General features: G+C 52.2%; 318 protein-coding genes, 2 tRNA genes, 1 other RNA gene and 4 pseudogenes (1 of these 325 only partly in view). 151 read left to right on the top strand and 174 right to left on the bottom strand.

Features of this window, described 5'->3' with window-relative positions; all coding sequences use genetic code 11:
- Nucleotides 1-2: 2 nt before the first annotated feature.
- From tuf to fkpA, 9 genes are all read right to left on the bottom strand, one after another.
- Entirely contained in the window at nt 3-1,187 is a 1,185-nt protein-coding gene (gene tuf / locus OGY08_RS11780; RefSeq protein WP_003031109.1) for an elongation factor Tu, read from the bottom strand.
- A gap of 69 nt (nt 1,188-1,256) precedes the next feature.
- A complete protein-coding gene (gene fusA / locus OGY08_RS11775; RefSeq protein ID WP_003023659.1) occupies nt 1,257-3,371 on the bottom strand; it encodes an elongation factor G in 2,115 nt (704 codons plus the stop codon).
- 96 nt (nt 3,372-3,467) lie between these two features.
- Complete coding sequence (gene rpsG / locus OGY08_RS11770; RefSeq protein ID WP_003023657.1) at nt 3,468-3,938, bottom strand: 30S ribosomal protein S7; 471 nt, start codon at nt 3,936-3,938, stop codon at nt 3,468-3,470.
- A 95-nt stretch (nt 3,939-4,033) separates the two neighbouring features.
- Complete coding sequence (gene rpsL, locus OGY08_RS11765; protein WP_003023654.1) at nt 4,034-4,408, bottom strand: 30S ribosomal protein S12; 375 nt, start codon at nt 4,406-4,408, stop codon at nt 4,034-4,036.
- A gap of 125 nt (nt 4,409-4,533) precedes the next feature.
- Nucleotides 4,534-4,821 (bottom strand): sulfurtransferase complex subunit TusB, encoded by a 288-nt coding sequence (gene tusB / locus OGY08_RS11760; RefSeq protein WP_008786292.1) that lies wholly within the window; start codon nt 4,819-4,821, stop codon nt 4,534-4,536.
- A gap of 7 nt (nt 4,822-4,828) precedes the next feature.
- On the bottom strand, nt 4,829-5,188 hold the full coding sequence (gene tusC / locus OGY08_RS11755) for a sulfurtransferase complex subunit TusC (RefSeq protein ID WP_032945176.1): 360 nt from the start codon (nt 5,186-5,188) through the stop codon (nt 4,829-4,831).
- Nucleotides 5,188-5,574, bottom strand: a complete 387-nt coding sequence (tusD, locus tag OGY08_RS11750) for a sulfurtransferase complex subunit TusD (protein WP_057067137.1) — start codon at nt 5,572-5,574, stop codon at nt 5,188-5,190. Before tusD ends, tusC begins: the two co-directional genes overlap by 1 nt.
- Nucleotides 5,574-6,296, bottom strand: a complete 723-nt coding sequence (locus OGY08_RS11745; RefSeq protein WP_003023643.1) for a helix-turn-helix transcriptional regulator — start codon at nt 6,294-6,296, stop codon at nt 5,574-5,576. Before OGY08_RS11745 ends, tusD begins: the two co-directional genes overlap by 1 nt.
- A gap of 167 nt (nt 6,297-6,463) precedes the next feature.
- The gene (gene fkpA, locus OGY08_RS11740; RefSeq protein ID WP_003827768.1) at nt 6,464-7,282 is read right to left on the bottom strand and encodes an FKBP-type peptidyl-prolyl cis-trans isomerase; all 819 of its coding nucleotides are present in this window, start codon (nt 7,280-7,282) and stop codon (nt 6,464-6,466) included.
- Between the two features lie 232 nt (nt 7,283-7,514).
- Between fkpA and OGY08_RS11735 the strand changes: the two genes are divergently transcribed.
- Nucleotides 7,515-7,733, top strand: a complete 219-nt coding sequence (locus OGY08_RS11735) for a protein SlyX (protein ID WP_003023639.1) — start codon at nt 7,515-7,517, stop codon at nt 7,731-7,733.
- A gap of 113 nt (nt 7,734-7,846) precedes the next feature.
- Here OGY08_RS11735 and slyD read toward each other — a convergent pair whose 3' ends face one another.
- From slyD to kefG, 4 genes are all read right to left on the bottom strand, one after another.
- The gene (slyD, locus tag OGY08_RS11730) at nt 7,847-8,458 is read right to left on the bottom strand and encodes a peptidylprolyl isomerase (protein ID WP_008786294.1); all 612 of its coding nucleotides are present in this window, start codon (nt 8,456-8,458) and stop codon (nt 7,847-7,849) included.
- Nucleotides 8,459-8,552: 94 nt separating this feature from the next.
- A complete protein-coding gene (locus OGY08_RS11725; RefSeq protein ID WP_003023632.1) occupies nt 8,553-8,753 on the bottom strand; it encodes a YheV family putative zinc ribbon protein in 201 nt (66 codons plus the stop codon).
- 9 nt (nt 8,754-8,762) lie between these two features.
- Nucleotides 8,763-10,568 carry a glutathione-regulated potassium-efflux system protein KefB gene (gene kefB / locus OGY08_RS11720; RefSeq protein WP_003827759.1) on the bottom strand — a complete coding sequence of 602 codons (1,806 nt, stop codon included), beginning with the start codon at nt 10,566-10,568 and terminating at the stop codon, nt 8,763-8,765.
- Nucleotides 10,568-11,119 (bottom strand): glutathione-regulated potassium-efflux system ancillary protein KefG, encoded by a 552-nt coding sequence (gene kefG, locus OGY08_RS11715; protein WP_003023629.1) that lies wholly within the window; start codon nt 11,117-11,119, stop codon nt 10,568-10,570. Before kefG ends, kefB begins: the two co-directional genes overlap by 1 nt.
- Nucleotides 11,120-11,251: 132 nt before the next feature.
- On the opposite strand from kefG, the gene OGY08_RS11710 reads away from it, so the two are divergent.
- Both OGY08_RS11710 and OGY08_RS11705 read left to right on the top strand, forming a co-directional pair.
- Nucleotides 11,252-13,153 (top strand): ABC transporter ATP-binding protein, encoded by a 1,902-nt coding sequence (locus OGY08_RS11710; RefSeq protein WP_125362822.1) that lies wholly within the window; start codon nt 11,252-11,254, stop codon nt 13,151-13,153.
- A gap of 16 nt (nt 13,154-13,169) precedes the next feature.
- Nucleotides 13,170-14,102, top strand: a complete 933-nt coding sequence (locus tag OGY08_RS11705; protein ID WP_057067186.1) for a LysR family transcriptional regulator — start codon at nt 13,170-13,172, stop codon at nt 14,100-14,102.
- Nucleotides 14,103-14,195: 93 nt separating this feature from the next.
- On the opposite strand, the gene mdcH is transcribed toward OGY08_RS11705, so the two are convergent.
- The 10 genes from mdcH to prs form a co-directional block, all read right to left on the bottom strand.
- On the bottom strand, nt 14,196-15,092 hold the full coding sequence (gene mdcH / locus OGY08_RS11700; protein ID WP_032945181.1) for a malonate decarboxylase subunit epsilon: 897 nt from the start codon (nt 15,090-15,092) through the stop codon (nt 14,196-14,198).
- On the bottom strand, nt 15,092-15,709 hold the full coding sequence (locus OGY08_RS11695) for a malonate decarboxylase holo-ACP synthase (RefSeq protein ID WP_032945182.1): 618 nt from the start codon (nt 15,707-15,709) through the stop codon (nt 15,092-15,094). Before OGY08_RS11695 ends, mdcH begins: the two co-directional genes overlap by 1 nt.
- Nucleotides 15,710-15,712: 3 nt before the next feature.
- Complete coding sequence (locus OGY08_RS11690) at nt 15,713-16,672, bottom strand: AEC family transporter (protein ID WP_032945183.1); 960 nt, start codon at nt 16,670-16,672, stop codon at nt 15,713-15,715.
- Nucleotides 16,673-16,796: 124 nt separating this feature from the next.
- Nucleotides 16,797-17,597, bottom strand: coding sequence for a biotin-independent malonate decarboxylase subunit gamma (mdcE, locus tag OGY08_RS11685; protein WP_032945185.1), 801 nt, complete (start codon nt 17,595-17,597; stop codon nt 16,797-16,799).
- Nucleotides 17,597-18,430 carry a biotin-independent malonate decarboxylase subunit beta gene (locus OGY08_RS11680; protein ID WP_032945186.1) on the bottom strand — a complete coding sequence of 278 codons (834 nt, stop codon included), beginning with the start codon at nt 18,428-18,430 and terminating at the stop codon, nt 17,597-17,599. The genes mdcE and OGY08_RS11680 overlap by 1 nt, the downstream gene beginning before the upstream one ends.
- The gene (gene mdcC / locus OGY08_RS11675) at nt 18,423-18,722 is read right to left on the bottom strand and encodes a malonate decarboxylase acyl carrier protein (protein ID WP_032945188.1); all 300 of its coding nucleotides are present in this window, start codon (nt 18,720-18,722) and stop codon (nt 18,423-18,425) included. Before mdcC ends, OGY08_RS11680 begins: the two co-directional genes overlap by 8 nt.
- Nucleotides 18,723-18,739: 17 nt before the next feature.
- Nucleotides 18,740-19,600, bottom strand: coding sequence for a triphosphoribosyl-dephospho-CoA synthase (locus tag OGY08_RS11670; RefSeq protein WP_286565889.1), 861 nt, complete (start codon nt 19,598-19,600; stop codon nt 18,740-18,742).
- A complete protein-coding gene (mdcA, locus tag OGY08_RS11665; protein ID WP_057067141.1) occupies nt 19,600-21,255 on the bottom strand; it encodes a malonate decarboxylase subunit alpha in 1,656 nt (551 codons plus the stop codon). Before mdcA ends, OGY08_RS11670 begins: the two co-directional genes overlap by 1 nt.
- 197 nt (nt 21,256-21,452) lie before the next feature.
- Nucleotides 21,453-22,943, bottom strand: a complete 1,491-nt coding sequence (locus OGY08_RS11660; RefSeq protein WP_057067142.1) for a nicotinate phosphoribosyltransferase — start codon at nt 22,941-22,943, stop codon at nt 21,453-21,455.
- A gap of 14 nt (nt 22,944-22,957) precedes the next feature.
- Nucleotides 22,958-23,818 carry a ribose-phosphate diphosphokinase gene (prs, locus tag OGY08_RS11655; protein WP_111464673.1) on the bottom strand — a complete coding sequence of 287 codons (861 nt, stop codon included), beginning with the start codon at nt 23,816-23,818 and terminating at the stop codon, nt 22,958-22,960.
- Nucleotides 23,819-24,009: 191 nt separating this feature from the next.
- On the opposite strand from prs, the gene OGY08_RS11650 reads away from it, so the two are divergent.
- The 4 genes and pseudogenes from OGY08_RS11650 to OGY08_RS11635 all read left to right on the top strand — a co-directional run bounded on the left by OGY08_RS11650 (nt 24,010) and on the right by OGY08_RS11635 (nt 26,971).
- Nucleotides 24,010-24,729, top strand: coding sequence for an NUDIX domain-containing protein (locus OGY08_RS11650; protein WP_008786298.1), 720 nt, complete (start codon nt 24,010-24,012; stop codon nt 24,727-24,729).
- Between the two features lie 35 nt (nt 24,730-24,764).
- Nucleotides 24,765-25,833, top strand: a pseudogene (locus tag OGY08_RS11645) (hydrolase).
- Entirely contained in the window at nt 25,830-26,048 is a 219-nt protein-coding gene (locus tag OGY08_RS11640) for a YheU family protein (RefSeq protein WP_003023615.1), read from the top strand. The pseudogene OGY08_RS11645 and the gene OGY08_RS11640 overlap by 4 nt, the downstream one beginning before the upstream one ends.
- Before the next feature lie 53 nt (nt 26,049-26,101).
- Nucleotides 26,102-26,971, top strand: a complete 870-nt coding sequence (locus tag OGY08_RS11635; RefSeq protein ID WP_008786301.1) for a phosphoribulokinase — start codon at nt 26,102-26,104, stop codon at nt 26,969-26,971.
- A gap of 93 nt (nt 26,972-27,064) precedes the next feature.
- On the opposite strand, the gene OGY08_RS11630 is transcribed toward OGY08_RS11635, so the two are convergent.
- On the bottom strand, nt 27,065-27,472 hold the full coding sequence (locus OGY08_RS11630; protein WP_003827750.1) for an OsmC family protein: 408 nt from the start codon (nt 27,470-27,472) through the stop codon (nt 27,065-27,067).
- Between the two features lie 308 nt (nt 27,473-27,780).
- Between OGY08_RS11630 and crp the strand changes: the two genes are divergently transcribed.
- Together crp and OGY08_RS11620 are read left to right on the top strand one after the other, a co-directional pair.
- Complete coding sequence (gene crp / locus OGY08_RS11625) at nt 27,781-28,413, top strand: cAMP-activated global transcriptional regulator CRP (protein WP_000242758.1); 633 nt, start codon at nt 27,781-27,783, stop codon at nt 28,411-28,413.
- A gap of 51 nt (nt 28,414-28,464) precedes the next feature.
- Nucleotides 28,465-30,552, top strand: coding sequence for a YccS/YhfK family putative transporter (locus OGY08_RS11620; RefSeq protein ID WP_008786302.1), 2,088 nt, complete (start codon nt 28,465-28,467; stop codon nt 30,550-30,552).
- A 90-nt stretch (nt 30,553-30,642) separates the two neighbouring features.
- Here the strand turns inward: OGY08_RS11620 and argD are convergent, their stop codons facing one another.
- The 5 genes from argD to ppiA form a co-directional block, all read right to left on the bottom strand.
- Nucleotides 30,643-31,860, bottom strand: a complete 1,218-nt coding sequence (argD, locus tag OGY08_RS11615; RefSeq protein WP_008786303.1) for a bifunctional acetylornithine/succinyldiaminopimelate transaminase — start codon at nt 31,858-31,860, stop codon at nt 30,643-30,645.
- A gap of 85 nt (nt 31,861-31,945) precedes the next feature.
- On the bottom strand, nt 31,946-32,509 hold the full coding sequence (pabA, locus tag OGY08_RS11610; RefSeq protein ID WP_032945196.1) for an aminodeoxychorismate synthase component 2: 564 nt from the start codon (nt 32,507-32,509) through the stop codon (nt 31,946-31,948).
- Between the two features lie 31 nt (nt 32,510-32,540).
- Nucleotides 32,541-33,143, bottom strand: a complete 603-nt coding sequence (locus tag OGY08_RS11605; RefSeq protein WP_005121664.1) for a putative adenosine monophosphate-protein transferase Fic — start codon at nt 33,141-33,143, stop codon at nt 32,541-32,543.
- Nucleotides 33,133-33,300 (bottom strand): FicA/YhfG family antitoxin, encoded by a 168-nt coding sequence (gene ficA / locus OGY08_RS11600; protein ID WP_003827708.1) that lies wholly within the window; start codon nt 33,298-33,300, stop codon nt 33,133-33,135. Before ficA ends, OGY08_RS11605 begins: the two co-directional genes overlap by 11 nt.
- A gap of 106 nt (nt 33,301-33,406) precedes the next feature.
- Nucleotides 33,407-33,979: a peptidylprolyl isomerase A gene (ppiA, locus tag OGY08_RS11595; RefSeq protein ID WP_003023595.1), complete on the bottom strand. Its 573-nt coding sequence runs from the start codon at nt 33,977-33,979 to the stop codon at nt 33,407-33,409.
- A 264-nt stretch (nt 33,980-34,243) separates the two neighbouring features.
- On the opposite strand from ppiA, the gene tsgA reads away from it, so the two are divergent.
- From tsgA to OGY08_RS11560, 7 genes are all read left to right on the top strand, one after another.
- On the top strand, nt 34,244-35,425 hold the full coding sequence (tsgA, locus tag OGY08_RS11590; protein ID WP_032945197.1) for an MFS transporter TsgA: 1,182 nt from the start codon (nt 34,244-34,246) through the stop codon (nt 35,423-35,425).
- A 271-nt stretch (nt 35,426-35,696) separates the two neighbouring features.
- Complete coding sequence (gene nirB / locus OGY08_RS11585; protein ID WP_008786307.1) at nt 35,697-38,240, top strand: NADPH-nitrite reductase large subunit; 2,544 nt, start codon at nt 35,697-35,699, stop codon at nt 38,238-38,240.
- The gene (gene nirD / locus OGY08_RS11580; protein WP_003023590.1) at nt 38,237-38,563 is read left to right on the top strand and encodes a nitrite reductase small subunit NirD; all 327 of its coding nucleotides are present in this window, start codon (nt 38,237-38,239) and stop codon (nt 38,561-38,563) included. Before nirB ends, nirD begins: the two co-directional genes overlap by 4 nt.
- Before the next feature lie 186 nt (nt 38,564-38,749).
- On the top strand, nt 38,750-39,559 hold the full coding sequence (gene nirC, locus OGY08_RS11575; protein ID WP_008786308.1) for a nitrite transporter NirC: 810 nt from the start codon (nt 38,750-38,752) through the stop codon (nt 39,557-39,559).
- 11 nt (nt 39,560-39,570) lie between these two features.
- On the top strand, nt 39,571-40,944 hold the full coding sequence (gene cysG / locus OGY08_RS11570) for a siroheme synthase CysG (RefSeq protein WP_008786309.1): 1,374 nt from the start codon (nt 39,571-39,573) through the stop codon (nt 40,942-40,944).
- 319 nt (nt 40,945-41,263) lie between these two features.
- A complete protein-coding gene (locus OGY08_RS11565; protein ID WP_286565888.1) occupies nt 41,264-47,212 on the top strand; it encodes a pectate lyase-fold domain-containing protein in 5,949 nt (1,982 codons plus the stop codon).
- Between the two features lie 196 nt (nt 47,213-47,408).
- On the top strand, nt 47,409-47,579 hold the full coding sequence (locus OGY08_RS11560) for a YhfL family protein (RefSeq protein ID WP_125362819.1): 171 nt from the start codon (nt 47,409-47,411) through the stop codon (nt 47,577-47,579).
- Between the two features lie 66 nt (nt 47,580-47,645).
- On the opposite strand, the gene trpS is transcribed toward OGY08_RS11560, so the two are convergent.
- From trpS to OGY08_RS11500, 12 genes are all read right to left on the bottom strand, one after another.
- A complete protein-coding gene (gene trpS, locus OGY08_RS11555; RefSeq protein WP_003827687.1) occupies nt 47,646-48,650 on the bottom strand; it encodes a tryptophan--tRNA ligase in 1,005 nt (334 codons plus the stop codon).
- Nucleotides 48,643-49,401 (bottom strand): phosphoglycolate phosphatase, encoded by a 759-nt coding sequence (gene gph, locus OGY08_RS11550; RefSeq protein WP_103284641.1) that lies wholly within the window; start codon nt 49,399-49,401, stop codon nt 48,643-48,645. The genes trpS and gph overlap by 8 nt, the downstream gene beginning before the upstream one ends.
- On the bottom strand, nt 49,394-50,071 hold the full coding sequence (rpe, locus tag OGY08_RS11545) for a ribulose-phosphate 3-epimerase (protein ID WP_003023561.1): 678 nt from the start codon (nt 50,069-50,071) through the stop codon (nt 49,394-49,396). Before rpe ends, gph begins: the two co-directional genes overlap by 8 nt.
- Before the next feature lie 17 nt (nt 50,072-50,088).
- Nucleotides 50,089-50,925, bottom strand: a complete 837-nt coding sequence (dam, locus tag OGY08_RS11540) for an adenine-specific DNA-methyltransferase (protein ID WP_003827684.1) — start codon at nt 50,923-50,925, stop codon at nt 50,089-50,091.
- Nucleotides 50,926-51,042: 117 nt separating this feature from the next.
- A complete protein-coding gene (damX, locus tag OGY08_RS11535) occupies nt 51,043-52,347 on the bottom strand; it encodes a cell division protein DamX (RefSeq protein ID WP_071446675.1) in 1,305 nt (434 codons plus the stop codon).
- Nucleotides 52,348-52,443: 96 nt separating this feature from the next.
- Nucleotides 52,444-53,532: a 3-dehydroquinate synthase gene (gene aroB, locus OGY08_RS11530; RefSeq protein ID WP_003827681.1), complete on the bottom strand. Its 1,089-nt coding sequence runs from the start codon at nt 53,530-53,532 to the stop codon at nt 52,444-52,446.
- Between the two features lie 57 nt (nt 53,533-53,589).
- Nucleotides 53,590-54,111, bottom strand: a complete 522-nt coding sequence (aroK, locus tag OGY08_RS11525) for a shikimate kinase AroK (RefSeq protein WP_003023552.1) — start codon at nt 54,109-54,111, stop codon at nt 53,590-53,592.
- Between the two features lie 404 nt (nt 54,112-54,515).
- Nucleotides 54,516-55,763 (bottom strand): DNA uptake porin HofQ, encoded by a 1,248-nt coding sequence (gene hofQ / locus OGY08_RS11520; RefSeq protein WP_125362818.1) that lies wholly within the window; start codon nt 55,761-55,763, stop codon nt 54,516-54,518.
- The gene (locus OGY08_RS11515; RefSeq protein WP_125362817.1) at nt 55,666-56,079 is read right to left on the bottom strand and encodes a HofP DNA utilization family protein; all 414 of its coding nucleotides are present in this window, start codon (nt 56,077-56,079) and stop codon (nt 55,666-55,668) included. Before OGY08_RS11515 ends, hofQ begins: the two co-directional genes overlap by 98 nt.
- Nucleotides 56,069-56,524, bottom strand: coding sequence for a HofO family protein (locus OGY08_RS11510; RefSeq protein ID WP_125362816.1), 456 nt, complete (start codon nt 56,522-56,524; stop codon nt 56,069-56,071). Before OGY08_RS11510 ends, OGY08_RS11515 begins: the two co-directional genes overlap by 11 nt.
- The gene (locus tag OGY08_RS11505) at nt 56,508-57,047 is read right to left on the bottom strand and encodes a PilN domain-containing protein (protein ID WP_125362815.1); all 540 of its coding nucleotides are present in this window, start codon (nt 57,045-57,047) and stop codon (nt 56,508-56,510) included. Before OGY08_RS11505 ends, OGY08_RS11510 begins: the two co-directional genes overlap by 17 nt.
- The gene (locus OGY08_RS11500) at nt 57,044-57,826 is read right to left on the bottom strand and encodes a type IV pilus biogenesis protein PilM (RefSeq protein WP_125362814.1); all 783 of its coding nucleotides are present in this window, start codon (nt 57,824-57,826) and stop codon (nt 57,044-57,046) included. The genes OGY08_RS11505 and OGY08_RS11500 overlap by 4 nt, the downstream gene beginning before the upstream one ends.
- Before the next feature lie 120 nt (nt 57,827-57,946).
- On the opposite strand from OGY08_RS11500, the gene mrcA reads away from it, so the two are divergent.
- Complete coding sequence (gene mrcA / locus OGY08_RS11495) at nt 57,947-60,499, top strand: peptidoglycan glycosyltransferase/peptidoglycan DD-transpeptidase MrcA (RefSeq protein WP_003827669.1); 2,553 nt, start codon at nt 57,947-57,949, stop codon at nt 60,497-60,499.
- Nucleotides 60,500-60,604: 105 nt separating this feature from the next.
- Here the strand turns inward: mrcA and nudE are convergent, their stop codons facing one another.
- On the bottom strand, nt 60,605-61,165 hold the full coding sequence (gene nudE, locus OGY08_RS11490; protein WP_003827667.1) for an ADP compounds hydrolase NudE: 561 nt from the start codon (nt 61,163-61,165) through the stop codon (nt 60,605-60,607).
- A 322-nt stretch (nt 61,166-61,487) separates the two neighbouring features.
- Here nudE and igaA point away from each other — a divergent pair, with 322 nt between their 5' ends.
- The 4 genes from igaA to hslO all read left to right on the top strand — a co-directional run bounded on the left by igaA (nt 61,488) and on the right by hslO (nt 65,669).
- Complete coding sequence (gene igaA / locus OGY08_RS11485; RefSeq protein ID WP_125362813.1) at nt 61,488-63,623, top strand: intracellular growth attenuator protein IgaA; 2,136 nt, start codon at nt 61,488-61,490, stop codon at nt 63,621-63,623.
- A gap of 62 nt (nt 63,624-63,685) precedes the next feature.
- Entirely contained in the window at nt 63,686-64,354 is a 669-nt protein-coding gene (gene yrfG / locus OGY08_RS11480) for a GMP/IMP nucleotidase (RefSeq protein ID WP_125362812.1), read from the top strand.
- Between the two features lie 10 nt (nt 64,355-64,364).
- Entirely contained in the window at nt 64,365-64,766 is a 402-nt protein-coding gene (gene hslR / locus OGY08_RS11475; protein WP_003837900.1) for a ribosome-associated heat shock protein Hsp15, read from the top strand.
- A gap of 24 nt (nt 64,767-64,790) precedes the next feature.
- The gene (gene hslO, locus OGY08_RS11470) at nt 64,791-65,669 is read left to right on the top strand and encodes an Hsp33 family molecular chaperone HslO (protein WP_003023531.1); all 879 of its coding nucleotides are present in this window, start codon (nt 64,791-64,793) and stop codon (nt 65,667-65,669) included.
- A gap of 109 nt (nt 65,670-65,778) precedes the next feature.
- On the opposite strand, the gene OGY08_RS11465 is transcribed toward hslO, so the two are convergent.
- A complete protein-coding gene (locus OGY08_RS11465) occupies nt 65,779-67,497 on the bottom strand; it encodes a DUF4153 domain-containing protein (RefSeq protein WP_125362810.1) in 1,719 nt (572 codons plus the stop codon).
- Between the two features lie 378 nt (nt 67,498-67,875).
- Between OGY08_RS11465 and pckA the strand changes: the two genes are divergently transcribed.
- Nucleotides 67,876-69,498, top strand: coding sequence for a phosphoenolpyruvate carboxykinase (ATP) (gene pckA / locus OGY08_RS11460; protein WP_125362809.1), 1,623 nt, complete (start codon nt 67,876-67,878; stop codon nt 69,496-69,498).
- A gap of 74 nt (nt 69,499-69,572) precedes the next feature.
- Here pckA and envZ read toward each other — a convergent pair whose 3' ends face one another.
- Both envZ and ompR read right to left on the bottom strand, forming a co-directional pair.
- The gene (gene envZ, locus OGY08_RS11455) at nt 69,573-70,925 is read right to left on the bottom strand and encodes a two-component system sensor histidine kinase EnvZ (RefSeq protein WP_003827658.1); all 1,353 of its coding nucleotides are present in this window, start codon (nt 70,923-70,925) and stop codon (nt 69,573-69,575) included.
- The gene (gene ompR, locus OGY08_RS11450) at nt 70,922-71,641 is read right to left on the bottom strand and encodes an osmolarity response regulator transcription factor OmpR (RefSeq protein ID WP_001157751.1); all 720 of its coding nucleotides are present in this window, start codon (nt 71,639-71,641) and stop codon (nt 70,922-70,924) included. The genes envZ and ompR overlap by 4 nt, the downstream gene beginning before the upstream one ends.
- A 225-nt stretch (nt 71,642-71,866) precedes the next feature.
- Here ompR and greB point away from each other — a divergent pair, with 225 nt between their 5' ends.
- The 6 genes and pseudogenes from greB to OGY08_RS11420 form a co-directional block, all read left to right on the top strand.
- Nucleotides 71,867-72,340, top strand: coding sequence for a transcription elongation factor GreB (greB, locus tag OGY08_RS11445; RefSeq protein ID WP_003023524.1), 474 nt, complete (start codon nt 71,867-71,869; stop codon nt 72,338-72,340).
- A gap of 98 nt (nt 72,341-72,438) precedes the next feature.
- Entirely contained in the window at nt 72,439-74,772 is a 2,334-nt protein-coding gene (locus OGY08_RS11440) for a Tex family protein (RefSeq protein ID WP_286565887.1), read from the top strand.
- A 432-nt stretch (nt 74,773-75,204) separates the two neighbouring features.
- Nucleotides 75,205-75,432: a ferrous iron transporter A gene (gene feoA / locus OGY08_RS11435; protein ID WP_003023519.1), complete on the top strand. Its 228-nt coding sequence runs from the start codon at nt 75,205-75,207 to the stop codon at nt 75,430-75,432.
- Between the two features lie 18 nt (nt 75,433-75,450).
- On the top strand, nt 75,451-77,769 hold the full coding sequence (gene feoB / locus OGY08_RS11430; RefSeq protein ID WP_003827652.1) for a Fe(2+) transporter permease subunit FeoB: 2,319 nt from the start codon (nt 75,451-75,453) through the stop codon (nt 77,767-77,769).
- An 11-nt stretch (nt 77,770-77,780) separates the two neighbouring features.
- Nucleotides 77,781-78,017, top strand: a complete 237-nt coding sequence (gene feoC, locus OGY08_RS11425) for a [Fe-S]-dependent transcriptional repressor FeoC (RefSeq protein WP_003023516.1) — start codon at nt 77,781-77,783, stop codon at nt 78,015-78,017.
- Between the two features lie 233 nt (nt 78,018-78,250).
- Nucleotides 78,251-78,754 (top strand): annotated as a pseudogene (locus OGY08_RS11420) (Rpn family recombination-promoting nuclease/putative transposase); the annotation flags it as partial.
- 44 nt (nt 78,755-78,798) lie between these two features.
- Here the strand turns inward: OGY08_RS11420 and bioH are convergent.
- The gene (gene bioH, locus OGY08_RS11415) at nt 78,799-79,569 is read right to left on the bottom strand and encodes a pimeloyl-ACP methyl ester esterase BioH (RefSeq protein ID WP_125362807.1); all 771 of its coding nucleotides are present in this window, start codon (nt 79,567-79,569) and stop codon (nt 78,799-78,801) included.
- 37 nt (nt 79,570-79,606) lie between these two features.
- On the opposite strand from bioH, the gene gntX reads away from it, so the two are divergent.
- The 3 genes from gntX to gntT all read left to right on the top strand — a co-directional run bounded on the left by gntX (nt 79,607) and on the right by gntT (nt 82,610).
- Complete coding sequence (gntX, locus tag OGY08_RS11410; protein WP_125362806.1) at nt 79,607-80,290, top strand: DNA utilization protein GntX; 684 nt, start codon at nt 79,607-79,609, stop codon at nt 80,288-80,290.
- Between the two features lie 58 nt (nt 80,291-80,348).
- The gene (nfuA, locus tag OGY08_RS11405; protein ID WP_003023509.1) at nt 80,349-80,924 is read left to right on the top strand and encodes a Fe-S biogenesis protein NfuA; all 576 of its coding nucleotides are present in this window, start codon (nt 80,349-80,351) and stop codon (nt 80,922-80,924) included.
- A 369-nt stretch (nt 80,925-81,293) separates the two neighbouring features.
- Entirely contained in the window at nt 81,294-82,610 is a 1,317-nt protein-coding gene (gntT, locus tag OGY08_RS11400; protein ID WP_003023507.1) for a gluconate transporter, read from the top strand.
- A gap of 87 nt (nt 82,611-82,697) precedes the next feature.
- Here gntT and malQ read toward each other — a convergent pair whose 3' ends face one another.
- Nucleotides 82,698-84,785, bottom strand: coding sequence for a 4-alpha-glucanotransferase (gene malQ, locus OGY08_RS11395; protein ID WP_032945226.1), 2,088 nt, complete (start codon nt 84,783-84,785; stop codon nt 82,698-82,700).
- A gap of 9 nt (nt 84,786-84,794) precedes the next feature.
- Nucleotides 84,795-87,188, bottom strand: coding sequence for a maltodextrin phosphorylase (malP, locus tag OGY08_RS11390; protein ID WP_286565886.1), 2,394 nt, complete (start codon nt 87,186-87,188; stop codon nt 84,795-84,797).
- Between the two features lie 393 nt (nt 87,189-87,581).
- Between malP and OGY08_RS11385 the strand changes: the two genes are divergently transcribed.
- The 4 genes from OGY08_RS11385 (at nt 87,582) to malT (ending at nt 92,499) form a co-directional block, all read left to right on the top strand.
- Nucleotides 87,582-88,061: an Hcp family type VI secretion system effector gene (locus OGY08_RS11385; RefSeq protein ID WP_103014726.1), complete on the top strand. Its 480-nt coding sequence runs from the start codon at nt 87,582-87,584 to the stop codon at nt 88,059-88,061.
- A 29-nt stretch (nt 88,062-88,090) separates the two neighbouring features.
- Entirely contained in the window at nt 88,091-88,957 is an 867-nt protein-coding gene (locus OGY08_RS11380) for a hypothetical protein (protein ID WP_125362804.1), read from the top strand.
- Complete coding sequence (locus OGY08_RS11375; RefSeq protein WP_125362803.1) at nt 88,923-89,399, top strand: DUF1240 domain-containing protein; 477 nt, start codon at nt 88,923-88,925, stop codon at nt 89,397-89,399. The genes OGY08_RS11380 and OGY08_RS11375 overlap by 35 nt, the downstream gene beginning before the upstream one ends.
- Nucleotides 89,400-89,793: 394 nt before the next feature.
- Nucleotides 89,794-92,499 carry an HTH-type transcriptional regulator MalT gene (gene malT / locus OGY08_RS11370; protein ID WP_008786340.1) on the top strand — a complete coding sequence of 902 codons (2,706 nt, stop codon included), beginning with the start codon at nt 89,794-89,796 and terminating at the stop codon, nt 92,497-92,499.
- A 41-nt stretch (nt 92,500-92,540) separates the two neighbouring features.
- On the opposite strand, the gene OGY08_RS11365 is transcribed toward malT, so the two are convergent.
- The 3 genes from OGY08_RS11365 to glpE all read right to left on the bottom strand — a co-directional run bounded on the left by OGY08_RS11365 (nt 92,541) and on the right by glpE (nt 94,580).
- The gene (locus tag OGY08_RS11365; protein WP_003023499.1) at nt 92,541-93,299 is read right to left on the bottom strand and encodes a DeoR/GlpR family transcriptional regulator; all 759 of its coding nucleotides are present in this window, start codon (nt 93,297-93,299) and stop codon (nt 92,541-92,543) included.
- A gap of 45 nt (nt 93,300-93,344) precedes the next feature.
- Nucleotides 93,345-94,178 (bottom strand): rhomboid family intramembrane serine protease GlpG, encoded by an 834-nt coding sequence (gene glpG / locus OGY08_RS11360; protein WP_032945236.1) that lies wholly within the window; start codon nt 94,176-94,178, stop codon nt 93,345-93,347.
- Nucleotides 94,179-94,253: 75 nt separating this feature from the next.
- Nucleotides 94,254-94,580 (bottom strand): thiosulfate sulfurtransferase GlpE, encoded by a 327-nt coding sequence (glpE, locus tag OGY08_RS11355; RefSeq protein ID WP_003827629.1) that lies wholly within the window; start codon nt 94,578-94,580, stop codon nt 94,254-94,256.
- Nucleotides 94,581-94,778: 198 nt separating this feature from the next.
- Here glpE and glpD point away from each other — a divergent pair, with 198 nt between their 5' ends.
- On the top strand, nt 94,779-96,287 hold the full coding sequence (glpD, locus tag OGY08_RS11350) for a glycerol-3-phosphate dehydrogenase (RefSeq protein WP_008786343.1): 1,509 nt from the start codon (nt 94,779-94,781) through the stop codon (nt 96,285-96,287).
- Nucleotides 96,288-96,377: 90 nt separating this feature from the next.
- On the opposite strand, the gene glgP is transcribed toward glpD, so the two are convergent.
- From glgP to asd, 6 genes are all read right to left on the bottom strand, one after another.
- Nucleotides 96,378-98,825, bottom strand: a complete 2,448-nt coding sequence (glgP, locus tag OGY08_RS11345; protein WP_125362802.1) for a glycogen phosphorylase — start codon at nt 98,823-98,825, stop codon at nt 96,378-96,380.
- Nucleotides 98,826-98,844: 19 nt separating this feature from the next.
- Complete coding sequence (gene glgA, locus OGY08_RS11340) at nt 98,845-100,278, bottom strand: glycogen synthase GlgA (protein WP_003827622.1); 1,434 nt, start codon at nt 100,276-100,278, stop codon at nt 98,845-98,847.
- Nucleotides 100,278-101,573, bottom strand: coding sequence for a glucose-1-phosphate adenylyltransferase (gene glgC, locus OGY08_RS11335; RefSeq protein ID WP_003827621.1), 1,296 nt, complete (start codon nt 101,571-101,573; stop codon nt 100,278-100,280). The genes glgA and glgC overlap by 1 nt, the downstream gene beginning before the upstream one ends.
- Before the next feature lie 14 nt (nt 101,574-101,587).
- A complete protein-coding gene (gene glgX, locus OGY08_RS11330; protein ID WP_153687786.1) occupies nt 101,588-103,564 on the bottom strand; it encodes a glycogen debranching protein GlgX in 1,977 nt (658 codons plus the stop codon).
- The gene (gene glgB / locus OGY08_RS11325; protein ID WP_219013508.1) at nt 103,564-105,747 is read right to left on the bottom strand and encodes a 1,4-alpha-glucan branching enzyme; all 2,184 of its coding nucleotides are present in this window, start codon (nt 105,745-105,747) and stop codon (nt 103,564-103,566) included. Before glgB ends, glgX begins: the two co-directional genes overlap by 1 nt.
- 273 nt (nt 105,748-106,020) lie before the next feature.
- Complete coding sequence (gene asd / locus OGY08_RS11320) at nt 106,021-107,127, bottom strand: aspartate-semialdehyde dehydrogenase (RefSeq protein WP_003827614.1); 1,107 nt, start codon at nt 107,125-107,127, stop codon at nt 106,021-106,023.
- 190 nt (nt 107,128-107,317) lie between these two features.
- On the opposite strand from asd, the gene yhgN reads away from it, so the two are divergent.
- Nucleotides 107,318-107,911, top strand: a complete 594-nt coding sequence (gene yhgN / locus OGY08_RS11315; protein ID WP_003023480.1) for an NAAT family transporter YhgN — start codon at nt 107,318-107,320, stop codon at nt 107,909-107,911.
- Nucleotides 107,912-108,370: 459 nt separating this feature from the next.
- Nucleotides 108,371-108,817, top strand: a complete 447-nt coding sequence (locus OGY08_RS11310) for a hypothetical protein (RefSeq protein ID WP_008786350.1) — start codon at nt 108,371-108,373, stop codon at nt 108,815-108,817.
- Between the two features lie 95 nt (nt 108,818-108,912).
- On the opposite strand, the gene gntU is transcribed toward OGY08_RS11310, so the two are convergent.
- From gntU to OGY08_RS11285, 5 genes are all read right to left on the bottom strand, one after another.
- Nucleotides 108,913-110,253, bottom strand: a complete 1,341-nt coding sequence (gntU, locus tag OGY08_RS11305; RefSeq protein WP_003827609.1) for a gluconate transporter — start codon at nt 110,251-110,253, stop codon at nt 108,913-108,915.
- Entirely contained in the window at nt 110,253-110,783 is a 531-nt protein-coding gene (gene gntK, locus OGY08_RS11300; RefSeq protein WP_003023475.1) for a gluconokinase, read from the bottom strand. Before gntK ends, gntU begins: the two co-directional genes overlap by 1 nt.
- 141 nt (nt 110,784-110,924) lie before the next feature.
- Nucleotides 110,925-111,920 (bottom strand): gluconate operon transcriptional repressor GntR, encoded by a 996-nt coding sequence (gene gntR, locus OGY08_RS11295; RefSeq protein WP_008786351.1) that lies wholly within the window; start codon nt 111,918-111,920, stop codon nt 110,925-110,927.
- Between the two features lie 368 nt (nt 111,921-112,288).
- The gene (yhhW, locus tag OGY08_RS11290) at nt 112,289-112,984 is read right to left on the bottom strand and encodes a quercetin 2,3-dioxygenase (protein WP_003023472.1); all 696 of its coding nucleotides are present in this window, start codon (nt 112,982-112,984) and stop codon (nt 112,289-112,291) included.
- 123 nt (nt 112,985-113,107) lie between these two features.
- Complete coding sequence (locus OGY08_RS11285; protein ID WP_125362799.1) at nt 113,108-114,145, bottom strand: oxidoreductase; 1,038 nt, start codon at nt 114,143-114,145, stop codon at nt 113,108-113,110.
- A gap of 470 nt (nt 114,146-114,615) precedes the next feature.
- Here OGY08_RS11285 and yhhY point away from each other — a divergent pair, with 470 nt between their 5' ends.
- From yhhY to OGY08_RS11245, 8 genes and pseudogenes are all read left to right on the top strand, one after another.
- Nucleotides 114,616-115,104: an N-acetyltransferase gene (gene yhhY, locus OGY08_RS11280; RefSeq protein ID WP_008786353.1), complete on the top strand. Its 489-nt coding sequence runs from the start codon at nt 114,616-114,618 to the stop codon at nt 115,102-115,104.
- 46 nt (nt 115,105-115,150) lie between these two features.
- Nucleotides 115,151-116,035: a hypothetical protein gene (locus OGY08_RS11275; RefSeq protein ID WP_048236954.1), complete on the top strand. Its 885-nt coding sequence runs from the start codon at nt 115,151-115,153 to the stop codon at nt 116,033-116,035.
- A 269-nt stretch (nt 116,036-116,304) separates the two neighbouring features.
- Nucleotides 116,305-117,458 (top strand): annotated as a pseudogene (gene tssD / locus OGY08_RS11270) (type VI secretion system tube protein TssD).
- 21 nt (nt 117,459-117,479) lie between these two features.
- A complete protein-coding gene (locus OGY08_RS11265) occupies nt 117,480-117,974 on the top strand; it encodes a YrhA family protein (protein ID WP_125362798.1) in 495 nt (164 codons plus the stop codon).
- 315 nt (nt 117,975-118,289) lie between these two features.
- On the top strand, nt 118,290-118,568 hold the full coding sequence (locus tag OGY08_RS11260; protein WP_125362797.1) for a YrhB domain-containing protein: 279 nt from the start codon (nt 118,290-118,292) through the stop codon (nt 118,566-118,568).
- Nucleotides 118,569-118,590: 22 nt separating this feature from the next.
- The gene (locus tag OGY08_RS11255; protein ID WP_185757610.1) at nt 118,591-118,854 is read left to right on the top strand and encodes a MarR family transcriptional regulator; all 264 of its coding nucleotides are present in this window, start codon (nt 118,591-118,593) and stop codon (nt 118,852-118,854) included.
- 340 nt (nt 118,855-119,194) lie between these two features.
- Nucleotides 119,195-120,343 carry a type VI secretion system tube protein TssD gene (gene tssD, locus OGY08_RS11250; RefSeq protein WP_219013507.1) on the top strand — a complete coding sequence of 383 codons (1,149 nt, stop codon included), beginning with the start codon at nt 119,195-119,197 and terminating at the stop codon, nt 120,341-120,343.
- Nucleotides 120,333-120,593, top strand: a complete 261-nt coding sequence (locus OGY08_RS11245; RefSeq protein ID WP_008786356.1) for a hypothetical protein — start codon at nt 120,333-120,335, stop codon at nt 120,591-120,593. Before tssD (OGY08_RS11250) ends, OGY08_RS11245 begins: the two co-directional genes overlap by 11 nt.
- 62 nt (nt 120,594-120,655) lie before the next feature.
- On the opposite strand, the gene ggt is transcribed toward OGY08_RS11245, so the two are convergent.
- Nucleotides 120,656-122,401 (bottom strand): gamma-glutamyltransferase, encoded by a 1,746-nt coding sequence (gene ggt / locus OGY08_RS11240; RefSeq protein ID WP_032945242.1) that lies wholly within the window; start codon nt 122,399-122,401, stop codon nt 120,656-120,658.
- Between the two features lie 118 nt (nt 122,402-122,519).
- On the opposite strand from ggt, the gene OGY08_RS11235 reads away from it, so the two are divergent.
- Nucleotides 122,520-122,960, top strand: a complete 441-nt coding sequence (locus OGY08_RS11235) for a DUF2756 family protein (protein ID WP_048215386.1) — start codon at nt 122,520-122,522, stop codon at nt 122,958-122,960.
- On the opposite strand, the gene ugpQ is transcribed toward OGY08_RS11235, so the two are convergent.
- The 11 genes from ugpQ to livK all read right to left on the bottom strand — a co-directional run bounded on the left by ugpQ (nt 122,957) and on the right by livK (nt 133,423).
- Nucleotides 122,957-123,700 carry a glycerophosphodiester phosphodiesterase gene (gene ugpQ, locus OGY08_RS11230; protein ID WP_057067171.1) on the bottom strand — a complete coding sequence of 248 codons (744 nt, stop codon included), beginning with the start codon at nt 123,698-123,700 and terminating at the stop codon, nt 122,957-122,959. The genes OGY08_RS11235 and ugpQ overlap by 4 nt on opposite strands.
- Entirely contained in the window at nt 123,697-124,767 is a 1,071-nt protein-coding gene (locus tag OGY08_RS11225; protein ID WP_125362795.1) for a sn-glycerol-3-phosphate import ATP-binding protein UgpC, read from the bottom strand. The genes ugpQ and OGY08_RS11225 overlap by 4 nt, the downstream gene beginning before the upstream one ends.
- Nucleotides 124,768-124,769: 2 nt before the next feature.
- Nucleotides 124,770-125,615 carry a sn-glycerol-3-phosphate ABC transporter permease UgpE gene (gene ugpE, locus OGY08_RS11220; RefSeq protein ID WP_003023450.1) on the bottom strand — a complete coding sequence of 282 codons (846 nt, stop codon included), beginning with the start codon at nt 125,613-125,615 and terminating at the stop codon, nt 124,770-124,772.
- The gene (gene ugpA, locus OGY08_RS11215) at nt 125,612-126,499 is read right to left on the bottom strand and encodes a sn-glycerol-3-phosphate ABC transporter permease UgpA (protein WP_003837841.1); all 888 of its coding nucleotides are present in this window, start codon (nt 126,497-126,499) and stop codon (nt 125,612-125,614) included. The genes ugpE and ugpA overlap by 4 nt, the downstream gene beginning before the upstream one ends.
- A gap of 110 nt (nt 126,500-126,609) precedes the next feature.
- The gene (gene ugpB / locus OGY08_RS11210) at nt 126,610-127,926 is read right to left on the bottom strand and encodes a sn-glycerol-3-phosphate ABC transporter substrate-binding protein UgpB (protein ID WP_003827583.1); all 1,317 of its coding nucleotides are present in this window, start codon (nt 127,924-127,926) and stop codon (nt 126,610-126,612) included.
- 247 nt (nt 127,927-128,173) lie between these two features.
- On the bottom strand, nt 128,174-128,455 hold the full coding sequence (locus OGY08_RS11205) for a hypothetical protein (RefSeq protein WP_286565885.1): 282 nt from the start codon (nt 128,453-128,455) through the stop codon (nt 128,174-128,176).
- A gap of 101 nt (nt 128,456-128,556) precedes the next feature.
- On the bottom strand, nt 128,557-129,270 hold the full coding sequence (gene livF / locus OGY08_RS11200) for a high-affinity branched-chain amino acid ABC transporter ATP-binding protein LivF (RefSeq protein ID WP_003827581.1): 714 nt from the start codon (nt 129,268-129,270) through the stop codon (nt 128,557-128,559).
- Between the two features lie 17 nt (nt 129,271-129,287).
- Complete coding sequence (gene livG / locus OGY08_RS11195) at nt 129,288-130,055, bottom strand: high-affinity branched-chain amino acid ABC transporter ATP-binding protein LivG (RefSeq protein WP_003023438.1); 768 nt, start codon at nt 130,053-130,055, stop codon at nt 129,288-129,290.
- Entirely contained in the window at nt 130,052-131,329 is a 1,278-nt protein-coding gene (livM, locus tag OGY08_RS11190; protein WP_048215381.1) for a branched chain amino acid ABC transporter permease LivM, read from the bottom strand. Before livM ends, livG begins: the two co-directional genes overlap by 4 nt.
- Nucleotides 131,326-132,252, bottom strand: coding sequence for a high-affinity branched-chain amino acid ABC transporter permease LivH (gene livH, locus OGY08_RS11185; RefSeq protein ID WP_003827575.1), 927 nt, complete (start codon nt 132,250-132,252; stop codon nt 131,326-131,328). The genes livM and livH overlap by 4 nt, the downstream gene beginning before the upstream one ends.
- 61 nt (nt 132,253-132,313) lie before the next feature.
- The gene (gene livK, locus OGY08_RS11180) at nt 132,314-133,423 is read right to left on the bottom strand and encodes a high-affinity branched-chain amino acid ABC transporter substrate-binding protein LivK (RefSeq protein ID WP_003023433.1); all 1,110 of its coding nucleotides are present in this window, start codon (nt 133,421-133,423) and stop codon (nt 132,314-132,316) included.
- Between the two features lie 423 nt (nt 133,424-133,846).
- Between livK and panM the strand changes: the two genes are divergently transcribed.
- Nucleotides 133,847-134,230 carry an aspartate 1-decarboxylase autocleavage activator PanM gene (gene panM, locus OGY08_RS11175; protein ID WP_125362793.1) on the top strand — a complete coding sequence of 128 codons (384 nt, stop codon included), beginning with the start codon at nt 133,847-133,849 and terminating at the stop codon, nt 134,228-134,230.
- Nucleotides 134,215-134,342, top strand: a pseudogene (locus OGY08_RS25295) (hypothetical protein). Before panM ends, OGY08_RS25295 begins: the two are co-directional and overlap by 16 nt.
- 83 nt (nt 134,343-134,425) lie before the next feature.
- Here OGY08_RS25295 and OGY08_RS11170 read toward each other — a convergent pair.
- From OGY08_RS11170 to ftsY, 5 genes are all read right to left on the bottom strand, one after another.
- Nucleotides 134,426-135,529, bottom strand: coding sequence for a branched-chain amino acid ABC transporter substrate-binding protein (locus OGY08_RS11170; RefSeq protein ID WP_139157946.1), 1,104 nt, complete (start codon nt 135,527-135,529; stop codon nt 134,426-134,428).
- 320 nt (nt 135,530-135,849) lie between these two features.
- Complete coding sequence (gene rpoH / locus OGY08_RS11165; RefSeq protein WP_003023425.1) at nt 135,850-136,704, bottom strand: RNA polymerase sigma factor RpoH; 855 nt, start codon at nt 136,702-136,704, stop codon at nt 135,850-135,852.
- A 270-nt stretch (nt 136,705-136,974) separates the two neighbouring features.
- Nucleotides 136,975-138,033, bottom strand: coding sequence for a permease-like cell division protein FtsX (ftsX, locus tag OGY08_RS11160; protein ID WP_003837835.1), 1,059 nt, complete (start codon nt 138,031-138,033; stop codon nt 136,975-136,977).
- Nucleotides 138,026-138,694 (bottom strand): cell division ATP-binding protein FtsE, encoded by a 669-nt coding sequence (gene ftsE / locus OGY08_RS11155; RefSeq protein ID WP_003023420.1) that lies wholly within the window; start codon nt 138,692-138,694, stop codon nt 138,026-138,028. The genes ftsX and ftsE overlap by 8 nt, the downstream gene beginning before the upstream one ends.
- A gap of 2 nt (nt 138,695-138,696) precedes the next feature.
- Entirely contained in the window at nt 138,697-140,223 is a 1,527-nt protein-coding gene (ftsY, locus tag OGY08_RS11150; protein ID WP_008786366.1) for a signal recognition particle-docking protein FtsY, read from the bottom strand.
- Between the two features lie 151 nt (nt 140,224-140,374).
- On the opposite strand from ftsY, the gene rsmD reads away from it, so the two are divergent.
- Nucleotides 140,375-140,971, top strand: a complete 597-nt coding sequence (gene rsmD, locus OGY08_RS11145) for a 16S rRNA (guanine(966)-N(2))-methyltransferase (protein WP_003827565.1) — start codon at nt 140,375-140,377, stop codon at nt 140,969-140,971.
- On the top strand, nt 140,961-141,236 hold the full coding sequence (locus tag OGY08_RS11140; protein WP_003023415.1) for a DUF1145 family protein: 276 nt from the start codon (nt 140,961-140,963) through the stop codon (nt 141,234-141,236). Before rsmD ends, OGY08_RS11140 begins: the two co-directional genes overlap by 11 nt.
- A gap of 99 nt (nt 141,237-141,335) precedes the next feature.
- Here the strand turns inward: OGY08_RS11140 and OGY08_RS11135 are convergent, their stop codons facing one another.
- A complete protein-coding gene (locus OGY08_RS11135) occupies nt 141,336-141,695 on the bottom strand; it encodes a DUF2500 domain-containing protein (protein WP_048236961.1) in 360 nt (119 codons plus the stop codon).
- 141 nt (nt 141,696-141,836) lie between these two features.
- Here OGY08_RS11135 and OGY08_RS11130 point away from each other — a divergent pair, with 141 nt between their 5' ends.
- The gene (locus tag OGY08_RS11130; RefSeq protein WP_003827558.1) at nt 141,837-142,463 is read left to right on the top strand and encodes a lysoplasmalogenase; all 627 of its coding nucleotides are present in this window, start codon (nt 141,837-141,839) and stop codon (nt 142,461-142,463) included.
- 74 nt (nt 142,464-142,537) lie between these two features.
- Nucleotides 142,538-144,736: a Zn(II)/Cd(II)/Pb(II) translocating P-type ATPase ZntA gene (zntA, locus tag OGY08_RS11125; protein ID WP_060682898.1), complete on the top strand. Its 2,199-nt coding sequence runs from the start codon at nt 142,538-142,540 to the stop codon at nt 144,734-144,736.
- Between the two features lie 98 nt (nt 144,737-144,834).
- Here zntA and tusA read toward each other — a convergent pair whose 3' ends face one another.
- A complete protein-coding gene (gene tusA / locus OGY08_RS11120) occupies nt 144,835-145,080 on the bottom strand; it encodes a sulfurtransferase TusA (protein WP_003827551.1) in 246 nt (81 codons plus the stop codon).
- Nucleotides 145,081-145,248: 168 nt separating this feature from the next.
- Here tusA and OGY08_RS11115 point away from each other — a divergent pair, with 168 nt between their 5' ends.
- Entirely contained in the window at nt 145,249-145,914 is a 666-nt protein-coding gene (locus tag OGY08_RS11115; RefSeq protein WP_125362792.1) for a 7-cyano-7-deazaguanine/7-aminomethyl-7-deazaguanine transporter, read from the top strand.
- A gap of 72 nt (nt 145,915-145,986) precedes the next feature.
- Entirely contained in the window at nt 145,987-146,544 is a 558-nt protein-coding gene (locus tag OGY08_RS11110; protein ID WP_003827547.1) for a DcrB family lipoprotein, read from the top strand.
- A gap of 3 nt (nt 146,545-146,547) precedes the next feature.
- Here the strand turns inward: OGY08_RS11110 and OGY08_RS11105 are convergent, their stop codons facing one another.
- Nucleotides 146,548-147,765 (bottom strand): MFS transporter, encoded by a 1,218-nt coding sequence (locus OGY08_RS11105; protein ID WP_125362791.1) that lies wholly within the window; start codon nt 147,763-147,765, stop codon nt 146,548-146,550.
- Between the two features lie 133 nt (nt 147,766-147,898).
- On the opposite strand from OGY08_RS11105, the gene OGY08_RS11100 reads away from it, so the two are divergent.
- The 20 genes from OGY08_RS11100 (at nt 147,899) to acpT (ending at nt 165,055) form a co-directional block, all read left to right on the top strand.
- Nucleotides 147,899-148,945, top strand: coding sequence for an AI-2E family transporter (locus tag OGY08_RS11100; protein ID WP_008786374.1), 1,047 nt, complete (start codon nt 147,899-147,901; stop codon nt 148,943-148,945).
- A gap of 471 nt (nt 148,946-149,416) precedes the next feature.
- Nucleotides 149,417-149,794, top strand: coding sequence for a hypothetical protein (locus tag OGY08_RS11095; protein WP_122973818.1), 378 nt, complete (start codon nt 149,417-149,419; stop codon nt 149,792-149,794).
- Nucleotides 149,795-149,862: 68 nt separating this feature from the next.
- Nucleotides 149,863-150,924, top strand: a complete 1,062-nt coding sequence (locus OGY08_RS11090; protein WP_003827540.1) for a class I SAM-dependent methyltransferase — start codon at nt 149,863-149,865, stop codon at nt 150,922-150,924.
- Nucleotides 150,925-150,964: 40 nt separating this feature from the next.
- Nucleotides 150,965-151,684, top strand: coding sequence for a beta-ketoacyl synthase chain length factor (locus tag OGY08_RS11085; protein ID WP_057067180.1), 720 nt, complete (start codon nt 150,965-150,967; stop codon nt 151,682-151,684).
- A complete protein-coding gene (locus tag OGY08_RS11080) occupies nt 151,684-152,499 on the top strand; it encodes a lysophospholipid acyltransferase family protein (protein ID WP_125362790.1) in 816 nt (271 codons plus the stop codon). Before OGY08_RS11085 ends, OGY08_RS11080 begins: the two co-directional genes overlap by 1 nt.
- The gene (locus tag OGY08_RS11075) at nt 152,480-152,737 is read left to right on the top strand and encodes a phosphopantetheine-binding protein (RefSeq protein WP_003827537.1); all 258 of its coding nucleotides are present in this window, start codon (nt 152,480-152,482) and stop codon (nt 152,735-152,737) included. The genes OGY08_RS11080 and OGY08_RS11075 overlap by 20 nt, the downstream gene beginning before the upstream one ends.
- 12 nt (nt 152,738-152,749) lie before the next feature.
- A complete protein-coding gene (locus tag OGY08_RS11070; protein ID WP_003827536.1) occupies nt 152,750-153,001 on the top strand; it encodes an acyl carrier protein in 252 nt (83 codons plus the stop codon).
- A 6-nt stretch (nt 153,002-153,007) separates the two neighbouring features.
- Nucleotides 153,008-153,589, top strand: a complete 582-nt coding sequence (locus OGY08_RS11065; protein ID WP_003827535.1) for a COG4648 family protein — start codon at nt 153,008-153,010, stop codon at nt 153,587-153,589.
- Nucleotides 153,586-154,947 (top strand): AMP-binding protein, encoded by a 1,362-nt coding sequence (locus OGY08_RS11060; RefSeq protein WP_008786378.1) that lies wholly within the window; start codon nt 153,586-153,588, stop codon nt 154,945-154,947. The genes OGY08_RS11065 and OGY08_RS11060 overlap by 4 nt, the downstream gene beginning before the upstream one ends.
- Nucleotides 154,934-155,287 (top strand): ApeI family dehydratase, encoded by a 354-nt coding sequence (locus tag OGY08_RS11055; RefSeq protein WP_125362789.1) that lies wholly within the window; start codon nt 154,934-154,936, stop codon nt 155,285-155,287. The genes OGY08_RS11060 and OGY08_RS11055 overlap by 14 nt, the downstream gene beginning before the upstream one ends.
- Entirely contained in the window at nt 155,278-156,969 is a 1,692-nt protein-coding gene (locus OGY08_RS11050; protein WP_048215370.1) for a glycosyltransferase family 2 protein, read from the top strand. Before OGY08_RS11055 ends, OGY08_RS11050 begins: the two co-directional genes overlap by 10 nt.
- Nucleotides 156,970-156,972: 3 nt before the next feature.
- Nucleotides 156,973-157,395, top strand: a complete 423-nt coding sequence (locus OGY08_RS11045; RefSeq protein ID WP_008786381.1) for an acyl-CoA thioesterase — start codon at nt 156,973-156,975, stop codon at nt 157,393-157,395.
- Complete coding sequence (locus OGY08_RS11040) at nt 157,392-157,997, top strand: LolA family protein (protein ID WP_003827526.1); 606 nt, start codon at nt 157,392-157,394, stop codon at nt 157,995-157,997. Before OGY08_RS11045 ends, OGY08_RS11040 begins: the two co-directional genes overlap by 4 nt.
- Nucleotides 157,966-160,284, top strand: a complete 2,319-nt coding sequence (locus tag OGY08_RS11035; protein ID WP_032945281.1) for an MMPL family transporter — start codon at nt 157,966-157,968, stop codon at nt 160,282-160,284. Before OGY08_RS11040 ends, OGY08_RS11035 begins: the two co-directional genes overlap by 32 nt.
- Nucleotides 160,281-160,865: a DUF3261 domain-containing protein gene (locus tag OGY08_RS11030; RefSeq protein ID WP_008786383.1), complete on the top strand. Its 585-nt coding sequence runs from the start codon at nt 160,281-160,283 to the stop codon at nt 160,863-160,865. The genes OGY08_RS11035 and OGY08_RS11030 overlap by 4 nt, the downstream gene beginning before the upstream one ends.
- 1 nt (nt 160,866) lies before the next feature.
- Nucleotides 160,867-162,036, top strand: a complete 1,170-nt coding sequence (locus OGY08_RS11025) for a beta-ketoacyl-[acyl-carrier-protein] synthase family protein (protein WP_032945283.1) — start codon at nt 160,867-160,869, stop codon at nt 162,034-162,036.
- Nucleotides 162,033-162,509, top strand: a complete 477-nt coding sequence (locus tag OGY08_RS11020) for a hotdog family protein (protein ID WP_125362788.1) — start codon at nt 162,033-162,035, stop codon at nt 162,507-162,509. Before OGY08_RS11025 ends, OGY08_RS11020 begins: the two co-directional genes overlap by 4 nt.
- Nucleotides 162,506-163,237 carry a 3-ketoacyl-ACP reductase FabG2 gene (locus OGY08_RS11015; RefSeq protein WP_125362787.1) on the top strand — a complete coding sequence of 244 codons (732 nt, stop codon included), beginning with the start codon at nt 162,506-162,508 and terminating at the stop codon, nt 163,235-163,237. Before OGY08_RS11020 ends, OGY08_RS11015 begins: the two co-directional genes overlap by 4 nt.
- Complete coding sequence (locus OGY08_RS11010; protein WP_003827516.1) at nt 163,234-164,463, top strand: beta-ketoacyl-ACP synthase; 1,230 nt, start codon at nt 163,234-163,236, stop codon at nt 164,461-164,463. The genes OGY08_RS11015 and OGY08_RS11010 overlap by 4 nt, the downstream gene beginning before the upstream one ends.
- Before the next feature lies 1 nt (nt 164,464).
- The gene (acpT, locus tag OGY08_RS11005) at nt 164,465-165,055 is read left to right on the top strand and encodes a 4'-phosphopantetheinyl transferase AcpT (protein WP_003827514.1); all 591 of its coding nucleotides are present in this window, start codon (nt 164,465-164,467) and stop codon (nt 165,053-165,055) included.
- On the opposite strand, the gene OGY08_RS11000 is transcribed toward acpT, so the two are convergent.
- Nucleotides 165,047-165,553, bottom strand: a complete 507-nt coding sequence (locus OGY08_RS11000; RefSeq protein WP_008786388.1) for a phenolic acid decarboxylase — start codon at nt 165,551-165,553, stop codon at nt 165,047-165,049. The genes acpT and OGY08_RS11000 overlap by 9 nt on opposite strands.
- A gap of 99 nt (nt 165,554-165,652) precedes the next feature.
- Here OGY08_RS11000 and OGY08_RS10995 point away from each other — a divergent pair, with 99 nt between their 5' ends.
- Both OGY08_RS10995 and nikR read left to right on the top strand, forming a co-directional pair.
- Nucleotides 165,653-166,513 (top strand): LysR family transcriptional regulator, encoded by an 861-nt coding sequence (locus OGY08_RS10995; RefSeq protein WP_125362786.1) that lies wholly within the window; start codon nt 165,653-165,655, stop codon nt 166,511-166,513.
- A 91-nt stretch (nt 166,514-166,604) separates the two neighbouring features.
- Nucleotides 166,605-167,006, top strand: a complete 402-nt coding sequence (gene nikR / locus OGY08_RS10985; RefSeq protein WP_003827507.1) for a nickel-responsive transcriptional regulator NikR — start codon at nt 166,605-166,607, stop codon at nt 167,004-167,006.
- A gap of 104 nt (nt 167,007-167,110) precedes the next feature.
- On the opposite strand, the gene OGY08_RS10980 is transcribed toward nikR, so the two are convergent.
- The 4 genes from OGY08_RS10980 to OGY08_RS10965 all read right to left on the bottom strand — a co-directional run bounded on the left by OGY08_RS10980 (nt 167,111) and on the right by OGY08_RS10965 (nt 173,643).
- Entirely contained in the window at nt 167,111-168,235 is a 1,125-nt protein-coding gene (locus OGY08_RS10980) for an ABC transporter permease (RefSeq protein ID WP_020996068.1), read from the bottom strand.
- Entirely contained in the window at nt 168,235-170,982 is a 2,748-nt protein-coding gene (gene rbbA / locus OGY08_RS10975; RefSeq protein WP_125362785.1) for a ribosome-associated ATPase/putative transporter RbbA, read from the bottom strand. Before rbbA ends, OGY08_RS10980 begins: the two co-directional genes overlap by 1 nt.
- The gene (locus OGY08_RS10970) at nt 170,979-172,046 is read right to left on the bottom strand and encodes an HlyD family secretion protein (RefSeq protein ID WP_003827499.1); all 1,068 of its coding nucleotides are present in this window, start codon (nt 172,044-172,046) and stop codon (nt 170,979-170,981) included. The genes rbbA and OGY08_RS10970 overlap by 4 nt, the downstream gene beginning before the upstream one ends.
- Before the next feature lie 403 nt (nt 172,047-172,449).
- On the bottom strand, nt 172,450-173,643 hold the full coding sequence (locus OGY08_RS10965; protein WP_125362784.1) for a BaiN/RdsA family NAD(P)/FAD-dependent oxidoreductase: 1,194 nt from the start codon (nt 173,641-173,643) through the stop codon (nt 172,450-172,452).
- A 229-nt stretch (nt 173,644-173,872) separates the two neighbouring features.
- On the opposite strand from OGY08_RS10965, the gene pitA reads away from it, so the two are divergent.
- Nucleotides 173,873-175,372 carry an inorganic phosphate transporter PitA gene (pitA, locus tag OGY08_RS10960; RefSeq protein WP_003827471.1) on the top strand — a complete coding sequence of 500 codons (1,500 nt, stop codon included), beginning with the start codon at nt 173,873-173,875 and terminating at the stop codon, nt 175,370-175,372.
- 64 nt (nt 175,373-175,436) lie between these two features.
- Here pitA and uspB read toward each other — a convergent pair whose 3' ends face one another.
- Nucleotides 175,437-175,772 carry a universal stress protein UspB gene (gene uspB / locus OGY08_RS10955; RefSeq protein ID WP_003023371.1) on the bottom strand — a complete coding sequence of 112 codons (336 nt, stop codon included), beginning with the start codon at nt 175,770-175,772 and terminating at the stop codon, nt 175,437-175,439.
- 393 nt (nt 175,773-176,165) lie between these two features.
- Here uspB and uspA point away from each other — a divergent pair, with 393 nt between their 5' ends.
- Complete coding sequence (gene uspA, locus OGY08_RS10950) at nt 176,166-176,603, top strand: universal stress protein UspA (protein WP_003023368.1); 438 nt, start codon at nt 176,166-176,168, stop codon at nt 176,601-176,603.
- A 281-nt stretch (nt 176,604-176,884) separates the two neighbouring features.
- Complete coding sequence (gene dtpB / locus OGY08_RS10945) at nt 176,885-178,357, top strand: dipeptide/tripeptide permease DtpB (protein ID WP_048215357.1); 1,473 nt, start codon at nt 176,885-176,887, stop codon at nt 178,355-178,357.
- 87 nt (nt 178,358-178,444) lie between these two features.
- Here dtpB and OGY08_RS10940 read toward each other — a convergent pair whose 3' ends face one another.
- Nucleotides 178,445-178,948, bottom strand: coding sequence for an RrF2 family transcriptional regulator (locus OGY08_RS10940; protein ID WP_003023361.1), 504 nt, complete (start codon nt 178,946-178,948; stop codon nt 178,445-178,447).
- 232 nt (nt 178,949-179,180) lie between these two features.
- On the opposite strand from OGY08_RS10940, the gene OGY08_RS10935 reads away from it, so the two are divergent.
- Entirely contained in the window at nt 179,181-180,380 is a 1,200-nt protein-coding gene (locus OGY08_RS10935) for an NAD(P)/FAD-dependent oxidoreductase (RefSeq protein ID WP_125362783.1), read from the top strand.
- A 286-nt stretch (nt 180,381-180,666) separates the two neighbouring features.
- Here the strand turns inward: OGY08_RS10935 and rsmJ are convergent, their stop codons facing one another.
- Nucleotides 180,667-181,416 (bottom strand): 16S rRNA (guanine(1516)-N(2))-methyltransferase RsmJ, encoded by a 750-nt coding sequence (gene rsmJ / locus OGY08_RS10930; RefSeq protein WP_048236969.1) that lies wholly within the window; start codon nt 181,414-181,416, stop codon nt 180,667-180,669.
- Nucleotides 181,417-181,424: 8 nt separating this feature from the next.
- Nucleotides 181,425-183,467 carry an oligopeptidase A gene (gene prlC, locus OGY08_RS10925; RefSeq protein WP_286565884.1) on the bottom strand — a complete coding sequence of 681 codons (2,043 nt, stop codon included), beginning with the start codon at nt 183,465-183,467 and terminating at the stop codon, nt 181,425-181,427.
- A 208-nt stretch (nt 183,468-183,675) separates the two neighbouring features.
- On the opposite strand from prlC, the gene OGY08_RS10920 reads away from it, so the two are divergent.
- Together OGY08_RS10920 and gorA are read left to right on the top strand one after the other, a co-directional pair.
- Nucleotides 183,676-184,518, top strand: a complete 843-nt coding sequence (locus tag OGY08_RS10920; protein ID WP_003827459.1) for a 23S rRNA (adenine(2030)-N(6))-methyltransferase RlmJ — start codon at nt 183,676-183,678, stop codon at nt 184,516-184,518.
- A gap of 104 nt (nt 184,519-184,622) precedes the next feature.
- Nucleotides 184,623-185,975: a glutathione-disulfide reductase gene (gene gorA, locus OGY08_RS10915; RefSeq protein ID WP_008786397.1), complete on the top strand. Its 1,353-nt coding sequence runs from the start codon at nt 184,623-184,625 to the stop codon at nt 185,973-185,975.
- Between the two features lie 15 nt (nt 185,976-185,990).
- Here the strand turns inward: gorA and OGY08_RS10910 are convergent, their stop codons facing one another.
- On the bottom strand, nt 185,991-186,419 hold the full coding sequence (locus OGY08_RS10910) for a hypothetical protein (RefSeq protein ID WP_032945301.1): 429 nt from the start codon (nt 186,417-186,419) through the stop codon (nt 185,991-185,993).
- A 191-nt stretch (nt 186,420-186,610) separates the two neighbouring features.
- On the opposite strand from OGY08_RS10910, the gene OGY08_RS10905 reads away from it, so the two are divergent.
- On the top strand, nt 186,611-187,333 hold the full coding sequence (locus tag OGY08_RS10905; protein WP_048215350.1) for a hypothetical protein: 723 nt from the start codon (nt 186,611-186,613) through the stop codon (nt 187,331-187,333).
- 110 nt (nt 187,334-187,443) lie between these two features.
- Here the strand turns inward: OGY08_RS10905 and OGY08_RS10900 are convergent, their stop codons facing one another.
- Entirely contained in the window at nt 187,444-188,838 is a 1,395-nt protein-coding gene (locus tag OGY08_RS10900; protein ID WP_003837773.1) for a cytochrome-c peroxidase, read from the bottom strand.
- 427 nt (nt 188,839-189,265) lie between these two features.
- Here OGY08_RS10900 and OGY08_RS10895 point away from each other — a divergent pair, with 427 nt between their 5' ends.
- Complete coding sequence (locus OGY08_RS10895) at nt 189,266-190,915, top strand: alpha,alpha-trehalase (RefSeq protein ID WP_125362782.1); 1,650 nt, start codon at nt 189,266-189,268, stop codon at nt 190,913-190,915.
- Between the two features lie 27 nt (nt 190,916-190,942).
- On the opposite strand, the gene OGY08_RS10890 is transcribed toward OGY08_RS10895, so the two are convergent.
- Nucleotides 190,943-192,532 carry an STY4199 family HEPN domain-containing protein gene (locus OGY08_RS10890; RefSeq protein ID WP_125362823.1) on the bottom strand — a complete coding sequence of 530 codons (1,590 nt, stop codon included), beginning with the start codon at nt 192,530-192,532 and terminating at the stop codon, nt 190,943-190,945.
- A 167-nt stretch (nt 192,533-192,699) separates the two neighbouring features.
- Between OGY08_RS10890 and OGY08_RS10885 the strand changes: the two genes are divergently transcribed.
- Both OGY08_RS10885 and OGY08_RS10880 read left to right on the top strand, forming a co-directional pair.
- Nucleotides 192,700-193,239 carry a GNAT family N-acetyltransferase gene (locus tag OGY08_RS10885; RefSeq protein WP_048215348.1) on the top strand — a complete coding sequence of 180 codons (540 nt, stop codon included), beginning with the start codon at nt 192,700-192,702 and terminating at the stop codon, nt 193,237-193,239.
- Nucleotides 193,240-193,325: 86 nt separating this feature from the next.
- A complete protein-coding gene (locus OGY08_RS10880) occupies nt 193,326-193,676 on the top strand; it encodes a glycoside hydrolase family protein (protein WP_048215347.1) in 351 nt (116 codons plus the stop codon).
- 15 nt (nt 193,677-193,691) lie between these two features.
- Here the strand turns inward: OGY08_RS10880 and OGY08_RS10875 are convergent, their stop codons facing one another.
- Together OGY08_RS10875 and OGY08_RS10870 are read right to left on the bottom strand one after the other, a co-directional pair.
- Nucleotides 193,692-194,297 (bottom strand): helix-turn-helix transcriptional regulator, encoded by a 606-nt coding sequence (locus OGY08_RS10875; protein ID WP_125362781.1) that lies wholly within the window; start codon nt 194,295-194,297, stop codon nt 193,692-193,694.
- Between the two features lie 371 nt (nt 194,298-194,668).
- Nucleotides 194,669-195,427 (bottom strand): SDR family NAD(P)-dependent oxidoreductase, encoded by a 759-nt coding sequence (locus OGY08_RS10870; protein ID WP_125362780.1) that lies wholly within the window; start codon nt 195,425-195,427, stop codon nt 194,669-194,671.
- A gap of 119 nt (nt 195,428-195,546) precedes the next feature.
- On the opposite strand from OGY08_RS10870, the gene OGY08_RS10865 reads away from it, so the two are divergent.
- From OGY08_RS10865 to OGY08_RS10855, 3 genes are all read left to right on the top strand, one after another.
- Nucleotides 195,547-196,446 (top strand): LysR family transcriptional regulator, encoded by a 900-nt coding sequence (locus OGY08_RS10865; RefSeq protein ID WP_048227285.1) that lies wholly within the window; start codon nt 195,547-195,549, stop codon nt 196,444-196,446.
- A 71-nt stretch (nt 196,447-196,517) separates the two neighbouring features.
- The gene (gene yhjD / locus OGY08_RS10860) at nt 196,518-197,519 is read left to right on the top strand and encodes an inner membrane protein YhjD (RefSeq protein ID WP_125362779.1); all 1,002 of its coding nucleotides are present in this window, start codon (nt 196,518-196,520) and stop codon (nt 197,517-197,519) included.
- A gap of 289 nt (nt 197,520-197,808) precedes the next feature.
- Nucleotides 197,809-199,131 (top strand): MFS transporter, encoded by a 1,323-nt coding sequence (locus OGY08_RS10855; protein ID WP_003023312.1) that lies wholly within the window; start codon nt 197,809-197,811, stop codon nt 199,129-199,131.
- Nucleotides 199,132-199,214: 83 nt separating this feature from the next.
- Here OGY08_RS10855 and OGY08_RS10850 read toward each other — a convergent pair whose 3' ends face one another.
- Nucleotides 199,215-201,275 carry an AsmA family protein gene (locus OGY08_RS10850; protein ID WP_125362778.1) on the bottom strand — a complete coding sequence of 687 codons (2,061 nt, stop codon included), beginning with the start codon at nt 201,273-201,275 and terminating at the stop codon, nt 199,215-199,217.
- Nucleotides 201,276-201,353: 78 nt separating this feature from the next.
- Nucleotides 201,354-202,121 carry a cyclic-guanylate-specific phosphodiesterase gene (gene pdeH / locus OGY08_RS10845; protein ID WP_008786408.1) on the bottom strand — a complete coding sequence of 256 codons (768 nt, stop codon included), beginning with the start codon at nt 202,119-202,121 and terminating at the stop codon, nt 201,354-201,356.
- A gap of 230 nt (nt 202,122-202,351) precedes the next feature.
- On the opposite strand from pdeH, the gene kdgK reads away from it, so the two are divergent.
- Nucleotides 202,352-203,281 carry a 2-dehydro-3-deoxygluconokinase gene (kdgK, locus tag OGY08_RS10840; protein WP_008786409.1) on the top strand — a complete coding sequence of 310 codons (930 nt, stop codon included), beginning with the start codon at nt 202,352-202,354 and terminating at the stop codon, nt 203,279-203,281.
- A gap of 99 nt (nt 203,282-203,380) precedes the next feature.
- On the opposite strand, the gene OGY08_RS10835 is transcribed toward kdgK, so the two are convergent.
- The 4 genes from OGY08_RS10835 to OGY08_RS10820 all read right to left on the bottom strand — a co-directional run bounded on the left by OGY08_RS10835 (nt 203,381) and on the right by OGY08_RS10820 (nt 208,880).
- Nucleotides 203,381-204,874, bottom strand: a complete 1,494-nt coding sequence (locus OGY08_RS10835) for a M16 family metallopeptidase (RefSeq protein WP_032945317.1) — start codon at nt 204,872-204,874, stop codon at nt 203,381-203,383.
- Nucleotides 204,875-205,095: 221 nt separating this feature from the next.
- A complete protein-coding gene (gene dctA, locus OGY08_RS10830) occupies nt 205,096-206,382 on the bottom strand; it encodes a C4-dicarboxylate transporter DctC (protein WP_008786411.1) in 1,287 nt (428 codons plus the stop codon).
- A 157-nt stretch (nt 206,383-206,539) separates the two neighbouring features.
- The gene (gene hmsP / locus OGY08_RS10825; protein ID WP_020996063.1) at nt 206,540-208,546 is read right to left on the bottom strand and encodes a biofilm formation regulator HmsP; all 2,007 of its coding nucleotides are present in this window, start codon (nt 208,544-208,546) and stop codon (nt 206,540-206,542) included.
- Between the two features lie 226 nt (nt 208,547-208,772).
- Nucleotides 208,773-208,880: a type I toxin-antitoxin system toxin Ldr family protein gene (locus tag OGY08_RS10820; RefSeq protein WP_003827426.1), complete on the bottom strand. Its 108-nt coding sequence runs from the start codon at nt 208,878-208,880 to the stop codon at nt 208,773-208,775.
- 425 nt (nt 208,881-209,305) lie between these two features.
- Between OGY08_RS10820 and megL the strand changes: the two genes are divergently transcribed.
- The gene (gene megL, locus OGY08_RS10815) at nt 209,306-210,502 is read left to right on the top strand and encodes a methionine gamma-lyase (protein ID WP_008786414.1); all 1,197 of its coding nucleotides are present in this window, start codon (nt 209,306-209,308) and stop codon (nt 210,500-210,502) included.
- A gap of 117 nt (nt 210,503-210,619) precedes the next feature.
- A complete protein-coding gene (locus tag OGY08_RS10810; RefSeq protein WP_043018665.1) occupies nt 210,620-211,918 on the top strand; it encodes an aromatic amino acid transport family protein in 1,299 nt (432 codons plus the stop codon).
- 35 nt (nt 211,919-211,953) lie between these two features.
- On the opposite strand, the gene OGY08_RS10805 is transcribed toward OGY08_RS10810, so the two are convergent.
- The 6 genes from OGY08_RS10805 to dppA form a co-directional block, all read right to left on the bottom strand.
- The gene (locus OGY08_RS10805; RefSeq protein WP_048227290.1) at nt 211,954-213,156 is read right to left on the bottom strand and encodes a sigma-54 interaction domain-containing protein; all 1,203 of its coding nucleotides are present in this window, start codon (nt 213,154-213,156) and stop codon (nt 211,954-211,956) included.
- Between the two features lie 176 nt (nt 213,157-213,332).
- A complete protein-coding gene (gene dppF, locus OGY08_RS10800; RefSeq protein ID WP_008786417.1) occupies nt 213,333-214,337 on the bottom strand; it encodes a dipeptide ABC transporter ATP-binding subunit DppF in 1,005 nt (334 codons plus the stop codon).
- Complete coding sequence (dppD, locus tag OGY08_RS10795; protein WP_003024317.1) at nt 214,334-215,317, bottom strand: dipeptide ABC transporter ATP-binding protein; 984 nt, start codon at nt 215,315-215,317, stop codon at nt 214,334-214,336. The genes dppF and dppD overlap by 4 nt, the downstream gene beginning before the upstream one ends.
- A 10-nt stretch (nt 215,318-215,327) precedes the next feature.
- Complete coding sequence (gene dppC / locus OGY08_RS10790; protein WP_003024315.1) at nt 215,328-216,230, bottom strand: dipeptide ABC transporter permease DppC; 903 nt, start codon at nt 216,228-216,230, stop codon at nt 215,328-215,330.
- Between the two features lie 9 nt (nt 216,231-216,239).
- Nucleotides 216,240-217,259, bottom strand: coding sequence for a dipeptide ABC transporter permease DppB (gene dppB, locus OGY08_RS10785; protein ID WP_032945322.1), 1,020 nt, complete (start codon nt 217,257-217,259; stop codon nt 216,240-216,242).
- 166 nt (nt 217,260-217,425) lie between these two features.
- A complete protein-coding gene (gene dppA, locus OGY08_RS10780; protein WP_003827414.1) occupies nt 217,426-219,033 on the bottom strand; it encodes a dipeptide ABC transporter periplasmic-binding protein DppA in 1,608 nt (535 codons plus the stop codon).
- Nucleotides 219,034-219,525: 492 nt separating this feature from the next.
- On the opposite strand from dppA, the gene OGY08_RS10775 reads away from it, so the two are divergent.
- Nucleotides 219,526-219,783, top strand: coding sequence for a hypothetical protein (locus OGY08_RS10775; RefSeq protein WP_125362777.1), 258 nt, complete (start codon nt 219,526-219,528; stop codon nt 219,781-219,783).
- A 2-nt stretch (nt 219,784-219,785) separates the two neighbouring features.
- Here the strand turns inward: OGY08_RS10775 and OGY08_RS10770 are convergent.
- From OGY08_RS10770 to OGY08_RS10750, 5 genes are all read right to left on the bottom strand, one after another.
- Nucleotides 219,786-219,918: non-coding RNA, RtT sRNA (locus OGY08_RS10770), on the bottom strand.
- Between the two features lie 34 nt (nt 219,919-219,952).
- A tRNA-Pro gene (locus tag OGY08_RS10765) sits at nt 219,953-220,029 on the bottom strand.
- Nucleotides 220,030-220,120: 91 nt separating this feature from the next.
- Nucleotides 220,121-221,815 carry a kdo(2)-lipid A phosphoethanolamine 7''-transferase gene (eptB, locus tag OGY08_RS10760; protein WP_008786420.1) on the bottom strand — a complete coding sequence of 565 codons (1,695 nt, stop codon included), beginning with the start codon at nt 221,813-221,815 and terminating at the stop codon, nt 220,121-220,123.
- 210 nt (nt 221,816-222,025) lie between these two features.
- Nucleotides 222,026-223,228 carry an L-lactate MFS transporter gene (locus tag OGY08_RS10755; RefSeq protein WP_020996062.1) on the bottom strand — a complete coding sequence of 401 codons (1,203 nt, stop codon included), beginning with the start codon at nt 223,226-223,228 and terminating at the stop codon, nt 222,026-222,028.
- Nucleotides 223,229-223,479: 251 nt separating this feature from the next.
- On the bottom strand, nt 223,480-224,181 hold the full coding sequence (locus tag OGY08_RS10750) for an autotransporter outer membrane beta-barrel domain-containing protein (protein ID WP_003827405.1): 702 nt from the start codon (nt 224,179-224,181) through the stop codon (nt 223,480-223,482).
- A gap of 159 nt (nt 224,182-224,340) precedes the next feature.
- On the opposite strand from OGY08_RS10750, the gene tag reads away from it, so the two are divergent.
- Both tag and OGY08_RS10740 read left to right on the top strand, forming a co-directional pair.
- Nucleotides 224,341-224,910, top strand: a complete 570-nt coding sequence (gene tag / locus OGY08_RS10745; RefSeq protein ID WP_003846107.1) for a DNA-3-methyladenine glycosylase I — start codon at nt 224,341-224,343, stop codon at nt 224,908-224,910.
- Complete coding sequence (locus OGY08_RS10740) at nt 224,900-225,340, top strand: N-acetyltransferase (RefSeq protein WP_008786424.1); 441 nt, start codon at nt 224,900-224,902, stop codon at nt 225,338-225,340. The genes tag and OGY08_RS10740 overlap by 11 nt, the downstream gene beginning before the upstream one ends.
- Here OGY08_RS10740 and OGY08_RS10735 read toward each other — a convergent pair.
- A complete protein-coding gene (locus OGY08_RS10735; RefSeq protein ID WP_125362776.1) occupies nt 225,309-227,642 on the bottom strand; it encodes a molybdopterin guanine dinucleotide-containing S/N-oxide reductase in 2,334 nt (777 codons plus the stop codon). The two genes, OGY08_RS10740 and OGY08_RS10735, sit on opposite strands and share 32 nt — an antisense overlap.
- Before the next feature lie 159 nt (nt 227,643-227,801).
- Between OGY08_RS10735 and OGY08_RS10730 the strand changes: the two genes are divergently transcribed.
- From OGY08_RS10730 to ghrB, 6 genes are all read left to right on the top strand, one after another.
- Nucleotides 227,802-228,464 carry an OmpA family lipoprotein gene (locus OGY08_RS10730; RefSeq protein ID WP_003827397.1) on the top strand — a complete coding sequence of 221 codons (663 nt, stop codon included), beginning with the start codon at nt 227,802-227,804 and terminating at the stop codon, nt 228,462-228,464.
- 104 nt (nt 228,465-228,568) lie between these two features.
- A complete protein-coding gene (locus OGY08_RS10725) occupies nt 228,569-229,585 on the top strand; it encodes a LacI family DNA-binding transcriptional regulator (RefSeq protein WP_125362775.1) in 1,017 nt (338 codons plus the stop codon).
- Between the two features lie 99 nt (nt 229,586-229,684).
- Nucleotides 229,685-230,434 carry a sugar phosphate isomerase/epimerase family protein gene (locus OGY08_RS10720; RefSeq protein WP_286565883.1) on the top strand — a complete coding sequence of 250 codons (750 nt, stop codon included), beginning with the start codon at nt 229,685-229,687 and terminating at the stop codon, nt 230,432-230,434.
- A gap of 3 nt (nt 230,435-230,437) precedes the next feature.
- The gene (locus OGY08_RS10715) at nt 230,438-231,376 is read left to right on the top strand and encodes a sugar kinase (RefSeq protein WP_071446719.1); all 939 of its coding nucleotides are present in this window, start codon (nt 230,438-230,440) and stop codon (nt 231,374-231,376) included.
- 64 nt (nt 231,377-231,440) lie between these two features.
- Nucleotides 231,441-232,721: an MFS transporter gene (locus tag OGY08_RS10710; protein WP_003827389.1), complete on the top strand. Its 1,281-nt coding sequence runs from the start codon at nt 231,441-231,443 to the stop codon at nt 232,719-232,721.
- A gap of 22 nt (nt 232,722-232,743) precedes the next feature.
- Nucleotides 232,744-233,718: a glyoxylate/hydroxypyruvate reductase GhrB gene (gene ghrB, locus OGY08_RS10705; protein ID WP_125362773.1), complete on the top strand. Its 975-nt coding sequence runs from the start codon at nt 232,744-232,746 to the stop codon at nt 233,716-233,718.
- A gap of 58 nt (nt 233,719-233,776) precedes the next feature.
- Here ghrB and OGY08_RS10700 read toward each other — a convergent pair whose 3' ends face one another.
- Nucleotides 233,777-234,487 carry a DUF3053 domain-containing protein gene (locus OGY08_RS10700; RefSeq protein WP_003827386.1) on the bottom strand — a complete coding sequence of 237 codons (711 nt, stop codon included), beginning with the start codon at nt 234,485-234,487 and terminating at the stop codon, nt 233,777-233,779.
- Between the two features lie 380 nt (nt 234,488-234,867).
- Here OGY08_RS10700 and OGY08_RS10695 point away from each other — a divergent pair, with 380 nt between their 5' ends.
- The 3 genes from OGY08_RS10695 (at nt 234,868) to cueP (ending at nt 236,377) form a co-directional block, all read left to right on the top strand.
- Nucleotides 234,868-235,158: an HTH-type transcriptional regulator gene (locus OGY08_RS10695; protein ID WP_003827383.1), complete on the top strand. Its 291-nt coding sequence runs from the start codon at nt 234,868-234,870 to the stop codon at nt 235,156-235,158.
- 279 nt (nt 235,159-235,437) lie between these two features.
- Entirely contained in the window at nt 235,438-235,650 is a 213-nt protein-coding gene (gene cspE / locus OGY08_RS10690) for a transcription antiterminator/RNA stability regulator CspE (protein ID WP_000014594.1), read from the top strand.
- A gap of 187 nt (nt 235,651-235,837) precedes the next feature.
- Nucleotides 235,838-236,377, top strand: a complete 540-nt coding sequence (cueP, locus tag OGY08_RS10685) for a copper-binding periplasmic metallochaperone CueP (protein WP_032945331.1) — start codon at nt 235,838-235,840, stop codon at nt 236,375-236,377.
- Between the two features lie 113 nt (nt 236,378-236,490).
- Here cueP and glyS read toward each other — a convergent pair whose 3' ends face one another.
- The 3 genes from glyS to OGY08_RS10670 form a co-directional block, all read right to left on the bottom strand.
- Nucleotides 236,491-238,560 carry a glycine--tRNA ligase subunit beta gene (glyS, locus tag OGY08_RS10680; protein ID WP_008786433.1) on the bottom strand — a complete coding sequence of 690 codons (2,070 nt, stop codon included), beginning with the start codon at nt 238,558-238,560 and terminating at the stop codon, nt 236,491-236,493.
- Between the two features lie 9 nt (nt 238,561-238,569).
- On the bottom strand, nt 238,570-239,481 hold the full coding sequence (glyQ, locus tag OGY08_RS10675) for a glycine--tRNA ligase subunit alpha (protein WP_001168551.1): 912 nt from the start codon (nt 239,479-239,481) through the stop codon (nt 238,570-238,572).
- A 95-nt stretch (nt 239,482-239,576) separates the two neighbouring features.
- Nucleotides 239,577-239,885: a YsaB family lipoprotein gene (locus tag OGY08_RS10670; RefSeq protein ID WP_286565882.1), complete on the bottom strand. Its 309-nt coding sequence runs from the start codon at nt 239,883-239,885 to the stop codon at nt 239,577-239,579.
- A 172-nt stretch (nt 239,886-240,057) separates the two neighbouring features.
- Between OGY08_RS10670 and OGY08_RS10665 the strand changes: the two genes are divergently transcribed.
- Nucleotides 240,058-241,053, top strand: coding sequence for an acyltransferase (locus tag OGY08_RS10665; RefSeq protein WP_125362771.1), 996 nt, complete (start codon nt 240,058-240,060; stop codon nt 241,051-241,053).
- Here the strand turns inward: OGY08_RS10665 and yiaB are convergent.
- From yiaB to xylA, 3 genes are all read right to left on the bottom strand, one after another.
- Complete coding sequence (gene yiaB, locus OGY08_RS10660) at nt 241,050-241,415, bottom strand: inner membrane protein YiaB (RefSeq protein WP_111464537.1); 366 nt, start codon at nt 241,413-241,415, stop codon at nt 241,050-241,052. The two genes, OGY08_RS10665 and yiaB, sit on opposite strands and share 4 nt — an antisense overlap.
- 167 nt (nt 241,416-241,582) lie before the next feature.
- Entirely contained in the window at nt 241,583-243,037 is a 1,455-nt protein-coding gene (gene xylB, locus OGY08_RS10655) for a xylulokinase (protein ID WP_079934334.1), read from the bottom strand.
- A 71-nt stretch (nt 243,038-243,108) separates the two neighbouring features.
- Nucleotides 243,109-244,431, bottom strand: coding sequence for a xylose isomerase (gene xylA, locus OGY08_RS10650; protein ID WP_048236992.1), 1,323 nt, complete (start codon nt 244,429-244,431; stop codon nt 243,109-243,111).
- A 361-nt stretch (nt 244,432-244,792) separates the two neighbouring features.
- Between xylA and xylR the strand changes: the two genes are divergently transcribed.
- Nucleotides 244,793-245,971: a D-xylose utilization transcriptional activator XylR gene (xylR, locus tag OGY08_RS10645; RefSeq protein WP_125362770.1), complete on the top strand. Its 1,179-nt coding sequence runs from the start codon at nt 244,793-244,795 to the stop codon at nt 245,969-245,971.
- A 44-nt stretch (nt 245,972-246,015) separates the two neighbouring features.
- Here the strand turns inward: xylR and OGY08_RS10640 are convergent, their stop codons facing one another.
- The gene (locus OGY08_RS10640) at nt 246,016-246,840 is read right to left on the bottom strand and encodes a protein bax (RefSeq protein ID WP_008786441.1); all 825 of its coding nucleotides are present in this window, start codon (nt 246,838-246,840) and stop codon (nt 246,016-246,018) included.
- 316 nt (nt 246,841-247,156) lie between these two features.
- On the opposite strand from OGY08_RS10640, the gene malS reads away from it, so the two are divergent.
- Nucleotides 247,157-249,187 (top strand): alpha-amylase, encoded by a 2,031-nt coding sequence (gene malS / locus OGY08_RS10635; protein WP_032945335.1) that lies wholly within the window; start codon nt 247,157-247,159, stop codon nt 249,185-249,187.
- Between the two features lie 176 nt (nt 249,188-249,363).
- Nucleotides 249,364-250,614: a valine--pyruvate transaminase gene (avtA, locus tag OGY08_RS10630; protein ID WP_003837697.1), complete on the top strand. Its 1,251-nt coding sequence runs from the start codon at nt 249,364-249,366 to the stop codon at nt 250,612-250,614.
- A gap of 34 nt (nt 250,615-250,648) precedes the next feature.
- Here the strand turns inward: avtA and OGY08_RS10625 are convergent, their stop codons facing one another.
- Both OGY08_RS10625 and OGY08_RS10620 read right to left on the bottom strand, forming a co-directional pair.
- A complete protein-coding gene (locus tag OGY08_RS10625) occupies nt 250,649-251,122 on the bottom strand; it encodes a 4Fe-4S dicluster domain-containing protein (protein WP_008786443.1) in 474 nt (157 codons plus the stop codon).
- A gap of 166 nt (nt 251,123-251,288) precedes the next feature.
- Entirely contained in the window at nt 251,289-252,104 is an 816-nt protein-coding gene (locus OGY08_RS10620; RefSeq protein WP_103014688.1) for a helix-turn-helix domain-containing protein, read from the bottom strand.
- 252 nt (nt 252,105-252,356) lie between these two features.
- Here OGY08_RS10620 and OGY08_RS10615 point away from each other — a divergent pair, with 252 nt between their 5' ends.
- Nucleotides 252,357-253,757 carry an MFS transporter gene (locus OGY08_RS10615; RefSeq protein WP_008786444.1) on the top strand — a complete coding sequence of 467 codons (1,401 nt, stop codon included), beginning with the start codon at nt 252,357-252,359 and terminating at the stop codon, nt 253,755-253,757.
- A 10-nt stretch (nt 253,758-253,767) separates the two neighbouring features.
- Nucleotides 253,768-255,723 carry a glycoside hydrolase family 127 protein gene (locus tag OGY08_RS10610; protein WP_048215322.1) on the top strand — a complete coding sequence of 652 codons (1,956 nt, stop codon included), beginning with the start codon at nt 253,768-253,770 and terminating at the stop codon, nt 255,721-255,723.
- A gap of 87 nt (nt 255,724-255,810) precedes the next feature.
- Here OGY08_RS10610 and OGY08_RS10605 read toward each other — a convergent pair whose 3' ends face one another.
- On the bottom strand, nt 255,811-256,551 hold the full coding sequence (locus OGY08_RS10605) for a MipA/OmpV family protein (protein ID WP_048215321.1): 741 nt from the start codon (nt 256,549-256,551) through the stop codon (nt 255,811-255,813).
- Nucleotides 256,552-256,672: 121 nt separating this feature from the next.
- On the opposite strand from OGY08_RS10605, the gene OGY08_RS10600 reads away from it, so the two are divergent.
- Nucleotides 256,673-257,623 carry a LysR family transcriptional regulator gene (locus tag OGY08_RS10600; protein ID WP_048215320.1) on the top strand — a complete coding sequence of 317 codons (951 nt, stop codon included), beginning with the start codon at nt 256,673-256,675 and terminating at the stop codon, nt 257,621-257,623.
- 16 nt (nt 257,624-257,639) lie between these two features.
- Here the strand turns inward: OGY08_RS10600 and OGY08_RS10595 are convergent, their stop codons facing one another.
- The 9 genes from OGY08_RS10595 to OGY08_RS10555 all read right to left on the bottom strand — a co-directional run bounded on the left by OGY08_RS10595 (nt 257,640) and on the right by OGY08_RS10555 (nt 267,865).
- On the bottom strand, nt 257,640-258,776 hold the full coding sequence (locus OGY08_RS10595; protein ID WP_003827345.1) for an HlyD family secretion protein: 1,137 nt from the start codon (nt 258,774-258,776) through the stop codon (nt 257,640-257,642).
- A 5-nt stretch (nt 258,777-258,781) separates the two neighbouring features.
- The gene (locus OGY08_RS10590; protein ID WP_003024200.1) at nt 258,782-259,105 is read right to left on the bottom strand and encodes a DUF3302 domain-containing protein; all 324 of its coding nucleotides are present in this window, start codon (nt 259,103-259,105) and stop codon (nt 258,782-258,784) included.
- Between the two features lie 250 nt (nt 259,106-259,355).
- Nucleotides 259,356-260,894, bottom strand: a complete 1,539-nt coding sequence (gene aldB, locus OGY08_RS10585; protein ID WP_008786449.1) for an aldehyde dehydrogenase AldB — start codon at nt 260,892-260,894, stop codon at nt 259,356-259,358.
- A 92-nt stretch (nt 260,895-260,986) separates the two neighbouring features.
- Nucleotides 260,987-262,138 carry an L-threonine dehydrogenase gene (gene yiaY / locus OGY08_RS10580; protein ID WP_008786450.1) on the bottom strand — a complete coding sequence of 384 codons (1,152 nt, stop codon included), beginning with the start codon at nt 262,136-262,138 and terminating at the stop codon, nt 260,987-260,989.
- Between the two features lie 188 nt (nt 262,139-262,326).
- A complete protein-coding gene (gene selB / locus OGY08_RS10575) occupies nt 262,327-264,171 on the bottom strand; it encodes a selenocysteine-specific translation elongation factor (protein WP_125362768.1) in 1,845 nt (614 codons plus the stop codon).
- On the bottom strand, nt 264,168-265,559 hold the full coding sequence (selA, locus tag OGY08_RS10570) for an L-seryl-tRNA(Sec) selenium transferase (protein WP_125362767.1): 1,392 nt from the start codon (nt 265,557-265,559) through the stop codon (nt 264,168-264,170). Before selA ends, selB begins: the two co-directional genes overlap by 4 nt.
- A gap of 98 nt (nt 265,560-265,657) precedes the next feature.
- Complete coding sequence (locus OGY08_RS10565; protein WP_008786453.1) at nt 265,658-266,266, bottom strand: glutathione S-transferase; 609 nt, start codon at nt 266,264-266,266, stop codon at nt 265,658-265,660.
- A 97-nt stretch (nt 266,267-266,363) separates the two neighbouring features.
- Complete coding sequence (locus OGY08_RS10560; protein WP_003827339.1) at nt 266,364-267,500, bottom strand: HlyD family secretion protein; 1,137 nt, start codon at nt 267,498-267,500, stop codon at nt 266,364-266,366.
- A 2-nt stretch (nt 267,501-267,502) separates the two neighbouring features.
- Complete coding sequence (locus tag OGY08_RS10555; RefSeq protein WP_003827338.1) at nt 267,503-267,865, bottom strand: DUF3302 domain-containing protein; 363 nt, start codon at nt 267,863-267,865, stop codon at nt 267,503-267,505.
- Between the two features lie 531 nt (nt 267,866-268,396).
- On the opposite strand from OGY08_RS10555, the gene mtlA reads away from it, so the two are divergent.
- The 3 genes from mtlA to mtlR all read left to right on the top strand — a co-directional run bounded on the left by mtlA (nt 268,397) and on the right by mtlR (nt 272,184).
- A complete protein-coding gene (gene mtlA, locus OGY08_RS10550; RefSeq protein WP_125362766.1) occupies nt 268,397-270,310 on the top strand; it encodes a PTS mannitol transporter subunit IICBA in 1,914 nt (637 codons plus the stop codon).
- A gap of 138 nt (nt 270,311-270,448) precedes the next feature.
- Entirely contained in the window at nt 270,449-271,597 is a 1,149-nt protein-coding gene (gene mtlD, locus OGY08_RS10545) for a mannitol-1-phosphate 5-dehydrogenase (protein WP_125362765.1), read from the top strand.
- Complete coding sequence (gene mtlR / locus OGY08_RS10540) at nt 271,597-272,184, top strand: mannitol operon repressor MtlR (protein WP_003024179.1); 588 nt, start codon at nt 271,597-271,599, stop codon at nt 272,182-272,184. The genes mtlD and mtlR overlap by 1 nt, the downstream gene beginning before the upstream one ends.
- Before the next feature lie 12 nt (nt 272,185-272,196).
- Here mtlR and OGY08_RS10535 read toward each other — a convergent pair whose 3' ends face one another.
- A complete protein-coding gene (locus OGY08_RS10535; RefSeq protein ID WP_032945348.1) occupies nt 272,197-272,403 on the bottom strand; it encodes a hypothetical protein in 207 nt (68 codons plus the stop codon).
- A gap of 291 nt (nt 272,404-272,694) precedes the next feature.
- On the opposite strand from OGY08_RS10535, the gene OGY08_RS10530 reads away from it, so the two are divergent.
- The 5 genes from OGY08_RS10530 (at nt 272,695) to trmL (ending at nt 277,455) form a co-directional block, all read left to right on the top strand.
- Complete coding sequence (locus OGY08_RS10530; RefSeq protein ID WP_008786458.1) at nt 272,695-273,057, top strand: YibL family ribosome-associated protein; 363 nt, start codon at nt 272,695-272,697, stop codon at nt 273,055-273,057.
- A 268-nt stretch (nt 273,058-273,325) separates the two neighbouring features.
- Nucleotides 273,326-274,981 carry an L-lactate permease gene (lldP, locus tag OGY08_RS10525; RefSeq protein WP_032945350.1) on the top strand — a complete coding sequence of 552 codons (1,656 nt, stop codon included), beginning with the start codon at nt 273,326-273,328 and terminating at the stop codon, nt 274,979-274,981.
- On the top strand, nt 274,978-275,754 hold the full coding sequence (lldR, locus tag OGY08_RS10520; protein WP_125363603.1) for a transcriptional regulator LldR: 777 nt from the start codon (nt 274,978-274,980) through the stop codon (nt 275,752-275,754). The genes lldP and lldR overlap by 4 nt, the downstream gene beginning before the upstream one ends.
- Entirely contained in the window at nt 275,751-276,941 is a 1,191-nt protein-coding gene (gene lldD, locus OGY08_RS10515) for an FMN-dependent L-lactate dehydrogenase LldD (RefSeq protein WP_125363604.1), read from the top strand. The genes lldR and lldD overlap by 4 nt, the downstream gene beginning before the upstream one ends.
- A 40-nt stretch (nt 276,942-276,981) precedes the next feature.
- Nucleotides 276,982-277,455 (top strand): tRNA (uridine(34)/cytosine(34)/5-carboxymethylaminomethyluridine(34)-2'-O)-methyltransferase TrmL, encoded by a 474-nt coding sequence (gene trmL, locus OGY08_RS10510; RefSeq protein WP_003827329.1) that lies wholly within the window; start codon nt 276,982-276,984, stop codon nt 277,453-277,455.
- Between the two features lie 181 nt (nt 277,456-277,636).
- Here trmL and cysE read toward each other — a convergent pair whose 3' ends face one another.
- The 5 genes from cysE to OGY08_RS10485 all read right to left on the bottom strand — a co-directional run bounded on the left by cysE (nt 277,637) and on the right by OGY08_RS10485 (nt 280,804).
- Nucleotides 277,637-278,458, bottom strand: a complete 822-nt coding sequence (cysE, locus tag OGY08_RS10505) for a serine O-acetyltransferase (RefSeq protein ID WP_003024160.1) — start codon at nt 278,456-278,458, stop codon at nt 277,637-277,639.
- A gap of 77 nt (nt 278,459-278,535) precedes the next feature.
- Nucleotides 278,536-279,555, bottom strand: coding sequence for an NAD(P)H-dependent glycerol-3-phosphate dehydrogenase (gpsA, locus tag OGY08_RS10500; protein WP_008786462.1), 1,020 nt, complete (start codon nt 279,553-279,555; stop codon nt 278,536-278,538).
- Nucleotides 279,555-280,022: a protein-export chaperone SecB gene (gene secB, locus OGY08_RS10495; RefSeq protein WP_003024155.1), complete on the bottom strand. Its 468-nt coding sequence runs from the start codon at nt 280,020-280,022 to the stop codon at nt 279,555-279,557. The genes gpsA and secB overlap by 1 nt, the downstream gene beginning before the upstream one ends.
- 46 nt (nt 280,023-280,068) lie before the next feature.
- On the bottom strand, nt 280,069-280,320 hold the full coding sequence (gene grxC / locus OGY08_RS10490; protein ID WP_003024152.1) for a glutaredoxin 3: 252 nt from the start codon (nt 280,318-280,320) through the stop codon (nt 280,069-280,071).
- 52 nt (nt 280,321-280,372) lie between these two features.
- Complete coding sequence (locus OGY08_RS10485) at nt 280,373-280,804, bottom strand: rhodanese-like domain-containing protein (RefSeq protein WP_003024148.1); 432 nt, start codon at nt 280,802-280,804, stop codon at nt 280,373-280,375.
- Between the two features lie 249 nt (nt 280,805-281,053).
- Here OGY08_RS10485 and gpmM point away from each other — a divergent pair, with 249 nt between their 5' ends.
- Genes gpmM through OGY08_RS10470 form a run of 3 tightly spaced genes read left to right on the top strand, consistent with a single transcriptional unit; the run spans nt 281,054 to nt 284,830 of the window.
- Nucleotides 281,054-282,598, top strand: a complete 1,545-nt coding sequence (gene gpmM / locus OGY08_RS10480; RefSeq protein ID WP_003827325.1) for a 2,3-bisphosphoglycerate-independent phosphoglycerate mutase — start codon at nt 281,054-281,056, stop codon at nt 282,596-282,598.
- Between the two features lie 33 nt (nt 282,599-282,631).
- Entirely contained in the window at nt 282,632-283,891 is a 1,260-nt protein-coding gene (gene envC, locus OGY08_RS10475; protein ID WP_231587333.1) for a murein hydrolase activator EnvC, read from the top strand.
- A 3-nt stretch (nt 283,892-283,894) separates the two neighbouring features.
- Nucleotides 283,895-284,830, top strand: a complete 936-nt coding sequence (locus OGY08_RS10470) for a divergent polysaccharide deacetylase family protein (protein ID WP_003024138.1) — start codon at nt 283,895-283,897, stop codon at nt 284,828-284,830.
- Here OGY08_RS10470 and OGY08_RS10465 read toward each other — a convergent pair whose 3' ends face one another.
- Nucleotides 284,831-285,865: a glycosyltransferase gene (locus OGY08_RS10465; protein WP_032945363.1), complete on the bottom strand. Its 1,035-nt coding sequence runs from the start codon at nt 285,863-285,865 to the stop codon at nt 284,831-284,833.
- A 484-nt stretch (nt 285,866-286,349) separates the two neighbouring features.
- On the opposite strand from OGY08_RS10465, the gene OGY08_RS10460 reads away from it, so the two are divergent.
- The gene (locus OGY08_RS10460; RefSeq protein ID WP_008786466.1) at nt 286,350-287,036 is read left to right on the top strand and encodes a lipopolysaccharide core heptose(II) kinase RfaY; all 687 of its coding nucleotides are present in this window, start codon (nt 286,350-286,352) and stop codon (nt 287,034-287,036) included.
- Nucleotides 287,037-287,088: 52 nt separating this feature from the next.
- Here the strand turns inward: OGY08_RS10460 and tdh are convergent, their stop codons facing one another.
- A complete protein-coding gene (tdh, locus tag OGY08_RS10455; RefSeq protein ID WP_032945365.1) occupies nt 287,089-288,114 on the bottom strand; it encodes an L-threonine 3-dehydrogenase in 1,026 nt (341 codons plus the stop codon).
- Between the two features lie 9 nt (nt 288,115-288,123).
- Nucleotides 288,124-289,320, bottom strand: coding sequence for a glycine C-acetyltransferase (gene kbl, locus OGY08_RS10450; protein ID WP_003827313.1), 1,197 nt, complete (start codon nt 289,318-289,320; stop codon nt 288,124-288,126).
- A gap of 214 nt (nt 289,321-289,534) precedes the next feature.
- Here kbl and rfaD point away from each other — a divergent pair, with 214 nt between their 5' ends.
- From rfaD to rfaC, 3 genes are read left to right on the top strand one after another with little or no spacing between them, the layout of a single operon-like run.
- Nucleotides 289,535-290,467, top strand: a complete 933-nt coding sequence (rfaD, locus tag OGY08_RS10445; RefSeq protein WP_032945367.1) for an ADP-glyceromanno-heptose 6-epimerase — start codon at nt 289,535-289,537, stop codon at nt 290,465-290,467.
- Nucleotides 290,468-290,469: 2 nt separating this feature from the next.
- Nucleotides 290,470-291,516, top strand: coding sequence for an ADP-heptose--LPS heptosyltransferase RfaF (rfaF, locus tag OGY08_RS10440; RefSeq protein WP_032945368.1), 1,047 nt, complete (start codon nt 290,470-290,472; stop codon nt 291,514-291,516).
- A gap of 3 nt (nt 291,517-291,519) precedes the next feature.
- Entirely contained in the window at nt 291,520-292,482 is a 963-nt protein-coding gene (gene rfaC / locus OGY08_RS10435) for a lipopolysaccharide heptosyltransferase RfaC (RefSeq protein ID WP_008786470.1), read from the top strand.
- A gap of 60 nt (nt 292,483-292,542) precedes the next feature.
- On the opposite strand, the gene OGY08_RS10430 is transcribed toward rfaC, so the two are convergent.
- From OGY08_RS10430 to rfaQ, 6 genes are all read right to left on the bottom strand, one after another.
- Entirely contained in the window at nt 292,543-293,649 is a 1,107-nt protein-coding gene (locus OGY08_RS10430) for a glycosyltransferase family 9 protein (protein ID WP_057066870.1), read from the bottom strand.
- 71 nt (nt 293,650-293,720) lie between these two features.
- The gene (locus tag OGY08_RS10425) at nt 293,721-294,758 is read right to left on the bottom strand and encodes a glycosyltransferase family 9 protein (protein WP_003827303.1); all 1,038 of its coding nucleotides are present in this window, start codon (nt 294,756-294,758) and stop codon (nt 293,721-293,723) included.
- Complete coding sequence (locus OGY08_RS10420; RefSeq protein ID WP_125363607.1) at nt 294,755-296,140, bottom strand: O-antigen ligase family protein; 1,386 nt, start codon at nt 296,138-296,140, stop codon at nt 294,755-294,757. The genes OGY08_RS10425 and OGY08_RS10420 overlap by 4 nt, the downstream gene beginning before the upstream one ends.
- Before the next feature lie 121 nt (nt 296,141-296,261).
- Nucleotides 296,262-297,062 (bottom strand): lipopolysaccharide core heptose(I) kinase RfaP, encoded by an 801-nt coding sequence (rfaP, locus tag OGY08_RS10415; RefSeq protein WP_008786473.1) that lies wholly within the window; start codon nt 297,060-297,062, stop codon nt 296,262-296,264.
- Nucleotides 297,055-298,179, bottom strand: coding sequence for a glycosyltransferase family 4 protein (locus OGY08_RS10410; RefSeq protein WP_057066874.1), 1,125 nt, complete (start codon nt 298,177-298,179; stop codon nt 297,055-297,057). Before OGY08_RS10410 ends, rfaP begins: the two co-directional genes overlap by 8 nt.
- On the bottom strand, nt 298,176-299,243 hold the full coding sequence (gene rfaQ / locus OGY08_RS10405) for a lipopolysaccharide core heptosyltransferase RfaQ (protein ID WP_020996054.1): 1,068 nt from the start codon (nt 299,241-299,243) through the stop codon (nt 298,176-298,178). Before rfaQ ends, OGY08_RS10410 begins: the two co-directional genes overlap by 4 nt.
- A 408-nt stretch (nt 299,244-299,651) precedes the next feature.
- Here rfaQ and waaA point away from each other — a divergent pair, with 408 nt between their 5' ends.
- Nucleotides 299,652-300,929 carry a lipid IV(A) 3-deoxy-D-manno-octulosonic acid transferase gene (waaA, locus tag OGY08_RS10400; RefSeq protein WP_003827291.1) on the top strand — a complete coding sequence of 426 codons (1,278 nt, stop codon included), beginning with the start codon at nt 299,652-299,654 and terminating at the stop codon, nt 300,927-300,929.
- An 8-nt stretch (nt 300,930-300,937) separates the two neighbouring features.
- The gene (gene coaD, locus OGY08_RS10395) at nt 300,938-301,417 is read left to right on the top strand and encodes a pantetheine-phosphate adenylyltransferase (RefSeq protein WP_003024099.1); all 480 of its coding nucleotides are present in this window, start codon (nt 300,938-300,940) and stop codon (nt 301,415-301,417) included.
- Nucleotides 301,418-301,455: 38 nt separating this feature from the next.
- On the opposite strand, the gene mutM is transcribed toward coaD, so the two are convergent.
- From mutM to radC, 4 genes are all read right to left on the bottom strand, one after another.
- Nucleotides 301,456-302,265 carry a bifunctional DNA-formamidopyrimidine glycosylase/DNA-(apurinic or apyrimidinic site) lyase gene (gene mutM, locus OGY08_RS10390; RefSeq protein ID WP_125363608.1) on the bottom strand — a complete coding sequence of 270 codons (810 nt, stop codon included), beginning with the start codon at nt 302,263-302,265 and terminating at the stop codon, nt 301,456-301,458.
- 98 nt (nt 302,266-302,363) lie between these two features.
- On the bottom strand, nt 302,364-302,531 hold the full coding sequence (gene rpmG, locus OGY08_RS10385) for a 50S ribosomal protein L33 (protein WP_003024094.1): 168 nt from the start codon (nt 302,529-302,531) through the stop codon (nt 302,364-302,366).
- Between the two features lie 20 nt (nt 302,532-302,551).
- Entirely contained in the window at nt 302,552-302,788 is a 237-nt protein-coding gene (gene rpmB, locus OGY08_RS10380; RefSeq protein WP_003024071.1) for a 50S ribosomal protein L28, read from the bottom strand.
- A gap of 276 nt (nt 302,789-303,064) precedes the next feature.
- Nucleotides 303,065-303,730, bottom strand: a complete 666-nt coding sequence (gene radC / locus OGY08_RS10375; RefSeq protein ID WP_032945377.1) for a RadC family protein — start codon at nt 303,728-303,730, stop codon at nt 303,065-303,067.
- Between the two features lie 171 nt (nt 303,731-303,901).
- On the opposite strand from radC, the gene coaBC reads away from it, so the two are divergent.
- The 3 genes from coaBC (at nt 303,902) to slmA (ending at nt 306,271) form a co-directional block, all read left to right on the top strand.
- A complete protein-coding gene (gene coaBC / locus OGY08_RS10370) occupies nt 303,902-305,122 on the top strand; it encodes a bifunctional phosphopantothenoylcysteine decarboxylase/phosphopantothenate--cysteine ligase CoaBC (RefSeq protein WP_108912454.1) in 1,221 nt (406 codons plus the stop codon).
- On the top strand, nt 305,100-305,558 hold the full coding sequence (gene dut / locus OGY08_RS10365; RefSeq protein WP_003827259.1) for a dUTP diphosphatase: 459 nt from the start codon (nt 305,100-305,102) through the stop codon (nt 305,556-305,558). The genes coaBC and dut overlap by 23 nt, the downstream gene beginning before the upstream one ends.
- Nucleotides 305,559-305,674: 116 nt before the next feature.
- Nucleotides 305,675-306,271 carry a nucleoid occlusion factor SlmA gene (gene slmA, locus OGY08_RS10360; protein ID WP_003827257.1) on the top strand — a complete coding sequence of 199 codons (597 nt, stop codon included), beginning with the start codon at nt 305,675-305,677 and terminating at the stop codon, nt 306,269-306,271.
- A 66-nt stretch (nt 306,272-306,337) separates the two neighbouring features.
- On the opposite strand, the gene pyrE is transcribed toward slmA, so the two are convergent.
- On the bottom strand, nt 306,338-306,979 hold the full coding sequence (gene pyrE / locus OGY08_RS10355) for an orotate phosphoribosyltransferase (protein WP_003837602.1): 642 nt from the start codon (nt 306,977-306,979) through the stop codon (nt 306,338-306,340).
- A gap of 65 nt (nt 306,980-307,044) precedes the next feature.
- Nucleotides 307,045-307,761 carry a ribonuclease PH gene (rph, locus tag OGY08_RS10350; protein ID WP_003024054.1) on the bottom strand — a complete coding sequence of 239 codons (717 nt, stop codon included), beginning with the start codon at nt 307,759-307,761 and terminating at the stop codon, nt 307,045-307,047.
- Nucleotides 307,762-307,886: 125 nt separating this feature from the next.
- Between rph and OGY08_RS10345 the strand changes: the two genes are divergently transcribed.
- The 6 genes from OGY08_RS10345 to OGY08_RS10320 all read left to right on the top strand — a co-directional run bounded on the left by OGY08_RS10345 (nt 307,887) and on the right by OGY08_RS10320 (nt 316,301).
- On the top strand, nt 307,887-308,750 hold the full coding sequence (locus OGY08_RS10345; RefSeq protein ID WP_003024052.1) for a YicC/YloC family endoribonuclease: 864 nt from the start codon (nt 307,887-307,889) through the stop codon (nt 308,748-308,750).
- Nucleotides 308,751-308,943: 193 nt separating this feature from the next.
- A complete protein-coding gene (locus OGY08_RS10340) occupies nt 308,944-310,206 on the top strand; it encodes a tyrosine-type recombinase/integrase (protein ID WP_125363609.1) in 1,263 nt (420 codons plus the stop codon).
- Nucleotides 310,207-310,444: 238 nt separating this feature from the next.
- Nucleotides 310,445-312,034, top strand: a complete 1,590-nt coding sequence (locus tag OGY08_RS10335; protein WP_125363610.1) for a class I SAM-dependent DNA methyltransferase — start codon at nt 310,445-310,447, stop codon at nt 312,032-312,034.
- A gap of 25 nt (nt 312,035-312,059) precedes the next feature.
- Complete coding sequence (locus OGY08_RS10330; protein WP_286565881.1) at nt 312,060-313,601, top strand: restriction endonuclease subunit S; 1,542 nt, start codon at nt 312,060-312,062, stop codon at nt 313,599-313,601.
- Nucleotides 313,598-315,235 carry a restriction system-associated AAA family ATPase gene (locus OGY08_RS10325; protein ID WP_286565880.1) on the top strand — a complete coding sequence of 546 codons (1,638 nt, stop codon included), beginning with the start codon at nt 313,598-313,600 and terminating at the stop codon, nt 315,233-315,235. The genes OGY08_RS10330 and OGY08_RS10325 overlap by 4 nt, the downstream gene beginning before the upstream one ends.
- A gap of 1 nt (nt 315,236) precedes the next feature.
- Nucleotides 315,237-316,301, top strand: a complete 1,065-nt coding sequence (locus OGY08_RS10320) for a hypothetical protein (protein ID WP_286565879.1) — start codon at nt 315,237-315,239, stop codon at nt 316,299-316,301.
- Between the two features lie 340 nt (nt 316,302-316,641).
- On the opposite strand, the gene OGY08_RS10315 is transcribed toward OGY08_RS10320, so the two are convergent.
- Together OGY08_RS10315 and OGY08_RS10310 are read right to left on the bottom strand one after the other, a co-directional pair.
- Nucleotides 316,642-317,475, bottom strand: coding sequence for a lysozyme inhibitor LprI family protein (locus OGY08_RS10315; protein WP_286565878.1), 834 nt, complete (start codon nt 317,473-317,475; stop codon nt 316,642-316,644).
- 22 nt (nt 317,476-317,497) lie between these two features.
- Complete coding sequence (locus tag OGY08_RS10310) at nt 317,498-318,082, bottom strand: hypothetical protein (RefSeq protein ID WP_286565877.1); 585 nt, start codon at nt 318,080-318,082, stop codon at nt 317,498-317,500.
- Nucleotides 318,083-318,316: 234 nt separating this feature from the next.
- Between OGY08_RS10310 and OGY08_RS10305 the strand changes: the two genes are divergently transcribed.
- The gene (locus OGY08_RS10305; RefSeq protein ID WP_038635399.1) at nt 318,317-318,694 is read left to right on the top strand and encodes a helix-turn-helix domain-containing protein; all 378 of its coding nucleotides are present in this window, start codon (nt 318,317-318,319) and stop codon (nt 318,692-318,694) included.
- Nucleotides 318,695-318,729: 35 nt separating this feature from the next.
- Here the strand turns inward: OGY08_RS10305 and OGY08_RS10300 are convergent, their stop codons facing one another.
- The gene (locus OGY08_RS10300) at nt 318,730-319,305 is read right to left on the bottom strand and encodes a hypothetical protein (RefSeq protein WP_286565876.1); all 576 of its coding nucleotides are present in this window, start codon (nt 319,303-319,305) and stop codon (nt 318,730-318,732) included.
- Between the two features lie 221 nt (nt 319,306-319,526).
- Between OGY08_RS10300 and OGY08_RS10295 the strand changes: the two genes are divergently transcribed.
- The 3 genes from OGY08_RS10295 to OGY08_RS10285 all read left to right on the top strand — a co-directional run bounded on the left by OGY08_RS10295 (nt 319,527) and on the right by OGY08_RS10285 (nt 321,915).
- Entirely contained in the window at nt 319,527-319,757 is a 231-nt protein-coding gene (locus OGY08_RS10295; RefSeq protein WP_286565875.1) for a helix-turn-helix transcriptional regulator, read from the top strand.
- A 150-nt stretch (nt 319,758-319,907) separates the two neighbouring features.
- The gene (locus OGY08_RS10290; RefSeq protein ID WP_286565874.1) at nt 319,908-320,975 is read left to right on the top strand and encodes a hypothetical protein; all 1,068 of its coding nucleotides are present in this window, start codon (nt 319,908-319,910) and stop codon (nt 320,973-320,975) included.
- A gap of 322 nt (nt 320,976-321,297) precedes the next feature.
- Nucleotides 321,298-321,915, top strand: a complete 618-nt coding sequence (locus tag OGY08_RS10285; RefSeq protein ID WP_003024049.1) for a trimeric intracellular cation channel family protein — start codon at nt 321,298-321,300, stop codon at nt 321,913-321,915.
- On the opposite strand, the gene ligB is transcribed toward OGY08_RS10285, so the two are convergent.
- Nucleotides 321,912-323,591, bottom strand: a complete 1,680-nt coding sequence (gene ligB, locus OGY08_RS10280; RefSeq protein ID WP_219013502.1) for an NAD-dependent DNA ligase LigB — start codon at nt 323,589-323,591, stop codon at nt 321,912-321,914. The genes OGY08_RS10285 and ligB overlap by 4 nt on opposite strands.
- A 261-nt stretch (nt 323,592-323,852) precedes the next feature.
- Between ligB and gmk the strand changes: the two genes are divergently transcribed.
- Genes gmk through recG form a run of 5 tightly spaced genes read left to right on the top strand, consistent with a single transcriptional unit; the run spans nt 323,853 to nt 329,720 of the window.
- On the top strand, nt 323,853-324,476 hold the full coding sequence (gene gmk / locus OGY08_RS10275; protein WP_003024042.1) for a guanylate kinase: 624 nt from the start codon (nt 323,853-323,855) through the stop codon (nt 324,474-324,476).
- A gap of 54 nt (nt 324,477-324,530) precedes the next feature.
- Nucleotides 324,531-324,806: a DNA-directed RNA polymerase subunit omega gene (gene rpoZ / locus OGY08_RS10270; protein ID WP_000135058.1), complete on the top strand. Its 276-nt coding sequence runs from the start codon at nt 324,531-324,533 to the stop codon at nt 324,804-324,806.
- A gap of 18 nt (nt 324,807-324,824) precedes the next feature.
- Nucleotides 324,825-326,939 (top strand): bifunctional GTP diphosphokinase/guanosine-3',5'-bis pyrophosphate 3'-pyrophosphohydrolase, encoded by a 2,115-nt coding sequence (gene spoT / locus OGY08_RS10265; protein WP_003024038.1) that lies wholly within the window; start codon nt 324,825-324,827, stop codon nt 326,937-326,939.
- A 4-nt stretch (nt 326,940-326,943) separates the two neighbouring features.
- On the top strand, nt 326,944-327,633 hold the full coding sequence (trmH, locus tag OGY08_RS10260; protein ID WP_032945382.1) for a tRNA (guanosine(18)-2'-O)-methyltransferase TrmH: 690 nt from the start codon (nt 326,944-326,946) through the stop codon (nt 327,631-327,633).
- A gap of 5 nt (nt 327,634-327,638) precedes the next feature.
- The gene (gene recG / locus OGY08_RS10255; protein WP_125363673.1) at nt 327,639-329,720 is read left to right on the top strand and encodes an ATP-dependent DNA helicase RecG; all 2,082 of its coding nucleotides are present in this window, start codon (nt 327,639-327,641) and stop codon (nt 329,718-329,720) included.
- A 42-nt stretch (nt 329,721-329,762) separates the two neighbouring features.
- Here the strand turns inward: recG and gltS are convergent, their stop codons facing one another.
- A complete protein-coding gene (gltS, locus tag OGY08_RS10250; protein ID WP_003024029.1) occupies nt 329,763-330,968 on the bottom strand; it encodes a sodium/glutamate symporter in 1,206 nt (401 codons plus the stop codon).
- Between the two features lie 225 nt (nt 330,969-331,193).
- Between gltS and xanP the strand changes: the two genes are divergently transcribed.
- Nucleotides 331,194-332,585 (top strand): xanthine/proton symporter XanP, encoded by a 1,392-nt coding sequence (xanP, locus tag OGY08_RS10245; RefSeq protein ID WP_003024026.1) that lies wholly within the window; start codon nt 331,194-331,196, stop codon nt 332,583-332,585.
- Between the two features lie 121 nt (nt 332,586-332,706).
- A complete protein-coding gene (locus tag OGY08_RS10240; RefSeq protein ID WP_125363674.1) occupies nt 332,707-334,416 on the top strand; it encodes an AsmA family protein in 1,710 nt (569 codons plus the stop codon).
- 42 nt (nt 334,417-334,458) lie between these two features.
- Here the strand turns inward: OGY08_RS10240 and OGY08_RS10235 are convergent, their stop codons facing one another.
- From OGY08_RS10235 to OGY08_RS10195, 9 genes are all read right to left on the bottom strand, one after another.
- Entirely contained in the window at nt 334,459-335,136 is a 678-nt protein-coding gene (locus tag OGY08_RS10235) for a D-lyxose/D-mannose family sugar isomerase (RefSeq protein ID WP_125363675.1), read from the bottom strand.
- 49 nt (nt 335,137-335,185) lie between these two features.
- Nucleotides 335,186-336,046, bottom strand: a complete 861-nt coding sequence (locus tag OGY08_RS10230; RefSeq protein ID WP_286565873.1) for a ketose-bisphosphate aldolase — start codon at nt 336,044-336,046, stop codon at nt 335,186-335,188.
- An 80-nt stretch (nt 336,047-336,126) separates the two neighbouring features.
- Nucleotides 336,127-336,978 carry a class II fructose-bisphosphate aldolase gene (locus OGY08_RS10225; RefSeq protein ID WP_032945395.1) on the bottom strand — a complete coding sequence of 284 codons (852 nt, stop codon included), beginning with the start codon at nt 336,976-336,978 and terminating at the stop codon, nt 336,127-336,129.
- 11 nt (nt 336,979-336,989) lie between these two features.
- The gene (locus OGY08_RS10220; protein WP_003827232.1) at nt 336,990-338,081 is read right to left on the bottom strand and encodes a PTS fructose transporter subunit IIC; all 1,092 of its coding nucleotides are present in this window, start codon (nt 338,079-338,081) and stop codon (nt 336,990-336,992) included.
- A 26-nt stretch (nt 338,082-338,107) separates the two neighbouring features.
- The gene (locus OGY08_RS10215) at nt 338,108-338,428 is read right to left on the bottom strand and encodes a PTS fructose transporter subunit IIB (protein ID WP_103284560.1); all 321 of its coding nucleotides are present in this window, start codon (nt 338,426-338,428) and stop codon (nt 338,108-338,110) included.
- A 19-nt stretch (nt 338,429-338,447) separates the two neighbouring features.
- Nucleotides 338,448-338,918, bottom strand: coding sequence for a PTS sugar transporter subunit IIA (locus tag OGY08_RS10210; protein ID WP_008786490.1), 471 nt, complete (start codon nt 338,916-338,918; stop codon nt 338,448-338,450).
- A gap of 26 nt (nt 338,919-338,944) precedes the next feature.
- The gene (locus tag OGY08_RS10205) at nt 338,945-340,498 is read right to left on the bottom strand and encodes a BglG family transcription antiterminator (protein ID WP_125363676.1); all 1,554 of its coding nucleotides are present in this window, start codon (nt 340,496-340,498) and stop codon (nt 338,945-338,947) included.
- Between the two features lie 456 nt (nt 340,499-340,954).
- Nucleotides 340,955-343,273 carry an alpha-xylosidase gene (gene yicI, locus OGY08_RS10200; protein WP_125363677.1) on the bottom strand — a complete coding sequence of 773 codons (2,319 nt, stop codon included), beginning with the start codon at nt 343,271-343,273 and terminating at the stop codon, nt 340,955-340,957.
- Between the two features lie 10 nt (nt 343,274-343,283).
- Nucleotides 343,284-344,666: a glycoside-pentoside-hexuronide family transporter gene (locus OGY08_RS10195; RefSeq protein ID WP_079934359.1), complete on the bottom strand. Its 1,383-nt coding sequence runs from the start codon at nt 344,664-344,666 to the stop codon at nt 343,284-343,286.
- A 290-nt stretch (nt 344,667-344,956) separates the two neighbouring features.
- Between OGY08_RS10195 and OGY08_RS10190 the strand changes: the two genes are divergently transcribed.
- Nucleotides 344,957-345,051 (top strand) — tRNA-Sec (locus OGY08_RS10190).
- A 69-nt stretch (nt 345,052-345,120) separates the two neighbouring features.
- On the opposite strand, the gene OGY08_RS10185 is transcribed toward OGY08_RS10190, so the two are convergent.
- The 4 genes from OGY08_RS10185 to OGY08_RS10170 all read right to left on the bottom strand — a co-directional run bounded on the left by OGY08_RS10185 (nt 345,121) and on the right by OGY08_RS10170 (nt 348,640).
- Entirely contained in the window at nt 345,121-346,017 is an 897-nt protein-coding gene (locus tag OGY08_RS10185) for a type II toxin-antitoxin system RelE/ParE family toxin (protein ID WP_125363056.1), read from the bottom strand.
- A gap of 1 nt (nt 346,018) precedes the next feature.
- Nucleotides 346,019-347,095 (bottom strand): AAA family ATPase, encoded by a 1,077-nt coding sequence (locus OGY08_RS10180; RefSeq protein WP_197964486.1) that lies wholly within the window; start codon nt 347,093-347,095, stop codon nt 346,019-346,021.
- Nucleotides 347,092-348,324 (bottom strand): DUF262 domain-containing protein, encoded by a 1,233-nt coding sequence (locus OGY08_RS10175; RefSeq protein ID WP_125363058.1) that lies wholly within the window; start codon nt 348,322-348,324, stop codon nt 347,092-347,094. The genes OGY08_RS10180 and OGY08_RS10175 overlap by 4 nt, the downstream gene beginning before the upstream one ends.
- Nucleotides 348,325-348,448: 124 nt before the next feature.
- Nucleotides 348,449-348,640, bottom strand: coding sequence for a toxin-antitoxin system HicB family antitoxin (locus OGY08_RS10170; RefSeq protein WP_125363059.1), 192 nt, complete (start codon nt 348,638-348,640; stop codon nt 348,449-348,451).
- A gap of 126 nt (nt 348,641-348,766) precedes the next feature.
- On the opposite strand from OGY08_RS10170, the gene OGY08_RS10165 reads away from it, so the two are divergent.
- The gene (locus OGY08_RS10165; protein ID WP_125363060.1) at nt 348,767-349,057 is read left to right on the top strand and encodes a SymE family type I addiction module toxin; all 291 of its coding nucleotides are present in this window, start codon (nt 348,767-348,769) and stop codon (nt 349,055-349,057) included.
- 303 nt (nt 349,058-349,360) lie between these two features.
- Here the strand turns inward: OGY08_RS10165 and misL are convergent, their stop codons facing one another.
- Nucleotides 349,361-349,589, bottom strand: partial view of an intestinal colonization autotransporter adhesin MisL gene (misL, locus tag OGY08_RS10160; protein ID WP_125363061.1) — the final stretch only. 2,576 nt of this gene lie beyond the right edge of the window; only the last 229 of its 2,805 coding nucleotides appear in the window; its start codon lies beyond the right edge, outside the window — the gene reads right to left on this strand; the stop codon is at nt 349,361-349,363.

Genomic DNA, 349,589 nt, shown 5'->3' with positions numbered 1-349,589 from the left:
AATTAGCTCATTACTTTAGCAACAACGCCCGCACCAACAGTACGGCCGCCTTCACGGATTGCGAAACGCAGACCGTCGTCCATCGCGATCGGGTGGATCAGGGTAACAACCATTTTGATGTTGTCGCCCGGCATTACCATCTCTACGCCTTCCGGCAGTTCGATGGTACCAGTCACGTCAGTAGTACGGAAGTAGAACTGCGGACGGTAGCCTTTGAAGAACGGAGTATGACGGCCGCCTTCGTCTTTGGACAGAATGTACACTTCAGATTCGAACTTGGTGTGCGGCTTGATAGAGCCCGGCTTAGCCAGTACCTGACCACGTTCGATTTCTTCACGTTTGATACCACGCAGCAGAACACCAACGTTCTCACCAGCACGGCCTTCGTCCAGCAGTTTGCGGAACATTTCAACGCCAGTACAGGTAGACTTAGCAGTCTCTTTGATACCAACGATTTCAACTTCTTCACCAACTTTGATGATACCGCGCTCTACACGACCGGTAACAACGGTACCACGACCGGAGATGGAGAATACGTCTTCGATAGGCAGCAGGAACGGCTTGTCAATCGCACGCTCTGGTTCTGGGATGTAAGAATCCAGGAAGCCAGCCAGTTCGATGATTTTCGCTTCCCACTCTGCTTCGCCTTCCAGCGCTTTCAGAGCAGAACCACGAACAATCGGAGTGTCGTCGCCCGGGAAATCGTACTGAGACAGAAGTTCACGAACTTCCATTTCTACCAGTTCCAGCAGCTCTTCGTCATCAACCATGTCGCATTTGTTCAGGAACACGATGATGTACGGAACGCCTACCTGACGACCCAGCAGGATGTGCTCACGAGTCTGCGGCATCGGGCCGTCAGTCGCAGCAACAACCAGGATCGCGCCGTCCATCTGCGCAGCACCGGTGATCATGTTTTTAACATAGTCGGCGTGGCCCGGGCAGTCTACGTGTGCGTAGTGGCGAGTCGGGGTGTCATATTCAACGTGAGAAGTGTTGATGGTGATACCACGAGCTTTTTCTTCCGGCGCGTTATCGATCTGGTCGAATGCACGAGCAGCACCGCCGTAGGTTTTAGCCAGTACGGTAGTGATTGCAGCGGTCAGGGTAGTTTTACCGTGGTCAACGTGGCCGATGGTGCCGACGTTAACGTGCGGTTTTGTACGTTCAAATTTTTCTTTAGACACGGCTATATTCCTTACTATAGTGCTCTCCCCTATGGAGAGAGCACGGGACTTAGGTTTTAATCCTGTGGATTATTTACCACGGGCTTCAATAACGGCCTGAGCAACGTTGTTCGGCGCATCGTCGTACTTCAGGAACTCCATGGAGTAAGAAGCACGGCCTTTGGTCAGAGAACGCAGCTGGGTTGCATATCCGAACATTTCAGACAGCGGAACTTCAGCATGGATAACAACGCCAGTGACGTTGGATTCCTGACCACGAAGCATACCACGACGGCGGCTCAAGTCACCGATTACGTCACCGGTGTTCTCTTCCGGAGTCTCTACTTCAACCTTCATGATAGGCTCAAGCAGAACTGGTTTCGCTTTCTTAAAGCCATCTTTGAAGGCGATAGAAGCGGCCAGTTTAAACGCCAGCTCAGAGGAGTCAACGTCATGGTAAGAACCGAAGTGCAGACGCACGCCCAGATCAACAACCGGGTAACCAGCCAGCGGGCCAGATTTCAGCTGTTCCTGGATGCCTTTATCAACGGCCGGGATGTATTCGCCAGGAATTACACCACCTTTGATGTCGTTGATGAACTCGTAGCCTTTCGGGTTTGAACCCGGCTCCAGCGGGTACATGTCGATAACAACATGACCGTACTGACCGCGACCACCAGACTGCTTAGCGTGTTTACCTTCGATATCGGTAACTTTCGCGCGAATCGCTTCGCGGTAAGCAACCTGAGGTTTACCGACGTTCGCTTCAACGTTGAATTCACGCTTCATACGGTCAACGATGATGTCGAGGTGCAGCTCACCCATACCAGCGATAATGGTCTGGTTAGATTCTTCGTCAGTCCATACGCGGAATGACGGGTCTTCTTTAGCCAGACGGCCCAGAGCCAGACCCATTTTTTCCTGGTCAGCTTTGGTTTTCGGTTCTACCGCGATGGAAATTACCGGCTCAGGGAATTCCATACGTTCCAGAATGATCGGGTGATCCGGGTCACACAGAGTGTCACCAGTGGTCACGTCTTTCAGACCGATTGCAGCAGCGATATCGCCCGCGCGAACTTCTTTGATCTCTTCACGTTTGTTAGCGTGCATCTGTACGATACGGCCGAAACGTTCACGTGCAGTTTTCACGGAGTTCAGGATGGTGTCACCGGAGTTAACCACACCAGAGTACACGCGGAAGAAGGTCAGGTTACCCACGAACGGGTCAGTAGCGATTTTGAATGCCAGAGCAGCAAACGGCTCGTCATCGCTAGCATGACGCTCAGCAGGAGTATCTTTACCGTCGTCCAGAATACCGTTGATCGCAGGTACGTCTACTGGGGATGGCAGGTAATCAATTACCGCATCCAGCATCGCCTGAACACCTTTGTTCTTGAACGCAGAACCACAGGTTACCAGGATGATTTCGTTGTTCAGAACGCGCTGACGCAGAGCTTTTTTGATCTCTTCTTCAGTCAGTTCTTCACCACCCAGGTATTTCTCCATCAGCTCTTCTGAAGCTTCTGCAGCGGACTCGATCAGGTTCTGGTGCCATTCTTCAGCCAGTTCCTGCATGTCAGCCGGGATATCTTCATAAGTGAAGGTTACGCCTGCATCTTCTTCGTTCCAGTTGATGGCTTTCATTTTCACCAGGTCAACAACACCGGTGAACGCTTCTTCAGCGCCAATTGCCAGCTGCAGCGGAACAGGGTTCGCGCCCAGACGGGTTTTGATCTGACCAACAACTTTCAGGAAGTTCGCACCCATACGGTCCATTTTGTTAACGAACGCAATGCGCGGAACTTTATATTTGTTTGCCTGACGCCATACGGTTTCAGACTGAGGCTGAACACCACCAACTGCGCAGTAAACCATTACTGCACCATCAAGCACACGCATGGAACGTTCTACTTCGATAGTGAAGTCAACGTGCCCCGGGGTGTCGATGATGTTTACGCGATGCGGTTCATACTGCTTAGCCATACCAGACCAGAATGCAGTAGTCGCTGCGGAGGTGATAGTAATACCACGTTCCTGCTCCTGCTCCATCCAGTCCATGGTGGCTGCGCCGTCATGAACTTCACCGATTTTATGGTTTACACCGGTGTAGAACAGAATACGTTCGGTAGTAGTGGTTTTACCGGCGTCGATGTGCGCACTGATACCGATGTTACGGTAGCGCGCGATGGGTGTTGTACGAGCCATTTGATTCCTCGTTTATCTTTTAGGCGTTCAATTTAAGTAGCCCAAAGCGGGCTGCTTACTAGAAGCGCCCGCCTGGTGACTAAAACTCCGAAGGGATTACCAACGGTAGTGTGCGAACGCCTTGTTGGCTTCTGCCATACGGTGAACGTCTTCACGTTTCTTAACTGCAGTACCTTTGTTTTCTGCAGCATCAGAAAGTTCGTTCGCCAGGCGCAGAGCCATGGATTTATCACCGCGTTTACGAGCAGCTTCAACGATCCAACGCATTGCCAGAGCATTACGACGGACCGGACGGACTTCAACTGGTACCTGATAAGTAGAACCACCAACGCGGCGAGACTTAACTTCGACAGTCGGGCGCACGTTTTCGAGAGCTACTTCGAAAGCTTCCAGTTCGTTTTTACCAGAACGCTGAGCCAGGGTCTCCAGCGCGCTGTATACGATAGTTTCGGCAGTAGATTTTTTACCATCTACCATCAGGATATTTACAAATTTAGCCAGCAGTTCTGATCCGAACTTCGGATCCGGCAGAATTTTACGCTGACCAATGACGCGACGACGTGGCATGGAAATACTCCGTTGTTAATTCAGGATTGTCCAAAACTCTAAGAGTTTAGTTTGACATTAATATAAAACGTTTGGCCTTACTTAACGGAGAACCATTAAGCCTTAGGACGTTTCACGCCATACTTGGAGCGTGATTGCTTACGGTCTTTAACGCCGGAGCAGTCAAGCGCACCACGAACGGTGTGGTAACGAACACCCGGGAGGTCTTTTACACGACCGCCACGGATCAGGATCACGGAGTGCTCCTGCAGGTTGTGACCTTCACCACCGATGTAGGAAGTCACTTCAAAACCGTTAGTCAGACGAACACGGCAAACTTTACGCAGTGCGGAGTTCGGTTTTTTAGGAGTGGTAGTATATACACGAGTACATACGCCACGTTTCTGCGGGCATGCTTCCAGCGCAGGCACGTTGCTTTTTGCAACTTTGCGTGCACGTGGTTTGCGTACCAGCTGGTTAACTGTTGCCATTAAATAGCTCCTGGTTTTAGCTTTTGCTTCGTAAACACGTAATAAAACGACCTCATACAATATGAGGACGCAGAATTTTAGGTCGGTGTCGAAAAGGTGTCAAGAAATATACAACGATCCCACAATTACCAGGACATCTGGCTGGGATGCTTCACCGTAAGTCTGACGAAGTCAGTATAGCTAACCCTGACGACACTGTCTGAAATTTGACCACTCAAACCGCGAGCCTTAATGTCTTCTTCCAGTACATAGACCTTAATGGAGGCATTTTGCAGACTTTCAAGGAAACGGCTGCCTTCGATTGCCGCCGTCACACCATCCTGGAGCAATAAAAGCTCATCGTCTTTATCTACCAGGCGAAGAAGAGAGGAGAAATCGGTAAGCCACGCGGAACGATGTAGTGTGTGCAGCATGAGAGTCTCAAAACCTTAAAATGACGTCAAAGTTGCCTAACTCACGGCGTAAATCTTCCGGTTCAAGCGCTGTCGCATCGACCACAAAATTACCCCCCTGCTGAAGGCCCCGCTCGCGTAATGAAGCGGCGCACAGCCAACATTGATCGATATCGTACAACCCTAACAGCTTGAAGGTTGCGATATAGTCTCGCGCCAGCACGGCATCCGGTTGTTGTCCCTGGAGGATTTGAAAGACGCCATCGCCGATAAAAAACACGCCGAGGTCTTCCGTTAATGCAGATGTCGCCAGCAATGCATCTAACCCTTCACGGCCAGATGCGCTGCCGTGCGGCACGGTAGAAAAGACAAAAGCAACACGTTTCATCAGAACTGCACCACGCGATCGCAGGTCAGGGATGCCTCAGCCAGCGATCCAAGCCCGCTGAGGTTAAAACCTGATTGTAAATTAGCCCCTGCCAGTCCCAGCCGCTTTGCCTCAGTTTCATCAACAATGCCGCGACGCAACGCCGCCGCCACGCAGATATTCAGCGTTACACCATGTTGTTGGTTCAGCTGTTGCCAGGCCCGCACCAGATCATATTCATCACTGGCGGGTGAAGTCAGTAAGTTGGCGTTATATACACCTTCTCGATAGAAAAAGACGCTGCATAACTCATGCCCTTCTTCGAGTAGCGCGTGTGCAAATTGCAACGCGCTGCTCGCCTGCTGCGTGCCATAAGCAGGCCCTGTCACCATGATGGCAAAACGCATTACTTGTCTTGCCCCTGGAAATCGCCGCTTTTGAACTGACGAATATAGAGGTAGACCGTATGTTTGGAGATGTTCAGCCGATCGGCGACCTGATTGATGGCATCTTTAATATCGAAGATGCCTTTCTCATATAAATTCAGGACGATCTGGCGGTTCTTCGCGTTGTTGGAAACATTGCGATCGGCATTCACTTCTTCGATCGTGAATTCCAGCGTCTGGGTAACCAGATCTTCCACCGAAGAAGCGAAGTTGACGGCAGAGCCCACTTCCGGGGTTTCCGGTGGGATAAAGGTATTCATTATCTGCGAGAAAGGAACATCAAGGTTCATGTTGATGCACAGCAGACCAATCACGCGATGCTCACGGTTGCGAATGGCAATCGTCACCGACTTCATCAAGACACCGCTTTTCGCACGTGTGAAGTAACACTTCGACACGCTGCTATCCGCACCCGTCATATCATGCAGCATACGCAACGCAAGGTCAGTAATCGGTGAGCCAATTTTACGGCCCGTGTGTTCACCGTTAGCAATGCGGATGGCCGAGCATTTCAAATCCTGCAAAGAGTGCAATACGATTTCACAATGGGAACCAATGAGCATCGCCAACCCGTCCACTACCGCTTCGTAGGATTTGAGGATATCGAAGTCGGTTTGATCGAAAGGACGTTGATCCAGCAAATCTAGCTCACTGGTTTCGTTGGTTAAAAGCGACCTGGACATGAAAAAAAGCACTCCTTTTCAGGAGCCTGTCGTTATGTTGTCAGGGCAGGCTCATCACTATTATAGGGGCATCTAAAGTAATACAGCGCACAAGGCGCTTTCCAGTATTAATTATATCCTGTCGATAATAAAAAACCGCCGCCCTGTGGGCGGCGGTTTCTGTTAGCTTATTTTTTGCTGCTGTCTGCAGCTTTATCTGCCGGTGCAGCATCTGGCTGCGCGTCAGCTTTCGGTGCCGGTTTGATGTCTAACAGTTCAACATCAAAGACCAGCGTAGAGTTGGCCGGAATACCCGGGACGCCCGTTTTGCCGTAAGCCAGATCCGGTGGGATAACCAGCTGGATTTTTCCGCCTTTCTTGATGTTTTTCAGGCCTTCAGTCCAGCCAGGGATGACACCGTCAAGACGGAAAGACAGCGGCTCACCACGGGTGTAGGAGTTATCAAACTCTTTACCATCGATCAGCGTACCTTTGTAGTTGACTACCACGGTATCGCTGTCTTTCGGTGCAGCGCCAGTACCTTCTTTCTCTACTTTGTAGACCAGGCCAGTAGAAGAGGTTTTAACGCCTTTCTCTTTAGCAAATTTCTCGCGGTAAACTTTACCTTTGGCTTCGTTGTCAGCCGCGTCTTTTTCCATTTTCGCCTGAGCGGAGCTCTTCACGCGCGCTTCAAACGCCTGCAGAGTTTGTTCGATTTCCTGGTCAGACAGTTTGCTCTTGTCTGCAAATGCATCCTGAACACCAGCGATCAGCTGATCTTTATCCAGTTTGATGCCCAGTTTTTCCTGCTCTTTCAGAGAGTTTTCCATATAACGACCCAGGGACGCGCCCAGCGCGTAAGCGGCTTTTTGGTCGTCATTCTTGAATGCTGCTTTGCTGTCAGCAGTAGCGGCTGGTTTCGCAGCATCAGCAGCGAAGGTGATCGGGGCATGCAGAGCAACAGCCATTGTGGTCGCCAGCAGCGTTACTTTAAACAGTGATTTCATCCATATCTCCAGGGCCGGGGCATCTCACCCCAGGGTTAGCTAACATAAAAATGTACTATAAAGCGTTGCAGAACAAATCAACATACAGGCACGCCCTATTATCACCACTTTTCAGACTCTTTTTGTTTAAATTAGTTTCGTTACCGAAGATTGAGTGCTGTGCAAACAGGCAAAGTTAAGTAGAATTCGCCGCAGTCCGCGATCTGCCGGAGAAAAAAGAAAGAGGTGAATCATGCAGGATACAACAATGGAAACTCGCCTGGCTGAACTGGAAAGTCGCCTGGCATTTCAGGAGATCACCATTGAAGAGCTCAACGTGACGGTGACCGCGCATGAACTGGAAATGGCCAAACTGCGCGACCATCTGCGTCTGCTGACGGAAAAGCTCAAAGCAACGCAGCCGTCCCACATTGCATCGCAGTCTGAAGAGACCCCGCCGCCACATTATTGAGACGTAAAAAAAGCGGGGATATCCCCGCTTTTTTGTGCCGGATGACGACGTAAACGTCTTATCCGGCCTACGGTAGGCCTGATAAGCGTAGCGCCATCAGGCAATCATACCGATCAGTGGCAACCGCAGCCGCCGCCGTTACCTTTACCGCCACCGCCGCAGCAGCCTTCGCCGCCGTGCTCGTGACCATGGTCGTGACCGTGGCCGTGGCCACCGCAGCAACCGTCATGACCGTGGTCATGATCGTGGTCGTGACCGTGCGCACCGTGAACGTGGCCGTGAGCCAGTTCTTCTTCGGTCGCTTCGCGGATAGCAACAACTTCTACGTTGAATTTCAGATTCTGGCCAGCCAGCATGTGGTTACCGTCAACCACAACGTGGTCGTCTTCCACTTCGGTAATTTCTACCGGTACTGGACCCTGGTCAGTTTCAGCCAGGAAACGCATGCCAACCTGCAGTTCGTCAACGCCCATGAAGACGTCTTTAGGAACGCGCTGCACCAGGTTTTCGTCGTACTGACCGTATGCGTCGTTTGCGCCAACAGCAACATCGAATTTGTCGCCAACTTCATGACCGTCCAGCGCTGTTTCCAGGCCAGAAATCAGGGAACCGTGACCATGCAGGTAGTCCAGCGGTGCACTCACCGGAGACTCATCAACCAACACACCGTCTTCTGTACGTACCTGATAGGCCAGGCTGACCACCAGGTCCTTTGCTACTTTCATGATATCTCCTGAGCATGGAAAGAATAGTGGCGCAGATTGTAGCGGAATTCTGCACCCGTGTACCCTCTAGCTTAAAAAAAGCTGCGCCATATCGCTAGTCCGGATGAAAAATCCCGATCACTTGCTCTTCTTTGCGAACGTGCTCGCGCGCCTCTTTATCGGCTTCCCGCATCTGATGACCGCACTTAACACACTCAACAATATCGATATTATTTTCGCGCCACATCGCCAGCGTATCCTGCGACTGGCAGGACGGACATTTTGCACCTGCGATAAAACGTTTACGAATTGCCATGGTTATCCTCTACTCAAATTCATCCCAGCCATCCAGCTGACGTCGCTCTTGCTGCATCTCTCGTTGGAAAATTTCCTCCAGCTCGCGCCGGGCTTCCCTGGCTCGAGAGATTTGTACCGTATCTGTATGCATGGGGATCAGTTCCCGCAGCATGCGCATATCCAGCCGCCGAAAATGCAGCTGAGCGCGCTGAGCCTGGTGCGGATGCATTCCCAGTGTAACCAGCGTTTTACGCCCCAACTCCAGCGCACTGGAGAACGTTTCGCGAGAAAACTGCGTCACACCAGCCTGTAATAACTCATGCGCCTCTACACGTCCGCGCGCTCGCGCAAGAATATGCAAATGCGGAAAATACTGTTGGCACAGTTCCACCAGTTTCATGGTGTCTTCAGGCTCATTACAGGTAATAACAATAGATTGCGCCGCCTCTGCCCCTGCGGAGCGCAACAGTTCCACCTGCGTGGCATCACCGTAATAAACCTTATAGCCATATTTACGCATCAGATTCACCGCGCTGATATCCCGCTCCAAAACGGTAATGCGCATTTTATTGGCCATCAACAGGCGACCAATAACCTGACCAAAACGCCCAAACCCCACCACAATCACCTGCGGTTTATCATCTTCCACCCAGGGTTTTTCATCTTCCTCATCCGTGCCGTTAAACTGGCGGGAGAGCCATTTATCAATCAGCTTCATCACCAGCGGTGTGGTCATCATCGACAGCGTGACGGTCACCAGCAGCAACGCCATTTGGTCGCCCTGAAACAGCCGTTGCGAGGATGCCGTTGAAAACAGCACGAAAGCGAATTCACCACCCTGACTTAAAACCCCGGCAAATTGCATCCGTTCAGAGCTTCTCATGCCGTTAAGACGCGCCAGCACATATAGCACCAGCATTTTTACGACCACCAGCACGATCACGCTCGCTGCCACCCACAGAATATGGGTGTAGAGCACGCCAAGATTGAGCGACATGCCAACGGAGATAAAAAACAGCCCGAGTAACAGGCCTTTAAACGGATCGATTGCCGTTTCCAACTCATGTCGGTATTCGCTTTCCGCCAGCAGCACGCCCGCGATAAACGTTCCCAGCGCCATTGACAGCCCCAGCGCATCCATAAATAAAGCAGAACCCAGCACCAACAGCAGCGTGGCAGCGGTGAACACTTCCCGCACGCCAGAATCCGCAATAAAGCGGAAAACCGGACGCAGCAAATAGCGACCGCCAATCAGCATGCCGGCAAAGGCCAGCACCTTCATCCCCACTTTGATCCAGTCAAAATGTTCGTCAGCAGAACCCGCCAGTAGCGGAACCAGTGCCAGCGCGGGGATCACCGCCAGATCCTGAAACAGCAGTACCGAAAAACCCAGTTGTCCGGATTCACTGCGGTTCATGCCTTTTTCGCGCATTAACTGTAGCGCCATAGCGGTCGATGACATCGCCAGACCAATGCCGCCAACCACTGCCGCCTGCCAGGAGAACGCAGTGAGCATCAATAATCCGGCCAGCACCACCGCGCTCAGCATCACCTGCGCGGCACCGACGCCAAAAATTGAACGCCGCAGTTGCCACAGTTTGGCGGGATTAAGTTCCAGCCCAATGATGAACATAAGAAAGACTACGCCCAGCTCGGAAAAGTGCAGAATTTCATCCACATCGCTGATGAATCCTAATCCCCACGGGCCGATAGCAATACCCGCCAGCAAGTAACCCAGCACCGGACCGATACCCAGCTTTGAGGCCAGGGGAACTGCAGCCACCGCCGCGAAGAGGAACAACACTCCCGCTGTCAATAAATCAGAACCTTCCATCAGCGGCCTCCCACAGGGATCGGATTCGCCAGCCAGTCACCATACGCTTTCGCATGGCTGTCCAGCTCCTGCTTCGTTTGCCGTCTGGCCCAGTAAACGATAATTGGGCTCATCCAGTGCATACGGCACATACCGGCCGTTAGCTCGAAAGGGCGCAGCACATCGCTCATTGGATAACGGTTTAGCGCGTCATAGCGGTAGGCACTTTCCGGTTCTCCGGTAGTGATAACGCTACGCCAGTACTTTCCCGCCAGTTGATTCCCTCCGGGGCCGCTGGCAAATCCGCGGCTCAGTACGCGGTCAAGCCATTCCTTTAACAGCGCCGGACAGCTATAGGTGTAGAGCGGATGCTGAAAAACAATCACATCATGCTCACGCAGTAGCGCCTGCTCATGCGGAATATCGATAAAAAAATCAGGATAGTGTGCGTAAAGGTCGTGCACGGTAACATTGCTAAGCTGCATGGCCGGTTTAAGCAGGACTCGGTTCGCGACCGAGTCCTGAGATTCCGGATGGGCATACAGCAGCAAGACTTTCGCTGGCTGGAACATCATCCCCCTCCCGGTTTTGTCTTTTGTCTATTTTCGATGTTTTGGGCTACCATTGCGCCTCGGTGCGGCAAATGGCCCACACATTACATTATCATAATGATAAATTAACATAGTCTGAACATACGGCGCCTTATGATTGTTTTCTCATCGTTACAAATTCGTCGCGGCGTGCGCGTCTTGCTGGACAATGCCACGGCCACCATTAATCCTGGGCAGAAGGTTGGCCTGGTGGGTAAAAATGGCTGCGGTAAATCTACCCTGCTGGCATTGCTGAAAAATGAACTCAGCGCCGACGCTGGAGGATTTACCTATCCGGGAAACTGGCAGCTTGCGTGGGTGAATCAGGAAACGCCAGCATTGCCGCAGCCCGCGCTGGAGTACGTCATTGACGGCGACCGCGAGTATCGTCAACTGGAAGCGCAGTTGAACGATGCCAACGAACGTAACGATGGACATGCCATTGCCACTGTCCATGGCAAGCTGGATGCCATCGACGCCTGGACCGTGCGCTCACGCGCCGCCAGCCTGCTGCATGGCCTCGGTTTCTCCAACGAGCAGCTTGAACGTCCGGTCAGCGACTTCTCCGGTGGCTGGCGTATGCGTCTCAACCTGGCCCAGGCGCTGATCTGCCGTTCAGACCTGCTGCTGCTCGATGAACCCACCAACCACCTCGATCTCGACGCGGTGATCTGGCTGGAAAGATGGCTGAAAAGCTATCAGGGCACGCTGATTTTGATCTCCCACGATCGCGACTTCCTCGATCCGGTGGTGGATAAAATTATTCATATCGAACAGCAAACCATGTTCGAGTACACCGGCAACTACAGTGCGTTTGAAATCCAGCGTGCGACCCGCCTCGCACAGCAACAGGCAATGTACGAAAGCCAGCAGGAGCGCGTGGCGCATCTGCAAAGCTATATCGATCGTTTCCGCGCTAAAGCAACGAAAGCGAAGCAGGCACAGAGCCGTATCAAAATGCTGGAACGCATGGAGCTGATTGCCCCAGCGCACGTGGACAACCCGTTCCACTTCAGCTTCCGTGAGCCGGAAAGCCTACCAAACCCGCTGCTGAAGATGGAAAAGGTTAGCGCTGGCTACGGCGAACGCGTCATTCTCGATTCGATCAAACTGAATCTGGTGCCGGGTTCCCGCATCGGCCTGCTCGGTCGCAACGGCGCGGGTAAATCGACACTGATTAAGCTGCTGGCCGGCGAACTGGCCCCAATCAGCGGTGAGATTGGCCTGGCGAAAGGCATCAAACTGGGCTACTTCGCGCAGCACCAGCTGGAGTTTTTACGCGCCGATGAATCACCCATTCAGCATCTGGCACGCATGGCGCCGCAGGAACTGGAGCAGAAACTGCGTGACTACCTGGGTGGATTCGGCTTCCAGGGCGACAAAGTCAGCGAAGAGACACGCCGCTTCTCCGGTGGCGAAAAAGCGCGTCTGGTACTGGCATTGATCGTCTGGCAGCGCCCTAACCTGCTGCTGCTCGATGAACCAACCAACCACCTGGACTTGGATATGCGTCAGGCGCTGACCGAGGCGCTGATCGATTTTGAAGGCGCGCTGGTTGTCGTCTCGCACGACCGTCACCTGATCCGCTCCACCACCGACGACCTCTATCTGGTACACGACAAGAAAGTCGAGCCGTTTGATGGCGATCTGGAGGATTATCAGCAGTGGCTGAGCGATGTCCAGAAACAGGAAAACCAGGGCGACGAACCGGCGAAAGAGAGCGTTAACAGCGCCCAGGCGCGTAAAGACCAGAAGCGCCGTGAAGCGGAACTGCGCTCCCTGACGCAGCCGCTGCGTAAAGAGATTACCCGTCTGGAAAAAGAGATGGAGAAACTGCACGCACAGCTGGCGCAGGCGGAAGAAAAACTCGGCGACAGCGAACTGTACGACCAAAGTCGCAAAGCCGAACTTACCGCCTGTTTGCAGCAGCAGGCCAGTGCGAAATCCGGGCTGGAAGAGTGTGAAATGGCCTGGCTGGATGCGCAGGAACAGCTCGAACAGATGCTGGCCGACTAACTTTGGGAAGACGATGATGAATCAGCTGACGACCAACGATATTACCTTCCGCAAGCTGACCATCTTCATGACCTTTATGGAGAAGGGTAACATCGCCCGCACCGCCGAGGCGCTGAACATCAGCGGCGTTAGCGTTCACCGGGCGTTGCACACGCTGGAAGAGAACGTTCGTTGCCCGCTGTTCGTTCACAAAGGACGTAATCTTATCGCCCAACCCGCAGCGTGGACGCTGCTGGAGTACTGCCAGGAAGTCATCCAACTGATGGAGCGCGGGCTGGAAGAGACGCGCAAAACGGCAGGTGTGGGTCAGGGTCGTTTACGCGTTGGCACGCTCTACTCGCTGACGCTGGAGACGGTGCCGCACCTGATTATGGGCATGAAGCTGCGCCGCCCGGATCTGGAGCTGGATCTCACCATGGGCTCCAACGAAGCGCTGCTGAAGATGCTGGAAAACGGTACGCTGGACGCGATCCTGATTTCCATTTCAGAAAGCGAAATCGACCGCAACAGCCTCGAAGTGCTGCCCCTGTTCCACGACGATATCTACCTCGCCGCGCCGATGTCCGCTACGCTGGACGCCACCATGAAGGCGGACCTGCGTCACTATCGCAATGAGAAGTTTGTCTCACTGGCGGAAGGCTTCGCCACCTATGCCGGTTTTCAGGAAGCGTTTCATATCGCCGGGTTTGAGCCGGAAATCGTTACCCGCGTAAACGACATCTTCTCGATGCTCAGTCTGGTACAGGCAGGGGTTGGTTTCTGTTTGATGCCGGGGCGAATGAAGAAAATGTATGAGAATACCGTGAAGCTGCAAAAATTGGCTGAGCCCTATCAGATGCAGCAGCTTATCGCGATTGTCTTTGCCCGCAACCGCGAGCGTGACCCAAGCCTGTTGGCGCTGGCCGCCGAAGGGCGGATGTATGCGCGCAGCCTTAAGCCAAACGACTGATTGCCGGATGGCGACGCTTTGCGTCTTATCCGGCCTACGCGTTTCGAGCCGGTTTTGTAGGCCCGATAAGCGCAACGTCATCGGGCAATCACATCACGCACGAAGGCGTTTCGCCAGATGCACAGCAACATCCACGCCGCTGCGCTCCAGAGAAACAGACTCCCCTTCCCACGCCGCCTGACGCGTTAAGCAGGTCAGCACGCCACCGGGCGGCATTTCAATCGCCAGCCGCGCTTCACGTTCGTTAGCGGAGATAACCGCCTCCTGCCAGCGCACGGTACGCGCCATATTCATCGCCAGGTCGTCAGCAATCCGCTCCGGCTGCCACAGTACGCGCCCGGTGCTGCCGCTGAGGTAGGCGTAGCGTGGGCGAGAAAGCGTCACCTTACTGAAAGCCTCAACCAGCTTTTGTGCCGGTTCCGCCAGTAGTTCACAGTGAGAAGGCACGCTCACCGCCAGCCGGTGCGCCTTGCTGGCGCCTTTCTCCAGCGCGCGTTTTGCCACATCGGCCATCGCTTCATCGCTACCCGCAATCACAATCTGCGTTTCGGCATTCAGGTTGGCGATATAGGTTCCGCTGCCTGCCACCAGACTTTCCACCTGACTTAACGTTAGCCCCATAATCGCCGTCAGGCCGTAGCCATGCGGATACGCCTGCTCCATTAAGTCACCGCGCAGCGCCACGAGCCGCAGCGCGTCGGCAAAATCCAGCGCCCCGGCGAGCACCGCTGCCGGGTAAGCGCCGATAGACAAACCGCTGACGATATCCGGCGACACGCCGCGACGCTCCAGCTCATGCGACCACGCAACGCCCGCAATCAACAGTGACAGCTGCACCGCGCGGGTATGCTGTAGCGCCATCGGCGTGTCGAGTGTATCGGCCTCTGCGCCCAGCACCTCCCGTGCCTGCGCCAGCTCTGTTCCCGGCAGGTTTTGCAGCATCCCCGGATGCTGAGTTCCTTGCCCCGGAAAGGTAAACAGAATTTTCATTACTCCTCCCTGCTCCACGGGTCGCTCACCAGACGCGGCCCCTGCGCGGTTTTTAACAGTGCTTTACCGTCGCGCAGCCATTCGTTAAGGGCAAATGCGCCACAGGGCGTCTCAACCTGGGTATCGGCACGGCAAAGCCCTCCCGCCACCTGCTGTTGCCATTTGACCAACAGCTCGCGTGATAACGGCTGAGGCGCGCGGATCAGCAGATCCAGATCGCTTGCCGCGTGGATCACCGGGATCCCGGTAGCCAGCGCATAGCCGGTACTGCCGGTGATGCCCCACGTCCACGGCCACGCCTGCTGCGTCAATAACAACGCCACCTGAAGCGGTGGCTGAGAGATAAAAGGCGAACGCAGCAGCGACAGCGGATCCACCAGCAATTCCGGCGAGCAGACGCGAACGACCGCCTCCGCTTTCACCCAACCGGCGGCGCGCTGGTCGCGCTTCATCCCGCGGACGCCCACGGGAATACGCCCCTGCGCATCAACATCACGCCGTACGACCACCGGCAGGCCGCTATGCCAGACGGTATCCACCCAGGATTCCGTGACATCTTCGAGCGCGTCGCGCGCGTTCAGCCAGATAAGGTCGTGTGGGCGTAATGTTGTGCTCATGATTTAGATTCCTGAAGTCAGCGAGATAAACAGCGGCAGCGACAGGATACACAGTACGGAGCTCAACAGCAGCACGGCTTCTGCATCAGGCGACTGCACGCCAAAGCGGTTACCGAACACCACGCCGAAGAAACCCGCGGACAGCGCAATCATCAGGATAGCGGTAATCGCCACGGAACCATGCAGGCCGAAAATCAGCACGATACCCCAGGCAATAGCCGGTTGAATCAGCAGCTTAGTGATGGTGGAGGTAATCACCACGGTGTTGATCTGCAGTTTACGCGCAGAAAGAATGACGCCGGTCAGGAATAGCGCCGCCGCAGTAGCAGACAGACCCAACGGTTTGATCGCCGCCAGCACCAGCTCCGGCATTTTAATACCAATCGCGGAGAGGATGACCCCCAGCAGCGGGCCCATGACGATCGGTTTTTTGATCGAGCGCCACATCAGCACCGGCAGCATGGAGAGTGTAGAACCGGAGTTTCCACCTTCCGCGCGCGCTTTCTCACGTTCGAGGATCAGCAGGCAGAACGGCGTCATCAATACGGAACCGCAGGCAATGGAAACGGCAACGGACAGCGAGGTGGAAGAGGTTTCACCCAGCACGCTACCCAAAATCGGCAAGCCCAGCGCGGCGTAGTTTGGCAGCGCAACGGTCAGGGTCAGCACGGCGGCGTCCTGTGGAGATTTCTTGAAAACTTTGGTCGCCATAAAGTAGATGGCGGCATAGGTAATCCACATCGCCAGCGTCAGTACCACAATCAGCGGTGACTGCGCGACGATACCCGCCCACGGCGTTTGTACCGTGGCGCTAAACAGCGCTGCGGGTAACGCAAAGTCCATCACGAAGATATTGAGCAGGGAGACATTTTTGTTGTCCACCATTTTGGCCTTCCCGGCCCAGAATCCCAGCAGCATGATGACGAAAATCGGAGCAAGAGCATGAACAATTACGTAAGTCATATTTCACCTGTAATGAAAAAAGTTAGCACTGGCGCGATGATTATTATTTTTTCAGATGCAGTGACCCACGCGGGCGCAGCGTATGCGCCCACGGAGCCGTACATCCTGCAGGTCTCTTTTTTACTTACCAGCTAGCCCGCATACGTTCGCGTACGAGGGCAGAGCTGCGGCGGTTGTCAGCGCCCAGACGGCTTTTCAGCGTCGGGTCCTGACGAGCGTCATTGATGGCCTGTTGCAGCGTGGTTTTCACCAGCGCCAGATCTTGTGCAGATGGGGCATCCGGATTGCTGATATCCAGCAGATTCTCCAGCAGCCCCAGGGTGGCGTAGTTGCTGATGTCATACGCCATTGGCGGAATGGTCGCCGCCAGTTTTTCCAGCGCCTCAACGGTACGCAGGGTGATGCGCGCCGCCGACTCTTTACCCATCGCATGGATCAATACGCCTTTATCGTTGAAGGCTATCAGACGGTTTGCCTGGTAGCCGTGCGCCAGAAACGCGCCGGACATTGCTTTACCAACGATAAGACCAATCACCGGGTGACCCGCCAGACGCGCATTGGCATATGCCGCCGCCGCGCCGGCCAGCGCCTGGTGAATGCCGAAACCTTCTTCACGGCGACCGTAGGCCTGGCTCGGCACGTCAATCACCGCCACAATCGGGCGCTTGACGGCTTTATCGGCATCGGCGGCGATGGTTTCGCTCACCACTTTCGCCAGCGTCCAGCCTTCCAGCAGACCGACTTCGCCTTTGGCTGCGCGTGGATAATGGTTATTGGCATCGGGAACGACCGCGATAAAACGCGCGGTTTCACCGTTCAATTCACCGTCTGCCGCCTGTACGGACGGGCACAGCCCCTCGATACGTTTAGCGTTTGGCACCAGCGTTTCCAGCCATAATTCGCCACGGCTAATTACGTTACTCATCATTTCACCTCCCGGGCGAAGAGCGCTCTAATCTGTTCTGAATCGGCCTGTTTGCGGGTGTCGAAGTTGCTCAGGCGATCGAGATACCAGTCGTAGTTATCGGTGCGATGTTTTGCCGGAACGCCTTTGGCCAGCGCCTCGTTCATGGCGGCTTTCACCGCTTTCACACCGTCGTTGACCAGTGCTTCTACCAGCCCGCTTTGGTAGCGAACTTCCCCCCCTGTCATGCTCCAGATGAACGGACGGTCGCGGGAGTCATACTCTTCAATCCCGGCTTCCTGCTCGATAACCTGCGGGCCGTTGAGGCCGAGGCGCGCTTCACGGGTGACAATCAGATAGCTACACAGCGCCGCCGCAATAGACATCCCACCGAAGCAGCCGACTGTACCGGCCACAATGCCCACCACCGGGGTATAACGACGCAGGTCAACAATCGCCGCATGGATATCGGCAATCGCCGCCAGACCGAGGTTCGCTTCTTGTAAACGCACGCCGCCGGTTTCCAGGCTCAGGACCGCCTGAGTCGGGATGCCGTTGCGGTTATCTTCCGCCGCCAGCTCCAGCGCCGCCGCCATTTTGGCGCCGGACACTTCGCCCATGCTGCCGCCCTGGAACGCGCCTTCAATCGCCACCACCACTGCCGGTTTGCCGTTAATGGTGCCTTTCGCCACCACCATGCCGTCATCAGACTGCGGGACAATGCCCTGTGCGCCGAGCCACGGCGACATCACGCCTTCAAACGGGTCAAGCAGTTCACGGTAGCTGCCTTCGTCCAGCAGCGCATGCGCACGCTGGCGCGCTTTTAATTCGATAAAACTGCGATCATCACGCATAGCTCACCTCTTCAAAAACCTGTTCGATACGGATGCGCGCCACGCCCGGCGTCGCGCCGAAGTCATGGATCGTCAGTTTGCCCGCAGGCAGGCTGCTGACCGTTTGCAGACGGTTGAACAGCGCTTCCCAGCGGCGGGTGCTGTTATCGACAGAAGTGGTGATATCAATGGTTAACGTCTGGCCCTGGTCGGCGGTGAATAACACCTCCATATCCCCAGAGCCCACAACGCCTGCCAGCGCTTTGCCGCTTAAGGTGCGGCTGGCCGGTACGGTTAACGTAATGTGTTCCATAACATCCTCTTAATGCTTTAAATACGGCGATTCGACGTAATTTCGACGCGATCGAGAAACAGCGTGGCGGCGAGCAGGTCAGCGGCACCGCCCGGCGAAGCGTTCAGCGCCAGCATCTGACTATCCAGTTCCGCTAATGCCGCCTGACCTGCTAGATGAGCGCTGCCGCCAGCATTCAGCACGGCTCGCGCGCCGTTCTGCATGGCATCAAGCCCTTCCAGCCCTGCGCGAGACAGCACACAGGTATCGGTCAGTGAGGTCATGATCGCCATCAGCGCATCCAGCCTCGCGTGCGTTTCGCTGCTGCCGCTCAGGCGGCTTAAACGCAGCTGCGGCAGCGCACGTTGCATCACATGCGGAAACGCCTGCTGCGCTTCTTCACGTGCGCCGGGTACGCGGTAACGGTGCGTCGCACGAAGCCCCTTACTGAAGACTTTTGGCACCGCATCGTCCGGCAGCTTCGCCAGCTCTGCGGCGGTAGCCGCAACCTGTTGGGCGCTACCTCCGCCACCGAGCATCGCCACGGCGCTCACCAGCAGCCCCAGCGCCCAAATCGCGCCGCGGTGGGTATTCACGCCGTGGGTCGCGGCCATCATCTGCTGCTCGCCTTCACGGCCGAGTCGCCCTATGGTTTGTCTGAGCGCAATATCCGCTGGACGCTGCCAGCTTTGCTGCGCCAGCGCCTGAAACGTAGGGGTCAGGCTGTACGCGGAGCGCTCCATTAGCGAAAGCGTAAGATCGTGGTGCGCGCCGTTCCCCCGACTGTCCACCAGACCGGGTTTCGGGCTTAATTGTGCTTCGTCAATCAGACACTGCGTGGCGGTTCGCGCCAGCCATTCGGCACCGCCTTCAACCTGAATCTGGGGCAGAAGTTTCATTACCAGCTCCGGAATTTCGCAGGTGGGTTGTAAAGACCGCCGGACCATTCCACCAGGTCAGCGACACTACCGGCTGCCAGCAGCGAACGGGTGGCATCGGTACGACGAATGCCCATATCTTCCGGATAGACCACCTTGCCGCTCTGACGCAGTTCGGCAACGCGTTTAGCGTCAACGCCCAGACCGATATCGGTGATCCCGGCGACCGCAGCCACCATCGCGCGGCGCTCTTCGAGATCTTTGGCGCGGTAGAGGTAGGCAATACCTTCTTCAGTCAGCACATGAGTCACGTCATCGCCGTAAATCATTACCGGCGCCAGCGGCATGCCGGAGGCTTTCGCCACCTCTACCGCGTCCAGTTTTTCGACGAAGGTTGGCTTCACGCCCGCCTGGAAGGTTTCCACCATCTGCACGACCAGTTTTTTACCGCGCTGCATCGGATCCGGTTCGGTGATCATATTCAGCCAGGCTGGCGTTGCATGACGACGACCGTGCGGGTCATGGCCCATGTTCGGCGCGCCGCCGAAGCCGGAAAGACGGCCGCGGGTTACGGTGGATGAGTTGGCGTAGCCATCAACCTGCAAGGTGGAGCCGATAAACATATCCACCGCGTACTGCCCTGCCAACTGGCAGAAGGCGCGGTTAGAACGCATAGAGCCGTCAGAGCCAGTGAAGAAGATGTCCGGACGGGCGCGGATGTACTCTTCCATCCCCAGCTCGCCGCCGAAGCAGTGCACGCTTTCTACCCAGCCGCTTTCAATCGCCGGGATCAGCGTCGGATGCGGGTTCAAAGTCCAGTGTTTACAGATTTTGCCGCGCAGCCCCAGCTGTTCGCCGTAGGTTGGCAGCAGCAGTTCGATAGCGGCAGTGTTGAAGCCGATACCGTGGTTCAGCGACTGCACCTGGTGTTCCGCGTAGATGCCTTTAATCGCCATCATCGCCATCAGGATGTGTTCCTGTTTAATCAGGCGCGGGTCGCGGGTAAACAGCGGTTCAATAAAGAATGGTTTGTCGGCGACAACTACGTAGTCAATCCAGGATCCCGGAATATCCACGCGCGGCAGGTCGCATTCATCATCTACCAGCTCGTTCACCTGCGCGATAACGATACCGTCATGGAAGGCGGCGGCTTCCACCAACGCCGGAGTATCTTCGGTGCTCGGCCCGGTGTAGAGGTTACCTTTACGGTCAGCTTTATAACCGGCAATCAGCGCCACGTTCGGGGCCAGGTCAACATAAAGACGGGAATAGAGTTCGATGTAGGTGTGGATGGCGCCGATTTCCAGTTGGCCATCTTCCAGTAGCTGCGAAATACGCAGGCTCTGGGTACCAGAGAAGGAGAAGTCCAGCTTGCGGGCGATGCCTTTTTCAAAGATATCCAGGTGCTCGCTGCGCCCGACGCTTGGCATAATCATATGCAGGTCGTGGACAATCTGCGGATTGACTTCAGCCAGCATGCGGGACAGGAAATCTGCCTGCTTCTGGTTATTACCTTCTAATACCACGCGGTCACCCGGCGCGATCAGTTTTTCCAGCATCGCGGTCAGGTCTGCGGTCGGCAGCACCTTGCCCTGCACCGGAACGGAAGCCAGGCGGCGCTGTTTTTCCGTACGACGGGTGTTCCAGACTCGTGCTGGCGTTTGCCCAGATAACATTATTAACCTCCTGATTCAGCTAATCATTTTGATTGCTTAACACTGGAAAGAGTGTGCACCCTGGTGAGAAAGTCATCAATTAAGCGTAGGAAAAAATCATTAGCTTGAGAGTAATAATTGAAGTAACCATTTGTGACGATGATCAATTCACGCCGGGAGGGAGGAGGAAGCGGGTAAAGCTACCCGCTTGCGGAAAACTAGCTTTGTGCCGCCAGACGCTGGCGGATATCTTCAAAATGTTCACGGTTAAACAGCTTGCCGTTGAGAAAACGAGTTTTCAGCTCCCCTTCCTGCTCTTGCTCCCAGGTCTGTTCGTCATGCAGACGCAGTTCCCCTTGCTCATCACGTGTGACGCGAAGCAGACCACGGGCTGAACGTTTCAGACCATTATCAGTTTTCGGTTCTTTAAAAATCGTCCGGCCTTTACCGTCGACTTCTCCCCACGTCGCTTTCATCGCAAAACCAAAGGTGTCACGTGTGTTGTATTGATAAGTAAAAGAACCAACGCCAAACACGACGTTTGAACTGGCAAATCCTTTCGCTTCCAGACGACGCAGGATCTCATTCGCTCGCTCAAGGGTGATGGAGTCGCCATAAATCAGTCCGACATGCGGGTCGAGCACCTTGTAACCTTTGGCGTTAATCGTGCCGCCAAAAATCTCCCACAGCACTTCCACGGACCCTTTCTCCTGAGCGGTACGATCGCTGCGGGTATCCTCATCTGCGCCAGTACCACACAGGATCTCCACCGGGTTGCCGCTATCCGGACGGAATACCACCCGACCTTCACGCGCCAGAATGATGCTTTTCAGTTCGCGGGTATATTCCGTCAGCACCTGCCAGTAGTCCCAGGTATCAGAGACTATCGATACAAATCCTTGCGGGTAGAGATCGGCAATCAGGCGGCGGAAGGTTTCAATCTCATGTTCGCGCTCACCCATACACATCACGCTGTGTTCGGTAGCCGGAATGCTGGCGCCGATAAAATAGGGCTCGCCGTCGGTGTAGTAATCGCGGGCGTACAGCAGAGATGGAATACTGTCGGTCCCTTTAAAGCTCAACAAATGCCCACTGCCCGCCTGCATGGTGTCCTGTAATCCGGACATACCGCGAAATGAAAAGTCATGGCACTGGAAGTCAAGGTGCGTCAGGTCGCTACAGGTTTGCTCTGCCCAGCGAGCGCAGATTTTGCGGTAGTGGTGAGCTATCGTGGCATTTGTTGACGCCTTCCACAGCTCCGCCGACAGCACGGTCTCCAGGTAATTCACCAGCCAGAAAAACTCGGGTTGGGTGTTGATGATAGTTAAAACCGGTACCGCCATCGGGACTTTGCTGCCTTCATCCAGCGCCTTGATGTGCAGCGGCAGATAGCCCAACTGATGCAGTGCACGAATATGGTCCACCGCCACCGCATCTTTGCCCAGATAGCTGTCCATGACCTGTTTGTATTCGCTGACCACCTCGTCTTCCGGGCGGGCAAAGAACGCCTCATTAAACAGGTCGACTAAAAACCACTGCATAAAACCCTGCAGGCCGAAGAATACCAGTTTGCCATCCGCCAACGGCGAGGAGAAAAAGCGATCGCTGCGCGGGGTAAAGTTGGAATACACGCGATGGGTACCCTGCGGATACTGTACGCGATGAGAAACTTTGTAGCCGTCGATAGCCAGAATCGGATTCATTTTCATAATCAGTCTCTCCCTCAGGCGCGGTAAATCGCGTCAATATCGATAAGCTCAAGCTGCGGATGTACCAACGCTGGGGCAGCTAAAGAGGTGGTGGTGTAGATAGCGTCAATACCGTTTGCAAACAGGTGATCAACGCCCTTAGAAAAGATACCGTGGGTGACATACAGGCTGACACTGCAGGCGCCAGCATCACGTAACACCTGTGCAGAGCCTATAAACGTACCGCCTGCGTCACACAGATCGTCAACAATCAGCAGATCCCTACCCCTGACGTCTCCGGCCAATAACGCAAATCCCGTCAGGCTGCCGCTTGCCACATCACGTTTTTTACTCAGGATGGCGTACTGCTCCACACCGGCTACTCTGGCTACAGCATCAATCTTCTTCAGCGATCCCGCATCGGGAGCAACCAGCATCAGCGCGTGTTGCTGAAACAGCCGCGATAATGACGCGCTTTGCATCAGGCAGACCTCCTGGGGGATCGCCACGAAGTTGTCGATTGCAGCCGCCGCCGCATCGCTGTGCGGGTCGAGCACGTTGACCTTGTCAAATTTCAACGTATTGAGCTGACTGGCGAAGACTTTCAGCGCAAAGCTGTCACCCGATACCATATGTCTGTCCTGACGCGCCCACGGCAGCCAGGGAAGGTCGAGATGGCTGACCAGTACATCGGTCTGATGACGTACCGCCTCAACCAGTTGCGCCAGCAGCATAAAATCGTTCATATCGCGCATAGCCGTGGCACGGATGCGCATCAGGCGAGCAAAGGTTGGCAACGCATCGGTGACTTTTAACCAGACAGCACCATCAGGAAAAACACCGCTGGCAACGGCATAGGTCTGGTCGTCCAAAGTTAGTGTCAATTTTATGTTCATCGCGCTCACCCCTTAATTGTGTCCCTTCGACACAATTAATAATGTCCCTGTGACACATATTAAGCAAGCATAAAATGAATTATTTTTAAGCCGTGAGCTAATCCACTGATAAGCAATGAGAAAAAACGAACCTTGCCCCCCGGTGTCGGGCTGGTACACTTGTCAGCGTTACAAATCATCGTGAGTACCTTATGACCACCGAAGCCGACTACCTGAACCAGTACGATGCCAGCCGCTTCCCTTCACCTCTGGTGACGGTAGATAGCGTGTTATTTACCCTGCATCAGCAGGCGCTGTGCGTATTACTGGTCGAGCGGGCAAATCAGCCGCAAAAAGGGCGTTGGGGATTACCCGGCGGCTTTATTGATATCGAAAACGATGATTCAACCCGCGCCACCGCGCTGCGCAAACTCACCGAAAAAACAGGCGTTTCGCCTTCGTGGCTGGAACAACTGGATACCTTTTCCGGCCCTGATCGTGACCCGCGCGGCTGGAGCCTGACGGTCACCTGGTTTGCACTAATCGCCTGGGTAGACTGCGCGCCCCATATCGCCAGCGTCAGCAATGCCCGTTGGGTGCCGGTTGATGAACTGAAAAACTATTCACTCGCGTTTGATCACGAGAAAATCATTACCGCGGCGCTACACCGCTTACGGCAAAAAACGATGTACTCGCTCCTGCCCGTATACTGCTTGCCGGAAACATTTACCCATGGGCAACTGCTCGAAGCCACTGAGGTGATCCTCGGCCAGTCGATCCAGCGTAAAAGTCTGATTCGTCGCTTTGAAGCGTCAGGAATGTTTGAAGATACCGGAGAAAGCGTGGCGACAGGGACGCGTAAAGCCCGCCTGTGGCGACGTAAACCCAACGTCGATTTTCATCTTTTCTCGCGTAACCTGCTGACTGACTAGCGACAAAATCACATATTGGCTAACCCGCACGCGCTGTGCGCGGTATAGTTATTCTTTCCGATTATTAATTGCTCCGGTGTTATGGTTGAAATCACGTCCACAGAAATGACCCCACCTACCGACGATTCGCGAGAATTCCGCCCGATGCGCGGTATCAGTAACCGCCATCTGCAGACGATGCTGCCGCGTTTAATTCGCCGCAAGGTGAAGTTCGACGCCCACTGGCAGCGTCTGGAATTGCCTGACGGTGATTTCGTCGATCTGGCGTGGAGCGAAGATCCGCAACAGGCGAAACACAAACCGCGCCTGGTGGTTTTTCACGGTCTGGAAGGCAGTCTGAACAGCCCCTACGCACATGGCCTGATTGAAGCAGCACAAAAGCGCGGCTGGCTGGGTGTGGTAATGCATTTTCGCGGTTGCAGCGGCGAACCCAATCGTCTGAACCGTATTTATCACTCCGGTGAAACAGAAGATGGCACCTGGTTTTTACACTGGCTGGAGCGTGAGTTCGGTCGCGTACCGACCGCGGCGGTAGGTTATTCACTCGGTGGAAATATGCTGGCTTGCCTGCTGGCAAAAGAAGGCAACGATATTCCGATAGATGCGGCGGTTATCGTTTCTGCACCTTTCGTGCTGGAAGCCTGTAGTTACCATATGGACAAGGGCTTCTCCCGGGTCTACCAGCGCTACCTGCTCAATCTGTTGAAAGCCAATGCCTCACGGAAGCTTGAAGCTTATCCAGGTTCGCTGCCGGTGAGTCTGGCCCAGTTGAAATCTTTGCGCCGCATTCGCGATTTTGACGATCTAATCACCGCCAAAATTCACGGTTTCGCCGATGCTATAGACTATTACCACCAGTGCAGCGCCATGCCGTTGCTCAATCAGATCGCCAAACCAACGCTGATTATCCATGCGAAAGACGATCCGTTTATGGATCATCATGTGATCCCGAAACCGGAAAATCTGCCCTCACAGGTGGAGTACCAGCTTACTGAACACGGCGGCCACGTCGGATTTATAGGTGGCACGGTGCGCCGTCCTGAGATGTGGCTGGAGTCAAGAATCCCGGACTGGCTGACAACGTATCTGGAGACGTCATCATGATTATCCCCTGGCAAGATATCTCCCCGGACGCGCTGGACAATTTGATTGAAAGCTTTGTCTTGCGCGAAGGCACCGATTATGGTGAACATGAACGCTCGCTCGAACAAAAAGTCGCCGACGTCAAACGCCAACTACAATCAGGTGAAGCCGTGCTGGTGTGGTCTGAACTGCATGAAACGGTCAACATTATGCCGAGGAAGCAGATTCACGAGTAATCCGTAGCCGCCGGCCGACTTTACTATAATTACAACCATTTCATGGAGTTGTTATGTCTGCCAAACATCCGGTGATTGCGGTAACAGGATCCAGCGGCGCGGGGACCACCACCACCAGCCTCGCGTTTCGTAAAATTTTCGCGCAGTTAAATCTGCGCGCCGCCGAGGTGGAAGGTGACAGTTTTCATCGCTATACCCGTCCGGAAATGGACATGGCGATTCGCAAAGCGCGCGATGCCGGGCGGCATATCAGCTATTTTGGCCCCGAAGCTAATGACTTCGGCTTGCTGGAACAAACCTTCATCGAATACGGTCAGACGGGCAAAGGCCAGTCGCGAAAATATCTGCACACTTACGATGAGGCCGTACCATGGAACCAGGTTCCGGGGACATTCACGCCCTGGCAGCCGCTACCTGAACCGACGGATGTACTGTTCTACGAAGGGCTGCACGGCGGTGTCGTCACCCCGCAGCAAAACGTGGCCCGGCATGTCGATCTGCTGGTTGGCGTGGTACCTATCGTAAACCTGGAATGGATCCAGAAGCTGACCCGCGATACCAGCGAGCGTGGACACTCGCGTGAAGCGGTGATGGACTCGGTGGTACGTTCAATGGACGATTACATCAATTACATCACGCCGCAGTTTTCCCGGACGCATATTAACTTCCAGCGCGTACCGACCGTCGATACCTCCAACCCCTTTGCCGCTAAGAGCATTCCATCACTGGATGAAAGCTTTGTCGTGATTCATTTTCGTAACCTGGAAGGGATCGATTATCCCTGGTTACTGGCCATGCTGCAGGGCTCATTCATTTCCCATATCAATACGTTAGTCGTACCTGGCGGCAAGATGGGTCTGGCGATGGAATTGATTATGCTGCCGCTGGTACAGCGACTGATGGAAGGTAAGAAGATCGAGTGATGTGGTCTTTTGCCGGATGGCGGTTGATGCCTTATCCGGCCTACGCGTTTATATCCTGTAGGCCTGATAAGTGTAACGCCATCAGGCATGGCATCACGCAGCAGCAACCACTTCATAGGAATGGGTAATATTCACTGCCTTTTCCAACATCAACGCCACGGAGCAGTATTTTTCCGCTGAAAGATCGACGGCGCGGGAGACAGACGCATCTTTCAGATCGTTACCCGTTACGATGAAATGCAGGTTGATGTGGGTAAACAGGCGCGGCGCTTCATCACGACGCTCTGAAGTCAGCTTCACTTCGCAGTTGGTCACATCCTGACGACCCTTCTGCAGGATCGATACCACATCAATTGCGCTACAACCGCCAGCAGCCATTAATACCATTTCCATCGGGCTCGGCGCTTTATCACCGGAGTTACCGTCCATCAAAATTTGGTGGCCAGAGGCGGACTCACCGAGGAAGGTTAACCCTTCAACCCACTTTACACGCGCTTGCATATTTCGTAACTCCAATGTTTCAATTTTCCTGACAGATTACGCGCACATAACAATTCTCGCAACGGAAGGCGACCTGCGTCATGCTGAAGCGAGACACCAGGAGACACACGGCGAAAGCTATGCTAAAACAGACGGGATGCTACAGTAATACATTGACGTACTGCATGTATGCAGAGGACATCACATTACAGGCTGCAGTATATTTTTGACAGCCCCTTTCCCAGGTAGCGGGAAGCATATTTTTGCAAACCCAGAGGCAGCGTCGTTTTCTGGCTCTGGAGACAGCTTATAACAGAGGATAACCGCGCATGGTGCTTGGCAAACCGCAAACAGACCCGACTCTCGAATGGTTCTTGTCTCATTGCCATATTCATAAGTACCCATCGAAGAGCACGCTGATTCACCAGGGTGAAAAAGCGGAAACGTTGTATTACATCGTTAAAGGCTCCGTGGCAGTGCTGATCAAAGATGAAGAAGGGAAAGAAATGATCCTTTCTTATCTGAATCAGGGCGATTTTATTGGTGAATTAGGCCTCTTCGAAGAAGGTCAGGAACGTAGCGCCTGGGTACGTGCCAAAACCGCATGTGAAGTCGCTGAAATTTCCTACAAAAAATTTCGCCAATTAATCCAGGTTAACCCGGATATTCTGATGCGCCTGTCTTCTCAGATGGCTCGTCGTCTGCAGGTCACGTCTGAAAAAGTGGGCAACCTTGCCTTCCTCGACGTAACCGGTCGTATCGCGCAGACTCTGCTGAATCTGGCGAAACAGCCTGATGCGATGACCCACCCGGACGGCATGCAGATTAAAATCACCCGTCAGGAAATCGGACAGATCGTTGGCTGCTCCCGTGAGACCGTCGGTCGTATTCTGAAGATGCTGGAAGATCAGAACCTGATCTCCGCACACGGTAAGACCATCGTCGTCTACGGCACGCGTTAACCCCATCGAAGTGGCGCGTTACCCAGTAATGCGCCACTTTTGTTTACTCCGATGTGGCGAAGACTGATATACCACCCAGAGATCAACTACGCACTACGACAAACGCTGGTGCTATGTTTACCTGTGGCTGTTGGTCTGATCATCGGTCAGCTTCATTTGGGGCTTCTCTTTTCCCTCGTCCCTGCCTGCTGCAACATTGCCGGTCTTGATACCCCGCACAAGCGCTTTTTCAAACGCTTAGTCATTGGTGCATCGCTGTTTGCCGGGTGCAGTTTGATCATGCAGCTACTGCTTGCGCAAACTATACCGCTACCATTGATCCTCACCGGCCTGACGCTGATTCTTGGCGTAACCGCCGAGCTAAGCCCCTTGCATGCGCGATTACTGCCAGCCTCGCTTATCGCGGCGATTTTCACGCTCAGCCTGGCCGGGAATATGCCCGTCTGGGAGCCGCTGCTGATCTATGCGCTGGGTACGTTATGGTACGGCCTGTTCAACTGGTTCTGGTTCTGGATGTGGCGCGAGCAACCGCTCCGCGAATCGCTCAGCTTGCTGTACCGTGAATTAGCCGATTACTGTGAAGCCAAGTACAGCATGCTGACCCAGCATGCCGACCCAGAAAAAGCGCTGCCTCCCCTGCTGGTTCGCCAACAAAAGGCGGTGGATCTGATTACCCAGTGCTATCAGCAAATGCATATGCTGTCGGCACATCACAACAATGAATACAAACGCCTGCTGCGTGCCTTTCAGGAGGCGCTGGATTTACAGGAGCATATTTCCGTTAGCCTCCACCAGCCAGAAGAAGTGCAAAAACTGGTTGAGCGTAGCCACGCGGAGCAGGTAATTCGCTGGAACGCGCGAACCGTCGCCGAACGCCTTCGGGTACTGGCCGATGATATTTTGTATCACCGCTTGCCGACCCGTTTCTCGATGGAAAAGCAGATTGGCACGCTGGAGAAAATCGCCAGGCAGCATCCGGACAATCCGGTGGGGCAATTTTGCTACTGGCACTTCAGCCGTATTGCCCGCGTGCTACGGACCCAGCGTCCGCTGTATGCCCGTGACTTAATGGCTGACAAGCAGCGTCGGTTGCCGCTGATCCCTGCCCTGAAAAACTACCTGTCGTTGAAATCCCCAGCGCTGCGCAATGCCGGACGCATCAGCGTTATGTTGAGTATCGCCAGCCTGATGGGCAGCGCCTTACACCTGCCAAAGCCTTACTGGATTTTGATGACAGTCCTGTTTGTTACGCAAAATGGCTACGGGGCGACCCGGGTGCGCATCTTACACCGTTCCGTAGGTACGCTCGTTGGACTGGTTATTGCCGGCGTCACGTTGCACTTTCATATTCCCGAAGGTTTCACGCTGGCGGCCATGCTGCTGATCACCCTGGTGAGCTATCTGATCATCCGTAAAAACTACGGCTGGGCTACCGTCGGTTTTACGGTAACGGCGGTATACACCCTGCAACTGCTGACGCTGAACGGGGAAGAGTTTATCGTGCCGCGGTTTGTCGATACGGTCATTGGCTGCTTAATCGCCTTTGGCGGCACGCTCTGGCTGTGGCCACAGTGGCAGAGCGGTCTGCTGCGTAAGAACGCCCACGATGCGTTAGAAGCCGACCAGGAGGCCATTCGTCTGATCCTCAGCAACGATCCACAGGCCACGCCGCTGGCGTATCAACGCATGCGCGTCAACCAGACACAAAACACGCTGTTCAACTCGCTGAACCAGGCAATGCAGGAGCCAGGATTTAACTCGCACTACCTTGCAGATATGAAACTGTGGGTCACGCACAGCCAGTTCATCGTCGAACACATCAACGCGATGACCACGCTGGCAAGGGAACATACGATGCTGACGCCGGATTTGGCACAGCGGTATCTGGAGTCCTGTGAAATTGCACTCCAGCGCTGTCAGCAGCGGCTGGAATATGATGGGCCGGGAAGCTCGGGAGATGTGAATATTCTCGAAGCGCCAGAGATGCTGTCCCATGGTCCGTTAAGCACCCTTGAGCAGCATCTGCAGCGGGTTCTTGGGCATCTGAACACCATGCATACCATTTCGTCGGTAGCATGGCGTCAGCGACCGCACCACGGGATCTGGCTGAGCCGCCGACTACGGGACATGAAGGGTTAAGAGATTTGCCGGATGCGCTACGCTTATCCGGCCAACGAATCACACCTTACCCTGTAGGCCGGATAAGGCGCGCGCGCCGCCATCCGGCAATCAGCCCACCACCTTCGCTACCGCCTGCGCGAAACGCTGCATCCCTTCATCGATATCCGCCTGCTCCACCACCAGCGACGGCGCGAAACGCATCACGTCCGGCCCGGCGTTCAGCACCATCACCCCTTCGTGTGCGGCGGCATAGAGGAAATCGCGCGCCCGGCCTTTAAACTGCGGCTTCAGCTCGGCGCCAATCAGCAGCCCCATCCCGCGAATATCGCTGAAAATATCGAACTGTTGATCAATCTTGTGCAAATGCTGGACAAACGCCTGACGCCGGGCCTGAATGCCTCCCAGCACGTCCGGCGTGTTGATGATATCAAACGCTGCCCCCGCTACCGCGCAGGCCAGCGGGTTACCGCCGTAGGTGGAGCCGTGCGAACCCACGTGGAACGCGGAGGCAATCTCCTGAGTGGTCAACACCGCACTTACCGGGAAGCCGCCACCGAGCGCCTTCGCGCTGGTGAGGATATCCGGCGTCACGCCGTAGTGCATATAGGCAAACAAATCGCCGGTACGCCCCATCCCGCTCTGCACTTCATCAAATACCAACAGCGCCTGGTGCTGGTCACAAAGTTCACGCAAACCTTGCAGGAATTCCGGCGTTGCCGCAGTGACGCCGCCCTCTCCCTGAATAGGCTCAACCACCACCGCGCAGGTGTGATCGTCCATCACCGCTTTGACCGCATGCAGATCGTTAAACGGGACATGGATGATATCCGCCGGTTTTGGCCCAAAGCCGTCGGAGTATTTCGGCTGCCCACCAACGGATACGGTAAACAGCGAACGGCCGTGAAACGCATTATGGAAGGCAATGATTTTGGTTTTGAACGGGCTATGACGCACGCAGGCATAGTGGCGCGCCAGCTTAAAGGCGGTTTCGTTGGCTTCAGTACCGGAGTTCATGAACAGCACGCGCTCGGCAAAGGTCGCATCAATGATTTTACGGCCTAAGCGCAACGCCGGTTCGTTGGTAAAAACGTTGCTGGTATGCCACAGGGTTTCACCCTGGGTTTTTAACGCCTCAACCAATGCCGGATGGCAATGCCCTAACGCGGTCACTGCAATGCCGCCCGCGAAATCAACATACTCTTTGCCCTGTTGATCCCACACTCGACTCCCTTTTCCTTTTACCGGGATAAACTCAGCCGGTGCATAAATCGGCAGAATCACTTCATCGAATGTCGCGCGCGTAATTGCAGTTTGTTCAGTTGCCATGTCATTACCACCCTGTTAAGCAGAAACGCCAGTGAAATTATAATCACAAAATATGAATAAAAAATCACTGAATAGCAACTACAAATCAGCGATTGAGAAAATTAGCCAGCAGCTGATGCCCCTGTTCGCTGAGAATACTCTCCGGGTGAAACTGTACGCCTTCCATATCCCACTCGCGGTGACGAATGCCCATAATCTCCTGCGTTTCACTCCAGGCTGTCACCTCAAAGCACTCGGGAAGCGTCTCAGGGGCAACCACCAGAGAGTGGTAGCGCGTCACCGTTAATGGGTTAGCGAGTCCCTGAAAAACACCCTGCCCGGTATGGGTAATCGGCGAGGTTTTACCGTGCATCACTTTAGCCGCCCGAACTACGCTCGCGCCAAAGGCCTGCGCCATCGCCTGGTGGCCAAGACAAACACCCAACAAGGGGAGCTTACCGGCGAAATGACGAATAACCTCCAGTGAGATACCGGCGTCATCCGGCGTGCATGGCCCAGGGGAAATCACGATTTTTTGCGGGTTCAGCGCGTCGATTTGCGCCAGCGTCAGCTCGTCGTTGCGCCGGACAAGGACATCAGCGCCCAGTTCGCAGAAGTATTGGTACAGGTTCCAGGTAAAAGAATCATAGTTATCAATAAGCAGGATCATGGCGGCTCCGGTACATAAGAACCGCGCTATTCTACTCAGTTTCCGGGGCTTCGCTTACCACTTTACGAAATATCGCCCGCAGTGCAGACAGGTCACCCATCGCCCCGCTCTGATTAGCCTGATTCCACTCCTCAACCGGAATGCCATCCCAGCTCAGCATATACCCGGCATGAATCGCTAACTGTTCGAAGAAAATACGCTGCGCCAGGCCACTGCCAATGCGAAACGGATGCAGCACATTGATTTCGCAATAATAGTGGGCAAGACGATCGACAAACTTGTCTTCCGGTAATCCCACCAGCCAGGACTCATCTTCCAGGTCCTGCATCAGCGCATTGCCCTCTTTCTCGATATAGGCGAAATGGCAAAAGCGAGTATCGCCCTGGTAAATATCGACTTCACGCAGGTGTCCCGCCCAGTCAAAAATATCCCGATACAGCTGACGATGAATGGCGCACAGGTGCGGTAAGCCCCGTTTAAGCGGCCCCAATTCGATAGTTGCCGCACGCAGCGCTGTCAGTTCATAAGCAGCCTGCGCCAAACGCTGCGCCTGATGAATCCCCAGACGGTTACGCATGACATTCAGGCCCGGATATAAATACGGGTCGCGACCATCACCGAATTTATCGCTCATAGTGCCTCCTCAGCTCTTCAAGACGCGCCAGGGCGTCTTCAGCACTCAGAGTAACCCGTGGAATATCTACGCCTTCCAGCCGTCGGCTGGCCTGGAAATTGGCGTTTCGCCGTTGTTCCCACAGCCTGGACTTTTGTTTATCGGTGAGTTTTTTCACGTGACCTCCCTGAATGAGCCGACACTTGCCACAAGTATAAGCAGCAATTTCGGGTTACGCAGAGAGAGGGGTGAACGCGGGCAAGAACTACCCGCGCAAGATACGATTACGGCAGGACTTTAGCAGAAAGGATAACAATCGGTTTTGACGGGACATTCTGGTATGGACCGACATCATGGGTCTGTACCTGAGAGATCTTATCCGCGACATCCATACCTTTCACAACTTTACCGAAAACAGCGTAGCCAAAGTCACGCTGGCCGTGATCGAGGAAAGCGTTATCTGCAATATTGATAAAGAACTGGCTGGTCGCGCTGTCTTTATCCGCTGTACGCGCCATAGCAATCGTGCCGCGAGTGTTACGCAGTCCGTTATCGGCTTCATTCTTGATTGGCGGGTTAGGTTTCTTCTGCTGCATCTGCTCGGTAAAACCGCCGCCCTGCACCATGAAGCCTGGGATCACACGGTGGAACGTGGTGTTGTTATAGAAACCACTGTTGACATAATCGACAAAGTTTTGCACTGAAACCGGGGCTTTCTGACTGTTCAGCTCCAGCTCAATGTTACCAGCAGAGGTTGTCAGCAGAACATGTGGATCACCTTTTGCTGCCAGTGCTGCGGGGGAGAGAGCAGAAAGAGCGAGAACAGCTGCAACAGCCGCCAGAGTCGATTTGAGCATGAGAATTCCTTAACAAGAGCAGAAATGAAGCAAGTGAATTGATTCTAAAGAGCCTTCAAGGACAAGGCCATCCCTTTACTTAATTTTACGTACCTGAAACAAATGTAACCTCATGGCTGCAAGTATCAATGTGATCAAGATCACATAGAAAAATGTAACGCGCCAAGTTATTACCAATAAATATTTAAATGCGTCACTAAAACGCCTAAAATCTGCCCGCTCACGGCGCAGTCAATGCGCCTTACACTTCTATACAGGCCAGTCATGACTAACAGCAATCGCATCAAGCTCACATGGATTAGCTTTCTCTCCTACGCCCTGACAGGTGCGTTGGTAATTGTCACCGGGATGGTGATGGGAAACATAGCAGATTACTTCCATTTGCCCGTTTCCAGCATGAGTAACACCTTCACCTTCCTGAATGCCGGCATTCTGATCTCTATCTTTCTGAATGCATGGTTAATGGAAATCGTGCCACTGAAAACCCAGTTGCGCTTCGGCTTTATCCTGATGGTACTGGCCGTTGCCGGACTGATGTTCAGCCATAGCCTGGCCTTGTTCTCCGCCGCCATGTTTGTATTGGGCCTGGTAAGCGGTATCACCATGTCGATTGGTACGTTCCTGGTAACTCAAATGTACGAAGGTCGCCAGCGCGGTTCCCGCCTGCTGTTTACTGACTCCTTCTTCAGCATGGCCGGTATGATTTTCCCAATGGTTGCCGCGTTCCTGTTAGCGCGCAGCATCGAATGGTATTGGGTCTATGCCTGCATCGGCCTCGTATACGTCGCCATTTTCCTGCTGACCTTCGGTTGTGAATTCCCGGCACTGGGTAAACACGCTCAGCAGTCAGACGCGCCGGTAGTAAAAGAAAAATGGGGGATTGGCGTGCTGTTTCTGGCGATCGCTGCACTGTGCTACATCCTTGGTCAGCTGGGTTTTATCTCTTGGGTCCCGGAGTACGCCAAAAGCCTGGGCATGAGCCTGAACGATGCGGGTAAACTGGTCAGCGACTTCTGGATGTCTTACATGGTTGGCATGTGGGCATTTAGCTTTATTCTGCGTTTCTTCGATTTGCAGCGCATCCTGACCGTACTGGCGGGTCTGGCTACCGTCCTGATGTATCTGTTTATCACCGGTACGCCAGAGCATATGCCGTGGTTTATTATGACGCTGGGCTTCTTCTCCAGTGCGATTTATACCACCATCATTACCCTTGGCTCCCAGCAGACGAAGGTCGCCTCACCCAAACTGGTTAACTTCGTTCTGACCTGCGGCACCATCGGCACCATGCTCACTTTCGTCGTCACCGGCCCTATCGTGGCACACAGCGGCCCGCAGGCGGCATTGCAAACAGCTAACGGCTTGTATGCGGTTGTATTCGTGATGTGCTTTATTCTTGGGTTTGTCACGCGCCATCGCCAGCATAACGCCCCAGCAACGCATTAATCTCACTGCCGGATGGTATCCACATCATCCGGCACATTCTCACCCTCCTCTTCTTTCATTGGTCATGTAGGCCAATTCTTACAAAAACCCCTTAATTTGTACGCTATTTATACAAACACGAAAACCCAAATAATTCCGTCACTTATAAAAATGCTGACAAATCAGTTATATACCTCTTAAGGAGTATATAAGGGCGAATTTGATTTGCATCAATAAGCGCGGTTGCTGAATCGTTAAGGTAGGCAGTAATAGAAAAGAAATCGAGGCAAAAATGAGCAAAGTCAGACTCGCTATTATCGGTAATGGTATGGTCGGCCATCGCTTTATTGAGGATCTTCTTGATAAATCCGACGCTGCCAATTTTGATATTACCGTCTTCTGTGAAGAACCCCGCAAAGCGTACGACCGTGTACACCTGTCTTCCTACTTCTCCCACCACACCGCCGAAGAGCTTTCTCTGGTGCGTGAAGGATTCTACGAGAAGCACGGCGTTAAGGTGTTAGTGGGCGAGCGCGCAATTACCATTAACCGCCAGGAGAAGGTAATCCACTCCAGCGCAGGTCGTACGGTTTACTACGATAAGCTGATCATGGCGACGGGCTCTTACCCGTGGATCCCACCGATTAAAGGTTCGGAAACCCAGGACTGCTTCGTTTACCGCACCATCGAAGACCTCAACGCCATTGAGTCTTGCGCGCGCCGCAGCAAACGCGGTGCTGTTGTCGGCGGTGGTCTACTGGGCCTGGAAGCCGCCGGTGCGCTGAAAAGCCTCGGCGTTGAAACCCACGTGATTGAATTCGCCCCAATGCTGATGGCTGAACAGCTGGATCATATGGGTGGCGAACAGTTACGTCGCAAAATTGAAAGCATGGGCGTGCGTGTGCACACCAGCAAAAACACCAAAGAGATCGTTCAGGAAGGCACCGAAGCGCGCAAAACCATGCGTTTTGCCGACGGTAGCGAACTGGAAGTCGATTTCATCGTCTTCTCTACCGGTATTCGTCCACGCGACAAACTGGCCACCCAGTGCGGTCTGGACGTCGCGCCACGCGGCGGTATCGTCATTAACGACACTTGCCAGACATCTGACCCGGACATCTATGCCATCGGCGAATGCGCCAGCTGGAACAACCGCGTGTATGGTCTGGTCGCTCCAGGCTATAAAATGGCGCAGGTTGCCGTTGACCATATTCTCGAAACTGAAAACGCCTTTGAAGGCGCGGACCTGAGCGCCAAGCTGAAGCTGCTCGGCGTTGACGTCGGCGGTATTGGCGACGCGCATGCGCGCACGCCGGGCGCCCGTAGCTACGTCTATCTCGACGAAAGCAAAGAAGTCTACAAACGCCTGATCGTTAGCGAAGATAACAAAACCCTGCTCGGCGCGGTTCTGGTAGGCGACACCAGCGATTACGGCAATCTGCTGCAACTGGTGCTGAACGCCATCGAACTGCCGGAAAACCCGGATTCACTGATTCTGCCAGCGCACGCGGGCAGCGGTAAGCCGTCTATCGGTGTCGATAAACTGCCGGACAGCGCGCAGATTTGCTCCTGTTTTGACGTCACCAAAGGCATGCTGGTTGCCGCTATCAACAAGGGCTGCCATACCGTTGCGGCGCTGAAAGCGGAAACCAAAGCCGGGACCGGCTGCGGCGGGTGTATCCCGCTGGTAACGCAGGTCCTGAACGCCGAACTGGCGAAACAGGGTATCGAAGTTAACAACAACCTGTGTGAACACTTCCCGTACTCACGTCAGGAACTGTTCCATCTCATCCGCGTAGAAGGCATCAAAACCTTCGAAGAGCTGCTGGCAAAACACGGGAAAGGTTACGGCTGCGAAGTGTGTAAACCTACCGTAGGTTCCCTGCTGGCTTCCTGCTGGAATGAGTACATCCTCAAACCGCAGCACACGCCGTTGCAGGACACCAACGACAACTTCCTGGCGAACATCCAGAAAGACGGTACTTATTCCGTGATCCCGCGCTCTGCGGGTGGCGAAATTACCCCTGAAGGCCTGGTAGCTGTGGGCCGTATCGCGCGTGAATTTAACCTGTACACCAAAATTACCGGTTCTCAGCGTATCGGCCTGTTCGGCGCGCAGAAAGATGACCTGCCGGAAATCTGGCGTCAGCTGATTGAAGCCGGTTTTGAAACCGGTCACGCGTATGCCAAAGCGCTGCGTATGGCAAAAACCTGCGTAGGCAGCACCTGGTGCCGTTACGGCGTCGGCGATAGCGTGGGCTTCGGCGTGGAGCTGGAAAATCGCTACAAAGGCATTCGTACCCCGCACAAAATGAAATTCGGCGTCTCCGGCTGTACCCGTGAATGTGCGGAAGCTCAGGGTAAAGACGTGGGTATCATCGCCACTGAGAAAGGCTGGAACCTGTACGTTTGCGGTAACGGCGGGATGAAACCTCGTCATGCAGACCTGCTGGCAGCGGATATCGATCGCGAAACGCTGCTCAAGTACCTTGACCGTTTCATGATGTTCTACATCCGTACTGCCGACAAACTGACCCGTACCGCACCGTGGTTAGACAATCTGGAAGGCGGTATCGAGTATCTGAAGTCCGTCATCATCGACGACAAGTTGGGCCTGAACCAGCATCTTGAAGAAGAGATGGCCCGTCTGCGTGAAGCTGTGGTGTGTGAGTGGACAGAAACCGTTAACACCCCGTCCGCGCAGGTTCGCTTCAAACACTTTATCAACAGCGAAAAACGCGATCCGAATGTCCAGGTTGTGCCTGAACGTGAACAACATCGTCCGGCCACGCCTTATGAGCGTATCCCGGTGACTCTGGTGGAGGAAAACGCATGAGCCAGTGGAAAAACATCTGCAAAATCGATGACATTCTGCCTGCAACAGGCGTCTGCGCCCTGTTAGGTAACGAGCAGGTTGCGATTTTCCGCCCGTATCACAGCGACCAGGTGTTTGCGATCAGCAACATCGACCCGTTCTTTGAGTCCAGCGTGCTTTCTCGTGGGCTGATTGCTGAACATCAGGGCGAATTGTGGGTTGCCAGCCCGCTGAAAAAACAGCGTTTTCGCTTAAGCGACGGTCTGTGCATGGAAGACGAACAGTTCTCCGTGAAACATTACGAAGCGCGAGTGAAAGACGGCACGGTGCAACTGCGCGGTTAATTAATTTTGGGAGGCGCAACGCCTCCCCTTTTTTGACGTATTTGTAGGTCTTTTATTAGTAGGCCTGATAAGCGTAGCGCCATCAGGCAATTGCACAAGCACATTGCCGGATGGCGGCATAAATGCCTTATCCGGCCTACGGTTACGATTTCTTTTTATTGTTTGTACTTCAAGGATAATCAACACATGTTCACAGACACTATCAATAAGTGTGCGGCTAACGCTGCGCGCATCGCACGCCTGTCGGCTAATAACCCGCTCGGATTCTGGATCAGTTCGGCAATGGCGGGAGCCTATGTGGGTCTCGGCATCATTCTTATTTTCACCCTCGGTAATCTGCTCGACCCGTCCGTTCGTCCTCTTGTGATGGGTGCAACCTTTGGTATCGCCTTAACGCTGGTCATTATTGCCGGTTCGGAACTGTTTACCGGTCACACCATGTTTCTGACACTCGGCGTCAAAGCAGGCACCATCAGCCACGGTCAGATGTGGGCAATCCTGCCAAAAACCTGGCTGGGTAACCTGGTCGGTTCCGTGTTTGTCGCTCTGCTTTACAGCTGGGGTGGCGGTAGCCTGCTGCCGGTCGATACCAGCATCGTCCATTCGGTTGCTCTGGCGAAAACGACCGCGCCTGCAATGGTTTTGTTCTTTAAAGGCGCACTGTGTAACTGGTTGGTTTGTCTGGCAATCTGGATGGCAATCCGTACCGAAGGCGCGGCAAAATTCCTCGCTATCTGGTGGTGTCTGCTGGCGTTTATCGCTTCCGGCTACGAGCACTCCGTTGCCAACATGACGCTGTTTGCCCTCTCCTGGTTCGGCCACCACAGCGAAGCCTATACCCTGTCAGGAATTGGTCATAACCTGCTGTGGGTGACACTCGGTAATACTTTGTCCGGTGTCGTATTCATGGGATTGGGTTATTGGTATGCTACGCCAAAATCGGAGCGTCCGGCTCCGGCAAAAATCAATCAGCCAGAGGCTGCTGCCAATAATTAAGGGGTAATGTCGTGGATCATTTGCCTATATTTTGTCAACTACGTGACCGCGACTGCTTGATCGTCGGCGGTGGTGATGTCGCAGAACGCAAAGCGCGGTTACTGCTGGAAGCGGGCGCCCGTTTAACGGTTAATGCGCTGGCGTTTATTCCGCAGTTCAAAGTATGGGCAGATGAAAACATGCTGACGCTGGTTGAGGGGCCGTTCGATGAGTCCCTGCTCGACACCTGCTGGTTGGCTATTGCCGCCACCGATGACGATGCCGTCAACCAAAGCGTCAGCACCGCCGCAGAATCACGTCGTATCTTCTGCAACGTGGTCGATGCGCCAAAAGCAGCCAGTTTTATCATGCCCTCCATTATCGACCGCTCACCGCTGATGGTGGCGGTCTCCTCCGGCGGGACATCGCCAGTGCTGGCCCGTCTGCTGCGTGAAAGGCTTGAATCCGTACTGCCTCAGCATCTGGGCCAGGTCGCGCAGTATGCCGGCAAGTTGCGCTCCCGAGTGAAGCAACAGTTTGCCAGCATGGGTGAACGTCGCCGCTTCTGGGAAAAATTGTTCGTGAATGACCGCCTGGCGCAGTCGTTGGCGAACAATGACCTGAAAGCCGTCGAGGAAACCACTGAGCAAATGCTCAGCGAACCGCTGGATCACCGTGGTGAAGTGGTGCTGGTTGGCGCCGGTCCTGGCGATGCCGGCCTGCTGACGCTGAAAGGGCTACAGCAGATCCAGCAAGCGGATGTCGTGGTCTATGACCGTCTGGTTTCCGACGATATCATGAACCTTGTACGCCGCGATGCAGACCGAGTGTTCGTCGGTAAACGTGCGGGCTATCACTGCGTACCGCAGGAAGAGATCAACCAGATCCTGCTGCGTGAAGCACAACAGGGCAAGCGCGTGGTACGACTGAAAGGTGGCGACCCGTTCATCTTTGGCCGCGGTGGCGAAGAGCTGGAAACGCTGTGCCATGCCGGTATCCCATTCTCTGTAGTGCCGGGTATTACCGCAGCCTCCGGTTGTTCTGCCTATTCCGGCATTCCACTGACCCATCGTGATTACGCTCAGAGCGTGCGTCTGGTTACCGGACACCTGAAAACCGGCGGTGAGCTGGACTGGGAAAACCTGGCAGCAGAGAAACAAACGCTGGTGTTCTACATGGGGCTGAACCAGGCGGCCACGATTCAGGAAAAATTGATCGAATTTGGCATGCAGCCCGATATGCCCGTCGCCCTGGTAGAAAACGGTACCTCCGTGAAACAGCGTGTCGTCAATGGCGAGCTGACTCAGCTAGGAGAGTTGGCGCAACAGGTTGAAAGCCCAGCGTTAATTATTGTTGGTCGTGTGGTAGGCCTTCGCGATAAGCTGAACTGGTTCTCAAACCATTAATTGAATGCAAATAAATGCCCTGACTCTCAGGGCATTTATTTTCTCGTTTATTATTCATGATTTATTCTCAAACCTGAATTAAGAAAGACTAAACTCATTCACCAACAAAATGAATCTGCGCTCTAATTTATAAAAAACACGTAAAATACCCTATTTATATCCGTACAACCCATAAATCTAATTCACATCCTAAATAATACATGACCATTGAGTAATTTGACGAAGCACGGTCATTCAGTGGCAAAATAATAAATTACCTCGAAATAAATTTATGCCTTCAATGGCATATTTTGTGCGTATTTATTTAAGGATGTCGATTATGCAAAGGAAAAAACTCATTGCTGTGGGTATTGCTCTTGCGTTGCAAACTTACTATCTCCCGGCGATAGCCGCAGATAGTAGCGACGATGACAATGATTGCCCTACTGATATATCCGTATTATCAAAAGCCGAACGTAACAAACTCTCCGCACGCTGCCTGGCAGATTATACAGAACAAGACAATCACTGGGGATGGGTCGCGGGTGGTGTCGCTGCGCTAACAGCTGGTGTAGCGATAGGTATCGATAACAATGGCGGCGGCCATTCCCACCATAATGATACTCCGGCAACCCCATCAGATAATGGCGATGTAACGCCCACGCCTCCTGACGACGATAGCGGCGATGTAACGCCCACACCTCCCGACGACGATGGCGGCGATGTAACGCCCACACCTCCCGACGACGATGGCGGCGATGTAACGCCCACACCTCCCGATGACGATGGCGGTGATGTAACGCCCACGCCTCCCGACGACGATGGCGGCGATGTAACACCTACACCACCTGATGATACCTCTGTTATTACCTTCAGTAACGGCGTCACCATCGATAAAGGCCTGAACACACTGACATTTGACGGCATCAAGCTGGATAGCGGCACGGACCTCGGCGGCGCCGTATGGAATTACGTCGAACAGGATGATCGGTGGCAGATCGCATTACAAGACGGTAAAACGCTGCTGGTTTCCGACTGGAAAGTGACCGATGAGAATGCCGCCGTCATTGAAGGTACGGTACAAGGAAGCGGCCTGTACTGGAAATATGACAACCAGGGATACCTGATCGTTGCCGATGACCAGACAACCGTCGTCGCTGGCGATGACGCTTCAAATACTGCCGATCGCGGGGTTGATACCCGTGGTGAAGGTAAAACTGGCGTCATCATCTCCGGCGATCGGACAAGCAACGCGTTAAGCGGTGATTCCTCCGTCAGCGATGGTGCGGTCGGCATCGTCATTACCGGTGACAACACCACCAATACGATTTCAGGACAAAGCACCGTCGACGGCGCAACCGGCGCGCTGATTTCAGGTAACGGCACCACCACCCGCATTTCCGGTGGCATTGACGTCACAGGTGGCGGCACCGGCATGGTGATCGATGGCAACGAAACCACGGTGGCGAATACCGGCACCTCTAACATCAGCGGTCAAGGTTCAACCGGCTCCATCGTCAATGGCGACAACTCGCACGTTATCAACGATGGTGAACTCTATGTGGCCGACGGCGCTACCGGGGCAAAGATTACCGGTGATGATGTCCTCATCGACAATAAAGGCGATACCACCGCCAGCGGCGCAGGTTCTACCGGGCTATTTATTGACGGCGACAACGCAACCATTAACAGCGAAGGGAAGCAGGATATTTCCGGCGGCGCAACGGGCATCCTGATTAACGGCAACAGCGCCACCTTCGATAATATCGGCACCACCGATGTCAGCGGCGCAGGCTCTATCGGTATCAGCATCACCGGCGACAAAACGCGCATTACTAACGATGGCGAACTAAACGTTACCGACGGCGCGACCGGAGCCAAAATGACCGGTGATGGTGCGGTGATTGATAACACCGGCGACTCAACGGTATCCGGCGCGGGGTCTACCGGACTGTACATTGCAGGTAATAAGGCGCTGGTTATTGGCGAAGGAGATCAAACCATTGCGCAGGGCGCAACGGGTACCGTCATTGCGGGCGATAATTCCCGAATCGCGAATACGGGTGATATCACCGTGGATGGCGCGGGCTCGATCGCTGCAGTCATTGATGGAAATAATAATAGCCTGACTCAGGCAGGTGACATACTAGTCACCAACGGCGCGACGGGTATCGTCACTGACGGGTCGGGTAACGAAATCAAAAACACCGGCAACGCGACCGTGCGCGATGCAAACTCCGTGGGTTTTGTGATCGATGGTGAAAGAAATGTCTTTAATAATAAAGGGAATATCGACGTCAGCCTGAATGGTACTGGCGCAAAAATGAGTGGCGACTCGTCACAGGCGACGCTGGATGGTGATATCAATGTGACCGCTGTCGAGGACAGCAACGGCCTATACCGTGGTGCACAGGGCCTCGATATGGCGGGTGATAACAATACGCTGAATATTACCGGCAACGTCACAATCAGCGGTGACTATGACGCAGATAGCCAGATGGCCAGCAACAGCGATACCCTCCAGGGAATCACCGTCAGCGGCACGAACAATCAGGTGGATCTAACCGGCTCGCTTAACATCAATGTTAGCGATGTGAGCACGGTAAGTGGACAGTGGCTGGATACATACGGCCTCACGGTCAAAGGTGATGGCAATACCGTCAATCTGATGGGCGGTATTGATATCAACTACGCCGAAAATGGCGATGGCGAAGTATCGTCTGTTACAGGCATAAATATAGACGGAGCTAGCAGTGTCACATTAAGCGGTGAGTCCACATTGAATATCACCACCCTCCCCGGCGGCTCAGTGACACTGGCCAATGTACAAAACGGCGGCAGCTTAACGTTAGACCAAAACTCTGTAATTAAAATCACAGAAACAGTTTTGCCCAGTGAGCATTACACCTACAACGCAATATTAACCGCAAAAGGCCAGGGTTCATCGATCGATAATCAGGGAGCCATCGTTGATGACGGCGCTGTCGCCCTATTATTCGCCCGCAGCGGCGCACAGGCAAAAAACAGTGGCGATATTAGCGCCTATGCCACAAGCGGTCATGACAACCGTAATGCAATCACTGCGGCTACCGATCAAGGATCGATAGTTAGCAACGCAGCGGGAGGATCAATCACGCTGGTATCGTCACTAACCCCTGGCAGCGATGGAGGAATAGGAACCTTCCCGCTGATTTGGTACAGCAATACGCTGTACGCCATGCTGGCGGAAAACTACGGCGAAGTGAGCAACGAGGCAGGCGCCACAATAAATCTCCAGGGGGCGGGGGTCTATGGCGTATCCGCCAGTAAAGGGACGGCCCTCAATGCCGGAGATATTTACCTGGACGGCTTCGTCCCGACGCTGAACGACGATAATACCGTCGCCAGCAAAAGCTACTGGTCACCATCACAACTCTATCTGACCAGCTCGGCAATGGTGGCAGGCACCACCGACGGTGGTTATGGCGATGCAACCGCCACCAATACAGGCACCATTACCGTCAATAATGCGGGCTTCGGTATGATGGCACTTAACGGCGGCACAGCCATTAACCAGGGCACTATTAACCTGACCGCCGATGCAGGCGTCACCAAAACCGATGATAACCAACTGGTGGGCATGGCGGCGCTGAATGGTGGCATCGTGATTAACGACACCACAGGGACCATCAATATTGATGCCAATTACGGCAAGCCTTTCCTGACTGACAGCAAAAGTACCGTGGTTAACTACGGTACGGTCTGTTATGACAGCAACTGCCAGGGCAGCGACGACTACAACCCAACCGACAGCAACGTTTCCCTTACTTTTGCTGATGGCGATGTCATTACCGCCGCAGGCGAAACGCTTACCGGCGAAACCATCATTACCAATCCGATAGCAACGGAAACCGTACACATTAGCAACGCGGGCACCGTCAGCGGCGGCAAGGTCATCGTTAAAAATTACGGCGATTTAACCAATGCCGACACCGGCAGCATCAGCAGCGTCAGTATTGCAACAGGCGGCACCTATACCAACGAAGGTACAACAGCGGCAGTCTCCGTTGACGGCGGTATCTTCAACAATACAGGCACCGTGACCGGGAAAACCGGCACCACCGTCGCAGGTTCCATTATCAACAACAGCGGGTCCATGAACACGGTTGAGCAATGGTCCAGCACCATGAACAATACCGGCATCGTGACGGACTGGACCGGCGCATCGGGTGGTGCGGTACTGAACAACAACGCTGGCGGCGAAGTCGATAAACTCAAATTTACCGCTGCCGCAACCGTCAATAACGCGGGTGCCATTAATAACGGCACCGTCGATAAAAACGGTACGCTCAATAATCTTGAAGGCGGCGTGATGACGCTGGCAGATAACGCCCTGTGGTCCGGTGCCTTCAATAACTGGGGGACAGTGAACAGCGATGCCGATATCGCCACCGGCGGGAGCGGGCACACGCTGTACAACGGCAGCACTGGCGTCATTAACGGGCAGGTCACTACCTCGAAAAATAATGGCGGCAGTAAAGCCATTAACGACGGCACCATCAACATTGATAAAACTAACAATGTGGCGATGTCCGCGCACGGCAGCGCGAAGATGGTCAATAATGGCACTATCAATGTAGGTACAGTAGGCACCACGCAAACCGGCATGGTCGGGATGCAACTGGAATCAGATGCCAAATCCGATGCGGTGATCGAAAATAACGGCACCATCAATATTTACGCCAGCAACTCCTACGCCTTCAGCCAGTTGGGCAGTAACGGCCATATCGTCAACAACGGCACGGTCTACATTGATGACAACGTGACTGGCTCCGGCTTTATCAAGCAGGATGGTAAAACCATTGAAGGCAGCGGCGAAAACGGTGATGGTACGGAAGTGCATTATGTTGACTTCACGGCCCCCACGGAACCTGCTATTACCGATGGCACGACAACCGTTACCACCAGCGACAGTGCAGATTCATCGGCCACCAACAACCTGTCGGGCTATGTGGTCGGAACCAGCGCTGATGGCAGCGCCGGTAAGTTGATGGTCAGCAATGCCAGCATGAACGGCGTGGAGATTAACACCGGTTTTACCGCAGGTACTGCCGACACCACCGTCAGCTTTGACAACGTGGTCGAGGGCAGCAACCTGTCCGACGCAGGTGCCATTCAGTCCACCTCCGTGGTGTGGAATGCACAGGGCAGCACCGATGCCAGCGGCAACGTTGACGTCACCATGACCAAAAACGCCTATGCCGATGTGGCGACCGATAGTTCCGTCAGTGACGTGGCGCAGGCGCTCGACGCCGGTTACACCAACAACGAGCTGTACACCAGCCTCAACGTTGGCTCCACCGCTGAACTGAACAACGCGCTTAAGCAGGTGAGCGGCAGTCAGGCAATCACCGCATTCCGTGAAGCCCGCGTGCTAAGCAACCGCTTTACCATGCTGGCCGATGCCGCGCCGCAAATTAAAGATGACCTGGCGTTCAACGTCGTAGCGAAAGGCGACCCGCGCGCTGAGTTGGGCAACGATACCCAGTACGACATGCTGGCATTACGTCAGTCGTTGGATCTCACCGCCAGCCAGAATCTGACGCTGGAGTATGGTATCGCGCGCCTGGACGGTGACGGTTCGAAGACCGCGGGCGACAATGGCCTGACCGGCGGCTACAGCCAGTTCTTTGGTCTGAAGCACAGCATGGCGTTTGATGAAGGTCTGGCGTGGAAGAACAGCCTGCGTTATGACGTACACAACCTCGACAGCAGCCGTTCTGTCTCTTATGGCGACACCAACAAGGTGGCGGATTCCAACGCACGTCAGCAGTATCTTGAGTTCCGCAGCGAAGGGGCGAAAACCTTCACCATGCTCAACGATACGTTGAAAGTCACGCCGTACGCCGGGGTGAAATTCCGTCATACGCTGGAAGGCAGCTATAAAGAGCGTAGTGCGGGTGATTTCAACCTGTCGATGAACTCTGGCAGCGAAACCGCTGTGGATTCCATTGTCGGAATGAAGTTCGACTATACCGGTGAAAATGGCTGGAGCGCCAGCGCCACGCTGGAAGGCGGTCCGAACCTGAGCTACAGCAAGAGCCAGCGTACTGCGTCACTGCAAGGTGCCGCAGGCCAGTCCTTTGGCGTAGACGACGACCAAAAAGGCGGAGGCGTCAACGGCCTGGCGACGGTCGGCGTGAAATACAGCGCCGAAGACGCCAGCCTGAATCTGGACGCTTACCAGTGGAAAGAGGACAACATCAGCGATAAAGGCTTTATGTTGAATTTCAGAAAAACATTTCGCTAATTAATTAAATCCGCAGCCTGGTATTATTTATTAATACCAGGCTTTTTTATTTAAATTCAATTCACTAATCGTATGTTTTATATATAAATCGACATGTCCTTTTCTGGACTACTTAAATTTTATGTTAGTTGATATCTTATCCGGCGAAAAATGGACTTCATCCATTTATAAATAGATATCTAACAAGGATTTTGACATGTTTAAATTTGCAAAAATCACCTTAGTTGCTGGTGTTCTGGCTACGCTGACCGCGTGCACTGGTCATATCGAAAACACAAAAAATAACTGCAGCTACAATTATTTCCTGCATCCAGCAATTTCGATTTCAAAAATTATTGGTGGCTGTGGCCCGGCTGCGAATCAGTAATAGAAGCGATTGCGCAGATACAAAAAAACCGGGAACTTCCCGGTTTTTTTAACAACACAGAGCGCATTACGGCTTGGCGACAAAACCAATCGCTTCGTAAACGGCTTTCAGCGTAACAGATGCGCGGGCGCTGGCTTTTTCCGCACCTTCTTTCATCACTTTCTGCAGGAAAGCTTCATCGTTACGGAAACGGTGATAGCGTTCCTGAAGCTCGGTCAGCATACCGGAAACGGCCTCTGCGACTTCACCTTTCAGATGACCATACATTTTGCCTTCGAAGTGCTGTTCCAGCTCCGGAATGCTCTTACCGGTGACGGCGGAGAGAATATCCAGCAGGTTGGAAACACCCGCTTTGTTCTGCACGTCGTAGCGTACAACCGGCGGCTCTTCGGAGTCGGTCATCGCACGTTTGATTTTTTTAACCACAGATTTCGGATCTTCCAGCAGACCGATCACGTTGTTACGGTTGTCATCCGACTTGGACATTTTCTTCGTCGGCTCCAGCAGCGACATCACGCGCGCGCCGGATTTAGGAATGAACGGCTCAGGCACTTTGAAGATGTCGCCATACAGGGCATTAAAGCGCTGGGCGATATCGCGGCTCAGTTCCAGATGCTGTTTCTGATCTTCGCCAACCGGTACCTGGTTGGTCTGATACAACAGGATGTCTGCCGCCATCAGTACCGGATAATCAAACAGACCGGCGTTGATGTTCTCCGCATAGCGCGCGGATTTGTCTTTGAACTGGGTCATACGGCTCAGTTCGCCGAAGTAGGTGTAGCAGTTCAGCGCCCAACCTAACTGTGCATGCTCCGGTACGTGAGACTGCACGAAAATGGTGCTTTTTTCAGGATCGATACCGCATGCCAGATACAGCGCCAGCGTATCGAGCGTTGCTTTACGCAGCTGCTGAGCATCCTGACGAACGGTGATGGCATGTTGGTCAACGATGCAGTAGATGCAATGGTAGTCATCCTGCATGCTCACCCACTGACGCAGCGCACCCATATAGTTGCCAATGGTCAATTCACCTGAGGGCTGTGCGCCACTAAAAACGATGGGCTTAGTCATTTTTTGATTCCTGATTTTCGCTATGCGGAAGCCCGAGAGCGGGCAGTAGTTCATTAATACGGTCGTAAATAACGTCGGGCTGACTCAGCGCGATCGACTCGCCGTAGTTGTAGCCATAGGTCAGGCCAACGGACGGACAGCCAGCAGCTTTTGCCGCCTGAATATCATTGCGTGAATCCCCTACGAAGAGCATTTGCTCAGGCTTGATGCCAAGCTTACTTGCCACCAGCAGCAGCGGATCCGGATGCGGTTTTTTATTCTGCACGTCGTCACCACCGATGACCACGCTAAAGTACCTGGCGATATCTAATGCTTCGAGCAATGGCGCGACAAACGGGGTCGGTTTGTTGGTCACCAGACCCAGCGGCAATCCTTTCGCATGCAGCGCGCCCAGCGTGTCGGCAACATCAGGGAACAGGAATGTCCCCTCTTCTGCGACATCGCCGTAGTATCTGTCGAACAGCTTACGCAAAATACGTACCTGCTCCTCGGCGGGAATATCATCATCAACGGGCGGTTTACCCATCGTTTTACGTAATGTTGCGCGCTCCTGACGGGACCACGCCAGCGCGCGCTCCATCAGTACATCTGCACCGTTACCAATCCAGGTGATAACGCGTTCTTCTCCGGCAACCGGCAGTTCCAGCGCATACAGCGCCATGTCCACCGCTGCGGCTAATCCCGGCGCACTGTCGACCAGCGTGCCGTCGAGGTCAAATGCAGCGCCCCGAATATCCTGAAACTTATCCATGACTTACCTTCGCCAGTTCATTGCGCATTTCATCAATGACTTTTTTGTAGTCTGGTTGGTCGAAAATGGCGGAGCCTGCAACAAACATATCTGCGCCTGCCGCGGCAATTTCACCAATGTTATTCACTTTGACGCCACCGTCCACTTCGAGGCGGATATCGTAGCCAGATTCATCAATACGACGACGCACTTCGCGCAGCTTATCCAGCGTTTGTGGGATGAAGGACTGTCCGCCAAAGCCTGGGTTAACGGACATCAGCAGGATCACATCGAGCTTATCCATGACGTAGTCCAGATAGCTCAGCGGTGTTGCCGGGTTGAACACCAGGCCCGCTTTACAGCCATGCTCTTTGATCAGCTGTAAAGTGCGATCGACATGCTCGGAGGCTTCCGGATGAAAAGTAATGATGCTGGCGCCAGCGGCGGCGAAGTCCGGGACAATCCGATCGACCGGTTTCACCATCAGGTGAACATCAATCGGGGCGGTGATGCCATATTTACGCAGCGATTTCAGTACCATCGGTCCGATGGTCAGGTTCGGTACATAGTGATTGTCCATGACGTCGAAGTGCACGACATCGGCACCGGCAGTCAGCGCTCTCGCGGTGTCCTCACCCAGGCGGGCAAAATCAGCCGACAGAATTGAGGGGGCGATCAAATACTGTTTCATCCGCTTCTCCTTGAGATTTATTTCTTCGCAGGCGTTACGACTCCTGGTTTATACAGTGCCAGCAGTTCGTTCACCTTTTTACGCGTGCCGCCATTGCTGCTTATGCTGCGCCGCACTTTGACCTGAAAATGTTTCGCCGCTCGGTACCATTCACGGGTATCGGGCGTATCGTGGTTCGAAATTAACACCGGGATCTGCTTACTGACCAGCTTTTCTGCCATCTCGGCCAAATGCGCCTGCTCTTTCGGGCTAAAGCTGTTGGTGTGATACGCAGTGAAATTTGCCGTCGCCGAAAGCGGTGCATAAGGCGGGTCACAATAGACCACAGAGTTGCTATCCGCACGGTTCATGCACTCTTCATAGGAGAGGCAATGGAACTCCGCATTCTGCGCTTTCTCAGCAAAATGGTACAACTCAGCTTCCGGGAAGTAAGGTTTTTTATAACGCCCAAACGGGACGTTAAACTCGCCGCGCAGGTTATAACGGCACAATCCGTTGTAACCAAAGCGGTTCAGATACAAGAACAGCACTGCTCTGCGGAACGGATCCTCGCTGGCATTAAATTCTTCTCTGAACCGATAGTACACCTCAGCCTGATTGGTTTCAGGCATAAACAGCTCACGCGAAGCCTGCACATACTCATCGGTACGCGTCTTCACGATGTTATAGAGACTGATAAGGTCGCTGTTGATATCGGCAAGAATATAACGAGAAAAGTCGGTGTTGAGAAACACCGACCCGGCACCCACGAAAGGTTCAATCAGGCACTCACCCTGAGGTAAATGCCGTTTGATATCATCAAGCAGGGGGTATTTCCCCCCTGCCCATTTCAAAAAAGCGCGATTTTTTTTCATGCTGACTAACTAATTACACCTTCTCCGGCTGTGGAGAAAGCTCCGACAGCATCCTGCGCTTTAGTCTTTGTCCCGCAATTGGGCGAAACATCAAACCATTGCAGAACATATCCTATCTTACTTCAAATCGGCCTGAACCTGATGCAGCGGTTTTGCCCACGGGTTTTTCGCCTGAATATCAGCGGGTAACGTAGACACTGCACGCTTCGCATCTTCTTTAGACGCATACACGCCTGTCACCAGAACATACCACGGTTGACCGTTACGCGTCGTCTGGTACACCACGTAGTTCTTCAGGTTTTCTTTCTTCGCCCAACCGTTCAGGTTGTCGTAGTTAGAAGAACTGCTGAGCTGCAGCGTGTAATGGCTGGACGGCGCAGATTTTAACGCTCCAACATTACCTGCACTTTTCGCTCCGCCAGCAACAGGCGTTGTCGTTGTTGCTGTCGCCGTTGGCGCAGGCGTTGCGGTCTGCGTTGGCGTCGCAGTTGCTTTCGGCTCAGCGGTCGCTTTCGGCGTAGCGGTTACCACAGGTGCTTTAGTTGTGGTGGTCGGCGCGGTAGCAGTTACGGTTGGTTTTGCCTGAGCAACAGGTTTCGGCTCTGTCGGCGTCGCTTTCACCGTAGTTTGCGGTTTGCTCTTCGGCTCAATAACGGCCTGTTTACGTTCCTGGCGCGTAGCAGCAGGACGCTCAGTCGTTTCCGTTTTCGCCGTCTGGCGCGCAGCATTACCATTACGCATCGGCGCAACGGTCGCAGGTTCGGTCGGCAGCGTAGAGTTAACCACGGCGTTGTTAACCTGCTCCTGACCCTGCGGTTGTGTCAGAGCATTGTTCAAATCGCCCTGCACTTCAACACGCTGCTGGCCTTCGGTTGCCGCAGGTGCCTGACCTTGAGTCGGGGTAGAGGAAATCGGTGGCAGGGAAACATCCTGCTGAGTATTGCCAGCGGTCTGCTCAGTGCCCGTTGCAGGAGCCGTTGCGCTCGCCTGATCCGTTGCATTGCTGCCAGAAAGATCGATGCTCTTCTCACCAGATGCTGCCTGCTCATTGGAAGAAGATGAGGGGGCTTTCAGCGCAGAACCAATGCCGATAATCAGCAGCAGCAGTACCAGAACACCCACACCCATCATCATATATTGGCGGGAGGCAGGTTTGCTGGCGGCTTTCTTACGCTTGCGCGGACGACGTTCTACACGCTCTTCATCCACGGCATCGTCATCAGATTCATACTCTTCTTCAATGTCCTGCTCTTCTTCACGCTCTTTGCGTGCACGTGCAGGACGGCGATCGTCAGCATCCAGATCAACATCATCAAAATTGATTTGCGGCTCATTATCGCGTTCAGACGATTGACGAGAACGACCAGTACGACGATCGCTGGGATCGGGTTTCAGCTCGTCTTCTGGTTTGAATTCATCCATTTAACACCCCACTCAAAGGTTAATGCTTACGACTTTGCACATAACCTGAAGCTAAAAGACCTACGTTTCGCAACGTAAGCCTGACCTTTCTTGTTGTTACGCCTGCTGGCAATCAGCAATAGCGTTAAGAACCACCTCGTGCGACACTCCGCCGCGCACTTCACTCTTCCCTATCGCTCGCGGAAGCACCAAACGAATCTCTCCCGCTAACACTTTTTTATCTCGCAGCATGTGCGGCAGATAAGCCTCGGTGGACATTTCACGCGGCCCATTCACCGGTAAGCCAGCTCGCTGTAACAGCGTAATGATTCGCTGCGTATCAGCGGAGGTGAACTGACCCAAACGTTCTGACGTACGGGCAGCCATTACCATACCTGCTGCGACTGCTTCACCATGTAACCAATTGCCATAACCCATTTCAGCTTCGATCGCATGGCCAAACGTGTGTCCCAGATTCAGTAAAGCACGTAAGCCCATTTCACGCTCGTCTGCTGCGACAACTTCTGCTTTCAGCTCACAACAACGACGGATACAGTACGCCATTGCCGGACCATCCAGACGCAGTAACGCATCCAGATTGTCTTCCAGCCAGCTGAAAAATTCGCCGTCAAGAATGATGCCGTATTTGATCACTTCCGCCAGCCCCGATGCCAGCTCACGCGCAGGAAGCGTTTTCAGACAATCGAGATCCACCACCACGGAGGCCGGTTGGTAAAACGCGCCAATCATGTTTTTACCGAGGGGATGGTTTACGGCGGTTTTGCCGCCAACGGAGGAGTCGACCTGCGACAACAGAGTTGTCGGGACTTGAATAAAACGAACACCACGTTGATAGCTGGCTGCCGCAAAACCGGTCAGATCGCCAATCACGCCGCCGCCAAGGGCAACTAACGTGGTATCACGACCGTGCGGTTTTTGCAGTAACGCGGTGAAAACCGTATCCAGAACCGTCAGGCTTTTATACTGCTCGCCATCGGGAAGGATAACGCTATCAACGTTAACACCCGCCTGTTCAAGTACGCCGCGAACCTTATCGAGATAAAGGGGAGCCAGGGTTTCGTTGGTCACCAACATAACCTGATCGCCCGATTTCAGCGGTAAGAATGAAGCTGGCTCATTGAACAAACCAGCCGCGATGGTGATAGGGTAACTACGTTCCCCGAGAGTGACTGTGATCCTCTCCATTACGCGACATCCACCTTAGTTACTTGTACCCGCAGACGAGTGTGTATTCAGCCAGAATTAGTTGCTTTCCAACATATGAATAATCTGGTTTGCTACGACTTTTGCGCTCTGATCGTCGGTGCGAATGGTCACGTCAGCAATCTCTTCGTACAGAGGATTGCGTTCGTCAGCCAACGCTTCCAGAACTTCACGAGGCGGTGATTCTACCTGCAGCAGCGGGCGTTTCTTGTCACGTTGAGTACGTGCAAGTTGTTTTTCAATTGTCGTTTCAAGATAGACCACGACGCCACGCGCGGAAAGACGGTTACGTGTTTCACGTGATTTTACAGAGCCACCGCCAGTTGCCAGCACAATACCCTGTTTTTCCGTCAACTCGTTGATGACTTTTTCTTCGCGATCACGGAAGCCGTCTTCACCTTCTACATCGAAGACCCAGCCCACATCAGCTCCGGTTCGTTTCTCAATCTCTTGATCAGAATCGTAAAATTCCATATTGAGTTGTTGAGCTAACTGGCGCCCAATAGTGCTTTTTCCGGCACCCATAGGCCCAACCAGAAAGATATTGCGTTTCTCTGCCATTTTTTCGGTACTACTAAGACTATTCGTTAATGGTAAACCCGCTTCGCAGACACCCAGCGCAGCAGGACATGAACTGAAACCTCATAAGATATTGCGAGAGTCAGACTGAAAATTATCTCAATACTCAAGCGGGTTTGGCAACTGAATAAATCACCAAACCTAACGCATTTCTGGTCGTGGCAGGCATGCTACCCTGCAAACATCAGACCTGGCGACGTATCGCGCAGTCAAATGACACCCAATAAGCCTATGGCACACCACCGGAAAGGCAAAGCGTATTCACTGCCGCATAAGTAAAGAAAAGTACCGACGCTCAAATCGGTACTCCTTGTATGCTAAATACACCCTCACGTCAAATCCCTGAAACGTGTTCAGTGCAAAAACAACGGCTTTTCATGCATAAGTTATTCCGTTGAAACCAGTCTGGGCGTAATAAAGACCACTAATTCGCGCCGTTCGTCTTCTTTACCATCATGGCGAAAAAGAGAGCCAAGCCAGGGAATGTCGCCTAATAGCGGCACGCTGTCGGCTGCGGATTTATTCTTATGTGAAAAAATCCCGCCAAGCGCAATCGTCTCGCCGCTTTTTACCTCGACCTGAGTTTCAATCTCCTGCTTGTCGATAGCCAGCACTTCGCCATCTGCCTGCTGTAGAACCTGTCCGGGAACATTCTGGCTGATATGCAGTTTCAGCCTGATTCTCCCTTTCTGCAACACCGTTGGTGTTACCTCCATCCCCAGTACCGCTTCCTTGAACTCGACGGATGTCGCACCGCTTTCACCGCTGGAGACCTGATAAGGGATCTCACTGCCCTGCTTAATACTGGCAGGTTGCAGGTGAGATGCCAGTAATCGTGGGCTGGCGATGATATCCAACTGCTGTTTTTGCTCTAGCGCAGACAACTCCAGTTCCAGTAAACGACCGTTAATGCGGCCAATATTAAATCCCACACGGGATGTGGCGGTGGCTACAGAAAGGTCGCTGGCGAGCGTCGTGACATTCCCAACCGCCCCCGATTGTTGTGCGTCAGCCAGCGACCACTTCACCCCCAGCTCGCGCAAACTTTTTTCATTAATAGTCACGATATGCGCCGCCAGTTCGACCTGGGCAACCGGAAAATCCATTTCCGATACCCACTTTTCCAGGGTGTTAAGCGCAACGCTATTATCACGCAGCAGTAAGCGGTTGGTCCGTTTATCCACCGTCATGCTTCCTTTGGCACTGAGCAGCTTTTCTCCTGCTTTTGCCAGCTCGGCAGCATCGGCATAGTGCAAAATAATGCTGCGCTGCTCCAGCGGCATACTGGCCTGAATCCGCGCCTGTTCATTGTCCTGGCGGGCCGCATTTTCACTCTGCCATTGAACAGAATGTACATGCAGGATGTTTCCCTCCTGGCGTAATACCAGTCCGGCACTTTTTACCACCGTCTGCAATGCCTGCTTCCAGGGGACATCCGTCAAATGCAGCGACAGCACACCGCTGACATCTGGCGAAACTACCAGGTTTTTCTGTTCCTGTTCAGCCAGCGCCTGCAATACTTGCGTAACCGGCACATCATCGACCACCAGCGTCACGTTTTGCGGTTTCGTCGCCAGTGCGCTCGTTATCCCGACCGCCAGCGCTATTACTATCCACGCTATCCATCGCTTCATTTACCGCTCCTTGTCGTTGCCACTGCCACCGCGGCGGTTCGCAGTTTTTTTCTGTGCCGAGGGTTATGTTCTGGGCCGTTATCTGCGTAATCGTCCAACCGTTTTTCAGGACGTCATTTGGCTTAACCCGCCGCCATTTTTTCTGGCTATCCTGAACGATGCCAATGGGTCGCGTGCCCTGGCTCACCATGCCCTGAAAACGCCATGTCGACAGCTCAGCAATTTGGCAGAGGTCCTCCGGCGGCAGGAAGGGATTACGCATACCGGTGAGCATCAGTACGCTCATACATGCCAACAGCCAGCGTTCAACCGTCATTCAGGCGCTCCAGCTGTAGCGTTAGCAGCAGCTCCGTGTCTTCTGCGCTAAGCGAAAATCGGCTGACGTTCATCCCCTGATCCGCCAACTGGACAAACGTCTGCGGGATAGCATCCCAGGCCGATATCAGCGCCATCTCTCCGCCTTGCGCAGAGGGTTGCCAGTGGATAAGACGAGTAAGTGAAGTCTGAAACAGTAGTGGAGAGAACAGGGTCAGTTTCTCTTCCGGCTCTGCTGGTGATGCCGCCAGCAGATAGACATCTCGCCATTGCATCTGAATAGCTGCACGTTGCTGGACCAGCGTCTCGCGTTGCATCGTCCGCTCCCGCGCTACGGGATAAAGACATAACGTCACCAGTATGAGTAGCCCCAACATCCAGCCGCACCAGCAGATGAGTCGAAAGCGCGGCGACTGCGCTAACCAGGCATCACAGAGCGTTATCATGCGCACCGCTCCGTGTCAGTCGATAGTGGAATTGCCAGCGTCCCTGCGCATCCTGCTGCGTTTCACCGGGGCAGCTCAACTGAAACAATGGTTGCTGGCGTAATTGCGCTTCCAGCGCCTTCAGCGCGGCAAAGTTCAGCGTGTTTCCCGTCAGTTCCAGCGTGTCCTGTTGCCAGGTCATTTTTGTTAACCACGCCTGCTCAGGCAGTAATTCCGCCAGCTCTTGCAAAACCGACTGCCAGCTTCGGGTCTGCTCACGCTGTTTGTTCCGTGCCTGCACCTGTTGCCATCGTTGCTGGCGCTGCTGCATACGCGGCTTTAGCGCCATTAAGGCCTCGACACGTGTCTTTTCGGCATCTGCCAGCAACAATTCAGCCCGATTTTCTACACTCAACACGCTGTAATAGCGCAACAACACGCCAATACTAAGCAGTAGCGAAGCGCTAAATAAGATGCCCCAGAAGCGCAGGCAAGCGTAACGCCGAGTCTGACGCCAGGGCAGAAGATTAATGGTCGCTATCATCGGTACGCGCCTCCCATAGCGAGTCCCAGCGCAATGGCGAAGTGATGACTTTGCGTTGGAATGGGCGGCTGGCGTACAGACAAGGCGCTCAAAGGATCGAAGCCGCCAGGGGAGCATTGCGCAATGGCTGTCGTGGGCAGAGATAATGTCGTGGCAAGCTCATCGATACTGCCAATATCGCCCGTTGATTTACGTCCCCATGCCGAACGGGTCGCCCATAACCACTGGGCGTCATCACGCCATACCAGACACTGCTGATGCTCTGGCAAGAAGGGAATAAATCGCTGTAACGCGCTGGCATCCGGTGTAATCGCCGTAACCTGCACCTTCAGGGTTTGGATAAGCGTCAGAAGCGCTGAAATCTCTTTGCTTTGCGCAGCAGTGACGTTAAACGCCGGGCTCAACGTGTCTTCGCTATAATCAAAATGCAGCGCATCCGGCGCCATATCCAGTTCACGCGCCATCGAACCAGACAACCATGCGGTTTGCTCTGGCTCGCGTAACGTCATTGTCGGACGAGGAAACTTTTTTTGTAACGTCCTGTTGGCGGGAAAAGAGAGATGAATATGGTGTCGGCGAGGAAGCTCCCGGCTCCACGGCAGCAGCGCGGCGACCAGCTGTTCAGGCTCGCGAATGTGGCCATCGACGATAGCCTGAGGCGTCAGCGGTATACGCCACCAGCGTTGCAGATACCAACCTGATGCTTCGCGAACGATAGCGACAGCCAGCGCTTCATGTTGCTGAATATGCAGACCAATTTTCCAGATATTGAAAGCCATTGCTGATGATCTCCTTATCACCCGTCGCTTTAACGGGTATATCAATGCGTCTGGCTTGCCTTTATACTACCGCGCGTTTGTTTATAAACTGCCCAAATGCCACTAAATGGGAAATCTCCAGTGAAGTTCGTAAAGTATTTATTAATCCTTGCAGTATGTTGCATCCTGCTGGGAGCAGGCTCGATTTATGGCCTTTATCGCTATATCGAGCCGCAATTACCTGACGTCGCGACGCTCAAAGATGTGCGTTTACAGATCCCGATGCAGGTTTACAGCGCTGACGGCGAGCTAATCGCGCAATATGGCGAGAAACGTCGAATCCCGGTCACGCTGGATCAGATGCCGCCGGTAATGGTTAAAGCCTTTATCGCCACAGAAGACAGCCGCTTTTATGAGCACCATGGGGTAGACCCGGTGGGGATCTTCCGTGCGGCCAGCGTCGCATTGTTCTCAGGTCACGCATCGCAAGGGGCGAGTACCATTACCCAACAGTTGGCGAGAAACTTCTTCCTGAGCCCGGAACGTACGCTGATGCGTAAGATCAAAGAAGTGTTTCTGGCGATCCGCATTGAACAACTGCTGAGTAAAGATGAGATCCTCGAACTGTATCTGAACAAGATCTATCTGGGGTATCGCGCCTATGGCGTGGGTGCTGCCGCGCAGGTCTATTTCGGTAAGACGGTGGATCAACTCAGCTTAAGTGAAATTGCGGTGATTGCCGGTCTGCCAAAAGCGCCGTCAACCTTCAACCCGCTCTATTCGATGGACCGTGCAACCGCGCGACGTAACGTTGTACTATCGCGTATGTTGAGCGAAAACTACATCACGCAAGCCCAGTACGATCAGGCGCGCGGCGAGGCCATTGACGCTAACTACCACGCGCCGGAAATCGCTTTCTCTGCACCGTATCTGTCTGAAATGGTGCGCCAGGAGATGTATAACCGTTATGGCGAGAAAGCCTATGAAGACGGGTATCGCATCACCACCACCATTACGCGCAAAGTACAGCAGGCAGCTCAGCAGGCAGTACGTAACAACGTGATGGATTACGACATGCGCCACGGCTACCGCGGCCCGTCGAACGTGCTGTGGAAAGTGGGTGAAAGCAGTTGGGACAGCAAGAAAATTACCGATACGCTGAAAGCGCTGCCGACTTATGGCCCCCTGCTGCCGGCGGTTGTTACCAGCGCCAATCCACAGGAAGCCATTGCCGCGCTGGCGGATGGTACATCAGTGTCATTACGGATGGATGGTATGCGCTGGGCGCGTCCTTACCGTTCGGATACTCAACAAGGCCCAACGCCGCGTAAAGTGACCGACGTAGTACAGACTGGCCAGCAAATCTGGGTACGCCAGGTGGGAGATGCCTGGTGGCTGGCGCAAGTGCCGGACGTCAACTCCGCCCTGGTCTCCATCAATCCGCAAAACGGCGCGGTGCTGGCGCTGGTTGGTGGTTTTGACTTCAACCAGAGCAAGTTTAACCGTGCAACCCAGGCGTTACGCCAGGTGGGCTCCAACATCAAGCCATTCCTGTATACCGCCGCAATGGATAAAGGTCTGACGCTGGCGAGCATGCTCAACGACGTGCCGATCTCCCGCTGGGATGCCGGTGCTGGTTCCGACTGGCAGCCGAAGAACTCCCCACCGCAGTACGCCGGTCCTATCCGCTTACGTCAGGGGCTGGGTCAGTCGAAAAACGTAGTGATGGTACGCGCCATGCGCGCTATGGGCGTGGATTACGCGGCAGAGTATCTGCAACGTTTCGGTTTCCCGGCACAGAACATTGTGCATACCGAGTCACTGGCGCTGGGTTCGGCTTCGTTCACGCCGTTGCAGGTGGCGCGCGGTTACGCGGTGATGTCTAATGGCGGCTTCCTGGTCGATCCGTATTTCATCAGTAAGATCGAAAGCGATATGGGCGGCGTTATCTTCGAAGCGAAGCCGAAAATTGCCTGCCCGGAATGCGATATTCCGGTGATTTACGGCGATACCCAGAAATCTAATGTGCTGGAAAACAGTAACGTAGAAGATGTCGCCGTCTCGCAAGAACAGCAGAATGCCGCCGTGCCTATGCCGCAACTTGAGCAGGCAAACCAGGCTCTGGTCGCGCAAAGCGGCACACAGGAGTACGCTCCGCACGTGATCAACACGCCGCTGGCCTTCCTGATTAAAAGCGCGCTGAACACCAATATCTTTGGTGAACCAGGCTGGATGGGAACCGGTTGGCGCGCAGGTCGCGATTTACAGCGTCATGATATCGGTGGGAAAACCGGGACCACCAACAGCTCTAAAGATGCGTGGTTCTCCGGTTACGGACCAGGGGTAGTAACGTCGGTATGGATCGGCTTTGATGACCATCGCCGCAACCTTGGTCATACAACGGCTTCCGGCGCGATCAAAGACCAAATCTCCGGCTACGAAGGCGGTGCGAAGAGTGCGCAGCCTGCATGGGATGCTTACATGAAATCCGTGCTGGAAGGTGTGCCTGAACAGCCGCTGACGCCACCGCCGGGTATCGTGACGGTCAATATCGATCGCAGCACAGGACAACTGGCGAGCGGTGGCAATAGCCGCGCAGAGTACTTCATTGAAGGCACTCAGCCGACGCAACAGGCGGTGCATGAGGTGGGGACAACCATTATCGATAATGGTGAGACACACGAACTGTTCTGATCGATTGCCGGATGGCGCTTCGCTTATCCGGCCTACAATTTCGGTACAATTATTTGATCTTCCGGAATTTTGTAGGCTGGATAAGGTATCAGTTGGTAATCGTAATTAAAGCCGTCCCTGCCCTTTCAGCCATTCACGGACGAGGAACAGCGCACTGACATTACGTGCTTCATGAAAATCAGGGTCTTCCAGCAGGTCCATCAAATGCGCCAGCGGCCAGCGCACCTGCGGTAATGGCTCGGGTTCATCACCCTCCAGCGATTCAGGATATAAGTCCTCTGCCACCACGATGTTCATCTTGCTGGAGAAATAAGATGGCGCCATGCTGAGTTTCTTTAAAAACGTCAGATCTTTTGCGCCAAACCCCACCTCTTCTTTCAGCTCCCGATTCGCCGCCTCAAACACGCTTTCGCCAGGATCGATTAATCCCTTGGAAAAACCCAGTTCGTAGGACTCGGTCCCGACCGCGTATTCGCGAATAAGGATCAGATGGTCGTCAACAATCGGCACAATCATTACCGCTTCACGCGTGGATGGACGCATACGTTCATAAACGCGGCGTACGCCATTGCTGAACTCAAGGTCCACGCTTTCGACCTTAAACAGCCGGGATTGGGCGACGGTTTCCACTTTCAAAATCGTGGGTTTCTGTAATGATTTGCTCATTGTGAGGATCTTTGCTGTGAAATCTGGGGTTATTGTGCGATATACCGCACGGTTTCGGCAATGTGAATTGCCGTTTATTTACATTTATGTAACGTACTAAAAGTTAATCCCTATTTCAAATTAAAAGTCAATAGGTTGAAATAACTCCAGGAATTTGCTGATATTCCATTTTTGGTGATTTTGCTATGATTCGCATTTACTGGGCTGTACTTAAAGATGCTCAAGTTCGACTCCACACTTGCCGATAGCCAACCACAGAATCACGAATATTGAACAGGGTGCGACTGACCACGCCTGACAGACTAAGTAAGATGGGGAAAGCATGAGCACCATTCTGATTTTTTTAGCTGCTTTGCTGGCCTGCTCATTGCTTGCAGGATGGCTACTCAAATCAAAATCCAGGCAGAAAAATTTACCCTTGAGCAGCGTCTTCTCAGACGCCTCGAAACGTAAACTCACACCTGAAGAACGCAGCGCAGTCGAAAACTATCTCGAAAGCCTTAGTCAAATTCAGCAAGTACCCGGTCCAACGGGAGCCAGTGCTGCACCGGTCTCATTAACGTTGAATGCCCAAAGTAATAGCGTCATCGTGCTTACTCGTTCGATTACACGTTACGGCATTACCACCGACGATCCTAACAAATGGCGCTACTATCTTGATTCCGTTGAGGTACATCTTCCCCCTTTCTGGGAACAATACATCAACGACGAAAACAGCGTTGAGATAATCCACACCAATACGATACCGCTGGTTATCTCGTTGAACGGCCATACGCTGCAGGAATATATGCAGGAAGCGCGTGGTTATGCGTTACAGCACACCGCTTCTACCCAGGCGTCCATTCGTGGTGAAGAAAGTGAGCAGATTGAACTGCTGAATATTCGCCAGGAAACCCATGAAGAATATGCGCTCAGCCGCCCTTCGGGATTGCGCGAGGCGTTGCTGATAACCGCCTCATTCCTGCTGTTCTTTTTCTGTTTGGTTATCCCGAACACGTTTGTTCCGTGGGCAGTTGGTGGCGCGGTGTTGCTGTTAGCTGCGGGTCTGTGGGGATTGTTCGCCCCGCCGTCTAAAAGCGCTCTGCGGGAAATTCATTGTCTGCGCGGTACGCCGCGTCGCTGGGGGTTGTTTGGCGAAAACGACCAGGAACAAATTAATAATATCTCACTGGGTATTATTGATCTGATCTACCCACCTCACTGGCAACCCTACATTGCCCAAGACCTTGGCCAGCAAACGGATATCGATATTTATCTCGATCGCCACGTTGCCCGCCAGGGGCGTTTTTTATCTCTGCACGATGAAGTGAAAAACTTCCCGTTACAGCACTGGCTGCGCAACGCCGTCATCGCAGGCGGCTCATTGCTGGTACTGCTGATGCTGCTGTTTTGGATCCCGCTGGATATGCCATTAAAGGTCACGCTCTCCTGGATGAAGGGCGCGCAAACTATCGAAGCCACCAGCGTTAAACAGCTCGAAAACGCGGGCGTTCGCGTGGGTGACACGCTGCACCTGAGTGGTACGGGTATGTGTAACATTCATACCCAAGGAAGCTGGAATGCGCAGCCTGCCACGCCGTTTATGCCTTTCGATTGCTCGCAAATTATCTGGAATGACGCGCGCGCATTGCCGCTGCCTGAGTCTGACCTGGTGAATAAGGCTACCGCCCTCACGCAGGCAGTGAGCCGTCAGCTGCATCCCAAACCTGACGATGACTCTCGCGTCAGCGCATCGCTACGCTCGGCAATCCAAAAGTCCGGCATGGTGTTACTGGACGATTTTGGTGAGATTGTCCTGAAAACGGCCGATCTGTGTGCAGCCAAAGATGAATGTGTGCGCTTAAAAAATGCACTGGTTAACCTCGGTAACAGTAAAGACTGGGCCGCGCTGGTGAAGCGAGCAAACGCAGGCAAACTGGATGGCGTGAACGTGCTGCTGCGTCCGGTAAGCGCAGAGTCACTGGATAATCTGGTAAATACCTCTACGGCACCGTTTATTTCACGCGAGACTGCGCGAGCAGCCCAGGCGCTGAATAGCCCTGCCCCTGGCGGTTTCCTGATTATCAGTGATGAAGGCAGCGATCTGGTCGATCAGCCGTGGCCGACGACCTCGCTATATGACTATCCTCCCCAGGAACAGTGGAACGCCTTCCAGCGCCTGGCACAGATGCTAATGCAGACGCCGTTTCGCGCGGAGGGGATCGTCACCAATATTTCGACTGACGCCAATGGCACCCAGCACATTGGACTGCACCGTATCCCGGATCGTTCAGGATTATGGCGCTACCTTGGCACGACGCTGCTGATGTTCTCCATGCTCGGATGCGCTATCTACAACAGCATACAGGCATTCAGACGCTACCAGCGTCACCGCACCCGCATCGCGGAAATTCAGAGCTACTATGAAAGTTGTCTGAATCCAACACTGATTGACAACCCGGAAAGCCTGATTCGATAACACGCTCGCGCGACAGGATATGCTACCCTGTCGCGCATCATGTTTTCTTCTGGGGAGTTTCCATGCAGATCAATATTGCCTGGCAGGATGTCGACACCGTGTTGTTAGATATGGACGGCACGCTGCTCGACCTGGCATTCGATAACTATTTCTGGCAAAAACTGGTGCCGGAAACCTATGGCGCGAAGCAGGGTATCTCTCCTCAGGAAGCTCAGGACTATATTCGTCAGCAGTATCATGCCGTGCAGCATACGCTAAACTGGTACTGCCTGGACTACTGGAGCGAGTGCCTGGATCTGGATATTTGCGCCATGACCACGGAACAGGGACCGCGCGCCGTTTTGCGCGAAGATACCATACCGTTTCTTGATGCCTTAAAAGCCAGCGGCAAGCGCCGTATTTTGCTCACCAACGCGCATCCGCATAATCTGGCGGTGAAGCTTGAGCATACCGGTCTGGCCTCACACCTTGATTTATTACTTTCCACCCACACATTTGGTTATCCCAAAGAGGATCAGCGGTTATGGCACGCTGTGGCTGAAGAAACGGGAATGAGTGCAGAGAAGACGCTGTTTATTGACGACAGCGAACCCATTCTCGACGCCGCTGCTCTGTACGGTATTCGTTACTGCCTCGGCGTGACCAATCCCGACTCCGGCATCGCCGAAAAACAGTACGCACGCCATCCGTCACTGAATGACTACCGCCGACTGATCCCCTCACTGATGTGAAGGAGACGCCATGAAAGAAAAGCCCTCTGCTGAAGTCAGGCTGGATAAATGGCTGTGGGCTGCACGCTTTTACAAAACGCGTGCGCTAGCCCGCGAAATGGTTGAAGGCGGTAAGGTGCACTACAACGGCCAGCGCAGTAAGCCAAGCAAGATTGTCGAGCTGAACGCCACCCTCACCCTTCGCCAGGGAAATGACGAACGAACAGTCATTATCAAGGCCATCACCGAGCAGCGTCGCCCGGCAACGGAAGCCGTTACGCTGTATGAAGAAACCGCGGAAAGCGTGGAAAAACGCGAAAAAATGGCGCTGGCGCGTAAACTTAACGCGTTAACCATGCCGCACCCGGACAGACGACCGGACAAGAAAGAGCGCCGCGACCTGTTACGATTTAAACACGGCGACAGCGAGTGACTGTCACCTGCAAGAGAGATGATTATGCCGCAACATGACCAATTACATCGTTATCTGTTTGAAAACTTTGCCGTGCGCGGCGAGCTGGTGACCGTTTCGGAAACCCTGCAACAGATCCTCGAAAATCATACTTACCCGCAGCCGGTCAAAAACGTACTGGCTGAGCTGCTGGTTGCCACCAGCCTGCTCACCGCCACGCTGAAATTTGCCGGTGATATCACTGTGCAGTTGCAGGGTGATGGTCCGCTGAGCCTGGCCGTCATCAACGGCAACAACAATCAGCAGATGCGCGGTGTGGCCCGCATGCAGGGTGATATTCCTGAAGATGCCGATCTGAAAACGCTGGTGGGCAACGGTTACCTGGTGATCACCATTACCCCGGAAGAAGGCGAGCGTTATCAAGGCGTGGTCGGTCTGGAAGGTGACACGCTGGCAGCGTGTCTGGAAGATTACTTCATGCGTTCTGAACAGCTGCCGACACGCCTGTTCATCCGCACTGGCGACGTTGATGGCAAACCCGCTGCTGGCGGAATGCTGCTGCAGGTAATGCCGGCGCAAAACGCGCAGGCAGATGATTTCGATCACCTGACAGCCCTGACCGAAACCATCAAAGCCGAAGAGCTGCTGACGCTGCCGGCCAACGAAGTGCTGTGGCGCCTGTACCACGAAGAAGAGGTTACTCTCTACGATCCGCAGGACGTTGAGTTCAAATGCACCTGTTCACGCGAACGCTGCGCGGGCGCACTGAAAACGTTGCCGGACGAAGAAGTGGATAGCATTCTGGCGGAAGAAGGCGAGATCGATATGCACTGCGATTACTGCGGTAGCCACTATCTGTTTAACGCCATGGATATTGCTGAGATCCGCAGTAATGCCTCCCCTGCCGATCCCCAGGTGCATTAATCACTGTCTTGCCTGATGGCACGGCGCTTATCAGGCCTACGGAAAATCTGTCGTAGGCCTGATAAGACGTTCGCGCTGCCATCCGGCAAAAACGATGTCGGCAACACACTCATTCGGTGTAATAAGTCATCGGCAGTCTTTTGCCATCAATAGTGATATCCCGCCAGATTCTGGGGGCTGAGCCCAGTTGCTGATTCGCCACCGCCTGCAGCAATTTATCCTTAGTGAATCCTTCAGGTAGCCTGGCAACAGCTAACAAATCCCATTTGTTTTTTTGCATGCCGAAGACCAGACTCTCCCCATCGCCAAAGGCATATAACACCTGCTCAGGATGACCATCCGCATTGAGGTCCTGACTCACCAGTACGCACGCATTCTGCTCAGCACAAGAGGTGATGCGATACCCCTGTGTTTTGACAAACGCCCAGAACGCATCGTCTGGCTTCTGGCTCCCCGGAGCCATCACAACCTTCGATACTAACTGTGTTGCGGTTAGCTCTTTAACCGGATCCCGGCGCCCTTGCAGCAGAGAATTCAAGTCGCGTCTGCGTTTACTATCTTGATTAAACGCCACATCTTTTTGTAATGCTTCCAACGCTGCGCGCCCCGGTTTTCCGCTGTGATCCAACATATACAGGCTGACTTGATCCGGTTTAATTTTCCCGCTGTTATACAGCCCCATATGGCTGTTAACGCTGATGCGCCAGGCATCAATAACCGGCGATGACAGCAGAACCAACAGCCCCAATGCCAGCAACGAAACGCCAAGAATGACCGGCCCCTGAAGCTCAAGCGGATTGCGCCCGCGGCGCAAAATGCTGGCCAGATAGCCAAACGACCATACCAGAAGCACCACGACCACCAGCACGCCATACAAACGCTCAGGCGTCCAACCGTACTGCTGTATTCGGACCCACAGTGACCAACCGCCAATCAGCATATAGATGGGCGCGACAATCAGAGAGCATTTGATCAGGTAGCGTAACGCGCCAGGATAGGGTAACGCCTCTTTTTGCGGTTCACGCACGATAGCCATCAACAGCAACAGGAGCAGCGTCAGCGTTGACATCAACCCAGCCGCAGACACGCGTTGCGAAATAGCCTCCAGCCCGGTGAAGGGTAAGGTCAGTATGAACATCAGCGCCAACAGCGCGACCAGAGGTAACAGACCGGTGGCGATAAACGTCAGTAATTTTTGTACCGCCGTGACCAGACGCGACTGTGTGCGGGCCAGTACCACTGCCAGTGCGGTAATCAGACCAAAGGCCACATAGCCAAACCAGTCGGTATCAAAGAAGAGCGTGCTGAAGAAGGGAATACCGACCAGCTTAAACATCTCGCTCCATAGCAGGAGCACCAGCCAGAACAAACCGTTGGCGACAAAGACAATCAGCAACGTCAACGCATTAAGCCACAATTGCCGATAAAAATGCGGGTAACGCGCCTGCTCACGAGAGACATGAAGCGAGTACTGAATCCAGGGCAAAGCAAGCATCGCCATCAGCAGTAAGCGCCAACCGTAGAACATAAAAACTTCATGTTGCCGCCACTTATCACTGTCCTCGACTTGCCACTTTAGCCAGACGCTCATCGCCAGCACCACAACAAAGATCAGCGCCATCCAGTACCACAACGCGCGTTGTTTGAAAGAAACAACAGTAAGCAAAAGTGCCGAGGTGATCGCAATCGTCGCAGGCATGCCATAAAACAGCCAGCCGTCATTATGGGGCGCCAGATATGTCATCAGCAGATAGCATAATGTCCCCTGCAACAGGCCGATGAATATCATGCCCCAACGCGTCGTACGTGAAATTTCAGCACTATCCATGTCAGTATCCAGAATGAAGGGAAAAGCTAATTATCGCATCAACTTCACAATTTTGAGCATTGATAGAGCGATTTCAGACCACGACGACGGGAAGTGAATCGATATTGTTTATGTATAGCCCACATTCATTTCTTACGTGAATGCGATTACACTCACAAGATTCCCGCCAAAAACACTCTCCATTAACGTTTTAAGAACATTTTCCACAACAAAAAAGGGTTTCCTGCCATAATATCTGCCTCTTTGTGACAGGAGTCGCAGCGCATTCGGTCGCCCGTGATTTTCCCGGATGCGTAAATCTATGAGCCTTGTCGCGGTTAACAATCCCTAAAAAACCTTACTATTCCAGGTAATACATATTGGCTAAGGAGCAGTGAAATGCGTGTGAACAACAGTTTAACCCCGCAAGATCTCAAGGCTTATGGTATCAATGACGTTCAGGATATCGTTTACAATCCAGACTACGACACGCTTTTCCAGGAAGAACTTGATCCAAACCTGGAAGGTTATGAACGTGGCGTGTTAACGAATCTGGGCGCCGTTGCCGTTGATACCGGTATCTTTACCGGACGTTCGCCAAAGGATAAGTACATTGTCCGTGACGACACCACGCGCGACACGCTGTGGTGGTCCGACAAAGGTAAAGGTAAGAACGACAACAAACCGCTCTCCCCGGAAACCTGGCAGCATCTGAAAGGATTAGTCACCCAGCAACTTTCCGGCAAGCGCCTGTTTATCATTGATGCTTTCTGCGGCGCTAACGCCGATACCCGTCTTTCCGTGCGCTTCATTACCGAAGTTGCCTGGCAGGCGCATTTTGTCAAAAACATGTTCATCCGCCCAAGCGACGAAGAGCTGGTTGATTTCAAACCTGATTTCATCGTGATGAACGGCGCTAAATGCACCAACCCACAGTGGAAAGAGCAGGGTCTGAACTCAGAAAACTTCGTGGCTTTCAACCTGACTGAGCGTATCCAGTTGATTGGTGGTACCTGGTACGGCGGCGAAATGAAGAAAGGTATGTTCTCCGTAATGAACTACCTGCTGCCGCTGAAAGGCATTGCCTCCATGCACTGCTCAGCAAACGTTGGGGAAAAAGGCGATGTGGCAGTCTTCTTTGGCCTGTCCGGCACCGGTAAAACCACGCTGTCCACCGACCCGAAACGTCGCCTGATTGGCGATGACGAACACGGCTGGGATGACGACGGCGTGTTTAACTTCGAAGGCGGTTGCTACGCGAAGACCATCAAATTGTCTAAAGATGCCGAGCCGGAAATCTACAACGCGATCCGTCGTGACGCGCTGCTGGAAAACGTCACCGTGCGCGAAGATGGTTCCATCGATTTCGATGATGGTTCAAAAACTGAGAACACCCGCGTTTCCTACCCGATTTATCACATCGATAATATCGTTAAGCCGGTGTCAAAAGCGGGTCATGCTACCAAAGTGATCTTCCTGACCGCCGACGCATTTGGCGTGCTGCCGCCGGTTTCTCGCCTGACGGCAGACCAAACGCAGTACCACTTCCTGTCTGGCTTCACCGCCAAACTGGCCGGTACCGAACGCGGCGTCACCGAACCGACCCCAACCTTCTCTGCCTGCTTCGGCGCAGCATTCCTGACTCTGCACCCAACGCAGTACGCAGAAGTGCTGGTGAAACGTATGCAGGCGGCAGGTGCACAGGCGTATCTGGTTAACACAGGCTGGAACGGTACCGGCAAGCGTATCTCTATCAAAGATACCCGTGCGATTATCGACGCCATCCTGAACGGTTCGCTGGATGACGCGGAAACGTTCCGTCTGCCGATGTTTGACCTGGCTATCCCGACCGAGCTGCCGGGCGTGGACACCCGCATTCTCGATCCGCGTAATACCTACGCATCTCCGGAGCAGTGGCAGGAAAAAGCCAATGCACTGGCGAAACTGTTTATCGAGAACTTCGAGAAATATACCGATACCCCTGCGGGTGAAGCGCTGGTTAGCGCCGGACCGAAGCTGTAACGAAAAGTGCCGGATGGCAGTTTCGCCTTATCCGGCCTACAGCAACAAAAAGGGAGGCATTTTGCCTCCCTTTGTTATGCGTCTTTCGTGTTGCCCGGCGCGCGAGTGAAGGGAACCGGAAGCCATGCACGAATCGACAGCCCACCGCGTTCACTGGTACCAATCTCCAGCATACCGTTATGGTTATCAATAATACGCTGCACAATCGCCAGCCCCAGGCCCGTGCCGCTGGTACTGCGCGCGCTGTCGCCGCGGACAAACGGCTGGAACAGGTGCTTACGCTGCTCCGGCTTGATGCCCGGACCATCATCTTCTACCTGGAACCAGGCGCGATGCTGCTCCATTCCGCTACTGACCTTAATCCAGCCGTTGCCGTAGCGGGCGGCGTTAACCACCATATTGGCAACCGCACGCTTGATCGACAGCGGGTGCATCTTCACCTGAATGCTGCCCGGCAGCAGCGCAGTTTCGATTTCACGTTCGTAGCCGCTTTCTGCCGCCACCACTTCACCCAGCACCGAGTTCAGATCTGCCATCTCCATTGGCATCTCCTGACCGGTACGCAGGTAATCGATGAACTGCTCGATGATGGCGTTACACTCTTCGATGTCCTTATTGATGGACTCCGCAAGATAACCGTCCTCTTCGCCCATCATTTCCGTCGCCAGACGAATACGCGTCAGCGGGGTACGTAAATCGTGGCTCACGCCCGCCATTAACAGCGTACGGTCATCGGCCAGCTGCTTCACGCCCGCGGCCATATGGTTAAAGGCTCGGGTTACGGAGCGCACCTCTGAAGCGCCATACTCACGCAACGGCGGCGGAATGATACCTTTCCCCACCTGCAGCGCCGCATGTTCAAGATCCACCAATGGCCGGTTCTGGATACGGATAAACAGCCACGCCCCACCGATAGCCAGCAGCATAATCGCTAGCGTATAGCGGAACAGCGGCGAGAAGTCACCCTGATGAATTTCTGTAAGCGGCACGCGTACCCAGATATTGGGCGACAGCCAGGTTTTCAGCCACACGACCGGCGAGCTTTTGTTGACCTCAACGCGGACTTCCGTTGGGCCACCCAACTGCTGCGCCATCTGATGGCTTAAGAATTCATAGTGTTGTGCCCAACGCAGTCCGGCCTCTTCAGCAGCCTCGTTGGAATAGAGGGAAATACCCAGCTCACGATAAATTTCCCGGCGGAATGCGGGCGGCACCACCAGTTGCGTACCGTCCTCCAGTTGCAGTTTATCGGTCATCAGCATACGAACTTCGTACGCCAGGACCTTATTAAACTGCTGGAGGCTCGGCAGAATCGCGAAGTTCAGCACTACCAGGTATGTCGTCACCAGGCTGGCAAACAGCAAGGTGACGATGAGCAACAACGTGCGGGCAAACGAACTTCGTGGTGAGAAGCGCATTCGCCTCATGCTTTAGAACCGTCCGGAACAAAGACGTAGCCCAGACCCCATACGGTCTGAATGTAGCGTGGATGAGCCGGATCTTCTTCCACCATGCGGCGCAGACGGGAGATCTGGACGTCGATAGAACGTTCCATCGCAGAATATTCACGACCACGGGCGAGGTTCATCAGCTTGTCTCGCGACAGCGGCTCGCGCGGGTGGCTTACCAGCGCTTTCAGTACCGCAAATTCCCCGCTGGTGAGCGGCATCGGCTCATCTTCGCGGAACATTTCACGCGTACCGAGGTTCAGCTTGAACTTACCAAAAGCGATAACCGCTTCTTCCTGAGAAGGTGCGCCCGGCAGTTCATTCGCCTGACGACGCAGGACTGCGCGAATACGTGCCAGCAGCTCACGCGGGTTAAACGGTTTCGGGATGTAATCGTCGGCGCCGATTTCCAGCCCTACGATACGGTCAACTTCTTCACCCTTCGCTGTGACCATAATGATCGGCATCGGGTTGCTCTGGCTGCGCAGGCGACGGCAAATAGACAGGCCATCTTCTCCCGGCAGCATTAAATCCAGCACCATCAGGTGAAAGGACTCACGGGTCAGCAGACGATCCATCTGCTCAGCGTTTGCGACGCTTCGAACCTGGAAGCCCTGCTCGGTCAGATAACGCTCCAGAAGCGCACGCAAGCGCATGTCGTCATCGACCACCAGAATCTTATAGTTCTCTTGCATTGTTATTACTCCCAAAGGTTCGCAACAATTAAGTGTATATTCTTAAGAAAGCTAACGTGAGTCACCAGCGAATTCTGGTATGAATTCCAGGCTAAATTGTTACAAAGCATATTAAACAGCAGCTTAAGTATACAATGTTTCTCGCAATACATTATTTATTCTGTTGATATGCTCACGTAATACTAATTGTGCGCATCATCACAGAGTCGAAGGTAAAACAATAAGATGAAAACGCCCCTGATAACCCGTGAAGGGTATGAAAAACTTAAACAAGAGCTGAATTATCTCTGGCGTGAAGAGCGCCCGGAAGTCACCAAAAAAGTTACCTGGGCCGCAAGTCTGGGTGACCGCAGCGAAAATGCCGACTACCAGTATAATAAAAAGCGCCTGCGTGAGATCGACCGCCGCGTCCGTTATTTGACCAAGTGCATGGAGAATCTAAAAATCGTCGATTACTCCCCACAGCAGGAAGGCAAAGTCTTCTTTGGCGCATGGGTTGAGATTGAAAATGACGATGGCGACATCCGCAAATTCCGTATTGTTGGCTACGATGAGATCTTCGGTCGTAAAGATTACATCTCAATCGACTCACCAATGGCGCGGGCGCTATTGAAAAAAGAGGTCGGCGATCTCGCAGTAGTAAACACCCCAGGCGGCGAAGCCAGCTGGTACGTGAATGAGATTGAATACGTGAAGTGAGACCGGAACAATCCGAAGCCCCGGCAGATGGCTGGCATTTTTGCCAGTCAATCCGTATAACTATCCCCTGATTTTTTATCCTATAGACGAAGCTATCCATGATGAATGATTCTTTCTGCCGCATTATCGCAGGTGAAATTCAGGCTCGTGCTGAACAGGTAGAAGCTGCCGTTCGCCTGCTTGACGAAGGGAACACCGTGCCGTTTATCGCACGATATCGTAAGGAAATCACCGGCGGTCTGGACGATACGCAACTGCGTAATCTGGAAACCCGTCTGGGATATCTGCGTGAACTGGAAGACCGCCGTCAGGCAATCCTGAAATCTATCGGCGAGCAAGGCAAACTGACCGACGATCTGGCGAAAGCGATCAACGGCACGTTAAGTAAGACCGAACTCGAAGACCTCTATCTGCCGTACAAACCTAAGCGCCGCACCCGTGGGCAGATCGCCATTGAGGCCGGACTGGAGCCGCTGGCAGACCTGCTGTGGAACGAACCGTCTCACGACCCGGAAACGGAAGCCGCAAAATATCTCAACGCCGAAAACGGCGTGGCGGATACCAAAGCCGCCCTCGACGGCACGCGCTACATTCTAATGGAGCGCTTCGCTGAAGACGCTGCTCTGCTGGCGAAAGTACGTGATTATTTGTGGAAAAACGCCCACCTGGTCGCCACCGTGGTAAGCGGTAAAGAAGAGGAAGGCGCTAAGTTCCGCGACTACTTTGATCACCACGAACCGATTTCTACCGTGCCATCCCACCGTGCGCTGGCCATGTTCCGTGGCCGTAACGAAGGCGTGTTGCAACTTTCACTGAATGCCGATCCGCAATTCGATGAGCCACCAAAAGAGAGCCATGGCGAGCAGATTATCCGGGATCACCTGGGACTACGCCTGAACAATGCCCCAGCAGACAGCTGGCGTAAAGGCGTGGTTAGCTGGACCTGGCGCATCAAGGTGCTGATGCACCTCGAAACGGAGCTGATGGGTACCGTGCGCGAACGTGCGGAAGATGAAGCTATCAACGTCTTTGCCCGTAACCTGCATGACCTGCTGATGGCCGCTCCGGCCGGGCTGCGCGCCACCATGGGCCTCGATCCAGGTCTGCGTACCGGTGTAAAAGTGGCAGTGGTTGACGGTACCGGCAAGCTGGTCGCGACCGACACCATTTATCCGCATACCGGTCAGGCCGCCAAAGCCGCCGTTGCCGTTGCGGCGCTGTGTGAAAAACACAACGTTGAACTGGTGGCGATTGGTAACGGTACGGCGTCGCGCGAAACCGAGCGTTTCTTCCTCGACGTACAGAAGCAATTCCCGCAAGTGACCGCGCAGAAAGTGATCGTCAGTGAAGCCGGCGCGTCGGTTTACTCCGCATCCGAACTGGCGGCGCTGGAGTTCCCGGACCTCGACGTATCTCTGCGCGGTGCGGTGTCTATCGCCCGTCGTCTGCAGGATCCGCTGGCTGAGCTGGTGAAAATCGATCCGAAATCTATCGGCGTGGGCCAGTATCAGCACGACGTAAGCCAGACTCAGTTGGCGCGTAAGCTGGATGCGGTGGTGGAAGACTGCGTGAACGCCGTCGGCGTCGATCTGAATACCGCCTCCGTACCGCTGCTGACCCGTGTTGCTGGTCTGACGCGCATGATGGCGCAGAATATCGTTGCCTGGCGTGATGAGAACGGTCAATTCCAGAACCGTCAGCAACTGTTAAAAGTCAGCCGTCTTGGGCCTAAAGCCTTTGAACAGTGCGCGGGCTTCCTGCGTATCAACCACGGCGATAACCCGCTGGATGCCTCAACCGTTCACCCGGAAGCTTATCCGGTTGTGGAACGCATTCTGGCCGCCACCGAGCAATCGTTGCGTGACCTAATGGGTAACAGCAGCGAACTGCGTAATCTGAAAGCCGCTGATTTTACCGACGAACGCTTCGGGGTGCCGACCGTCACCGACATCATCAAAGAGCTGGAAAAACCGGGCCGCGATCCGCGTCCTGAATTTAAAACCGCGCAGTTTGCCGATGGTGTAGAAACCATGAACGATCTGCTGCCGGGAATGATTCTGGAAGGGGCAGTCACCAACGTCACCAACTTCGGCGCGTTTGTTGATATCGGCGTTCATCAGGATGGTCTGGTGCATATCTCTTCGCTGTCGAATAAGTTCGTCGAAGATCCGCACACCGTGGTGAAAGCAGGAGACATTGTGAAGGTGAAAGTGCTGGAAGTGGACCTGCAACGTAAGCGTATCGCGCTGACCATGCGTCTGGACGAGCAGCCGGGTGAAACCAATGCGCGTCGCGGCGGCGGGAATAACGATCGCGCTCAGGGTAATCGCCCGGCACCAAAAGCGGCGAAACCGCGTGGCCGTGACGCACAGCCTGCAGGCAACAGCGCGATGATGGATGCGTTGGCGGCGGCGATGGGTAAAAAACGCTAAGTTTAAACCCTGTGCCGGATGGTGGTGTAAACGCCCTGTCCGGCCAGGTTATCGCCATTAATTTGCAGGCCGGATAAGACGCATGAGCGTCGTCATCCGGCATATTTAATCTATGCCCCGCGTTGCACCACAATATATTTATCACTTCATTAACAGATGAAACCTTAATTAAACATTAAGATCCCCAATAATTACTTCCGCGAATCACTCGTTTCCAACCAGAATAAATATTGAGGAATATCAAAATTGGCTCAAATTATTATCCAATTGTACATTCCGTCACATTTATTCTATTGATGATAGAAACCATTCTCATTATCATTGATTTGTTGATTATTTACTCTTTCCTTACGTTGGCTAATCATCTGGTCTCATGCCGCCCTGTCGCCCCATGAGGTTATCATCCAGTTAGCGAGATATAAGTAGGTCCCTATGCAATTCACTCCTGACAGTGCGTGGAAAATTACCGGTTTTGCCCGTGAAATCAGCCCGGCTTATCGTCAGAAACTGTTGTCACTTGGCATGCTACCCGGCTCATCCTTCAACGTGGTACGCGTCGCCCCGCTCGGCGATCCTATCCATATCGAAACGCGTCGCGTAAGTCTGGTATTGCGTAAGAAGGATCTGGCGTTATTAGAAGTGGAAGCGGTTTCCTGTTAATACAGTGAGTCTATAAAAATGAAAAAACTAACCATTGGTTTAATTGGTAATCCTAATTCCGGCAAGACAACTTTATTCAACCAGCTCACCGGCGCGCGCCAGCGTGTAGGCAACTGGGCTGGCGTTACCGTTGAGCGTAAAGAAGGCCATTTCGCCACGACGGACCACCAGGTCACGCTGGTCGATTTACCCGGCACCTATTCTCTGACGACAATCTCATCGCAAACCTCTCTCGATGAGCAGATTGCCTGCCACTATATTTTAAGCGGCGACGCGGATCTCTTGATCAACGTGGTCGATGCTTCAAACCTTGAACGCAACCTCTACCTGACGTTGCAACTGCTTGAGCTGGGTATTCCCTGTATCGTCGCACTGAACATGCTGGATATTGCTGAGAAACAGCAAATCCGTATCGATATCGACGCCCTCTCCGCTCGTCTTGGCTGTCCGGTGGTTCCACTGGTATCCACCCGCGCCCGCGGCATTGAAGCACTGAAGCTGGCGATCGATCGCTACAAAGAAAACGACACCGTTGAGCTGGTCCATTATGCCCAGCCGCTGCTGCAAGAAGCTGATTCCCTCGCCGACGCAATGGCCAAAGATATGCCGCTTAAACAGCGCCGCTGGCTGGGCCTACAGATGCTCGAAGGCGATATCTACAGCCGTGCTTACGCCGGTGATGCAGCACAAAACCTTGATGCCGCTGTTGCTCGCCTGAGCGAGACAATGGACGACCCGGCGCTACATATTGCCGATGCACGTTACCAGTGCATTGCCGCTATCTGCGATACCGTCAGTAATACCCTGACGGCAGAGCCGAGCCGTTTCACCACCGCGGTAGATAAAATTATCCTCAACCGCTTCCTCGGTCTGCCGATTTTCCTGTTCGTGATGTACCTGATGTTCCTGCTTGCCATCAACATTGGCGGCGCGCTGCAGCCGTTGTTTGATGTTGGCTCCGTGGCACTCTTTATCCATGGTATTCAGTGGATTGGCTATACGCTGCATTTCCCGGACTGGCTGACCATCTTCCTGGCCCAGGGCCTTGGCGGCGGGATTAACACCGTGCTGCCGCTGGTACCGCAAATCGGCATGATGTATCTGTTCCTCTCCTTCCTTGAAGACTCCGGCTACATGGCGCGCGCCGCATTTGTGATGGACCGTCTGATGCAGGCGCTGGGACTGCCGGGCAAATCGTTCGTCCCGCTGATCGTCGGCTTTGGCTGTAACGTACCGTCAGTGATGGGCGCACGTACGCTGGATGCCCCGCGTGAGCGTCTGATGACCATCATGATGGCGCCGTTTATGTCCTGTGGTGCACGTCTGGCGATTTTCGCCGTCTTTGCCGCCGCGTTCTTTGGTCAGAACGGCGCGCTGGCGGTCTTCTCGCTGTACGTACTGGGTATCGTCATGGCGGTGTTGACCGGCCTGATGCTCAAACACACCATCATGCGTGGCGAAGCAACGCCGTTCGTGATGGAGCTGCCGGTATATCACGTACCGCACATTAAGAGTCTGATCATTCAAACCTGGCAACGTCTGAAAGGCTTCGTTCTGCGTGCAGGTAAAGTCATCATCATCGTCAGCATTTTCCTCAGTGCCTTTAACAGCTTCTCACTGAGCGGAAAAATCGTCGACAACATCAACGACTCTGCTCTGGCTTCAGTTAGCCGCGTCATTACCCCTGTCTTCAAACCGATTGGTGTTCACGAAGATAACTGGCAGGCAACCGTAGGTCTGTTCACCGGCGCGATGGCGAAAGAAGTGGTTGTCGGTACGCTGAACACGCTCTATACCGCAGAAAACATTCAGGAAGAAGAGTTCAACCCGGCAGATTTCCACCTCGGTGACGAGCTGCTCGGCGCGGTAGATGAAACCTGGCAAAGCCTGAAAGACACTTTCAGCCTGAGCGTGCTGGCTAACCCTATCGAAGCCAGCAAGGGTGACGGTGAAATGGCTACCGGTGCAATGGGCGTGATGGGCGAGAAATTTGGCAGCGCCGCCGCCGCGTACAGCTATCTGATCTTTGTTCTGCTGTATGTACCGTGCATTTCAGTGATGGGTGCTATCGCCCGTGAATCCAGCCGTGGCTGGATGAGCTTCTCGATTCTGTGGGGCCTGAATATCGCCTACTCTCTGTCGACGCTGTTTTATCAGACGGTCAGCTACAAAGAGCACCCGACCTACAGCCTGGTGTGCATTTTAGCTGTCATCCTGTTTAACATCGTGTTGCTGGGCCTGCTGCGTCGAGCTCGCAGCCGCGTGGACCTCGCACTGCTGGCAACCAACAGAACGGCGAGTTCCTGCTGTTCCAGCACGACTGGCGATTGCCACTAAGGTTATCGACAATGGCATCGCTTATTCAGGTTCGTGATTTACTGGCTTTGCGGGGGCGCATGGAGGCGACACAAATTAGCCACACGCTGCATACCCCGCAGCCCATGATTGACGCCATGCTGAATCAGTTAGAAAAGATGGGCAAAGCGGTGCGGATTCAGGAAGATGCCGACGGGTGTCTTTCCGGAAGCTGCAAAAGTTGCCCGGAAGGTAAAGCCTGCCTGCGCGAGTGGTGGGCTTTACGCTAATCAGATGCTCTTTGCCGGATGGCGCTACGCTTATCCGGCCTACAAATGATGCAAACGTCCAGGCCGGATAACGCGTTTACGCTGATATCCGGCTTTTTTGCGTAATGGATTCCACACAGATTTCATTATTTCAGCAAAAAAGATCTATCCTCCAGCCAGCCACGCATCGTTATTAATTCGTGGATGATTACTGGTAACCTGGGAAGTAGAGTCTCGTCATCTTTTTTCTCAGGTATAGCACCGCGTTTCCACTGATCGATATCACTGTTGTGCCCGATGACGAGATTATGCAGCATCGCCGGATGGCGCTGTTGGAGCTCATCCAAAAGCATATTCGTAAACGCGATTTGATGGGGCTGGTAGAAAAACTGGCCATCCTGCTTGTTAAAGGACACGCTACTGACAACCAGTTGAAAGCCTTGTTTAATTATTTAATGCAGGCTGGTAACACCACACACTTTGGCGAGTTTCTTCATGAAGTCGCCGAACGTTTACCCCAACATAAGGACAAGTTGATGACTATCGCCGAAAGATTACGACAGGAAGGGCACCTAAATGGTCTTCAGGAAGGCCATAGGAAAGGGTTGCAAGAAGGGTTACAAACGGATCTGCAACAAGGCAAACGAGAGGAAGCATTACGTATTGCATCAACTATGCTGGCTGATGGTATAGACCCACTAACCATCTTCAGAATTACTGGCCTGACCGCTGAGGATCTGGCTACGCGCAGCCATTAATCTTAGGCCCGGCGAGCATGGCACCACCGGGCAACACATCAAATTTATAGTTTCTGTTTTAACGCCACAAGCGCTGCACAGAATTCGGCGGGATGCGAGATAAACGGCGCATGCGCCGCTTTGGCAAACACCAAAGACTCGCTCTGCGGCCACAGTGCATCCAGAATCGGGACGACTTTGCGCGGCACCAGCCCGTCAAGATAGCCGTACAACCGCAGGAAAGGCATTTCCACCGCGCACAGCGGTTCGCGCAGATCGACCGTTTTCAGGATCTCAAGTCCACCATTGAGCACCTCGACGTCCGGCATGGGTAAAGCCAGCACCGTTTTCTTTAGCGCTCGCGCATCCTGACGCGCGGTTTCTGTGCCCATCGTTTGCAATGCCAGAAAACGCTCCACCGTACGCTGGAAATCTTCGCTCAGCTGCTGCTGGAAACCTGCCAGCACCTCTGGCTTGATTCCCGGCCACTCATCCCGCGCGCTAAAGCAAGGGGAAGACGCGACGGTCACCAGCGCCTGAACACGCTCAGGATGCGTTAACGCCACCTGACTCGCGACCAGCCCGCCCAGACTCCAGCCGAGCCAGATAGCTTTCTCCGGTGCCTGTTTCAATACCCGCTCAGCCATCTCTTCCAGTGACATTGCACCGAAACCCTGGCTACGACCAAATCCCGGTAAGTCGACAAGATGCAGCGTAAAATGCGAGCTCAGTTCCTCGCTTATGCAATGCCACACTTGCGCATTCAGTCCCCATCCGTGCAGCAGCACAAGATGGCAATTTCCCGAACCCTGGGTCTGCCACCAGATGTCATTCATCAGTTATTGTTCTCTTTTAGCCTGAAAGGATGCATCTATGCTAACAGTACCGGGATTGTGCTGGCTATGCCGAATGCCCCTGACGTTAGGGCATTGGGGGATCTGCTCAGTCTGTACGCGGGCAACGCGTCAACACCCCAGCCTGTGCCCTCAATGTGGACTCCCTGCCGCTCATACCGTCATTCCCTGTGGGCGCTGCCTGCAAAAACCGCCGCCGTGGCAGAGACTGGTTACCGTCAGCGGCTATGTTCCGCCGTTGAGCGGGCTTATCCACCAGCTCAAGTTTTCACGACGCAGCGAAACAGCCTCAGCTCTTTCACGTTTGCTATTGCTGGAGGTACTACAGGCCCGGCGCGCCAGCGGCCTTCTTCTACCGGACAGGCTGGTCAGCGTCCCGCTCTGGCAACGCCGACACTGGCGCAGAGGGTTTAATCAGAGCGATTTACTGTGCCGTCCGCTGGCACGCTGGCTGGGTTGCGACTGGGACAGCCGGACCATCTCGCGGGTTCGGGCAACCGCCACACAGCACCATCTCAGCGCCCGATTACGTAAACGTAACCTGAAAAATGCCTTTCGCCTTGAATTGCCGGTGCAGGGACTCCATATGGTTATTGTGGATGATGTCGTCACTACCGGAAGTACCGTCGCGGAAATCGCGCAGCTGCTTTTACGCAACGGCGCGGCGACTGTCCAGGTATGGTGCCTGTGTCGAACCTTGTAGAGCCTCGATGATGGGCGTATTATAACCAAGTAAAATAGTCAACTATTAGGCCATTACTATGATCCATATTTCCGATGCTGCACAAGCGCACTTTGCCAAACTGCTGGCAAATCAGGAAGAAGGGACACAAATCCGCGTATTTGTGATTAATCCCGGCACGCCTAACGCTGAATGCGGCGTTTCTTATTGTCCGCCGGACGCCGTGGAAGCAACCGACACCGCCATTAAATTTGACCTGCTGACCGCATATGTTGATGAACTGAGCGCACCGTATCTGGAAGATGCAGAAATCGATTTCGTTACCGACCAGTTAGGCTCCCAGCTGACCCTGAAAGCACCAAACGCCAAAATGCGTAAAGTTGCCGATGATGCGCCGCTGATGGAACGCGTGGAGTACATGCTGCAATCGCAGATCAACCCACAGCTGGCTGGCCACGGTGGTCGTGTCTCTCTGATGGAAATCACCGATGAAGGCTACGCCATTCTGCAGTTTGGCGGCGGCTGTAACGGCTGTTCAATGGTAGATGTAACGCTGAAAGAAGGTATCGAGAAGCAGCTGCTGGCTGAATTCCCTGAACTGAAAGGCGTTCGCGATTTAACCGAACACCAGCGCGGCGAGCACTCTTACTACTAACGCCCGAACCTGTAGAGTATCCGTAGGCCCGATAAGACGCATCCGCGTCGCTATCGGGCATTGCTGCCGAATGGCAGCGTAACGGCCTACAACCCTGCATTTCTCTGCCTGTGCCCTGCAACAATCCCCCGCATAATTTGACCAGCTTCTCATATTTTAAATTTTGCCTGTCCAGGTGATTTTCAAGCGCAGCATGTTACCCGTATCATTCGTATCAGCACCTAACACACACATAATAGCCAGTTAAACTGATTAGTTTTGAAGGCAACCAGCATTGGTGCTGAGAATACTCTGTTCCCGGTCGGGACAATCGGAATTTGTCATCTAAACACTGACGTTACCCATAACAAAGTAAAGGCCAGGTAAATCATGCCATTAGTCATCGTTGCTATCGGTGTAATCTTGTTACTCCTCCTGATGATCCGTTTCAAAATGAACGGCTTCATCGCTCTCGTCCTGGTGGCGCTTGCTGTCGGATTGATGCAAGGGATGCCACTGGATAAAGTCATCGGTTCGATTAAAGCCGGCGTCGGCGGAACCCTTGGCAGCCTCGCCCTGATTATGGGTTTTGGCGCCATGCTGGGCAAAATGCTGGCGGACTGCGGCGGCGCACAGCGCATCGCAACCACGCTGATTGCTAAATTCGGCAAAAAACACATTCAGTGGGCGGTGGTATTAACCGGATTTACCGTCGGTTTTGCCCTGTTCTACGAAGTCGGCTTCGTGCTGATGCTGCCGCTGGTATTCACCATTGCTGCCGCTGCTAACATCCCGCTGCTGTACGTTGGTGTGCCGATGGCGGCTGCGCTGTCCGTTACTCACGGCTTCCTGCCACCGCACCCGGGTCCAACCGCTATTGCCACCATTTTCCACGCAGATATGGGTAAAACCCTGTTGTTTGGTACGATTCTGGCAATCCCGACCGTTATTCTCGCCGGTCCGGTATACGCGCGTTTCCTGAAAGGCATCGATAAGCCAATCCCGGAAGGTCTGTACAGCGCAAAAACCTTCACTGAAGAAGAGATGCCAGGCTTTGGCGTCAGCGTCTGGACCTCTCTGGTCCCGGTTATCCTGATGGCAATGCGCGCCGTGGCGGAGATGATTCTGCCGAAAGGTCATGCTTTCCTGACGGTTGCAGAATTCCTCGGTGACCCGGTCATGGCAACGCTGATTGCGGTGCTGATTGCGATGTTCACTTTTGGTCTGAACCGCGGACGTTCGATGGATCAGATTAACGACACGCTGGTGTCCTCAATCAAAATCATCGCGATGATGCTGTTGATCATCGGTGGTGGCGGTGCCTTCAAACAGGTTCTGGTTGATAGCGGCGTGGACAAATACATCGCTTCAATGATGCACGGCTCTAACGTTTCTCCGCTGCTGATGGCATGGTCTATCGCTGCAGTACTGCGTATCGCACTGGGTTCCGCAACCGTTGCAGCGATTACTGCAGGTGGGATTGTGGCACCGCTGATTGCAACGACCGGCGTAAGCCCTGAGCTGATGGTTATTGCGGTTGGTTCCGGTTCCGTCATCTTCTCCCACGTGAACGATCCTGGGTTCTGGCTGTTCAAGGAGTACTTCAACCTGACCATCGGTGAAACCATCAAGTCATGGTCAATGTTGGAAACCATTATCTCCGTCTGCGGTCTGGTAGGGTGTCTGCTGCTGGGTATGGTGGTCTGATAAAACTGAGCCTGATGGCGCTACGCTTATCAGGCCTACGTGCTACGAGCCATCACCATAAGAAAGCCGGGGAAATCCCCGGCTTTCTTACTTCTTCTTCGCGGCCGCTTTTCGCCGCTTATCCAAATCCTTAATCAGCTTATTCACGCCCTCATCGGCAAACATCTGCTCCAGCGTGGCGGTGAGCTTACGCCGCCAGTTTTTGTACTGGTCGCTGGTCCCCGGAATGTTGACCGGCTCAGCCATATCCAGCCAGTCTTCCGGTTGCAGGCCCAGTAGCGCACTGTTGCTGTCAGCGATGTAGCGTTGCATGCCGCGATTCAGAATCGGCGTCATCGACATCAGGGACGCCTTGTGACCGGCACGTTTTGGCAGGCAGCCGTATTTGTGCAGCGCGTCCAGCAGCCCCTGTTTCGCCAGTTCCCGGTCCTGATACAACCCGCGCAGCACGACTTCATCCGGATACAGGCCCAGTGCTTTACCCAGCGTCAGATCGCCGCTATCCCAATAACCTTTAAGCGTAGGAAGGTCATGCGTCGCCGCGACTGCCATTGATTGTTCCGGGTACGCTTTCGGCGCACGGAAGTTTTTCTCATGGTCATTCTCAAAATAAAGCACTTTGTAGGAGTAGACGCCACTGTCACGCAGCTTGCTGACGATCTCCACCGGCACGGTACCCAGATCTTCACCAATCACCATGCAGTGGTGACGTTTACTCTCCAGCGCCAGAATTGACAGCAGATCGTCGACCGGATAATGCACGTAGGCACCGTGATCGGCTGTTTCACCGTAAGGGATCCACCACAGACGCAGCATCGACATGACATGGTCGATACGCAACGCGCCGCAGTTCTGCATATTGGCGCGCAGCAGTTCGATAAACGGTTCGTAGGCGCGTGCCGTGATGATGTGCGGATCCATCGGCGGCAGTCCCCAGTTTTGCCCAAGCGGACCGAGAATATCCGGCGGCGCGCCAACTGAAGCTTTCAGGCAATACAACTCGCGGTCACACCAGGTTTCCGCCCCGCCTTCGGCCACGCCAACGGCCAGGTCGCGATACAGCCCTATCGGCATGGCAAAGCCCTGGCTGGTTTTCCAGCAGTCAGCAAACTGGGTATACGCCAGCCACTGTAACCACAGGTAGAAATCTACGTCATCACGATGTTCTTCGCAGAAGCGTTTTACCTCTGGCGAGTCCACTGACTGGAAAACTTCTGGCCACACCGGCCAGCCCCAGCGCAATGCGTCCTCTTTCACCTGATGCGCATGCAGCGCATCAAAGGCCGCCTGCCAGTAGAGGCTATCCCCTTCCTGAGCCACAAACTGGCGAAATGCCGCCATCTGCTCATCATCACGCGCAGAGAAGCTTTTCCACGCCATACGTAGCGCCGTCATCTTCAATGCGGTAACAGCAGAATAATCAACCCACTCGGCATCGCGGGCGCGTTGCAGAGCTTGCTGAGTCGCGGGTTTCTTCCACCACGCCTGCGCCTCTTTACTCAGACGGAAATCATCTACGGCGTTTACATCAACATAAATAACGTTCAACCAGCGACGTGACGACGGGCTGTACGGGCTGGCACTCTCCGGATTCGCCGGATACAGCGCGTGAATCGGATTAAGCCCGATAAACGCGCCGCCGCGTTGCGCCACATCCACCAGCATGGTGCGGAGATCGCCGAAGTCGCCAATCCCCCAGTTCTTTTCCGATCGCAAGGTGTAGAGCTGAACACATGCGCCCCACAGCTTCTGCCCGGCTAACAACGCCTGCGGTTCATAGCAGCGCTTTGGTGCCACGATGATACGACAATGGGAACGCAGCTCGCCCTGGGTCAGGGTCAACGTGTGATACCCCTCCGGCAGCTTCGCCGGAAGGTTAAAAGATTTACCGCCGACGGCATGCCCTTTGTGCTGCACGCCCTCTTCGGTGGTCAGCAGCCAGTTAAACTCTCCGCTTCCCTCAACCGCCAGCGGCATTTTCTTGCCAGCGGTATAGACCATGACATTCGGCACCGGGGTTACCGCCACCTGAGTGGCAGCGGTGGTGCGATGCATGGCGTCAAGCAAACGCCGTTTGGTTTCGGCGCCAATAGACTGCGGTTTACCGTGGGCATTAATGTAATTGGGGCTGATCCCCGCCGCCAGCGCGGCATTATCCAGACGTTTGCTTTCCATCGCGATTCCTTAACGTTTCGCCTGCCAGATACGAGCCTGATAATCGCGGATGGAGCGATCCGAGCTGAACATGCCGCAACGCGCGGTATTCAGAATCGCCGCCCGGGTCCAGGCGTCCTGGTCACGATACAACACGTCAACCTGCTTCTGAGCTTCAACGTAGGCCGCGAAGTCCGCCATCACCAGATACGGATCGCCGCCCTGCTTGCCGATACTGTGCAGCATCTGGTCAAAGGCATGCTTGTCGCCATCACTGTATTTCCCGCTTTCCAGCTCTTTCAGGACAGCATCCAGCACTTTGTCTTTTTTACGCCATTTCACCGGGTCGTAGCCTTTGGCTTTGAGCGCCTTCACCTCTTCCACGGTATGACCAAAGATAAAGATATTCTCGTCACCCACCTTCTCGGCGATTTCGACGTTTGCGCCATCCAGCGTACCTACGGTTAACGCACCGTTCAGCGCCAGCTTCATGTTACCGGTGCCGGAAGCCTCTTTCCCTGCGGTTGAAATCTGCTCAGAGATATCCGCCGCCGGGATCAGCATTTCCGCCGCCGAGACACAATAATCCGGCAGGAATACGACCTTCAGCTTGTCGCCGACTGTCGGGTCGTTATTGATGGTTTGTGCAACCTTGTTGATGGCGAAGATGATATTTTTCGCCAGGTAGTAACCCGGCGCGGCTTTTGCGCCAAACAGGAATACACGCGGCACGCGATCGGCCTGCGGGTTCTCACGAATTTCTTTGTACAACGCCAGAATATGCAGCAGATTGAGGTGCTGGCGCTTGTACTCATGAAGACGTTTAATCTGAATATCAAAGATAGCGTTAGTCGTTATTTCAATATCGGTGCGCGCTTTAATAAACTTCACCAGACGCTCTTTGTTCGCCAGCTTGATGTCACGATACTGCTGACGGAACTTCGCATCGTCCGCGTATTTTTCCAGGTTAATCAGCTGGTCGAGGTCGTTAGCCCACTCTTTTTTCAGCGATTTATCCAGCAGTGCGGCAAGCGCCGGGTTGCATTGCTTAATCCAGCGACGCGGAGTAATCCCGTTAGTGACGTTATGGAATTTGTTCGGCCAGAGCTGGTGATATTCCGGGAACAGATCTTTCACCACCAGCTCGGAGTGCAGCGCCGCCACGCCGTTGACCGCAAAACCGCTGACCACGCACATGTTGGCCATACGCACCTGTTTATTGTGCACCACTGCCAGCTTCGCCCAGACTTCAGCATCACCCGGCCAGGTTTTATCAACCAACGTCTTAAAGCGGTCGTTAATTTCTTTGATGATTTGCATGTGGCGCGGCAGGAGTGCTTTCACCAGTTTCTCATCCCAGCACTCTAACGCTTCCGGCATCAGGGTGTGGTTGGTGTAAGCGAAGGTCTTGCTGGTAATCGCCCACGCATCGTCCCAGCTCATCTGGTGCTCATCAATCAGCACGCGCAGCAGTTCAGGGATCGCGATAGTCGGGTGAGTATCGTTAAGTTGAATGACTTCGTAATCAGCCAGTTCGTGCAGCTTACGCCCTGCCAGATGATGGCGGCGCAGAATGTCGGCTACGGAGCAGGCGCACTGGAAGTACTGCTGCATCAGGCGCAGCTTTTTACCCGCGGTGTGGTTATCGTTCGGGTACAGCACTTTCGTCAGTTTTTCAGCGTCGATGCCCTGCTGCTCTGCGCGCAGGAAATCGCCGTCATTAAATTTGGTCAGGTTAAACGGGTGCGCATGGCTGGCCTGCCACAGACGCAGCGGTTGCGCTACGCCGTTACGGTAACCAAGAACCGGCAGATCCCAGGCCTGGCCGGTGATAGTAAACCCTGGCTCCCAGTGCCCTTCTTTGGTGACCTTGCCGCCAATCCCAACCTGCACATCCAGCGCCTCGTTGTGACGGAACCACGGGTAGCTGCCGCGATGCCAGTCATCCGGGGCTTCCATCTGTTGGCCATCGGCAAACGACTGACGGAACAGGCCGTACTGGTAGTTGAGGCCATAGCCCGTCGCCGACTGGCCGACTGTCGCCATCGAATCAAGGAAGCAGGCCGCCAGGCGTCCCAATCCACCGTTACCCAACGCCGGATCGATCTCTTCTTCCAGCAGATCAGTCAGGTTGACGTCATGCACTTTCAGCTCATCGCTCACCGCCTGATACCAGCCGAGGTTGAGTAAATTGTTGCCGGTCAGGCGACCAATCAAAAACTCCATCGAGATGTAGTTAACGTGACGCTGATTTTTTGCCGGTTTCGCCGCAGGCTGGGCGCTGAGTAACTCAGCCAACGCCCCACTCACTGCCTGCCACCACTGGCGCGACGTCATTTCTTGAGCCGACAGTAAACCGAAGCGCTGCCACTGACGCGTCAGGGCAGCCTGAAATTGATCTTTGTTGAAAGTAGGCTGTGACATAGGGGTTCCAGATCCTTAGGTAATAAAACAACGTTATCGCTAGTTTGCCTGGCTCGTTGTTGACATTCCTCATCCTGGCACGGATTAGGGAGGGAGGAGGAGCGGGGATGAGCATAAAAGTGTGATCGCCGCCACTTTATTATTACCAACTACGCCAATAAATCGACTGACTTCGCAGTGCACTGTACCTGAGACGCCTCGCCTGATTTGACAAGAATCAGCATAATACCTTGCAAGACGAGATGACAAATTAATAATTATAACTTTTACAACAATTACTACAGCCGCTATTTTTAAAATAACAAGACGGTTGAAATCAAAATAATTCAAGAGCACACTAAGATAAATCTTCGACATAAAAATAAATCAAACAAATACTATCCAAGGATATATATGGCAAACTTATCTTGGATTACTCTGAAAGGTGAATTACAGGGTAATATTTCCGAAAACTGCGGCTCCAGGTACTCTATAGGAAATAAATCTCAGACAAACCATCTCAACCAAATTATGATTTATGGACTTGAGCATGAAACAACGCGTCAGCAGAACGTTAATCACCACGAACTCCAGATTATCAAACCTGTTGATCGTTCGTCCCCTTTGCTGAACAAAGCGATCAACGATAACGAAACGCTGGAGTGCGAAATATTCCTCTATCGAACCACACCAACAGGAATGCAAGAAGTCTATTATAAAATTAAATTATTCAAAGCACATATATCAAACATTAAATTAATAGTCCCTCACAATATCATTGAAAACGGAAACGAAGCACAAGAACGCGTTTCCTTTATTTATGAATCGATTAGTTGGGAACACTGCATGGCAAGTACCAGCGCTTATAGTTTGTGGAGTGAACGAACTTTCTGACGCCAGACATCTCTTGATAAGGAAAAATCATGCGTAAACGTAACTCCATGTTAAATGGCAACTCACTCAGGTTTCGGGACGAACGACCGCAGGCAAGAGATTTTAATAGCTGGCATACCATGAACCCTGTGCAGCGCGATATTGCCTTTATGGATGGCTCATTTATCACGCAAAGTCATCACATCCTTCTGCTCACTCTCGAAGAAGCACAGCAGGTGACGGACGATTTAATCGGCGGAGTGGATAAATTTTTTTCCTACCGCGCAGCACCCGGCAACTTCAAAGATGGCCTGGATGGCTTCCGCAGTCTCTCTAAGCTTACTACCTATTACAATTCCGCACAGGAGTTGGTCTTTAATTTCAGTGCAATCCGCATTAAAGCTATTGAATACAAAATCGGCGGTAAAACCTATATCAAAATTACCGGGTATCCCGCCCTGCGCCGGATTCTTAACGGAACCCGCTACGGAGCAAGCCATCCACAGATGCTGGAAATGGCATTGGGTAAACGTGGGCTTTATAACAATATCCGAAATGGTGTCAAATACTGCATCTACTTCTCACTTGCCTGGCGGGCAATTGAACTGATTTTTAAGTCTGATTATGATCTGGTGGATTTTTTGGTAGATATCTCAATGGATGCTGCAAAGGCGGTGGTGTCGGGGGTAGTGATTGGGGTCATTGCTGGAGGGCTTGCTCTCGCCAGTTCACCCATCATTGTAACTACTTTTTTTATAATAGCCTTAGGGTTATACCTTAATAATAGGTTAAATCATATTGAGGATGATATTGGACTATCTGTAGAATCAAAAACAAGAATCCGTGAATATTTCCGTAAAATGGAAAGAAGAGGTTCTGATTATGGATTCAATTCTCAATATTTTTACTCGTTCTAGAAAAGATGACATGAAAAAAATACACTTACGAATCTGGGCTCTTTTTGTGATTATTTTTTTAACCGCTGTCATTTACAGTTTGTTATTTGGAAGGACGATGACTGAATTTTTATCATTAATAAAAATGGGCGATATTATCTCTTATGATAAGACATGCGCACTGATAGGTTCAGTACCACTAATAAGTTATACAATGATTGCTGTCGTCAGAATTTTACTGAGTAAAGATGCACAGTACCGTTCACTTCCCAATCCTTATGAAAGTTTGGTACTCACTGCCATCACTTTTTCCTTTATTATTGGCGTTATTGCTAACTGTTTCGTTCCTTTTTTATTGTTTGGATTATCATACACATCCTGCCCCCAGAAGAAGCTTCATGATTTCTACGTTACAGATATCGAACTGTGTAAAACTATCGTAGATAAACGTGGCTTGTGGTAACGGATTCATCATACTTTTATTAATTTAAGGAATTGAATCGTTATTTTCAAAGAAAATGAGTATAGAACTCTGCAAAATCTATAGTCACCAATGATTTACATTAAAAATTATCACCAACAGTAACAATTAAGATAATTCTATAACAGCAAATCATGCTTCGTCAGAAGGGGTTCAATCGCCGCCCTTGGTCAAACACTTCAACAGCCGCGCATCCTGACACCGGTTTCAGTAGGTGTCTATCATCTTAAGAATTTGTGACATAGCGCAAAATAAGACAGTCCAATCCCGGACATAACTTGCAATAAATCTTAATCTGGCCGACCTTATATCTATTAATTACGAAGCGCAAAAAAAATCATTCTTCCCTATTTTCACACAGTGAAGTGACTAACTTATGTTGATTCCGTCTAAATTAAGTCGTCCGGTTCGACTCGACCATACGGTGGTTCGTGAGCGCCTGTTGGCTAAACTTTCCGGCGCGAACAATTTCAGGCTTGCCCTGATAACAAGTCCTGCTGGCTATGGAAAAACGACGCTGGTTTCACAATGGGCGGCAGGGAAAAATGATTTAGGCTGGTATTCTCTGGATGAGGGCGATAATCAGCAAGAGCGCTTTGCCAGTTATCTGATCGCCGCTATCCAACAGGCAACCGGTGGACACTGCACCACCAGCGAAGCGATGGTGCAAAAACGTCAGTACGCCAGCCTGACGTCACTGTTTGCCCAGCTATTTATCGAACTGGCCGAGTGGCACCGCCCGCTCTACCTGGTAGTAGATGATTATCATCTGATCTCTAATCCGGCCATTCACGAAGCGATGCGTTTCTTCCTGCGTCATCAGCCTGAGAACCTCACGCTGGTCGTGCTGTCACGTAACCTGCCGCAATTGGGCATTGCTAACCTGCGGGTACGCGACCAGCTGCTGGAGATAGGCAGCCAACAGTTAGCCTTTAACCATCAGGAAGCCAAACAATTTTTCGACCGACGTTTGTCCTCCCCCATCGAAGCAGCTGAAAGCAGCCGGATGTGCGATGACGTTGCTGGCTGGGCCACGGCATTACAACTGATCGCCCTTTCCGCCCGCCAGAACAATAACTCCGCTCACCAGTCGGCACGTCGCCTCGCCGGGATCAACGCCAGCCATCTGTCCGATTATCTGGTTGATGAAGTGCTGGACAGCGTTGACCTCGGCACCCGTCACTTCCTGCTAAAAAGCGCCATTCTGCGTTCCATGAACGATGCGCTAATCGTCCGCGTTACCGGGGAAGAAAACGGCCAGATGCGGCTGGAAGAAATTGAGCGCCAGGGGTTATTCCTACAGCGAATGGATGACGTTGGCGAGTGGTTCAGCTATCACCCGCTGTTTGGCAGCTTTTTACGCCAGCGCTGCCAATGGGAGCTGGCGAACGAACTGCCCGAAATACACCGCGCCGCAGCTGAAAGCTGGATGGCGCAAGGCTTCCCCAGCGAAGCTATCCACCACGCGCTGGCGGCCGGCGACGCCCATATGCTGCGCGATATCCTGCTTAATCATGCGTGGGGACTGTTTAACCATAGCGAGCTGACGTTACTGGAAGAGTCGCTGAAAGCCCTGCCGTGGGAAAGCCTGCTGGAAAATCCGCGTCTGGTTCTGCTCCAGGCCTGGCTGATGCAAAGCCAGCACCGCTACGGAGAGGTTAACACTCTGCTGGCGCGTGCTGAGCAGGAAATAAAAGGCGACATGGAGCCGACACTGCACGCCGAATTCAACGCCCTGCGGGCGCAGGTAGCGATTAACGACGGAAACCCTGACGAAGCCGAGCGTCTGGCGAAACTGGCGCTGGATGAGTTACCCATCGCCTGGTTCTATAGCCGTATCGTCGCCACCTCGGTGCACGGCGAAGTCCTGCACTGTAAGGGCGATCTCACGCGCTCTCTGGCGTTGATGCAGCAAACCGAGCAAATGGCCCGCCATCATGACGTCTGGCATTACGCACTGTGGAGTCTTATCCAGCAAAGCGAAATTTTGTTTGCCCAGGGCTTTTTACAGGCCGCCTGGGAAACTCAGGAAAAAGCGTTCCAGCTGATCAAAGAACAGCACCTGGAACAGCTGCCGATGCACGAATTCCTGGTACGTATTCGCGCGCAGCTACTGTGGGCATGGGCGCGTCTGGACGAATCAGAAGCCTCTGCCCGTAGCGGTATTGAACTGCTTTCCACCTTCCAGCCGCAGCAACAGCTACAGTGTCTGGCGCTGCTGGTTCAGTGTTCACTGGCACGGGGCGATCTCGATAACGCTCGCAGCCTGCTCAACCGTCTGGAAAACCTGTTGGGCAACGGTCACTATCACAGCGACTGGATCTCCAACGCCGATAAGGTGCGGGTGATTTACTGGCAAATGGTGGGCGACAAAAACTCGGCCGCCAACTGGCTGCGCCACACGCCGAAACCAGAATTCGCCAATAACCACTTCCTGCAAAGCCAGTGGCGCAACATCGCTCGTGCACAAATCCTGCTCGGAGAGTTTGAACCGGCTGAGATTGTGCTGGAAGAGTTGAATGAAAATGCGCGCAACCTGCGCCTGATGAGCGATCTGAACCGCAACCTGTTGCTGCTTAATCAGCTCTACTGGCAGGCAGGGCGCAAAAATGACGCCCAGCGTGTGTTACTCGACGCCCTACAGCTGGCGAACCGTACCGGGTTTATCAGCCACTTTGTTATCGAAGGCGAGGCCATGGCGCAACAACTGCGTCAGCTGATTCAGCTCAATACCTTACCGGAACTCGATCAGCACCGCGCCCAGCGCATTTTGCGTGAGATTAACCAGCATCACCGCCATAAATTTGCCCACTTCGATGAAGGGTTCGTTGAGCGTCTGCTTACTCACCCGGAAGTGCCGGAACTTATCCGCACCAGCCCGCTGACCCAGCGCGAATGGCAGGTTCTGGGACTGATTTATTCAGGCTACAGCAACGAGCAGATCGCCGGTGAGCTGGCCGTCGCGGCAACGACCATCAAGACGCACATCCGCAATTTGTACCAAAAGCTCGGCGTCGCACATCGCCAGGATGCGGTGCAACATGCGCAGAAGCTGCTGAAGATGATGGGGTACGGCGTTTAGTTAATGCCTGATACGCAACGCTTATCAGGCCTGGAATTACCTTAGCACAGCTCTAACTGGATATGATGGTCAGCAATCACCTGCATCACACCAGCAGGCGGCAGCGTATCGGTATACACCGCATCCACCATGCTGATACTGCCCATATTCACCATCGCGTTACGCCCAAACTTCGAGTGGTCCACCACCAGCATCACATGCCGTGAATTCTCAATGATCGCGCGTTTGGTACGAACTTCGTGATAATCAAACTCCAGCAGAGAACCATCGCTGTCGATGCCGCTGATCCCTAAGATGCCGAAGTCCAGACGGAACTGGGAAATAAAGTCGAGGGTCGCTTCGCCCATAATACCGCCATCGCGGCTACGCAGTTCACCACCGGCGAGGATTATGCGGAAATCCTCTTTCGCCATCAGCGTGTTCGCCACATTGAGGTTGTTGGTCACAATGCGTAAATTGCTGTGATTAAGCAGCGCGTGAGCCACCGCTTCCGGCGTGGTTCCGATATCAATAAACAGCGTAGAGCCGTTCGGGATCTGCGTGGCAACTTTGCGGGCAATGCGCTCTTTTTCCGCCGTCTGCGTCGCTTTACGGTCATGCCACGGGGTGTTGACCGAGCTGGATGGCAGCGCCGCGCCGCCGTGATGGCGCAAAATCATGTTCTGATCGGCCAGATCGTTAAGATCGCGGCGAATCGTCTGCGGGCTGACGGAGAAATGCTCCACCAGCTCTTCAGTACTGACGTATCCCTGTTTTTTTACCAGCTCGATGATCGCGTCATGTCGTTGTGTTTGCTTCATTAGTGTTCCCTGAAATTTTGCCGGATGCGCTAACGCTTATCCGGCCTACAAAGTTCGTTTCCGCACATTCATCGTATCGGCAAACGCCATTGCCAGACCCACGGCCAATCCGGCGATATGAGCACCATTCGCCATCGACATGCCGAATAGATCAAACCAGCCGGCAACAATCCAGATCAAAGCAAAGATAATCAAACCACGCTGCAGGAAAATACCGCTTTGCGGATCGCGCTCGCCACGCAACCACACGTAGCCCATCAGCGCATATACCACGCCAGACAGTCCACCAAACCACGGGCCGCTAAATTTCTGCTGAACATAGCCGCTCAACAGGGCGCTGATCACGGTAATAACAATCAGTTTTCCACTGCCCAGACGCTTTTCAACCGCACCGCCGAGATACCACCACCACAACAGGTTGAACAGAATATGCATCAGCGAGAAGTGCATAAAAGCGTGGGTGAAATAACGCCAGAATTCAAATTTCAGCGAAGGGTCAAACGGCCATGCCAGCCAAAGCATCACCGCCTGGTCGCCCAGCACGTTCATCGCGATAAACACCAGCACACACGCGGCCATTACCAACCAGGTTACCGGGCCTGCGCGTTCGCGCAATGTGGCCAGGAACGGATAACGCTGGTAGTGCAGACCGCTGTCGGTCTGACCCGACTGCCAGCTTGCCGCTAGGTAGCGCGGATCGCCCGGATTCTCCAGAAATCGCGCCAGTTCAGCATGCACGCGCTCGGCCTGGGACTCATCCGCCAGCCAGACATCCGTTTGCTGATGTTGTTGAATCGTCAGGATAACGCCCTGTGTCGCCATATAATCAACAAATGCCTGCGCCACGCGGGGGTTAGCAAAAGAGGTAATCATCAACATGGTTGCTGTCGCTTATTCCACACAAAAGAGGACAGTATATATATCCTGCCCGTTTCAGGCTGCATCTTTGTTAGCTTACGAACCGTATGCCACTTCTGCCGGAAAATGTCGATGCCAGGCGTCGAAGCCGCCGTCAACGCTGTAAACCGCGTCATAGCCCTGCTGAAGAAGATATTGCGCCGCGCCTTTACTGCTGTTGCCGTGATAACACATCACCAACACAGCGGTGTCGAAATCATGCTCGCGCATAAATGACCCCAGCGTGTCGTTCGTCAGATGAAACGCCTGCGGGGCATGACCCATGGCATAGCTTTGCGGATCACGGATATCCACTAACACCGCGCTCCCCTGATGCAGCTTTTGATGCGCTTCTTCGACATTAATACATTCAAACTGATCCATTGCTCTCTCTTCTTTATATGGCAGGTGATGCTTTTCGGACATGTTACTGCTTAGTGTACGTCCCGACGGCAGTTAAACGCCATAATGTTATATGTATCACTGTAAATTGTTTATCCGATGTTACCAATGGCGCAATTCTTTGCTATTATGCTCGATAACGAACATTAATGAGCTATAACGAAAGTGCGAGAGGCCAGCATGGAAACCAAAGATCTGATTGTGATAGGTGGAGGCATCAACGGTGCCGGTATCGCGGCAGATGCCGCTGGACGCGGTTTATCCGTGCTGATGCTGGAAGCGCAGGATTTAGCCTGCGCCACCTCTTCCGCTAGCTCCAAACTCATCCACGGTGGCCTGCGCTACCTGGAACACTACGAATTTCGTCTGGTAAGCGAAGCGCTGGCCGAACGTGAAGTGCTGTTGAAAATGGCACCGCATATCGCCTTCCCGATGCGCTTTCGTCTGCCCCACCGCCCGCACCTGCGTCCGGCGTGGATGATCCGCATTGGTTTGTTTATGTACGATCATCTGGGCAAACGCACCAGTTTGCCAAGTTCTACCGGTTTGCGTTTTGGCGCAGATTCCGTAATGAAACCTGAGATTGTGCGCGGTTTCGAATATTCTGACTGCTGGGTAGACGATGCGCGACTGGTTTTGGCAAACGCCCAAATGGTTGTACGTAAAGGAGGAGAAGTATTAACCCGCACTCGCGCCACTTCTGCTCGCCGTGAAAACGGTTTGTGGATTGTTGAAGCTGAAGATATCGATACCGGCAAAAAATACACCTGGCAGGCGCGTGGCCTGGTCAACGCCACCGGTCCGTGGGTAAAAGAGTTCTTCGACGATGGTATGCACCTGCCATCACCGTACGGCATTCGCCTGATTAAAGGCAGCCACATCGTAGTGCCGCGCGTACATACCCAGAAGCAAGCTTATATTCTGCAAAACGAAGATAAGCGTATTGTGTTTGTTATCCCATGGATGGACGAATTCTCGATCATCGGTACGACAGACGTTGAATACAAAGGCGATCCGAAAGCAGTGAAAATTGATGAAAGCGAAATCAATTACCTGCTGAAGGTCTACAACGCGCACTTTAAGAAGCAACTGGGCCGTGATGATATCGTCTGGACTTACTCAGGCGTACGTCCGCTGTGCGATGACGAGTCTGACTCACCGCAGGCGATCACCCGTGATTACACGCTGGATATCCACGACGAAAACGGCAAAGCGCCGTTGCTGTCGGTCTTTGGCGGTAAGCTGACCACCTATCGTAAGCTTGCTGAGCACGCGATGGAAAAACTGGCATCGTACTATCAGGGAATTGGTCCGGCATGGACGAAAGAGTGCATTCTGCCTGGCGGTGACATTGGCGGCGATCGCGAAGATTACGCGGCCAAACTGCGCCGCCGCTACCCGTTCCTGACCGAGTCGCTGGCACGCCATTATTCTCGCACCTACGGCAGCAACACCGAATGGGTTATCGGCGAAGCCACCTCGCTTGCCGAGTTAGGTGAAGACTTTGGCCATGAGTTTTATGAGGCCGAACTGAAATATCTGGTCGATCATGAATGGGTTCGTCGTGCGGAAGATGCGTTGTGGCGTCGCACGAAAGAAGGTATGTGGCTGAACGCTGAGCAGCAGTCGCGTATGACCCAGTGGCTGGCGGAGTACATTGAAAAACACCAGCTGTCGCTGGCGTCCTGATAAAAATGCCGGATGCGGCTAGCGCCTTATCCGGCCTACAAGAGTGCATAAACGTAGGCCGGGCAAGCGAAGCGCCCCCGGCATCGTGTGTTACAACCGCACCGAATCAATATGCCAGATGTTTTCGGCGTACTCTTTGATCGTCCTGTCCGACGAGAAGTACCCCATGTTGGCAATATTAATCATCGACTTGGTGGTCCACTCTTCCGGGTGACGATACAGTTCATCAACCTTATCCTGGCAATCCACGTAGCTGCGATAATCCGCCAGAACCTGATAGTGGTCGCCAAAGTTAATCAGCGAATCCACCAGGTCGCGATAGCGTCCCGGCTCCTCAGGGCTGAATACGCCGCTGCCGATCTGCGTCAGCACCTGGTGCAGCTCTTCGTCTTTCTCGTAATACTCACGCGGCTTGTAGCCCTGGCTGCGTAAAGCCTCGACTTCTTCCGCCGTATTACCAAAGATAAAGATATTTTCTGCGCCCACATGCTCCAGCATCTCAACGTTGGCACCGTCCAGCGTCCCGATGGTCAGCGCACCGTTAAGAGCAAATTTCATATTACTGGTACCGGAGGCTTCGGTCCCGGCCAGAGAAATCTGCTCAGAAAGGTCGGCGGCAGGAATAATCACCTGCGCCAGGCTGACGCTGTAGTTGGGGATAAACACCACTTTCAGCTTGTCGCCAATTTGCGGATCGTTGTTGATCACTTTGGCGACGTCGTTGATCAGGTGAATGATGTGTTTCGCCATGTAATAAGCCGAAGCCGCTTTACCGGCGAAGATATTCACACGTGGTACCCACTCAGCATCAGGATCGGCCTTAATGCGATTGTAGCGGGTGATCACATGCAGCACGTTCATCAACTGGCGTTTGTATTCGTGAATACGCTTGATCTGCACATCAAACAGCGATTTCGGATTCACCACCACGTTCAACTGCTGGGCAATGAGCGTGGACAGACGCTTTTTGTTCTCCAGCTTCGCGCGGCGCACCGCCTGATTTACCAGTGGGTAATCGCAGTGCTGCTCAAGCTCGCTGAGCTGGCTGAGATCGGTTCGCCAGGTGCGGCCAATGTTCTCATCCAGCACTTCAGAGAGCGACGGGTTGGCCAGCGCCAGCCAGCGACGCGGCGTCACGCCGTTGGTGACGTTGCAGAAGCGAGTCGGGAAAATCTTCGCAAAATCAGCAAACAGCGACTGCACCATCAGGTTGGAGTGCAGCTCGGAAACGCCGTTAACCTTGTGGCTCACCACCACCGCCAGCCATGCCATACGCACACGACGGCCGTTAGATTCATCGATAATCGACGTCCGCCCCAGCAGAGCAGTATCGTTTGGATACTGTTCCTGCAACGTCTTCAGGAAGTAGTCGTTGATTTCAAAGATGATTTGCAGATGGCGCGGCAAAATTTTGCCCAGCATATCGACGGGCCAGGTCTCCAGCGCTTCGCTCATCAAAGTGTGGTTGGTATACGAGAAGACCTGGCAGCAGACCTCAAACGCATCGTCCCAACTGAACTTATGCTCATCGATCAGCAGTCGCATCAGCTCAGGGATCGACAGCACCGGATGGGTGTCGTTGAGGTGAATGGCGATTTTATCCGCCAGGTTGTCGTAGGTTTTGTGCAACTGGTAATGACGGCTCAGAATGTCCTGCACCGTGGAGGAGACCAGGAAATACTCCTGGCGCAACCGCAGTTCGCGTCCTGAATAGGTGGAGTCGTCCGGGTACAGTACGCGGGAGACGTTCTCGGAGTGGTTTTTATCTTCCACCGCCGCAAAGTAGTCGCCCTGGTTAAATTTACCGAGATTAATCTCGCTACTGGCCTGGGCATTCCACAGGCGCAGCGTGTTGGTGGCGTCGGTGTCGTAGCCGGGGATAATCTGGTCGTAGGCGACCGCGAGGATCTCTTCGGTTTCTATCCAGCGCGTTTTCTTGCCTTCCTGCTGAATGCGACCGCCAAAACGCACTTTGTAGCGCGTGTTGTGGCGTTTGAATTCCCACGGGTTACCGTATTCAAGCCAGTAGTCCGGCGACTCTTTCTGGCGGCCATCAACAATGTTCTGCTTGAACATACCGTAGTCATAACGAATACCGTAACCGCGTCCCGGCAGGCCCAGCGTTGCCAGTGAGTCCAGAAAGCAGGCCGCCAGGCGCCCGAGACCGCCATTGCCAAGACCTGGGTCGTTTTCTTCGTCGATCAGATCTTCAAGATCCAACCCCATACCTTCCAGCGCATTTTTGACATCGTCATAAATACCCAGCGATAACAGTGCATTGGAAAGCGTGCGGCCAATCAGAAACTCCATAGACAGGTAATAGACCTGACGAGTTTCCTGAGATAATTGCGCACGGTTAGAACGCAGCCAGCGCTCCACGAGACGGTCGCGCACCGCGAACAACGTGGCGTTCAGCCACTCATGTTTATTGGCAATGACCGGGTCCTTACCAATCGTGAACATCAGCTTATAGGCAATAGAATGCTTAAGTGCCTCTACGCTGAGTGTGGGCGATGCATAAGTAAATGGAGCATTCATATAGGTGATTCCTGGATATCTATTTCAAGCGATAGTAAAGCTCACGGTATGACTTCGCCGCGACTTGCCAGCTAAAATCCATGGTCATGGCCTGACGTTGTACAAACCGCCAAAGCGAAGGCCGGGACCACAATACGAAAGCACGCCGGATCGCGCGTAACAGCGACCAGGCATTACTATCTTCAAATACAAACCCACTGGCGATACCGTCCGCCAGGTTTTCCAGCGAACTGTCAGAGACTGTATCAGCCAGCCCACCGGTGCGCCGCACCAGCGGCAGCGTGCCGTACTTCAGTCCATACAACTGCGTTAAGCCACACGGCTCAAAACGGCTGGGAACCAATATCACATCGGCCCCACCCATGATGCGGTGCGAGAAGGCTTCGTGATAGCCGATCTGCACACCCACCTGTCCTGGATGTTCCGCCGCTGCGGCGAGGAATCCTTCCTGTAATACCGGATCGCCCGCGCCTAGCAATGCCAGCTGTCCACCCTGCTCTAACAACCCCGGCAGCGCTTCCAGCACCAGATCCAGCCCTTTTTGACTGGTCAGACGGCTCACCACGGCAAACAGCGGTACTTTATCGTTGACCTTAAGTCCCATCGCTATCTGAAGCTGACGTTTGTTTTCTGCCTTCTCCTCCAGCGTGTCGCGCGTATATCGCGATGCCAGCAGGAGATCGGTTTCCGGGCTCCAGATTTTTTCATCAACGCCGTTCAGCACACCGGAAAGACGGCCTTCACGATGACGCTGCTGCAACAGACCTTCCATGCCGTAGGCAAACTGCGGCTCGGTAATTTCCCGCGCGTAGGTCGGACTGACCGCCGTAATGTGGTCGGCGTAGTACAACCCTGCCTTCAGAAACGAAATCTGCCCGTTAAACTCCAGTCCGTGCACATTAAAGAACGACCATGGCAATTGGATGTCATCCATATGCTTTGCATAAAACATGCCTTGATACGCCAGGTTGTGGACGGTGAACACCGATTTCGCCGGATGGCCGCGCGCCGCCAGATACGCCGGGGCCAGACCCGCATGCCAGTCGTGCGCATGCACCACATCCGGGCGCCAGAATGGGTCAAGGCCACAGGCCATTTCACAGCCAACCCAGCCCAGCAATGCAAAACGCTGCACGTTATCGGTATACGCAAACAGGTTAGTGTCGTGATACGGGCTACCGGGGCGGTCATAGAGATGCGGCGCGTCAATCAGGTAAATACCCACGCCGTTGAAATGCCCGAACAGCAGCGTGATACGTCCGGCGAAGGTATCCCGACGCGTCACTACCTGCGCATCGGGAATGCCGCGACGAATATCAGGAAACGCCGGGAGCAACACGCGGGCATCCACGCCGTCCGCTATTTGCGCTGCGGGTAACGCCCCAATAACATCCGCCAGTCCCCCGGTTTTTAACAGGGGGAACATCTCTGAACAAACGTGTAAAACCTGCATTATCGCTCCTGTTTGATCTGCAGTTTGCGTAGCATTTCACGCGTGACCAGCACAATACCTTCCTCTGAACGGTAGAAACGACGCGCATCTTCTTCCGCGTTTTCACCAATCACCATGCCTTCGGGAATAACGCAGGCGCGGTCGATAATGCAACGACGTAAGCGGCACGAACGTCCCACCCACACTTCAGGTAACAACACTGCCGAATCAATGTTACAGAATGAATTCACCCGCACTCGCGGGAACAGAACGGACTGCACCACCACCGAACCTGAAATTATGCATCCGCCAGAAACCAGCGAGTTCAGCGTCATTCCGTGGCTGCCGGAACGGTCCTGAACAAATTTCGCCGGTGGCAGCGATTCCATGTGCGTACGGATTGGCCAGTCCTGGTCGTACATGTCCAGTTCAGGCGTCACCGAAGCCAGATCGAGGTTCGCCTTCCAGTAGGCTTCCAGCGTACCCACGTCACGCCAGTACGGCTCGGATTCCGGGTCAGACTGCACGCAGGACAACGGGAATGGATGTGCATACGCCATGCCAGCTTCGGTGATTTTCGGGATAATGTCTTTACCGAAATCGTGACTGGAGTTTTCATCGAGGTCATCTTCCGCCAGCAATTCATATAGATAATCGGCGTTGAAAACGTAGATCCCCATACTGGCAAGAGATTTGGTCGGGTCACCTGGCATAGCTGGCGGGTTGGCGGGTTTTTCAACGAACTCGATAATTTTATCGGTGTCGTCCACGTCCATTACGCCAAACGCGCTGGCCTCTTCAATAGGCACTGGCATACAGGCCACGGTGCAACGCGCGCCTTTCTCGACGTGGTCGATCAGCATGCGTGAGTAGTCCTGCTTGTAGATATGATCGCCCGCGAGGATCACCACATATTCCGCTTTATAGCGTCGAATGATGTCCAGGTTTTGGGTCACCGCATCCGCCGTACCGCGATACCAGTTTTCACCCTGCATTCTCTGCTGGGCAGGCAGCAGATCGACAAACTCGTTCATCTCTTCGCTAAAGAACGACCAGCCGCGCTGAATATGCTGCACCAGCGTGTGGGACTGGTACTGGGTGATCACGCCAATACGGCGGATCCCGGAGTTAATACAGTTGGATAAGGCAAAATCGATAATGCGGAACTTACCGCCAAAGTGCACAGCAGGTTTGGCACGTTTGTTGGTTAAATCTTTTAAGCGGGTACCGCGGCCACCGGCCAGGATCAGGGCAACAGATTTTAATGGCAGCTGGCGCGCCAACATTACACGATCGTTCTTCTCTAAACTCACCATGACTAACTCCTTTTTTATCTTCTCTGGAACACACACAGTCCGTGCGCAGGTCCCTGCCAGACAGCCGTAAGCACCGGATTATCCTCTCCGGCAAATGGGGGAACGGCGCACCATTCCCCTTCAGGTAAAACGATATCTGTCACCTCAAGCGTGGCATTTATTGCAATCAGAAAACGGTCTGAAAGCAGGATTTGCATCTGCCTCGGGCCGTTTTGCCACTCATCCGCACTTAAGGGTTGTGCGTACTTATTTAGCCAACGAACATTGCCATCGCCCTCTTCCCACCAGCGATCACCCGTCAGTGCAGGAATTTGCTGGCGAAGATGGATCAGGGCAGCGGTAAATGTGGTTAGTCCGCTGTTTGCCTGCTGCCAGTCCAGCCAGGTCAGGGCGTTATCCTGGCAGTAAGCGTTATTGTTGCCGTGCTGGCTATGACCATGCTCATCGCCCGCCAGCAACATCGGCGTCCCCTGGGAGAGCAACAGCGTGGATAACAGCGCATGAATGCTGTCGCGCCGCCGCTCAATCAGGTCCAGCGTGCCGCCTAATCCTTCTTTACCATGATTGTCGCTGTAGTTATTGCTAGTGCCGTCGCGATTTTCCTCACCATTCGCTTCATTGTGCTTATTTGTGAAGCACACACAGTCGCGTAGCGTAAAACCGTCGTGCGCAGTCACCAGATTGACCGTCGCGCTGGGTTTGCGACCATCGCGTTTAAACACGTCGCTTGATGCGGCAAAACGCCCGGCAAACTCACCCAACGAGAGATTACGCTGGAGCCAGAAGCGTCGGGTCGCATCGCGGAAATGGTCATTCCACTCGGCAAACGGCGGGGGAAAATTCCCCACCTGATACCCGCCTTCACCAATATCCCACGGTTCCGCAATCAGCTTAACGCGTGAGAGCAGCGGACAGTTTTGGATCGCGGTAAACAGTGGCGCATCCTGACGAAACGCAGGTGTACGCCCCATGACGGAAGCCAAATCAAAACGAAAACCATCCACATGGCAGGTTTCAACCCAGTACCGCAGGCATTCACATGCGTATTCCACAACGCCTGGATGGCTCAGATTGAGGGTGTTCCCACAACCGGTCCAGTTGTAGTAATCACCATCGTCCCTGATCCAATAATAGCTACGGTTATCAATTCCGCGCAGCGAGAAGACGGGGCCTTCGAGATCCAGTTCGGCGCTGTGGTTCAAAACGATATCGAGAATGACCTCAATCCCCGCTTTGTGCAGCGCTTTTACCGCGTCGCGAAACTCATCAAGCGCACTCTCCGGCGAACAGGCATAGGCCGGATGCAGTGCAAACATCGCTACCGGGTTGTAGCCCCAATAGTTCGACAGCCCCAGCCGCTGAAGCCGTGGTTCGCTGGCAAAATGCGCCACCGGCAGCAGCTCCAGCGCGGTAATGCCGAGGCGCTTGAAGTAATCGATCATCACTGGATGGCCCAGCGCTTTGTAGGTTCCGCGAATCTCTTCCGGCAGCTCAGGATGCAAATACGTCAACCCTTTGACATGCGCTTCGTAAATCACGGTATTGCCCCACGGCGTGCGCGGCGGGGTATCATCCTCCCAGTCATAATGATCGGACACCACCACGCCCTTCAGCGCGATGGTGGCATTATCATGATGATCCGGTTCATTTAGCCCACCGTGCAGCAGCGGGTTATCTTTTAACTCGCCATCCACCCGACGGGCGCAAGGGTCAAGCAGCAGCTTGGCCGGATTAAACCGGTGGCCCTGCTGCGGTTGCCATGGGCCATGAACACGATAGCCATAGCGCAGACCGGGCCGGGCGTTGGCCAGATAGCCGTGCCAGACATCACCGCTACGCCCCGGCAGGTCATAGCGAAGTTCGCACCCTTGCTCATCGAATACGCATAATTCAACGCGTTCAGCATGGGCCGAGAAGAGTGTGAAATTGACACCATGGCCGTCATACGTTGCACCATGGGGGGTGGCGTTGCCGGTTGCCAGTTGCGTCATTACCCCTCCCTGACCAGCCAGATCGTTGCCAACGGCGGTAACGTGAGGCTCAGTGAGTGCTGACGACCATGGCTGGCGATTTCATCGCTGTGCACCGCACCGCCGTTGCCGGTATTGCTACCGTGGTAATGCATCGAGTCGGTATTGAGGATCTCACGCCATTTGCCTGGCTGATTGATACCGAAGCGATAGCCGTGGCGGGGCACAGGCGTAAAGTTACTGACCACGATGATTTCATTGCCGACCTTGTCACGACGCACGAAAGCCAGCACCGAACGTTCGTTGTCATCCACCACCAGCCATTCAAAACCATAGGCGTCAAAGTCGAGCTCGTGCAGCGCTTTGTGATGACGGTAGGTGTGGTTCAGATCGCGCACCAGACGCTGTACGCCGTGGTGCCAGTTATCGCCACCTTCCAGCAGGTGCCAGTCGAGGCTGGCGTCATGGTTCCATTCACGTCCCTGCGCAAACTCGTTGCCCATAAACAGCAGTTTTTTGCCCGGGAAGGCCCACATCCAGCCGTAGTAGGCGCGCAGGTTGGCAAACTTCTGCCATGCGTCTCCCGGCATGCGATCGAGAATGGATTTTTTACCGTGTACCACTTCATCATGCGACAGCGGCAGGACGAAGTTTTCGGTGTAGTTGTACAGCATGCCGAAGGTCAGCTTGTCGTGATGGTACTGACGATGAATCGGGTCCAGCTTCATGTAGTCCAGCGTGTCGTGCATCCAGCCGAGGTTCCACTTATACCAGAACCCTAAACCGCCCATATCCTGTGGTCTTGAAACGCCGGCAAAGTCGGTGGACTCTTCCGCCATACTCACCGCACCAGGCACCTGCTCGCCAAGAATGCGGTTGGTATTGCGCAAAAATTCAATGGCTTCGAGGTTTTCACGACCACCAAATTCGTTTGGGATCCATTCCCCTTCTTTGCGGCTGTAGTCGCGATAAATCATCGACGCCACGGCATCCACGCGCAACGCGTCGATCCCAAAACGTTCAATCCAGTACAGAGCATTACCCACCAGGTAGTTGCTGACTTCACGGCGACCGTAGTTGTAGATCAGCGTGTTCCAGTCCTGGTGATATCCTTCGCGCGGGTCGCTGTGCTCATACAGGTTGGTGCCATCAAACTCTGCCAAACCAAAGTCGTCCGATGGGAAATGGCCCGGCACCCAGTCGAGAATGACGTTCAGCCCCGCCTGATGCGCAGCATTCACGAAATAGCGGAAATCATCGCGCGTCCCGAAGCGACGGGTCGGCGCATACATGCCGGTAGGCTGGTAGCCCCAGCTACCGTCGAACGGATGCTCGTTAATCGGCAACAGTTCGAGGTGGGTAAAGCCCATCCATTTGGCGTACGGCACCAACTGATCCGCCAGCTCGCGGTAGCTCAGCCAGAAGTTGTTATCGGTATGACGACGCCATGACCCCAAGTGAACTTCATAGATAGAGATCGGTGCATCAAACTGGTTGGCTTTTTTGCGCGCCTCGTTTTGCACTACTTTTTCCGGCAGACCACAGATAAGCGACGCGGTTTCCGGGCGCATTTGCGCTTCGAAGGCGTAAGGGTCCGCTTTGATTCGCAGCTTACCGTTCGCATCGATCATCTCGTATTTATACAGCTGACCATGCTGCGCGCCGGGGATAAACAGCTCCCAGATACCGCTTTCTTTGCGCAGGCGCATTGGGTGGCGACGACCATCCCAGTAGTTGAACTGCCCAACCACTGACACGCGTTGAGCGTTAGGCGCCCAGACTGAGAAGCGCGTACCGGTTACGCCATCCATGGTATCCGCATGCGCACCCAGCGTTTCGTAAGGTCGCAGATGCGTACCTTCAGATAACAGCCAGGCATCCATATCCTGGATCAGCGGGCCAAAACGATAAGGGTCATCAATCAGATTCTGCTGTCCATGCCAGACAACGGCCAGCTGATAGCGAAAGAAATTTTTACGGCGGGGAAGTACTGCACAGAAAAAACCGCGAGAGTCGAGGCAATCCAGCTTGCCGACTTTGCGTCCGGTTTTGGGTTCGATTACCCACACTTCGGTGGCGTCAGGTAATAGGGCGCGGACTTCAAGTCCAGCATCAGTTTGGTGCATACCGAGTACGGAAAAAGGATCCGCAAAATGGCCTGCAATTAGCGCATTAATCACGTCTCTATCGATACGAACGGACATGGTTGTCATCCTGTTTTATGGCGTCACCCCTTCCAACTGATTTTCGACATCAGGTAGTGACACTTTTTTTGACCTGAACGGCGCAGCACAATTGTGCATCCTCTCTGCGTCGTCCCACCTTCAGGCAACAACTTAATACCTCCGGTACTAAGTCACCCTTAAAGAATAGCCAATGCTTTATCTTACTCCTGGTAAAAAATGAAACATCTGCGCTTACTCCTGTATTACGCAAAAAAAGGGGTGATTCCTCACCCCTTGATCGTTAACAAACTATTACGCCAATTGGCGCAGCATACGGCGCAATGGCTCCGCAGCACCCCACAGCAACTGGTCGCCCACGGTAAAGGCTGACAGGAACTCCGGTCCCATGTTCAGCTTACGCAGACGGCCTACTGGCGTGGTCAGCGTGCCGGTAACGGCCGCCGGGGTTAACTCACGCATGGTGATATCCCGATCGTTTGGTACAACTTTGGCCCACGGATTGTGCGCCGCCAGCAGTTCTTCCACGGTCGGAATAGACACATCTTTTTTCAGTTTAATGGTGAACGCCTGGCTGTGGCAGCGCAGCGCGCCGACGCGCACGCACAGACCATCAACCGGGATCACGGAAGACGTGTTGAGAATTTTGTTGGTTTCCGCCTGTCCCTTCCACTCTTCACGGCTCTGACCGTTATCGAGCTGTTTGTCGATCCACGGAATCAGGCTACCGGCCAGCGGTACGCCAAAGTTATCAACCGGCAGTTCGCCGCTGCGGGACAGGGTCGTCACTTTACGTTCGATGTCGAGAATAGCAGAGGAAGGGGTCGCCAGTTCCTCGGCCACATGGCCATACAGATGACCCATCTGAGACAGCAGTTCACGCATATGGCGCGCGCCGCCGCCGGAAGCCGCCTGATAGGTCGCCACGGAAACCCAGTCAACCAGGTCATTGGCAAACAGGCCACCGAGGGACATCAGCATCAGGCTAACGGTACAGTTGCCGCCGACAAAGGTCTTAATACCTTTGTTCAGGCCGTCGGTGATGACATCCTGGTTAACCGGATCGAGAATAATGATGGCATCGTCTTTCATACGCAGCGAAGAGGCTGCGTCAATCCAGTAACCCTGCCAACCGCTTTCACGAAGCTTTGGATAGATTTCGTTGGTATAATCGCCGCCCTGACAGGTCACGATGATATCGAGCGCCTTCAGCGCATCCAGATCAAAAGCGTCCTGAAGTGTGCCGGTCGCGGTGCCACCGAACGTCGGTGCCGCCTGCCCAAGCTGGGAAGTAGAAAAGAAAACAGGGCGAATGGCGTCGAAGTCACGCTCCTCAACCATGCGTTGCATGAGAACAGAGCCGACCATACCGCGCCAGCCGATAAAACCAACATTTTTCATAGCGTTTTTTCCTGCAGAGATGTGTGCTGTGTATGCTAACCAGTATCCTACTGGCCTATCCTTCACCATACAAAAAGCAGCCAAAGTCGCAAGTGAAATTAATCAATGATAGCGAAGCCATCAGTAATGCGACTTATCCCGCTGCGCAAGCAAGCAGAAAGTCCGCAGTAATTATCAGGGAATTTGAGTTATGAATGAAATCATTTCAGCGGCAGTTTTATTGATCCTGATTATGGATCCGCTCGGAAATCTGCCCATTTTCATGTCCGTATTGAAACATACCGAACCAAAACGTCGCCGCGCGATTATGATTCGCGAGCTGTTTATTGCGCTGTTGGTGATGCTGATATTCCTGTTTGCGGGCGAGAAAATTCTGGCATTTCTTAACCTGCGTGCAGAAACCGTATCGATCTCCGGGGGCATCATTTTGTTCCTGATCGCCATTAAGATGATTTTCCCCAGCGCCACCGGGAATAGCACCGGGCTTCCGGCTGGTGAAGAGCCGTTTATCGTACCGCTGGCGATTCCGCTGGTCGCCGGTCCGACAATCCTGGCCTCATTAATGCTGTTGTCGCATCAGTATCCAAACCAGATGGGGCATCTGGTGATTGCGCTGCTGATCGCCTGGGGCGGTACATTCGTGATTTTGCTGCAGTCTTCGCTGTTTTTACGTCTGCTGGGAGAGAAAGGGGTTAACGCGCTGGAGCGCCTGATGGGGCTGATTCTGGTGATGATGGCAACCCAGATGTTCCTCGACGGTGTAAGGATGTGGATGAAGGGGTGAAACACTCATTTTACGCCGGGTGGCGGCTTCGCCTTACCCGGCCTACGGTGTTGATATATGCTCGTGTGTAGGCCCGGTAAGCGCTAGCACCACCGGACAATCAGCGCCGTGAATGTGTTTGTGAGAAACACCTCAATCATTTAAGTCTCTGAAAAAGCGTATTTTCATTTCTGCGAAGCGCCTTCCGGAATGCCCCCTTGTCAGCATCGCGGATTAGCATTATCTTCTCGCTGCACCTGCAAAATCAGGTGCCAGAATTAGCCTTCTGAACTCCTTCATCGGTGACGCAAGTATTTTTGTGTCGCACGCTTAGGTACACTCCAATGGTGGACCGGGCGGGGGCGTCGCAAGACGCGCCGGTATCCGATGAGGCCGGTAAGGCTAACCCTGTTCGGCTCCACCTCCAGTGAGATTAGCCTCTCCAGTGGTGGATGAAAATCACTCATCGGAGGCTGCCCTATGGCAACGACCCCTCTCTTTTCACACTCTTTATTTACCCTGCCCTTTAGCCATGCCACGGACTTCACCGAGTTGGCGGATAACTGTGAGCGTTTTGTCGAAGGGCTTGTTGAATGTCATGACCCGGTTGAAAAACTGGCGATGTGCGCGCGCCTGTCGGCCTGTCTGGCACTATTGCAACCAACCTTAACGGAGCCTGTACCGCAGCATCTACAGGCCAGCCTGACGGTAGAAACCTTACCGACCCGCACTCCCCTCTTTGAACCCGAACCAGATCAGATGGGGCGTTACTGCCAGCTTTTAACGCATTTGCTGATGAGCAAAACGCTTTCTGATGATATGGAGCGGGTGGCGGGTGATTTGCTGCAGGATTTGGTGGATTATTTCGCCGACACACTGAAAGCGCCGCGCTGGTTGAAAACCGAGGATGGGGTGATGGTGCTGTAAAAAAGCCGGGTGGCGGCTTCGCCTTACCCGGCCTACGGTGTCGATATGTGCTCGTTTCCAGGCCCGGTAAGCGCAAGCGCCACCGGGCAATGCCATCAGCTCAACAGCTGGAAGGCAATCATACCGACAATCGCGCCGACCGTACCGAGGATGGTTTCCATCATCGTCCAGGTCTTCAGAGTTTGCGCTTCAGTCGCACCGGTAAATTTACCGAACAACCAGAAACCAGCGTCGTTAACGTGGCTGACCACGATAGAGCCGCCCGCGATACAGATAGACAGCGCCGCCATCTGGGCACCGGAGTAGTTCAGTTGCTCAATCACCGGCATCACCAGACCGACCGCCGTTAAGCAGGCCACTGTCGCGGACCCCTGAATGATACGCACCGCCGCCGCCAGCACGAAGCAGGTGATAGCGATCGGCAAGCCCATACCGGTTAACGCTTCGCCCAGTGCAGGACCAACGCCGGAATCTACCAGTACCTGTTTGAACACGCCGCCCGCACCAATCACCAGCAGAATAATCCCCGCTGGCTGAAGCGCATGGCCGCAGATTTCCATCACGCGGTCTTTTGGCATGCCCTGGCGCACCGCCAGACCATAAATCGCCACCAGACAGGCAACCAGAATCGCGGTAAACGGATGACCGATAAACTCGAACCATTCGTAGGTTGAAGAACCGACCGGAACAAAGCGTGCAGCGATGGTTTTCAGACCAACCAGCACCAGCGGCAGCAGGATAAGCGATAAGCTGAAGCCAAAGGAGGGCATTTTGCCTTCGCCCAGATGCGGCTCGGTAATGTCTTCCGGTACGTGCAGCTCAACGTAACGGCTGATGAAGTTACCCCACAGCGGCCCGGCGATAATCATGCCCGGAATCGCGGCGCACAGGCCAATCAGGATCATCCAGCCAAAGTCGGCGTGCATCTGAGAGGCCAGCAGCATCGGCGCAGGCCCCGGCAGCAGGAACGCTGCGGCAGCCGCCACGCCCGCAAACAGCGGAATGACCAACTTAACCAGGTTAGTACCGGTATGGCGCGCCATTGAGAACGCTACGCTAATCAGCAGCACAATCGCCACCTCAAAGAACAGCGGCAGCGCGCAAATCAGACCGGCCAGGCCAATCGCGTAATGTGCGCGGCTATGACCGAAGGATTTCAGCATTTTGACGGCAATCTGATCGACCGCGCCGGTCTCATGCAAAATCTTGCCGAACATCGCCCCCAGCGCCACCACAATCGCCAGGAAACCGAGCGTGCCTCCCATCCCTTTTTCCATGGTCGCCGCGATTTTATCGAGCGGCATACCGGAAAAGAGACCTGCACCAATGGATACCACCATCAAAGCAACGAAGGCGTGCATACGCGCCTTCATCACTAAAAACAGCAGTAATAAAACGGACCCTACTGCTGTTAAAACAAGCGTTAATGTGCTCACTACTTACTACCTTGGTTAATAACCTCAATGGTGCTGGCGACCACACCGTCCAGTGGTTGATCGATATCGACCACCAGTACATCGTTTTCATTCGCACCCGGTTCTTCCAGCGCTTCAAACTGGGTAACCAGCATCTGCGTTTTGAAGAAGTGGCCTTTACGCGCCTTCAGACGGCTTTCAATAACGTCAAAATCCCCTTTCAGATAAATGAAAGAGAGGTTCGGGTTACCGTCGCGCAACTGGTCACGGTAGACTTTTTTCAAGGCAGAACAGACGATCAGCGAAACTTTATTGGTACGCTGCATCGCGAAGGCGGCGTCATTCAGCGCCTGTAACCACGGTTTACGGTCGTCATCGTTAAGTGGCTCACCGGAAGCCATTTTCATGATGTTGCTGCGCGGATGGAGAAAATCGCCATCAAGAAACGCGGCCTGCAGTTGATGCGCCACTTCGCTGGCGACAGCAGATTTACCGCTGCCCGATACGCCCATCAGAACGTAAACGTGGTGATCATGATTAGTCGTGCTCAAAGCGTTGCCCCCACTGGTACAAGAATCAGGAAATTGTTACGGGTAACTGTTATCGGTAACATTGTCCAGCCGGATAAATAGAGAAGCAATATCCATTCGTGCTCGAAGTGTATAAGTGTGAGCTACTTCAAACTTGTTGGCTTAAATAGATCCGCCCGGTGACAAGGTGAAACCTAAATCTAACATTTTAGGCGTGACTGCTTCACCACGAATGCGCGCCAGCAGGCGTTCTGCGCCAATGCTGCCCATCCGTTCACGTGGCGTGAGCACACTCGCCAGACGCGGCTCCATCACCTGCCCGATGTCGTGACCGTGGAATCCGGCAATCGCCATGTCATCCGGGATTTTCAGCCCTAAACGCTGGCATTCGAAGGCCGCCCCTACCGCCAGGTCATCGTTGGTACAGAAAACGCCGTCGAGCTGCGGGTATTCACGCCGCGCCTGACGGATGAGTTCAATACCGGAGGAGTAGGAAGAAGACTGTTCGACCATCACGCTGTATGGCACCAGGTTGGCATCGCGCATTGCCTGCTCGTAGCCTCTCTGTTTGATGATAGTACGCTCATCAAGACGTGCGCCAAGATAGGCTACATGACGGTGCCCGCGGGCGATAATAGCGGCAGTCATCTGACGCGCGGCTTCGAAGTTGTCGAAACCGACGGCGATATCCAGACACGGAGACTGGCTGTCCATCAGCTCAACCACCGGGATACCGGCAACTTCAATCATTTTCAGCGTACGGGGCGTATGGCTACGTTCGGTGAGGATCAGGCCATCGATATTCCACGACAGCATCGATTCCAGGCGCTCTTGTTCCATCTCAGGCTTATAGCCGTAGTGCGCGAGCATAGTTTGATAACCATGGGCGTCGGTGACGGCCTCAATGCCGCGTAGCACTTCAGCAAAAACCTGGTTAGTGAGAGACGGTAACAGCACGCCGATAGCGCGGCTGGTGGCGTTAGAAAGGATATCAGGAGCGCGATTGGGAATATAACCCAGCTCATCAAGTGCAGCGGCAATTTTGCCCCGCAGCGCCACGGAGACCTGCTCCGGGTTACGCAAAAAGCGACTGACCGTCATTTTGGTCACGCCCACGCGGTCGGCTACATCCTGAAGTACGGGTCTTTTCTTTTTCATCGTCCTGAAGCGTTAAAAAGGGATAGATTCCCCCAGTTTACCACGGACGTGCGTGAACCTTTGCAGAGAAAAAAAGGAGTTTTTATTGTGATAAATACACAAAATCATTCGAGTTGCATCAAGGCGGCGACGCAGTGACAAATTCGTCAGGAACGAATTTGAACAACCGAAGGTTGCCTCTGGTGAGGGACAAGGATGTCCCTCATTAAATCCCCGGGAGCGTACATTAAGTACGCGACCGGGGTGAGCGACAAATCTGCCGGGAGCAGATTTGAACGCTGCATACAGCGGCCCCGAAGGGGCGAGGCCTATGGATGGGCCGAGTAATAAAGCCAACACAGATGCGGCTTGAAGGATGACGTGTATTTTTAGACTGGCGGCAGGTCAAACAGTAACACTTCACTGTCGCTGTCGGCATGAATAGAAATTGCCTGTTCATCCCAGATTGCCAGACCGTCGCTGGTGGTCGCTTTGGTGCCGTTAATCGTCACGTTGCCTTTTACCACCTGGATCCAAACGCGGCGTTCCGCGGCAATCTGATGCACCGACTGCTCATCTTTGACCAGCGCCCAACGGTACAGCTCCATATCCTGGTACACTTTCAGTGAACCATCACGGGCATCCGGCGACAGCACCAGTTGTTTACCCTGAGCGGCATCGAAACGACGCTGTTCATAGCGCGGAGTAATACCGTTCTCCTGCGGCATGATCCAGATCTGATACAGATGCAGCTTCTCAGTATTGCTCGGGTTGTACTCCGAGTGACGGATCCCCGTCCCGGCGCTCATAATCTGAAACTCACCGGCCGGAACCTGCTCTTTGTTGCCCATGCTGTCCTGATGCTCCACCGCGCCTTCCAGCACGTAGGTCAGGATTTCCATGTCTTTATGGGGGTGAGTACCAAATCCCTGACCTGCATCGATCACGTCATCGTTAATCACGCGCAGTGCCGAGAACCCCATAAAGTTCGGGTCATAGTAGTTGGCAAAAGAGAAGGTATGCCATGAATCAAGCCAGCCATGATTAGCGTGGCCACGGTCGTTAGCTTTGCGTAAGTAGATCATTGTGTTCACCCCCAGATGTTTTCGATGGAGTAAGTGTGGACTCAATCCGTCTGGGATCATAGAGGGTGAAAATTGACTCCTCTGTTCAAAAAATATGAACAAGCCCAGAGGAGTATGTGCAGGCTATTTGGCGAGGGTTATCGTGGCAGGCGTTGCCTGTTCAAAGGCGCGTTCGAGGATCTCCAGGTTGGTAAGAACTTCAGATTCCTTGACGTAATTAGGCGCACCGGTGGTCAGCGTCTGGTACAGCGCGTCATACACGCGACCGTAATCCCCCACTTCCGGCTTTACCTCTTCTTTTACCGTGATGCCGTCATCGTTGACGTACTCTAGCATCCCAATGGAATCATCAGCAGCGAAACCTGGCTCACCCGGCATGATATTGGCCTTCAGGCTGCTTTCCTGCTGGTCGATGCCGTACTTCACAAACGAGCCTTTGGTGCCATGGACGATAAACTTCGGATAGTCGATTTTCACCAGATGACTGGTTTTAACAATGGCTTTCAGGTCGCCGTAAAACAGCTGCGCTTCAAAGGTATCGTCCGGGTTCGCTTTGTTGCGCAGACTGCGAATGTCATAGGCTACATGGTCAGGACGTCCGAACAGCGAGATAATTTGATCCATGGTGTGTACGCCCAGACCATAAAACGCGCCGTCCTGCGGCAGTCCCGGCTTGGTTTCTGCTTCAGGACGGTAGTAATCGAAATGGCTTTCAACCTCAACAATCTTGCCGAGCTTGCCGCTCTCAATGGCTTTTTTCGCGGTGAGGAAGCAGGAGTCAAAACGGCGATTCTGATACGGCGTAACGGTCAGTCCTTTGCTTCGCGCCAGTTCGAACAGCTCTTTTGCTTGCGCAAGCGTCGGCGTGAAGGGTTTCTCAACCAGCACATTTTTACCCGCTTCCAGCGCGCGTTTAGCATATTCAAAATGGCTGTCAGCATGGGTACAGACGATCACCAGTTTCACCTGCGGATCGTTTAAGATCTCGTCGAGGTCGCTGGTGAAGTGAATATGCGAATACTGCGGCGCCTGCTCTTCCGGCCTGGCGTTGCGGCGGAAAATGTGCGCGACGTGCCAGCTATTTTTGCGGTTGAGGACGTACGGCAAATGGTAGCGGGTGGTGCTTTTACCAAAACCAATAAATGCGCAGTGTAAGGTCATGAGACGATCCTTTTGAAGGTGATTGTCTACACCATAGCGCAAAGCGGCTGGAGACTGAATCCATCCTGTCATCGTGCCGGATGCGGCGTTGCCTTATCCGGCCTACCGCATTATACAGCCAAAAGATCGGGCGTAAGTGGCGTAGGCAGATTATTCACGGCCTGCGCGCAGCAACCGGAGCGTACACAGAGTACGTGAGGATTGCGAGCACAGCCCGGGATTAAGCTGGCAAGCAAACTAGCCCGAAACCCAGCCAAAAAAAAAGCCAGCAAAAGCTGGCTAAAGTAATACTGGAAGCAATGTGAGCAATGTCGTGCTTTCAGGTTCTCCGTAGGGGTTCCCCTGAACGCAGAGCAATAATAATCATTCTCATTCGCACTTGTCTACTTCTTTTTGCAAAAAAATGCAGTTGACGGATTTTTCTTTCTCAGCGAGTGTAAATGCACAATTAACCCTGCAGGAGATAAGGAATGAGTGAGATAGTGATACGCCACGCTGAACCGAAAGATTACGACGCAATTCGTCAGATCCACGCCCAGCCGGAGGTGTACCACAACACGCTACAGGTTCCTCATCCTTCTCTCGAAATGTGGCAAGCGCGGCTAACCGAGCAAGCCGGTGTCAAACAGCTGGTTGCCTGCATTGATGATATCGTCGTGGGGCATCTCTGTATTGAGGTCGCGCAGCGCCCGCGCCGCAGCCACGTGGCCGATTTTGGTATCTGCGTGGATGGCAGGTGGCACAATCGTGGCGTTGCCAGCGCGCTGATTCGTACGATGATCGACATGTGCGACAACTGGCTGCGCGTCGAGCGCATTGAGCTGACAGTATTTGTTGATAATGAGCCTGCTGTAGCAGTCTATAAGAAGTACGGCTTTGAAATCGAAGGCACCGGTAAGAAATACGGCCTGCGCAACGGTGAGTATGTTGATGCCTACTTTATGGCACGCGTGAAATAAATTTAAGGGCGAGCCTTATCGCCCTGCTTATTGAAAGGACGCAATAGTGAAAAAGTTTCTTCCTCTGGTTTTGCTGGCCTCGCTCTCCCCTGCTTTTGCCACTACCGTACAAAATCTCGATTCCGTAGCCAGTGCCATCCAACATCCTGAAGGTAAACAGATTTTTGCTGAGCAAATGGCAGGAGCAACCCCTGCGAAAGGATTTGGTGAGCTTCCTCAGGGCTTATCTGAAAAGCAGTGGATTGCCTGGGTTGCACCGAATGAAGATCCTGACAACCTGATCCTGACCGGTGCTAAATCTTGGGGAAAAGACGGTAAATATATTGGCATTGCTTGTTTTGCCGATAATAAGGCTGACGCCGAGCAAGCAAAAAAATACGCGGATAACACCTGCCCGGAAAACTACAGCAACGGGCGCGCTAATAAATTATATCTCGGCGTTTTTTCCTGGCAGAATCCACAGCTAACGCCGATTGCACGCTCGGAAAAACCGTTAAACCAGCTCTCAGAGTGGAATAAAGCCGCTGAAAAAGAGAGCGATGATGAGTCCGTCAGACCGCTGGCTTATTATACAAAGCTGGATCTGGCACCGTACCGGATAGCACCCGATACCCTGGCATTCGGGGTGCGGGGTGGATACTCTGATGCGTATTCCGGCGGCGGCGCATTTTATGAAGTGCTGGAACTCTACACCATCAAAGACAGCAAGATAATCAACGTGTTTTCTGACCTTGTTTATTACTATTCGGACATCGCCGGAGACTGGAATAAAGACGGCACAAGGCAGCACGACATCAGCGAAAGTAAGTACATTCTCAAAATGCGCTCGGCAAAGACGCACGGATTTTATGACTTAGAGCGCGTTAGCCTACAGGATAAAAGCAGCCAAATATTCCGCTGGTCCGAATCACTGCAGCGATATGCGCCATAACCTACCGGTCAGGCCTACATCGTTCAGAACGCTGTAGGCCATTGATACGGGTCAATTAACATCAGCAAACCCTCCATTAATAACTCCAAATTATTGAATGTATAAATTCTTATCTCATACATTATTTATATTCAGATTCCCCTCAATAAAATTCACTTAAAGTGAAACGTTTTATTTCTGCTATATACGAACGCCATCAGAAAGCGTAATAAAAACAAAAATCAATTTATCGTTTTTATGACAGTAAGTAATAAAAGGATATGGATGTCATGAGTGATATCGTCTATCTGATGGTTTCAGGGCAGCAGCAGGGTGCTATTTCTGACGGATGCGGAACCATTGCATCCGTGGATAACCGCTGGCAAAAAGGGCACGAAGACGAAATTTTTGCCTTTTCGCTCTCTAATAGTATAACCAGTACTGGCAGAGGTTCACATTTTCACGGACTGCAATTTTGCAAACTGATAGATAAAAGCACCCCATTGTTTGTAAATGCTATTAACAACAACGAGCAGTTGTATATGGAATTTTATTTCTACCGCATCAATAGGTTCGGTAGATGGGAAAAATAATATTATATTCAACTGCGGGGAGTATTTCTATCAGCCATTCAACACCAATTCATCGAGAATAATTTAGACACAGAAACAATAACCATCAACTATGAATATATCCTCTGCAAACATCTTATTGCCAACACTGAGTTCAGCTACCTGGCGTTGCCCGAAAACTACAACCGCCTGTTTATCCCCCGACCAAAAACCCCCGCAGACAACGGCCTCAAAACGTTAAACAGCAAAGGGGTTGGCAGACTGCTTGCCGCTGGAGGTATCTACAACGGCAATATCGACGGTTTTAGGGAAACGGCGAAAAAGTTGGGGGGCGATGCGATTAAAGGATATGATCAAGTCCTGAATGAAAAAACTACAGGTGCGTTACTTGCTGCAAGTTCAATTTTGTTAGCCAGACGTTCTAGTTTTGGTTATTATCATGAGATTACCATCTATCTTGGAAAACTAAGAGGCGAACCCAAATTACTTTCTGGCGTAATCATAAAAGAAATAAATTACACCCGAAGAAACCCAATTGAAGCAGCAGCACTACGAAAGGAATTCGATAGTACTATAAGGAAAAAGTTCATAATTGACCTTGCAAAAAAACTATTTACGCAAATAGATTTAATTCGGAAGATTTATTAAGAATGCGTAACGGGAATGTGCCTCATAACTATAGTATTCACCATAAATTACCATTAGATGATGGAGGAACAAATAACTTTGATAATTTAGTACTAACAAAGAACGAACCCTATCACAAAATATTTATCAATATGCAATCCAATGCAACAAGAAAAATGTTACCTGGAGAAAGCAAAACAATACTCTGGGCAATCCCTTCAGGTTCAATTTACCCACTTAAGTAATATTTTAGGATTACAGAAAAAATGAAAATTGAAGACCTCCTTGTTGAATTAAAAATCATGATGGATAGCTTTGCTTACCCTATAGAAGATGCCATAAAAAGTTCATTTATTGAAAGCATCACAAAAAGAAACTCTAAAACTGAAACATCACCGATACTCAAACAATTATGTGATGAAGTCTGCATATTATGCTCTAATCAACCTGATTATTTAACATTCTTAGAAACAATGGATGGGTTTGAGTATAACGGATTAAGAATTTTCAGTCTTTCAATACCAGAACCTTTAGTTAATAACTTATTTCTAGTGAACGAATTTTATAGAAATAATGATGACTATATAAACCCTGATCTTGCAGAACGATTAGTCATTGGTGATGATAGTATTTCGTTATTCACCTATGATACTAAATCCTGTCTTTTTGAAATTAGAGACAACATCGGCACTGACAATGTATTTGGAACATTTAAATCCTATACTGAATTTTTAAATAAAATATTAGATACTGTTCGCTAATAAAAACAAGGGCGTATAATGAGAAAAATACCTTTAAATGCTTTAGAACAAAATGAAAAAAAATAAGCAAGAAAACATTAGGTGGTTATATATTACCAGACGAAATATTATCACAATTGGCCTCAGGAGTAATTATTGATGGTGACGATAGATTTTTTGTGTTGTTCATACCTAAAAAACTTGCAAAAGATACAGTAGACATCCTCAGAATAAGAATGAATATTTATTCTGGGGATGGTTTTGTTGAGTATGTTGGGCTTGAGCGAAAAAGTATAAAGCAAAATAATAAAGTTATGCGCTATAAGGGGAATGCTAATGATCTCTTACGAAGAAGCCATAAACAAAGCCAATAAATATCTTTACGATGAGGATGCTCCTGTCGTTATCACACTCCATGGAAGGTTTGCAGAAGGTTGTTTTTTTTGCTTCGAGTCCAGGGAATACCTTGAAACCGGAGACAACGTTGCCCGTCTGGCAGGAAACGCTCCATTCATCATCGATAAAGATAGTGGTGAAATCTTTGATTTAGGCACTGCCTGGCCGCTGGAGAAATATTTAAAAGACTACGAAGAAAGCAAAAAAACACGAAGCTAAGCTTACTCGGATGCGATTAACTATGATAACTGAAACAGAGCTTAACGTACTGAAAGTTATGGCTGAAAAAGATATTGACTGGAACTGGATAGCTTTGGATAGTGCTCTTTATACGAGAGGCGTTTCTGGATTTGGTAATGTTGCGAATATCGTAACCAATCTTGTTAATAATGGATTAGTTGATATTGTCAATAATGAGGACAAATCGAGACAGCGTTACAGGGTTTCCGAATATGGTTTTAATTTCCTCAAAAACCAGTCTGAACATGGATGGGAAGTAACGTAGCCAGACTAGTGGAGAGCAGAACCAAAGCAAGTTTATTCTACATAGCCCCCATGCTTTACCCCACTAGGAAATTTCATATGGCACAGACTTGCCGAATTTAATCGGTGTTGGAAGATTTTGCCATATTGACATCAACCCACTCAATCACATAACTGACCGTTATATAATAGATAATAACTCATTCTATAAGTTATTTATATTCAGGTTTCCCTCAATAAAATTCACTTAAAGTGAAACGTTTTATTTCTTCTATATACTAACGACATTAGAAAGCGTAATAAAAAGCAAAGATAAAAATTACCATTTTTACGACAACACGTAATAAAAGGATAAGGATGTCATGAGTGATATCGTCTATCTGATGGTTTCAGGACAACAGCAGGGTGCTATTTCTGACGGATGTGGAACCGTTGCATCTGTGGGTAACCGCTGGCAATCAGGGCACGAAGACGAGATTTTTGCTTTTTCGCTCTCTAATAGTATAACCAGTACTGGCAGAGGTTCACATTTTCACGGACTGCAATTTTGCAAACTGATAGATAAAAGCACCCCATTGTTTGTAAACGCTATTAACAACAACGAGCAGTTGTATATGGAGTTTTATTTCTACCGCATCAATAGGTTCGGTAGATGGGAGAAATATTATTATATTCAACTGCGGGGAGCATTTCTATCAGCCATTCAACACCAATTCAGCGACAATAATTTAGATACAGAAACAATAACCATCAGCTATGAATATATCCTCTGCAAACATCTTATTGCCAACACTGAGTTCAGCTACCTGGCGTTGCCCGAAAACTATAACCGCCTGTTTATCCCCAGCCCAAAAACCCCCGCAGACAACGGCCTCAAAACGTTAAACAGCAAAGGAGTTGGCAGACTGCTTGCCGCCGGAGGGATCTACAACGGGAATATCGACGGCTTCAGGGAAACGGCCGAAAAGTTGGGGGGCGATGCTCCTGCGGGTTACGAGCAGGTTATGGATAACAAAGGATTGCTGATCCTTGGTGCTTCAGTAGCTGCAGGCTTAACTATGGGAAGGATGAAATTTCCTGAATTAGAAAAACTGGAGCAGTTTGGGGCCAGGGGAACAGCATCAGGACGAACATTCGATTCTGAGCTTGCCGGAGGTCCCATAGAAAACCTAACAACTGATGGTGTCATCATAAACAGTAAAGGTATCGCTACAGTTGAGAAACATATTTCCAGGTTCATCCATGATCCTGCAAATGATGTAATGATCGGCAGGTTGAAAGACATTGAGAAAGGGAAAATGCCTCCAGAACAGGTCGATCTGAATTACTATACTCATGAATGTCGAGAATATCAGCGCTACTGTAATCTGGGATGGGAGTTTGGGCAACCTGAGGGGGATGCAGGATATAATCTATGGAATCACGCCCATACAGCCACGCTGGAAGATTACAGACTCAAGGGAACGGTTGATGACTTATACCACCAGGATGCACTTAACTATGATAACTGAAACAGAGCTTAACGTCCTGAAAGTTATGGCTGAAAAAGATATTAACTGGAACTGGATGAATCTGGATCGCACGCTATCTATGAAAAGAATCCCGGGATTCAGTAATGTCGTTAATATTGTGAATAAATTGGCTAGCGAGGGATTGGTAAATATCGAGGACAGCGGGCATAAGTCCATGCCTTACTATCGCGTATCTGAAAAAGGGTACAGGCTAATAAAGAATACAGATGCTGACAATAACGAACCATAACCACGTGAAGAATAATGCTGTTGAACCGACAAGCCCTCTCCCATCGAAGAGGGCCGTCATCCTTAGTATCCCGCCGTTAAATCATCCACGGAACGCGGGTCAGAAGCACCATACAGTGCGCCATCCGGTCCAACCATAATGCTCTGCGTGCTGCCCATCGCCTCTTTCAGCGCTACTTTCTGTCCTTTTTGCTCCAGCAGCTTGATTGTATCCGGGCTGAAGCCCTTCTCGATGCGCAGTTCATCCGGCAACCATTGATGATGGAAGCGCGGTGCGTTGGTCGCTTCGGCGACGTTCATCCCAAAATCAATGCTGTTGACCACCATTTGCAGTACGGTAGTGATGATTCGGCTTCCACCTGGGCTGCCGGTCACCAGCCAGGTTTTCCCGTCTTTTACCACGATAGTCGGCGACATCGACGACAGCGGACGCTTCTTCGGTCCAACCGCGTTGGCATCACCGCCCACCAGTCCATAAACGTTCGGCACGCCCGGCTTAGCGGAGAAGTCGTCCATTTCGTTATTCAGCAGAATACCGGTGTTACCCGCCACGATGCCGGTCCCGAAGGTGGTATTCAGGGTATACGTTACCGCCACGGCATTGCCGTCTTTATCCACGACCGAGAAGTGCGTAGTCTGGTTGCTTTCATACGGGGCGAGCTTGCCAGGTTTGATCTGGCTGGAAGGCTTAGCCTTGTTGATATCAATCTGATCGGCAAGCGTTTTAGCATAGGCTTTGTTGGTCAGCGCTTGCCACGGCACTTTCACAAAATCCGGGTCGCCCAGATATTCTGAACGATCGGCGTAAGCATATTTCTCCGCTTCAGCCATAACCTGCATAGCATCGGCGCTGCCAAATCCGTACTTCTTCATATCGAAGTTTTCGAGAATATTGAGGATCTGCACGATGTGAATACCGCCAGAGGACGGCGGCGGCATGGAGAAGACCTGATATCCGCGATAGTCACCGCCGATCGGCGTGCGCTCCACAGCTTTATAGCTGGCTAAATCCTCTTTGGTCATCAGCCCGCCGTTCTTCTGCATTTCCCCGGCTATCTGATCGGCAATCGCCCCTTTATAAAACGCATCCGGGCCATTCTCGGCAATCATTTCCAGGCTTTTCGCCAGATTCTTTTGCACCAGCTTGTCGCCCTTTTTCAGCGGCTCGCCGTCCTTCCAGAAAATGGCTTTGCTGTTCTCGTGATTAGGGAGCACTTCGCTGCCATAGGTTTTCAGATCGTCGGCCAGCGCGTCATTAACCACAAAGCCCTCTTCCGCCAGCTTCATCGCCGGGCGCACCACTTTGTTCAGCGGCATCGTGCCGTATTTCTCCAGCGCCAGCGAGAAACCCGCCACGGTACCCGGCGTACCGGATGCCAGATGCGACGTCAGCGACTTTTTCGCATCGGCGTTGCCCTGCTCATCGAGGAACATGTCACGGGTCGCGCCAGCAGGCGCCATTTCACGAAAATCGATCGCTGTGGTGTTACCGTCTTTGGTACGCAGTAGCATAAAACCACCGCCGCCCAGATTGCCCGCCTGGGGATGCGTCACCGCCAGCGCATAGCCAACGGCCACGGCGGCATCGACGGCATTCCCACCCTGTTTAAGAATGTCCACACCAACCTGGGTAGCTAAAGCATCCACAGAGGCCACCATCCCATGCTTAGCACGTACGGGATGGAACACATCTTCCTCGACTCCGTAAGATACCGGCGGTGGCGCAGCCGGCGCGGCAGCAACGCTAAAACAACTTCCTGAGAGCAGAGCAGCAATGGCTACCCGGCGTAAAAACGTCGGTTTTATCATCGTTATTCTCCAGATGTATGGGGGTCTGCCCCCACTAAGCCTGGTGCATAACTCTGAAATAATCATCGTAACGGCGAGAAAGGAGTAAACTTAAGAGATCCCCGAGAGGAGAAAAGCGATGAAACGACTCTTACTTTTAGCCATGCTGTTGCCGTTTGCAGGCTTTGCACAGCCCATCAACACCATGAATAACCCGAACCAACCCGGTTATCAGATCCCGAGTCAGCAGCGTATGCAAACCCAAATGCAAACGCAGCAAATTCAGCAGAAAGGGATGCTCAACCAACAGTTGCAAACGCAGACGCGTATGCAGCAACAGCATCTGGAAAACCAAATTAACACCAACTCCCAGCGGGTCCTTCAGTCTCAGCCAGGCGAGTTGAATCCCAGCCAGCAGCAAATGCTGCCCAACAGCAACGGTGGGATGTTGAGTGGAACCCGTAACCCGGACAGCTCTCTGAATAAGCAACATATGCTGTCAGAGAAAAAGAACGGCGACATGCTGAAGCCCTCCAGCACGCCGCAGCCTAACGTTCCGTTAAAAACGATTGGGCCTTAAAAAGGTTGGAAATCCGGACCAATCGTATCAATGGCATCGGTACAGATGCAGTCCACGCCCCAGCGCAGCAGTTCCGCCGCGCGCTGGGGTCGGTTGACGGTATATACCAGAATACGTAGCCCCGCATCGCGCAGCGCATCCACACGCGCTTCATCCAGCAGTTTGTGATTAAGATGAATAGAGACGCAGCCAAGCCGCGTGGTCAGCTCGCGCCAGTCCTCGCGCCATTCATCAAGCAGCAAGCCTCTCGGCAGTTCAGGTACCGCCAGCTGCGCCGCTTCAAGTGCATCAATTTCAAAGGATGACAATAGTGGCGGCGTCATTCCCGCCCACAGCTCCCGCGCGGCCAGCGCCACGACTTTGCCAGTTAACGTTCCGGTGCCGGTTGTGGGTTTAATTTCAATATTCGCCATCATACCGTGCTGACGGCAGCGCTCGGCCACTTGCGAGAGCAGCGGCAGCGGTTCACCTTTAAACTCACCGCTAAACCAGCCGCCGGCGTCCACGCGCAATAAATCCTGCCAGTTCAGCTCGCCTGCCACGCCCCAGCCGTTGCTGGTTCGCTCCAGGTTGTCATCATGCAGTAAGAAGATCTCACCGTCTTTCGACAATTTAGCGTCAAACTCGATCATGGTATGCCCGTATCGCGCCCCCACGTCGATCGCCGCCAGGGTGTTTTCCGGGGCCAGCTTACCGCCGCCACGATGGGCGACAATATGGGGGTAAGGCCAGTTACTCATACGCGTTGTCCTGTTTCGCCATCAAAAAGATGCAGATGATTTTCCGGCAGATGCAGCCACAGCGTGCTGCCTGCCGTTGGGCGATGCTGATGCGCCAGTCGCACCACCAGCTTTTGCTCGCCCCAGCGTCCGTGTGCCAGGTTATCTGCGCCCAGCATTTCCAGTGTATCAACAACCAACGGCACGCCGCCTTCGGCCTGCGAGCTTAGCGCAATATGCTCCGGGCGGATACCCAATGTCATGTTACGCCCAATAGACTCTCTCGCGCTTCTGCCGATGGGTAGCGTCATGCCGCCCTCCAGTTCAAAATGGGTGCCCGAGGTACTGATGCACCCGTCCAGCAGGTTCATCGCCGGGCTGCCGATAAAACTCGCCACAAAGCGGCTGGCAGGCTTTTCATACACCTCAACCGGTGTACCTATCTGCTCGGCAATGCCTTTGTTCATCACCATCACCCGTTGGGCGAGGGTCATCGCTTCAACCTGGTCGTGCGTCACGTATAGCGAAGTGGTTTTCAGGCGGCGATGCAGATGTTGTAACTCCAGACGCATCTGCACACGCAGCTTGGCATCGAGGTTAGAAAGCGGCTCATCGAACAGGAATACCGCTGGGTCGCGCACAATAGCTCGCCCCATCGCTACGCGCTGGCGCTGACCGCCAGAAAGTTCGCGCGGACGGCGCTTGAGCAGCTCACCCAGTTCGAGAATACGCGCTGCCTCATTTACCCGCTCAGCAATGTGCTCCTTGCCCATCCCGCGGATTTTCAGCCCCCAGGCCATGTTTTCTTCCACGCTCATATGCGGGTAGAGCGCGTAGTTTTGAAAGACCATCGCAATGCCGCGATCCTTCGGCTCCATCTCGGTGACGCGTTTATTATCAATCCAGATATCGCCACCGCTCACCCGCTCCAGCCCAGCCACCATCCGCAGCAGCGTAGACTTTCCGCAGCCGGATGGGCCAACCATCACGATAAATTCCCCGTCCGCGACGTCCAGCGTCAGCGGTTTAATCACCTGGGTTTTGCCGTCCCAGCTTTTGGTTACTGCCTGTAGTTTTAAACCAGCCATTTTTATTTCTCACTATCGACCAGACCGCGTACGAAGGCGCGCTGCATGGCTAACACGATGATTACCGGAGGGATAAGCGTCAGCAGCATGGCAGCCATTACCTGGTTCCACTGCGTGGTGCCTTCACCGGTGGCGATCATGCCTTTGATACCCGCCACCGCAGTGCCCAAATTGACGTCGGTAATAATTAACAACGGCCACAAATACTGGTTCCAGCCGTAGATAAAGGTGATAACGAACAGCGCCGCCAGATTGGTTTTTGACAGTGGTAGTACGATATCGCGGAAAAAACGCATCGGTGACGCACCGTCAATTCGCGCCGCCTCAACCAGCTCATCCGGCAGGGTCATAAAGAACTGTCGGAACAGGAAGGTCGCAGTAGCCGATGCCATCAACGGCAGCGTCAGACCCGCATAGCTGTCGAGCATTTTCAGGTTGGCGATAACCTCCACTGTGGGGAAGATTCGCACCTCAACCGGCAGCATCAGGGTGATAAAAATCATCCAGAAGAACAGGTTGCGCAGCGGAAAACGGAACCAGACGATGGCGAATGCGGAGAGCATGGAGACGGTGATTTTCCCTACCGTAATACTGAACGCCATGATGAAGCTGTTAAGCATCATCAACCAGAACGGCGCGCTGTTGACGCCCACACCGTTGACCCAGATGTATTTCATGTTCTCCAGCAACTGCGTGCCGGGAACCAGCGTCATCGGCGTTTCAAACACCGCTTTGTTGTCCAGCGTCGCCGCGACAAACGCGACGTACAGCGGAAACAGGATCACCATGATCCCCATAATCAACATGGCATGGCTGAATATTGTCAGCCCACGACGGTTCTCAATCATTGGTAACGCACCTTACTTTCCACATAGCGGAACTGCACCACCGTCAAAATAATGACCAGGAACATCAGCACCACCGATTGTGCGGCGGAAGAAGCCAGATCCAACCCGACAAACCCTTCACGGTAGATCTTATAAATCAGCGTGGTCGTCGCCTGCACCGGCCCACCCGCCGTGGCGGCATCAATAACCGGGAAGGTATCAAAGAAGGCATAAACCAGATTCACCACCAGCAGAAAGAAGCTGACCGGGGCTATCAACGGCAGCGCCAGCTTAAAGAAGCGGCGAACCGGCCCTGCGCCATCAATCGCAGCAGCTTCGATCAGCGATCGCGGGATAGACTGCAGTGCGGCAAAGAAGAACAGGAAGTTGTAACTAATCTGCTTCCAGACCGATGCAAACACCACCAGGAACATCGCCTGACCGCTGTTTTGCGCATGGTTCCAGTCATAGCCAAACTCACCGAGAAAATGGGTAATCAGCCCACGTCCTGGGTTAAACAGGAAGATCCACAATACGGCGGCGACGGCAGGCGCGACGGCGTATGGCAACAGCATCAGCGTCTGGTAAAAACGGCTGCCGCGCACCACGTAATTCACCAGCGCCGCAAAAAATAACGACACCAGCAGACCACTTACCGTGACTAACGTACTGAACTTAATGGTGGTCCAGAATGAGTCGAGGTAGTACGGGTCATGAAACAGCGCGACAAAGTTTTCCAGTCCGACAAACTGGCTAGAAAGACCAAACGGATCAACGGATTGTAGCGAGTACCACAGCGCTTCACCGGCGGGCCAGATAAAGAAAATAACGGTGATAACCAGCTGCGGAGCCACCAACAAATAGGGAAGCCAACGCGAGCGGAATACCGGACGGGATGAAGACATGTAGGTTCTTTTCCTGGAAGGTGCCGGATGGCGGTGCAAGCACCTTATCCGGCCTACAAACTACGAACTTGTAGGCCTGATAAGCGCAGCGCCATCAGGCACTTATACACTTAAGACTTGGTCGATTGCTCAAAGCGGCGCAGTAACTGATTGCCACGCTCAACGGCGGCATCCAGTGCCTGCTGCGGGGTTTTCTTCCCGGTCCAGACGCTTTCCAACTCTTCATCCACAATAGTGCGGATCTGCGGCATATTGCCCAAACGCAGCCCTTTGGTGAACGGCAACGGCGGCTTGTTCAGCATCTGGCGGGTGGCAATATCAGCCCCAGGGTTCTTCTCATAGAAGCCCTGCTCACGGGTCAGGTCGTAGGCAGCGGTGGTGATCGGCAGATAGCCGGTCTTCTGGTGCCATTCGGCAGCAATTTCAGGCTTCGCCAGGAAGTTGAGGAACTGCGCCACGCCTTCGTAGGTTGCTTTGTCTTTACCCTGCATCACCCACAGGCTGGCCCCACCGATAATCGCATTCTGCGGCGCGCCCTTCACATCGGCATCGTACGGCATCATCCCGACGCCATAATTGAATTTAGCGTAGTGGCGGATGTCGGCCAGCGAACCGGAAGAGGCGGTGGTAATGGCACAATCCCCGTTGTAGAACTTCTCAGTGGATTCGTCCTTACGCCCGAAGTAGCTGAAATCCCCTTTTTTGTTCAACTCTTCCAGCAGAGCGATGTGTTTCACCTGTTCCGGTTTATTGAACTCCAGCACCGCGTCGGTACCGTCAAAGCCATTGTTTTTGGTTGCTACCGGCAGACCGTTCCAGGCGCTGAAGTTTTCAATCTGAATCCATCCCTGCCAGCCGCTGGCGTAACCGCACTTCATACCTGCGGCTTTCAGCTTCGCGGTATATTCCGCCAGATCCTGCCAGGTTTTCGGCGGCTGCTCCGGGTCTAAACCGGCTTTTTTGAAGGCATCTTTGTTGTAGTACAGCACCGGAGTGGAGCTGTTAAACGGCTGGGAGAGCAAGTGTCCGCTTTTAGAGTCGGTGTAGTAACCGGAAACGGTCGGTACGAACTGAGACTCATCGAAGTTAATGCCAGCCTCTTTGAATACTTCATAGACCGGTTTAATGGCTTTTGAGGCCATCATGGTTGCCGTACCCACTTCATAAACCTGCAGCAGCGCAGGCGCGTTTCCGGTACGGAAAGCAGCAATTCCTGCACTCAGGCTCTGCTCGTAGTTGCCTTTGTACTGCGGAACAATTTTGTAGTCGGGATTGGCTGCATTAAAACGTTGCGCCAGTGAATCAACTTCTTTACCCAGTTCGCCTTCCATTGAGTGCCAGAACGGGATAGTGGTGACCGCCAGTGCCTGACCTGCAAATGCCAGGCTAAGTGCCAGTCCTAAAGCTGTATGTCGTAACGATATCATCGGTTATCTCTCTTGTTGTGCCGGATGCGCGATATCACGCGTTTTATGCTCGCGGGGGTAACATGACATGCTCGAATGACAGAAAAATAACTTTTTTATTACAAAAAAAAGATAGTAAGGCGACAAACAGATGGCAAGGCGGTGAAAGCGTAGTGACAGGAAAATGCGGGGTGGTGCACAACAAAGCCGGATATCGCTATACCTTCTCCGGCCTGGATGGCGTGATCGGCTGCTCCAGCAAGGAAGATTAATCCCGACGCCAGCGTCGCTCATATTCATTCTGTAAACGCTGCTGCTCTCGCCGCTCACGTTCACGTTGGATATCCGATTTATCATCATCCCAGCCTGGGCATACCGAGCTGGTAAACACTTCGCAGGGCGAGTCGGATTGCGCTAACGGGTTGTCCAGTTTCTCTTCCCAGATAGCGGGATCGCGCGGGTCAAACGCTGGCGGTGTTGAGGCCTGGGTGGTTAGTGAAAGCGTCAAAAACAAACTGCCAATCATCATGCAGGTACCTGAACGAATCATCCTTTCTCCATGTTCATTTTTATTATTGATAACTATTCTCAATAATAACATAGAGCAATAAAAAGGGGCCACAGCGGGCCCCTTGTCTATTCAGAGAATGATTAACCGCCCAGATACGCGCTACGCACCGCTTCGTTAGCCAGTAACGCATCACCGGTGTCTTCCAGCACCACATGACCGTTTTCCAGCACGTAGCCGCGATCGGCGAGCTTCAGCGCCTGGTTAGCGTTCTGTTCGACGAGGAAGATGGTCATCCCCTGCTCGCGCAGCTGTTCGATGGTGTTAAAAATCTGCTGGATGATAATCGGCGCCAGACCCAGCGACGGTTCATCAAGCAGCAGCAGCCTCGGCTGGCTCATCAGCGCACGGCCTATCGCCAGCATCTGCTGTTCACCGCCTGACATCGTTCCCGCACGCTGAATACGACGCTCATGCAGACGGGGAAACAGGTCATACACCCATTTGATGCGTTCCTGAAACTGGTCCTTTTCGGCAAAGAAGCCGCCCATCGCCAGGTTCTCTTCCACCGTCATGCGGGAAAACACGCGACGCCCTTCCGGCACAATCGCTACCGCTTCGCGCATGATTTTCGCCGTCTGCCAGTCGGTAATGTCTTTACCATCAAAGACGATTCGCCCGCTGGTCGCTCGCGGGTCGCCACACAATGTGCCGAGCAGCGTGGTTTTTCCCGCGCCGTTAGCACCAATCAGAGTAACGATTTCACCCTGGTTGATATACAAGCTGACGTCGTGCAGCGCCTGTATCTTGCCGTAGTGGGCGTTGACTTTGTCGAACGATAACATCGCCTTATCCATAGTAATACTCGCCCCCATTATGCTTCACCTAAATAGGCGCGGATAACATCCGGGTTATTACGAATCTGTTCCGGCGTCCCATTCGCCAGCGGCGTGCCCTGGTTCACCACGTAAATACGGTCAGAAATCCCCATCACCAGCTTCATGTCGTGCTCAATCAACAAAATGGTGGTGTTGTGATGGTTACGCAGTTCAGCAATCAGCTCGTCCAGCTCTTTGGTCTCTTTCGGGTTGAGTCCAGCAGCGGGTTCGTCGAGCATCAGGATTTCCGGCTGGGTCACCATGCAGCGGGCAATTTCCAGACGGCGCTGATCGCCATAGGCCAGGTTACTGGCCTGACGGTTGGCATGCTCCAGCAAGCCAATACGCTCCAGCCAGGTAGCAGCGCGATCCAACGCTTCACTCTGCGCGCGACGGAACGACGGGGTTTTCAACAGGCCGGAGAAGACGCCGGTTTTCAGTTGCTGATGTTGCGCCACCAGCAGGTTTTCAATCACCGTCATTTCGCGAAACAGACGCACGTGCTGGAAAGTACGTACCACGCCCATACGCGCGATTTGCTGACCCGGCAGCCCTTCCAGGTGCTGGTCGCGCAGCTTAATCGTCCCGCCGGTCGGCTTATAAAAACCGGTCAGACAGTTAAAGACCGTGGTTTTCCCCGCACCGTTCGGGCCGATTAACGAGACAATCTCCTGCGGTCGCAGTTCCAGTTCAACGTTGTTTACCGCCAGCAGACCGCCGAAGCGCATCATCAGGCCGTTAACGGATAATAATGGCTGACTCATGCCTGCTCTCCTTTTGCTTCCCCGTTTTTCAGCTTCAACTGTGGACGGGTCATCGGCAACAAGCCCTGCGGACGCCAGATCATCATCAGTACCATTAAACCACCCAGCATTAACATGCTGTATTCGTTGAAATCACGCATCAGCTCGCGTGACACCACCAGCAGGATAGCTGCGAGGATCACCGCAAACTGTGAGCCCATTCCGCCCAGTACCACAATCGCCAGCACAAAGGCCGACTCGGCAAAGGTGAAGGATTCCGGGCTGACGAAGCCCTGGCGCGCGGCAAACAGCGTACCGGCAAAACCGGCAAACGCGGCGCTGATGGTAAAGGCTGTCAGCTTGATGCGCGTAGGGTTTAAGCCCAGCGAGCGACAGGCAATTTCATCTTCACGCAGCGCTTCCCACGCACGACCCAGCGGCATACGCAGCAAACGGTTAATAACAAACAGCGAGAAGACCACCAGCAGCAGCGCCACCAGATAGAGGAAAATGACGCGGTCAGACGGATCGTACTTGACGTTAAAGAAGTTGCTGAAGGTATCCCAGCCGCCTTCACGGGCGGTACGGCTGAACTCCAGACCGAAAAAGGTCGGTTTCGGGATCTGGCTAATACCGTTTGGACCGCCGGTTACTTCGGTGTTGTTGAGCAGCAGGATGCGGACGATTTCGCCGAAGCCTAAGGTCACAATCGCCAGATAATCACCGCGCAGGCGCAGTACCGGGAAGCCGAGCAGGAAGCCCGCAGCAGCGGAAACCAGTCCCGCCAGCGGCAGACAAGTCCAGAAGCCGAGTCCGTAATAGTGGTTCAGCAGCGCGAAGGTGTAAGCGCCGATGGCATAGAAGCCGCCGTAGCCCAGCACCAGCAGGCCCGAAAGTCCTACCACCACGTTTAAGCCGAGGCCGAGGATGATATAAATCATCGTCAGCGTGGCGATATCCACCGTACCGCGTGACACCATAAACGGCCACGCCACGGCAATTACCAGCAGCGCCACCAGGAACAGCTTCTGTTTAACGGTGGAGCCGTCAATCGCCGGCAGAATAAATTTCGGTCCGGAGACGCTCTTCAGGCCTTTCTGGAAGGCTGGACGCAGCAGTTGGAAAAGAAAGACCACGCCAGTGCCGATAAACACCCACTGCCAGCGGATATCTGCGGCGGTATCGACTACCAGCTTGGTACCGTCCAGCTCTAACTGAACGCCCATAAAAACGCCCGCCAGGACGAAGAACATAGCGGCAGAGAGCAGCGCCATTGCAAAATGCATCGGTTTCATACTTTCTCTACCTCCGGGCGACCCAGAATACCGGTCGGCATCACCAGCAGCACCAGAATCAGCAGCGCGAATGAAACAACGTCTTTGTATTCAGTACTCAGATAAGCAGAGGAGAGCGCTTCCGCAACGCCCAGAATCAGGCCGCCGATCATCGCCCCTGGAATGCTGCCGATGCCGCCCAGTACCGCCGCGGTAAAGGCCTTCATCCCGGCCATAAAGCCGATGTATGGGTTAATTACGCCATAGAACTGACCGAGCAGCACGCCCGCAACCGCCGCCATTGCCGCACCAATCACAAAGGTCAGCGCAATCACGCGATCGGTGTTAATGCCGAGCAGGCTGGCCATCTTCAGGTCTTCGGCACAGGCACGGCAGGCGCGGCCCATACGGGAGTAACGGATAAACAGCGTCAGCGCCAGCATTGCCAGGAAGGTTACGATCCAGATAACCAACTGCATGGTGGTGATGGAAGCAGAGAAGTTATCGCTACTGCCGACAGTCCACTGGCCATTAAACAGGCTGGGCAGCGCCACGTCGCGCGAACCTTCCGTCAGGCTGACGTAGTTTTGCAGGAAGATGGACATCCCGATAGCGGAAATCAGCGCGATCAGGCGCTTGGAGCTGCGCACGGGCCGATACGCCACGCGTTCAATGCTCCAGCCGTAGGCGCTGGCAATCACAATCGCGCCGACGAAGCCCGCCGCGACCAGTAGCCAGCTGGAATCGATACCCATCATCATTAGCGCTGCGATGATCATAAAGGAGACATAGCTGCCGATCATATACACCTCGCCGTGGGCGAAGTTGATCATGCCGATAATGCCGTACACCATCGTGTAACCGATGGCGATCAGCGCGTAGGTGCTTCCCAGCGTGACGCCGTTAAACATCTGCTGCAAGAAATAGAGGAACTGCTCGGACATAAGGTAACCTTTTTAAACCCGCCCGTTTTGCACGGGCGGTGGGATAACTCGTCTTCAGGTATTACTTCGCGACGGTCGAAGAACCGTCTGCATGCCACTGGAAGACACCAAACTCAAATCCCTTCAAATCGCCTTTTTCGTCCCATTTCAGCGGCCCAATCACGGTATCAGCCCCGTGTGCTTTCAGATCTTTCACCAGGTCCAGCGGCTCTTTGCTACCGCTGCGATCCATTGCTGTCGCCAATGACTGGACGGCTGCATAAGTGATCCACACGTATGGTCCGGTTGGATCTTTCTTGTCAGCTTTGAGCGCATCGACGATAGCCTTATTCGCCGGATCCTGGTCATAGCGTTTTGGCATGGTTACCAGCATGCCTTCAGCAGCATCACCGGCGATGTTAGACAGCGACGCATTGCCGACGCCCTCAGGTCCCATAAACTGGGTTTTCAGCCCGACGGAACGCGCCTGACGCAACATTTGCCCCATTTCCGGGTAGTAGCCGCCGTAATAAACAAAGTCGATATTTTCTTTTTTCAGGCGGGCGATCAGCGCAGAAAAATCTTTTTCCCCGGCGGTGATACCGTCAAAGAAAACGATGTTGGCTTTGCCCGCTTTCAGGCTGTCCTGCACCGAACGCGCCAGGCCTTCACCGTATTGCTGTTTATCGTGAATGATGGCGATACGCTGTGGCTTCACCTTCTCCAGAATGTATTTCGCGGCGGTCGGCCCCTGAGAGGAGTCCAGGCCCGCTGTACGCATAATGTGAGCGTAACCGCGCTGGGTCAGTTCCGGGTTTGTGGCACCCGGAGAAATCATCAGAATGCCTTCATCTTCATAGATATCTGATGCGGGCTGCGTGGAAGATGAGCACAGATGTCCAATAACGTACTGAATGCCGTCATTGACGATTTTGTTCGCTACCGCAACGGCCTGTTTCGGATCGCAGGCGTCGTCATATTCCACAGCAACCAGTTTGTCGCCTTTGACCCCGCCTTTGGCATTGATATCTTTAATGGCCTGACGTGCGCCATTAAATTCCATATCGCCCCACTGCGCGACCGGACCTGACATCGCGCCGACAACAGCGACCTTGATATCTTCCGCCATGACCGCGTGTGACATTGCCAGTGCTATCACCCCTGCGATGATTGTTTTCGCATTCCGTTTCATTACCTGAATCCCCATTCGTGACGTAATTAATATTTTGTATTTATATGGTTAAAAAGCAGTCTGTGCTTTTTTTGAACTGCACGATTTTTACCAGTCTCATTAATGGTTTAGCGCAGTTTTTTAAGCAAAATCAGGCTAAAATCTCTATTTTTCAGTCGATTAAGAAAAGATAATATTCTGCTTTTCACTATAGATAAACAAAAAAAAGCACGTTTGTCAGCATAAAATAACGGTACAAAGAGCCGAATAAAATGCTGCATTCCAGGGTATTATTCTGCCTGTTTTTCAATCTCTACGGTTTCAAACTGTCATTACCGTTGTTACAAAATTATTAATCTGGTTATTCACATAAAAAAGAGAAAGCATCCGGCCGAATTATTTCGGTACACTCATTCCATCTTTTGTGATTTGGACATGCTGTTAATGAAGCTGACCATCGTTCGTTTAGATAACTTTAGCGACCAGGACCAGATTGATCTGGGAAAAATCTGGCCGGAATATTCCGCCTCATCGTTAAGCGTAGATGAAACGCACCGGATCTACGCCGCACGCTTTAACGAGCGTCTGTTAGGCGCAGTTCGCGTAACCCTGAGCGGCACGCAAGGTGCATTAGATTCATTGCGCGTACGCGATATCACCCGCCGTCGCGGCGTCGGACAGTATTTGATCGAAGAAGTCATCCGGGAAAACCCTGACGTGAGTTCATGGTGGATGGCCGACGTCGGCGTTGAAGACCGCAGCGTGATGACCGCGTTTATGCAGGCGTTAGGGTTTACAGCCCAGGAGAATGGCTGGGAAAAAAGATAAAAAAGCCGGATGGCGCTGACGCTTATCCGGCCTACATGCTGGGAGCAAAAAATAAAAAACCACCTCGCAATTTTCCAAGAATTTCACGTTGCAGGAAGGCGGCAAGTTATGAAGTCCCCGGGAGCTTACATAAGTAAGTGACCGGGGTTGAATAACGTAGCCAACGCATTTGCAGCGCGAAAGGCACCTGGAAAATTATTTGGCGTCGGTCGCCGTCCCGTTTGCATGCCAGTCAAACACACCGAATTCAAAGCCTTTCAGATCGCCCTTCGCATCCCATGACAGCGGCCCCATTACGGTTTCCACTGAGTTTGCTTTCAGGTATTTGGCAATTTCAGCCGGGTCGTCAGACTGGTTCAGACCGGCCTGCAAGGATTGCAGCGCGGCGTAAGTGGTCCATACGAATGCACCGCTCGGATCCTGTTTCTTGGCTTTGATCGCGTCCACAATCGGTTTGTTCGCCGGAACCTGATCGTAGTTCTTCGGTTTCGTTACCAGTAAGCCTTCTGCAGACTCACCCGCGATGTTAGACAGCGACACGTTCGCTACCCCTTCTGGTCCCATAAACTGGGTTTTCAGACCTGCGGCACGAGACTGACGCAGGATCTGCCCCATTTCCGGGTGATAACCACCGTAGTAAACGAAATCGATATTCTCTTTCTTCAGGCGCGCTACCAGCGTCGAGAAGTCTTTTTCACCGGCGGTGATCCCGTCGAAGAACACCACGTCAGCGTTGGCTTTCTTGAGGTTGTCCTGCACGGAACGCGCCAGGCCTTCACCGTACTGTTGTTTATCGTGAACGATCGCAATGCGCTTCGGCTTCACTTTTTCAACGATATATTTGGCAGCGGTTGGTCCCTGATCGGAATCCAGACCGGTGGTACGCATCACCAGGTTATAACCGCGCGCGGTCAGCTCCGGCGCCGTTGCCGCTGGGGTGATCATCAGAATGCCTTCGTCTTCATAGATATCTGACGCAGGCTGAGTGGAAGACGAGCACAGGTGGCCGATAACATATTTAATCCCGTCGTTGACCACTTTGTTAGCTACCGCTACCGCTTGTTTCGGGTCACAGGCATCGTCATATTTCACCATGACCAGTTTGTCGCCTTTCACGCCGCCTTTGGCGTTGATATCTGCAATCGCCTGCTCTGCGCCAGTAAATTCCTGATCGCCATACTGCGCTACCGGACCGGACATCGCGCCGACGACGGCAACTTTAATATCCTTAGCAAACGCCATATTGCTCAAAGACAGGGCGATACATCCTGCCAATAACGCTTTACCCTTCATATTCATCCTGACAATCCCCATTATTGTGGTTATTACGTGTGTTGTGATGTTGTTGTTCAGCACTTTATTTCGATTATTGGATAGCCACCCGTGCTTTAGCAGCATACTCTGCTAAAACATACCCGATTTTTATTATTTTGGAATAGCTAAATTTACATCCAGATAACAAATTCGTATCTGGGGAGGGGAGGAAAGGTCGTAGGCCCGATAAGCAAAGCGCCATCGGGCAAAGGTGTTGCCGGATGGCAGCGTAAACGCCTTATCCGGCCTACAAAAAACAAAACCCCCGAATTCACATTCGAGGGTTCATTGGCAATGCGCGAAGATTACGCTTCGATCGCCGCGCGCAGTTTTTTCATGGCGTTCTTTTCAAGCTGACGAACACGTTCAGCGGAAACGCCGTAGCGATCGGCCAGTTCCTGCAACGTCGACTTGTTGTCTTCGTCCAGCCAACGGGCACGAATGATGTCCTGGCTACGCTCGTCCAGACCTTCCATTGCGTGGGTCAGTTTGTTCGCGGCCTGATCTTCCCAGTTATCTTCTTCAATGCCGTCGGCAAAGTTAGAAGATTTATCCTGCAGATACAGCACCGGGGCCATCGGCTGGCTGTCAGACTCATCGTCTGAAGACATGTCAAACGTCATGTCCTGTGCCGCCATACGGGATTCCATTTCGCGCACGTCTTTGCTGGAAACACCCAGCTCGCGAGCAACCATTTCAACTTCGTCCTGGTTAAACCAGCCCAGACGCTGCTTGGTTTTACGCAGGTTAAAGAACAGCTTACGCTGTGCTTTGGTGGTCGCAACTTTAACGATACGCCAGTTACGCAGAACGTATTCGTGGATCTCAGCTTTGATCCAATGCACGGCGAAGGAAACCAGGCGCACACCCACTTCCGGGTTGAAACGGCGCACAGCTTTCATCAGGCCGATATTACCTTCCTGAATCAGATCCGCCTGCGGCAGGCCATAGCCCGCATAATTACGAGCAACATGAACAACAAAGCGCAGGTGAGACAGGATCAGCGTTTTAGCTGCTTCCAGATCGCCCTGGTAATGCAGCTTTTCAGCCAGTGCCCGCTCCTCGTCAGCCGACAACATCGGCCACGCGTTCGCAGCCCGGATGTAAGATTCCAGGTTACCAACAGGGGCTAAAGCTAAATTTTGCATTTCTTTGGTCATTCAAATCCTCTCAATCTTTTCATCTGGCGCATTGGCTAAAAACTAATTAACAAAAACCAGTAGCAACAACCATGCCAGAGCTTATGAGCAACGAGAATATCATTCAATCTTTTATCAGACAGTGATTTTATCCACAAGTTCCATGTCGTAATGTGTATAGATTACGCACAAAATGTGACATCACAATGAATACGCCGGGAAGAGATCACAGGGACTCTTTCCCTGCAGAGCGAACTACTCAGTGCAGGGAAAGATTATACCAGAGATTTTTTAATCGGGGGTAAAGTGGCGTAAATGTTGAACCGTGGCAAGCCAGGCTGCCACCCAGCCAATCATTGAGCACACCAGCAGCAATAACAGGCACTCGTCGAATGATAAGCCATTGATATCAAACTTGGTTCCAAAAACCTGCGCCACTTCAGTTACCGCTGACGACAGACGCATCACCAAAATTTCTGACAAAATCAGTGAAAGAAATGCACCGGAAAAACCGAGCAGTGCACCGCCGTAGAGGAACGGACGCAGGATAAATCCATCCGTCGCGCCAATCAGTTTCTGCACGTTAATGGTATCGCGACGCGCAAAAATACTCAGACGCACGCTGTTACCAATGACGAGGAAGACCGCCGCCACCATCAGCACGCCAATCATCGCGGAAACGCGTCCAACAAGGCCCGTCAGCGCCGCCAGGCGAGCGAACCAGCTGTCATCCATTCGCACTTCATCAATACCGTTGATTTGTGCGATGCGGTCACGCAGCGTGTTCAGCGACTCCGTACCCTGGAAGTCCAGTTTCGGGATAACAACTGCCACGGCCGGAAGCGGGTTCTCTTCCAGCATATCCAGCGCGCCGCCAAAGCCAGACCAGTTACGGAATTCGCCCAGCGCGTCGTCACGGGAAAGATAATTCACTTTCTCCACGCCCTGCTCGGCCTGCAACTGACCAACCACCCGCGCCGCCGCATCATCATCCAGCGTTTTTTGCAGGTAAACGGTGATCTGCGGAGACGGATAATACTGGCTTGCCGCATGGTTTACGTTCTTATAAACCATGTAGCACACGCTTGGCAGCGTCAGGGAGATGGCAATAACCATCACCGTCAGAAACGTCGCCAGCGGCTTGCTTTTCAGGTCCTGTAACGCGCCCTGAAACGCATAACGTACCTGCTCGTTAAAGACATTGGTTTTACGCGAATTCGGCTTTGGCGCGGCTTTCGCACGCTTTGGCGCGTTGCGACCGCCGTCACCCGGCGCACCGCCCGATTTACGAAAGCGATCCAGTCGGCCACCGAACTGTTTGATTTGGTTAATAGCGTCACGTCTATTCATGCGCCAGGCCTCCATGCAGATGTCCATCGCTCAGAACCATTTGGCGATAGGAGCGACGGGAGATCAGGCCAATATCGTGCGTGGCCATTAATACCGTGACCCCGACGCGGTTAAACTCTTCGAACAGGCGAAGGATCCCTTCTGACAGCGCGTCATCCAGGTTCCCCGTTGGTTCATCCGCCAGCAGCACCGCAGGTTTGTTCACCACCGCACGGGCGATGCCGACGCGTTGTTGTTCACCGCCGGAGAGCTGAATCGGGAAGTTTTTCGCTTTGTCCAACAGCCCGACCTTATCCAGCGCCGCTGACACGCGACGACGAATATCGTCCCCGCTGGCACCCGCGATGATCAGCGGGATTGCCACATTGTCAAACACGGTTCTGTCCATCAACAGGTGGTGATCCTGAAAAATCATGCCAATCTGGCGACGCAGAAACGGCACTTCACGGTTTTTCAAACGGCTGATGTCATGCCCGCTAAAGTAGATTTTCCCGGCGCTGGGCCGTTCAATTCCACAAATCAGCTTCAGCAGGGTACTTTTCCCCGCGCCGGAGTGGCCGGTCAGAAACGCCATCTCGCCAGGCTGCATATGGAAAGTCACTCCCTGCAGCGCTTGTCTCCCACCGAGATAGGCCTTGCTGACATGTTCAAAGCGAATCATTGTTAATCCTCTCGGGCAAAAAGTGCCTCTATAAAATCGTCCGCTTTAAACGGACGTAAATCCTCGATACGTTCGCCCACACCGATATAGCGGATAGGGATGCCAAATTGATCGGCAACCGAGAAGATAACCCCGCCCTTCGCCGTACCGTCCAGCTTGGTCAGGGTGATACCGGTTAAGCCCACCGCTTCATGGAACAGTTTGGCCTGGCTTATCGCATTCTGCCCGGTGCTGGCGTCGATAGTCAGCATAACTTCATGCGGCGCATCTTCGTCCAGCTTCTTCATGACGCGAACGATTTTTTTCAATTCTTCCATCAGGTGCGATTTATTCTGCAAACGCCCTGCGGTATCAGCGATCAGCACGTCTACGTTACGCGCCTTCGCCGCCTGGATGGCATCAAAGATAACGGACGCGGAATCCGCGCCAGTATGCTGAGCAATCACCGGGATGTTGTTACGCTGACCCCAAACCTGCAGCTGTTCTACCGCCGCCGCACGGAAAGTATCACCTGCCGCCAGCATTACCGATTTACCCTGCTGCTCAAACTGACGCGCCAGCTTACCAATAGTGGTGGTTTTGCCCACGCCGTTGACGCCAACCATTAAGATAACAAATGGTGTTTTGCCATCAACGTTCAGCGGTTCGTCAACCTTCGCCAGAATCTCGCCCATCTCTTCTTTCAACAGACCGTACAGCGCTTCCGCATCTTTAAGCTGCTTACGGCTGGCGCCTTCCGTCAGATTCGCAATGATCTTGCGGGTCGTTTCTACACCCACATCAGCGATCAGCAGCTGCTCTTCCAGCTCTTCAAACAGATCATCGTCGATTTTTTTACCACGGAACAGACTGATAAATCCGGAACCGAGGTTTTCTTTTGTTTTCAGCAGGCTGCGTTTCAGACGCGCAAAGAAACCTTCTTTGGTTGGTTTTTCCTGCTCCTGGACCACCTCTTCTTCTACCGGTTCTTCTACAGCAGGTTCTTCTACCGGCACCACCATAACCGCTTCTTCAGCAGCCTCAGCGGCCAGCGCCTGTGCTTCCAGCTCTTCGTCGGTCAGTTGCGGTTCGTTTTCAGCTTCTTCTTCAGCCGCCTCAACGATTTCCACGGTTTCCGCTTCGGCCTGCCATTCTTCGGCAGAAACTTCTTCAGTTTTCACCTCTTCCGGCAGCGGCAATTCTTCGCGTTCGATAACCACCGCTGCTGGCGTTTCCACTACAGTTTCAGCAACGGGTTCAGCAACCGGCTCAATCTCCGGCTGCGCTTGTTCGGCGACAGGTTCTTCTTCCGGCTGCAGTTTTTCGATTTCCGCAACCTGTTCAGTTACTTCAACGACTTCAGCTGCAAAGGCTTGCGTTTCAGCCTCGCTACGGGTTTCCTCGACGTGCGGCTGTTCGTCAACGACGGTAGTTTCTTCAGCAACCGGTTGTTGTTCTTCATTTTTTACTTCTGTCTCGTTTTCCGGTGCCTGCTCTTTTTGACCAAAGCCCAGCCAGGAAAAAAAGCCACGTTTTTTCTCTTTCGCCATTTGCGACTACACTCCCCCGCTGTTGCTTCATGGCACAGCGTCAACGCTATGTACATAGCAGCTAAAAAAATGATGAAATAGTCTATCACTTAACTTAACTCACATCACCGCCTGGAATGACACGTCAGCAGCGGATTGAGCAATAATTGAAATGAAAAAACCGAATCACTCTGGTAGCGGCCAGATCCGCATTATTGGCGGGCAATGGCGTGGCCGTAAACTCCCGGTTCCGGACAGCCCCGGCTTACGTCCGACCACCGACCGTGTGCGCGAAACGTTGTTTAACTGGCTGGCCCCGGTAATGGTCGATGCTCACTGTCTGGACTGCTTCGCCGGCAGCGGCGCGCTGGGGCTGGAAGCCCTCTCTCGCTATGCGGCAAATGCGACGCTTCTGGAGATGGATCGCGCGGTATCTCAGCAGCTACAAAAGAATCTCGCCACGCTAAAAGCCTCCCATGCCCGCGTCGTCAATACCAATACGCTGACATTTTTGGCTCAGGCAGGTACGCCGCATAACGTGGTATTTGTTGACCCGCCGTTTCGCAAAGGATTACTGGAAGAAACATTAACTCTTCTGGAAACTCATGGCTGGCTGGCAAATGAAGCGTATATTTACGTTGAAAGCGAAGTAGAAAACGGCTTACCGCCGGTTCCGGTGAACTGGTCGCTATACCGTGAGAAAGTCGCCGGACAGGTCGCCTATCGCCTGTACCAACGTGAAGCACGAGGAGAACACGATGCTGATTAACCTAGGACGCCTGCTGATGCTGTGCGTCTGGGCATTTTTACTACTGAATATTTTCCAACCCTTTCCACGCCCGCTTAACATCTTCGTTAACGTCGCACTGATATTTATGGTGCTGATGCATGGCATGCAGCTGGCGCTGCTAAAAAGCACCATGCCTAAAGATGGCCCGCAGATGACCAACGGAGAGAAAATCCGTATTTTTCTGTTCGGCGTCTTTGAGCTACTGGTGTGGCAGAAGAAGATTAAAGATCAGTTGAAGAAGTAGCTGTGATCTTTTCGCCCGGCGGCACGTTGCGGGCCGGGGCGAAAAATCTGTAGGCCGGATAAGGCGTAAGCCGCCATCCGGCATCAGTCAGATGACACCTTAGCGTTCAAGCGTAAAATCAACAAATCGCGAACCTTTGTAACTCAGCGTGCCTTTATCCCCGACCGTTAACGCGTGGTACTGCTGGGCATCCAGACGAAACGTCTGCTCCATCCCCCCGTTTTGTGGCTTAAAGCTGGCTTCATAGCGCATGCTGGTTCCTGCCGGGCTCACTTCCTGCTGGCGGGATCGCCGATCGTTTAGCGGTTTTTCCCGTTTATTACTTACCACCACCTGCTTTTGCACCAGCGGCGCCGCATCATTATCGGCTTTTTCTCGCCGCTGCTGAACAAAGCGAAACGACGCAGCGACAACGATTAAGACAATGATAACAATGAAAAAAAGTGGTGGTTTGCTCATATTATTAACCCATCAGAAAATGCGGAAATAAGCATACATCGCCTGTTATGGTGTTGTCATCTGGCTGTGTCGACCTCTACACTGGACAGTAGAGCCGTGAGCACCCCGCTTACGAAAAAATAACGAATTCAAGGAACTAAGATGCTTTGGTCGTTTATCGCTGTCTGTCTTTCCGCATGGTTGTTCGTGGATGCTTCCTATCGTGGACCTGCCTGGCAACGCTGGGTCTTTAAGCCCCTGACGTTACTCCTGCTGGCGCTGCTGGCCTGGCAGGCGCCAATGTTTAACGCTATCAGCTATCTGGTGCTGGCTGGCCTGCTTGCCTCGCTGCTGGGCGATGCGCTGACGCTGTTACCGCGCCAACGCCTGCTGTACGCCGTGGGGGCATTCTTCCTGTCGCATCTGCTGTATACCATTTACTTCGCCAGCCAAATGACGCTGTCGTTCTTCTGGCCTTTGCCGTTGGTGCTGGTAGTGCTGGGGGCGTTGCTGATCGCCGTGATCTGGACGCGTCTGGAAGAGCTGCGTGTCGCTATCTGCACCTTTATCGGCATCACGCTGATGATGGTCTGGATGGCCGGTGAGCTGTGGTTCTTTCGACCGACCGCCCCGGCGCTGTCGGCATTTATGGGCGCATCCCTCCTGTTCATCGGCAACATTGTCTGGCTGGGTAGCCATTACCGTCGCCGCTTCCGCGCCGATAACGCTATTGCCGCCGCCTGCTACTTCGCCGGACATTTCCTGATTGTTCGTTCGTTGTATCTTTAAAACGCTTGACTCTGGAGTCGACTCCAGAGTGTATCCTCCGGTTAATACGAAATGATTATCAACCGGAGGATGCCATGTCGACACCCGATACCCGTGGCAAAAAAGTCCCACAATTCTCTTCTTTCAAGCCAGCGCCTGCACCACAAAAGGCGGATGACTGCTGCTGCGAAGGAAGCTGCTCCACTACACCAACCGTATCCGATACCGTAATAGGTACCCGCTATTCCTGGAAAGTGGCGGGCATGGACTGCGCAGCTTGCGCCCGCAAAGTAGAGAATGCGGTCCGCCAGGTCAGCGGCGTCAACCAGGTCCAGGTTCTGTTCGCCACTGAAAAACTGGTGGTCGATGCCGGTTCCGATATCCGCCAGCAAGTTGAAAACGCGGTGCAAAAAGCAGGCTATACCCTGCGCGATGAGCACGCGACGGACGCCGCCCCCGAGTCACGTTTTAAAGAAAACCTGCCGCTGATTTCGCTGATTATTATGATGGCGATTAGCTGGGGGCTGGAGCAGTTCAATCATCCTTTCGGTCAGATAGCGTTTATCGCCACCACGCTGGTCGGTCTGTATCCCATTGCCCGTCAGGCCCTGCGTCTGATGAAAACCGGCAGCTACTTTGCCATTGAAACGCTGATGAGCGTCGCCGCCATTGGCGCACTGTTTATCGGCGCGACGGCGGAAGCCGCTATGGTGCTGCTGCTGTTTTTAATTGGCGAGCGTCTGGAAGGTTGGGCCGCCAGCCGCGCCCGTAAAGGGGTCAGCGCTCTGATGGCGCTCAAACCGGAAACCGCCACACGCTTGCGTAACGGCGAACGCGAAGAGGTGGCTATCAATACCCTCCGGCCTGGCGATGTTATTGAAGTTGCCGCGGGTGGGCGTTTACCTGCCGACGGCAAACTGGTCTCCGGCTTTGCCAGCTTTGATGAGAGCGCCCTGACCGGCGAATCGATCCCGGTTGAACGCGCCACCGGCGAGAAAGTCCCGGCGGGTGCCACCAGCGTGGATCGTCTGGTAACGCTGGAAGTGCTCTCAGAACCGGGTGCCAGCGCGATTGACCGTATTCTGAAGCTGATTGAAGAAGCGGAAGAACGCCGCGCTCCCATTGAGCGCTTCATTGACCGTTTCAGCCGAATTTATACCCCAGCTATTATGGCGGTTGCGCTGCTGGTCACCCTCGTGCCGCCACTGCTGTTTGCTGCATCCTGGCAGGAGTGGATTTACAAAGGGCTGACGCTGTTGCTGATTGGCTGTCCTTGCGCTCTGGTGATTTCAACGCCCGCAGCCATTACCTCTGGTCTGGCCGCCGCGGCACGTCGTGGGGCGTTAATCAAAGGCGGAGCCGCGCTGGAACAGTTGGGTAGAGTCACTCAGGTGGCGTTTGATAAAACCGGCACCCTGACCGTCGGTAAACCACGCGTCACGGCGATTCATCCGGCAAGCGGTATTGGTGAGGCTGAACTGCTGGCACTGGCGGCAGCGGTAGAGCAAGGCGCGACACACCCGCTGGCACAAGCGATTGTCCGAGAAGCACAAACGCGCGAGCTGACTATTCCTGTCGCAAAAGAGCAACGGGCGCTGGTTGGCTCTGGAATTGAAGCGCTGGTCAACGGCGAACGCGTACTGATTTGCGCCGCTGGTAAGCAGCCTGCCGATGCCTTTGCCGGGCAGATTAGCGAGCTGGAAAGCGCGGGCCAAACGGTGGTGTTGGTGCTGCGTAACGATACTGTACTCGGCGTACTGGCCCTACAAGACACGCTGCGCGATGACGCTCGCAGCGCCATCAGCGAGCTTAATCAGATTGGCGTGAAAGGCGTGATCCTGACCGGTGATAACCCGCGTGCGGCCGCCGCCATTGCCGGTGAACTGGGCCTCGAATTCAAAGCGGGACTCTTGCCGGAAGATAAGGTGCAGGCCGTTACCCATCTTAACCAACAGTCGCCGCTGGCGATGGTCGGCGACGGCATCAACGACGCTCCGGCAATGAAAGCGGCCACAATTGGTATTGCGATGGGAAGCGGGACCGACGTCGCGCTGGAGACCGCCGATGCCGCTCTGACCCACAACCGTCTGCGTGGTCTGGTGCAAATGATTCAGCTGGCGCGGGCCACCCACGCCAATATTCGCCAGAACATTGCGATTGCGCTGGGTCTGAAGGGGATTTTCCTCGTCACCACGCTGCTCGGGATAACCGGACTGTGGCTGGCGGTGCTGGCGGATACGGGGGCGACGGTGCTGGTGACCGCGAACGCGCTGCGGTTGTTGCGTAAAGGGTAGTGCCTGTTTCTCGCCTGATGGCGCTTCGCTTATCAGGCCTACAGGTTACTCAGTCTTTATAGGCCGGAGAAGCGTTAGCGCCATCCGGCATAACAAGATTACTGCCCTTTGCGCACCAGATAGCGGTACGGCAGCGAGTCGGTCTCTTTGGCCACCAGCTCATGTTCCATAAAGGTACAGAAGCCAGGAATATCGCGGGTTGTTGCTGGATCGTCGGCGACAATCAGCAGCGTTTCACCGGCCTGCATGCCGCGTACGGTTTTACGTACCATCATTACCGGTTCCGGGCAGCGCAGCCCCTGGGCATCAAGAGTATGGTCGGGGGAAGTAAACAGGTCGCTCATCGTCGTCTCATTCATACAAAAACGGCGTTATTTTACGCTCTGTTGTGGCGTAAGCCAATCAGGTTAACGATTGCGTGAAAAACAACCATTGCAATGTGCTCTTAAAGCAGTATCATGCGACGGTTTTTTATTGGGTTCCCTCACCCCATCCAACAAAAAGGTCACAATATGACTCCGTTTACACAAACTCAGCGCGTAAAAGCGTTGTTCTGGCTATCGCTATTTCATCTGCTGGTGATCACCTCCAGCAACTATCTGGTGCAGCTTCCAATCTCCATTTTTGGTTTCCATACCACATGGGGCGCGTTTAGCTTTCCGTTTATTTTCCTCGCGACCGACCTGACCGTGCGTATTTTTGGCGCGCCGCTGGCTCGACGTATCATCTTTGCGGTTATGATCCCCGCGCTGCTGATCTCCTATGTCGTTTCATCACTGTTCTATATGGGATCGTGGCAAGGATTCGGCGCACTGCTGCACTTTAACCTGTTTGTCGCCCGTATCGCCGCCGCCAGCTTTATGGCCTACGCGCTGGGACAAATTCTGGATGTGCATGTCTTTAACCGCCTGCGTCAGAACCGTCGCTGGTGGCTGGCACCGACGGCGTCCACGCTGTTTGGCAATATCAGCGATACGTTGGCCTTCTTCTTTATCGCTTTCTGGCGTAGCCCGGATGCCTTTATGGCCGAGCACTGGATGGAAATCGCACTGGTCGATTACTGCTTCAAAGTGCTGATCAGCATTATTTTCTTCCTGCCAATGTATGGCGTGTTGCTGAATATGTTACTGAAAAGGCTGGCAGATAAATCTGAAATCTCTGCATTGCTGACGAGTTAAAGGTTCATTTTCCGAGTTGTGATAAGATGGACGAATGAGCCGTTATGGCCGTTTATCGAAAGGAAGAAGTCAATGCGCAATCTGGTTAAATATGTCGGTATTGGCCTGCTGGTTATGGGGCTTGCGGCCTGTGATAATAGCGATACAAAAGCGCCAGCCGAGGGTGCTGCCGCAGAAAGTAACGCCACCGGACAACCGGTCAGCCTGCTGGACGGCAAACTCAGTTTTTCCCTGCCAGCGGATATGACCGATCAGAGCGGCAAGCTGGGCACCCAGGCGAACAATATGCACGTATATTCTGACGCAACCGGCCAGAAAGCGGTGATTGTGATTGTTGGCGACAACACCAACGAAGATCTGGCCGTGCTGGCAAAACGTCTGGAAGATCAGCAGCGTAGCCGTGATCCGCAGCTGCAGGTCGTCACCAATAAATCTATTGAGCTGAAAGGCCACACGCTGCAGCAGTTAGACAGCATCATCTCGGCCAAAGGCCAGACCGCATACTCTTCCGTGGTGTTGGGTAAAGTGGACAACCAACTGCTGACGCTGCAAATCACGCTGCCTGCTGACGATCAGCAAAAAGCGCAGACTACCGCAGAAAACATTATTAACACGCTGGTTATCCAGTAACGGTTAAGACGATGACGCGGCCTCCGGTGACACCACCTGAGGCCGTTTTTTTAACCGCCAGGTCAGCAATAACGCCACCGCTACCAGCCCTGACGCTGCCAGATAGATAACCGGCACACCCGCCCACGTCATGACCAGCCCGGCCAGCGGCCCGGTAACCCCCAGCGATAAATCCATAAACACCGTGTAGGTCGCCAGCGCAGCACCCTGATTTTGCTGAGGAACGGCTTTTACCGCCACCACGCCCAGCGCCGGGAAAACCAGTGAGAACCCAGCCCCGGCCAGCAGAACGCCGATTTTCGCCATCCACGGCATCGAAGCCATCCCGACCAGTAACAGCCCGACAATCTCGACGCTAAAGCAGATCATCGCCACATTCAGCCCGCCTAAACGGTTGATACCATTTGGGAACAACAAACGAGTACCGACAAACGTGCAGCTAAAAAGCGTCAGCGCGAATGCGGCGCCATCCCAGCCTTTGGCATCATAGAACAAGGTAATGAAGGTAGCGATTACCCCAAATCCGGCGGAGGCCAGGGCCAGCGCCATACCATACAACCAGACGCGCCCAAGCACCGCGCGAAATGGCAACGGTTTGCCTTTGCTGGCCTTTATCGCCGGACGAGGGAGCGCCAGCAGGATTGCCAACAGTGCCACGCCCATCACGGTCAGCGCCAGCCCCTGTAAGCCACCCCAGGCATAAAACAGAACACCCAGCGGCGCGCCTATCGCCATCGCGCCATAGGTCACGATACCATTCCAGGAAATCACCCGTCCGATGTGCATTGAGCCAACCACCCCCACGCCCCACAGCGTAGAGCCGGTCCCGGCAAAGCTTTGCCCGATCCCGAGAATCACGCGCCCCAGACATAGCAGCAGCAGACTGGCCAACGGCCAGCCGTTCGTTGATCCCGCCAGTAAATAGCCCAGGCCACTTAAAAAGCAGCCGCACAGCCCAAATACCACAATCTTCTTTGGCCCCAGCAGATCGGCATAGCGACCGGCATGCGGACGGCTCAGCAGCGTAGCGAAATATTGCAGGCTGATGACCAGCCCAGCCCAGAAAGCGCTAAATCCCATTACATCATGGACGTAGCCAGGCAACACCGCGAGCGGCAGGCCGATGGTCAGGTAGCTGGCGAAGTTAAACATCACCACAGAAACAATACGCAGGTTCAGGCGTAAACCGCTAAGCGTCGGTTCAGCGACGGGTTCGGGCATGGAGGGTCACCACGTTTTCACAACAGTGTTTCATTTCTACCATGTTGCAGAGCAGAAATCAGTAGCCAGTTTAGGAATATCAGTCGCAAGCCAGCCGCTACACTTAATGCATAAACGCAAACAGGAAGAAGACATGATAACCACCCAGCCCGATAAAACGGGTTTGCACATTTTGCTCAAACTGGCCGCTCTGGTGGTGATCCTCGCAGGTATCCATGCTGCGGCGGATATCATTGTACAGCTGCTGCTGGCCCTCTTTTTTGCCATTGTATTGAATCCACTGGTCACCTGGTTTATCCGCCGGGGAGTCGGTCGCCCAATCGCTATTACCTTAGTCGTGGTGGTGATGCTGATCGTTCTTACGGCGTTGGTTGGCGTGCTGGCGTCGTCAATCACTGAATTCATGGACCTGCTGCCAAAATACAATAAGGAGCTAACGCGCAAGGTTCTGTATTTGCAAGAGATGGTGCCTTTTCTGAATCTGCATATGTCCCCGGAACGTATACTGCAACGCATGGACTCTGACAAGCTGATGACCTTCACAACCACGCTGATGACGAGTCTTTCTGGTGCCATGGCCAGCGTCTTTCTGCTGGTGATGACGGTAGTTTTTATGCTGTTTGAGGTGCGTCATGTCCCCTATAAGATGCGTTTTGCGTTGAATAATCCGCAAATCCACATTGCGGGGCTACATCGAGCGCTGAAGGGTGTGTCACACTATCTGGCGCTGAAAACGCTGCTCAGCTTATGGACCGGTGCCATAATCTGGCTGGGACTGGCGCTGATGGGGATTCAGTTTGCTCTGATGTGGGGCGTACTGGCATTCCTGTTAAACTACGTGCCCAACATTGGCTCGGTCATTTCCGCCGTCCCGCCAATGATCCAGGCACTGCTATTTAATGGCATTTACGAATGTCTGTTGGTTGGCGCACTGTTTCTGGTGGTGCATATGGTGATTGGCAATATTCTCGAACCCCGAATGATGGGGCATCGGCTGGGATTATCGACGCTAATCGTCTTCCTCTCTCTGTTGGTATGGGGATGGCTGCTCGGTCCGGTCGGCATGTTGCTCTCCGTGCCGTTAACCAGCGTATGTAAAATCTGGATGGAAACCACCACAGGCGGCAGCAAACTGGCGATTTTGCTGGGGCCCGGCAGGCCCAAAAGCCGGCTTCCCTGAAAAACTACCAACCGAGGTAGTTTTTATATTTTTATATGACCGTTAAAATGACGCTAACGCAGTTATATATAGAAGCTTATCTTAAATAAAGAGTGAAAGGGATTTCATTTTTTATAAAGAAAATACATAAGTCAAGATGATGGTTTCTTTACCAAAACGCATAAAAATAATGAATACCCCCCAAAGCATTTAAATTAAGCTATCTACTTAGCTTTAAAGGTTATTTTATTTGATACATTTTCTCTAAAAATCTATACTTCTCGCCAATGATGATGCTGAAAAATTTCCGTTGAAGAAAGTCTTGGGATATTACTATCCGGTCATCTCATTACCTTGCTACCAACTATATGAAATAAAATGCTAATTTAGCTTAAATATAATCATAGGCAATACAAGGTGCCCATGATTTCGGAGTTTATTATTTAACACGTATAAACGGTACTTTGATAGGGAGCTTTAATGAAACAGTATATTAAGTGGTTTGCGGCCATTGCCGTTGTCGGTGCTCTGGCGGGTTGTGCACGTACTGCGCCGATTGATCAAGTTCACACCAGTGTGAGCGCGGGGCATACTCAGGACCAGGTTAAAACCGCAATCCTGAAAGCCGGTATTCAACGCCAATGGGTCATGTCTGAAGTCGGACCAGGTGTTATTAAAGCTCGCCAACAAACCCGCGATCATGTAGCTGAAGTCCGTATCACTTATACCGCCACCAGCTATGACATCAAATACGACAGCAGCCTTAACCTGCAGGCATCTGGTGGAAAAATTCACAAAAACTATAACCGCTGGGTACGCAATCTGGATAAAGACATCCAGCTTAATCTGTCAGCCGGCGCCAATCTGTAATTATGCCTAAAGTCGGGCTGAAAAGGCCCGATACTCTTATTATCTGCCATTTAACAGGTTGTCCCCACATGTACGAACAGGATTCGCTTAGCGCACTGGATGCCATTACTGAAGCACAACGTATCGCCTTTGCCCCTATGCTTTTTCAAACCGCGTTGTGTCTGCGAAATGCGGGAGTACTCACCTGGCTAGACAAGCAAGGTAAACGCGGCGCCACGCTCGACGAAATTACCGAAAACAGCACCATCAACGAATATGCCGCCAGCATCCTGTTGGATATGGGGTTAAGTGGGCGAATCATTACCCACAAAGAAGGATATTATTACCTCGCTAAAGTCGGTCATTTTCTTTTACATGACACGATGACGCGCGTGAATATGGACTTCACTCAGGATGTTTGCTACCAAGGATTGTTCTATCTTGAAAATGCGTTGAAAGATGGAAAACCCGCGGGACTAAAAATTTTTGGCGACTGGCCAACAATCTATCCTGCGCTATCACAATTACCGCTGGCTGCGCGTGAAAGTTGGTTTGCTTTTGATCATTACTATTCAGATGGCGCATTTGATGCCGCATTGCCATATGTATTCGCCAGCGCCCCTGCAACCCTGTACGATGTCGGTGGAAATACCGGAAAATGGGCATTACGTTGTTGTCAGCATGATGACAATATTACAGTCACCCTCTTAGATTTGCCGCAACAAATTGCACTTGCCCGCGAAAATATAGAAAATGCAGGATTATCTCATCGCATAAATTTCCATGCTGTGGATATGCTTAGCGACTCGCCTTTACCTGACGGCGCTGATATCTGGTGGATGAGCCAATTCCTGGACTGTTTTTCCCCGGAACAAATTATCGCTATGCTAAGCAACGTTGCTCGGGTGATGAAACCGGGCGCGAAGCTGTGCATTATGGAGCTGTTTTGGGATGCCCAAAAATTTGAGGCGGCCTCATTTAGCCTGAATGCGTCTTCGCTTTATTTTACCTGTATGGCGAATGGCAACAGCCGTTTCTACAGCGTAGAGAAGTTTTATCACTATCTGAATCAGGCAGGTTTTCAGGTAGATGAACGCCACGACAACTTAGGTGTTGGGCATACTTTATTGATATGTCAGAAGAAAAAATAAGAAACAATCGGAACAACCGATTTACCGCGGATACGCGTTGATGAAATTTGCTTTCAACATTATTGACTGGCAGGCCAAGGCACCAGGGTTAAGCGAAACAGAACAGTGGCATGAATGGTCACGGCTTTCGCACGCCATCGATCCCACCGCGCCGTTGGCTAAGCTCCATGAGTTACCGATGATGACAGCTCGCCGCCTCAGTTCCGGCAGCAAACTGGCCGTCGATTGCGGTCTGGCGATGCTACGCCGTCATGATATCAATGCCGTTTTGTATACCAGCCGCCATGGTGAACTGGAGCGTAACTACAGGATCCTACACGCTCTTGCGACTGAGCAAGCGCTCTCACCGACCGATTTTGCCCTTTCTGTCCATAACTCTGCTGTGGGTAACTTGACCATCGCCGCAAAAAAACCGATTGTCTCCTCCTCGCTTTCTGCTGGCAGGGATACATTCCAGCAGGGGTTATGCGAAGTCATCGGGCTGTTGCAGGCGGGATATCAGCGCGTATTGATGGTCGATTTCGACGGTTTTCTGCCCGAGTTTTATCACCCACAGTTACCACCAGACATGCCAACGTGGCCGTTTGCCGTCGCGCTGGTTATTGAATCCGGTGATAGCTGGCAATGTGAAACCCGTCCACACAGCTCACAGGACGAGACAACGTTGCCGCAAAGCCTGTTGTTTTTACAACATTACTTACAAGATGCCAGGGCGTTTACCCTGCCTGGCGAACGCGTACAGTGGCAGTGGAGTCAGTGATGAACACGATGATCCTGCGGCTTAACCGGGTATGGCGACTGGTGATGACCGGTTTTTGCTTTGCCCTGTTTGGCCTCGGCGGGCTCCTCCTATCTACGATTTGGTTTAACGTCCTGCTGATCGCGGTATGGGATAAAGCCCGACGTCGGCGTATCGCCAGACGCAGTATCGCCGCCAGTTTTCGTCTCTTCTTAACCGTGGCGAAGCGGCTTGGCGTGCTGGATTACCAGATTGAAGGGCGAGACATTTTACGCAACGAACAAGGGTGTCTTGTCGTCGCCAACCACCCGACGCTGATCGACTATGTCCTACTGGCCTCGGTCATGCCAGAAACCGACTGTCTGGTGAAAAGTGCACTACTAAAAAATCCTTTTCTCGGCGGCGTAGTCCGGGCCGCAGATTATCTGATTAACAGCCAGGCTGATGCGCTATTGCCCGCTTGCCAGCAACGTCTGGAGCAAGGCGATACCATTTTAATTTTCCCCGAGGGAACCCGTACACGCCCCGGAGAAGCAATGACGTTACAGCGTGGTGCGGCGAATATCGCCGTACGCTGCAGCAGTGATTTACGCATAGTGACTATTAACTGCAGCGAACAAATGCTGGATAAAGAAAGCCAATGGTACAACGTCCCATCTGTAAAACCGATGTTTACCATTGCAGTACACGAACGGGTTAAGATCGACCAATTTTACGACGCAAACTCACAAGAACCGGCGCTGGCCGCAAGGCAGTTGAACCGGCATCTTTTGCTTCAATTACAACCAGGTACTTTACCTCTTTCAGGAATTAATGATGCAAGCGCTTTATCTTGAAATCAAAAATCTCATTATAACGACATTGAATCTCGACGAACTGACAGCTGATGATATTGAAACCGAAGCGGCACTCTTTGGCGATGGCTTAGGTCTGGACTCAATCGATGCCCTGGAGCTGGGTCTGGCGGTGAAAAACGAGTATGGCGTGATCCTCTCAGCAGAGAGCGAAGAAATGCGTCAGCACTTCTTCTCCGTCGCCACGCTGGCATCTTTCATTCACGCGCAACGTGCCTGAGGATAGTCCGTTATGACCGAACAAAAAGCCATTTACGCAGAAGTCTCCTCGCTGCTGGTCAAGCTGTTTGAAGTTGACCCGCAAGATATCAAGCCTGAGGCGCGCCTGTACGAAGATTTGGAACTCGATAGCATCGATGCCGTCGACATGATCGTGCATCTGCAAAAGAAAACCGGTAAGAAAATCAAGCCGGAAGAGTTCAAAGCAGTACGCACCGTACAAGATGTCGTCGATGCGGTAGAACGCCTTCTCAAAGAAGCGTAATTCTCCGTGTCGGGCACACGCTCGTTGCCAGTCGTACAACTGCTGACAGGTCTACTGTTGCTGGCCTGGCCGTTTTTGATCTGGTTTGGCCTGGCGCATAACAGTCTGCACTGGTTGCTACCGTTGATGGCGCTACTCCTTTTTTTACGCTTTCGCCAGACCCGGCGACAGGCGGGGCCGCTGCGCGTCGTGACACAGGTAGTGGCGGTCGCGGGTATCACCTTGTGCATTGCCAGTTATCTGCTCAAAACGCACCAGCTGCTGCTGTTTTATCCGGTAGTGGTAAACGCCGTTATGCTGTCGGTTTTTGGTGGATCGTTATGGTCAGCAATGCCCATTGTTGAACGTCTGGCACGACTGCGCGACCCAAATCTGCCCGATGCGGGCGTGCGCTATACGCGCCGTGTGACACAAATCTGGTGCGCCTTTTTCATCATCAATGGCAGCGTTGCGCTCTTTACCGCACTGAATGGCGATATGACCCTGTGGACCACCTGGAACGGCATGGTTTCCTATCTGCTAATGGGAACATTGATGGTAGGCGAGTGGTTAATTCGCCAACTGGTGATAAAACGAGATACCCAATGAAGCAGCCCCTCACACTCGCTCAATGGCTCTGTGCCCCACGTCCGGACGACGTTCCTGTTGCGTGGCAGGAAGAGCATACCTGGACGCTTGGCCATCTGCGCCAAGATGTGGCCCAGTTGATAACATATCTGCGACAGCAGGAAGGTGAACGCTGGGCATTGTGCTTCGAGAACAGCTATTTATTCATCGTCGCGCTGCTGGCAACGCTCCATGCCGGCAAAACACCGGTGATCCCAGGACATTGTCGCGTTTCGTTGTTAAACGAGCAGCACTTGCTGTTTGACGGCGTACTGAGCGATAAAGCGATGGACTGGCAGGGAACGCTGCGGGTGGTCAGCTCCGCCATGACATCCGTGGCTCACGACATCACGTTCCCAGCAATACGCAGTGACGCCTTTGTGGAGCTATTCACTTCCGGTTCGACCGGCCAGCCGAAACGCGTGATCAAACCGATCGCTCGTCTGGATAGCGAAGCGGCATTGCTCGCTACACGCTTTGCCGATCGTCTGGCAGGTTGCCGGGTGGTCGCGTCAGTGGTACCGCAACATCTGTATGGCTTGACGTTCCGTATCTTTTTGCCGATGGCCTTAGGTCTGCCGCTGCACGCGGCGATGCTTTGGTATGCCGAACAACTGGCGGCGCTGAGCGCTGAGCATCGGTATGCGTTTATCAGCAGCCCGGCGTTTCTGAAACGCCTCGACCACAACCTGACACCGCCGCCGGTCGAACTGATTCTGTCTGCGGGCGGCATGCTGCCCTGGCAGGACGTCACGCAGGCTGCTGACTGGCTAAATGTCTGGCCCGATGAGATCTACGGCAGCACTGAGACCGGGATCCTTGCGTGGCGCTATCGCCATCAGGATGATGTGGCATGGCTGCCCTTTCCCGGCGTCAGATTCCAGTCAGAAGACGACGCATTTCGTGTGTTTTCACCGCTAATTAACGCTGATGATGGCCTGTTACTCGATGACGTTCTGCAGTTTATCGAAAATGGACAGTTCCGCCTGATGGGCAGACGCGGGCGGGTGGTCAAAATTGAAGAGAAACGTATTTCACTCAGCGAAGTGGAACAACGTTTACTGGCACTGGATGGTATCTGTGAAGTCGCGGCATTGCCGGTCTCACGTGGAGGACGTCAGGGCGTTGGCGTCCTGCTGGTACTGGATGACGAAGCCCGGCAACGCTGGCTTGAGTGCGGTGGTAAACCGCAAGAACTGACCTGGCGACGTTCGCTGCTGCCCTGGCTGGAGCCTGTCGCGGTTCCCCGCTACTGGCGGGTGATTGATGAGATTCCGGTCAACAGTATGAACAAGCGTGTCTATGCGCAATTACAGGAGTTATTTCATGAAACCCCATGAAATCGAGCGCCATCAGGCACTGCCTCATCAGGCTGAGATTGTTTTACAACTAGACCCTTCTCTGTTTTGGTTCAGCGGGCATTTTAGCGTGCAGCCACTGCTGCCGGGCGTTGCACAGCTGAACTGGGCGATGGATTACGCCACCACGCTGCTGGCCCCTGGCTGGCGTTTTCACAGTATTCAAAACGTGAAGTTCCAGTCGCCGTTATTGCCAGAGGCCACCGTCACCCTGAAACTGAGCTGGCAGGAAGCGCGTCAGATGCTCTCTTTTAGCTACCAGCGCCACGACGGTGACGTGCGCCATACCGCCAGCAGCGGGAAGATTCGGTTATGCCGCTAACCTTTTCCCCGTGCGTGTTGATCCCCTGCTACAACCACGGCGCGATGATGTCGGACGTGTTGGATCGTCTTCAGCCGTTCAATCTCCCCTGCATTGTGGTGGACGATGGCAGTGACGAGACTACACGAGATGAACTGGCACGCCTGGCGGCAGAATACAGCAATCTGACGTTAATTCGCCTGCCCATCAACGCAGGCAAAGGCGCGGCGGTTATTCGCGGAATGCAGACGGCGGCAGATGCCGGGTTCAGTCATGCCGTGCAAGTCGATGCCGACGGGCAACATGCCATTGAAGATATTCCCAGGCTGCTTGCATTGGCAAAAGAACATCCGACAGCACTGATTTCCGGGCAACCGATTTACGATGATTCGGTTCCTCGCTCGCGCCTGTACGGTCGTTGGGTAACCCATATCTGGGTGTGGATAGAAACGCTCTCGTTGCAGCTCAAAGACAGTATGTGCGGCTTCCGGGTGTATCCGGTGGCCCCCACGCTGCAACTGGCACAGCGCGTAACGCTCGGCAAACGGATGGATTTTGATACTGAAGTGATGGTGCGCCTCTACTGGCAAGGCAACACCAGCTATTTTATCCCCACGCGAGTCACCTATCCGCAGGACGGGCTATCCCATTTCGACGCGCTTAAAGACAATTTGCACATTTCATTGATGCACACTCGCCTGTTCTTTGGCATGTTGCCACGCATCCCCTCCCTGCTTTGTCGTCGTTCATCGACACACTGGGCGCAGCAACAGGAAGTCAAAGGGTTGTGGGGAATGCGCCTGATGCTACTGGTCTGGCGTGTACTGGGTCACAAAGCCTTCTCCCTGCTACTGTATCCGGTCGTCGGCGTATACTGGCTCAGCGCTTCAACTGCCCGAAAAGCCTCTCAACGCTGGATTAGCCGCGTAAGGGCGCAACTGATCACACGGCGGATGCCAGTACCGCCAAACCTGACCAGTTATCAGCATTTCCTGCGTTTTGGCGGCGCGATGCTGGATAAGATCGCCAGCTGGCGTGGTGAGCTGCACTTCGGTCGCGATGTGATTTTTGCACCAGGTGCAGAAACGACGCTGAATATCAGCGATCCTCGGGGAAAACTACTACTGGCTTCACATCTTGGCGATGTCGAAGCCTGTCGGGCACTGGCCCAGCTACAGGGCAGTAAAACAATCAATGCGCTGGTATTTAGCGATAACGCCCAACGCTTTAAACAAATCATGCAAGAGATGGCCCCGCAGGCTGGATTAAATCTGCTCCCGGTGAACAGTATTGGTCCAGATACTGCCATTCTGCTCAAAGAGAAATTGGAGCGCGGTGAATGGGTAGCCATCGTAGGCGATCGCATCGCAGTCAATCCCCAACGCGGCGGCGAGTGGCGCGTGTGCTGGAGCCGCTTTATGGGGCAAAACGCGCCATTCCCACAGGGCCCGTTTATTCTCGCGTCTATTTTACGCTGCCCTGTAGATCTGATTTTTGCCCTGCGCCAGCAGGAGAAACTCCACATCTACTGCGAACCGTTTGCCGACCCGCTGCTCTTACCGCGTGCCACACGACAACAGGCATTACAGAATACTGTCGATCGCTACGCCGAACGCCTTGAGCACTATGCGCTTCAGTCGCCCCTAGACTGGTTTAACTTTTTCGATTTCTGGCAACTGCCGGATACCAATGACAAGGAGTAAAGGGTGCTTAACGATCCCCGCTTTACGGCTGAAGTCGAGCTAACTATTCCGTTTCACGACGTCGATATGATGGGCGTAGCGTGGCATGGTAACTACTTCCGTTACTTCGAGATTGCCCGTGAGGCACTGCTGAACCAATTCGATTATGGCTATCGGCAGATGAAAGAATCTGGCTATCTGTGGCCCGTGGTCGACACTCGGGTGAAGTATCGCAATGCGCTGACTTTCGAGCAGCGTATCCGTGTACGCGCCCAAATTAAAGAGTACGAAAATCGCCTGCATATCGGCTACGAAATTTTTGATGCCGAAACAGGTAAACGCGCCACAACAGGCTACACCATCCAGGTCGCCGTCGACGAAAAAAGCCGTGAACTGTGCTTTGTCAGCCCGGATATTCTGTTTGAACGGATGGGAGTGACACCATGAAATTATGGCCATTGCTCGTGCTGCTCGTCAGCCCTTTCGTCAGTGCCCTGACGCTCGACTCCCTACAACAGCGTTTTACCGAACAACCGGTGGTTCGCGCCCACTTCGATCAAACCCGGACGATAAAGGATCTGCCGCAGCCGCTGCGATCTCAGGGCAAGATGTTGATCGCCCGCGACCAGGGGTTGCTGTGGGATCAAACGTCCCCGTTCCCCATGCAACTGCTGCTGGACGACAAACGGATGGTTCAGGCAATTAACGGTCAACCACCGCAGACCATTACCGCTGAGAATAACCCGCAAATGTTCCAGTTTAATCATCTGCTACGGGCGTTATTCCAGGCGGATCGTAAAGTGCTGGAACAAAACTTCCGCGTGGAGTTTGCAGACTTAGGAGAAGGTCGCTGGACGCTACGCCTGACGCCAATCACCACACCGCTGGATAAGATTTTTGCGACGATTGATTTAGCCGGAAAGACTTACCTGGAGAGTATTCATCTCAACGATAAGCAGGGGGATCGCACCGATATCGCGCTTTCCCAACACCAACTAACGCCAGCGCAACTGACCGATGACGAACGCCAACGCTTTGCCGCCCAGTAAACGCCCCGCGCTGTTATGGGGAGTCGTCTGCCTGCTCCTGCTGGGCATCTTTCTGACGCTGCTACCTCAGGCCCGCCTTAACAGCAGCGTGCTGGCCATGTTGCCAAAGCAGACGCTGGGCGCTATACCTCCGGGTCTTAACGAGGGATTTATGCAGCGCCTTGACCGTCAGGTGGTCTGGCTAGTGAGCCCCGGTAAGCAACCGGACCCAGCTATAGCCCGGGACTGGCTGGCTTTACTGCAAAAATCGCACGCGCTAGCCCAGGTAAAAGGTCCAATGGATGCCGACAGCCAGCAAGCCTGGGGGGCATTCTTCTGGCAACATCGTAACGGCCTGATAGATAACGAGACCCGCGCCCGGCTGCAAAACGGCGGCGAAGCGCAGGGCCAGTGGATCCTGTCCCAACTTTACTCCGCATTCTCCGGCGTCAGTGGCAAAGAGCTACAAAACGATCCCTTCATGCTGATGCGAGGCTCGCAGCTGGCCATGGCCAAAACCGGGCAGCGTCTGCGCCTGATGGACGGCTGGCTTGTCACCCAGGATGAGCAAGGCAACTATTGGTATCTGTTACATGGCGAGTTGACCGGCTCATCATTTGATATGCAACAGACGCATCAATTGGTCACCACGCTGAATACGCTGGAGGGTGAGCTCAAAGCCCACTATCCACAGGCTCAACTGCTGTCTCGCGGGACGCTGTTCTATAGCGATTACGCCAGCCAGCAGGCGAAACAAGATATCTCTACCCTCGGCATAGCCACTGTGCTCGGGGTGATCCTGCTCATCGTGGCTGTATTTCGTTCGCTGCGTCCGCTGCTGCTGTGCCTGATTTCGATTGGCATTGGTGCGCTGGCGGGGACCGTCGTCACGCTGCTGATTTTTGGCGAGCTCCATCTGATGACGCTGGTGATGAGCATGAGCATCATCGGTATTTCCGCCGACTATACGCTCTACTATTTGACCGAACGGATGGTGCACGGTGCGGAAACATCGCCATGGCAAAGCCTTGCCAAAGTGCGCAATGCCCTGCTCCTGGCTCTACTCACCACCGTAGCGGCTTATCTGATTATGATGCTGGCCCCCTTCCCCGGTATTCGCCAGATGGCGGTATTCGCGGCGGTAGGTCTGAGCGCCTCCTGCCTGACGGTCATTTTCTGGCACCCGTGGTTGTGTCGTCGGTTGCCGGTACGCCCGGTGCCGGCAATGGTACTCATGCTACGCTGGCTTGCTGCATGGCGGCGGAATAAGAAATTATCCGTTGGCCTGCCGGTGGCGCTGACGTTGTTCTCGTTGGCAGGTATGGCGACGCTACGCGTAGATGATGATATCTCCCAGTTACAGGCGCTGCCGCAGGGTATTCTTGCTCAGGAAAAAGCGATTACCGCCCTGACCGGGCAAAGCGTCGACCAGAAGTGGTTTGTGGTGTACGGCAAATCCGCTCAACAAACGCTGGAGCGGATGGAAACCTTTATCCCCGCGCTGGAACAGGCAAAAAAAGATGGTTTACTCAGCGGATATCGCACCATTCCGCTCAATTCACTCGCCCAGCAACAGCAGGATCTGTCTCTGCTAAAAGATGCCGCGCCCGCCATCACGAAAGCCTTAAACAACGCCGGTCTGGCAACGGTGAACCCCGATCTTAGCGCCATGCCCGTAACCGTCGATGCCTGGCTTGCCAGCCCGGCCAGTGAAGGCTGGCGCTTGCTATGGTTGTCTCTGGCTGATGGCGAAAGCAGCGTACTGGTTCCCGTTGAAGGGGTGAAACAAAGTGATGCATTAAATACGCTCAGCGCGAAATATTCCGGCGTGGCGTGGGTGGATCGTAAGAGCAGCTTTGACAACCTGTTTGCCCTTTATCGCCATATTCTGACCGGTCTGCTGTGCATTGCGCTGGCGGTGATTGCCTGTGGCGCCGTCATTCGGCTTGGCTGGCGTAAGGGCTTAATTAGCCTGGTCCCCTCAGTGCTGTCTTTAGGTTGCAGTCTGGCGGTGCTGGCCCTGAGCGGTCATGCGCTCAACCTGTTCTCGCTGCTGGCACTGGTGCTGGTACTGGGAATTGGCATTAACTACACGCTGTTTTTCAGTAATCCACGCGGTACGCCACTGACATCGCTGCTGGCTATCACGCTGGCAATGATGACCACGCTCCTGACGCTCGGCATGCTGGTCTTTAGCGCCACTCAGGCAATCAGCAGTTTTGGCATTGTGCTAGTGAGCGGTATTTTCACCGCCTTCCTGCTGTCACCGCTGGCGATGCCAGGAAAAAAAGAGAAAAAAAGAAGATGATTAAACAGACATTCTGGCGCACCGCTGCGCTCGTCGCCACGTTGCTGCTGGCCGGTTGCAGCCACTCGCAGCCGGAACAGAAAGGCCGCCCGCAAGCCTGGTTAGAGCCGGGGACTCGTGTAACGCTACCTACCCCAGGGATTTCTCCCGCGGTGAATTCACAACAGCTACTAACCGGAAGTTTCAACGGCAAAACTCAGTCACTGTTGGTCATGCTCAATGCTGATGACAAGAAAATCACACTTGCCGGGCTGTCATCAGTCGGCATTCGCCTGTTCCTCGTGACTTACGATGAAAAAGGACTGCACACCGAGCAATCGATCATCGTTCCACAATTGCCGCCAGCCAGCCAGGTGCTGGCTGACGTGATGCTCAGTCATTGGCCGATTAGCGCCTGGCAACCGCAATTACCCACAGGCTGGACGCTCGTCGATACGGGTGACACGCGTGAGCTGCGCAATGCCCGCGGCAAAGTGGTCACGGAAATCACGTATCTGAATCGAAAAGGAAAACGCGAACCGATCAGCATTGAACAGCACGTTTTTAAATACCACATCACCATTCAATACCTGGGTGACTGAGATGATCTACATTTCTGCCGTTGGCATGATTAATGCGTTGGGCAATAACACTGATGAAATCGCAGCCAATCTCACTCGTGGCATAGCGCCGGGAATGCGCCCGCGCACGGGCTGGCTGCAAGGACACCCATCCGCCGTGTTAGCAGGCGTTGACGGTGAGCTGCCCGCTATTCCTCAGCACTTTAGCGCTCATCGTTCGCGCAACAACCAGCTATTGCTGGCAGCCCTGATGCAAATCCAGCCGCAGGTGGACGACGCTATCGCCCGATTTGGTCGCGATCGTATTGCTGTTGTTCTCGGCACCAGCACCTCCGGCCTGGATGAGGGTGACGTTCACGTAGATTTGATGCTCAACGGCAAAGAGAGCACTGACTGGCGCTATCCGCAACAGGAACTGGGCGATCCGTCGCGTTTTCTTAGCCACTGGCTGGCGCTGGATGGCCCAGCCTTTACGCTCTCAACCGCCTGCTCGTCCAGTGCAAGAGCTATCATGAGCGGACGTCGTTTGATCGAATCTGGTCTGGTCGATATCGCCATTGTCGGCGGTGCGGATACGCTAAGCCGAATGCCAATCAACGGATTCCACAGTCTGGAATCACTCTCCCCAACGCTGTGTCAGCCGTTTGGCCGCAACCGTTGTGGGATCACCATTGGCGAAGGCGCCGCATTGATGGTATTAACCCGCGAGCCACAGCCTATCGCGCTCCTTGGCGTCGGCGAATCCAGCGACGCGTACCATATTTCGGCTCCCCATCCACAGGGGGAAGGTGCCATTCGCGCCATCGGCCAGGCGCTTAACGACGCAGGAATGACGCCGGAACATGTGGGCTATATCAATCTGCACGGTACCGCCACACCGTTAAACGATCAGATTGAGTCCAACGTCGTGAGCGCGCTATTTGGCGAAACGGTCCCGTGCAGTTCAACCAAACACCTGACCGGGCACACGCTGGGCGCTGCGGGGATCACCGAAGCAGCGATCAGTATGCTGATTCTGCAACGCGAACTGCCGCTGCCACCGCAGGATTTTAGCCAGTCGCCACGCGATGAAACATTGCCACCCTGCGGCATCATTGAACAGCCGCAGCCGCTGACTCGCCCGGTTATCTTGTCTAATTCGTTTGCCTTCGGTGGCAATAATGCCAGCATCCTGCTCGGGAGAACCTCATGAGCCACTTTTTACCACCGGGTGATTATTTACCGCATGATGCGCCGATGCTGCTTCTTGAAGAGGTCGTCAGTGTGGCGGACGAAACCGCCACCTGCCACGTGATGGTATCAGCAAACAGCGTACTGGCCCCTTTTCTCGACCTTGATGGCAATCTGCCTGGCTGGTTCGCACTGGAACTGATGGCGCAGACCATTGGCGTCTGGTCTGGCTGGCACCGCCAGCAACAAGGTCAGGCGAGTATTACGTTAGGTATGGTACTGGGCGCACGTGAGTTAGTCTGTGCTACAGGTGTTCTGCCTGCCGGGAAGACGCTGAGCATCCATGTCAAATTGCTGATGCAGGATGCACGATTCGGTAGCTTTGAATGTGCCATCCAGGCAGAAAACGAGACGCTGGCAACCGGTCGAGTCAACACCTTCCAGCCGACATCAGAAGAAATTAACACGCTATTTCAACAAGGAGCGTCCACATGAGCCGTTCAGTTTTAGTTACGGGTGCCAGCAAAGGTATCGGTCGCGCCATCGCCAGACAACTGGCCGCGGACGGTTTTGTGGTCGGCGTACACTATCATCGCGATGTGCAAGGAGCACAAGAAACGCTGGATGCTATCCTCACCGCTGGCGGCGCAGGGCGCCTGTTGACATTTGACGTTGCCAATCGTGAGCAGTGCCGTGAAATACTGTCGCAAGATATTGAGGCAAACGGCGCATGGTACGGTATTGTCAGCAACGCTGGAGTCACTCGGGATGCCGCTTTCCCTGCGCTCAGTGATAACGACTGGGATTCGGTGATCCATACCAACCTCGACAGCTTTTACAACGTCATTCATCCGTGCATTATGCCGATGATCAGCGCACGCCAGGGGGGCCGTATCATCACATTGTCTTCGGTTTCGGGCGTGATGGGCAACCGCGGTCAGGTCAATTACAGTGCGGCAAAAGCCGGAATTATTGGTGCCACCAAAGCGCTGGCTATCGAACTGGCAAAACGCAAAATTACCGTAAACTGCATTGCACCGGGACTCATTGATACCGGGATGATCGAGATGGAAGAAGCCGCATTGAAAGAGGCGATGTCGATGATTCCCATGAAACGAATAGGTCAGGCTGAAGAAGTGGCCGGGCTTGCCAGTTATTTAATGTCGGATGTGGCGGGCTATGTAACTCGCCAGGTGATTTCCATCAATGGAGGGATGTTATGACACGTCGTGTCGTGATTACAGGCATGGGCGGCGTCACCGCCTTTGGGGAAAACTGGCAGGCTGTCTCCGCCAGGTTATTGGCATATGAAAATGCGGTACGCAAAATGCCGGAGTGGCAGGTTTATGACGGACTGCACACACTGCTGGGAGCGCCGATCGACGACTTCACTCTGCCGGAACACTATACCCGCAAGCGAATTCGCGCCATGGGGCGCGTATCGCTGATGTCCACCCGCGCAACAGAGCTGGCGCTTGAGCAGGCCGGGCTGATTGGCGATCGGGTACTGACTAACGGTGAAACCGGGATCGCTTATGGTTCATCAACCGGTAGTACCGGTCCAGTGAGCGAGTTCGCGACCATGCTGACCGAGAAACACACCAATAACATCACCGGCACGACCTACGTGCAAATGATGCCGCATACCACTGCCGTTAACACCGGATTGTTTTTCGGTCTGCGTGGGCGAGTCATCCCGACATCCAGCGCCTGCACATCCGGTAGCCAGGCAATTGGTTACGCATGGGAAGCCATTCGACACGGCTATCAAACGGTGATGGTCGCCGGCGGCGCAGAAGAACTGTGTCCTTCCGAAGCCGCCGTGTTTGATACGTTATTCGCAACCAGCCAGCGCAACGACGAGCCGAAAACCACCCCATCCCCGTTCGATGAAAAACGCGATGGTCTGGTCATCGGAGAAGGTGCAGGTACGCTAGTGCTGGAAGAGCTGGAACACGCTAAAGCACGCGGAGCAACGATTTATGGTGAAATCGTTGGCTTTGCCACTAACTGCGATGCAGCCCATATCACCCAGCCGCAGCGCGAAACAATGCAGATTTGCATGGAAAAATCACTGAATATGGCAGGTATTAGTGCCCGGGATATCGGCTATATTTCAGCGCACGGAACCGCAACCGATCGTGGTGATGTTGCAGAAAGTCAGGCAACCTCTGCAATTTATGGTGATAATGTTCCGCTATCCTCGCTTAAAAGCTATTTTGGACATACCCTTGGCGCTTGTGGCGCACTAGAGGCCTGGATGAGTCTGCAAATGATGCGTGAAGGCTGGTTTGCGCCTACGCTAAATTTGAGTCAGCCAGATGCCAATTGTGGCGCGCTGGATTACATTATGGGTGAAGCCCGCAAGATTGATTGCGAGTTTTTGCAGAGCAACAACTTTGCGTTTGGCGGCATAAATACTTCTATCATCATTAAACGTTGGCCGTGATATGTACCGGATCGTTCTTGGGAAAGTTTCTGTTTTAAGCGCTGGTGCACTGCCTGCCGCACTGAGTGAGCAAGCGCCGCAAGGTGCTCGCCGTGCGCGCTGGCTGGCCGGTCGCGTGCTGCTTTCCCATGCCCTTTCGCCATTACCAGACATCGTCTATGGCGAGCAAGGAAAACCGGCCTTTTCTGCTGACACGCCGCTGTGGTTCAATCTCAGCCACAGCGGTGATGATATCGCCCTGCTGCTCAGCGACGAAGGGGAAGTCGGCTGCGATATAGAAGTCGTTCGCCCGCGCGATAACTGGCAAACGCTGGCAAATACGGTATTCAGTCTTGGTGAACATGCCGAAGTCGAGGCCGAACGCCCGGAGCAACAGCTGGCGGCGTTCTGGCGCATCTGGACGCGTAAAGAAGCTATCGTGAAACAGCGCGGCGGTAGCGCCTGGCAAATCGTCAGCGTCGACAGTACCGCGTTAACTTCCTCACTCTCCGTCAGCCAGTGCCAGCTTGATACCCTGAGCCTGGCGGTGTGCACCCCCACGCCGTTTACCCTGACCGCAGACGCCGTGCAGCGACTGGAAGCCTTAGCGTAAATTTTCCGGGAAGTTTTTCGGCAGCTCGCTCGCCGCACAGGCAATAACGTCATCATTGTTCGCGCCGCAGTCACGTACGAAAGTGATGGTCGCGAACTCATCAATCACCTCGGTGGGATACGCCGGGCCGGCATCGCGGTACGACATCATCAGCGGAATATGGTCATTCTGGAAGCAGACCGTTTTTTCCGGATTATTTATCACCCAGCGAGGGAAAAAGATGGTGCCGTGAAAGAGTTTGTCACCCAGGTTTACGATCAGACTGACGTCGGTCCCGGTCGGTTCGGTCCACGAAATTTTATAAACGCTCTCCCCCACCCGCACAATATAGGCCCGCTGATCTTTCACCCAACGATTCCCCACAATACCGCTGTGAATGCGGTAATCCAGCGTAGTGTCGTTTTTCACGTAGATCTCGTAATTCCAGCCATTATCGTAGGTATAGACCAGATGTTTGCCGACAAATCCGCTTAAATCATGTTTATCAAACGCGCTCATATTCATTCTCCTCTTACTTGATGCGAGGATCTTAACGCTTCAAAAATTGGATGAATAACGCTATGTTTGCATCAAATTCATTCAATTATTAGATGAGTTATGCACAAAACAACCCTCGAGCAGTGGGCCCTATTGGAGAAAGTGGTGGAGCTGGGCAGCTTCGCTAAAGCGGCGGAAGAGACCAACCGTAGCCAGTCTTCGGTAAGCTACAATCTGGCACTGTTACAGGAGCGACTTGGCGTAACGCTGCTGACCCCGGAAGGGCGCAGGGCTGTCCTGACACCGGCCGGAGAGCTATTGCTCAATCAGGTCAAACCGCTACTGAAGGCCTTTTTATGGGTGGAAACCCGGGCCGCAACGTTACAAAACGGTACGCGAACGCGGCTGGATTTGATGGTAGATAGCATCTTCCCACGCAAACGCCTGTTTGCCATTCTCAAACAGTTTCAGCAGGCCTGGCCGCAAACGCAGGTGCGTCTGACCGAAGTCCTGGAGAATGGTGATGCTCGACTGGCAGCACATGCCGATGCGGACGTAATGGTCCTGACCCGGCGTCAGGATGTCACCGGACGCGGTGAATGGCTGATGAATATTGACTTCGTGGCCGTGGCCCACCGCGATCACCCACTCTGCATGCTGGATGCGCCGCTGAATGAAGACGCATTACGCGCCTGGCCCCTAATTCGCATTGCCGATCGCGATAACCCACAACAACCGGCGCGTAATGCCTGGACCTTCTCGACCATTGATGCCGCGATTGATGCGGTGATGTATCAGGTCGGTTACGGCTGGCTGCCTGAGGAACGTATTCAGACGCAGCTTGATCAGGGGCTTTTACGCCCACTGCCGTTAAGCCATGGTGCTCGCCGCGCCACGCCTTTGCATCTGATCGTTAAAGATACGCTCGCTCCGCTGGATGAACAGGTCAGTACCCTGCTGCTTTTATTACGAGAGCATTAACCTTTTCCCCGGATGCCGGACGTGTGTTACAAAATACGCTATTCCCCTTACTCCCTGTGCGCCAACGCGCCACATGAAAGGTTAACTGCAGATGCAACGAGTCACCATTACCCTCGATGACGATTTACTGGAAACGCTCGACGGCCTGAGTCAGCGCCGTGGCTACAACAACCGTTCCGAAGCGATCCGCGATATTCTGCGTGGCGCACTGGCGCAGGAAACTACGCTTGAACACGGCACTCAGGGCTTCGCGGTGCTCTCGTATGTTTATGAGCATGAAAAGCGTGATCTGGCCAGCCGTATTGTTTCTACCCAACACCACCACCACGATTTATCGGTCGCCACGCTGCACGTGCACATCAACCATGACGACTGCCTGGAAATCGCCGTGCTAAAAGGCGACATGGGCGATGTACAGCATTTTGCCGATGACGTGATTTCCCAGCGCGGCGTGCGCCACGGCCATCTACAGTGCCTGCCGAAAGAAGAGTAATTGCCTGTTTCGTTGCGGGATGCCGGATGGCGGCTACGCCTTATCCGGCCTACGTCCGTTACCGTTTGTAGGCCAGGCAAGCGAAGCGCCCCCGGCAATAATGATTACGCCATCGTGCCAATCGTCTTTCTGAAGCGCAGCAGTGCTATCAGGAAGAACGCGCTACCAATCGCCAGCAGCGTCAGAAACTGCGGCCAGACAATGCTAAACCCGGCTCCGCGATAAAGTATCGCCTGCGCGAGACTGACGAAATGGGTAGTCGGCATGGTCAGCATAATGTCCTGCACCGCCTGCGGCATGCTTTCACGCGGTGTGGAGCCACCTGAAAGCATCTGTAACGGCAGCAGCACCAGAATCATCAGCAGCCCCAGCTGCGGCATAGAGCGCGCCAGCGTGCCCATAAAAATGCCGATCGAGGTGGTGGCGAACAGGCTCAGCGCCACGCCCAGCATAAACAACGGTATCGAACCTTCAATCGGTACGCCGAGCACGCCTTTTACCATCAGCATCAGCGACAGACCGGAAACCACCAGCACCACCAGCCCCATCGACCAGATTTTTGCCATCATGATCTCAAACGGCGTCACCGGCATCACCAGCAGATGTTCAATGGTCCCGTGCTCGCGTTCGCGGATCAACGCCGAACCGGTCAGTACAATCGCCAGCATAGTGATGTTATTGATGATCGCCATCACCGCGCCAAAGCGAGCGGGTTCCAGATTAGGGTTAAAGCGCATGCGCATTTCCAGCGCCACCGGCGGCTCATTGTTATCGCGGTAACGCGCCACAAAGCTGTTCACCTCGCCGCTGATGATATTCTGGATATAGCTGTTGCCGGTAAACGCCTGGCTCATGCGCGTGGCATCGACGTTAACCTGTATATCCGGTTGTCGCCCGGCCAGCACATCACGCTGAAAATCAGGCGGAATGTTTACGGCGAATGTATAGCGCCCGGCATCCAACCCGGCATCCATTTCATCGGCAGTGATCATCTCCGGCGGTAAAAACCACGGGCGATAAAAGCTGTTCACAATCCGATTCGACAACTGCGACTGGTCCATATCGGCAATAGCAATCGGTGCCAGATGCAGCGAACCCGGCAGGACGGTCGCGGAAGAATAAACCGAAATCGTGAAGGCGAAGACGATCAGCGTCAGCATCGCTTTGTCACCCAGCAGGCTGCGCAACTCTTTGATGCCGAGGTTATAAATATTGCGTAATCGGCGCATCACCCCTCCTGTTTTTTCAGCAGTAATACGCTCAGACCAATCACCACCGGAATGGCTACCGCCAGCGGAATAAACAGCTGCCAGAGATCGGTCAGATCCAACGCTTTAGAGAACGTTCCACGCGCGATGGTCAGAAAATGGCTGGTCGGATAAATTTCACCAATCCACCGACCCGGCCCTTCCAGCGAGGCAACTGGATCGATCATTCCGGAAAACTGCGTCGCCGGGATCAGCGTAATAATCGCCGTACCAAAAATGGCCGCGATCTGGCTTTTCATAAACGTGGAGATTAACAGCCCCAGCCCGGTGGCAATGGTGACGTACAGCAGCGCAGCCAGCGTCAGGGTCACAAAGCTCCCCTTATGCGGAACGCCGAATACAAACGCCGACAGCGCGCACAACAGCAGGAAGTTCAGCATGCCCAGCACGATGTACGGCAACTGTTTGCCGAGTAAAAACTCGCTGCGGGTCGTGGGCGTAACGTACAGATTGATAATCGACCCCAGCTCTTTCTCACGCACCACGCTGAGGGCGCTGAGCATGGAAGGGATCATCATCAACAGCAGTGGGATCACCGCCGGAACAATTGCCGGCAGACTCTTCACATCCGGGTTGTAACGATAGCGAGTTTCAATGGTCATCAGCCCGTTTTGCCCGCTGGCATTTGGCTGGCGCGCCATCACATCCTGCAGCCAGGTCTGGTGCATCGCCTGCACGTACCCCCTGACCGTTTCAGCGCGGCTTGGCATTGCGCCATCGACCCAGACGCCAATCTTCACCGGCGTTCCACGCGCGATGTCGCGGCCAAAATTTGGCGGAATTTCAATTGCTACCGCAACTTCGCCTGAACGCATCCGTTTGTCCAGCTCGTCATAACTGGTGAGCGGCGGTTGTTCGATAAAATAGCGCGATCCCGCCAGATTCAGCGTCCACGCCTGGCTGCTGACGGTCTGGTCGCGATCGAGCACCGAAAAACGCAGGTTTTCCACATCCATGCTGATGCCGTAGCCCATGATAAGCATCAGGATCACTGTGCCCATCAGCGCCAGCGTTGAACGTACCGGGTCACGTCGCAGCTCCAGCGCTTCACGACGGCTGTAGCTGAACAAGCGCCGCAGGCTAAAGCCTTGCCGCGGCGGCTTACTGTTTTCATGCACTGTCTGGACATTGGCTGACGCTAACTGAGCTTCCGGCGCCGGGCCTGCCGCTTCCTGCAACCAGGAGATAAACGCCTCTTCCAGACTGGCAGCTCCACGCTGTTTCACCAGTTCCTGCGGCGTACCGCTGGCCAGTACTTTTCCGGCGTGCATCAGCGACATGCGGTCGCAGCGCTCCGCTTCGTTCATAAAGTGGGTGGAGATAAAAATGGTCACTTTGTCCTGGCGCGACAGGTCGACCATCAGTTGCCAGAACATATCCCTCGCAACCGGATCGACCCCGGAGGTCGGTTCATCAAGAATGAGCATCTCCGGGCGATGGATCACCGCCACCGCCAGCGACAGGCGTTGACGGATCCCCAACGGCAGCGCACCGGGCAGCGCATCTTCGACATCGGTCAGCGAAAAGCGCTCGCTCATCTCCTGCACCCGCCCAGGGATTTCTGCTTCGGGGATATGGAACAGCCGCGCATGTAGTTCGAGGTTTTGCCGGACGGTCAGCTCGTTGTAGAGCGAAAATGCCTGCGACATATAGCCTACCCGGCGGCGGGTATCGATATTTTTCGGGTCAACCGCTTGCCCAAACAGCCACGCCTCGCCTTCGCTTGCGGGCAGCAGTCCGGTGAGCATTTTCATAGTGGTGGATTTACCGCAGCCGTTGGAGCCGAGAAAACCGAAGATTTCCCCGCGCGGAATGCGGAAGTTAACGTGGTCCACCGCCACAAATTTACCGAAGCGCATGGTCAGGTTTTTCGCCTCGATGGCAATCTCTTCCTGCTCAGCGTGATACGGCGGGATCACTACCGGTTTATGCGCCTGGCGCTGGGCTTCAGGTAACAGCGCGATAAACGCCTGCTCCAGCGTGTTGCTGTTGGTTTGCTCACGTAGCTGCTGCGCGCTCCCGGTAGCTAACACCTCCCCGGCGTTCATCGCCACCAGCCAGTCAAAGCGCTCGGCTTCTTCCATATAAGCGGTCGCAACCAGCACGCTCATGTTGGTCTGCCGCTGGCGAATGCTGTTAATCAGATCCCAGAACTGGGCGCGGGACAGCGGGTCGACCCCGGTGGTGGGTTCATCGAGAATTAACAGTTCCGGGTCGTGGATTAACGCGCAGCACAGCCCCAGCTTTTGCTTCATCCCGCCCGAGAGTTTCCCGGCAGGACGGTCGCGAAACGGTGCCAGTCCGGTGCTATTCAGCAGCTCGGTAATCCGCGCCTCACGCTCCGCTTTGTCATGCCCAAACAGGCGGGCAAAGAAATCGACGTTCTCATATACCGACAGCGTGTGATACAGGTTTTTCCCCAGCCCCTGCGGCATCCAGGCAATGCGCGGGCAGACATCCCGGCGATGTTTTGGGTCGCGCATATCGCCACCCAACACCATCACGTTGCCGTGTTCAATGACCCGCGCGCCGGAGATGAGCGACAGCAGGCTCGATTTTCCGACGCCATCCGGACCAATCAACCCCACCATACAGCGGGCAGGGATATCCAGCGTGATATTGTTCAGCGCTACCGTTTTCCCGTAATGCTGACTCACGCCGTCAAGGTGCGCCACGGGAGGAACGGGAACCAGCGCCAGATGCGTCATTGCGGCAACCTCACCACCAGGTCGTCAGGCCAGGCGCGACTTTCATCAACACGCACCCACGCCATGCCCGGCAGACCGGTTTTCACGTACTCCAGATGCTGCTGCAACAGCTCTGGCGGGATACGCGCTTTGACACGAAACATCAGTTTCAGCCGTTCATCGCTGGTTTCGACCGTTTTCGGCGTGAACTGCGCGACGCTAGCCACAAAGCTGATGGTCGCCGGAATACGCAGATCCGGCGCAGCATCCAGCACCAGCCGCGCTTCTCCGCCAATCTTCAGTAAACCAGCCTGTTCGGTTGGCAAGAAGAACGTCATGTAGACATCGCTGAGATCGACCATATTCAGCACGCGACCGCCCGCGGAAAGCACCTCGCCAGGTTCAGCTACGCGGTACTGTACGCGACCATCCCGCGGGGCTTTCAGCTCGCTGTCATCAATATCAGCCGCAATACGACGTTCGGTAGCCTGCGCGGCTTCTACGCGGGTTTGCGCCTGAATGATACTGGTGCGGGCGGCTTCAATTGCGGCTTTTGCCGCAGAGACCTGCGCCTTTGCGGATTCCAGTGCAGCGCGTGCGCTTTCTGCCGCAGCCCTGTCGTCATCCAGCTGTTGCTCAGACACAGCCCCACGCTGAGATAGCGAACGGGAGCGGACGTGGCGTTTAGAGACCGACTGCAGTTCCGCCTCACGCTGTTTTACCACCGACTGCGCGGCGCGCATTTCACTTTGCCGCTGCTCTAACAGCGCCCGCGCCGCCGCCACCGCACTTTCGGCCTCTTTGATTTGGGCTACCGCTTCCAGCCGCTGCTCCTGCAGCACGCGGGTATCCATTTTCGCCAGCACTTCGCCCTGACGAACAAACTGCCCTTCCGACACGAGGATCGTGTCAATTCGCCCGGCAATCTTGGTGGCAATATCCACTTCGGTAGCTTCAATTCTGCCATTGCTGGCTGCAAACCCCTCCGGTATTCCCGCAGGGCGCAGCATCCACCATGCTATCGCGGCCACCACGACCAGGATGCCCGCCACCCACCACATCATATGACGTTTAAACTTATCCATATTCGACCCGCCGTAATCCCTGTTATCAAACGATGCGTGTCACAAAGCCCACTGAACAGCTATTCAGCGGGAGATTCCATCCGGGATGAGAAGGAATGAAAAACAATGGCCAGAGAGCAGACAGGCATGTAAGCAACCTGCGCCGCGAAGGAAGTGAATGATGAAAATGCTGTGAAATCGGGTAGTAATGTTGTCATCATCAGCGTTCCTGGCCGGAAATGAAACACGCATACTCATTACTGCTGTCTATTGAATACTAACACCTGGATTCAATATGTCTATTCGGTTGTAGCAGGTATGTTGCAGGCAAAAAACCGTGCCCGGCAATCCATTTACCGGGCAAATTTCACAAGTGAGCTTTATGTAAAACGCAGCGGGTCCACGCTCAACGTATCGTCTTCGCTTATTCAGATACCAAATCCTGCGCACATGCCCAGGCGCTCGACCATGCCCACTGGAAGTTATAGCCTCCCAACCAGCCGGTGACGTCCATCACTTCGCCGATAAAGTAGAGCCCTGGCACTTTGCGGGCTTCCATCGTGCGCGATGACAGCTCGTTGGTATCGACGCCGCCCAACGTGACTTCAGCGGTACGATACCCTTCCGTACCGTTCGGCTGCACCCGCCACTCGGTCAGCGTTTCAACCAGCGTTTGCTGATCGCGCACGTTAAGCTGCTTCAGAGACACGTCAGGAATTTGCCCTAACTGCTGCAAGCATTCCACCAGACGCTTTGGCAACTGCATTGCTAAGGTGTTCTTTAAGCTCTGGTTAGGGTGTGCGCTACGTTGTTCGTCGAGGAAACTCGTCAGGTCAACATCCGGCAACAAATTAATGCTGACAAATTCGCCTGGCTGCCAAAAACTTGAAATCTGCAAAACAGCTGGCCCCGAAAGTCCTCGGTGTGTAAAGAGCAGATTTTCACGAAATACGGTGCCGTCTTCGGCGGTGATAACGGAGGAGACCGACACGCCAGAGAGCACCTGAAGCTGCTCCAGCAGTGGCTTATGCAACGTAAAGGGCACCAGTCCCGCGCGCGTTGGCAACACCTTCAGACCAAACTGTTCGGCAATTTTATAACCAAACGGCGTTGCCCCCAGACCCGGCATGGAAAGCCCACCGGAAGCGATAACCAGTTTTTTCGTGCCGACCGTCATGCCGTTCAGTTCGAGGGTGAAACCTTCATCATCCTGCACCACGCTCAGGACTTCGCTCCGTAACCGCATAGTTACGTTACCTTTCTCACACTCGTCTACCAGCATATCGACAATTTGCTGAGCGGAATCATCGCAGAACAGCTGACCCAGCGTTTTTTCATGCCAGGCAATACCGTGTTTGCCCACCAGGTCGATAAAATCCCACTGCGTGTAACGCGCCAGTGCCGATTTGCAAAAATGGGGGTTTTGGCTCAAATAGGCGGCCGGTTCGACATAAAGATTGGTAAAGTTGCAGCGTCCCCCGCCAGACATGAGAATCTTGCGTCCTGGCTTTTTACCATTATCAATAAGCAGTACTCGACTACCTGCTTGTCCTGCCTGCGCGGCACAAAACATACCCGCTGCGCCAGCGCCTATAATAACGGTATCAAACCTTTCCACGTTGCGATCCTCTCTAAAAAGCGGGTGTGAATTGTAAAGATTCCTCAGTGGTCGCACCAGCACCAAACTACCGATAAAGGGTATTTAACTGAAATATATAGGATAATTCTTTAGTGGTGTAAAACAAAGCAGGAGACAAATCAAAAAAACTCTATATTTCACTTTGCCCGCGCCGCCAAAGTCACTGATAATGCGCCGCGTTCATGTCCTCAAAATGGCGTAACGTCCTATGCTACATTTGTTTGCTGGCCTGGATTTACATACCGGGCTTTTACTATTGCTTGCTCTGGCTTTTGTGCTGTTCTACGAAGCAATTAACGGCTTCCATGACACAGCCAATGCTGTCGCAACCGTGATCTATACCCGTGCAATGCGTTCGCAATTGGCGGTGGTCATGGCTGCGTTGTTCAACTTCTTTGGTGTTTTGCTGGGTGGTCTCAGCGTGGCGTATGCCATCGTGCATATGCTACCAACGGATCTGCTGCTTAATATGGGATCGTCACATGGCCTTGCCATGGTGTTCTCCATGCTGCTGGCGGCAATTATCTGGAACCTGGGTACCTGGTACTTTGGTTTACCTGCATCCAGCTCCCACACGCTGATTGGCGCCATTATCGGTATTGGTTTAACCAATGCACTGATGACCGGCACCTCGGTGGTGGACGCACTTAACATTCCGAAAGTTATCGGTATTTTTGCTTCGCTTATCATCTCGCCAATTGTCGGTCTGGTGGTTGCAGGCGGTCTTATTTTCATTCTGCGTCGTTACTGGAGCGGTACAAAAAAACGTGCCCGTATCCACCTGACGCCAGCAGAACGTGAAAAGAAAGATGGCAAGAAAAAGCCGCCGTTCTGGACCCGTATCGCACTGATCCTCTCCGCTATCGGCGTAGCGTTCTCTCATGGCGCTAACGACGGGCAGAAAGGCATTGGTCTGGTGATGCTGGTGCTGATTGGCGTAGCGCCTGCAGGCTTCGTGGTGAATATGAATGCTTCCGGTTACGAGATTACCCGTACCCGTGATGCAATCAATAACGTCGAAGTCTTCTTCCAGCAGCGCCCTGACCTGCTTAAACAGGCCACAGGCGTAGACCAGCTGATTCCGTCCCCGACGGACGCGGCACCCGCGACGACGACAGAGTTCCATTGCCACCCGGCGAATACCATCAACGCGCTGGAACGTGCGAAAGGTATGCTGGCGAACCTGGAAACCTACGACAAGTTAAGCGTCGAACAGCGTGGTCAGCTGCGCCGTATTATGCTGTGCATCTCTGATACCACCGATAAAGTGGTTAAGCTGCCTGGCGTAAGCGCTGACGATCAGCGTCTGCTGAAAAAACTGAAAGCCGACATGCTGAGCACCATTGAGTACGCGCCTATCTGGATCATTATGGCCGTCGCACTGGCGCTGGGTATTGGTACGATGATTGGCTGGCGTCGCGTTGCCACCACCATCGGCGAGAAAATCGGTAAGAAAGGCATGACTTATGCCCAGGGGATGTCGGCGCAGATGACCGCCGCAGTCTCTATCGGTCTCGCCAGCTACACCGGTATGCCCGTTTCCACCACCCACGTTCTCTCTTCTTCCGTTGCGGGGACGATGGTTGTTGATGGCGGCGGATTGCAGCGTAAAACGGTAACCAGCATTCTGATGGCCTGGGTCTTCACCCTGCCAGCTGCGATTATTCTTTCCGGGGTGCTGTACTGGCTCTCCCTGAAGCTTATCTAAGCGAATGCACGGTAAAAAAGCGGGTCAGGAAGCTGACCCGCTTTTTTTGTATCTGTTGTTGGCATCAGTGCCAGATAATCAGCGCAACCATGCTGATTAGCACCAGGCCGCATAGCGCGCTGGTGAGAATGAACTGACCGCGAACCCGCTCACAGCGGCGAATAAATTCATCATCATGATGATCGCGGTAACGCTGAGCGTAGATATACCACACCAGACGCATCTGCTTGTTCGGTTGCCCATGCGAGGTAAAAAAGCCCCCTCCATCTACATACTGGTAAAGTAATGGATCGCAACCACGAAGTACCACTAACAGTGCGCGTAGCGAAGAAAAATAGCGCGCCATATTAACAATGCAAACGACACATAAAGCCCAGAATAATGCAATGGTGCTTATCATACCTCCTCCCCGGCGACCCGCCCACGGAACTCCTTTCCGGGACTACCGCTCCCCGATACCCTGCCAAACCATTCAATGAAGAGTGCAGCCGAAACCGTTCGTGTTAGTATCACGCATCCGAACGCCTCTTTAGATAGTGTAGGAGATTAGTTAATTTTTTTGCCATAAGGTTAATCGCTATCAATGCAATTAACTAAAAAATTTGTTTAACTATTTGGCAAGCAAGGCGGATTGACGGATTATCCTGGTCGCTATAATGTAAGGATAGTCCTTATATGGTACGTTTTTTACGACTGGGCTAGCCCCGCGCACAAGGTTCGCAGGACGCGGATGACGCGGCGGCATATAACGCCAGCAGGCTAGTCATCGACAACTTATGGAAGGAGTAACACTATGGCTTATAAACACATTCTTATCGCGGTTGATCTTTCTCCGGAAAGCAAAGTTCTGGTTGAAAAAGCGGTTTCTATGGCGCGACCTTACAATGCTAAAGTCTCCCTTATCCACGTTGACGTAAACTATTCCGACCTGTACACCGGGCTCATCGACGTGAATCTGGGCGACATGCAGAAACGCATTTCTGAAGAAACCCACCACGCGTTAACCGAGCTGTCCACCAATGCAGGCTACCCTATCACCGAAACCCTGAGCGGTAGCGGCGACCTGGGTCAGGTTCTGGTTGATGCCATCAAAAAATACGACATGGATCTGGTCGTCTGTGGTCACCACCAGGATTTCTGGAGCAAACTGATGTCCTCCGCGCGCCAACTGATCAACACCGTCCACGTCGACATGTTGATTGTTCCGCTGCGTGACGACGAAGAAGCATAAAATGCTTGCCGCCGGAAGTTAACCCGGCCCACTGCAAGTCGTTAAGCCTGTAAACGCCCGCCTTCGCGGGCGTTTTTGTTTTTATCATTCGGTCACAATTAGTACATCAATCCAACAAACAAATCATAATTAGTGTGATCAACTAATTGGATCGAAAACTATCTCTATAATACTCTACCCTTGCGGCCAATAACCGCAGTCTATAACAAAATAAGACTTTTTCGGCGCGTTTAAGCATACGCGTTCATACTTTTCGGGATGGCTTTGAAAGGCGATGGAATATGAATAAAACTGCACCTACGGGCTTGCTGCAGCAACCTCGTCCGTTCTTCATGATCTTCTTTGTGGAATTATGGGAACGATTTGGCTATTACGGCGTACAGGGCATCCTGGCGGTATTTTTTGTTAAGCAGCTCGGATTTTCACAAGAACAGGCATTTGTCACCTTTGGTGCCTTTGCCGCACTGGTTTACGGCCTGATCTCGATCGGCGGCTACGTCGGCGACCACCTGTTAGGCACCAAACGCACGCTGGTACTCGGTGCCATTGTGCTGGCAATCGGCTACTTCATGACCGGGATGTCGCTGCTTAAGCCGGATCTAATCTTTATTGCTTTGGGTACCATTGCCGTTGGTAACGGGCTATTTAAAGCCAACCCGGCAAGCCTGCTGTCAAAATGCTATCCCCCTAAAGACGCCCGTCTGGACGGTGCTTTCACCCTGTTTTATATGTCGATTAACATCGGTTCGCTGCTGTCACTGTCGCTGGCGCCGGTGATTGCCGATAAGTTTGGCTATGCTGTGACTTACAACCTGTGCGGAGCCGGACTAATCGTCGCGCTGCTGGTCTACTTTGCCTGCCGCGGAATGGTGAAAAATATCGGCTCTGAGCCAGACCATAAGCCACTGAATTTCCGTAACCTGCTGTACGTGCTGGCCGGTACGGTAGTGATGGTATTTATCTGCGCCTGGCTGATGCACAACGTGCAGATTGCCAACCTGGTGCTGATCGTCCTGTCGATTGCCGTGACCATCATCTTCTTCCGTCAGGCATTCAAACTGGATAAAACCGGGCGCAACAAGATGTTCGTGGCCTTTATCCTGATGCTGGAAGCGGTGGTGTTCTACGTGCTGTACGCGCAGATGCCGACATCGCTAAACTTCTTTGCGATCAATAACGTACACCATGAAATTCTTGGTTTCGCCATCAACCCGGTGAGCTTCCAGGCGCTGAACCCGTTCTGGGTGGTACTGGCGAGTCCGGTACTGGCCGCAATCTATACCCGTCTGGGCAACAAAGGCAAAGATCTGACCATGCCGATGAAATTTACGCTCGGTATGTTCCTGTGCTCATTGGGCTTCCTGACGGCCGCCGCTGCCGGGATGTGGTTTGCCGATGCACAAGGGCTGACGTCGCCGTGGTTTATCGTGCTGGTGTATCTGTTCCAGAGCCTGGGTGAACTGCTGATTAGCGCCCTGGGACTGGCTATGGTCGCCGCTCTCGTGCCACAACACCTGATGGGCTTCATTCTTGGGATGTGGTTCCTGACACAAGCCGCAGCCTTCCTGATGGGGGGTTATGTCGCTACGTTCACCGCCGTACCAGAGAACATCACCGACCCGCTGCAAACGCTGCCTATCTATACCAACGTCTTCAGTAAGATTGGCCTTGTCACCCTGGCCGTAACGGTCGTGATGGCGATTATGGTGCCATGGCTGAACCGCATGATTAATACGCCGAGCACCGAGCAATAACCTTCAGTGCCTGATGGCGGCTATTGCCCCTATCCGGCCTACATTCAACATGCCCGTTCGCCTTGCGCTATCGGGCATTTTCACTCACTACCCTTTACGCGCGTCTATCCACTCCTGCACTTCCACTACAAAGGTATCCGGTGCTTTACGGTACATTTTGCGCGCCAAGTCCAGAATCGTATGCTGGCCGAGCGCTTCTTCCATTCGCTGCTGGGCCATATCCATTACCGAACGCACGCCACAAATGCCTTCACAGGCCCACTCCGGTGGATGCTCCTCAAATACCGCCAGCCGCTGGCGAATTTCACGACACTCAAAGATGCGCTTATCGCCATCAATAGCATTCACCACATCCAGCACCGTGATGTGTTCAGCGGGTTTAGCTAACTGGAAACCGCCACCTTTGCCTTCAATGCTGCGCACCAGACCCGCTTTGGAAAGACGGGTGAAAATTTTTGCCAGATAGTCATACGGTACGCTTTGCAGTTCGGCTATTTCCCGCACGCTCATATCCCGCGCGTCGCCCTTACTGTCGACCATACACATCAGGCTATGAATGCCGTACTCAACTCCCGAACTGTAGAATGCCATTCTCTTATCTCAGCCAAAATGAATCTGAGTTTATTGTAGCTTTTTCATCTCATTCATTCCAGACAGCAAAGTAACCCCTTTTCACAACAGAACTTTAAATACATATTTATCAAACAGATAATCAAGAAACACCACCCTTTAAGGCAAAAAGGAGCTCGATCGCATTGCAATTCATAACTACGACAAATAAAATCCGAGTAAATAATTCGTAGTCACCAGTGAGAAAACCCCAATGCGTAAACAAATTCTGATCGTGGGCGCCGGCTTTGCCGGTATGTGGGCAGCATTAAGCGCCGCACGACTGGCGGATAAACATCAGCAGGCAATTGATATTACAGTAATTGCGCCACAGCCGGAGCTGCGTGTCCGCCCACGCTTTTATGAAAGCGCCGTTCATACGCTGGTCGCACCACTGCAACCGCTATTTGACGTTACCGGCGTCAACTTCCTGCAAGGTCACGTCGAGCAAATCCTCCCGGACTCTAAAGAGGTGAGCTGGAAAGATGCCAACGGTGACACTCATCTGCATCGCTATGACCGCCTGGTGCTCGCCAGCGGAAGTCACGTTAACCGCGATACCGTCGCCGGTGCCGCCGAGCACGCGTTTGACCTCGACCAACTCGAGAGCGCCGCCGTACTGGAGCAGCACATTAACAATCTGGCATTACAACCGGAAAGTGAGGCTCGCAATACCGTGGTGGTCTGTGGTGGTGGTTTCACCGGGATAGAGATGGCGCTGGAATTACCGGGTCGTTTGCGCGAAATATTGGGCGCTGATGCTAAGACCAGAGTTGTCGTAGTTGAACGCGGTGCTCAGCCAGGCGGACGCTGGAGCCAGGAATTACGTGACGTGATTATCGAAGCCTCTGCAGAACTGGGTGTCGAGTGGCTGGTCAATGCGGAAGTAGAGTGCGTGGATGCCTCCGGCGTCACGCTGAAAGATGGGCAGGTGATTGCCTCTCAGACGGTTATCTGGACCGTCGGCGTGCAGGCTAATAACCTGACAGCACAGATTAATGCCCCGCGCGATCGCCAGGGCCGTCTGCATGTGAATGCTAATCTGCAGGTTGTGGGTCACGATGATATCTACGCCACTGGCGATGTGGCCTATGCCGCCACCGACGACAAAGGCAACCATGCGTTAATGACCTGTCAGCACGCTATTTTGTTGGGTAAATTTGCCGGTAATAACGCTGCGGCAGATCTGTTGGACGTAGCGCCATTGCCATATCGTCAGGAAAACTACGTCACCTGCCTGGATCTTGGTGCCTGGGGTGCGGTGTATAGCGAAGGATGGGATCAGCAGGTGAAACTGACGCGCGCAGAAGCGAAGAAGCTGAAGGTGTCGATTGTCAGCGAGCTGATTTACCCACCGAAAGCAGACCGAGCAGTAGCATTTGAGATTGCCGACCCGCTGGCACCGTTTGTTTAATAGGTTATGCCGGATGCGGCTAACGCCTTATCCGGCCTACAAAGACACGCTGCCGTAGGCCTGATAAGCGCAGCACATCAGGCAGCACAGCGCACCAAGCCGGATGCGGCTAACGCCTTATCCGGCCTACAAAGACACGCTGCCGTAGGCCTGATAAGCGTAGCGCATCAGGCAGTTCAGCGCACCAAGCCGGATGCGGCTAACGCCTTATCCGGCCTACAAAGACACGCTGCCGTAGGCCTGATAAGCGCAGCACATCAGGCAGCACAGCGCACAGATCTACAAACTATGCTGTCCCAGCGTAGATATCAAACCGATGCCCTTTCGTCACAACCGCGTTCGGCGTGGCGACATCCGCCAGCGGCGGCGCGTAGTCTGGGCGCTTCACCACCACACGTTTGGTGGCCAACTGACGCGCAGGCTCCAGCAGCCCATCCGCATCTAAATCCGGCCCCACCAATGACTGAAACACCCGCATTTCTTTTTTCACCAGCGCGCTTTTCTGCTTATGTGGAAACATCGGATCGAGGTACACCACCTGCGGGCGCGGCGTGATATCGGTTAACGCCGTCAGACTCGACGCATGGATCAGCTGTAAACGTTCCTGCAGCCACGAACCGATTTCCGGGTCGGCATAGCCGCGCGCCAGGCCATCATCAAGCAGCGCCGCCACTACCGGATTACGTTCCAGCATTCGTACGCGGCAGCCTACCGAGGCCAGTACAAACGCATCGCGCCCCAGCCCTGCGGTTGCATCGACCACATCCGGCAGGTAATCGCCTTTAATGCCAACCGCCTTCGCCACCGCTTCACCGCGTCCACCGCCAAATTTGCGCCGATGGGCCATCGCACCGCCCACGAAATCCACGAAGATACCGCCGAGTTTGGGTTCATCACGTTTGCGCAGTTCCAGATGTTCCGGCGTCATCACCAGCGCCATCAGGTTATCTTCATCGTGTTCCAGTCCCCAGCGGGCGGCAAGAACAGATAAGGCGCCGTCTCCGGCGCCTGTTTCATCTACTAAGCAGATTTTCACGTGAATAATCAGCCTTTGATCCCGTAATGCTCCAGCATTGCATCCAGCTGTGGCTCGCGGCCACGGAAGCGCTTGAACAGTTCCATCGGCTCTTCAGAACCGCCACGGGTGAGGATGTTATCGAGGAACGATTGTCCGGTCTGACGGTTGAAAATCCCTTCATCTTCGAAGCGAGAGAAGGCATCTGCCGCCAGTACGTCTGCCCACAGATAGCTGTAGTAACCCGCTGCGTAGCCACCAGCAAAAATGTGGCTGAAGGCATGCGGGAAGCGGCCCCACGTTGGGCCCGGCACCACGGCGACCTGTTTTTTAATTTCCGCCAGCGTCTCGAGGATTTTAGCCCCTTGCTGCGGGTTAAACTCCGCGTGCAGACGGAAATCAAACAGACCGAACTCCAGTTGACGCAGAATAAACAGCGCTGCCTGGTAGTTTTTCGCCGCCAGCATTTTATCCAGCAGTTCCTTCGGCAGCGGCTCACCGGTCTCAAAGTGACCAGAGATAAACGCCAACGCTTCCGGCTCCCAACACCAGTTCTCCATAAACTGGCTCGGCAGTTCGACCGCATCCCATGGCACACCGTTGATACCGGAAACGCCCGCGGTTTCGACACGGGTCAGCATATGGTGCAGACCGTGGCCGAACTCGTGGAACAGGGTGATCACTTCATCGTGGGTAAACAGCGCAGGTTTACCGTTCACCGGACGGTTAAAGTTACAGGTCAGGTAAGCGACCGGCTTTTGCAATGTGCCGTCTGTCTTACGCATCTGGCCGACACAGTCGTCCATCCACGCCCCACCGCGTTTGTGTTCACGGGCATACAGATCAAGATAGAAGCTGCCGCGCAGCTCGTTGTTTTCGTCGTACAGCTCGAAGAAACGAACTTCCGGATTCCAGACGTCAACATCGGTGCGCTCTTTGGCGGTGATGCCATAAATACGTTTAACCACTTCAAACAGACCGTTAACGGCTTTGTTTTCCGGGAAGTAAGGACGCAGCTGCTCGTCGCTGATGCTGTAGAGGTGCTGTTTTTGTTTCTCGCTGTAGTAAGCGATATCCCACGGCTGCAGCTCATCAACACCAAATTCCGCTTTCGCGAAGGCGCGCAGCTGAGCTAGCTCTTTCTCACCCTGCGGACGGGCACGTTTCGCCAGGTCAGTCAGGAAGTCGAGTACCTGCTGCGGGTTCTCCGCCATTTTGGTAGCCAGAGATTTAAAGGCGTAGCTCTCAAAGCCCAGCAGTTGTGCCAGTTCGTGGCGCAGCGCGAGGATCTCTTCCATTATCGGGCTGTTGTCCCATTTGCCCGCGTTTGGCCCCTGGTCAGATGCGCGCGTGGAGTATGCACGATACATCTCTTCACGCAGCCCCTGGTTATCACAGTAGGTCATCACCGGCAGGTAGCTTGGGATATCCAGGGTTAACAGATAGCCTTCCTGCTCTTTGGCTTCAGCCTGCGCTTTTGCGGCGGCCAGCGCGCTTTCCGGCATCCCGGCAAGTTCCGCTTCGTCGGTCACCAGCTTGGTCCAGCCCATCGTAGCATCGAGGACGTTATTGCTGTACAGGTTGCCGAGCTCAGACAGGCGGGTGGCAATCTCACCATAGCGCTGCTGTTTTTCCTTCGGCAGACCAATACCAGAAAGCTCAAAATCGCGCAGCGCGTTATCAACCGCTTTTTTCTGTGCGGTGTTCAGGGTGGCGTAATGATCGCCATCACGCAGGTCGCGGTACGCTTTGTACAGGCCTTCATGTTGTCCAACCCAGGTACTGTATTCAGACAGCAGTGGCAGCGTTTGTTCGTAGGCTTCACGCAATTCCGGGCTGTTTTTCACCGAATTCAGGTGGCTAACAGGAGAGAAAATACGCCCCAGCACATCGTCGACTTCCGCCAACGGCTGGCAGAGATTTTCCCAGGTGTACGGCGCGCCCTGCGCAACCACTCGCTCAACGTTTTCACGGCAATCGTTCAGCGCCTTAGTGACGGCAGGCACAACGTGTTCTGGCTGAATTTTAGAAAACGGCGGCAGTTCGAAGGGAGTCAGCAATGGATTGGTCATTAGCGCGGTCCTGTTGAAAAGAGTGAATGAAGCGCGTATCCGGCGCTGTGCATATTAATTTGTACAATGGGGTTAAGTGTAGAGGATTTCAATGCTAACCGTGATGGAAAGACGCCCGGTGGCGCTGCGCTTACCGGGCCTGCGGGTAATCTGTGCCGATCTGCTGTAAACTGTGGCAAATCGTCATTTCAGCGGAATTTCATTACCCATGCTCAGTTATCGCCACAGTTATCACGCAGGCAACCACGCCGACGTCCTTAAACACACCGTTCAGAGCCTGATCATTGAATCGCTCAAAGAGAAAGAAAAACCGTTTCTCTATCTGGACACCCATGCTGGTGCTGGCCGTTATCAGCTGAGCAGTGAGCATGCCGAACGCACCGGTGAATACCTGGAAGGAATCGCCCGTATCTGGCAGCAGGACGATTTGCCTGCCGAACTGGAACCCTACATTGGCGTAGTGCAGCACTTCAACCGTAGCGGTCAGTTGCGCTACTACCCAGGCTCTCCGTTAATTGCTCGCCAGCTGCTGCGCGAACAGGACAGTCTGCAATTAACTGAACTGCACCCGAGCGACTTCCCTCTGCTGCGCGGCGAATTCCAGAAAGATGAGCGCGCTCGCGTGGCCAAAGCCGATGGTTATCAGCAGCTGAAAGCAAAATTACCGCCGGTTTCCCGTCGTGGGTTGATCCTTATCGATCCACCCTACGAAATCAAAAGCGACTACCAGGCAGTAGTGACCGGTATTAACGAAGGCTACAAACGTTTCGCGACTGGCACCTATGCGTTGTGGTATCCAGTGGTTCTGCGCCAACAAATCAAGCGCATGATCCACGATCTCGAAGACACCGGCATCCGCAAAATTCTGCAAATTGAGCTGGCAGTACGCCCGGACAGCGATCAGCGCGGCATGACGGCATCCGGCATGATTGTGATTAACCCACCGTGGAAGCTGGAGCAGCAGATGAACAACGTCCTGCCGTGGTTGCACAGCAAACTGGTTCCGACAGGAACCGGGCATACTTCCGTAAGCTGGATAGTGCCGGAGTAATCGCAGCCATCGGTGGAACCTTTTAATATCAGGTATACAATCGCGAATATTTTGGCGGATGGCGTAACGCTTCTCCGCCCTACAATGAACATAAAGGAGCGGTCATGACCAAGCACTATGATTACATCGCTATTGGCGGCGGCAGCGGCGGTATTGCCTCCATTAACCGTGCAGCAATGTACGGTCAAAAATGCGCACTGATTGAAGCCAAAGAGTTAGGCGGCACCTGCGTTAACGTTGGCTGCGTACCGAAGAAAGTGATGTGGCATGCCGCACAGGTCCGCGAAGCGATCCACATGTACGGTCCGGATTACGGTTTCGACACAACCATCAATAAGTTCGACTGGGATAAACTGATCGCCACGCGTACCGCTTATATCGATCGTATTCATACCTCGTACGACAACGTGCTGGGCAAAAATAATGTCGATGTGATCAAAGGCTTTGCGCGCTTCGTTGATGCAAAAACCGTTGAAGTGAATGGTGAAATCATCACTGCCGATCATATTTTGATTGCCACTGGTGGTCGCCCGAGTCGCCCGGCTGTCCCTGGCGCGGAATACGGTATTGATTCTAATGGTTTCTTTGAGCTGCCAGCGTTACCAGAACGCGTGGCTGTTGTTGGTGCAGGCTACATTGCCGTTGAGCTGGCTGGTGTGATTAACGGCCTGGGTGCCCAAACGCACCTGTTCGTACGCAAACACGCGCCGCTGCGTAGCTTTGATCCGATGATCGTCGACACGCTGGTTGAGGTGATGAACGCCGAAGGCCCGACTCTGCATACTCACGCGATTCCAAAAGCGGTTGTTAAAAACGCTGACGGCAGCCTGACCCTGCAACTGGAAGATGGTCGTAGCGAAACGGTAGACTGCCTGATTTGGGCGATTGGTCGTGAGCCAGAAACGGACAACTTCAATCTGGCTGTTACCGGCGTGAAAACCAACGAAAAAGGCTACATCGTCGTTGATAAATTCCAAAACACCAGCGTACCGGGGATTTATGCCGTTGGCGATAACACCGGTGCCGTTGAGCTGACGCCGGTTGCCGTTGCCGCGGGCCGTCGTCTGTCCGAGCGTCTGTTTAACAACAAGCCGGACGAGCATCTGGACTACAACAACATCCCGACCGTGGTCTTCAGCCACCCGCCAATTGGCACCGTGGGCCTGACCGAGCAGCAGGCTCGCGAACAGCACGGCGATGACCAGGTGAAAGTGTATAAATCCTCGTTTACCGCGATGTACACTGCCGTGACTTCACACCGCCAGCCGTGCCGCATGAAACTGGTTTGCGTCGGTCCGGAGGAGAAAATTGTCGGTATTCACGGCATTGGTTTTGGAATGGATGAAATGCTGCAAGGCTTCGCGGTCGCGCTGAAAATGGGCGCAACCAAGAAAGACTTTGATAACACCGTTGCGATTCACCCAACAGCGGCAGAAGAGTTCGTTACCATGCGTTAATCTGAATGACCGGTGTCAGGAAATGAGCAATTCCCCGACACCGGTACACTCTTCAAAAACAAACATCCTCCGATGCACATTCAGCAGACGCATTCCCGCCACATTGCAACGTCGTAGAACCACAGGCTGTACGATCACGCAGTATGAAAACCAAACATTCCGCATGACACAATCTTCGAAAATAAGATTTTCAAGATAACAACGATTCAGAGTTAAATTTGCGAAAAGAATATTATTAAAACTACTATTAATTAAATTACTGCGAAAGAATATCGCTTTTACAGGCTGACTCTGAATATGCTGATCTATGAATTGCTGGTGTTCTTGCAAGCCATTCACAGCAAATTGCGTGGATTTATCTCCTTGATGTTGCAAAGTATTCTTCTCACGAGTATTTTGCAAACACAAAGGGGTAATCCCCTGACGCTTGGCGTTAAGGTTCATAAAGATTCCAATAATTGTGACGTTATCCGGACAGATAACAAATAAGAGGGACCTTTAAATGACCTGTTTAGCTACCTGGAAACAAGACCGTTTTTATCCAGTTATTTGCAGAGTTGCGTAACGATATAAAAGTTCAAAAACACAGTTATTACACAAACAAAAAAGAATAATTTCACTTAGGTGTATATTTCATGCCAAAAAGTAAAAGCAGTAATTGTATCCTGGTCATTGAATCCCCTTGGAAACTGGATGACCATGATTCCAATCGTTCTTCGGTCGTTCCATTTATTCAAGGAATCGCCAGACTCCAGGGCGACACTGAGGTCTATTTTCTGAATTTCTACAATAAGAAGAGTTTCGAAATTGCCCTTGAGTGCCTGTGTATGCAGGTTTTTCGCAATACAATTGTTTACGTCGCAGCGCATGGTAGCGAATCACACATTGGCGGCATTTTGCTGAAAGATATTCTAAAAGCAGTCAGTGAAAAAGCCGCAGACAATAACATCAGTGGGTTGATGCTGGGATCGTGTTTTGCAGGAACCAAAACTCAGCTGTTGAAAGAGTACACTCAGGGAAGTGGTTTGCGCTGGTGTGCAGGTTACTCTTCATCATGTGACTGGTTGACCGGAACAATGATTGACAGCGCTATCATCAGTAACGCCCTCAGCATTAAGAAGTCACATTACGCGAGTCGCGAGAAAATGGTTCAGGCTTTCGCTTGTGCAGTTGCGCCTTTTGCGCCCGGTGCCGTCATCGGCCAGAACAAAAAAGACAACAGCGTTCCCCTTTATCAATCGTTGAAGATTGTTATTCAACCTGAAGGTCAGGGGTACCATGCTCTCGTTTCCTCTGAAGAAATATTTGCGCAAGCACAAGCAAACTATGTGCAGGAAGAAGAGGAATACATTGCTTAACTCATCACCCGATATCGACGTGCTGTTGTAACCGAGCAGGCATGTTATACCGGTTCATGGAGAAAAATCATCCAGCCTGCAAAACGCGTCAGGCTGGATAACGCCAGAGGTTATTTACCCTGCATATATGGCGTATACACGCCGTTTAAGCTTTCGAGGAACGCCACGATATCGTCGATATCTTCCTGCGGCAGTTCTTTACCCACCTGATAACGCAGCATCAGTTTTACCGCGCCATCGAGCGTAGGCACATCACCGCGATGGAAATAAGGTGCGGTCAGCGCAACATTACGCAAGCCCGGGACTTTTTGACGCAGCTTGTCACGTAATTCATTAGTGACGTTCATGCGGCCAATATCTGCGGCAGTGACCTCACCGAAATTAAAGTCCTTTTTCAAACCCAATGGCTCAAATGAGCGCCCGCCTAAAATAATACCGCCATGACAGGTCGCACACTTATTATCTTTAAACAATTGATAGCCATGTTTCTGCTGAGCAGTTAACGCCGCTTCATCGCCGCGTAGCCATTTATCAAACGGCGAATTTGGCGTAATTAGCGTTTTCTCAAACTCAGCAATCGCATCGGTAATATTATCTCCGCTGAATCCCTGCGGATAAACCGCGATAAACTCTTGCTTCAATTGCGGATCTTTATCCAGTTTCTGGATAATTTCATCCCAGGATTTAGACGCCATTTCGATAGGGTTCAACGGCGGGCCGCCTGCCTGCGCCTGCAATGTTGGCGCACGACCATCCCAGAATTGTTCAACGTTGAAGACCGAGTTAAACACCGTCGGCGCATTAATCGGGCCAACGGCGCCGCCTACGCCGATCGACGTTTTCCGGCCATCCACGCCGCCTGCATTCAGGGCGTGGCAATGCGCGCAAGAAATCGTGCTGTCGCCTGAAATACGCGGGTCGTGGTAAAGCGTAAAGCCAAGCGCTACTTTGCGGGCATCGGTCGGGATACTTTCTGGTATCGGTTGTACCGGTTCATTACGATGCTGCGCGGCGGTATCGTTACTGGCGTAATACTGCTCACGCTGTTTCGCAATCCAGCCCAGGATCTCGGCTCGCTCCGTATCGCTGACCTTCCCGGCCCAGTGCAGCGCGGTATATCGCGTTGGCGGCATGGTGTCGTACTGCATCACCCATTCAATTTTATTCAGGTCGCTTTGCGAAACGGGTTTATCTGCGACCAGCGCCGCACGAACGGCTTCAAGATTGAATGATTTGTATCCCAGTTGAATGTCGTAATTCATCAACTGCTTAGCGACAGGAAAAGAAGAATAGAAAGGTAATTCAGCTGAAGGCGTGTGACAATAATCGCATCCTTTTTCGCGTAAAAATCCTAATACCTTATTATTTTCTTCCAGCGTAGAGGCCTGAACATCAGCCTGTTTGCTACGTTGATTATCGTGATACCACACATAACCGGATAATCCAAAATAACAAATCACGACGCCAGCTATGGCAATCGCGGTAAGACGGGTAATGATTTTCATTATTTTACCCTCACCGTTGTGAGTTATTGTGACCCAGAAAAATTAGAATAATTAATGCACAGTCTTTGTCAGACCTGACCATCATAGGAAATAAGGGGATTACTATTTTGATAAGTATCAAGCAATTACATGGAGGAGAACTATCAATAGAATAGCCTGCGCCTATTATAGAGATAAGACGTTACCTTTCTCTGTTCACACCTCGTTGCAATCGAATGCTCTGAAAATGGAATATATTCAGAGCATGCAGAACTTTGAATTATCCATTATTTTCATTGGGATAGTCTGATTCCTTAAATTTTGCTCAGCATTAAAACGTGATCAACCGCACGCTTTACTCACCCGACACCGAAGCGAGTGTCTACGCTTAACTGACGACCGGGCAATAGCCTTAATCTTTCAACGTCCATCGGAGGTCTTTCTCATTATGCTCAACCAGAAACTACCCCACGCCCCTTCTGAAGAAATGACGATCGACATCGATCTGCTTTATGAAATGGATCCGTGCGAGTTAAAGCTGGATGAAATGATTGAGGCGGAGCCTGAGCCGGAGATGATTGAAGGGCTTCCCGCTTCAGATGCGTTAACTCCTGCCGATCGTTATCTCGAACTGTTCGAACACGTCCAGTCATCCAAACTGTTTGCGGATAGTAAAACCTTCCCTGATTGTGCGCCCAAAATGGACCCGCTGGACATTTTAATCCGTTATCGCAAGGTTAAACGCCATCGGGACTTCGATCTGCGACGCTTCGTCGAGAACCATTTCTGGCTCCCGGAAACGCCCTCCAGCGAATACGTTTCTGACCCGGAAAGTTCGCTGAAAGAACATATTGATCAACTGTGGCCGGTGCTGACGCGCGAGCCGCAGGATCACATTCCCTGGTCCTCTCTGCTGGCGTTACCGCAGTCATACATTGTGCCAGGCGGGCGTTTTAGCGAAACCTACTACTGGGATTCCTACTTTACCATGCTGGGTCTGGCAGAGAGCGGCCGCGAAGATCTGCTGAAATGTATGGCAGATAACTTTGCCTGGATGATTGAAAACTATGGTCACATCCCGAACGGCAACCGTACTTACTATCTGAGCCGCTCACAGCCGCCCGTTTTTGCCCTGATGGTGGAGCTGTTTGAAGAAGATGGCGTACGCGGCGCGCGTCGTTACCTTGATCATCTAAAAATGGAGTACGCGTTCTGGATGGATGGCGCCGATTCCCTGGTACTCAACCAGGCCTACCGCCACGTGATCAGAATGTCGGACGGCTCTCTACTTAACCGCTATTGGGACGATCGTGATACGCCGCGCGATGAGTCATGGCTTGAAGACGTCGAGACCGCCAAGCATTCGGGTCGCCCGCCCAATGAAGTGTATCGGGATTTACGCGCGGGCGCGGCTTCTGGCTGGGATTATTCATCGCGCTGGCTGCGCGACGCAGGCCGCCTTGCCAGCATACGCACCACGCAGTTCATCCCAATTGACCTGAACGCATTCCTCTACAAGCTGGAAAGCACTATCGCCAATATTTCCGCGCTGAAAGGTGACAAAGAAACGGAAGCGCTGTTTCGCCAGAAAGCCTGCGATCGTCGTGATGCGGTAAACCGCTATCTCTGGGACGATGAAAACGGCTGCTATCGCGATTACGACTGGCGGCGCGAACAAATGGCCCTGTTCTCTGCCGCCAGTATTGTGCCGCTGTATGTCGGTATGGCAACGCATGAACAAGCCGATCGGCTTGCTAACGCAGTTCGCAGTCGCCTGCTCACGCCCGGTGGCATTTTAGCCACGGAGCATGAAACCGGTGAGCAATGGGATAAACCCAACGGCTGGGCGCCGCTGCAGTGGATGGCGATCCAGGGCTTCAAACTGTACGGTGACGACCACCTCGGGGATGAAATTGCCCGTAACTGGTTGAAAACGGTGAATCTCTTTTATCAGGAACACCACAAACTTATCGAAAAATACCACATAGCTGACGCCGCGCCGCGCGAAGGCGGCGGAGGGGAATATCCGTTGCAGGACGGCTTTGGCTGGACCAATGGCGTGGTACGCCGACTCATCGGTTTGTATGGCGAACCCTAGCAGCTGACGGTCTGAGTCATCAGGCTTTCAGTTAATCGCATCGTACAGCTCGGCGTGAATTTTCTGCCATTTCTTGTTCTCAGGGCTTGGCTGGGCGCGAACACGCAGCTCAGCCTGCTCAAGATCATATTGCTGACGCGCAACGACCGCAGGCACGGAACAAAAACTTTGCAGATAACTTTTATGCAGCGAAGTGAGCGATGCCCCATTCGATATCGCATGGCTGAGCGTAGTCATAAACTGTCGGCATGGTTTGCTTTCATCCATCTGCGAAGGGTAACGCAGCAGCAGTCTCAACACCTCAGTATTGCCCGCCGAAAACGCCTGCTCCGTCCACGCCAGCTTCCAGTCCATCCCGCCCTGCAGGAACAGTGACGTCACGCGGGTGTCATTGCGATCGATAGCCGCCCGCATGTTAAAGGCATCCCAGGTGATGCCCATTCGGGTCACCGCCTCCCGTGCGCTGGGGGCATCACGCCGTGGCTCCTCTTGTACAATTTCAACGGATTGTCCGGAAGACGCCTGTGGCGCTGGCGAAGTGAATAACCAGAACGCCCCCAGCGAAATCGCCAGCACCATCACGCCGACCGCTATCCACAACATGCCGGAAATCAGCTGTTCACGTTCTTCCGCCGTGCGCTTGGCTCGCTTTTCCGGCGGATCAATACTGTCTGCGATTTCATGCTTATCGCCTCCCGCTTGCTCGTCTTTTTGCTTTGCTGTTTCCCAAAACTGGCGGACCATGGCCTCATCAGATTCCAGATACGACGCAGGATTAATGCGCGTACGCCGTTCTTCAAATGCCCGTTGCACAGGATGAGTTATCTGTCGGTACTGGTAGTCCAGCAACATCAGTTGTACCGACGTCAGCGGCTGCTGCGCGATAACGCAGTTACGAGCCAGGCGGCAATCATCCAAAAACATGCGTAGCGTGATACGCGGCTCAACAAATGACATGAGCACCGAAGTATCGTTAAAAATCTGCGTAAAGTGGCGAACGAATAATTTCTTATCGACGACCATCAGCGCCAGCTCGCTAAACATCATACCGTCCAGCGCATCTCGTCCTTCGCCCAACTTTAGCCAGCGACGCAGACGTTCACCACCAAAGTGCTGTTTCAGAAAGCTGTTGAGAGGATGTTGATCCGGCCATACCCGTGCAATCAGAGATTTGAGGGTTAATTCTATTGCGCGAAGTTGACGCTGCGCCCGCATCTGAGCATCCGGCTCCACAGGTGCAATTTCGGTTTGATACTTCAGGATGGGCTGTTGCTGGCGTAATTGTTCCAGAGAAGCCACAAAGCGCAGCGCTGAAATCAGCTGGTTTTCACTGACGTCCTGGCCATTTTCATATTGGGGTACACTCTGTTGAAGATGACGTAGCCGCAGAGTGAACTGGCTCAATTGCGCATCATTCATCTGCAACCGTCTGGCGACAGCCCCCCAGCCGCCCAGATTCAGTCGTGCCTGATCCAGTTGCTCGAGAAACCACCGTGGGTCTTTGCCTTCTGCGGCATGTACGCCTAGCAGCAGTAATATTTCTACCGACGCCTGGCGGATAATCCCCAGACAATGTTCAAAGGGTGTACATGTCGCTTGTAACGCGCTATTGGTCATCATCTTCCCTAAAAGGACCCAAAACGTGCGGCCTCACAATGGTATGTAATTATCTTTTTTAAACGCAACGTTGTGCCGATGTAGACTAGAACACATTCATATAGCAAATAAATAAGTTTTACAGTGACTTCCGCACAATCATTGAAAATTATTCTGGAGATAAGCCTGTGCCTGTACTGCAAACATCACGTCTGCTCTGCCGCCCACTGACAGAAAATGACTGGACGTTCTTCTTAACGCTACAGCAGAACCCAGATGTGATGCGTTTTGTCGCTGACGCACGTACTGAAGAGGAAATACGGACAGCCTTCGACTCCCGCCTGCCTGAATGGTTTCCCGGCAGCCCGCACTGGCTATGTCTGCTCCTGTGCGATAAGACATCGGGAGCACCGCTTGGCGTGACAGGATACATTCAGGAGAGCAATGAGTGTGCCGAGGTTGGCTTTCTGCTCGCCCCAGAGGCGCAGGGTAAAGGGTATGGCGCTGAATCTCTGCATGCCGTGTGTGAATACGCATTTGCCAGCGGCGGTCTGCGGCGACTGACCGCCTGTGTCACCGCAGGAAACGAAGCCTCACGGCGTCTGTTGGAAAAGGTAGGGTTCATTCATGAAGGCACGCTACGCGCAAGCTACTGGCTACATCATACCTGGCACGATGACTGGATTTTTGGTCTGTTAAAACAGGAATATCAGCCGCCCACGGCATAGGTCGTTTTGCGGTAAATACTGGCTGTCAGGCAACTAGCGTAACGGCGTGTTTTTTTTAGAATAGGTCTCTTTGCACAGAGACTATTATGCCGCTGCGTTCGACGCATTTCACGCCCGCTTGTATTGCATTTATTAAGCAATGGCAGGGCCTGTCGCTGGAAAAGTATCAGGACAAAAAAGGCATCTGGGTCATTGGCTACGGACACGAAATCACCGCCAATGAATCCTTTGATACCCCAATTACGGTGATGCAGGCAGAAACATTGCTGCTCGCAGATATGAGGATCTGCGAGGCATTCATCCATAAGGAAATGACGCAAATAAAAGACAGGTTTCAGCTGGAAGCATTAATTACGTGGATATTCAGTGTGGGAATTACCCAATTTTGCGCTAAAAATATCTGGCCGGTGTTTATTTCACAGCCAGAAATATTCTGACTGTGAAATATGTTCCTAGTAAATGGTGTTGTTTAACATCATTGCCGCCTGCGTACGGTTTTTTACCTCCAGGCGCTGGTACAACGATTCAAGATGGGCTTTTACCGTTCCGGTACTGATATTTAACAGTCGACCAATTTGTTTATTAGATTCTCCGGCGGCCAGCATGGTCAAAATCTCCCGCTGACGTGCGCTGAGCAATCTGATATTTTGCCCACCGCTTTCGGTAGCGGTTATGCAGTCTCTGGGGATAAACATCATACCCATCGCGACGCTATTGAGGGCCAGCGTAAAGGTTTCCGCGTCAGAATCGCGCGGAACAATGGCCAGCACGTTCAGTTTAGTGACCTCTTGCAGCCATTTTTTACGGCAGTCCGTTGCGGTCACCAGCACCTTCACCATCGCAAAGCGCTCTGCTATCTGTTGCAGCAAGCTACAGCAGATCTCAGCATCAAGGTCACCATCCAATATAACTAATGCCTCGGGTTTATCTTCCAGCGTCAGCCAAAGTTCATCTGCCTGACTGACACCCTGAACATCCACTCCTGGAATACGTTGCTGCAAACTTACATTCATTCCATGAATAAATATTGACTGCCTGTCAAACATTACTACCTGCATTATTTATCTCCATCCGAATAGGATATTAGCCTTAACATGCGGAAGGGTATTACCCATAGGGTAAAATAAGAAGTCACCATTTGGCGGGGGGCCATTTTACCGATAGCCGGAGAAGAAAGAAGCAGAAGTTATGAATAGTTACAGCTCAACCCAAAGGATCATACAAAGGAGCAAAAACAGGTTCGAAAATTAGGGAAAATCTTAATATTCGACACTCATGATAAGACAATGAATATTAATTAATATGATTTTATATTTTTAGCTAAAAATAAGATATCTACGACAATGGATAAATCTGTTACAAAATACAATCTAGCATTAAGTGCTTATTCAACGCATGCCGTGACCTGTTGAATAAGCACCTTATGGGTTTACAGGAACATTCCGCCGGATACCTCGATACGCTGTGCCGTCATCCAGGCCAGTTCATCGCTGAGCAGCGCAGCAATGGCATCGCCGATATCATCCGGCAAACCAACGCGTCCCAGCGCCGTTTGCGATGCAATGTACGCATTCAATTGCGCATTATCCCGCACATTTCCGCCGCTAAAATCCGTTTCTATTGCGCCTGGCGCAATAATATTCGCCGTTATACCGCGCTCTCCCAGCTCTTTTGCCTGATAACGGGTTAACACTTCCATCGCACCTTTCATGGCTGCGTATGCGCTGTAACCCGGTAGCGCAAAGCGGGCAAGTCCGGTCGAGACATTGAGGATGCGACCATCTTTATTCATCAGCGGTAGCAGGCTCTGCGTCAGGAAAAAGGGGCCCTTAAAATGGATGTTCAAAAGTTGGTCAAATTGCGCTTCAGTAAATGCCGGATACGGTGCGTTAATGCCGATTCCGGCATTGTTCAATAAATAATCAAACACGTTACTTTGCCACTGCGTTTGTAACGTTCCCTGCACCTGTTGAACAAACTGAGGGAATGTAGAAATATCACCGACATTCAACGGTAATGCCGCCGCTTTACCGCCAGATTGGCGTATTTCATCCACAACCTGCTGCGCTTCTTTTTCATTGCTGTTCCACGTCAGGATAATACCGATTCCTTTACTCGCTAGCTTCAGCGCCGCGTTTTTACCGAGTCCACGGCCGCCGCCAGTCACCAATGCGATACGTTGCGTCATAAGAAACCTCATTTCAGGTGTTGTGAAGATTGAGACAAAGCTTATTAGGTGATAGAAGAACAATAAATACTGCTAACTGCGCATTACTGTTTCATTTAGAACAACAATAGGGCATGAGAATGGATAAAATTCACGCAATGCAGTTGTTCATCCGCGTCGCAGAACTGGAGAGCTTTTCGCGTGCCGCAGACACCCTCGGACTTCCTAAAGGTAGCGTATCGCGCCAGATCCAGGCTCTGGAAAATCATCTGGGCACGCAGTTGTTGCACCGCACAACACGCCGCGTTCAGCTCACGCAAGACGGCATGATCTATTACGAACGCGCGAAAGATCTGTTGAGTAATCTGGATGAGCTGGATGGGTTGTTCCATCACGATCCGTCCAGCATCAGCGGCAAGCTGCGCGTTGATATGCCGGTCGGTGTAGCAAGAAACCTGGTGATGCCCCGCTTACCGAGCTTTTTGCATCAGTATCCGGGCCTGGAACTCGAACTCAGCAGCAGCGACCGCCTGGTGGATTTGATCCGCGAAGGTTTCGACTGTGTGGTACGCGTAGGTACGCTGAAAGATTCAGGGCTGATTGCGCGCCCGCTGGGGAAACTCACGCAGATTAACTGCGCCAGCCCGCAATACCTCGCCCGCTTTGGTTACCCGGAAAGCCTGGAGGATCTTGCCTCGCATGCAGTGGTGCATTACTCGGTCAATTTGGGAACGCGTGCGCAAGGTTTCGAAGTGGCGACAGAAAACGGCACGCAATGGGTTAAAACCGGCGGCATGCTAACGGTAAACAGTACCGAAACCTATCACGCGGCATGCCTTGCCGGTCTGGGCATTATTCAGGTGCCGCGCGTTGGCGTGCGTGATGCCCTGCGCGCCGGTACGCTGGTCGAAGTGTTGCCGCAATATCGCGCCGAGCCAATGCCAGTCTCTTTGCTTTATCCGCATCGGCGCAACCTCTCCCGCCGGATACATCTGTTTATGGAATGGCTGACTGGCGTGATGAAAGACTATGTGGATTAGTCCATTTTTCAGGATGCGCCCCTGAGCAGGCTATAATGTCATGAGTGAACAAAATAAGGACAACCGATCGGATGACGCAGGAACAAGACGCAAAACACCCTACGCCAGAACATAAACCAGCCTCCGCCGCGCCGGAGAAAAACGCTAAAGCGAACCAGGCGCTGAAAACCGCGCTGACCTTCGCCGATAAAATTCAACGCCAGCCCATCATCGCCCATCTTATTCGTGCCGCAGAGCGGTTTAACGATCGTATGGGAAATCAGTTTGGTGCCGCCATTACCTACTTCTCGTTTCTGTCGATGATCCCAATCCTGATGGTGTCGTTTGCCGCCGCGGGTTTTATTCTCGCTTCGCACCCTACGCTGTTGCAGGATATCTTCAGCAAGATTCTGCTGAACGTCAGCGATCCGACGCTCGCCTCTACGCTGAAAAACACCATCAATACCGCCGTTCAGCAGCGTACGACCGTAGGTTTGGTTGGGCTGGGTATCGCGCTCTATTCCGGCATTAACTGGATGGGGAACCTGCGCGAAGCGATTCGTGCCCAGTCGCGGGATGTTTGGGAACGTACGCCGCAGGATCAGGATAAAATTTGGGTCAAATATCTGCGTGATTTTGTTTCCTTGATTGGCTTACTGGTTGCGCTGATTGTTACCCTGTCCATTACCTCTATCGCCGGTTCCGCCCAGCAGATGATTATCTCTGCGCTGTATCTCGACGGTATCGAATGGCTGAAGCCCGCCTGGCGGCTGATCGGCTTGACCATCTCTATTTTCGCCAACTACCTGCTGTTCTTCTGGATTTTCTGGCGGCTACCGCGTCACCGACCGCGTAAGAAAGCGCTCATACGCGGTACCTTTATCGCGGCGCTGGGGTTTGAAGTCATCAAAATGATCATGACGTATACGCTGCCATCACTGGTGCAGTCGCCGTCAGGCGCGGCATTTGGTTCCGTGCTTGGACTGATGGCGTTCTTCTACTTCTTCGCTCGTCTGACCCTGTTTTGCGCAGCCTGGATTGCCACGGCGGAATACAAAGACGACCCGCGTATGCCGGGGAAAACACACCGCTAATCTTTGTTAACTGGCCGGATAAGCGTAGCGCCATCCGGCAATTATAATGCCGCCTGTTCTCACTGATTTAGTGAATAAATCCAACCCGTAACTTTTATTTAACCAAAAACCAGTTTTATCATCCAAGTTTTAAATTGTGTGAAGCATTTCATGGAAGTGAAATCTCAAGCCTAAAAATTATCCCCTTTTTGCTCCATTTTTGACCGATCTCAAAGTTTGTTACAGATTGAAATGTCTCTTTTGCTGTGCGTAATATGACCTTTCGTTCGGCCAAAAATAAGAAAATATTATGCAAGCAACAGCCACAACACTCGACAACGAACAGGAACACACCCCGGTCAACTCGCGCAATAAAGTTGTCGTCGCCTCGCTCATTGGCACCGCCATTGAGTTCTTCGACTTCTATATTTACGCCACCGCCGCGGTAATCGTGTTTCCCCATATCTTCTTCCCGCAGGGGGATCCGACCGCGGCTACGCTACAATCCCTCGCCACTTTTGCTATCGCCTTTGTGGCCCGACCAATCGGTTCCGCGGTGTTCGGACATTTCGGCGATCGCGTCGGCCGTAAAGTCACGCTGGTTGCTTCACTGCTTACCATGGGGATCTCGACAGTCGTCATTGGCCTGCTGCCGGGCTATGAAACTATCGGCATTTTCGCCCCACTGCTGCTGGCGCTGGCGCGTTTTGGTCAGGGTTTAGGTCTGGGCGGTGAATGGGGCGGCGCAGCGTTGCTGGCGACGGAAAACGCGCCACCGCGCAAACGCGCGCTGTACGGATCATTTCCGCAACTGGGCGCGCCTATCGGTTTCTTCTTCGCCAACGGTACCTTTCTGCTGCTCTCCTGGCTGCTGACCGACGAACAGTTCATGAGCTGGGGCTGGCGCGTACCGTTCATCTTCTCCGCGGTGCTGGTGATTATCGGTCTGTACGTCCGCGTTTCATTGCATGAATCCCCGGTTTTCGCCAAAGTAGCCGCGGCGAAAAAACAGGTGAAAATCCCGCTGGGTACTCTACTGACAAAACATGTTCGCGTGACGATCCTCGGCACGTTCATCATGCTGGCGACCTATACGTTGTTCTATATCATGACCGTCTATTCGATGACGTTCAGTACCGCCGCAGCGCCCGTAGGGCTTGGCCTGCCGCGTAATGAAGTGTTGTGGATGCTGATGATGGCGGTTATTGGTTTTGGCGTCATGGTACCGGTGGCGGGCCTGCTGGCCGATGCGTTTGGTCGCCGCAAGAGCATGCTTATCATCACCACGCTGATCATTCTGTTTGCGCTGTTTGCCTTTAAACCGCTGCTCGGCTCTGGCAATCCGGTGCTGGTGTTCGCCTTCCTGTTGCTGGGCTTAAGCCTGATGGGTCTGACATTTGGCCCAATGGGCGCACTGCTTCCGGAGCTGTTCCCGACCGAAGTGCGCTACACGGGGGCGTCGTTCTCGTACAACGTTTCGTCGATTCTCGGCGCATCGGTTGCCCCATACATCGCTGCATGGTTGCAGGCGAATTATGGTCTGGCGGCTGTTGGTACGTATCTGGCATCGATGGCGGCATTGACGCTGATTGCACTGCTGTTGACCCACGAAACCCGCCATCAGTCGTTGTAATTCTTTTGCCGGATGCGGTGTAACTACCTTCTCCGGCCTGGGTTGAGCATGAAATCCAGGCCGGATAAACATCCGGCCAGACATCACTTCTTCATCTGCGACAGGATCGTCCGGCACTGATTCGCGTCACCCTCTGACGGCGAAATCAGCGCCAACAAGGCTGCCGCGGGAGTAACTAACGTGGCTAATGCGGCAGCAACCGCACCGCGCGCAATCAGCGGTCCGGCCTTCACGCCAGCCTGCGGATTCTTAAATGTGCCGCGAACATACAGCGGCGAACGCAGAGTAATAATACGAATCCCTTTGCTCTCCGGATCGATGGTTAAATCCAGTTGCTCCGACGCAAAGCTTGCCGTACCAGTGACATTGATGACTGCGTTTTCCGTGTCGAAAGCAAAAATCTGCGGACGCGCCACGCCGTTAACAATATCCAGATTCGCCGCCGCGCAGTTCACCCGCACTTCGTCATCACCAAATATCTGCCCGACAAGATAGTTCCCCAGATTCAAGCCCACAATTTCCATCAGATTCCGGCTGATCAAGCCGTCATTCATCAGCAGTTTCAGGTTGCCATTGCTGTTACCCAGCAGCGCCGCTACCGAGTTTCCACTTCCGCTAAACCGGGCGTCCCCGTTCATTTCACCGAGCGTTTTCTGCATCAGTTCCACATCGGGCATCAGCGCTTTTAGCTTCAGCCGCCGCGCCTGAATATCCGCCTGCCCCCGCATCGGCTTTTTATCCCCTTCCAGATGGATGCTGGAGACAATGCTGCCTCCCGCAAGACCAAATTTCAGCGGTTGCAGGCGCAGGTCAGCATTTTTCAGGATGATATGAGTGGAGAGATCGCTGATCGGCAGGCTACTGCCATGCTCAATACGCCGTCCTTTGAAACGCACGTCAGCGTCCATCACGTTCCATTTATCGGTTTCAAAACGGTCATACGGCAAGACCTTGTCCGCTGGCTGAATGCTCTTCTCACCTTTGCGCTGTTCAGATTGTTTTGCCCGTTCCGCCCCTTTGCCTGAATCCACCCCGATCAGCGGCCCCAAATCGGCCAGCCTCAGCTGGCGTGATTCCACATCGCCCTTCAGCATGGGTCGCGGTTTACCGGTGGTGTAGGCCAGCGTTCCGTGAATATCGCTGTCGCCAATGCGGCCATTGAAATCGCGATAATCAAAAACAGAGGATTTTTCCGGGTCAATTTTCGCCACCAGACGTCCGTCGGTTTCAAACGGCGGCGTATCCGGGAGCAGTACGCCGGTCAAATCGTACAAATCCCCTAGCGAATCTCCCGAGAATTTAAGCCGCAGATCCGCCCCGCCCATATTCATCGGATCGTTTATCGTGCCGATAAACGCTACACGCGTATTGCCCGAACGGAAATCAGCCTGAATCGGGAAAGGCGTATCTTCGCCACGCAGCGCCAGCATTCCGCCTATTTTTCCGCTACCGATTAGCGGTTCGCCGTTATATCGTCCTTGCGCTTTCAGCCCAAACACGTAGTCCTCGACGCGGGCGTTGCTCTCTTTACCTTTTGCGCCGGTCACTTCGCTAAAGGGCAACGGTTTACCCAGCGGATCGACCAGGATCTCAATCTCCGACTTCGTCACCTTATCGTTAATGGCGATACGTCCCTGGTCGAACAGAATGTTATCCAGCCGGAAAGACCATGCTGATGGCGGCGCATCAGGATCGCGGTTTTCGTCCCCAGCTAAGTTAAAGGTCCAGTTATTGTTTTTCTCCGACAGGCGGATCAGCCGCGCATCGGGTTTGACCAGCTTGACCCACGGGAGCCAGACGGTTTTTGTCAGCAGTGCCAGCGGGGCGAGCGTAGCTTCAACGCGCGGGAGATGCACCATGGTGACGTCGGGAATATCTGGCGGGTTGCCGAGGATGATATCTTCAGCATGAACATGCGGCCACGGAACCCAGCTACGCCAGCCAGTTTCCTGCTTCTGGCGTTCCCAAACCACGCCCAGGTCACCCCGTATAGCAAAGGGCCGGTTGAGTTCTGTAGAGACTTTCTGGTTGATGGTCGGTTTGAGCCGGTTCCAGTCAAATGTCGCAATCACAATGATGAGTACGACGATCAACAACAAGAAAACCCCTATTACTGAAGTGGTTATTTTACCTGTTCTCGTCATGTCTAACCTCCTTACTTCCTTCCTTGCCTGTCCTAAAGATAGTCCAGCAGGATGAAAAGGAGGTGCACTACGCCCTCATCAAAGCGACAGGATCACCTCTTCAAGCGTATCCAGAGGTACTGGACGAGAGAGAAAATAGCCTTGCGCAGCGAAAGCCGGTGAGTTTTGCACATCGCGCCACTCTTCCAGCGTTTCAACGCCTTCGACAATGACACCGCGGCAATAGCGGTTCATGAGCTGTAATAGTAGTGTGAAGAGATTACGTCCCTCCGGCGTCTTGCGCAGCATGACGAACAGATCCCGCGCCACTTTGATATAGTCATAACTCACTTCACTAAGCGCCGAGAAGTTCGCCATTCCGGTACCAAAGTCATCCAGCCAGAGCGGGCCGAACTCGCACATTGAGGCGAACGACGACCCCTTCGGCAAGCGGATATGTTCCACCAGCTCAAAACGCAGCCACGGCAGGCCTTCAATGATTTTCAGGATTTCGGGATCCTGACGCATCGCAATGAGTGTTGGTCCATCGACATTCACTGAAGCCAGCAGGTTGTTGGCTCTGAAAAAGCCCCCTTTCAGCTCAAGCTGCAGAAGTTGCTCTTTCACTACATCAACACGATGCCGTACAGCCACTTCAGCAAAATAGCGATCTGGTGCAATACGTTGGGAAGGGTTATCAGGATGGCTCACGACGGTCAGCAGTTCAACGGCCATCAGCCGTCCGTTGGTCTGGTAAATTGGCTGGTAGGTGTAAGCACGCTCGCACTGCAGCCAATAGCGTCTTTCCAGCAAGCTTTCAATACTCGCATCGGGCGTAATGAGCTGCTGGGTAACCTGCTTTATCATCTGAGATGTCCTGTAAATAAGAGTGTGACTGACCGGACTCGTCAAAGGTTATCGGCGCTCAGACGAAGAACTTTACGTTCAGCTGTGCGCAAAAATAAAAACTAAGCGGCAAAAACAACGCAGAACACGTGCTGGCTCAAAAAAATAATGGAACGATGTTTTAATATAGTTGACCACTTAACACCCACAGCGCACACTAACGCTAATTTTTTTCAGAGCAGGTTACGACTATGTCCAGAAAGATTGCCGTGATTGGCGAATGCATGATTGAGCTGTCACAGAAAGGCGCTGACGTTCAGCGCGGATTCGGTGGCGACACGTTGAATACATCCGTTTATATCGCCCGTCAGGTCGATGCGGCGGCACTTTCCGTACACTATGTGACTGCACTGGGTACCGACAGTTTTAGCCAACAAATGCTGGAGTCCTGGCAGGGTGAAAACGTAGACACTTCATTAACCCAGCGCATGGAAAACCGCCTGCCAGGTCTCTACTACATTGAGACCGACAGCACTGGCGAGCGCACCTTCTATTACTGGCGTAATGAAGCCGCCGCAAAATTCTGGCTGGAGAGCGAGCAGTCTGCCGCGATTTGCGAAGAACTGGCGACATTTGACTACTTGTATCTGAGCGGAATCAGCCTGGCGATTTTAAGCCCGGCAAGCCGTGACAAGCTGCTGTCATTGCTGCGTGAATGCCGTGCCAACGGCGGAAAGGTCATTTTTGACAATAACTACCGCCCACGTCTGTGGAGCAGCAAAGAAGAAACCCAGCAGGTGTATCAGCAAATGTTGGAATGCACCAATATCGCATTCCTGACGCTGGACGATGAAGACGCACTGTGGGGTGAAAAACCCGTTGCCGAGGTGATTGCCCGTACTCACGCAGCTGGCGTTCAGGAAGTGGTAGTGAAGCGCGGCGCAGACTCTTGCCTGGTTTCCATTGCAGGCGAAGAACTGATCGACGTTCCGGCCGTTAAATTGCCGAAAGAGAAAGTGATCGATACCACTGCGGCCGGAGACTCCTTCAGCGCCGGGTATCTGGCGGTCCGTCTGACCGGTGGCGATGCCGCCGAAGCCGCAAAACGCGGCCACCTGACGGCAAGCACCGTCATTCAGCATCGTGGGGCGATTATCCCCCGCGACGCCATGCCGCAATAATTTATTGTTCCTGTAGGCCGGATAAGGCGTTAACGCCGCATCCGGCACTGGGTAAGCCGGGAGCGCTTCACTTGCCCGGCTTACAGGTTACGATACCCTTTACTGTACAGGCGGGATATCCGTCACTTCAGGGTGTGATTCATCCGTTTCAACAGACGTTGCCGCTGCGGTAACGGGCGCCATAATGCTATCCCACGTCGCCTGCAGATCCTTCATATTGAATTCAGGTTCACCCTTCGGCTGCAGCAGAATTAACGCCATATCTTGCGACAGCTGCTGACGCAGGTCCTGATTCAGCATCTCAACGCTCAGGCTGTTGAGGAAGCTCTGGCGTAAACGCTGGTACTGTTCAGGCGCAATATCCACCACCTGATTTTGCAGCGAGCGCAAACGCTGGCTGATCAAAATATCGGTATCGGTACGACCATAGGTGGCAAACAGCTTCTGCAGTTCAAGATTCTTTTGCGCTACCAACGCATTGAACTCTTCTTCCGGCAGTCCCTTATCACGCACTTTCGCCAGCTCACGCGCAACCGTACCCAGATTGGCGTTCAGCTTATCGTTCGGCGACTCAACGTTAATCGCGCACTGCGCGCGCAGGAACAGCACCCGGCAGTCAAATCCGAGGCCAATGTCTTTGGCATTGTTTTTGGTTAGCTCTTGCTGAATGTGCCAGAACAGCGCCTCACGAGCTAAATCAGCGCGCCAGTAACGTAACAGCGCGGCAGATTCACGGATCGGCTGCCACGGCGTATCCCACATAATAGACAGGCGATCCTGGCGTACCGCATCGGTCATAATACTCACGGCTTCTGCTCGCAGCGGAGAGAGCGTGGGAACCGGTGCAGGCGTTTCGCGTTTTCCTTTTAACTCGCCAAAGGTTTTATTGATTTGCTCAGCTACGCTGCGTGCATCTACGTTACCAACAATAATCAGCGTCATCGCGTCCGGGGTATACCATTTCTGGTAGAAAGACTGAATTTTCGACGCGTCTACCGGCGTTTTCAGCGGATCGGCGGGATCGTGCCCCAGCAGGGTCGATCCCTTCAGACGGTAACGCCACCACCCTTCTTTGGTATCTGACGGCCAGGTTGCAACCATGTCTTCGCTATTCAGCGCATGATTGACCGTTTCAGAGGTGATGCTCAGTTTACCGGAGATATTTGCCAGATAAGAAAGTGACTCTTTCAGTAGGTCGTTACGGCTGTTAGGCAGACTGAGGTTATACAGCGTGGAATCATAGGAAACGATAACCGGCGGCATGGGACGTTTGGGATCGAACCCCTGCTGCCACAGTGAACGGGCTTGCGTGGCATCGAGGCCACCGCTTTGCGTCAGCGCGATACGCGGGATCGCATGGCTGAAACCACTCTGTTGCGCACTTTCGGTGAGTGAACCGGTATTGACCAGCAGGCGAACCTCAATACGGTCGCTCGGACGCTGGGGAGTGGCTAACACTTGCCACTGTAAACCATTTGCCAGCGTGCCCTGTTGCCACGCTGGATCAGGCTGGAGCGCATCTGCCTGCACATAGCCGGCAGTGGCCATCATCAGCAAGCCGCCCGCTAAAAGTCGAATTTTTGTGCCCTGCATGTGAACCCCTGATCAACTATCCTGGAAATAAAAAGACAGCCCTCGAAAGGACTCTCTGAATATGACGTTAAAAACACTTCGTGTTAGACCGCGAGAACATAAAAATGTCACGGAAGAAGTGAAAAAATCCCGAGCCGCCGAATCGACGGTTTCAGGCACAGGGGGTAATTATGCGCAAACGCCCGCAGTCCTGGAAGGGACTACGGGCATAAGTGACGAGATTAAGAGGATAAATCGTGCGTTTTGCCATCCGGCGCACGATTATTCAGCGTGTCATCCAGCTTTTTGGTATCCAATTCTTTCACCCATTTAGCCACAACGACAGTTGCAACACCGTTACCAATCAGGTTGGTCAGCGCACGGGCTTCAGACATGAAGCGGTCAATACCAAGAATCAGTGCCAGGCCTGCAACCGGTAAATGCCCCACCGCAGAGATAGTCGCGGCCAGAACAATGAAGCCACTCCCGGTTACACCCGCTGCACCTTTTGAGGAGAGCAGGAGCACCACCAACAGGGTTATCTGATGGAAGATATCCATGTGGCTGTTGGTCGCCTGAGCGATAAACACCGCCGCCATAGTCAGATAGATTGATGTCCCATCAAGGTTAAACGAGTAGCCCGTGGGTATAACCAATCCGACAACCGACTTCCGACAGCCCAGTTTTTCCATCTTATCGAGCATACGCGGCAGCGCAGACTCGGAAGAAGAAGTACCCAGAACGATCAGCAGCTCTTCTCGGATATAGCGGATGAATTTAAAGATACTGAAGCCGGTTGCGCGCGCAATTGAACCCAGCACCAGCACCACAAACAGAATACAGGTGATGTAGAAGCAGATGATTAGCTGACCCAGTTGCACCAGCGTTCCGACGCCATATTTACCGATGGTAAAGGCCATAGCACCGAAAGCACCGATAGGCGCCAGGCGCATGATCATATTGATGATGCCGAAAATAACCTGCGAGAAACTTTCAATCACGTTGAAAATCATCTGGCCCTTGCTGCCCAGACGATGCAGCGCAAAACCAAACATTACTGCAAACAGCAATACCTGCAGGATGTTACCGCTGGCAAACGCGCCAATGACGCTCGCCGGGATAATATCCATCAGGAAACCTACAATCCCCTGGTCTTTTGCCTGTTCGGCGTAAATCGCAACCGCTTTGGCATCCAGCGTCGCCGGATCGACGTTCATCCCGGCACCGGGTTGCACCACGTTAACAATGATAAGACCGATGATCAGCGCAATCGTACTGACCACTTCAAAATAAAGCAGTGCAACCGCACCGGTGCGGCCTACGGCTTTCATACTTTCCATGCCTGCAATGCCGGTAACGACAGTACAGAAGATGACAGGTGCGATGACCATCTTGATGAGCTTAACGAAGGCATCACCAAGCGGTTTCATTTGGGCGCCTAATTCAGGGTAGTAATGGCCAAGGAGAATACCAATGGCAATCGCTGTCAGGACCTGAAAGTAAAGGCTTTTGAATATAGAGGTTTTCATAGGGTGTCCTTAAAGTAAAAACCACAGGTCTTGTAAGGTTTTGTTTAACCTGCGGCCTTAAAGTAACACCCACACAACTTGACAGAAATGTACCTGGATCATAATTGATACAAAAATGTTAAAAATTTTGAGCTGGCTCGCACAAGCGAGACCTTTTTTAACTTTTGTAATCAGCGCTTTCCGGCGCCAGATAACGTTCTTCGAAGATATTTGCCGGAACCGGTCGGGCAAACAGGAACCCTTGTGCCACTTCCACCCCGGCTTGTGATAGCCATTCACGCTGCGCTTCGGTTTCGACACCTTCGGCGATCATCTGCAAATTAAGGCTGTGGGCCAACTGAATGATGGCGGAGATCATGCTGCAATCCTCAGGTACTCCGTCGACAAACATCTTATCGATTTTGAGGACATCCACCGGTAGCGACTTCATGTGCTGCAGCTGTCGCAGGCCCGCATACCCCATGCCAAAGTCATCCAGTGCGATACGTACTCCCGCATTACGCAATGGGCGCAAAATGGCCACCGCGGCGTGGGGATCATCGATATGTCGGCTTTCAGTCACTTCCAGGATCAACGTACCAGGCTTGATGCGATAGCGGTTTAACAACTCCAGCAGGTCCGAGACCATACTCGGGTGCATCAGCTGTAGTGCGGACAAATTCACCGACAGCGGCAGCATCAGACCCCGTTCCTGCCACGCTGACAGCTGGCGGCACGTCTCTTCCAACACCCAGTAACCAACCGTCACCATCAGGCCGCAGGACTCAATTCTGTCGATTAACCCTTCGGGCAGCTCCCAGCTTCCGTCCGGCTGCTGCATCCGCAATAATGCTTCTGCGCTCAATACCTTACCGCTGGACATTTCCACCTGCGGTTGCATCCAAAGCGCGAACTGCTGGTTATCCAGCGCGCTGAGAATATCGTTCTCTTCCGTCAAACGCTGCTGCGCCTCTTCCATCTGTAACGGATCAAAGAACTGAATTTGATTTTTACCCTTATGGCGCGAGGTTAACACGGCCGAGAGAGCGCGGCGGTAAAGCTGTTCTGCGGTCAAATCACCATAGAACATTGCTACCCCAATGTTGCAGGTAGGACGCAGTTGAATACCCTGAATAGGTAATCGCTCGTTAACGATAGTGAGTACTTGCTGACCTAGAGTAATAGCGTGCCAGGGTTCTTTTACACCATGGGCGATGATGGCGAAGTCATAGCCACTCACCTGGGAAAGCACCATCCTGGGGGCTAATACCGACTTGAGTTTTTCGACCAGCGTAAGCAGCAGGATTTCCCGCTGAGTTTCGGTTAACACCCCCGCGGTGTCACGTAGGGTTTCGCAGGTGACAATCATCAGCGCCGTCGTCTGCTGGCGGGTAACAACTTGCTCCAGCAGCCCCATTAAAAACGACTTATTGGGCAGTTCGGAAACCGGGAAACGCATTGCAAAGTCGCTTTGCTCTTCGCTATGTCGCTGAATCAACTGCTGATTAAGATTGTAGCTACGCACCAGCATACCAATCTCATCATCCTGATGTAGACGCGGCAATGCCAGTTGATAGCCAATCAGATCCTGCTGTTGGATGTCGTTCAGCTCACGGGCAATTTTACGTAAGGGGTGCACAATCAAGCGGTTAATGCACCAGGAGATGGCGACGGTCAGTATTAACGACAAAAGTAAGTAAATGGTCACTAACGTCGAGAGCGTACTCATCACGAATTTGTACATGCGGTACGAATCCGCCTGCAGTACCAGATACGCCAGCGGTTGCGGGTTAGCTGAACGCTCAAGAGAATAGATCGGCAGCGAAATTTGTACCGGAAGCTCAAACAGGCGAGTCACCGTAACAGGAACGGGGCGTTCAGGGATAAAACTCATCCGCAACGCCTGAAACTGATTGGGCAGCACCACATCGGCGCGACTGACTACACCCGCTGGCCGAATACTTTTTAAAATGGCTTCCGCTTCGGGAATATCCCCTTTCAGGATAGTGTCCGACAGAGGCTCACGGACGGAGCGAGCGATACTTTCCAGTTGCGTAGCCGTGTTATAGCGGTTTTGCTGGACCAGATGGAACAACAAAACGGTGCAAAAAATAAAAACGAACACCATAACAACGGCCGCAACCATTGCCATCTGCTTAATTGTTAACGAGCGACTGACACGCAAACTGACTCTCCACGGATAGACGAAACTGCCGTCAGAGTATACCCGATCGTAGCGGTATTAAGAGAGGCGGTATCTGAAAACTTCCCAGCGTGCATTATCGCGACAGGATAGGCACCTGGCGACGAGATTTATCTGCATTTAAGCCGAAAAAGGCCGCAAGGTTGCCCCCTGCGGCCTGGTTCGGGCGCATGTTGCCATCACGGCAGGCAGACGCCCACAAAGCGCATTACTTCCTGTTACGCAGCCAGCTCACAATCAGGCTGGCAATAGTGCCAGCGATGATTGGAGCCGCTAAATCGTGCCAGAAGGCCACGCCTAACTGTGCGAGCGTCATATAGCCGCCTGTGTTGCAATGGCAACTGTTCGCGGCTATCCTTAACTTGTCTGGAGTCAAGTTAGCCCCCGTCTTGTTGCCTGGTTTATACCGAACAACGTGCGGGGGTTTTCTCTTTCCAGCAACCGATGCCGCCGGGGATCAAGCCCCCGCAACATTGCGCCTCACCGGGAATTCCCGGCTTGCCGCTGATTCTACGGCAGCCCACTTGCCATATCACTGCGCAATATTGCGCTCTGCGTAGCGCCTCGCAATTCACCCATTTTCTTACCAGCACGCTGGAAAGATTCTTGCCAGTTGGCAATATTCCTGCCGACCATTCGTTCAGACAAAAACATAACACATTGATATCTATCAGTTCATTTTCTGGCACAGCGATTGCTATTTGACTGTGAGCTGTTCTGTTCCGAATTAAAGGAGATATCATGTCTGACTGTCGTACTTACGGATTCAACACCCAGATCGTTCACGCGGGGCAACAACCCGACCCTTCAACTGGCGCGCTTAGTACGCCTATTTTCCAGACCTCAACGTTTGTTTTTGACAGCGCCGAACAAGGTGCCGCCCGCTTTGCGCTCGAAGAGTCCGGGTACATTTACACCCGTTTGGGTAACCCCACCACCGATGCGCTGGAGAAAAAGCTGGCGGTACTGGAAAGAGGTGAAGCCGGGTTGGCAACCGCGTCCGGTATTTCTGCTATCACCACAACGCTGTTGACGCTTTGCCAGCAGGGTGACCATATCGTTTCCGCCAGCGCGATTTACGGCTGCACCCACGCGTTTTTGTCGCACAGCATGCCGAAGTTTGGGATTAACGTCAGCTTTGTCGACGCGGCAAAGCCTGAAGAAATCCGCGCCGCCATGCGACCAGAAACCAAAGTTGTGTATATCGAAACGCCCGCCAACCCAACGCTGTCGCTGGTCGACATTGAAACGGTGGCCGGTATCGCCCATCAACAGGGCGCATTGCTGGTGGTGGATAACACCTTTATGTCGCCGTACTGTCAGCAGCCTTTGCAACTGGGTGCGGATATTGTGGTTCACAGCGTCACCAAATATATCAACGGTCACGGGGATGTGATTGGCGGCATCATTGTTGGTAAGCAGGAGTTTATCGACCAGGCGCGGTTTGTAGGCCTGAAAGATATCACCGGCGGCTGCATGAGTCCTTTCAATGCGTGGTTAACACTGCGCGGCGTTAAAACGCTGGGCATTCGTATGGAACGCCACTGTGAAAATGCGCTGAAAATAGCCCGCTTCCTCGAAGGGCATCCATCTATTACTCGGGTGTATTATCCTGGCCTGACTTCGCATCCACAGTATGAGTTGGGCCAGCGGCAAATGAGCCTGCCAGGTGGAATTATCAGCTTCGAAATCGCCGGCGGCCTCGAGGCTGGTAGGCGGATGATCAATTCTGTAGAATTGTGCCTCCTCGCGGTCAGTCTCGGTGATACCGAAACCCTCATTCAGCACCCAGCGTCTATGACACATTCGCCCGTTGCACCTGAGGAACGGCTCAAAGCAGGTATTACCGACGGGCTTATCCGTCTTTCTGTGGGTCTTGAAGATCCAGAAGATATTATTAACGACCTTGAACACGCCATCAGAAAGGCAACATTCTGACCATTACAGCCTGAGCCGACGCCGATCGGTTCAGGTTGTTGAGAATCAAGGCACAACAGTCTGGCAATACACGCGATCCTCTTTCGGGGAGAACGTGTATTTTGGGCAGGGGGTTCTATGCAGGACAACACATTACAATTAAGCAACAATACAGCAACCGCCGTACCATTCTCAAAAAAAATACCGTTTACGAAATACGATTTTGGCTGGGTATTACTGTGTATCGGCATGGCCATTGGTGCCGGAACGGTACTGATGCCGGTACAAATTGGCTTAACAGGCATTTGGGTATTTATCGTTGCCTTTATTATTGCTTATCCGGCAACTTATATTGTGCAGGATATTTATTTAAAAACATTATCAGAAAGCGAAACCTGTAATGACTACACGGATATTATAAGTCATTACCTGGGAAAAAACTGGGGCGTATTTCTTGGCGTCATCTATTTCCTGATGATTATTCACGGCATATTTATTTATTCTTTATCCGTGGTTTTTGACAGCGCCTCATATATTAAAACCTTCGGCTTGACCGAGGCCGATCTTTCACAATCGATAATCTACAAAGTGGCCATTTTTGCCGTGCTGGTCGCCATTGCTTCCGGGGGAGAAAAGCTGCTGTTCAAAATCTCCGGCCCGATGGTGGTGGTCAAAGTGGGTATCATCATCGTATTTGGTTTTGCGATGGTTCCGCACTGGAACTTCGCTAATATCAGCGCCTTCCCTGAAGCATCGGTCTTCTTTCGTGATGTGCTGCTAACCATCCCGTTCTGCTTCTTCTCAGCGGTGTTTATTCAGGTGTTGAACCCAATGAACATCGCCTACCGCAAACGGGTGGCGGACCGGGTGCTGGCTACGCGTATGGCAATCCGTACGCATCGCATCAGTTACATTACTCTGATTGCTGTCATTCTGTTTTTCTCCTTCTCTTTTACCTTTTCCATTAGCCATGAAGAGGCCGTTTCGGCTTTCGAACAAAATATTTCAGCACTGGCGTTGGCGGCTCAGGTCATTCCTGGGCAGATTATTCATATCACCTCCACGGTGCTGAATATCTTCGCCGTATTAACCGCGTTCTTTGGTATTTATCTGGGATTCCACGAAGCGATTAAAGGTATTATTCTCAACGTTCTGAGCCGCGTCATTGACGTTGAGAAAATTAATCCGTTGGTGCTTACGCTGGGTATTTGCACCTTTATTGTTATCACCCTGGTCATTTGGGTGTCATTTCGCGTATCGGTACTGGTGTTCTTCCAGTTAGGTAGCCCGCTTTACGGGATTGTGTCGTGTATTATTCCGTTCTTCCTGATCTATAAAGTAACGCAACTGGAAAAACTGCGCGGACTGAAAACCTGGTTGATCCTGCTGTACGGAATTCTGCTGTGCCTGTCGCCCTTATTGAAGCTGATTGAATAACCCATGTATATCGCGCCGTCAGACGCTGGCGGCGCTTAACCCACACTCTCCAGCTGATAGCCGCGAATTTTATTCAGCACCGTGGTGTGCGACACGCCCAGCGCTTTGGCGATATGCCGTGACGACACATTATCTTCCACCATCTGTTCAATGAGCTGGCGTTCAGCACACAGAACCTGCTCTTTAAAAGGACGTTCTGTCGCGCCCCGCTCAACGGCAGGCAAATTCACCATCCCTAATTCTTCCCGCGTAATAACATCGGATTCCGCCATCAGCATCAGGCGAATAATGGTATTTTCCAGTTCGCGCACGTTTCCCGGCCAGGTGTGATGGTGCAGGGCATCAAAACAGGCTTTATCCAGAATGATCCGCCGCTGGAATTCCTTCGCGTATTTCTGCACAAAGTGGCGAATCAGCAGGCTGATATCCTGTGGGCGCTCGCGCAAAGGTGGAATGGTCAGTGAAAGCACGTTGATGCGGTAATAGAGATCGGCGCGCAGCAGACGTTGTTCCACCATCTCTTCCAGATTGGCATTGGTTGCCACAATAATGCGCACATTGACCGGAATAATTTGTGCCCCGCCAACGCGCCGAATCCCGCCATCCTGAAGCACGCGCAGGAGTTTAGCCTGTAAGCTCAGCGACATTTCGCCAAACTCATCGAGAAAAAGGGTGCCTTTATCGGCCATTTCAAACAGCCCTTTTTTGCCTTTACAATCCGCGCCGCTGAAAGCCCCTTTCTCATAGCCAAAGAATTCACTCTCCATTAGCGACTCAGGTAGCGCAGAGCAGTTGACCGGAATAAACGGATAAAAACGTCGCTGCCCGGAATTATGGATAGCCCGGGCCAGCAGCTCTTTACCGGTCCCCGTATCGCCACGGATCAGAACGGTATATTTGCTGTCGGCAATTTTTATCGCCTTTTCGATAAGCGCGTGCATGCTCTGGCTGCTGCAAATAATGTCAGAGAAATAGCGCGGCCGTTCCGGCTCCGGCGTTGACAGCTCACTTATCTCCTCACAGAGGTAAGCGACATGAATAATATCGGCGCGCTGGCTTAAACAGGATTGCACACAGGAAATATCCTGTAGCTGGCGGCACCAGGATTTAATCAGGATCCGCCCAGGCGTGACTTTCATGGAGATGATATTGATATCACAGCAGGAAAACTCCTTCAGGACATCCTCAACCATCGACAGACGATCAATTGTTTTAATATCCCAGCGTATCGTGACCACATTTGCTCCTGGTAGTTAGCAACTGCGAAATAGATATTTCTGTGACTAGAGGAAATCTGACTACATTCTAGACGCTGTGGAATAATGTTCTGCCAAAGGACTCACATTGTGGACGTAAAGAGAAAATATAAAAAAACCGGAGCACAAGGCTCCGGTTATCGGGTCATAACCCAGGTTTATTGCTGTGGATTCTCATCCTGATCAACGGCAAAACACGCCACCAGTTGACCGCCGTAATCTTTCAACTGCGGCTGAAGCTGGGTACACGGACCAAAGCGACGACGGCAGCGGGCGTTAAACGCGCAGCCCGGCGGCGGATTCAGCGGGCTTGGCAGTTCACCGGTCAGCTTGATACGCTCACGGCGATCGTCCGGGTTCAGACGCGGCGTTGCGGAGAGCAGCGCTTGCGTGTACGGATGACGCGGATTATTGAAGATTTGGTCCTTCGTCCCTTTCTCCACGCAGCGGCCTAAATACATCACCATCACTTCATCGGCAATGTGCTCGACCACCGACAGGTCGTGCGAGATAAAGACGTATGACAGCCCCAGTTCCTGCTGCAAATCCATCATCAGATTCAGCACCTGCGCACGCACCGAGACGTCCAGCGCTGAGACCGGTTCATCGGCAATCACCACGTCCGGGTCAAGCATCAGACCGCGAGCGATGGCAATACGCTGACGCTGACCGCCGGAGAACATATGCGGATAGCGGTCGTAGTGTTCGGTTTTCAGCCCCACTTTCGCCATCATCGCCAGCGCTTTTTCACGACGCTCCTCTTTGCTGAGCGTGGAGTTGATCAGCAGCGGCTCTTCCAGAATCTGTCCCACTTTTTTACGCGGGTTTAGGGAACCGTACGGGTTCTGGAATACAATCTGGATTTTCTGCCGACGCAGCTTTTGCGCCTGCGGGTCGTGCTTAAGCAGATCCTGTCCCTGGTAATACAGCTCACCGCCGGTCGGGACTTCAATCATCGTCAGCAGGCGGCCAAGGGTGGATTTCCCACAGCCCGACTCGCCTACCACCGCCAGCGTTTTACCACGCTCTAAGGTAAAGGAGACGCCGTCCAGCGCTTTCACCAGGCGCTCCGGGGCGAACATGCCCTTTTTCACCGGGTAGTGTTTTTTCAGATCAATAGCCTGCAACAGCGGCTGTGACAAAGTGGCCTTTTGCGTACTCATAGCCCAGGCCTCCCGGCATCATCAAGTGGGTAGTGGCATTTCGACTGACGACCGCCTTCCAGCAGGTTCAGTTCAGGTTCTTCAGCGCGGCATTTGTCGGTCGCATAGGGGCAGCGTGGGTTCAGCAAACAGCCGCTCGGGCGGTCATATTTCCCGGGAACCACGCCCGGCAGCGAGGCCAGACGTGCTTTATCCTGAGCAAACTCAGGCAGCGCGCGCAGCAGCGCCTGGGTGTAAGGATGACGCGGCGCGCGAAAGATATCCTGCGCGGCTCCGGTTTCTACCACCTGACCGGCGTACATCACGATGATTTTGTGTGCCGCTTCAGCCACCAGCGCCAGATCGTGCGTGATTAAGACCAGCGCCATGTTCTCTTTTTGCTGCAATTCCAGCAGTAGCTCGATGATCTGCGCCTGAATAGTCACATCCAGCGCCGTTGTCGGTTCGTCGGCAATCAGCAGTTTCGGACGACAGGCTATCGCCATCGCGATCATCACGCGCTGGCTCATCCCACCGGATAACTGGTGAGGATATACATCCAGACGTGAGGCCGGATCGGGGATACCCACCAGCGTCAGCAGGTCTATTGCCCGCTGAATACGCGTTTTTTTGTTGCCGCCCTGGTGCACTTTAATGGCTTCCATAATCTGGTAGCCGACGGTGTAGCAGGGGTTAAGGCTGGTCATCGGGTCCTGGAAGATCATCGCCACTTCCGCACCCACTAACTGGCGACGCTCTTTCTCAGAGATGCGCTTCAGGTCGCGACCATTAAACTCCAGATTTTCGGCCATAACGCGGCCTGGGTAGTCAATCAGTCCCATAATCGCCAGCGAACTGACGGACTTACCAGAGCCGGACTCTCCTACAATGCCAACCACTTCACCCTGATTCACACTGTAGCTAATGCGGTCTACGGCGCGGAATTCGGAACCTACGTCGCCGAAATGCACCGATAATTTATCTACATTTAATAACGCCATCTCGAACCTCTTACTGCTTCAGTTTGGGATCGAGCGCGTCACGCAGACCGTCACCCATCAGGTTAAATGCCAGCACCGTCAACAGGATCGCCAGCCCCGGGAAGGTCACAACCCACCAGGCGCTTTGGGCAAACTGCAGAACGTCAGAGAGCATGGTGCCCCATTCCGGCGTAGGCGGCTGTGCGCCCATCCCCAGGAAGCCGAGGGCAGCCATATCGAGAATGGCGTTAGAGAAGCCAAGCGACGCCTGAACAATCAGCGGCGCAAGACAGTTAGGAAGAATGTTGACGAACATCTGGCGCATAGCGCCGGCTCCCGCCACGCGAGATGCGGTGACGTAGTCGCGGTTAACCTCCACCAGCACGGCGGCGCGCGTCAAACGGACATAGTGCGGCAATGCCACGAACGTCAGCGCCAGCGCGGCGTTGCCAATCGAGGGGCCAAATACAGCCACCAGCACCAGTGCCAGCAACAGGCTCGGCAATGCCAGCATGATATCGACCACACGCATGATGACGTTATCGACAATCCCGCCAAAGTAACCGGCGATCAGCCCAAGAACCACGCCCATCAGCAGGGAGAGTACTACCACCAGACAGCCGACCAACAGCGACAGACGCGCACCGTACATCAGGCGGGACAGCACGTCGCGGCCTACATCATCAGTACCAAACAGATGCGCCATGGTACCGCCTTCCTGCCACGCGGGAGGAGCCAGCAGCGTATCGCGGAACTGGTCTGCCGGGTTGTAGGGTGCGAGGACGTTGGCAAAGACCGCAATCAGGATCATCACCACAACGTACACCAGCCCAACAACCGCACCTTTGTTGCGTTTAAAATAGTGCCAGAACTCCTGCAGCGGAGTCATCGGCACCGGTGCAGCAATAACTTTATTTTCAGTAACCTGTGACATGATGGCCCCTTACTTCTTATGCCGAATACGCGGGTTCACCACGCCGTACAGCAGGTCTACCAGCAGGTTGACGAGGATAATCATCGTCGCGACCAGCAGCACCCCGCCCTGCACCACCGGATAATCGCGGCGTTGCAGCGCATCGATCAGCCAGCGCCCCAGTCCCGGCCACGAGAAGATGGTCTCGGTCAGGATCGCCCCGGCCAGCAACGTACCAACCTGCAGGCCGATAACGGTCACCACGGGCAGCATCGCGTTACGCAGAGCGTGAATAATGATGACGCGCATACGAGTCAGGCCTTTGGCGCGCGCGGTACGGATATAATCTTCACCCAGCACTTCCAGCATCGATGAACGGGTCATACGCACAATGACCGCCAGAGGAATGGTACCCAGCACCATCGCAGGCAGGATCATATGCGCCAACGCATCAATAAAGTTGCCCTCTTCACCCCAGATGGCGGTGTCGATCAGCATAAAGCCGGTTAGCGGATTGGAATCATCAAGGAACACCATGTCGCTCACCCGCCCAGAAACTGGCGTCAGGTTCAACTGCACGGAAACCAGCATGATCAGCATCATGCCCCACCAGAAAATCGGCATAGAGTAACCGGTCAGCGCCAGGCCAACTGCCGTGTGATCGAAAATGGAGCCGCGCTTAACGGCAGCAAGTACACCCACTGGGATACCCACTGCGACGGCGAAAATCATCGCGCAGACGCCGAGTTCCAGCGTTGCTTTGAAGCGAGGTACGAACTCTTCCCACACCGGTAAGCGGCTTTTCAGTGAGATACCTAAATCACCATGCATAACCCCCCAGATATAGTGGAGGTACTGCTGCCACATCGGCTTATCCAGACCGAGTTCAGCCAACAGTTGAGCATGACGCTCAGGGGAGATCCCACGTTCACCCGCCATGATCATAACCGGATCGCCGGGGATCATATGGACGAAGGCAAAGGTGAGAAGAGTGATACCGATAAACGTGGGGATGACGAGTCCCAAACGTCGGAGAATGAACTGCAACATAACCCGGATTCTCTCTAATGACGCACGGCCTGGAACCGTGAGTCTGTATTGCTCACAAATCTTATCCCACGCAAACTGCATCGCGGGTAAAGCATTACGCCGGAGGGCGCTGCGCTTATCCGGCCTTAACAACACCGGGGCGCAGCGCTTCCTTAATTGCTTTTAATTATTCGACAGAGACGTTTTCGAAGTGGTGTTTGCCTAATGGATCAACCACATAGCCTTTCACTTCTTTACGCACTGGTTCGTACACGGTGGAGTGAGCAACAATCAGAGCCGGAGCCTGGTCGTGCATAACAACCTGAGCTTGCTTGTACAGTTCAATACGTTTGTTGTGATCGTCGGTCGCACGCGCCGGCTGGATCAGGTCTTCAAACGGCTTGTAGCACCAGCGAGAGTAGTTGGAACCATCTTTCGCTGCCGCACAGCTGAACAAGGTCGCGAAGAAGTTGTCCGGATCCCCGTTGTCACCGGTCCAGCCCATCATCACCGCCTGATGTTCACCCGCTTTGGCGCGTTTCAGATACTCGCCCCACTCGTAGGTCACAATCTTGGCCTGAACGCCAATTTTCGCCCAGTCAGCCTGAACCATTTCTGCCATACGACGTGCGTTCGGGTTATATGGACGCTGTACCGGCATAGCCCACAGCTCAACGGTAAAGCCTTTGTCCTGACCCGCTTCCTTCAGCAGCGCTTTGGCCTTCTCAGGATCGTAGGTGTAGTCTTTAACGTCGTCGTTATAGCCCCACATGGTCGGCGGGATCAGGTTTTTCGCGGCAACGCCAGCGCCCTGATAAACCGCTTTGATGATCGCTTCTTTGTTTACCGCGTAGGTCAGCGCCTGACGGACTTTCACGTCATCAAACGGTTTCTTCTCGGTATTGAAAGAGAGGTAGCCCACGTTCAGACCCGCCTGCTCCATCAGGTTGATGTTTTTATCCTGCTTCATGCGCGCGATGTCTGCCGGGTTCGGGTACGGCATCACCTGGCACTCGTTCTTCTGCAGTTTGGCGTAACGCACGGAAGCGTCAGGCGTAATGGAGAAGACCAGACGGTCGATCTGCGGCTTGGTGCCCCAGTAACCTTCGAATGCTTTATACAGAATACGGGAGTCTTTCTGGTACTGCTGCAGCTGGAACGGACCGGTACCAATTGGGTTCAGATCCACTTTCTCCGGAGAACCGGCTTTCAGCATGTTGTCAGCATATTCTTTGGAAAGAATAGAAGCGAAGTCCATCGCCAGGTCAGCCAGGAACGGCGCTTCCGGGCGAGTCAGCACGAACTGAACGGTTTTATCGTCCACTTTTTTCACTTCGGAGATCAGATCCGGCAGACCCATCCCTTCGAAGTATTCATAGCTGCCGCCAGAGACTTTGTGGTACGGGTTCTGGGCATTTTTCTGACGATCGAAAGAGAACACCACGTCATCGGCGTTAAAATCGCGCGTCGGTTTAAATTCTTTGTTGTCCTGCCACTTCACGCCCTGACGCAGGTGGAAGGTATAGGTTTTGCCGTCTTCGCTGATTTCCCACTTCTCAGCAAGGCCCGGGATCACTTCAGTCGTACCGGTTTTGAACTCGACCAGGCGGTTATAGATCGGTACGGAGCTGGCATCATAGGTGGTGCCAGAGGTGAAAAGCTGCGGGTTAAAGCCTTCAGGAGATCCTTCTGAACAATAAACCAGAGTTTTAGCCTGTACGCTTGCTGCGACGGTCATAGCCACCAGGCTCAGACCAAGCTTCAGCATCCCTGACTTCTTCAAGGAAATACTCATTCTTCTGCTCCAATGTGATGTTTGTTGTTTTACCCTTTGCAGTGGGTTTGCACCGCCTGGCCTTTTTTGTTTTTTACCCGGCCGGGTCGGCGTTAAGAGGATGGGGATTCCGTTCACATAAGCGACTGAGTTGCAGTGCGGATTCTCCATGAAATGCCCCTCATACCCTACAATCTGTCAACAGAATGTGAAAACGTCAATACAGGTCACCGTGATTTACGCCAACGGTGAGAATTCACAAACAAAGATTAAAAAAAGTGCGGAAGGACATTTTCAGCAGGGAAATTTGTGCTACGCGCACTATGCCAGAATAAACATCTTCATATTTCGCAACATTTGGTGATTAACATTTATGCAATTTATTCAAACTTTCTAAATTAATGCTGCATATCTGAGCGATTAATACCATGAACGTTAAAGCGCACAGCGGAAAATGCCAGCTTCAGCCATAAGTAGCGCAAAAAAAGTTTCAAGCAAATATAAAAAAAGGCAATGGAATATGTCACAGAATCGTTAACAGTCAGTGGGAAGTGGTGCACAATTTTTGCAGATAAAATGAAGGTCAAACGTGGGGTCGGAAAAACACAAAATACGCCCTGCCAGCGCTTCGCCTGTAGGCCGGATAAGGCGCTTGCGCCGCCATCCGGCAATGTCTGTTATAGCGTGATGTTTTGCCTGATGGCGCTTCGCTTATCAGGCCTACAAAAGCCACAAATGCAAAAAGCCCGCTCAGAGAGCGGGCTTTTCTAATTTGGTCGGTGATAGAGGATTACTCGCCACTGCGTGGCTCGCCCTACGGGCCGTTGCTGACGCAACGTTCTCTCGCTACGCTCGAGTCGAACCTCTTGCCCCCGGAGGTTCTCATCCTCGTGGATTCCGGAAAGCAAAAAGCCCGCTCTGAGAGCGGGCTTTTCTAATTTGGTCGGTGATAGAGGATTCGAACCTCCGACCCCTTCGTCCCGAACGAAGTGCGCTACCAGGCTGCGCCAATCACCGAATGCGGGGCGCATCTTACTGCTCAGCTGCGCGCCCGTCAATCCCTTAGTATCAAAATGCCATTTGATCGGCGAGAAAGTCAGCAGCTCAGTTACTGGGCTGTAGCCTTATTCGCGTCCGGGATACGGCACCAGTTGTTATTCTCGTTAATACCGCCATTTGGCGAGGTATAACCGAGGCAACCCAAAATGGTGTCGTACAGTTCCACATGACGACGCGGCACCTTCATATCAGCTTCTTGCTTCAGATGTGCAAACGCCTTCGCATGGTCTGGGTCTTCCAGATATTTGTCAGACATCCACACCATCATAGGTACGCGGAACTGCTCAGGTGGCGCCATTTTACGCGGCGTACCATGCAGGTGCTCGCGTTCGTTAATCGACTCACCGTGATCGGCGGCATAAAACACGATCGCTTTCTTATCGCGTAGTTGATCAAACACTTTGGTAATAAAGTGATCAACATAGGTTACCGAGTTATCGAATGAGTTGATCATCTCAGCTTTCGAGCAACCGCTATCAACATTGACACACTCCGGCTTCCACTGCGCATATTCGCGGGTGTAGCGCTGGGTGTAGTTAAAATGCGAGCCTTTGGTGTGCAGAATAATCAGATGCTTGTCACCATCTTCATTATTCTGTAAAGACTGCTGCATCTCGGTAATCAGCAGCATATCGTCAACGTTCTTGCCACGGTTACGTGGCTCTGCGCCAATCTGCTCACGATAGGCGATGTTCTCCGCCATGGTATTACTGTAGAACCACATCTCGCTTTGCATCGCGTAAAGATCGGTCTTGAACCCTAACTGGCCGAGCACGGAGAAGACGTTTTGTTCTTTCAGAGTACGCTGCGGGTTTTCTTCTGCCCCACCCTCACGCACAAACATGCAACGCAGCGAAAGTTTGGTTGCCGTATCACAGGAATATCCACGGAAGGCGGCCAGATTTTTCTCCTGGGCGAGCCTTGGCGTGGTATTACGCTCATAGCCAAAAATCCCCATATGATCCCAGCGGGTCGTTTCGCCGATAATAAAGACCACATAGGTGTCGTCGAGGTTTTTGGGGGCAACATAGGTAAACTTCTTCGCCGGGTTCATCAACGATTTGTTATCTGAAGATTCATCCACTTGTGCCCAGGCGTACAGACCCAGCGCGGAGAGCCAGTTTGACGGCAGATAGGAATTCGCCACTACCCCGCCATAGCTGGGCAAATCGATCCCCGTTGCTCGCTCAACGCTTCTCTGTTGCATACTCAGCAGGCGAATCGGGAGCCATACCATCAGACCAGCCAGTAAAACTACCGCCACGCTGCGCCATCTCATACCAGGCGTACGTATCTGTTTCATCAGGGTATAGCGGCAGCGGTTACTCCAGATCAGCACCAATGGGATAATACTGACCGAAACCAGCCACACGATGAAATGCCAGCCGACGACTTCTTTCGATAAATCAATATCCGTGGTCATAACGGAGGCGATAATGCCGTAGCCAATTACCACGTTCAGGAAGGTCATATAATAACTGGCGCCGGCAGAACACAGCACCACAAAGGTTGCCAGCACACGCCAGGCGCGTCGGCCAAATAACGAGAGAAGTCGGAGTAAAAAGAAGGTCACCAGCACAGTGCCGGCCAATTCAACAACCGCGGAGAGTCCTTTCCAGACGGTAAACTCGTGCGCATATCCGCTAAAGCGACGGAAAAATACAGCACAGTTCATAAACAAACCGATATAGATTGCCAGCAAGAAACTGAGTTTCTGCTGCGTCATCGACTTAATGTATCTCATGCAAACAAACCCTGGGAATCGGGATAAAAACACCCTGTGCAGTAGTCAAACAGACCAGGCAGGGGAAAATGCGACAACAGCAGAGGTGAAATGTCTACGGGCGCGGGTAAGTAGACCACAGGAGGGTGAAAAAGTGCTTATGGAGAATGCAAATGGCGCATATATTTTTGTAAATATATGCGCCAGGTATTAATCAGACTACTAATAGGTTTAGGCGTGCGCCTCGGTATATACGCTACGCTGTGGCTGGCGGATGGTGGTGGAGAGTGCCAGTGAGATGATTAACAGCGCAAAGATAACGCAGAAGGTCACATAGAAACCGCCGAACAGCGAGGCGATAATGGAACCACAAATGCTGCCGATACCGAAACCTAAGTAAATGACGCCGTAGTTTTTAGCCAGGTTATTCAAACCGAAGAACTCGCTCACCAGTGACGGGAACACGGTGATGGTACCGCCAAAGTTAAATGCTACACAGGCAATCGCCGCGAAGAAGGTCGCATCATTCAGCGGGGCGAACAGCAGTGCCGCCATACCGACCAGCGAAACGACCTGCCCAATGGTGATAACGCGAATACGAGAGATTTTGTCGGACAGAATCCCCAGAACCAGACGACCTGACAGGTTAGCGATAGAAATGACTGTAACCGCATTTGCCGCCGTTGCCACATCCATATGCGCCAGGCTTTGTGCAATATCTTTCGCCACGCCAATCACATACAGCCCACTCATACACGCCGTCAGGAACATCACTGCCAGCATCCAGTACTGCGGTTTACGCATGGACTGCGCCAGGGTGTAGTCATTCTCAACCACGCCATTTTTTGTTTTCACTTCCTGATTCGGCGCGTCTTTCATCAGCGTGGAGCCAAAGACGATCATCACCAGCACAATCGCGCCCCAAATCATGAAGGTTTTTTCCAGACCCACAGTGCTCAACAGTTGGCTGTCGATGAATTTAAAACCGAGGCTGCCAAGACCGTAAGAACCGATGGCAAAGGCGGAAATCAGCCCTTTACGCTCAGGGAACCATTTTACACAGTTGGAAAGTGTTAACAGGTAGCCTGCGCCATCCGCCAGACCAACCAATACACCGGCGCTCAGCCACAGCATAATCAGGCTGTCAGAGTGAGCGGTTAAGAAGAAGCCGACACCCAGTAAAATACCGGAGGCCATGGTGACACGTTTCACGCCAAAACGTTCCTGCAGTTTCCCGGCGACGGAAGAAGAAATCGCCAGCCCGAGGCTCAGCAGGCCAAAGGAAAAGGCAACCTGACTCACTGGCGCATCAAGCTTAGAAGAGAGCGCACCGTTAAACAGGCTCCAGGTATAAACAGAACCTAAAGCAAATTGGGTAATGATGGTGCCGATCAGTGTCAGCCAGCGGGTACGCTGATAATCAGAAGTTTTCATGGCAGTCTTCCTGCATAAACAAAATGGGAAATTCTCTGCCAACAACCATACCGAAGCGCTTTTATGAGCAGGAGAAAACGGCATGAAATGCCGCCAGGACGGAATGAAATGCCTGGAATGCAGAATGAATGACGAGACAAAAAGTCGGGTTACTGAATTTTATCGCATGAGTTAGTACACGCTATCGCTGGAGTGCGTGTGATTGTTGATCTCAACATGTAATCAAGATGTTTATATGCTGATTACTTACGTTAAAATTTGGCGCTCACTCCCATGGTGTACATATAGTCGCTGTTGTTGGTACTGTTTTCCGCCTGCGAAAGCGCCGCGTAAGCCGCCATGTGCGGGTTCAAAAGCATATCCGCACCGACGGTGACATCCACCCAGTTACCGTCCTGACCCGCTGCTGACATGCGGCTGAGACCCGACTGCGCCTTCCAGATATTCTCGCCAAACTGCTGGTTATAGCTGATTTGCGCCCACGGACGCACATCACCGAACTGCGAATTGACACGCCAACCCAACGAACTCACGCTGGCATGCCACAGCGGATCGTTCTGCGTTACCGACGTCGCGCTATCGCCAAATTCGTTGTAAGTAGATGTGGTTGAACCGTCATAATGCAGCGCGGCAACCGGACCAGTTGTCACCTGCCTTGAAAGCGGGAAGTTCCAGCCCATACTCATGCCGCTGGTCGCATCCATAGGCGTCTCATCCGCCAGATTCACCACGGGACCCGCCACGTTCTGAGTGGAACGAATACGTTCTTCCAGAATGTCGTTATAACGTGGTTGGTGATCGCTGTCCCATGTATAACGTTCAGCCGTATGCCCTGACATCGCATCAACGATATATTCTTGTTGCCAGCCATATGCTGTATTGATGGACAGCGCACAAACTACGACGCTCGCCAGAGTTAACCTTTGGCGACCACTACTGTTTCTTATAATCATCAACGCGACTCCAGAAAAGAGCCGAATTCGGCGATATTATTGTCATTGTGTGAAGGATATTGGGCCCATCAGGCCCTGTATTAAATATTGTCTTTTTAGCTGGCGCGTCAAGGCGGGCCGAATGAAATTTTTACGCCAGTAAAAACAGCGAGGAAGAATATGCAGCGTTGCGGATGGGTCAGCCAGGACCCACTTTACATTGCCTACCACGACAAGGAATGGGGCGTCCCCGAAACCGATGGTAAAAAGCTGTTCGAAATGATCTGCCTTGAGGGCCAGCAGGCCGGGTTATCGTGGATTACCGTGCTCAAGAAACGGGAAAACTATCGCCACGCCTTCCACCATTTTGACCCGGAAAAAGTGGCGGCCATGACCGAAGAGGATGTGGAAAGGCTGGTACTGGATGCCGGCATTATTCGTCATCGCGGAAAAATTCAGGCCATTATCGGCAACGCTCGCGCTTTTCTGACGATGGCGCAAAACGGAGAGTCGTTTAGCGAATTCGTCTGGTCATTTGTTGATAACCAACCGCAAGTGACTCGCGCCGCTAACCTGAGCGATATTCCCACCTCCACGCCTGCGTCAGACGCGCTGTCTAAAGCGTTAAAAAAACGCGGATTTAAGTTTGTCGGCACCACCATTTGTTACTCCTTTATGCAGGCGTGCGGCCTGGTCAACGACCATGTCACCAGCTGCATCTGTTATCCGGGAGAACAACATGATTCGTGAATCCAAGGCTGACGATCTGCCGTCAATTTTGGCGCTGTGGATGGAAAGCACAATCCATGCCCATCCATTTATCGAAGAGCGCTACTGGCGCGAAAGTGAATCCGTGGTGCGGGATGTTTATCTGCCCGCCGCGCAAACCTGGGTGTGGGAAGAAGAAGGCGAGCTCAAAGGCTTTGCCAGCGTGATTGACGACCGCTTTCTCGGCGCGCTGTTTGTCGCACCTGCCGCCATCAGAAGCGGGATCGGCAAAGCGCTGGTGCAGCATGTCCAGCAGCGCTTTTCGATACTCAGCCTTGAGGTCTACCAGAAGAATCAATCAGCGGTGAACTTCTACCATGCGCTGGGTTTTCGCATTGAAGACGGCGCATGGCAGGAAGAGACTCACCACCCCACGTGGATTATGGGCTGGCAGGCGGATCAAACGCCGTAAGCGCCAACGTTGGTCCGCTATATTTTTCAAGCCACGCCAGCGCAGTATTGCCCGCGCAGCCATTCCCCAGCTTCGAGCTGGGGAGATCTTTGGTCAGCACGTTGACGGCACCATTTTTACAAATACCGTTCGCTGCGAGATCCAAATCAGGCCAGGCGCCTTCATGAATACAGATGACGCCGGGTTTAATACCCGCCGTCACCACCGCGCCCGCCAGAACTTGCCCGCGCTGGTTCCACACCCTGACCGTATCGCCATCCGCAATGCCGCGCGCGTGGGCGTCCTGCGGATGAATCGTTATCGGCTCACGATCCGCTACCGCGTACTGCTCACGTAGCGCACTGTAGTTAAGCTGACTATGCAAACGGTGCGCCGGATGGGCGGAAAGCAGCTGTAGCTGGTCCGGTTCGGCGTTACCGAACCACTCATCCGGCTCCAGCCACATCGGGTGTCCCCCGCAGTCCGCGTAGCCGTAACCTGCAATCCTCGCGGAGTAGATTTCAATTTTGCCGCTGTCCGTTTTCAGCGGATGCGCCTGTGGGTCGCGGCGAAAATCCGCAAAACGGATAAACTGTGCGCTGGCGGCGTTTTCCGGCATTTCGATCAGGGCGTTGCGCTGCCAAAACTCGGCGAAAGGCGGCAATGTCACCTGCTGACTGGCCCCACGTTGCCCGGCAATATTGTAAAAAGTCTCCAGCCACGCCAGTTCGCTTTTACCTTCGGTGAACCGTTCATATCCGCCCTTTTCCCAGCGCTCACTCAGCTCGGCAAAGACATCAAAATCATTTCGCGCTTCGTCCTGCGGCGGTACGACCTGCTTCATCGGCACCAGGTGCTGGTTGCTGTAATCGCCAGTCATGGTCAAATCATTACGCTCAAAGGAGGTGGTTGCTGGCAGCACGATATCAGCATGCTTTGCTGCTGCGGTCCAGAAACACTCCGAGATGACCACCAGCTCCGGTTTTTGCCAGGCGCGAATTAAACGGTTAGTGTCCTGATGATGGGTGAAGTTAGCGCCACCCGCCCACCACAGCATACGGATGTCCGGGAAATGGCGGTCCATGCCGTTGTGCTGGTAAAAACCGCCGGGATTTTCCAGCGCTTCGACAATTCGCGCCACCGGGATTTTATCTACCGCGTCGGTGCCGCCTTTAACGCTGCCCTGCATTGAAGCCAGCACCGCAGCCCGGCGCGTTGGGTTGCCGCCGTTGGCAAAATGGTACGACAGCCCAAAACCGCCGCCTGGCGTCCCGATTTGTCCGAGCATGGCGGCCAGGGTGACAATCATCCAGTGTTTCTGCTCGCCATACTGTTGGCGCTGCATGCCCCATCCGGCCATCAGCATGGTGGTATTTTGGTGAAATATCGCTGCAAGTTCGCGTATCTTCGCTGCCGGAATGCCACAAATCTCTGCCGCCCATTTTGCCGTTTTTGCAACATCGTCAGATTTACCCAGCAGATAGTCGGCAAAACGGTCATATCCGGTAGTACACCGGGAGAGAAAGTCCTCGTCATGCCAGCCGTTTTCCACCAGCGTATGCGCGATGCCCAGCATCAGCGCTACGTCGGTCCCCATATGCGGGGCAATCCATTCCATCTTATCGCCAAAGAAATCGACGCTTTCCGATCGCATCGGATCGATACAGATCAATCGTTTACCGCTGTCGCGCAATGCCTCAAAGTACGCGAGGCCCTGCTCATCGGACGCGTTCCAGGCAATCTTCAGGGTATTCAGCGGATTGGCGCTCCACAACACCACCACCTCGCTGTTCTCCAGCACCACCGGCCAGCTGGTTTGCTGCTGGTAAACTTCGTTCCCGCCCACCACGTACGGCATGATCGCTTGCGCAGCCCCCGTCGAGTAATCCCCCAGATGCCCGGTATAACCGCCCGCCAGCGCCATATAACGCTGTAACAGGGTCGCCGCTTTGTGTAACACGCCGTTGGACCGCCAGCCGTACGAACCGGCAAAAATTGAGGCCGGGCCGTAGCTGTCACGGATGCGTTTATGCTGCGTATGGATAAGATTCAGCGCGTCGTCCCAACTGACGCGAACAAACTCATCCTGCCCACGTACGCCCTGTGGGTTTTCCGGCGAGGCGAGAAACCCTTTACGCACCATCGGAAAACGTACCCGCGTTTTACTGTGAACCTGGTCGCGCACCACGGTTTGCAAAGAGTTGGGATGAGTGGTGGGCAGCGCGCCACGCGAGGAGAAAACTGTCTCCCCATCAGTGTCGACGAGGATTGGTCCCCAGTGGGCGGCGGTTAACACCGAGTAATGTGCGGGTGAATTAGCCAAAATGGCGCTCCTGAATGCGATGTGACGGCTTATTTATTATGCCGTTCAATGTTACTTACAAATTTCAGAGTCTTCCCTGGAATTTTCTTCATGTTCACACGTCATAATCAACCGCCACGGTCGCTGTGGCAAAGAAGAAAAAGTCATTAAGGAATTAAGATGAAGAAACGTGTATTTGTTATTGCTGCCATCGTGAGCGGCGCCCTGGCGGTTTCTGGCTGCACAACAAACCCTTACACCGGCGAACGCGAAGCGGGTAAATCCGGCATTGGCGCAGGTATTGGCTCTCTGGTCGGCGCGGGCATTGGCGCACTCTCTTCTTCGAAGAAAGATCGCGGCAAAGGCGCACTGATTGGCGCAGCGGCTGGCGCGGCCGTTGGCGGTGGTATCGGCTATTACATGGATGTACAGGAAGCAAAACTGCGCGAAAAAATGCAGGGAACGGGCGTCAGCGTGACACGCAGTGGCGATAACATCATTCTGAACATGCCAAACAACGTCACCTTCGACAGCAGCAGCGCCAACCTGAAGCCTGCGGGTGCTAACACCCTGACCGGCGTGGCGATGGTACTGAAAGAGTACAATAAAACCGCCGTCAACGTGCTGGGCTTCACCGACAGCACCGGCAGCCAGGATCTGAATATGCGTCTGTCACAGCAGCGCGCAGACTCCGTAGCCAGCGCCTTGATCACTCAAGGGGTCGCAGCTAACCGCATCCGTACTCAGGGTATGGGCCCGGCAAATCCGATCGCCAGCAACAGCACAGCGGAAGGTAAAGCGCAAAACCGCCGCGTAGAAATTACCTTAAGCCCGATCCAGTAACGTTTTGTGCCGGATGGAGACAGTCCGCGTCCATCCGGCATGAAGCACTTGCCATCGTTGATTTTCGCGTTAAGGTGTTGTCACCAAATTCAGGAAAATCAGCGATGAGCAAATCAACACGGGCAACCATCAGCGATGTGGCGAAAGCTGCAAAAACCGGCAAGACCAGCATTTCACGTTATCTCAACGGTGAAAAGCACCTGCTTTCCGACGCGCTGCTGGCCCGCATTGAACAAGCCATTGCCGATCTCGACTATCGTCCCAGCCTGATGGCAAGAGGCCTGAAACATGGTCGTACCCGCCTGATTGGCCTGATCATCGCCGATATTACTAATCCCTACTCCGTCAACGTGTTAAGTGGTATTGAAGCCGCCTGTCGCGATAAAGGCTTTACCCCGCTGGTGTGTAACACCAACAACGAAGTGGATCAGGAGCTGCATTATCTCGACCTGCTGCGCAGCTACCAGGTCGAAGGGATAGTGGTCAACGCCGTCGGGATGCGCGAAGAGGGGCTGAACCGCCTGCAACAGTCTGCGCTGCCGATGGTGCTGATTGACCGTAAAATTCCCGATTTCGCCTGTGATATGGTCGGGCTGGATAACACCCAGGCGGCAACGGTTGCCACCGAGCATCTGGTCGAACAAGGTTTTGAAGCCATCCTGTTCCTCAGCGAACCACTCGGCATGGTGAATACCCGCCGCGAACGCCTGAGCGCTTTTCGCGCCACGCTCGCGCAATACCCTGGCGTTATCGCGCAAAATGCCGAGGTCCCGCTCACGGACAATACGCAACTGGACGACACCCTGCGCCAGTTTCACCAGCAGCATCGTGGAATGCGCAAAGCCGTTATCTCTGCCAACGGTGCCCTCACGCTACAAGTAGCCCGCGCCCTGAAACGCATTGGCCTCAACTGGGGGAGCGACATTGGCTTACTCGGCTTTGACGAACTGGAATGGGCTGAGCTGGCGGGCGTCGGTATTACCACGTTGAAACAACCCACCTGGCAGATTGGTTACACCGCCGTTGAGCAGGTTGTGCGCCGGATTGATGGCGGCTCCGCTACCATTCAGGAACAGGTCTTCTCCGGCGAGCTGATCGTGCGCGGCTCTACCGCCCGTTAAATTACCTTCGTGATGGTGATCATAAATTCGACATCATGGGCTTTTCTTTGGAACCGGTTCCATCTAGCGTTATAACAAGAACGCTAGTCTGGAGTTTCCATGAAAAGAAAAATTATGGTGGTCACCGCCGCTTACGGCCACGACCAGGTACGGGCCGCAGGCGGGCAAACGGCAATGCTGCCCATCATCGCTGAAGCCGGTGCTGACGGCGTCGAAATCCGCCGCGAGCTATTAACTGACGCCGAGCTGAAAACGCTCTCTATGATGGCCTCTGCTATCGAAATCTTCGGCCTGCTGGCCTGTTACTCAGCGCCTGAACCGTTGTTCCTTGAAGACGGTAACCTCAACCCCCGTCTTCCAGAACTACTTGAGGAAGCGCAGGCCTTGCAGGCGCTGTGGTTAAAAGTCTCCCTCGGCCATTTTTCCCATACCGAACAGTTCGACGTTCTACTCCAATGGCTGGACAACAGCGGAATGGAGCTGGTTGTCGAGAACGATCAGACCGACTGCGGACGCCTGCAGCCAATGCAGCGCTTTAACGAAGCCTGTCAGGCGCAAAACCTGCCGATATCTCTGACCTTCGATATGGGCAACTGGCTGTGGGTGGGCGACTCCCCGGAACAGGCGGCGCAGAACCTGGCGTCAACCGTTGGGTATATCCATGTTAAAGCCGCAGTTGCACATCGCGACAGCTACCGCGCCGTACCGCCAGATACCGCCGATCCGCGCTGGCTGGCGCTGCTAAAAACGCTGCCCAACGATGTCCCACGCGGCATTGAGTTCCCCCTGGAAGGGCAGGATTTGGCGGCGGTTACCCGCCGCTACGTCGAGCTGTTACGCGAGGAGTAACGCATGAAAAATTCACTGGATGTGGTCACTATTGGTGAAGCGATGGCGATGTTTGTCGCCACGCAAACCGGCGAACTGGCGGATGTGGAGCAATTTATCAAGCGCGTTGCAGGCGCGGAGCTTAACGTAGCGACCGGTCTTGCCCGTCTGGGCCTGAAGGTCGGTTGGGTGAGCCGCGTTGGCAACGACAGCTTTGGCCGTTTTATCGTTAAGTCGCTGGAAAAAGAAGGGATTGATGCGCAGGGAGTCACCCAGGACGGGCGTTACGCTACTGGCTTTCAGCTTAAATCTAAGGTCGAAAATGGAACCGATCCCATTGTGGAATATTTCCGTAAAGGTTCCGCTGCCAGCCACCTCAGCATTGAAGATTATCACGAGGCCTATTTCGCCAGCGCGCGCCACCTGCACCTGAGCGGCGTAGCAGCAGCACTTTCTGCCAGCTCTTATGAGCTACTGGCGCATACCGCCCGCACCATGAAGGCCCAGGGGAAGACCATCTCGTTCGACCCGAATTTGCGCCCGGTATTGTGGAAAAGCGAAGCCGAAATGGTGGAAAAACTGAACCGGCTGGCATTCCAGGCTGACTGGGTTTTACCAGGGTTAAAAGAGGGCATGATTTTAACCGGTCAGCAAACGCCTGAAGCCATCGCCGACTTTTATCTGCGCCATGGCGTGAAGGCCGTGATCGTGAAAACCGGGGCTGATGGCGCCTGGTACAAAACCGCCAGCGGCGAACAAGGCTGCGTGGCACCGGTAAAAGTCGACAATGTGGTCGATACGGTCGGCGCAGGAGATGGCTTTGCCGTAGGCGTTATTAGCGCCCTGCTGGAAGGCCGCTCGTTGCATCAGGCGGTGACCCGCGGCAATAAAATTGGCGCACTGGCCATTCAGGTTCAGGGCGACAGCGAAGGATTACCCACACGTGAACAATTAGGGGAATAAACTCCCGGCCAACTCTGTACCCTACATACAGAGGCGGCGTATCAGCATAACCAGAGGGCAGTCTATGAATAGCTCAACTAATGCAGCAAAACGCTGGTGGTACATCATGCCAATCGTGTTTATCACGTATAGCCTGGCGTACCTTGACCGCGCGAACTTCAGCTTCGCCTCCGCCGCCGGTATCAACGAGGACCTCGGCATTACCAAGGGGATCTCTTCCCTGCTGGGCGCACTGTTTTTCCTCGGCTATTTCTTCTTTCAGATCCCGGGCGCAATTTACGCTGAACGCCGCAGCGTACGAAAACTGATTTTTGTCTGTCTGATCCTCTGGGGCGCATGCGCGTCGTTAACCGGCATGGTCAGCAATATTCCAATGCTTGCCGCCATCCGCTTTATTCTTGGCGTCGTTGAAGCCGCCGTGATGCCGGCAATGCTGATTTACATCAGCAACTGGTTTACGAAATCTGAACGCTCGCGCGCAAACACTTTCCTGATCCTCGGTAATCCGGTCACCGTCCTGTGGATGTCCGTGGTTTCCGGTTACCTGATTCAGGCGCTGGGCTGGCGGGAAATGTTCATCATCGAGGGCTTCCCGGCCATCATCTGGGCGTTCTGTTGGTGGGTGCTGGTAAAAGACAAACCGTCTCAGGTCGGTTGGCTGTCAGAATCTGAAAAAGCCGCGCTTCAGGCACAACTGGAAAAAGAGCAGCAAGGCATCAAAGCCGTACGTAACTATAGCGAGGCTTTCCGCTCACGTAACGTCATCCTGCTGTGTATGCAGTATTTCGCCTGGAGTATTGGCGTCTATGGTTTTGTCCTGTGGCTGCCGTCGATTATCCGCAACGGCGGCGCAAACCTGGGGATGGTGGAAGTTGGTTGGCTGTCATCCGTACCGTATCTGGCGGCAACGGCGGCGATGATCCTCGTCTCCTGGGCGTCCGATAAGCTACAAAACCGTAAGCTGTTTGTCTGGCCACTGTTACTGATCGCGGCGTTCGCGTTTATCGGCTCCTGGGCCGTAGGCGCAGACCACTTCTGGATTTCTTACACGCTGTTGGTTATTGCAGGCGCGGCAATGTATGCCCCCTATGGTCCCTTCTTCGCCATCATCCCGGAAATGCTGCCGCGCAACGTCGCCGGTGGGGCAATGGCGCTGATCAACAGCATGGGCGCGCTAGGCTCATTCTTTGGTTCATGGTTTGTCGGCTACCTCAATGGCGCTACCGGCAGCCCGTCTGCCTCGTACATTTTTATGGGGGTAGCGCTTTTTGTCTCAGTGTGGCTAACTCTCATTGTTAAGCCTGCTAATAATCAACAGCTACCTATTGGCGCACGCCACGCTTAAATTTTAACTTACGGAGATTCGCATGAAGCCGTCCATTATTCTCTATAAAGCGTTACCCGACGATTTACTGCATCGCCTGGAAGAACATTTTACTGTGACTCAGGTGCCTAACCTGCGCCCGGAAACGGTCGCACTGCACGCCGACGCTTTTGCCAATGCAGAAGGTCTGCTGGGCTCCAGTGAAGCCGTCAATACCGCTCTGCTGGAGAAAATGCCCAGGCTGCGTGCGACATCCACGATTTCTGTAGGCTATGACAACTTCGACGTCGATGCCCTCAACGCGCGTAAGGTGCTGTTGATGCACACGCCAACCGTGCTGACGGAAACCGTCGCCGATACGGTAATGGCGCTGGTGTTAAGCACCGCTCGCCGCGTAGTGGAAGTTGCCGAACGGGTAAAGGTCGGCGAATGGACCAAAAGTATCGGACCGGACTGGTTTGGTACCGATGTACACCACAAAACGCTGGGGATTGTCGGTATGGGCCGCATTGGGCTGGCGCTGGCACAACGTGCGCATTTCGGCTTTAACATGCCGATTCTCTATAATGCGCGCCGTCATCATCAGGAAGCAGAAGAGCGCTTCAATGCACGTTACTGCGACCTCGATACGCTGTTGCAGGAGTCTGATTTTGTCTGCCTGATCCTGCCGTTAACCGACGAAACGCATCATCTGTTCAGCACCGAGCAGTTTGCCAAAATGAAGTCTTCCGCCATTTTCATTAACGCCGGACGTGGCCCGGTGGTCGATGAAAAAGCGTTGATTGCTGCCCTGCAAAAAGGCGAAATTCATGCCGCTGGCCTGGATGTATTTGAGCAAGAGCCATTATCGGTAGACTCACCGCTGCTGTCACTGCCCAACGTGGTGGCCGTACCGCACATTGGTTCAGCCACGCACGAAACGCGCTACAACATGGCGGCCTGTGCGGTGGATAACTTAATCGATGCGCTGCAAGGACGCGTTGAGAAGAACTGCGTAAACCCGCAGGTCGCATCATAAACAAAAGGCCGGGTAGCGCTTACGCTCACCCGGCCTTTCATGCATTACCGTATCTTAATTACTGAGCGGCATTCACCGCAGCAGTCCAGGCCTGATTAAATGCCTGATGCTGAGCAGCCAACGGGCCAATCAGCGTATTGTACTGACTTGCCTGCTGTGACGTTGGGAACTGGATACCGTTGGCGACAAAGCTCACCTGTGTATCCTGCTGCGCCACAAAATCACCAACCTGCACCAGCTGCTGCGTGAAAATTTGCGCGGCAGGGATCAGCGGCTGTAAGGCCTCTGCTGGTGCAGTAACAACTTTGTTGTACACCTGATCAAAGACCGGTTTCAGATCTTCGCCCTGCTTCAGCGCGCCATGCGCAGCATCTGCCTGTAGTTTCGCATTCTGCAACTGTTGCCCTAATACACCTAGCGCACCATTTGCCTGACGCAGCGGTTCACGCTGAGTCACATAATCCTGAGGAACACGAATCGCATTTACGCTATCAACCACCGGACGCAGACCGGAGTCCATCGCCTGATTAACCTGTTGCGAATAGCCATACAGAATCGCGTAATCGGACACAAACGGGCCAAACTGTTTTTTCTGATCGGCGGTCAGCGTTGGTAAACGCTCTCCGCTACGCATTGCAGTATTCTGCAGAAAATCGATAAACGCTTTGCGTTGATCGCCTTCTTTATCAAAACACCCACTCAGGCCAACTACCATTAAGAGCGCCAAAACAGGCGCAAACCAGCGAGAGCAGGACTTACCTGTCGCCATTTTAATACTCCTTTCACCCAAAAATGCGCACAACGACACCCGCGTGCCTGACGTTGACAAGGATAGTCCAGGTCAGCCCCGCAAGATACCCTTTCCGCGTAATCTTGTGGGGGAAAATAACCGTTCCCGCCACCGTTCGTTTTGCTAAACAATGCTGCATTCACCACTCGGCGTCATATTTTAGTCATCTTTACAATCGGAATCGATCGTTCGGAGATCCCGACCTTTATCAGTTCGTTAGCCAGCAAAAGATTGTCACCTGCGATCCGCTGAAACGAATCCATCACACAACCCTTAAATCCGGCTTCATTTTTTCCGACTACTCTTAATGAGCTTCGAAGAAATTCACGATCCCGCTGTGTGATTTGTAGGAGTTCTCAATGGAATACAAAGATCCTATGTTTGAACTGCTAAGCAGTCTGGAGCAGATTGTTTTTAAAGATGTATCGCAGACGGTCACTCTGCCGCAAAAAACCAACCCTTTCACCGAATTTGAACAGCTACGAAGAGGGACAGGTTTAAAAACAGATGATTTTGCCCGAGTGATGGGCGTGACGGTCGCGATGGTTCATGAATGGGAGTCTAAACGCGTAAAGCCTTCCACTACCGAATTGAAGTTAATGCGCCTGATTCAGGCAGACCCTAGGTTAAGTAAGCAACTGATGGATTGAACTATTTTTCAATTTTGCTTAAGAACGGTCCTGTTTCAGGGCCGTTCTCTTACGAAGGTTATCCACAAAAAAGAAAATAGTAGTTGCATCCACATGCGTAAAATGAGTTAATGCCCTCAACGGTTTGACGTACAGACCATTACAGCAGTTAGTAAGGCAAGTCCCTTCAAGAGTTATCGTTGATACCCTTCGTAGTGAGCATTTCCTTTACTGTTAAAAAATCTGTAAAGCACGCCATATCGCCGAAAGGCACACTTATTTTTTAAAAGGTAATACACTATGTCCGGTAAAATGACTGGTATCGTAAAATGGTTCAACGCTGACAAAGGTTTCGGCTTCATCACTCCTGACGATGGCTCTAAAGACGTGTTCGTACACTTCTCTGCTATCCAGAACGATGGCTACAAATCTCTGGACGAAGGTCAGAAAGTTTCCTTCACCATCGAAAGCGGCGCTAAAGGCCCGGCAGCTGGCAACGTAACCAGCCTGTAAGCTTAAAAAGCTCAAAATTCTGAATCCCTGCCAAACGGCGGGGATTTTTTTTATCTGTACTTCGCAGTACATCCCACCTAAACGCTTCTTTGCATTACTTTACCCGTCGCCCCTTTGACCTTTCCCTAAGGGCAAGCTTTATAGTGAGCCAGTCTATATTCCACAATTTTCACAAGGAATTGAAGCTATGTCGAAATCCTCACTGCTGCTGATTTTAGGTTTGCTCACCACTGGTACTGCGTTCGCGGCAACGCCGGAAGCTACTTTTCTGGCCGAACACGGGCTTAGCGGGAAATCCGTCGAACAAATCGTAGAGACGATTGATCAGTCACCGCAGAGTCGCCCGCTGCCGTACTCAGCGTCCATCACCAGCACCGCGTTGAAGCTCTCTTCGGGCGATCAGGTTTATACCCTGCCGCTCGGTGACAAGTTCTATCTGTCGTTTGCCCCGTATGAATGGCAAACACATCCTTGTTTCAACCACAGCCTTTCTGGCTGCCAGGGCGAAATGCCGGAGAAGACATTCAATGTCAAAGTGACGGATAACAAGGGTGATGTGGTGGTACAAAAAGCGATGAAGAGCGGCCGTAATGGCTTTGTCGGGGTATGGCTACCGCGCAATATGGAAGGCACCATTGCAGTGAGCTACAACGGTAAAACGGCGGAGTATCCTATTAAGACGATGGAAGACAGCCAGACATGTCTGACAAAATTGCAGTTGCGCTAACAACATAAAAAAATGCCGGATGGCGCAATGCTTATCCGGCCTACTGGTGTTTCTCTCGTAGGCCGGATAAGGCGAAGCCGCCATCCGGCATTTTCTAAATCAGCGCAGGGCCGTTACTGCAGCAGAGAAATATCAGCCACGCGCAGGAACAGCTCGCGCAGTTTTTCGAGCATAGACAGACGGTTAATACGCAGATCTTTATCTTCTACGTTGACCATCACTTTCTCGAAGAACGCATCAACCGGTTCACGCAGTTCCGCCAACTCAACCAGCGCTTCCTGGTAACGACCGGCAGCGAAGACAGGCTCCAGCTTATCGCGCAGCACAACCACCTGCATCGCCAGCGCAATTTCTTCCGGCTCTTTCAGCGTTGCCGCATTCACGCGGTCATTCAGCGTCTCTTCAGACTTCGCCAGGATGTTCGATACACGCTTGTTCGCGGCAGCCAGCGCGGACGCGGCTTCCAGCGTACGGAAGTGCGAAACCGCCTTCATACGTGCGTCAAAATCAGCCGGACGAGTCGGACGACGTGCCAGTACGGCCTGAATGGTGTCGACGGTATAACCTTCGTCCTGATACCAGGCTCGGAAGCGACCGAGCATAAAGTCGATAACGTCATCCACCACGTTGGCGTTGGTCAGCTTGTCACCATACAGACGAACCGCTTCTTCGGTCAGCGTTTGCAGATCCAGATTCAGGTTCTTCTCAACGATAATACGCAGCACACCCAGCGCAGCACGACGCAGCGCAAACGGGTCTTTGTCGCCTTTCGGATGCTGACCGATACCGAAGATACCCGCCAGGGTGTCCATCTTGTCAGCAATCGCCACGGCACAAGCTACCGGGTTCGACGGCAGGTCATCACCGGCAAAACGCGGCTGATACTGCTCGTTCAGCGCCACAGCTACATCTTCTGCTTCGCCATCGTGACGCGCGTAGTGCATGCCCATCACACCCTGGGTGTCGGTGAACTCGAAGACCATGTTGGTCATCAGGTCACACTTGGACAGCAGGCCAGCACGCGTTGCGTGGTTAACATCAGCGCCAATCTGACCAGCAATCCAGCCCGCCAGCGCCTGGATACGGTCAGTCTTGTCGCGCAGCGTACCCAGTTGCTGTTGGAACAGCACGGTTTGCAGACGCGGCAGATGGTCTTCCAGACGTTTTTTACGGTCGGTATTGAAGAAGAACTCGGCATCCGCCAGGCGCGGACGAACGACTTTCTCGTTACCGGAGATAATCTGGATCGGATCTTTCGATTCGATATTGGCAACGAAGATAAAGTTCGGCAGCAGTTTGCCGTCGTTCGCGTAAACCGGGAAGTACTTCTGGTCACCTTTCATGGTGTGAACCAGCGCTTCAGACGGAACTGCGAGGAATTTCTCTTCGAATTTCGCGGTCAGCACTACCGGCCATTCCACCAGCGAGGTGACTTCTTCCAGCAGACTTTCGCTCAGATCAGCGTTACCGCCAATCTTACGCGCCGCTTCTTCAGCATCGGCTTTGATTTTCGCTTTACGCTCAGCGTAATCCGCAATTACTTTGCCGCGCTCACGCAGGATTTCCGGGTACTGATCGGCAGAATCGATGGTGAATTCCGGCTCGCCCATAAAGCGGTGTCCACGGATCACGCGATCGGACTGAATGCCCAGAATCGTTGCCGGAATCACTTTGTCGCCCAACAGCAGGGTCACGGTGTGAACCGGACGCACGAAGTGGACATCAGACGCGCCCCAGCGCATCAGTTTCGGGATAGGCAGCTTCGCCAGTGACGTGGCGATCATGTTTGGCAGCAGCGTTTCTGCGCTTTCGCCTTTTACATGCGCACGGTACAGCAGCCATTCGCCTTTGTCGGTAGTCAGACGCTCAGCCTGATCAACCGTGATACCGCAGCCACGTGCCCAACCTTCTGCCGCTTTGCTCGGTTTGCCTTCAGCGTCAAACGCCTGAGCAATGGCCGGGCCGCGTTTTTCAACTTCGCGATCGGGTTGAGATTCCGCCAGATTCGCGACTTTCAGCGCCAGACGACGCGGCGCAGCGAACCACTCAACGTTGCCGTGCGCGATGCCAGCGTTATCCAGCTCCGCGGTAAAGTTTGCAGCAAAGGACTCAGCCAGGCTGCGCAGTGCTTTTGGTGGCAGCTCTTCAGTGCCGATTTCCACCAGAAAAGTTTTCTCAGACATGGCCGCCTCTTATTTGTCTTTGTTGCACATCGGGAAGCCAAGGGCTTCACGGGAAGCGTAGTAAGCTTCTGCCACTGCTTTGGTCAGGGTGCGAATGCGCAGGATATAGCGCTGACGCTCGGTGACGGAGATGGCTTTACGCGCATCCAGCAGGTTGAAGCTATGGGCGGCTTTCAGAATACGTTCATACGCAGGCAGCGGCAGCGGATTTTCCAGCGCCAGCAGCTGCTGCGCTTCTTTCTCGTACTGCTCGAAGCAGGTGAACAGGAAGTCCACATCAGCGTATTCGAAGTTGTAGGTGGATTGCTCCACTTCGTTCTGATGGAACACGTCACCGTAAGTGGTTTTACCCAGCGGGCCGTCGCTCCAGACCAGGTCGTAAACGCTGTCTACGCCCTGAATGTACATGGCCAGACGTTCCAGACCGTAAGTAATTTCCCCGGTTACTGGTTTACATTCCAGGCCACCAACCTGCTGGAAGTAGGTGAACTGCGTCACTTCCATGCCGTTCAGCCACACTTCCCAACCCAGACCCCAGGCACCCAGCGTCGGGTTTTCCCAGTTATCTTCCACGAAACGGATATCGTGAATGGTCGGGTCCATACCCAGCTCTTTCAGAGAACCCAGGTACAGCTCCTGAATGTTGTCCGGAGACGGCTTAATCACTACCTGGAACTGATAGTAGTGCTGTAAGCGGTTTGGGTTTTCGCCATAGCGGCCATCGGTCGGACGACGAGAAGGCTGCACATACGCAGTCGCCATCGGTTCCGGCCCCAGCGCACGCAGGCAGGTCATTGGGTGAGATGTTCCCGCGCCGACTTCCATGTCCAATGGTTGAACGATGGTGCAGCCCTGGCGAGCCCAGTAATCCTGTAAGGTCAGGATCAAGCCCTGGAAGGTCCTGGTATCAAACTTTTGCATATTATTTCGTGCTGGATACGTGTGGATTTAAAGGAAGCGATCAGTATACCCGCTGGCTGCAAGATATACAGTACGAAACGGGAAAAAGGGGGAACTTAGCGCATGGAAAGGTGCAAAAACTGCCCGTCTGCGTCAAAAGAGCAGACAAAACTCTCTTTACGGAAGGTAGAACAACGCATCTCATAGCTGCCCTGGAATTGCTCCAGGCCGGAGATATCAATTTTCTGCGCGCCAGTGTTGTAGCGTTGCGCCGCCTCATTTTTGCACAATGACTCCATATCCAGCGAACGTGTGGCACTGACCTTAACCTTTTGCGCTTTCTGCGCAGGTGCAGACGATTGTGTGTCAGCGCACGCTACCAGCAAAAGGGCAGCGATCGCGGGAAAGAAATACTTCATCATCATTTTATTACCGCCTGGTTTGCTGGTCAGTCTTATTATTAGTGTCTGGAAACAGATCCTATTTTGAGAATCTCATCAGACCATCTCAAGCTTTAGCGTAAGAACTCGGATTATTCCAGTGAGCTACGTTCGCAAAATATCGGTCAGACTTTTTTTTATGGACACAGAGGAACTGATGCAGCCCAAAATTTTCTGGATTGATAACCTGCGCGGGATAGCCTGTTTAATGGTCGTGATGATCCACACCACAACCTGGTACATCACCAATGCGCAAAGCGTCAGCCCGTTGAATTGGGATCTGGCTAACGTGCTCAATTCAGCCTCTCGCGTCAGCGTTCCGCTGTTCTTTATGATTTCGGGCTATCTGTTCTTTGGTGAGCGTAGCGCCAAACCGCGCCATTTCCTGCGCATCGCGCTCTGCATTCTGTTTTACAGCAGCGTGGCGCTGGTCTATATCCTGCTGTTTACCTCGATCAACGCAGAGCTGTCGCTGAAGAACCTGCTGCAAAAGCCGGTGTTCTATCACCTGTGGTTTTTCTTCGCGATCGCCGTCATCTACCTGGTTTCTCCGCTGATACAGGTGAAAAATATCAGCGGCAAGATGCTACTGGCGCTCATGGTTGTCATTGGGGTGATTGCCAATCCCAACACCGTCTCGCAAAAAATCGGCGGCTTTGAGTGGCTCCCAGTCAACCTGTACATCAGTGGCGATACTTTCTATTACATCCTGTACGGCATGCTGGGCCGGGCGATTGGCATGATGGATACGCAAAAGCGTGCGCTCAGCTGGCTCTGTGCGGCGTTATTCATTACCGCAGTATTTATTATTTCTCGTGGCACATTGCATGAACTGCGCTGGCGAGGCAATTTTGCCGACACCTGGTACCTCTACTGCGGCCCAGCAGTATTTATTTGCGCCACCTCGCTCCTGACGCTGGTCAAAAATACGCTCAGCACACGTACTCTGCCGCTACTGGGCCTTATTTCTCGCCATTCATTGGGCATTTATGGTTTTCATGCGCTGATCATTCACGCACTACGTACCAACGGAATTGAACTCAAAAACTGGCCACCGCTGGATATGCTGTGGATTTTCAGCGCCACGCTGGCAGGAAGTTTACTTTTGTCTATTCTGTTGCAGCGTATTGATACGCGTAGGCTGGTGAGTTAGGTGTCTCCAGGCAGCGCCCGATTACTCGAACGCTGCAGTAAAAATTGCCCCATTAAACAGACGAAGAATGCTGCCGGGTATAACCCTATTTCGAAGGGCGCCAACGGGGCATTCCACACCCCCACCAGCAACAACCCTGCCGTGATGAGCGCCACCATCTGACATACGGAAGCGAAGCGTTCATCGTTTTGATTGAGATTTACTGCGCGCTGATAGGCATACGTTACGAACATCCCCGTCATCAGCGCCCCCAAAAAATACCCCTTGCCGCTCAATAACGGGCATGCGCGCCATAAACCGATACTGTAAGTCAGTATGCCTGAGAGAAATAATATCCATGGCAACAGCCTGGTTGTCTTCATTGGGATCTCCTTATCCATCATGGATACAATATGAATAACCCGCTAAAGACAACACAGAAAAAAGCGACTACGCAGGACTTTCAGAATACATCCATACGTGTAACTTATTATTTTTGTGGATATATGTATGCGGCAAATTCCCCTCTGCTAGCCAGAGGGGAAAGTGATCAGGACATCAGCGGTTGTAATTGCTGATAGATACGACGGAAGGTTTCTCGACGCTGTTGATAACGAGCATGACGCTCCGCGTCAGGATAATGCGCCTGCTCCAGCGTAAGCTGAGGCAGTAACTCTGATAACGACGTTTGCGGATTCATGGCAACTTGCGCCAGGCGCGCCGCGCCGAGTGCAGGGCCAACGTCACCGCCGGTACGGTAATCCAACTGCAATCCGCTGATGTCAGATAGCATCTGACGCCAGTATTCACTGCGTGCCCCACCGCCGATCAGCGTAATGCTGGCGGGCTGAACGCCACAGGCATGTACCACGTCCATACCGTCAGCCAGCGCGAAACCCACACCTTCCAGCACCGCCTGTGCCAGTTCTGCCGGACCATGCTGATGCGTCAGACCGAAAAATACGCCCTTAGCCTGCGGATTGTTATGCGGCGTACGCTCGCCGGACAAATAAGGTAAAAACCAGACCGGCTCCGCGTGTTCATCCGCCTGTTGCGCAGCGTCAATCAACGCAGGAACGCTCGCCAGTCCAGTTAATTTTGCCGCCCAGTCCAGACACGATGCTGCACTTAACATTACAGACATCAGATGCCATCGCTCAGGCAAAGCATGGCAAAAACTGTGAACCGCACTTTCCGGTTTGCTAAGGAAACCATCACTCACCGCAAAATAGACGCCGGATGTCCCCAGCGAAAGCATCGCCTGACCGGCATTCATCATGCCTACGCCAACCGCGCCCGCCGCGTTATCACCGCCTCCGGCAACAACCGCAACCTCCTGCATTCCCCAGGCTTTGGCGACGTCTGGCAATAAGGTTCCGGTAATCTCGCTGCCTTCATAGAGCGCAGGCATATGTGCGCGAGTCAGTTTACAGGCAGCCAGCATGACATCGCTCCAGTCACGCTTCGCGACATCCAGCCACATTGTCCCTGCCGCATCAGACATATCGCTGGCAAAATCACCGGTCATGCGCAAACGCAGGTAATCTTTCGGCAGCAGGACTTTATCAATCTGGTTGAAAATCTCCGGCTCGTGGCGTTGCACCCACAGCAGTTTTGGCGCGGTAAAGCCAGGCATCATCAGGTTGCCAGTGATGGCTCGAGACTGCGGAACCTGACTCTCCAGCATCTCGCACTCTTCAGCACAGCGACCGTCGTTCCATAAGATAGCCGGACGCAATACCTTCTGTTGTTCATCCAGTAGCGTCGCGCCGTGCATCTGCCCGGCAATCCCCAACGCTTTCACCTCGCGGAGTGAATGCTGCTGACCCAGTGCTTTTACCGCGCGATCCGTTGCCAGCCACCACTGCTCAGGGTCTTGTTCTGACCATAACGGGTGCGGGCGCGAGACGGTGAGTTTCTCCGTTTTTGAAGCCACCACATCGCCCTGCTCATTGAGCAGAATGGCCTTTACACCTGATGTGCCAAGATCTATCCCGATATACATAAGGCATCGTTCCTTAAAGAAAGGCCCGGTAGCGCTAGCTGACCGGGCTTACGGACGTTCTCAGAGACCCGTTATTTGTCGAACAAATAATGGTTTACCAGATTTTCCAGCAATTCCTGATGACCGCTCTGGTGCACTGGCGCCAGGTTGTGTTGTTCAGCGTACTGCGCAATTTCTGTCAGCGTCATCTGGCCTTTCAGAATTTGCTGGCCCAGCTCACCATTCCAACCGGCATAACGTTTAGCCACACGCTGATCCAGGCCACCGTCTTCAATCATACGGGCCGCAATTTTCAGCGACAGCGCCATGGTATCCATCGCGCCAATATGACCATAGAACAGATCGTATTTATCGGTGCTCTGACGACGTACTTTGGCATCAAAGTTCAGGCCGCCGGTAGTGAAGCCGCCCGCTTTCAGGATTTCGTACATCACCAGCGCATTCTCTTCTACGCTGTTCGGGAACTGGTCGGTATCCCAGCCCAGCTGTGCGTCGCCGCGGTTGGCATCGACAGAGCCAAACAGACCCAACGCGATAGCAGTGGCGATTTCGTGATGGAACGAATGGCCTGCAAGCGTAGCGTGGTTGGCTTCGATATTCAGTTTGATCTCTTTTTCCAGACCGAACTGCTTGAGGAATCCGTACACGGTCGCCGCATCGTAGTCGTACTGGTGCTTGGTCGGTTCCTGCGGTTTCGGCTCGATAAGCAAAGTGCCCTGGAAACCGATTTTGTGTTTGTGTTCCACGACTAATTGCATGAAACGACCAATCTGCTCACGTTCCTGACGCAGATCGGTATTCAGCAGTGTTTCATAACCTTCACGGCCGCCCCACAGAACGTAGTTTTCACCACCTAACTTGTGCGTGGCATCCATGGCCGTAACCACCTGCGTGGCGGCCCAGCTGAACACTTCTGGATCTGGATTTGTGGCCGCACCCGCACCGTAGCGTGGGTTAGTGAAGCAGTTTGCTGTACCCCACAGCAGCTTCACGCCGCTCTGTTCCTGTTTTGCCGCCAGCACATCAACCATCTGCGCAAAGTTGTTTTTGTACTCTTTCAAAGACGCGCCTTCCGGCGAAACATCCACGTCATGGAAGCAGTAGTAAGGCACGTTCAGCTTGTGGAAAAACTCAAATGCCACATCCGCTTTGCGTTTCGCCAGCGCCAGAGCTTCACCAGGCTGCTGCCATGGACGATCGAAAGCGCCCATACCGAACATATCCGCCCCGTTCCAGCAGAAGGTATGCCAGTAGCAGGCCGCAAAACGCAGATGATCTTCCATGCGCTTGCCCAATACGATTTCGTCAGGGTTGTAATGGCGAAATGCGAGCGGGTTGGTGGATTGAGTGCCTTCGAAACGAACACGATCGAGTTGGTCAAAATAAGCCGGCATAATAAGCTCCATAATCAGGTAATACGGCAAGTAAACTGCGATATGGCTATACTGGAATTTCCTGATTTATTGCTCAATTACGTTATTTCACACCGCCATTAAGAGAATACCCAAACGTGCGCTGGCTCCCAAAAAAACGCGCTAAATAAAGAAATAAAAAAGCGATCGCGATCGAAGGTTAGTCATTAAACAAAAAACCGTAATGCGCAGATAAAAAATGACAATTGTCATCCCGCGACCAGTATGTAAATTTTGCGTAGCCTCAGGCAATCAGGAATTTTGTCACGCTTCATCAAGCAGTCGTACCTGCGGTTTTGCTAGTATCGACAGGCCCACGTTAACCTTTCCAGGACAGGTTCTTATGTTTGATAAACGTCACCGCATCACTCTGCTATTTAATGCCAATAAAGCCTACGACCGCCAGGTGGTAGAAGGTGTGGGTGAATATTTACAGGCATCGCAATCCGAGTGGGATATATTCATTGAGGAAGATTTCCGAGCCCGTATCGATAATATTAAAGACTGGTTAGGCGACGGCGTTATTGCTGATTATGACGATGATGATATTGCGCAATTACTTGCCGATGTTGAAGTTCCCATCATCGGCGTTGGAGGCTCTTACCATCTGGAGCAAGATTATCCACCGGTACATTACATCGCCACCGACAACCACGCGTTGGTAGAAAGCGCTTTCCTGCACCTGAAGGAAAAAGGGATTAACCGCTTTGCGTTCTATGGTCTGCCATCGTCAAGCGGAAAACGCTGGGCCGAGGAACGTGAGTATGCGTTTTGCCAGTTGGTTGCCAAAGAGAAGTACCGCGGCGTTGTCTATCAGGGGCTGGAAACCGCACCGGAAAACTGGCAGCACGCGCAAAATCGTCTGGCGGACTGGCTACAAACACTACCGCCGCAAACCGGTATTATCGCCGTTACCGACGCGCGGGCACGACACGTCCTGCAAGTCTGCGAGCACCTGCATATTCCAGTACCGGAAAAGCTGTGTGTGATTGGGATCGACAACGAAGAACTGACCCGCTATCTGTCACGGGTGGCGCTTTCATCCGTGGCTCAGGGAGCCAGGCAGATGGGGTATCAGGCCGCTAAGCTCTTACATCGTTTACTGGCAAATGAAGAGCTGCCGCTGCAACGTACACTGGTTCCTCCGGTGCGCGTCATTGAACGCCGCTCAACCGACTACCGTTCATTAACCGATCCGGCGGTGATTCAGGCGATGCACTTTATCCGCAACCATGCCTGTAAAGGTATTAAGGTTGAACAAGTGCTGGATTCAGTGGGGATTTCTCGTTCGAATCTGGAGAAGCGTTTTAAAGAAGAGGTCGGAGAGACTATCCACGCCGTGATTCATGCCGAAAAGCTGGAAAAAGCGCGCAGCCTGTTGATATCTACCACGCTTTCAATCAACGAAATCTCACAGATGTGCGGCTATCCGTCTCTGCAATACTTTTATTCGGTCTTTAAGAAAGAGTATGACACGACGCCAAAAGAGTATCGCGATGTGAACAGCGAAGTGTTGCTGTGAGGATTATTGCCGGATGCGGCGAAGCCACCATCCGGCACACAGAATTACATATGCGCGGCGATTAAACGCTGGTTATCCTGATACATTGCGAACAGATAGTTGTTGTAGCTCTGTCCTTTAGTGGAATAACCCTTCAGCTTATGAATCATCGCGGTAGCGGTGACTTCCTGATCGGCTTTACGCAGTTGCGCACGTGACTTACGGAATGAAGAGTAAGCCGGATGCGTGTTCAGGTTGATGACGTAAGCATTCACCGACTCTTTCACCGATTCAAACTGTGAGTAGCCTTTCACCTTACCCGGGGCATTATTACAACGACCTTTGCCACATTTCATGCCAAACAGGTTGTTGTTGCTACGCGCCAGCTTCGACGTACCCCAGCCACTTTCAGCCGCAGCCATGGTTGCCACCATACTGGTCGGGATAATGTCTACGCGCTCAAGCAGCGTATTCCATGGGATTTTACGCGTGTTGCCAGACCAGCTCACCTTGTAGCGCTTCGCGATATCTTTCATACGCGTACGCTCAGTCGGTGACCAGCGGTTCTGGTACTGTTTTGAAATCAGCCAGTTACGGTCCGCCGTAATGGCAGCATTTTGACTGGTAATATAAGGCATAACCGTCCGGAGAAACGCTTTTTTCCTTGGTGTTCCGGAAGGGTATTTTCGCAAATCAGGAAGTGAACTACTCTTTGCACTATTGCGAGAATACTCTTGTTTACTGCTTACCTGTGTATTACTTGTCTTGATTACCTGGGGCTTGTGACTCGTTGTCGCCGTGTGTGTCTTTGCCAGCACCTCACCCGAAAATGCAACGGTGAGTAACATAAGAATCATTGCCCCATATCGTCGAATGGGAGTCAATATCATTAGGTCTCCTGGTCGGATTTATACATTCCAACACCTTATATTTTTCACAAAAATGAGAGATGAATCTCAAATCATATCAAAAATAGCCGTCAAGAGCACCCAAAGGAATAGTCCAATTCTGAAACCATGTCACGCATTAACGGTTCAGGGTGCTATTAATTCGAAGAAAATGTGGAGGTTATCGCAAAATAAGTTCATTTTTTGCGCGCGATCGCTCACCCTCACTTCTCCTCCTGGCGGAATCGACTCAAAGGAGGAGTTTCCGGCCTGATTTCACTGGCAAACTGGCGAAAATCGCAGCACCAAGGACAGCATTATGAAACTTGCCGCCGTTGCGCTGGCGCTCATGCCCGGCATTGCCATCGCCTCATCATGGACTTCTCAGGGACTCCCCACCTTCGAAGCGGAAGGTACGGGTAAATTCGTCAGCCATGCAGCGTTGACGAAGGGTACGCGTCCTTTAATCCTAAATTTTGACCAACAGTGCTGGCAGCCTGCTGATGCGATAAAACTCAACCAGATGCTGTCGCTAAAACCGTGTGAAGGCGCCCCACCGCAGTGGCGCTTATTCAAAGACGGCGATTACACGCTGGAAGTGGATACCCGCTCCGGAACGCCAACGTTGATGCTCTCGGTAAAAAGCGCCGCAGACCCTGTCACGACCCAGATTCGCCAGTGCCCGAAATGGGATGGTTCGCCGTTAACACTGGATGTGAGCCAGACCTTTCCGGAAGGTGCCGTGGTGCGTGATTTCTACAGCCAGCAAACGGCAACGGTAAAAAATGGGTCGATTACCCTACAGCCTGCCGCAGCCAGTAACGGACTGTTGCTGCTGGAACGGGCGGAAACCGATGCCCCGGCCGCTTTCGACTGGCATAACGCTACGGTGTATTTCGTCCTGACGGATCGCTTTGTAAATGGTGACCCAAGCAACGACCACAGCTACGGGCGTCGCAACGACGGCATGCAGGAAATTGGTACTTTCCACGGGGGCGATTTGCGCGGTCTGGCCAGCAAACTCGACTATCTACAACAGTTAGGCATCAACGCCCTGTGGATCAGCGCACCGTTTGAGCAAATTCACGGCTGGGTCGGCGGTGGCACCAAAGGCGATTTCCCCCATTATGCTTACCATGGCTATTACACTCAGGACTGGACCACGCTCGACGCGAATATGGGTAATGAAGCTGACCTGCGTGCGCTGGTTGACGGCGCGCACCAGCGCGGCATTCGCATCCTGTTTGATGTCGTCATGAATCATACCGGCTACGCCACGCTGGCGGATATGCAGGAGTATCATTTTGGGGCATTGTACTTGTCGGGCGATGAACTGAAAAACACGCTCGGTGAACGCTGGACGGAATGGAAGCCAGCCGCCGGGCAAAGCTGGCACAGCTTTAATGATTACATCAACTTCAGCGATAAAGCAGGCTGGGAAAAATGGTGGGGGAAAAACTGGATCCGCACCGATATTGGTGATTACGACAATCCGGGTTTTGACGACCTAACCATGTCGCTGGCTTTCCTGCCCGATCTGAAAACCGAATCCACCACGCCTTCCGGGCTGCCAAACTTTTATCTACACAAACCAGATACGCACGCTAAAGCTATTGCTGGTTACACGCCCCGAGATTATCTGACCCACTGGCTCAGCCAGTGGGTGCGTGATTACGGGATTGACGGGTTTCGGGTCGATACCGCCAAACACGTCGAACTTCCCGCCTGGCAGCAGTTAAAAACACAGGCCAGCGCGGCGCTGGTTGAATGGAAGAAAGCGAACCCAGATAAAGCGCTGGATGACAAACCTTTCTGGATGACCGGCGAGGCCTGGGGTCACGGCGTGATGCAAAGCGACTATTACCGTCACGGCTTTGATGCGATGATCAATTTCGACTATCAGGAGCAGGCGGCAAAGGCCGTCGATTGTCTGGCAAATATGGATGTCACCTGGCAACAAATGGCTGAAAAACTACAGGATTTCAACGTCCTGAGCTATCTTTCCTCGCACGATACGCGCCTGTTCCGCGAAGGTGGAGACAAAGCCGCCGAGCTATTGCTGCTGGCGCCAGGCGCGGTACAACTCTTTTACGGCGACGAATCGGCCCGGCCCTTTGGACCAACAGGTTCAGACCCATTGCAGGGTACGCGCTCAGAAATGAACTGGCCGGATGTGGCCGGGAAATCTGCCGCCAGCGTCACTCACTGGCAGCGCATCAGTCAGTTCCGGGCCAGACATCCCGCCATCGGTGCTGGTAAACAGACCACGCTGACATTGAAGCAGGGATACGGATTTATCCGCGAGCATGGCGACGATAAGGTGATGGTGGTGTGGGCCGGTCAGCCCTGATCCCAACAGGCTTCCCGCTGTGCATACAGCGGGAAACCCAACACAAAATAAAAAACCAGCCAGGCAAGCATCTGTAGCACAAAACATCAATCCAGCCCGCTCCCCCTGATTTGCACCCTGCCATAGGTAGCGCTATGGTTAGCCACTTTACTACTCAGTTCGACAGACCCCCTGCTATGACATTCTCACTTTTTGGCGACAAATTTACCCGCCATTCAGGCATCACCCGCCTGATGGAGGACCTCAACGACGGTTTACGCACCCCAGGCGCCATCATGCTCGGCGGTGGTAATCCGGCGCAAATTCCAGAGATGCAAAATTACTTCCAGTCTCTGCTGACAGATATGCTGGCAAACGGCAAAGCCACTGATGCGCTTTGCAATTATGACGGTCCGCAAGGGAAAACCGAGCTACTGTCTGAACTGGCGAAACTGCTACGTGAGAAGCAGGGTTGGGATATCGAGCCACAAAATATTGCACTGACAAATGGCAGTCAGAGCGCGTTTTTCTACTTATTCAATTTGTTCGCCGGACGCCGCGCTGACGGAACAACGCAAAAAGTGTTATTCCCGTTAGCGCCGGAATACATTGGCTATGCAGATTCCGGGCTGGAAGAAGATCTCTTCGTCTCAGCACGTCCGAACATTGAGCTGCTACCGGAAGGCCAGTTTAAGTATCACGTTGATTTTGAACACCTGCACATCGGTGAAGAGACAGGGATGATCTGCGTATCGCGCCCCACTAACCCGACAGGCAACGTGATCACCGACGACGAGCTGATGAAGCTGGACCGGCTGGCCAACCAGCATGGGATCCCGCTGGTGATTGATAACGCCTATGGCGTACCATTCCCTGGCATTATCTTTAGCGAAGCACGCCCGCTGTGGAACCCCAACATTGTGTTGTGCATGAGCCTTTCCAAGCTGGGTCTGCCAGGTTCCCGCTGCGGTATCATTATCGCGAATGAAAAAATCATCACTGCGATTACCAATATGAACGGCATCATCAGCCTTGCACCTGGCGGGATGGGACCGGCGATGATGTGCGAGATGATTAAACGTAACGATCTGCTGCGTCTGTCCGAAACGGTTATCAAGCCGTTTTACTATCAGCGCGTTCAGGAGACGATTGCGATTATTCGCCGCTACTTGTCTGAAGATCGCTGCCTTATCCATAAACCTGAAGGCGCGATTTTCCTGTGGCTATGGTTCAAAGATTTACCGATCACCACAGAACTGTTGTATCAGCGCCTGAAAGCGCGCGGCGTACTGATGGTTCCTGGTGACTACTTCTTCCCGGGGCTGGATAAACCCTGGCCGCATACCCATCAGTGCATGCGGATGAACTACGTGCCAGAGCCGGAGAAAATCGAAGCTGGCGTGAAGATTCTGGCGGAAGAGATCGAACGCGCCTGGCTGGAAGGCTAACGCAAACCCGACCCAGGTGCGGGTCGGGCTCACTTCACAGCGGCTGTGAACGCAGGCGCTGGCGCTGAATACTGACGGCATCAACACACTGCAACGCGCTGGTCGGGCAGGCTTCGACACACGCTGGTCCCGCCTCGCGATGCCAGCACAAATCGCATTTTATCGCCTGCACCCGCGACGAACGGGCAACGACATTCATTGCCCCAAACGGGCAGGCCAGCATACAGCTTTTACAACCAATACAACGTGCCTGTTCAACGAAGATATGCCCATGTTCACGACGAATGGCGTGAGTTGGACAAACATTCGCACAGGGAGCGTCTTCGCATTGATGGCAGGCGACCGCCGTGGTAAAGGCGTCGTCTTTGATGACCCGAATCCGCGGTATAAACGCAGAAGAAGAGACCGAAGCACAGTCCTGGTTTTGCTGATGCGCGACGACGCAGGCAACTTCGCAGGTACGACACCCAATACATTTTGCCGCATCCGCCATAATAAACGCGTTCATTGCCCCCTCCCTCTGCGTGAAAACCACAGAGTGCCAGAGAGACCGCCCCTGGCGCTTTGATCGGACAGGGGAAACGGTTAAATTTTGTCAGGTGCCTGAACGACTTTGGGGGATTGCCTGCACTTTTGTAGGCCGGGTAAGCATAGCGCCACCCGGCGCTCCTCATTTACGCCGAATTAATATGCTCTTTGCAGTAGCGCCGTTTCCACGCCGCAGGCGTCAGGCTGGTATGCTTACGAAAGATTTTGCGAAAGTAACCCACATCATTAAACCCACATTTAATCGCCACTTCGGTAAGTGACAGCGAGTCACTGATCAACAACTTTTCCGCTGCCCTTACCCGCTGGCGATGCAATGCTTCAGTTAGCGTCAGCCGGAAAGCGCTACGGAATACACGCCCCAGATAATCCGCATTGCAATGCAGCTCTTTCGCCAGAGTTGAAGCACTAATCGGCAGGTGGAACTGGGTGTGGATTATTTGTTGCGCTTTCCATGCCAGCGCATTACCGGGGCTATCTGCGGGTTGCTCGCTAGCCGCCGCGGAGATTTGCTGCAAAATCAGCAGTAGGATCAGTTCCAGCGCAACGCTGCAATGAATATTTTCCTGCTCGCGTAAGAACTGGCGAAACAGCGAAATAATATATTGTGGCTCGCTAACCCGCGCATGCTGAGGAATCGCAAGCAACGGTTCTGTAAGTGAAGCATCGTTTTCTGCTGTCACCTCAAAGTGTAGCCAGTAAAATTTCAAATCAGCCGGAAATTGCCCGACGCCAATATGCAAACGCTGCGGCCATAGCAGCAAACTTTCTCCAGCATTCACGCAAAAAACGGTCTGGCCTTCGCGAATCGTTAATGTCCCTTTTTCGACAAAGATGATTTCCCAGGATTGCAATTGCCGCGCCGGATGGCTTCCCACACCTCGGGAAATAAATAGCCCACCATTTTGCACTTTAATCGGAAGAGACATGGATAATTCGAGCATATATATTCAAATTCCCGCTTTTTACATTATTTAAACTGCTCTTTATTATTGATTATTCACGATAAACTTGCTTTTCGCTGGATCGAAATCACATTTTTATAATGAAGTCGGAATTGTCATCTTTTTATACTTTTCTCTTCCCTTGTTGACCCAAACATTTCGTGCAGAATAAATAACGTACTTTGCAAATTACAAACAAATAACCCGCAACGTAGCGGGATACTTTCTGAACATCCTCTCCGGGAGTTATTTATGACTTCGGCTCCGATTACGACATCTGATTTGGCACAGCGTGCCCAGGACGACAAATTATCCCTGCGTGAAAAAATAGGTTATGGGTTAGGCGATGCAGGCGGGACGGTAATTACCTGTCTGATCATGAACTTCCTGACATTTTTCTACACCGATGTCTTCGGGTTAACGCCCGCGCTGGTCGGCACATTGTTTATTGCCCTGCGCGTATTTGATGCCATTTCCGATCCGATAATGGGCATACTTGCCGACCGCACGCAAAGCCGCTGGGGGCGTTTTCGCCCATGGCAGCTGTGGGTGGCAATTCCCATTGGCATCATTGGCGTACTCACGTTTACCGTCCCTGACGCCAGCATGAGCGTAAAAATCGCCTGGGCATTCGGCACCTATCTACTACTCTCTGTCGGCTATACCGCCATCAACGTACCGTATTGTGCGCTGATCAACACCATGACGACCCGCCATAACGAGGTGATCGCCTGTCAGTCCTGGCGCTTTGTGCTGTGCGGCGTGGCGGGATTCCTTGTCTCCGTTGGTCTGCCGTGGATGGTGGATATTCTGGGTCAGGGCAATGCCGCGCAGGGTTATCAGTTCGGCGTGGGCATCCTGTGCGCCATCGCTGTGGTGATGTTCCTGTGCTGCTTCTTCTGGGTTCGCGAGCGTGTGCCGCTGGCGATGATGGGGAAATTTACCCTGCGTGAACACATTGGTGGGCTACGCAAAAATGACCAGTTGCTGCTGATGCTGGTGATGTCTTTCCTGCTGATTAACGTCTTCAATATTCGTGGCGGCGGGTACATGTATTTCATTACCTACGTACTGGAAGGCAGTACAGCTTACACGTCGCTGTTTTTCACCATGGTGACCTTTGCGTCCATCATCGGTTCAGTGGTTGTCAGCCCGCTGACCCGCCGTATAGATACCGTCAAACTCTATTACTACACCAACCTGGTGCTGGCAGCCCTGGCAGTGATGATGTGGTTCCTGCCGACCGGTCCGGCTTATCAAACATTATGGCTGGCGGTTATTCTCGGCAACGGCATTATTCTGGGCTTTACGCTGCCTCTGCACTTCTCGCTGATGGCCTTTGCCGACGATTACGGCGAGTGGAAAACCGGCGTGCGTTCTTCCGGCATGAATTTCGCCTTCAACCTGTTTTTCATCAAGCTGGCCTGGGCCTCAAGTGCGGGGATCATCAGCCTGTTATTTATTTTTGTCGCCTATCAGCCAGGCGCTGGTAACCAAACCGCCAGTTCGCTGCAAGGAATTACCGCGATGGAGACGCTACTTCCCGCACTGTTCCACCTGCTGTTGGCGCTGTCTATCCGCATCTGCAAACTCAATAATCCGATGATGTCGCGCATTGCCACCGATCTGCGTCAGCGTCATGTACAGCCTTAAGGAGCACGAAATGAACGTACTGGAAGTCGACCTGCATAAGCTCACCGTCAGCGATCCGTTCCTCGGACAATATCAGCAGTTGGTGCGTGACGTAGTGATCCCCTACCAGTGGGATGCACTGAATGACCGCATTGCAGAGGCGGAACCAAGTCATGCGATAGAGAACTTTCGTATCGCCGCAGGACTGCAGGATGGCGAATTTTACGGCATGGTTTTTCAGGATAGCGACGTGGCGAAATGGCTGGAGGCAGTCGCCTGGTCCCTGTGCCAGAAACCTGATGCGGAACTTGAGAAAACCGCAGATGAGGTCATCGAGTTGGTGGCCGCTGCGCAGTGTGAAGACGGCTATCTCAATACATACTTTACAGTGAAAGCCCCGGATGAACGCTGGACTAACCTCGCCGAGTGTCATGAGTTGTACTGTGCAGGTCATTTGATCGAAGCAGGCGTCGCGTTCTTTCAGGCGACGGGAAAACGTCGTCTTTTAGATGTCGTGTGCCGTCTGGCAGACCACATCGACAACATTTTCGGGCTCGGAGAGAATCAACTGCGCGGCTATCCGGGACACCCGGAAATTGAGCTGGCGTTAATGCGCTTATACGAAGTGACCCAGCAACCACGCTATATGGCGCTGGTAAATTACTTTGTGGAACAGCGCGGCGCGCAACCCCATTTCTATGACGAAGAGTACGAAAAGCGCGGCCAAACCTCTTACTGGCATACTTACGGCCCGGCATGGATGGTGAAGGATAAACCCTATAGCCAGGCTCATCAGCCCATTTCAGAACAGCAAACGGCGATCGGTCATGCAGTGCGTTTTGTTTATCTGATGACCGGCGTGGCGCATCTGGCACGCTTGAGTCAGGATGAAGGCAAACGTCAGGATTGCCTGCGTCTGTGGAAAAACATGGCCCAGCGTCAGTTGTACATTACCGGCGGGATCGGTTCACAAAGCAGCGGCGAGGCGTTTAGCAGCGATTACGATCTGCCTAACGACTCCGTGTATGCGGAAAGCTGCGCCTCAATCGGTCTAATGATGTTCGCCCGCAGAATGCTGGAGATGGAGGCAGACAGCCAGTATGCCGACGTGATGGAGCGCGCCCTGTATAACACTGTATTGGGCGGGATGGCACTCGATGGCAAGCACTTCTTCTATGTGAACCCGTTGGAAGTACATCCTAACTCATTAAAATTCAATCATATTTATGATCACGTGAAACCCGTTCGTCAGCGCTGGTTTGGCTGCGCCTGTTGCCCGCCGAATATCGCCCGCGTACTCACCTCTATTGGTCATTACATCTACACACCACGTCAGGACGCGCTATATATCAATATGTACGTGGGCAATAGCATGGAAGTCCCGGTGGCGGATGGCTCGCTCAAGCTGCGCATTAGCGGGGATTATCCATGGCATGAGCAGGTGAAAATCGCCATCGAATCACCGCAGTCGATATATCACACCCTGGCCCTGCGCCTGCCAGACTGGTGCACCGCGCCGCAGGTTTTACTGAATGGTCAGCCAGTTGAGCAGGATATTCGTAAAGGCTATTTGCACATCAGCCGAACCTGGCAGGAAGGCGATACGCTCAGTCTGACCCTGCCAATGCCGGTGCGTCGGGTATACGGAAATCCATTAGTGCGTCATGTTGCCGGTAAGGTCGCCATTCAGCGTGGACCGCTGGTGTATTGCCTGGAGCAGGCCGATAACGGTGAGGAATTGCATAACCTGTGGTTGCCAAAAGAGAGTGAGTTCAGAGTATTCGAGGGTAAGGGATTGTTCAGCCATAAAATGTTAATTCAGGCTGAAGGCTTGAAGCAAAGTAATGCCGATGCAGCACAACAATCGTTGTGGCACTACGATGTTTCCCCAGCTTCGCGCCAGGCGCATACATTGACGTTTATTCCGTGGTTTAGCTGGGCGAACCGTGGTGAAGGCGAAATGCGTATCTGGATAAACGAGCAGTAATAATAAGGCGGATGGCGGCGGTTAGCCCCCATCCGTCAATGTCTCATGAAAAGATTGCCCTCCTCCCTGAGGACAAACGGGTGAGAATCAGAAACGCCAGGTCAGACCGGACATAAAGGTGAAGCTGTCATCACGATCAACCATCGGACTATTTTTAATGTCATCCGGCAGTGCGCTATAGTTGGCGCTTGCCAGCAGCGTCAGGTTAGTGGTTAATGCGTATTTAGCGGACAGGCCAACATACGGTGTCCAGCTATCGCCTGGGGAATAGCTTGATAAACCACTACGACGGGACTCATTACCCGAAATGCCGTAGTAGTATTCATTGAATTTTTCGTCATAGTAGAGCACGCCAATTGATGGCGTCAGCGTCAGCTTGCCCATCGGCATTGGACGGAACAGTGAAACTTCCCCTACCCAGCCATTACTGTTGTCCAGCACATCCGCAGCGGCGGAGACTTTCACGCTACCCCATCTTTCATGGTGATACCACGCGGCACCCGCCATTGCAGTTGCGTCACGCTTATCCAGCGTTTTCATCGCGTGATCGTCATTGTCGCCGGGATCAAACTCCAGCGGCATATAAGAGGCAGTAATACTAAATTCATTACTTTCACTCTTAGACAAAATATAACCTAGCGTTGTTTGCCTAAAATAAAATGATTCACTTTCATAACTGACAAGCGGTACTGCGTGAACATTATCATTATACCCGCGATAAGGTGATTCATTATATACAGCGCCAGCGCCAATAGAAAATTCTGCGGCAGTTGCACTCGCCATAAAAGAAAAGGCGAGCAGCGCCACAATATTGCGTTTAATTAACATGCCAACATTCCATTTTAAAATAAGCTACAAAGCGGGTGCATAATAATGCTTACAATTTCATCGGTGCAAGGTTCTTATTTATATAGTAATATATATAAAATTATATATATTGGGCTTGGCGATGAATAAATTACAACTTAGACACCGGGAACTGAAGATTATTTCGGTAATTGCTGCCAGTGAAAATATCAGCCATGCCGCTACTGTTCTCGGCATTGCTCAGGCCAACGTAAGTAAGTATCTTGCTGATTTTGAATCAAAAGTGGGGCTAAAGGTATTTGACCGCACCACCCGACAACTGACCCTCACGCCGTTTGGTATTGCGTTACTTCCTTACATCAATGACATGTTAGACAGAAATGAGCAGTTAAATAATTTCATTGCTGATTATAAGCACGAGAAACGTGGCAAAGTAACGGTATATGCACCAACCGGAATTATTGCTTACTTATCGCAACATGTTATTGCAAAAATAATGGATATTGGCGATATCAGTCTGGTGCTAAAAACCTATAACCTGGATCGCAAAGCATTTTATGAAGGCGTCGACTTTCCTGACGATTGTGATATTTTACTTTCCTATGCTCATCCTAAAGATGAATCACTGGTCGCCAGTTTTATCACTAAATATGCGGTTATTGCTTTTGCCAGTCGGGAATATCTCACCAAGAATCCTATTAGTAGTCCTGATGAATTAGTCAACCATTCCTGCATTCTAATTGATTCTATGATGATTGATGATGCCAACATTTGGCGATTCAATTCTGCTGAAGACAAAAAGATGCGTGACTATCGTGTGACGGGAAATTACATCTGCGACAATACACAATCGGCACTGGCGCTGGCGCGTAACCATTTGGGGATTGTTTTTGCGCCAAATGAAAGTGTGCAAAGAGATTGTCGTTCCGAGATGCTGGTCCCGTGTTTTTCGGAGCAACATGAATGGTGGTTGGATTTAGTGGCGATTTTCCGCAAGCGTGAATACCAGCCCTGGCGTGTGCAGTATATTCTCGATGCAATGCTCGCGGAGATACGTCAGCAGCTTGCTCAGGCGATACGACAGCCTGAGTAAGCGAAATAGCCTGCGCTTAGTGGTCGAGATACAGGTAATGCACCCAACTGGTCATCCGCAGCAACACCTTGCGCATGACCGACACATGTTCGAAATGGTCAGAGTAAACGGCAACCTGGGCGTAAATCCCATCAGGTAATGCGTTCACATCCGCATTGTCGTTCAGCTCAATCGTGGCGATTACCCCTTCCGAACCGGGCGTAGAGTTTAAAGATTGCAGTGCCCCGTTCGACTGGTATGTACCACCCGGTACTGCCGGACTAATGGCGGCCAGTTTACCGCTAAACACCTTACCCGGCAGGGCATTAAACACCACTTCCGCTTCATCGCCTGGCTCCAGTCGCAACAACGAGTTTTGACGGAACTGGGCGATAATTTGTCGTTTCTGATCCGGGATGAATACCATGACCGGGCGCATCGGCAGCGCGGCGGCATAGGTTCCTGGGCGCATCAGCACCTGAGTGACGTAACCATCGCTGGGCGCGCGAACCACGGTCTGGTCCAGGTTGAACTCTGCTTCCGCTAGCTGTGCTTTCAGGCTGGCAATTTGCGAATTCTCACCCAGTACCAGGCTGTCCAACTGGCTCTGAATTTGCTGTTGTTCTGCAACGGAGGATTTCACCGAGGCTTCCTGCGCCAGGTAGTTTTGGCGCGCCGCGTCGATATCGCGTTCAGAAAAAGGATTCACCTTCGCCTGACTCCCCTGCGCATAGCGCTGGTAATCTTTTGCCAGTTTGTCACGCGTGGCCTTTGCCCGCTGCGTGTTGGCTTTCATTTCGTCTAACTGCGCAACCAGAGCCTGCTCTTTATGCTGTGCGGTAACAATATCAGCCTTCAGGCGATCGACCCGCGCCTGATAACGCCCTGGATTAAGCTTAAACAGAACCTCGCCTTTTTTGATTAGCGTATTCTTCTTATCCGTCACTTCTGTCACTACACCCGTTACCTGCGGCACCACGGGAATAGAAATTACCGCTTTTTGTGCCTTAAATGTATACGGATGGTTATAATTCATCAGTAATATAAGTCCGCAAACAATGAATATACCGCCTAATGCCGCGGTAGGAACTGTCCATTTATTTACAGGAATTTTAAAAATTTTAAATATTGACCATGCACACGCCACATAGGTCAGAACAATCAGTAAATCCATCGATATTACTCCGCCGGAGAGGTCTTGGCCTCACCCAGTTTCTTTTCCAGATCCGCAACCCTTGCCTGAAGCTGGATCAGGGAAGAATCCGCGCTCTGCATGCCCCACCCGCGTTCCGGGCGATAAAGCGTTGCCCAGATCCATAAAAAGGGCCAAATAACATGTAAGGTAAACAAACTAACCCACCCCGCAACATGTATTGCGTCGGCATGAGGATGGTTACGTTTCTTTGCAATTAGATAGGGAATATCATGCAGAATAATAATCCCGTAAAAAATGACCAGGAATACAAAAATAAGCACTCCTAATGCAAAATAATTAAGGAACATATTTGCCTCAGGGATTTAAATTAAGGAATTCGGATGCAATTTGATTTAAACAATAGAGTTGATAATAGTATTGGAATGACCAGATTGGATGCAATTATCTTATTTATATAACGATATATGGGTTTCTATATACCCGTCGTCTTTCGAGCTGCTTCTTTGTTGGCTGCGTTCGTTCACCCCAGCCACTTACCTGAGGACATAACTTGATGCCCGGTACGCTAAACGCGACCGGGCAGTAGGTGACGTGAAATTAAAACAGCCCCAGTGGTTTATCAGAGTAGCTCACTAACAGGCATTTGGTTTGCTGATAATGCTCAAGCATCATCTTATGCGTCTCGCGCCCGATACCCGACTGCTTGTAGCCGCCGAACGCCGCATGCGCCGGGTAAGCATGGTAACAGTTGGTCCAAACTCGCCCCGCCTGAATCCCACGTCCCATTTTGTACGCCAGATTTCCGTTACGACTCCAGACGCCAGCGCCAAGCCCATATTGGGTATCATTAGCGATTTCCAACGCTTCCTCCATAGTTTTGAAGGTCGTGACGGCCAGCACCGGTCCGAAGATCTCCTCCTGGAAAACCCGCATGTTGTTCTTACCAAACAGAATGGTCGGTTCGAGGTAGTACCCCTCTTTTAACTCGCCATCCAGCTGCTTGCGCCGCCCGCCGGTGAGAACATCTGCCCCTTCTTTTTTACCAATGTCGATGTAATTCAGAATGGTTTCCAGTTGACCATGCGACACCTGTGCGCCCATTTGCGTCACGCTGTCTAACGGGTTGCCGCTACGGATACTTTCCACCCGACGAATGGCTCTTTCCATAAAACGTTCGTAAATGGATTCTTGTACCAGCGCACGACTTGGACAGGTACATACTTCGCCCTGGTTGAAGGCAAACAATGCAAAACCTTCCAGCGCTTTGTCAAAGAACGCATCTTCTTCATCCATCACGTCCGCGAAGAAGATATTGGGGGATTTCCCGCCCAGCTCCAGCGTGACAGGGATAATGTTCTGCGTGGCGTACTGCATGATCTGCTGCCCAACTTCCGTTGAGCCGGTAAACGCCACTTTTGCAATGCGTTTTGACGTCGCCAGATACTCACCGATTTCCCCACCCGCGCCGTTTACCACGTTCACTACGCCTGGCGGTAGCAGATCGCCGACAACTTCCATCAGCAACAACACGGACAGCGGCGTCAGGCGCGCAGGTTTAAGCACGACACAGTTACCGGCAGCCAGGGCGGGCGCCATCTTCCAACTGGCCATCAACAGCGGGAAGTTCCACGGGATAATTTGCCCCACCACGCCAAGAGGTTCATGGAAGTGATACGCCACGGTATCGCTATCAACTTCGCTTATTCCCCCTTCCTGTGCACGAATACAGGACGCGAAATAGCGGAAATGGTCAATCGCCAGCGGCACATCTGCCGCGCTGGTTTCACGGATGGGTTTACCGTTATCCCAGGTTTCAGCCGTCGCCAGCAGCTCCAGATTTTGCTCCATACGATCGGCAATTTTGAACAAAATCGCCGCCCTGTCCTGCACGGAAGTCTGCGCCCATTTGTCTTTTGCTTTGTGCGCGGCATCCAGTGCCAAATCGATGTCCTTTTTGCCGGAAGAGGCCACTTCGCACAGTAATTGCCCGGTTACCGGCGTCAGGTTTTGGTAATACTCACCGTCCACCGGTGCGATCCAGTCACCGCCGATAAAGTTATCGTATCGGGCTTTTAACTTCAGAGGGTAACCATACTCGCCGGGATAAATACGCGTTGAAGGGGGGTTATTGGTCATGACCGTCTCCTTGCTGTAGGGGTACTACAAGGGTAGACGGGACTGGCGAATTATTCGCCAGCCTTTTACTGCTTTACGACAGGTATCACGAATTACATGGCAGCACGATAAATCGCCATGATTTCTTCATGTGTCGCCTGAATCGGGTTAGTGAAACCACAGGCATCTTTCAGGGCATTAGTCGCCAGAACGGCAAAATCTTCTTCTTTCACGTTCAGCTCACGCAGCCCAGCCGGAATATTCACTTTCTGCGCCAGTTCGCGGATCGCCGCGATGCAGGCTTCTGCCCCTTGCTCTTCGCTCAGACCAGCAACGTTCACACCCATTGCCGAGGCGCAATCGCGCAGGCGGGCGGCAGCAACTTTGCTATTAAATACCTGTACATGCGGCAGCAGTACGGCATTACATACTCCGTGTGGCAGATCGTAGAAGCCACCCAACTGGTGCGCCATCGCATGCACGTAGCCAAGGGAGGCATTGTTAAAGGCCATACCTGCGAGGAACTGCGCATAGGCCATGGCTTCGCGCGCCTGAGCATTGCCGCCCTCTTCCACGGCGACCGGCAGGTTTTCCGCAATCATGGTGACAGCTTTAAGCGCGCACGCATCGGTAATGGGGGTCGCAGCAATAGAAACATAGGCTTCGATAGCGTGAGTCAGCGCATCCATACCGGTAGCCGCCGTCAGAGACTTCGGCATACCGACCATCAGCGAGGAGTCATTGACGGACAGCAGCGGTGTAACATGCTTATCCACAATCGCCATTTTAATGTGGCGTACTTCATCAGTGATGATGCAGAAGCGGGTCATTTCAGATGCCGTACCCGCCGTGGTGTTGATGGCGATCATCGGCAGCTGCGGTTTTGCAGAGCGGTCTACGCCTTCGTAGTCACGAATATCGCCACCATTAGCCGCCACCAGCGCAATGCCCTTCGCACAATCATGAGGAGAGCCGCCGCCGAGAGAAATAACGCTATCACAGTCATTTTCTTTCAGCATTTTCAGGCCAGCGGCAACGTTACTGGTCGTGGGGTTAGGATGCGTACCATCGTAAATTACGCTGGAAATATCATGTTCCTGTAGCGCTTTTTGAATATCGCCAGCCATACCTAATTTCGTCAGCATGGCATCCGTAACAATCAGCGTACGGCGAAAACCATATTCCGCCATTGTATTCATTGCGTCTTTTAATGCGTCAGCGCCGATTACATTCACGGAAGGAATAAAAAATGTTGAAGCAGCCATTGTACGATCCTTAATTACTCTAAAGAGGTAGGAAGCATACGAGTGAAATTTCCAACAAAATATGATCGTGGTTGTTATTTTAATAACACTTACAATTAAAAAGCACATTAGGTTCATAATCTAATGTGCTTATTTCAATCAACATCTATTTTGTATTAATTCATTTAATCCATGAATTAATTGTTTCATTATTTTTCAGGGAACAGCAAGGCATCGCGTAATAAATGATCATTTCCCCGACGGCGAGTAAAACCAATGCGGTCAAAATATTCCAGAATTTGGATAGCCAATTTGCGCCCAACGTTAAGCCTGTCGCGAAAATCGGCGGCACATGTCGATCCCCTTTCCTGATCCAGTTCGCGGATCATATTGGCAAAGGCCACAATCCGATCGTTACGGTAATAACGATCTTTCACGATCGCGGTAATGATGCCTTGCTGTGCCGCTTGTCGTAACGCCACACGCATCATCTGTTCATCCGTTCCCGTCTGTTTTGCCAAATCGCGCACCCACCACGGCTCATCGCCAAAAAGTGGTTCTACCTTTTGCCAGATTGCCAACTGCTCATCGCTGAAACCCGCCTTATGTTCCGGCAAATGCAACCATCCATGATGGCTATGAATAGCGCCACTCTCGCGCATCTTTTCAATTAGCAGCAATACCAGCGCTTCGTCTTCCATCGGCAAAGCCATACGGCGCAGGCGCTCGCGCCCGGGTCCTGGTTCATCACGGTGCTGCTCATGGTAGGTCGCCAGCGTATCGAGAACTTTCCGCTGCCAGCGCGCGGCAACGGGGGCATTCAACAGGCTGTATCCCGCCTGAATAAAACCATGTTGCTCAATCAACGGACGCATACCATTGCCATTGAGCTGACGCGCCCAGGCAAAGTCAGGAATATTCACCGCCCCACGCGTCAGGTGCAGCGCCAGAGCGTCACCGTCAGTCTGCGCGTTTTCCAGCGCCGACAGCCACTGCAAATATTCCGGCTTACGCTTTCCGCGTCGCGGCGGATTAAGCGTCACAACACGTGCACCTGCCAGCGTTGTACGGGCAGAAATATCACGCAGCACCAGACGGTCGTTATCGGCAAGCCAGAGTGGTGTATCAAACACCAGTTCAGCTAGTGTCCCTTCAAGCAGAGAGATACGCCCGGTGACATGGCTGGCCGCGTGGTGAATATGCAACGGTTGCCACTGCATCAGCGGCGCAGCATGTTCTAAAGAAACAATCACGCGGGTAAAAGCCTCTGGCGGCGCATCGGAAAGCAGCCAGTCGCCGCGGTTTAGTTCTTCTTTTTGCGCATCACCGGCAATATTCAGCGCAATACGTTGTCCCGCTTGCGCGCGGTCGGTGGCCTGATTTTGTGCATGCAGGCTACGTACGCGCATCGGTTTGTTGACGCCCGTGAGCCACAGCGTGTCACCGACATTCACTTCACCGCTGAGCGCCGTCCCGGTCACCACCAGCCCTGCGCCTTTGACCGTAAAGGCGCGGTCAATCGCCAGGCGGAAGCTGTGATCACGGGCATGCTCGCGCGACGTTAATTGCAACAAATGGTCACGCAGTTCCTCGATGCCACGGCCTTCACTGGCCGCAGTGACGAAAAGCACCGACTCCGCGAAACCATAATTCCCCAGCGTGGCCTGAATCTCCGCACGCACCTCTTCAATTCTTGCTTCGTCTACGCGGTCGGCTTTCGTGAGTGCCACGGTGATCTGCGGATTGCCCGTCAGCTGCAGAATTTGCAAATGCTCACGGGTTTGCGCCATTACGCCATCATCACACGCCACCACCAGTAACGCGTGATCGATGCCGCCGACCCCCGCCAACATGTTGGACAGAAACTTTTCGTGTCCAGGAACGTCGATAAACCCCAGCACCCGCCCATCCTGCTGCGGCCAGTAGGCATAGCCGAGATCGATGGTCATGCCGCGCTTTTTTTCTTCCGGCAGACGGTCGGCATTCACACCGGTAATCGCCTGTAATAACGTTGTTTTTCCGTGGTCAACGTGTCCGGCAGTTGCAATAATCATTTCAGCATCATCTCCATAAACCGGGTCTCGTCTTCAAGGCAGCGCAGATCCAGCCATAAGCGGCCATCATAAATTCGCCCAATAACCGGCACGGGCAGCGTACGCCAACGGGCTGCCAACGCTTCAAGGCGGCTCCCGCGCCCGTCATGTGGGGTAAAGGTTAGCGCCGCGCTGGGCAGCCTATCAACAGGTAGTGAGCCGCTGCCAATCTGCGACAGGCAAGGCATCACATTCAGGGCGAACTCATCACCGTAATGCTCTTCAAGCTGTGCCTGTAATTGCTGTGCCTGCGCGTGGATCGCTTCTTGTGAGCGGGTGAGCTGGCGCAATGTGGGCAACTTCTCCGCCAGTGCTTCCGGGTGCAGATAGAGCCGTAGCGTCGCTTCCAGCGCAGCCAGTGTCATTTTATCTGCCCGTAATGCGCGTTTCAGCGGATGGCTCTGCAAACGAGCGATCATCTCTTTTTTACCGACAATTATCCCTGCCTGCGGCCCGCCCAGCAGTTTATCGCCGGAGAAACTCACCAGACTGACGCCAGCGGCAATCAGTTGCTGCGGCATCGGCTCCTGCGGCAAGCCATACTGGCTGAGATCGACCAGCGAACCACTGCCCAGATCCGCCACCACCGGTACATCCAGTTCCTGCCCAATTACGGCCAGCTCCGCCTCATCCACCGACTTTGTGAAGCCTTCAATGCTGTAATTACTGGTATGCACTTTCATCAGCAGACCGGTGTTTTCATTCACTGCCTGGCGGTAATCTTTCGCATGGGTCCGGTTGGTGGTCCCCACCTCGCGTAGAATGCATCCGGCCTGACACATGACGTCCGGAATACGAAACGCGCCGCCAATTTCCACCAGCTCGCCGCGAGACACAACCACCTCTTTGCCGTTCGCCGTGGCGGCCAGCATCAGCAGAACAGCTGCCGCATTGTTATTGACGATACAGGCGTCTTCCGCCCCCGTCAGACGGCAGAGTAAATCCGCCAGGGCCCAATCCCGATGTCCCCGCCCGGCATCATCCAGACTATATTCCAGCGTCACCGGCGTGCGCATCGCCTGTACCACCGCTTCAATTGCTTCTTCGGCCTGCGACGCGCGCCCAAGGTTGGTATGCAGCACCGTTCCGGTCAGGTTAATCACCGGGCGTAGCGCGCTTTGCGATTCTCGTTCAAGCCGGGCGCTGGCTTCTTGCGCCCAGTCCTCACACCATTCCGGGAGCGCGTGCGTGTCGCGAATAGCTTCTCTGGCTTCATCGAGCATGTGACGCAGCAGGTCAACCACCCGGGTATGGCCGTGAGATTCACGTAAGGCTGGGAAGGCGCTATCGCGCAATAAACGATCGATAGCAGGAAGCTGGCTGTAGAGTGAACGCATGTCGGTTGTCATGAAAGGGCCTGGCTGTTGGTGGCCCTCTCCACCGTGGAGAGGGATATCGATATAGGAAGGATTGTACCGTGACTTTGCTCAGGCGGACATAATACGCATCAAGCCTTTGGCGGTTCTGTACGGGCAAAACTCTCGCGTTGAAAGAGCGTTTCCACCAGTTTGACCAGACGGGGGCGATCAACACACCAGCCAGGCGCAACCCGACGGAAATTGAGATAACCGACGGCGCAGGCAATCGCAATGGTTGCCAGGTTAACCGTATCCGTTTTCAGCGTACCATCCGCCAGATAGCCTTCCAGCACATCCAGACTACGGGTGATCTTCTCACGCTGACGTAACAATTCAGTTTCTGACTGCTGCGCGGCAGGGCGAGCCTGTTCGCGCACCGAAACTAAACCGGCATCCATAATGCCGTCTGCCAACGCTTCCAACTGGCGTACCTTCAGCGCAGCCAGCGGATCACGCGGCAGCATGGCTGGTGCAATATCCAGTAGCTCTATATATTCCGCGATGATAGGAGAATCAAACCAATACTCGCCCGCATCGGTGACTAACGCGGGTACTTTACCTAACGGGTTATAGCGCGCCACGCCGCTATCCGCGTTATAGGGGAGTTCATTCACAAATTCGAAGGTGATGCCCTTTTCCAGTAACAGAATAGAAATTTTACGCACAAAAGGGCTGGTATAGCTGCCAATGAGTTTCATGCCGGGTCCTTTTTGCCAACAAAAAAGCGGTGCCCAACGATAGTGGGACACCGCTTAGTATGGCTCAGGTCACTGAAAATGGCAGGTGATGGCAGTCTCAATGATCCAAATAAAGGTAATGCATCCAACTGGTCATGCGCAGCAGTACTTTACGCATTACCGACACGTGGGCGAAATGATCGGAATAGACTGCAACCTGAGCATAGATACCGTCCGGCAGCGCATCCACATCGGCATTCGGATCCAGCTCAATCGTGGCCAGCACGCCATCGGTACCCGGCACCACCGTTAAGGACTGTAATGCGCCCTGCGCCTGATAAGAACCGCCCGGAACGACCGGAAGAATACTGGTCAGCTTGCCGGTGAAAACCTGGCCAGGTAGCGCATTAAACACCACTTCCGCTTCATCGCCTGGTTTAAGGCGCAGCAGCGAGTTCTGGCGGAATTGCGCCACGATTTGCCGTTTTTGTTCAGGAATAAACACCATTACCGGACGCAAAGGTAATGCTGCTGCGTAAGTCCCCGGACGAATTAAAATCTGCGTGGCATAACCGTTGCTGGGGGCACGAACTACCGTCTGTTCAAGATTGTATTTAGCCTCGGCAAGCTGGGCACGTAGGGACGCAACCTGAGATTGCTCACCGTTGACCATACTGTCTAATTGGCTCTGAATCTGCGTCTGTTCTGCAACAGAGCCTTTGACCAGCGCATCCTGTGCCAGATAGTTTTGCCGGGCGTTATCGATATCGCTTTCAGAGAACGGGTTAACCTTCGCCTGACTGCCTTTCAAATAGCGTTGATAATCTTTATACAGACGGTCACGTTCAGCAGATACACGGGTGGTATTGGCGACCGCTTCCGACAACTGTGCTTTCAGGTTGTCGATGTTGTGCGTAGCGGTAACCAGATCAGCCTGCAGCCTGTCGACACGCGCCTGATACCGTACCGGATCGAGCTTAAACAGCACATCGCCTTTTTTAATTAGCTGATTATTTTTATCCGTTACCTCACTAACAATTCCTGTGACTTGCGGAGTGACCGGAATTGAAATAACCGCTTTTTGCGCCGTAAAGGTATATGGGTGGTTATAGTTCATTAATAAAATCAATCCCGCAACAATGAACACCCCACCTAATGCAGCGGTAGCAAGCGTCCATTGGTTTACCGGAATACGGAATATTTTAAAGATGGCCCAGGCAAAGGCCACATAGGTCAGGACTATCAACAAATCCATGATTAAATCTCCGGAAAGGTGGAGTTATCGGTTTTTTTCTCCCCATCCAGTCTTTTTTCCAACTGGGTGATTCGCGCTGCCAGCGCGGCAATCTCAGGGTCTGACTCCTTTCCGGTCGGTGTGATGTGTGACTGCATTCCCCATCCCTTTTCAGGCTGGTAGAGCGTGGCCCAGATCCACAGGAACGGCCAAATAACATGAAGAGTGAACAAGCTCACCCATCCTGCAGTATGGATGGCATCGGCATGGGGATGGTTGCGCTTCTTAGCCATGTTATAGGGGATATCGTGGATGGCGATGATTCCATAAAACAGAACCAGAAATACGAAAATCAGCACGCCCAACGCGAAATAATTTAGAAACATACCTGCCTCGAATTCACGCTAATTAGAGTTTTTTTATGCCGGCAGCCGTATGCACCCTGGCTGATGTTTTGAACATAACTGGAGTTAAGGGTTTTTGCCATACCACAAAATAAATATTTTTTCTGGTGAGAAATTGCTTTGTTTTGCAATAAAAAATGTCGGGGGTAGAACCTGCCGCAGATCACATCTGATAAATTTCAGATGAAAATACTTTGCGATTCACATCACAAAAATCCAACAAACAAGGAAAGCAAAAATGTGAACCACTTCACATTTAATCCTCATTTTCAGCGAATTATTGCACTGCGATGTTTTTTTGTACGGGTATTTTGTGATGAAAATCACATTAACTAACGCCATACACCCTATATTTACGTGACGAATGTCACATAAAAGGCCGTCGACTGGACAGTTGAACGATTCAGTGCCAGATTTCGCAGTATCTACAGGGTCCGGCTACCTCCTGCCGCTACATTAACAAACCTCGGGCTTTCAGCCTGCGTGATAGCAAACATAAGAAGGGGTGTTTTTATGTCATCCGATATTAAGATCAAGGTGCAAAGCTTTGGTCGATTCCTCAGCAACATGGTGATGCCAAATATCGGCGCGTTTATCGCGTGGGGTATTATCACCGCATTATTCATTCCGACAGGGTGGTTGCCGAACGAAACGCTGGCGAAGCTGGTCGGCCCGATGATCACCTATCTGCTGCCGCTACTGATCGGTTATACCGGTGGTAAACTGGTTGGCGGCGAGCGTGGCGGCGTAGTTGGTGCAATCACCACCATGGGCGTTATCGTCGGCGCAGACATGCCAATGTTCCTCGGCGCGATGATTGCAGGTCCACTGGGCGGCTGGGCGATCAAACACTTCGACAGCTGGGTAGACGGTAAGATCAAATCCGGTTTTGAGATGCTGGTGAATAACTTCTCCGCTGGCATCATCGGTATGATCCTCGCCATTCTGGCATTCCTCGGCATTGGCCCATTGGTTGAAGCACTGTCCAAAATTCTGGCGGCAGGCGTTAACTTCATGGTTGTCCATGACATGCTGCCACTGGCATCGATTTTCGTTGAACCGGCGAAAATCCTGTTCCTCAACAACGCCATTAACCACGGTATTTTCTCACCGCTGGGTATTCAGCAGTCCCATGAGATGGGTAAATCCATCTTCTTCCTGATTGAAGCTAACCCAGGTCCGGGTATGGGCGTGCTGCTGGCGTACATGTTCTTCGGTCGCGGCAGCGCTAAGCAGTCTGCAGGCGGCGCGGCTATCATCCACTTCCTGGGTGGTATCCACGAAATTTACTTCCCGTACGTGCTGATGAACCCGCGCCTGATCCTGGCCGTTATTCTCGGCGGTATGACTGGCGTATTTACCCTGACTATCCTGAACGGCGGTCTGGTTTCTCCGGCGTCTCCGGGTTCTATCCTGGCCGTGCTGGCAATGACACCTAAGGGAGCTTACTTCGCTAACATCGCTGCTATCTGTGCGGCTATGGCAGTCTCCTTTGTGGTCTCAGCCATTCTGCTGAAAACCAGCAAAGTGAAAGAAGATGATGACATTGATGCCGCAACCCGTCGTATGCACGACATGAAAGCGGAATCCAAAGGCGCATCTCCGCTGGCGGCTGGCGATGTAACCAACGACCTGAGCCATGTGCGTAAAATCATCGTTGCCTGCGATGCCGGTATGGGTTCCAGCGCCATGGGTGCGGGCGTACTACGTAAGAAAGTGCAGGATGCAGGGCTGTCTCAGATTTCCGTCACTAACAGCGCGATTAACAATCTGCCGCCGGATGTGGATCTGGTCATTACCCACCGTGACCTGACCGAACGCGCGATGCGCCAGGTGCCTCAGGCACAGCACATTTCGCTGACCAACTTCCTCGACAGCGGTCTGTACTCCAACCTGACCGAACGTCTGGTCGCTGCGCAGCGCCACAACGTGAACGAGGAGAAAGTTCGCGACCACCTGAAAGACAGCTTTGAAGAGGGTGATACCCACCTGTTCAAACTGGGTGCGGAGAACATCTTCCTTGGCCGTAAAGCGGCTAACAAAGAAGAAGCGATTCGCTTTGCTGGTGAGCAACTGGTGAAAGGTGGCTACGTTGAGCCAGAATACGTTGAGGCGATGCTGGACCGCGAAAAACTGACCCCGACTTACCTGGGTGAGTCCATCGCAGTACCGCACGGTACGGTTGAAGCCAAAGACCGCGTGCTGAAAACCGGTGTGGTGTTCTGCCAGTACCCGGAAGGCGTTCGCTTCGGTGAAGAAGAAGACGATATTGCCCGTCTGGTTATTGGTATCGCAGCGCGTAACAACGAGCACATCCAGGTGATTACCAGCCTGACCAACGCTCTGGATGATGAATCCGTGATCGAACGTCTGGCCCATACCACCAGCGTGGATGAAGTTCTGGAACTGCTGGCAGGTCGTAAGTAAGCGTTATTGCCCGGTGGCGATCACGCTTACCGGGCCTACAAAATCCTCTCCCTTGTGGAGAGGGTTAGGTTGAGGGGAAATCAATGCAGTCCCTCACCCCAGCCCTCTTGGGTAAAAACATTAATGAAGGTTAATACTATGAAAGCATTACATTTTGGCGCAGGTAATATCGGTCGTGGCTTTATCGGCAAACTGCTGGCGGACGCGGGGATACAGCTGACGTTCGCGGATGTAAATCAGGTCGTGCTCGATGCCCTGAATGCCCGTCATAGCTATCAGGTTCATGTCGTGGGTGAAAATGAGCAGGTTGATACCGTCTCCGGCGTCAACGCTGTAAGCAGCATCGGCGATGATGTTGTTGAACTGATTGCCCACGTAGATTTAGTCACTACCGCCGTCGGTCCGGTTGTACTTGAGCGTATCGCTCCAGCCATCGCCAAAGGACTGGTTAAACGCAAGGCGCAGGGCATCGCTACTCCACTAAATATCATCGCTTGTGAAAACATGGTGCGCGGAACGACCCAGTTGAAAGGCCATGTAATGAACGCGTTAGCAGATGAAGATAAAACCTGGGTTGAAGAACATGTTGGCTTTGTCGATTCTGCCGTGGACCGCATTGTTCCGCCTTCGGCTTCAGCAACCAACGATCCGCTGGAAGTTACCGTCGAAACCTTCAGTGAGTGGATTGTCGACAAAACACAGTTCAAAGGTGAACTGCCAAATATCCCAGGAATGGAATTAACTGATAACCTGATGGCATTTGTCGAACGTAAACTCTTCACGCTGAACACCGGGCATGCTATAACCGCGTACCTCGGAAAATTGACCGGTCATCAGACCATCCGTGACGCGATTCTCGACGAGAAAATCCGCGCAGTGGTAAAAGGTGCGATGGAAGAGAGCGGCGCGGTACTGATCAAACGCTATGGCTTTGATGCAGCAAAACATGCGGCATACATTCAGAAAATCCTCGGTCGTTTTGAAAACCCGTATCTGAAAGATGACGTTGAGCGCGTGGGTCGTCAGCCGCTGCGTAAGCTGAGCGCAGGCGACCGCCTGATTAAACCGCTGCTGGGTACGCTGGAATATGGTTTGCCGCATGCGAATCTGGTTACCGGTATTGCGGCAGCGATGCACTATCGCAGCGAAGAAGATCCGCAGGCACAGGAACTGGCCGCGCTGATTGACGAAAAAGGTCCACAGGCCGCGCTGGCGCAAGTTTCCGGGCTGGATGCCAATAGTGATGTCGTGCTTGAGGCTGTTAACGCGTATAACGCAAAGAAATGATGCAGGACCTGGCGCAGGATATCCTGCGCCTGAATAATAGATTGTCAGATATGCAGGCAATAATGGAACAAACGCAGGCCTTTGAAAATCGTGTGCTTGAGCGTCTGAATGCTGGCAAAACCGTACGCAGCTTCCTCATCACCGCCGTAGAACTGCTCACCGAGGCGGTGAATATCCTTGTGCTTCAGGTATTTCGCAAAGACGACTATGCGGTGAAATACGCCGTAGAACCGCTGCTCGACGGCGATGGTCCGTTGGGCGATCTTTCTGTTCGTCTGAAGTTAATCTACGGCCTGGGCGTACTCAGTCGCCCGGAGTACGAAGATGCGGAGCTGCTGATGGCGCTGCGGGAGGAGCTGAATCACGACGGCAACGAATACGCATTCACCGACGACGAAATTCTTGGACCGTTTGGTGAACTTCACTGCGTGACGGCACTCCCGCCGCCACCCCAGTTTGATACCTCAGACTCTGGTTTGCATGCCATGCAGATCCAGCGTTACCAGCAGATGGTACGATCCACCATGGTCCTTTCCCTGACCGAGCTGATTTCTAAAATCAGCTTAAAAAAAGCCTTTCAAAAATAAGACGATGTTTGCTTATTTCTCTTCCTGCTGCGGTCGATACAGCTGCCGATAGTACGCCAGACGTTGCAGATACAGCTGCGCGTTTTCCTGCGGTATTTCTGAAGGGACAACGTTGCGCGGCGGTGTTTTATTCAAATATTCGCGAAAAGCCTGGCTTGAAGCCATAAAATCGACAGTTTTATCAATCAGGATTGAAACGTTCTCACCTATTTTCGCCATAATCTTCCCTCCTCCATGTATTAACCGCGCTCAGCCTGTGCGGTTGATCATTTAAGTTTAGGATCAGTTTGGTGTTTATATTGAGGAAAACGTGCTTCACCACGAACACGCCAATAAAAGCACCACGGCCGATCTTATCGCTTAAAATTCCTTGTTAATCAATGCAATAACATTATCATTAGCTAATTAATACTTACGGTATTTGATTATTTATCTTCGAGCAGTTGTGAATAATCCTGCTCTGCGCGCATACTATAGGATATTCATCCTATTTTTATCAGAAGCTATCCTATGAAAGAAGTCGAAAAAAACGAAATTAAACGCCTGAGCGATCGTCTGGACGCTATTCGCCACCAGCAGGCAGACCTGTCCCTTGTTGAAGCCGCCGACAAATACGCCGAGCTGGAAAAAGAGAAAGAAACTCTGGAAGCCGAGATCGCACGCCTGCGTGAAGTTCACGGCCAGAAGCTGAGCAAAGAAGCGCAAAAGCTGACAAAACTTCCGTTCCGTCGGGCCATCACCAAAAAAGAGCAGGCTGACATGGGCAAACTGAAGAAAAGCGTGCGCGGCCTGATCGTCGTCCACCCGATGACCGAGCTTGGCCGTGAAATGGGCCTGAAAGAGATGACGGGCTTCGCGAAGAGCGAGTTCTAATCTCCCACCGGGCAACATCCGCTTGCCCGGTCCTTCATTCCCCCCCCCCCCCTCAATTGGCCCTACCAATTTTAGCCAGATCCTACCAGCACCTCACATTTCATTAAAATGTACGTACAATACCGTTGCCAATAAATAACATTTGATTAACCATTCATTGTCATTACCCCTACACAACAATATTGGCAGGGCCACTTTTACACATAATGTGACGAAGATTTGAGCAAAGACTCATTCCATTATGTCAGCGGCCCCCAGGAGACCTGCAATGAATCTCTGGCAACAGAACTACGACCCGGCCGGTAACATCTGGCTTTCCAGCCTGATCGCATCGCTCCCTATCCTGTTCTTTTTCTTCGCCCTGATTAAGCTCAAGCTGAAAGGCTATGTTGCGGCGTCATGGACGGTGGTGATCGCTTTGTCGGTCGCCCTGCTGTTCTACAAAATGCCGGTCGATCACGCACTGGCATCCGTAGTGTACGGTTTCTTCTACGGTCTGTGGCCAATTGCCTGGATCATTATCGCCGCGGTATTCGTCTATAAAATCTCGGTGAAGACCGGGCAGTTCGACATCATCCGCTCATCAATACTCTCGATTACCCCAGACCAGCGTCTGCAAATGCTGATTGTTGGTTTCTCCTTTGGGGCATTCCTCGAAGGAGCGGCAGGCTTTGGCGCTCCGGTAGCGATTACCGCCGCACTGCTGGTTGGTCTTGGCTTTAACCCGCTGTATGCGGCAGGTTTGTGCCTGATCGTAAATACCGCGCCGGTCGCTTTTGGCGCAATGGGCATTCCGATTCTGGTCGCCGGTCAGGTTACCGGACTGGACAGCTTCGAGATTGGCCAGATGGTAGGTCGTCAGCTGCCGTTCCTGACCATTATCGTGCTGTTCTGGATTATGGCGATTATGGATGGCTGGCGTGGTGTCAAAGAAACCTGGCCTGCGGTGATGGTCGCTGGCGGCTCGTTTGCTATCGCACAGTACCTCAGCTCTAACTTTATCGGGCCGGAACTGCCGGATATCATCTCTTCTCTGGTCTCACTGGTGTGTCTGACGCTGTTCCTGAAACGCTGGCAGCCGGTACGTATCTTCCGTTTTGGCGATATGGGCGCTTCGCAGGTCGATATGGATCTGTCGCGCACCCGCTTCACCGCTGGACAGGTGGTACGCGCCTGGTCACCGTTCCTGTTCCTGACAGCTACCGTCACACTGTGGAGCATACCGCCGTTTAAAGCGCTGTTTGCGCCAGGCGGCGCGATGTACCACTGGGTGGTCAACATTCCGGTTCCGTTCCTCGACAAGCTGGTTGCCCGTATGCCGCCGGTCGTACACGAAGCCACGGCCTACGCGGCGGTGTACAAATTTGACTGGTTCTCCGCGACCGGTACCGCAATACTGTTTGCCGCCCTGCTATCTATCGTCTGGCTGAAGATGAAGCCATCTGCTGCGCTGCAGACCTTTGGTAGCACGCTGAAAGATCTGGCGCTGCCTATCTACTCCATCGGGATGGTGCTGGCGTTCGCGTTTATCTCTAACTACTCCGGGCTTTCATCCACCCTGGCACTGGCCCTGGCACATACCGGCAGCGCATTTACCTTCTTCTCGCCGTTCCTTGGCTGGCTGGGGGTATTCCTGACCGGGTCCGACACCTCATCAAACGCATTGTTCGCCGCCCTGCAGGCCACGGCCGCTCAGCAAATCGGCGTTTCTGATGTGCTGATGGTGGCCGCAAATACCACCGGCGGCGTGACCGGCAAAATGATCTCTCCACAATCTATCGCTATCGCCTGTGCGGCAGTGGGATTAGTGGGGAAAGAGTCTGATCTGTTCCGCTTTACCGTGAAGCACAGCCTGATTTTCACCTGCATGGTGGGTGTGATTACCACGCTGCAGGCCTATGTCTTAACCTGGATGATTCCATGATAGTGATGCCCAGACGCCTGTCAGACGAAGTCGCATCTCGTGTGCGGGCGCTGATTGAAGAACAACAGCTGGAGGCGGGCATGAAATTGCCCGCTGAGCGCCAGCTGGCCGTACAGCTCGGCGTATCGCGCAACTCGCTGCGCGAGGCGCTGGCGAAACTGGTGAGCGAAGGCGTGTTGATTAGCCGTCGTGGCGGCGGGACGTTTATCCGCTGGCAGCATGAGGCATGGTCTGAACAAAACATCGTTAAGCCGCTGAAAACTCTACTGGCAGACGACCCTGATTACAGTTTCGATATTCTGGAAGCCCGCCACGCCATCGAAGCCAGCACCGCCTGGCATGCAGCTATGCGTGCCACTGCTGCCGACAAAGAGAAGATCAGACTCTGTTTCGAGGCCACACAAAGCGAAGATCCAGATCTCGCCTCGCAGGCAGACGTTCGCTTTCATCTCGCCATTGCGGAAGCCTCGCACAACGTGGTGCTGTTACAGACCATGCGCGGTTTCTTCGACGTATTGCAGTCTTCGGTGAAACAGAGCCGCCAGCGAATGTACCTTGTGCCGCCCGTATTTTCGCAACTGACGGCGCAGCATCAGGCCGTCCTGGATGCGATTGTTGCCGGAGATGCCGACGGAGCGCGTAAAGCAATGATGGCGCACCTCAGTTTTGTCCACACCACGATTAAACGATTTGATGAAGATCAGGCCCGCCAGGCGCGTATCACCCGCCTGCCCGGTGACCCTGGTGAGAATAGCAGGGAGAACAACACATGATTATTTCAGCAGCCAGCGACTATCGCGCCGCAGCCCAGCGCATCCTACCCCCCTTCTTGTTCCACTATATAGACGGTGGGGCGTATGCAGAGCACACTCTGCGCCGTAACGTGGCAGACCTGTCTGAAGTGGCACTTCGCCAGCGCGTGCTGAAGAATATGTCCGACCTGAGCCTGGAGACAAAGCTGTTCCACGAAACGCTCTCCATGCCGGTGGCCCTTGCACCTGTCGGTCTGTGCGGCATGTACGCGCGCCGGGGCGAAGTTCAAGCCGCCGCCGCCGCTGATGCCAAAGGCATTCCGTTTACGCTTTCCACGGTATCCGTATGTCCGATTGAAGAAGTCGCCCCAACCATCAAACGTCCGATGTGGTTTCAGCTATATGTTCTGCGCGATCGTGGCTTTATGCACAACGCGCTGGAGCGCGCCAAAGCGGCGGGTTGCTCCACGCTGGTCTTTACCGTCGATATGCCAACCCCTGGTGCACGCTACCGTGACGCCCATTCCGGGATGAGCGGCCCAAATGCCGCACTACGCCGCTACTGGCAGGCAGTCACCCATCCACAGTGGGCATGGGACGTTGGCCTGAACGGTCGCCCACATGATTTAGGCAATATCTCGACTTATCTTGGTAAACCTACCGGTCTTGAGGATTACATCGGCTGGCTGGCGAATAATTTCGATCCGTCGATTTCCTGGAAAGACCTCGAGTGGATCCGCGAATTTTGGGATGGTCCGATGGTGATCAAAGGGATCCTCGATCCCGAAGATGCCCGAGACGCCGTACGCTTTGGTGCGGACGGCATCGTTGTCTCTAACCACGGTGGTCGCCAGTTAGACGGCGTGCTGTCTTCAGCTCGCGCGCTGCCCGCCATTGCCGATGCGGTAAAAGGCGATATCACCATTCTGGCAGACAGTGGGATCCGCAACGGTCTGGACGTCGTACGTATGATTGCGCTGGGCGCGGATAGTGTTCTGCTGGGACGTGCTTATCTGTACGCGCTGGCCACCCACGGTCAGGCCGGGGTGGCGAATCTGCTGAATCTGATCGAGAAAGAGATGAAGGTGGCAATGACCCTTACCGGGGCGAAATCGATTAGCGAAATCAGCCGTGATTCGCTGGTACAGGAACTGGGCAAACAGGTGGCTGACTACCCGATGCAGCCCAAACGTGGAAATGCGGCGTAAACGTTAATTTGCTATGCTGCCCCGTACTTAAGGGGGCAGCATGCTAAACATCGTTTTATTCGAACCAGAAATCCCGCCAAATACCGGCAATATTATTCGCCTTTGCGCCAACACCGGCTTTCGTCTGCATATTATTGAGCCAATGGGCTTTACCTGGGACGACAAGCGCCTGCGTCGCGCGGGGCTGGATTACCATGAATTTACCGCTGTGCTACGCCACCCTGATTACGCCGCCTTCGTCGCCGCAGAAAATCCGCAACGTCTGTTTGCCCTGACCACCAAAGGTACGCCAGCGCATAGCGCGGTAAGCTATCAGGATGGGGATTATCTGATGTTTGGCCCGGAAACTCGCGGTCTGCCAGCCAGCATTCTCGACGCGCTGCCTGCCGAACAAAAAATTCGTATTCCGATGATGCCGGACAGTCGCAGCATGAACCTGTCGAATGCGGTGTCGGTGGTGGTGTATGAGGCCTGGCGCCAGTTAGGTTATCCCGGCGCGGTATTGCGTAGTTGATTTTTGTCGGATGGCGGCTGACGCCTTATCCGACCTACGAAAGAATTTACCGTTATTTTTCGAGCGTTATCGGCGCAGTCAGGTTGGACACGGACTGCGCTTGCCGACCTGCGCGTACACGTAGTACGTGAGGATGGCGAGCACAGCCCGGGTTCAAGATGACAAGTAAGATAGCTCGAAATCAGATTCCATCGCCGTATTCGAAAGTATGATGAATCCCGTTGAAATGCTGATCCATATCCATAGACGGCTTATCGCTGTCTGGCTTACCGACGATGCGCGCCGGTACGCCTGCGGCGGTGGTATGCGGCGGTACGGGCTGTAGCACGACCGAACCTGCGCCAATCTTCGCGCCGCGTCCGACTTCAATGTTGCCGAGAATTTTTGCTCCCGCGCCGATCATCACGCCTTCACGAATTTTCGGGTGGCGGTCACCGCCGGCTTTACCGGTCCCGCCCAGCGTGACGGATTGCAGAATAGAGACGTCGTTTTCAATCACCGCGGTTTCACCAACCACAATGCCGGTGGCGTGATCGAGCATAATCCCACGGCCAATTTTTGCCGCCGGATGAATATCTACCTGGAAGGTAACGGACACCTGATTTTGCAGGAAGATCGCCAGTGCCTGACGCCCCTGATGCCACAGCCAGTGACCGATACGGTAGGCCTGAAGCGCATGAAAGCCCTTCAGATACAGCAGTGGAGTGGAATATTTATCGACAGCCGGGTCACGCGTGCGTACTGCCTGAATATCGCAGGCCGCTGAGGCAATCATTTCAGGATCGGCCGCGTAGGCCTCTTCTACGACTTCGCGAATCGCAATGGCGGGCATGATTGGAGAAGCGAGTTTATTCGCCAGCATATAGCTTAGCGCACTGCCGAGATTTTCATGCTTGAGCAGCGTTGCGTGGTAAAAACTGGCCAGCATTGGCTCACATTCCGCCAGTGCCCGGGCTTCCGCTTTAATGTTTTTCCAGACGATATCCAGTTCTTCACACGGCATTGCGTACTCCAGAAGGTAGCAAAACGACCGATCCGTTCTTCGCGGATCGGGTCGTTATATTCAACAGTTCCTTACAGCTAGTGGCGACTCAGCTCGTCCTTGCGTGCACGGCCTAATAACGTCAATGCTGCCTCGCGCGCGTTTTTTCCGCAATACAATACTTGATAAATTTCCTCGGTTATTGGCATCTCAACACCAAAACGGTGCGCCAATTCACGAACTTCTTTCGTATTGCGATAGCCTTCAACCACTTGGCCAATCTTGTCCTGCGCACCCTGCACGTCCATCCCCTGGCCGAGCATCATGCCAAAACGACGGTTGCGCGACTGGTTGTCGGTACAGGTCAGCACCAGATCGCCTAAACCCGCCATCCCCATAAAGGTGGCAGGATCGGCCCCCAGCGCCGCACCAAGACGAGACATTTCGGTCAGCCCACGGGTGATCAATGCGGTTCGTGCATTCGCGCCAAAACCGATGCCGTCAGACATCCCCGCACCAATGGCAATGACGTTTTTCACCGCGCCGCCAAGCTGCACGCCAATGAAATCCGGGTTGCTATAAACGCGGAAGCTTTTGCCGCAGTGCAGCAACTGCTGGAGATCGTCAGCAAAAGTGTCGTCCGTCGAGGCCAGAGAAATCGCCGTCGGCATGCCCGCAGCCAGCTCTTTGGCGAACGTCGGGCCGGAAATAACCGCCAGTGGAATTGAGTCCCCCAGCGCTTCACGCGCGACGTCCTGCAGCAGACGTCCTGTTTCCGCTTCCAGACCTTTTGTCGCCCAGACCAGTCGTGCGTCAGGACGCATCAATGGTTTGATGTTACGCAGCACTTCGCCAAAGACGTGGCTCGGCACCACCACCAGAATATTACGACTGGCGGCCAGTGCAGTGGCTAAATCACTTTCCAGGCGCAGCGTGTCGGGAAAAGGCACATCAGGAAGGAACGCGACGTTGCAGCGATCGTGCTCGAGAGTCGCGATATGTTTAGGATCATGGCCCCACAGGACAACCTGATGGCCATTTCTTGCCAGGGTGATGGCAAGAGCGGTGCCGTACGAGCCGGCACCAATCACAGTCATTGAAGCATTACTTTGGTTCATCAGGCATCCTGATGTTCTTCAGTACCTTCGCCAGCCTGCTGCTGTAAATAGTTCATGAACAGCGCATCAAAGTTGACCGGCGCAAGGTTCAGTTGCGGGAACGTACCGCGTGAAACCAGGCTGGTGATGCATTCGCGGGCATACGGGAACAGAATGTTCGGGCAGTATGCGCCCAGGCAATGCGCCATCTGAGTCCCTTCGATACCACTGATGGAGAAAATACCGCCCTGCTGAACTTCGCACAGGAACGCAGTTTCTTCACCCAGGGAAGCCGTTACGGTGACACGCAGCACTACTTCATACACGTCATCTGCCAGTTGGGTAGATGCGGTATCAAGATCCAGTTTAACCTCTGGCTGCCAATCTTTCTGGAAAACATGCGGTGCATTTGGCGCTTCGAAAGACACATCCTTGGTATAAATACGTTGGATCTGGAAAGCCATTTCAGTGTTATTTTGTTCTGACATGTTGAGAAAACCCTTTAGTGTTGTCCTTTAAATACTTCGGTACGCCTTAACGCAGCAGTGGATCCAGTCCACCACGCGCATCCAACGCATACAAGTCGTCACAACCACCAATGTGCTGTGCATCAATAAAAATCTGCGGAACCGTAGTACGGCCACTGCGCTTGATCATTTCTTCACGCTTCACGGCATCGCCGTCAATCGGAAGCTCCTGGAAACTCACACCCTTGCTGTTCAGGAGCGCCTTTGCGCGATGGCAAAACGGGCAGGTTGCTTTGGTATAGATCTCAATATTGGCCATGACTTATCTCCAGTGTTCTTTTTACCCTGCGGCATGAAAGAAGACGGGTAAATTATTTGCCGCGAACCAGTGGCAGATTCTCACCACTCCAGCCCGCTACGCCATCTTTCAGTACAGACACCTGCTCAAAACCGGCTTTGATCAGCGCAGTTGCTGAATCCTGGCACTGCATGCCTGAACCATCAACCACAATCACAGGTTTGTTTTTGTGTTTTTCCAGTTCGCCAAAGTTGTTGGCTTTGATTTCGCTCGGCAGCAGGTTAGTGGAGCCAGCGATATGACCTTTGCGGAAGTCGTCGCGCTGACGTAAATCCACGACAACGGCGTCTTCTTTATTGATGAGACGTGTGGCTTCTCCGCGCGTAATCACCTTCACTTTGGAAGTCAGGCTCTTAAACGTGGTAAATAATACAGCCGCCAGTAACGCAATCCAGGCGATACTCAATACAGGGTGGCGACTAACAAATTGCATAATTTCTTGCATGGGGGGTAACAACTCCCGACTCAGTGATTAAAAAAACCAGGAAAGGAGTATACCTGCGCGTTGGCGCAAATACAGCCAGAGCGTGCATTGGATTGCATTTTTGCGGGGCGCTACGGAAAAAAAAACCTAAAACCGCGCCCTCTGTGGCGCGCTCTGGTCGATTATTTGATCTTCCGGGGCTACTTTATCGATTCAGCTGTAGTAAAATTACGCAATTATTTTTTATCTATTAAGTGTGAGGTTGTCGCAATGTCGGTTTCTAAAAAACCTATGGTACTGGTGATTCTGGATGGCTATGGCTATCGCGAAGACAGCCAGGATAACGCCATCTTTAATGCCAAAACCCCGGTAATGGATGCCCTGTGGGCAAAACGTCCGCATACCCTGATTGATGCGTCTGGCCTGGAAGTTGGCCTGCCCGATCGCCAGATGGGCAACTCCGAAGTCGGTCACGTCAACCTGGGCGCGGGCCGCATCGTGTATCAGGACCTGACCCGTCTGGATGTAGAAATTAAAGAGCGTACTTTCTTCGCTAACCCGGTACTGACCAATGCGGTCGACCAGGCAAAAAATAGCGGCAAAGCGGTTCACATCATGGGTCTGCTCTCTGCGGGCGGTGTTCACAGCCACGAAGATCACATCATGGCGATGGTAGAAATGGCTGCTGAACGCGGCGCGGAAAAAATCTATCTGCACGCTTTCCTTGATGGCCGCGATACCCCGCCGCGCAGCGCTGAACATTCACTGCAGAAATTCGAAGAGAAATTTGCCGCACTGGGCAAAGGCCGCGTAGCGTCCATCATCGGTCGTTACTACGCGATGGACCGTGACAACCGTTGGGATCGCGTTGAACAGGCTTATGACCTGATGACGTTGGCCAAAGGCGAGTTCCAGTTCGCTACGGCGGTTGAAGGCCTGCAGGCTGCTTATGCCCGCGACGAAAACGACGAATTCGTGAAAGCGACCGTGATCCGTGCTGAAGGCCAGGCTGAAGCCGCCATGGAAGACGGCGATACGCTGATTTTCATGAACTTCCGTGCTGACCGTGCGCGTGAAATCACTCGTGCGTTTGTTAACGCTGACTTCGACGGCTTCGCCCGTAAGAAAGTCGTTAACCTCAACTTTGTGATGCTGACCGAATACGCGGCCGACATCAAAACTGCGGTTGCTTACCCACCAGCATCTCTGGCTAACACCCTTGGCGAGTGGATGGCGAAGCACGACAAAACGCAGTTGCGTATTTCCGAAACCGAAAAATATGCGCACGTGACCTTCTTCTTCAACGGCGGCGTAGAAGAGCCGTTCAAAGGCGAAGACCGCATCCTGATCAACTCACCGAAAGTTGCGACCTACGATCTGCAGCCGGAGATGAGCTCTGCTGAGCTGACCGAAAAACTGGTTGCGGCGATTGAGAGCGGAAAATACGACACCATCATTTGTAACTACCCGAACGGCGACATGGTTGGTCATACCGGAGTGATGGAAGCAGCGGTTAAAGCGGTTGAAGCGCTGGATCACTGCGTTGAACAGGTCGCGAAAGCGGTTGAATCCGTTGGCGGCCAGTTGCTGATCACCGCGGACCACGGTAACGCAGAGCAGATGCGCGATCCGTCCACCGGTCAGGCGCACACTGCGCACACCAACCTGCCCGTTCCGCTGATTTATGTCGGTGGTAAGAACGTTAAAGCAGTCGAAGGCGGCAAACTTTCTGATATCGCCCCGACGATGCTGACGCTGATGGGTATGGAAATCCCGCAAGAGATGACTGGTAAGCCGCTGTTCATCGTGGAATAATCCCTCCCCATGAGGGGAAAGGCGATTAATACCATCACTCGGGCCGTGAAACCGCGTAAGTTTTCAGTCAGGCCCTTGTTCTACGCCAGCGCGCTTAGCGCTGGCGTATTGCTGTGCGCCTTTTCCGCCCACGCGGACGAACGCGACCAGCTCAAATCTATTCAGGCTGATATCGCGGCAAAAGAACGCGCGGTACGCCAACAGCAACAACAACGCGCCACCCTCCTCGCTCAGCTTAAAGCTCAGGAACAAGCCATCGCCGTTGCCGCAAGGCAGTTGCGCGAAACGCAAAACTCACTGGCACAGCTGAATGCGCAAATCGCAGAGATGAATGCAGCACTCGCGAAGCTGGAAAAACAGCGGGCCGCGCAAGAACGCAGCCTAGCAGCCCAACTCGACGCAGCTTTTCGCCAGGGCGAACACACAGGCATTCAGCTCATTCTTAGCGGTGAAGAAAGCCAGCGTGGGCAACGCCTGCAGGCCTATTTCGGCTATCTGAACCAGGCGCGACAGGAAACCATCGCGCAGCTGAAACAAACCCGCGAAGAGGTCGACTCGCAAAAAGCCGAGCTGGAAGATAAGCAGAGCGAACAGCAGACGCTACTGTACGAACAGCGCGCTCAGCAGGCTAAGCTGGAACAGGCACGTAACGAACGCCAGAAAACACTTTCGAGTCTGGAATCATCGATTCAACAGGGTCAACAGCAACTGGGCGAAATGCGCGCCAACGAATCCCGTCTGCGCAACAGCATTGCTCGCGCCGAAGCCGCGGCCAAAGCGCGCGCGGAACGTGAAGCGCGCGAGGCGCAGGCCGTACGTGATAAGCAGAAGGATGCGTCACGAAAAGGCTCAACCTATAAACCGACCGAAAGTGAAAAATCACTGATGTCGCGTACCGGCGGTTTAGGTTCGCCACGCGGTCAGGCATTCTGGCCCGTTCGTGGTCCAACTCTACATCGTTATGGCGAACAGCTGCAGGGTGAGCTACGTTGGAAGGGTATGGTTATTGGTGCATCCGAGGGCACCGAAGTTAAAGCCATTGCCGATGGTCGCGTCATTCTGGCGGACTGGCTGCAGGGCTATGGCCTGGTGGTCGTCGTTGAACACGGTAAAGGCGATATGAGCCTGTACGGTTATAACCAGAGCGCACTGGTCAGCGTCGGTACGCAGGTTCGCGCCGGGCAGCCTATAGCACTTGTGGGTAGCAGCGGCGGTCAGGGCAGGCCGGCACTCTATTTCGAAATTCGTCGCCAGGGTCAGGCGGTCAATCCACAGCCGTGGTTGGGAAGATAAGTTTTGCCACAACAATTTCGTCGTCTACTACTCTCTCTCGCCAGTCTGCTGGCCTTCGCAACACCTGTATTTGCTGGCAAACTCGCCATCGTCATTGATGATTTCGGCTATCGCCCACACACTGAAAACCAGGTACTGGCGATGCCTTCTACCATCTCCGTTGCCGTTCTGCCTAACGCCCCACATGCGCGTGAAATGGCAATCAAAGCGCATAACAGCGGGCATGAAGTCTTAATCCATCTGCCAATGGCGCCGCTGAGCAAGCAGCCGTTAGAGAAAGACACGTTACGCCCTGAAATGAGCAGCGAAGAGATTGAGCGGATTATTCGCGACGCGGTAAGCAAAGTACCGAATGCGGTCGGTCTGAACAACCATATGGGCAGCGCGATGACCTCCAGCCTGTTCGGCATGCAGAAGGTGATGCAGGCGCTGGAACGCTACGACCTCTACTTCCTGGACAGCATGACCATCGGTAACAGCCAGGCAATGCGCGCAGCGTCAGGAACCGGTGTGAAGGTCATCAAACGCAAAGTCTTCCTGGATGACACGCAAAACGAAGCCGATATTCGCCGTCAGTTTAATCGTGCCGTCGAGCTTGCGCGCCGCAACGGTTCCGCAATCGCCATTGGCCACCCTCACCCGTCTACGGTTCGCGTCCTGCAGCAGATGCTGTATAGCCTGCCAGCCGACATCACGCTGGTTCGCCCAAGCAGTTTGCTCAATGAACCACAGGTGGATACCTCCAGACCAAACCTCACACCACCGAAGAACGGTACGCCTGATGCGCCGCGTAATCCTTTCCGCGGGGTGAAATTATGCAAACCGAAACAGCCGTTAGAGCCGGTGTACGCCAGCCGCTTCTTCAGCGTGCTCGGCGAAAGCATCACCCAAAGCACGCTGGTGCAGTATATGCGCCTGCAGTGGCAGGGCTGGCAATAATCAGTCTTTACTATCCAGCGTTAAATGGGCCAGGCGGCGCGGCGTCAATGATTTATCGCGCCACTGGCTAAAACGGATAGCCCACAACAGCACCTGATAACCCAGCTTAACGCTGCAGATATTACTCACCATACGCTTGAACATACCCGATACAAATACTTCAGCAATCATGCGCTGGCGGATCTGTGGATCGGGTTCTTTACGAATACAATGACATACTCGCAGTCCCTCATAAATCACTTGTTGCTTAAACTCAGGATGGATAGTGATGCGGTTAGCATAGCTATGATTAAGTTCGTCCAGCAGGCGAGTGATCTTTATATAGTGCCGTTGATAGTTTAAATTCGCTTCACCCTGCCGCTTCATGTGGCTAATTGAGCCATCGTGTTGGTAGTATTTATATAATGGTTTTTCCGTATATTTCACACGAGTGGCATTAAACATAAACACCGTACTCCACATGACATCCTGATGATGTAACCCAGGGATAAATCTTATATTGTGTTCTTTAATGAGGTCATTTCTATATACCCCCATCCAGAGAACATGCGTCCAGCGGCGCGAAGCAAGCCCCATACGCAACCAGTCTGGGCCGGAGAGAATACCGGTAGAGCGCAGACGATCTGTTGGAATGGATACCCAGACTCGGGATGTTTCCCGCGAACTCCAGTCTGCGTTGCTTTGTACAACGTCAAGGTTGTCATGCAAGGCCATTCCCATCAATGTCTCATACATCTCCGGATAGACTTCATCATCGGCATCAACGAATGCGATGTAATCCCCCACAGCGACATCCAGGCCAAGGTTTCGCGCGACAGAGACACCCTGGTTGGCCTGATGCAGCAGCCGAACATGGGGATATTTTTCCGCATAGTATTGCGCAATATCGACTGAACAGTCCGTAGAACCATCATTTACAATAATGATTTCAAGATCTTTCCAGGTCTGCGCAATTAATGACTCCATACAGTCACGAAAGTAACTACCGGCATTATATAACGGGATAATAACGCTTAATTTATATTTACTTTTCATCGTAGGGTAATCATCTAATCTATGGGATTGTCGTTACTCTATCACCCGATTATTAAGATATTATTAAGGCTTAGCAAGAGGTACAATTTCCAGAGAAATAGGCCAGCATTCCTATAAATTTATATTAGCTAGATTGATAACCTATTTACTTACACGTCCGAGAAACAAAAAACAGCACAAATAGCTAACTTAGTTGTTACCTGTGTATGACAAAGGATTTTGTTATACTAACTTGATCTCTATCACAAAATGAACAGTGCAAATGTAATGATGACCAAAGCACTCTTACTACATTGATGCTTTAAGTCATGAAATTTTCATAACGTAAAGCAATTAATCAATTACTTTCAATTAGATAGAACATAACACTGTTTTTTGTGTGCCTTTTACATAAAAGCATGTATTAACTAACCACCGTCGATACAATTTTGTATAATACAGAGCATAACTATCCACAACAGATTAATATACGAAGGCGAATTTAATGAACATTAGTAAGGCTGAATTAAATGACTTTAATGTTTATTTCAAGAAAGAAAAAATTAATTTCCCTTTGTTGATGGAAAAAGTATCAAATAATGAAATAAAAGGGAAACAACTGAATGCTGAAAATGGCTTTCGCAGCGTCCATCTTGTCGAATATGAAAATAAAAAGTTTATTGTCAAGAACGACCGTGAAATAGACAATCGCTTTGAAAAAAAAGCGCTAAACTTTATTTCCGGGCCCTTTTATTCACATATGATTAAACGACTGGCACGCTTAACTCCAGAGCAACGCGCCTGTACTGCAGACCTGTACTACGTTGCCGAAAAATGTCACTTTCGTCAATGTGTTGAAGTGTCAACCGTGCATGAATACATTGATGGTAAACCCCTTGCCGATATCAATGAAAGTAATGCCGAAGAGGTGAAAGACTGTATTATTAAGCTTCACAATGCAGGTCTTGCATCGAATGATATTCACCCTGGGAATTTTATTAGAACGTCATCAGGTGAACTTAAAATTATCGATCTTTCATGCAAAGGCATTATGAAAATATGCCAGGCGAACGATATCCTCACGCTCCGGAATAAATACAATATCGATATTCAGGGTCATGGCTTCGTTTATAACCTGATTTTATTGAAAGAAAAGCTTCGCCGACTTTCACGAAAAATTCGCGGCAAGTAAAAAATAGCCAGATATTAATCATATCTGGCTATTCATTCTTACCGGCTTAATACTAACCCCAGCTCAGGATCACTTTCCCTGACTGGCCTGAACGCATCGCGTCAAAGCCCTGCTGGAATTCATCGATGGAGAATCGATGGGTGATGATCGGCGACAAATCCAGACCAGACTGGATCAGTGCAGCCATTTTGTACCAGGTTTCAAACATCTCACGACCGTAGATACCTTTAATAAACAGCCCCTTAAAGATAACTTTGGTCCAATCGATTGACATATCAGATGGCGGAATACCCAGCATAGCAATACGGCCACCGTGGTTCATGGTGTCCAGCATGGCGCGAAACGCTGGCGGCGCCCCGGACATCTCCAGGCCCACATCAAACCCTTCGGTCATACCCAGTTCAGCCATCACGTCGGTCAGATTCTCTTTCGACACGTTGACCGCGCGGGTGATACCCATTTTGCGCGCCAGCTCAAGGCGATACTCATTAACGTCGGTGATCACCACGTGGCGTGCGCCAACGTGCTTCGCGACCGCCGCCGCCATAATACCGATTGGACCCGCACCGGAAACCAGCACATCTTCCCCAACCAGATCGAACGACAGCGCCGTGTGCACTGCATTACCAAACGGATCGAAGATAGACGCCAGGTCGTCGGAGATATTGTCCGGGATTTTAAATGCGTTAAATGCCGGGATCACCAGGTACTCCGCAAAGCAGCCAGGGCGGTTTACACCGACACCGGTCGTATTGCGGCACAGGTGAGTACGTCCACCGCGGCAGTTACGGCAATGCCCGCAGGTGATATGACCTTCGCCTGAAACGCGATCGCCGATTTTAAAGCCTTTAACTTCCTGACCGATGCCAACAACTTCGCCGACATATTCATGCCCAACGACCATCGGTACCGGGATGGTTTTTTGCGACCATTCATCCCAGTTATAAATGTGAACGTCAGTCCCGCAGATGGCTGTTTTACGGATTTTAATCAGCAAATCGTTATGACCGACTTCCGGTTCAGGAACGTCGGTCATCCAAATGCCCTCTTCCGCTTTCAGTTTGGATAACGCTTTCATTTCACATCCTCAGGCAATAACGCCCAGTTGTTTACCAATGCGTGTGAACGCCTCAACAGCACGCGTAATCTGCTCAGGGGTATGCGCCGCAGACATCTGGGTACGGATACGCGCCTGGCCTTTTGGAACCACCGGATAAAAGAATCCGGTAACGTAAATCCCCTCTTTTTGCAGTTCGCGGGCGAATGCCTGCGCCACTACTGCATCACCCAGCATAACCGGGATGATCGCGTGATCCGCACCGGCTAACGTAAAGCCTGCGGCAGACATTTGCTCGCGGAACTGACGTGCATTCGCCCACAGGCGATCGCGCAGATCGCTGCCAGCTTCAACCATTTCCAGCACTTTAATGGAAGCCGCAACAATCGCCGGTGCCAGTGAGTTGGAGAACAAATAAGGGCGGGAACGCTGACGCAGCCACTCAACAACTTCTTTGCGCGCTGCGGTGTAACCACCGGATGCGCCGCCGAGTGCTTTACCCAGCGTACCGGTGATGATGTCCACGCGACCCATCACGTCACAGTATTCATGGGAGCCACGACCATTTTCGCCGACAAAACCGACGGCATGGGAATCATCAACCATGACCAGCGCGTCGTATTTATCCGCTAGATCGCAAACGCCTTTCAGGTTAGCGATTACCCCATCCATAGAGAACACGCCATCAGTGGCGATCAGGATATGACGAGCGCCCGCTTCACGCGCTTCTTTCAGGCGAGCTTCCAGTTCCACCATATCGTTGTTGGCGTAACGGAAACGTTTTGCTTTACACAGACGCACACCATCAATGATAGAAGCGTGGTTCAGGGCATCGGAAATAATTGCGTCTTCTGCGCCCAACAGCGTTTCAAACAGGCCACCGTTGGCGTCGAAGCAAGAAGAGTAAAGGATGGCATCTTCCATACCGAGGAATGCCGCCAGTTTTTGCTCCAGTTGTTTATGGCTGTCCTGGGTACCGCAAATAAAGCGAACCGAAGCCATACCAAATCCGTGAGAATCCATACCCGCTTTTGCCGCTGCAATCAGTTCCGGATGGTTAGCCAGTCCCAGATAGTTGTTCGCACAAAAGTTAATAACGTGGCTTCCATCCGCCACGGTGATATCCGCCTGCTGGGCAGATGTAATAATGCGTTCTTCTTTAAACAATCCTTCCGCACGTGCGGTTTCGAGATCGTTCGTTAACTGTTTGTAAAAATCCCCACGCATTTCAATTCTCCAGACTGGGCAAATTTCAGCACATATTACCCAAAGCTATACGTTGATACGAGATGACGCATCATCACTTCTTCAAAATGAAGCATAAATCACGTGTACCCGCACGGCTTATCGGTGAATGGCTGAAGCCTAAGCCATGTAGTGATATGATAGAAGTATTCGTGTCTGAGATTGTCTCTGACTCCATAATTCAAAGGTTACATTTATGATCATCGTTACCGGCGGCGCGGGCTTTATCGGCAGCAACATCGTTAAAGCCCTGAATGATAAAGGTATCACCGACATCCTGGTGGTGGACAACCTGAAAGACGGCACCAAGTTTGTTAACCTGGTGGATCTGAATATTGCTGACTACATGGACAAGGAAGACTTCCTGATCCAGATTATGGCCGGGGAAGATTTCGGTGATATCGAAGCGATTTTCCACGAAGGCGCATGCTCTTCCACCACCGAGTGGGACGGCAAGTATATGATGGACAACAACTATCAATACTCCAAAGAGCTACTGCACTACTGCCTGGAGCGTGAAATCCCGTTCCTGTACGCGTCCTCTGCCGCCACCTACGGCGGTCGCACTTCTGATTTCATCGAATCCCGTGAATATGAGAAACCGCTGAACGTCTACGGCTACTCAAAATTCCTGTTCGACGAGTACGTGCGTCAGATCCTGCCAGAAGCCAATTCTCAGATTGTTGGCTTCCGCTATTTCAACGTTTACGGACCGCGTGAAGGCCACAAAGGCAGCATGGCAAGCGTTGCTTTCCACCTCAACACCCAGCTTAACAATGGCGAAACGCCAAAACTGTTTGAAGGCAGTGAAAACTTCAAACGTGATTTCGTTTATGTAGGCGACGTGGCTGCGGTAAACCTGTGGTTCCTGGAAAATGGGGTTTCCGGCATCTTTAACCTCGGTACAGGTCGTGCGGAATCTTTCCAGGCCGTTGCCGATGCTACGCTGGCGTACCACAAAAAAGGCAGCATTGAGTACATTCCATTCCCGGAAAAACTGAAAGGCCGCTACCAGGCATTTACCCAGGCAGATCTGACGAACCTGCGCGCAGCGGGCTATGACAAGCCGTTTAAAACCGTCGCCGAAGGCGTCACGGAATATATGGCCTGGCTGAACCGCGACGCGTAAGTATGAAAATTTTGGTGGTTGGCCCGTCTTGGGTGGGCGACATGATGATGTCGCAAAGTCTCTATCGCACGCTCAAGGCGCGCTATCCCCAGGCGATAATCGACGTGATGGCACCTGCCTGGTGCCGTCCGTTATTGTCGCGCATGCCAGAAGTCAACGAAGCTATCGCCATGCCGTTGGGGCACGGCGCGCTGGAGATCGGCGAGCGCCGTAAACTCGGCCACAGTCTGCGTGAGAAGCGCTATGACCGCGCTTATGTGCTGCCTAACTCGTTTAAATCCGCTCTGGTGCCGTTCTTTGCGGGTATTCCCCATCGTACCGGTTGGCGTGGCGAGATGCGCTACGGTCTGCTGAACGATGCGCGCGTACTGGATAAAGACGCATGGCCACTGATGGTCGAGCGCTATGTGGCTCTGGCTTATGATAAAGGCGTGATGCTGACGGCCAAAGATTTGCCGCAGCCTCTGCTATGGCCACAGTTGCAGGTCAGTGAGGGTGAAAAATCGCTAACCTGTAGCCAGTTCTCCCTTTCAGCCGAACGCCCCATCATCGGTTTTTGCCCAGGTGCGGAATTTGGTCCAGCAAAACGCTGGCCACATTACCACTACGCAGAGTTGGCGAAGCAGTTGATCGATGAAGGCCATCAGATTGTGCTGTTTGGCTCAGCAAAAGACCATGAAGCTGGCAATGAGATCCTGGCAACGCTGAGCACTGAACAGCAAGCCTGGTGCCGTAATCTGGCGGGCGAAACACAGCTGGAACAGGCCGTCATTCTGCTCGCCGCCTGCAAAGCGGTCGTCACCAACGATTCTGGATTAATGCACGTGGCCGCAGCACTGAACCGTCCACTGGTCGCATTGTATGGTCCAAGCAGCCCGGATTTTACGCCCCCGCTTTCCCACAAGGCACGTGTCATTCGCCTGATTACGGGGTATCACAAAGTGCGTAAGGGCGATGCGGCAGAAGGCTATCACCAGAGTCTGATGGACATCACACCCCAGCGCGTACTGGAAGAACTCAACGACCTGTTGTTACAAGAGGAAGCCTGACGGATGCGGGTTCTGATCGTTAAAACGTCGTCTATGGGCGATGTACTGCATACGTTGCCCGCATTAACCGATGCGCAGCAGGCTATTCCGGGTATTCAATTTGATTGGGTGGTGGAAGAAGGGTTCGCTCAAATCCCCTCCTGGCATTCAGCTGTTGACCGGGTTATTCCAGTAGCGATCCGTCGCTGGCGTAAAGCCTGGTTTTCAGCGCCGATTAAAGCCGAGCGTAAAGCGTTTCACGATGCGGTGCGTTTACAGCATTATGACGCAATAATCGATGCTCAGGGTTTAGTTAAAAGCGCCGCGTTGGTGACACGTCTGGCACGTGGCATCAAGCATGGTATGGACTGGAGCACAGCCCGCGAACCGCTGGCAAGTCTGTTTTATAATCGCAAACATCACATAGCCAAACAGCAGCACGCGGTGGAACGTACCCGTGAATTGTTCGCCAAAAGCCTGGGGTATGCTAAACCGCAGTTGCAGGGTGATTACGCGATTGCGCAGCATTTTGTAAAACAGCAAACGTCTAATTCGCAGCCCTACGCTGTATTTTTACATGCGACCACGCGAGATGATAAGCATTGGACAGAAGCGCACTGGCGGGACCTTATTACGCTGATACCGAAGACAGGGATTCGCATTAAACTTCCCTGGGGAGCAGCGCATGAAGAGGAAAGAGCAAGAAGAATTGCGGAAGGATTTGATAATGTCGATGTATTGCCAAGGATGAGTCTTGAGGAAATTGCGCGTATCCTCGCCGGTGCTAAATTTGTAGTTTCGGTTGATACAGGCCTTAGTCATCTGACCGCCGCGCTCAATCGCCCAAACGTTACGCTGTATGGTCCCACCGACCCAGGGCTCATTGGTGGCTACGGTAAGAATCAGTTAACGTGCATTGCTCCGGAAGGAAAACTGTCGTTACTCACCGCTCAGCAAGTACTAACACACCTACCGTCCGACGTATAATCCCCCGACTCGGGACGGGTGCTCTGCACGCTTATCAGAACATGCAGAGCATCGGTAAGCTTACTGCAGGAATGGTTTTACATGCGCCATGATCTCTTCGCAACTCACCTTCTCTAGCGCTGAACGATACTTAATTTCATCCAGCGTCGTATAGGCTTTGTAAACCACCTTGTGCAATTGAGGGTCCTGATAGGGGCCATAAAGATAGGGTGAGGTGATCACATACATACTCACCGTCGGTACCCGCATTGCCACGGCAAGGTGCATAGGTCCTGTATCAGATGTTACCAGCAGGTCCATATTCTTCACTTCCTGAATCAACCCTTTAAGCGTCGTTTTACCGATAAGTGGCTTTACGCGGTCATGAAAGCGGCTATCCAGCTTTTGCAAAAATTCGTCCTGCAGAGGCACTTCATTCGGCGCGCCAATCAGGACGACACGCACATCATCATGGGCAAAAAGTTGGTTTGCGAAAGTGACAAATCGCTCAACAGGCCAGCATTTCTTAAAGGATGATGCTCCCATTTGAAAACCAATCCAGCGCAGCTTTGAATCTTCCTCGCTCACCGTACGTTCGACAGGAAACGGCAGGTGCATACTGTTGTCTGGCTTTTCATTCAGCAACGGCATGATAAGCTCCAGCTTTCGCTGAATAGTATGCCCAACGAATTTACTGATTCTGTTGGTTGCCCATTTACTTACGAGTGGGATGTCCTGCTTATCGTTATCCACAAAGACATACTTTGTGCCAGCAATAATGGCGCTAAGGAAATCGTAAGGTGTATGTGAGTGAAGAATTACCGTCAGGTCTGGCGTTCCACGTTTCTTGATCTCTTTAACCAATGCCGGGAGGGTGGTGAGTTTATTATCCCATGAGATAAGATCGTCCCAGTCACTCCCCCCTTTGAGGAAGTCATACATCTTTTTGTGGCAAATCAGGGTGATTGTCGCAGAAGGATATGTCTGGCGGAGCGCATGAATTGCTGGAGAGTTCATCATGAAATCACCCAGCGCCGTTGAAGAATAAATCAGGATATTCTTCAGCTGATTTTTATCCTGATTTTCAAATTCTTGCTGACTAAAAGAAAAATCTTTCTTACGGGTGTATATCATTAAAAAAAGATTAACCAGTAATAGCTGAATTTTTTTTCTCAATGCTCTAATCATTAAATAAAACCCATTTAATCTATCGCCAGACAGGCATCAATATATCAACTTATCTATAGCAATAAGTAAACTTATGCTTCATCCATTGCGGTATTTTTACGCACTTGCTCCTGCAGACTTACAAACCGCGTAAATACATCATCGACGCTAATATTGCGAGCATCATAATCTTTTCCTTGCAGCATTTCGTACGGCACACCCCATGGCGTCCATAGCCATGCAGCCTTGTTGCCGAACAACGCCACCACTGGTTTGCGCACCCCAGCAGCAATATGCAAGGCACCGCCGTCACTGGTCACAATCTGATCGCATAGTGACATACCGGCCATCAGCTCACGAACGCTATTCGTTCTTACTGGAATAATCGGCAGATCGGCACATTGCGCGCTGATAAAATCAGCCTTATCATCATCACCGGGATGTAATTTATTATCTGATTTTCCTGGAGACCAGAATAACATAATATGGCACGCCTGTATGGCTGCAAGTTTATGCGCAAGCTCAACAAACTTTTCTTTTTGCCATTGTTGTTCTTCTCTTCGGGAACTTATCTGCAACCCATAAACAGGTAAATTATCCTGTGGAAATTCTATCTTTGCTTTTATATCAGCCAGTTCTTGGGGTGTGACATACAGCTCCAGCGGACCTGGTTTAGAAGTACAGCCTAGCGGTCCTGTTAATCTATTCAATAAATTGACCAGATGAAGCTGCTCCTGAGTTTCAGGAATGGCATCGGTGACAATGTCCGGGCAGTCATTACCAATAGCGATAATTCTTTTAGCACCCGCTAATTTTGCCCACTGTAAAGGTCGTTTATCCCAATGCTCTTTGGCAATAATCGCGACATCATATTTAGCACGACGCAGATCGATAATCGTCTTCAGGCGCTGAAACAATACCTTAAGGCTAGATGTACCTTTAGAACGGTGGTGCAGCTTGCTGTATAAGAAAACTTTACCTACATGAGGATTATTTTCGATAATCGATTGATTGTAGGTGTTAACCAACAAATCAACTTTACAATTCATGTCTTTTGCAATAGTCGAGATCAGCGGCGTTGTCAGTATCAAGTCACCAATATTATCTCTACGAATAATTAAAACTTTCATTTTTTAGCCCGTGATATTTTATTACTCGTAAAGATCAGTCCCAGCATTAAACCTGATAACGCAAGGTTTTGCTCAAGATAGTGATCGCGCATCATGTTATCTACACCACTACGGAACAAGAAGCTCACCGTGAAAAGAGACAAGTACAGACCCGGAATTATTAAATCACGAGAGAATGCGCGCCAGCCAATAAGGATCATCAACATGACGAATGCCACCCAGTTGATAAGCCCAAGGATACCGTTCTGAAGCGCGACATCAATCAACCCGTAATGGCTGTTAGATTGCTGAATAATAGGGTCGTGATATTTTTCCTGCAGAAGCACTAAGAATGCATCTTTTCGCGGACCCGCACCAAACGGATATTCAGCGATCAGTTCGCTCCCCTGACGGAAGAACGATGCCCGGCAACTATTCGAGTCATCCATTATGCGGCCAGTGCTGTCCTGCATCAACGGGCCATCAAAACCGTTATAACAACGACTGTGCATACCCAGATCCCAGCCAGCAACCATATCCATGCTTAGGCTTTTCCAACGGGAGTCCTGATGCCAGGAAGTGTAGCCTATAATGCCTACTACCATCGCAACGACCAGTGCAGCCAGACAGAGCTTCGGCAAGTTCTTTCGGCTAATCGCTTTTAAGGCAATAAATACGCAGATAGAAATCGTACTACCAATCAGACCAATAGTTCCCCAGCGGGTCTTCGCTAATGCTGAACAGATGAAGCACAGCAAAATAAAGGCAGCCATCAATTTGTTGCTGAAAATTAGATACTTACGGCCCAGGAACAGTCGACAGGCAAGTTCTGCCAGTAAAATTCCCGAAACCATGTTTATCTGAAAGCTCATCTCGGTGCGAGTTGGTACAATCCACGTCTCACCCCAGAGTATCGTTCCCGTCTTGATATAAAAATAGATATTCTGCAGCAGGTGAATAAATATCACCCCTAGCGAACACAGAACAACTAAAGACAATACCTTATTGGCTGTTATATATTTAAAATGATACTTACAGATTGGATACAAAAAGAGTCCAACAAAGAATAATAGCCCCGCACGCAGGTACTGTCCCTGCCAGCTGCGCAGCATTTTCCCCACATCAACTGCAACAAATAATCCATTGATCAGTGTAAACACGAGAAAAATAAGAATTAAAGCGACAGCATATTTCGCCAGTTGACTAAGCTCAATAGATACATATTTTCTACAAACGCAAAAGTATAAAGTTAGAGCTGCACTTAAATATATGAAGAAATTCCTATTGGCTGGTAAGATAGAATTCTGTATAGGCCAAACAAAACATAGAACACAAAATGAAATTAACAACAAATAAACTGCAATACCTTTACATGAGGCTTGCGTTTGTGTATTTGAATTCATATAAACCCTATTGAAACAAAACCTGACACATATTTATAAATAAAAAATGCAAGAAGAGACATAGTATGAGTTCATTCCATGAAATACAAATTCCATTTACAACATATTTTTTCAGTTAATATTACAATGATTTGCGAATTGTTCTTTCGCGAATAGATCTGGCTTTTCCTTCAACCTGTTCAATGAACACACCCTCATTCTTAATAATATCTTTCAGGCTACGATTGAAGTATATTTTTAAAAATCTATAATAATCTCGGGCCGTCAATCCAATATTGTCGGACGAAAAATAAAGCCCGATAAGATCCTTATTACGCCAACGTAAAGGCACTTTATTTCTAATTTGTGCCCGATGCAGATCGATCACCGAAATTTTTAGACTATCTTCATTTTTATCATCAAATGGAAGATGAAGTAAGAAATGGCAAATATAACAATCACGATGGTTAACACCGCCAAGATGCATCGCGCGAACCATATCGGCTACACGTTGAATCAGCATTCTTTTTACGTGCGGATGCGGGGGTTCAACACACCAATTCGCACAATAATCTTCCAGGCTAATAGTTGGCGTTAAATCTTCGGTAATGATAAAAGAGGTTTTCTTTACCGGATTCCAACCCGTTTCGCCAAATGCAACGCCATGCATCGTATCAACGCCTAAGGAGGCTAAACGGTGTATGGCATTCCACTCACGGTCGGCACCCAGTACCGGCATACGAAGTGACAGTAGATTTTTAATGACTTCTTTATAAGTGGTACCTCGGTGCCACTTCAAAAAATAGCTCTTATTAGCAACGCTAAAACGAAGTGTGCGACGGGTTTCTAGTTCCCGAAAGACCTCACCCTGAAGCTTTCTAACCTCGATGAATGGGTCTTTTCCCTTCCACAATGTGGCAAAGGGTTCATTTAACTCAACCATGCAATTCACCTGTAATAATATCCGCTACATGTTCTGGCAAACTATAAAGATCCTGCGTATCCGCATAATGCCGCGCATTTTTCGCCCACTTTTCACGAAGAGAACTATCCGCCAGGACCTTATGCAAATCGTCATCAAGCGCATGTTGCTCAAAAGGTTCACTCAATACAACACCGCATCCTGCCGCCGCTACGTGAGGTGCGTACCCGCAGACCTCCGTCACGAGCACAGGCAAACCCGCCGCGATAGCTTCAACCAGTACAATTCCCGCAGCTTCCTGCTTCGCCGGATGTAATAACACGTCCGCAGCCGCCATCAGATGTGCAACATCATCACGCCCAGCAAAGAAATGGACGTTCTCTTTCACACCCATTCTTTCTGCCTGCGCAGCGAATGCGCGAGGTTTATCCTGACCAACAACAAAGAGCTGGGTTTGACGACGGAGAGCCTCAGGCAGTGCGGCGACAGCGGCAATTGAGCGGCCGACTCCTTTTCGTGAAAAATCAGAACCAACCTGCAACAATAAGAAGTGATCCGGAGTGATGCCGTTGGCTTCACGGTAGCGTTCACGGCTACCGGGGGCCTGGCTACTGTATTTTCTATCGGGATAGATGCCGGGCGGAAGAAGCTGAAAGCGCTCGTCTTCCGTATGGTAATACATTTTAAAATCAAGGATTTGTTTTGTAGTCAGCATCAGCAACTTTGTCTTCATCCCTGGTTTAAACACAGCTTGCTCAAAGGCTGAGTAGTGACGGTATCGCGCCGTTAAGCGATACAAGACCCCCTTTTCTTTCGCTACCTTCGCCGCATAACACACATCCGCTGCGTAGTAATAATCCAGCCCCGGCATTTTATTAAAACCCAGGACACGGTCTGCCGGGTACTGAGATAAATGCTGCTGAACCCACGTCTGATACTGTTTATCTCGTCCATGGTTGGAATGTGCGGTAACCGGGACATCAACGCACTCAAATTCCGCCGGGCGCTCCCCTTGCCAGGATCGTGTATAGACTCGGACATGATGCCCGCGCGCCGCGATCGTTTTAGCGATACGCATAAAGTCACGCTGTAGCCCACCATAGGGAAAATATTTGTACAGACAGAGGGCAACAATCATTGTGCATTCACCTCAATTTCTGGCGCGTCGCCATTGAGCACTTGCCAGGCGGCGTTAATAACATCTTCCGCAGGGATCACTGACGGATATTTATAACTGCGGTCCAGCTGCTCTCTTGGCGGTACTGGCTGATAGTTTCCAGCCCATAGCAGCGTGACATTTTCCGCCCATGGCCGCCACGCAATATGATCCGTCGCGCCAAACAAACAAATGATAGGGGTCTTCACCGCTGCGGAAATATGCATAGGCGCGGAGTCAACACCGATAAACAACGCAGCATGATCAATGAGAGCAGCCAATTCAGGAAACGTCGTTTTACCCGCAAGCGCGGTGACGGGAGATAATTTGCATCCCTCAGCAATATCATGGATACATTCCTGGTCTTCCTTCCCTGGTCCAGAAGTCAGCACAACCGGATAACCTTGTTCCTGTAAGGCATCAATAACCTCGCAAAATTTCTCGTTATCCCAACATTTAAAGATCTGACGTGCGGTTGGCTGAATAACCACATAGCGCTCACCCACGTTGAGCTGTTTTAGCTGTTCATGGATATTTTTCCAATGGGAAGGAGCGTAGTGCATGGACAGTTCGTGATTGAGTGTTTTAAGCCCAAGTGGATTCAGAATCGACAGGTTACGCTCGACGATATGGTCGCCAGTAATCGGCACAAGATGCGTAAAGCTCTTCTGCCAGAAAGGCTTCTGACGGTGCGGGAAATCAGGGGAAAGTTTTGTATCCGCGGACAAAAAGCGGACCAATAGTGCAACCAGCCACTGATCGGTCAAGTTGATTACTAAATCATATTGGTTTTGGCGTAACTTTTTTATTAATGAAATGAAATTAGCGATTTTCTTTTTTGTCGTGGCGTTTTTCTTACTGATTCCATATAGCGCATTAATTTCCGGATTTTCAGATAAAATCGGCTTTGTGTCTTCGTAAAGGAGCACATCGATTTTGGCATCAGGATAGTTACGTTTTAATGTACTTATGACGGGGGTTGTCAGCAGCATATCGCCATGAAAACGCATTTTAATGACTAGGATATTTCTGAATAACTTTTCCACAAGCGGCTCTTTTGTTGAGAGTGTCCGATACCGTTAAGCAAAAAAAAGCACGCTACCGCCCCAAGCTCAACAGTTGCCTGATTACTGATATCGCACTAAAATTTTGCGCGCTAGTGTACCACTTCTTTAGTGGCAATCCGATACGAATAAAAGTTAAGCACATTTTTCTTTTCGTCTTTCCAATCAATTCATTAGCGCAGATTGATGCCAACTTTAAAACCAATTTTGTTACCTTCTCTAGCCCCTGACTTTAATTTCAAAGAGTTACACCAGAATGTAACTTAATGGTCTATCACACGTCAGATTGACCACTTTAGCGTCTAATTGGTCCCTGAATGGCAAAAGTAATAGCAAAGCACCGGGTAAATACATAGAATCCACAGCACATCCATTAGCCAGCTAACGCCCATGCTTGAGTTGCTTTACACCACATTGCTCTATCTTATTCAGCCTTTGATCTGGATACGGCTTTGGGTGCGCGGACGTAAGGCTCCGGCCTACCGTAAACGCTGGGGCGAACGCTACGGCTTTTATCGCCGCCCGCTAAAACCTGGCGGCATCATGCTTCATTCGGTTTCTGTGGGCGAAACGCTGGCTGCAATCCCATTAGTTCGCGCTCTGCGACATCGTTATCCCGACTTGCCGATCACGGTAACCACCATGACGCCAACCGGTTCCGAGCGCGTACAATCTGCTTTTGGTACTGACGTTCAGCACATTTATTTGCCATACGATTTACCGGATGCCCTGAACCGTTTTCTGAATAAAGTTGACCCCAAACTGGTGTTAATTATGGAAACCGAGCTGTGGCCAAATCTGATCGCGGCACTCCATAAGCGCCACATTCCTCTGGTCATTGCCAACGCACGTCTTTCTGCTCGTTCAGCCGCTGGTTATGCGAAATTAGGTAAATTTGTTGGCAGACTACTGCGTCGAATTACGTTGATTGCCGCACAAAACGAAGAAGATGGCGCACGTTTTATTACGCTTGGCGCCAGAAGCAATCAAGTCACCGTTACTGGCAGCCTGAAGTTTGATATATCCGTCACACCGCAACTGGCCGCAAAAGCGGTGACATTACGTCGTCAATGGGCGCCTCACCGCCCGGTATGGATTGCAACCAGCACCCACGACGGCGAAGAAAGCATCATCATTGCCGCCCATCAGGCGTTATTAAATCAGTTCCCGAATCTTTTACTGATTCTGGTTCCCAGACATCCAGAACGGTTCCCGGATGCCATTAACCTCGTACGCCAGGCTGGACTAAGCTATACCACTCGTTCTTCGGGTGAAGTTCCGTCATCAGGTACTCAGGTTGTGATCGGCGATACCATGGGTGAGCTGATGTTGCTGTATGGCATTGCCGACCTTGCTTTTGTCGGCGGTTCACTGGTTGAACGTGGTGGACACAACCCGCTGGAAGCGGCAGCGCATGCTATTCCGGTGTTGATGGGACCACATACGTTTAATTTTAAAGATATTTGCGCCCGTCTCGAACAGGCAAGCGGATTGATCACCGTCACCGACGCAACTACGCTGGTGAAAGAGGTCTCTTCTTTACTGACCGATGCAGATTATCGTAATTTTTATGGCCGTCACGCAGTTGAAGTTCTGTATCAAAATCAGGGCGCGCTACAGCGTCTTCTGCAACTGCTGGAACCTTACCTGCCACCCAAAACGCATTGAGGCAAGTCATGCAAAAACGGGCGATTTATCCAGGAACCTTTGATCCTATTACTAACGGCCACCTCGATATCGTGACGCGTGCGACAAGCATGTTTGATCACGTGATTCTGGCAATAGCCGCAAGTCCCAGTAAAAAGCCGATGTTTACTCTGGAAGAGCGCGTTGAGCTGGCACAACAGGCAACGGCGCATCTTGGCAATGTGGAAGTGCTGGGATTCAGCGATCTGATGGCAAACTTTGCCCGTGATAATCAGGCGAACATTCTGATCCGTGGCCTGCGCGCGGTAGCCGATTTTGAGTATGAAATGCAGCTGGCCCATATGAACCGCCACCTCATGCCACAGCTGGAAAGCGTTTTTCTGATGCCATCTAAAGAGTGGTCATTTATCTCATCGTCACTGGTGAAAGAAGTTGCCCGCCACCAGGGTGACGTGACGCACTTTTTGCCGGAAAACGTCCATCAGGCGTTAATGAGTAAACTGAAGTAATGCACCTGGCCGGATGCAGCATCCGGCCAGCAATGAAACTATTTCTGACAGCGACGACAATAGAACGTTGTACGCTGGGCGTGTTTTGTCGCAACAATCGGTGCGCCACATGCGCGGCAAGGTTCACCTTCTCTCCCATAGACCTGCAGCTCCTGGGCAAAATAGCCAGGCTTACCGTCACTTTGCAGAAAGTCCTTCAGCGTCGTCCCGCCCTGCTCGATAGAGCGCAGCAACACCGCCTTGATTACGCGTACCAGCAATTCACACTCATCTTTCGACAATGATGACGCAAGACGGTCAGGATGAATCCCAGCCGCAAATAGCGACTCGCTGGCGTAGATATTACCCACACCCACCACCAGCTTGTTATCCATCAGCCAGGGTTTAAGCGCCGTTTTCTTCTTCGCACATTTCTGCTGTAGATAATTGGCGTTGAAATCGTCGCTCAGCGGCTCAGGGCCAAGATGAGCGAGTACATTATGTCCATCCAGTTCTTTAGCCCACAGCCAGGCGCCAAAGCGACGGGGATCGGTATAACGCAGAACTTTGCCGTTGCTCATCACTAAGTCAACGTGGTCGTGCTTGTCTGCCGGAAGCTCTTCAGGAAGGATACGCAAGCTACCCGACATCCCCAGATGAATGATTATCCAGCCATCCGCCAGTTCTAGCAGCAGGTATTTCGCGCGCCGCTGTACGCTGAGGACAGGTTGATCACTCAGACGATAGATTTCCTCAGATACTGGCCAACGCAAACGACCGTTACGCACCGTCGCGTGCATAATCGTTGCCCCCACCAGATGCGGCTCAATACCACGGCGGCTGGTTTCGACTTCAGGTAATTCAGGCATAGTATCTCCGGCGGTATGTCAGGTCTCATTAATATGGGGACGGCCAGAAAACAAAAAACCCCGCCGAGGCAGGGTTTTTCTTTACATCAAAACGAAAATTATTTGATTTTCGCTTCTTTGTATAAAACGTGCTGACGAACAACTGGATCGAACTTTTTCAGTTCCAGTTTTTCCGGCTTAGTACGTTTGTTCTTCGTAGTGGTATAGAAGTGACCAGTACCAGCAGAAGAAACCAGCTTGATTTTCTCACGAATACCTTTAGCCATGATTTATTTCCTCTTAGTACTTAGTACTTTTCGCCACGGGCACGCAGTTCAGACAGAACTGTTTCGATGCCTTTCTTATCAATAACACGCATACCTTTAGCAGATACACGCAGGGTGACAAAACGCTTCTCGCTCTCAACCCAAAAACGGTGAGAGTGCAGGTTAGGCAGGAAACGGCGTTTAGTCGCGTTCAGTGCGTGGGAACGGTTGTTACCGGTCACCGGACGCTTGCCAGTAACTTGGCAGACTCGGGACATGTCTATTCTCCAAAAATCAAATTAGCTCGAGCTTCGTATGGGGTATTGGCGCCTCGTCAGGCTTCTCAGCCCGGTTATCGCAGTTCAATACACTTAATCTTTCAATGTTGCCTCGTCATTGGACGCAACAAGAATGATTTTGCGTATTTGCGAACTCTCGATTGCCAGGCCCAAATGCCAAACCCGAGATTCTCAAAGGTGGCGTAGTATACGCTGAGTCAGCGATGTGCTCAAGTCCCGAACAGACAAAGATCCCGATGGATCGCGTAAAGTGCGTTAAATCCAACCGCGTTCCGCAAAAGAAACGTACTCTCCGCGCCCAATGACCAGATGATCAAGCACCCGGATATCCATGAACTGACAGCATTTCACAACACGCTCGGTGATGAGTTTATCTGCTTTACTCGGCTCTGCACACCCCGAAGGGTGATTATGCGCAAGGATCACCGCAGAAGCATTCATTTTTATCGCTTCACGGACAATTTCTCTCGGATGCACCTCGACATGGCTAAGCGTACCGGAAAAAAGTTTGCTGTGTTTAATCACGCGATGTTGAGAATCCATAAAGATCACCAGAAAGATCTCGCGTTCCTCTTGCGAAAGCTGGCTTTGCAGAAATTCACGCGCCATTTCCGGACTAAGTAGAGCCCGCTCCTCTATCACTCGCACGTTGTAGTAGCGTCTTGCCAGCTCCGCAATCCCCTTCAACTGTGCGTACTTCGCGATACCGATTCCCTGAACATAGCTAAAATCCATGTAATCAGCAGACAACAGGCCATACAGCGACTCAAAATGCTGAAGCATCTCTTTCGCCAGAGTAAGCACATCTTTACCCTGCATGCCGGTACGTAAAAAAAGAGCCAAAAGCTCAACATCGGTCAGAGAACTGGCCCCCTGCGCCAATAGCTTTTCCCGGGGCATCATACTTCCTGTATTTTCCATGCTTCTCCCTCCTCTCGCGTCCGCATAGTGGCATAACACCGACGGTGAATCGACGTACTGTTTTCACTTCTTCGTAGCGCCTCGCAAAGTGGAGCACGGTCAAAAGCACGACAAATTGCGGATTGTGATAAAATATCCGCCTTCTGGTGAAATCCAACAGGAAAGATCATGATGAGCCTGGCCGGTAAAAAAATCGTACTTGGCGTCAGTGGCGGTATTGCTGCGTACAAGACCCCTGAGCTGGTGCGTCGTTTACGGGAACGCGGCGCTGACGTCCGCGTGGCGATGACCGAAGCGGCAAAAGCATTTATTACTCCCCTGAGTTTACAGGCGGTTTCAGGTTATCCCGTTTCCGACAGCCTGCTTGACCCCGCAGCCGAAGCCGCGATGGGCCACATTGAGCTGGGGAAATGGGCCGATTTGGTCATCCTGGCGCCCGCTACAGCAGACCTGATTGCTCGTGTCGCCGCAGGTATGGCCAACGACCTGGTGTCAACGATTTGTCTGGCAACGCCTGCTCCTGTTGCTGTACTGCCAGCCATGAACCAGCAGATGTACCGCGCTGCCGCGACCCAGCACAATCTGGGTATTCTTGCCTCACGCGGTTTGCTCATTTGGGGTCCTGACAGCGGTAGTCAGGCATGTGGTGATATCGGCCCTGGACGCATGCTGGATCCGTTAACGATTGTGGATATGGCGGCAGAACATTTTTCACCTGTCAACGATCTGCAACATCTCAACATCATGATTACGGCGGGTCCGACGCGTGAACCGCTTGATCCCGTGCGTTATATTTCCAACCACAGTTCCGGGAAGATGGGGTTTGCGATCGCGGCCGCTGCCGCAAAGCGCGGGGCAAACGTCACACTGGTATCGGGTCCCGTTTCGTTATCCACACCACCATTTGTTCAACGGGTTGATGTGATGACCGCGCTGGAAATGGAAGCCGCTGTGCAGTCTACGGTGCAACAACAGCATATTTTTATCGGCTGCGCTGCAGTCGCTGATTATCGCGCTGAAACTGTCGCCCACGAAAAAATAAAAAAACAAGCGACGCAGGGCGATGAATTAACAGTAAAAATGGTCAAAAATCCGGACATTATCGCCGGTGTTGCCGCACTGGATGTTAACCGTCCTTTTGTCGTTGGGTTTGCCGCCGAAACAAATAATGTGGAAGAATATGCCCGGCAAAAACGCATCCGCAAAAACCTTGATGTGATCTGTGCGAACGACGTTTCGCTGTCAACTCAAGGGTTTAACAGCGATAGCAACGCATTACACCTTTTTTGGCAGGATGGAGACAAAGTCTTACCGCTTGAGCGTAAAGAACTCCTGGGCCAATTATTACTCGACGAGATCGTGACCCGTTATGATGAAAAAAATCGACGTTAAGATTCTGGACCCGCGCGTAGGGCAACAATTTCCGCTCCCGACGTACGCCACTTCTGGTTCTGCCGGACTTGACCTGCGTGCTTGTCTTGATGACGCCGTAGAGCTGGCGCCGGGCGCAACAACGCTGGTGCCAACCGGGTTAGCTATCCACATTGCCGATCCTTCTCTGGCAGCGGTAATGCTCCCGCGCTCCGGGCTGGGCCATAAGCACGGTATCGTGCTGGGCAATCTGGTTGGTTTGATTGATTCCGACTACCAGGGCCAACTGATGGTGTCCGTCTGGAACCGTGGTCAGGACAGCTTCACTATTGAGCCGGGCGAACGTATCGCGCAGATGGTATTTGTACCGGTCGTGCAGGCTGAATTTAATCTGGTGGAAGAGTTTGAAGCCACCGATCGTGGCGAAGGTGGCTTCGGCCATTCCGGGCGCAAGTAACCCGCAGAAAAGTATCCCATAGCGTAATAACGCAATAACACACCGCAAACAACAGTTTGCGGTCGCTGTGTGGATGCCTGCCTGGCAAGAGCTTATTTTCAGGGGTATTTTGTAACATGGTAGAAAAGCAAACTGCGAAAAGGAATCGTCGCGAAGAAATACTTCAGTCTCTGGCACTGATGCTTGAGTCCAGCGATGGTAGCCAACGCATCACCACAGCAAAGCTGGCAGCCTCAGTTGGCGTATCCGAAGCGGCATTGTATCGCCATTTCCCCAGCAAGACCCGTATGTTCGATAGCCTGATTGAGTTTATCGAAGATAGTCTGATTACGCGTATCAATCTGATTTTGAAAGATGAAAAGGACACCAACGCGCGTCTGCGTCTGATCGTTCTGCTGATTTTAGGGTTTGGTGAGCGTAATCCAGGCCTGACACGAATTCTGACCGGACACGCGTTGATGTTCGAGCAAGACCGTCTGCAAGGTCGCATTAACCAACTTTTTGAGCGCATTGAAGCGCAGTTGCGCCAGGTTCTGCGAGAAAAAAGAATGCGTGAAGGTGAAGGCTACACCGTGGATGAAACGCTGCTGGCCAGCCAGTTACTGGCTTTCTGCGAAGGTATGCTGTCCCGGTTTGTACGTAGCGAATTTAAATACCGCCCAACGGATGATTTTGACACCCGCTGGCCATTGGTTGCTGCTCAATTGCAGTAGCGATTTCGTCTTATCCGGCCTACGGGGTTACGTAGGCCGGATAAGCGCAGCACCATCCGGCAGTTCTTAAACGCCGTACGCTTCGCGATAGGCCCGTACTGCCACCAGATGCTCCGCCATCTCTGGTTTCTCTTCCAGATACGCAATCAGATCTTTCAGGGTAATGATAGAAATCACCTTACAGCCATAATCGCGTTCCACTTCCTGAATCGCGGAAATCTCGCCGCGACCGCGTTCCTGACGATCGAGAGAAATCAGTACCCCCGCCAGAGTGGCGCCATTCGCCTGGATAATTTCCATCGACTCACGAATCGCCGTACCTGCGGTGATAACATCATCCACCAGCATCACGCGTCCCTCTAGTGCGCTACCGACCAGATTCCCGCCTTCACCGTGGGTCTTCGCCTCTTTACGGTTAAAACAGTACGGCAAATCTTTATCATGGTGTTCCGCCAGCGCAACGGCCGTTGTGGTCGCAATCGGAATACCTTTGTAGGCAGGGCCAAACAGCAAATCGAACTCAATACCGGAATCCACCAGCGCTTCGGCATAAAAACGGCCTAACAGTGCCAGGTCGCGCCCGGTATTAAACAGCCCGGCGTTGAAGAAATAGGGGCTTTTGCGCCCGGATTTCAGCGTAAATTCGCCAAACTTTAGTACCTGCTTGCTAAGCGCAAACTCAATAAACTGGCGCTGATACGGTTTCATGGATTCGCTCCTCATCTCACTTTATTACAGACAAAAAAAAGGCGACTCATCAGTCGCCTTTAAAATCAATTTTCTAACGCCGCCTTCTGCGTCGCTACAATGGATTCGATTCCCCCTCGGGCCAATGCCAGTAGGGTGAGAAGTTCTTCATGGCTGAACGGTTCGCCTTCCGCCGTACCCTGAACCTCTATAATGCGACCGTCCTCAGTCATCACTACGTTCATGTCGGTTTCAGCAGCAGAGTCTTCAACATACTCAAGGTCACAGAGTGCTTCACCGTTCACAATGCCCACGGAAACCGCGGCGACCATCCCTTTCATCGGGTTAGTTTTCAGCTTACCGCTCGCCACCAGCTTGTTCAGCGCATCAGCCAACGCAACGCATGCGCCGGTAATTGATGCGGTGCGCGTACCGCCATCGGCCTGAATAACATCGCAGTCCAGCGTAATTGTGAATTCGCCGAGCGTTTTCAGGTCAACAGCTGCGCGCAGCGCGCGGGCGATCAGACGCTGGATTTCCATGGTACGACCGCCCTGCTTACCTTTTGCCGCTTCACGGGCGTTACGGGTGTGCGTAGCGCGTGGCAGCATGCCATATTCTGCGGTGATCCAGCCCTGGCCCTGACCTTTCAGAAAACGCGGTACGCCTTCATCAATAGAGGCGGTACACAGCACTTTGGTATCACCAAATTCGACCAGCACGGAGCCTTCAGCGTGTTTTGTATAATTACGGGTCAGGGTGACGGGACGCACCTGATTGGCACTACGACCTGCTGGACGCATGATAAAATCTCCGGCTTGAAACGAATGTGGCTGCGCATTATACGGACTTCCGACTGTTATTCCTATCCTGACAAGACGCGGATGGCTATAATCCTCCCATCTCATCTTTAAAAACAGGAACGTCTATGATCCGCAGCATGACCGCCTACGCCCGGCGTGAAATCAAGGGTGAATGGGGTAGCGCCACCTGGGAAATGCGCTCGGTAAACCAGCGTTATCTGGAAACTTATTTTCGCCTGCCGGAGCAGTTCCGTAGTCTCGAACCCGTTGTTCGCGAACGTATTCGCACGCGTCTGACGCGCGGTAAAGTCGAATGTACGCTGCGTTTTGAGCCTGATGCCAGCGCGCAAGGCGAGCTGATTCTGAATGAAAAACTCGCTAAACAGCTCGTTAGCGCTGCTAACTGGGTCAAAATGCAGAGCGATGAAGGTGAAATCAACCCGGTTGATATCCTGCGCTGGCCAGGCGTAATGGCTGCCCAGGAGCAGGATCTGGACGCCATTGCCGCCGAAATCCTCGCCGCGCTTGACGGTACGCTGGATGACTTCATCGTTGCGCGTGAAACCGAAGGTCAGGCGCTGAAGGCGCTGATCGAGCAGCGTCTGGAAGGCGTCAGTGCTGAAGTCACAAAAGTGCGTGCTCATATGCCGGAAATCCTGCAATGGCAGCGCGAGCGTCTGGTAGCCAAACTGGAAGACGCCCAGGTGCAGTTGGAAAATAACCGCCTTGAGCAAGAGTTGGTGCTGATGGCGCAACGTATCGATGTGGCGGAAGAATTAGATCGCCTGGAAGCCCACGTCAAAGAAACCTACAACATTCTGAAGAAAAAAGAGGCGGTTGGCCGTCGTCTGGACTTTATGATGCAGGAATTCAACCGTGAGTCGAACACTCTGGCATCGAAGTCTATCAATGCCGAAGTGACGAATTCCGCGATTGAACTGAAGGTACTGATCGAGCAAATGCGCGAGCAGATTCAGAACATCGAGTAACGTTTCACGCGATCTCGCGTTGTCTCATTAAGTCTCGTCAGGATAAAAAGGCCATTGTAAATCATGGCCTTTTTTGTTTTATATAGTCTCATGAAGTATCACTACAGCGCGTGTTCTGCGTGTACTTAAAGGTGTACTTATTCAGGTTTAAGTACACACGTTTAAGTACACCCCCTCTGATGATGAGAGACATATGGGAAAACTGACAGACATACAAATCCGTACATGGATTAGAAACAATGAGCACTTTGCGGGTCGCTCTGACGGGAATGGGCTATATATCTGTTTTCCAGAGACTTATAGCGCCCCATTCTGGCGATTTCGCTACAAAATGGCGGGCAAAGCCAGAGTTATGCTGATTGGCTATTACTCCAGTATTTCGCTCGCGAAAGCGCGGGAAATTGCTAAAGAACTTTCTGCCCGTGTCGCTCTGGGACATGACGTAGCGGGAGAGAAGCAGGAACGTAAGGCTGAAGCGCTGAAGAAGATGGAGGAGGAGAAACATGCACTCCGCGTTTCAGAACTGGCAGCAGAATACTTTGAACGTCAGATCCTCAATCGGTGGAAGCACCCCGACATTCTGCGCCGCCGCATAGACAAAGACATCAACCCCGCAATCGGGAATCACAGAATCGAAGATGTTAAACCCTGGCATATCGACGATATGCTACAAAAAATCGTCCAACGTGGCGCTCCTACAGTTGCCAATGACGTTCTTCGCTGGACTCGCCGTATTTTTGATTACGGTATCAAGCGACATATGCTTGAAAGCAATCCTACTAGTGCTTTTGAAATCTCAGATGCTGGCGGACAGGAGCAAAGCAGAGAACGCTGGCTGAGCCGTGACGAATTGATGAAGCTCTTTCAGGCGATGCCCATGACAAAAGGCTTCTCACGTCAAAACGAGCTGACAATGAAGCTTCTGCTGGTGTTCTGCTGCCGTAAGATGGAGCTTTGCGGCGCTCGCTGGGAGGAGTTCGATCTTGTTGAAGCGGTTTGGCACTTACCCGCAGAACGAGTTAAGAATGGTGATGCGATCGACATCCCTATCCCTGCACCAGCGCTTGAATGGCTAAAAGAGCTACACCAAATGTCGTGCAATAGCCAATGGGTACTTCCAGCAAGAAAGATGCAGCACCGGATGATTCCGCATATTCAAGAAAGCACACTGCCTGTTGCGTTAAGCAAGGTGAAGGGTAACCTCCCCGACGTACCTAATTTTACTATTCATGATTTTCGACGTACCGCGCGATCGCATCTGGCGGCATTAGGGGTTGACCCGGTAGTTGCAGAGCGCTGCCTGAATCACAGAATCAAAGGTGTTGAGGGGATTTATAACCGTTATCAGTATTTTGATGAGAGGAAGCAAGCGTTAGAATTGTGGGCTGACTTGCTTGTTTCTTTAGAAAGAGGTGGGGACTATAACGTGACACCGCTAAGGAAAGGGATTGCGTGACGATTTCTGCGCTTTACTTGCTCTGAAGAGAAGATCATATCCTCATACTGATTTTAGTTAACCACAAAAAAGGAATATATATAATACAATAACTTACAAGTATTACACCCTTTTCACCTTAGAATAAGAAAGCATTAGCCGTGACTTAACATCCTTAGACTAATGCTGACGCAAGCTGGTCACCAATGTTACCCTAAAGTTTTCTTCTTAACCTTATATAAGAAATGCTGCAAAAGCTATGACAAACCGCAATGCTGTTCTCGATATTGGCGCAAAACTTTGGTCGCTTTGCCACGTCCTGCGTGACGATGGTGTAACTTACCACGAATACCTTAACGAACTGACTTACCTCCTCTTCCTCAAAATGATGAAAGAGACCAGTGAGCAAGATCTACTCAAAGTTATAAAGGCCATTAGTCGCAAAAAAGACTCGCCAAAGGTGGAACAGCCCGGGATTCGCTGGGACGATCTGCTCAATACCCCATCGTCCGAGCGGTTAGATACTTACAAAGAAATGCTACTTGAGTATGACCTGCACGGCTGTAAGGCTGTTCAGGAAATTTACGCCAATGCTGACACCGTTATCAAAAAAGCTGCTACGCTAGACAAACTTGTTACAGAGATCGATGCATTAGACTGGTACAGCATTGGCCGAGATGATCTAGGAGACCTTTATGAGAGCCTTCTAGAGCGTAGTGCTGGAGAAAAGAAAAGTGGAGCTGGTCAGTATTTCACCCCACGCCATCTTATAGATAGTATTGTTGCGGTGATGAAACCACAACTCACCGACGTAATACAGGATCCAGCAGCAGGTACTGGTGGCTTTTTAATTGCTGTTAACAATTACCTGCGTGCCCACAATGATTTTTCCTGCCTCCCCAAGGATATCCTACGCAATTATCGCGAGCAGACTTTTTTTGGCATGGAAATAGTCAAGGACACTCACCGCTTGGCCTTAATGAATATGCTCTTGCACGGTCTCGAAGGCACCATAACTTACGGTGACACACTGAGTAACGACTGCAAGAAACTTCCGCCAGCCACGTTGATTCTTTCAAATCCGCCATTTGGTACAAAAAAGGGCGGTGGGCTACCTACCCGTGACGATCTGACTTATTCAACAAGCAACAAGCAACTAGCCTTCCTTCAGCATATTTATCAAGGGCTTAAACCAGGTGGTAGAGCCGCGGTGGTTCTACCCGATAATGTACTTTTCGAAGCCAATCTCGGTACAGATATTCGCCGTGATCTAATGCATAAGTGCAATCTCCATACTATCCTACGCCTGCCTCCAGGGATTTTTTACGCCCAAGGCGTAAATACCAATGTGCTATTTTTCACTCGAGGAAAAACCAACAAAGATAATACCAAAGAAGTTTGGTTCTATGACATGCGTACCAATATGCCTCAATTCGGCAAGCGTACCCCCTTCACTCGAGATTACTTCCGCACCCCTGTAGATGCTCCATCAGATATTCCGCGCGACAAGTTCGAAGATGTTTTCGGTGATGATCCTCAAGGAGGTCTTGAGGCCTTAGCTCGTCGTATCGATACTGGAGAGAATGGCCGGTGGCGTAAATTTACACGTGACGAGATCGCTGCCCGTGGTGATAACCTTAACATTAGTTGGCTTAAAGATGATGGCGTAGAAAGTAGCGAAGCCCAACGTGATGAACCAGCCATAGTTGCTCGTCTCGCCCTACGTGAGCTTAATGAAGCCGTCGCCGAACTTCGCACACTGCTCGAGGAACTTGGAGAAGATGCAGATCTGGCGCTCGATGATATCGCCCTTGACGTTGTTGAAAATAGTAGTGGGGCAACAAAATGAGTGGGTTTAAATGCCGGAGGCATATGTGAATAAATTACCAGATGGCTGGGTTACTGTCCCTCTAGGGAAGCTGCTCACTGCTATCGTAGGTGGGGGAACACCCAGTAAGGCGAACCCTGATTATTTCCAAGGTCCTATTCCATTCATGACCGTCAAGGACATGCATGGACGCTTTATTTCGGACACCCAAGATCATATTACAGAACAAGCGCTTGAGTTTAGCGCGAGCAACCTTATCCCAGCAGATACACTTGTAATTGCAAGCCGTATGTCGCTCGGCAAAATCGTTAGACCCCTAGTTCCAGTTGCGATTAACCAAGACCTAAAAGCACTTTTTTTACATGAGGGAATAAACAAAACTTACATCGAATACGCATGGCGGGATAAGGAAGCACTGATTCAGTCAATGGGCACCGGAACAACAGTTAAAGGCATCCGGTTAGAAGATATTCGTGGACTAAAACTATCTATTGCACCGAGTTCAGAGCAAACCAGGATCGCCAATCTGCTAGACAAGCTGCTTACACGTATTCAAGCCTGCAGCAATCATCTGGATACTATTCCCGCTTTGCTAAAGCGGTTTAGGCAGGCGGTTCTGGATGCTGCGACGTCCGGTATTTTAACTGAAGACTGGAAAAATGAAAGCAAGCACACATGGAGAATAGTCCAGTTATCTGATGTTGCCAGTGAATTCACATACGGGTCTGCTGCTAAATCTTCAAAAACAGGAACAATTCCCGTACTTCGTATGGGGAATATTCAGGATGGTCGTTTGGACTGGTCAGATTTGGTTTTCACTTCCGATCTTAAAGAAATTGATAAATATAGACTGTTTAAGGGTGACGTCCTATTCAACAGAACGAATAGTCCTGAATTAGTAGGTAAGACGGCTGTTTACCAAGGAGAACGTGACGCAATTTATGCAGGATACTTAATAAGAGTTCGCTGTTTACCAATGTTACGCCCCGAATACCTAAACTTTTGCTTGGGTAGCAAGGCTGGGCGGAGCTATTGCTGGTCAGTAAAATCTGATGGGGTGAGCCAATCTAATATTAATGCAAAGAAACTCGCTGCATTCAAATTATGGCTTCCTTCTATTCCGGAACAAGATGAGATCATTCGTCGTGTTGAAGTTCTTCAAAATTTAGCAGATCGTATCGAATCGAGTTATATCGTCGCAAGTAGCCAAGTACAACGCCTCATACCATTAGTGTTGTCGAAAGCTTTTCGCGGTGAATTGGTGCCACAGGATCCACAAGACGAGCCTGCTTCTGTACTTCTGAAGCGAATAGCAGAACATACTGAAAAACAAATTCCTCAGAAGAAAAAAGGTCGAGCTGCTAAGGAGAAGTCTATGCATAGTCCATCATCCAAAAGTCTTTCAGAAGTTATTAGTAGTATGGGAGAGAACCATTTTACATTTGAGGAACTTCGTAAAGAGGCCTCACGCGATTACGAATCCCTCAAAGATGAACTATTTGCACTTCTAGCAGACTCTGAATCAGGGTTAAAGCAGGAATTCGATGCTAATGCGTTAATGATGAAATTCAAGAGAGTACCTAAATGAAACTTCTCCGAGTACATATCATTTCCGCTAAATCGTGTGGCGGACTTCTGGATGGGCTAGATGTTCGCCTTCGCAATACTCCAGATTATGGGAACTCATTTGAGCCGCTGTGTTTGATTGGCCCTAATGGTGCCGGAAAGTCACAGTTCATACAGGTAATCGCGGAAGCCTTTCAATCCCTTTTTCATGCGGTCGTTCCTACTGAGGAACGCAGTGAAAGTAATAAAGATTTGTTATTCGAAATTGAATATATAATTTTTCAGGATGGCCATAAAGATCCAGTACATTTGCGAGCAAGCCGAGTACTTCCAGAAGGTCGACGTAAGCCAGTTATATCGATTTTAAAGAAACATGAATATGATTGGATAGAATGCGATTTATCTGATCCACCAACTGCATTGCTATTACCAAATAAAATTGTGGGATACACCTCTGGGGCAAATGAAACATTAAGTTTGCCGTTTCTCGTTTCCCGCAGTGGCTATGCGGATGAAGTGGGTAAAAGAGCGCTAGACCAGTCGTCATCTTCAGGATCTATACCTGATACTCGTCTGATGCTAATTGACTATGGAACACATCTTGAGGTGTTGGTAGCTAATTTGGTTCTTGGATCCGAGGAACAAAGAGCCGCTCTTCTCAATGATGCTCGTGTTGACGCACTGAATTCATTTCGATGTATTGTACAGCTCGCTCATTCAGCAGCTCCGAAATCATCCGGTAGTAAAGCTCGAAAAAGGTCTAGAAAGGGCATCCAACTAACTGATGAGTTAGAAGACTATCTCGATTTTCTGCAACGCTGTTCGACAAGTTATTATCATGATGAAACTAGTGATAGCTATATATTCGACTTTTTCGTAACAGAAGAGACTAGAAAAGCATTTTCTTCATTTTGGGCTGGTGCGCTTGAGCTTTATTCAGCATTGCACAAATTGGCTATGCTCAACGATTTAGCAATTCCTAAGACGACACGTGAGCGATTTAAACGAGAAACACAGAAAAGAAGTTTTGCATCTCGTCTCCCAGAACCACAAGACGAAGATAAAGTTTTCAGATTTGAGAGAGTGGTATTTGACGCGCAAGGTGGCCGTGGCTCAGTTGACTATGTTTCACTGTCAGATGGTGAACATCAGCAAGCTCAACTGCTAGGAATGATGAGTATGGTTTCTTTCCCGCAAGTACTTTTTCTCCTAGATGAACCGGAATCTCATTTTAATCCGAAATGGCGTGTAAAGCTGCTTTCAAAAATTCTCAACCTACCTACTGCAAATGGGATAAGAAGGGGTGGTGACTCTGCATCCATCCAAGATTGTGTATTGACAACCCATTCGCCATTTGTCCCTTCTGATATGCCAAGAGAACACGTTATTATTTTTGACAAGGATGTTGAAAGCGGTCGAATCGGGTGGCGGCATCCTAATATCGAGACTTTTGGTTCTACTTTTGATGCAATTTTGGCGGAATGTTTTGAAATCCGCCCACCTATTTCAGATGAGTCAATATCGTTAATCAAAGAGTTGAAAGCGTCCGATGATCCAGACATTATTCAAGAACGCATGCAAGAACTGGGTGATTCAGTCGAAAAAATACTACTTGCAGACCGAATTAGACAACTGAAACGTCAGTCAGGAGATTAGCATGTTGTTTAGCTATCCAGTCGAGGTCGCTGCTGAGAACTGGCTGCACGAAAGTGTTATAGCTGCAGTGGAAAACATTCATTCTCTAGTCGAGAGTAGAAAGCGAATGTTAACTTGGCCCAATATTCTCCCTGAGGCACATCGTAAAAAATTGGAGAGTAGATCAGGACTCAAAGACAGACTAAACTCTTACGCAAAAGCATTACGAAAATTGTCTGTTGTTGAACGCCAGCAGGTTCTCGCAGCGCTTGTTGCGCAAAATAAAATATCAGAACTGTTAAGCCGTCAATGTGATTGTGAGGATGTAGGACATCTACCAGAGGTGATTCGCAAACCAATCTTGTCCCTTTTTACTTTCGTATTTGGCCTTTTAACTGCTTACGAAGTTCGACAACGCCAATATATTGCACTATGTGCAAAGATCCCAGCCCGAGTTTGTCCATTTTGTGGCTGTGAAAGACTTGATGCACCAGGAGCTCCTCAAGAAGACTTGGACCACTATATTCCGCGCTCAAAGTATCCCTTTGCTGCGGCTAATTTACGAAATCTTGCTCCGATGGGTGGACGCTGTAATAGTGCCTATAAACATATGCAGGATCCCTTACGAAAGGAAAATGGCGCTAGACGGAGTGCATGTGACCCATATTCCACCACTGCCGTTAAAGTATCGCTTGATAATAGTGTTGTGAACGAGGCTAATGCTGGCCCCATCATAAATGAATGGATGATAGAGTTCACTCCGACAAATGAAGCAGTAGAAACGTGGGATGAACTCTTTCATATTAGGGAACGCTGGAAACGTGATGTGTTGGATGAAACTACATTTAATCAGTGGCTTGGTGATTTTCGAAATTATTGTCGAACAGCAAATCTTCAAATATTAAATGACAACGATATACAGGAAGCATTAGAACGTTATGAACTGTACGTTGCTGGTTCGGGGATAAGAGACTTAGCTTTCCTTAAATCAGCGATATTTAGGTTTTTGATGCGCCGATGTACTTTAGATTGCCAAAGGGTGGTTCCGATACTCCGCGATTTAGTAGGTGTATCTCAACCGGCTTAGTAAGATATTGTACAGCATACGAAGTCAATATCTCATAGAGAAAATTGATTGATACACTAAAGCGTAGCTTATAAATTATATAATATTATTATTTCAAATTACAGGCAAGTATCCTCACTTTTTTGCAGATACTTGCCTGATTAATTATTTTTTACTCCTCATCTATTTAACTAATAGAAAAACATTATAATAACTTTAACATCTGTAGTTTATAACATTAGCGGTACCAGCCATACACACACCCATATCGACTGCAGCTCAACTGTTTTCTCTCTTCTGTGCCAACCTCAATTGATTCATCGAGTTCTTCAAGCAACAAACAATATCATTATAGCGCCTGTTACAAATCTCTGGAGTCATTATTATCAATCGCATAGTTTGCATAACTCAAAAATATACGGGCTAGCTCCCGCATATCATTTTCAGTAACTGCCTCAATAACTTTATCACCTGATACGAGACCGGTTAAATAAATCTCATTGTTTTCTTCTCTAAAAATAAACCCCGAGTAAGGCCGCCCTGCGATTTTTATTTTAAAGCCATCATAACCTTTGTAACTTATTTTTTCTAGTGTTGTTAAATCAGGCAGTTCTAAAATTAAGGATAAACATTCATTAAGAGTATGGTATTCAAAATAACTTCCAAATCCATCTAGAAACAAAGTTGATTCCAACAGTCTCTTATCAAATCCTAACTTATAAACTTTGCTAGTATTCTTAGCAGATATTTCGTTAATGACTTCTTCAGGCTTCTTGTGAGTTCTATTATATTCCTGAGAATCTAACTCTCTCTTTATCTTATCTATTGCTTCGGAAAATTTAATATATTCAATCTTGCCGCTAAGATGATCAAAACATTCATTCCAAAGATAATCCATCTGCTTAGAATACATTTTCTCCATGCATTCAGCATCAGTACAGGCATTTCTCTTATCAATCCAATCTATTTGCGATTTTCTAATCTTAGATTTAGATCCTTCAGGCATGTCAGGACCCATAGCTATTTTATAGTTTTGGGATAGATAATCATCCAAACGACTTAACTTATGATCTGAGCAAATCATTTTTTCAACATTTGAAGTGGCTTTATTACAATCAAAAGAAGCAGCATAACTTGTACTGCAAGCCATCATTGAAAGAATGAATAAAGATTTTTTGTTTATGATACTTACCATGAGACATCCTTATTTTACAAACCTAATAAACATGTTTAAGAGAGCCATCAATTGTGTAGGTAGATGATATATATGGTGACTCGATGAGCCTGAACGTGCCTGCACCAACAATATGATTCATTACCCGAACATCCTGGAAGGATGATTTCTCATACGATTGTGCTCGGTGATAAAATGCAGAGTATGCAACAAGCCCCTCTCCCCAAGTAATATCTCTTGTGGGTCCAACAATCGCGTTACAAAAAGATTTATGAAAATTAAATAATTGTTCCGCTCCCCTACCGACTGAACAGCTAGAAAAGCAAATACATTTACCTCTTAATATAGGCCATGCTATACGATCAAAATCCCTCCATGTAATAAAACCCTCATCTGTTAAAATAAAACCATCACATGAGCCGTGAGCACTGATATGTACATATTTTATGTGCTCTCGTTGCGCTATCTTCAATGCTTTTACTAGCATTCCCTCATTAACAACTTCAGTACATTTTGCAGTTACTCCTTGTAACTCCAAAACCTTCCTTAGCGTATTTCCCTCGTATCTTTCATCATAAATATCCAGATCGCTGCGTGATTCAATAATAAGTATTTTTTGTTTTTGCATTACTTTTGCTCACAAAGACCCTCAATCATGGCCTTGTAACCGGTGTATCAACATGGACCATCCTTGATAAACATGGTTACAGTAAAAGCCATATGACTTCGCACATCTCAGTTCAGCACTTCATCAAATAGCCATAGAAGAGCAAAAACTCATTTATAATCCATAGAAGATGTTCATGCAAGAGCAAAAAGCCCACAAACTTCCATCTATAGACATTAAGGGGAGTGGTGGTATATGGCTCAGCTATCTTCAGATAGTGCAGATAAACAGGTAGGGCAGCGCATTCAGATGCGACGTAAAGAGCTAGGGATAACAGCACAGCACCTCGCCGAAGTTGTCGATATCTCTCATCAGCAACTCTCGCGCTATGAACGTGGTACAAACAAGATCAATGTGGCACATCTTGTTAACATCGCTATTAAATTAAATACACCTATTAGCTGGTTTTTTATTGACTGCTTTTCGACATTAGACAATGACGCCAAGAGTCAGCAAGATTTTGTGCCAGTCAAGGATGCTGATTTGAAAAATCGTTTTGATCAGATATGGCCTCGTTTAACACATGAACAGAGGCGCATATTAATAATGCTTCTTGATGAATACACTAAATAACAACAATAAGCTATGGCTATTTTAGCCAATGTCTTTCAATATTCACAATCAAGGGATTTTTTATCCATTTCTACCATTTTCTCAACGACCTTTTCTTCACATAAGAGGTCTTCAACAAATTTGTTGATTTCAAGTTTATTAACATTGCTAGTTAAAGTTCTCAGTTCAGCATATTTTACTTGTTTCACTGTATTTCCTAGCGGTGATAGAGGCGTCTGAATTTCTTTATTATTTAGTTCATCCAATATCTCTTTATTACTTAAATTCAGTTCGTGTTTTAAATGACTAACGAGTTGATGTAAGTGCAGTAACTTCTGAGAGCTCTCTGTTTTTGGTTTGTACTTTGTTACATGGCCTGAAACTCTCAATAAATATTTCATAACTCCCGAATATGTTTCTACAAGGTTATATTTCCCTGTCTCTGGGCGACGATAACCCAGAATCTCACATAATACGATTAGCTTATCATAATGAGATTCATCAAGTCTTATTGATAACTTTTTATCCCCAAGCTTATCCAATTTTTCCTTGCGTCTGTTTTGATATTCAATGTACTTCTCACGCCGATGAGCCAATTCTGCTTCTTCTCGAATTTCATTTTTCTTAACCATGAATTTTCCTATCTGAATCAAACCATCATTAGATCTGATCATCAGATTAGCACATCATCTTTCAAAAATCTGATGATCAGATTTAAAGATCACGGAAGTTTGGTCGGTGTTCAAATGATTAAGCATCAACTAATTGATATTTATATGAAAAAATGCATCCACAAAAAATCTGTAAAGACTGGCCGCATCAATTGGATGCGTAAACCAAACAGGCTTTTACGATGCACACCTCACGTTTGATTAAACTCAAAACTGTCCTTGAATACTGTGCCTTCTCACGAGCAACCCTCTATCGCCAGATAAAAGCAGGCCACTTCCCTGAGCCTGTACGCCTTACAGGTGGAATAGCCAGCACAAACGAATCCTCGCGTGCTGTTGCATGGCGAGAACAGGAAATACTGCAATGGATTGCCAATCGTCAAAAAGTGCCGTTAGCAGAAACCAAAATTTGATGACGTTTATGGATCTGAAAATCCCATCCCTCTAATAGCACGTTATATGTACATAGATATGAATAGTGAGAGTAATAACTGATATTGATTCATATGCTGATTATGGCCTCATATGGGCTGTAACTCTCACTATTCTGAGAAGGAATAGTTATGTTATTACACAGAAGCAATATAGATATATGCCAATCTTTAAATATCGGTAACGATAATGACGGGCATAATCTAAAAATAAGAATTGATAAGTTAACTGTAGTTAGTGAATTTCTTCCTGAAGAAGATAAAAGGGAAGTGTATAGTAAACTGGAAAAAATGAATCAGCGGAGTGAAAAGACATATCGAGTTGAATACGTTAAAAACAAAAAGGAAAAACCTTATCGCAAATCACTAAATATTTACAGTAGAAAGAAGAACTCTCCAGTTCTATTGCACATTGATTATGTTCCGAAGCATCCTAATACAGGAGGGCTACGTTTGGATTTTAATCCTCAACACATGACGAAAGTAAAAATAGATGAATTAGTATCATGGATAAATGACAACTTAGGTGAGATATTTTATCGGCTACTGGTTCGAGCTTGGGTTACAAGAATTGATGTAGCTCTTGATATATATAACTGCAAGCTAGATGATTACCTATGGGGATTAAAAAATGCAGGGAAGAGCACGTATTACGATACTGAAAATGGATTACCTGGAGTAAGAATAGGCAGCAATCGCTCTCTTCTACATATTCATTGTTATGAAAAAGTTAATGCACGCCGTGACAGAAAACTCATTCTGAAGGATCGTGCCAAACTTATTAATATCAATCTGGATGAGCATAAGCGCTTTTTGCGTGTCGAAGCTCGATACAAGCCTGGCGCTAAACCAACCAGTAAGAAAAAGAATGCCTTGAGGCTTTCCCAACTCCTGGAGATGAAGAACCCGTTCAAACGATTTCAAGTCTACTCTAGCTGCTTAGGAGAGGAGTTACTTACTAGCGGGTATCTTGCTACCCTCCCAAAAGAACCCAGCGTAATAGCGCTGAAAGCCAGTCTTAGACAACAGCTAGGGCGTTCATGCTTGACTGCCTTACTAACCCGACACAGAACAGTGCTATTCGATGAGTCCGAGCTCTGGAATCAGTGGCCACGCTGCGTTGAGCAATTAAGCAGCATATACAGCATAGCATCTGTTTACGGTGTACTTAAGGGTGTAGCTAATCGAAATGATGATTAGATAAAACACTTGTAAATCAACGAATATATAGCATTACTCAACATTCAGATTCAACATCGAGTAAGCAACCATTCTACGTAGCCCGCCAATAAATGGCGAGGCTACGTATTATTCCCGACTCTTTGGTACTCCCTTGTTCAATTCGAATTATATTTTCTCATCATTCTTTATTAAAGCTCATAACACAAAGCGCATATCACCACGCATTCTCGGCGAACCCGCATTAGCTGTAGTTATTAAAATCACTTCACCTTAGAAAATCTCAATCGTGACAAGGCGCACAAATCGTTAACCTTAGCCCCCAGCAAATCAGGGGGAATGCATGCTGTTACACGTTTTATATCTAATTGGTATTACTGCCGAAGCCATGACCGGTGCGCTTGCTGCTGGGCGTCGTCGTATGGATACATTTGGCGTCATTATCATTGCCACCGCGACGGCCATTGGCGGCGGATCGGTACGCGATATTCTTCTCGGCCACTATCCGCTTGGCTGGGTAAAGCACCCTGAATACGTCATTATCGTAGCGACCGCTGCGGTACTCACCACCATTATTGCTCCCGTCATGCCCTATCTGCGCAAAATATTCCTCGTACTGGATGCGCTGGGCCTGGTGGTCTTTTCTATTATCGGTGCTCAGGTGGCACTGGATATGGGTCATGGACCGATTATCGCCGTGGTCGCTGCGGTCACGACCGGCGTCTTCGGTGGCGTATTACGCGATATGTTCTGCAAACGCATCCCGTTAGTGTTCCAGAAAGAGTTGTATGCTGGCGTATCATTCGCCGCTGCTGTGTTGTACATCGTGCTACAGCATTATGTCTCCAGTCATGATGTAGTGGTTATCTCTACTCTGCTCTTCGGCTTTACCGCCCGATTACTGGCGCTGCGCCTGAAGTTAGGTCTGCCGGTATTTTACTATCGCCACGAAGGCCATTAAGGCATAAAGCCCGCGATCCGCTGAGCAGCTAACCAGTTGCTCAGCGCTGTGACCTCTCGATCCTCCAGCCATTGAATGACCTGCCGTGCCCGCCGTTCTCCCATGAAAGGGAGCTGCCGCCAGCTTTGTTCATCGCGTTCTTTTAATTGCTGCCACGAACCATCCCGGCTGGCATTTAGCGTTGCCTGTGTTAACGGTATTCCCATGGCAATAACCCAACGTGTGAACGGAAGATGGCGCGACAGGTTGAACTGATGCCACATCTTCTCCCCTTTGCTTACGCCTAATGTGGACTGGAGCTGCTCCTGAGTTAATCCGAGCCAGGAAAAGATATGTTCAAAGTGATACGCCTGATGAAGGTCACGCCATCCTGCCTCGCCGATACCCTCCAGCCCCAGCACTTCTTTACCGCCCAGCCAGACCAGTCTGGCAACAAACTGTTCCTGGCACTCCGCTGTAGCATAAAAACAGGTTAGTGAATTGAAGCGCCCCTCGGGGGGTATTGGCTTAGTACGCTGAGTGCTGCGCCAGACCACCTCGTCTATACGGGGTATCCCTTGTCCAGCCAGGCTCACCAGAATCTGATCGCCAGGCGCGATATCCCATTCATTCCAGCGTCGGACGGAGCCAATATTGACGCGCTGTACGCGTTTATCATCCAGCATGACGGGAGTCAGCAATGCAACCACCGCAATTTTCCCGCTTTTACCAACGGAGAACTGAATACCAGTAACCTCAGATACCCTCGTCACGGGAGGATATTTCCACGCCGCCAGCCACTCACCCTGCCCGGGTAGCCAATACTTTGCCCGTGGCTCTTTTGCCGTTCGCACCACGACACCATCTGTCACAAAAGGTAATGCTGAACTCCACCACCTGGCGCGCGACTTTTCGACGTCATCCGCATTCTTCACGGCCTGAGTATAACGTTGCGTGTAACTAAACCCGGCAGCCGTGAGCTGCTCCAGTCTTTCAGGCATGACCGCCGGACCATCAGGCCAGGCCCAGATAAAAATTGCCAGCGAGCGTAACATTTCCTGATTGCCCTGGCGCATCATTAATCCAGCAACCTTCGAGCGGGCGTTCATTCCCCCTCTCTGCTTCTGAATATGCCCCTCTTGCTGCAAAAATATCTCACCCTGCAACGTACTGTTAGCGAGTTTCCCCTTGGTGGAATGTGGTACGGAAGGGATCTGCAGAACCTTTTGCGTCCAGTCTTCGCCTTTCAGGCCATTACCACGGCTAATCGCCCGTACCAGATTGCCATTGCGATAGACTAACGTCACCGCCACGCCATCCACCTTCGGTTGCACCCAGAGATCGCTGCGAGCGAGCATCCATTGCTGTAGCGCTTGCTTATCAGCTAGTTTTCGAACGCCCGTGTGGGGAACTGGATGCGAGACGGTGCCACTTATTGGGGGCACAGACAGATCTGGTGGGACTTCATCGCCAAAACAGCGCTGCCATTGAATTAGTTGCGCATTGAGCTGGTCATAAACGCCGTCGTCTACGGCACTTTCCCCTTGTTTCCAGTAACTGTCATTCCACTGTGTAATCTGCTGCTGTAGTCGTGAAATTTCCTCGTTTGCCCTGGCAGGCGACCAGACGGGGCATACCGCCCACGCAGGTAAATGCCACACCAGTAAAACCAGCCCTATGCATTTCCATAATCCCATGCTATCTCCGCTGAACGATACGTTTCCCGGCAGGTATAGCGCGAAGTGAAATAGAAACAGAGCGGCAAAAATTCATCCTGCGAACAGCTTTCCGGACATTTGCATGTATTGCTGCAAATCATCGATAAAACAGGAAACTGGTACGCAAAACGCAATAAACATGCGCAAAAAGTGTGACAAGGGCTACGTCACATAGCGGCTACGTGTATAATAAGCCCGTATGTAGGCTCTCTTTCGACAATCACATACATTAAGATACTCATGGCTCAAGGCACGCTTTATATTGTTTCTGCCCCCAGTGGCGCGGGTAAATCCAGCCTGATTCAGGCTTTATTAAAGACCCAACCGTTGTATGACACCCAGGTTTCTGTTTCGCACACCACGCGCGCACCGCGCCCGGGGGAAGTGCACGGTGAACACTATTTCTTTGTGAACCATGATGAATTCAGAACCATGATTGGCAGAGACGCGTTCCTGGAACACGCGGAGGTTTTCGGTAATTACTACGGCACCTCGCGTGAAACCATTGAGCAAGTATTAGCATCCGGCGTAGACGTCTTTTTAGATATCGACTGGCAAGGTGCGCAGCAAATTCGTGAAAAAATGCCGCATGCGCGCAGTATTTTTATTTTGCCACCGTCTAAGATTGAGCTGGACCGCCGCCTGCGTGGCCGCGGTCAGGATAGCGAAGACGTGATCGCGAAACGTATGGCGCAAGCTGTTGCAGAAATGAGCCATTACGCCGAATATGATTATCTTATTGTGAATGATGATTTCGACACCGCCCTGGGCGATTTGAAAACCATCATTCGCGCCGAACGTCTGCGCATGAGCCGCCAAAAGCAGCGTCATGACGCTTTAATCAGCAAACTGTTGGCAGACTGAACCCACATTCAGTATCATGCCCAGTCATTTCTTCACCTGTGGAGCATTTTAAGTATGGCACGCGTAACTGTTCAGGACGCTGTAGAGAAAATTGGTAACCGTTTTGACCTGGTACTGGTCGCCGCGCGTCGCGCTCGTCAGATGCAGGTAGGCGGAAAGGATCCGCTCGTACCGGAAGAAAACGATAAAACTACCGTTATCGCGCTGCGCGAAATCGAAGAAGGTCTGATCAACAACCAGATCCTCGACGTGCGTGAGCGCCAGGAACAGCAAGAGCAGGAAGCCGCTGAATTACAAGCCGTTACCGCTATTGCTGAAGGTCGTCGTTAATCACAAAGCGGGTCGCCCTTGTATCTGTTTGAAAGCCTGAATCAACTGATTCAAAACTACCTGCCGGAAGACCAGATTAAGCGTCTTCGGCAGGCGTATCTCGTTGCACGTGACGCTCACGAGGGCCAGACACGTTCAAGCGGTGAACCCTATATCACGCACCCGGTAGCGGTAGCCTGCATTCTGGCCGAGATGAAACTCGACTACGAAACGCTGATGGCTGCGCTGCTGCATGACGTGATTGAAGATACCCCAGCCACCTATCAGGACATGGAACAGCTTTTTGGTAAAAGCGTTGCAGAGCTGGTAGAAGGGGTATCGAAGCTTGATAAGCTTAAGTTTCGCGATAAGAAAGAGGCGCAAGCTGAAAACTTTCGCAAGATGATTATGGCAATGGTGCAGGATATCCGCGTCATTCTCATCAAACTTGCCGACCGCACCCACAACATGCGCACGCTGGGTTCATTACGCCCGGACAAGCGTCGCCGCATCGCCCGTGAAACTCTCGAAATCTATAGTCCGCTGGCACACCGTTTAGGTATTCATCACATTAAAACCGAGCTGGAAGAGCTGGGTTTTGAAGCGCTGTACCCAAACCGCTATCGCGTGATTAAAGAAGTGGTTAAAGCCGCTCGCGGCAACCGCAAAGAGATGATCCAAAAAATCCTCTCGGAAATCGAAGGGCGTTTGCAGGAGGCAGGTATTCCGTGTCGCGTAAGCGGGCGTGAGAAGCACCTGTACTCTATTTACTGCAAAATGGTGCTCAAAGAGCAGCGTTTTCACTCCATCATGGATATCTACGCATTTCGCGTCATCGTTCATGATTCCGATACCTGCTATCGCGTACTCGGCCAGATGCACAGCCTGTACAAACCACGCCCTGGTCGCGTGAAAGACTATATCGCCATTCCGAAAGCGAACGGATATCAGTCTTTGCACACCTCAATGATCGGCCCTCATGGCGTCCCGGTTGAAGTACAGATTCGTACTGAAGACATGGACCAGATGGCAGAGATGGGTGTCGCAGCGCACTGGGCTTACAAAGAGCACGGCGGCGAAAGCAGCACCACTGCGCAAATCCGCGCTCAGCGCTGGATGCAAAGCTTGCTGGAACTGCAGCAGAGCGCCGGTAGCTCGTTTGAATTTATTGAAAGCGTCAAATCTGATCTCTTCCCGGATGAGATTTATGTTTTCACACCGGAAGGGCGCATTGTCGAACTGCCCGCCGGTGCAACGCCTGTCGACTTCGCCTACGCCGTGCATACCGATATCGGTCACGCCTGCGTCGGCGCGCGCGTCGACAGACAGCCTTACCCGCTTTCACAACCGCTCTTTAGCGGCCAGACCGTTGAGATTATCACCGCGCCGGGCGCACGTCCGAACGCAGCGTGGCTAAACTTCGTCGTCAGTTCGAAAGCGCGCGCCAAGATTCGCCAACTGTTGAAAAACCTCAAGCGCGATGATTCCGTCAGTCTGGGTCGTCGACTGCTCAACCATGCCCTGGGCGGTAGCCGTAAACTGGCTGAGATCCCGCCAGAGAGCATCCAGCGTGAGCTTGAGCGTATGAAGCTCGCCACGCTTGACGATCTGCTCGCAGAAATCGGTCTGGGTAACGCCATGAGCGTGGTGGTAGCGAAAAACCTCCAGCAGGGCGAAGCAACAGCGAACGTACCAGCACAATCTGGCCATGGTCATCTGCCAATCAAAGGCGCAGACGGCGTGCTGATCACTTTCGCGAAATGCTGTCGTCCAATTCCAGGTGATCCAATCATTGCCCACGTCAGTCCGGGTAAAGGTCTGGTGATCCACCATGAGTCCTGCCGTAATATTCGTGGCTACCAGAAAGAGCCAGAGAAGTTTATGGCGGTGGAATGGGATAAAGAGACGGAGCAGGAATTCATCACCGAGATTAAGGTGGATATGTTTAACCACCAGGGTGCTCTGGCGAACCTGACGGCGGCAATCAACACGACCACCTCCAATATTCAAAGTCTGAATACGGAAGAGAAAGATGGCCGCGTTTATAGCGCCTTTATTCGCCTGACCGCTCGTGATCGCGTGCACCTGGCGAATATCATGCGCAAAATCCGCGTCATGCCGGACGTGATAAAAGTCACCCGTAACCGAAACTAGTCTTATGAATGAACAGCGCTATGCACGTATCCGCGAGATGCTCGCACGTCGTCAGCCCGATCTGACCGTCTGCATGGAGCAGGTTCACAAACCTCATAACGTTTCTGCGATTATTCGTACTGCAGATGCGGTCGGCGTGCATGAAGTCCACGCCGTCTGGCCGGGTAGCCGTATGCGCACCATGGCCTCTTCTGCCGCAGGCAGCAACAGTTGGGTGCAGGTGAAAACTCACCTTACCATTGGCGATGCGGTCACACATTTAAAAAGCCGGGGCATGCAGGTCCTGGCAACCCATCTGTCAGATAAAGCCGTGGATTTTCGCGAGATTGATTACACGCGCCCCACCTGCATCCTGATGGGCCAGGAGAAAACCGGCATCACTCAGGAAGCGTTGGATCTGGCTGATCAGGACATCATCATTCCCATGACTGGCATGGTGCAGTCACTGAACGTTTCTGTCGCCTCCGCGCTGATCCTGTACGAAGCACAGCGCCAGCGGCAAAACGCGGGGATGTACCGACGAGAAAACAGCATGCTGCCACAAGAAGAGCAGCAGCGCTTACTGTTTGAAGGCGGTTATCCGGTGCTGGCGAATGTCGCTAAGCGCAAAGGTCTTCCCTACCCTCACGTAAACACGCAGGGCGAAATTGAAGCCGATGCAACGTGGTGGGCCACTATGCAATCTGCGAGATAAACGCGATGAAAGGCCGTTTACTGGATGCCATCCCACTCAACTCTCTGACCGGCGTTGGCGCAGCGCAAAGCAGTAAACTGGCGAAAATTGGCCTGCACACCGTGCAGGACCTCCTGCTCCACCTCCCTCTGCGTTACGAAGACCGTACCCATCTGTACCCAATTGGCGAACTGCTGCCGGGTGTCTATGCCACCGTTGAAGGCGAAGTGCTGAACTGCAATATTACCTTCGGCGGCCGCCGGATGATGACCTGTCAAATCAGCGATGGCTCGGGGATTCTCACCATGCGCTTTTTCAACTTCAGCGCAGCGATGAAAAACAGCCTTGCTACCGGGCGTAGGGTACTGGCCTACGGCGAAGCCAAACGCGGGAAATATGGCGCAGAGATGATTCACCCGGAATACCGCGTACAAGGCGATCTCAGCACGCCAGAATTGCAGGAAACACTCACACCAGTGTATCCAACCACCGAAGGTGTGAAGCAGGCCACGCTGCGCAAGCTGACCGATCAGGCACTGGATCTGCTCGATACCTGTGCCATTGTCGAACTGCTGCCGCCAGAGCTGTTACAGGGCATGATGAGCCTACCCGAAGCACTTCGCACGTTGCACCGCCCCCCACCGTCGCTGCAACTCAGCGATCTGGAAACCGGACAACATCCGGCGCAGCGACGTCTGATTCTCGAAGAACTGCTGGCGCATAATCTCAGCATGCTGGCACTACGCGCCGGGGCACAGCGTTTTCACGCCCAGCCGTTAAGTGCTAACAACGCGCTAAAAGATAAGCTGCTGGCAGCATTGCCGTTCAAACCTACTGGCGCACAGGCCCGCGTTACCGCTGAGATTGAACGCGATATGGCACTGGATGTGCCGATGATGCGCCTGGTGCAGGGTGATGTCGGCTCCGGTAAAACGCTGGTTGCCGCGCTGGCCGCGCTGCGGGCTATCGCACATGGTAAGCAGGTTGCGCTAATGGCTCCTACCGAACTATTGGCTGAACAACATGCAAATAACTTCCGCAACTGGTTCGCGCCACTGGGCGTTGAAGTGGGCTGGCTGGCGGGCAAGCAGAAAGGTAAAGCGCGTCTGGCGCAACAGGAAGCCATCGCCAGCGGTCAGGTGCAGATGATTGTCGGCACGCACGCGATTTTCCAGGAGCAGGTGCAGTTCAGCGGGCTGGCGCTGGTTATCATCGACGAACAGCACCGCTTCGGCGTTCATCAGCGTCTGGCACTGTGGGAGAAAGGTCAGCAGCAGGGTTTCCACCCACACCAGCTAATCATGACCGCCACGCCGATTCCACGTACCCTGGCGATGACGGCCTATGCTGACCTCGACACGTCGGTCATTGACGAACTCCCTCCGGGGCGTACGCCGGTCACTACGGTCGCCATTCCGGATACCCGCCGCAGCGATATTATTGATCGCGTGCGCAACGCCTGTACCCACGAAGGACGTCAGGCATACTGGGTCTGTACGCTGATTGAAGAGTCTGACTTGTTGGAAGCTCAGGCGGCAGAAGCGACGTGGGAAGAGCTTAAACTGGCGCTGCCAGAACTCAATATTGGCCTGGTACACGGGCGCATGAAGCCCGCCGAGAAGCAGTCAGTAATGGCGGCCTTCAAGCAGGGTGAACTGCATCTGCTGGTTGCCACCACGGTGATTGAAGTGGGCGTGGACGTGCCAAACGCCAGCCTGATGATTATTGAAAACCCGGAACGCTTAGGTCTGGCCCAGTTGCACCAGTTGCGTGGTCGCGTAGGCCGTGGCGCGGTGGCTTCCCACTGCGTTCTGCTATACAAATCACCGCTGTCTAAAACCGCGCAGAAACGCCTGCAGGTTCTGCGAGACAGCAATGACGGGTTCGTAATTGCGCAAAAAGATTTAGAGATTCGCGGCCCCGGCGAGCTGTTAGGTACTCGCCAGACCGGAACGGCAGAATTCAAGGTCGCAGATTTACTGCGCGATCAGGCGATTATCCCGGAAGTTCAGCGCATTGCCCGCCATATTCACGAACGTTATCCGCAACAGGCCGCGGCACTGATAGAACGCTGGATGCCGGAAACCGAACGCTACTCCAACGCGTAGTTAATTCATAGCGGCGGCGGACGTTACCCCGCCGCACAGCCGTTATTGCGCGAAAATCGGTAACAGCAGATACAGCTTAATCACCAGCGCGTTGACGATATCGATAAAGAACGCCCCCACCATCGGCACCACCAGAAACGCCATATGGGATGGTCCAAAACGTTCGGTAATCGCCTGCATGTTGGCAATCGCCGTCGGCGTCGCGCCGAGGCCAAAACCGCAGTGTCCGGCAGCCAGCACGGCGGCATCGTAGTTCTTACCCATCATGCGCCAGGTGACGAATATCGCGTACAGCGCCATGAAAATAGTCTGCACAACCAGGATTGCCAGCATCGGCAAGGCCAGTGAAGCCAGTTCCCACAACTTCAGGCTCATCAGTGCCATCGCCAGAAACAGCGACAGACTAACGTTACCCAGTACAGAAACTGCACGTTCGAACACCCGATAAAAACCCAGTAGCGCCAGACCGTTACTGAGGATCACCCCAACAAACAGCACGCAGACGAAGGTCGGCAATTCCAGCACTGTTCCAACCAGCATTTGCGCAACGATTTTACCCACCGTCAGACAGATAGCGATCAGAGCAATGGTTTCAATCAGCACCAGCGAGGTGATCATGCGCCCAACGTCCGGCTTTTCAAATGCGGTCGGCACGGCCTGATCGTCCGGCATACCGTCTGGCGTGGTGGAGTGTTTGACCAGATAGCGTGCCACCGGGCCGCCAATCAGCCCACCCAACACCAGACCAAACGTTGCGCAAGCCATCGCCACTTCAGTCGCATTGGTGAAGCCATAACGTTCAATAAACAGCTTGCTCCACGCGGCCCCGGTTCCGTGTCCACCAGAGAGGGTGATCGAGCCAGCGATCAGACCCATCAGCGGGTCCAGACCCAGCAGGGTCGCCATACCGATACCGATGGCGTTTTGCATCAGCAACAAGCCAACAACCACAATCAGAAAAATACCCACCACGCGGCCGCCAGCACGCAAACTGGCGATATTGGCGTTCAGGCCGATAGTGGCGAAGAAAGCCAGCATCAGCGGATCGCGCAGGGTCATATCGAAGTTCACTTCCCAACCCATGCTTTTTTTCAGCACCAGCAGTGCAATCGCCACCAGCAATCCACCTGCAACGGGTTCGGGAATGGTGTATTTTTTCAGGAAGGAAACAGACTGGACGAGCTTACGTCCCAGCAGCAACACAAGGGTTGCCGCAACCAGCGTTGATAACGTATCGAGATAAAACATTTACAGCTCCATTAGTGCGTTTAGCACAATCACGCACGATGCATTCCAGACCGATTTTTAGCTCTTATTGAGTTTTCGGAGTGGATTTTAAGCAGAAAATGATGAAAAGTTATATAAAAATGTTTGTTTATCCGTTTTAAATATTAAGAATACCTGCTAGCAAACGTTTGCTTTTCTGCCCTGGTCAGATAAAATCACCGCTTTTCCACCATGGGATTGCCTCTGATGTCCGTTAACGCCGTAGAGTCAACAAATGCGCAACCGGTTGCGCAGACTCACAACAGTGAACTGATTTACCGTCTTGAAGATCGCCCCCCGTTAGCCCAGACCCTGTTTGCCGCCTGTCAGCATCTGCTGGCCATGTTCGTCGCGGTGATCACCCCTGCTCTGTTAATTTGCCAGGCGCTTGGTTTACCGGCTCAGGATACTCAACACATTATCAGTATGTCGCTGTTCGCCTCCGGCGTGGCTTCTATCATTCAGATCAAAGCCTGGGGGCCGGTCGGCTCAGGGCTGCTATCCATTCAGGGCACCAGCTTTAACTTTGTTGCGCCACTGATTATGGGCGGTACGGCGCTAAAAACCGGTGGCGCAGATGTCCCAACCATGATGGCGGCGCTGTTCGGTACGCTGATGCTGGCAAGCTGCACCGAGATGGTTATCTCGCGTGTCCTGCACCTGGCGCGTCGTATTATTACTCCGCTGGTCTCAGGGGTGGTAGTGATGATTATCGGCCTGTCGTTGATTCAGGTGGGTCTGACATCGATTGGCGGTGGCTATGCCGCAATGAGCGACAACACCTTTGGTGCGCCGAAGAATTTACTGTTGGCAGGCGTGGTGCTGGCGCTAATCATCCTGCTTAACCGTCAACGCAACCCGTACCTGCGCGTTGCGTCATTGGTGATTGCGATGGCGGCAGGCTATCTGCTGGCCTGGTTTATGGACATGCTGCCGCAAAATACCGCACCGGTAAGTCAGGACCTGCTGATGGTGCCAACGCCGCTGTATTATGGCCTGGGCATCGACTGGAGTTTACTACTGCCGCTGATGCTGGTCTTTATGATCACGTCACTGGAAACCATCGGCGATATTACGGCCACCTCTGATGTCTCCGAGCAGCCGGTTTCTGGTCCGCTGTATATGAAGCGCCTGAAAGGCGGCGTGCTGGCGAACGGTCTGAACTCGTTTGTTTCCGCCGTGTTCAACACCTTCCCGAACTCCTGTTTTGGCCAGAACAATGGGGTTATTCAGTTAACAGGCGTTGCCAGCCGCTACGTTGGTTTTGTGGTGGCGCTGATGTTGATCGCGCTGGGCCTGTTCCCGGCAGTCAGCGGTTTTGTACAGCATATTCCTGAGCCGGTACTGGGCGGCGCAACGCTGGTGATGTTCGGTACTATCGCAGCATCCGGTGTGCGTATCGTGTCCCGCGAGCCGTTGAACCGCCGCGCGATTCTGATTATCGCGCTGTCGCTGGCCGTTGGTCTGGGTGTTTCCCAGCAGCCGCTGATTCTCCAGTTCGCCCCGGATTGGGTGAAAAACCTGCTCTCTTCCGGTATCGCCGCTGGCGGTATTACCGCAATCGTTCTGAATCTGGTATTCCCGCCAGAAAAGCAATAAGCAAAATGCGGCGTTGGTTCTGAATCAACGCCGCTGTAACGCTCTTTCACCATTCCCGCCTTGAGCATTGCGCCTAAATCGTGCATAACTTGACTATGTGCACTTCGCGGGATGGAAGACCATGAAATTTATTGGAAAGCTGCTTTTTTACGTGCTGATCGCCCTTGCAGTGGCGATTCTCGGCCTTTATTTTCTACTGCAAACCCGCTGGGGGGCAGAGCACGTCAGCGCCTGGGTTTCGGAGAACAGCAGCTACCATCTGGCGTTTGATGCCATCGATCACCGGTTTTCCTCCCCTTCCCATATTCTGCTGGAAAACGTCACCTTTGGCCGGGATGGTCAGCCCGCAACGCTGGTCGCTAAAACGGTCGATATTGGGCTGAGTAGCCGCCAAATCACCGACCCGCTGCACGTAGACACCATTTTGTTGCAAAACGGCACGCTGAATCTTTCCCAGCAAACCGCACCGCTGCCGTTCCAGGCCGATCGCCTGCAATTGCAGGATATGGCGCTTAACAGCCCCGGCAGCGAGTGGAACCTCAGCGCCCAGCGCGTTAACGGCGGCGTCATTCCCTGGAGCCCTGAGGCAGGTAAAATTCTCGGGAGCAAAGCGCAAATTCAGCTCAGCGCCAGTTCGTTGACGCTCAACGATGTTCCAACTACCAACGTCTTGATTGAAGGCAGCATCGACCATGACCGGGTGACGCTAAGCAATATTGGCGCTGACGTGGCGCGTGGGGCATTAACCGGCGTAGCGCAACGCAATGCCGACGGGAGCTGGGTTGTGGAGAATCTGCGCCTGAACGATATCCGGCTGCAAAGCGACAAATCGCTGGCCGACTTTTTTGCCCCGTTAAGCACTATTCCTTCCCTGCAAATTGGTCGTCTGGAAGTGACGGATGCCCGTCTGCAAGGCCCCGACTGGGCGGTGACGGATCTCGATCTGAGCTTGCGCAACATGACCTTCAGCAAGGACGACTGGCAAACTCAGGAAGGCAAACTGTCGATGAATGCCAGCGAGTTTATTTACGGCTCTCTGCACTTCTTCGATCCGATTCTGAACGCCGAGTTCTCACCGCAGGGCATTGCGCTGCGCCAGTTCACCACCCGCTGGGAAGGCGGTATGGTCAGAACATCCGGAAACTGGATGCGCAGCAACAAAGCGCTGGTCCTTGACGATGCCGCTATTGCTGGTCTGGAATACACGCTGCCGGAAAACTGGAAGCAGCTGTGGATGAAACCCCTGCCAGCGTGGCTAAACAGCCTGACGCTGAAGAAATTCAGCGCCAGCCGCAATCTGGTGATTGATATCGACCCGAATTTCCCGTGGCAGCTCACTGCACTGGACGGCTACGGCGCTAACCTCGGGCTGGTACAGAACAATCAGTGGGGGATCTGGAGCGGTAGCGCCACCCTCAACGCTGCCGCAGCCACCTTTAACCGTACGGATGTGCGTCGTCCTTCTCTGGCGCTAACGGCAAACAGCAGCACCATCAATATCAGCGAACTGAGCGCCTATACGGAAAAAGGACTGCTGGAGGCCACTGCCAGCATTTCGCAGCTACCTCAGCGCCAGACGCAGGTCAGCCTGAACGGGCGCGGCGTACCAATGACGATCCTGCAGCAGTGGGGCTGGCCCGCACTGCCGCTTTCCGGCGATGGCAACATCCAGCTTACCGCCAGCGGCAATATTCAGGCCGATGCGCCGCTCAAGCCAACGGTCAACGGTCAGTTGCATGCGGTGAACGTGGAGAAACAGCAGGTAACGCAAACTATGCAGGCGGGCGTGGTTTCGGGGAGTGAAGTCACTGCACCACCACCCGCACAATGATTTATTGCCCGGTGGCGCTTCGCTTACCGGGCCTACTCACGCTCATAAACGAATATATTCACTGCACAACAGCCATTTCACCGGCTCGTCTTCTTCAATCACCGGGAAGCGACCGCCAGGTTTCAGAAAGTGGTTGTCATGCTGGTCGTCATTGACCATCGAGATTTCCCAGCCCAGCACAAACGCCTTCTCCGCCCAAAAGCGATGATACAAGCGCGGTGGCAGGCACACTCCTTGTCCCGGTTTCAATACCAGCGTCTCGCCAGCGTTAACGGTACGCCTCTGACCATCCACGCTAACCTCAACAACGCGTCGGGCATCATACTCATCATCAGGCGTGGCCCACGCCAGCTGCATACATAAATCACCGCCGCCGCGATTAACGATATCTTCCATTTTGTGGCGATGAAAATGCCATGGCGTTTGCTGATCCTGCTGAATTTGCAGCATCTTTTCGGCATACGGTTTGGGGTAATCCGCTGACCCCATCAGACCATTGCGCAACGTTAGTAACGTCAGCCCCGTTTGCGCAAATTCTCCGTGCCCGAAGTCGGTAATATCCCAGCCCAACTGGAGATCGCGCACTTCACGCCACAGAGTTTGATCCTGTTGCCGCCAGGCATCGACCGTAAAATACGCAAAATCAGGCAGACAGACCCGAAAAGTCTCAGCGATGGCATGCGCTTTATCGACGGCATAATTAATGTGTGAACGCTTCATTCCACTTTTCCTTGTTGCGAAAGAGGCGGGTCGCCCCGCCTGCATGCCGTTAGTAAAGTGATGCTTTGCCGGTTGAACCGAACAGTTTCATTTTGTGGCGGATCACGTCCCGCGCGGCGCTAATGGCTTCCGGATAGATTACGTTCGGGTCCCACCAGGTTTCTTTCGCCAGGATTTCGCGGACTTTCTGGAAGTAGGCGTATTTCATATCGCTGGAAATGTTGATTTTGCCAACGCCCAGCGTCACGGATTCGGCAATTTCCGCATCCGGGTTCGCGGAACCACCGTGCAGCACCAGCGGAATATCCACACGTCCGGCGATATCGCGCAGGATGTTCATTTGCAGCTCTGGCGGCATCCCTTTCGGGTAGATCCCGTGCGCGGTTCCAATCGCCACCGCCAGCGTGTCTGCACCCGTTCGGGCGATAAAATCCTCTGCCTGAGCAGGATCGGTATAAGTAACCTTCGACACGCCGCCTTCCACTGACGTCCCGGTCTGGCCAATCGTTCCCAACTCCCCTTCCACCGAAACACCTACCGCATGCGCCAGTTTGACCACTTCGCGGGTCAGCGCCACGTTCTCTTCATATGGTAGCAGCGAGCCATCAATCATCACCGAGGTAAACCCACACTGAATCGCCCGCAGGACATGCTCAACCGAAGCGCCGTGGTCCAGATGCAGAGTAAAGGGAACCGGGCTGCGCAGGGTGATATCACGGACATAGCTAAAAAACGCATCGCCGACAAAATCATGTTCGCTGGGGTGAATGGAGATAATCGCCGGGGTATTGGTCGCTTCCGCTTCTTCCACTACTGCGCGTACAAAGCAGCTGTCCGCCACGTTGAATGCGCCGATGGCAAAACCGTGCTGACGGGTAGGTTGCAGTAATTCTTTCATCGAAACTAACATGTTAATTCTCCAGTTTCAGGGTGTAGAAAGCCCTGCCAGTGCGTCATCGCAGAGGCATAGAAGGCGTTACAGAAAATGAATCAGGCTTTGCCGATAGCGCCGCTGGCCTGCAGGTACGGAATAATGGCTTCCTCGCAGGCCTGTTCCATCAGGGCCAGGGCATCAACGAGTTCACCGGATGTGTCGCGACACAGGGTATGCAGTAGCGCAGCCTTTCCGGCTTCGAAAACCGCCGCACCAACGTTTATCTTGGCGACACCAAACGTCGGGCAACGCTGTAGCTGGTCAAACGGCGTTCCGCTGCCGCCATGCAGCGCCAGCGGCACCGTTGATAACCGGGCTATTTCCTCCAGCCGCTGGAAATCAATAGCAGGAGTGATACCCGGCGCGTACATGCCGTGTGCCGTACCCACCGACACCGCCAGCAAATCGATCCCGGTCTGTTGGATGAAGGGTTCCACGTCGGCGGCCTGGGTCATCAAATCAGCGTTAGCGGCGTGGTCATAGCACGGAGCATCGGCCAGATGGCCCAGCTCGCCTTCCACGCACAGAGAAACGCTGGCTGCAAGCTCAACCACCGCCCGGGTCTGGCGAATGTTCTCCTCCAGCGCAAAGGCGGAGGCGTCGATCATTAAGCCGCTGAATCCGGCGCGAAAAGCCTGGCGAATGCGTACAGGATCCTTTCCATGATCCAGCGCCAGCGCGACCGGTACCGAGGCTTCCTCTGCCAGCGTTTTGACCACCGCTGCCGCTATCGGGGCCGGAAAATGCTCCAGATGCCCCTGATACAAATTCAGAATGATGGGCGCACGGTGTTTCTCCGCCACTCGCACCGCTGCGCGGGCGCTTTCCAGGTTCATACAGTTGATGGCCAGCAGCGCGTACTGCTCGCGCCAGGCTTTGGTCACCATGCTTTTCATATCGGCAAACATACGGCCTCCGGTTATTCCAGGGTGAAGGTGATTTCTTCGTCTTTCAGCTTTTGATCGCTGAGTTCGTCAAACTCTTCATCACGCTCGGTTACCGGTTTCTTCCACAGCGACAGCATGACGCCACAAATCACCGTACCGATCCCCAGCGCCAGGCAAAACAGCAGCGGATGCGTAAAGAGCGGAACCACAAACATGCCGCCGTGCGGTACCGGGCTTTCGACACCCCACACCATAATCAGGCCACCCGCAATCGCCGAGGCCACCACGCAGGAGCCCACCACGCGCAGCAGGTCGCGCGCCGCAATCGGAATAACCCCTTCGGTAATCATGCAGATCCCCATCGGGAATGCAGCCTTCAGCGCCTCACGTTCCGCACGGGTGTACTTGTGACGCGTCAGCAGGAAAGAGAGCGTAATGCCAAATGGAGGGATCATCGAACCGACAAACTTCACCGCTTCCGGACCGTACACGCCGCTGACCAGCATGCCGTCAGCAAACAGCGACATGGTTTTATTCACCGGCCCACCGAAGTCGAATGTCGCCATCGCACCGAGGATAGCGCCCATCAGAAAGCGGGATCCGCCCTGCATAGACTCCAGCAGATGAATCAACGCGTCCTGCAGCCAGGCAATCGGCTTGCCGATTAGCGTCATCATCAACAGGCCGCCGATAACGGTACTCAGTACCGGCAGCACCATGATGGGCATCAACCCCTGCATCGACTGCGGCAAACGGATATAGCGCTTGAGCAGCAGGACGGTATAACCGACCAGAAATCCGCCCAGCATCCCACCGATAAAACCGGTATGAATTTCTCCGCAGACGAAGCCGACAATCAGGCCCGGCGCGAATCCCGGACGGTCAGCAATGGAGTACGCAATCGCCGCACTAATCAGCGGTACGATTAACCCCATCCCCCAGCCGCCAATCTGGTTGAGCATCCAGGGAATGGTTCCTGTTTTTTCACCGACGTTAGTGCCGCCAAGTATTTGCCCGAGAGCAATACAGATCCCGGCGGCGACAATTAACGGGATCATCCACGAAATTCCCGTTAATAAATGTTTTTTTATTTCCTGAGATAGCGGAATTTTATTTTCACTCATGTGAAACCCCTCCAGAATGAGGATCGCTACTGGTTATTATTAACTAATGATTTTTCGACCTTTTCAAGAAACTGAATGGGCGATTTTATGACGATTTCAGTTTTTACTCGCACAATGCGTTTGTTTGAAAATCGCTCCTCCCCTTTTATTTTTACATCGACAGCAAGAATTACGACATCAGCCGAAGAAATATCCTCTGTCAGCAGTTCGTTTTCTGTGCCAATGGTGCCCTGGGTTTCAACCTTTATATTATGACCAAGCGCTTTGGCACCTTTAATTAACTTCTCACGGGCAATATAGGTGTGCGCAATACCCGCCGTACAGGCGGCAACACAAACAATATTCATAACATGCTCCACATTTTATTTAGCAGACATTGGATTCAGCATATTGGCTAAAAAGCTCAATAATTTTTTGTGGACTACTTTCAACTAATAGTTGTTCAATAATGTCGTCATCTGCCAACGCGCCAGCAACCTGCGAAAGCAGACGAATATGGGTGGTATTTTGATCTTCAAGACGTACGGCAAACAGAATAATGCACCGTACATTGCTGCCGTCCAGGGTTTCCCAGGGAATATCCTGGCGGGTACGCCCAATCGCCAGCGTGGTATTGACCACCGCCGAGGATTTCCCGTGCGGGATCGCAATATGGTTTTCGAAGCCGGTCGAGCCTTCTGACTCACGTTGCCAGACATCCTGAATAAACGTTTCGCGACAGCTAATTGCTCCATCTTTTTGCAGAATATCCGTCAGTTCCTCAATAGCCTCCGTTTTGCTTGTAGCCTTCATGTCCAAAATAACGCGATTTGTATTGAGTATTTTCGTGATGTCCATCAATCATACCTCATGGAGTTCAGACATTAATTTTCAACGACCAGCGACGTCGCCCGATGTAATTTTTCCGTAATAACCGTTTCTGTTACCCGCTTAATATCCGCATCATTGAAGAAGGCAGTGACATACACGACCGGCATGGCAACCGCGGGTAAATTAATCGTCGATACCACCAGTTCAATATCGTCCGTCAGTACAGAGGGCAGGCTGCCTGCCGACACTACGCCGACGATAGTCCAGTCCGGGAAGGCGCGTAGAATACGGCTTTTGAGTAAGTGAGAAGTGCCGATACCCGTTGAACAGACCAGTAGTACGCGTTTACGCGCTATCTGACGCTCCATTGCGGCCTGAAAATGCACGGTTAAATATCCCACCTCATCTTCCGACACGGCCCGCTCGCCCCAACCGCTAAACACTCGATTCACCGCACACTGGGTCAGACGCCACACGTCCTGCAACTCGCCTTTGATATCCTCCAGCAGCGGGTTACGAATGCGGATCTGGTAGTTCAGTCGGTTAATCAGCGGCTTAATGTGGATCAGCAATCCGTCATACAGCGCCGTGTCCTGGCTAAGATCGCTGTCGACCATCTCGGCGAAGGTGGCAATCAACCGATGGGTAATCAAACGCGCTTCGTCGCTGGAGTGCATATGGCCAATCACACTCACGTCATTATGCTCTTCAATCACTACACCCGAGGAGATAATGTATTGATATATAAACCAGACTTCGTCTTCCGGCAGCGGGTGGGCAATGCGTTTTTCGATATGCTGAATCATGCGACTGGCAATGGAAAATATGTTCTCATCACAGGTAGTGATGCTCTCTTCTTTTCTCGGAAGCGCATTGCCCCGCGTGATGCGGTACATCATGATCAGAATATGGGTAAAGATATTGACGTAATAAGGCTCGCCCAGAGACCAGCACAGGTCGTTCTCCATTTCCTGCAATAACGTCTGGACAAATAAAACGTCTTCTTCGCCAAAGTAATGCACTAACGCTTTATAACTGCCCGGATCCAGGCGTGAATAAACCACGTTACCAGGTTCATTATGGTTAATCACGCCGTTAATCAACGATGCCATCGCCTGGCGCACACCGCTCTCGCTGCCTTCAATGTGCGTGCCGCTCTGGCTGCGAATCAACGACAGGCCCAACGGGGTAATCCAGGATTCAATTACTTTCAAATCGTTCACAATCGATGCGCTACTAATGAAATAACGTTCGGATAATTTACTGATCGACGTTTCATGCGGCGTTTCGCTTAATAATTGTGAAGCTATCTTGACTCGCCGTGAATTATTCATCATGCCGTCAGCATCATCACCCTCCGATCCTAATAACTGGTCCATATATAAAAGGTCGGTAATATTATCGGCACTTAATATCACCCCAGCACCAGCACGTTTATCGATAGTTATTTTCCATTCTGATAACCATGGTTCCAGTAAGCGCAGATCGCGCTGCACAGTTTTCTCTGAAACAGATAAATACTCGGCAATTTTCAGCAGCGTGACATATTCCTTCTTAGACAGAAGAAATTTTAATAATCTGTTTTGTCGGGAGGTAATCATTTGCATTATTTACCCTTATTACATACCAGATTAAATATCTATACCCGTCATACTTCAAGCTGCATGTGCGTTGGTTTTCCTCGCTCACCCCAGTCACGTACTTATGTACGTTCAGGGGATTCGCTGCGTCGCCGCCTTCCTGCAAATCGAATTATTTAGGTTATAAAGAAGCATTGATGCTCCACGTGTAATCCGTGATGATAAATATAAGAGGACTACGATGCGCCAACAATACTAAATCGTGTCCTGTATTCCGGACAGAAATAAGACAAAAACGGGAAATAGTGAAATATTTACGGCGCAGATCACATTTTTCGTGGGATTCAGAGTGATATCGCTCGCAAATATGGGGAGATAAAAATTTAATTCAGGATGTTTTGGATTTTCAGATCTGGAATGCTGCTCGCAGCGTGGGCCGGATAAAACGCATTGCGTCGCCATCCAGCCCACGTTGAGATTTACTTACAGGGTAATCGTCAGCACATCCGCATCCGGCGTGACAACCGTTCCCCACTCACTGCCCACAGATGAGCCGCCCTTCACGCCGCTAACCTGCGTAATATTACGCAGACACAGCGTCCAGTTGCGCGCTTCGCCACTTCCTTGCACGGTGATGGTATTACCCGTGCGCGTCGCCTTCAGCGTGAAGATAACCGAACCGTCAGCCGCCGGGACTTCACAAATCGCCTCCCGACCCTCCTGCAGATGGAACAGCTGGAACGCCGTCCCTTCGTGCCAGGCGTAGTCCGGCTTCTGGTTGTTGCAGCCCAGCGCCAGCAGTGTATTGTCGCGCACATAAACCGGCATACTCAGGAAGTCATGCTGCTGCTTATGCCAACGGCTGCCCACCACCTCGTCGTTACGCCACAGATGCGTCCAGCGTCCTTCCGGCAGATAGAACTGCACATCACCCGCCTCGCTAAACACCGGCGCAACCATCACGCTATCGCCCAGCATGTACTGGCGGTCGAGATAATCACATGCCGGATCGTCCGGGAACTCCAGCATCATTGCGCGCATCATCGGCGTTCCGAGTTCATTGGCGCGCGCCGCTTCGCGATACAGGTATGGCATCATGCGGCATTTTTGCTCAGTGAAGTAGCGCACCACATCGCAGGATTCATCATCGTACGCCCATGGAACACGGTAGGATTTACTACCGTGCAGGCGGCTGTGGCTGGAGAGCAACCCAAACGCACACCAGCGCTTGTAGACGTGCGCCGGGGCGGTATTCTCAAAGCCGCCAATATCGTGACTCCAGAAGCCAAAGCCGGACAGGCCGATGGACAACCCGCCACGCAGGCTTTCGGCCATCGATTCATAGTTGGCATAGCAGTCACCGCCCCAGTGCACCGGAAACTGCTGCGCGCCGACCGAGGCCGAACGGGCGAACAGCACGGCCTCTTCTTCACCGACGGTCTCTTTCAGCACGTTCCATACCAGTTCGTTGTAGATGTACGCATAATGGTTGTGCATTTTCTGCGGATCGGCACCGTCAAACCACTTAACGTCAGTAGGAATGCGTTCGCCAAAGTCAGTTTTGAAGCAGTCAACGCCGATATCCACCAGACCTTTCAGCTTGTTGGCATACCACTCGCAGGCTTCAGGATTGGTAAAGTCATAAATCGCCAGGCCCGGCTGCCATTTATCCCATTGCCACAGGGAGCCGTCCGGGCGCTTGAGCAGATAACCTTTCTCTTTCAGTTCATTGAACAGCGGGGATTTCTGGCCGATATAGGGGTTTATCCATACGCAGACCTTCAGCCCTTTCTCTTTCAGGCGGCGGATCATGCCTTCCGGGTCAGGGAAGGTCACCGGATCCCACTCAAAGTCGCACCACTGGAAGGCTTTCATCCAGAAGCAGTCGAAATGGAAGACGTGCAGCGGCAGATTGCGCTCGGCCATCCCGTCGATAAAACTATTCACCGTCGCTTCATCGTAATTAGTGGTGAACGATGTAGTCAGCCACAAACCGAATGACCAGGCTGGCGGCAGCGCCGGACGACCGGTAAAGCGGGTATAGCGATCCAGCACCGCTTTCGGCGTAGGGCCGTCGATGACGAAATATTCCAGATACTCGCTTTCAACGCTGAACTGCACTTTTGACACTTTCTCAGAGCCAATTTCAAACGACACGCACTGCGGATGGTTTACCAGCACGCCGTAACCACGGTTGGTGAGATAAAACGGGATGTTCTTGTAAGACTGCTCGGTACTGGTGCCGCCATCGCGATTCCATGTTTCCACCGTCTGGCCGTTACGTACCAGCGCAGTAAAGCGCTCGCCCAGACCGTACACCGTTTCGCCAACGCCCAGATCCAGGCGTTCAAACATATAGTTTTTCCCGCTATTGGTGTCCTGCACGTAGCCGTTATTTTTCAGCTGGCTGCCGGTAATACGTTCGCCGTTACGCAGGAAATCCAGCGACCAGAACTCACCTTTAGTGACCCGCACGCTCAAATTTCCGCTTTTCAGTTCGGCAAATTCAGCGGTGTTTTGTATCTCTACATTGACGTCCTGCAGCACGTTCAGCGGATAGTGCGGACCGTTATTCAACGCGCCCTGGAAATGTTCCATACGCACACCCACCACGCCTTCCTGTGGCGAGAAAAAGCGCAGGGTGAAGAGTGGAGTATCCAGTTGCCAGGTACGTTCACGCACATCGCGCGGCGCAACGTAGACAATCATCTCGTTACCCTGTTGCTCGACCTCGAATACCTGAATCGGGTGAGTTAAATTCAGGCCAGGCTGCGTCAGCCAGTTTCCGTCGCTAATTTTCATCGTTGGTTCCTTAGTTCTGTAATTCTTTCGTCGAAAAATCCTGCTGATTGCGGTGCGCACCCTGAGCCAGCTGACTCATGATTTCCGTCAGATACGGCGTTTTCAGGGTATAGAAGCGTTTGGCAATCACGGCACTCAACAGGTAACAAATAGCCGGGACAATCGTGAACAATGCGATAATGATGCTAATGGTGGCGCTGTTCTGGGTTTTCGCTGCGGCATCGTAACCGCCGCCCGCCAGCATCCAGCCGATCATCGCCCCGCCGAGCGCCAGACCCAGCTTGAGCACGAACAGCGTGCCCGCGAAGCTGATCCCCGTCAGACGTTTTCCGTTACACCACTCGCCGTAATCAACGGTGTCGGACATCATCACCCACTGGATTGGCGTCACGAGCTGATGCAGTACGCCAATCACGAAGATGAAGGCGAACATGGTGAGATTTGCGTGCATCGGCACAAAGAACATTGCCAGACTGACGACCGCCAGCAGGGCGTTCGTCCACCAGAAGATGCTGACTTTGCATTTCCAGTCAGTCAGCGGTTTTGCCAGCGCAGAGCCGATAAGATTGCCGACGCAATAGGTGGTGAGGAAGGCGACAAACACTTCCGGGGTACCCAGAATCCAGGTGACGTAATACATCATCGCCCCGCCGCGTACGCAGACGGCAAGGATGTTGAGGATAGTCAGCAGGCCGACGATGCGCCATTGGTCGTTCTGCCAGATGTCGCGCAGGTCTTCACGCATTGAGTTGCTGCTCGGCGGCGCTTCCACACGTTCTTTGGTGGTGAAGAAGCAAAATGCCAGCATCAGGAACGCCACAACCGAGAGCACAGCAATCCCGCCCTGGAAGCCCAGCGCTTTATCTTCACCGCCAATCAGATTCACCAGCGGCATCATCAGCACGGTGGAGAGCATGCCGCCCGCCGTCGCCAGCACAAAGCGCCATGACTGCAGGGAGATACGCTGCGTTGGGTCATTGGTTATCACACCGCCCAGCGCGCAATAGGGAATATTCACCACGGTATAAAGCAGGGTCAGCAGCGTGTAGGTGATTGCGGCATAAATCATTTTGCCGTGCAGGCTGAGATCCGGCGTGCTGTAGGCGAGCACACAGACCAGACCAAATGGCAGAGCGCCAAACAGCACCCACGGGCGGAATTTCCCCCAGCGCGAACGGGTGCGGTCGGCGAGCAGTCCCATGCAAGGGTCTGAGATAGCATCCAGCGCGCGAGCCAGTAAGAACATGGTGCCGACAAAACCGGCCGGGATACCAAAAATATCGGTATAGAAGAACATCATATATAACATAACGTTATCAAAGATGATGTGGCTGGCGGCATCGCCCATGCCGTAGCCAATCTTCTCTTTAACGGACAAAATCTCACTTTTCATTACGCATCCTTGTTAGCACTTTCACACGCACTGATACCGGTTACAGTTCTTGTAAACCATCCCTGTGAGCGCGGGTATTCCGATATCTCGTTATCAAATTACGATTCTTGTTTTCTGTGATCAGAGTAGCGTCAAAAAATGTGTCTAAGTGTAAGTAATGGATTTTGCGGGGATTTATTTGAAACTGGTCATGGTATGGAGAAACGGAAGTTAAAAAAGTGAGTGAGGGGGTGTGGAAACGTTTGGAAGTAGCTATAATGCGCCCCGCCTCCATGTAGCAATCGAGGCGCGGAAGATCGTCATCTCCGGTGAGGTGGCTGGACTTCAAATCCAGTTGGGGCCGCCAGCGGTCCCGGGCAGGTTCGACTCCTGTGATCTTCCGCCAAAATTCTTTTTTAATAGAATTTAAGATCGATCCTATGATAGTTCTTTAGCTAAGCTTAATTTTATATGGCTAGCGTAATTGACTTATTGTCGAATACTCTTCATGTGCTATTTGCATTGCTTGAGAATACCCTTCGGAATCGCTAAATTTAATAAATCCAACTAATAATGCATAAATAGATTCATGATGGTTCTTAAATAAAATTCTGATCGCTCCTCCGGAGTACGCAGAGATTCTAATTTCTCTCAATCCATTTCCATTGGTAAGTGATTCAAATAATGGTTTATTTCCTTGAAAATTTCGACTACAAGCAAGCTTGACTTTAGAAATTATTCGCATTTTATTTTCCTTCGTCTGGTTAAGAAACCAAGAAGATAACTTATCACTCACTATGTGCGGACGAGATACTTCAACCAAAGATAATGCATCAGCAAATAATTCTTGCGCATGTTCCAAACCATGCCTTTCGTTTGCTATGTTTTTAAGGTAAAAAATATCATCAACATAACGACCTTCGTTATCAACTCTAGAAATAGCTATTTCAGAAGAATTCCAGCGCTCATCTATATTTAAACTAAGGAGATATCCTGTAACAACCCATGACAAAGCATAAACATCTGGATAATCATCCATTGCCTCATTATGTATATAAAATTTGTAAGATGCCATTTCTTCAATTTGGTCTTCAGTTAAGTTATCCAATGCAGGACTTTTGTCTTCAACCTCAGCCAAAAACAGGGCTAAATCTTGATCTTCACATTCATCAATAAAATCTTTATAGGCAAATTCTGGTGCAATTAAGAGATCCGAAAGATCACCATCATTAGAATCTAAGTAGAATAGAAAGCGATCCTGACATTGTTGTAATTGTAATACCCCTTGCAATGCATCATTGAATAGTGACACCCCTACATCTTTATTTTCAGCAGGGAAACTATTTTTATTAATACATATTATATGGTCCATATCACTTGGTCTTCCTAGCAAGAAGAGATCGATTTTTAAGTGCTTGATCGAAAAATCCGTTAGGCCAAAAACTTAATTTACCATTTTCATCTAATGAAGGTGAAGTTATTTCTGTATGTCCATCTTCATTTTTGTTGAAATAATTAAATTTCACAAGCTCATGTGATAGATCTTTTTCCTTTACAGCAATACGAATACCATCCATTACATGTTCGCTATGAGTTTCAACTATAATTTGTATGCCATTTGATGCAGCGAGGGCGATCATTTTTCCCATTGCGGTTTGACCTTGCGGATGTAAATGAGCTTCTGGGTTTTCTAATACAAGGAGTACACCAAACTTCTCTTTTTTAATTTCCCAATTAATAACCCATTCCTCTTGCCCTTTACGCTCAGGTAAATAAGCTGATACTCCGAGCGTAGCAGCTATAATAGGAAGTGTGTAGCTTAGCCCAAAACCAACATTTGACGGACGATAGTTATCTATTTCTGCATGAGAAACATCTGCCTTTCTGTTTGTTGTTAGCTTTATCTTTACACCTGGAGAGATTTCTGTAAGCCAACCTTGTAAGACATATTCAAAAGTTTTACCTTCAGAATTTTTGTGAACTAACACATCAGGTAATAAATAACCCAATTCGTTAAGCTTGCTAATAAAATCAAAAGTAAACTGCCCTCTGTCACCTATTTTTGGATATGATTGTAACGAAGTATCAATAGGTAAAAAAGCTTGAGGACCTAATCTATCAGCGCCAACATAGACTAACTCAGGGCAAAATTGTGGTTCTGAACATATATGATCTGATAGAATCATACTACTAACATTTTTATTTTCATCCTGAAAAGAAAATTCAATTTTTTCACTAGCACTTACAAAATCTGATCTTAAGTTTGTCACATCGCCATGGCCTGTTAGCAAAGGTGACATACCCTCATGTTTTTCCGAAAACATTCTTATTGCTTGGATGACAGAGCTTTTTCCACTATTATTTAGGCCAGACAAAATAGTCAGATTCCCCAGTGGAATACTGATATCAACCAATGATTTGAACGCTTTTATATGAATATTAGTTATCATTGCACTCCCTCATTTATACAAGAATTGACTATTTCCTTAATTTCTCTATAACTATCTAAGACACCTTTCTGGGTCGAAGAATGTCGACTAATAGCATTATTAAAGTCCGTATCAAATAACAGCCTTTGGTAATTAGTAATAAGTATATTTTTATTTTTGTCAAGCTTATCGAATTCATCTACTTTTAACTCAGATAAAATATTCCCCCAAACTTCAAAAAGAGATTTATTTATCGGGCTTTTCCTGTAATCACCCGGTAACGATTTTCTAAATGCATGCCCATCAAAAAGCTTTTCAGCTCGTTTCATTGAAACCTCAAATCTATTGACAACATCATCAATGGACTTAACTTTTAACTTGATATTTTCATTAATTTGAAATATCTTTTTCACTTCACAATCTTCAGGGTTCGGATATAAATTAATTAAGCGCATCATATTACTGAGCCAATTATCCATACCTTGTTTATAATAACCGCGGTCAAGAATCATGAAAGAAAGCATTCTAAGTATCAATTCGCTCGCTCCCATACGACTATCATCTAATTTTTTCCCTACGGCTTGCTTAAAATATATATTTTGCACAAGACGTTGCAGTAATTTAGATGATTCCCCCTCATATAATGCATGTCTAATTTCTTGTGCTGTTAACGGCATACCCCCAGTATTAATACGTTTGAAAATATTACGTTTTACGGCTTCCGGTGTTCCAGGATTAATTACTGTAAAACGCATTTCAGTTTCATAAATATCGTTCACTAGTTTTTGAGCAGAAGGATCAACCTCAATTGCTTTAAAGGTTTTCCCTTCAAACTTATCATTCAAAAACTCTAAATTTTTAAGTCTAAGTAGCACGCCATTCTTATCACCTATTATAAAATCACGAATAGTTGAAAGGCGTTGTAAACCATCAACAACCTCCCAATTCCCTTCTTCATCTGCGGCAACATAAAACATTGGCAATGGTATATTTAGCATTAATGATTCGATCAAACGACTTTTTCTTGTTATATCCCACACCTCTTTTCTTTGAAAAGATGGAGATAATTGGATTGAGCCTTGTTTGAGTCTACGAATAATGACATCCATAGGAATAACTTTTTGTTGAATAGAAATCTCCTCAGGATTAAATGGTTCCATATGGTCTTCATCATTTTCCGCCTCGATTCCTATTTTTTCACCCGATTCAGAAAGCTCTTCTTTAATTTCATCTTCTTTTTCTTCTTTCATATTAGCCCTCATAAAAAATTCATCTGCTGCTTAGTACTAAATAGTATATATTTGCATATGTGCTTAAGCTAATTTTTTGAAGCGGAAAACTCTTCGATTGTTCAAGATATCATATTTATATTTATCAACTTTTTGGATTAATCCCTCTTTCCCGCAAAGCCTCTCTCGCCAGTTCCTTCAACCAGCTGGCGAGACTCACCCCCTCTTCCGCCGCCACAGCATCCAATTGTTCCTTCAATGCCGGATCAATACGCATTTTGAACTGCGGTGATTGACCGCCGCCTTTTGGTTTTTTTTCGCGCGATATGATTGACATAGGGCCACCTATCCAACTATCTTAATCATATAGGAGGCCACCTAAAAGCCTTCTACACTAGCAACGCCCCGATGTGCGGGAACACAGCCGGAGCGTCTAACCTCACCAACTATCAAGGAGTTGATTATGGCTGATTCGCATTCTACCCCAGACACCGACCAATCCGGAACCGAACGTTCGGTAATTGTGGGATATCGCCCGAATGTTTTCGACAAATCCACACCCAAAATTATTCTTTCCGGCAAGTGGCTACGCGAAGCGGGGTTTGATACCGGCCAACAGATTACCGTAAAAGTGATGAATGGTTGTATCGTCCTGATGGTCTATGGCGAGCAAGAACAACGGTTGCAGGATGAGTTGAAAGAGGCACATCAGAGGTTGAACAGAATTGAGAGCACGCTGGCGACTCTCCAGTGAAGCACGGCTGAACCTGTAAGCGTTACTTACAGGTTCAGTTGGTGCCGGATGGCGCTAACGCTTATCCGGCCTACTCAACTGAAATGAATTTGGCAGAAAATGAACTATCCGGAAATTCCAGATAGTTCATCGGGAAGGAAAAGATCAGATTTCGGGATCAATAAATAGCTCTCTCGAATCGCGTAAGTAACACTTACATGCTCACCTGGTGCCGGATAGCGCTAACGCTTACCCCGGATGACGATTCCCACAAAATAAAGCCGCCGATCGGTTAATCAGCGGCTTTTCCATTACTCACTTACATCAGAAATTATATTTTACGCCGAGCATACCGCGGGTATCGCTGTAGCCTTTGTCGCCAACCTGTTGGGCCACGTTGCTCCATACGTTGAGGCGCGGAGTGATTTGACCTTCAACGCCGACTTTCAGCTCGCCGATGTTTTTGGTGCCGCGCATGTCGTTGCTCACATCGTCCATCTTCACGCTGGTCGTCTGTGTGTTGTGGATCCAGTTGGCTTCAACAAACGGCTGG

The sequence above is a fragment of the Citrobacter sp. Cpo069 genome, assembly GCF_030332785.1.
Taxonomy (GTDB): domain Bacteria; phylum Pseudomonadota; class Gammaproteobacteria; order Enterobacterales; family Enterobacteriaceae; genus Citrobacter; species Citrobacter portucalensis.
The sequence above is the reverse complement of the archived record's forward strand: the minus strand, read 5'-3'. Positions and strand labels throughout refer to the sequence as shown.

Bases quoted from the DNA above. Each gene is read 5' to 3' on its own strand.
- fusA (WP_003023659.1), bottom strand. From the start codon at position 3,371: ATGGCTCGTACAACACCCATCGCGCGCTACCGTAACATCGGTATCAGT.
- rpsG (WP_003023657.1), bottom strand. From the start codon at position 3,938: ATGCCACGTCGTCGCGTCATTGGTCAGCGTAAAATTCTGCCGGATCCG.
- rpsL (WP_003023654.1), bottom strand. From the start codon at position 4,408: ATGGCAACAGTTAACCAGCTGGTACGCAAACCACGTGCACGCAAAGTT.
- tusB (WP_008786292.1), bottom strand. From the start codon at position 4,821: ATGCTGCACACACTACATCGTTCCGCGTGGCTTACCGATTTCTCCTCT.
- tusC (WP_032945176.1), bottom strand. From the start codon at position 5,188: ATGAAACGTGTTGCTTTTGTCTTTTCTACCGTGCCGCACGGCAGCGCA.
- tusD (WP_057067137.1), bottom strand. From the start codon at position 5,574: ATGCGTTTTGCCATCATGGTGACAGGGCCTGCTTATGGCACGCAGCAG.
- OGY08_RS11745 (WP_003023643.1), bottom strand. From the start codon at position 6,296: ATGTCCAGGTCGCTTTTAACCAACGAAACCAGTGAGCTAGATTTGCTG.
- fkpA (WP_003827768.1), bottom strand. From the start codon at position 7,282: ATGAAATCACTGTTTAAAGTAACGCTGCTGGCGACCACAATGGCTGTT.
- OGY08_RS11735 (WP_003023639.1), top strand. From the start codon at position 7,515: ATGCAGGATACAACAATGGAAACTCGCCTGGCTGAACTGGAAAGTCGC.
- slyD (WP_008786294.1), bottom strand. From the start codon at position 8,458: ATGAAAGTAGCAAAGGACCTGGTGGTCAGCCTGGCCTATCAGGTACGT.
- OGY08_RS11725 (WP_003023632.1), bottom strand. From the start codon at position 8,753: ATGGCAATTCGTAAACGTTTTATCGCAGGTGCAAAATGTCCGTCCTGC.
- kefB (WP_003827759.1), bottom strand. From the start codon at position 10,568: ATGGAAGGTTCTGATTTATTGACAGCGGGAGTGTTGTTCCTCTTCGCG.
- kefG (WP_003023629.1), bottom strand. From the start codon at position 11,119: ATGTTCCAGCCAGCGAAAGTCTTGCTGCTGTATGCCCATCCGGAATCT.
- OGY08_RS11710 (WP_125362822.1), top strand. From the start codon at position 11,252: ATGATTGTTTTCTCATCGTTACAAATTCGTCGCGGCGTGCGCGTCTTG.
- OGY08_RS11705 (WP_057067186.1), top strand. From the start codon at position 13,170: ATGAATCAGCTGACGACCAACGATATTACCTTCCGCAAGCTGACCATC.
- mdcH (WP_032945181.1), bottom strand. From the start codon at position 15,092: ATGAAAATTCTGTTTACCTTTCCGGGGCAAGGAACTCAGCATCCGGGG.
- OGY08_RS11695 (WP_032945182.1), bottom strand. From the start codon at position 15,709: ATGAGCACAACATTACGCCCACACGACCTTATCTGGCTGAACGCGCGC.
- OGY08_RS11690 (WP_032945183.1), bottom strand. From the start codon at position 16,672: ATGACTTACGTAATTGTTCATGCTCTTGCTCCGATTTTCGTCATCATG.
- mdcE (WP_032945185.1), bottom strand. From the start codon at position 17,597: ATGAGTAACGTAATTAGCCGTGGCGAATTATGGCTGGAAACGCTGGTG.
- OGY08_RS11680 (WP_032945186.1), bottom strand. From the start codon at position 18,430: ATGCGTGATGATCGCAGTTTTATCGAATTAAAAGCGCGCCAGCGTGCG.
- mdcC (WP_032945188.1), bottom strand. From the start codon at position 18,722: ATGGAACACATTACGTTAACCGTACCGGCCAGCCGCACCTTAAGCGGC.
- OGY08_RS11670 (WP_286565889.1), bottom strand. From the start codon at position 19,600: ATGAAACTTCTGCCCCAGATTCAGGTTGAAGGCGGTGCCGAATGGCTG.
- mdcA (WP_057067141.1), bottom strand. From the start codon at position 21,255: ATGTTATCTGGGCAAACGCCAGCACGAGTCTGGAACACCCGTCGTACG.
- OGY08_RS11660 (WP_057067142.1), bottom strand. From the start codon at position 22,943: ATGAAAATGAATCCGATTCTGGCTATCGACGGCTACAAAGTTTCTCAT.
- prs (WP_111464673.1), bottom strand. From the start codon at position 23,818: ATGAACATAAAATTGACACTAACTTTGGACGACCAGACCTATGCCGTT.
- OGY08_RS11650 (WP_008786298.1), top strand. From the start codon at position 24,010: ATGACCACCGAAGCCGACTACCTGAACCAGTACGATGCCAGCCGCTTC.
- OGY08_RS11640 (WP_003023615.1), top strand. From the start codon at position 25,830: ATGATTATCCCCTGGCAAGATATCTCCCCGGACGCGCTGGACAATTTG.
- OGY08_RS11635 (WP_008786301.1), top strand. From the start codon at position 26,102: ATGTCTGCCAAACATCCGGTGATTGCGGTAACAGGATCCAGCGGCGCG.
- OGY08_RS11630 (WP_003827750.1), bottom strand. From the start codon at position 27,472: ATGCAAGCGCGTGTAAAGTGGGTTGAAGGGTTAACCTTCCTCGGTGAG.
- crp (WP_000242758.1), top strand. From the start codon at position 27,781: ATGGTGCTTGGCAAACCGCAAACAGACCCGACTCTCGAATGGTTCTTG.
- OGY08_RS11620 (WP_008786302.1), top strand. From the start codon at position 28,465: ATGTGGCGAAGACTGATATACCACCCAGAGATCAACTACGCACTACGA.
- argD (WP_008786303.1), bottom strand. From the start codon at position 31,860: ATGGCAACTGAACAAACTGCAATTACGCGCGCGACATTCGATGAAGTG.
- pabA (WP_032945196.1), bottom strand. From the start codon at position 32,509: ATGATCCTGCTTATTGATAACTATGATTCTTTTACCTGGAACCTGTAC.
- OGY08_RS11605 (WP_005121664.1), bottom strand. From the start codon at position 33,143: ATGAGCGATAAATTCGGTGATGGTCGCGACCCGTATTTATATCCGGGC.
- ppiA (WP_003023595.1), bottom strand. From the start codon at position 33,979: ATGCTCAAATCGACTCTGGCGGCTGTTGCAGCTGTTCTCGCTCTTTCT.
- tsgA (WP_032945197.1), top strand. From the start codon at position 34,244: ATGACTAACAGCAATCGCATCAAGCTCACATGGATTAGCTTTCTCTCC.
- nirB (WP_008786307.1), top strand. From the start codon at position 35,697: ATGAGCAAAGTCAGACTCGCTATTATCGGTAATGGTATGGTCGGCCAT.
- nirD (WP_003023590.1), top strand. From the start codon at position 38,237: ATGAGCCAGTGGAAAAACATCTGCAAAATCGATGACATTCTGCCTGCA.
- nirC (WP_008786308.1), top strand. From the start codon at position 38,750: ATGTTCACAGACACTATCAATAAGTGTGCGGCTAACGCTGCGCGCATC.
- OGY08_RS11565 (WP_286565888.1), top strand. From the start codon at position 41,264: ATGCAAAGGAAAAAACTCATTGCTGTGGGTATTGCTCTTGCGTTGCAA.
- OGY08_RS11560 (WP_125362819.1), top strand. From the start codon at position 47,409: ATGTTTAAATTTGCAAAAATCACCTTAGTTGCTGGTGTTCTGGCTACG.
- trpS (WP_003827687.1), bottom strand. From the start codon at position 48,650: ATGACTAAGCCCATCGTTTTTAGTGGCGCACAGCCCTCAGGTGAATTG.
- gph (WP_103284641.1), bottom strand. From the start codon at position 49,401: ATGGATAAGTTTCAGGATATTCGGGGCGCTGCATTTGACCTCGACGGC.
- rpe (WP_003023561.1), bottom strand. From the start codon at position 50,071: ATGAAACAGTATTTGATCGCCCCCTCAATTCTGTCGGCTGATTTTGCC.
- dam (WP_003827684.1), bottom strand. From the start codon at position 50,925: ATGAAAAAAAATCGCGCTTTTTTGAAATGGGCAGGGGGGAAATACCCC.
- damX (WP_071446675.1), bottom strand. From the start codon at position 52,347: ATGGATGAATTCAAACCAGAAGACGAGCTGAAACCCGATCCCAGCGAT.
- aroB (WP_003827681.1), bottom strand. From the start codon at position 53,532: ATGGAGAGGATCACAGTCACTCTCGGGGAACGTAGTTACCCTATCACC.
- aroK (WP_003023552.1), bottom strand. From the start codon at position 54,111: ATGGCAGAGAAACGCAATATCTTTCTGGTTGGGCCTATGGGTGCCGGA.
- hofQ (WP_125362818.1), bottom strand. From the start codon at position 55,763: ATGAAGCGATGGATAGCGTGGATAGTAATAGCGCTGGCGGTCGGGATA.
- OGY08_RS11515 (WP_125362817.1), bottom strand. From the start codon at position 56,079: ATGACGGTTGAACGCTGGCTGTTGGCATGTATGAGCGTACTGATGCTC.
- OGY08_RS11510 (WP_125362816.1), bottom strand. From the start codon at position 56,524: ATGATAACGCTCTGTGATGCCTGGTTAGCGCAGTCGCCGCGCTTTCGA.
- OGY08_RS11505 (WP_125362815.1), bottom strand. From the start codon at position 57,047: ATGATAGCGACCATTAATCTTCTGCCCTGGCGTCAGACTCGGCGTTAC.
- OGY08_RS11500 (WP_125362814.1), bottom strand. From the start codon at position 57,826: ATGGCTTTCAATATCTGGAAAATTGGTCTGCATATTCAGCAACATGAA.
- nudE (WP_003827667.1), bottom strand. From the start codon at position 61,165: ATGAGCAAATCATTACAGAAACCCACGATTTTGAAAGTGGAAACCGTC.
- igaA (WP_125362813.1), top strand. From the start codon at position 61,488: ATGAGCACCATTCTGATTTTTTTAGCTGCTTTGCTGGCCTGCTCATTG.
- yrfG (WP_125362812.1), top strand. From the start codon at position 63,686: ATGCAGATCAATATTGCCTGGCAGGATGTCGACACCGTGTTGTTAGAT.
- hslR (WP_003837900.1), top strand. From the start codon at position 64,365: ATGAAAGAAAAGCCCTCTGCTGAAGTCAGGCTGGATAAATGGCTGTGG.
- hslO (WP_003023531.1), top strand. From the start codon at position 64,791: ATGCCGCAACATGACCAATTACATCGTTATCTGTTTGAAAACTTTGCC.
- OGY08_RS11465 (WP_125362810.1), bottom strand. From the start codon at position 67,497: ATGGATAGTGCTGAAATTTCACGTACGACGCGTTGGGGCATGATATTC.
- pckA (WP_125362809.1), top strand. From the start codon at position 67,876: ATGCGTGTGAACAACAGTTTAACCCCGCAAGATCTCAAGGCTTATGGT.
- envZ (WP_003827658.1), bottom strand. From the start codon at position 70,925: ATGAGGCGAATGCGCTTCTCACCACGAAGTTCGTTTGCCCGCACGTTG.
- ompR (WP_001157751.1), bottom strand. From the start codon at position 71,641: ATGCAAGAGAACTATAAGATTCTGGTGGTCGATGACGACATGCGCTTG.
- greB (WP_003023524.1), top strand. From the start codon at position 71,867: ATGAAAACGCCCCTGATAACCCGTGAAGGGTATGAAAAACTTAAACAA.
- OGY08_RS11440 (WP_286565887.1), top strand. From the start codon at position 72,439: ATGATGAATGATTCTTTCTGCCGCATTATCGCAGGTGAAATTCAGGCT.
- feoA (WP_003023519.1), top strand. From the start codon at position 75,205: ATGCAATTCACTCCTGACAGTGCGTGGAAAATTACCGGTTTTGCCCGT.
- feoB (WP_003827652.1), top strand. From the start codon at position 75,451: ATGAAAAAACTAACCATTGGTTTAATTGGTAATCCTAATTCCGGCAAG.
- feoC (WP_003023516.1), top strand. From the start codon at position 77,781: ATGGCATCGCTTATTCAGGTTCGTGATTTACTGGCTTTGCGGGGGCGC.
- bioH (WP_125362807.1), bottom strand. From the start codon at position 79,569: ATGAATGACATCTGGTGGCAGACCCAGGGTTCGGGAAATTGCCATCTT.
- gntX (WP_125362806.1), top strand. From the start codon at position 79,607: ATGCTAACAGTACCGGGATTGTGCTGGCTATGCCGAATGCCCCTGACG.
- nfuA (WP_003023509.1), top strand. From the start codon at position 80,349: ATGATCCATATTTCCGATGCTGCACAAGCGCACTTTGCCAAACTGCTG.
- gntT (WP_003023507.1), top strand. From the start codon at position 81,294: ATGCCATTAGTCATCGTTGCTATCGGTGTAATCTTGTTACTCCTCCTG.
- malQ (WP_032945226.1), bottom strand. From the start codon at position 84,785: ATGGAAAGCAAACGTCTGGATAATGCCGCGCTGGCGGCGGGGATCAGC.
- malP (WP_286565886.1), bottom strand. From the start codon at position 87,188: ATGTCACAGCCTACTTTCAACAAAGATCAATTTCAGGCTGCCCTGACG.
- OGY08_RS11385 (WP_103014726.1), top strand. From the start codon at position 87,582: ATGGCAAACTTATCTTGGATTACTCTGAAAGGTGAATTACAGGGTAAT.
- OGY08_RS11380 (WP_125362804.1), top strand. From the start codon at position 88,091: ATGCGTAAACGTAACTCCATGTTAAATGGCAACTCACTCAGGTTTCGG.
- OGY08_RS11375 (WP_125362803.1), top strand. From the start codon at position 88,923: ATGGATTCAATTCTCAATATTTTTACTCGTTCTAGAAAAGATGACATG.
- malT (WP_008786340.1), top strand. From the start codon at position 89,794: ATGTTGATTCCGTCTAAATTAAGTCGTCCGGTTCGACTCGACCATACG.
- OGY08_RS11365 (WP_003023499.1), bottom strand. From the start codon at position 93,299: ATGAAGCAAACACAACGACATGACGCGATCATCGAGCTGGTAAAAAAA.
- glpG (WP_032945236.1), bottom strand. From the start codon at position 94,178: ATGTTGATGATTACCTCTTTTGCTAACCCCCGCGTGGCGCAGGCATTT.
- glpE (WP_003827629.1), bottom strand. From the start codon at position 94,580: ATGGATCAGTTTGAATGTATTAATGTCGAAGAAGCGCATCAAAAGCTG.
- glpD (WP_008786343.1), top strand. From the start codon at position 94,779: ATGGAAACCAAAGATCTGATTGTGATAGGTGGAGGCATCAACGGTGCC.
- glgP (WP_125362802.1), bottom strand. From the start codon at position 98,825: ATGAATGCTCCATTTACTTATGCATCGCCCACACTCAGCGTAGAGGCA.
- glgA (WP_003827622.1), bottom strand. From the start codon at position 100,278: ATGCAGGTTTTACACGTTTGTTCAGAGATGTTCCCCCTGTTAAAAACC.
- glgC (WP_003827621.1), bottom strand. From the start codon at position 101,573: ATGGTGAGTTTAGAGAAGAACGATCGTGTAATGTTGGCGCGCCAGCTG.
- glgX (WP_153687786.1), bottom strand. From the start codon at position 103,564: ATGACGCAACTGGCAACCGGCAACGCCACCCCCCATGGTGCAACGTAT.
- glgB (WP_219013508.1), bottom strand. From the start codon at position 105,747: ATGTCCGTTCGTATCGATAGAGACGTGATTAATGCGCTAATTGCAGGC.
- asd (WP_003827614.1), bottom strand. From the start codon at position 107,127: ATGAAAAATGTTGGTTTTATCGGCTGGCGCGGTATGGTCGGCTCTGTT.
- yhgN (WP_003023480.1), top strand. From the start codon at position 107,318: ATGAATGAAATCATTTCAGCGGCAGTTTTATTGATCCTGATTATGGAT.
- OGY08_RS11310 (WP_008786350.1), top strand. From the start codon at position 108,371: ATGGCAACGACCCCTCTCTTTTCACACTCTTTATTTACCCTGCCCTTT.
- gntR (WP_008786351.1), bottom strand. From the start codon at position 111,920: ATGAAAAAGAAAAGACCCGTACTTCAGGATGTAGCCGACCGCGTGGGC.
- yhhW (WP_003023472.1), bottom strand. From the start codon at position 112,984: ATGATCTACTTACGCAAAGCTAACGACCGTGGCCACGCTAATCATGGC.
- OGY08_RS11285 (WP_125362799.1), bottom strand. From the start codon at position 114,145: ATGACCTTACACTGCGCATTTATTGGTTTTGGTAAAAGCACCACCCGC.
- yhhY (WP_008786353.1), top strand. From the start codon at position 114,616: ATGAGTGAGATAGTGATACGCCACGCTGAACCGAAAGATTACGACGCA.
- OGY08_RS11265 (WP_125362798.1), top strand. From the start codon at position 117,480: ATGAAAATTGAAGACCTCCTTGTTGAATTAAAAATCATGATGGATAGC.
- OGY08_RS11260 (WP_125362797.1), top strand. From the start codon at position 118,290: ATGATCTCTTACGAAGAAGCCATAAACAAAGCCAATAAATATCTTTAC.
- OGY08_RS11255 (WP_185757610.1), top strand. From the start codon at position 118,591: ATGATAACTGAAACAGAGCTTAACGTACTGAAAGTTATGGCTGAAAAA.
- tssD (WP_219013507.1), top strand. From the start codon at position 119,195: ATGAGTGATATCGTCTATCTGATGGTTTCAGGACAACAGCAGGGTGCT.
- OGY08_RS11245 (WP_008786356.1), top strand. From the start codon at position 120,333: ATGATAACTGAAACAGAGCTTAACGTCCTGAAAGTTATGGCTGAAAAA.
- ggt (WP_032945242.1), bottom strand. From the start codon at position 122,401: ATGATAAAACCGACGTTTTTACGCCGGGTAGCCATTGCTGCTCTGCTC.
- OGY08_RS11235 (WP_048215386.1), top strand. From the start codon at position 122,520: ATGAAACGACTCTTACTTTTAGCCATGCTGTTGCCGTTTGCAGGCTTT.
- ugpQ (WP_057067171.1), bottom strand. From the start codon at position 123,700: ATGAGTAACTGGCCTTACCCCCATATTGTCGCCCATCGTGGCGGCGGT.
- OGY08_RS11225 (WP_125362795.1), bottom strand. From the start codon at position 124,767: ATGGCTGGTTTAAAACTACAGGCAGTAACCAAAAGCTGGGACGGCAAA.
- ugpE (WP_003023450.1), bottom strand. From the start codon at position 125,615: ATGATTGAGAACCGTCGTGGGCTGACAATATTCAGCCATGCCATGTTG.
- ugpA (WP_003837841.1), bottom strand. From the start codon at position 126,499: ATGTCTTCATCCCGTCCGGTATTCCGCTCGCGTTGGCTTCCCTATTTG.
- ugpB (WP_003827583.1), bottom strand. From the start codon at position 127,926: ATGATATCGTTACGACATACAGCTTTAGGACTGGCACTTAGCCTGGCA.
- OGY08_RS11205 (WP_286565885.1), bottom strand. From the start codon at position 128,455: ATGATTCGTTCAGGTACCTGCATGATGATTGGCAGTTTGTTTTTGACG.
- livF (WP_003827581.1), bottom strand. From the start codon at position 129,270: ATGGATAAGGCGATGTTATCGTTCGACAAAGTCAACGCCCACTACGGC.
- livG (WP_003023438.1), bottom strand. From the start codon at position 130,055: ATGAGTCAGCCATTATTATCCGTTAACGGCCTGATGATGCGCTTCGGC.
- livM (WP_048215381.1), bottom strand. From the start codon at position 131,329: ATGAAACCGATGCATTTTGCAATGGCGCTGCTCTCTGCCGCTATGTTC.
- livH (WP_003827575.1), bottom strand. From the start codon at position 132,252: ATGTCCGAGCAGTTCCTCTATTTCTTGCAGCAGATGTTTAACGGCGTC.
- livK (WP_003023433.1), bottom strand. From the start codon at position 133,423: ATGAAACGGAATGCGAAAACAATCATCGCAGGGGTGATAGCACTGGCA.
- panM (WP_125362793.1), top strand. From the start codon at position 133,847: ATGAAGCTGACCATCGTTCGTTTAGATAACTTTAGCGACCAGGACCAG.
- OGY08_RS11170 (WP_139157946.1), bottom strand. From the start codon at position 135,529: ATGAATATGAAGGGTAAAGCGTTATTGGCAGGATGTATCGCCCTGTCT.
- rpoH (WP_003023425.1), bottom strand. From the start codon at position 136,704: ATGACCAAAGAAATGCAAAATTTAGCTTTAGCCCCTGTTGGTAACCTG.
- ftsX (WP_003837835.1), bottom strand. From the start codon at position 138,033: ATGAATAGACGTGACGCTATTAACCAAATCAAACAGTTCGGTGGCCGA.
- ftsE (WP_003023420.1), bottom strand. From the start codon at position 138,694: ATGATTCGCTTTGAACATGTCAGCAAGGCCTATCTCGGTGGGAGACAA.
- ftsY (WP_008786366.1), bottom strand. From the start codon at position 140,223: ATGGCGAAAGAGAAAAAACGTGGCTTTTTTTCCTGGCTGGGCTTTGGT.
- rsmD (WP_003827565.1), top strand. From the start codon at position 140,375: ATGAAAAAACCGAATCACTCTGGTAGCGGCCAGATCCGCATTATTGGC.
- OGY08_RS11140 (WP_003023415.1), top strand. From the start codon at position 140,961: ATGCTGATTAACCTAGGACGCCTGCTGATGCTGTGCGTCTGGGCATTT.
- OGY08_RS11135 (WP_048236961.1), bottom strand. From the start codon at position 141,695: ATGAGCAAACCACCACTTTTTTTCATTGTTATCATTGTCTTAATCGTT.
- OGY08_RS11130 (WP_003827558.1), top strand. From the start codon at position 141,837: ATGCTTTGGTCGTTTATCGCTGTCTGTCTTTCCGCATGGTTGTTCGTG.
- zntA (WP_060682898.1), top strand. From the start codon at position 142,538: ATGTCGACACCCGATACCCGTGGCAAAAAAGTCCCACAATTCTCTTCT.
- tusA (WP_003827551.1), bottom strand. From the start codon at position 145,080: ATGAGCGACCTGTTTACTTCCCCCGACCATACTCTTGATGCCCAGGGG.
- OGY08_RS11115 (WP_125362792.1), top strand. From the start codon at position 145,249: ATGACTCCGTTTACACAAACTCAGCGCGTAAAAGCGTTGTTCTGGCTA.
- OGY08_RS11110 (WP_003827547.1), top strand. From the start codon at position 145,987: ATGCGCAATCTGGTTAAATATGTCGGTATTGGCCTGCTGGTTATGGGG.
- OGY08_RS11105 (WP_125362791.1), bottom strand. From the start codon at position 147,765: ATGCCCGAACCCGTCGCTGAACCGACGCTTAGCGGTTTACGCCTGAAC.
- OGY08_RS11100 (WP_008786374.1), top strand. From the start codon at position 147,899: ATGATAACCACCCAGCCCGATAAAACGGGTTTGCACATTTTGCTCAAA.
- OGY08_RS11090 (WP_003827540.1), top strand. From the start codon at position 149,863: ATGTACGAACAGGATTCGCTTAGCGCACTGGATGCCATTACTGAAGCA.
- OGY08_RS11085 (WP_057067180.1), top strand. From the start codon at position 150,965: ATGAAATTTGCTTTCAACATTATTGACTGGCAGGCCAAGGCACCAGGG.
- OGY08_RS11080 (WP_125362790.1), top strand. From the start codon at position 151,684: ATGAACACGATGATCCTGCGGCTTAACCGGGTATGGCGACTGGTGATG.
- OGY08_RS11075 (WP_003827537.1), top strand. From the start codon at position 152,480: ATGCAAGCGCTTTATCTTGAAATCAAAAATCTCATTATAACGACATTG.
- OGY08_RS11070 (WP_003827536.1), top strand. From the start codon at position 152,750: ATGACCGAACAAAAAGCCATTTACGCAGAAGTCTCCTCGCTGCTGGTC.
- OGY08_RS11060 (WP_008786378.1), top strand. From the start codon at position 153,586: ATGAAGCAGCCCCTCACACTCGCTCAATGGCTCTGTGCCCCACGTCCG.
- OGY08_RS11055 (WP_125362789.1), top strand. From the start codon at position 154,934: ATGAAACCCCATGAAATCGAGCGCCATCAGGCACTGCCTCATCAGGCT.
- OGY08_RS11050 (WP_048215370.1), top strand. From the start codon at position 155,278: ATGCCGCTAACCTTTTCCCCGTGCGTGTTGATCCCCTGCTACAACCAC.
- OGY08_RS11040 (WP_003827526.1), top strand. From the start codon at position 157,392: ATGAAATTATGGCCATTGCTCGTGCTGCTCGTCAGCCCTTTCGTCAGT.
- OGY08_RS11035 (WP_032945281.1), top strand. From the start codon at position 157,966: ATGACGAACGCCAACGCTTTGCCGCCCAGTAAACGCCCCGCGCTGTTA.
- OGY08_RS11030 (WP_008786383.1), top strand. From the start codon at position 160,281: ATGATTAAACAGACATTCTGGCGCACCGCTGCGCTCGTCGCCACGTTG.
- OGY08_RS11025 (WP_032945283.1), top strand. From the start codon at position 160,867: ATGATCTACATTTCTGCCGTTGGCATGATTAATGCGTTGGGCAATAAC.
- OGY08_RS11020 (WP_125362788.1), top strand. From the start codon at position 162,033: ATGAGCCACTTTTTACCACCGGGTGATTATTTACCGCATGATGCGCCG.
- OGY08_RS11015 (WP_125362787.1), top strand. From the start codon at position 162,506: ATGAGCCGTTCAGTTTTAGTTACGGGTGCCAGCAAAGGTATCGGTCGC.
- OGY08_RS11010 (WP_003827516.1), top strand. From the start codon at position 163,234: ATGACACGTCGTGTCGTGATTACAGGCATGGGCGGCGTCACCGCCTTT.
- acpT (WP_003827514.1), top strand. From the start codon at position 164,465: ATGTACCGGATCGTTCTTGGGAAAGTTTCTGTTTTAAGCGCTGGTGCA.
- OGY08_RS11000 (WP_008786388.1), bottom strand. From the start codon at position 165,553: ATGAGCGCGTTTGATAAACATGATTTAAGCGGATTTGTCGGCAAACAT.
- OGY08_RS10995 (WP_125362786.1), top strand. From the start codon at position 165,653: ATGCACAAAACAACCCTCGAGCAGTGGGCCCTATTGGAGAAAGTGGTG.
- nikR (WP_003827507.1), top strand. From the start codon at position 166,605: ATGCAACGAGTCACCATTACCCTCGATGACGATTTACTGGAAACGCTC.
- OGY08_RS10980 (WP_020996068.1), bottom strand. From the start codon at position 168,235: ATGCGCCGATTACGCAATATTTATAACCTCGGCATCAAAGAGTTGCGC.
- rbbA (WP_125362785.1), bottom strand. From the start codon at position 170,982: ATGACGCATCTGGCGCTGGTTCCCGTTCCTCCCGTGGCGCACCTTGAC.
- OGY08_RS10970 (WP_003827499.1), bottom strand. From the start codon at position 172,046: ATGGATAAGTTTAAACGTCATATGATGTGGTGGGTGGCGGGCATCCTG.
- pitA (WP_003827471.1), top strand. From the start codon at position 173,873: ATGCTACATTTGTTTGCTGGCCTGGATTTACATACCGGGCTTTTACTA.
- uspB (WP_003023371.1), bottom strand. From the start codon at position 175,772: ATGATAAGCACCATTGCATTATTCTGGGCTTTATGTGTCGTTTGCATT.
- uspA (WP_003023368.1), top strand. From the start codon at position 176,166: ATGGCTTATAAACACATTCTTATCGCGGTTGATCTTTCTCCGGAAAGC.
- dtpB (WP_048215357.1), top strand. From the start codon at position 176,885: ATGAATAAAACTGCACCTACGGGCTTGCTGCAGCAACCTCGTCCGTTC.
- OGY08_RS10940 (WP_003023361.1), bottom strand. From the start codon at position 178,948: ATGGCATTCTACAGTTCGGGAGTTGAGTACGGCATTCATAGCCTGATG.
- OGY08_RS10935 (WP_125362783.1), top strand. From the start codon at position 179,181: ATGCGTAAACAAATTCTGATCGTGGGCGCCGGCTTTGCCGGTATGTGG.
- prlC (WP_286565884.1), bottom strand. From the start codon at position 183,467: ATGACCAATCCATTGCTGACTCCCTTCGAACTGCCGCCGTTTTCTAAA.
- OGY08_RS10920 (WP_003827459.1), top strand. From the start codon at position 183,676: ATGCTCAGTTATCGCCACAGTTATCACGCAGGCAACCACGCCGACGTC.
- gorA (WP_008786397.1), top strand. From the start codon at position 184,623: ATGACCAAGCACTATGATTACATCGCTATTGGCGGCGGCAGCGGCGGT.
- OGY08_RS10910 (WP_032945301.1), bottom strand. From the start codon at position 186,419: ATGAACCTTAACGCCAAGCGTCAGGGGATTACCCCTTTGTGTTTGCAA.
- OGY08_RS10905 (WP_048215350.1), top strand. From the start codon at position 186,611: ATGCCAAAAAGTAAAAGCAGTAATTGTATCCTGGTCATTGAATCCCCT.
- OGY08_RS10900 (WP_003837773.1), bottom strand. From the start codon at position 188,838: ATGAAAATCATTACCCGTCTTACCGCGATTGCCATAGCTGGCGTCGTG.
- OGY08_RS10895 (WP_125362782.1), top strand. From the start codon at position 189,266: ATGCTCAACCAGAAACTACCCCACGCCCCTTCTGAAGAAATGACGATC.
- OGY08_RS10890 (WP_125362823.1), bottom strand. From the start codon at position 192,532: ATGACCAATAGCGCGTTACAAGCGACATGTACACCCTTTGAACATTGT.
- OGY08_RS10880 (WP_048215347.1), top strand. From the start codon at position 193,326: ATGCCGCTGCGTTCGACGCATTTCACGCCCGCTTGTATTGCATTTATT.
- OGY08_RS10875 (WP_125362781.1), bottom strand. From the start codon at position 194,297: ATGCAGGTAGTAATGTTTGACAGGCAGTCAATATTTATTCATGGAATG.
- OGY08_RS10870 (WP_125362780.1), bottom strand. From the start codon at position 195,427: ATGACGCAACGTATCGCATTGGTGACTGGCGGCGGCCGTGGACTCGGT.
- OGY08_RS10865 (WP_048227285.1), top strand. From the start codon at position 195,547: ATGGATAAAATTCACGCAATGCAGTTGTTCATCCGCGTCGCAGAACTG.
- yhjD (WP_125362779.1), top strand. From the start codon at position 196,518: ATGACGCAGGAACAAGACGCAAAACACCCTACGCCAGAACATAAACCA.
- OGY08_RS10855 (WP_003023312.1), top strand. From the start codon at position 197,809: ATGCAAGCAACAGCCACAACACTCGACAACGAACAGGAACACACCCCG.
- OGY08_RS10850 (WP_125362778.1), bottom strand. From the start codon at position 201,275: ATGACGAGAACAGGTAAAATAACCACTTCAGTAATAGGGGTTTTCTTG.
- pdeH (WP_008786408.1), bottom strand. From the start codon at position 202,121: ATGATAAAGCAGGTTACCCAGCAGCTCATTACGCCCGATGCGAGTATT.
- kdgK (WP_008786409.1), top strand. From the start codon at position 202,352: ATGTCCAGAAAGATTGCCGTGATTGGCGAATGCATGATTGAGCTGTCA.
- OGY08_RS10835 (WP_032945317.1), bottom strand. From the start codon at position 204,874: ATGCAGGGCACAAAAATTCGACTTTTAGCGGGCGGCTTGCTGATGATG.
- dctA (WP_008786411.1), bottom strand. From the start codon at position 206,382: ATGAAAACCTCTATATTCAAAAGCCTTTACTTTCAGGTCCTGACAGCG.
- OGY08_RS10820 (WP_003827426.1), bottom strand. From the start codon at position 208,880: ATGACGCTCGCACAGTTAGGCGTGGCCTTCTGGCACGATTTAGCGGCT.
- megL (WP_008786414.1), top strand. From the start codon at position 209,306: ATGTCTGACTGTCGTACTTACGGATTCAACACCCAGATCGTTCACGCG.
- OGY08_RS10810 (WP_043018665.1), top strand. From the start codon at position 210,620: ATGCAGGACAACACATTACAATTAAGCAACAATACAGCAACCGCCGTA.
- dppF (WP_008786417.1), bottom strand. From the start codon at position 214,337: ATGAGTACGCAAAAGGCCACTTTGTCACAGCCGCTGTTGCAGGCTATT.
- dppD (WP_003024317.1), bottom strand. From the start codon at position 215,317: ATGGCGTTATTAAATGTAGATAAATTATCGGTGCATTTCGGCGACGTA.
- dppC (WP_003024315.1), bottom strand. From the start codon at position 216,230: ATGTCACAGGTTACTGAAAATAAAGTTATTGCTGCACCGGTGCCGATG.
- dppB (WP_032945322.1), bottom strand. From the start codon at position 217,259: ATGTTGCAGTTCATTCTCCGACGTTTGGGACTCGTCATCCCCACGTTT.
- dppA (WP_003827414.1), bottom strand. From the start codon at position 219,033: ATGAGTATTTCCTTGAAGAAGTCAGGGATGCTGAAGCTTGGTCTGAGC.
- OGY08_RS10775 (WP_125362777.1), top strand. From the start codon at position 219,526: ATGGAATATGTCACAGAATCGTTAACAGTCAGTGGGAAGTGGTGCACA.
- eptB (WP_008786420.1), bottom strand. From the start codon at position 221,815: ATGAGATACATTAAGTCGATGACGCAGCAGAAACTCAGTTTCTTGCTG.
- OGY08_RS10755 (WP_020996062.1), bottom strand. From the start codon at position 223,228: ATGAAAACTTCTGATTATCAGCGTACCCGCTGGCTGACACTGATCGGC.
- OGY08_RS10750 (WP_003827405.1), bottom strand. From the start codon at position 224,181: ATGATTATAAGAAACAGTAGTGGTCGCCAAAGGTTAACTCTGGCGAGC.
- tag (WP_003846107.1), top strand. From the start codon at position 224,341: ATGCAGCGTTGCGGATGGGTCAGCCAGGACCCACTTTACATTGCCTAC.
- OGY08_RS10740 (WP_008786424.1), top strand. From the start codon at position 224,900: ATGATTCGTGAATCCAAGGCTGACGATCTGCCGTCAATTTTGGCGCTG.
- OGY08_RS10730 (WP_003827397.1), top strand. From the start codon at position 227,802: ATGAAGAAACGTGTATTTGTTATTGCTGCCATCGTGAGCGGCGCCCTG.
- OGY08_RS10725 (WP_125362775.1), top strand. From the start codon at position 228,569: ATGAGCAAATCAACACGGGCAACCATCAGCGATGTGGCGAAAGCTGCA.
- OGY08_RS10720 (WP_286565883.1), top strand. From the start codon at position 229,685: ATGAAAAGAAAAATTATGGTGGTCACCGCCGCTTACGGCCACGACCAG.
- OGY08_RS10715 (WP_071446719.1), top strand. From the start codon at position 230,438: ATGAAAAATTCACTGGATGTGGTCACTATTGGTGAAGCGATGGCGATG.
- OGY08_RS10710 (WP_003827389.1), top strand. From the start codon at position 231,441: ATGAATAGCTCAACTAATGCAGCAAAACGCTGGTGGTACATCATGCCA.
- ghrB (WP_125362773.1), top strand. From the start codon at position 232,744: ATGAAGCCGTCCATTATTCTCTATAAAGCGTTACCCGACGATTTACTG.
- OGY08_RS10700 (WP_003827386.1), bottom strand. From the start codon at position 234,487: ATGGCGACAGGTAAGTCCTGCTCTCGCTGGTTTGCGCCTGTTTTGGCG.
- OGY08_RS10695 (WP_003827383.1), top strand. From the start codon at position 234,868: ATGGAATACAAAGATCCTATGTTTGAACTGCTAAGCAGTCTGGAGCAG.
- cspE (WP_000014594.1), top strand. From the start codon at position 235,438: ATGTCCGGTAAAATGACTGGTATCGTAAAATGGTTCAACGCTGACAAA.
- cueP (WP_032945331.1), top strand. From the start codon at position 235,838: ATGTCGAAATCCTCACTGCTGCTGATTTTAGGTTTGCTCACCACTGGT.
- glyS (WP_008786433.1), bottom strand. From the start codon at position 238,560: ATGTCTGAGAAAACTTTTCTGGTGGAAATCGGCACTGAAGAGCTGCCA.
- glyQ (WP_001168551.1), bottom strand. From the start codon at position 239,481: ATGCAAAAGTTTGATACCAGGACCTTCCAGGGCTTGATCCTGACCTTA.
- OGY08_RS10670 (WP_286565882.1), bottom strand. From the start codon at position 239,885: ATGATGATGAAGTATTTCTTTCCCGCGATCGCTGCCCTTTTGCTGGTA.
- OGY08_RS10665 (WP_125362771.1), top strand. From the start codon at position 240,058: ATGCAGCCCAAAATTTTCTGGATTGATAACCTGCGCGGGATAGCCTGT.
- yiaB (WP_111464537.1), bottom strand. From the start codon at position 241,415: ATGAAGACAACCAGGCTGTTGCCATGGATATTATTTCTCTCAGGCATA.
- xylB (WP_079934334.1), bottom strand. From the start codon at position 243,037: ATGTATATCGGGATAGATCTTGGCACATCAGGTGTAAAGGCCATTCTG.
- xylA (WP_048236992.1), bottom strand. From the start codon at position 244,431: ATGCCGGCTTATTTTGACCAACTCGATCGTGTTCGTTTCGAAGGCACT.
- xylR (WP_125362770.1), top strand. From the start codon at position 244,793: ATGTTTGATAAACGTCACCGCATCACTCTGCTATTTAATGCCAATAAA.
- OGY08_RS10640 (WP_008786441.1), bottom strand. From the start codon at position 246,840: ATGATATTGACTCCCATTCGACGATATGGGGCAATGATTCTTATGTTA.
- malS (WP_032945335.1), top strand. From the start codon at position 247,157: ATGAAACTTGCCGCCGTTGCGCTGGCGCTCATGCCCGGCATTGCCATC.
- avtA (WP_003837697.1), top strand. From the start codon at position 249,364: ATGACATTCTCACTTTTTGGCGACAAATTTACCCGCCATTCAGGCATC.
- OGY08_RS10625 (WP_008786443.1), bottom strand. From the start codon at position 251,122: ATGAACGCGTTTATTATGGCGGATGCGGCAAAATGTATTGGGTGTCGT.
- OGY08_RS10620 (WP_103014688.1), bottom strand. From the start codon at position 252,104: ATGCTCGAATTATCCATGTCTCTTCCGATTAAAGTGCAAAATGGTGGG.
- OGY08_RS10615 (WP_008786444.1), top strand. From the start codon at position 252,357: ATGACTTCGGCTCCGATTACGACATCTGATTTGGCACAGCGTGCCCAG.
- OGY08_RS10610 (WP_048215322.1), top strand. From the start codon at position 253,768: ATGAACGTACTGGAAGTCGACCTGCATAAGCTCACCGTCAGCGATCCG.
- OGY08_RS10605 (WP_048215321.1), bottom strand. From the start codon at position 256,551: ATGTTAATTAAACGCAATATTGTGGCGCTGCTCGCCTTTTCTTTTATG.
- OGY08_RS10600 (WP_048215320.1), top strand. From the start codon at position 256,673: ATGAATAAATTACAACTTAGACACCGGGAACTGAAGATTATTTCGGTA.
- OGY08_RS10595 (WP_003827345.1), bottom strand. From the start codon at position 258,776: ATGGATTTACTGATTGTTCTGACCTATGTGGCGTGTGCATGGTCAATA.
- OGY08_RS10590 (WP_003024200.1), bottom strand. From the start codon at position 259,105: ATGTTCCTTAATTATTTTGCATTAGGAGTGCTTATTTTTGTATTCCTG.
- aldB (WP_008786449.1), bottom strand. From the start codon at position 260,894: ATGACCAATAACCCCCCTTCAACGCGTATTTATCCCGGCGAGTATGGT.
- yiaY (WP_008786450.1), bottom strand. From the start codon at position 262,138: ATGGCTGCTTCAACATTTTTTATTCCTTCCGTGAATGTAATCGGCGCT.
- selB (WP_125362768.1), bottom strand. From the start codon at position 264,171: ATGATTATTGCAACTGCCGGACACGTTGACCACGGAAAAACAACGTTA.
- selA (WP_125362767.1), bottom strand. From the start codon at position 265,559: ATGACAACCGACATGCGTTCACTCTACAGCCAGCTTCCTGCTATCGAT.
- OGY08_RS10565 (WP_008786453.1), bottom strand. From the start codon at position 266,266: ATGAAACTCATTGGCAGCTATACCAGCCCTTTTGTGCGTAAAATTTCT.
- OGY08_RS10560 (WP_003827339.1), bottom strand. From the start codon at position 267,500: ATGGATTTGTTGATAGTCCTGACCTATGTGGCCTTTGCCTGGGCCATC.
- OGY08_RS10555 (WP_003827338.1), bottom strand. From the start codon at position 267,865: ATGTTTCTAAATTATTTCGCGTTGGGCGTGCTGATTTTCGTATTTCTG.
- mtlA (WP_125362766.1), top strand. From the start codon at position 268,397: ATGTCATCCGATATTAAGATCAAGGTGCAAAGCTTTGGTCGATTCCTC.
- mtlD (WP_125362765.1), top strand. From the start codon at position 270,449: ATGAAAGCATTACATTTTGGCGCAGGTAATATCGGTCGTGGCTTTATC.
- mtlR (WP_003024179.1), top strand. From the start codon at position 271,597: ATGCAGGACCTGGCGCAGGATATCCTGCGCCTGAATAATAGATTGTCA.
- OGY08_RS10535 (WP_032945348.1), bottom strand. From the start codon at position 272,403: ATGGCGAAAATAGGTGAGAACGTTTCAATCCTGATTGATAAAACTGTC.
- OGY08_RS10530 (WP_008786458.1), top strand. From the start codon at position 272,695: ATGAAAGAAGTCGAAAAAAACGAAATTAAACGCCTGAGCGATCGTCTG.
- lldP (WP_032945350.1), top strand. From the start codon at position 273,326: ATGAATCTCTGGCAACAGAACTACGACCCGGCCGGTAACATCTGGCTT.
- lldR (WP_125363603.1), top strand. From the start codon at position 274,978: ATGATAGTGATGCCCAGACGCCTGTCAGACGAAGTCGCATCTCGTGTG.
- lldD (WP_125363604.1), top strand. From the start codon at position 275,751: ATGATTATTTCAGCAGCCAGCGACTATCGCGCCGCAGCCCAGCGCATC.
- trmL (WP_003827329.1), top strand. From the start codon at position 276,982: ATGCTAAACATCGTTTTATTCGAACCAGAAATCCCGCCAAATACCGGC.
- cysE (WP_003024160.1), bottom strand. From the start codon at position 278,458: ATGCCGTGTGAAGAACTGGATATCGTCTGGAAAAACATTAAAGCGGAA.
- gpsA (WP_008786462.1), bottom strand. From the start codon at position 279,555: ATGAACCAAAGTAATGCTTCAATGACTGTGATTGGTGCCGGCTCGTAC.
- secB (WP_003024155.1), bottom strand. From the start codon at position 280,022: ATGTCAGAACAAAATAACACTGAAATGGCTTTCCAGATCCAACGTATT.
- grxC (WP_003024152.1), bottom strand. From the start codon at position 280,320: ATGGCCAATATTGAGATCTATACCAAAGCAACCTGCCCGTTTTGCCAT.
- OGY08_RS10485 (WP_003024148.1), bottom strand. From the start codon at position 280,804: ATGCAAGAAATTATGCAATTTGTTAGTCGCCACCCTGTATTGAGTATC.
- gpmM (WP_003827325.1), top strand. From the start codon at position 281,054: ATGTCGGTTTCTAAAAAACCTATGGTACTGGTGATTCTGGATGGCTAT.
- OGY08_RS10465 (WP_032945363.1), bottom strand. From the start codon at position 285,865: ATGAAAAGTAAATATAAATTAAGCGTTATTATCCCGTTATATAATGCC.
- OGY08_RS10460 (WP_008786466.1), top strand. From the start codon at position 286,350: ATGAACATTAGTAAGGCTGAATTAAATGACTTTAATGTTTATTTCAAG.
- tdh (WP_032945365.1), bottom strand. From the start codon at position 288,114: ATGAAAGCGTTATCCAAACTGAAAGCGGAAGAGGGCATTTGGATGACC.
- kbl (WP_003827313.1), bottom strand. From the start codon at position 289,320: ATGCGTGGGGATTTTTACAAACAGTTAACGAACGATCTCGAAACCGCA.
- rfaD (WP_032945367.1), top strand. From the start codon at position 289,535: ATGATCATCGTTACCGGCGGCGCGGGCTTTATCGGCAGCAACATCGTT.
- rfaF (WP_032945368.1), top strand. From the start codon at position 290,470: ATGAAAATTTTGGTGGTTGGCCCGTCTTGGGTGGGCGACATGATGATG.
- rfaC (WP_008786470.1), top strand. From the start codon at position 291,520: ATGCGGGTTCTGATCGTTAAAACGTCGTCTATGGGCGATGTACTGCAT.
- OGY08_RS10430 (WP_057066870.1), bottom strand. From the start codon at position 293,649: ATGATTAGAGCATTGAGAAAAAAAATTCAGCTATTACTGGTTAATCTT.
- OGY08_RS10425 (WP_003827303.1), bottom strand. From the start codon at position 294,758: ATGAAAGTTTTAATTATTCGTAGAGATAATATTGGTGACTTGATACTG.
- OGY08_RS10420 (WP_125363607.1), bottom strand. From the start codon at position 296,140: ATGAATTCAAATACACAAACGCAAGCCTCATGTAAAGGTATTGCAGTT.
- rfaP (WP_008786473.1), bottom strand. From the start codon at position 297,062: ATGGTTGAGTTAAATGAACCCTTTGCCACATTGTGGAAGGGAAAAGAC.
- OGY08_RS10410 (WP_057066874.1), bottom strand. From the start codon at position 298,179: ATGATTGTTGCCCTCTGTCTGTACAAATATTTTCCCTATGGTGGGCTA.
- waaA (WP_003827291.1), top strand. From the start codon at position 299,652: ATGCTTGAGTTGCTTTACACCACATTGCTCTATCTTATTCAGCCTTTG.
- coaD (WP_003024099.1), top strand. From the start codon at position 300,938: ATGCAAAAACGGGCGATTTATCCAGGAACCTTTGATCCTATTACTAAC.
- mutM (WP_125363608.1), bottom strand. From the start codon at position 302,265: ATGCCTGAATTACCTGAAGTCGAAACCAGCCGCCGTGGTATTGAGCCG.
- rpmG (WP_003024094.1), bottom strand. From the start codon at position 302,531: ATGGCTAAAGGTATTCGTGAGAAAATCAAGCTGGTTTCTTCTGCTGGT.
- rpmB (WP_003024071.1), bottom strand. From the start codon at position 302,788: ATGTCCCGAGTCTGCCAAGTTACTGGCAAGCGTCCGGTGACCGGTAAC.
- radC (WP_032945377.1), bottom strand. From the start codon at position 303,730: ATGGAAAATACAGGAAGTATGATGCCCCGGGAAAAGCTATTGGCGCAG.
- coaBC (WP_108912454.1), top strand. From the start codon at position 303,902: ATGAGCCTGGCCGGTAAAAAAATCGTACTTGGCGTCAGTGGCGGTATT.
- dut (WP_003827259.1), top strand. From the start codon at position 305,100: ATGATGAAAAAAATCGACGTTAAGATTCTGGACCCGCGCGTAGGGCAA.
- slmA (WP_003827257.1), top strand. From the start codon at position 305,675: ATGGTAGAAAAGCAAACTGCGAAAAGGAATCGTCGCGAAGAAATACTT.
- pyrE (WP_003837602.1), bottom strand. From the start codon at position 306,979: ATGAAACCGTATCAGCGCCAGTTTATTGAGTTTGCGCTTAGCAAGCAG.
- rph (WP_003024054.1), bottom strand. From the start codon at position 307,761: ATGCGTCCAGCAGGTCGTAGTGCCAATCAGGTGCGTCCCGTCACCCTG.
- OGY08_RS10345 (WP_003024052.1), top strand. From the start codon at position 307,887: ATGATCCGCAGCATGACCGCCTACGCCCGGCGTGAAATCAAGGGTGAA.
- OGY08_RS10340 (WP_125363609.1), top strand. From the start codon at position 308,944: ATGGGAAAACTGACAGACATACAAATCCGTACATGGATTAGAAACAAT.
- OGY08_RS10335 (WP_125363610.1), top strand. From the start codon at position 310,445: ATGACAAACCGCAATGCTGTTCTCGATATTGGCGCAAAACTTTGGTCG.
- OGY08_RS10325 (WP_286565880.1), top strand. From the start codon at position 313,598: ATGAAACTTCTCCGAGTACATATCATTTCCGCTAAATCGTGTGGCGGA.
- OGY08_RS10320 (WP_286565879.1), top strand. From the start codon at position 315,237: ATGTTGTTTAGCTATCCAGTCGAGGTCGCTGCTGAGAACTGGCTGCAC.
- OGY08_RS10315 (WP_286565878.1), bottom strand. From the start codon at position 317,475: ATGGTAAGTATCATAAACAAAAAATCTTTATTCATTCTTTCAATGATG.
- OGY08_RS10310 (WP_286565877.1), bottom strand. From the start codon at position 318,082: ATGCAAAAACAAAAAATACTTATTATTGAATCACGCAGCGATCTGGAT.
- OGY08_RS10305 (WP_038635399.1), top strand. From the start codon at position 318,317: ATGGCTCAGCTATCTTCAGATAGTGCAGATAAACAGGTAGGGCAGCGC.
- OGY08_RS10300 (WP_286565876.1), bottom strand. From the start codon at position 319,305: ATGGTTAAGAAAAATGAAATTCGAGAAGAAGCAGAATTGGCTCATCGG.
- OGY08_RS10295 (WP_286565875.1), top strand. From the start codon at position 319,527: ATGCACACCTCACGTTTGATTAAACTCAAAACTGTCCTTGAATACTGT.
- OGY08_RS10290 (WP_286565874.1), top strand. From the start codon at position 319,908: ATGTTATTACACAGAAGCAATATAGATATATGCCAATCTTTAAATATC.
- OGY08_RS10285 (WP_003024049.1), top strand. From the start codon at position 321,298: ATGCTGTTACACGTTTTATATCTAATTGGTATTACTGCCGAAGCCATG.
- ligB (WP_219013502.1), bottom strand. From the start codon at position 323,591: ATGGGATTATGGAAATGCATAGGGCTGGTTTTACTGGTGTGGCATTTA.
- gmk (WP_003024042.1), top strand. From the start codon at position 323,853: ATGGCTCAAGGCACGCTTTATATTGTTTCTGCCCCCAGTGGCGCGGGT.
- rpoZ (WP_000135058.1), top strand. From the start codon at position 324,531: ATGGCACGCGTAACTGTTCAGGACGCTGTAGAGAAAATTGGTAACCGT.
- trmH (WP_032945382.1), top strand. From the start codon at position 326,944: ATGAATGAACAGCGCTATGCACGTATCCGCGAGATGCTCGCACGTCGT.
- recG (WP_125363673.1), top strand. From the start codon at position 327,639: ATGAAAGGCCGTTTACTGGATGCCATCCCACTCAACTCTCTGACCGGC.
- gltS (WP_003024029.1), bottom strand. From the start codon at position 330,968: ATGTTTTATCTCGATACGTTATCAACGCTGGTTGCGGCAACCCTTGTG.
- xanP (WP_003024026.1), top strand. From the start codon at position 331,194: ATGTCCGTTAACGCCGTAGAGTCAACAAATGCGCAACCGGTTGCGCAG.
- OGY08_RS10240 (WP_125363674.1), top strand. From the start codon at position 332,707: ATGAAATTTATTGGAAAGCTGCTTTTTTACGTGCTGATCGCCCTTGCA.
- OGY08_RS10235 (WP_125363675.1), bottom strand. From the start codon at position 335,136: ATGAAGCGTTCACACATTAATTATGCCGTCGATAAAGCGCATGCCATC.
- OGY08_RS10230 (WP_286565873.1), bottom strand. From the start codon at position 336,046: ATGTTAGTTTCGATGAAAGAATTACTGCAACCTACCCGTCAGCACGGT.
- OGY08_RS10225 (WP_032945395.1), bottom strand. From the start codon at position 336,978: ATGTTTGCCGATATGAAAAGCATGGTGACCAAAGCCTGGCGCGAGCAG.
- OGY08_RS10220 (WP_003827232.1), bottom strand. From the start codon at position 338,081: ATGAGTGAAAATAAAATTCCGCTATCTCAGGAAATAAAAAAACATTTA.
- OGY08_RS10215 (WP_103284560.1), bottom strand. From the start codon at position 338,428: ATGAATATTGTTTGTGTTGCCGCCTGTACGGCGGGTATTGCGCACACC.
- OGY08_RS10210 (WP_008786490.1), bottom strand. From the start codon at position 338,918: ATGGACATCACGAAAATACTCAATACAAATCGCGTTATTTTGGACATG.
- OGY08_RS10205 (WP_125363676.1), bottom strand. From the start codon at position 340,498: ATGCAAATGATTACCTCCCGACAAAACAGATTATTAAAATTTCTTCTG.
- yicI (WP_125363677.1), bottom strand. From the start codon at position 343,273: ATGAAAATTAGCGACGGAAACTGGCTGACGCAGCCTGGCCTGAATTTA.
- OGY08_RS10195 (WP_079934359.1), bottom strand. From the start codon at position 344,666: ATGAAAAGTGAGATTTTGTCCGTTAAAGAGAAGATTGGCTACGGCATG.
- OGY08_RS10185 (WP_125363056.1), bottom strand. From the start codon at position 346,017: ATGGACCATATAATATGTATTAATAAAAATAGTTTCCCTGCTGAAAAT.
- OGY08_RS10180 (WP_197964486.1), bottom strand. From the start codon at position 347,095: ATGATAACTAATATTCATATAAAAGCGTTCAAATCATTGGTTGATATC.
- OGY08_RS10175 (WP_125363058.1), bottom strand. From the start codon at position 348,324: ATGAAAGAAGAAAAAGAAGATGAAATTAAAGAAGAGCTTTCTGAATCG.
- OGY08_RS10170 (WP_125363059.1), bottom strand. From the start codon at position 348,640: ATGTCAATCATATCGCGCGAAAAAAAACCAAAAGGCGGCGGTCAATCA.
- OGY08_RS10165 (WP_125363060.1), top strand. From the start codon at position 348,767: ATGGCTGATTCGCATTCTACCCCAGACACCGACCAATCCGGAACCGAA.